This window comes from Kerstersia gyiorum, assembly GCF_048595715.1.
GTDB classification, from domain to species: domain Bacteria; phylum Pseudomonadota; class Gammaproteobacteria; order Burkholderiales; family Burkholderiaceae_B; genus Kerstersia; species Kerstersia gyiorum.
Genome location: NZ_CP169556.1, coordinates 1,379,405 through 1,836,735, shown reverse-complemented (window position 1 = coordinate 1,836,735; position 457,331 = coordinate 1,379,405). Strand labels below are relative to the sequence as shown.

At 61.8% G+C, this 457,331-nt stretch carries 403 protein-coding genes, 9 tRNA genes, 12 pseudogenes and 1 riboswitch (2 of these 425 running past the window's edge); of the genes and pseudogenes, 194 read left to right on the top strand and 230 right to left on the bottom strand.

Annotated elements, in window-relative coordinates; all coding sequences use genetic code 11:
- A riboswitch (yybP-ykoY riboswitch) is annotated at positions 1-149 on the top strand; it begins 25 nt to the left of the window's first position.
- A 5-nt stretch (positions 150-154) separates the two neighbouring features.
- The 3 genes from ACEW7X_RS08140 (at position 155) to ACEW7X_RS08130 (ending at position 2,771) form a co-directional block, all read left to right on the top strand.
- On the top strand, positions 155-730 hold the full coding sequence (locus ACEW7X_RS08140; protein WP_068367892.1) for a manganese efflux pump MntP family protein: 576 nt from the start codon (positions 155-157) through the stop codon (positions 728-730).
- Positions 731-923: 193 nt separating this feature from the next.
- On the top strand, positions 924-1,607 hold the full coding sequence (locus ACEW7X_RS08135; protein ID WP_420177879.1) for an HAD family hydrolase: 684 nt from the start codon (positions 924-926) through the stop codon (positions 1,605-1,607).
- Positions 1,608-1,679: 72 nt separating this feature from the next.
- Positions 1,680-2,771, top strand: coding sequence for an NADH:flavin oxidoreductase/NADH oxidase (locus ACEW7X_RS08130; RefSeq protein WP_420177878.1), 1,092 nt, complete (start codon positions 1,680-1,682; stop codon positions 2,769-2,771).
- Between the two features lie 156 nt (positions 2,772-2,927).
- On the opposite strand, the gene ACEW7X_RS08125 is transcribed toward ACEW7X_RS08130, so the two are convergent.
- The 4 genes from ACEW7X_RS08125 to ACEW7X_RS08110 form a co-directional block, all read right to left on the bottom strand.
- Positions 2,928-5,294 (bottom strand): esterase/lipase family protein, encoded by a 2,367-nt coding sequence (locus tag ACEW7X_RS08125; protein WP_420177877.1) that lies wholly within the window; start codon positions 5,292-5,294, stop codon positions 2,928-2,930.
- Positions 5,291-6,379, bottom strand: a complete 1,089-nt coding sequence (locus ACEW7X_RS08120) for a DUF4105 domain-containing protein (protein ID WP_420177876.1) — start codon at positions 6,377-6,379, stop codon at positions 5,291-5,293. The genes ACEW7X_RS08125 and ACEW7X_RS08120 overlap by 4 nt, the downstream gene beginning before the upstream one ends.
- A gap of 206 nt (positions 6,380-6,585) precedes the next feature.
- Entirely contained in the window at positions 6,586-7,926 is a 1,341-nt protein-coding gene (locus ACEW7X_RS08115) for a type II toxin-antitoxin system HipA family toxin (RefSeq protein ID WP_420177875.1), read from the bottom strand.
- Between the two features lies 1 nt (position 7,927).
- Positions 7,928-8,191: a helix-turn-helix domain-containing protein gene (locus tag ACEW7X_RS08110; protein ID WP_257740966.1), complete on the bottom strand. Its 264-nt coding sequence runs from the start codon at positions 8,189-8,191 to the stop codon at positions 7,928-7,930.
- 753 nt (positions 8,192-8,944) lie between these two features.
- Between ACEW7X_RS08110 and ACEW7X_RS08105 the strand changes: the two are divergent.
- From ACEW7X_RS08105 to ACEW7X_RS08090, 4 genes and pseudogenes are all read left to right on the top strand, one after another.
- A pseudogene (locus tag ACEW7X_RS08105) lies at positions 8,945-9,247 on the top strand (type II toxin-antitoxin system HigB family toxin).
- Between the two features lie 3 nt (positions 9,248-9,250).
- Positions 9,251-9,616, top strand: a complete 366-nt coding sequence (locus tag ACEW7X_RS08100) for a helix-turn-helix domain-containing protein (protein WP_420177874.1) — start codon at positions 9,251-9,253, stop codon at positions 9,614-9,616.
- A gap of 129 nt (positions 9,617-9,745) precedes the next feature.
- Entirely contained in the window at positions 9,746-9,928 is a 183-nt protein-coding gene (locus tag ACEW7X_RS08095) for a hypothetical protein (protein ID WP_420177873.1), read from the top strand.
- A gap of 232 nt (positions 9,929-10,160) precedes the next feature.
- Positions 10,161-11,558 carry an HNH endonuclease gene (locus tag ACEW7X_RS08090; RefSeq protein WP_420177872.1) on the top strand — a complete coding sequence of 466 codons (1,398 nt, stop codon included), beginning with the start codon at positions 10,161-10,163 and terminating at the stop codon, positions 11,556-11,558.
- Between the two features lie 88 nt (positions 11,559-11,646).
- Here the strand turns inward: ACEW7X_RS08090 and ACEW7X_RS08085 are convergent, their stop codons facing one another.
- The gene (locus ACEW7X_RS08085; RefSeq protein ID WP_420177871.1) at positions 11,647-12,411 is read right to left on the bottom strand and encodes an LEM-3-like GIY-YIG domain-containing protein; all 765 of its coding nucleotides are present in this window, start codon (positions 12,409-12,411) and stop codon (positions 11,647-11,649) included.
- A 144-nt stretch (positions 12,412-12,555) separates the two neighbouring features.
- Here ACEW7X_RS08085 and ACEW7X_RS08080 point away from each other — a divergent pair, with 144 nt between their 5' ends.
- Entirely contained in the window at positions 12,556-13,737 is a 1,182-nt protein-coding gene (locus ACEW7X_RS08080; RefSeq protein WP_420177870.1) for a CAP domain-containing protein, read from the top strand.
- On the opposite strand, the gene ACEW7X_RS08075 is transcribed toward ACEW7X_RS08080, so the two are convergent.
- The 5 genes and pseudogenes from ACEW7X_RS08075 to ACEW7X_RS08055 form a co-directional block, all read right to left on the bottom strand.
- Positions 13,633-14,760, bottom strand: coding sequence for a Fic family protein (locus ACEW7X_RS08075; protein ID WP_420177869.1), 1,128 nt, complete (start codon positions 14,758-14,760; stop codon positions 13,633-13,635). The genes ACEW7X_RS08080 and ACEW7X_RS08075 overlap by 105 nt on opposite strands.
- Before the next feature lie 191 nt (positions 14,761-14,951).
- Positions 14,952-15,383: a hypothetical protein gene (locus tag ACEW7X_RS08070; RefSeq protein WP_420177868.1), complete on the bottom strand. Its 432-nt coding sequence runs from the start codon at positions 15,381-15,383 to the stop codon at positions 14,952-14,954.
- An 82-nt stretch (positions 15,384-15,465) separates the two neighbouring features.
- A pseudogene (locus tag ACEW7X_RS08065) lies at positions 15,466-16,022 on the bottom strand (DUF932 domain-containing protein); the annotation flags it as partial.
- Positions 15,992-16,215: pseudogene (locus tag ACEW7X_RS08060) on the bottom strand (IS3 family transposase); the annotation flags it as partial. The pseudogenes ACEW7X_RS08065 and ACEW7X_RS08060, both read right to left, overlap by 31 nt.
- A gap of 50 nt (positions 16,216-16,265) precedes the next feature.
- Positions 16,266-16,529 carry a DUF3560 domain-containing protein gene (locus ACEW7X_RS08055; protein ID WP_420177867.1) on the bottom strand — a complete coding sequence of 88 codons (264 nt, stop codon included), beginning with the start codon at positions 16,527-16,529 and terminating at the stop codon, positions 16,266-16,268.
- Between the two features lie 681 nt (positions 16,530-17,210).
- On the opposite strand from ACEW7X_RS08055, the gene ACEW7X_RS08050 reads away from it, so the two are divergent.
- The 3 genes from ACEW7X_RS08050 to ACEW7X_RS08040 are packed head-to-tail and all read left to right on the top strand — an operon-like array spanning position 17,211 to position 22,162.
- Positions 17,211-19,391 carry a hypothetical protein gene (locus tag ACEW7X_RS08050; RefSeq protein WP_420177866.1) on the top strand — a complete coding sequence of 727 codons (2,181 nt, stop codon included), beginning with the start codon at positions 17,211-17,213 and terminating at the stop codon, positions 19,389-19,391.
- 28 nt (positions 19,392-19,419) lie between these two features.
- Positions 19,420-21,366 carry a hypothetical protein gene (locus ACEW7X_RS08045; RefSeq protein WP_420177865.1) on the top strand — a complete coding sequence of 649 codons (1,947 nt, stop codon included), beginning with the start codon at positions 19,420-19,422 and terminating at the stop codon, positions 21,364-21,366.
- A gap of 1 nt (position 21,367) precedes the next feature.
- Complete coding sequence (locus ACEW7X_RS08040; protein ID WP_420177864.1) at positions 21,368-22,162, top strand: hypothetical protein; 795 nt, start codon at positions 21,368-21,370, stop codon at positions 22,160-22,162.
- Positions 22,163-22,255: 93 nt separating this feature from the next.
- Here the strand turns inward: ACEW7X_RS08040 and ACEW7X_RS08035 are convergent.
- Positions 22,256-23,343, bottom strand: a protein-coding gene (locus ACEW7X_RS08035; protein ID WP_420177863.1) for an IS3 family transposase whose coding sequence is annotated in 2 segments (ribosomal slippage) — positions 22,256-23,091 and positions 23,091-23,343 — 1,089 coding nt in all. Because the reading frame shifts where the segments join, the coding sequence is not laid out codon by codon here.
- 64 nt (positions 23,344-23,407) lie between these two features.
- Here ACEW7X_RS08035 and ACEW7X_RS08030 point away from each other — a divergent pair.
- A pseudogene (locus ACEW7X_RS08030) lies at positions 23,408-23,773 on the top strand (integrase core domain-containing protein); the annotation flags it as partial.
- On the opposite strand, the gene ACEW7X_RS08025 reads toward ACEW7X_RS08030, so the two are convergent.
- The 5 genes from ACEW7X_RS08025 to ACEW7X_RS08005 all read right to left on the bottom strand — a co-directional run bounded on the left by ACEW7X_RS08025 (position 23,759) and on the right by ACEW7X_RS08005 (position 27,048).
- Entirely contained in the window at positions 23,759-24,151 is a 393-nt protein-coding gene (locus tag ACEW7X_RS08025; RefSeq protein WP_420177862.1) for a hypothetical protein, read from the bottom strand. The pseudogene ACEW7X_RS08030 and the gene ACEW7X_RS08025 sit on opposite strands and share 15 nt — an antisense overlap.
- A gap of 150 nt (positions 24,152-24,301) precedes the next feature.
- Positions 24,302-24,386, bottom strand: a tRNA-Leu gene (locus ACEW7X_RS08020).
- Between the two features lie 178 nt (positions 24,387-24,564).
- Positions 24,565-25,164 carry a preprotein translocase subunit SecG gene (gene secG / locus ACEW7X_RS08015; protein WP_420177861.1) on the bottom strand — a complete coding sequence of 200 codons (600 nt, stop codon included), beginning with the start codon at positions 25,162-25,164 and terminating at the stop codon, positions 24,565-24,567.
- Positions 25,165-25,187: 23 nt separating this feature from the next.
- Complete coding sequence (gene tpiA / locus ACEW7X_RS08010; RefSeq protein WP_420177860.1) at positions 25,188-25,940, bottom strand: triose-phosphate isomerase; 753 nt, start codon at positions 25,938-25,940, stop codon at positions 25,188-25,190.
- A 124-nt stretch (positions 25,941-26,064) separates the two neighbouring features.
- Positions 26,065-27,048 (bottom strand): NAD(P)H-quinone oxidoreductase, encoded by a 984-nt coding sequence (locus tag ACEW7X_RS08005; RefSeq protein WP_420177859.1) that lies wholly within the window; start codon positions 27,046-27,048, stop codon positions 26,065-26,067.
- A gap of 164 nt (positions 27,049-27,212) precedes the next feature.
- Here ACEW7X_RS08005 and ACEW7X_RS08000 point away from each other — a divergent pair, with 164 nt between their 5' ends.
- Positions 27,213-28,019 carry a rhomboid family intramembrane serine protease gene (locus ACEW7X_RS08000; RefSeq protein WP_420177858.1) on the top strand — a complete coding sequence of 269 codons (807 nt, stop codon included), beginning with the start codon at positions 27,213-27,215 and terminating at the stop codon, positions 28,017-28,019.
- A gap of 76 nt (positions 28,020-28,095) precedes the next feature.
- Here ACEW7X_RS08000 and ACEW7X_RS07995 read toward each other — a convergent pair whose 3' ends face one another.
- Both ACEW7X_RS07995 and ACEW7X_RS07990 read right to left on the bottom strand, forming a co-directional pair.
- The gene (locus ACEW7X_RS07995; protein WP_420177857.1) at positions 28,096-30,048 is read right to left on the bottom strand and encodes an L-lactate permease; all 1,953 of its coding nucleotides are present in this window, start codon (positions 30,046-30,048) and stop codon (positions 28,096-28,098) included.
- 188 nt (positions 30,049-30,236) lie between these two features.
- On the bottom strand, positions 30,237-31,295 hold the full coding sequence (locus ACEW7X_RS07990) for an ornithine cyclodeaminase (protein ID WP_130487003.1): 1,059 nt from the start codon (positions 31,293-31,295) through the stop codon (positions 30,237-30,239).
- A gap of 157 nt (positions 31,296-31,452) precedes the next feature.
- Here ACEW7X_RS07990 and ACEW7X_RS07985 point away from each other — a divergent pair, with 157 nt between their 5' ends.
- The 9 genes from ACEW7X_RS07985 (at position 31,453) to ACEW7X_RS07945 (ending at position 38,887) form a co-directional block, all read left to right on the top strand.
- Positions 31,453-31,875 carry an Lrp/AsnC family transcriptional regulator gene (locus tag ACEW7X_RS07985; RefSeq protein ID WP_068367913.1) on the top strand — a complete coding sequence of 141 codons (423 nt, stop codon included), beginning with the start codon at positions 31,453-31,455 and terminating at the stop codon, positions 31,873-31,875.
- A 171-nt stretch (positions 31,876-32,046) separates the two neighbouring features.
- Positions 32,047-32,937: a MurR/RpiR family transcriptional regulator gene (locus ACEW7X_RS07980; protein ID WP_068369187.1), complete on the top strand. Its 891-nt coding sequence runs from the start codon at positions 32,047-32,049 to the stop codon at positions 32,935-32,937.
- Between the two features lie 86 nt (positions 32,938-33,023).
- Positions 33,024-33,782 carry a transporter substrate-binding domain-containing protein gene (locus ACEW7X_RS07975; RefSeq protein ID WP_202969519.1) on the top strand — a complete coding sequence of 253 codons (759 nt, stop codon included), beginning with the start codon at positions 33,024-33,026 and terminating at the stop codon, positions 33,780-33,782.
- A 25-nt stretch (positions 33,783-33,807) separates the two neighbouring features.
- The gene (locus ACEW7X_RS07970) at positions 33,808-34,524 is read left to right on the top strand and encodes an ABC transporter permease (RefSeq protein ID WP_068367915.1); all 717 of its coding nucleotides are present in this window, start codon (positions 33,808-33,810) and stop codon (positions 34,522-34,524) included.
- Complete coding sequence (locus ACEW7X_RS07965) at positions 34,524-35,243, top strand: ABC transporter permease (protein ID WP_068367919.1); 720 nt, start codon at positions 34,524-34,526, stop codon at positions 35,241-35,243. The genes ACEW7X_RS07970 and ACEW7X_RS07965 overlap by 1 nt, the downstream gene beginning before the upstream one ends.
- 2 nt (positions 35,244-35,245) lie before the next feature.
- The gene (locus ACEW7X_RS07960; protein ID WP_130487002.1) at positions 35,246-36,526 is read left to right on the top strand and encodes an NAD(P)/FAD-dependent oxidoreductase; all 1,281 of its coding nucleotides are present in this window, start codon (positions 35,246-35,248) and stop codon (positions 36,524-36,526) included.
- An 18-nt stretch (positions 36,527-36,544) separates the two neighbouring features.
- Complete coding sequence (locus ACEW7X_RS07955) at positions 36,545-37,333, top strand: amino acid ABC transporter ATP-binding protein (protein ID WP_257740859.1); 789 nt, start codon at positions 36,545-36,547, stop codon at positions 37,331-37,333.
- Between the two features lie 228 nt (positions 37,334-37,561).
- Positions 37,562-38,497 (top strand): ornithine cyclodeaminase family protein, encoded by a 936-nt coding sequence (locus ACEW7X_RS07950; protein ID WP_420177856.1) that lies wholly within the window; start codon positions 37,562-37,564, stop codon positions 38,495-38,497.
- 216 nt (positions 38,498-38,713) lie between these two features.
- Complete coding sequence (locus tag ACEW7X_RS07945; RefSeq protein WP_167731874.1) at positions 38,714-38,887, top strand: DUF2798 domain-containing protein; 174 nt, start codon at positions 38,714-38,716, stop codon at positions 38,885-38,887.
- Positions 38,888-39,491: 604 nt separating this feature from the next.
- Here the strand turns inward: ACEW7X_RS07945 and ACEW7X_RS07940 are convergent.
- From ACEW7X_RS07940 to ACEW7X_RS07920, 5 genes are all read right to left on the bottom strand, one after another.
- On the bottom strand, positions 39,492-41,150 hold the full coding sequence (locus ACEW7X_RS07940; RefSeq protein ID WP_202969520.1) for a GMC family oxidoreductase: 1,659 nt from the start codon (positions 41,148-41,150) through the stop codon (positions 39,492-39,494).
- Positions 41,151-41,536: 386 nt separating this feature from the next.
- Positions 41,537-41,929: a PPC domain-containing DNA-binding protein gene (locus ACEW7X_RS07935; RefSeq protein WP_202969528.1), complete on the bottom strand. Its 393-nt coding sequence runs from the start codon at positions 41,927-41,929 to the stop codon at positions 41,537-41,539.
- The gene (locus ACEW7X_RS07930; RefSeq protein WP_420177944.1) at positions 41,929-42,528 is read right to left on the bottom strand and encodes a PPC domain-containing DNA-binding protein; all 600 of its coding nucleotides are present in this window, start codon (positions 42,526-42,528) and stop codon (positions 41,929-41,931) included. Before ACEW7X_RS07930 ends, ACEW7X_RS07935 begins: the two co-directional genes overlap by 1 nt.
- 92 nt (positions 42,529-42,620) lie before the next feature.
- Entirely contained in the window at positions 42,621-43,379 is a 759-nt protein-coding gene (locus ACEW7X_RS07925) for an SDR family NAD(P)-dependent oxidoreductase (protein WP_420177855.1), read from the bottom strand.
- Between the two features lie 139 nt (positions 43,380-43,518).
- Positions 43,519-44,439 (bottom strand): IclR family transcriptional regulator, encoded by a 921-nt coding sequence (locus ACEW7X_RS07920; protein WP_420177854.1) that lies wholly within the window; start codon positions 44,437-44,439, stop codon positions 43,519-43,521.
- A gap of 269 nt (positions 44,440-44,708) precedes the next feature.
- On the opposite strand from ACEW7X_RS07920, the gene ACEW7X_RS07915 reads away from it, so the two are divergent.
- The 5 genes from ACEW7X_RS07915 to ACEW7X_RS07895 all read left to right on the top strand — a co-directional run bounded on the left by ACEW7X_RS07915 (position 44,709) and on the right by ACEW7X_RS07895 (position 51,027).
- Entirely contained in the window at positions 44,709-45,725 is a 1,017-nt protein-coding gene (locus tag ACEW7X_RS07915) for a TRAP transporter substrate-binding protein (RefSeq protein WP_420177853.1), read from the top strand.
- Positions 45,725-47,626, top strand: a complete 1,902-nt coding sequence (locus tag ACEW7X_RS07910) for a TRAP transporter large permease subunit (protein WP_253103021.1) — start codon at positions 45,725-45,727, stop codon at positions 47,624-47,626. Before ACEW7X_RS07915 ends, ACEW7X_RS07910 begins: the two co-directional genes overlap by 1 nt.
- Before the next feature lie 94 nt (positions 47,627-47,720).
- Positions 47,721-48,833, top strand: a complete 1,113-nt coding sequence (locus tag ACEW7X_RS07905; RefSeq protein ID WP_068369207.1) for an acetyl-CoA acetyltransferase — start codon at positions 47,721-47,723, stop codon at positions 48,831-48,833.
- 62 nt (positions 48,834-48,895) lie between these two features.
- Positions 48,896-50,473: an acyl-CoA synthetase gene (locus ACEW7X_RS07900; RefSeq protein WP_420177852.1), complete on the top strand. Its 1,578-nt coding sequence runs from the start codon at positions 48,896-48,898 to the stop codon at positions 50,471-50,473.
- 29 nt (positions 50,474-50,502) lie between these two features.
- Complete coding sequence (locus ACEW7X_RS07895; protein ID WP_420177851.1) at positions 50,503-51,027, top strand: gamma carbonic anhydrase family protein; 525 nt, start codon at positions 50,503-50,505, stop codon at positions 51,025-51,027.
- A gap of 77 nt (positions 51,028-51,104) precedes the next feature.
- On the opposite strand, the gene ACEW7X_RS07890 is transcribed toward ACEW7X_RS07895, so the two are convergent.
- Entirely contained in the window at positions 51,105-51,485 is a 381-nt protein-coding gene (locus ACEW7X_RS07890; RefSeq protein WP_130486995.1) for a hypothetical protein, read from the bottom strand.
- A gap of 363 nt (positions 51,486-51,848) precedes the next feature.
- Here ACEW7X_RS07890 and proP point away from each other — a divergent pair, with 363 nt between their 5' ends.
- The 5 genes from proP to glsA all read left to right on the top strand — a co-directional run bounded on the left by proP (position 51,849) and on the right by glsA (position 57,333).
- On the top strand, positions 51,849-53,381 hold the full coding sequence (proP, locus tag ACEW7X_RS07885; RefSeq protein ID WP_130486994.1) for a glycine betaine/L-proline transporter ProP: 1,533 nt from the start codon (positions 51,849-51,851) through the stop codon (positions 53,379-53,381).
- A 258-nt stretch (positions 53,382-53,639) separates the two neighbouring features.
- A complete protein-coding gene (locus ACEW7X_RS07880) occupies positions 53,640-54,950 on the top strand; it encodes an APC family permease (protein ID WP_068367941.1) in 1,311 nt (436 codons plus the stop codon).
- Positions 54,951-55,671: 721 nt separating this feature from the next.
- Positions 55,672-55,890 (top strand): glycine zipper 2TM domain-containing protein, encoded by a 219-nt coding sequence (locus ACEW7X_RS07875; protein ID WP_068367943.1) that lies wholly within the window; start codon positions 55,672-55,674, stop codon positions 55,888-55,890.
- Positions 55,891-55,905: 15 nt separating this feature from the next.
- Positions 55,906-56,271 carry an EF-hand domain-containing protein gene (locus tag ACEW7X_RS07870; RefSeq protein ID WP_068367945.1) on the top strand — a complete coding sequence of 122 codons (366 nt, stop codon included), beginning with the start codon at positions 55,906-55,908 and terminating at the stop codon, positions 56,269-56,271.
- A 102-nt stretch (positions 56,272-56,373) separates the two neighbouring features.
- Entirely contained in the window at positions 56,374-57,333 is a 960-nt protein-coding gene (glsA, locus tag ACEW7X_RS07865; RefSeq protein WP_068367950.1) for a glutaminase A, read from the top strand.
- 304 nt (positions 57,334-57,637) lie between these two features.
- Here the strand turns inward: glsA and ACEW7X_RS07860 are convergent, their stop codons facing one another.
- Both ACEW7X_RS07860 and ACEW7X_RS07855 read right to left on the bottom strand, forming a co-directional pair.
- Positions 57,638-58,135, bottom strand: coding sequence for a RidA family protein (locus ACEW7X_RS07860; protein WP_165390009.1), 498 nt, complete (start codon positions 58,133-58,135; stop codon positions 57,638-57,640).
- 43 nt (positions 58,136-58,178) lie between these two features.
- Positions 58,179-59,594, bottom strand: coding sequence for an NAD(P)/FAD-dependent oxidoreductase (locus ACEW7X_RS07855; RefSeq protein WP_068367952.1), 1,416 nt, complete (start codon positions 59,592-59,594; stop codon positions 58,179-58,181).
- Positions 59,595-60,311: 717 nt separating this feature from the next.
- Here ACEW7X_RS07855 and ACEW7X_RS07850 point away from each other — a divergent pair.
- The 4 genes from ACEW7X_RS07850 (at position 60,312) to ACEW7X_RS07835 (ending at position 63,802) form a co-directional block, all read left to right on the top strand.
- Positions 60,312-61,256, top strand: coding sequence for a LysR family transcriptional regulator (locus ACEW7X_RS07850; protein ID WP_257740854.1), 945 nt, complete (start codon positions 60,312-60,314; stop codon positions 61,254-61,256).
- A gap of 169 nt (positions 61,257-61,425) precedes the next feature.
- A complete protein-coding gene (locus tag ACEW7X_RS07845) occupies positions 61,426-62,064 on the top strand; it encodes a TetR/AcrR family transcriptional regulator (RefSeq protein WP_242611449.1) in 639 nt (212 codons plus the stop codon).
- A 58-nt stretch (positions 62,065-62,122) separates the two neighbouring features.
- Entirely contained in the window at positions 62,123-63,313 is a 1,191-nt protein-coding gene (locus ACEW7X_RS07840; RefSeq protein ID WP_420177850.1) for an NAD(P)/FAD-dependent oxidoreductase, read from the top strand.
- 51 nt (positions 63,314-63,364) lie between these two features.
- Positions 63,365-63,802: a DUF1641 domain-containing protein gene (locus ACEW7X_RS07835; protein ID WP_420177849.1), complete on the top strand. Its 438-nt coding sequence runs from the start codon at positions 63,365-63,367 to the stop codon at positions 63,800-63,802.
- A gap of 33 nt (positions 63,803-63,835) precedes the next feature.
- Here ACEW7X_RS07835 and ACEW7X_RS07830 read toward each other — a convergent pair whose 3' ends face one another.
- Entirely contained in the window at positions 63,836-64,642 is an 807-nt protein-coding gene (locus ACEW7X_RS07830) for an AraC family transcriptional regulator (protein WP_068367968.1), read from the bottom strand.
- Positions 64,643-64,791: 149 nt separating this feature from the next.
- Here ACEW7X_RS07830 and ACEW7X_RS07825 point away from each other — a divergent pair, with 149 nt between their 5' ends.
- Positions 64,792-65,961: an MFS transporter gene (locus ACEW7X_RS07825; RefSeq protein WP_130486991.1), complete on the top strand. Its 1,170-nt coding sequence runs from the start codon at positions 64,792-64,794 to the stop codon at positions 65,959-65,961.
- Here the strand turns inward: ACEW7X_RS07825 and ACEW7X_RS07820 are convergent.
- Positions 65,958-66,914: a LysR substrate-binding domain-containing protein gene (locus tag ACEW7X_RS07820; protein WP_420177848.1), complete on the bottom strand. Its 957-nt coding sequence runs from the start codon at positions 66,912-66,914 to the stop codon at positions 65,958-65,960. The genes ACEW7X_RS07825 and ACEW7X_RS07820 overlap by 4 nt on opposite strands.
- 233 nt (positions 66,915-67,147) lie before the next feature.
- Between ACEW7X_RS07820 and ACEW7X_RS07815 the strand changes: the two genes are divergently transcribed.
- Positions 67,148-67,864 (top strand): pirin family protein, encoded by a 717-nt coding sequence (locus tag ACEW7X_RS07815; RefSeq protein ID WP_420177847.1) that lies wholly within the window; start codon positions 67,148-67,150, stop codon positions 67,862-67,864.
- A gap of 164 nt (positions 67,865-68,028) precedes the next feature.
- The gene (locus ACEW7X_RS07810) at positions 68,029-69,006 is read left to right on the top strand and encodes an arsenic resistance protein (protein WP_068369211.1); all 978 of its coding nucleotides are present in this window, start codon (positions 68,029-68,031) and stop codon (positions 69,004-69,006) included.
- Positions 69,007-69,059: 53 nt separating this feature from the next.
- Here ACEW7X_RS07810 and ACEW7X_RS07805 read toward each other — a convergent pair whose 3' ends face one another.
- The gene (locus ACEW7X_RS07805; RefSeq protein ID WP_339137158.1) at positions 69,060-69,782 is read right to left on the bottom strand and encodes a DUF6796 family protein; all 723 of its coding nucleotides are present in this window, start codon (positions 69,780-69,782) and stop codon (positions 69,060-69,062) included.
- Positions 69,783-69,986: 204 nt separating this feature from the next.
- On the opposite strand from ACEW7X_RS07805, the gene ACEW7X_RS07800 reads away from it, so the two are divergent.
- Complete coding sequence (locus ACEW7X_RS07800) at positions 69,987-71,255, top strand: SLC13 family permease (RefSeq protein WP_420177846.1); 1,269 nt, start codon at positions 69,987-69,989, stop codon at positions 71,253-71,255.
- An 8-nt stretch (positions 71,256-71,263) separates the two neighbouring features.
- Here ACEW7X_RS07800 and ACEW7X_RS07795 read toward each other — a convergent pair whose 3' ends face one another.
- Both ACEW7X_RS07795 and ACEW7X_RS07790 read right to left on the bottom strand, forming a co-directional pair.
- Entirely contained in the window at positions 71,264-71,551 is a 288-nt protein-coding gene (locus ACEW7X_RS07795; protein ID WP_068367978.1) for a hypothetical protein, read from the bottom strand.
- 419 nt (positions 71,552-71,970) lie between these two features.
- Positions 71,971-72,378: a DUF1090 domain-containing protein gene (locus ACEW7X_RS07790; protein ID WP_238591309.1), complete on the bottom strand. Its 408-nt coding sequence runs from the start codon at positions 72,376-72,378 to the stop codon at positions 71,971-71,973.
- Positions 72,379-72,865: 487 nt separating this feature from the next.
- Between ACEW7X_RS07790 and ACEW7X_RS07785 the strand changes: the two genes are divergently transcribed.
- On the top strand, positions 72,866-75,226 hold the full coding sequence (locus ACEW7X_RS07785) for a penicillin acylase family protein (RefSeq protein WP_420177845.1): 2,361 nt from the start codon (positions 72,866-72,868) through the stop codon (positions 75,224-75,226).
- Between the two features lie 178 nt (positions 75,227-75,404).
- Here ACEW7X_RS07785 and ACEW7X_RS07780 read toward each other — a convergent pair whose 3' ends face one another.
- From ACEW7X_RS07780 to ACEW7X_RS07770, 3 genes are all read right to left on the bottom strand, one after another.
- Positions 75,405-75,785, bottom strand: coding sequence for a hypothetical protein (locus ACEW7X_RS07780; protein ID WP_068367982.1), 381 nt, complete (start codon positions 75,783-75,785; stop codon positions 75,405-75,407).
- Between the two features lie 103 nt (positions 75,786-75,888).
- Positions 75,889-76,164: a hypothetical protein gene (locus ACEW7X_RS07775; protein ID WP_068367984.1), complete on the bottom strand. Its 276-nt coding sequence runs from the start codon at positions 76,162-76,164 to the stop codon at positions 75,889-75,891.
- A 73-nt stretch (positions 76,165-76,237) separates the two neighbouring features.
- Positions 76,238-76,465: a LysR substrate-binding domain-containing protein gene (locus ACEW7X_RS07770; RefSeq protein WP_068367986.1), complete on the bottom strand. Its 228-nt coding sequence runs from the start codon at positions 76,463-76,465 to the stop codon at positions 76,238-76,240.
- 371 nt (positions 76,466-76,836) lie between these two features.
- Between ACEW7X_RS07770 and ACEW7X_RS07765 the strand changes: the two genes are divergently transcribed.
- Positions 76,837-77,130, top strand: a complete 294-nt coding sequence (locus ACEW7X_RS07765) for a hypothetical protein (protein WP_068367988.1) — start codon at positions 76,837-76,839, stop codon at positions 77,128-77,130.
- 133 nt (positions 77,131-77,263) lie between these two features.
- Here ACEW7X_RS07765 and ACEW7X_RS07760 read toward each other — a convergent pair whose 3' ends face one another.
- A complete protein-coding gene (locus tag ACEW7X_RS07760) occupies positions 77,264-78,712 on the bottom strand; it encodes an NAD-dependent succinate-semialdehyde dehydrogenase (RefSeq protein WP_068367989.1) in 1,449 nt (482 codons plus the stop codon).
- Between the two features lie 342 nt (positions 78,713-79,054).
- Here ACEW7X_RS07760 and ACEW7X_RS07755 point away from each other — a divergent pair, with 342 nt between their 5' ends.
- The gene (locus ACEW7X_RS07755) at positions 79,055-79,429 is read left to right on the top strand and encodes a DUF4440 domain-containing protein (protein ID WP_420177844.1); all 375 of its coding nucleotides are present in this window, start codon (positions 79,055-79,057) and stop codon (positions 79,427-79,429) included.
- Between the two features lie 345 nt (positions 79,430-79,774).
- Here ACEW7X_RS07755 and ACEW7X_RS07750 read toward each other — a convergent pair whose 3' ends face one another.
- Positions 79,775-79,984 (bottom strand): cold-shock protein, encoded by a 210-nt coding sequence (locus ACEW7X_RS07750; protein ID WP_068367991.1) that lies wholly within the window; start codon positions 79,982-79,984, stop codon positions 79,775-79,777.
- Between the two features lie 368 nt (positions 79,985-80,352).
- Between ACEW7X_RS07750 and catB the strand changes: the two genes are divergently transcribed.
- The gene (gene catB / locus ACEW7X_RS07745; RefSeq protein WP_130486986.1) at positions 80,353-80,988 is read left to right on the top strand and encodes a type B chloramphenicol O-acetyltransferase; all 636 of its coding nucleotides are present in this window, start codon (positions 80,353-80,355) and stop codon (positions 80,986-80,988) included.
- 136 nt (positions 80,989-81,124) lie between these two features.
- On the opposite strand, the gene ACEW7X_RS07740 is transcribed toward catB, so the two are convergent.
- The 3 genes from ACEW7X_RS07740 to ACEW7X_RS07730 all read right to left on the bottom strand — a co-directional run bounded on the left by ACEW7X_RS07740 (position 81,125) and on the right by ACEW7X_RS07730 (position 85,244).
- On the bottom strand, positions 81,125-83,098 hold the full coding sequence (locus ACEW7X_RS07740) for an FUSC family protein (protein WP_420177843.1): 1,974 nt from the start codon (positions 83,096-83,098) through the stop codon (positions 81,125-81,127).
- A gap of 251 nt (positions 83,099-83,349) precedes the next feature.
- Positions 83,350-84,636 carry a hypothetical protein gene (locus ACEW7X_RS07735; RefSeq protein WP_420177842.1) on the bottom strand — a complete coding sequence of 429 codons (1,287 nt, stop codon included), beginning with the start codon at positions 84,634-84,636 and terminating at the stop codon, positions 83,350-83,352.
- Between the two features lie 521 nt (positions 84,637-85,157).
- Positions 85,158-85,244, bottom strand: a tRNA-Leu gene (locus ACEW7X_RS07730).
- A gap of 100 nt (positions 85,245-85,344) precedes the next feature.
- Between ACEW7X_RS07730 and dapC the strand changes: the two genes are divergently transcribed.
- The 6 genes and pseudogenes from dapC (at position 85,345) to ACEW7X_RS07700 (ending at position 92,060) form a co-directional block, all read left to right on the top strand.
- Complete coding sequence (gene dapC / locus ACEW7X_RS07725) at positions 85,345-86,556, top strand: succinyldiaminopimelate transaminase (RefSeq protein ID WP_420177841.1); 1,212 nt, start codon at positions 85,345-85,347, stop codon at positions 86,554-86,556.
- A gap of 37 nt (positions 86,557-86,593) precedes the next feature.
- Complete coding sequence (gene dapD, locus ACEW7X_RS07720; protein ID WP_068368007.1) at positions 86,594-87,418, top strand: 2,3,4,5-tetrahydropyridine-2,6-dicarboxylate N-succinyltransferase; 825 nt, start codon at positions 86,594-86,596, stop codon at positions 87,416-87,418.
- On the top strand, positions 87,415-88,572 hold the full coding sequence (dapE, locus tag ACEW7X_RS07715) for a succinyl-diaminopimelate desuccinylase (RefSeq protein WP_420177840.1): 1,158 nt from the start codon (positions 87,415-87,417) through the stop codon (positions 88,570-88,572). Before dapD ends, dapE begins: the two co-directional genes overlap by 4 nt.
- 53 nt (positions 88,573-88,625) lie before the next feature.
- Positions 88,626-89,525 (top strand): 50S ribosomal protein L3 N(5)-glutamine methyltransferase, encoded by a 900-nt coding sequence (gene prmB, locus ACEW7X_RS07710; RefSeq protein WP_068369221.1) that lies wholly within the window; start codon positions 88,626-88,628, stop codon positions 89,523-89,525.
- Positions 89,522-91,468 carry an ABC-F family ATP-binding cassette domain-containing protein gene (locus ACEW7X_RS07705; RefSeq protein WP_130486982.1) on the top strand — a complete coding sequence of 649 codons (1,947 nt, stop codon included), beginning with the start codon at positions 89,522-89,524 and terminating at the stop codon, positions 91,466-91,468. Before prmB ends, ACEW7X_RS07705 begins: the two co-directional genes overlap by 4 nt.
- 26 nt (positions 91,469-91,494) lie before the next feature.
- A pseudogene (locus ACEW7X_RS07700) lies at positions 91,495-92,060 on the top strand (DUF4260 domain-containing protein).
- Here the strand turns inward: ACEW7X_RS07700 and ACEW7X_RS07695 are convergent.
- The 4 genes from ACEW7X_RS07695 to purN form a co-directional block, all read right to left on the bottom strand.
- The gene (locus tag ACEW7X_RS07695) at positions 91,991-94,279 is read right to left on the bottom strand and encodes a UvrD-helicase domain-containing protein (protein WP_130487105.1); all 2,289 of its coding nucleotides are present in this window, start codon (positions 94,277-94,279) and stop codon (positions 91,991-91,993) included. The pseudogene ACEW7X_RS07700 and the gene ACEW7X_RS07695 sit on opposite strands and share 70 nt — an antisense overlap.
- Positions 94,279-95,487, bottom strand: a complete 1,209-nt coding sequence (locus ACEW7X_RS07690; RefSeq protein ID WP_127773863.1) for a fatty acid desaturase — start codon at positions 95,485-95,487, stop codon at positions 94,279-94,281. The genes ACEW7X_RS07695 and ACEW7X_RS07690 overlap by 1 nt, the downstream gene beginning before the upstream one ends.
- A 284-nt stretch (positions 95,488-95,771) precedes the next feature.
- Positions 95,772-97,016, bottom strand: coding sequence for an RsmB/NOP family class I SAM-dependent RNA methyltransferase (locus tag ACEW7X_RS07685; protein WP_278857396.1), 1,245 nt, complete (start codon positions 97,014-97,016; stop codon positions 95,772-95,774).
- Between the two features lie 619 nt (positions 97,017-97,635).
- On the bottom strand, positions 97,636-98,250 hold the full coding sequence (gene purN / locus ACEW7X_RS07680; RefSeq protein WP_127773859.1) for a phosphoribosylglycinamide formyltransferase: 615 nt from the start codon (positions 98,248-98,250) through the stop codon (positions 97,636-97,638).
- 178 nt (positions 98,251-98,428) lie between these two features.
- On the opposite strand from purN, the gene ACEW7X_RS07675 reads away from it, so the two are divergent.
- The 6 genes from ACEW7X_RS07675 to dut all read left to right on the top strand — a co-directional run bounded on the left by ACEW7X_RS07675 (position 98,429) and on the right by dut (position 105,352).
- Positions 98,429-99,394 (top strand): bifunctional riboflavin kinase/FAD synthetase, encoded by a 966-nt coding sequence (locus ACEW7X_RS07675; RefSeq protein WP_130486980.1) that lies wholly within the window; start codon positions 98,429-98,431, stop codon positions 99,392-99,394.
- Positions 99,384-102,266 carry an isoleucine--tRNA ligase gene (gene ileS, locus ACEW7X_RS07670; RefSeq protein WP_420177839.1) on the top strand — a complete coding sequence of 961 codons (2,883 nt, stop codon included), beginning with the start codon at positions 99,384-99,386 and terminating at the stop codon, positions 102,264-102,266. Before ACEW7X_RS07675 ends, ileS begins: the two co-directional genes overlap by 11 nt.
- On the top strand, positions 102,263-102,781 hold the full coding sequence (gene lspA / locus ACEW7X_RS07665; protein ID WP_257740842.1) for a signal peptidase II: 519 nt from the start codon (positions 102,263-102,265) through the stop codon (positions 102,779-102,781). The genes ileS and lspA overlap by 4 nt, the downstream gene beginning before the upstream one ends.
- Positions 102,782-102,799: 18 nt before the next feature.
- The gene (gene coaBC, locus ACEW7X_RS07660) at positions 102,800-104,011 is read left to right on the top strand and encodes a bifunctional phosphopantothenoylcysteine decarboxylase/phosphopantothenate--cysteine ligase CoaBC (protein WP_068368034.1); all 1,212 of its coding nucleotides are present in this window, start codon (positions 102,800-102,802) and stop codon (positions 104,009-104,011) included.
- Between the two features lie 75 nt (positions 104,012-104,086).
- Complete coding sequence (locus ACEW7X_RS07655) at positions 104,087-104,800, top strand: hypothetical protein (protein ID WP_420177838.1); 714 nt, start codon at positions 104,087-104,089, stop codon at positions 104,798-104,800.
- Positions 104,801-104,902: 102 nt separating this feature from the next.
- Positions 104,903-105,352 carry a dUTP diphosphatase gene (gene dut, locus ACEW7X_RS07650; RefSeq protein WP_127773848.1) on the top strand — a complete coding sequence of 150 codons (450 nt, stop codon included), beginning with the start codon at positions 104,903-104,905 and terminating at the stop codon, positions 105,350-105,352.
- Positions 105,353-105,456: 104 nt separating this feature from the next.
- On the opposite strand, the gene clpA is transcribed toward dut, so the two are convergent.
- Both clpA and clpS read right to left on the bottom strand, forming a co-directional pair.
- Positions 105,457-107,784, bottom strand: a complete 2,328-nt coding sequence (gene clpA / locus ACEW7X_RS07645; RefSeq protein ID WP_068368043.1) for an ATP-dependent Clp protease ATP-binding subunit ClpA — start codon at positions 107,782-107,784, stop codon at positions 105,457-105,459.
- 99 nt (positions 107,785-107,883) lie between these two features.
- Positions 107,884-108,219 carry an ATP-dependent Clp protease adapter ClpS gene (gene clpS / locus ACEW7X_RS07640; RefSeq protein WP_068368046.1) on the bottom strand — a complete coding sequence of 112 codons (336 nt, stop codon included), beginning with the start codon at positions 108,217-108,219 and terminating at the stop codon, positions 107,884-107,886.
- Between the two features lie 302 nt (positions 108,220-108,521).
- On the opposite strand from clpS, the gene ACEW7X_RS07635 reads away from it, so the two are divergent.
- Together ACEW7X_RS07635 and ACEW7X_RS07630 are read left to right on the top strand one after the other, a co-directional pair.
- Entirely contained in the window at positions 108,522-108,767 is a 246-nt protein-coding gene (locus ACEW7X_RS07635; protein ID WP_068368049.1) for a cold-shock protein, read from the top strand.
- Positions 108,768-109,121: 354 nt separating this feature from the next.
- Positions 109,122-109,601, top strand: coding sequence for a DUF192 domain-containing protein (locus ACEW7X_RS07630; protein WP_134838376.1), 480 nt, complete (start codon positions 109,122-109,124; stop codon positions 109,599-109,601).
- A 455-nt stretch (positions 109,602-110,056) separates the two neighbouring features.
- Here the strand turns inward: ACEW7X_RS07630 and xseA are convergent.
- Positions 110,057-111,496, bottom strand: a pseudogene (xseA, locus tag ACEW7X_RS07625) (exodeoxyribonuclease VII large subunit); the annotation flags it as partial.
- A gap of 459 nt (positions 111,497-111,955) precedes the next feature.
- Between xseA and lpxK the strand changes: the two are divergent.
- From lpxK to rpsT, 6 genes are all read left to right on the top strand, one after another.
- On the top strand, positions 111,956-113,053 hold the full coding sequence (gene lpxK, locus ACEW7X_RS07620; RefSeq protein ID WP_127773842.1) for a tetraacyldisaccharide 4'-kinase: 1,098 nt from the start codon (positions 111,956-111,958) through the stop codon (positions 113,051-113,053).
- A 21-nt stretch (positions 113,054-113,074) separates the two neighbouring features.
- Positions 113,075-113,263 carry a Trm112 family protein gene (locus ACEW7X_RS07615; RefSeq protein WP_068368059.1) on the top strand — a complete coding sequence of 63 codons (189 nt, stop codon included), beginning with the start codon at positions 113,075-113,077 and terminating at the stop codon, positions 113,261-113,263.
- A 266-nt stretch (positions 113,264-113,529) separates the two neighbouring features.
- Entirely contained in the window at positions 113,530-114,186 is a 657-nt protein-coding gene (adk, locus tag ACEW7X_RS07610; RefSeq protein ID WP_127773840.1) for an adenylate kinase, read from the top strand.
- 178 nt (positions 114,187-114,364) lie between these two features.
- Entirely contained in the window at positions 114,365-115,915 is a 1,551-nt protein-coding gene (murJ, locus tag ACEW7X_RS07605; protein ID WP_420177837.1) for a murein biosynthesis integral membrane protein MurJ, read from the top strand.
- Between the two features lie 382 nt (positions 115,916-116,297).
- Entirely contained in the window at positions 116,298-118,529 is a 2,232-nt protein-coding gene (locus ACEW7X_RS07600) for a phosphocholine-specific phospholipase C (protein WP_264623000.1), read from the top strand.
- Between the two features lie 222 nt (positions 118,530-118,751).
- The gene (gene rpsT / locus ACEW7X_RS07595) at positions 118,752-119,015 is read left to right on the top strand and encodes a 30S ribosomal protein S20 (protein ID WP_068368072.1); all 264 of its coding nucleotides are present in this window, start codon (positions 118,752-118,754) and stop codon (positions 119,013-119,015) included.
- A 199-nt stretch (positions 119,016-119,214) separates the two neighbouring features.
- On the opposite strand, the gene ACEW7X_RS07590 is transcribed toward rpsT, so the two are convergent.
- The 25 genes from ACEW7X_RS07590 to ACEW7X_RS07470 form a co-directional block, all read right to left on the bottom strand.
- Positions 119,215-120,678, bottom strand: coding sequence for a hypothetical protein (locus ACEW7X_RS07590; RefSeq protein ID WP_420177836.1), 1,464 nt, complete (start codon positions 120,676-120,678; stop codon positions 119,215-119,217).
- Between the two features lie 98 nt (positions 120,679-120,776).
- Positions 120,777-121,127: a hypothetical protein gene (locus tag ACEW7X_RS07585; RefSeq protein ID WP_420177835.1), complete on the bottom strand. Its 351-nt coding sequence runs from the start codon at positions 121,125-121,127 to the stop codon at positions 120,777-120,779.
- Positions 121,128-121,596: 469 nt separating this feature from the next.
- A complete protein-coding gene (locus ACEW7X_RS07580; RefSeq protein WP_130486973.1) occupies positions 121,597-122,337 on the bottom strand; it encodes a DUF2968 domain-containing protein in 741 nt (246 codons plus the stop codon).
- 113 nt (positions 122,338-122,450) lie between these two features.
- Positions 122,451-123,878: a sigma-54 interaction domain-containing protein gene (locus ACEW7X_RS07575; protein ID WP_420177834.1), complete on the bottom strand. Its 1,428-nt coding sequence runs from the start codon at positions 123,876-123,878 to the stop codon at positions 122,451-122,453.
- A gap of 128 nt (positions 123,879-124,006) precedes the next feature.
- Positions 124,007-126,214 carry a pilus assembly protein TadG-related protein gene (locus ACEW7X_RS07570; protein WP_420177833.1) on the bottom strand — a complete coding sequence of 736 codons (2,208 nt, stop codon included), beginning with the start codon at positions 126,212-126,214 and terminating at the stop codon, positions 124,007-124,009.
- 171 nt (positions 126,215-126,385) lie between these two features.
- Positions 126,386-126,904 carry a DUF3613 domain-containing protein gene (locus tag ACEW7X_RS07565; RefSeq protein ID WP_127773829.1) on the bottom strand — a complete coding sequence of 173 codons (519 nt, stop codon included), beginning with the start codon at positions 126,902-126,904 and terminating at the stop codon, positions 126,386-126,388.
- 105 nt (positions 126,905-127,009) lie between these two features.
- Complete coding sequence (locus tag ACEW7X_RS07560) at positions 127,010-128,074, bottom strand: tetratricopeptide repeat protein (protein ID WP_420177832.1); 1,065 nt, start codon at positions 128,072-128,074, stop codon at positions 127,010-127,012.
- The gene (locus ACEW7X_RS07555) at positions 128,071-129,063 is read right to left on the bottom strand and encodes a type II secretion system F family protein (RefSeq protein ID WP_068369236.1); all 993 of its coding nucleotides are present in this window, start codon (positions 129,061-129,063) and stop codon (positions 128,071-128,073) included. The genes ACEW7X_RS07560 and ACEW7X_RS07555 overlap by 4 nt, the downstream gene beginning before the upstream one ends.
- Positions 129,064-129,080: 17 nt before the next feature.
- A complete protein-coding gene (locus tag ACEW7X_RS07550) occupies positions 129,081-130,010 on the bottom strand; it encodes a type II secretion system F family protein (protein ID WP_068368089.1) in 930 nt (309 codons plus the stop codon).
- Positions 130,010-131,320, bottom strand: a complete 1,311-nt coding sequence (locus ACEW7X_RS07545) for a CpaF family protein (protein ID WP_372726461.1) — start codon at positions 131,318-131,320, stop codon at positions 130,010-130,012. Before ACEW7X_RS07545 ends, ACEW7X_RS07550 begins: the two co-directional genes overlap by 1 nt.
- Positions 131,321-131,370: 50 nt before the next feature.
- Positions 131,371-132,735, bottom strand: a complete 1,365-nt coding sequence (locus tag ACEW7X_RS07540; RefSeq protein ID WP_420177831.1) for a pilus assembly protein CpaE — start codon at positions 132,733-132,735, stop codon at positions 131,371-131,373.
- Positions 132,736-132,745: 10 nt separating this feature from the next.
- Complete coding sequence (locus ACEW7X_RS07535) at positions 132,746-134,185, bottom strand: type II and III secretion system protein family protein (RefSeq protein WP_415358754.1); 1,440 nt, start codon at positions 134,183-134,185, stop codon at positions 132,746-132,748.
- A gap of 52 nt (positions 134,186-134,237) precedes the next feature.
- Positions 134,238-135,275: a Flp pilus assembly protein CpaB gene (cpaB, locus tag ACEW7X_RS07530; protein WP_420177830.1), complete on the bottom strand. Its 1,038-nt coding sequence runs from the start codon at positions 135,273-135,275 to the stop codon at positions 134,238-134,240.
- 77 nt (positions 135,276-135,352) lie between these two features.
- Entirely contained in the window at positions 135,353-135,913 is a 561-nt protein-coding gene (locus tag ACEW7X_RS07525; protein WP_257740828.1) for a TadE/TadG family type IV pilus assembly protein, read from the bottom strand.
- 22 nt (positions 135,914-135,935) lie between these two features.
- Positions 135,936-136,442, bottom strand: a complete 507-nt coding sequence (locus ACEW7X_RS07520) for a TadE/TadG family type IV pilus assembly protein (protein WP_420177829.1) — start codon at positions 136,440-136,442, stop codon at positions 135,936-135,938.
- Positions 136,443-136,610: 168 nt separating this feature from the next.
- The gene (locus tag ACEW7X_RS07515; protein ID WP_134838361.1) at positions 136,611-137,093 is read right to left on the bottom strand and encodes a prepilin peptidase; all 483 of its coding nucleotides are present in this window, start codon (positions 137,091-137,093) and stop codon (positions 136,611-136,613) included.
- Positions 137,094-137,153: 60 nt separating this feature from the next.
- Entirely contained in the window at positions 137,154-137,339 is a 186-nt protein-coding gene (locus ACEW7X_RS07510; protein WP_420177828.1) for a Flp family type IVb pilin, read from the bottom strand.
- 382 nt (positions 137,340-137,721) lie between these two features.
- The gene (locus tag ACEW7X_RS07505) at positions 137,722-138,306 is read right to left on the bottom strand and encodes a MarR family winged helix-turn-helix transcriptional regulator (protein ID WP_083969431.1); all 585 of its coding nucleotides are present in this window, start codon (positions 138,304-138,306) and stop codon (positions 137,722-137,724) included.
- Between the two features lie 102 nt (positions 138,307-138,408).
- Positions 138,409-139,878 carry a collagen-like triple helix repeat-containing protein gene (locus ACEW7X_RS07500; RefSeq protein ID WP_420177827.1) on the bottom strand — a complete coding sequence of 490 codons (1,470 nt, stop codon included), beginning with the start codon at positions 139,876-139,878 and terminating at the stop codon, positions 138,409-138,411.
- A 359-nt stretch (positions 139,879-140,237) separates the two neighbouring features.
- Positions 140,238-141,947: a ShlB/FhaC/HecB family hemolysin secretion/activation protein gene (locus tag ACEW7X_RS07495; protein WP_420177826.1), complete on the bottom strand. Its 1,710-nt coding sequence runs from the start codon at positions 141,945-141,947 to the stop codon at positions 140,238-140,240.
- A 76-nt stretch (positions 141,948-142,023) separates the two neighbouring features.
- Positions 142,024-143,163 (bottom strand): HlyD family efflux transporter periplasmic adaptor subunit, encoded by a 1,140-nt coding sequence (locus ACEW7X_RS07490; RefSeq protein WP_420177918.1) that lies wholly within the window; start codon positions 143,161-143,163, stop codon positions 142,024-142,026.
- A 128-nt stretch (positions 143,164-143,291) separates the two neighbouring features.
- Positions 143,292-145,466, bottom strand: a complete 2,175-nt coding sequence (locus ACEW7X_RS07485) for a type I secretion system permease/ATPase (RefSeq protein ID WP_134838357.1) — start codon at positions 145,464-145,466, stop codon at positions 143,292-143,294.
- A complete protein-coding gene (locus tag ACEW7X_RS07480) occupies positions 145,453-147,192 on the bottom strand; it encodes a TolC family outer membrane protein (protein WP_420177825.1) in 1,740 nt (579 codons plus the stop codon). The genes ACEW7X_RS07485 and ACEW7X_RS07480 overlap by 14 nt, the downstream gene beginning before the upstream one ends.
- An 85-nt stretch (positions 147,193-147,277) precedes the next feature.
- Entirely contained in the window at positions 147,278-151,939 is a 4,662-nt protein-coding gene (locus ACEW7X_RS07475) for an Ig-like domain-containing protein (RefSeq protein ID WP_420177824.1), read from the bottom strand.
- 553 nt (positions 151,940-152,492) lie between these two features.
- The gene (locus ACEW7X_RS07470; protein WP_257741258.1) at positions 152,493-153,299 is read right to left on the bottom strand and encodes a hypothetical protein; all 807 of its coding nucleotides are present in this window, start codon (positions 153,297-153,299) and stop codon (positions 152,493-152,495) included.
- Positions 153,300-153,475: 176 nt separating this feature from the next.
- Between ACEW7X_RS07470 and ACEW7X_RS07465 the strand changes: the two genes are divergently transcribed.
- Both ACEW7X_RS07465 and ACEW7X_RS07460 read left to right on the top strand, forming a co-directional pair.
- The gene (locus ACEW7X_RS07465) at positions 153,476-155,698 is read left to right on the top strand and encodes a hypothetical protein (RefSeq protein ID WP_420177823.1); all 2,223 of its coding nucleotides are present in this window, start codon (positions 153,476-153,478) and stop codon (positions 155,696-155,698) included.
- 19 nt (positions 155,699-155,717) lie between these two features.
- On the top strand, positions 155,718-157,646 hold the full coding sequence (locus ACEW7X_RS07460; RefSeq protein ID WP_420177822.1) for a LeoA/HP0731 family dynamin-like GTPase: 1,929 nt from the start codon (positions 155,718-155,720) through the stop codon (positions 157,644-157,646).
- 148 nt (positions 157,647-157,794) lie between these two features.
- Here the strand turns inward: ACEW7X_RS07460 and ACEW7X_RS07455 are convergent, their stop codons facing one another.
- Positions 157,795-158,298 carry a macro domain-containing protein gene (locus tag ACEW7X_RS07455; RefSeq protein ID WP_068368125.1) on the bottom strand — a complete coding sequence of 168 codons (504 nt, stop codon included), beginning with the start codon at positions 158,296-158,298 and terminating at the stop codon, positions 157,795-157,797.
- 595 nt (positions 158,299-158,893) lie between these two features.
- On the opposite strand from ACEW7X_RS07455, the gene clcA reads away from it, so the two are divergent.
- Positions 158,894-160,228, top strand: a complete 1,335-nt coding sequence (clcA, locus tag ACEW7X_RS07450) for a H(+)/Cl(-) exchange transporter ClcA (RefSeq protein WP_130486959.1) — start codon at positions 158,894-158,896, stop codon at positions 160,226-160,228.
- On the opposite strand, the gene ACEW7X_RS07445 is transcribed toward clcA, so the two are convergent.
- Together ACEW7X_RS07445 and ACEW7X_RS07440 are read right to left on the bottom strand one after the other, a co-directional pair.
- Positions 160,225-161,028, bottom strand: a complete 804-nt coding sequence (locus tag ACEW7X_RS07445) for a phosphatase PAP2 family protein (protein WP_068368128.1) — start codon at positions 161,026-161,028, stop codon at positions 160,225-160,227. The two genes, clcA and ACEW7X_RS07445, sit on opposite strands and share 4 nt — an antisense overlap.
- A gap of 154 nt (positions 161,029-161,182) precedes the next feature.
- Positions 161,183-161,608 carry a DUF2799 domain-containing protein gene (locus tag ACEW7X_RS07440; protein WP_068368130.1) on the bottom strand — a complete coding sequence of 142 codons (426 nt, stop codon included), beginning with the start codon at positions 161,606-161,608 and terminating at the stop codon, positions 161,183-161,185.
- Between the two features lie 9 nt (positions 161,609-161,617).
- Between ACEW7X_RS07440 and ACEW7X_RS07435 the strand changes: the two genes are divergently transcribed.
- Positions 161,618-162,790 (top strand): potassium channel family protein, encoded by a 1,173-nt coding sequence (locus tag ACEW7X_RS07435; RefSeq protein ID WP_420177821.1) that lies wholly within the window; start codon positions 161,618-161,620, stop codon positions 162,788-162,790.
- 155 nt (positions 162,791-162,945) lie between these two features.
- Here the strand turns inward: ACEW7X_RS07435 and ACEW7X_RS07430 are convergent, their stop codons facing one another.
- The 5 genes from ACEW7X_RS07430 to ACEW7X_RS07410 form a co-directional block, all read right to left on the bottom strand.
- Complete coding sequence (locus ACEW7X_RS07430; protein WP_420177820.1) at positions 162,946-164,133, bottom strand: branched-chain amino acid ABC transporter permease; 1,188 nt, start codon at positions 164,131-164,133, stop codon at positions 162,946-162,948.
- A gap of 40 nt (positions 164,134-164,173) precedes the next feature.
- On the bottom strand, positions 164,174-165,109 hold the full coding sequence (locus ACEW7X_RS07425) for a branched-chain amino acid ABC transporter permease (protein ID WP_372726477.1): 936 nt from the start codon (positions 165,107-165,109) through the stop codon (positions 164,174-164,176).
- Positions 165,110-165,253: 144 nt separating this feature from the next.
- The gene (locus tag ACEW7X_RS07420) at positions 165,254-166,027 is read right to left on the bottom strand and encodes an ABC transporter ATP-binding protein (RefSeq protein ID WP_420177917.1); all 774 of its coding nucleotides are present in this window, start codon (positions 166,025-166,027) and stop codon (positions 165,254-165,256) included.
- 5 nt (positions 166,028-166,032) lie between these two features.
- Positions 166,033-166,821, bottom strand: a complete 789-nt coding sequence (locus tag ACEW7X_RS07415) for an ABC transporter ATP-binding protein (RefSeq protein WP_068368172.1) — start codon at positions 166,819-166,821, stop codon at positions 166,033-166,035.
- 24 nt (positions 166,822-166,845) lie between these two features.
- Positions 166,846-168,069 (bottom strand): substrate-binding domain-containing protein, encoded by a 1,224-nt coding sequence (locus ACEW7X_RS07410; protein WP_420177819.1) that lies wholly within the window; start codon positions 168,067-168,069, stop codon positions 166,846-166,848.
- 254 nt (positions 168,070-168,323) lie between these two features.
- On the opposite strand from ACEW7X_RS07410, the gene ACEW7X_RS07405 reads away from it, so the two are divergent.
- The 7 genes from ACEW7X_RS07405 (at position 168,324) to ACEW7X_RS07375 (ending at position 176,027) form a co-directional block, all read left to right on the top strand.
- The gene (locus tag ACEW7X_RS07405; protein WP_420177818.1) at positions 168,324-168,983 is read left to right on the top strand and encodes a TetR/AcrR family transcriptional regulator; all 660 of its coding nucleotides are present in this window, start codon (positions 168,324-168,326) and stop codon (positions 168,981-168,983) included.
- Positions 168,980-169,753, top strand: a complete 774-nt coding sequence (locus ACEW7X_RS07400; RefSeq protein WP_420177817.1) for an enoyl-CoA hydratase/isomerase family protein — start codon at positions 168,980-168,982, stop codon at positions 169,751-169,753. The genes ACEW7X_RS07405 and ACEW7X_RS07400 overlap by 4 nt, the downstream gene beginning before the upstream one ends.
- 50 nt (positions 169,754-169,803) lie before the next feature.
- Positions 169,804-172,287 (top strand): NHL repeat-containing protein, encoded by a 2,484-nt coding sequence (locus ACEW7X_RS07395; protein ID WP_420177816.1) that lies wholly within the window; start codon positions 169,804-169,806, stop codon positions 172,285-172,287.
- A gap of 63 nt (positions 172,288-172,350) precedes the next feature.
- A complete protein-coding gene (locus ACEW7X_RS07390; RefSeq protein WP_068368182.1) occupies positions 172,351-173,907 on the top strand; it encodes an acyl-CoA synthetase in 1,557 nt (518 codons plus the stop codon).
- Complete coding sequence (locus tag ACEW7X_RS07385; protein WP_068368184.1) at positions 173,891-174,760, top strand: MaoC/PaaZ C-terminal domain-containing protein; 870 nt, start codon at positions 173,891-173,893, stop codon at positions 174,758-174,760. The genes ACEW7X_RS07390 and ACEW7X_RS07385 overlap by 17 nt, the downstream gene beginning before the upstream one ends.
- Positions 174,757-175,740 (top strand): alpha/beta hydrolase, encoded by a 984-nt coding sequence (locus ACEW7X_RS07380; protein ID WP_257741248.1) that lies wholly within the window; start codon positions 174,757-174,759, stop codon positions 175,738-175,740. The genes ACEW7X_RS07385 and ACEW7X_RS07380 overlap by 4 nt, the downstream gene beginning before the upstream one ends.
- Before the next feature lie 101 nt (positions 175,741-175,841).
- Positions 175,842-176,027: a hypothetical protein gene (locus tag ACEW7X_RS07375; protein WP_068368187.1), complete on the top strand. Its 186-nt coding sequence runs from the start codon at positions 175,842-175,844 to the stop codon at positions 176,025-176,027.
- Between the two features lie 24 nt (positions 176,028-176,051).
- Here ACEW7X_RS07375 and ACEW7X_RS07370 read toward each other — a convergent pair whose 3' ends face one another.
- Genes ACEW7X_RS07370 through imuA form a run of 3 tightly spaced genes read right to left on the bottom strand, consistent with a single transcriptional unit; the run spans position 176,052 to position 181,424 of the window.
- Complete coding sequence (locus ACEW7X_RS07370; RefSeq protein ID WP_068368190.1) at positions 176,052-179,282, bottom strand: error-prone DNA polymerase; 3,231 nt, start codon at positions 179,280-179,282, stop codon at positions 176,052-176,054.
- The gene (locus ACEW7X_RS07365; RefSeq protein WP_253595938.1) at positions 179,279-180,790 is read right to left on the bottom strand and encodes a Y-family DNA polymerase; all 1,512 of its coding nucleotides are present in this window, start codon (positions 180,788-180,790) and stop codon (positions 179,279-179,281) included. Before ACEW7X_RS07365 ends, ACEW7X_RS07370 begins: the two co-directional genes overlap by 4 nt.
- On the bottom strand, positions 180,723-181,424 hold the full coding sequence (gene imuA / locus ACEW7X_RS07360; RefSeq protein WP_253595940.1) for a translesion DNA synthesis-associated protein ImuA: 702 nt from the start codon (positions 181,422-181,424) through the stop codon (positions 180,723-180,725). The genes ACEW7X_RS07365 and imuA overlap by 68 nt, the downstream gene beginning before the upstream one ends.
- Before the next feature lie 252 nt (positions 181,425-181,676).
- On the opposite strand from imuA, the gene ACEW7X_RS07355 reads away from it, so the two are divergent.
- Together ACEW7X_RS07355 and copD are read left to right on the top strand one after the other, a co-directional pair.
- Positions 181,677-182,057 (top strand): copper resistance CopC family protein, encoded by a 381-nt coding sequence (locus ACEW7X_RS07355; RefSeq protein WP_068368196.1) that lies wholly within the window; start codon positions 181,677-181,679, stop codon positions 182,055-182,057.
- Between the two features lie 12 nt (positions 182,058-182,069).
- Positions 182,070-182,951: a copper homeostasis membrane protein CopD gene (copD, locus tag ACEW7X_RS07350; protein ID WP_068368198.1), complete on the top strand. Its 882-nt coding sequence runs from the start codon at positions 182,070-182,072 to the stop codon at positions 182,949-182,951.
- A 191-nt stretch (positions 182,952-183,142) separates the two neighbouring features.
- Here the strand turns inward: copD and ACEW7X_RS07345 are convergent, their stop codons facing one another.
- The gene (locus tag ACEW7X_RS07345; protein WP_068369275.1) at positions 183,143-183,691 is read right to left on the bottom strand and encodes an NADPH-dependent FMN reductase; all 549 of its coding nucleotides are present in this window, start codon (positions 183,689-183,691) and stop codon (positions 183,143-183,145) included.
- Positions 183,692-184,039: 348 nt separating this feature from the next.
- On the opposite strand from ACEW7X_RS07345, the gene ACEW7X_RS07340 reads away from it, so the two are divergent.
- Positions 184,040-184,435, top strand: a complete 396-nt coding sequence (locus tag ACEW7X_RS07340) for a pyridoxamine 5'-phosphate oxidase family protein (protein WP_068368201.1) — start codon at positions 184,040-184,042, stop codon at positions 184,433-184,435.
- A 115-nt stretch (positions 184,436-184,550) separates the two neighbouring features.
- Here the strand turns inward: ACEW7X_RS07340 and ACEW7X_RS07335 are convergent, their stop codons facing one another.
- Positions 184,551-184,811 (bottom strand): ParD-like family protein, encoded by a 261-nt coding sequence (locus ACEW7X_RS07335; protein WP_068368204.1) that lies wholly within the window; start codon positions 184,809-184,811, stop codon positions 184,551-184,553.
- Positions 184,812-184,857: 46 nt separating this feature from the next.
- Positions 184,858-185,796, bottom strand: a complete 939-nt coding sequence (locus tag ACEW7X_RS07330; RefSeq protein WP_068368206.1) for a LysR substrate-binding domain-containing protein — start codon at positions 185,794-185,796, stop codon at positions 184,858-184,860.
- A 98-nt stretch (positions 185,797-185,894) separates the two neighbouring features.
- Between ACEW7X_RS07330 and ACEW7X_RS07325 the strand changes: the two genes are divergently transcribed.
- Positions 185,895-186,977: a tartrate dehydrogenase gene (locus ACEW7X_RS07325; protein ID WP_134838343.1), complete on the top strand. Its 1,083-nt coding sequence runs from the start codon at positions 185,895-185,897 to the stop codon at positions 186,975-186,977.
- Positions 186,978-187,031: 54 nt separating this feature from the next.
- Here ACEW7X_RS07325 and ACEW7X_RS07320 read toward each other — a convergent pair whose 3' ends face one another.
- From ACEW7X_RS07320 to ACEW7X_RS07310, 3 genes are all read right to left on the bottom strand, one after another.
- Positions 187,032-188,084: a 2,3-butanediol dehydrogenase gene (locus tag ACEW7X_RS07320; RefSeq protein ID WP_253103244.1), complete on the bottom strand. Its 1,053-nt coding sequence runs from the start codon at positions 188,082-188,084 to the stop codon at positions 187,032-187,034.
- Positions 188,081-189,355 carry an MFS transporter gene (locus ACEW7X_RS07315; RefSeq protein WP_068368217.1) on the bottom strand — a complete coding sequence of 425 codons (1,275 nt, stop codon included), beginning with the start codon at positions 189,353-189,355 and terminating at the stop codon, positions 188,081-188,083. The genes ACEW7X_RS07320 and ACEW7X_RS07315 overlap by 4 nt, the downstream gene beginning before the upstream one ends.
- A 112-nt stretch (positions 189,356-189,467) precedes the next feature.
- Positions 189,468-190,001: a 2,4'-dihydroxyacetophenone dioxygenase family protein gene (locus tag ACEW7X_RS07310; RefSeq protein WP_257741243.1), complete on the bottom strand. Its 534-nt coding sequence runs from the start codon at positions 189,999-190,001 to the stop codon at positions 189,468-189,470.
- A gap of 263 nt (positions 190,002-190,264) precedes the next feature.
- Here ACEW7X_RS07310 and ACEW7X_RS07305 point away from each other — a divergent pair, with 263 nt between their 5' ends.
- Positions 190,265-191,233 carry a helix-turn-helix domain-containing protein gene (locus ACEW7X_RS07305; protein WP_068368222.1) on the top strand — a complete coding sequence of 323 codons (969 nt, stop codon included), beginning with the start codon at positions 190,265-190,267 and terminating at the stop codon, positions 191,231-191,233.
- On the opposite strand, the gene ACEW7X_RS07300 is transcribed toward ACEW7X_RS07305, so the two are convergent.
- The 4 genes from ACEW7X_RS07300 to ACEW7X_RS07285 form a co-directional block, all read right to left on the bottom strand.
- A complete protein-coding gene (locus tag ACEW7X_RS07300) occupies positions 191,230-191,568 on the bottom strand; it encodes a zinc ribbon domain-containing protein (protein ID WP_068368225.1) in 339 nt (112 codons plus the stop codon). The genes ACEW7X_RS07305 and ACEW7X_RS07300 overlap by 4 nt on opposite strands.
- The gene (locus ACEW7X_RS07295) at positions 191,568-192,716 is read right to left on the bottom strand and encodes a thiolase family protein (protein WP_420177815.1); all 1,149 of its coding nucleotides are present in this window, start codon (positions 192,714-192,716) and stop codon (positions 191,568-191,570) included. Before ACEW7X_RS07295 ends, ACEW7X_RS07300 begins: the two co-directional genes overlap by 1 nt.
- A 2-nt stretch (positions 192,717-192,718) precedes the next feature.
- The gene (locus ACEW7X_RS07290; RefSeq protein ID WP_068368232.1) at positions 192,719-194,047 is read right to left on the bottom strand and encodes an MFS transporter; all 1,329 of its coding nucleotides are present in this window, start codon (positions 194,045-194,047) and stop codon (positions 192,719-192,721) included.
- Positions 194,048-194,181: 134 nt separating this feature from the next.
- A complete protein-coding gene (locus ACEW7X_RS07285; RefSeq protein WP_257741242.1) occupies positions 194,182-195,834 on the bottom strand; it encodes an ATP-dependent acyl-CoA ligase in 1,653 nt (550 codons plus the stop codon).
- A 143-nt stretch (positions 195,835-195,977) separates the two neighbouring features.
- On the opposite strand from ACEW7X_RS07285, the gene ACEW7X_RS07280 reads away from it, so the two are divergent.
- Positions 195,978-196,919, top strand: coding sequence for a LysR family transcriptional regulator (locus ACEW7X_RS07280; protein ID WP_257741241.1), 942 nt, complete (start codon positions 195,978-195,980; stop codon positions 196,917-196,919).
- On the opposite strand, the gene ACEW7X_RS07275 is transcribed toward ACEW7X_RS07280, so the two are convergent.
- A complete protein-coding gene (locus ACEW7X_RS07275; RefSeq protein ID WP_134838341.1) occupies positions 196,892-198,022 on the bottom strand; it encodes a magnesium transporter CorA family protein in 1,131 nt (376 codons plus the stop codon). The two genes, ACEW7X_RS07280 and ACEW7X_RS07275, sit on opposite strands and share 28 nt — an antisense overlap.
- Before the next feature lie 205 nt (positions 198,023-198,227).
- On the opposite strand from ACEW7X_RS07275, the gene ACEW7X_RS07270 reads away from it, so the two are divergent.
- On the top strand, positions 198,228-200,414 hold the full coding sequence (locus tag ACEW7X_RS07270) for an Ig-like domain-containing protein (RefSeq protein WP_420177814.1): 2,187 nt from the start codon (positions 198,228-198,230) through the stop codon (positions 200,412-200,414).
- Positions 200,415-200,702: 288 nt separating this feature from the next.
- Here the strand turns inward: ACEW7X_RS07270 and ACEW7X_RS07265 are convergent.
- From ACEW7X_RS07265 to ACEW7X_RS07220, 10 genes are all read right to left on the bottom strand, one after another.
- Positions 200,703-200,779: transfer RNA gene (locus tag ACEW7X_RS07265), tRNA-Pro, on the bottom strand.
- 121 nt (positions 200,780-200,900) lie between these two features.
- Positions 200,901-201,293, bottom strand: a complete 393-nt coding sequence (locus ACEW7X_RS07260) for a MerR family transcriptional regulator (protein ID WP_068369285.1) — start codon at positions 201,291-201,293, stop codon at positions 200,901-200,903.
- Positions 201,294-201,448: 155 nt separating this feature from the next.
- Entirely contained in the window at positions 201,449-201,775 is a 327-nt protein-coding gene (locus ACEW7X_RS07255; protein ID WP_068368243.1) for an integration host factor subunit alpha, read from the bottom strand.
- 22 nt (positions 201,776-201,797) lie between these two features.
- A complete protein-coding gene (gene pheT / locus ACEW7X_RS07250; RefSeq protein WP_068368244.1) occupies positions 201,798-204,215 on the bottom strand; it encodes a phenylalanine--tRNA ligase subunit beta in 2,418 nt (805 codons plus the stop codon).
- 15 nt (positions 204,216-204,230) lie between these two features.
- On the bottom strand, positions 204,231-205,253 hold the full coding sequence (pheS, locus tag ACEW7X_RS07245) for a phenylalanine--tRNA ligase subunit alpha (protein ID WP_068368245.1): 1,023 nt from the start codon (positions 205,251-205,253) through the stop codon (positions 204,231-204,233).
- A 196-nt stretch (positions 205,254-205,449) separates the two neighbouring features.
- A complete protein-coding gene (gene rplT / locus ACEW7X_RS07240; protein ID WP_068368248.1) occupies positions 205,450-205,809 on the bottom strand; it encodes a 50S ribosomal protein L20 in 360 nt (119 codons plus the stop codon).
- A 15-nt stretch (positions 205,810-205,824) separates the two neighbouring features.
- Positions 205,825-206,022 (bottom strand): 50S ribosomal protein L35, encoded by a 198-nt coding sequence (rpmI, locus tag ACEW7X_RS07235; protein WP_068368252.1) that lies wholly within the window; start codon positions 206,020-206,022, stop codon positions 205,825-205,827.
- A gap of 299 nt (positions 206,023-206,321) precedes the next feature.
- A complete protein-coding gene (locus ACEW7X_RS07230) occupies positions 206,322-206,615 on the bottom strand; it encodes a YciI family protein (RefSeq protein ID WP_167731863.1) in 294 nt (97 codons plus the stop codon).
- Positions 206,616-206,661: 46 nt separating this feature from the next.
- On the bottom strand, positions 206,662-208,167 hold the full coding sequence (locus ACEW7X_RS07225; protein WP_420177813.1) for a YifB family Mg chelatase-like AAA ATPase: 1,506 nt from the start codon (positions 208,165-208,167) through the stop codon (positions 206,662-206,664).
- A 126-nt stretch (positions 208,168-208,293) separates the two neighbouring features.
- Positions 208,294-208,569: an accessory factor UbiK family protein gene (locus ACEW7X_RS07220; protein WP_068368260.1), complete on the bottom strand. Its 276-nt coding sequence runs from the start codon at positions 208,567-208,569 to the stop codon at positions 208,294-208,296.
- Positions 208,570-208,880: 311 nt separating this feature from the next.
- Between ACEW7X_RS07220 and ACEW7X_RS07215 the strand changes: the two genes are divergently transcribed.
- The 3 genes from ACEW7X_RS07215 to ACEW7X_RS07205 all read left to right on the top strand — a co-directional run bounded on the left by ACEW7X_RS07215 (position 208,881) and on the right by ACEW7X_RS07205 (position 211,690).
- Positions 208,881-209,219: a P-II family nitrogen regulator gene (locus ACEW7X_RS07215; RefSeq protein WP_068368264.1), complete on the top strand. Its 339-nt coding sequence runs from the start codon at positions 208,881-208,883 to the stop codon at positions 209,217-209,219.
- A 33-nt stretch (positions 209,220-209,252) separates the two neighbouring features.
- Positions 209,253-210,485: an ammonium transporter gene (locus ACEW7X_RS07210; RefSeq protein ID WP_068368266.1), complete on the top strand. Its 1,233-nt coding sequence runs from the start codon at positions 209,253-209,255 to the stop codon at positions 210,483-210,485.
- Between the two features lie 278 nt (positions 210,486-210,763).
- The gene (locus tag ACEW7X_RS07205; protein ID WP_253104663.1) at positions 210,764-211,690 is read left to right on the top strand and encodes a 2-dehydropantoate 2-reductase; all 927 of its coding nucleotides are present in this window, start codon (positions 210,764-210,766) and stop codon (positions 211,688-211,690) included.
- A 39-nt stretch (positions 211,691-211,729) separates the two neighbouring features.
- Here the strand turns inward: ACEW7X_RS07205 and ACEW7X_RS07200 are convergent, their stop codons facing one another.
- Entirely contained in the window at positions 211,730-212,542 is an 813-nt protein-coding gene (locus tag ACEW7X_RS07200) for a sulfite exporter TauE/SafE family protein (protein ID WP_420177812.1), read from the bottom strand.
- 126 nt (positions 212,543-212,668) lie between these two features.
- On the opposite strand from ACEW7X_RS07200, the gene ACEW7X_RS07195 reads away from it, so the two are divergent.
- Positions 212,669-213,493, top strand: coding sequence for an AraC family transcriptional regulator (locus ACEW7X_RS07195; protein WP_253104660.1), 825 nt, complete (start codon positions 212,669-212,671; stop codon positions 213,491-213,493).
- Between the two features lie 189 nt (positions 213,494-213,682).
- On the opposite strand, the gene ptsP is transcribed toward ACEW7X_RS07195, so the two are convergent.
- From ptsP to ACEW7X_RS07150, 9 genes are all read right to left on the bottom strand, one after another.
- Positions 213,683-215,371: a phosphoenolpyruvate--protein phosphotransferase gene (ptsP, locus tag ACEW7X_RS07190; protein ID WP_238591332.1), complete on the bottom strand. Its 1,689-nt coding sequence runs from the start codon at positions 215,369-215,371 to the stop codon at positions 213,683-213,685.
- Positions 215,372-215,456: 85 nt separating this feature from the next.
- A complete protein-coding gene (locus ACEW7X_RS07185; protein ID WP_068369288.1) occupies positions 215,457-215,726 on the bottom strand; it encodes an HPr family phosphocarrier protein in 270 nt (89 codons plus the stop codon).
- Positions 215,727-215,777: 51 nt separating this feature from the next.
- Positions 215,778-216,173, bottom strand: a complete 396-nt coding sequence (locus tag ACEW7X_RS07180) for a PTS sugar transporter subunit IIA (protein ID WP_420177811.1) — start codon at positions 216,171-216,173, stop codon at positions 215,778-215,780.
- The gene (gene gshB / locus ACEW7X_RS07175) at positions 216,174-217,148 is read right to left on the bottom strand and encodes a glutathione synthase (protein ID WP_420177810.1); all 975 of its coding nucleotides are present in this window, start codon (positions 217,146-217,148) and stop codon (positions 216,174-216,176) included. It lies immediately after the preceding gene.
- A 168-nt stretch (positions 217,149-217,316) separates the two neighbouring features.
- The gene (gene infC / locus ACEW7X_RS07170; RefSeq protein ID WP_238591333.1) at positions 217,317-217,874 is read right to left on the bottom strand and encodes a translation initiation factor IF-3; all 558 of its coding nucleotides are present in this window, start codon (positions 217,872-217,874) and stop codon (positions 217,317-217,319) included.
- Complete coding sequence (gene thrS, locus ACEW7X_RS07165) at positions 217,874-219,826, bottom strand: threonine--tRNA ligase (RefSeq protein ID WP_068368296.1); 1,953 nt, start codon at positions 219,824-219,826, stop codon at positions 217,874-217,876. Before thrS ends, infC begins: the two co-directional genes overlap by 1 nt.
- A gap of 385 nt (positions 219,827-220,211) precedes the next feature.
- On the bottom strand, positions 220,212-220,604 hold the full coding sequence (locus ACEW7X_RS07160) for a YgiW/YdeI family stress tolerance OB fold protein (RefSeq protein WP_420177809.1): 393 nt from the start codon (positions 220,602-220,604) through the stop codon (positions 220,212-220,214).
- A gap of 113 nt (positions 220,605-220,717) precedes the next feature.
- Entirely contained in the window at positions 220,718-221,101 is a 384-nt protein-coding gene (locus ACEW7X_RS07155; protein ID WP_420177807.1) for an RNA-binding S4 domain-containing protein, read from the bottom strand.
- 173 nt (positions 221,102-221,274) lie between these two features.
- Positions 221,275-222,219: a LysR family transcriptional regulator gene (locus ACEW7X_RS07150; protein ID WP_420177806.1), complete on the bottom strand. Its 945-nt coding sequence runs from the start codon at positions 222,217-222,219 to the stop codon at positions 221,275-221,277.
- Positions 222,220-222,322: 103 nt separating this feature from the next.
- On the opposite strand from ACEW7X_RS07150, the gene ACEW7X_RS07145 reads away from it, so the two are divergent.
- Together ACEW7X_RS07145 and ACEW7X_RS07140 are read left to right on the top strand one after the other, a co-directional pair.
- Complete coding sequence (locus ACEW7X_RS07145; RefSeq protein WP_420177805.1) at positions 222,323-223,621, top strand: SLC13 family permease; 1,299 nt, start codon at positions 222,323-222,325, stop codon at positions 223,619-223,621.
- 251 nt (positions 223,622-223,872) lie between these two features.
- Positions 223,873-223,949, top strand: a tRNA-Val gene (locus ACEW7X_RS07140).
- Between the two features lie 203 nt (positions 223,950-224,152).
- On the opposite strand, the gene ACEW7X_RS07135 is transcribed toward ACEW7X_RS07140, so the two are convergent.
- Positions 224,153-224,356 (bottom strand): hypothetical protein, encoded by a 204-nt coding sequence (locus tag ACEW7X_RS07135; protein WP_068368318.1) that lies wholly within the window; start codon positions 224,354-224,356, stop codon positions 224,153-224,155.
- A gap of 351 nt (positions 224,357-224,707) precedes the next feature.
- Here ACEW7X_RS07135 and ACEW7X_RS07130 point away from each other — a divergent pair, with 351 nt between their 5' ends.
- Positions 224,708-225,241, top strand: coding sequence for a DedA family protein (locus ACEW7X_RS07130; RefSeq protein ID WP_253595973.1), 534 nt, complete (start codon positions 224,708-224,710; stop codon positions 225,239-225,241).
- Positions 225,242-225,285: 44 nt separating this feature from the next.
- Here ACEW7X_RS07130 and ACEW7X_RS07125 read toward each other — a convergent pair whose 3' ends face one another.
- The 3 genes from ACEW7X_RS07125 to ACEW7X_RS07115 all read right to left on the bottom strand — a co-directional run bounded on the left by ACEW7X_RS07125 (position 225,286) and on the right by ACEW7X_RS07115 (position 226,385).
- Entirely contained in the window at positions 225,286-225,789 is a 504-nt protein-coding gene (locus ACEW7X_RS07125; protein WP_130486936.1) for a hypothetical protein, read from the bottom strand.
- Between the two features lie 70 nt (positions 225,790-225,859).
- Complete coding sequence (locus tag ACEW7X_RS07120; RefSeq protein WP_130486935.1) at positions 225,860-226,156, bottom strand: hypothetical protein; 297 nt, start codon at positions 226,154-226,156, stop codon at positions 225,860-225,862.
- A 141-nt stretch (positions 226,157-226,297) separates the two neighbouring features.
- A tRNA-Ser gene (locus ACEW7X_RS07115) sits at positions 226,298-226,385 on the bottom strand.
- Positions 226,386-226,570: 185 nt separating this feature from the next.
- Between ACEW7X_RS07115 and ACEW7X_RS07110 the strand changes: the two genes are divergently transcribed.
- Genes ACEW7X_RS07110 through ACEW7X_RS07100 form a run of 3 tightly spaced genes read left to right on the top strand, consistent with a single transcriptional unit; the run spans position 226,571 to position 228,222 of the window.
- Positions 226,571-226,909: a hypothetical protein gene (locus ACEW7X_RS07110; RefSeq protein WP_420177804.1), complete on the top strand. Its 339-nt coding sequence runs from the start codon at positions 226,571-226,573 to the stop codon at positions 226,907-226,909.
- 18 nt (positions 226,910-226,927) lie between these two features.
- Positions 226,928-227,584, top strand: a complete 657-nt coding sequence (locus ACEW7X_RS07105; RefSeq protein ID WP_420177803.1) for a PIN domain-containing protein — start codon at positions 226,928-226,930, stop codon at positions 227,582-227,584.
- A complete protein-coding gene (locus ACEW7X_RS07100) occupies positions 227,581-228,222 on the top strand; it encodes an NUDIX domain-containing protein (protein ID WP_130486932.1) in 642 nt (213 codons plus the stop codon). Before ACEW7X_RS07105 ends, ACEW7X_RS07100 begins: the two co-directional genes overlap by 4 nt.
- Positions 228,223-228,285: 63 nt before the next feature.
- Here ACEW7X_RS07100 and ACEW7X_RS07095 read toward each other — a convergent pair whose 3' ends face one another.
- The 4 genes from ACEW7X_RS07095 to ACEW7X_RS07080 form a co-directional block, all read right to left on the bottom strand.
- Positions 228,286-229,914 (bottom strand): electron transfer flavoprotein-ubiquinone oxidoreductase, encoded by a 1,629-nt coding sequence (locus tag ACEW7X_RS07095; protein ID WP_153044090.1) that lies wholly within the window; start codon positions 229,912-229,914, stop codon positions 228,286-228,288.
- A gap of 73 nt (positions 229,915-229,987) precedes the next feature.
- Complete coding sequence (locus tag ACEW7X_RS07090) at positions 229,988-230,752, bottom strand: SDR family NAD(P)-dependent oxidoreductase (RefSeq protein ID WP_127773731.1); 765 nt, start codon at positions 230,750-230,752, stop codon at positions 229,988-229,990.
- A 6-nt stretch (positions 230,753-230,758) separates the two neighbouring features.
- Positions 230,759-232,612, bottom strand: a complete 1,854-nt coding sequence (locus ACEW7X_RS07085; protein WP_253597447.1) for a feruloyl-CoA synthase — start codon at positions 232,610-232,612, stop codon at positions 230,759-230,761.
- A 136-nt stretch (positions 232,613-232,748) separates the two neighbouring features.
- Positions 232,749-233,537 (bottom strand): crotonase/enoyl-CoA hydratase family protein, encoded by a 789-nt coding sequence (locus tag ACEW7X_RS07080; protein ID WP_068368342.1) that lies wholly within the window; start codon positions 233,535-233,537, stop codon positions 232,749-232,751.
- 167 nt (positions 233,538-233,704) lie between these two features.
- Between ACEW7X_RS07080 and ACEW7X_RS07075 the strand changes: the two are divergent.
- The 13 genes and pseudogenes from ACEW7X_RS07075 to ACEW7X_RS07015 all read left to right on the top strand — a co-directional run.
- Positions 233,705-234,433, top strand: a pseudogene (locus tag ACEW7X_RS07075) (thiolase family protein); the annotation flags it as partial.
- Positions 234,434-234,553: 120 nt separating this feature from the next.
- Entirely contained in the window at positions 234,554-234,907 is a 354-nt protein-coding gene (locus ACEW7X_RS07070; protein ID WP_420177916.1) for a hypothetical protein, read from the top strand.
- An 85-nt stretch (positions 234,908-234,992) separates the two neighbouring features.
- Positions 234,993-236,558 carry an acyl CoA:acetate/3-ketoacid CoA transferase gene (locus tag ACEW7X_RS07065; RefSeq protein WP_420177802.1) on the top strand — a complete coding sequence of 522 codons (1,566 nt, stop codon included), beginning with the start codon at positions 234,993-234,995 and terminating at the stop codon, positions 236,556-236,558.
- A gap of 126 nt (positions 236,559-236,684) precedes the next feature.
- Positions 236,685-237,830, top strand: coding sequence for an ABC transporter substrate-binding protein (locus ACEW7X_RS07060; RefSeq protein WP_420177801.1), 1,146 nt, complete (start codon positions 236,685-236,687; stop codon positions 237,828-237,830).
- 77 nt (positions 237,831-237,907) lie between these two features.
- Positions 237,908-238,945: a branched-chain amino acid ABC transporter permease gene (locus ACEW7X_RS07055; protein WP_068368357.1), complete on the top strand. Its 1,038-nt coding sequence runs from the start codon at positions 237,908-237,910 to the stop codon at positions 238,943-238,945.
- 2 nt (positions 238,946-238,947) lie between these two features.
- Complete coding sequence (locus ACEW7X_RS07050; RefSeq protein ID WP_127773725.1) at positions 238,948-240,756, top strand: ABC transporter permease subunit; 1,809 nt, start codon at positions 238,948-238,950, stop codon at positions 240,754-240,756.
- Position 240,757: 1 nt separating this feature from the next.
- Complete coding sequence (locus ACEW7X_RS07045; RefSeq protein ID WP_068368362.1) at positions 240,758-241,495, top strand: ABC transporter ATP-binding protein; 738 nt, start codon at positions 240,758-240,760, stop codon at positions 241,493-241,495.
- A gap of 69 nt (positions 241,496-241,564) precedes the next feature.
- Positions 241,565-243,358 carry an acyl-CoA dehydrogenase C-terminal domain-containing protein gene (locus tag ACEW7X_RS07040; protein ID WP_068368364.1) on the top strand — a complete coding sequence of 598 codons (1,794 nt, stop codon included), beginning with the start codon at positions 241,565-241,567 and terminating at the stop codon, positions 243,356-243,358.
- Positions 243,340-243,891, top strand: coding sequence for a MarR family winged helix-turn-helix transcriptional regulator (locus tag ACEW7X_RS07035; protein ID WP_165389993.1), 552 nt, complete (start codon positions 243,340-243,342; stop codon positions 243,889-243,891). The genes ACEW7X_RS07040 and ACEW7X_RS07035 overlap by 19 nt, the downstream gene beginning before the upstream one ends.
- Before the next feature lie 275 nt (positions 243,892-244,166).
- On the top strand, positions 244,167-244,784 hold the full coding sequence (locus ACEW7X_RS07030; RefSeq protein ID WP_420177800.1) for a 2OG-Fe(II) oxygenase: 618 nt from the start codon (positions 244,167-244,169) through the stop codon (positions 244,782-244,784).
- 248 nt (positions 244,785-245,032) lie between these two features.
- A tRNA-Lys gene (locus ACEW7X_RS07025) sits at positions 245,033-245,108 on the top strand.
- 330 nt (positions 245,109-245,438) lie between these two features.
- On the top strand, positions 245,439-245,711 hold the full coding sequence (locus ACEW7X_RS07020; protein ID WP_127773721.1) for a hypothetical protein: 273 nt from the start codon (positions 245,439-245,441) through the stop codon (positions 245,709-245,711).
- A 167-nt stretch (positions 245,712-245,878) separates the two neighbouring features.
- A complete protein-coding gene (locus tag ACEW7X_RS07015; protein WP_193755153.1) occupies positions 245,879-246,742 on the top strand; it encodes a DUF1838 family protein in 864 nt (287 codons plus the stop codon).
- A gap of 98 nt (positions 246,743-246,840) precedes the next feature.
- On the opposite strand, the gene ACEW7X_RS07010 is transcribed toward ACEW7X_RS07015, so the two are convergent.
- On the bottom strand, positions 246,841-247,716 hold the full coding sequence (locus ACEW7X_RS07010) for a hypothetical protein (RefSeq protein ID WP_253597431.1): 876 nt from the start codon (positions 247,714-247,716) through the stop codon (positions 246,841-246,843).
- Between the two features lie 353 nt (positions 247,717-248,069).
- Here ACEW7X_RS07010 and ACEW7X_RS07005 point away from each other — a divergent pair, with 353 nt between their 5' ends.
- Positions 248,070-250,064: a PIG-L family deacetylase gene (locus ACEW7X_RS07005; protein WP_068368374.1), complete on the top strand. Its 1,995-nt coding sequence runs from the start codon at positions 248,070-248,072 to the stop codon at positions 250,062-250,064.
- 275 nt (positions 250,065-250,339) lie between these two features.
- Positions 250,340-251,191 carry a neutral zinc metallopeptidase gene (locus ACEW7X_RS07000; protein WP_420177799.1) on the top strand — a complete coding sequence of 284 codons (852 nt, stop codon included), beginning with the start codon at positions 250,340-250,342 and terminating at the stop codon, positions 251,189-251,191.
- A gap of 42 nt (positions 251,192-251,233) precedes the next feature.
- On the opposite strand, the gene ACEW7X_RS06995 is transcribed toward ACEW7X_RS07000, so the two are convergent.
- Entirely contained in the window at positions 251,234-251,668 is a 435-nt protein-coding gene (locus tag ACEW7X_RS06995; RefSeq protein ID WP_420177798.1) for a winged helix-turn-helix transcriptional regulator, read from the bottom strand.
- 307 nt (positions 251,669-251,975) lie between these two features.
- Between ACEW7X_RS06995 and ACEW7X_RS06990 the strand changes: the two genes are divergently transcribed.
- From ACEW7X_RS06990 to ACEW7X_RS06980, 3 genes are all read left to right on the top strand, one after another.
- Entirely contained in the window at positions 251,976-252,587 is a 612-nt protein-coding gene (locus ACEW7X_RS06990; RefSeq protein WP_068368379.1) for an NAD(P)-dependent oxidoreductase, read from the top strand.
- Positions 252,588-252,890: 303 nt separating this feature from the next.
- On the top strand, positions 252,891-254,312 hold the full coding sequence (locus ACEW7X_RS06985) for an amino acid permease (protein WP_068368382.1): 1,422 nt from the start codon (positions 252,891-252,893) through the stop codon (positions 254,310-254,312).
- 282 nt (positions 254,313-254,594) lie between these two features.
- Entirely contained in the window at positions 254,595-255,191 is a 597-nt protein-coding gene (locus ACEW7X_RS06980) for a BPSL1445 family SYLF domain-containing lipoprotein (protein ID WP_068368388.1), read from the top strand.
- Positions 255,192-255,369: 178 nt separating this feature from the next.
- Here ACEW7X_RS06980 and ACEW7X_RS06975 read toward each other — a convergent pair whose 3' ends face one another.
- The 3 genes from ACEW7X_RS06975 to ACEW7X_RS06965 all read right to left on the bottom strand — a co-directional run bounded on the left by ACEW7X_RS06975 (position 255,370) and on the right by ACEW7X_RS06965 (position 257,595).
- Positions 255,370-255,669 carry a DUF4148 domain-containing protein gene (locus tag ACEW7X_RS06975; protein ID WP_238591314.1) on the bottom strand — a complete coding sequence of 100 codons (300 nt, stop codon included), beginning with the start codon at positions 255,667-255,669 and terminating at the stop codon, positions 255,370-255,372.
- 448 nt (positions 255,670-256,117) lie between these two features.
- Positions 256,118-257,119 carry a 4-hydroxy-3-methylbut-2-enyl diphosphate reductase gene (gene ispH / locus ACEW7X_RS06970; protein ID WP_134838322.1) on the bottom strand — a complete coding sequence of 334 codons (1,002 nt, stop codon included), beginning with the start codon at positions 257,117-257,119 and terminating at the stop codon, positions 256,118-256,120.
- Positions 257,119-257,595, bottom strand: coding sequence for an FKBP-type peptidyl-prolyl cis-trans isomerase (locus tag ACEW7X_RS06965; protein WP_130486924.1), 477 nt, complete (start codon positions 257,593-257,595; stop codon positions 257,119-257,121). The genes ispH and ACEW7X_RS06965 overlap by 1 nt, the downstream gene beginning before the upstream one ends.
- A gap of 51 nt (positions 257,596-257,646) precedes the next feature.
- On the opposite strand from ACEW7X_RS06965, the gene radC reads away from it, so the two are divergent.
- The gene (gene radC, locus ACEW7X_RS06960) at positions 257,647-258,321 is read left to right on the top strand and encodes a RadC family protein (RefSeq protein ID WP_068368397.1); all 675 of its coding nucleotides are present in this window, start codon (positions 257,647-257,649) and stop codon (positions 258,319-258,321) included.
- Between the two features lie 18 nt (positions 258,322-258,339).
- Here the strand turns inward: radC and ACEW7X_RS06955 are convergent, their stop codons facing one another.
- From ACEW7X_RS06955 to ACEW7X_RS06925, 7 genes and pseudogenes are all read right to left on the bottom strand, one after another.
- On the bottom strand, positions 258,340-258,702 hold the full coding sequence (locus ACEW7X_RS06955) for a Na+/H+ antiporter subunit G (protein ID WP_068368400.1): 363 nt from the start codon (positions 258,700-258,702) through the stop codon (positions 258,340-258,342).
- Positions 258,699-258,980 (bottom strand): K+/H+ antiporter subunit F, encoded by a 282-nt coding sequence (locus tag ACEW7X_RS06950; protein ID WP_130486923.1) that lies wholly within the window; start codon positions 258,978-258,980, stop codon positions 258,699-258,701. Before ACEW7X_RS06950 ends, ACEW7X_RS06955 begins: the two co-directional genes overlap by 4 nt.
- Positions 258,977-259,468 carry a Na+/H+ antiporter subunit E gene (locus ACEW7X_RS06945; protein ID WP_068368405.1) on the bottom strand — a complete coding sequence of 164 codons (492 nt, stop codon included), beginning with the start codon at positions 259,466-259,468 and terminating at the stop codon, positions 258,977-258,979. Before ACEW7X_RS06945 ends, ACEW7X_RS06950 begins: the two co-directional genes overlap by 4 nt.
- Positions 259,465-261,039, bottom strand: a complete 1,575-nt coding sequence (locus ACEW7X_RS06940; protein ID WP_420177915.1) for a monovalent cation/H+ antiporter subunit D — start codon at positions 261,037-261,039, stop codon at positions 259,465-259,467. The genes ACEW7X_RS06945 and ACEW7X_RS06940 overlap by 4 nt, the downstream gene beginning before the upstream one ends.
- A 44-nt stretch (positions 261,040-261,083) precedes the next feature.
- The gene (locus ACEW7X_RS06935; protein WP_068368411.1) at positions 261,084-261,428 is read right to left on the bottom strand and encodes a Na+/H+ antiporter subunit C; all 345 of its coding nucleotides are present in this window, start codon (positions 261,426-261,428) and stop codon (positions 261,084-261,086) included.
- 1 nt (position 261,429) lies between these two features.
- Positions 261,430-264,345 carry a monovalent cation/H+ antiporter subunit A gene (locus tag ACEW7X_RS06930; protein ID WP_068368414.1) on the bottom strand — a complete coding sequence of 972 codons (2,916 nt, stop codon included), beginning with the start codon at positions 264,343-264,345 and terminating at the stop codon, positions 261,430-261,432.
- Positions 264,346-265,104: 759 nt separating this feature from the next.
- A pseudogene (locus ACEW7X_RS06925) lies at positions 265,105-265,236 on the bottom strand (hypothetical protein); the annotation flags it as partial.
- A gap of 477 nt (positions 265,237-265,713) precedes the next feature.
- Here ACEW7X_RS06925 and ACEW7X_RS06920 point away from each other — a divergent pair.
- A complete protein-coding gene (locus ACEW7X_RS06920) occupies positions 265,714-266,187 on the top strand; it encodes a helix-turn-helix domain-containing protein (protein ID WP_253100585.1) in 474 nt (157 codons plus the stop codon).
- Entirely contained in the window at positions 266,177-267,598 is a 1,422-nt protein-coding gene (locus ACEW7X_RS06915; protein ID WP_420177797.1) for a type II toxin-antitoxin system HipA family toxin, read from the top strand. Before ACEW7X_RS06920 ends, ACEW7X_RS06915 begins: the two co-directional genes overlap by 11 nt.
- A 36-nt stretch (positions 267,599-267,634) precedes the next feature.
- Here ACEW7X_RS06915 and ACEW7X_RS06910 read toward each other — a convergent pair.
- From ACEW7X_RS06910 to ndk, 14 genes and pseudogenes are all read right to left on the bottom strand, one after another.
- Positions 267,635-267,829 (bottom strand): annotated as a pseudogene (locus ACEW7X_RS06910) (Arm DNA-binding domain-containing protein); the annotation flags it as partial.
- A gap of 162 nt (positions 267,830-267,991) precedes the next feature.
- Complete coding sequence (hflC, locus tag ACEW7X_RS06905; protein ID WP_420177796.1) at positions 267,992-268,867, bottom strand: protease modulator HflC; 876 nt, start codon at positions 268,865-268,867, stop codon at positions 267,992-267,994.
- A gap of 15 nt (positions 268,868-268,882) precedes the next feature.
- Entirely contained in the window at positions 268,883-270,181 is a 1,299-nt protein-coding gene (gene hflK / locus ACEW7X_RS06900; protein WP_339137321.1) for an FtsH protease activity modulator HflK, read from the bottom strand.
- Entirely contained in the window at positions 270,147-271,253 is a 1,107-nt protein-coding gene (gene hflX, locus ACEW7X_RS06895) for a GTPase HflX (protein ID WP_068368434.1), read from the bottom strand. Before hflX ends, hflK begins: the two co-directional genes overlap by 35 nt.
- A gap of 97 nt (positions 271,254-271,350) precedes the next feature.
- Positions 271,351-271,590 carry an RNA chaperone Hfq gene (gene hfq, locus ACEW7X_RS06890; RefSeq protein WP_068368437.1) on the bottom strand — a complete coding sequence of 80 codons (240 nt, stop codon included), beginning with the start codon at positions 271,588-271,590 and terminating at the stop codon, positions 271,351-271,353.
- A 192-nt stretch (positions 271,591-271,782) separates the two neighbouring features.
- Positions 271,783-272,856, bottom strand: coding sequence for a histidinol-phosphate transaminase (gene hisC / locus ACEW7X_RS06885; RefSeq protein WP_420177795.1), 1,074 nt, complete (start codon positions 272,854-272,856; stop codon positions 271,783-271,785).
- On the bottom strand, positions 272,853-274,229 hold the full coding sequence (gene der, locus ACEW7X_RS06880) for a ribosome biogenesis GTPase Der (protein WP_420177794.1): 1,377 nt from the start codon (positions 274,227-274,229) through the stop codon (positions 272,853-272,855). The genes hisC and der overlap by 4 nt, the downstream gene beginning before the upstream one ends.
- A gap of 6 nt (positions 274,230-274,235) precedes the next feature.
- Positions 274,236-275,381 (bottom strand): outer membrane protein assembly factor BamB, encoded by a 1,146-nt coding sequence (bamB, locus tag ACEW7X_RS06875; protein WP_068368445.1) that lies wholly within the window; start codon positions 275,379-275,381, stop codon positions 274,236-274,238.
- Positions 275,381-276,025 carry a YfgM family protein gene (locus ACEW7X_RS06870; protein ID WP_127773699.1) on the bottom strand — a complete coding sequence of 215 codons (645 nt, stop codon included), beginning with the start codon at positions 276,023-276,025 and terminating at the stop codon, positions 275,381-275,383. Before ACEW7X_RS06870 ends, bamB begins: the two co-directional genes overlap by 1 nt.
- Positions 276,026-276,032: 7 nt before the next feature.
- Entirely contained in the window at positions 276,033-277,319 is a 1,287-nt protein-coding gene (gene hisS / locus ACEW7X_RS06865; RefSeq protein ID WP_130486920.1) for a histidine--tRNA ligase, read from the bottom strand.
- 70 nt (positions 277,320-277,389) lie between these two features.
- The gene (ispG, locus tag ACEW7X_RS06860; protein WP_420177793.1) at positions 277,390-278,688 is read right to left on the bottom strand and encodes a flavodoxin-dependent (E)-4-hydroxy-3-methylbut-2-enyl-diphosphate synthase; all 1,299 of its coding nucleotides are present in this window, start codon (positions 278,686-278,688) and stop codon (positions 277,390-277,392) included.
- Between the two features lie 26 nt (positions 278,689-278,714).
- Complete coding sequence (locus ACEW7X_RS06855; protein ID WP_420177792.1) at positions 278,715-279,134, bottom strand: helix-turn-helix domain-containing protein; 420 nt, start codon at positions 279,132-279,134, stop codon at positions 278,715-278,717.
- Positions 279,131-280,411, bottom strand: coding sequence for a 23S rRNA (adenine(2503)-C(2))-methyltransferase RlmN (gene rlmN / locus ACEW7X_RS06850; RefSeq protein ID WP_420177791.1), 1,281 nt, complete (start codon positions 280,409-280,411; stop codon positions 279,131-279,133). The genes ACEW7X_RS06855 and rlmN overlap by 4 nt, the downstream gene beginning before the upstream one ends.
- Positions 280,412-280,478: 67 nt before the next feature.
- On the bottom strand, positions 280,479-280,904 hold the full coding sequence (ndk, locus tag ACEW7X_RS06845) for a nucleoside-diphosphate kinase (RefSeq protein WP_068368458.1): 426 nt from the start codon (positions 280,902-280,904) through the stop codon (positions 280,479-280,481).
- Between the two features lie 467 nt (positions 280,905-281,371).
- Between ndk and ACEW7X_RS06840 the strand changes: the two genes are divergently transcribed.
- Both ACEW7X_RS06840 and ACEW7X_RS06835 read left to right on the top strand, forming a co-directional pair.
- Complete coding sequence (locus ACEW7X_RS06840) at positions 281,372-284,269, top strand: valine--tRNA ligase (RefSeq protein ID WP_420177790.1); 2,898 nt, start codon at positions 281,372-281,374, stop codon at positions 284,267-284,269.
- 14 nt (positions 284,270-284,283) lie between these two features.
- Positions 284,284-285,546 (top strand): NAD(P)/FAD-dependent oxidoreductase, encoded by a 1,263-nt coding sequence (locus ACEW7X_RS06835; protein ID WP_068368464.1) that lies wholly within the window; start codon positions 284,284-284,286, stop codon positions 285,544-285,546.
- A gap of 116 nt (positions 285,547-285,662) precedes the next feature.
- Here ACEW7X_RS06835 and trmD read toward each other — a convergent pair whose 3' ends face one another.
- The 11 genes from trmD to ACEW7X_RS06780 all read right to left on the bottom strand — a co-directional run bounded on the left by trmD (position 285,663) and on the right by ACEW7X_RS06780 (position 300,682).
- The gene (gene trmD, locus ACEW7X_RS06830; protein ID WP_420177789.1) at positions 285,663-286,424 is read right to left on the bottom strand and encodes a tRNA (guanosine(37)-N1)-methyltransferase TrmD; all 762 of its coding nucleotides are present in this window, start codon (positions 286,422-286,424) and stop codon (positions 285,663-285,665) included.
- A gap of 233 nt (positions 286,425-286,657) precedes the next feature.
- Positions 286,658-287,281, bottom strand: coding sequence for a ribosome maturation factor RimM (gene rimM / locus ACEW7X_RS06825; RefSeq protein WP_068368470.1), 624 nt, complete (start codon positions 287,279-287,281; stop codon positions 286,658-286,660).
- 3 nt (positions 287,282-287,284) lie between these two features.
- On the bottom strand, positions 287,285-287,545 hold the full coding sequence (gene rpsP, locus ACEW7X_RS06820) for a 30S ribosomal protein S16 (RefSeq protein ID WP_068368473.1): 261 nt from the start codon (positions 287,543-287,545) through the stop codon (positions 287,285-287,287).
- 274 nt (positions 287,546-287,819) lie between these two features.
- Entirely contained in the window at positions 287,820-291,893 is a 4,074-nt protein-coding gene (purL, locus tag ACEW7X_RS06815) for a phosphoribosylformylglycinamidine synthase (protein WP_420177788.1), read from the bottom strand.
- A gap of 378 nt (positions 291,894-292,271) precedes the next feature.
- Positions 292,272-292,823 carry a transcription elongation factor GreB gene (greB, locus tag ACEW7X_RS06810; RefSeq protein WP_068368478.1) on the bottom strand — a complete coding sequence of 184 codons (552 nt, stop codon included), beginning with the start codon at positions 292,821-292,823 and terminating at the stop codon, positions 292,272-292,274.
- A gap of 90 nt (positions 292,824-292,913) precedes the next feature.
- A complete protein-coding gene (locus tag ACEW7X_RS06805) occupies positions 292,914-293,807 on the bottom strand; it encodes a PHP domain-containing protein (RefSeq protein ID WP_238591315.1) in 894 nt (297 codons plus the stop codon).
- Positions 293,804-294,745 (bottom strand): alpha/beta fold hydrolase, encoded by a 942-nt coding sequence (locus ACEW7X_RS06800; protein WP_420177787.1) that lies wholly within the window; start codon positions 294,743-294,745, stop codon positions 293,804-293,806. Before ACEW7X_RS06800 ends, ACEW7X_RS06805 begins: the two co-directional genes overlap by 4 nt.
- A 235-nt stretch (positions 294,746-294,980) precedes the next feature.
- Positions 294,981-297,506 (bottom strand): DNA internalization-related competence protein ComEC/Rec2, encoded by a 2,526-nt coding sequence (locus ACEW7X_RS06795; protein WP_420177786.1) that lies wholly within the window; start codon positions 297,504-297,506, stop codon positions 294,981-294,983.
- Between the two features lie 189 nt (positions 297,507-297,695).
- Positions 297,696-298,535 (bottom strand): TatD family hydrolase, encoded by an 840-nt coding sequence (locus tag ACEW7X_RS06790; protein ID WP_420177785.1) that lies wholly within the window; start codon positions 298,533-298,535, stop codon positions 297,696-297,698.
- A 28-nt stretch (positions 298,536-298,563) separates the two neighbouring features.
- The gene (locus ACEW7X_RS06785; protein WP_420177784.1) at positions 298,564-299,292 is read right to left on the bottom strand and encodes an ABC transporter ATP-binding protein; all 729 of its coding nucleotides are present in this window, start codon (positions 299,290-299,292) and stop codon (positions 298,564-298,566) included.
- Positions 299,282-300,682 (bottom strand): lipoprotein-releasing ABC transporter permease subunit, encoded by a 1,401-nt coding sequence (locus tag ACEW7X_RS06780; RefSeq protein WP_420177783.1) that lies wholly within the window; start codon positions 300,680-300,682, stop codon positions 299,282-299,284. The genes ACEW7X_RS06785 and ACEW7X_RS06780 overlap by 11 nt, the downstream gene beginning before the upstream one ends.
- 74 nt (positions 300,683-300,756) lie before the next feature.
- Between ACEW7X_RS06780 and ACEW7X_RS06775 the strand changes: the two genes are divergently transcribed.
- The 7 genes from ACEW7X_RS06775 to ACEW7X_RS06745 all read left to right on the top strand — a co-directional run bounded on the left by ACEW7X_RS06775 (position 300,757) and on the right by ACEW7X_RS06745 (position 309,235).
- Positions 300,757-301,692: a hypothetical protein gene (locus ACEW7X_RS06775; RefSeq protein ID WP_420177782.1), complete on the top strand. Its 936-nt coding sequence runs from the start codon at positions 300,757-300,759 to the stop codon at positions 301,690-301,692.
- On the top strand, positions 301,674-303,380 hold the full coding sequence (gene recJ / locus ACEW7X_RS06770; RefSeq protein ID WP_420177781.1) for a single-stranded-DNA-specific exonuclease RecJ: 1,707 nt from the start codon (positions 301,674-301,676) through the stop codon (positions 303,378-303,380). Before ACEW7X_RS06775 ends, recJ begins: the two co-directional genes overlap by 19 nt.
- Positions 303,381-303,561: 181 nt before the next feature.
- A complete protein-coding gene (locus ACEW7X_RS06765; protein WP_134838315.1) occupies positions 303,562-305,169 on the top strand; it encodes a sensor domain-containing diguanylate cyclase in 1,608 nt (535 codons plus the stop codon).
- 158 nt (positions 305,170-305,327) lie between these two features.
- A protein-coding gene (gene prfB, locus ACEW7X_RS06760) for a peptide chain release factor 2 (protein ID WP_127773675.1) occupies positions 305,328-306,432 on the top strand; the annotation gives its coding sequence in 2 pieces (ribosomal slippage) (positions 305,328-305,408 and positions 305,410-306,432; 1,104 coding nt in all).
- Positions 306,433-306,480: 48 nt separating this feature from the next.
- The gene (gene lysS, locus ACEW7X_RS06755) at positions 306,481-308,007 is read left to right on the top strand and encodes a lysine--tRNA ligase (RefSeq protein ID WP_068368499.1); all 1,527 of its coding nucleotides are present in this window, start codon (positions 306,481-306,483) and stop codon (positions 308,005-308,007) included.
- A 104-nt stretch (positions 308,008-308,111) separates the two neighbouring features.
- Positions 308,112-308,696, top strand: coding sequence for a tetratricopeptide repeat protein (locus ACEW7X_RS06750; protein ID WP_420177780.1), 585 nt, complete (start codon positions 308,112-308,114; stop codon positions 308,694-308,696).
- Between the two features lie 125 nt (positions 308,697-308,821).
- A complete protein-coding gene (locus tag ACEW7X_RS06745) occupies positions 308,822-309,235 on the top strand; it encodes an energy transducer TonB (RefSeq protein ID WP_420177779.1) in 414 nt (137 codons plus the stop codon).
- Between the two features lie 182 nt (positions 309,236-309,417).
- Here ACEW7X_RS06745 and iscX read toward each other — a convergent pair whose 3' ends face one another.
- From iscX to ACEW7X_RS06695, 10 genes are all read right to left on the bottom strand, one after another.
- Positions 309,418-309,612: a Fe-S cluster assembly protein IscX gene (gene iscX, locus ACEW7X_RS06740; RefSeq protein ID WP_068368507.1), complete on the bottom strand. Its 195-nt coding sequence runs from the start codon at positions 309,610-309,612 to the stop codon at positions 309,418-309,420.
- Positions 309,612-309,953, bottom strand: coding sequence for an ISC system 2Fe-2S type ferredoxin (gene fdx, locus ACEW7X_RS06735; RefSeq protein ID WP_068368510.1), 342 nt, complete (start codon positions 309,951-309,953; stop codon positions 309,612-309,614). Before fdx ends, iscX begins: the two co-directional genes overlap by 1 nt.
- Before the next feature lie 6 nt (positions 309,954-309,959).
- On the bottom strand, positions 309,960-311,825 hold the full coding sequence (gene hscA / locus ACEW7X_RS06730) for a Fe-S protein assembly chaperone HscA (protein WP_068368513.1): 1,866 nt from the start codon (positions 311,823-311,825) through the stop codon (positions 309,960-309,962).
- Positions 311,826-311,915: 90 nt separating this feature from the next.
- On the bottom strand, positions 311,916-312,440 hold the full coding sequence (hscB, locus tag ACEW7X_RS06725; RefSeq protein WP_068369332.1) for a Fe-S protein assembly co-chaperone HscB: 525 nt from the start codon (positions 312,438-312,440) through the stop codon (positions 311,916-311,918).
- A 2-nt stretch (positions 312,441-312,442) separates the two neighbouring features.
- A complete protein-coding gene (gene iscA, locus ACEW7X_RS06720) occupies positions 312,443-312,766 on the bottom strand; it encodes an iron-sulfur cluster assembly protein IscA (protein WP_068368516.1) in 324 nt (107 codons plus the stop codon).
- Between the two features lie 3 nt (positions 312,767-312,769).
- The gene (gene iscU, locus ACEW7X_RS06715; protein WP_068368519.1) at positions 312,770-313,153 is read right to left on the bottom strand and encodes a Fe-S cluster assembly scaffold IscU; all 384 of its coding nucleotides are present in this window, start codon (positions 313,151-313,153) and stop codon (positions 312,770-312,772) included.
- Positions 313,154-313,184: 31 nt separating this feature from the next.
- Entirely contained in the window at positions 313,185-314,399 is a 1,215-nt protein-coding gene (locus ACEW7X_RS06710; protein ID WP_068368521.1) for an IscS subfamily cysteine desulfurase, read from the bottom strand.
- 24 nt (positions 314,400-314,423) lie between these two features.
- Positions 314,424-314,963: a Fe-S cluster assembly transcriptional regulator IscR gene (gene iscR / locus ACEW7X_RS06705; RefSeq protein ID WP_068368524.1), complete on the bottom strand. Its 540-nt coding sequence runs from the start codon at positions 314,961-314,963 to the stop codon at positions 314,424-314,426.
- Between the two features lie 174 nt (positions 314,964-315,137).
- Complete coding sequence (locus ACEW7X_RS06700) at positions 315,138-315,629, bottom strand: low molecular weight protein-tyrosine-phosphatase (protein ID WP_068368528.1); 492 nt, start codon at positions 315,627-315,629, stop codon at positions 315,138-315,140.
- A 44-nt stretch (positions 315,630-315,673) separates the two neighbouring features.
- Positions 315,674-315,943, bottom strand: a complete 270-nt coding sequence (locus tag ACEW7X_RS06695) for a hypothetical protein (RefSeq protein ID WP_068368531.1) — start codon at positions 315,941-315,943, stop codon at positions 315,674-315,676.
- Positions 315,944-316,226: 283 nt separating this feature from the next.
- On the opposite strand from ACEW7X_RS06695, the gene ACEW7X_RS06690 reads away from it, so the two are divergent.
- From ACEW7X_RS06690 to rfbC, 6 genes are all read left to right on the top strand, one after another.
- Positions 316,227-316,715 carry a hypothetical protein gene (locus ACEW7X_RS06690; RefSeq protein WP_278858160.1) on the top strand — a complete coding sequence of 163 codons (489 nt, stop codon included), beginning with the start codon at positions 316,227-316,229 and terminating at the stop codon, positions 316,713-316,715.
- A 205-nt stretch (positions 316,716-316,920) separates the two neighbouring features.
- A tRNA-Met gene (locus ACEW7X_RS06685) sits at positions 316,921-316,997 on the top strand.
- A 228-nt stretch (positions 316,998-317,225) separates the two neighbouring features.
- The gene (rfbB, locus tag ACEW7X_RS06680; RefSeq protein WP_420177778.1) at positions 317,226-318,311 is read left to right on the top strand and encodes a dTDP-glucose 4,6-dehydratase; all 1,086 of its coding nucleotides are present in this window, start codon (positions 317,226-317,228) and stop codon (positions 318,309-318,311) included.
- Positions 318,308-319,252, top strand: a complete 945-nt coding sequence (gene rfbD / locus ACEW7X_RS06675; protein ID WP_420177777.1) for a dTDP-4-dehydrorhamnose reductase — start codon at positions 318,308-318,310, stop codon at positions 319,250-319,252. Before rfbB ends, rfbD begins: the two co-directional genes overlap by 4 nt.
- Positions 319,249-320,145 carry a glucose-1-phosphate thymidylyltransferase RfbA gene (gene rfbA, locus ACEW7X_RS06670; protein ID WP_068368543.1) on the top strand — a complete coding sequence of 299 codons (897 nt, stop codon included), beginning with the start codon at positions 319,249-319,251 and terminating at the stop codon, positions 320,143-320,145. The genes rfbD and rfbA overlap by 4 nt, the downstream gene beginning before the upstream one ends.
- The gene (gene rfbC, locus ACEW7X_RS06665) at positions 320,139-320,690 is read left to right on the top strand and encodes a dTDP-4-dehydrorhamnose 3,5-epimerase (RefSeq protein WP_207224911.1); all 552 of its coding nucleotides are present in this window, start codon (positions 320,139-320,141) and stop codon (positions 320,688-320,690) included. The genes rfbA and rfbC overlap by 7 nt, the downstream gene beginning before the upstream one ends.
- A 92-nt stretch (positions 320,691-320,782) precedes the next feature.
- On the opposite strand, the gene ACEW7X_RS06660 is transcribed toward rfbC, so the two are convergent.
- Positions 320,783-321,136, bottom strand: coding sequence for an AzlD domain-containing protein (locus ACEW7X_RS06660; RefSeq protein ID WP_420177776.1), 354 nt, complete (start codon positions 321,134-321,136; stop codon positions 320,783-320,785).
- Complete coding sequence (locus ACEW7X_RS06655) at positions 321,133-321,834, bottom strand: AzlC family ABC transporter permease (RefSeq protein ID WP_420177775.1); 702 nt, start codon at positions 321,832-321,834, stop codon at positions 321,133-321,135. The genes ACEW7X_RS06660 and ACEW7X_RS06655 overlap by 4 nt, the downstream gene beginning before the upstream one ends.
- 485 nt (positions 321,835-322,319) lie before the next feature.
- On the opposite strand from ACEW7X_RS06655, the gene ACEW7X_RS06650 reads away from it, so the two are divergent.
- From ACEW7X_RS06650 to ACEW7X_RS06640, 3 genes are read left to right on the top strand one after another with little or no spacing between them, the layout of a single operon-like run.
- Positions 322,320-323,306 (top strand): Fe(3+) ABC transporter substrate-binding protein, encoded by a 987-nt coding sequence (locus ACEW7X_RS06650; RefSeq protein ID WP_420177914.1) that lies wholly within the window; start codon positions 322,320-322,322, stop codon positions 323,304-323,306.
- Positions 323,307-323,318: 12 nt separating this feature from the next.
- Entirely contained in the window at positions 323,319-324,995 is a 1,677-nt protein-coding gene (locus ACEW7X_RS06645) for an ABC transporter permease (RefSeq protein WP_420177913.1), read from the top strand.
- A complete protein-coding gene (locus ACEW7X_RS06640; protein ID WP_420177774.1) occupies positions 324,992-325,765 on the top strand; it encodes an ABC transporter ATP-binding protein in 774 nt (257 codons plus the stop codon). The genes ACEW7X_RS06645 and ACEW7X_RS06640 overlap by 4 nt, the downstream gene beginning before the upstream one ends.
- Before the next feature lie 18 nt (positions 325,766-325,783).
- Here ACEW7X_RS06640 and ACEW7X_RS06635 read toward each other — a convergent pair whose 3' ends face one another.
- The gene (locus ACEW7X_RS06635) at positions 325,784-326,596 is read right to left on the bottom strand and encodes a hypothetical protein (protein ID WP_420177773.1); all 813 of its coding nucleotides are present in this window, start codon (positions 326,594-326,596) and stop codon (positions 325,784-325,786) included.
- Between the two features lie 243 nt (positions 326,597-326,839).
- On the opposite strand from ACEW7X_RS06635, the gene xth reads away from it, so the two are divergent.
- Entirely contained in the window at positions 326,840-327,622 is a 783-nt protein-coding gene (gene xth, locus ACEW7X_RS06630) for an exodeoxyribonuclease III (RefSeq protein ID WP_068368567.1), read from the top strand.
- Between the two features lie 88 nt (positions 327,623-327,710).
- Positions 327,711-327,786 (top strand) — tRNA-Ala (locus ACEW7X_RS06625).
- 172 nt (positions 327,787-327,958) lie between these two features.
- On the opposite strand, the gene ACEW7X_RS06620 is transcribed toward ACEW7X_RS06625, so the two are convergent.
- Entirely contained in the window at positions 327,959-328,993 is a 1,035-nt protein-coding gene (locus tag ACEW7X_RS06620) for an HAD family hydrolase (RefSeq protein WP_130486902.1), read from the bottom strand.
- Between the two features lie 43 nt (positions 328,994-329,036).
- Between ACEW7X_RS06620 and ACEW7X_RS06615 the strand changes: the two genes are divergently transcribed.
- Positions 329,037-329,315 carry a hypothetical protein gene (locus tag ACEW7X_RS06615; RefSeq protein ID WP_420177772.1) on the top strand — a complete coding sequence of 93 codons (279 nt, stop codon included), beginning with the start codon at positions 329,037-329,039 and terminating at the stop codon, positions 329,313-329,315.
- A 42-nt stretch (positions 329,316-329,357) separates the two neighbouring features.
- Here the strand turns inward: ACEW7X_RS06615 and ACEW7X_RS06610 are convergent, their stop codons facing one another.
- Together ACEW7X_RS06610 and ACEW7X_RS06605 are read right to left on the bottom strand one after the other, a co-directional pair.
- Entirely contained in the window at positions 329,358-330,032 is a 675-nt protein-coding gene (locus tag ACEW7X_RS06610) for a hypothetical protein (RefSeq protein ID WP_068368582.1), read from the bottom strand.
- A gap of 28 nt (positions 330,033-330,060) precedes the next feature.
- The gene (locus ACEW7X_RS06605; protein ID WP_238591317.1) at positions 330,061-330,957 is read right to left on the bottom strand and encodes a TSUP family transporter; all 897 of its coding nucleotides are present in this window, start codon (positions 330,955-330,957) and stop codon (positions 330,061-330,063) included.
- A 332-nt stretch (positions 330,958-331,289) separates the two neighbouring features.
- On the opposite strand from ACEW7X_RS06605, the gene ACEW7X_RS06600 reads away from it, so the two are divergent.
- The 6 genes from ACEW7X_RS06600 to ACEW7X_RS06575 all read left to right on the top strand — a co-directional run bounded on the left by ACEW7X_RS06600 (position 331,290) and on the right by ACEW7X_RS06575 (position 338,128).
- Entirely contained in the window at positions 331,290-332,303 is a 1,014-nt protein-coding gene (locus ACEW7X_RS06600; protein WP_068368585.1) for a methionine ABC transporter ATP-binding protein, read from the top strand.
- Complete coding sequence (locus ACEW7X_RS06595; protein ID WP_130486900.1) at positions 332,300-332,968, top strand: methionine ABC transporter permease; 669 nt, start codon at positions 332,300-332,302, stop codon at positions 332,966-332,968. Before ACEW7X_RS06600 ends, ACEW7X_RS06595 begins: the two co-directional genes overlap by 4 nt.
- A gap of 64 nt (positions 332,969-333,032) precedes the next feature.
- On the top strand, positions 333,033-333,929 hold the full coding sequence (locus ACEW7X_RS06590; protein WP_130486899.1) for a MetQ/NlpA family ABC transporter substrate-binding protein: 897 nt from the start codon (positions 333,033-333,035) through the stop codon (positions 333,927-333,929).
- Positions 333,930-333,978: 49 nt separating this feature from the next.
- Positions 333,979-335,331, top strand: coding sequence for an LLM class flavin-dependent oxidoreductase (locus tag ACEW7X_RS06585; RefSeq protein WP_130486898.1), 1,353 nt, complete (start codon positions 333,979-333,981; stop codon positions 335,329-335,331).
- A 69-nt stretch (positions 335,332-335,400) separates the two neighbouring features.
- Positions 335,401-336,747 (top strand): LLM class flavin-dependent oxidoreductase, encoded by a 1,347-nt coding sequence (locus ACEW7X_RS06580; protein WP_130486897.1) that lies wholly within the window; start codon positions 335,401-335,403, stop codon positions 336,745-336,747.
- Between the two features lie 70 nt (positions 336,748-336,817).
- Positions 336,818-338,128 carry a monooxygenase gene (locus ACEW7X_RS06575; protein ID WP_130486896.1) on the top strand — a complete coding sequence of 437 codons (1,311 nt, stop codon included), beginning with the start codon at positions 336,818-336,820 and terminating at the stop codon, positions 338,126-338,128.
- Between the two features lie 25 nt (positions 338,129-338,153).
- On the opposite strand, the gene ACEW7X_RS06570 is transcribed toward ACEW7X_RS06575, so the two are convergent.
- From ACEW7X_RS06570 to ACEW7X_RS06545, 6 genes are all read right to left on the bottom strand, one after another.
- Positions 338,154-338,897, bottom strand: a complete 744-nt coding sequence (locus ACEW7X_RS06570) for an ABC transporter ATP-binding protein (protein ID WP_130486895.1) — start codon at positions 338,895-338,897, stop codon at positions 338,154-338,156.
- Positions 338,894-339,649 (bottom strand): ABC transporter ATP-binding protein, encoded by a 756-nt coding sequence (locus tag ACEW7X_RS06565; protein ID WP_130486894.1) that lies wholly within the window; start codon positions 339,647-339,649, stop codon positions 338,894-338,896. Before ACEW7X_RS06565 ends, ACEW7X_RS06570 begins: the two co-directional genes overlap by 4 nt.
- A 9-nt stretch (positions 339,650-339,658) precedes the next feature.
- Positions 339,659-340,534 carry a branched-chain amino acid ABC transporter permease gene (locus tag ACEW7X_RS06560; RefSeq protein ID WP_068368603.1) on the bottom strand — a complete coding sequence of 292 codons (876 nt, stop codon included), beginning with the start codon at positions 340,532-340,534 and terminating at the stop codon, positions 339,659-339,661.
- Between the two features lie 14 nt (positions 340,535-340,548).
- A complete protein-coding gene (locus ACEW7X_RS06555; RefSeq protein ID WP_068368605.1) occupies positions 340,549-341,424 on the bottom strand; it encodes a branched-chain amino acid ABC transporter permease in 876 nt (291 codons plus the stop codon).
- 46 nt (positions 341,425-341,470) lie between these two features.
- Positions 341,471-342,703, bottom strand: a complete 1,233-nt coding sequence (locus ACEW7X_RS06550; RefSeq protein ID WP_207224906.1) for an ABC transporter substrate-binding protein — start codon at positions 342,701-342,703, stop codon at positions 341,471-341,473.
- A gap of 113 nt (positions 342,704-342,816) precedes the next feature.
- Complete coding sequence (locus ACEW7X_RS06545; RefSeq protein ID WP_068368608.1) at positions 342,817-344,064, bottom strand: metal-dependent hydrolase family protein; 1,248 nt, start codon at positions 344,062-344,064, stop codon at positions 342,817-342,819.
- A 136-nt stretch (positions 344,065-344,200) separates the two neighbouring features.
- Between ACEW7X_RS06545 and ACEW7X_RS06540 the strand changes: the two genes are divergently transcribed.
- The gene (locus ACEW7X_RS06540; RefSeq protein WP_068368611.1) at positions 344,201-345,121 is read left to right on the top strand and encodes a LysR substrate-binding domain-containing protein; all 921 of its coding nucleotides are present in this window, start codon (positions 344,201-344,203) and stop codon (positions 345,119-345,121) included.
- Between the two features lie 75 nt (positions 345,122-345,196).
- Positions 345,197-345,670, top strand: a complete 474-nt coding sequence (locus ACEW7X_RS06535) for an NUDIX hydrolase (protein ID WP_083969452.1) — start codon at positions 345,197-345,199, stop codon at positions 345,668-345,670.
- A gap of 51 nt (positions 345,671-345,721) precedes the next feature.
- Here the strand turns inward: ACEW7X_RS06535 and ACEW7X_RS06530 are convergent, their stop codons facing one another.
- From ACEW7X_RS06530 to ACEW7X_RS06515, 4 genes are all read right to left on the bottom strand, one after another.
- Positions 345,722-347,374 (bottom strand): DUF4153 domain-containing protein, encoded by a 1,653-nt coding sequence (locus ACEW7X_RS06530; protein ID WP_068368614.1) that lies wholly within the window; start codon positions 347,372-347,374, stop codon positions 345,722-345,724.
- A 218-nt stretch (positions 347,375-347,592) separates the two neighbouring features.
- Positions 347,593-348,834, bottom strand: a complete 1,242-nt coding sequence (locus ACEW7X_RS06525; RefSeq protein WP_420177771.1) for a GGDEF domain-containing protein — start codon at positions 348,832-348,834, stop codon at positions 347,593-347,595.
- A 282-nt stretch (positions 348,835-349,116) separates the two neighbouring features.
- Positions 349,117-349,722, bottom strand: a complete 606-nt coding sequence (gene gstA / locus ACEW7X_RS06520) for a glutathione transferase GstA (protein WP_134838298.1) — start codon at positions 349,720-349,722, stop codon at positions 349,117-349,119.
- A gap of 174 nt (positions 349,723-349,896) precedes the next feature.
- Positions 349,897-350,667 carry an SDR family NAD(P)-dependent oxidoreductase gene (locus tag ACEW7X_RS06515; protein WP_068368624.1) on the bottom strand — a complete coding sequence of 257 codons (771 nt, stop codon included), beginning with the start codon at positions 350,665-350,667 and terminating at the stop codon, positions 349,897-349,899.
- A 291-nt stretch (positions 350,668-350,958) separates the two neighbouring features.
- On the opposite strand from ACEW7X_RS06515, the gene ACEW7X_RS06510 reads away from it, so the two are divergent.
- Positions 350,959-352,044, top strand: coding sequence for a hypothetical protein (locus tag ACEW7X_RS06510; RefSeq protein ID WP_253100627.1), 1,086 nt, complete (start codon positions 350,959-350,961; stop codon positions 352,042-352,044).
- On the opposite strand, the gene ACEW7X_RS06505 is transcribed toward ACEW7X_RS06510, so the two are convergent.
- From ACEW7X_RS06505 to xerD, 3 genes are all read right to left on the bottom strand, one after another.
- Positions 351,988-353,721: an Eco57I restriction-modification methylase domain-containing protein gene (locus ACEW7X_RS06505; protein ID WP_130486890.1), complete on the bottom strand. Its 1,734-nt coding sequence runs from the start codon at positions 353,719-353,721 to the stop codon at positions 351,988-351,990. The two genes, ACEW7X_RS06510 and ACEW7X_RS06505, sit on opposite strands and share 57 nt — an antisense overlap.
- A 313-nt stretch (positions 353,722-354,034) precedes the next feature.
- On the bottom strand, positions 354,035-354,532 hold the full coding sequence (locus tag ACEW7X_RS06500) for an aminoacyl-tRNA deacylase (RefSeq protein WP_130486889.1): 498 nt from the start codon (positions 354,530-354,532) through the stop codon (positions 354,035-354,037).
- Positions 354,533-354,535: 3 nt separating this feature from the next.
- On the bottom strand, positions 354,536-355,450 hold the full coding sequence (gene xerD / locus ACEW7X_RS06495) for a site-specific tyrosine recombinase XerD (RefSeq protein WP_068368632.1): 915 nt from the start codon (positions 355,448-355,450) through the stop codon (positions 354,536-354,538).
- Between the two features lie 276 nt (positions 355,451-355,726).
- Here xerD and ACEW7X_RS06490 point away from each other — a divergent pair, with 276 nt between their 5' ends.
- The 3 genes from ACEW7X_RS06490 (at position 355,727) to ACEW7X_RS06480 (ending at position 359,998) form a co-directional block, all read left to right on the top strand.
- Entirely contained in the window at positions 355,727-356,608 is an 882-nt protein-coding gene (locus tag ACEW7X_RS06490; protein ID WP_242611444.1) for a hypothetical protein, read from the top strand.
- A 1-nt stretch (position 356,609) separates the two neighbouring features.
- Positions 356,610-357,290 carry a hypothetical protein gene (locus ACEW7X_RS06485; RefSeq protein ID WP_420177770.1) on the top strand — a complete coding sequence of 227 codons (681 nt, stop codon included), beginning with the start codon at positions 356,610-356,612 and terminating at the stop codon, positions 357,288-357,290.
- Positions 357,291-357,781: 491 nt separating this feature from the next.
- Entirely contained in the window at positions 357,782-359,998 is a 2,217-nt protein-coding gene (locus tag ACEW7X_RS06480; protein WP_420177769.1) for a TonB-dependent hemoglobin/transferrin/lactoferrin family receptor, read from the top strand.
- A 49-nt stretch (positions 359,999-360,047) separates the two neighbouring features.
- Here the strand turns inward: ACEW7X_RS06480 and ACEW7X_RS06475 are convergent, their stop codons facing one another.
- Complete coding sequence (locus ACEW7X_RS06475; RefSeq protein WP_134838294.1) at positions 360,048-361,238, bottom strand: serine hydrolase domain-containing protein; 1,191 nt, start codon at positions 361,236-361,238, stop codon at positions 360,048-360,050.
- 382 nt (positions 361,239-361,620) lie between these two features.
- Positions 361,621-363,009 carry a class II fumarate hydratase gene (gene fumC / locus ACEW7X_RS06470; RefSeq protein ID WP_068368639.1) on the bottom strand — a complete coding sequence of 463 codons (1,389 nt, stop codon included), beginning with the start codon at positions 363,007-363,009 and terminating at the stop codon, positions 361,621-361,623.
- 301 nt (positions 363,010-363,310) lie between these two features.
- On the opposite strand from fumC, the gene tsaE reads away from it, so the two are divergent.
- The 4 genes from tsaE to miaA are packed head-to-tail and all read left to right on the top strand — an operon-like array spanning position 363,311 to position 368,188.
- The gene (gene tsaE, locus ACEW7X_RS06465) at positions 363,311-363,826 is read left to right on the top strand and encodes a tRNA (adenosine(37)-N6)-threonylcarbamoyltransferase complex ATPase subunit type 1 TsaE (protein WP_068368642.1); all 516 of its coding nucleotides are present in this window, start codon (positions 363,311-363,313) and stop codon (positions 363,824-363,826) included.
- A complete protein-coding gene (locus ACEW7X_RS06460) occupies positions 363,793-365,196 on the top strand; it encodes an N-acetylmuramoyl-L-alanine amidase (protein WP_068368644.1) in 1,404 nt (467 codons plus the stop codon). Before tsaE ends, ACEW7X_RS06460 begins: the two co-directional genes overlap by 34 nt.
- A gap of 10 nt (positions 365,197-365,206) precedes the next feature.
- Entirely contained in the window at positions 365,207-367,195 is a 1,989-nt protein-coding gene (gene mutL, locus ACEW7X_RS06455) for a DNA mismatch repair endonuclease MutL (protein WP_420177768.1), read from the top strand.
- Between the two features lie 9 nt (positions 367,196-367,204).
- Positions 367,205-368,188 (top strand): tRNA (adenosine(37)-N6)-dimethylallyltransferase MiaA, encoded by a 984-nt coding sequence (miaA, locus tag ACEW7X_RS06450; protein ID WP_130486884.1) that lies wholly within the window; start codon positions 367,205-367,207, stop codon positions 368,186-368,188.
- Between the two features lie 54 nt (positions 368,189-368,242).
- On the opposite strand, the gene ACEW7X_RS06445 is transcribed toward miaA, so the two are convergent.
- Both ACEW7X_RS06445 and purM read right to left on the bottom strand, forming a co-directional pair.
- On the bottom strand, positions 368,243-369,508 hold the full coding sequence (locus ACEW7X_RS06445; protein WP_257741030.1) for a GGDEF domain-containing protein: 1,266 nt from the start codon (positions 369,506-369,508) through the stop codon (positions 368,243-368,245).
- 128 nt (positions 369,509-369,636) lie between these two features.
- On the bottom strand, positions 369,637-370,686 hold the full coding sequence (purM, locus tag ACEW7X_RS06440; protein WP_068368657.1) for a phosphoribosylformylglycinamidine cyclo-ligase: 1,050 nt from the start codon (positions 370,684-370,686) through the stop codon (positions 369,637-369,639).
- Positions 370,687-370,807: 121 nt separating this feature from the next.
- Between purM and hda the strand changes: the two genes are divergently transcribed.
- The 10 genes from hda to ACEW7X_RS06390 all read left to right on the top strand — a co-directional run bounded on the left by hda (position 370,808) and on the right by ACEW7X_RS06390 (position 380,834).
- Positions 370,808-371,506, top strand: coding sequence for a DnaA regulatory inactivator Hda (gene hda, locus ACEW7X_RS06435; protein ID WP_068368660.1), 699 nt, complete (start codon positions 370,808-370,810; stop codon positions 371,504-371,506).
- A complete protein-coding gene (locus tag ACEW7X_RS06430; protein ID WP_068368663.1) occupies positions 371,503-372,210 on the top strand; it encodes an HAD family hydrolase in 708 nt (235 codons plus the stop codon). The genes hda and ACEW7X_RS06430 overlap by 4 nt, the downstream gene beginning before the upstream one ends.
- 7 nt (positions 372,211-372,217) lie before the next feature.
- Complete coding sequence (gene pcnB / locus ACEW7X_RS06425; protein WP_068368666.1) at positions 372,218-373,591, top strand: polynucleotide adenylyltransferase PcnB; 1,374 nt, start codon at positions 372,218-372,220, stop codon at positions 373,589-373,591.
- Positions 373,592-373,602: 11 nt separating this feature from the next.
- Positions 373,603-374,151 (top strand): 2-amino-4-hydroxy-6-hydroxymethyldihydropteridine diphosphokinase, encoded by a 549-nt coding sequence (folK, locus tag ACEW7X_RS06420; RefSeq protein WP_068368669.1) that lies wholly within the window; start codon positions 373,603-373,605, stop codon positions 374,149-374,151.
- Positions 374,152-374,282: 131 nt separating this feature from the next.
- A complete protein-coding gene (gene glyQ / locus ACEW7X_RS06415; protein ID WP_068368672.1) occupies positions 374,283-375,188 on the top strand; it encodes a glycine--tRNA ligase subunit alpha in 906 nt (301 codons plus the stop codon).
- Positions 375,185-377,329 carry a glycine--tRNA ligase subunit beta gene (gene glyS / locus ACEW7X_RS06410; protein ID WP_068368675.1) on the top strand — a complete coding sequence of 715 codons (2,145 nt, stop codon included), beginning with the start codon at positions 375,185-375,187 and terminating at the stop codon, positions 377,327-377,329. Before glyQ ends, glyS begins: the two co-directional genes overlap by 4 nt.
- The gene (gmhB, locus tag ACEW7X_RS06405; protein ID WP_130486881.1) at positions 377,326-377,877 is read left to right on the top strand and encodes a D-glycero-beta-D-manno-heptose 1,7-bisphosphate 7-phosphatase; all 552 of its coding nucleotides are present in this window, start codon (positions 377,326-377,328) and stop codon (positions 377,875-377,877) included. Before glyS ends, gmhB begins: the two co-directional genes overlap by 4 nt.
- Entirely contained in the window at positions 377,874-378,614 is a 741-nt protein-coding gene (locus tag ACEW7X_RS06400; protein ID WP_068368681.1) for a lysophospholipid acyltransferase family protein, read from the top strand. The genes gmhB and ACEW7X_RS06400 overlap by 4 nt, the downstream gene beginning before the upstream one ends.
- 15 nt (positions 378,615-378,629) lie before the next feature.
- The gene (locus tag ACEW7X_RS06395; RefSeq protein WP_130486880.1) at positions 378,630-379,577 is read left to right on the top strand and encodes a M48 family metallopeptidase; all 948 of its coding nucleotides are present in this window, start codon (positions 378,630-378,632) and stop codon (positions 379,575-379,577) included.
- A 27-nt stretch (positions 379,578-379,604) separates the two neighbouring features.
- Positions 379,605-380,834 carry a nucleoside recognition domain-containing protein gene (locus ACEW7X_RS06390; protein WP_420177767.1) on the top strand — a complete coding sequence of 410 codons (1,230 nt, stop codon included), beginning with the start codon at positions 379,605-379,607 and terminating at the stop codon, positions 380,832-380,834.
- Between the two features lie 202 nt (positions 380,835-381,036).
- Here the strand turns inward: ACEW7X_RS06390 and rsmA are convergent.
- The 3 genes and pseudogenes from rsmA to ACEW7X_RS06375 all read right to left on the bottom strand — a co-directional run.
- Positions 381,037-381,810: pseudogene (gene rsmA / locus ACEW7X_RS06385) on the bottom strand (16S rRNA (adenine(1518)-N(6)/adenine(1519)-N(6))-dimethyltransferase RsmA); the annotation flags it as partial.
- A 6-nt stretch (positions 381,811-381,816) separates the two neighbouring features.
- Positions 381,817-383,253 (bottom strand): peptidylprolyl isomerase, encoded by a 1,437-nt coding sequence (locus ACEW7X_RS06380; RefSeq protein WP_130486879.1) that lies wholly within the window; start codon positions 383,251-383,253, stop codon positions 381,817-381,819.
- 4 nt (positions 383,254-383,257) lie between these two features.
- Positions 383,258-385,588, bottom strand: a complete 2,331-nt coding sequence (locus ACEW7X_RS06375) for an LPS-assembly protein LptD (protein WP_420177766.1) — start codon at positions 385,586-385,588, stop codon at positions 383,258-383,260.
- A 112-nt stretch (positions 385,589-385,700) separates the two neighbouring features.
- On the opposite strand from ACEW7X_RS06375, the gene ACEW7X_RS06370 reads away from it, so the two are divergent.
- The 3 genes from ACEW7X_RS06370 (at position 385,701) to ACEW7X_RS06360 (ending at position 388,354) form a co-directional block, all read left to right on the top strand.
- Positions 385,701-386,783 carry an aminoglycoside phosphotransferase family protein gene (locus tag ACEW7X_RS06370; RefSeq protein WP_420177765.1) on the top strand — a complete coding sequence of 361 codons (1,083 nt, stop codon included), beginning with the start codon at positions 385,701-385,703 and terminating at the stop codon, positions 386,781-386,783.
- The gene (gene murU / locus ACEW7X_RS06365; RefSeq protein ID WP_339137513.1) at positions 386,783-387,490 is read left to right on the top strand and encodes an N-acetylmuramate alpha-1-phosphate uridylyltransferase MurU; all 708 of its coding nucleotides are present in this window, start codon (positions 386,783-386,785) and stop codon (positions 387,488-387,490) included. Before ACEW7X_RS06370 ends, murU begins: the two co-directional genes overlap by 1 nt.
- Positions 387,491-387,652: 162 nt before the next feature.
- Complete coding sequence (locus ACEW7X_RS06360) at positions 387,653-388,354, top strand: hypothetical protein (RefSeq protein ID WP_068368696.1); 702 nt, start codon at positions 387,653-387,655, stop codon at positions 388,352-388,354.
- A 249-nt stretch (positions 388,355-388,603) separates the two neighbouring features.
- On the opposite strand, the gene ACEW7X_RS06355 is transcribed toward ACEW7X_RS06360, so the two are convergent.
- The 7 genes from ACEW7X_RS06355 to ACEW7X_RS06325 all read right to left on the bottom strand — a co-directional run bounded on the left by ACEW7X_RS06355 (position 388,604) and on the right by ACEW7X_RS06325 (position 399,247).
- The gene (locus tag ACEW7X_RS06355; RefSeq protein WP_420177764.1) at positions 388,604-389,653 is read right to left on the bottom strand and encodes an NADP(H)-dependent aldo-keto reductase; all 1,050 of its coding nucleotides are present in this window, start codon (positions 389,651-389,653) and stop codon (positions 388,604-388,606) included.
- Between the two features lie 363 nt (positions 389,654-390,016).
- The gene (locus ACEW7X_RS06350; protein WP_068368710.1) at positions 390,017-390,427 is read right to left on the bottom strand and encodes a YidB family protein; all 411 of its coding nucleotides are present in this window, start codon (positions 390,425-390,427) and stop codon (positions 390,017-390,019) included.
- A gap of 186 nt (positions 390,428-390,613) precedes the next feature.
- On the bottom strand, positions 390,614-392,536 hold the full coding sequence (locus ACEW7X_RS06345; protein WP_420177763.1) for a hypothetical protein: 1,923 nt from the start codon (positions 392,534-392,536) through the stop codon (positions 390,614-390,616).
- A gap of 86 nt (positions 392,537-392,622) precedes the next feature.
- Positions 392,623-394,836 carry a choice-of-anchor tandem repeat GloVer-containing protein gene (locus ACEW7X_RS06340; protein WP_420177762.1) on the bottom strand — a complete coding sequence of 738 codons (2,214 nt, stop codon included), beginning with the start codon at positions 394,834-394,836 and terminating at the stop codon, positions 392,623-392,625.
- Between the two features lie 37 nt (positions 394,837-394,873).
- The gene (locus ACEW7X_RS06335) at positions 394,874-397,408 is read right to left on the bottom strand and encodes a TonB-dependent hemoglobin/transferrin/lactoferrin family receptor (protein ID WP_420177761.1); all 2,535 of its coding nucleotides are present in this window, start codon (positions 397,406-397,408) and stop codon (positions 394,874-394,876) included.
- Positions 397,409-397,734: 326 nt separating this feature from the next.
- Positions 397,735-398,706, bottom strand: a complete 972-nt coding sequence (locus tag ACEW7X_RS06330; RefSeq protein WP_420177760.1) for a FecR family protein — start codon at positions 398,704-398,706, stop codon at positions 397,735-397,737.
- A gap of 13 nt (positions 398,707-398,719) precedes the next feature.
- Positions 398,720-399,247, bottom strand: a complete 528-nt coding sequence (locus tag ACEW7X_RS06325; RefSeq protein WP_420177759.1) for an RNA polymerase sigma factor — start codon at positions 399,245-399,247, stop codon at positions 398,720-398,722.
- 342 nt (positions 399,248-399,589) lie between these two features.
- Here ACEW7X_RS06325 and ACEW7X_RS06320 point away from each other — a divergent pair, with 342 nt between their 5' ends.
- From ACEW7X_RS06320 to lexA, 3 genes are all read left to right on the top strand, one after another.
- On the top strand, positions 399,590-401,647 hold the full coding sequence (locus ACEW7X_RS06320; RefSeq protein ID WP_420177758.1) for a TonB-dependent receptor domain-containing protein: 2,058 nt from the start codon (positions 399,590-399,592) through the stop codon (positions 401,645-401,647).
- A complete protein-coding gene (locus ACEW7X_RS06315; RefSeq protein ID WP_068368728.1) occupies positions 401,644-402,444 on the top strand; it encodes a class I SAM-dependent methyltransferase in 801 nt (266 codons plus the stop codon). The genes ACEW7X_RS06320 and ACEW7X_RS06315 overlap by 4 nt, the downstream gene beginning before the upstream one ends.
- Positions 402,445-402,641: 197 nt before the next feature.
- Positions 402,642-403,289, top strand: a complete 648-nt coding sequence (gene lexA, locus ACEW7X_RS06310; protein ID WP_068369369.1) for a transcriptional repressor LexA — start codon at positions 402,642-402,644, stop codon at positions 403,287-403,289.
- Between the two features lie 119 nt (positions 403,290-403,408).
- Here lexA and ACEW7X_RS06305 read toward each other — a convergent pair whose 3' ends face one another.
- Positions 403,409-404,581: a benzoate/H(+) symporter BenE family transporter gene (locus ACEW7X_RS06305; protein ID WP_127773615.1), complete on the bottom strand. Its 1,173-nt coding sequence runs from the start codon at positions 404,579-404,581 to the stop codon at positions 403,409-403,411.
- Between the two features lie 176 nt (positions 404,582-404,757).
- On the opposite strand from ACEW7X_RS06305, the gene ACEW7X_RS06300 reads away from it, so the two are divergent.
- Positions 404,758-405,522, top strand: a complete 765-nt coding sequence (locus ACEW7X_RS06300; protein WP_415359132.1) for a class I SAM-dependent methyltransferase — start codon at positions 404,758-404,760, stop codon at positions 405,520-405,522.
- Positions 405,523-405,774: 252 nt separating this feature from the next.
- On the opposite strand, the gene lon is transcribed toward ACEW7X_RS06300, so the two are convergent.
- From lon to argG, 7 genes are all read right to left on the bottom strand, one after another.
- A complete protein-coding gene (gene lon / locus ACEW7X_RS06295; protein ID WP_068368735.1) occupies positions 405,775-408,216 on the bottom strand; it encodes an endopeptidase La in 2,442 nt (813 codons plus the stop codon).
- A 2-nt stretch (positions 408,217-408,218) separates the two neighbouring features.
- Entirely contained in the window at positions 408,219-408,350 is a 132-nt protein-coding gene (locus tag ACEW7X_RS06290) for a hypothetical protein (protein WP_264623005.1), read from the bottom strand.
- 44 nt (positions 408,351-408,394) lie between these two features.
- Entirely contained in the window at positions 408,395-409,678 is a 1,284-nt protein-coding gene (clpX, locus tag ACEW7X_RS06285; RefSeq protein WP_068368738.1) for an ATP-dependent Clp protease ATP-binding subunit ClpX, read from the bottom strand.
- A 163-nt stretch (positions 409,679-409,841) separates the two neighbouring features.
- Complete coding sequence (clpP, locus tag ACEW7X_RS06280) at positions 409,842-410,489, bottom strand: ATP-dependent Clp endopeptidase proteolytic subunit ClpP (protein ID WP_068368741.1); 648 nt, start codon at positions 410,487-410,489, stop codon at positions 409,842-409,844.
- A gap of 1 nt (position 410,490) precedes the next feature.
- Positions 410,491-411,804 carry a trigger factor gene (gene tig, locus ACEW7X_RS06275; RefSeq protein ID WP_127773613.1) on the bottom strand — a complete coding sequence of 438 codons (1,314 nt, stop codon included), beginning with the start codon at positions 411,802-411,804 and terminating at the stop codon, positions 410,491-410,493.
- Positions 411,805-412,307: 503 nt separating this feature from the next.
- Positions 412,308-412,970 (bottom strand): response regulator transcription factor, encoded by a 663-nt coding sequence (locus ACEW7X_RS06270; RefSeq protein ID WP_068368748.1) that lies wholly within the window; start codon positions 412,968-412,970, stop codon positions 412,308-412,310.
- 586 nt (positions 412,971-413,556) lie between these two features.
- Positions 413,557-414,894 carry an argininosuccinate synthase gene (argG, locus tag ACEW7X_RS06265; RefSeq protein WP_068368751.1) on the bottom strand — a complete coding sequence of 446 codons (1,338 nt, stop codon included), beginning with the start codon at positions 414,892-414,894 and terminating at the stop codon, positions 413,557-413,559.
- A 363-nt stretch (positions 414,895-415,257) separates the two neighbouring features.
- Here argG and ACEW7X_RS06260 point away from each other — a divergent pair, with 363 nt between their 5' ends.
- The 4 genes from ACEW7X_RS06260 to ACEW7X_RS06245 all read left to right on the top strand — a co-directional run bounded on the left by ACEW7X_RS06260 (position 415,258) and on the right by ACEW7X_RS06245 (position 419,427).
- Positions 415,258-416,760: a DASS family sodium-coupled anion symporter gene (locus ACEW7X_RS06260; protein WP_127773611.1), complete on the top strand. Its 1,503-nt coding sequence runs from the start codon at positions 415,258-415,260 to the stop codon at positions 416,758-416,760.
- A 184-nt stretch (positions 416,761-416,944) separates the two neighbouring features.
- Positions 416,945-417,424, top strand: a complete 480-nt coding sequence (locus tag ACEW7X_RS06255; RefSeq protein ID WP_083969463.1) for a YkgJ family cysteine cluster protein — start codon at positions 416,945-416,947, stop codon at positions 417,422-417,424.
- Between the two features lie 104 nt (positions 417,425-417,528).
- The gene (locus tag ACEW7X_RS06250; protein ID WP_068368760.1) at positions 417,529-418,296 is read left to right on the top strand and encodes a M23 family metallopeptidase; all 768 of its coding nucleotides are present in this window, start codon (positions 417,529-417,531) and stop codon (positions 418,294-418,296) included.
- A 294-nt stretch (positions 418,297-418,590) separates the two neighbouring features.
- Positions 418,591-419,427, top strand: a complete 837-nt coding sequence (locus tag ACEW7X_RS06245; RefSeq protein ID WP_068368762.1) for a siderophore-interacting protein — start codon at positions 418,591-418,593, stop codon at positions 419,425-419,427.
- Positions 419,428-419,574: 147 nt separating this feature from the next.
- On the opposite strand, the gene ACEW7X_RS06240 is transcribed toward ACEW7X_RS06245, so the two are convergent.
- Both ACEW7X_RS06240 and ACEW7X_RS06235 read right to left on the bottom strand, forming a co-directional pair.
- On the bottom strand, positions 419,575-420,021 hold the full coding sequence (locus ACEW7X_RS06240; protein ID WP_130486869.1) for a DUF1178 family protein: 447 nt from the start codon (positions 420,019-420,021) through the stop codon (positions 419,575-419,577).
- Positions 420,018-420,806: an AraC family transcriptional regulator gene (locus ACEW7X_RS06235; protein ID WP_068368767.1), complete on the bottom strand. Its 789-nt coding sequence runs from the start codon at positions 420,804-420,806 to the stop codon at positions 420,018-420,020. Before ACEW7X_RS06235 ends, ACEW7X_RS06240 begins: the two co-directional genes overlap by 4 nt.
- A 218-nt stretch (positions 420,807-421,024) precedes the next feature.
- Between ACEW7X_RS06235 and ACEW7X_RS06230 the strand changes: the two genes are divergently transcribed.
- From ACEW7X_RS06230 to ACEW7X_RS06210, 5 genes are all read left to right on the top strand, one after another.
- Positions 421,025-422,317 carry an MFS transporter gene (locus tag ACEW7X_RS06230; protein WP_130486868.1) on the top strand — a complete coding sequence of 431 codons (1,293 nt, stop codon included), beginning with the start codon at positions 421,025-421,027 and terminating at the stop codon, positions 422,315-422,317.
- 154 nt (positions 422,318-422,471) lie between these two features.
- Positions 422,472-423,161, top strand: a complete 690-nt coding sequence (locus ACEW7X_RS06225) for an extracellular solute-binding protein (RefSeq protein ID WP_420177757.1) — start codon at positions 422,472-422,474, stop codon at positions 423,159-423,161.
- Between the two features lie 118 nt (positions 423,162-423,279).
- Positions 423,280-423,356, top strand: a tRNA-Met gene (locus tag ACEW7X_RS06220).
- Between the two features lie 641 nt (positions 423,357-423,997).
- Positions 423,998-424,606 (top strand): hypothetical protein, encoded by a 609-nt coding sequence (locus ACEW7X_RS06215; RefSeq protein WP_420177756.1) that lies wholly within the window; start codon positions 423,998-424,000, stop codon positions 424,604-424,606.
- Positions 424,607-424,709: 103 nt separating this feature from the next.
- Positions 424,710-425,228: a hypothetical protein gene (locus ACEW7X_RS06210; protein ID WP_420177755.1), complete on the top strand. Its 519-nt coding sequence runs from the start codon at positions 424,710-424,712 to the stop codon at positions 425,226-425,228.
- A 127-nt stretch (positions 425,229-425,355) separates the two neighbouring features.
- Here the strand turns inward: ACEW7X_RS06210 and ACEW7X_RS06205 are convergent, their stop codons facing one another.
- Entirely contained in the window at positions 425,356-425,538 is a 183-nt protein-coding gene (locus tag ACEW7X_RS06205) for a tyrosine-type recombinase/integrase (RefSeq protein ID WP_420177754.1), read from the bottom strand.
- Positions 425,539-425,659: 121 nt separating this feature from the next.
- Between ACEW7X_RS06205 and ACEW7X_RS06200 the strand changes: the two genes are divergently transcribed.
- Positions 425,660-426,747, top strand: a protein-coding gene (locus tag ACEW7X_RS06200) for an IS3 family transposase (protein ID WP_420177753.1) whose coding sequence is annotated in 2 segments (ribosomal slippage) — positions 425,660-425,912 and positions 425,912-426,747 — 1,089 coding nt in all. Because the reading frame shifts where the segments join, the coding sequence is not laid out codon by codon here.
- 5 nt (positions 426,748-426,752) lie between these two features.
- Here the strand turns inward: ACEW7X_RS06200 and ACEW7X_RS06195 are convergent.
- Positions 426,753-427,178: a metallophosphoesterase gene (locus ACEW7X_RS06195; RefSeq protein WP_420177752.1), complete on the bottom strand. Its 426-nt coding sequence runs from the start codon at positions 427,176-427,178 to the stop codon at positions 426,753-426,755.
- Between the two features lie 334 nt (positions 427,179-427,512).
- On the opposite strand from ACEW7X_RS06195, the gene ACEW7X_RS06190 reads away from it, so the two are divergent.
- Entirely contained in the window at positions 427,513-428,127 is a 615-nt protein-coding gene (locus tag ACEW7X_RS06190) for a DUF6338 family protein (protein ID WP_420177751.1), read from the top strand.
- 490 nt (positions 428,128-428,617) lie between these two features.
- On the opposite strand, the gene tnpC is transcribed toward ACEW7X_RS06190, so the two are convergent.
- From tnpC to tnpA, 3 genes are all read right to left on the bottom strand, one after another.
- The gene (gene tnpC, locus ACEW7X_RS06185) at positions 428,618-430,159 is read right to left on the bottom strand and encodes an IS66 family transposase (RefSeq protein ID WP_420177910.1); all 1,542 of its coding nucleotides are present in this window, start codon (positions 430,157-430,159) and stop codon (positions 428,618-428,620) included.
- A gap of 65 nt (positions 430,160-430,224) precedes the next feature.
- Positions 430,225-430,554 (bottom strand): IS66 family insertion sequence element accessory protein TnpB, encoded by a 330-nt coding sequence (gene tnpB, locus ACEW7X_RS06180; protein ID WP_253104750.1) that lies wholly within the window; start codon positions 430,552-430,554, stop codon positions 430,225-430,227.
- Positions 430,551-430,958 carry an IS66-like element accessory protein TnpA gene (gene tnpA / locus ACEW7X_RS06175; protein WP_420177454.1) on the bottom strand — a complete coding sequence of 136 codons (408 nt, stop codon included), beginning with the start codon at positions 430,956-430,958 and terminating at the stop codon, positions 430,551-430,553. Before tnpA ends, tnpB begins: the two co-directional genes overlap by 4 nt.
- 355 nt (positions 430,959-431,313) lie before the next feature.
- Here tnpA and map point away from each other — a divergent pair, with 355 nt between their 5' ends.
- Positions 431,314-432,108: a type I methionyl aminopeptidase gene (map, locus tag ACEW7X_RS06170; RefSeq protein ID WP_134838279.1), complete on the top strand. Its 795-nt coding sequence runs from the start codon at positions 431,314-431,316 to the stop codon at positions 432,106-432,108.
- Here map and ACEW7X_RS06165 read toward each other — a convergent pair.
- Positions 432,084-432,854 carry an AraC family transcriptional regulator gene (locus tag ACEW7X_RS06165; protein WP_420177750.1) on the bottom strand — a complete coding sequence of 257 codons (771 nt, stop codon included), beginning with the start codon at positions 432,852-432,854 and terminating at the stop codon, positions 432,084-432,086. The genes map and ACEW7X_RS06165 overlap by 25 nt on opposite strands.
- Positions 432,855-433,021: 167 nt before the next feature.
- On the opposite strand from ACEW7X_RS06165, the gene ACEW7X_RS06160 reads away from it, so the two are divergent.
- From ACEW7X_RS06160 to ACEW7X_RS06150, 3 genes are all read left to right on the top strand, one after another.
- On the top strand, positions 433,022-433,297 hold the full coding sequence (locus ACEW7X_RS06160) for a hypothetical protein (protein WP_420177749.1): 276 nt from the start codon (positions 433,022-433,024) through the stop codon (positions 433,295-433,297).
- 236 nt (positions 433,298-433,533) lie between these two features.
- Complete coding sequence (locus ACEW7X_RS06155) at positions 433,534-434,331, top strand: SDR family NAD(P)-dependent oxidoreductase (RefSeq protein WP_253100666.1); 798 nt, start codon at positions 433,534-433,536, stop codon at positions 434,329-434,331.
- Positions 434,332-434,351: 20 nt separating this feature from the next.
- A complete protein-coding gene (locus tag ACEW7X_RS06150; RefSeq protein WP_420177748.1) occupies positions 434,352-434,906 on the top strand; it encodes a class IV adenylate cyclase in 555 nt (184 codons plus the stop codon).
- Here ACEW7X_RS06150 and ACEW7X_RS06145 read toward each other — a convergent pair.
- The gene (locus tag ACEW7X_RS06145) at positions 434,878-435,192 is read right to left on the bottom strand and encodes a DMT family transporter (RefSeq protein WP_420177747.1); all 315 of its coding nucleotides are present in this window, start codon (positions 435,190-435,192) and stop codon (positions 434,878-434,880) included. The genes ACEW7X_RS06150 and ACEW7X_RS06145 overlap by 29 nt on opposite strands.
- Position 435,193: 1 nt before the next feature.
- Positions 435,194-435,502 (bottom strand): DMT family transporter, encoded by a 309-nt coding sequence (locus tag ACEW7X_RS06140; RefSeq protein WP_253595648.1) that lies wholly within the window; start codon positions 435,500-435,502, stop codon positions 435,194-435,196.
- Positions 435,503-435,714: 212 nt separating this feature from the next.
- Between ACEW7X_RS06140 and ACEW7X_RS06135 the strand changes: the two genes are divergently transcribed.
- Complete coding sequence (locus ACEW7X_RS06135; protein WP_420177746.1) at positions 435,715-436,404, top strand: TetR/AcrR family transcriptional regulator; 690 nt, start codon at positions 435,715-435,717, stop codon at positions 436,402-436,404.
- A 61-nt stretch (positions 436,405-436,465) separates the two neighbouring features.
- On the opposite strand, the gene ACEW7X_RS06130 is transcribed toward ACEW7X_RS06135, so the two are convergent.
- Both ACEW7X_RS06130 and ACEW7X_RS06125 read right to left on the bottom strand, forming a co-directional pair.
- Positions 436,466-436,936 (bottom strand): hypothetical protein, encoded by a 471-nt coding sequence (locus ACEW7X_RS06130; RefSeq protein WP_068368806.1) that lies wholly within the window; start codon positions 436,934-436,936, stop codon positions 436,466-436,468.
- A gap of 87 nt (positions 436,937-437,023) precedes the next feature.
- Positions 437,024-437,608, bottom strand: coding sequence for an isochorismatase family protein (locus ACEW7X_RS06125; protein WP_420177745.1), 585 nt, complete (start codon positions 437,606-437,608; stop codon positions 437,024-437,026).
- Between the two features lie 161 nt (positions 437,609-437,769).
- On the opposite strand from ACEW7X_RS06125, the gene ACEW7X_RS06120 reads away from it, so the two are divergent.
- Positions 437,770-438,354, top strand: coding sequence for a chorismate--pyruvate lyase family protein (locus tag ACEW7X_RS06120; protein ID WP_420177744.1), 585 nt, complete (start codon positions 437,770-437,772; stop codon positions 438,352-438,354).
- 37 nt (positions 438,355-438,391) lie between these two features.
- On the opposite strand, the gene ACEW7X_RS06115 is transcribed toward ACEW7X_RS06120, so the two are convergent.
- Complete coding sequence (locus ACEW7X_RS06115; protein WP_238591321.1) at positions 438,392-438,724, bottom strand: winged helix-turn-helix transcriptional regulator; 333 nt, start codon at positions 438,722-438,724, stop codon at positions 438,392-438,394.
- A gap of 217 nt (positions 438,725-438,941) precedes the next feature.
- Between ACEW7X_RS06115 and ACEW7X_RS06110 the strand changes: the two genes are divergently transcribed.
- Positions 438,942-440,060 (top strand): NADH:flavin oxidoreductase, encoded by a 1,119-nt coding sequence (locus tag ACEW7X_RS06110; RefSeq protein ID WP_068368819.1) that lies wholly within the window; start codon positions 438,942-438,944, stop codon positions 440,058-440,060.
- Positions 440,061-440,198: 138 nt separating this feature from the next.
- Here the strand turns inward: ACEW7X_RS06110 and ACEW7X_RS06105 are convergent, their stop codons facing one another.
- On the bottom strand, positions 440,199-440,627 hold the full coding sequence (locus ACEW7X_RS06105; protein ID WP_068368821.1) for an organic hydroperoxide resistance protein: 429 nt from the start codon (positions 440,625-440,627) through the stop codon (positions 440,199-440,201).
- Positions 440,628-440,784: 157 nt separating this feature from the next.
- Between ACEW7X_RS06105 and ACEW7X_RS06100 the strand changes: the two genes are divergently transcribed.
- The 6 genes from ACEW7X_RS06100 to ACEW7X_RS06075 all read left to right on the top strand — a co-directional run bounded on the left by ACEW7X_RS06100 (position 440,785) and on the right by ACEW7X_RS06075 (position 445,617).
- A complete protein-coding gene (locus tag ACEW7X_RS06100; RefSeq protein WP_420177743.1) occupies positions 440,785-441,324 on the top strand; it encodes an AAA family ATPase in 540 nt (179 codons plus the stop codon).
- 160 nt (positions 441,325-441,484) lie between these two features.
- A complete protein-coding gene (locus ACEW7X_RS06095; RefSeq protein WP_420177742.1) occupies positions 441,485-441,991 on the top strand; it encodes a MarR family winged helix-turn-helix transcriptional regulator in 507 nt (168 codons plus the stop codon).
- A complete protein-coding gene (locus ACEW7X_RS06090; RefSeq protein ID WP_420177741.1) occupies positions 441,988-442,764 on the top strand; it encodes a DNA alkylation repair protein in 777 nt (258 codons plus the stop codon). Before ACEW7X_RS06095 ends, ACEW7X_RS06090 begins: the two co-directional genes overlap by 4 nt.
- 17 nt (positions 442,765-442,781) lie before the next feature.
- Positions 442,782-443,120 carry a DUF6616 family protein gene (locus ACEW7X_RS06085; protein WP_130486858.1) on the top strand — a complete coding sequence of 113 codons (339 nt, stop codon included), beginning with the start codon at positions 442,782-442,784 and terminating at the stop codon, positions 443,118-443,120.
- A 461-nt stretch (positions 443,121-443,581) separates the two neighbouring features.
- Positions 443,582-444,568 carry a DUF1852 domain-containing protein gene (locus ACEW7X_RS06080; protein ID WP_127773592.1) on the top strand — a complete coding sequence of 329 codons (987 nt, stop codon included), beginning with the start codon at positions 443,582-443,584 and terminating at the stop codon, positions 444,566-444,568.
- Between the two features lie 20 nt (positions 444,569-444,588).
- The gene (locus tag ACEW7X_RS06075; RefSeq protein WP_339137571.1) at positions 444,589-445,617 is read left to right on the top strand and encodes a methionine synthase; all 1,029 of its coding nucleotides are present in this window, start codon (positions 444,589-444,591) and stop codon (positions 445,615-445,617) included.
- 196 nt (positions 445,618-445,813) lie between these two features.
- On the opposite strand, the gene ACEW7X_RS06070 is transcribed toward ACEW7X_RS06075, so the two are convergent.
- The 4 genes from ACEW7X_RS06070 to hxsB all read right to left on the bottom strand — a co-directional run bounded on the left by ACEW7X_RS06070 (position 445,814) and on the right by hxsB (position 450,675).
- Positions 445,814-446,164 carry a VOC family protein gene (locus ACEW7X_RS06070; protein ID WP_420177740.1) on the bottom strand — a complete coding sequence of 117 codons (351 nt, stop codon included), beginning with the start codon at positions 446,162-446,164 and terminating at the stop codon, positions 445,814-445,816.
- Between the two features lie 1,294 nt (positions 446,165-447,458).
- Complete coding sequence (gene hxsA, locus ACEW7X_RS06065; RefSeq protein WP_420177739.1) at positions 447,459-448,109, bottom strand: His-Xaa-Ser repeat protein HxsA; 651 nt, start codon at positions 448,107-448,109, stop codon at positions 447,459-447,461.
- On the bottom strand, positions 448,106-449,236 hold the full coding sequence (gene hxsC, locus ACEW7X_RS06060) for a His-Xaa-Ser system radical SAM maturase HxsC (RefSeq protein ID WP_420177738.1): 1,131 nt from the start codon (positions 449,234-449,236) through the stop codon (positions 448,106-448,108). The genes hxsA and hxsC overlap by 4 nt, the downstream gene beginning before the upstream one ends.
- Complete coding sequence (gene hxsB, locus ACEW7X_RS06055) at positions 449,224-450,675, bottom strand: His-Xaa-Ser system radical SAM maturase HxsB (RefSeq protein ID WP_420177737.1); 1,452 nt, start codon at positions 450,673-450,675, stop codon at positions 449,224-449,226. The genes hxsC and hxsB overlap by 13 nt, the downstream gene beginning before the upstream one ends.
- A 253-nt stretch (positions 450,676-450,928) precedes the next feature.
- On the opposite strand from hxsB, the pseudogene ACEW7X_RS06050 reads away from it, so the two are divergent.
- Positions 450,929-451,360 (top strand): annotated as a pseudogene (locus ACEW7X_RS06050) (IS110 family transposase); the annotation flags it as partial.
- On the opposite strand, the pseudogene ACEW7X_RS06045 reads toward ACEW7X_RS06050, so the two are convergent.
- From ACEW7X_RS06045 to guaB, 3 genes and pseudogenes are all read right to left on the bottom strand, one after another.
- Positions 451,346-451,666 (bottom strand): annotated as a pseudogene (locus ACEW7X_RS06045) (integrase arm-type DNA-binding domain-containing protein); the annotation flags it as partial. The pseudogenes ACEW7X_RS06050 and ACEW7X_RS06045 sit on opposite strands and share 15 nt — an antisense overlap.
- Positions 451,667-451,988: 322 nt before the next feature.
- Positions 451,989-453,581 (bottom strand): glutamine-hydrolyzing GMP synthase, encoded by a 1,593-nt coding sequence (guaA, locus tag ACEW7X_RS06040; protein ID WP_130486846.1) that lies wholly within the window; start codon positions 453,579-453,581, stop codon positions 451,989-451,991.
- Positions 453,582-453,717: 136 nt separating this feature from the next.
- Positions 453,718-455,178 (bottom strand): IMP dehydrogenase, encoded by a 1,461-nt coding sequence (gene guaB, locus ACEW7X_RS06035; RefSeq protein WP_068368868.1) that lies wholly within the window; start codon positions 455,176-455,178, stop codon positions 453,718-453,720.
- Positions 455,179-455,646: 468 nt separating this feature from the next.
- Here guaB and ACEW7X_RS06030 point away from each other — a divergent pair, with 468 nt between their 5' ends.
- Both ACEW7X_RS06030 and ACEW7X_RS06025 read left to right on the top strand, forming a co-directional pair.
- Positions 455,647-456,348, top strand: a complete 702-nt coding sequence (locus tag ACEW7X_RS06030) for a response regulator transcription factor (protein ID WP_130486845.1) — start codon at positions 455,647-455,649, stop codon at positions 456,346-456,348.
- 9 nt (positions 456,349-456,357) lie between these two features.
- Positions 456,358-457,331: the 5' portion of a FecR domain-containing protein gene (locus tag ACEW7X_RS06025; RefSeq protein WP_420177736.1), read on the top strand. It continues 187 nt past the right edge of the window; 974 of the gene's 1,161 nt are visible here — the first part of the coding sequence; it begins with the start codon at positions 456,358-456,360; its stop codon lies off the right edge, out of view.

Sequence of the window (457,331 nt, the reverse complement as noted above, 5' to 3'; positions counted from 1 at the left end):
ACTTCCGCCCCAGGAAGCGCACGCGTCAACATACTCGGTGATATCACCGTGGCGCGTGCAGCCATAGCGCTCGGCGAGACCATGAACACAACAGCCGGGAAGTCGTCGGGCCTGTCTGTTGTGTCCTGGTTTCCGACACACGCTATGGTGCCCAATGAACTTCGCCTCCACCCTTCTTCTCGCACTCGCCATGTCCACCGACGCCTTTGCCGTCGCTGTCGGAAAAGGCGCCGCCCTGCATAAACCCCGCCTGACCGAAGCCATGCGCGTCGGCCTGATATTTGGCGTGGTCGAAGCCATTACCCCGCTGATCGGCTGGCTGCTGGGCCGGGCGGCGGCGCCCTACATCGAACGCTGGGACCATTGGGTCGCCTTTGCCCTGCTGCTGGCACTGGGCATGCACATGATCTGGCGCAGCTTCCATCCCGCCGTACCGAGCACCAGCGAGGCCTGTGTGCGGCGTGGCCGCCAAAGCTTCTGGGCGCTGGCGCTGGCAGGCCTGGCCACCAGCATAGATGCCATGGCCGTCGGGGTCAGCCTGGCCTTCATCGACGCCAGCATCGTCTCCACCTCGGTCATGATCGGGCTGGCCACCATGACCATGGTTACGCTAGGCGTCATGCTCGGCCGTGTTCTCAAGCGCCTGGCCGGCCACTGGGCCGAATGCGCCGGCGGCGTGATCCTGATCCTCGTCGGCCTGAGCATCGTCTACGAACACGTGGCGCATTAATGCGCGTGCGGCAGAAGCCCTGCCGCCAGCAAGGGACTTCGCCAGCCCAGCCAGACAGATGCGCTATTCTTGAATCCATCTTCTCCTCTCGCCGGCAGACCGGAAACATGGATGCGGGCCGCGCCGCCGCGTCAGCCCCCGTTTTTCCAGTTTCATTTTCTGCCCGCCTTCTTCCTTCTGCCTGTTCGCTACCATGACCTGTCATTCCTGTTTCGACGCCATCCTGTTTGATTGCGATGGCGTACTCGTAGATTCCGAACCCATCACTCATCGCGTACTGGCTGAAATGCTGGCAGAGCAAGGCTGGGCCATTAGCCTGGAAGACGCTTCGCGCATTTTCACGGGCAAGACGGTGCGCGACGAATCCGCCCGCATCAGCGCCCATACCGGCAAGCCAGTGACCGATGCCTGGCTGGCTGAATTCTGGCAGCGGCGCAACGTCGCGCTGGAAAACGAACTGGTGGAAATCACGGGGGCCGGCCAGGCAGTACGCACCTTGCACCAGGCGTTCGATGGACGCATTGCCGTTGCCTCCGGCGCGGACCGCCGCAAGGTCGAATTGCAACTGCGCAAGACCGGCATGTTCGATTACTTTCAGGAACGCATTTGCAGCGGCCATGAGCAACCGCGCAACAAACCCTTTCCCGACGTCTATCTGGCCGCCGCCAAGATGCTGGGTGCGGACCCTGCGCGCTGCGTCGTCGTCGAGGATACGGTGACAGGTACTCAGGCAGGCGTGGCCGCAGGCGCTACCGTTTTCGGCTACAGCCCTGGCGGCCTGGGGCATAGCACGGCCCAGGACCTGCTGGATGCCGGTGCCAGCAGGATCTTCAGGGACATGGCCGAATTGCCCGCCCTGGTTGCCGCCGGCGCCTGATTCATTCCCAACCCGGAAGCCCGGACCTTCCCGCCTGCGTTCCGGCTTCCTCTACTCCGCCCCGGAGCTCCTATGTCTGCCCTGTTCCAAGCGTTTCAACTCAAAGACGTCACCTTGCGCAACCGTGTTGTCGTGCCGCCCATGTGCCAGTACCAGGCCGTGGATGGCCTGGTGAATGACTGGCACCAGGTTCACTATGCCGGGCTGGGACGCGGCGGCGCCGGGCTGGTGATTGTCGAAGCCAGCGCGGTGTCCCCGGAAGGCCGTATCACCCCGGGCTGTACCGGAATCTGGTCCGACCGCCATGCGGCCGCACTCGCTCCGATTGCCGCCGCCATCAAGGCTGGCGGTGCTGTTCCGGGCATTCAGATTGCCCACGCCGGCCGCAAGGCCAGCGCCAACCTGCCCTGGGAAGGCGACGATCACATTCCTGAAGGCGACCGCCGTGGCTGGCAGACCATCGCCCCATCGGCGATTCCTTTCGGCGAACATCTGCCCAAGATGCCACGTGCCATGACAACCGATGACATCGCACGCGTACGCCAGGATTTCGCCGATGCCGCCCGACGTGCCCGTGATGCCGGTTTCGAATGGCTGGAACTGCATTTCGCACACGGCTACCTGGGACAAAGCTTCTTTTCGCCGCATAGCAACCAGCGTCAGGACCAGTACGGCGGCAATGCAGACAACCGCAACCGCTTCCTGCTCGAGACCCTGGAAGCCGTGCGGGCCGTATGGCCGGAACACCTGCCGCTGACCGCGCGTTTCGGCGTCATTGAATACGATGGCCACGACGAACAAACCCTGGCCGACGCTATCGTGCTTGCCCGGAAATTCAAGGATGCCGGCCTGGATCTGCTGAGCGTCAGTGTCGGCTTCACCGTACCGGATACCCACATTCCCTGGAAGAGCCGTGGCTTTCTGGTGCCTGTCGCCGAACGCGTGCGGCGTGAGGCTGGCCTGCCCGTCTCCAGCGCCTGGGGGCTGGACGACCCGGCCCTGGCGGAACGCACCATTGCCCAAAAACAGCTGGATCTGGTTCAGGTCGGCAAGGCCCACCTGGCCAATCCGCACTGGGCCTTTGCCGCAGCCCGGGAACTGGGGCAAGAACATGCGGCATCGCTACTGCCACCGTCCTACGGCTACTGGTTGCAACGCTACTGAGCCGGCGGACTGCCCGTCAATCCGCCAGACTGACGGACAGGCTGCCGGCGTCATGCCAGCTTCCGCCGGCAGCCCACTGTCCATGGGAGCCCGGTGTTCCGCATGTCCCACAGGTCCCGCGTGGCGGGTGTGCGGAATATGGGCAGCATATTGAGCCTACGGTGAGTCCGGCCCCAGGCGGATGTGGATCACCTCACTTGCAGATTCAGGCGCAGATGCAGGCACAGCCATGGCAGGACCCGTGCTGGCCGGGTTCACGTGTGCTGCCCCTGCCTGGCTTTCCTGCACGGTCAAAGGCGTGCGTACGGGCACCCTATGTCCTGCTTCCCGTGCCTGGATATCTTCATGCAAAATGCGCCGCAATTCCAGAATGGCAGCAGCGGTCTCCTGCACGCTGTGCCCGCTGACAATCACCTTTTCCGACACGGCGCCAGGCAGATGGGCGCTCCGATATGGAACAACGCCATCGTCCGTCTCTTCCAAAGGCCCTTCGGCCTGCTGGCGGCCGATGATGGAGTGATAGCGCACAGCATTGGAAAGCGGCAGCGCGGCAGCAGCTCGGACAAAGGTGTCCTGCTCATTGAGATGATCTATGCTGGTCGGCATGCCTGCCGGGCCGCTGCCCGCCAGCGTGCCATTGGACGCCCGCGCCTGCAGCGCATCATCAAAATTCTCGAGAATGGTCAGCGGCAGGCGGATGAAGCTGGCGATCCAGCGCACCAGCCTGTGCGCAGCGACGGGCGTGCCACGATGCGGTGCGGCGATGAAGACCGCCCGTTCCACCCCGGGGAAAGGCTGAAAACGCAACATGCGATCTACCTTGGGCCGCAGGCGCTCGAGGCGTGCCGGCTCCATCGGATGTTCCTTCAGCGCCCAGTCCCATAACTGTTCGTCGGCGGAAGAAATCATCATGCGGGAAATCATTCCGCCCATGCTGTGCCCGACCAGGACCAGGCCGCTGGATGCAGTGGTCGTGCCTTCCGGGTCAAAATGCTGCAAGGTCCGCTCCAGCAGGCTACGGATGGCGGCATGGTTGAAGATCAGCGGAAGGTTGGTCGGATAATAGACCTGCCAGACCTGGAACTCGCTACGCAGCGCTTCGTCGCCAATGATTTCATTGGCGACATTGACCCAGGCCTCGGGGCTGCTGGCCAGCCCATGCAGCATCAGGAGAATGCGGCGGTCCGGGTCATAGGGTTGCATCATGTAGAGATGCGGCCGGTCTATGCCGTCCTCCCGCCCGAACAGATTGCGCAGGGACTGGCGACTGAATCCCGAACGTGCCAGCCAGAGACCGTAGCCGGCAGTAAAGTTGCCCGCCAGCGGCACATGCTGGCCATTGAATGACAGTTCGCGCTCGACCAGTGGATCATGCACGCTGATATCCACTTCATGTGTGGCCAGCACCTCGTCTAGCGTTGTGCCTGCATAGCGGAACACCACGGTGATATTGGGCGACGGCATTTCGCTCCAGGCATTGGCATACCTGCCCTGGGCGCCGGCTTGCGGCGTATTCGCAGTATCTGGCGCAGTGTCGGGCTTCATCGCGGGCACCGGCGCACCCAGCCGTACCCTGCGCTGCGCCTTGCTGCCCCCAGCCCGGCCGCGTGTCGCCTGAGCACCAGCGGGCGCCAAACCTTGCAGCCTGCTGGCGCCGTCCGCACCCGCTTCATCCCACAGGGCAGCCGCCTCGCCAGGCTGCAATGATGCAAGCGATGGTGCAACCGGCGGCGCATCCATTACTGCAACAAGCTCCGCCCCGAAACCGTCCCGCCTGTAGATACCCCTCAAACCCTGGAATGCGAGCGAAGAGGCTGGCACCAGCTCCTTCACCATCTCCACGCCCTCGGGCAGACGCACCGCCAGCCTGACCTGCAATACCCAGTCATCCAGCTTGAAGCGGGTCATGGCATTACCGGCCGAAGCCGACTGCCCCCGGTGCCCGGCAAACATACGGGCCACGGCTTCCTGTACCGCGTAGTTGTACCAATCCCGCACCTGGGTCTGTCTGTCCTCGAAGGCTCGCTCGCCAGGCGTGCGCGGCGTAAAGAACAGGTAGGCATAGGCATGGCGCGCGGCCTCCATCCAGGGCGTCAGGCCGCCAGGCCCGTTCATCCCTTCCCCATAACCCCCCTCGGCAGTGCTCATGGCCATCTGCAACCATAATTCAGACAACGCCGACATGCGGCGTTCGTCGCTGATGCCGGGCACCTGCCTGACGGCATCAATGCAGGTATGGGTGATGGTATCGGCGCAGGCCTCCTGGTCCAGGCCTGTCACGCGTATGGTCTGCGCCGTCAGCCCGCTCAACTTGCCACTGGTCAGGATATCGCCACGCTGCAAGGCTATATATTCCTTGGCCGTCATCGGCTGAATGCTCACCGAGGGCTGGAACTCGCGCAGTACCCCGCAACCGCCCAGCATTGCCAGCAGGGCGACCACCGCGCCACGGCAGGCTGCCAGCCGCATCCGGCCTCGCCGCGCCACCATGGACGAACTTGCTTCCTGGCGCCTGCCCATCATTGCGCCGCCCCGCCTGTAGAGGCCATGGCGGGAATCCCCTGGCGTATCGCAGCCGGAAACTCAGCCGGCGTACCGGTAAAAGCACGTGCCCGCGCAGTGATATTCCCTGCCTGGCGCAAGGTGAGGAAATCCAGCCCCGGCGTCAGCCCGCCCAACTCATAGGCATACTCATCGAAGTACCCGGACAGCAACACCCGGTAATCCAGCGGCAGGCCATCAGCGATCTGCCGCGCCAGATCCACCACAATCGTCGTGCAATTGCTCGTCAGGGTATTGTAGAAACGGGGCGTCGAACGGATGGACTGCGCTTCTTGCACATAGCCAAGAAACGCCGCCTGCAATTGCGCTGGCGTCAATGCCAGCCGATAGAGTTGCACATCTTCGCCGCGCGCATTGGTGCGGACACGGACAATATCATTTTCATCCGCAGCAATCAGCACCGCTTCATATTGCCGGAAAAATCCCGCGATGGCAGAAAACGTCTCATGACTTTCCTTGCGGATTTCCAGCGAAAAAACCAATTGCCTGCCATCGGCAAAGCCAAACGACACCAGCGTATGCGCAATCGCTGGCCCCATCCAATAGGACAGCAGCAGATCGCCCGACACCAGCTCATCCAGGTCGTATTCGCGGGTTTCCCAGCGCGGCGTGTAATCCGTCTCGCTGCGCCACTCAAAATTGCGCACATTGCGCAAGATCACGTGATTACCGTCGATGTCTGCCTCCAGCAGCTGGGCGACATCATCAGCCCAGATTCGGTCATGCGAAGGCTGCAGGCTGGCCCACCAGCCCAGCATGAGCACGCCCGCCAGGAGCCCCAGGCCATAGACCCAGGCCGCCCGGCGCCGCCGACAAGCCCCACGGCAGAACACGCACAATACCGCCAGCCCCAGTGCCAGCCACACAGGCATGACCACCCAGCGCCATCCCGGCACCGCCTGGAACCAGAGCGCCAGGCAGCCCCAGACAAAGAAACCAGCAATCAGGCAGGCGCCCAAGGCCAGCAGCAGCCAGCGCAAGGCAGCCAGCCTAGGTCCAGGCGGACGGCCAGCAGGATAGTAATGTGGAAAACAGCGCTTCGTCATGGGAGCAACTCAGGCGCGACGCCTGTGGCGCAAGGCCTGTAGCAACAGGATCTGATTTGACCACAGTTGCCGTCAAGGCGGCAGTTCCTGAAACAGGCCGTCAAGGTGCTCTTGCAGATCGAACACCTTGCCGATCGGCATCCGGGTTTTGTCAAACCGGTGCCGCTACCCGGACGGGTGGCGTCCGAGCATGCCTGAGCAACGTATTAAGCGGCCGCCGCACCCAAGACCCGCGCCGCCTTTTCCAGGCCTCGCAGGACGGTATCGGCGACGTGTGGTGAAAAATCCGCCGGCAAATCGGCAGTCACCTCTGCAATGACCGCTGGAGTCCTGGCCAAGAGCGCTTCGATCAAAGGTTCCGCCGTAGCACCATAACCGACTTGCTGCGCCGTACTGTTGAAATGCCGGCGCTGGATACCCTGCATGGCGTAATGCCGGTTTTTGCCTAGCAAGGCCATGGCAAGCTTGATGTCATGGGAAGACCATTGGTTGGGACCATTGCCCTGCACCGGATAGACGGACATCACGTCGTAAAGCGGCGCCAGCTGAAAGCGCCCGCGTGGCAACAACTGAATGCTGAAGTTTTTGGCGTGGCCATCAGGCGCGCGCAGCAACCAAAACAGCACTTGCGCCGCCATCAAGGTCTGCATGTCGGCTTGAGGGTGCACCGATTGGCGTAACGTGGCAAACAATGCCTTCAAACCCGGACCGCCCTCGCTTTCGTACTTGCGCAACGGCGAGCACGCCTCGACCTGACAGAAATCTTCCTGCGGCAAGCGCATCAGCCATTGACCGTTAGGCGCAACGCGTCGGTCGAAGCGCTCCACCACCAATACGCGTTGGCTGCCAAACGTGGCAATCTGCGCATTAGCCACTGGCAAGCCATACGCCTTGAGCAGCCGCAAGCATAGCCATTCGTTGTCCACCGATGTGCGGAAGTCCGCCAGGCGTCCGCCCATCAGGCCGAGTGGTAGCTTGAAAATATGACTGCTTGGCGTCGCGTTGCGTGGTGCTAACCATTGGTCATCCCACCAGAGGAAAGCGGTTTTTTCCTGCGCGCCGGCCAAGGAAATCCGAAAATCGGCGTCAGCATCGCGTCCGGCCATCACGGGCCGGGGCGTAACGGTCTCGATCAGATGGCGCTCGATGTCCTCCTCCGACATCGCTACGCCTTCAATACGGTCAAAGCCCGCCGGCGCCTCATCTTCGTCGAGCAGCTGCACCGCGCCCACACAGTCGCGTCCAATCGCCTTCAACAGATCAAAGGGATGCACCGAGCCGGTCCGGAAACGTTCGGCCACCCGACGTCGAATCGCATCACTGTCGGGCAGTAGATTATCAAAATAGTTGGCGACAGCCGCCCCTTTGATCGGCAGGTTCTCCAGCGTAAACGGCAAGGAAAGCGACAGCGGTCGGCCGATCTCCGCGCTGACCCAAGCCGCGTCATACTGCACGCTCATCTCACCGCGTGTGGGAATCGTCCATGTCCCGACCCGGACACCATTGGTCCAGATAGACAGACGCCGCGTATGCGATAAACGCCCCATCTCACCAATCCATCGCAGACGCTGCGGACAACGCTTCGCTGCCGCGTGTGCCGACACTCAACTCCAGCCCCAACGTCGCGCACCACGCCAGCAGCTGCCCCACGCTCAACTCTTGCGCATGAAGCTCCAAGTGGGAAACACGCGATTGGCTTAAGCCTATGCGTGACGCCAGTTCTGACTGCGTCAAACCCGCTGCTTTACGAGCGGCTTGCAGCGTTGCGCCCAACTGACCTGGGGTGACCAAAGGATAAGAAGCAGGCAGCATGATATTTACTCGAAATACAGATAAACGAAAAATATCTGAAATACAGATATTCGTCAAATATTTGCATAACAAATACACGGCCGCGTTAGCGGCCGTTGTCTTTCAGTCTGATGCATTCCCAAGGCCAGCCCCGCTTCTTTGATGCCGCGTCATTCGCATAACGACGCAACGCATCGCGCAGGGTATGGCGCCTCGCCAAGGACGCAAGTCGCCTGTCGCCGTGGCGAATGCTCACGCTGGGCTGCCCGGATTACTGTTTCTCGTTTTGTGTGAAAGGCGGCGCTGTCCCGTATGGGAGCTTGGCCTGTGCCGTAGCGCAGTGTGATCTGCACTCGATGCGTCCGTTGGACAACTTTTGAATACTTGCCATCATTGAAGCAAGGAACCAAGCGCGGGGCAATCTGGGGCCAAAAAGCGGACTACATTGATTTCAGGGGATCAACCGCTTTGTTTCCGGCTTGGTAACCGACTGATCTTGAAGATTTTTTATTTTACAAGACCAGCGATAAGAAATTTATTGGTGCCGTCGGCGAGACTCGAACATAGCTTATTTGCCATGTGACTGTGTTTGATTGGGACCAAAATGGGGCCGAGGCGCCAGATGTCGATACCAGCCCAACACAAATGAAACTGCGTCCAGACACCCCGGCCCACCAGCCCGTCACTCGCTTAACTAGGCACCGATCACACACGCGTCAAGCCTAAAAGCCACACATCTTGCTTTAGTCCCACTATGGGACTACCATCTTATCCATGAGAGTCATCGCCGTTAGCACCCTGCGTGCCTTCTGGGCACAACACCCAGACGCCGAGCAACCCTTAAAAGCCTGGTTTGATGAAGCCCGGCAAGCAACATGGACGGAGCCGTCAGACATCAAGGCTTAGTATCGCAGCGCCAGTGTGCTGAAAAACCGGCGTGTCGTTTTTAATATCAAGGGCAATGACTATCGTCTGATCGTTGCCATCGCCTACAAATTAGGCATCGTCTACATCAAGTTCGTCGGCACCCATGCCGAGTACGACAAGATCGACGCCGAAACCGTAGAAATGGAGTGAATCATGGACATCCGCCCAATCCGCAATGACGACGATCACAAGGCCGCCCTGAAAGAAATCGTCCGGCTCATGGAAAGTGAGCCGGATATTGGCACGCCTGACGGCGACCGCCTAGATGTGCTGGCAACGCTGGTGCAGGCCTACGAAGCAAAAAATTTCCCGATGGATTTGCCAGACCCGGTCGAAGCTATCAAATTCCGCATGGAACAGGCTGGCCTGTCCGCCAAGGATCTGGAGCCGATGATTGGCCAGCGCAATCGCGTTTATGAAGTGCTCAATCGCAAGCGCGCCCTGACGCTACCGATGATCAGAAAACTCCACAAGGGACTAGGCATTCCTGCGGAAAACCTGATTAAACCGTTGATCTGAGCGCTCCCACCGGTTTCAAAATCAGGCGCACGGGTAGCGCGCGTGCATGGTCCCGTTGCTGCGACACCAAGGCTTGATGCCGCTGGTCAGACAAAACGTCGCCACTGAAACAATTACGGAAGATCAAAAATGATCACCCATGATCAACTGAAAGCCAAGGCACTGGCCAATCCTGACGTGCGTGAAGCGTACGAACGCATCGAGCGTGAGGAAATGCCGATGCTGGATCGACGCCTCAAAGCCCGTGCCGAAGCCGAGATGACTGAAGCCGGCCCTCAGAACACCAAGGACATGAAAAAGCTGAGCATCTAGATGACTTCGGAGTATCTGGCAAAGCAATTCTGAGGCAATCTTGCCGACTCTGATGGTTTGTTAGGCGCATACAATCAGATCCAGCTTTCTATGTTTTGCAGCGCTAGCAGACGTCTCGTCGCACGCACCCGCTCCCCTAATTCAGCGCAGACACTGGATACACGATGCCACGACGGCCTCGCCAGAATTGCAAGAAAAACAGCCCAACTCAACGACTTTGTGAGGCATCTTCGTGACGATCTACTCGCTCCCTTCCGACCGCGCATATACAGAGAAGCTACAAGTTCTAGAAGCAGGACAACGCTGGTTCGCTTTCGATGTACCTATCGCTGATGCCCGCAAAAAAAACGCCACGCGATTTGGCATGGCGATCTGGAACTATCACTGCATCGACGGCACGCGGGATTTCGAGCGATGGGGCATCACAAAAGATCCAGAGACGGAGGAATACTGGTACCGCGTTGCGAAACCGAACGCCAAGCCCGTGTCTCAGAACCATCCGCTATTGTGGGATGCGCTGCATATCGCTGCCAACATGCCACAACCTTTCCCCATGACAGCCATCCTGAAAGATGGTAAGACGCATCGCTGCTCGCCAGACCATGTCTTTGACATTACAGATATTCAGATCCAGGACGACGGCTCTGCGCTTTGGCTCAAGTTGCAAGTGCCACTGACAGGGGTTGGGACAGAGTACGAGGAAAACCTTATTCCCAGCACCCATCCGCTCGATCCGTCGGTTCTGGCACAGCCCCCTAGCCGCCAGCCCCTCCTTAAGAGCCAATACCTTGCGATTCGCGATGCAGCGGTACGCCTGTATCTGCAAGACGCCATACGTGCGCAGGAAATTGAGTTTTTGCACGAGATCCATGGCATCAACAAAGGTACTGCCAACACATATTTCAGCATTTTCAGCCATTTAGTCGAAGGGAAACCTTTTAAGTCTCACCTTAGCGCTGACGGGCTGCGGCTTTTTGTCGACGGAATCATTGCAAAACGTGGAGAGAGCGTTTTGCCTAACCTGATTCGGGCCATCGAAGGTTACGTTGACTACAGAACCAAAAACTCAACAGACAAGGAGAATGGCTTCCAGACCATTCTCCGTGAGCTGAAGCAGGACGCTGAACAGGCACAAGCCGTAAAAGAACAGGTCATGAGAGCATTACCGTCCAGCAACGGTGACCGCAGCCCGAGCGGGCCAGTTGCATCAGAGATACTACGGGAAGTGTGGGTCCGGGGGCCCCAGCACGCGGCTTTTCGACGAGAGCTTCAGCGCCGCTGGTCGAGCAAGTGCTCAGTTCACGGCGTCGCATGCAATGACCAGCTCCGTGCCTCACATATCGTCGCCTGGAGCATTGACGAGGCGCTTCGCGGCGACGTGAACAACGGTCTACTGCTCTCTGTCCCCCTGGACAACCTGTTCGACCGTGGGCTGATTTCGTTCGATGATGCTGGAGCCATCATCCTCTCCAACACGCTGACACCCGACACCTGCAAATATTTCGGCGTCCATCCCGGTTTGCGGATTGCTTGGGATCACCTATCTGAGCGCGATAAAACCTCGCTTCGAACCACGCTCGCCAGACACCGTGCCCAGCATGGCCTTGAAACCAGCACCGGGCAACGCTGACGCACACGCATTGGCCCCACATCACACCAACTTGCTCCGCATCCAGTCTCTGGCTTTCCGGAGCAAGCCCGTGTCACGTCATGAAGAGTTAGTGTGGATGGTACGTAAAACCGACTTGAACGGCTTTCAGCTTGCTACCGTCTTTGTAAAGGCGACGGCCCAGCAAAGGATGCTGGTCCAGCTCTTGCCCGACAAACTCCCACTGCCCGTTGCTCTCGTCAGGGTGGCTGGATGCACGCGTGGATACCGTTGTCCCCGCCGGAAACCACGCCGCAATGCGGTAGGCACCTACGACCACGCTATCCACAATCGCCAGTGCCAGTTTGTACGGCAGCTCTCCGGTTGCAGGGTCTGGGGTCCGACGCTCCTCACCAATCTTCCAGAACTGGCGGACGCTGTCATAGCGCTCGATATGATCTTGGGTCGGCGAATACGTGTTCTTAATAAAAAACAAAATCGCGGCTTCTTTCACATCTTCCAGCGGCACTGAAGGTGCCCCATACAGTCGCTCAACGTCTTCCGCCGTCATGCGCCCACGCTCCACGCCATGACCGCGCACAGCATTGGTCAAATTCTCAAGGCCAAGCGTATCAATGATCGCCGCCTCGACATCCAGCACAGAATGCTCATCCAGGCCATAGCGCAGAATGTCAACTCGGGGATCAATGCCGGTTTGCCGGATTTCTTCAATCCTTAGGCTTTTCTCACTGTCATTCGACGCCTGGGCCAGATGATCGTAAGCACGGTTATTGCTGGAAGCCTTGCCGACATAAAAAATTTCATTCGTTCTGGGATCGACCAGACCGTAGACGTAATAACCCAACTGCTGCTTAGTTGCTGATGAGAATGACATGCGAAAAGCCCCAGACTAGAACTGCGATAAATTCGCGAGGCTGAAATCATCGCATACGTCTGTTGATTTTAGGAATATTCCTTGTTGCTCGCACCTCATAGGACTTCTAAGGTATCCATAAACTGTCAAACACGCAGGTGACTCATGACACGAGTTCGTCAGACACTCTCTGCCACTTTGATTGCCACGCTGGCGGCTTGCGGCGGCGGAGACGATAGCAACAAACTTGATCCGATCCCGGACTACTCGTCGCTCACACCCGAGCAGGTCAAAACCCAGGACGTCCCGACCTACACCGATGGGCGACTTGAAGGGCTGAACTACATCAATGAAATCCGTGTCGCGGCCGGCCTGGTGCCTTTCAAGCAAAATACCGGCCTGGACGTCTACGCCCAGCACCATGCGAATTACCTGGCGCTCAACAAGAAAGCGACCCATGGTCAGGATCCCAATTTACCTGGCGGGTTGAGCACCCAAGACCAAATCAAGAACGCCGGCGTTGAGCATCTTTCTTTCGATGAGTATTTCGGCAAGGGTTTTAGTTCTTCATGGCCCTTTGAGATCAAGGCCATGCTCGCCACGCTCTACCATCGCCAATTGTTTTTATCGAATAGCGTTTATCTGATTGGGATGGCCACGACGGAGGACCATATCAGCCCAGATGATAGAAGCTACTATGCCACTGCCTTTCAAATTGGTTGCCGAAAACGTGAATGCGAACCTGTCCCGATCCCCAACGGCTATTTCGTCTATCCACTGGACAACAGCACGGACAACCTGCGTTTTAACGGTGGCGAGCTGCCCGATCCCGATCCACGCGGCCGCGCCCAAGGTGTGTATATCGGCTCGCCAGTCAGCATAGGGGTCGGGAATAAGGCCTATCTCCGCACGAAGGTCTTTACCCTGAATTGTGAGGGTGAAGAGATCGACGGGTGGATAGAGACAGCAGGCCTGACGTCCTTCGTCCCCAGGATAGGCCTACCCGCTAACGCCTGGTGTACTGCCACTTTCCAAGGCGAATATGGGCTCAATAAAGATCTCGGCACGCCCAACCCCACCAAGCCCATTGTGCATACCTGGCGGTTTAAAACCGGTGATCAGCGTGGCCCATCATGGATAGGCTGGCGACACTCCGTCAGAGATGTCAAGGTAATCCCACCGCTGCGACCGAGCGGCAACCGAGCTCGGCATAGTGCGCCACGCGCGTCATCCCCTCTTTGCTTATGCTTCGTGATGCAACCGTCGGATTTCGTAGCTCGAGCTGCGGCCACCGGCGCTGGTTTTTTGCAGCACCCCTTGTTGCAGCAACTCGGTGATGTCCCTTAACGCCGTGTCCTGCGAGCATTTGGCCAGCGCTGCCCATTTGCTAGTCGTTAACTTTCCCTCGAAGCCATCCAAGAGCCGATTGATGACCTTGATCTGGCGCGCATTCATCGGAATGGTGGCGGCGTATCGCCAAAAGTTCGCCTTGATAAACACCTGATCGAGGACACCATGCGCGTGTTCGATGGCTTTGAGCAAGATGGCAAGAAACCACGTTAGCCACTGTGTCACATCCAGGTCGCCCTTTTGCGTGCGTTCAAGCATGTCGTAATAGGCGCTGCGCTCCCGTTGGATCTGCGCGGATAAGCTGTAAAAACGTTGTGGGCTACCGTCAGCGCGCGTGAGCAGCAAGTCGCCGATGGCCCGAGCAATGCGGCCGTTGCCATCGTCGAAGGGGTGCAGCGTGACAAACCAGAGATGGCCTAAGCCGGCGTGAACCAGCGCGGGCTCTTGCGGTGCTGTGTCATTGAGCCAGGCCAGAAAGCGTTCCATTTCGGCCGCGAGTCGGTTGGCGGGAGGCGCTTCGAAATGCACGCGCTCACGTCCCATCGCGCCGGAGACGACCTGCATGGGGCCGGTGCTGTCATCTCGCCACTGGCCGACCTGAATCGCGCTGATGCCTGAATAGCCAGTGGGAAAGAGCGCCGCATGCCAACCGAAGAGGCGCTCGGCAGTGAGGGGCGCCGTCGCTTTGCTGGTGGCGTCGAGGATCATATCAACAATGCCGTCTACATGTCGGTCTACGGGTGCTAATGCACCGATATCGACGCCTAAGCGTCGTGCGACGGAAGACCGCACTGAGGCGACGTTAAGCGTTTCACCTTCAATGGCGCTGGTTTGGACGACGTCTTCGGTCAATGCCGCTAAACTGGCTTGGTCACGCAGCGCCATGCCCACATCTGCCAGGCGGCCGAGCAACAGCCCCTGCGCACGACTGACGGCCGCCAAAGGCTCTGCAAGAACCGCCAGGTCGTAGCGCCAATCAGGCCAGTGCGGCGATTGCCAGATATATTCACCGTATTTCATGCGGTGATTGTGGCGGCATTTCTTCCTCCCGTCAAACCCAGGCCCCTCATCTCGGGCTCGCTGCCGTGGGTCTGGCCGCGTGCATTGACGGCGTCTGTGAGTGAACCACTGCTGCTAACACGCGTCCGTTTAGGGCTGTGTTCACTGACAGATTTCTGCCGCCGCGATGCTTCCCTGCCACGCTTCACCTGCTACGGCCCCTCGGCGGCCAGTTCATCCTCCACTGTCAACATGACATGTATCGTCCGCGCAGCGGCCATGACATCCGAAGCCCCGTCACCCACTTCCGCCGTTACCGCATCAAAATCAAGGTCGGCATAACGCGCTGCATAGAACCGTACTGCGCGCAGCGCCAGGTCGGCCGTCTCGCTATCCGCAATGAGTCGCACCAGAAACGCTGGCGAAAAATCCATATTTGCCACTCTTGCCAAGGCCAGTTCAGCCTGCACTGCTGTGGCCACTGGGCTAAAGCCAAAACGGCACAACTTGTCTGGCGAAGCGCGAAGCAGCCGACGAAAGTACACGCTGATCGCATTACAGACAAAATTCGTGCGCCGTTCATCGTCACAACTCAAGCGCAAAAGCTGGGTCAGCACAACGGCGGTCGCGGCATCTGTCGTCATGGCTTTGGTCGTCAGAAGATTGTCCCTGTGATGGTGAGACGGCGACCAGGCGACGCACCGACGCCTGGTCGCCAGGGGCATATTATCCCTTCAGCCGCCGCAGCCCATCAGCCAGCAGCCACAACGCGCGATTCAACCGAATATCGGCATCAATCCCCTGCACGGCTCTTGTGCGCTGACGCCGCCCATGGCTGTGGCGACCAAGCAAGCCGCCCTTGATCAGATTTTCCTGCACGCGATTGAACACATGCCACAGATCGCGGTGACGGTCTTCGCGGCGACGCGGCATCAAAACCTGCTGTGCAGACAGCGGCGCGGGCTTGTCAGGGTCATCGTACTTGAGCGCCAAAGCCGCTTGTGCAAACACCTCGGCCTCGTCGTCGCCCAAGGTGACCGCCGCCATGGCCTCGCGGGCAGCGTGCGCCTGCTCAAACCCTTGCAATACCTGGTACGCCCCAGCCACCACTTGCCCCGCCACATCGCCCTTATGCGGCACACACACACATCGGCCACGGTATCGCCGCAGACCAGCCCGTTGCTGCACACAAAGCGGAACATCCCGGCCAGCATCTGATAGCTGCGACTGCCATCGTGGGAGTTGAGCAGAATAATTTCCTGGGCCTCCATACCGCGCTGCTGGTCATACCATCACGCATGCCGCTGTCGATCTCGCTGCGCTTGACCCAGTCCAGCAACGTGGCCGGCACGCAACCGGTTTTCGGTGCCCTGGACTCTACGGCCTCCCACAGAGATGGATACTCGCCACGGTGCTCCTGCACCAGGCGCACGGCGCGCTCGCGCACTTCCGGGAAAACTTGTTTTGCTTGCTCATAGTGGCTCCATTTTCTCAAAGAGTGGAGCCTCCACAAATCCCGGGACAATTCACACCGCTACGGCCTTGCCTGCGTAGTGTTCGGCCTGCTTCTGCAACTCAAAAGATTTTTCATAACCGCGGCTGATGCTCTCCTGGTAACGGCGGTCGCGGCCTTCGGAATGATGGTCGACCAGAATCGACTGCCCCAAGGGGATGGCCTGCGCCTTGTTCTGCGCCTGCGCGTAGGCGGCGTCTGACTGCTGCCGCGCCTGCGCTGCGCGCGCCTCATACCTTGCTTTACGCGCTGCCTGCTTCGCTTCATAGGTGTTCATGGTCATGATCCCCAAATGAGGTTCGAGGTTTTCAGCTGACCGGATTCGAAGATTCTTGAGCCGGGGCGTAGATGTGCCGTTCGGGGTCTACACTGGCTCTCCGGTCTTTGCCGCCGTCTTTCGTGAGTTCCGTCGCCGTGCCGATCTGGATCATGTAGCGCCGACTGGAAAGGGGCGTGCACGGAAGCCGCAGCCTGGAGCGCAGCGGAAGGACCGGGTGAGTACCCGGTGAAGCGAACCCCCTGCAGGGAGAAGCGCAGTGATACAGTCGGCGTTTTTGGCGACGGAACTCACGAAAGACGGCCCAGCGGCCCGCCCGAAGCGATAGCCCCACACGGCAGCCGCGCGGCGAGCGCCCCTAGCCGCGCCCGGCGCGGCTCCATCAGGGCCGCAGGCCCATAGGCAAGCGAAGCGCGCAGCGCCGACCGGCGCGAAGACGTGAGGGATGGAAGCCCGAAGGGGCAAGACGCCGTCAGGCGGCTGGATGCGAAGCACGACAGCCCGGCCCGGAGCCGTCAGGCGTAGGGACACGCCCTATCTTGAAACAGATCCGTGCGTATGACCCACTCAATAAACATCTACGCAGATGGAAACAAAATATCTCATTTGACGTATATTTGTGTACAAATCGCAGTTATTCCATTCCCATGCCTGACGGTGGGTACAGATGAGGAAATACGCATGTCTATGTTTCTACACGCTCCCGAGGTTCTACTTGCTGAGCTCAACAATGGCTTGCGCCGCCTTCGGGGCGCCTGCACGGAACTGGATGACGACGAGATCGATCACACGCTGCTGCGGGCCATGCGTCGGCTCTTGCTTGCAGAAGTCTTGAGTGACACTTGGGTCATTGCTGTGGGTGGTTCCCAAGGTGCTGGCAAGACCACGCTCATGGCTACCCTATATGAGCTGGGTAGCGCGGAGCCAAGCTGGCTTCAAGCAAATGAGGGGCGTGGCGAGAAAATGCCGGTTCTCATGACCGAAGAGAAAGGCAGAACGATTCCCCAAGGATATGTGCGGCGACTGGTTCGGCATGCAGAAAAACGCGAGTTCCGCCTGGAAGATGTACAGGTGGAACTCAGCGAATTCGAACGTGCCATCTATGACCCCAACGTTGAGGATCTTCTCCCCGTGCTCAGGGTACCTCAACGCTATTTCCAGCGAGAGAATCAAGCCTGGCTTTTGCTGCCAGGCTATGAAAAGCAGGAAGGCGACAACGAATCGTGGCAGTCATTGATGCAGCAAGCCATGATAGCCGCAGGCGGTTGTGTGGTAGTGACGGATGAAACCCGGCTTGCAAACCAGCAGCAGCTTGAGATCGTAAAAGACATGCTTGAGAATGCGCTCAAGGGTCGCGAACCGTACGTCGTGGTTTCCAAGGCAGAAGCCCACCGGAATAACACCGGAAAACAAGCGGAACTACGTGCCAGTGCGCAGGCCACCTTCCTGGTGGCTGATGAATTCGCTGACACTCATATCATTCTTACTGGAACGGACGACCCCGAATATGTGGCTGAATGGATGCCAATGATGGAGCGCGCGATTCAGGATCTGAACCTCTCCGGCAACATCAATCGCCAGCTTCAGTTCGAGATCCTGGCAACCATACTCAAGCGTGAACTGCGTCCGGTGTTGCGCAGTATTAGACGAAAGGCAGATGCTTATTTCCACGGAGCAGCGGCCGGGGATGCGCAATTGATCGAAGAGTATCTGCTGAACTTTGGATTGGCGGAAGAGATATTACGCAAGGAGCATCAGGGCATAGTGAATGCTCAGATCGGCGCGGTTTACTCCAAAGCCGTTGAAAATATAGACAAGCAGCTAATCGAAGACCACGAGGGGTTCCAGAACTGGGTGGAAGGTCTCTTTGACTCCACTACCGAAAGCAAACTGAAAGTTCAGAAACTGGTCAAATCGTGCTGGACGGAGGCAGCCGAAGCGCTTCACTCAGATTATGCGGAGGCACTTAAACAGCTAACATTGGACAAACTCGGCCGAGTCGATGCTCTCACCGACACGCCTAGGCTGGACATGGCAAACAACCCACAAGCAGGCCGCTTGGTGAAGCTGGGCTACCTCCATGCCGGGTCTAATCTGCCGGTACGTTACGACAAGCTCAATGCTGAGAGAATCAGTGATCTTCGACAGCTGTTGGGCGACCATCCTGAGCCGCAGCATGAGTTCAGCGTACAGATCGCTCAAAGCATTGAGTTGTTACCCACAGTGGCTTTGGAATACGCTCGCCTCGTCTACGCCGTACCGGAAATCGTCGGCGATGGCGTCGTTGCAACCCAAGCCAATATATTGGTAGGGAATCATCGTGCAGCGGTAGACAGTGTCAATACCCTGAAAGCAGGGGTCGAACTCGGCAAGACCGCTATTCGCTCCATCGCCACACTATTGGCCGTGGATGTAGCGACCGACGGAAAATCAGACATTCTTGCCAGCGTATTTAATCAGCAATCACCACAAGCACCAGAAGGCACAGAAGACTCGTCCACAACCAATATCCCACTGCCTTTAGTGCCTCACCCGGTAGCAATTGCTGCGGTCGGGCTGGTAGCGACGGCTCATATCAGTGCCAAGACGATTGCGCGCGTACGGGTTCTGGAAAGAAAAGCCAGTATGCAAGCGCACACTATGCTTGCCAGTGTTCGCGATCAACATATTGCTCACTTTAATAGTCAGTTCAGTCAGACCATGGACGCGGTCCGTGAGCGACTGCGGCAGAGGCTGCGGGCGCGCTATCGCCTGGACGAGTCACTGATGCGAAAGGACAGGCTCGCCAAGGCGATTGCCGATGTGGAATCCTTGACCAAGGATATGCACACGGAATTACTACGGTCCTCAAGTGGAGTCTAAGAGTTCAAAGGCGAACACTATAAAGAGCATGGGAACGGAACCGCTAATTGATCATTTGATTCAGCAACTGGATGCTGACCCGGGGTGGGCGTTTCGTGCCTATAGAAGGCTGCTGGACAGTCTCAGCCCGGATGTTCGGGAGCGGCTGAGACCCACAGATGAAAAGGCAAAGCCTTATGTGGCGGTCTTCGGCAAGACGCAGGTCGGGAAGACCTCTCTCTTGCTGGAGCTCATGGGCATAGAACCTAAACACCTGGATGCGGTATCGAAGGTATTACGAGGAAAGCAGGACACAGGGCGTTCAGCAACCGCCACAGCCATGGAGTATTGCCGCTCCGAAAGCAATCGCTGGGGACTACATCGGCAACCTGACATGCTCTGGTATGAATCCGATGATGCCATGCAGGATGCTCTTGCCCAGCTCAGGCGAGATATGGAATCCGGGCAGCTGCAACTGAATTCACCTTGCGTGGTGCATATCCCCCGATATTTCTTCGCCAAGGCGCAAGAAACCGTTAGCACACGTGTGCTAGATCTGCCGGGCGACAATCCCGCCAATGATGTAGAGCAGCGGCATGTGGAACACATGGCACGCACCTATCTCCCGTTCGCGGATCTGATACTGCTGGTTGGGCGAGCGGATGACTTGAACTTTCTTCAGCCTGGAGTGATCACGCTTCCGGGCATTGAGGATTGGCAGTCCATGCCGCGCCGCTTCCGTGTTGTAACGACCTACTCGTATTCTGCCAAGTCGGTGCGAGACCTCATCCGACAAGACCCGCAGTTCGATGCGGCCAAGCGTCGTAAGCGACTCATAGAACAGATAGAACGATTCGGTGGCCTGAGTAATGCTGCCAAAGACAAAAATCTGTACTTCCCGCTGGAGTTTGGGACGAGTTGGCACGGTGTTCAAAAGAATGACCCCGAACTTTTTGAGCGCATGGCGCCGATTATTGACGAACTACGTAAAGAACTGCTCCTGCAGATTGAAGTCTGCACCAGTAGGGTCGGACGTATTCGTAACACGCTGGATACCCATCTGAATATCCGCAGCCTTCATGAAAGAAAACGACTGGCTCTGGAGAACGTCATTGGCAAGCTGATCGACAAGGAATCAGAGCTGCTTGAAGAGATGAGCGTCTGGCGCAATGCGATAAGACGCGCTACCAGAAACATCAGGAAGGCCATCGCAGAGCTTAAAAACCCATCTGTGGCTCATGGTTGTCAACTGCTTCAGGAAGCAGTTGACAGCCTACTGCAGCAAGCTATTCCTCCTTCCGACGACGGGAAGCATAAAGATCGAACGGTACTGCAAGGAATGATTCTGCGAAGTTATGCTGAGCTAACCAAAATACGCTTGGAGCCGGAACCGGATGTGACTGCATTGGGGTTCTGGGTAGCGGTCAGAGGAAGGTTGGTGGTTCCTGAACCATCGGTAACAGGAGAAATGGTTTACGACGCATTTGCGGAGATTCGTCAGCAGCTGGATAGCTACTTCCTCGACCGATATATATTCAAGGACAACTACCAGAAAGACAAAGCGGCTGTGATCTCGGCTTATAGAGTCGCATTGACGGCCGTGCTGCAGCTCTGGCTTTCCAGTTGGAAAGATGCATTGAAGGCAACCAGGTTAGACAAGGAAAAGACTCTGAAACAACTGAAACTGCAGCTAAGAAGTCTACTGGAACAGCGTGGCCAAACAATTAAACTCCTTGTCGCTAACAGAGCGGATCTAAGCCGGCACCGCCAGGCACTCATCAATCTTGATATCACCATGCGAGAAGACCTGGAACGGTGCCAGCAGTATCTACGGTTGCTGGATGAGGAATACATCATCCAGCTGCAGCAAGCCTTGGACCAGATTGCTGGAACGGCGAACGACGTTGACGCACTGTCTATTGCCTTGGGCAGCATGGCGCTCGTTCAACAACGAACATCGCTCCTGGAAATGAGCAAAACCAGACTCTCACACTGAAATGAACCTACCCTCACAGATAGAAGAAAAAGAAAAAACGCTCACGGAATTGATGGCGCGTATTCTCAATGAGCCTCTCAGGCCAGTGGCAGAATCGCTGCAGCAGACAGGCATAGAAATCAAAGGTGTGAAGAATACGCTCAAAGGTCTTTCTGAGTGTATGGACGACACTTTCCAGGAGATTGAAAGCGGAAACGATACTTTACTGAAATTGAAGGTGTTACTGACCGGCCTGCGCAACCAGGATATGGCTTTTATGAAGGATGGCCTTGCCGAAATTCAGACTGCGCACACTCAGGTGGAGGCGGAACTCAAAGCCCTAGCAACCGGACTCAAAGGTACAAAGGAAAGACTCAACGATCTCACTGGCGTTACACAGCAAGGGCAGGAAAGAATACGAGAGCAATACCATGCGCTTCAAGCACAGCAGCAGGCAGATTCGCAGGCTATGGTGGACGCGTTCGGTCAGCACACCACCTACTGCAAGGCAACACACGAGGCCACGCTGGCTGCCTTCAACCAGGCAGCCAGCGCCCAGATAACGCACCTCAACACCCTGCAGTCCACCGTTGAATATGTCGTGGACGAAACTCGGCAGCTCAGACAGCACATCCTAGAAGAACACAAGAAGAACTGCGAAGATATGACCATCATCGCTGAGAAAAATTCCATACTGGGATCGCGCTTGGTAGACGTAAAACAAAGCCTGCGCAGGCTTACCATGTTCATGTATATCACGTTGAGTCTCTTGGCGGTTTTGATCGGATGTCAGTTATGGGCACTAATACAGGCTTAAATAAACATAAAAATTGGTATACGGGGCCTGTCAGAGATTGCGTGTTTAAGGTGGTAATCCCCCCATTTTTAGCGATTGCCAGAAGTAGGCAGGCTACGCGGCCATGGCCAGCCGCTGTTTTGGGGTGATGCCGCCCAAGGCCATATTTGGGCGTTCATTATTGTAGGACCACATCCACTCTGTCGCTGTGCGCTGGACCTGATCCAGATCTTGCCAGTGATATTGGGACAACCACTCATAGCGCACAGTCCGATTGAACCGTTCGATGTAGGCGTTCTGTTGCGGCTTGCCTGGTTGGATGTATTCCAGCTTGATGCCCCATCGGCGTGTCCACTCTGTGATCGCTGAACTCAGGTATTCCGGGCCATTATCACATCGAATGGTCAACGGCTTGCCGCGCCAGGCAATAATCTGCTTTAACGCACGGATGACCCGCTCCGAGGGCAAGGAGAAGTCGATCTCAATGCCCAACGCTTCGCGGTTGAAGTCATCAATCACGTTGAATAACCGGATACTGCGCCCATCGGCCAGTTGATCATGCATGAAGTCCATTGACCAGACGTGATTCGTGGCGGTGGGCACCATCAACGGCTCGGGCGCCTGGCGCACCAGGCGTTTGCGCGGTTTGATTCGCAGGTTCAGCTCCAACGCTCGATAGATGCGGTAAATCCGTTTGTGGTTCCAACCGAAGCCCTTCACGTTGCGCAGATACAGGTAGCACAGGCCAAATCCCCAGTTGCGATGGTTGTCCGTCAGGCGCAGCAGCCAGTCGGCGATTTCGTCGTTCTCCGCCTTGTGCTTGCCCTCATAGCGATAGCACGTCTGGCTGATGCCAAACGTCTCGCAGGCCAACCTGACCGATATCCCGCGCTCCTGCACGACACGTTGAGCCATCTCGCGGCGGCGAGATGGCTTCACCACTTTTTTTCGAGAGCCTCCGCGCGCAGCTCGGCCTTGAGTTTTTCTTCAACGTACATCTTGCGCAGACGTGCGTTCTCGGCCTCCAGCTCCTTCATCCGCGACATCATCGGCACGTCCATACCGCCGTACTTGGCACGCCACTTGTAGAACGTCGCTGAGCTGATGCCCAGTTCACGGCACATCTCGGGCACCGTGACGCCGGCCTCTACACGTTTGATTGCATCCAGAATTTGGCTGTCTGTGAATCGTGACTTCTTCATGCTGTAGAACTCCTCAATGAGAAAATTCTACTTCTGATCTCACCACTTTAACGGGGGGATTACCAACCGGCTCGCCGAAATGCGCGGCCTGCCCCGGTCCATCACCGTGGACAACGGGCCGGAGTTCGCCGGCAGAGCCCTTGATGCTTGGGCCTACCAAGCGGGTGTGAAGCTGTCGTTCATCCGGCCGGACAAACCCGTGGAGAATGCCTATATCGAGAGCTTCAACGGCAAGTTCCGTGACGAATGCCTCAACGAGCATTGGTTCCTGTCGCTGCGTCAGGCCAGATCGTTGATCGAGGCATGGCGCCTCGAGTACAACACCGAAAGGCCACACAGCGCGCTGGGCTACCTTGCCCCGGAACAGTTCGCCAAGGCACACCACGAAGGAAGATTTTTAACCCCGGACTCTAAGTCAATCTCGTACTAAACCCGGGGGCAGGTCAACGGACGCCCGCGCATCGCGAAACAAAGCGATGTGTTGGGCCCGCACCCTGGCAATGGGCAAATCCAAAGGCAAACGATAGGACTCAAACGCTTTTAGCCTGACGCATTCCCAACGCCAGCCTCTTTTCTTCGACGCCACCTCATCCGCATAACGTCGCAAGGCATCGCGCAGGGTAAAACGCTCGCCCAGGACGCAGGTTTCCCGCCGCCGTAGCGCATGTTCACGCTGGGCTACCCAGATCACGGCTTCTCGTTTTGTGTGCAAAGTGGCGCTGTCCCGTAGGGGAGCTTGGCCTAAGGCGTGGCGCAGTTTGATCTGCGCTCGATAACGTCCATTGAACAATTTTTGAATACTTGCCATAACTGAAGCAAGGAACCAAGCGCGGGGGCCATCTGGGGCCAGAAAGCGGACAACATTGATTTTTTGGGATCAATCGTTTTTTTTGCTGCTCGGTAACCCACTGATCTTGATGATTTTTTTATTCTACAAGACCGGTACTAAGAAATTTATTGGTGCCGTCGGCGAGACTCGAACTCGCACAGCTTTCGCCACTACCCCCTCAAGATAGCGTGTCTACCAATTCCACCACGACGGCACTGGCACCAATCCGCTGCCTTAACTAGCTCAGCGTTGAATAGCATTAAATTATAGCATGGATTTTTTTATTGCAAACTGGGAAATCAAAAATTTCCCAGTTCCGCATACTGGCCACCCCATGCCCTGCCAAAAACTCGGGTGTGACAGCCACGCCATCACACCCCAAGGTACTTTCTTTACTGTGCAGCAGGTTCAGTTTGCTGCTCGGCAGGCTGTACCGATGCGGCTTGCGGTGCCTGCTCGGCAGGAACCGCTTCCGGCTGGACGGCCTCCGCCTGTTGCGGCTCCACCGGGGCAGCCTCGGGCTCGGCGGCAGGCGTGGCTGCTTCGGGCTGTTGCGGCACAACGTTCTCTGCCGGAGCGACGGGCGCATCCTGCGGCGCGGCAGGCACTTGCGCTTCAGGCGTGACCGGCGCGAACGGCACAGCGGCAGCGCCACCAGCGTTATTCACCGGGGTATCGCCCAGCTGGGGCACGGACAAGTCCTGATAGCCCTGCATCACGCCGGTTTCTTCGGCCTTTTCCTTGGCGCGGTTGGGCGCGTAGCTGAAATAGGCCAGGCCGGTCGTCACGGCGAAGAACAGCACCGCCGCCCACTTGGTGGTACGCGACAGGAAGTTGGCAGCACCCGATGCGCCAAACAGGCTGCCGGCGGAACCGCTGCCGAAAGAAGAGCCCATATCGGCGCCCTTGCCATGCTGCATCAGCACCAGGCCGATGATCGTAAAGGCGGAAAGGATTTGAATGACCAGCAACAACGTGTAGATCGAAGACATGCTTGTAATAGCTCCAGAAACTTTTATGCCGCGGCGATCTTCAGGAAATCGTCCGCCACCAGCGCGGCGCCGCCAATCAGGCCGCCGTCGATGTCAGGCTGGGCAAACAGCCCGGCAGCGGAGGCAGGCTTGACGCTGCCGCCGTACAGGATTCGAACTTCAGCAACAGCGGCACCCAGCGTACGCAGTTGGGCCCGGATGGCCGCATGCACTTCCTGGGCCTGCTCCGGCGTTGCGCTCAGGCCGGTACCGATGGCCCAGACGGGCTCGTAAGCAATGACGGTACGCGCCACTTGCTCGGCACCCAGCGCCAGCACCGGCGCCAGTTGTTCGGCGATGACGTCCAGCGTCTTGCCGGCCTCGTGCTGTTCCAGCGTTTCGCCCACGCACACAATCGGCGTGATGCCTGCCTTCAGCGCAGCAGCAGCCTTGGCTGCCACATAATCATTGCTTTCCGCATGGTAACTGCGTCGTTCCGAGTGGCCCACCAGCGCCCAGCGGCATCCCAGGTCTGCCAGCATCGGCGCGGAAACCTCGCCCGTATAGGCGCCTTTTTCATGCGTGCTTACGTCTTGCGCCCCCCAGGAAACCGGGGAGCCTGCCAGGGCAGCGCCCGCCTGAGCAAGATACGGAAATGGCACGCAAACACCGATTTCAGCCGTCTGGCCGACGGCGCCAGCGCGCACAGCGGCCAGCAGCGTGGCGTTATCGGCCAGGTTGCCATGCAGTTTCCAATTGCCCAGCACCAGGCGCTTGCGAGTATTTTCTGCGTTCATGCGTCAGTATTGCGAAATCGGGATAAACGCAGGATTGTATCCTGTCGGCCCGCCCAATGGTTAGAGAAGCCGCCCTTGTGCGCGAAAAAAGCTGCGCCAGCGCTGGCGCAGCCCGCCGATCAGCTTAGTCCTGCAGCTGCAGGACCAGTTTGCCGGTATGTCCGCCCTCTTCCATGACGGCATGCGCCCGGGCCGCGTCAGCGAATGCAAACACACCATGCACAACCGGCCGGATACGCCCTGCGGCCAACAGGGGCCACACCCGCTCACGCAACTGGCGGGCCACTTCGGCCTTGTAGGCCACGCTGCGCGGGCGCAAGGTCGAGCCCGTCAATGTCAGGCGGCGCTGCATGATCAGGCCGGCATTGACCTCGGCGCGCGCACCGCCCAGTACCGCGATGCATACGGCACGGCCATCTTCGGCCAGGCATTTCAGGTTGCGCGCCACATAATCACCGGCCACCATGTCCAGAATCACATCCACGCCGCGGCCCTCGGTCGCCTCCTTGATGACCGTCACGAAGTCTTCGCTGCGGTAATTGATGCCGCGCACGGCGCCCAGCGCCTGCACCGCCTGCACCCGTTCGTCGCTGCCTACCGTGGCATAGACCTTATGGCCCAGCGCAGTGGCAACCTGGATGGCGGTTACGCCGATACCGCTGGCCCCGCCATGTACCAGCAAGGTTTCGCCTTCAGAAAGACGGCCGCGATCAAAAACATTGCTCCATACAGTAAACGCCGTTTCCGGCAGACCTGCCGCTTCGACCATGCTCCAGCCGTCCGGAATCGGCAGGCAATGCCCGGCAGGCGCCACGCAATATTCCGCATAGCCGCCACCGGCCGTCAGCGCGCAAACCCTGTCCCCCACACGCCAGCCACCGGCCTCGACATCTCCGCCGACAATCTCGCCGGCCACTTCCAGGCCGGGCAAATCGGAGGCGCCGGGCGGCGGCGGATAGCTGCCCTGGCGCTGGAACAGATCCGGGCGATTGATTCCGGCCGCATGAACCCTGATCAAGACTTCACCCGGCGCAGGCACCGGTATGGCACGTTCGGCCTGCACCAGGACTTCCGGGCCGCCGGGTTGGGAAATCTCTATTACTCGCATGGAATGGCACCGTTACATGGGGGCATAAAACATACATATTAACGCGCCCGCCCAGCACGCCATTTCCCCTCTCGCTGTAACATGGCGCCATGTTGGCGCAGGCCTCCTGCCAGGCCCGCACCTGCTTCCGGCCCAGGCTCCGCCCGTTTCACCCATAGACCGATATGCAGACTACACGCTCTCCGTACTCCCCTTCCTTCCCCTGGCCCACGGCCGTACTGATCGCCATCAATGTGGTGCTTTACCTGCTGGTCGCGCTCAGCGGCGGCGAGTTCATTGATTTTGACAGCCGCCACCTGCAGGATTGGGGTGGCAACCTGTCCGTGCTCACACTGACCGGCGACTACTGGCGCCTGCTCTCCAATATGTTCCTGCATGGCGGCCTGATGCATCTGGTCGCCAATATGTATATGCTGATGATTGTTGGTCCGCTGACGGAACAGCGCCTGGGCCGCCCGGGCATGCTGGTCATCTATCTGATCGGCGGGCTATGGGCCAGTTTTTCCAGCGCCGCCTGGAATGCATACCATCTGTTTGAAACCGTCCCCGGTTTCGGTGGCATGCAAACCGTGACGGTAGTCAACCTGATCGTCAGTGTCGGCGCATCAGGCGCGATCATGGCGCTGTGCGGCGGCTTGCTTGCCAGCGCCCTCGCCAGCAAGATCCATACACCGGAAGCCAACAGCCGGCTGTTCAAATCGCTGTTCCAGGTCGTGGCCATCAATATCGTGCTGGGCCTGCTTATTCCCGGCATCGACCAGCTGGCGCATATCGGCGGCCTGCTGGCCGGCTTCGCGCTGGGCCTGGCGATCGGCAGCCTGCGTCCTGAGGCAACACAATCCCGCTACATCGCGCGCAGCCTGCTTTCGGCCGCCATCGCGCTGATTCTGCTGGCGCTGGCACTGGAAAATGGCGGCTGGGAAGAAGCCCACGCCGTCCGCGCGGAAATGCAGGCGCAGCAATACCACTAAGGCCTGCCCTATGCCGGGTCTGTGCCAGGCCTATGCCGGCCCGGAGCCTGATCTGGCCATTGAGCCGGCATACACATCAGCCTACAGCCGGCACCAGCAGCGCCGGCCCGGCATACGCCAGCAGCACGCAGGCCAGAAGCAGCACGATCACGGCCACCACGGCCATGAAAGGCAGCACCGTGCGATAAACATCACGCATGCCGACCACCACGCCGGCAAAGCTGCAAGCCAGCATGATACGTACCGGCGAAAACGTGCTCATGGCAATGGCCGACGCGTGCTGCAGGGCCGCGGCTCCCAGCGCGCTCAAGCCCGTTCCATGGGCCAGCGCCAACTGCGAATTCATCAGCAGGCCATTGGATGCATTGGCGCTGTTGGTCACCAGGCCGAACAGCGCGGCCAGCAGCATGGATAGGAAAACCGACGTCCGTCCCAGCGCGTCCAGCATGCCCGCGGCCAGCGAAGTGGCTATTCCGGACAGGCTCAGCACTTCGGCCAGGATACAGAACAGCGCGGTGGTGAAGATCGCCACCTTGCCGCTCGTCCAGCTCTCCTGCATGATGGGCACCACGCGCCGCCGTTGGCGGATCAGTACCGCCACCAACAAGCCCAGCACCAGCAGCCAGACGCCAGAGTGAAACAGCGGGCTGAAAGCCGGCAGGTTCTCGAAGGGACGAATGCTGCCGGTTTCGCGCAAAAACCGTGCCCAGGACGGGATCAGGCGCGTCAACGCCAACCCGGCGACCAGCAGGATATACGGCCATACCTGGCGCGCCGCCAGCCACAGACTGCTGAACTTCGCATCATGGCTGAGAAAATAGCGCAAGGCGATGACTGGGCCGAAGGAAGCAATCAGCCCGGTTTCCGGGCCGCCCAGCCAGGTCATGAGCAGCAACAGCAGCAGCGTGCCGGCGAGCCAGGCGGCATCCTTGCGGCGCTCGTCGCGTGGAAACGACAGACCGGCATGTGCCGCCAGGCGCCAGAAAAGCGGCAACCAGGCCAGCAGCATCAAGCTGACCATGCCGCCACTGAGGACTGCAAATGTCGCAGGATTGGAACCGGCCAGCGCAGCAGCGATCAAGGTGCCGCTGGCCATGCCCCCCCAGGGGCCCAGGGCCTGTCCGATGAAACCAAATGCCAGTAGATAGGCCGGCCGCAGCGACAGGGTTGCCAGCAAGGCAAACGTTCCCATCATGCCCACGCCAAACCCGGTAACGGATTCGGCAAAGGGACCGATCAGGAAACAAGCATTGAACAGGATGCGTCGTTGCGCCAGGGCCGCACGCGCCGCCTCGGCCGCCGCATGGACTTGCGCAATGGCTGCACCACCTGCCGGTGCAACGGACTCCTCGTCATCGCTTGGCACCTGCTTCCGGCCCGGTTCCTGCGCCTGGTCAGCCCGTTGCGCCGGGCTGGCTTCCTGCGCAGGAACAGCCCCCGGCTCCAGGGTTGCTTCGCGTATCTGGGCTGCCTCTGGCGGCTCGGTTGCCCTCTGTTCATCGGCGGACGCCTGCCCGGCGGCTGCCGCCGGTTCATCCCGTGCCGCGTTGTCGGCCACAACCGGCACGGGGCTACAGGCAATGTCGTCGGCCGTGCCGACAGCTGGCTGAACAGGGACAGGATGAAGCCCTGACGCAGGTGCGACTATTGCGACAGTCGTCATTGCAGAGGCAGGGGCCGTCGCGGAGACGGTTGCGCCGATATCGGCTGAAGTGGATGCAGGATTGGCCGCAGGTGCGGGTGCAGGTGCCGAAGTTCCGGATTGACGGCCGCCCTCGCCCACCAGGCTGGCCACGCGCCAGAACAGCAGCCCGCCCAATATATAAGGCACGACCGTCAGTCCGATCCAGCTGCCCCGTGCCACAGCAAGTATGGCCTCATGGAAGCCGAACACGCGTGGCGCGCTGAGGAACGCAACCAGCAGGGCCAGCGCCGCGCCCAGCATGGCGGAACGGATGACAGGTTGCCGGAATACACCTATCAAGACGATCAACAGAACCACCGGCGCCAGCCATAGCAGATATAGCACGTTCGTTTTCCACAGAATGCCGCCTCTGCCTGGCCACCAACGTTCAGCCCACAGTCAGAAAACGGTGAAGAAAATGAGAAATGCCCCGGCCAGAAAATGGCCAGGGCATGAATCTCTTATTCTACGTGCTGATACCGCGCCCGTACCGTCATATCGCCAAGTTTGACATGCACCTGGCAAGAAAGCTGTTATGCCGCCAATGCACCTGCAGGCGCTGCCGAAGCAGAGGCGGCACCCAACGCTTCACCGAACAGGTTCTTGGGGTCTGCCAGATCGGGCACCACTTCCAGCTTGACGCCCAGGCCATGGGCCTGCGCCTGATCATGCAGGAAACGCAGCGCGGCATAATCCTCCAGCGCAAAGCCGACCGAATCGAACACGGTAATTTCGTCGGTCCGGCTGCGTCCGGCACGCTTGCCGGCCAGCACTTCCCACAAAGGCTGCACCGTGTAGTCCGCTGGCATCTGCTGGATTTCCCCTTCAATGCGGGATTGCGGCTCGAACTCCACGAAAGTGGTGGCACCCAGCAGGATATCGGCAGCTAGTTCCGTTTTCCCGGGGCAATCTCCGCCGACGGCATTGATATGCATGCCGGGTTCGATCATGCTGGCATCCAGGATGATGGCGTTGGTCTTGTCCGCCGTGACCGTCGTGACGATATCCGCCCCTTGGGCCGCTTCCGCCGCACTGGCGCAGGCCACTAGCGTGAGGCCAGGCACCTGGGCCAGGTTGAGGCGCAGCTTGGCCGTTGCGCCGGGGTCGACATCGTACAGGCGGATGGTGTCGATACCCAGCAAGTAATGGAACGCCAACGCCTGGAATTCACTTTGCGATCCATTGCCAATCAAGGCCATGACCCGCGCTTGCGGACGGGCCAGCACCCGGGCGGCCAGTGCGGACGTGGCGGCAGTGCGCAAGGCGGTCGTGAGCGTGAGTTCGCTCAGCAGCAGCGGCTTGCCCGTGGAGACTTCGGCCAGTGCGCCAAAAGCCATGACAGTTGGCAGCCCGACCTGCGGATTGGAGGGGTGCCCATTGACGTACTTGAATGCATACAGCTCGTGATCCGCCGCCGGCATCAGTTCGATCACGCCGATATCGGAATGGCTGGCCACGCGGGCCGTTTTATCGAATGCCTCCCAGCGCAGGAAATCCGCCTTGATGTAGGCTTCCATCTGCCTGAGGGTCTGTTCAATCCCCAATCGACGGGTCAGCGCAACGACGTCTTCGGTTGCCAGGAAGGTAGTCATGTTTTTTCTCCTCTTGATGAATCGGGCGCCGAGAACAATCCGTTCCATGGCGCTTTTTTCTATTGTTTCTCAGCGTCAGATCAATTCATAGCGGCAAAAATATCTATAAAATGTCCATATATTGACTAAACGACAGAATAAAATGACGAAATCATCAATGGATAGCCTGGATCATCAAATCCTGGCCCTGTTGCGCAACGATGCCCGCACCTCTGTCGCCACGCTGGCAAAAAAGCTCGATGTCTCGCGCGGCACGGTCAACAACCGCCTGAACCGCATGGAGCGCGACGGCATCATCCTGGGCTACAGCATCCGCGTGCGGCCCGATTCACAGCCTGAGGAAATCGTGGCCTGGACCAGCATCGCCATCGAAGGACACGAAACGCAACGCATCGTCCAGGCACTGTCCGGCGAACCGGCCATTGCCGAACTGCACGACACCAATGGCCGCTGGGACATGCTGGCGGAACTGCGGGTGCAGAGCATGGCGCAATTGGCCGAAGCCCTGGAACGCATCCGCCTGATCAAAGGCATTGCGGCCACCGAAACCAGTATCCACCTCAAAAGCCTGAAATTCTGAGCGCTTGCCGCATTGCCAATCACGGCTTTCCCTGGGCAATGCACCGAAATGACGCCTTTCATGCACCAGAAAATGGCAGGCCGCGCCGACTTTGCCTAGGGAATCCCCCAAGTACCCAATGCCAGCTTTATCCCATAAATTGAAAAAATGACAGAAAACTTGCAGGAAAGCATGGCAGACCCAGCCGCTACCGCCAGTGTGATTCAACGACTGGAACGTTTCCGCACCCAAGGCACGGCCTCGGAGCGCAGCGTGGCGAGCTATATGCTGGGCAACCTGAACAGCCTGCCCTTCGAGACTTCGGCCAGCCTGGCAGCCAAGCTGGGCCTGAGTGAAACCACGGTTGGCCGGTTTTGCCGGCACCTGGGTTTTCGTCATTTCAAGGATCTCAAGCAGAACCTGCGCGACGATCTCGGCGACAGCCCCTGGCTGATGGGGGAGCGTCTGCAGGATTTCCTGCAAAGACGCTCCAATGACGGCCCGGACTACAGCCGCAGCCTGGAACTGAGCATTGCCGCTCAAGTGGCCGTCTACGAGCTGACCAATGCGCCCCAGTGGCAGCCGGTGGTCGCGCGCCTGGCTGAATGCAAGACCGTACTGGTAGCCGGTTTTCAGACCGAACGCGGCGTCGCGGCCAGCATGGCCCACCTATTGCAGTACATCCGTCCTGGCGTGCACCTGATCGACAATGCCGCTGGCCACTACAGCGATGCGCTGCTGGCCGATCCGGCGGAAACCGCACTGGTGGTGTTCGACGCACGGCGTTATTCGCGCCATGCTCTGCTGCTGTGCCGCAAGGCGCGGGATCACGGCCTGCCGGTGACACTGGTGACTGACATGTATTGCGATTGGGCCGACAGCAGCGCCAGCGAAGTCTTCCGCGTGCCGACCGGCCTGGACCTGTTCTGGGAATGCACCGCGCCCATGCAGGTACTCGCGCACTTGATGGTCAATGAAGTCTTCGTCCGCCTGGGCAAACCCGCCGAACAACGACTGGAACAGATCGCCGGACTCAACCATGCATTCATCGGCTACACATCCGCGCGGGACGCATTTTCCTGAATCGGCCTAAACTGGACTGTTTCAAAGACGGTATCCTGCAGGCCGTTCCCATTTTTCACAATTATCAACCGTTCAAGGAGCGCATCATGAAAAAAATGCTGAAATCCATGCTGGCTGTCACGGCGCTCTGCGCAATTTCCGCACAAGCGCAAGCTGACACCATCCGCATCGGCATCGAAGGTGCCTATCCTCCGTTCAATGCCGTTGATGCCTCCGGCAAGCTGTATGGTTTCGATGTCGACATTGCCAATGCCCTGTGCGAAAAAATGCAGGCTCAATGCGTGCTGGTGGCACAGGATTGGGACGGTATCATCCCCGCCCTGATGGCACGCAAATTCGATGCCATCGTCTCCTCCATGGTGGACACCGAAGAGCGTTCGCGTCGCGTCGATTTCACCGAGCCCTACTACCGCACCCGCCTGGCTGTCGCCGTCCCTAACGATTCAAAGCTCACCGGTACGTCTGCCGATGAACTGAAGGACAGCGTGATCGGTGCCCAGTCGTCCTCCACGCAAGGCATGTACGCCGAAGATGTCTACGGCAAGGCCGGTGCCGACGTGCGCCTCTACCCCACGCCCGACGAAGCCGGCACCGACCTGATCAGCGGCCGCCTGGACGCCATCGTGCACGACAAGTTCCCGCTGCTGGAATGGCTGGAAAAAAACAGCGAAGGCTGCTGCAAGCTGCTGGGTGATATTCCGGGTACCGAAGGCGACACCAGCATTGCGCTGCGCAAGGGCGACAACGAACTGCGCGAACGCTTCAACAAGGCGATCAAGGATATCCGCGCCGACGGCACCTACCAGAAGATCTCCGAACACTATTTCGGCGCCGACATCTACTGAACGCCCCAGCCGGATATAGAAAAACATGCTTGATCTGCTCAGCCTGCTTTCCTTCGGCCAAGGCGGATGGGGCAGCGCGCTCCTCATGGGCGCGCTTGTCACTATCACGCTGGCGCTCTGCTGCGTGCCCATCGGCCTGCCGCTGGGGCTGCTCGTTGCGGTGGGGGCGCGCTCCAAGCGCCGCCTGCCCCGCGCCGCATCCACCGTTTTTTCCACTGTTTTCCGAGGCCTGCCCGAACTGCTGACCCTGCTGCTGGTGTACTACGGCGCACAAATCGGCATCGAACACCTGCTGCAGAAAATCGGCTACCAGAGTGAATTCCGCATCAACGCCTTCGTGGCCGCCGTCGTGGCATTCAGTCTGGTATTGGCCGCTTTTTCCAGCGAAGTCTGGCTGGGCGCCTTCAAGACCATCCCCAAGGGCCAGCAGGAAGCTGCCCAATCCCTGGGCTTGTCGCGCCGCACGACGTTCCTGCGTGTCACGCTGCCGCAGCTCATGCGGGTCGCCCTGCCCGGGCTTTCCAACAACTGGTTGACGCTGCTGAAGGACTCCTCCCTGGTATCCACCATCTCCCTGGTAGACCTGATGCGCCAGACCAATCTGGCGGTTGCCGCCACCAAGCAACCCATGTTGTTCTATTTCGTCGCCTGCCTGCTGTACCTGCTGCTGTCGGCGCTTTCCGGCGTCGTGTTCAGCCGCGCTGAACGCCGTTTCGGCCGCCATTATGAAGGGGCACGCTGATGAATGAATTCGTGATGAACATGCTGTCGCACGTCATGGACCAGGATCTGCTGGAACGCTACGGCCCGCGCATGATGGACGGCCTAGTGATCACGCTCAAGCTGGTCGCCGTGTCCTTCGTGCTGGGCATGGCCCTGGGCTTGCTGCTGGCCATCGGGCGCATGAGCAAGAACAAATGGGTCCAATACCCTTGCCGTGCCTACATCTACTTCTTCCGCGGTTCCCCGCTGCTGGCGCAGCTGTTCCTGCTGTACTACGGCCTGGGTTCGTTCCGCCCATTCTGGCAGGATATCGGCCTGTGGTGGTTCGTCCGCGATGCCTGGTATTGCGCGTTGCTGGCCTTCACGCTGAATACCGCAGCCTATCAGGCGGAAATCTTCCGTGGCAGCCTGATGGCCATTCCCAAGGGGCAGTACGAAGCCTGCCAGGCACTGGGCCTGGGCCCGGCCACCGCCATGCTGCGCGTCATCCTGCCGCAGTCCATGCTGGTTGCCATCGGTCCGCTGGGCAATGAACTGATCCTGATGATCAAGGCCAGCGCCATTGCATCGCTGGTCACGGTATACGACGTCATGGGCGTGGCGCGCCTGGCCTTCTCGCGCAGCTTCAATTTTGAAGTGTATCTTTGGGCAGCCGTGCTGTACCTGATCATCGTGGAGATCATCCGCCGCGTGCTCAAACGTATCGAAAGCCGCTTGTCCCGGCACGTGGTGAACTAAGCATGAATCAGCCTTCTTCCTCCACACGCAAAGGGCATGACGTCCTGGTGCTGGGCGCAGGCATCGTGGGCACCAGTACGGCACTGCACCTGCAGCAACGCGGCCTATCGGTCTGCCTGGTGGACTGGCAACAGCCGGGCTCGGGCACCAGCCACGGCAACGCCGGGCTGATCGAACGGGCTAGTGTCGTGCCGTATTCGTTCCCGCAATCGCCGCTGGCATTGTTGCGCTACGCGGCCAACCGCCAGACCGACGTGCATTTCCAATGGCGCGCCCTGCCCGCCATGGCCGGCTGGCTCTGGCGCTATTGGCGCGAATCGGCGCCCCAGCCACTGGAGCGTGCGGCCCAGGACATGCTGCCTCTGATCGAGCGCTGTGTCACGGAACACGATGCATTCATCCAGGCAGCCAGCCTGCAGCACCTGGTCCGTCCCCAAGGCTGGATAGACATCTACCGCGAACCGGCTGCCTTTGCGGCTGCCGCTGCTGATGCCCGCGCCATTTCCAGCCGCTATGGCCTGCAGGCCGACATCCTCGATGGCCAGGCCCTGGCAGCGCGCGAACCTGCCTTCCTGCCCCAGGCGAATATGGCCGGCGGCATCCACTGGCTCGACCCATGGACCGTCAGCGCCCCTGGGAAGCTGGTGCAAGGCTATGCCGATTTGTTCTGCCAACGTGGCGGCGCACTGGTGCATGCCGATGCACGCGGCCTGCGCGAAAACAGCGCGGGCTGGCAACTGGATACGCCGAATGGCACGCTGCAAGCCGCTCAAGCCGTGATCGCGCTGGGCCCGGATGCCCCCGGGCTCTACCGTTCCCTGGGCTACGACCTGCCCCTGGCGCACAAGCGCGGCTACCACCTGCATTTCCGGCCCGGGCCGGACACCCCGGCGCCGCAGCATCCGCTTTGTGACTCGCGCGCCGGGTTTGTCCTGGCGCCCATGGAACAAGGCGTGCGCCTTACCACCGGCGTCGAGCTGGCGCTGCCCGATGCACCGCCAAACCGCATCCAGCTAGACCGCGCCGAACGCATCGCCAGGCGCTACTGGCCGCTGGGCACCGCCGTCGAGGCGGAACCCTGGATGGGCAGGCGTCCCTGCACTCCGGACATGCGTCCCATCATTTCAGCTGCGCCGCACCACCGCGGCCTCTGGTTCAACTTCGGCCATGCGCACCATGGCCTGACGCTGGGCCCGGCTTCCGGCCGCCTGCTGGCAGAAATGATGACTGGCGAGCAGACCTTCACATCCCCCGCGCCGTACTCGGCGCACCGATTCATGTAAGACCCGGAGACACCCTCCATGTCACAAAACCAAGCCTCACAACCCACTCCCAATACTCCCGGCAACGGCGACCAGCGCCCGGTGGTCGTCAAGATCCGTGGGCTGAACAAATGGTATGGGAATTACCACGCCCTGAAAAACATCGACCTCGACGTGCACCAGGGGGAACGCATCATCCTGTGCGGACCTTCGGGTTCCGGAAAATCGACGCTGATCCGCTGCGTGAACCAGCTGGAACGCATCGAAAAAGGCACCATCGAAATCCACGGCACGGATGTCACGCGGCAGGATACCCAGGCCACCCTCGCGCTGCGCGACGTCGGCATGGTGTTCCAGCATTTCAACCTGTTCCCCCACATGTCGGTGCTGGACAACTGCACGCTGGCGCCCGTCAGCGTCAAGGGTGAAAACCGCAAGCGCGCCGAGGAAAAGGCCCGCGAACTGCTGGAAAAAGTTGGCATGGGCAGCCATGCGGACAAATATCCGACCCAGCTTTCCGGCGGCCAGCAGCAGCGCGTCGCCATCGCACGCACGCTGTGCATGGACCCGAAGATCATTCTGTTCGATGAGCCCACCGCCGCACTGGACCCGGAAATGGTCAAGGAAGTGCTGGACGTCATGGTCAAGCTGGCCAATACCGGCATCACTATGCTGTGCGTGACCCACGAAATGGGTTTCGCCAAGCAGATGGCCGAGCGCGTGCTGTTCCTGGACCAGGGGGCCATCCTGGAAGACACGCCACCGCTGGCGTTCTTCGCATCCCCCAGCACCGAACGGGCCAAGGCCTTCCTGCAGCAGATCCTCTAAGCGGGCGCGGGCCATCCGCCCGCCCGCCGCGTCTGCAGCCCGGCGCCACCACGCGCCGGCATTCGCCTGGCGCCACGAGTTCTCCGCACACCCGCCCCCTGCTCCCACACGGGCCGCGCAACCCCCACCGGACCGTTGCGTCCCCGGCTTCCCGGTTCCCCATAACACCAGTTTTCCCAACCTTCTTCCGCCGGCACCTGTGGTGCATGGCGGCCACGGAGCTTCCGCATGCAACATTTCGACGCGCAGCAAACCCGCGCACAGCTTTCTTTCGATACCCTGGTGCCCGCCCTGCGCCAGGCCTTTGCACAAGGCGGCACGGTGCCGCTGCGCCACAATCACCCAATCGAGTGCCAAGGCGCGCAAGGCATTTCCCTGATCATGCCGGCATGGAGCGAACAGGGCTACTATGGCCTGAAAACCGTCAACATCTTCTCGGGCAACGGCCAGCGCGGGCTGCCCGGCCTGCACTCGACCTTTATCCTGTTCGACGCCACCACGGGGGTGCCGCTGGCACTCATCGACGGCAACGAAATCACCTCCCGGCGCACGGCTGCCGCTGCGGCGCTGGGCGCCGACTTCCTGGCACGGCGCGACGCCAAGCGCCTGCTGCTGCTGGGCGCTGGCCGCGTCGGCAGCCTGGTGCCGCGCGCCATGCGTGCCGTGCGTGCGATCGAGCATGTCGATGTCTGGAACCCGAACGAAGAACGTGCCCGCGTGCTGATCTCGGAATTGCAGGCGGAAGGTGTCAGCGCCAGCTATGTGACCGACCTCGAAGCTGCCGCACGTCAGGCCGACATCATCAGCTGTGCCACGCTGGCCGAGGCGCCTCTGATCCACGGCGCCTGGCTGCAGCCAGGCGTGCACCTGGACCTGATCGGCAGCTTCACGCCCAAGATGAAAGAGACAGATGCCGACTGTTTCATCGGCAATGAAGTCTACGTCGACACTGACGAAGCCCCCACCAAGGCAGGCGATCTGCTGGATGCCTTCGCCAGCGGCAAATTCAGCCAGAACGACATACGCGCCAACCTGGAACAGCTGACTCGCGGCGAGCGTCCCGGACGTACCAACGACAGCGCCATTACCGTCTTCAAGGCGGTAGGCTCTGCACTCGAAGACCTCACCGCTGCAACGCTGGTCTACCGCAGCAGTCTCGCGTAAGGCTGGCTGCAATCGCTCCGGCCCGGCCGGCAGGCAAATGCCGGCCGATCTCCAGCGGCGCAGACTAACCCGCTATCGAAAGCAGGTATCATTCGTGCCTGATTGCCCCGGCCTGTCCCTGGCCGGGACTTGCCGCCCGTACCGGAACGACACAGGAACTGTTGCCGCATGAGACTTACCGTCCCGAGAATGATGCCGCTCTGCATGAGCTTCATCATGTCCCTGTCCATGTCATTCATCATGACGCTGTTGCATCGCGCCCCCGGCGTCGGCCTGGTCAAGCAATGGCTCTCCGGCTGGATCGTCGCCTGGCCCATCGCGGCCGTGCTGGCTTCCATCCTGGCGCCGCAGGTTTTCCGCCTGCTCAGCCGCCGTTTTCCCATGAACTGAAACAGGCCTGGATTGTGCCGCGCCTGGCACTGCGCCCCCAAGCCAGAAATCGGCTATCATCTCGTCTCATTATTTCAGCCATGGCATCCGGCATTCCTGCGCCGCATACCAGGCTGGACATACCGGCACCGGCCCACCGGCCCTGCCCCACTGCCCGAGTGGTGAAATCGGTAGACACAAGGGACTTGAAAATTTGAGCCCTGCCTGGGGAAACCCGGCAGGTGACGCCCGTCAAACTCGGCGAACGCCCTGGATGCCAGCCATCCGCGCCAACGCCGAGCCAAGCCTGAGCAGGTTAACGCCTGCCAGGAAGGTGTAGAGAGCAGACGGCGGGCACCTACAGCCGCAAGGCCAAGGTGAAGGCGTGCTCCAGACCACGAACGCCATGCGCATGCATGACGGCGGCGAAAGCCGAAGTGGTAAGAAAATCCCTCGCCGTCAGGCATGCCGGTTCGATTCCGGCCTCGGGCACCAAAATATAGCAGTCCACGAAACCCGCATCAGCACTGGCTATGCGGGTTTTTTGTGTTCAAGCGGGCAACCCGATACCGGCGAGCCCCCCGTTACCTCTGGCACCAGGTTGGCCCACACGTTCCCGGCCTGCTCAGCCGCGCGCATCCGCCTTGATCATGTCCGCCGCTTTCTCCGCGATCATGATGACGGGCGCATTGGTATTGCCGGAAGGCACCATGGGGATGATGGATGCGTCCACGACCCGCACGCCTTCCAGGCCATGGACTTTCAGCCGACTGTCCACAACGGCCTGCGGCCCCTGGCCCATGGCGCAGGTGCCTACCTGGTGATGGTAGGACACGATGGCGCTGCGGCAGTAGTCCGCCAGTGCCTCATCAGTCTGCACTTCCGCGCCCGGATAGACCTCCCGGCCACGCCAGGGCGCCAAGGCCGGCTGGGAAGCGATCTCGCGCATCATCTTGACGCTGGCCACCAGGGTGTTGATATCCTGTGCCGTTGCCAGGACATTCGGGTCCAGCAAGAGCGGATCATCAACACCGGGGCCGCTCAGGCGCAGTTCGCCACGGCTGGTCGGCATGACGCAGGCCGCGCACAGCGTGAAGGCGTTGTCCGGGCCGCTTTGCTCAGGCGTGTAATAAGGCACGTTGAAGAACAGCGGCTGCATATCGGGCCCGGGCAGCTCGGGCCGTGTCTTGGCAAATAGCTGGCCGTGCAGCGGCGTGATGGCGGGATTTCCGCCCAGGTCCGGGATGGGCTGGAGGCTTTCATAAACGACTGGCACCAGCATGTGGTCATGCAGGTTCTTGCCAACGCCAGGCAGGTGGTGCACGACCGGTATGCCGACCTCATCCAGGTGCGCCTTGTCACCAACGCCGGACAACATCAGCACGCGTGGGGATTCGATGGTGCCGCCACTGAGCACCACTTCTTTCTGGGCACGCACTTCGTGCAATTTGCCCTGCTGCTCATAGACCAGGCCGGTGCAACGCTTGCCGTCCAGTGTCAGGCGCTGCACCCGTGCATTGGTGATCAGGCTCAGGTTGGGCCGCTCCAGCGCAGGGCGCAGGAAGGCCACGGCAGTGCTGGCGCGCTTGCCATCCCGGGTATTCAAATGATTGAACCCGGCCCCCAGGATTTCCTTGCCATTGTGGTCCGGGTTGTAGGGATGGCCGGCTTCGACGGCAGCATCCACAATTGCCTTGGTAACAGGGTGTGGCGTGTAGTTGACCGTCACATGCAGGGGGCCGCCCTTGCCATGATATTCGCTGGCGCCGCCTTCATAATCCTCGGACTTCTTGAAATAGGGCAGGACGTCAGCGTAGCGCCAGCCGGCATTGCCCTGTTCCGCCCAGGCGTCATACACGGAGGCATGGCCGCGTACATAGATCATGCCGTTCAAAGAACTGCTGCCGCCCAGGGTCTTGCCCCTGGGCCAGAACAGCTTGCGGTCATGCGCATGACGTTGCGGTACGGTTTCGTAGGCCCAGTCATAGGGGGTGTGCCAGAGTTCGATCAGGCGCAACGGCGTGGAGATTTTTTCGGAATCGTCCGGCCCGCCTGCTTCGATCAGCAAAACCCTGACGTCCGAGTCTTCGGTCAGGCGATTGGCCAATACACAACCGGCCGAACCGGCACCCACGATGATGTAATCAAAGCTGCCATCACGATCCTCCGCCGCGTTCACTTTGGCGCCAAGAACACCGCCCACCATCAACGTGCCGCTGGCGATGCCTGCCGTCTTGATGAAGCGTCGCCGCCCGAAGTGCATCCCTTGCTGTTGCTCTGCCATGCCTGTGTCTCCATCCTTGCCATGTTGTTGTCTTACCGGCCGAGGCGGGCCGCCCGTCCCACACACTGATGCGGACACAGGCACGGGCTGGACACCTCCGGGCATCTTCATGCCTGCCCAGCGCCCGGGTTTGCCACACGCAATTTACTGACCGGCCGGTCTGCATTAAGACTGTATCCCTGTCGCCCACTTAAATCATGCTGGATTACCTCAACTTGACAGTATTTCCAGACGCGTAGCACCACCCCACGCGGCAATAAATAAGGCGGCTGGGAAAGCCGCCGGAACAACCGCCACGCCAAGTGCCAAGCCGCCTCGGCCGCAACCGCCAAACAGGCCGCTGCCTGCAGGCAACGGCCCGTCACCGGAACATACGGCGTACCGGCTTACGCCTGCGCCGGCAACCACTCCTCCAGCGTCACCTCGAACGTCACGCACACCGGATTGCCTCCGGCAACGAACGGTCCGCCATACACCCTGCCCTGGGGATCCGCCACTACGCCGGTCAGGAAGGCGCGCAGGGTGCCGTCGGACTGGCTACGCACCTCACCGGCCAGGCTGACGATTTCCACCGCCGGCCCGGCAATGAATTGAGTATCGCCATCGCCGCGTTCCAGGCAGCCATCAATCAGGCTGCCCAGCGCGCCGCGCACGAAAGCATTGCGAAAGCCTTCAGCCAGGCACAGCTTCTCCACACCCTTGACCAGGTCTTCGTTGGGCGCAATGCGTGCATAGGCCACCCGGCCCATCTGGCCGGATTCGACATGGGTCATCGTCATCATGCATTCCTCGCTTGGGCGGGCTGGCCGGCCGGCTCGATATCGTGCGGCTGCAGCAAAGACTGGTTGGTTTCCGGGTCGAATGCGACCCGCAATTCGAAGTTATCCAGCGAAAGCACCAGGATGGACACGCCGCCGGGGCCGACGATCGCATTCTGCGTCAGGATATGGCCGCCATAGGGCGTACCGTACTCATCGGTCACGGCTGCGTGGCAATGGATGAGCGGCTCGCCCGCGGCCGATTTGCCCAGCGTGGCGTTGCCGAACACCATATAGGCCTGATGCAACGGAATGGCGCTGGTATAGCGGACGATGGTCTGCTGGCGCGGGTCTGGCGGCGCGGTGCAGTATTCAATATAGGAAAACCGGCTGCCCAGCAATGTCATGGATGCACTGGCAACCTGGTGATGGGCCAGCGCCTGGCTGATGCCGTCAAACAAACTGATGCCTTCGGGGATGGCAAGGCGGAAATGCCTGCCTGAACGGGCGCTCCGGCTTTGGATGCGCACCGGGTTGAACGCGCCGGGCGGAATCAGTGTGCGGGCGCGCAATGGGTTGTACTTGGTGCCTGACCCATGATCGACGGGTGGATATGGCATGAGAGATCTCCTTGTTGCAAGGGGTAGCGCAACATCGGAACAAAGGGATGAAAGGATGATGGGCAATGGCGCCCTGAAACACGGGTGGCGTTTCAGAGCAGGCCGGCGGCAGTAAAACCGCCATCGACACTGACCACCTGCCCCGTCACGAAACTCGATAGCTTGTCGTCAAGCAGCCAGGCCAGCGTGCCATTGAGTTCCGCCGGGGCGGCATAGCGCCGCTGCGGCACATCCGATACCCAGCGCTGGCGGGCGGCCTCCGTATGCATGCGCCCGACCAGCGGCGTTTCAATGGGCCCCGGCGCGACCGCATTGACCCGGATGCCATCACTGGCCAGTTCGACGGCCTGGACTTTGGTCAGGGTAATGACCCCGCCTTTGGATGCGCCGTAGGCGGCGCGACCCGCGTTGCCACGGATGCCCGACACCGAGGCAATATTGACAATGGACCCACGCCGGCGCTGCCGCATGCAGCGTGCGACTTCCCGGCCTACCAGAAAAGTGCCCACCAGATTGACCTGCAATACCCGTTGCAGGTAATCCAGGTCGGTATCCAGAAAGGCCACATCTCGGCCGATTCCGGCGCTGTTCACCAGCCCGGAGATCGGACCGAAGCTGGCTTCGCTGTCGTCCACCACCGCACGCACGCCCTGCTCGTCCGATACATCCATATGTACGCATCGCAGCTGCGTGGCGGGCGCCTTGCTTCTCAGGGCCTCGAGGTTTTCCTCCGACACGTCGGCCACCAGTACCCGGTGACCGCTTTCCAGCAGTCCTTCCGTCAGGGCCAGCCCGATGCCGGAAGCGCCGCCAGTCACCAGCGTGACATCCTCGTTTTGTTCATGCTTCATTGTGTTGTCTCCTTTGTTGTCATGGAATTGCCTGGCCGCAACCTGGGGCTGCGGCCTGTTGGCGGGTCTGTGCCCGCTTGTCCTGGCGTGGCGGTCATCGCCAGCGTTATCTATCTATCCGCGCGCGCCACCACGCGACTCAATCATCCGTGGTATCACTCGCCTTCACTTTCGCTGCCCTCGCGCCGGCCGGTCGTGCCTTGCGGACGCCCGCCTCCTTGGCGCCCTGAGCGGCCGGCTGTTCCGCCTCATGCTGACGCTGCAAACGCCTGGCCGACTGGCGCAGCATCACGCTGAGTTCTTCCAGGCGTTCCGGGCTCATGCGCGACTGGACGGCCGCGATACTCAGCGCCCCCAGCAAGCGCCCCGCCGCGTCCTTCACAGCCAGCCCTATGCCCCAGGAACCGGACATGACCCATCCCCGGTTGATCGCGATGCCGCCGCGCGCCCGCGCTTCGGCGACCTGGCGCCGGATTTCGTCCATGGTCGCCGTGGGATAGCGTTCATTGATCAGGGCCTCATTGACCGCCAGCGCTTCGTCGACTTCGTCATCGGGCAAGGCCACCAGCAAGGCCAGGCTGCCCGCCCCGATACCCAGCGGATAGCGATCTCCGGCGGCCAACACATAGGTTTTCAGAGGGAAATCGCCATCCTCCCGCATGGTGCACAGCGCCAGCACGCCACGCCTTATCGAAAAAAAGGCGCTATCGCCGCAGTCATAGGCCAGCTTCTGCACGATCGGCGTCGCCAGCCGGTGAATGCCATGCCGCTCAGCAGCGATATGGCCCAGGATATGGCACTCGGGCCCGAGGAAATAACGGCGCGATTGCGGCTCCTGTTCGATCATGCCTTCCGTGACCAGGACGCTCAGCAGGCGATGGATCGTCGGCTTGCTCATGCTGATTTCGCGCGTCAGCGTCATCAGACCGACGCCTTCCGCCCCCGCACGTGCCACTGCGCGCAATACCGTCAATGCGCGCGATACCGACTGCGCGCCATCGACGCGATCTGCCTTGTTCATCTCCTGGCGCATATGCATTGCCTCTTCCATTGCCGACATAATTCGATTCCATTTCACATCAATTGAAAATTAGTCCATATTACGGACCATAATTAATTTTACTGGCAATTGATAGATGCCATGGATATCACTCGGGTTTTCCTTGTTTACCGATGATACCCAATGTGATTAAATAAATTCAAGAACAAATAAACAGGTCCGTATTATGGACCAATTAATTTCTGGAGACATCCATTGACCGTTAATCGCGGCAATGGCCGTGGCTGGCCTTTATCCGGGCAAAGACCACATCACAACAAGGAGGCAATATGAATCTGTCCCGACGCAAACTCATTTCCTTGACTGCCGGAAGCGCACTGGTCGCCGCTGCGCCGCTACGCAGCGCCTGGGCGGCTGCGCCCAAGTACCGCTACAAGTACGCGAACAATCTAGCCGTGAATCACCCAATGAACATTCGGGCGCGGGAAGCGGCCGAAAGAATCTTCAAGGAAACCGACGGCGCATTTGAATTGGCCATCTTTCCCAATAGCCAGCTGGGTTCCGATACCGATACATTGAGCCAACTACGCGCTGGCGCCGTGGAATTCTTCACACTGTCGGGCCTGATTCTTTCCACGCTGGTGCCTGCCACTGCCATCAGCGGCGTGGGTTTCGCATTTCCGGATTACGACACGGTCTGGAAAGCCATGGACGGCCAATTGGGCGCCTATATCCGCGGACAGATTCAGCAACGCGGGCTATATGTCATGGACAAAATCTGGGATAACGGTTTCCGCCAGGTCACGTCCAGCACGCGCCCCATCGTCGTGCCTGCCGACTTTGACGGGATTAAGATCCGGGTTCCCATCAGCCCGCTCTGGACCTCCATGTTCCAAAGCCTGGGCGCCGCCCCGACCAGCATCAACTTCAACGAAACCTATTCCTCGCTGCAAACCAGGGTGGTTGATGCCCAGGAAAATCCGCTGGCCATTATTGAAACCTCCAAATTCTACGAAGTGCAGAAATTCTGCTCCATGACCAACCACATGTGGGACGGTTTCTGGTTCCTGGGCAATCGCCGCGCCTGGGAAAAGCTGCCGGCGGATATCCAGGAGATCGTCGCCCGCAACATCAATGCCGCCGGCATGGATATGCGTGCCGATGTGTTAATGCTCAACCAGGAACTGCAATCAACGCTCTCACAACAAGGGATGGCATTCAATTCGCCCGACCCCGCTCCGATCCGGGCTGCGCTGAAAGAAAAGGGCTTTTACGACACCTGGAAGAAAAATTTCGGCGATCAGGCGTGGGACATGCTTGAAACCGCCACGGGAGGGCTGTCCTGATGCAACCAGCCGCCACCTCCAAATCTGTGCCGCCCCTGCCGGAAACCGTGAGCCGGAGCGATACCCCATGGGTATGGCTGGCCTATGCGGACAAGTCCCTGGGCTTCATCGTGGAAACCTTCGCGGCCATCCTCGTGCTGGCCGAAGTCTGCATTCTGTTCGCCGGCATTGCCGCTCGCTATGTCTGGCACAGCCCCCTGATCTGGTCCAACGAACTGGCCTCCACCCTGTTTCTGTGGCTGGCCGTCATGGGGGCCATCATTGCCATGCGGCGCGGCGAACACATGCGCATGGCGCTGTTCGTCAACAAATCCTCGCCAGGACGGCGGGCCGTGATGGAATCAGTAGCAGGCATCGCCGCCCTGGTGTTCCTGTGCATTCTGCAAAGTCCGGCCTATGAGTACGCCGTCGAGCAAAGCTACATCACTTCGTCGGCCATGGAGATTTCCGACGCCTGGCGCGCCGCTGCACTGCCCGTCGGCACGGCTTTCATGATCGCCTTTTCCATCATCCGCCTGCTCACCGCCGGCAACTGGCGCGCTCTGCTGTATGCCGCCATAGGCGTGGGGGCCATCGTCAGCGCGCTGCTGTTGGCCCAACCTGTGCTGGAAACCCTGGGCAATGCCAATCTGCTGATCTTCTTCGTGGTGATTGTGGGCGCCTGCGTATTTGGCGGCATTCCCATCGCATTTTCCTTCGGCCTGGCCACGCTCGGCTACCTGAGTCTGACAACCAGCATGCCATTGATGGTGGTTGTCGGACGCATGGACGAAGGCATGTCACACCTCATCCTGCTGGCCGTACCGCTGTTCGTACTGCTGGGCATGCTGATAGAAATGACCGGCATGGCCTATCGCATGGTGGCCTTCCTGGCCAATCTGCTGGGACACGTCAAGGGCGGCCTGTCCTATGTACTCATCGGCGCCATGTATGTGGTGTCCGGCATCTCGGGCGCCAAGGCGGCTGACATGGCGGCCATTGCGCCGGTGCTCCTGCCGGAGATGCGTGCTCGCGGCGCGGATGAAGGCGAAACGGTGGCGCTGCTTTCCGCCACCGGCGCACAAACCGAAACCGTGCCGCCCAGCCTGGTGCTGATCACCATCGGCTCGGTCACCGGGGTTTCCATCAGCGCGCTTTTCACCGGCGGCCTGCTGCCCAGCCTGTTGCTGGGCCTGATGCTGTGCGTGGTCGTGGGCTACCGTTGCCGCCGCGCCGGCAACCAGGAAAAGTGCGCTCCCCGCGCCACCCGCAAGCAGATCTGGGCCTCGCTGGTCATTGCCCTGCCCGCCCTGGCGCTGCCCTTCATCATCCGGGCTACCGTCGTCGAGGGCATTGCCACTGCGACCGAGGTCTCGACCATCGGCATCGTGTACGCCGTCGTCGTGGGCATCCTGGTCTATCGTTGCTTCGATATCCGCCGCGTCTATCCGATGCTGGTCGATACCGCCTGCCTGTCCGGCGCCATCCTGCTGATCCTCGGCACTGCAACCGGCATGGCATGGGCTCTCACCCAATCAGGTTTCTCGGGCGCGCTGGCGCAATTCATGCAGGACCTGCCGGGTGGCGCCTTCACCTTCATGCTGGTGTCCATCGTGGTTTTCATCGTACTGGGCAGCGTACTGGAAGGCATTCCCGTCATCGTGCTGCTGGGGCCGCTGATGTTCCCCATCGCCCACATGTTGGGCATACACGAAGTGCACTACGCCATGGTCGTCATCCTGTCCATGGGCATAGGCCTGTTCGCGCCGCCTTTCGGGGTGGGCTACTACACCGCATGCGCCATTGCCCGGGTCGATCCGGACAAAGGCATGCGCCCCATGGTCGGCTATCTGGTCTGCATCACGCTGGGCACCCTCATCGTGGCCGCCGTGCCATGGATCTCCATCGGATTCCTGCACTGATCGTGCCCATCCCTCACCGTCCCCTCCCACAAGGAACCTCACAGTGAATCCTCAGATTATTGGCTGGAAACACCTGTCTTTCGGCAAGCTGCAGATGGATATCGAGACCATGATCGCCGACGCGGCTGCCGGCGCCATCGACCACGCAGGCATCGAGGCGGCCGACATAGACTCCGTGCATATCGGCACCTTCAATGGCGGCCTGGTCTACCAGGACTTCCCTTCTGCGCTGATTCTCAACTCCCAGCCTGACCTGCGCTTTGCCGCGACGGTACGTTGCGAAAATGCCTGCGCCACCGGTTCCGCCGCGGTGTACAGCGCCATCGACGCCATTCGTTCCGGGCGCAGCAAGGTGGCGCTGGTTGTCGGCTACGAAAAAATGTCAGCACTGACGACTGCGGAAGTTGGAGCCATCCTGCAGAAATGCTCGTATGCCAGGGAAGAAGCCCATGTACCTGGTGGTTTCGCCGGCATTTTCGGCCAGATTGCCAGCGCCTATTTCGAGCGCTACGGCGATAAATCGGATGCCCTGGCCCGGATCGCCAGCAAGAGCCACCGCAATGCGCTGTCCAATCCCTACGCCCATTTCCACAAGGATTTCGACTACGACTTCTGCCGCACCCCTTCCGAGAAAAATCCCTACGTGGCCGGCCCGCTGAAGCGCACCGATTGCTCGCCCATCTCCGATGGCGCCGCTGCGCTGATCCTGACGAGCGCAGATGTAGCCGCCACGGCACGCGTGGCAATCGGCTTGCGCGCCGCAGTCCAGGTGACGGATTTCCTGCCGCTCTCGCGCCGCGACATCACCGAACTGAGCGGCGCCAGGCAGGCCTGGGCACGCGGGCTGGAACAAGCCAGACTGAGCCTGGACGACCTGTCTTTCGTGGAAACCCATGACTGCTTCACCATCGCCGAGTTGATGGAATATGAAGCCATGGGGCTGGCGCCAGCCGGCCAGGGTGAACGTGTCATTGCCGAAGGCATCAGCGAAAAGACCGGCAGGTTGCCGGTCAACCCGTCCGGCGGCCTCAAGGCCAAGGGCCACCCAGTAGGCGCCACAGGCGTCTCCATGCACGTCATGGCCGCCATGCAGCTTGCCCACGAAGCCGGCGACATGCAATTGCCCAAACCGGTACTGGCGGGCGTCTTCAATATGGGAGGCGCCGCCGTTACCAACTACCTCAGCATCCTGGAACGCACCCGCTGACCTGCCGCTGCGCCCACCGGCGCTTCCATGCAGCCCATTTTTTCTTGATTCCGAGACTCATCATGCTCACCACAGTCATGAATCTGGGCGATATGCTCACGCAAGTCGCCCGCCGCCATGCCCAGGAACCCGGGTTCATCACCCCGGACCGCAGCTATACATGGCATGAGATCAATCAGCGTGTGGACACAATCTGCACCCAACTGCGCCAGGCCGGCGTCCAGGCCGGAGACAGGATACTGGCGCACTCCCGCAACAACCTGCCGCTGTTCGAAAGCGCCTATATCGCGTTCAAGCTGGGCGCGATCTGGGTGCCGACCAATTACCGCATCGCCCCGCCTGAAGCCGCCTACCTGGGAAAATCCAGCGCAGCGAATGTCATGATTTACGACTCCGGCTTCGAGGCCCACGTGGACGCCATCCGCGCCGAGAACCCCGCGCTGCGCCACGTGCTGTCCCTGGGGACGCCACGCGCCAACGAAATCGCCTACGACGAGCTGCTCGCCACGCCATGCACCGAGCCCTTCATTGCCGCCGACGTGGACCGCGATACGCCGCTCTGGTTCTTCTATACCTCGGGCACGACCGGCCACCCCAAGGCCGGCACGCTGACGCATGGCCAGATGGCATTCGTCATCACCAACCACCTGGCTGACCTGATGCCCGGCCTCACGCACCGTTCGCGCTCGCTGGTCGTCGCGCCGCTGTCGCACGGGGCCGGCATCCATGCATTGGTCAATACCGCGCGCGGCGCCGCCAGCGTGTTGCCTGCCAGCGAACGGCTGGATGCCGAAGAAGCGTGGCAGCTGGTGCAGCAGCACCGCGTCGACAATATGTTCACAGTACCGACCATCATCAAGATGCTCACTGAACACGATGCCGTGGACCGCTACGACCACAGCAGCCTGCGCTATGTGATCTACGCCGGCGCCCCCATGTACCGCGCAGACCAGAAGCACGCCCTGGAGAAACTGGGCAAGGTGCTGGTGCAGTATTACGGCCTGGGCGAAGTCACGGGCAACATTACCGTACTGCCTCCTGCCCTGCATGAAGCCGAAGACGCCAACTTCACCCGTTTCGGCACCTGCGGCTATGCACGCACCGGCATAGATATCGTCATCCTGGACGACCAGGGCAAGCGGCTGCCAGCGGGCCAGACCGGGGAAATCTGCGTCAGGGGCCAGGCAGTCATGGCTGGCTATGACAACAATCCCGAAGCCAACGAGAAGGCCTTCCGGTTCGACTGGTTTCACACGGGCGACCTGGGGCATCTTGATGACGAAGGCTATCTCTACATTACCGGACGCGCTTCCGACATGTACATTTCCGGCGGCTCCAACGTCTACCCGCGCGAAATAGAAGAAACACTGCTGACCCACCCGGCCGTGCATGAAGTCGCGGTAGTCGGCCTGCCCGATCCGAAATGGGGCGAACTGGGCGTGGCAGTCATCGTGCCCAAGCCTGGCTGCGCCGTCACCGAAGCGCAGTTGATCCAGTTCCTCGATGGCCGCCTGGCCAAATACAAATGGCCCAGGCGCTTCGTGTACTGGGAAAACCTGCCCAAGTCTGCCTATGGCAAGGTAGCCAAGAAAGATGTGCAGGCCCGGCTGGCCCAGGCAGACCAGCAAGCCCTGGCCTGAACGCACGGCCTATCAACACGGGAGAAGCCATGGCGATCTATCAACTCGGCAACCTGCGCCCGGACATTGCCTCCAGCGCCTATGTTTCCGAGCATGCCGTCCTGATCGGAGATATCGTGATCGGGGAAAACGTGTCGATATGGCCCGGCGCCGTGCTGCGCGCGGACAACGCGCGCATCTGGATCGGCGCGGGCAGCAACATCCAGGATGGCGCCATCCTGCACGCCGACCCCGGCCTGCCACTGACAATAGGCAGTGATGTTACCGTCGGCCACCAGGCCATGCTGCATGGTTGCACCATTGGCGACGCATGCCTGATCGGCATACAGGCCGTCGTCCTCAATGGCGCCGTGATAGGCGCTCAAAGCCTGGTCGGCGCGGGCGCCCTGGTGCCCGAGCGCCGGGCTTTCGAGCCTGGCCGGTTGATCGTCGGTGCTCCCGCACGGGTGGTACGGGAACTGGATGAGGTCAGCCGCGGGCTATTGCTGGATAACGCCGCCAGCTATCGCCACAAGGCGCGCCAGTTCCGCGACCAGCTGGTGCGCCTGGCATGACGCACAGCGTGAGCGCGACCAGCCTGGCCGCGCTCACGCCATCCCGGCTTGCCGCCGGAGCCAGCCCCCCGGGCAGGTCAGTCCTGTTTGTCCAGGCACGTCATGAAGAAGTCTTTCAGTTTCCGGTCCGTCGGCACATCCAGCCGATAGCCGAGTTCCAGCACTTCCCACTCATCGGAGCCACGCTGCACCAGACCGGCATCAACGAATTCGTCAAGCTTCAGGCCGCTGGCACGGCTTTCCAGGCCCACCAGCACCGCTCTCACCTTGTCAAAGCACCGCTCTGCGTGATGACGCGTAACTGTTGCTGCGGCGGCCTGCTCCGCATCAGGAACGGTGAGCTCCACCTGCTCGACCACTCTGGCAGTCAGGCCTTCGCTGGCGGCCTGCGCCGCGGGAACCACGCATCCCAGGGCAAGCAATGCCAGGGCGCCGCACATCAATCTGGGCACAAACATGCAGATCTCCGTTCTTGTCATGTGCCGTCATATTAGTTCAGCATCAATAACCATGGCGCGTTGATGGCGGGAATTTACATCTGCTGTAACAGGATGGCCGATACACGCGGGAACAGTCACTTTCACCCCTCTCTTATATAATGAGCAGGCCCGATTTCATGACGGCAACCGGTCGCGGATAGTCCATCCCGGACAGCTCGGACGTGGTAACGCATGCTGTGGCGTGCCAGGCCTGCGCCCCCTCGTTTTTGCTGCCCCATCGAGGCAGTGTGAACAAGCGCCATACCCGCCCGCGCCGGCAACGCCTGGCGGCAATACCCCGCCGATATGCGGATATGGCGTACAGAAACAGGAAGCAGATACATGAGCAAAACAGCCTCTGCCCCACCCGCGCCGCGCCCTCTGGGCATCAACGACATTACCGTCATCGACGATAGCAAACTCAAGAAAGCCGTGACCGCTGCCGCGCTGGGCAATGCGATGGAGTGGTTCGACTTCGGGGTGTACGGTTTTGTCGCCTTTGCGCTGGGCAAGGTATTTTTCCCGGATGCCTCGCCTGCCGTGCAAACCATCGCCGCACTGGGCACATTCTCGGTCCCGTTCCTGTTCCGTCCGCTGGGCGGCCTGTTCTTCGGTGTCATGGGCGACCGCTTCGGGCGGCAGAAAGTCCTGTCGCTGACCATCATCATCATGGCCATCAGCACCTTCTGCATCGGCCTGATCCCCTCCTATGACAGCATCGGCCTGTGGGCCCCTGTCCTGTTGCTGCTGTGCAAGGTCGCGCAAGGCTTCTCGGTCGGCGGCGAATACACCGGCGCCGCCATTTTTGTGGCGGAATATGCCCCCGACAGGCGGCGCGGCTTCCTGGGCAGCTGGCTGGACTTCGGGTCGATTGCGGGCTTTGTCCTGGGCGCAGGCATGGTGGTGCTGCTGCAAACCATCCTGGGCGACGGGCGCTTCCTCGAATGGGGCTGGCGCGTGCCCTTCTTCGTCGCCGGTCCGCTGGGACTGCTGGGCCTGTACCTGCGCCATGCAGCAGAAGAAACCCCGGCCTTCGCGCAACAGCTCGAACGCATGGAGAAGGACGACCGCGATGCCATCAAGGAGCGTCCCAGCATCTCCTTCCGCGAGATTTTCACGCGCTACCGCAAGGCGCTGCTGATCTGCGTCGGCATGGTACTGGTGACCAACGTCACCTACTACATGCTGCTGACCTACATGCCTACCTACCTGTCGAGCAGCCTGGGCTATTCCGAAGGCCATGGCGTGCTCATCATCATCGTGGTGATGATAGGCATGCTGTTCGTGCAACCACTGGTCGGCTTCATCAGCGACAAGGTCGGGCGCAAGCCTTTCCTGCTGATCGGCAGCCTCGGTCTGCTGCTGCTCGCCATCCCGGCCTACCGCATGATAGGCAGCGACAATACTGGCACCATCTTCCTGGGCCTGCTCTGCCTGGCGGCGCTGCTCAACTGCCTGACCGGTGTCATGGCATCGACACTGCCCGCGCTCTTCCCCACGCGCATCCGCTACAGCGCGCTGGCCAGCTCGTTCAACGTGGCCGTCATCATTGCAGGCCTGACCCCGACTGTCGCTGCCTGGCTGGTGGAAGAAACCCAGAACCTGATGATGCCGGCCTACTACCTGATGGCAGCGGCAGTCGTCGGCCTGATCACGGCCTTCTTTCTGCCCGAGACGGCCAACCGGCCGCTACGCGGCGACACCCCCAACGCATCCAGCCGCCAGGAAGCCCGTGTGCTGCTGCAGGAAGCCTATGAAAACATCGAACAAAGCGTGGAAGATGTCGAGGCCGAAATCGTCGAACTGGAAGAAAGGATAGAGCTGCTGCGCAAACGCCGCCAGAAACTGGTGGACCAGCATCCCCATCTGGACTGACTGAGCTGACGGTGGCGCAGCCGGCCCGGCGTCGCCACCGTCAGCCCTGGCACGGCGAGTTCTTGGGGACTAGAAGCGGCAGGAAAAAAAATGGCGGACCTCAAGCCTTGAGTACCAATACGCCTGGGGCAACATGCACTGACTCATGCCCATTGCCTCCCACGGGCGAGTCGAGTACAACACTGAGATCATGCCCATCTCAAGGTATGCCCTTTCTCTCGCTCCCGCCGGGGCTTTTTACTTTTTGGCAGGGTACACGTGGCAACCCATCAATCAAAACAAACGCTGAATCTGATTGACGTCATTTCCATTGGTATTGGGGCAATGGTCGGCGCGGGTATTTTCGTGCTGATCGGACAGGTCGCGGAATTGATGGATACCTTTACCTGGTTTTCCTTCGGTCTGGCGGGTGTGGTCTCACTTCTGATCGGCTATGCCTATGCCCGGCTATCAGTGTATTACCCGACCAACGGAGGTTTAATCGACTATTTCCGGGCTGCTTTTTCTCGGCCATTGGTCATTACCCTGTCTTTTCTCTATATCGGCACGCTGATTCTGACCATTGCGCTGGTCGCACGCGCCTTCGGCCTGTACGCAGCGCAGTGGCTGCACCCCGGCCATGCCAATCTGGCACTTCTGGGCCTGGCCTATACCCTGGGCATCATCGTGCTCCTGGCCTTGCTCAATATGTACAGCAATCACGCTGTCGGACGTACCGAATCGCTGCTGGTCATTCTGAAACTGGGCATTCTGCTCATCTTCATTATTGCGGGCGCGGTTCAGCTCAAACCGACCAGCCTGATTCCTTCTCCTCTGCCGGGAGCCGATCCGATTTTTTCCAGTCTGGGGCTGACCTTTTTCGCCTACGCCGGCTTCAATATGATGACCAATGCGGCGGATAAGGTAAAAAATCCTGCACGCACCATGCCCCTGGCCTTCATTCTGGCCATCAGCATCACCATGCTGTTGTATGTCGCCCTTGCCATCATTCTGGCATCCAGCCTCTCCATGGCGCAGCTGCGCCAGTACGCGGAGACGTCAATTGCCTATGCCGCCTATCCCGTGCTGGGTGCAACAGGCTTCGTGATGGTGTCGGCCGGCGCATTGCTAGCCACATCGTCAGCCATCAATGCGACGATTTTTTCACTGTTCAATACCCTGGACAGCATGGGCCAGTCCCGGGAAATTCCTGCCGCCCTCAATCGTCCGCTGTGGCGCAACGCTTCGTCCGGTAATGTCGTGATCAGTATCGCCATCGCCGTCCTGGCGCTCTGCTTCGATGTCAGCGTGCTGGCCGATGTTGTCAGCTTCACGTTCCTGGCCAGCTACTTTTTTGTTCTCATCGCTGCCTGGCGCATGCGCGCCAGGATTCATCTGGGCGCAGGATTCCTGCTGCTGACCCTCGCGATTGTCTCGCTGATCATGCTGGGTTTCCTCTATAGCCTCGCCACCAGCAACCTGATGGCCATTGCCTCCATCCTGGCCGCCCTGGCGCTTTGCGCCGGCCTGGCATTCTGGCGCAATCGTCATATCTCTGCAGGCGGCGCCACGGGCACCCGGCCTCGCTAGAAAAACAGTCGCACCATCAAGGCTTACAGGCGCCTGCCACCACAGCGGCGGGCGCCATTCCCTCCGCTTTCCGTACGTCCCGTTGAACGTCTGGCACCTGCGGCTGCCTAGACCATTTCCAATTCCCCGCCTGCGGACACCCTGCCCTGTTTCTTCCCCCGCACTGCCTGGCCCGTTCGCCATGGTAATCCACCACCCTTGATCAGTAGACGCTGGATCGGTACAACGCCGCAGGCTCAACGGCGCGCATCCGCCTTGATCATGTCCGCCGCTTGTTCTGCAATCATGATGACGAGCGCAATTGATTCACTGAGCGGTCGGTTTTCCGGAAAACTTTGCGCTAAACCATTGGCGCGATCATGCAGGATTCCCTTAGCTTGACAAAGACATGTCAATGCGATCTGAACCCTCTCTTCGAATCTAAAAAATTGACAATTCCTGATATTGCCAGCGTGGCATCGGGAAAGTCTGTGCAACCCTGAAGAACGCATTGCCAAACAAATTTCCGGAAATGCTGCGAACAATCAAACCCTTTGCAAATAGGCCTTCTCTTTCACAGCACTGCAGTCTATGCTTTGAATGAGTCATTCGCTTCAAGGCAGTGGCCCTACAGAACCTGGCACGATCTATTCGCGTTAGTCGAGACACCGTTTTCATTTCCCGGCAGTCCGCTATCCATTGCGTGGAGTACGTATCTATGAAAAGAAGCACTTTCTTAGCCATGGCACTGTTCTCGACCAGTCTGGCACTGGGCGGCTGCCAAAGCATGAACAGCCCGCAGGCGCAGTCGGAATTCGACTGCATTGCCGGCACGGTGGGTGGCGCTGTGGTCGGCGGCCTGCTGGGCAGTATGGTCGGCGGCGGCACGGGCAAGACCATTGCCACGGTCGCGGGCGCAGGCGCGGGCAGCTATGCCGGTAATCAATTGGGTTGCAAATAAGCGAGGCGGCACAACATGAAAGCAAAGAAATTATTCCTGTCCCTGGCGCTGGCCCTGCCGTTTTCCGTCAATGTCGCGCTGGCACAAGCACCGGTTGTCCAACTGGATGAAAGCGTATTCAAGCAGCTCGATACCAACCAGGACGGCAAAATCAGCGAAGCGGAGTACCGTGTTTTCATGGAACACGCCTTTGACAAACTGAATACCCAAGGCAATGGGGCCCTGAGTCGCGAAGAGGCTGCGCCGGTCTTTACTGCCAGTGAATTCGACCTGGTGGATACAGACAAAAACGGCAGAATTTCACGTGAGGAGTTCATCATTGCGGTCATGAATGATTTCCATCGCCAGGACCGCAACGGCGACGGTTTCCTGACCCGCTGACCTCCCCGGCAACCGCCATTGCCCAGTTGTTCCAGCCAGCCAGGACAAACGGGCAGCTTTTCGGCTCGTGGCCCTGGATATTCCCTTCCCGGAGCAGTCGCTATGCCAACGCCCCCTTCCATCCAGCGTGCCGTTGATGACGCCTTCCAGGCGTTCGGACAACTGCCCGGCGGCGCCAATGCCGATTACATCCCTTTTCTGGCACAAGTTCCTGACAAACTCTCCGCGCTGGCGGTTGTCGGCATAGACGGCAGCCAGTATTGCGCTGGCGATGTGCGCTACCGTTTTGCCCTTGAATCCATTTCCAAGGTCTGCACCCTGGCATTGGCTCTGGAAGACTGGGGGCACGATACCGTGCAGGAAAAAATAGGCGCGGATGCGACCGGCCTGCCTTTCAACTCCATCATGGCGCTGGAACTGCATGCAGGAAAACCGCTTTCTCCCCTGGTCAACGCGGGCGCCATCGCCACGGCCAGCCTGGTGAAAGCCGGCTCGGTGGAAGAACGCTGGCAGCGCATTCTTGCCATTCAGCAACAGCTGGGTTCGGGTGAGATTGCATTGTCTGCCGAGTTGAATGAGTCGGAACAGAGCACCAACGCCCATAATCGCGCCATCGCCTGGCTGCTGCACTCTGCCGGCTATATGTACTGCGACCCCATGGAGGCTTGCGATGTCTATACACGCCAGTGTTCGACCTTGCTCGACTGCCTGGAACTGGCCACCATCGGCGCCACGCTGGCCAGCGGCGGCCTTCATCCCTTCAGCGGCAAACGGGTACTGCAGGCGGAAAACACCCCGCGCATTCTGGCTGACATGACCATGGAAGGGCTGTACGACAGCTCTGGAGATTGGGCATATACCGTCGGTCTGCCCGGCAAAAGTGGCGTTGGCGGCGGTCTTTTGGCCGTGGTTCCCGGCGTGCTGGCCATTGCGGCATTTTCTCCGCCCTTGGACGAGTTCGGGAACAGTGTGCGCGGACAAAAGATGATAGCCGCGGTTGCCGACACCCTGGGCTACAACATCTACCGTTCGCCCGCCACGGCGCTGCCCCACTCACGCTGATGGCACGCTGCCGCGTTCCAGCCGCCCGCCAGGCCCGCCTCCCTTTCGCCATCCATCCTGCGCAGACTCTCGCGCACATCAGAACCGCGATAGCCTGCCGGGAAGCAAGGCGCCTGCTATCAGTCGGTGCCATCCACGCCGAACAGGCACACCATCCTGAGGCCCCTCTCTTGCAGACATGAAAATGGCCGCTGGTGCGACAAACACCAGCGGCCATGATTACGGCTCCCGCCTGGCAGCCAGAGCGGTATCGCCCTGGCTGCGCGCACTGAAGCCGCTTGCCTGACTCAAACCGCCCGGGTAGCTACGGACGGACTGCCGTCACCTCGATTTCAACGCGCCATGCCGGATGCGCCAGCGCTGCGACCTGGAAGGCCGAGCGGGCCGGCAGCACAGGTTGCTTGGCCGCATCACCGTAGAACTGCGTGTAACCTTCCATGAAACCGGCAAAGTCCATCTTGCCGTCATTTTCCGGGCCACCGACCAGGAACACCTGCATCTTCACGACGTCTGCCATGCTCAGCCCCAGGCTTTCCAGATGCTGCTTGGTCTGGTTCAGCACGCTGATAGTCTGTTCCTTGGTATTGCCATAGGCAGCCAGGGAATCCTTGGGCTGGTCGGGGTGGCTCACTTCGGGCACTTTACCGCTCAGGTAGACCACCGTTTTCCCCGCCGGCACTTCAACGGCGGAAGAGATCGGGAAACTGCCAGCGCCATGGCGCACGACATTGTCAGCAGCAACCGCTGCGCCGGAAAGCGCAGCACCCGCTACCAGAACGGCAGCGGCGGTTTTCTTCAGCATTCCTGTCATAAACATCTCCTGGTTAAAGCTAGGCCTCGCATCCTTACAGCAGACGGCTGAGGTGGAAGGGTTTCGGGTCGACCTTAGGCGTCTCGCCGGTGATCATATCAGCCATCAACTGACCGGCTGCCGGCCCCTGGGTCAGGCCAAAGTCAAAGCCCGAGGACACGAACAGGCCAGGCACGCTTTCGATGTCGGAAATCACCGGGATCAAATCGTTGGCCACGTTGACCACACCGCCCCAGCGCTCGACGACCTTGGCGTTTTCGAATACCGGGAATTCGCCACGCAGCCAGGACAGGGAGGTGTCCAGCAATTCGTTGTTGGGCGTGGGTGCCGTGACGCGAGCCAGTTCGAAGGGGCTGACTTCATCCATTTTCCACGAACGCGGCGTCTGGAAGGAGCGCACCAGGTCGCGATTGAGAGCGAGATCCATGTGCAGACCGCCCAGATGCTTGGGCAGGTGCGGCAGGAAATCGGCAGCCAGCGCGAAGCTGTCGCGGATGATGGGGGCGGTCAGGTAACGCGGGCCATTGGAATAGCTGCCATCAACTTCCTTGCGCCACACGACGATACCGGCGTGGCCGCAAGCAGGCGGCGCGCCCGCGACATCGCTGATACGCTGTTGCGACAGATAAACCGGCAGCAGCGGCAGGTTGATGCCGGCGTTGCCGCAGAACAAGCGCGACCAGTAGCCCCCGGCGACCACCACGGTCTTGGCGCGGATTGGGCCCTTCTCCGTAATGACGCCCGACACGGCGCCACCTTCAGTTTCAAAACCACGCACCGCGCAGTTCGTGACGATTTTCACACCCTGGGTTTGCACATAGCGGGCCAGCATCGAAGCGCCGATTGCCGGCTCGATACTGCCGTCGTCTTCCTGCAGGAAGGCGGTTTTCCACGGCGTACGTGCACCCGGCAGACGCTCTTCCAGCTCAGCGCCTTCAATGAAGCGCGCGCGGATGGGGGCGTGTTCCGGCGCCTGGTGGCGGGCTTCTGCCAGCCAGGCTTCGACCTTGGCCACATCTTCGTCGTTGGCGCATGCCTGCACGCGGCCATAAGAACGGTAGCTGGTGTCGGCACCGATTTTCTCGTTCATGCCGCGCCAGAGGTACTTGCTATGCTGGATCAGTTCGGTAATGCCGTCCAGGCCATAGCTCGTAACCTGGCCATAGGCGCGGCTGGACTGTTCACCCGCGATCACGCCCTTTTCGCAAATCACTACCGACAGGCCGCGCTCGGCCAGGTACAACGCAGTGGCCACGCCGATCATACCGGCGCCGACGATTACCACGTCCGCGCTGGCCGGCAACGTGTCGTCGCCAGCCACAGGCAGCGCGCGCGAAGTCGTTGCTTCCAGCACGCTATCGCGCAGCAGCATCGGGGTCACTGCGGCACCGCCAGCGACAACCACACCGGCGCCCGCGCCAATCAGAAGTTTCCGTCTGGTAATCTTCATAATAGTTACTTCTATTCTCTTTAATTGTACGAATGCGCCGAACCCTGGGCGTTCGGTACGCGGGAGATCGCTATTGGATGTTGGTATTACCGGCGCACAGGCCCGGAAACGCCATCGGCAATGCCGCCCCTACAGGGACAGACAGCAAAAGAACCGACGATTGGCAAGGCATTCATGACCATACCCATATGTCGCGTCCGCAACGGACGCTGGACTGGAGCAAACGTCGGCAACAAGTCGCTCCTGGTCGGGGAATCCGGTGTTCTGACCAGTACCAACTGGCACATGAGGCCGGAAACACGGTGTTCAAACCTTTGTGCGCCGCGCATGAGCGATGGACTGCAATCAAGGCCATCAAAATGAAGCCGCGCCCGCCGCCGGGCTGCCGGGAACGATGCCCGCGTCGTCAAGAGGTCACTGCCTCGCTGGTCCCCATGCGGATGGCCGGGGCTTGCGCTTGGGCGCGTGGTCATGCAGAAGTTCCAAAGCCATACAGATGGCGCGCATTGTGGTCCATTCTTGAAGGGCTCACAACCGTGTCACATTAAAAACATATTTGCATAATATGTAAAAATAGCCGTCTTCAGAAACGGAATATCCGGGATATCCGCATCATCTGTGCATAGCTTCCCGGTAACACCGTCCATTCTGGCGGCAGGGAAAAAATTCCTAAGTTAGTAATAAACAAACCATTCCTTTCAGACTGGCATCGTCGAAATGAGCAGAAATCTGGAATCCGGCGTCATCCACGCCATGCGCGCATTCTTACGTGTCGTGGATAGTGGCAGTTTCACCGCCGCAGGCGAGCAAATGGAACTGACCACGGCGCAGGTATCGCGGCTGGTCGCCGACCTGGAACGCCGCCTGGGCGCGAAACTCCTGCAACGCACTACCCGTAGCCGGGTATTGACCGACGTGGGCAGCGACTATGCCGCCCGCTGCCGGGAAATCATCGCGTTGGTGGAAGAAGCGGAAGCCAGCGCGGCCGGCGCGGCAGCCAAGCCGCAGGGACGGCTACGATTGCAGAGCATGGCCAGTTTCGGCTTGCATTATGTCGCCCCCATGCTGGCTGAGTTCTGCGCCCAGTACCCCGGCCTGGTCGTCAACTACAGTACCTCGCAGCATTTTCCCGACCTGCTGGCCGATGGCGTGGACGTCAGCCTGTATCTGGCGGAATCCCTGACGGATTCCGGGCTGACCGCCAAACGCCTGGGCACGACGTTTTCCATCCTGTGCGCCTCGCCACACTATATCCAGCAGCGCGGCCAGCCCGATCTGCCGACCGAACTGCGCGAGCATGACTGCCTGCGCGTGGTCAATCCATCCATATCCACGGATTGGCAACTGACCAATAGCCAGGACGAAAGCCATGCCTTCGAGCCCCAGGGGCCCCTGGTTGCCGATACGCCGGAACTGCTGCTGGAAATGGCAATGCGCGGCGCTGGCATCACCCTGCTGCCGCTTTTCACTGTTATCGACGCCATACGCAGCGGGCGCCTGCTGCGCGTGCTGCCCAACTGGCGCTCGCCGGATATCGGCGTATTCGCCCTGCTGCCGTCGCGCTCGTTTGTCGATGCGAAAACGCGCGTCTGGCTGGAATGGGTGGACGAGCACATTTCCCCGCAATTACAAGCCGACGCCGCATTCTTTGCAAAAGCATGATGCACTGACTTTCCTTGCAGGCTGTGCCACCCGCGGCTGCAAGCAACCCCTTCCCTGTCTTCCCTCGCTGCTCCGGCCCGCATCAGAAGGCCGCCCTCATACTCATAGCGAAAACCCCAGCTGTCCTATTTATACTTATTTTGCTAATTTTAAAACCAAGACAGAACGAATGTTCGTTCTGATTTTCCGACGCGCCATGAACAGCACTATTTCCTCTCCCGTTTCCCTGACGCTTTTCCCAGAACTGGGTTCCCGCCATGTGGCCACGCTGCGCGCGGCCCTGCGGCTCTTCACCGAGAAAGGCTATTTCAGTACGTCCATTCACGACATCGGCAGCGCAGCGAATGTCTCGGTGGGCTTCATGTACCACCACTTTTCCGACAAGCAAGGCCTGGCTCATGCGCTCTACCAGCATCTGATCACCAGCATGAATGCCCTGCTCGATGACATAGAAGCCACGCATGCAACAGCCCGCGAGCGCTGCCAGGCCGTCGTACGCATGCTGTTCGAATTGACCGAAACCGAGCCTGACGTGATGTCCTTCGTCGTCCATGCACGTCACCAGGAGTTCCTGCCCGGCGAACCGTCGATCTGTTCGGCCATGCCTTTCGTGCGCATGCGCAATTTCGTCTTCCAGGGCATAGAAGCCGGCGAAATCCGCGCCATGGAACCCATCGTGGCAGCTTCCATGATGTACGGCGCAGCCATCCGCATGGTCTGTCTGCGGCTTGATGGCGTGATCGCCGAGCCTCTCGCACGCTACATAGACGAGCTCTGGCACAACACCTGGCAGTCGCTGATGACCTGATTTCCCTGGCATCGGAGCGGACATCCGTTCCGAGCTTTACCACCCTGAGGAGCGTTCCATGGCACATCGCATTTTGATCATAGGCGGGGGCATAGGCGGCACGATGACCGCCAACCACCTGGTGACCAAGCTATACCCTGAAATCCGTTCCGGCAAAGTGCAGGTCACAATGCTATCGAACTCCCCTTGGCACTACTACAAACCGGCCTTCATGTATGTCGCGTTCAACAGCTTTTTCCGCGACGAACTGCGCCGCCCCCAGCGCAGCCTGTTGCGCCCGGAAGTGGACTTCCATATCGAAGAGGCCGAAGAATTCGAGTTCAAGGCCAGCCGGGTACGCTGCAAGAGCGGACGCCTGGTGGGCTATGACCACCTGATCATCTCCACCGGGTGCATACCTTCGCCCGAACGCATCGAGGGGCTCAAGGAAGCCGGCGACCATTTCTACCAGCATGCACCGGCGCGTCAATTGGCGGAGAAGCTGAGCACCATTGAACAAGGCCGTATCTTCATTACCGTCACCTTCCCCAAAACGCCCAATGTCCCGCACCAATGCGGCATCGCACCCATCGAAACCACGCTGATGCTCGACGACCTGCTGCGCAAGCGCGGCGTACGCGACAGGGTGGAAATCGTCTACACCTACCCCACGGTCTCCCAACTGCTGCGCAACTGCCTGTTCCTGCAGAAAGATACCTGCGAAGTCCTGCCGACCATCTTCGAACAACGTGGCATCAAGTATCAACGCGGTTTCACACTGGACCACGTGGACCCGGACCGGAAAATCGCCTATTCCGCCGAAGGCAAGGACGAAAACTTCGACATCCTGATGGCCACGCCGCCCATCCGCGCCGTGGACGCCGTGCAGCGCACCGGCATTTCCGAAGCGCTGGACGGCGAAGGCTGGCTGCCTACCAACCATGAAACCATGCAGGTCTATGGCCTGGAGAATGTGTATGTCCTGGGCGATACGGTAGACCTGCCGGTGAGCAAGGCCGGCGGCTCATGCCACAGCCAGTCGCCTGTCGTGGTCAATAACGTCGCATCCGAAATACGCTTTGGCCATCCTTGCGATGCCTATGACGGACGCGTCGTGGCAATCGCGCAAATGGGCCTGGAAGACGGCATGCCGCTCTGGTACGACTACCACGTGGACGTCAAGCCCACGCCGCCCAACAAACTGGGCGGCCTGATGCGCAAGGGGTTCAATCGCGGTCTGTACTGGTCCGTGGCACGCGGCCTGGTGTAAGCCTGAAAGCCGCCAAGGACCCTACCCTAATTCCCGTAACGGAGCCTCATCATGACGTCCACTGACAACTCTCAAGCACAAGTTCACGCCCAACCCCAGGTCGACAGCCTGCTTAAAGACGAAGCCGCGATGCAGGGCCTGGCCGAACTCGTCGGCAAACTCGAACCCCTGCTGGCCGGCCGCCGCCTGAATCGCATCGTAGACCTGCTGTCCGTCACCGCCGATCTGGTGGACATGAGCGACACCTACATGATCGAAAAGCTGGCCAAGGCCTACGAGGAAACCACGGGCGCGCTCTGGACCGCCGGCAATGCCGTGCGCATGGCCAATGCCCAGGTATCGCAAATGAAGGAAACCCCCACGCTGTTCGGACTGGTCCGCATGGCACGCGACGAAGATGTGCGGCGCGGCCTGAGTTTCCTGCTGGCGGTCGCCGGCGTGCTGGGCAAACAGATGGCACATCCGCCGCTGGACTACACGGCAGACTGAATCCCCTGACCCTGCCGCCCCGCCGGCCGCATGTCACAGACGCCGGCGGCGTGCCTCTGCCGGCGAGGTGGGCAAGGCACGGAAATATTCCCCCGGCGTCTGGCCCACCATACTGCGGAAAAAGGCGATAAACACACTGTCGCTGGAAAATTCCAATTCCGCAGCCGTTGCTGCAATGGTTTTGCCGGTCGCCAGGCATTCCATCGCCCGCATCAGCCGCCATTGTTGCCGCCATTGCTGGTAGCCCATACCGGTTTCCTTGCGGAAAATGCGGCTGATGGTCTTGCCACTGGCGCCGACGCGTTGCTCCAGCGCGTGCAGCGCCGGCGGCAGTTTTTCCGATTGCCTGAGCAACCCGGCAAGACGGCGATCGGCAGGCATAGGCAGCAACATGGGCTGGATACTGGCACAGCCGATCTCATCCATGCACAAGGCCAGCAAATGCGCGTATCGGCCATGGCCCCATTCCTGCTCGAACGGCGCCAGCGCCATGGGCTCCAGCACGGCCCGCAGCAAATCGCTGACTTCAATGACCCGCACGTCCGCCGGCATCTGGACTGCCATATCAGGCCGAAAATACAGGGAGCGGTAATCCACGATGCGAGTCATCATGGCCTGGTGCAGGATATGCGGTGGAATCCACACCGCCCGGGAAGGCGGCATCAGACAGAGTTTGCCGTCCAACACGATTCTTATACATCCCTGGCGGGCATACAAAAGCTGGCCACGTGCGTGGCTGTGCATGCCGGAGTCGTGGTCGGCCAGTTCCGAGGCGATGCCGACCACCGGCGCCGCATGGGCGTCTGCATCAAAAATCGCGCTGGGGGCAATCCATGTCATACAAGTGTTTTCTCTGGTAACGGATCATGCCCAATTCGGGCAGCCCCGCCAAGATTGTCCGATTTCAGTTATTTTATGTCCAAACATGCATAATCGGAACATGCTGCTGCGATCAGAATGACAGACCTCATCATTCCAGGAGCCAGCCCGTGCCACATCGGCATCTCGTCGCCTGGGCGGTCATCGTTCTGATGTTCCCCCAACTGGCGCAAACCCTCTACAGCCCCGCACTCACGGATTTCTCTCAATCTTTCGGCATTCCGCCCAGCGCGGCAGCGCAAGTACTCAGCGTCTATTTCCTCTGCTTCGCCCTGGGCGTCGTGCTCTGGGGCCGGCTTTGCGATTCTCTTGGCCGCCGTCCCGCGCTGATGGCCGGCCTGCTGCTGTTCACGGCCGCCACGGCCGCCGGTTTGGGCGCCACCAGTTTCGGCATGCTGCTGGCCAGCCAGGGCCTGGCGGCACTGGGCATCGCCACCTGCTCCATCGGCGTCCAGACCGTGCTGCGCGACCGATTCCAGGGACCGGCACTGGGCAGCGTCTTCTCGCTGGTCGGCATGGCGCTGGCGCTCAGCCCCGCGCTGGGCCTGTTTGCCGGCGCGGCGCTGACACGCTGGCAAGGCTACCAGGGCGTCCTGCTGGCCTTGATGGCCACAGCCCTGCTGCTGCTGGGCTGGACCGCGCGCCGCCTGCCGGAAACGCGGCTCGGGCAGGCGCGGCCAGCGCCGCTGTGGCCCACGCTGCAACTGATGCTGCGCGATCGCGACATCTGGCAGGCGGCCGGGCTGGTCGCCCTGTTCAATATCGCCATGTTCAGCTACTACGCTACCGGCCCTTTCCTGTTTGCACGGCTAGGCTTGTCCGAAGCGCTTTATGGCTATAGCGGCGCCCTGCTTGCGGCTGGCGCAGCGCTCGGCGCCTGGGTCAATCGCCGCCTGCTCGCGGCTGGTCACCCTGGCACCACCCTGGTCCGGTGCGCCATCATGCTGATGCTGCTTGCGGGCAGCGCGGTCTGGCTGCTGCAGGACAGCGTATGGCTCCTGCTGCCTTTGACGCTGATCGTCCTGGCCTATGGCATGGCCATTCCCAACCTGCTGGGCGCGGCCCTGCATGCTTACGGCCACTGCCTGGGTACCGCCGGTGCCCTTTTCGGCCTGCTGTATTACCTGCTGATCGGTGCAGGCATGTGGCTGGCCGGACAGGCCCAGGCATTGGGCCCGACGCTCACCGTCTGCGCTATCCTGGCCTGCCTGGCCGACGCCTGCGGCGGTGCAGCGTCATCGCGGCGTGCCCGCCAGGCCGCCATGCAGGCAAAGCGCTAAATGCCCGGGTGCGCAAGCAACGATGTCGCCAGGCTTGCGGGCGGCTGCGCCCAGGGTTCCTGCAGGAAGCGTTGCGCCAGATAATCCATGAAGGCCTGTACCCGGGCGGGCCGCCGCCGCCCCGGGGGCGCAACGATATGCAAGGCCAGCGGCGCTACCAGCCAGTCGTCCATCACGGTTTCAAGCTGGCCGGACTGCAACTGCTGCCAGGCCAGGAACTCGGGCTGCAAGGCCACACCCAGCCCAGCCAGCAAGGCAGGAGTCAGTGCATCGGCGTTATTGACCCGCAACCGCAGCGGCACGGCCTGCGTGAATTCTCCTTGCACCGCGTGCCGGAAGCGCCAGTTCGCGCCCCCGGGCGCATAGCTGTACTGCAAGGCCTGATGCGCCGCGAGCTCACGCGGATGCCGGGGACGGCCATGAGCCTGGAAATAAGCTGGCGCCCCCACCAGCAAGATGCGCACGCGGCACAGATGGCGCGCCAGCAGGCTGGAGTCTTCAAGATTCGCGATGCGCAGCGCCATATCGAACCCTTCCGCCACCAGGTCCACATGACGATCGTCGAACTGGATGTCCAGCGCCACTTCCGGATGCTGCAGCATGAATGCCGGCAGCAGGGGCGCCAGGCGTTCGATACCAAAGGACATGGGCGCGGAAATCCGGATGAGACCACGCAAGGCGGAGGACTGCTCCGCCATTTCCGCTTCCACTGCCTCGCCCTCGGCCAGGATGCGTTCCGCCCGCTCCAGTGCCGCCTGGCCGCTTTCAGTCAGGGAAATGCGGCGCGAAGTGCGGTGAAACAGCATGGTATACATACGGCCTTCCAGCCGCGCCACTGCCTTGGACACCGTTGCCTGCGACAGCGACAGCTCGGCAGCCGTTCTGGCAAACGAGCCGGTCTGCGCCACCTTGGCGAAAATGGCCCAGGCTTCAAGATCCGGTAATTTCTTCATGATGCGCACTCCTGCGTGGCCCGGCCCGGCTTGCCACACGGGTTCGCGGCAGCCATGCCGGGCTGATCCCTGTATTTACCACGGCCAACCGCATGCCGGCCATCAAGCCCGGCACACGATCCCCTGCAGCCCTGCAAAACGGAAAGGATGCTTTTCCGTTTTCGGGATTCCGCCTGGCCAGCCATCGACTTAGACTGGCAGCATCAATCACGAATCAGCCACAGGAGGACATCATGCTTGAACACCGTCCCTTTGCCAGTCTTGGCGGTGCCGACCACGGCTGGCTGAATGCCAGACACCATTTTTCCTTTGCCGAATACCACGATGCCGATCGTGTGCACTGGGGCGCCCTGCGGGTCTGGAACGATGACACCATCCAGCCCGGCACCGGGTTTCCGCCACATCCCCATGCCGATATGGAGATCATCACCTACGTGCGTGAAGGCGCCATTACGCACCAGGACAGCCTGGGTAACAAAGGGCGCACCGTCGCCGGCGATGTCCAGGTCATGAGCGCGGGCAAGGGTATCCGCCATAGCGAATACAACCTGGAACCGGGCACGACACGCATTTTCCAGATCTGGATTTTCCCGGAAAACCGGGGTGGCGAACCGTCCTGGGGAACCCGCCCCTTCCCCCGCGATGACCGGGCCGGCCGCTTCATCACGCTGGCCAGCGGCATGCCGAACGACGCAGACGCCTTGCAGATCCGGTCGCGCGCCCGGGTGCTCGGGGCTACAGTGAAGGCCGGTGAAACCATCGAATACACATTCGATGAGGCCTTGCGCTATGGGTATCTCGTGCTGGCCACGGGCAAGGCGGAAGTCAATGGCCTACCGCTCGCCGCTCGCGACGGCGCCGCTGCATTCGATGAACAACGGTTGAGCATACGCGCCATCGAAGATACCGAACTGGTGCTGGTCGATGCGCCGGGCCTGCCGCAGTCCTGACGCCCAACGGGCGGCCCTGCGCCGCCCGGCACTACCCACATTCTGCCTCAATACCCTGAGCGGCCGCCCGTTTCCCTCGAACGTCCCGTCAGGACAGCGTCGGGCCTGTTAACTGAGATTTTCAGGCACAATCCCGGTTGCCTACGCTCATCCTCCTGGCCTGCATGCTTCCGCTACGCGACTTCCTGGAACGCCATCAAGTTCCCCTCTATTTCTGTGCCGTCCTGCTAGCTGCAGCCCTGGCTATCGCCCAGCCGGCCATGGCGGCAAACCTGGAACAAGCCATCAACCCGGCCCTGGCGCTGATGCTCTACCTGACTTTCTTCCAGGTTCCGATGACCGAACTGAAGCGCGCATTCGGGCGCTTGCGCTTTCTGGCCGCACTGTTGCTGACGAATTTCCTGCTCGTGCCGGCGCTGGTGGCCGGCCTGTTGCCCTTGCTGCCGCCCGACCCTTTGCTGCGGCTGGGGGTGCTGATGGTCCTGCTCTGCCCCTGCATAGATTATGTCGTGACCTTCTCGCACCTGGGCCGTGGCGATGCCCGCCTGCTGCTGGCCGCCACGCCTATGCTGCTGGTGGTACAGATGCTCTTGCTGCCCGCCTACCTGGGTCTGTTCCTGGGCAGCGAGGCTGCGCTTTTGGTGCGTGCCGGGCCATTCCTGGAGGCGTTCCTCTGGCTCATTCTTGTGCCGTTGCTGTGCGCCGCCATGTCGCAGGCCGGCCTGGCCCGCGCCGCAACGCGAGCGCCAGCACAACAAGCCAGCCGGCTGTTGGGTCTGCTGCCGGTACCGGCTACGGCCTTGGTGCTTTTCATTGTGATCGCTGCCGTCGTGCCGCAACTGGGCCTGTCCCTGTCTGCGGTGCGCCAGGTTGTGCCGGTCTATATTGCCTTCGCCCTCTGCGCCCCCGCGCTCGGTTGGCTGGCCGGGCGCCTGCTGCGCCTGCCGCCCACCGAAGGCCGTGCGCTGGCCTTCAGCGCCGGCACGCGCAACTCTTTGGTCATCCTGCCGCTGGTACTGGCCATACCCGGCGCGCTGCCCTTGCTGCCCGCCGTGGTGCTGACGCAAACCATCGTCGAGCTGCTGGGCGAGTTGCTTTACATCCGGCTGATCCCATTGCTCGGCCGGCAACGCGAGCACTGAGGGGCGGCCTGACGACGGCCTTGCGGACGACTGCCACTCACCCACTCGCCCATTCACACCTTGGGCCTGCCGCCCGACAACAGCACCAGCGCGCTGCCGAAGAACACCAACTGCGCCAGATTCAGGCTGGCGCTGCCGATGAGCGCTGCCAGCAGATTACCGGGAAATTGCAGGGTCACGCCCGCCAGCACGATCGCCACGACAACCGGATTGAAGATTGCCGTCCAGCGCGGCAGGCGGGTACGCCCTGTCATGACACGCCCCATCACCAGTAACCAGCCCAGCGTGCTTGCCGCGACCGAACCGACCCAGTGCACGGTCAACAAATGCTGGAACTGGTTGAAAGCCTGCACCTGCGCGGCCCAGGCTTCGGCCGCGCCATGCAACATGCTCTGGGCCTGCAGACCCACGAAACCAAAGGCGGCGTGCCCCAGCGGCGACCATGCATAGCCGGCCAGCAGCAGCAATACCGTCAACCGGCTCAAGTTGCCCGGCGGCAACAGGCGGTACAAGGCAAAGCAGGCCAGCATGTAGAGCACCACGCTGAAGGTTGCCAGGTAGATGCCCCACATGAGGCGCTGCGGCGAGCCATCCAGCATCAGGATGGCCGTCTCGCTATCGAGCTGCCCCGCCAATTGCTGTGAAAACAGCGGATAGGCCTGCGGTCTGGGCACGAAACCGACCAACAGCATATCGGCCACCGTCCAGCACAAGGCTGCGACGACACCACAAATCAAACTGCTTCTGATAACTTTTTGCAAATCAAACGAGGACATGGACTGCCTCCGGAAAAGGAATTTCGCCCGGGCATCATAGGGCATGACCCAGCCGCGTGCCAGCGGGATGCTGCACAAGAAACATCTGCATACCAGAGAATGGCTCGACGCATACAGGTCTGGCACAGGCAACGCTAAACTACGCAACTGCAATAGCCACTGTTGCCACTGACACCCCAGTGCCGGCAGCCACACAAGAAGCCGATGGATACGACCCTTCTGATTTTCCTGATTGTCTATGTCGCCATGGGCTTTGGCAAGTTGCCGGGCTTCAAGGTCGACCGCACGGGCGCTGCCGTCGTGGGTGCCCTGGCGATGATGGCGGCGGGCAGCATTTCACCACAGGCCGCCTGGCAAGCCATCGACTACCGGACCATCTGCCTGTTGTTTGGCCTGATGGTGGTTTCCTCGGCATTCGTGGAATCGGGCTTCTATGCCTGGACTGCCCGCCGGGTCGCCACCCTGCGTATCAGCCCGCCAGCCTTGCTGGGCGCACTGGTGGTCGTCGGCGGCATACTGTCAGCCCTGCTGAGCAATGCCGTGGTAGTCGTGGCGATGACCCCGCTATTGGTCTCGCTGACATTGGCGCGTGGCCTCAATCCCGTCCCCTTTCTGCTGGCCTTCTGTTTTGCCGCCAATACCGGCGCGGCCGGCACGCTGATCGGCAGCCCCAAGAACATGATCGTCGCCCAGGCGCTGGACCTTTCCTTCCTGAGCCTGCTGCGCGCCACCATCATCCCGGCCCTGATTTCCCTGCCGCTGGTCTGGGGCATCATCGCCTTTATGTACCGCCGGCGCTGGATGCTCGCGTCCGACGCCACGCCCGCACCAACCGTCGTACCAACCGCCGCGCCCGGGGGCGGCAACGATGGCGTCCAACCCCTGGATCTGTGGGAAACGATCAAGGCCAGCCTGGTCACCCTGGCCGTCATCGTGGCCTTCATCTTCAGTGACTGGCCACGCGAGCTAGTGGCGCTGAGCGCGGCAGGCCTGCTGCTGATCAACCGCCAGATCGCCTCCAGCGACATGCTCCGGCATGTGGATGGCAACCTGCTGCTGCTCATCATGGGCCTGTTCATGGTGAATGCCGCCTTCGCCGCCACCGGCCTGCCCGAAGTCCTGCTGGGCGACCTGCGTTCGGCAGGCATTCACCTGGATTCGCCTATCGCGCTCTTTCTCGTCATTGCCCTGTTATGCACGCTGGTCGGTACCAATCCGGCCGTAATGATGCTGTTGCCCTTCCTGCGCCCGACTGCGGAAACAGCCAACAGCATGGGTGCCGCCCTGATCATGGGGTCAAGTTTTTCCAGCAATCTTTTTATCTTTGGCAGCCTGGCGGGCATCATTGTCGTGGAACAGGCAGCAGCCTGCGGCATAAAAATCTCGTTCGGAGAATTCACCCGCGCCGGCTTGCCGGTCACCATCGCCTGCATGCTCATGGCCGGTGCATGGATATTGCTGGCAGGGGCCTGAGCCAGACATCAACACCCGAGCAGCACCAGCGACCAGGCGCAGACGGCTGACAACCACAGCACCACCACGTAGCTGGTGCGGCGAATGGCGACGTCCACGCCGGCGCGTTCCAGGCGTGCGTAACACAAGCCCGCACAGACGAACCCCAGGGACCACAGCACGCCAGCAGAGACCGTCGCCGGCCAGATCCAATCGCCGCTCCAAGCGGAAAGACGGCCATGCCACGGGCCCAGCACAGGATAGACTGCGTAGTACAGCACACCGCCCAGGGCGCCCATGCTCAGGACCCCCAGCATCGCTGTCACCGATGCTGCAATGAACGATCGCCTGATTCCACCGAACCGGCTTGCTCCCGCTTTCATCGAAACCACCCATATATATGACGAGCGCGCCCAATGAGGAGCACTCGCCATCACGCAGCCATGTCGGTCGTGCCGCTGCGCTGGCCGCGCCTGGTCCATCTACTGAGCTGCTTGCAGCTGCCTTCTTCAAGGCCTGGCCTGGCGCAGCACACCCCTGCCGGTAGTCATGGCCATGCCCAACGGCAAACGCGCATGTCCCTATCCAGCCTCTTTTCCTGAATTTTTATTATTACAGCAGATGCTACTATATAAAACTCGTGGCGGCATGCAAACGCGGACATCCGGCACGATCAAACACCCACTGGAACCCGCTGCACGGCCTGAAAACCTGCCGCAAGCACCGTAGGCAACCATCATTTGGCGGTGAAGCCGGACTCAAGCTCGCGCAGTTCGTTCTGCAGCAGACGCAACTCCTCGCGCTCGCGCTCAAGCTTGCGCTCCAGCTTGCGTACCTTGTCCAAGCGCCCTTCCGTCTGCTTTTCTTCGATCTCCGCCTGGATTTCGTTCACTTTTTCATTCTGTTCGGCAATTTCCGAACGTTTCTCGCTGACCAGCCCGGCATCAGTGCAGTGCGTACGCACTTCGGTCAACGCCCGCTCCAGGCCGCGCTGACGGTACACGTTGCCATAGGTTTTGGCGTAGTCGAGCTGCTGCTCGATTTCTGCCGCCTTGCGCTCGCAGCCAGGATTGGCCGCCTGGGCAGGCAATGCGGCACAGGCAAGAACAGTCCACAAGGTCGCTTGAATCAGCTTTTGCATCATTTTTCCCCTATCAATGCCGCCGTCCGGGCGTGTTCCGCGCGAAGAGTGGCCGGACCTCCAACATGCAGTCCGTTACAGATTGTTATACCGAAGAAAGCGACCAGGCAGAATCAGAAACTTACGATTACCTCCCTTTTCAACGTCAAGGAATTTAAAAATCATCAAAAAACCAGACTTTTCCGCTTAAATGCGCGGTTTTCATCTGGCTGAATCACGGTTTTTTCCCTAACTCCATCTCGGTAGAAACAAGGGTTAATCCCACATGGTGCAACCTTGATCCAAGCCGCCAAGTCCCTTAAATTGACTTACCGGACGGTCAATTGAGTCCACAAGAAACGACTGTCCGCTCCAGGCGCTTCCACCATCGCACCCGGAACCCTGTCCTTACCCCCACGGGACAATCGGCGACACCCGCCCCCTTCCGGGCCCCGCCACCACAAAAAAACCGACAAAAAACAGAAAGTGTTCTGGAGGAGAGAGCATTCCCATGAAGCAATATCGTCACAAGCAACTGGTCCGCAACCTGGCATGGGCTGGCGCCATGGCCGCGCTACTGAGCGGCTGCCTGTCCAGCGGCAAGAGTTCCCAATCCACACCGGAAAAATCCGCCGGCTACCAGGTAGACATCCGCCGCACCACCGGTGGCGTTCCCCATATCAAGGCCAATGACTACACCAGCGCCGGCTATGGCCTGGGCTACGTCTGGGCCGAGGATCATGCCTGCACCATGTCCGGCCGCTGGCTGACGACCAGCGCCCAAGCCGCTGCCCGCTTCGGGGCCAACGGGCCTGACTTTTCCTTCGATCTGCGCAATGGCAACCTGGCCAGCGATCTCTATATCCAGAAACTCATCGACGAAGGCTGGCTTGAAAACCTGTTGGCCGACCAGTCGCCGGCAGGCGTGCTGCCCGAAGTCCGCGAACTGGTGCGCGGCTACGTCGCGGGCTACAACCGCTATCTGCAGGAAGTCGACTACAAGCTGCCCGACGAACGATGCGCCGGCGCCGACTGGATCCGCCCCATCACCGAACGTGATCTGTATCTGAACGCTGCCTTCTGGGCCGACATGCTGACCGCCGTACGCAACGAATTCGACGGCTTCCTGGCAGCGGTCCCCCCGGGCCAGAAGCCCGATGCGCAGCGCATCAGCGCCGCCCAGCGTGCCGCGCTGCCTGCGCCCAAGATCCTGGCCAGCAATATGGTCGCCCTGGGCAAGGACGCGACCCGCGACGGCACCGGCATGGTGTTCTCCAACCCGCACTGGGAGTGGAACAAGGCCGATGGCATGGTGGCCGCGCACCTGACGATTCCCGGAAAACTCAATGTCAACGGCATGACCTTCGGTGCCAGCCCCGTCATCGGCATCGGCCATAATGACGCGGTAGGCTGGGCCGCCACATCCGCCGGCGCCACCATCACCAATGGCGTGCGCTACCGCCTGAACCTGGTACCGGGTTCCCCCACCAGCTATCTGGTCGATGGCAAGCGTCACGAAATGGTCCCCACCACCGTAACGGTCCAGGTACGTGGTGCGGACGGTAAACTGGCGCCCTACACCCACACCTTCTACGACACCCTGTTCGGCACCGTCAGCGTCTCAACCGACCGCCCCTGGACCGTGGAACATGCCTACACCTGGAAACACAGCCCGATCAAGGTTTCCGGCCTGAACATGTGGCACCTGTACTCGCAGGCCCGGACGGTGCAGGACATCCACGCCGCCGACAAGGCGACACTAGGCGTGGCATGGATCAACTCCACGGCAGCGGACTCGCAAGGGCATGCCTACCGTTCGATGCCCAACCCGCTGCCCTATGTAACGGACGCCATGATGAGCGACTGCGCCGTCTCTGGCGCCGTGCTCGACGGCAGCCGCATGTCGTGCGCCCCTATCCAGGATGACAGCGCCATTTTCCCGGGCGTCTTCCCCTCGGCGCAGATTCCCTACCAGTTCCGCGACGACTACGTCTACAACGCCAATGATTCCTACTGGATCACCAATCTGCGCGCGCCGCTGGAAGGCTACCCGTCGCTGTACGGCAAGGAAAAAACCGTACTGAGCAACCGTTCACGCGGTGGCCTGGAAATCATCGAAGACCGGCTCGAACAGCGCGATGGCCTGCCGGGCAAGGGTTTCACGCTGGAACAATTCATCAGCCAACTGTTTGACGGCCGCGACTATGCGCGCATCTGGCAGCCTGAACTGGTGTCGTTCTGCCACTCGCTGACGGCACGTACGGACGCGCCGGCCATGCTGCCACAGGCCTGCGACGTGCTGGCCGCCTGGCAAGGGACCTATCTGCTGGACGACAAGGGCGCGGTCCTGTTCCGCCGCTTCCTGGAAAACAGTCAGGTCACTCCTGCCTGGTACACCATCCCCTTCGACGCCAATGACCCGCTGAACACGCCACGCGGCCTGCAACCGTCCGAAGAGGTGCGCCAGGCCCTCTATGCCGCCGTCAATGATCTGGTCAGCAACGGGATTGCGCTGGACGCTTCCTTGCGCAACTACCAGCATCGTACTGTCAATGGAGAACGCATCCCCGTGCCTGGCGGCATCGCCTTCCTGCGCATGAATACAGACCCCTTCAAGGGCAAGGACGGCTGGGAAGCCATCAGCGGCAGCAGCTTCATCTACTGGGTGGAAATGACACCCCGAGGCCCGCGCGGCAAGCAGATCCAGGTGCAAGGCCAGTCGGATAATGCCAATTCGCCGCTGCATGCCGAGCAAACGCGCCTTTTCAGCGAAGGCAAGTATCTGGACATCCGATTCACCGAGGAAGAAATCACCGCTGATCCAAAACTGACGGTAAAAACCTTGCGCGCCAACACCGACGGCACCTTCTAGGCGCCAATAACATCCACGCCCCGTCATTGCCGCCCCTGGCGGCTGCGGCTCATCAAAAGCGGGATGCCCTCTCATAGGGGTATCCCGCTTTTCCACTCAGGCCAGCCTGATTGCCGCAAGCGCCCACATGAGCTGCACGCTGCTGCCAACGCCGATCCGCAGCAGTCCGCCAGGGGCGCTAGGGTTGCGGAACGTCAGCCAAGCAAAGCTTGCGCCATTTCTCGCCAAACGTTTCGACTGCCTGGCTTTTGCCAGCCTCGTCCACCGCTTCCGGCTCTTCATAAGCATTACGGGCGATCGCCTGCACCAGTGCCTGCTGCCCGCCATAACCGGTGCTACTGGCGGCATGGGCGGCCAGCAGCTCTTCCAGGCTGACCCCATGCTGGCGCACATGCATGGTGGACCGCGACAGGAACGCTACCGCGTCACAGATCTCATCGTCCGATGTTTGCGCCTGCACCGGCAACGCCAGCAAGGCAGCGGATGAGACCAGCATGACAGCCGTCCGCTTGAGCACAAAGAAACCATTGCCTGCCCTGCAAACCTTTACTTTGCTCATAAATGTTCCATAACTTGCCTCTGGGCATATTGCGGGAAAGGTCCGAAACCCATTGTTCCAATGCCCCAGCCTGCCTACGGTGCTATCTCGCACAACAGTACGATTACAAGGCCGTCACGAAAGTTGCCAGGCCAAATACAATGCCAGGCGAATTGGCAATGGCAATCGGCCAGTCCCGTTTCGGTTGCTTGGTCAGACCATAAACAACCCACAGGGTGCAATTGCAGGCCGCCACCAAAGGTTGCAGCCAATTTCCTTTCATGCCATGCAGATTATTACTGATCTGGGGAATGTAGGACACATACATGGCCATTGCCGTCACCGTCGCAACCCAGCCCAAAATCGTGAACCATGACCGCTCACCGGCCGTCTTTGTCATTGCTGTCTCCCAGAAATTGATCCGGCTTCCTCCGCTCTCGGACACGGAACGCGCCATGGGCATCATGCCACAGCTATCTGGCCAGTCCCTGCCCCATCGGTAACAGGGATTGCGCAAAATGCTCGGCCAGCGCCCTGACCTTGCGTGGCAGGTATCTTCGTTGGGGATAGGTAGCGAACAGTTGCAGGGGTGCCGCCGGCTTGTTCAGAACCAGCGCTTCCAGCTCACCGGTATCCAGCAGCGTCTGGCAAGCGCTCTTGACCAGGATGGCATAGCCGAGCCCGCGCCGGGCGGCGGCCACGGTCAGCGTACCGCTGTCGAGAAACTGCCCTCGGCCAGCACGACTGCAAATACCCGTACCGAATTGAGATTCAGACGCTCAGACATGTCCATTCCTAGCTTCTTTGATATTTTTATCTTATCAATTACCTGCCGCTGCTAGCGGTTGCGGGAACGCTGGCCATCGGGCTCATGCTGCTGCTCCCCCAGCTGCAACCCACCGTACCGCCAATAATGGCCCGGTCCTGATGCACAGGACTGTCTGCCGATGCGGCCCCAGGCGACAAGTAAACGCCCCCATCGCAGCCCTCCCGGACACACACCTGCGAAAAGGACTTTTCTTAACCCCAGAAAATACTGTATAAATAAACAGCACCATTCTGGAGACTCGCGATGCCATACATCATCACCCTGCAGGACGCCCCGACTGAACTTCCGGAACGCGCCCGCACAGACGCCGAAAGCCGGTTCCGCCGTACGCTGGAACGTGCCCTGGGCGGCCCCGACGCTGTTGCAGATACCTACCGTGCCTGGCAGCAGGCGGAAGAAGCCTCGGAAATGGAAATGCGGCCGGAAGATATCGCACTGGCAAAAAAATGGATCACGGCAGCCATGCGCGCGCGCAACGAGGGCTTTCGTGACCTGGGAGAATGTGAAGCCTATTTCGAAGTCCGGCTGGAACGCTAGGTTCCAGCCCCACCCGACAAAACCTGCAACCCACGCCATGGATGATGGCGAATGGCGTGGGTACATGGCATGGGTACACAAGACAGGCCTGCCAGGGCCTGTTTCTTGGAGCCGGCCTGTCAAGGCCGGCTTATCACGACAGTACCGATACCACCTTGGTGTTCAGATAGGCTTCCAGCGCTTCCGGCCCGCCTTCGGAACCGTAACCGGAATCCTTGATTCCGCCGAACGGCAACTCCGGCCAGGGCGCGGCAGGCTGATTGACCCACAGCATGCCGACCTCCACGCCCTGCGACAACAGCCGCAAGTTGCGCAGTGACGTCGTGAAAGCATAGGCAGCCAACCCGAACGGCAAGCGATTGGCTTCGGCGATGGCATCCTCGATGTCGTCGAACGCACGCACAGCTGCTACCGGGCCGAACGGCTCTTCATTGAACACCGATGCCGCCAGCGGCACATCGTCCAGCACAGTGGGCGCGAAGAAGTTGCCCGTCTCGCCCAGACGCTTGCCGCCAGTGGCCAGCGTCGCGCCAGCAGCCACCGCATTTTCCACCACCTTCTGCATGGCGTCCAGGCGGCGCGGATTGGCCAGGGGGCCCAGGGTCGTGCCGGCTTCCAGGCCATTGCCGACCTTCAGGCCCTCGGCGTGGCGCACCAATTCACGCGTGAAGGTCTCCTTGATACTCCTTTGCACCAGGAAGCGCGTGGGCGAAATACACACCTGCCCTGCATTGCGGAACTTGGCGCTGCCAATGGCTTTCACGGCCTGGGCGACGTCCGCATCCTCCGCCACGATCACCGGCGCATGGCCACCCAATTCCATGGTCGCGCGCTTCATGTGCGCACCGGCCAGCGCCGCCAGCTGCTTGCCCACCACGGTGGAACCGGTAAAGGTAATTTTGCGGATCACCGGATGCGGAATCAGGTAGGACGAAATTTCCGCCGGATCGCCAAATACCAGCCCAACCACGCCTTCCGGAACACCGGCATCGACAAACGCGCGCACCAGTTCAGCCGGAGAGGCCGGCGTTTCCTCGGGAGCCTTGACCAGAATCGAGCAACCCGTGCTCAGCGCGCCACACAATTTGCGCACCACCTGGTTGATCGGGAAATTCCATGGTGTAAATGCCGCCACCGGACCGACCGGCTCTTTGAGCACCTGCTGCTGGGCAGCAATATTGCGGGAAGGCACGATACGGCCATAAACGCGGCAGCCCTCTTCCGCGAACCATTCAATGATGCCGACGGCCGACAACGTTTCGACGCGTGCTTCGGCCAGCGGCTTACCCTGCTCCTGCGTTAGCAGCGCAGCGATGCGGTCCGCACGCTCACGCAGCAGGCCGGCGGCGCGACGCATCACGGCAGCGCGCTCCTGCGCAGGCGTCCGGCGCCAGGCATCGAACCCTTTCTGTGCCGCCGCCAGCGCCAGATCCAGATCCGCGCGGCTGGCATGGGCCACCTGGCCGATCACCTGGCCAGTCGCCGGGTTGCGCACATCAATGCTGCGACCATCCGTCGCGTCGCGCCACTGGTTGGCAATCAACAATTGAATCGAGGGATACGAAGTTTCAGCTTGGGACATTCAGGCTCTCCAATGTTTTTCTTGATGGATGCAGGATTCCCGCTTGCGCCACGGGCAGGCCCCAAATGAAGGGCACGGCCCCGCGCGACAGGCAGGAAACCCCACTTGCCGGTACGCACCGGAAACGGCGACGGCCGGCACTTTGGCGCAGGGTCAGAATATTTATGAGACAAGCCGTCATAGGCTAACCCAAGACTGTCGCGACCGTGCGGACCGGCACAGGAAATCTGGGGGAATCGTGTCTTTTTTATTCGTTTTTTGACAGGCGCCACGCCTTGCCCGAGGATAGGCCATCCGCGTCACCGGCTACCGGTACGTCCGCCTTCATCCATGCACGACACCATGAGCGAATCTGAACTCTTCCCGCTGGAACATGCCTTGTGGCATGAAGCTACCCGCTACGATGCCGCCTTCCAGCAAAAACACTTTGCGCCAGATTTTCTTGAATTCGGCCGCTCCGGCCAGATCCATAGCCGGGCCGACTGCCTCATCACCGACGGACCGGCAATCCATGCGCACCTGAGCTGCCTGCAAGCCAGGAAACTGGCGCCGGGAACCTGGCTGGTCACCTACGACAGCAGCGTGCCCGACCAGTCGGGCAACAGACTGCATGCCCACCGCAGCTCCATTTGGTCCTGGTTGGACGGCCGTTGGCAGCTTCGCTTCCACCAGGGCACGCCATGCGAAGCACCGTGCACGAATGCTCCAGCGCGCTAAGCAATACGGCACGACGTCCACAATGTGGCACGACGCCCTTGTGCTATCCTTGCCCGCTGAATGCTTGACAGATATGGGACTAGGCAGGTGTCGGGCCTGGACAATGCGGCGCTGGCAACATGCAGGGTACAGATGCAGGACACCATATCCGTACAGAGCCGGAATCCGTTGGCACCCCCGCTGGCACGCTATTGACCAGCCTGGCGGATCAACACGCCGGCCTGCCGAAGCATCGGGCCAATCAAGACCGGCAAGCCGCAAGCACGAGCCAAATAAAAAGGCTAACCCGATGATGCCATGGGGTTAGCCTGAATTCGAGCTGCCCGCTAAATAGCGGGAGTCATCTTAGATGACTTCGATCTTCGTCGCGCAAGGGCCTTTTTGGCCAACGCCGGCAACAAACGAGACTCGTTGGTTTTCTTCGAGCGACTTATGGCCGCTGCCAACAATCTCGGAGTAGTGCGCAAACAGGTCTTTACCGCCAGACTCCGGCATGATGAATCCAAAGCCCTTTTCGCTGTTGAACCATTTCACGACACCAATTTCAGTTTTCAATGTAATTTCCTAGGTAAGAGGGATAAAAGCACCCCACAGCCACTATCGTCGACCTTGGGAAATAAAGATAGTGCTGTTACCAATTAATTTTTGGCCTGCTGCCAATACCGCTGTGATACCTGACGGCAAACCCGCCCCAAAGGCCCGTCTGAGGCGCTACAACGCCCTGTCCACCCGCTTCGGGGCTCACTCCTGGCGCCTGCGACAAACGTTACAAGCAAAGCCTGCCCGCCTGAAACACGCCAGGAACCAAGGGAACGATTTGCGTCTCCCTATCACAACATTACCGCTACTTCGACACCGTCCTTGCCGGCTGCTGGCGGGCCCGACGGCCTGAATCACGACAACAATCACGATAACGAATCCCAATGTCCAACTACTTCGACAGCCCATTCCGCGGCAAGCTGCTCAGCGAACAGGTCACCAACCCCAACATCAAGGTCGGCCGCTACAGCTATTACTCCGGCTACTACCACGGCCATTCCTTCGACGACTGCGCCCGCTACCTGCTTCCCGACCGGGACGACGTCGATAAGCTGATCGTTGGCAGCTTCTGCTCGATCGGTACGGGCGCCAGTTTCATCATGGCAGGCAACCAGGGCCACCGCTACGACTGGATATCGTCCTTTCCTTTCTTCTATATGAAGGAAGAGCCGGCCTTCGCGCAGGCCCGCGATGCCTTCAGCAACGCAGGCGATACAGTCGTCGGCAACGATGTCTGGATAGGCGCCGAAGCCATGATCCTGCCAGGCGTGAAAATTGGTGATGGCGCGGTCGTCGGCAGCCGTGCGCTGGTCACCAAGGACGTAGCGCCTTACACCATCGTCGGCGGCAACCCGGCAAAGCCCATCAAGCAACGCTTTGCCGATGCAGAAATCGTGCTACTGCTGCAAATGCAATGGTGGGACTGGCCGCTGGCACATATCAAGGCCGCCATGCCGCTGCTGTGCTCGGGCGACATTACCGGGCTGCATCTGTACTGGAAAAACGAAATCGCGGCATAGGCAACGACATGGGGCGCTGCCGCCCCATCATGCCAGAACAGGCCAGGTCGCAAGCCGGCCAGACCAGACGCCTGGCATGAGATCGGCCTAGACAGCGGCCCAGGCACGCACAAGCCGGCGCACCTGCCATGCAGGCTCATGTTTTCCCCTGGGGTTCCGTCAACCTGTCGACCTGCGCCAGCCAAGCGCACACCAACGTGCTCAACGCCGGCAATGGCCCGTCGTCCGGCGTGTTCTCCGCATACAGCAGATTCGCCGCATCATGGGGCTCGCCCGATACCCAGGCAGCCAGCTGCGTCAAGGTGTCTGCCTGTGCGCCCGGCGCAACGGCATGCTTGATGGCCCATGCACTGATATCGTCACACAGTTGCTCCGCACTGGTAACCAGCGGAAACCAGGCGGCAGCCTCGGGGCCTGCCGGTGGCGGTTCTTGCAGGGCATTCTGCAATTGCCCCCGCATTTTCGCCAGCGCGACATAGACTTGCCGGCGTGCCACCGACGGGCTGGCGGGCGACGGTGCGGGTACTGCACCGTCGCCCGTACTGGGCCGCAGCGCAAGCAGATAGCGCGACAACCAGGATCGCGCATCCTGAAAACCTTGGGCCAAGGCCTGCGCATGGCGGCGCGGCCACAAAAAATAGCCAAACACCAGAATAATGACGCCGCCCCACACGGTATCCACCAGACGCGCCAGGCCGTAATCGACATTGCGCAGCCCCGGCGCGATTTCGTCGAGCAAAATGAGGACCACAATGGTGGCGCAGAACGTTGCAAAACCGTAGGAGCGCAGTACGGCCCAGGGCAACAGCGCCGCCAGCAACGCCAATACGCACACCATCCCGATGCCCTTGGGCACCAGGGCAAAAATCAGCGCGCCCAGCGCTACCCCGGCGATAGTCCCGAGCATGCGCAGCACCGTACGTGCAAAAACCGACCCCAGGTCAGGCTTGAGCACGATAATGACCGTCAAGGGCGTCCAATACCAATGCGGCCCATCGTTGAACCAGCGTGTCGCAAACGCCAGGCCTATGCACAGGGCCAGAATCGCAGCCGTCCTGATCGACTGGGGCGCGAGCGCCAGCCTGTCCCGCAGCCGCCGGTGCGGCTGGGCCTGCGCCGCCAATATTCGCTCAGCCAGACCGCGTGACGATGCATGCTGCCAGAAAACCTGGCGGAAGCTGGCCACCACGCGCGGCAACAGCATGGTAGCCGCCGGACTCGTCCCGGCGGCAGGCAGCGTAAACGACTTGCCCAAACGGACTTGCCGGGAAATTTCCTTCAACTCCTGCGCACAGGCTGTCAGGTTCTCCGGAATCCGTGAAGCCAGCGTGGCTGAAAACAGATTCTCCACTCCTTGCAGCACCGACGCTTCCCAATCCAGATACGGGGAACGGCCAGCCTGGTGCCGGTAACGGCTGGACAGCAAGCTGCCATAGGCCGCAGACAATTTGTCTGTCACTGCACGCCGGTAGGACGCCTCCCCGGCCGGGGCAATACCACGTGCGCGCGCCGACGCCAGCTTGGCAATATCGTCCAGCAGGCTGGCAACCTCATTGATAAAAGACCGCTGGCGGCGCAGCAAGGCTTCAATCCCCAGCAGCAGCGCATAAAAGCCGCATCCCGCCAGAAAGAACAAGGCCGGCTGCCAAAACGGCGCAATGGCCGGAATCGCAATGGCGATACACCCCATCAGCAGGCCTTGCACCGTTCCCGCCGACCATGCCGAGCCGAAACTGCTGATGATCCCGGCCAGAAACGCCGCCAGCGTCATGCTGGTTACCACCCAGCCCCAGGGCAGATCTCCCAGATACCCCAGAAAAAAACCAATGGCGCCCAGCGGCGCCACGATCAGAATTTCCTTGAAGCGGGGGAAATACGGCCCATCCCGCTCTCCCAGGCAAAGCCCGAGAGCACCCAATGACATCATCATGAACGTCGCTGGGGAATCCACCACCATGCCCAGCAGAATCGGCAAGGCAATCGCCAATGCCGTCCTCACGCAACGGGCCCTGGGCCAACTGGCAGGTTTCAAACGGGTCAACTGCCGCAGCCAGGCATTGGGGCGAACGGTGCCATCCTGCGTGACAAAGTGACGATGCTGGCGTTCCATGTTGCAGCGTTCCTCGCATGATCCACCCCTATCCCAGAGGACAGAAAGCGGCAAACCCGTTGACAAACCACGCATGAAAGCCATTGCGGCAATGGCAATCCCTCCCGACTGCACGAAGCACTGTCGGGCACTCAATCGCACATTAGAAATGTGTACCCAGCCAGCATAGACGAAGCGCGGTGGATTTTTGAAATTCTGGTGCCATCGGCTTGCATGATGAGGAAACGGGGAAAACGGACCGGCCCAAGGGATCAGGGTTGATTTTCAAGTGTCGGGCGCCAGGCACTGGCCCTGGCCTGGGCTTGACTGATCTCGGCGCTGCTGAGGCTCTTTTCAACAAAATCGCGCATCATTTTTGCAGAATCATCTCCGGTGCTTGCCAACAACAACCAGAAATACGCTTGCGGATAATCTTTACGAACGCCGGTACCCAAGGTCAGCATTCCGCCCAGACTGGATTGCGCCAACGCGTCCCCCTGCTCGGCTGCGCGACGGTACCACTGGAGCGCCTGCGCATAATCCCTGGCGATACCCAACCCTTTTTCCAGCATGAAACCCAGCTGGTATTGCCCTGCTGCCACGCCCTGCAAAGCGGCCCGCCGATACCACTGCACCGCCTGCGCATAGTCTCTGGCGATACCATCACCGTTCGCCAGCATCAGCCCCAGGTTGAATTGAGCTTGGGCAAAGCCGCTCTCAGCGGCCACACGAAACAACTGCGCCGCTTGCTCCTTGTCTTGAGCGACGCCACTGCCGCTCATCAGCATAACGCCTATATTGTATAGCGCTTGCACGTCACCCTGCTCCGCCGCCCGGCGATACCATTGCATCGCTTGGACCTCATCTTTGGCAACGCCTTTGCCTTCTGCCAGCATGATTCCCAGATTGACCTGCGCTTGCAAAAGGCCTTGCTCGGCAGCCAGGCGATACCACTGGAGCGCCTGATCTGCGTCTTTGGCAACAATCTTGCCTTCTTCCAGCTTGACGCCCAGATTGAACTGCGCGAGGGCCAAGCCCTGCTCTGCGGCTTGGCGATACCACTGGAGTGCCTGCACCTCGTCTCGGGCAATATCCTTGCCTTCGTCCAGCCGGACAGCCAGATTATGTTGTGCCTGCGCCAGCCCCTGTTCCGCAGCTCGGCGATACCATTGAATCGCCTGGGCCTCATCCTGGGCCACGCCTGTTCCTAGCTCGAGCATTGCGCCCAAGTTGAATTGCGCCGGCGCATAACCTTGCTCAGCCGCTCGGCGCCACCAAATAGCCGCTTGCGCGTCATCCTTGGCCAGACCAAAACCATTTGCCAGCATGATGCCCAGATTGAACTGGGCCTCCGCCTGCCCTTCTTCGGCCGCCTGGCGAACCCACTCCACCATCTTGGCCTGGTATTTGGCAAGGAATGCGCCTTGTCCCACCGCGACGTCTTGATTGAATTGCGCTGGTGCGCCTCCTTGCCCCAACGCGGTCAGCTGCGCAGTAGCCTGAGCCAGGCTGCCGGTGCTGCAACCCAGAAAAGCTGCGACTACCAGAAATTTCTTCAAAACAAGACCACCCTCTTTTCAAGAGCCAACATGACGCCAATCCTGCTTGCCAAACTTCCTGTAACAAAAGATTGTAATGCCACTTTAAAAAGCGATGCCGAAAAAGTAGGGTTTTCTTATTTATAGCTTCTATGACATGAAGAAATCGAAATCCACCGACCGTCCAATCATCGAAATGACGTGAACAGCGTGCGTCCCCCAGCCCGCCAAAGTTGGACACGGATTTAGCATTTTTTTTTGGGGGGGGTCGGGTGCAGAGCACCGTTTTTTTCTTGAGGAGTGATCTCACTGTACCGTCAAGCAATCGCTGCCAGATTCCCAAGGAACCCAGCGGTACCTGGCCTGGCATCCGGACGAAAGCCTGAAATGCTCCCTGGTACCAGAGACTTCGTGTTGCCAAAGTGACGGGCAACAAAAAAGACAACATGAAAATGTTGTCTTTATGATGCTTTCGGCCAACCTGCAACAGGCCTAAAATCACGACGAGAAAATTATAATCCGTTGATTTTATTGATAATTCATGGTGCGAGGGAGGGGACTCGAACCCCTACACCTGTTACGGCGTCAGGACCTAAACCTGGTGCGTCTACCAATTTCGCCACCCTCGCACTCGGGGACTACTGCTTTCTGCTCGTAAGCTTTTACATACGAAGCCGATTATTGTAGCCGACTTGGTAGAATTACGTCTACAACCCCCAGGGTACTTTCATGAACCCACGCCTGAACCTGCTCAATCCCTACCCTTTCGAGAAGCTCCGCAAGCTGCTGGCCGAAGCCGGCCCGGCACCGGAGGCGCTCAAGCCCATCCCCTTGCATATCGGCGAACCTCGCCATGCCGCTCCGGCATGTGTACGCACTGCGATGGCCGCTGCACTGGACAGCCTGTCCCATTACCCTCCCACCAAAGGCGATCCGATCCTGCGCCAGACCATCGCGGACTGGCTCGGACGCCGCTACGGCATTCCGGCTCCGGATGCCAACACCCAGGTGCTGCCTGTGCTGGGGTCTCGCGAAGCGCTGTTTGCCTTTGCCCAGGTGGTAGTGGACAGCAGCGCGCCTGAGCCTTTGGTGGTATGCCCGAATCCGTTCTATCAGATCTATGAAGGCGCCGCGCTGCTGGCCGGGGCACAGCCCTACTATGCGCCAGCCGAGGCCTCGCTGAATTTCTCCTCGGATTGGAGCAAGGTACCCGCCGAGGTCTGGCAGCGGACACAATTGCTTTATGTGTGCTCACCCGGCAATCCCGCCGGCAGCGTGATCCGCCTGGACGAGTGGCGCGAGTTGTTTGCCCTGTCCGACCGCTACGGTTTTGTGATCGCCAGCGACGAGTGCTATTCCGAAATTTTCCCGGACGAGGCGCGACCGCCTTTGGGCGCGCTACAGGCAGCGCAGCAACTGGGCCGTACGGACTATGCCAGGCTGGTGGTGTTTTCCAGCTTGTCCAAGCGTTCCAACCTGCCTGGCCTGCGCTCGGGTTTTGTCGCCGGCGATGCCAGCCTGATTGGCAAGTTCCTGCTTTACCGCACGTATCACGGCAGCGCGATGAGCCCCATCGTTACCCAGGCCAGCATCGCCGCCTGGAGCGACGAGGAACACGTGCTGGCCAACCGTGCGGCATACCGGGCCAAGTTCGCCGCCGTCTACCCCATTCTGAAAGAGGTGCTGGACGTGCAGATGCCGGACGCCTCGTTCTACCTATGGGCGGGCACGCCGATAGCCGATACCGATTTCGCCCGCGATCTGTACGCGGCCACCGGTGTCGGCGTACTGCCGGGCAGTTTCCTGGCGCGCGAGCAACATGGCTACAACCCTGGCGCAGGACGCATCCGCCTGGCGCTGGTTGCGCCGCTGGAGGAATGCGTCGAAGCAGCTGAGCGTATTGCGCGGCACGTAAAATCGCGTTACCAGACCCCCAAGTAAACCCCACAGATTTTTCCACACAGCCGGACCTGAAAGCATGACAGCACAACTGCAGAACACCATCGAACAAGCCTGGGAAGACCGCGCCAACATCAACGCCGCGCATCACCCCGCCAGCCTGAAAACCGCAGTCGACGAGATTCTCGACGGCCTGAATACCGGCAAGCTGCGCGTGGCGGAGAAGATCGACGGTAAATGGCAGGTGCATCAGTGGCTCAAGCAGGCCGTGCTGTTGTCCTTCCGGCTGCAGGATAACCAGCCCATGGGCGGCGCCCCGCTGCAGTTCTATGACAAGGTTGCCCTGAAATACGCCAACTACAGCGCCGAGCGCTTTGCGGCCGAGGGCGTGCGCGTGGTGCCGCCAGCTGTGGCCCGCCATGGCGCGCACATTGCCCGCAACGTGGTGCTGATGCCTTCTTACGTCAATATCGGCGCCTATGTGGATGAAGGCACCATGGTCGATACCTGGGCGACGGTCGGCTCGTGCGCACAAATCGGCAAGAACGTGCACCTGTCCGGCGGCGTGGGTATCGGCGGCGTGCTGGAGCCGCTGCAGGCCGCCCCGACCATCATTGAGGACAACTGCTTCATCGGCGCACGTTCCGAAGTGGTGGAAGGCGTCATCGTGGAAGAAAATTCCGTGCTGGCGATGGGGGTCTATCTGTCGCAAAGCACCCGCATCTATGACCGCACCACGGGCGAAATCATCTATGGCCGTGTGCCTTCTGGCTCGGTGGTCGTCCCTGGCAGCCTGCCTGCCGCAGATGGCAGCCACAGCCTGGCCTGCGCGGTGATCGTCAAACGCGTAGATGCCCAGACTCGCGCCAAGACCGGCATCAACGAGCTGCTGAGGTCGGTATGAGCGCCCCAGGCGACAATGCCGTCCTGACGCTGGCCAGCGAATTGCTGGCACGCGCCAGCGTGACCCCCGACGATGCTGGCTGCCAGGCTTTGCTGGCCAGCCGGCTGGCGCCGCTGGGTTTCAGCATTGAGGCCATCAACGCCGGCGGCGTGACCAATCTCTGGGCGCGACGTGGTAGCGCCCGGCCGCTGCTGGTTTTCGCCGGGCATACCGATGTCGTGCCTACCGGCCCCGAAGCCGCCTGGGACAGCCCGCCCTTTACTCCCACGCTGAGGGATGGCCGTTTGTACGCACGCGGCGCTGCCGACATGAAAAGCGCTATCGCCGCCTTCGTCGTCGCCTGCGAGGAGTTCATCCAGACCTGCCCCGACCATGATGGAGCCATCGCGCTGCTGATCACCTCCGACGAAGAAGGCCCGGCCTTGCACGGCACGCGCCTTGTCTGCGAACATCTGCAGGCCCGTGGTGAACAACTGGATTTCTGCATCGTCGGCGAGCCGACTTCAGGCCAGACGCTGGGTGACACCATCAAAAACGGCCGCCGCGGTTCCCTGACGGGCCGACTGCGCGTGATCGGCAGGCAAGGACATGTTGCCTACCCGCACCTGGCCCGCAACCCGGTCCACCTGGCCGCAGCTGCGCTGGCCGAACTGGCGGGCACCGAGTGGGACCAGGGCAATGCTTTTTTCCCGCCCACGACCTTCCAGGTCTCGAACATCCATGCCGGCACCGGCGCCACCAATGTCGTGCCTGGTGAACTGCAGGTAGTATTCAATTTCCGTTTTTCCAGCGCCAGCACTGCCGAAGGCTTGAAAACCCAGGTGCATGCGCTGCTGGACCGACACGGACTGGACTACGAACTGGCCTGGGAGCTGGGCGGCGAGCCTTTCCTGACGGAACCTGGTACCCTCACCGCGGCGGTGACAGATGCCATCGCCTTGGAAACCGGCATAACGGCGGAACTCTCGACCACCGGAGGCACCTCCGACGGCCGCTTCATCGCCAGGATTTGCCCTCAGGTACTGGAATTCGGCCCGATCAATGCCACGATCCACCAGGTCAACGAAAACATTCCAGCCGACAGCCTGGAGCCCCTGAAAAACATTTATCGGCGCACGCTGGAAACCCTGCTGCGCCCTACTGCCCAAGCATGAACATGACAAACAACGCCAGCCAAGCCGGCGCCCATGGCAACGCCACGTCTGCCATCGCTGCGGATGCCGCACAAGAGCTGCTGACGCTGCGCGATCTCGTGCGCTATGGCGTTTCGCGCTTCCGTGCCGCCAATCTGGTCTTTGGCCACGGCAGCGACAACGCCTGGGACGAGGCCGCCTATCTGGCGCTGCATACGCTGAACCTGCCTGCCGACACCCTGGAGCCGTTCCTGGATGCCCGCCTGCTGCCAGCGGAACGCAATGCCGTGCTGGATATCTACCGCCGTCGCATTGATGAACGTCTGCCTGCGCCCTACCTGACGGGCGAGGCCCTGCTGCAGGGCTATCGCTTCCGTGTGGATGAACGGGTTATTGTGCCCCGTTCGCCGATTGCGGAGTGGCTGGTACAGGGCCTGACGCCCTGGCTGGATGACCCGGAAAGCGTGACGCGTGCACTGGATCTCTGCACCGGTTCTGCCTGCCTGGCCATCCTGGCGGCGCATGCCTTCCCGCAGGCGCATGTCGATGCCGTAGACCTCTCGGCCGACGCGCTGGAAGTAGCCCGTGCCAATGTCGATGATTACGGCCTGCAGGATCGCCTCAGCCTTTACCAGGGCGATCTCTACCAGCCCCTGCCCCAGGACGCCCGCTACCAGGTCATCATCAGCAACCCGCCTTACGTGAATGAAGATTCGATGGGTGCGCTGCCACAGGAATTCCGCCATGAGCCGCGCGGCGCCCTGGCGGGTGGCGACGACGGCATGGATCTCGTGCGCACCATCATCGGCCAGGCTCCCCGCTACCTCGACAACAATGGCATCCTCGTCCTGGAAATCGGGCACGAGCACGACCACTTCGCCCGGGCATTCCCCGGTCTGGAACCCATCTGGCTGGATACCGCCAGCGGCCTGCACCCGATCATGCTGCTGACGCGCGACCAGTTGACGACGTGATACGAGCTTCCCGTTTGAACCTGCGCGCCGGCACCAAAGTGCTGCTGGAAGACGCAGATTTTGTTGTCCACCCCGGCGAGCGTGTCGGCATCGTCGGCAAGAATGGCGCTGGCAAGTCGACACTGTTCGCACTGCTGCGCGGCGAACGCGATGCCGACGCCGGCACCCTGGATGTCCCGCAAGGCTGGCACATCGCCAGCGTGCGCCAGGAAATCGTTGCCGACGAACGCCCGGCGCGTGAATTCGTCATCGACGGCGACGTGCATTTGCGCGCGCTGCAGGCCGAACGCGCCAGCCTGTCGGACCAGGACGACGGCATGCGCATTGCCGAACTCGAGGCCGCCCTGAGCGATGCCGGCGTATGGGATGCGGCGTCGCGCGCCGAGCAACTGCTGGCGGGCCTGGGCTTCGCCCCATCCGAATGGATGCAGCCGGTTTCGTCGTTCTCCGGCGGCTGGCGCATGCGCCTGGCGCTTGCACGCACGCTGATGGCGCCGTCGGATCTATTGCTGCTCGACGAGCCGACCAACCACCTGGATCTGGACGCCATGCTGTGGCTGGAACGCTGGTTGGGCGCGTATCCGGGCACTGTCATGCTGATTTCGCACGACACCGAATTCCTGGATGCCGTCGCCCGTTCCATCCTGCATTTCGACCACGGCAAGCTGGTGCGCTACCGTGGCGGCTATCAGGACTTCCTGGTGCAACGTGCCGAGCGCCTGCGCCAAAGCCAGATTGCCTGGGATCGCCAGACCCGCGAAACTGCCCGCCTGCAATCCTTCATCGACCGCTTCAAGGCCAAGGCCACCAAGGCCAAACAGGCCCAAAGCCGTGTGAAGGCGCTGGCGCGCATGGAAGTGCTCGCCCCCCTGCAGGCCGAAGCCGGCATCGACATCCGCATTCCTTCGCCGGAACAGATGCCCGATCCATTGCTGACGCTGGAAAATGCAGCCATGGGCTACGCCAGCGGCAATGACGACGCCAGCGATGGCGCCATCCTGCAGCAGGTCACGCTGATGGTGCGCGGCGGCAGCCGCATTGGCGTGCTGGGTGCCAACGGCGCCGGCAAAAGTACGATGATCAAGTCGCTCTGTGGCGAATTGCCGCTGCTGGGCGGCACACGTGTGGCGTCCAAGGGCCTGAAGATCGGCTACTTCGCCCAGCATCAGCTGGACATGCTCGATCTGGACAGCACCCCGCTGGCGCACCTGGCCCGCCTGGCGCCCGAGGAACGTGAACAGACACTGCGCAATTACCTGGGCGGTTTCGGTTTTTCCGGCGATGCCGCGACCGGGCCGGTAGCACCGATGTCCGGCGGGGAAAAGGCGCGGCTGGCGCTGGCGCTGGTCGTATGGCAACGCCCCAACCTGCTGCTGCTCGACGAACCCAGCAACCACCTGGACGTCGATACCCGCGAAGCCCTGGCCACCGCGCTGGCCGAATTCGGCGGCAGTATGCTGCTGGTATCGCACGACCGGCATCTGTTGCGCACCACCGTCGATGATTTCTGGATTGTTGCCGATGGCGGCGTCCAGGAATTCGACGGCGACCTGGAAGACTACCGCGACTGGTTGGCGGCCCGCCAGGCCCAGGCGCGCGCAGAAGAACGCCAGGAAGCCCGCCAACAGCAAGCCGACCCCGCGCCAGACCGCAAGGCCCAGAAACGCCTGGAAGCCGAACAGCGTCAGCGTCTGGCCCTGCAGCGCAAACCGCTGGAAGCGGAACTGCGCAAGGTGGAAACCGCAATGAACAGCCAGCGCAGCCGCCTGGAGGCGCTGGACGCACTGATCGCCGATCCCGCTTTTTACGATGACTCCCGCCGCGACGAGCGCGTCAAGGCTCTCGCTGAACACGGCGAACTGAGCAAAAGCGTGGATGCCCAGGAAGAACGCTGGCTGGAACTGATGGAAGCCATCGAAACCATCAATGCCAGCGAAGGCTGACACGCAAACACACGCCCGCTACGCCCATGCTGCCCCCCTCCCCGTCCACAGCATCTCGGCTCTCCGCCACCCCTACGGTTCCACATGCTGCCGTTGGTGGCGTGCGGAGCCTGCTGAGACTGGAAGGGTTGTGCGTCCTGCTGGCCAGCCTCCTGGCCTATCACAGCTTCACCAGCAGCGGCTGGGGGCTTTTCGCCTTGTGCTTTCTGGTGCCGGATCTGTCCCTGTTCGGCTATGCCGCCGGCCCTAGGCTGGGCGCGGTTTTCTATAACTGCGCACACTCCTATGCCGGCGCCTTGCCATGCCTGGCCGCAGGCTTTTTTTCGATGTCCCCGGCCTGATTGCCGCTGGGCTGATCTGGACTGCACACATCGGCTTTGATCGTGCCTTGGGCTATGGCCTCAAGTATGGGCAAGGTTTTCGCCTGGCAGCACGGAAAACGAAAACGCCGAAACCCGGCAACGGGTTTCGGCGTCATGCCATCCGGAACAGGCGCAGCCCAGCGGCGACTACGCCCTGGGGTCAGCCAGCCACGACATCCAGCTTGGCAATGCCCAGGGCCAGTGTTTTCTGCCCCGCATCGCGGAAATGAATCCGCGCCTGCGCATCGTCACCATTGCCGGACAGCTCGATGATCGTGCCTTCCCCAAAACGGGCATGGCTGACGCCCATGCCCACCCGGTATTCGCGATCACCGACCTTCACCACATTGCTGCCATGGCGGGCCTGGCGCGGCTCTATCCTGCCCGTTGGCTGGCGGCCAAAGGCGTCTGCCAACGCACGCGGCGCCGGCCCTCCCCAACCCGACCCCTGGTGGGACGACGCCTTGGGCGTGAGCCACTTCAAATGCTGCTCGGGAATTTCCTGAAAGAAGCGCGAGCGCATGGCATAGCGTGTCTGGCCGTGCAACATACGGCTTTGCGCCAGGCTCAGATACAGGCGCTTGCGCGCCCGTGTGATGGCAACATACATCAGCCGCCGTTCTTCTTCCAGGCCTTCCGGGTCCGACAGGCTGTTCTCATGCGGAAACAAGCCTTCTTCCATGCCTGTCATGAAAACCGCGTCGAATTCCAGGCCCTTGGCGGCATGCACTGTCATCATCTGGACAGCGTCTTCACCGGCCTGTGCCTGATTGTCCCCAGCTTCCAGCGAGGCATGCGACAGAAACGCCGCCAACGGCGACATCCCCGCAGCGGGTGGCGCGCCGAAAAAGGCCTCGTCTTCAGGAATGGCCGGGACATCCAGCGCGGCAGCAAAGCCTGCCGGCATGCCTTCATAGCTTTCCTCGGCGACAAACGCCGCGGCAGCTGCAACGAGTTCACGCAGGTTTTCCAGCCGTTCCTCGCCTTCGCGTTCCGTCTGGTAATGAGCGACCAAACCGGAATGCTCGATGATATGGGCCACCATATCCGGCAGCGGCAAGCTGCGCGTTTCCTGCCACAAGCGGCCAATCAAGGCCGCGAACTGGGCCAGGTTCGCGCCTCCCTTGCCAGGCACGCGCGCCACCGCACCATACAGGCTGGTGCCATAGGTACGCGCCTGGTCTGCCAGGGATTCCAGCGTGCGCGCACCAATGCCGCGCGCCGGAAAGTTCACGACCCGCAGCCACGAGGTATCGTCATCCGGGTTGGCCAGCAAGCGCAGATAGGCCAGCGCATGCTTGACTTCCTGGCGTTCGAAAAAGCGCAGGCCGCCATAGACCTTATAGGGCACGCCGGCACTGAACAGCGCATGCTCCAGCACGCGAGATTGCGCGTTGCTGCGGTACAGGATAGCGATTTCACTGCGTGCCATGCCTTCGCGCGTCAGCGATTTCAGCTCGTCCACCACCCATTGGGCTTCCAGGCCGTCGCTGGGCTGTTCGCATACGCGTATGCGTTCGCCTTCGCCCTGAGCGGTCCAGAGATTCTTGCCCAGGCGGCCGGTGTTATGGCTGATCAGCGCATTGGCGGCGTCCAGGATATGGCCGTATGAACGGTAATTCTGTTCAAGGCGGATCACGTGGTCGCCAGCGTAGTCACGCACAAAGGCAGACATGTTGCCAACGTCCGCACCCCGGAATGCATAGATGGACTGGTCGTCATCCCCCACTGCGAACACATGCGCGCCGCCGCCCGCCAGCAATTTCAGCCAGCGATACTGCAAGGCATTGGTATCCTGGAACTCGTCGACGAGGATATGGCGGAAGCGACGCTGGTAATGTTCGCGCACCGGCGCATTGCGCGACAGCAATTCGTAGGCGCGCAGCAGCAGTTCAGCGAAATCCACCACGCCTTCGCGCTCGCACTGCTCCTGGTAGAGCCCGTAGATCTCTGCCAGACGGCGGCTGTGCGGGTCACTGGTCACGACAGTATCCGGCCGTTGGCCTTCTTCCTTGGCGTGATTGATGAAGCGCTGCACATCGCGCGGCGGATATTTTTCGTCATCAATATTCGCCGACTTGAGCAGGCGCTTGATGGCCGAAAGCTGATCCGCGCTATCGAGAATCTGGAACGACTGCGGCAGACCGGCATCGCGATGATGAGCACGCAGCAGCCGGTTGCACAACCCGTGAAAGGTACCGATCCAGAGGCCGCGCGGGTCCAGCGGCAGCATGGACGTCAGGCGCGCCAGCATTTCGCGGGCAGCCTTGTTGGTAAAGGTGACGGCGAGCAGCCCAAAAGGACTGGCCTGGCCGGTTTGTACCAGCCAGGCCATGCGGGTTGTCAAAACCCTGGTCTTGCCGCTGCCAGCCCCGGCAAGAACCAGGGCATGGCAGGGATCCAGGGTAACAGCAGCGCGTTGCTCGGGATTAAGGCGGTCCAGATCCATCATGCCGCGTAGCGGCGCAGGCGGCTGGCAAACTCGGCCAGACCTTCGATACCGCTTTGTTGGGCGCGCTGGCACCAGGCTTGCAGGTCATGCAGCAATTGTTCGCTGCTGGCGCTGGAGCTTTCCCAGAGACGGCCCAGCTCCTTGCGCATCTGCATCAGGGTGGACAGCGATTCGCTGCTCGCCACTGCCTGGTCGATCTGCGCCAGTTGCTCGGGCTGCAGATTGGTATCCGGCAGGTGGAACCAGTTACGCACACGCTTGAGCGTCTGGCGCGACGTCTGGGCGCTGTTCTCGCTGTTGGCGCCCTTCAGGCGGCTCAGTTCCTGCGAGCAGGCCTGCTTCAGCAGGTCGGCGTAGCGCGCCATGATTTCATACCGGTGCGTGATCACGCCATGCAGGGTCTTGAGGTCCACCGAACGGGCATCGGATTCCAGCTTGAGCTTGGGCGCGACCTTGCGCACCTTGGCCAGGCCGACAGCCTGCATCATGCGGATATAGACCCAGCCGATATCGAATTCGTACCACTGGCTCGAGAATTTGGCCGAGCTGGCGTGGGCGTGGTGGTTGTTGTGCAGTTCTTCGCCACCGATGATGATGCCCCAGGGGAACACGTTCGTGCTGGTATCCGGGCTGGCAAAGTTGCGGTAGCCCCAATAGTGGCCGATGCCGTTGACGACGCCGGCAGCCCAGAAGGGAATCCAGGCCATCTGCACGGCCCAGACCGTCAGGCCGACCACGCCGAACAGCAGCAGGTCTATCCCCAGCATGATGAGGATGCCCAGCGCGCTGTGCTTGGCGTAGACATTGCGTTCCAGCCAGTCATTGGGCGTGCCGTGGCCAAACTTGGCCATGGTTTCCTGGTTTTCGGATTCCTGGCGATACAGTTCGGCGCCGCGGAACAACACCTTCCAGATACCGAACAGCATGGGCGAGTGAGGATCACCTTCGCGCTCGCAGCGCGCATGGTGCTTGCGGTGGATGGCGACCCATTCCTTGGTCACCATGCCGGTCGTCATCCACAACCAGAAACGGAAGAAATGCGCGATCGCAGGATGCAGATCGAGCCCGCGGTGCGTCTGGCTGCGGTGCAGGAAAACGGTTACGCATACGATGGTAATGTGGGTCATTACCAAGGTGGCGATCAGGATCTGCCACCAAGAGGCCTGCAGGAGGCCGCCGCTGAGAAAGGAAATAATAGTATCCATGTGGATATCGGGTCTCGCGTCAAAAGGTGAGGACCAGTGTATATCTCTACTGACCCTATGACACCCTGGTGACAAAAAGGTTTTTGCGGCAGATCAAGAAAGACGCCACGCTGTGCCCGGCAAACCCCTGTCAGGGGAATTCATGTCCGGGCCAGCGCCTGCTGCAAAAGCCAGGTGCCTGCAGGAACAACCGGTCAGGGTTGCTCCCGTCCAAGTGCCATAGCCTAATTTTGCTACAAAAAACAGCATCTGTCGCTAAAAAACTGGCTTTTCAGCAACAAAAATCATGCCGTATCGCCACGCCTTTCCATGGCGGCGGCAAAAAATCCATCCGTACCATGCTGATCCGGGCGCAAGCGCAGATAGCTATCCTGCATCCCCAAACCAGGCGCACGGGGTTCCAGAATCGCACCGGCGTCCAGCAACTGGAACGCCGGATGCTTCTTGAGGAATGCCTGCACCTGCTCTTCGTTCTCCTGCGGCAACAGGCTGCAGGTCGCGTAGACCAGGCGGCCGCCCGGCGCCACGCAACGCGCAGCGCTTTCCAGCACCCGGGCCTGCACATCGCAGAGTTCGCGCACCGATTGCGGCGACTGGCGCCACTTCATGTCCGGATTGCGGCGCAAAGTGCCCATGCCGCTGCACGGCGCATCAACCAGCACTCGCTGGGCCTTGCCTGCCAGGCGCTTCACCCTGACGTCGTTCTCGTGCTCCAGGGCAATGGTGGCAACGTTGGACAGGCCGCTGCGGGCCAGGCGGGGCTTGGCCCGCGCCAGGCGCGCCGCCGAAACGTCAAAGGCATACAGCCTGCCCGTGGAACGCATCAGCGCCCCCAGCAGCAAGGTCTTGCCGCCCGCGCCGGCGCAAAAGTCGATGATCATCTCGCCCCGCTTGGGGCCGACCAGCAGCGCCAGCAGCTGACTGCCCTCATCCTGCACTTCCAGCAGGCCGTGTTCGAATTGCGAGGTGCGCTGCAGCGACGGACGCCCCTGCACCCGAATTCCCCAGGGGGAATACGGCGTCGGCTGGGGATCATGCTGAGGCATGCTCTTGCGCAAGGCGGCCAACAGCTCATCGCGGTCCGCTTTCATGGGATTGACGCGCAGGTCCAGCCCCGCCGGAAGATTCAGCGATGCCATCAGGGACTCACCGTCAGCCAGCACCGCCAATTGTTCCGATAGCCAGTCCGGGAAGCTGTGGCGCACAGCCAGCGGCAGGGAATCGGCCTCGATGCCTTCCAGACGTTCCAGCCAGGCCCGCTCTTCGTCGTTCAGAACCGGCTCGAGCACTTCCCTGCCCTGCGTGGCCAGCAGCCCCAGGATCGCCAACCTGCGATTGGCCGTCCCCGTACCGCTTTCGGCGTAGTGGCGATAGCGGCGCAGATGGCGCAATACATCGTAGACCGCCTCTGCCAGCTGGGCGCGGTCACGCGCTCCCACTTGCGGATGGGCCCGCAGCCAGTGCGACAGTACGGCATCCGCCGGATACTCCCAGGTGAACACCTGATCGAATACCTGCCCAAGCTGCATCATCCGGTATTCCATGGGATGCAGGCGCGTACGCACGACGACCGGCTGGAAACCTGCGTCCGCCTGTGCCGCACCCGCCTGGGGCCGCCCTGTCGACCGCTCCTGACGCACGGGGGCTTGCCCCCGGTCTTGGCTGCGATCCCTGGCGCCGACCTGGTGGCGCTGCCCTTGCGCGGGCGCGCCATGGCGTGATCCCGCACCAGCACGTTCGCCGCCACGCGGCGTACCGCGCTCGTCACGGCGATACTCTTGCTGTGTTTCGTCGCGACGATTGCCGCCGCGGCCGGGTGCCGCCTGCGTGCGCGGCCGTTGCGACGCGGGGCCTGCGGCACCGGCATGTCCGGCATCGAAACGCCGTGCATCCGGCTGCCGTGCCGACGCCGAACGTTCGCCCTGACGGCTGCCACTGCTGTCCTTCGTTGCCTGTCCATCCCGGCTGCTGCGCCAGGCCTGCAAGCCGCCACGGCGCTCCTGCGAGTCGGATCGCCCGCCGGCACGTGCGTCGCTGCGCCCGTCGGCTCGACGCGGTTTCTGCCCGTCGCGCGAGGTTTCGGCCTGGCGGCGTCCACCTGCAGAACCGTCCGGAATCGGACGGCCATAACGATTAGTGCGACCCTGATCAGCCATGATGCTTTACCTCCGCCTGCCAAACATAAAGACGCGACGCCACGCCGGCGACCGTCACTCGGCCATCGGCCGCCTGTGATACCCGCCCTTCCGCCAGCCAGCGCACCGCTTGCGGGAAAAGCCGATGCTCTGTTTCCAATACCCGGTCCGCCAGCGTATCTGGCGTATCGTCGGCCAGTACCGGCACCACGCTCTGCGCGATGATCGGACCGTGGTCCAGCACCGGCGTCACGAAATGTACGGTGCAGCCGTGGGCCTGCACGCCATTGGCGAGCGCCTGCGCGTGCGTATGCAGCCCAGGAAATGCCGGCAGCAGGGACGGATGGATATTGACCAGCCGGCCGGTGTAGCGCTGCACGAACCCAGGGGTCAATACACGCATGAACCCTGCCAGAATGATGTAATCCGGCTGGAAGGTATCTATCGCCTGCGCCAGCGCTGCGTCGAATGTCTCGCGACTGGCATAGTCCTTGTGCGGCAACGCCAGCGTCTCCAGGCCCTGCTCGCGCGCCCAGGCCAGCCCTGCCGCCTCAGGTTTGTTGGCGATGACGCCCACGATCTGCGCCGGCCATCCTTCGGCACGACAGGCTTCCACCAGCGTACGCATATTGGAACCACGTCCGGAAATCAGGATAAGCAGGCGGCAAGGGGACTTTCCAGCAGGGGCAGCGCCGGCATCCTCACCGGCACTTGGGAGAGCGTGATCCGCGCTCTGGCGGTTGATCGCATCGGGCAAAGCGGTATTTCCATTAAAAAATATAACTGGTGATTGTAAACTGTCGCCCGTGAAACCAACGCTGCATATCTACCGTTCCCTGCCTCCTGCCGAGCATCGCCAGCCTTGCGCGCTGACGATAGGCAGTTTCGATGGCGTCCACCTTGGCCACCAGGCGATTCTGGCGCGTGTCTGCGAAGCCGCCGCCAATCGCGGCCTGCTGCCATCTGCCATGACGTTTTCGCCGCACCCGCGCGAGTATTTCGCGCGGCTGCGAGGTCTGCCCGACCTCGTGCCACGCCGGATTTCCAGCCTGCGCGACCAATGCATGGCACTGGCCCAGGCCGGTATGCGCCAGCTGGTCGTGCGCCGCTTCGACCACACGCTGGCCAATATGAGCCCCGACGATTTCGTCCGCCATATACTGGTCGAAGGCCTGGATGTGCGCTGGCTGCTGGTCGGCAGCGACTTCCGCTATGGCCGGGCCCGTTCCGGTGATATCGCCACCCTGCGCCAGGCCGGCGCCGAACACGGCTTCGAAGTCCACACACTGGATGACGTCCTCGATGCCCGTGGCCGCCGTATTTCCAGTTCCGACATCCGCGAGGCGCTGGCCAGTGCTGATATGGTGCTGGCCCGAGACCTGCTCGGACGCTGGCCGTCGATCTGCGCCCACGTACGTCACGGCCGCAAGCTAGGCCGCAACCTGGGCTTCCCGACCATGAACCAGGGGGTCCCCGAACGCAGCGCGTTGCGCCCCGGCATATATGTCACCCGCGTGCATGGCCTGGCCGACCGTCCGCTGGCCGGGGTTTCCAGCCTGGGGGTGCGGCCGACCGTCGAGGGGGAAGGAAAGCTGCTGCTTGAGACACACCTGCTCGATACCAGTGCCGATGCCTACGGTAAACTGATCAACGTTGAATTCCTGCACTACCTGCGGGATGAAAAGAAATTTTCCGATCTTGACGCCTTGACCGCCGCCATCCGCCAAGATGCCGACGATGCGCGCGCTTATTTTTCCGTCCATGGACTATAAAGACACTCTCAACCTGCCCGATACCGCCTTCCCCATGCGGGGAGATCTCGCCAAACGTGAACCCAAGTGGGTTGCCGAATGGGAAGAAAACCGTATTTACCAGGCGATTCGCGCGGCCAGCAAGGGCCGCCCCAAGTTCGTCCTGCATGACGGCCCTCCCTATGCCAACGGCGACATTCACCTGGGCCACGCGGTCAACAAGATCCTGAAGGACATCATCATCAAAAGCCGTAACATGGCCGGTTTTGATGCACCGTATGTCCCGGGCTGGGATTGCCATGGCATGCCCATCGAAATCCAGATCGAGAAAAAATACGGCAAGAACCTGCCTGTCGCCGAAGTGCAGTCGCGCGCCCGCACCTATGCGCTGGAGCAGATCGACCGCCAGCGCAAGGACTTCAAGCGCCTGGGTGTGCTGGGGGATTGGGATAATCCATACCTCACGATGAACCACGGCAACGAAGCCAACGAAATCCGCGCGCTCGCCGGGATCATCAAACGCGGCTACCTGTTCCGCGGCCTCAAGCCCGTCAACTGGTGTTTCGACTGTGGTTCGGCGCTGGCGGAAGCGGAAGTCGAATATGCTGACCGCGTCGATCCGACCATCGACGTCGCCTTCCCGTTTGCCGACAAATCGGCCATCGCACGCGCATTCGGCCTGCCTGACGGCGCAGTGGAAGACGGCGCCATCGTCATCTGGACCACGACGCCCTGGACCATCCCGTCCAATCAGGCGCTCAACGTCCATCCCGAACTCGAATACAGCCTGGTGCGCCTGTCCGAAGCACGCCAGACCGGCACCATGCTGCTGCTCGCACGCGAGCGTGTCGCCGCCTGCCTGGAACAATGGGGCCTGAGCGGCGAAATCGTCGCCACGGTGGCTGGCCAGGCATTGGAAAACCTGCGCTTCCATCATCCGCTGGCCCAGGCCGACGCCGGCTACCAGCGTACTTCGCCGGTGTATCTGGCCGACTATGTCACGCTGGACACCGGTACTGGCGTGGTGCACTCGGCGCCCGCCTACGGCGTGGACGACTTCATCAGCTGCAAGTCCCACGGCCTGGTCGATGCCGACATCATCAATCCGGTGATGGGTGACGGCCGCTACGCCACCACGCTGCCCATTTTCGGCGGGCTCAAGATCTGGGATGCAAATCCGCTGATCGTCCAGGCGCTACAGGATGCCGGCACCCTGCTGCGCACGGAAAAGCTCAAGCACAGCTACATGCACTGCTGGCGCCACAAGACGCCTGTCATCTACCGCGCCACCAGCCAGTGGTTCGCCGGCATGGACGTGATCCCGGCCGGCAACGGCCCGACGCTGCGCGAAACCGCGCTGGAAGCCGTCGAAGCCACCGCGTTCTACCCCTCCTGGGGCCGCGCCCGCCTGCACAACATGATCGCCAACCGGCCTGACTGGACGCTGTCGCGCCAGCGCCAGTGGGGCGTACCCATGTCGCTGTTCGTCCACAAGGAAACCGGCGCGCTGCATCCGCGCACCGTTGAACTGATGGAGCAAGTTGCCGAGCGCGTCGAACAGGAAGGCATTGAAGCCTGGCAGTCGCTGGACCCACGCGACCTGCTGGGCGATGAGGCCGACCAATACGAAAAAACCCGCGACACACTGGATGTCTGGTTCGATTCGGGCACGACGCACGTCACCGTTCTGGGCGGCGCGCCTACCCCCGACTCCCCGGTGACCGATGGCGGCTCGCACGGCGACGTGCTGGCCTGGCCGGCCGACCTTTATCTGGAAGGTTCCGACCAGCACCGTGGCTGGTTCCACTCCTCGCTGCTGACCGGCTCCATGCTCTATGGCCGCGCGCCCTACAAAGCGCTGCTGACCCACGGTTTCACCGTGGATGGCGATGGCCGCAAGATGAGCAAGTCACTGGGCAACGTCATCGTGCCGCAGAAGGTATCGGATTCGCTGGGCGCAGAAATCCTGCGCCTGTGGATTGGCAGCACCGACTACTCCGGTGAACTGTCGATCTCCGACACCATCCTCAAGCGGGTCGTGGAAGGCTACCGCCGCATTCGCAATACCTTGCGTTTCCTGCTGGCCAACCTGGCCGACTTCGACGCCAACACGCAATTGGTAGCCGTCGAGGACATGCTGGAAATTGACCGCTATGCGCTGGGTATGACCGCACGCATGCAGGAAGAAATCCTGGCAGCCTACGAGCGCTATGAATTCCACCCGGCCACGGCCCGTCTGCAGACCTTCTGCTCCGAAGACCTGGGCGCTTTCTACCTGGATATCCTCAAGGACAGGCTCTACACCTCGGCCACCGACAGCCACGCCCGCCGCAGCGCCCAGAGTGCGTTGCTGCACATCACGCTGACGCTGCTCAAGCTGATGGCGCCCATCCTGTCCTTCACCGCAGAAGAAGCCTGGAACGTGCTGGCGCAAGCCACCCCCGGCGCCGTGCCAGAAAACGCCCGTCTCACGATCTTCACCGAGACCTACCATCAACCGCCCCTGGGCGCCGACAACGAAGCGCTGCAGCAAAAATGGAGCCGCCTGCGCCAGGTCCGTGCGCAGATCCTGCGTGAACTGGAAACCTTGCGGGCAGCCGGCAGCGTCGGTTCCTCCCTGCAGGCGGAAGTCACGGTGCATGCCAGCGGCCAGGAATACGCCGATCTCGCCAGCCTGGAAGACGACCTGAAGTTCGTGCTGATCGTTTCACGCGCATCGGTGCAGCCAGGCGAAGGTGAATTGCGCGTAACGCTGTCCGCCTCGAGCCATCTCAAGTGTGCACGCTGCTGGCACTGGCGCGCGGATGTCGGCAGCCATGCCGATCATCCCGAACTGTGCGGCCGCTGCGTCAGCAACCTTTTCGGCGCTGGCGAACAGCGCAGGTTCGCATGAACCAGGGCAAGCAAGCCTCGAACCGCCTCTCGGCGCCGGATTTCTGGCGCTGGGTGGCCCTGGCCGTCCTGCTGATTGGCCTGGACCAGGTGACCAAGTACCACTTCAATACGGTGCTGCAGTATGGTCAGCGCATGAACCTGCTGCCGTTCTTCGACTTCACCCTGCTCTACAACGAAGGCGCTGCCTTCAGTTTCCTGGCAGGCGCCGACGGCTGGCAGCGCTGGTTCTTCACTGCCCTGGGCTTCGTGGCCAGTGCGCTCATCTTGTTCCTGCTGCGTCGCCATGCGGCCCAGCGCCGCTTTTCCCTGGCGCTGACCTTGATCCTCGGTGGCGCACTGGGCAACGTGATCGACCGCCTGCAGCACGGCCATGTCGTGGACTTCCTGCTGTTCTATTGGAACAACGCTTATTTCCCTGCGTTCAATTTCGCTGACATCTGCATTACCGTAGGTGCCATCCTCCTGCTCTGGGATGAACTGGCACGCGCACGCCGCGTCCGCGCCGGTTCCTGATAAGGCGGTCTTCTTGCCATGCCTGAACTGCACAAAAAACGCCTGGTACTGGGCCTGACCGGCGGCATCGCCTGCTACAAAAGCGCCGAACTGCTGCGTCGCCTGGGCGACCACGGCGCCACGGTGGATGTCGTGATGACCGATGCCGCCACGCATTTCATCACGCCCGTCACCATGCAGGCGCTGTCCGGCCGGCCGGTTCATACCGATGCCTGGGACAACCGCCAGCCCAACAACATGCCGCACATCAATCTGTCGCGTGGGGCCGATGCCATTGTCATCGCCCCCGCATCGGCGGATTTCATGGCGCGCCTGGTACAGGGCCGCGCCGACGACCTGCTGGCGACCCTGTGCCTGGCCCGCACCTGCCCGCTGATCCTGGCACCCGCCATGAACCGCGAAATGTGGGACAACCCTGCCACGCAACGCAACGTGCGCCAGCTGCGCGAGGACGGTGTCATCATCATCGGCCCCGGCAGCGGCCACCAGGCCTGTGGCGAGACCGGCGACGGCCGCATGCTCGAGCCAGCGGAGATCCTGGCGGAAATCATCGCCTTCTTCCAGCCCAAGGTGCTGCAGGGCAAACGGGTGCTGCTGACAGCAGGCCCGACTTCCGAACCCATAGACCCGGTACGCGTCATCAGCAACCGCTCCTCGGGCAAAACAGGCTATGCCCTGGCACGCGCCGCCTTCGAGGCCGGGGCCGACGTCACCCTGGTTTCGGGCCCGACGGCGCTGGCCGCCCCCTATGGCGTCGAGCGCATTTCCGTGCACACTGCCCTGGAAATGCATCAAGCCGTCATGAGCCGTACTGGCGAAGCCGATATTTTCATTGCGGTCGCCGCCGTCGCGGACTGGCGGGTAGCCAATCCTGCCGAGCACAAGATCAAGAAAACCGATAACGGCCGTGGCGTGCCAGTACTGGAATTCATCCCGAATCCCGATATCCTTGCCAGCGTCGCTGCCCTGCCTGATGGCCCCTGGTGCGTCGGCTTTGCCGCTGAAACCGAAAAGCTGGTTCAGCATGCCGAGGAAAAGCGCCAACGCAAAGGCATAGACTTGCTGGTCGGTAATCTTGCACAGGATGTCATGGATGGCGACGACACCCGCCTGAGCCTGTTTGACGCCGCAGGCTGCCATCACCTTCCTGCGGCAGACAAGCTCAGCGCCGCCCGGCGCCTGATAGGCGAAATCGCCCGCCGGGCACCGCAACGCCATCACAGCGCCTGATTGATTCCCGGCCGCCCGGCACGTCATCTGCGCGTGCCGGGCGGCCAGGAAAGCCCAGGGCCCCAGGAGAAGCGCATGCCCTTGCATGACGATACGCCCCCCAAAGGCGATTACGCCGCCTATATCGAAAAGCTGACGCAACGCAGCCAGGCCGGCACCTCCGGACTGCCCGAGGCAGACGCAGGCAATGCGGGCAGCACTCGCAAGCCGGCGGCAGCACGAGCCATCCAGCTAGCCGCGCAAAAAGCATTGCAGGAGACCAAGCGGAAAGCAGCACAGGCTTCGGCTGCCGGTGCAACGGCAAACTCGCGACCAGCCTCCCAGACGTCCCGGACATCCCAAGGCAACGCAACGCCCAGGCAGTCCACGGCCGCCTCTGTTCCCGCCGCATCCGACAGCCTGGGGCTGGGTAGCGCATGGCAGGCCCAGAAACCGTCATCGCAGTCGGTCTCAACGGGCAACTCCGCCAACTACGGCAACTATGGCAATGTTCCCGAGTCAACGGCGCCTAACGCAGCCGACTCGCCCCAGGAAAAGCCGGAAGCAGCAAGCAAGAAGAAACGCTCCAACTGGCCTTTGCTCATTGCCATACTGGTTTTCGTGCCCCTCTTCAATATTGTCGGGGACATGTTGAACAACCCCAGGCCGGAAGGCTTGTTTTTCATCATCGTGGCGGTGTTCGTCATCTTTTCCATCCGCCACTCGATCAAATCCGGCAATGAGCCGGACAAGGGCAAGAAACGCCCTGCCATCAAAAAAGACGACGATTATCCGAACACCGGACACTGAGTCCCGGCCCGACTACAGGCCGGCCCCACGCGCCCGGTATTCGCACCGCATCGCCAGCCACTTCAAGACCCAAGCTTTTTGATACAAGACAGGACACAAGTCATGAAAACCATCGCCCTGAAAATCCTGGACCCGCGCATGGCGGCATCGCTGCCCGCCTATGCCACGCCAGGCTCCGCCGGACTGGACCTGCGCGCCTGCCTGGATGCGCCGCTGGAACTGGCGCCGGGCGCTACGGCCCTGATTCCCACCGGCCTGGCCATCCACATCGGCGACCCCGGCTACGCCGCCATGTTCCTGCCCCGCTCCGGCCTGGGCCATAAGCACGGCATCGTACTGGGCAATCTGGTGGGCCTGATCGACTCGGACTACCAGGGCCAGCTGCAGGTTTCGGTCTGGAACCGCAGCCAGCAAGCCTTCGTCATCGAACCCATGGAGCGCATCGCCCAGATGATCATTGTTCCCGTCGTCCAGGCGGCATTCGAAGTCGTGGAAGATTTTGAAAGCAGCGACCGCGGTACCGGTGGATTCGGCAGCACCGGCACCCGCTGAGCCCTGCCACGCGAATAAAAAACCCGGCCAGAATGTGAACTGGCCGGGTTTCTTCATGGCAGCCCGCAATGGCTGCCATCAGTCGGGCATTTACAGGCAGTGGTTCAATCCGCCAAAGCTTCTTCGGGGCGGTCGCTGCCTGCACCACTGGCCTGGGCATCGTCCTGTTTCGGAAAGTTCAGAACGACATTGCCATTGCCATCAAGATCCACCACCACGGAACCGCCCTGCGTCAGCTTGCCGAACAGGAGTTCGTCAGCCAGCGCTTTGCGTATCGTGTCCTGGATCAGGCGTTGCATCGGACGCGCACCCATCAGCGGATCGAAACCTTCCGCTGCCAGATGCTCGCGCAGCGTATCGGTGAAAGTCGCCTCGACACGCTTTTCGTGCAGCTGCTGTTCCAGTTGCAGCAGGAACTTGTCCACCACGCGCAGGATGATGTCGCGCGACAAGGGGGCAAACGACACGATGGCGTCCAGCCGGTTGCGGAACTCCGGCGAGAACAGGCGCTTGATTTCCGCCATTTCATCGCCACGCGTTTCGCTCTGGGCAAAGCCGATCGAACGCTTGCTCAGGCTTTCCGCACCGGCATTGGTGGTCATGATCAGAATCACGTTGCGCAGGTCTGCCTTGCGGCCGTTGTTGTCCGTCAGCGCGCCATGATCCATCACCTGCAACAGGATATTGAACACGTCAGGATGCGCCTTCTCGATTTCGTCGAGCAGCAGCACGCAATGCGGATGCTTGCTGACAGCCTCCGTCAGCAAACCGCCCTGATCAAAGCCGACATATCCCGGCGGCGCGCCGATCAGGCGCGACACCGCATGGCGTTCCATGTACTCGGACATATCGAAACGCAGCAGCTCGACCCCGAGCGTGAACGCCAGCTGGCGCGCCACTTCGGTCTTGCCTACCCCCGTTGGACCGGAGAACAGGAAAGAACCGATGGGCTTGTCCGTCTTGCCCAGGCCCGAGCGCGACATCTTGATCGCCGCCGCCAACGCTTCGATGGCGGGGTCCTGGCCGAAGACCACTGCTTGCAGGTCGCGTTCCAGGCTGGCCAGGCGATTGCGGTCGTCTGTCGAAACGGACTGCGGCGGAATGCGGGCCATGCGTGCAACGATGGCCTCGATGTCGGTCCGGCTGATCACCTTCTTCTGCTTGGACTTGGGCAGCAGGCGCTGTGCCGCGCCAGCTTCGTCAATGACGTCGATGGCCTTGTCCGGCAGATGCCGGTCGCTGATATGGCGTGCGGACAATTCCGCTGCGGCCACCAGCGCCGTATTGGCGTAGCGCACGCCGTGGTGGGATTCGAAGCGGCTTTTCAGGCCGCGCAGAATCTGTACGGTCTGGGCCACTGTCGGCTCGGCAACGTCCACCTTCTGGAAACGCCGCGAAAGCGCCGAATCCTTCTCGAAAATGCCGCGGTACTCGGTATAGGTGGTCGCGCCCATGCACTTGAGCTGGCCCGAGGACAAGGCAGGCTTGAGCAGGTTGGAAGCATCCAGCGTACCGCCAGACGCAGAACCGGCACCGATCAAGGTGTGGATCTCGTCGATGAACAGCACCGCGTTCGGGTTGCCCTTGAGCTGCTTGAGCACCGCCTTCAGGCGCTGCTCGAAGTCGCCACGGTATTTGGTCCCGGCCAGCAAGGCACCGATATCCAGTGCGTAAACCTGGGTTTCGCACAGAATCTCCGGCACGTCGCCACGCGTTACGCGCCAGGCCAGGCCTTCAGCGATGGCAGTCTTGCCGACACCGGCCTCACCCACCAGCAAGGGGTTGTTCTTGCGCCGGCGGCAGAGAATCTGGATGACGCGTTCGACTTCCTCTTCGCGCCCGATGAGCGGGTCGATGCGGCCCGCCAGCGCGGCAGCGTTCAGGTTGTGCGCATACTGTTCCAGCGGCGATTGCTGGCGGTTGTCGCCCGTTTCGGATTGCGGCGTGCGGGGCTGCTGGGGCGCAGGCGATTCCGGCGCCTCTTCAGTCGCCTTGGGCGCAATGCCATGCGACAGGTAGTTGACGACAGCCAGCCGTGTCAACCCTTGTTGTTGCAGGTAGTAGGCAGCATGCGAATCCTTTTCGCCAAAGATGGCGACCAGGACATTGGCGCCGCTGACCGGCTTGCGCGCGGTACCGCCACTGGACGACACATGCATGATGGCGCGCTGGATCACGCGCTGGAACCCCAGGGTCGGCTGGGTGTCGACTTCGGCACCCTCTGCCGCCACGGGCGTATTCTCGGCCACGAACTGGCGCAAATTGCTGCGCAGCAATTCAAGATCGACGTTGCAGGCGCGCAGTACTTCAGCCGCCGAAACGTTATCCAGCAGCGACAGCAGCAAGTGCTCAACGGTGATGAATTCGTGACGGGCGGCGCGCGCCTCGACGAACGCCATGTGCAGACTGACTTCAAGCTCTTGGGAAATCACGACGCTCCCTCCATTATCGTTCGAGGCGGACGATGAGACAGGTTTATATTCTATGCTGATCCGTGCTGCGCACCATTCCCGAGAGGCAAAACACGGAAATCAGGTAGATTCCATAACGCATTGCAAAGGATGCTGATGCGTACGCGCATACCGGGACACCTGCGCCACACGCGTGGCGGCGATATCACGCGGATAGATCGCACAGACCGCCCGACCTTCATGATGCACCTGCAGCATGATGCGAGTCGCTTCCTCCATGCCCTTGCCGAAAAATTTCTGCAGCACCTCGACGACAAATTCCATCGGCGTGTAGTCATCGTTGAGCAGGATGACCTGGTACAGCGGCGGCGGCCCGACCTTCTGCTCCGCTGGTGCGGGCGGGGCCACGACGGTAGTTTCGACACCGCTCTGGGCGGCAAGATTAATGCTAATCATTCTTGTATTGTAGGATATTTGACCGGCGCCCGATGCGCCAAAGAACAATGCGGGCGCCGCATCGGGGAGGAAATTGTCATCATCCCCGTCCCGGCACGCCCGACACAAGCAACAATCAGTAACCCCGCCTCAAGCCCGAAATCGGCCCAAAACGTGATTTAAAACAATGTATTTATGTCATTGGCTACATTTTAAGGGTTTGCAACACTTGACGGTGACCCGACAGCCCAAGCATTATCAATATCGGAGAACCGGCAGCCGTACATGCCGGACCGTTTCACTCGATTCATGAGGCTGTTTGCATGTCCGACACTACTGCTTCCACTCAAACCGAGTCCACTGAAAAATCCACGGGTACCGTCAAGTGGTTCAATGACGCCAAGGGCTTTGGCTTCATCACGCCCGACAACGGCGACGAGGACTTGTTCGCTCACTTCTCCTCCATCCAGATGGAAGGATTCAAAACCCTGAAGGAAGGCCAGAAGGTTTCCTTCGACATCATCCAGGGCCCGAAGGGCAAACAAGCCCTGAATATTACTTCCGCCTAAGCTTCCGTGGCCGATTAACCAGCCCTTCCACTCAGGAAGGGCTGGCTTCCCAGTGCCTGCACCGGCTGGTTCCACCCTGCGCCGCCTTGCGCTCCCCCTTTGCCAGAAGGCAGCATCGCCGGATATCTGCCGCCCCTCCCAACCCACACTTTTCCGTCAGCCAGACTGCTGCCGCCCAGGCAGTGCACCGGCCGGCACGCCCAGCTTCCCTGCGCGTCGGCATAGCCGCCCCGGCGTCCTCGCCCATTGCAGCGCCAGCCGTTTCCGCCAGGCCCACGACACCGTTATCATTCAGGCATTGTGTCCGTACCGGCTTCCCAACCCTTTCCACCGCACCTGCTGCCCTGCTGCAACATGTCCATTGCTTCCCTGTTCAAGCGCCGTGCTGGCGCCTTCGCCTGGGCGTCAGCCCTGTTACTGGCCAATGCCGCCCTGCCCGTCCAGGGCAACCCTGCCGCACCTTTACCTGTCATCACAATTCAGGCAGGCATGCATCTGATCCATGCCGAGGTCGCCAATACCCCTGAAACACGCCAGACCGGGCTGATGTTCCGCCGTGAACTGGCCGCCAACGCCGGCATGCTTTTCGTCTTCGAAGCGCCTGACGTCCAGTGTTTCTGGATGCGCAACACCTATATCCCCCTGAGCATCGCTTTCCTGGACAACCAGGGCGGCATTGTCAATATTGCCGACATGCAACCCCAGGACGACACGCCTCACTGCTCGGAAGAACCGGTCAGCCAGGCGCTGGAAATGCCGCAAGGCTGGTTTGCCGAGCGCGGCTTTGCCGCAGGTGCCGTATTGCGCGGGCTGCCGGCACCGGTCCAGCCCTGAGTACACCAAGACGCCCGGCCTGAGGTCGGGCGTCTTGGGGGCCTGAAGGCACGATGCACCAGTACAAGAGCCGATCCTCGCCTTGCCAGGCACATTTGCCAATTAGGAAATTCCATAAGCTAATGGGCAATTTGGATGCGAGATAGATCCCATGCCATCAATATGGGATTGCGCGGCGAAATAATTTGCCTCAGAGGCACACTGGGAATAGTCCCAAAATCAGTAATTCCGTATTTAAGGTCGCACGCAACGCCCGCTCGCCATCGAGGTAATGGCGGGCGCAGCATAGCGGGCACCCCATGCCGCTATCCTTACAAAGGCAGATTGCCCTGATTATCCGTGTCTGCGTCCTGTCCGGCTGGACGCCGAGCTGCCGCACGCGGCTGCGCCTTTGTTGGCGTACGCCTCTGGGCCGCAGGTTTTTCCTGGCTGCGGCCGGCGCCATCCGCACCCATGACTGCCACCTGCTTGCTACCCTGCGCCAACTGCAAGGTCAGCGGCTGGCCGGCTGCCAGTGCAGTAGCATCGGTCACGACATGGCCAGCCTCGCTCCAGGCGATGGCATAACCACGCGCCAGGGTATTTTCGGGATTCAGCGTGCGCAGGCGAGCCACCAGATTTTCCAGTTTGCGCTGGCGACGCTCCTGCGCACCTTGCGCACGCTGGACCAAGTCACGCCGCAGTTGCGCCAGGCGCTGTCCATGCCGTTCGGGATCCGGCACAGCGTGGGCGAGCCTTGCCTGTAACAAGGCTAATTGGCTGCTGCGCCTGGACTGCTGGTGCCGGACACTGGCCTGCATGGAAGCCAGCCGGGCCTGCAGGCGTTCGCGACGCTGCGCCCATTGCTGCGCCGGCGACACCATGCGGGCCTGGGCGTAATCCAGCCGTTGCGCCCATAATTCCAGGCGCCGCCGTTGGGCGCGCGCCAAGCCGCGCCCCAATGTCGCCAGGCGTGCCAGCCAGTCTGCCCTGGGCACGCACGCCAATTCGGCGGCTGCCGTCGGCGTGGGGGCCCGCAGGTCTGCCACGAAATCGGCAATGGTGAAATCCGTTTCATGCCCCACACCGCTGATCACCGGCACCGGACTGTTGGCGATGGCCAGCGCCAGGCCTTCATCATTGAAACTCCACAGCGATTCGATACTGCCGCCCCCCCGCACGACCAGCAGAACATCGGTTTCCGCCCGGCGCCCTGCCGTCAGCACAGCCTCTCGCAAGCGCGCGGCGGAATCGTCGCCCTGCACCGGCGCGGGATAGATAATGACCGGAACATTGGGCGCACGACGCGCCAGTGCCGACAACACGTCGCGCAGCGCTGCGGCCTGCAGGGAGGTCACCACACCGATCGCGCGAGGCAGAACAGGAATGGGACGCTTGCGTTCCGCATCAAGCAGGCCCAGCGCCGCCAGTTTTTCCTTCAAGCGCAAAAACGCTTCATATAGGTCGCCCAGACCCGCGCGGCGCATGCCCTCGACTTGCAATTGATATTCACCACGAGGCGCATAGACTGACACGCGTGCCAGGACTTCGATCTTGTCCCCCTGGCGCGGCTCGAAGCCGACGGCCTGGGCGCGCCCACGGAACATGACGGCCCGCACGCTGGCCCGCGCATCCTTGAGAGTGAAATACCAGTGCCCTGACGCCGCCCGGGTGAAATTGGAAACCTCTCCGCCCACCCATTGTTGCGGTAAACCTGCTTCCAGAATGTCACTGACCTGCTGGTTCAATTGCCAGACGCTCAAAACGGGTGGCCGACTACGGCCGCCTGCAGGCGGAAACGCCTCATCCTGCGGATCGCCCACATCGGGAAAACCCTTTGTTTCCCGATGGATATCCTCTTCGGCGGGGACGACACAGGCAGGAGATTCGAAGCGGCGGCGAGGAGAAAAAGTCATATATCAGGAACAACTGTCCACAGAAAAGTCAAGCCGGGCCGCCATCATACCTTGAGTGCCAGAAATGGCTCAAGATCAGTATCCGCTTCAAATTAAGCCCGCAACTTATTGTTTTTATTGAATTTTTAATTATTTCCACAATAAGTCAAATTTTGAGCAGCCCAGCTTACAGCCAGCAATGACGCTGCCTTCCACACTCTTACCCACAGAATTATCCACAGATTCTGTGGATAGCTTGGGCGTCCCACCAGCGCCTGCACTCAGCAGCCATAAAGATACACAGCACCCCAGGAATGGATCTGCCGTGCGCGAGCCAGCCCCTCCCCGATTGCGTTCTGATGCGTTAGCATAGTCGTTTGGCCGCATTGCGGCAGCGCAGCACCTGTCATGCGGCCCACGGACCGGGCCCCGCGTCCGCGCTTGCGCCCCTTCTTCCGACACCCTGCCGCCTTTCGCCGCATGCCCTCCCCATTACGTGCAAGCCTGACCCGTTTCGTGCAGCATCAGTGGCAGCAAGGCGGCTGGCTCTCCACTTTGCTGCGCCCGCTGGGTGCGCTCGCCGCCTGGCACGTGCGCAACAAGCGCTCAGCCTATGCCACCGGCCGCAAACCGTCCTGGCGCGCGCCGGTACCCGTCATTGTCATCGGCAATATTTATGTCGGCGGCACCGGCAAGACGCCCGTGACCATCGCCACCGTCAACGCGCTGCGTGCGCAGGGCTGGCGTCCTGGCGTGATCAGCCGTGGCTATGGCGCTGACATCGGCGCCGCGCCGCGCTGCGGCATGGCACCGCTGGACGCCACGCTTTATGGCGATGAACCCGCGCTGATTGCCGCCGCCACCGGCGTGCCGGTCGGCGTACACCCCAAGCGGCCACTGGCAGCCCAGACCCTGCTGGCCCGCTGGCCGGATATCGACATCCTGATTTGCGACGATGGCCTGCAGCACCTTGCCCTGCAACGCGACATCGAAATCGTCGTGCAAGACGAACGCGGCACCGGCAACGGCCGCCTGCTGCCCGCCGGCCCGTTGCGCGAGCCTGTGGAACGCCTGCAGGATGTCGACATCATCATCACCAATCGCCAGGCGCTGCCCGCTCCTGCCGCCAAAGCGACTACCACGACAGCCCTGCGGCCCATGACTGTCAGCATGAGCCTGCAGCCCGAACGCTACGAACACCTGTCCAGTGGACGCAGCCTGTCGCCCGCGATGTTCACCGCTGAAGCGGCCGGGCTGCCGCTGGCTGCGGCAGCCGGGATCGGCAACCCTGCCCGCTACTTTGCCATGCTGCGCCAGCAGGGGCTGCACCTCGATACAACCCTGCCGCTGCCAGACCATCATGCGTATGACGACAATCCCTTCGCCCGCCTGCAAGCCGAACGCATCCTGATTACCGCCAAGGACGCCACCAAATGCCGTGCACTGACGGACGACCGCCTGTGGGTGGTACATGCCGCACCATCCTTCCAGCCTGCGGACTGGCTGGCGCGCCTGCCCTTGCCCGCCAATGAGCAGGCACATGCAATGAATGCGCCCGGCCAGGATGGAAACGGGTAAAAAAAGGGATAAAATCGAAACATGAACACCCGCTTACTTGAGGTCCTTGTCTGCCCCCTGACCAAGGGCCGTCTCGAATACGACGCACAGCGCGGCGAGTTGATTTCGCGCGGCGCCGGCTTGGCCTTTCCCATCCGTGACGGTATCCCCGTCATGCTGGTGGAGCAAGCCCGCAAGCTGGAATCTCAGGACAACGCCGCGCAGCACTGATCCCCAACCTGCCGGCCGAACGACTGACAGGCCCTTCCGGGAAAGGCAAGCATTTTTCCAGGGTACAGGGGAAATCCCCATATCCACGCAATACGAAGCAAGCGCAAATCGGTTATAAAAATGCCTTCCGCGTTATATGCGCAGTGCACAATAAAAGCACGCCGGTAGTGGCTCAACACTATTGACCGCCAGTGTTTGGGCACTCATCGCAACGCGACAAGGCAATTCATCTCCGCCAGCAAGACATAACAACCACAGGAGTTCCCATGCGTCTCATTCTGCTTGGCCCCCCCGGTGCGGGCAAGGGTACCCAGGCCGCCTACATCACACGCCAGTACGGTATCCCCCAGATATCGACCGGCGACATGTTGCGCGCCGCTGTCAAGGCCGGCACGCCTCTCGGCCTGGAAGCCAAGAAAATCATGGATGCAGGGAAACTTGTCTCCGATGAAATCATCATCGGCCTGGTGCGTGATCGCCTGCAACAGCCGGACTGCGAGAAAGGCTATCTGCTCGACGGTTTCCCGCGCACCATCCCCCAGGCTGACGCACTCAAGGACGCCGGTGTTGCGCTGGACTACGTCATCGAGATCGACGTCCCGGAAGACGACATCATCGACCGCATCAGCGGCCGCCGCGTACACCCGGCCAGCGGCCGCAGCTACCACGTGCGCTACAACCCGCCCAAAGTCGCCGGCAAGGATGACGAAACCGGCGAGGACCTGATCCAGCGTGACGATGACAGCGAAGCCACGGTTCGCAAACGCCTGGCGGTCTACCAGGAACAGACCCGCCCGCTGGTGGACTACTATTCCCAGTGGGCCGACAGCGGCGACCAGGCCGCGCCGCGCTACCGCAAGGTCGCCGGCGTGGGGGAAGTCGAAGCCATCCAGGCCCGCATCGAAGCCGCCCTGAAGAGCTGACCGGCAGCCGTTCCAGGCCAGCCCTTTGTCCTCCGCCAGGCCCAGTGCCTGGCGGTTTGGTTTTCGGACCCTGTTTTTTATCGGCAACGGGCCGTGACCATGCTGCCGGACCTGCGCCCGCTGTCCTTGCATCGCCCACCGTGCCAGTGACTCCCGCCACGTCTTTTTTCACCGCCCCATGAGCCTGCTTCGTTCCGCCGCCACCGTCAGCAGCCTGACGCTGCTCTCCCGCATTACCGGACTGGTGCGCGATGTTCTCATTGCCCGCGCCTACGGGGCCGGCGCCCTGACCGACGCCTTCTGGATCGCATTCCGCATCCCCAATCTGCTGCGCCGCCTTTTTGCCGAAGGCGCCTTTTCCCAGGCCTTCGTTCCCATTCTGGGCGCGGTCAAGACAGAAAACGGCGAAGAGCGAGTGCAGGAACTGTTGGACCGGGTCGCCATGATTCTGACCCTGATCCTCATGGCCGTCACGGCCGTGGGCGTCCTGGCCGCGCCGTGGATCGTCTATCTCATTGCCAGCGGCCTGAACGAAGCCGGCGGCAGCAACGGCTATGATGCGGCCGTCACCATGACGCGCATCATGTTCCCGTACATCCTGTGCATGTCGCTGGTCGCTTTCGCCTCGGGCGTGCTCAATACCTGGCGCCGTTTCGCCATTCCCGCATTCACGCCCGTACTGTTGAACGTGGCGATGATATCAGCTTCACTGTGGCTCGCGCCGCGCATAGAACCCGCCATCTATTCGCTGGCCATTGGCGTCATGGCGGGCGGCGTGGCGCAGCTGGCCGTGCAGTGGCTGGCGCTGGCGCGCCTGGGCGTCTTGCCCAGCTGGCGCCGCAGCTCTGTGCGCCAGGCCTGGCAGGACCCAACCGTCCGCCGCATTGGCAAACAGATGCTCCCGGCTATCCTGGGTGTTTCCGTAGCCCAGATTTCCCTGCTTATCAATACCAATATCGCCAGCTGGCTGCCTTCCGGCAGCGTTACCTGGCTGTCGTTTGCCGACCGCCTGATGGAATTTCCCACGGCACTGCTGGGCATCGCGCTGGGCACGGTACTACTCCCCAGCCTGTCGCGCGCGCATGCCAGCCAGGACATAGACACCTACAGCCGCCTGCTGGACTGGGGCATGCGCCTGACCCTGCTGCTGGGCCTGCCGGCCGCGCTGGCGCTGGCCATGCTCTCCGAAGGCATGGTTGCCACCCTGTTCCACTACGGTGAATTCAAGGCCATCGACGTCAGCCAGACGCAGACTGCCGCCGCAGCCTACTCCGTCGGTCTGATCGGCATCCTGTCGGTCAAGATCCTCGCCCCGGGTTTCTATGCCAAGCAGGATATCCGCACCCCGGTGAAGATCGCCATTTTCGTGCTCATCATCACGCAGGTGTTCAACCTGGCGCTGGTACCACTGCTCAGCCATGCCGGCCTGGCGCTGTCCATCGGCCTGGGCGCGTGCATCAATGCCATTGCCCTGCTGCGCGGTTTGCTCAAGCGCGGCATCTACCGCCCCGGCGCCAGCTGGACGCGCTACGCCTGGCGCATGCCCCTGGGCCTGGCCGCCATGGCCGCCATCCTGTATAGCGCCAACCAGCACATCGACTGGATCGCGCTGCAAACCACTCCCTGGATGCGTGTGCTGCTGCTCGCAGGCGTCGCAGGTGCCGCCGCCTTCAGCTACTTTGCCGTGCTGTTCCTGAGCGGTATGCGCCCGTCCGACTTCCGGCGCTAGTCTCCGCCACACCGGCTTCATCCCGCCCGCCGGCCATCCGGCGCGCGTGAGCCCTGCCCGCCCCACATTCCCACCGGCTCTTCAGGCCTGCGGGGTTGCGCGCGCCCTGGCAATCCTGAAGCGGCTTGTTACCTGGCGATCATTTTTCTGATCAATCCATCAGCCGAATTACCGCTTGCTTCATCGGGATTTCATACGTACCGCTGAAGATGCCAGCAGAAGCAGGAGCCACCATGGCATGCCACCTGGCGCATCCGCCTACCGCAGCCCAAGACACTCAACTTGAGCTACCGCTGCCGCCATGATCGCCCGCCTTCGACTCATGGCTGCCCGACGTTCTCATGCCGGGAAGACCGTTGCCCACTCTTTCCGGATACAAGGTATGTCTGACCCGTCCTTTTCGAATCGCAAGCGTCAATTCCTGATGCAGGCCATGTATGGCGCAGGTGGCGCGGCCGGCCTGGGGCTGTTCCCGCCCAGCATCCGCAAAGCCCTGGCGATCCCGGCCAACAATCGCACCGGCACCATCAAGGATGTCGAGCACGTCGTGATCCTGATGCAGGAAAACCGTTCCTTCGATCACTACTTCGGCACCCTGCACGGCGTGCGCGGCTTCGGCGACCGTATCACGATCCCGTTGCCCGATGGCCGCAGCGTCTGGCAGCAGACGGACGGCAAACGCCCCATCCTGCCGTATCACCTGGACCAGACCAACGGTAATGCGCAGCGTGTCAGCGGCACGCCACACAGCTGGAACGATGCGCGCGATGCCTGGGACAAGGGCCGCATGACGGAATGGCCGAAGCACAAGGAATCCCAGTCCATGGGGTACTACAAGGAACAGGAGCTGCCGTTCCAGTTTGCGCTGGCCAATGCATTCACGATCTGCGACGCCTATTTCTGTTCGCTGCATGGCGGCACCAACACCAATCGCATGTTCCTTTGGACCGGCACCAACGGCGCCACGACCGAAGACCAGCGCGTGGTCGTGAACAACGCCTGGGACTCCATCAACGTCGCCGACGATATTCTGCGCATGGGCTACGAATGGACCACTTATCCGGAGCGGCTGGAACAGGCAGGCGTGTCCTGGATGGTCTACCAGAACATGCCCAACAACTTCACCGACAACCCGCTGGTGGGTTTCAAGCAGTATCGCAAGGCCAACCGCGATTCGGGCAAACCGGTCTACCATGACCGCAAAAGCAACCCGGCATACGACCCTGCCACCGACAACGCCGGCAACCCGCTCTACAAGGGGATCGCCAATACCATGCCCGACGGGGGCTTCCTGGAAACCTTCCGGCGCGACATCGCCGCCGGCACGCTGCCACAGGTTTCCTGGGTGGTGGCGCCAGCCGAATATTCGGAGCACCCCGGCTCGTCATCGCCGATACAGGGCGCCTGGTATACGCAGGAAGTTCTGGATGCACTGACCGCCAATCCTGAGGTCTGGAGCAAAACCGTACTGATCGTCAACTTTGATGAGAATGACGGATTCTTTGACCACGTGCCGCCGCCCTGTGCGCCCTCGCTGGACAAGAATGGCAAGATGAGCGGCCGCGCCACGCTGGTCGACGAGGACCTGTCCTACGAATACTTCCAGCACAACCGTGTGCTGGGCACCTTCATGCCCCTGCCGGACAAGGACTGCTATGGCCCCGGACCGCGCGTTCCGATGTATGTCATTTCGCCCTGGAGTCGCGGCGGCTGGGTGAATTCGGAAAACTTCGATCACACCTCGGTACTGCGCTTCCTGGAAGCCCGCTTCGGCGTCAAGGAAAGCAATATCAGCCCCTACCGCCGCGCAGTATTCGGTGACCTGACTTCAGCCTTCGATTTCGTGAATCCGAATCTGGACAAGGCGCCGGACCTGCTGAAACTGGAAAAGAATGCTGCCGACGCGCTGCGCAAGGCGCAGGAGCAACTGGCGCAGGTTCCCCTGCCCAACGAGTATGTGCAGACCCTGCCGCAGCAGGCCACCGGCATCCGGCCCTCGCGCGCCCTGCCCTACGAGCCCCACGTCAGCGGCCGTGCCAATACCAGCGACGGCACCATGGAGCTGGTCTTCTCCAATACCGGCAGCAGCACCTGCTTGTTCCATGTCTACGACAAGCTGCACCTGGACCGTACCCCCAGGCGTTACGTCGTAGGCCCGGGCCTGCAATTGACCGACCAATGGCAAGCGGTTGCCGAAAACAACGGACGCTATGACCTTTGGGTGCTTGGGCCCAACGGCTTCCATCGCCATTTCACCGGAAATCTCAACGAGCTCCAGCCGCGCGGCACCCAGGAACCGGAAATCCGTGTCTGCTACGACATCGCCAATGGCAATGTCTACCTGGATGCCCTGAATCCGACCAATGAAGCCTGCGTATTCCACATTGCAGCCAATGCCTATTTCGGCAACGGGGAGCAATGGGAGCTGAATGTCCCTGCCGGCAGCGCGGAAACAACATTCTGGGACCTATCCTCAAGCGGACACTGGTATGATTTCACTGTCCGTATCGAAAACGGCCGCATGCCAGCCTGGCTCAGGCGGTTTGCCGGTCGTGTGGAAACCGGCAAGGATTCCATCAGTGATCCCGCCATGGGTACGCCAGCAAGGAACTGATCGCTCTTGATGCCCAGGCATCTTTGGCAACCATCGGTTCACAGGCATCCCGAACGTCCCGATTCGCGACCTGACACGAGCCGCCAGCCTCCCCGAGGCTGGCGGCAATTCCCGCATGTCGTGGCCCGCCAGGATCTGGAACGAGCCAGGGCTTGCATAATGCTGGAATGCTGATAGAATAATAGGCTTTCCAGAATTCTTTTCTATAAATAATCAACCAACATGGCCAATTCCGCACAAGCCCGCAAGCGCGCCCGCCAATCGGTGGCCCGCAACAAGCACAACTCCAGCCTGCGTTCCGCTCTGCGCACGGCAATCAAGCGTGTGCGCGCGGCCATCGCTGCTGGCGACAAGGCTGCTGCTTCTGAGATTTTCCAAAAGGCGTCCAGCACGATCGACCGCATCGCCGACAAGAACATCATCCACAAGAACAAGGCCGCTCGCCACAAGAGCCGCCTGGCCTCCGCCATCAAGGCGATGGCCTGATTGATGACACAGGCGTGCTTCCCGTCCTCTGCTGGTTGAAGCGCCCTGTGATACAGCCTTCGGGCTGATTTCATCATCGTGGAATCAAAAAAGCAGGCTGCATGCAGCCTGCTTTTTTTGTTCTTCGCTACCTGAAACGCAACCAGGCAACACACCTGGCTACATCAACAGGCACAGGCTGCCGCCAGACCCTGCCCTATCAGGATGCCGTCATGATGGTGACGTGATCAAAGTTTTTATATTTTTCACGCACCGCGGCAAATGTCACCCAGGGATAGTACTGTTCCGGTTTGACGACGTGCTTGTTCACCGGATAGAAGTAGTTCCCGGCTCCCCCATAGTTGCCAAAATCCTGCTCCCAGCCGCAGCTTCCCTGGCCGATGATGCAGTTGCTCCCGTTGGTCTTCCTGAAATCACGCTCATTGGTGCTGGGCCGCGCATAGGCGCGCTGTGAGGACAGCACTGTTATCGGCGGCCGCCGCTGATCCGGATTGATAACGGTATGAGACTGGAACGTGTCGTCCAGCCAGAAATTGAACTTCGGCGCCGATTCGATTTCGGACACATCATAAAAACCATCTGCAGGCCCGCCAAAACCGATGATATAGCTCTTGAAGCTAAGCGCCCGCCGCTGCGACTCCTTGAAGAAGGGAGTTTCAATATCAGCACGCTGCGGTACTTCCCACGGGCGGCTGCCAAACTGCCTTACCGCCTCGGGCAATCTCGATTCAGCATGCTGGAGGTCATCCTTATCACGCCAGGTGCCATAGTATTTCGCCAATGAGGCGTCGGCCCACCAGCCATACCCGGTACGCAAGTCGATATAAAGCTTGTCATGCGGCAGTGCAGTCACACTGATTTGTTCGAATACCTTGTCATACTGCACGGCGGCGCGGCAAAGCTCCAATAGATAGGTTTCGTCAATCTGCTCTCGTTCCTGGTATTTGAGCGACAGCATGCGCATCACCTTCAAGGTGAGGATATATGCCTGGAATGCCCGCAGCGATGCCATATAACGCTGGAAAACCGCTTGTGCCGGGCAACCATAAAAATGCGTCACTTCGCTGCACTGAATTGTCTGCATCAACGCATCCATCACGGTATTGCCAACACCCAACTGCCCGGGATAGCCAATGAAAAGCTGCGTGATGGTATACGGCGTATCACCCAGCTTGCTTTGGATCTGCTCACGGATCACTGCAGAGCGAATGGCATAGTCAGCCTCGCTGGTATATCCCTGCAAGGCTTTCAGGTCATTACTGATACTGAAGCATGCGCGGATAATGTCATTGACCGGGCTGACCATCCGGTTCAATTCCGCATTGTTCAGCTTCTTCAGCAAGGCATTGACGTCGCCAACAATGACCGCGACCTGTTCGGCCAGCTGGGCAATCATTTTTTCCATGGGCGAGGTCGTGGAAAAAATACCCAGCTTCACCAGCAAGCCGCCAAACAGTTCCTCTTTTTCCTCATCGCTGAGCGCACCATCGAGCAAGCTGAGGATCTTGCTCAGAAAGAATTTGGCGGCCTCCTGCGGATCAACTCCCGCAGCCAGCACCTGTCCCGCCCGACGGTCAGGCCGGCCAGCTTCCTCGAAAGACTGTGCCTCACGCGCAAAGCTCAGTGCGCCAGTGGCGTGGGGTTCCTGCCGGGCTGCCGACACCACCTGATTGATATATAACCATCCAGATCCAGCCCTGTCTGCTGCTGTGCAGCCATGAAGGCCTTCAGCGAGAAACCCGGATGGAATGGCCCGGATATCTATACGGCATCATGGCGGGCAATACCCAGAAAATCCTGCATACGCTGCTCGGCCTGGGTATGGCGCCAAGCTGTCGCGATCCGCAAACGGTCAACCAGGCTGGTCAGCACATTGATATGCCATGGTTCGTCAGCCAGGATCTCCCGCCCGATGTCATACGCGGACAGCGCCGCCCCTGAGGTTTGCGCCACCAGGCGCATGCCGGATCGCGCCACCCCCGGTATCACAAAATGGCCATCGGCATCGCTGATGGCCTGTCCGATCAACTGGCCGCCATGGGTGTAGGCCGCCACCGACACAGGATAAGCGCCGTCGTGTTCGACCTGCCCGAAGATTTTCGCGTCGACCACACGGTCCGGATCCAGGTCCAACTCATAAGCGTCGCCACATGGCACTTCCGCAACATCATCGGCATATGAGGCCTGCCCTTCCAGGACCCAAGGGCCTGCATCAGGCCCGAATGCATCAAAACCATCATCTTGCCCGCCTGCGCGACGGCCCGGCAACGTCGTGGCAAACACAGCCGGAGAGCCCGGCTCCAAAGAACTGCGCTCATCAGATGGCACGCTGGTATCAGTCGGGGACGGCGGAGTGTTGATTGGACGCATCATCGGCCTTGGGAAGAGTGTCTGGAAGAAACCTGGCCAATCAGGAAAACACGATCAGCAGGTGTAAGCCTTGATGATTAAAGGTCTTTCCCAGACCCACGACAATCACTGATATCAGGGATGCAGCCTTGTCGATGACGCAATAAAAACACCCCGGCCAGAGCAAATGGCTTTGCTCTGGCCGGGGTGTTTTACCGCTATACGTATGTGATCAGCGCCGCACGGCAGCACCGGCACCTTGAATTGCCTTGCCTTGCTCGGCTTCGAGGCGCTCGATCTGCCGTTGCAGGCTGCGCAACTGCTTCTGCGCGTCCTCTTGCTGGGCTGCCAGCTGCGCCGCATCCTGCTGCGCCTGTTGCTGCCGGGCAGCCACGCGGTCTTCCTGCTGGCGTTGCAGTGCCAGGTCGGTCTGCAGCGCATTCAGGCGGTTGGCGCGCTGCATCAGCTCCTTCTCCAGGTGCGCGTGCTCGGCCTGCAACTTGATGCGACGGACATCCGCCTCGGCCAACTCATAGGTTTGCTGGCTGAAGCCGCGGTAAGTCTCCTCGGCCAATCGTTCATCCTTGGTCCGGAAAACGCGCCAGAAGTCTTTTTGCTGGAACAACGCCACGTAATACAGCAGCTCGTCCGCCTTGAACAGCAGGCTGGCACCGTAACTGCCGTTATAGGTTGTTCTCAACTCGCTGACCTTGCGGTCCTGGATCAACTGCTCCAGCTCCACGGCCGAGCTCTGGGCCACCAGCGAAGGCGGCGCCAGTTCCGCAGGCGGACGAACTTCCGCACTGGCGGCTGCCGGCGCCGGCGCGGCCTGGACAGTCGCCTGGGTCACCACGGGCCGGGACATGGCAGCGCTGCCGGTATCCGGCTGCGTGCTGGCACAAGCCGCCAGGCTTGCCAGCGCCAAGCCGTACAGCACGATGCGCGTGGGTTGAAAATCCTTTCGAGTCAACATACTGTTCAACCTTTTACCTGATTCATTCTGATTTTTTACCGCCAGCCTTTCGCAATCTCATAAAGACCCAAAGACCATTACAGAAGCCTGGCATGATACGCGAGCCTGGCTGATTATGCCGAGGAATAAATACCGCCCAAGGCAACGCTGCCGTCACTGCCAGCCTGGATCTGCAGCTTGCGCATTTTTTCCCACAGCGCTTTGCGGCTGATGCCCAAGGCCGCGGCTGTCTCCTGACGCCGCCAGGCATGTTTTTCCAAAGCCGCGATAATCCTCATCCGCTCTGCCCGGTCAGCTTCGCTGAGCGTCTGGCTGATCACGGCCTCGTCCGCCGGCGCCACCGGCACGTGCAGGAAACTCAGGCTGCGCATGCGGCTGAAGACCTGCTCCGAACGTCCGGGGTTCCAGTTCCCCAGGACCAGGCGCAACAGCCCCAGCCGCTCCACCAAGTTCAGCATTTCACGCACATTCCCTGGAAAGCACATGGCAGCCACGCGGTCCAGCATCCAGTCTGGCGGAATGGGGTCATCTATTCCGACAGCATGCAGGTAGCGTGCCATCAAGGCGCGGAACAAGGCGATTTTTTCTGCCGGTCCACGCTCATCCAGCGAAGGAATGTAAAGCTCAATGACAGCGAGCCGGTAATAAAGATCGGCCCGAAAAGCGCCCAGGCGCACTTGCTCCACCAGGTCCCGGTTGGTTGCGGCCACCAGCCGGAAATCCAGTTCGATTTCCTGAGAAGAACCAACCCGCATGGCACGGCGTGATTCCAATACCCGGAGCAGCTTGACCTGCTGCTGCAGCGGCAACTCTCCGATTTCATCAAGGAACAGGGTTCCCCCGCTGGCCTGTTCGAAATAGCCTTTGCGGGTCGCCATGGCACCGGTAAATGCCCCTTTGACATGACCGAAGAATTCAGCTTCGAACAGGGTTTCGGGAATTGCACCGCAGTTGACCGCCACGAACGGTCCATCCTGGCGTTCCGAGTGCTCGTGCACGTATCGTGCCACCCGCTCCTTGCCTACACCTGTTTCGCCGTAGATCAGCACATTGGAATGACAACCTGCGACCATGCGTGCCTCGCCCAGCAATTCGCGCATTTCCAGCGAAACAGCAATGATTTCCTCACGTGGCGTGACACTGGGCGGAGCCGCCACCGGCTGAATGGCGCTGACCAGCTTCAACACCATGTTGCGCACCTCTGCATGGCTGAATTCAGCCGGCAAGGTGTGGGAATGCTCAGGCGGGAAAAACTGCTGGTGCTGGGAACGGTAGGATGTGGTCGCCGCGACCCATATGACGGGAATGGCCTGGGCACTCAACCATTCGAGGGCTTGAAAACGATGATTGGCCATCACCGAGACAGACACCAGCGCGACAGCGGGACACAACTCGTCCCGCGCCAGATTGACGCCGGGCTGCTCGGCCGGAATGATAGTGGCTGGCAAATCCGCAAACACTCGCTCTATGCGGGCAACGATATCAGCGCTGCCCTCCCAGACATAAAGCTCGAATTCCGGAATCTCCGCACTATTTTCCATCAGGAGACTCCAAAGGGACGAAGCACCCTATCAGAAAAGAGCATGCATGTGAAGGTTTCATACGTCGTTTCTCTTTCAGTGCAAAAATTCGCCCAAATTAAGTAATGACAAATAAAGCAACTATGAATTTAATAAACCAACCTGGCTGGCTCGCATTGTATATCCAGCGCCTTGATTTCTGTCCGGCCCAGTTGCAAGCCTAATCCGCGATCCAGTACCCCGCTCAGCAATCCCCCCACACCATTGAGTATGGGCTTCAATACATTCAGCACCGGTTTCAGGAGCATGCACAATACGCCGCGACAAGCGACTTCATTGGCATAGGGATCTTTAACCTGATTCACCATATCCTGCATGGTGGCATCATCCATTCCGACATGTGAAGGATGATCCTGCAATAGTTTTGTCAGATTATGTTGAACACAGCCATTCCAATTAAGAATGGAACTCAGCAAGCCGGCGCAACTGCGATAGCCATTATCAAAAGTGGAAATCCCCAAGGCGCCCAGCAAATCGCTAGGTACGCTGGTGTAGGAATGAAATGCGTCGGAAAAACTGCCACGATTCCATGTCCTTGATGGGCAGGCAAACAGCACGCAAGTCTTGGCAATGGCATTATCAAATTCAAAATTGGAATCCAACAACGGATCCAGCCTGATGGTTTCGCCATCCCGCTGGAACGTTGCGCCATTCAAAACCAGATCAGTAATTCCGGAAACACGATAGGCCCCGCCTTTCGTTACCCTGAGTTGACTATCCAATTCCGGCACATCAAGATAGCTCTGCACCAATTGCTGAATCATGTGCTTGCGGGTGGCATCGGAATCGTAATCAGCATCCAACCAGGGCGATGGGTCCGGTTCACGGAACAACCCACCCAATAGATTCAGCAATTCAGTCACGAGACGATCCACGGTATTTCCCAAAGCCAGGGGATTGGGTTCCGTCGTCCGCATTTCTCCGACTTCCATGCCCAGACCGGAAACATGGTCTTCATATTCCAGTGCAGGCAAATGCATCTTGCCAGACAGAATAGGAATATGCAGTAATTTGAGTAATTGCTCTTCGCCCAGATAGACATCGCAACGGGCAGTATGCGACATGATATTGTCCTCAGCCATGCGGCCCACGCAGACGTTGGCAACATTGGCTCGCACCGAAAGATCCATGGTGCGCGGTACACCGCAGTTCAAGGCTTCCAAAGTACCGACGGCATCGGCAACATCCACCGCGATGGGCAGGTGCACCCGGATGCCCAGGATGTTCTCCACCAGGACATTCAAGAGCCCGCCCAGCAGATTGCGCGTATCCACATCCAGGGAGACGCGGATCTGCGAGCTATAGCCCTGGGTGCCCACCGGGCCGATGGCGATGGTGGGCGGTTCGACCACGGTTACCTTGGCCTTGACTGCGCCCAGCACTGACGGCAGATTGATGTCCGCCGCATGGCCGTTGACCCCAAGCGCCACGGCGGCCCCCAGCAAATCTCCCAGGCCAAGCTCTAGGTCCAGCGCCGCGTCGAATTCGTCCTGGCGCCCCAGCTGCAGCAACGCCAGCAGACCCGGCTGGTCCTTGGTCCCCAGCAGGGGAATCTTGATCGCTCCTATCCCCACCCGCAGGAGCTCATGCCTCAAGGCATCCAGCTGCGCATACAGCGTCGAATCCGTGATCAGCGACAGGGACACATCCAGCAAGCGCAGCAAGCTGATGTCTTCGATATTGGCCAGCCCTCCCGGCGTCAGCACGCCCAGGTGGTCTATCCCCAGGTCGACACCCAGCAAGTCCAGCAATCCTGCCGGCGTTATTTTCGCCGTTGCCAGGCCATCGGAATCCAGCACTTTCAGCGTGCGGATATCCAGGCCTACCGCTTTCAATACCAGCCCCAGCACGGAATTGTTTTCAAAGCGCAGCAATTCCGCCCCTACCTGGAATGCCGCCACCGGCACTGCCGATTTCGCAATCGCCGACGCATGAACATCCTGCTTATCCGCAAACGGCATCATGGGCGCAACGCCCCGGTCAATGATGACCTTCAGTGCGTTGAAATTCCCCTCCACCGGATTGGGGTCGAAATATTCCGGCGCGGGATAGGCCCGGCTCCAGGTACCGCACTGCAGCGTAATATCCGCCGCATCCAGTTTCACAATCTTGCTGCCGCCCAGATAATCCTGCAGTGACAGCAAAGCCTCCTGCTTTGCATAATCGCAGCTGGCCGCCGGCGAGCTATCGGCATGGATGTACTGAACCCCGCTCAAGGCCGCCAAATCGGCCGCGTTCTGAATTTCCCGTTTCGCATAGAACAGATAGCCCAGATTGGCCGACGCCAACAGGATCATGCATACGATCAATGCTGCCGCCGCTGGCAAAATAATTGAACCGCGCTGGCGCCCCGGCAGCCGGCCTCTCTGCATCCACATGAAACAATCCCCAAAAACACCGCACTTCCCCCGCAGCAGGCAAACCACTCCAGATTGCACGCTACGGAGGAAATCAATCGTCCGAAAACATTAGTTGCTACTGTTGTCTTCGACCTTTTCCTCAAACCATTCCGGAATCGGGTGAGTGAAACTGTCCACATAGCGCTGCCAGGTCAATCCGGCAGTGGCGCCCAGGGCAGGCAATGCCTGGCCCGCAACGTTGCGCCCGTTCAGGGTTCCCGACGCCTGGGCGGCCAGCAAACTGCGTGTCACCTGGCCGGTGCTGACCACCTGGGGATGCACGACAGGCGCGACCTGGACAGCGTTGCGTGGCGCGGCAGGCGCTTGCACCACGGCAGGCTGCGTTGTTTCGCCGCCACGGTGTATGGCCTCCATGCTGGCGCGCGCGCCAGCGACATCGGACGCGCTGCCATCGTCGACTGCCTGCACGGTCACCGTGCTGGGCTGCGCCGGCACAACCACCAGGCCACGTTGGCCGAGTGCTGCCGGGGTATGCGCCATCTCGCCGGTCAACGGACGATTCTGCGCCTGCGCTGCCGTAGCGGCCAAGCAAGCCGCCAACAGCAAATAGCGATAAGGTTGTTTCATGAGTTGCCTCCAGTGAATCCAGTCAATCCTGCAAATGCGTCAATCAGTTGACGTAGCGGCCGTACGGACAGCTGCCACGCCGATCTGCCGGGTGTCCGGCGGATCTCATCTAAAACGTTCCAGCACGCGGCGCAGCAAGCCCGCATCCATTTCATCCCGTCCCGCAGCTTGAGGCGCTTGCGCTGCCCTGCGGCTGCCATCACTGCCTGCAGCGCTCAAGGGCACAATGGCCACGCGGCCGCTGTCCAATGCCGCACCAGCTTCCGCTGCTTCGGCTGCCGGCGCCTGGGCGCCGGACACGACCGCAACGCTTCCGGGTGCTGCCGCGGCGCGTGTCACCACTGGCGCGCCAGCGGCCCCGGCCACCGCTGCGGTAGCCGGCACTGCGGTTGCCTGCACCACATCGGAAGATGCCGCTGACTGCCAGGCCGCACCTTGCACCCCTTGCGCCCGTATCCTGGCGGCCTGCACCGCAATGCCTGCCTGGCTTTCTTCGGACAAGCCTGCCCCGTTCATCAGTTGCCGCGCGTCGGCCATGCGGCCTTCGAGCATCAGCAGCAAAGCCATGTTGGCCAACACCGTGGATTCCTCGCGGCCCAGTTCCAGCGCCTGCCCCAGCGGAATACGGGCCCCGGCATAATCGCCCAGGTTGATGCGCGCATAGGCCAGGTCATTGAGGATTTCGGGCTGTGTCGGCGCCAGGGCCGCAGCTTCGCGGAAATGCCGTTCCGCCAGGACATAGTCACCCGCCTCTCCCGCCAGCAAACCCAGGCCATGCAAGCCCTGCGCCCGGTTGGCGGTACGCAGCATGGCTTCATATTCCTGGCGGCTTGCATCCGGTTGCCCCGTTTTCATCAAGGCATCGGCGCGTATCGCTTCCAGGCCGTCGATATTCCCGAAACGGCGGCGATAGTCGTCCACGTAGGCCAGCGCGGCAAAATAGCGTTGCTGGCTGTAATTCTGCTGTGCCAGGGTCCGCAACATGCCCGGCTCATTGGCAGCCTGTGCATTGAGTTCGGCTTCTTCCCGCGCACGCAGCTGGGCCTGCTGGTTTTGCTGCTCCTGCATCACGCGCCAGGCGCTCTGGTCTCCATTGCCCGCGCAGGCGGCCAGCACGGGCAGGCAGCCCAGCACACACCACCGACGCCAGGATTCACGCCGCGCCATCATGCGCCTCCCATGCGCGACAGGCCGCGCAGTACTGCCAGGAACCCTGCTCCACCCGTCACGATCAACAAGGCAGGCAGCAAGGTCAGCACCATCACGCCGGTCATCTTCACTGTCAGCTTGCCAACCTTTTCCTTCAATCCCAGGCGGCGCTTCTCACGCAGGCGATCGGCAAACTGGGTCAGCGGTTCCTGCACTGCGCCGCCATGACGGTCCACCTGGTCGATCAGCGCGCAGATTGCGGCCAGGTCATCGTTCCCGAAGCCCTTGGCCAGGCGCTGGAAAGACTGCTCACGCGTGCGTCCGTGTGCATATTGCTCGGTGGCCAGCTGCAATTCATGGCTCAGTACCGGCATGACCTCACGGAAATCATTGACAATCACATACAGGCTTTGGTCTATGGACAGGCCGACGCCCTGCAGCAAGCGCAGTAAATCCACCAACAGGGATAATTCATCGCCGGCAGCCAGCTTGCGGGCCTGCGCCCGGCCCGACAACCACCATTTGGGCAGCATCCAGCCCAGGCCAAAACCGAAAAACACAATCAGCACGCCGCCCAGCAACGGGTTGCCCAGCACGGCAGGCGTGCCAATGAACAGCCAGCCCAGCAAAGGCAGCGCCAGGGCCAGCAAGGTCCGCCCGAAGACGAACAAGGCCCTGGCACGGCCCGGATTGGCAAAGCCGCAGAGGTCGATCAAGGCCTTGTCTTCGGCGGCCAGCAAGGAATCGCCAAATTTGCCCTGTTCCCAGCGCTCGCCCAGTGCAGCGGCCTCCTGCACGACATGCTGCAGGCGTTCTTCCAGTTGGGGGCGCGCACCATCGGAGACCTGCCCGGCATGCAGGGCCATGACGCGTTCGACTTCCTGGGCTCGCTTGCGGGCGCGCAGGGCACGCCCGGCCAGCCCCAGGCCCAGCGTCAGCAGGGCCAGCGCCACCAGCAAGACAGCAATGGCCAGCAGCAGATTGGGATTAACGGCTTGAATTTTTTCCAGCACTTTTGCTTACTCCATCAGACCGATTTCGCCAGGCGATATAGCCAGAACACGCCCACCGTCTGCATGATTGCGGCGCCTATCAGCATCTTGAAGCCCAGCGGGTCTTCCCACATATTCATGAACAGGTCGTTGTTCATGAACAGAATGAAGCTAGCCAGGGCAATCGGCAGCAGCCCGAGAATCCACGCCGACAGGCGCAGCTCCGCCGACATGGCCGTCATTTCCATGCGCGCCTGCTCCAGATCCCGCATGAAAGCGGCCAGGCGTTCGAGCACCTGGTCGCTGCGGCCCCCGAAGCGCAAGGCCACCCCGACCACCGAGGCGGCCAGGTAGAACTCGTGCAGGTCGAACTGGCGCGCCACCTGGCGCATGGCTTCGTCCAGGTCCTTGCCCGAGCGCGACAAGGCAGCCACACGATCCAGGGCTTCGCGCAAAGGCATCTCGACATTGGCCGCCGACGACTGGAACGCTGCCCCCATGCTGTTGCCGATAGTGATCAGCCTGACCATGCCTTCCAGGAAGCCCGGCAATTGCGCCACCATGCGTTTGCGCCGTTTTTCTATGCGCCACCAGATGGAAAAGCTGAGCAGCACGCCAGACAGGATCAGGATGCCGACTGCGGCAACTGCACCGATCAGCAGCCACGCCAGCAGCGCCAGTAGCAGCGGCAGGCCGATTGCGAGCAGGACAAACCCCGGGCCGCCGTTGATGCCGGCCCGCAGCAACACACTGCTGAGGTCGCCGTCACCACGCCATTGACGCGCCACTGCCGCGCCCACGGGCCCGTCAGCCAGGCTGCCTGCCTGGCGCTGGCGCAAGGCCTGCTCTACGTGCGAGGACAACTGGGCCTGCGCCTGGTTCCGCGTGCCACGCTGCCAGAGCCACAGTGCGGCAGCCAGCAGCAGGAGAGCCAAGCCTCCGATAATCAATCCTTGAACCAGCATCAGCGCCTCCTGCCCCAGAACCCGCCGCTCGGCGGCGTATCGGCGGCAGGCAGGCTGGCCTGCTGGCGTTGCCGCTGTTCTTCGCGATAGCCCGACAGTTTCGGGGTATGCGGATGAATACCCAGGCCCACCCAGCGGTCCAGTTCCGAGCCGTCCGGCCCCAATACCGTTTCGTGGCGGTACAGTTCCTGGGTGGCAATCACGTTGTCGCCCATGCCGGTAACTTCCGTAATCGACAGCACACGCCGCTTGCCGCTGGGCAGCCGGCCAATCTGGATAATGAAATCGAGCGCACCGGCGATCTGGCGGCGCAAGCTGTCCTCACTGCCCTGGAAGCCCGCGAAACCAGCCAGCATTTCGATCCGGTACAGGCATTCACGCGGGGAGTTTGCGTGAATCGTGGCCATGGAACCTTCGTGACCGGTATTCATCGCCTGCAACATGTCTATGACTTCGGCGCCACGCACCTCCCCCACCACCACGCGGTCTGGCCGCATCCGCAAGCTGTTGCGGATCAGGTCGCGGATGCTGACTTCGCCCTTGCCGTCAAAACCGCCCTGACGGGCCTCCAGCCGGCCGACATGGGGGTGGTTGAGCGACAGCTCGGCAGTATCTTCCACCGTGATGACCCGTTCCTGCGGCGGGATGAAGAATGCCAGCGCATTCAGCAAGGAGGTCTTGCCGGAACTTGTCCCGCCGGAGATCAGGATATTGCAGCGCTGGTGCACGGCGGCCTGCAGCAGGTTATGAATGGCCTCGTCGAAAGTCCCCAGCGCCTGCAAGTCGGACGGACGCAACGGGTCCTTGCGGAATTTGCGGATGGAAACCATGGGGCCGTCCACGGCCAGCGGCTCGATGACGACATTGAGCCGCCCGCCGTCGGGCAGGCGCGCATCCACCATCGGGCTGGATTCATCCAGACGCCGCCCCAGCGGCGCCAGGATGCGCCGGACGATGCGCAGCACGTGCGCATCATCGGTAAACGTCATGGGCTCGCGTTCCAGGCGGCCGCCACGGGATACGAACACATTGTCGTACCCGTTGATCAGGATATCTTCCACGGCCGGATCTGCCAGCAGATCTTCCAAGGGCCCGAGACCCGCCAATTCCTTGGTCAGCGCCTCGACCATCTGGCGCAACTCACCCTCGTTGACCGGCAGGCGCTTGAGCCGCGCGTAACTGGCCAATTCCAGATTGACGAACTCCTGTATGGCCTCCCGCGACCAGCGTCCGAATTCGGCGCCCAGTTCCTCAATCCGACCCAACAGATGCTCATAGGCACCATTCTTCAGATCCTGCAAGCGCGGCATCGCCGATACATTCGTGCTCGCCGGATCGAACAGCGCATTCTTCATTGTCATCATGACTCTGCTCTACCCATGTTTCCCGTCCCTTTGGGCCGGGCCGTATCCTTGCCGCGCATGCCGGCTTTCCAGCCGGACAAACGCTGCCAAATTCCTGTTCCGTCCCGTTGGGCCACCTCGTCCTGCGGCAACAACGCCTTGCGGAACGCCTGCATCCACGGGTCCCTGGCATCCGTCTCGTCCAGCAACAGGCCTTGCCCCTGCGCCAGCATCAACGGCGCCGTGCGTTCCGGCAAAACGCCGCTCAGGCGCAAGCGGAAGCGTTTGGCAATGTGCTCCGCTTCCAAGCCATTACGCTCGCCATAGCGATTCAGCAGCAAACTCATCCTCTCAGTCACAGGGACATTGCGCTGTTCCAGATCGGCCAGGAGATCATGCAGGGCAACCAGCGCACTGACGCCCTGATCAGCCATGATGCAGACCTCATCCGCCAGGTGTATCAGCTCGGCCAGGAAATCCAGATTACCCAGACCCCCGGCGTCCACCACCAGGCAACCGAACAGCTCCATCAGGCGCCGGACCAGCGCCAGGGACTCTTCCGCCGATACATGGGCCATGCGTTCCGGCTTGCGCGGCAGCGGCAACAAGGCAACACCGCGCCTGTCCAGCGCCAGCGCCGAATCCAGCAAGGTGCGATCCAGACGGCGCAGGTTGCTGGCCGCCTCGGCAAAATCAAAGCTGCTGTGCTGGCCGGCATACAGCAATGCATCATTCAAGGGCCAGCCCATATCGAGCAAGGCCACGCGTTGTGCGGTCGGCAAGGCCAGGACCTGGTCCTGGGTAATCGCACCGGCTTTCCCCGTCCCTTTGGCTGCACAGGCCTCGCGCCACAGCTTTTGCTGCAACAGGCCCGCCCAATGCACCGCCACCGTGGAACTCCCCACGCCAGGCCGGCTGCCCAAGACCAGCAGCAAACGGCCGCTGCGGGGCATGAGCGCCGTCTCCTGGCGCTGAAAGCTGACCTGCTTGAGCAGGCGCTCGGTCACCTGCCGCAACTCGACGGCATTGCCGGGATCAACGAAATCACTGACACCGGCGCGCAAGGCGGCAATGGCACTGCCGGGCGCGTCAACACTGCCCAACGCCACACGCGGTACCCCTGGCCAGCGGCTGCCGGCCAACTGCGCCAACGCTGCCGCCGCGCCCTCCTGCTGCGCCGCCAGGAAATCCAGAAACAGCAGCTGCGGCGGCACCGCTTGCAAAGCCGCTTCCAGCGCGGCCGCCTCAGGTGCGACCTGATGCACGGTGCCCAGGCCGGCCAGCAGCATTTCCAGCTCGTGCGCCAGGCCGACATCTGCCGAGCAAAGCAGCAAGGCAGGCAACGCGTCGGCAGAATGATCCCGTTCAGCAACCCCGATCATGTTCATTCCGTTAGCGCGAGAAACCCGGCAAACCCTGGCCGGTCGCGGGGCCCAGCAGGAAATAGGACCAGCCATTGATGGCTTTGTCGCCCTGCTCCTGGGACTCGCCCGGCAGCGGCAGCGCCACGCCCCTGGCAATCGGGCGCACCAGGCGCGGGGTCACCACGATGACCAGTTCGCGTTCTTTCTGCTCGTACTTCATGTTGCGGAAGAAGGTGCCGATGATGGGCAGATCACCCAGGAATGGGAATTTATCGACATTGGCTGTGGTCTCGCGCGACACCAGGCCGCTGATCACGAAACTTTCGCCGTCAGCCAGTTCCACCATGGTGTCGGCACGGCGCGTGCGGATGGCCGGGATCACGGAATCCCCCACGACAATGCTGTTGGTGGGATCCAGCTCGCTCGCTTCCGGCGCGATTTTCAGCGCGATGCGGTCGGCAGACAGCACCGTCGGTGCAACACTCAAACCTATCCCGTAGGATTTGAATTCGACATTCTGGGTGCCCAGGGAGCCCGATGCGGGCACAGGAATTTCACCGCCCGCCAGAAAGCTGGCGCTGTGACCCGACAAAGCCACCAAGGTGGGTTCGGCCAGAATGCGCGCCATGCCATTTTGTTGCAGCAGGTCCAACGAGGCGCCGAAGTTTGTTGCACTGTAGAGAAGAGAAAAACCATCACCAATAACATCGGCCTTACCTGCCTTGTTACCGCCTTGCCAGCTTGTTGGCTCTTTGCCCTTGACTGCACCGATGCGCCCGCCACGCCAGTTGATGCCCACTTCCTTGAGCACGCTGGTGTTGACTTCGACCACCTTGACTTCGACCTGCACCACCTGATTCGGGCCGACCGTGGAAGTATCGACAATGCGATCCGGCGCCGCGCCCGCAGCCGCCACTGCGGCGGCATTGTGATGCGTCACCAAGGTATCGGAGTGGCCGCTGACGACGGCGCTGCCGCCGGAAACATCGACCTGCGCCTGCACCGGTTGTTGCCGGGTCAGCAGGCTCGCATGCACGTCACTGACCACGCGCACAGGCCAGCGTTGCGGCTGCTGTTGGCCACGAGACCAGACCTGAACCGTCGTGCGGCCCGGTTGCAGGCCCTGCACGAAAACGTCGGCACGCTTGTTGGCCGACAGGATCTGCACATCCGCCACCGACGGGTCGTCAATCAGCACGCGCACCGGCACGCCAGCCACCGGCAACATCAGCTGGGAGCGTTCGGCCATCACGATTTCCTGGCCCTGGGCGGCGACCGCCACCGGACGCTGCGCCTGCTGGGCTTGCGCCTGGGCTGTCCCCGCGCAAGACAAGGCCAGCAGGGACGCTGCGGCAATCAGCCGCCATCCGCCGCCCCATGCAGCACTCAACGCCGTGTTTAGGGGACCAGCAACCATATTGCGCGCCTGAGGCATGCGCAGCCCGGTGGCCATTTCCAATGAATTCATCTCTGTTTTCCGCCTGTATCTGAAGGATTCATGAGCTGGGTTAGGCCCTGCCTCAATAACGCACCTGTTCCCGCTGGCTGCCGCGCACGACTTCGATGCTGCGCACCGGCGCCTGCGCAGCGCGTGCCGCGCGCACCTGCTGTTTCTTTTTCTCTTCCGGCTTTTCGATCTTCTCGGGTTCCGGGCCGGACAGTTGCAACAGACTTTCACCCGCATAAGCACGGTTGGCACCCTGCTTGAGCAATTCCTTTTCTTCCGGTTTCAGGTCGGGGCGGCCTGCCAGCAGCAACTGGCGCTCGGGGAACAAGGCTGGGTCCGGACGCGCCTCGTCCTCGGGAGAACGCAGAACCAGCTGCAATTTGCCATTGCGGCTTGCCAGCAGCAGCTCATTGACCTGGTCCACCGGCACAGCCAGCACCGCCGTGCGCGGCGCAGCATTTTCCACGCTGTTACGCGGCGGGCGGCTGCTGGGCGCCGGCTTGCCACGCTGGCCCTTGCCGCCTTCCTTTTCATCCGGCAGGGGTTCGCGCTGCGGCGGACCGTCGACAGAATCAATGCCATAGGCCAGGACGCGCTGACGCGATTGCAGCAGACGCGACTGCGTGCCACCGATTTCACCGCTCTTGTTGAAAGTCAGGAAAATATCGACCAGATCGCCGGGCACGATATGTGCGGCTGGGCCGGATTGCTCGTCGACCGGCAAGGTCACCGCACGTTCACCTTCCTTGAGGTAACGCGCCAGTCCACGCATCAGCGCCTGGCTGGTGACAGGCTCGCCCGGGGCGATATCGAAACGCAGCAGTTCGCCCAGGACGGCGTCCGGCGTGTCGAAGGACGCTGCCGGTTGTGCCTGCCACTGTTCGACCACCAGGTCTTCCAGACGCAAGGGCTGGCCCGCGACCAGCGGACGCTGCGCCACGACCACCGGATACTGCGGCGGCGGCGGCGCCTGTTCCGCAGGCGCTGCCGCCAACGGGGCGCTGACAGGTTGCGCCGGTGCGCTTTCACGCGACAGCTTGAAGGCAAAGATGCCCAATATTACGGCCAGCGCAATCAGCACGACTGCCGCAATCTTGCTTAGGTTACTCATGGGAATAACGCTCCTGAGCGATGGTTTTGTATGAATTTTTCATGGGGTTCTGGTGCTGTCCGGCAAGCCATTGCCATTCAGCTGCGCCGCAAGCGCACAGTGGCGCTGGCACGCAAGGTTTCTGGGATCCAGCAATTGCCGGCAGCCTGGCCGCTGCTGGCAGCCTGGCAGTCATCCTGGCCGCCGAACACGCCCGACAGGGACTCCAGCAAGCCAATCAGCGGCCACTCCCGCGAGGCATAGGTGAGCGACACCGTCAGGCAATCTGCCGCTGCGCCCGGGCAGCCCGTCGAACCGGCGTGAGCCAGGGTGACGTCATTGCTCTGCAGGGACCAGCCCTGAACCGACTTGAGCACTGCGGCCTTGACGTCCGCCACGTAGCTGGACGCCAGTGCGGCGCCATGCTCGTCGGTATAAGGCCATTCTTCCTGCGCCAACTCGATCGCCACCCGCGCGCCTTCGCCTGCCGCCTGGGACAGGCGCTGTTGCACCCAGAACATCGAGCCATAGGAAATGACGGCGAACAGAATCACCAGGAACAGGGTAATGACCAGCGCAAACTCGATGGCTGCCACGCCGCGCTGGCGGCTGCGCCCTTTGAGCGAAGCGCGGGCCATGGCGTCATGCAGCGTGCGCATGCCTGAACAGTGCGTCCTCATGTCAGCCCCCTGCCTTCTGGCCGTCCAGCTGCACCCGCGTGCTGGCATAGCCCGCCAGCCGCTCAGGCGCAACCAATGCGATCAACCCCATGCTCAAGTCGGGCGCCAGCGGCGATTTTTTCCAGTCATAGGAAACCACGACCTCGAGCTGGCTGGGTTGGAGCACTGTTGATTGCGGGCAGCTGCCATGGGCGGTGCCTGCCAGTTTTTGCAATTGCCCCGCACCGCCCGGCACCAGCCCGCAGATAGCGATATTCAGCGGATCGTCGGCCCCGGTGCCGCGCTCTTGCAGCCAGGCCAGCGTTTCGGCGGAATCCAGCATGGCCAGCGCATTCTGCGCGCGCGCCTGCAGCTCGTTGCCTGCCACGGTGCCCGGCCAGCGCAAGGCATAGCGTGCGACATCCTGGGCTGCCAGGTTCAGGCTCTGCTGGGTAACGTAAATCAAGCCATACACAATGATGCCGTACAGCACCATGAAGAAAATCACGAACGTGAATGCAAATTCCACGGCATAGGCGCCGCATTGTTTTCTTGCACCGCTCCCCGGCAAGCAGGACCTCGGGCAGCAGTCGGCGCCTGGTTCTCCCGCTGCCGCCAATGCACGCCCGACTTGCTTACCTGCTTGACAGGACTGCCGGACTGACGACATCGAATACTGCCGCATGTTTAATTACCTTTATTCCAATAACTTCCAGATCAGCCAAATGATGGCTGTTAACGCGATATAGCCTGCGTAGGGAACGCCCCGGCGTTCGATTTTCTTGTCAGGCCCGTCCTTCCTAACTTGCAATGCCTGTATTAAGGCATGCAGTCCAGCAAACAACCCGGCCATCAATACAACTTGAGCAACTGAGGCCAGCCCAACGACAAATCCCAAAATGGAAATAAATTTAACGTCCCCCGCCCCAACAATACGTTTCACCCAGAGAGGGAAGAAAAACAGTGCCCCCACAAAAAAGGCGGCAAATGCCGATACAAACGTCGGAAAGAAGTAGAGGGTTGCAAACGCAGCCTTATCCAAATACCAGCCTACAAAAAAACCACTCTGAATAAGGAAGGCAACAACCAGAACTATGTTTTTTACCTTTCTGGCATATAAATCAGAAACAACAACCAATGCCAAAAATACAAAAACAAAACCAATCCAGAGTTCAGTCATTAGTCTTAGCCTACAACCCTCTTTTTAACAGCAAATGCCTTCAGTCAGCCTAATTATGACTTACTTAGCCTTCTTATTTGCATCAGTAATTGCAGTACCGATCTTCTCGAACGAAACTTTCAACTGGTCGCCCAGCAGTGTCAGCGAAGCAATAATCACCACCGCAATCAACCCCGCAATCAAGCCATACTCGATAGCCGTTGCGCCATCTTCATCTTTCAGGAAACGAACGATTTGCTCTTTCATAGTTTGCTCCAATTGAAAAGCATAAAAATACACATGCACCCACCCGTTTTAGGGATGGACTCAGGCATGAACGGTTCCAATCTCATCGCGGCGAAATAACCACTTCAGCAACAATGAAATTGCGGTATCTGCGTACACGCATACACCCGCATGCCGTTCACATGAGGATTTTGCGATATTTCCCAGCGCATATGTAGCAAGTTTTCGGATATTCCAAAATTTTTGAATATCTATATCGCAACGCAAATATTAGAATCGCAACCAATATTTAAAGCGCTTGCAAGAAAACATTCATTTAGCGGTCAAAACGACAGGAAAACATCAGAAAAATCAAATAGCTTCGAATTTCACTGAATTAACAATAACCAGCCTAGGAATACTCCTATTCCATATCCGGAATGTTCAGCCATTGGGCAGCATCCTGCTTCAGGGCTTCCATGCTGTCGCGCAACATGCTTTGCATCATGCGCACTGCCCCTTCACCGTAGTTGTCCAACAGGCGGCGGTTCAGTTCCGCCACGGCGCGGGAACGGTTTTTCAATACTTCGGAGCAGCGCGTCATGACCGGCATGAGCAACACCACGCGGCGATCCAGCGGATGACGGGCGCGAGTGATGTAGCCAGTGCGTTCCAGGCGGTCCGCCATGGCAGCCGCGCCGCCGTAGCTGATGCCCATCAGCTGGGCCAACTGGCCAGCCGCCAGGCCATCAAAGGCAACGATGTATTCCAGGGCCGAGAAATCTGCCTGGGGCAGCCCGGCACGCTCTGCCTGCGCTGCCTGGGCTGCACGGCCATACACGCCCATCTGCATGGCAAGTGCAGCCGTCATGCCAAGCAGGAAGTCCGTATCCTGCGTTTGCGCCGGCATCACCGAGCGCATGACGCCGTTGGAAGAATGTCTGAGAAAGCGCTCGCCACCGGTAACGTTGGCCCGCTCCATCGAAATAGATTCATTCACCGCATACATAGTCAACTTCCTGCTTCCGGGCCCGGCACAATGGCAAGGCACCTGTTTTTTACCGAGATAGCATGGCGTCCCTCGGACGCCATGCACCGAGTTGCCCGCGACTTAGCGAGCGCCACCCAGGCCGCCAGTCAGGCCGCCCAGCAAACCACCGACCAAACCAGTCACCGGCGCCAACAGGCCACCGTTTTGCTGACCAGCTTCACCATTGCCAGCCTGGCCACCCAGGCCGCCCAGCAGACCGCCGACCAGGCCGGTCACAGGCGACAGCAAGCCGCCGCCACCTTCGCCGCCACCCAAGCCGAGATCGCCCAGACCCAGGCCTTCCGTCAGGGAAGCCACGGCGCCCGTGGCATTGCCCAGGATGGCACCCAGCGGGTTGCCGGCATCGGGATGATTCGGATTGAGCAAGGCACCCACGCTGGAAACCGTGTCACCCAGGCCGCTGACCAGGCCACCCACACCAGCGATGGGCAGCGTGCCGCCCAGTTGGTCACCCAGGCTGCTGACCACGCCACCCAGCTGTGTCGTCACGCCGTCCACCGTCGCACCCAGGCCGGTCGCACCGCCCAGTTGCTGCGTCAGGCCGGTCACCGTGCCCAGCACCGGGCTGACCACGCCATCCAGGGTTTCGCCAACGCTTGCCAGCGTGGGTGACAGACCCAGCGGCAGGACGTTGTCGAGCGCCTGCCCGGTATTGCCCAGCGCAGTCACGAGGATAGGAGCCGCTTCGCCGCCGCCGATACCGCCCAGCAGACCGCCATCGCCACCCAGCAGACCGCCAAGCAGGCCACCTTCACCGCCACCGCCCAGCAAACCGCCAACCAGGCCGGTTACCGGCGCGAGCAGGCCACCGTCGCCGCCACCCAGACCGCCCAGCAGGCCACCACCCTCACCGCCCAGCAAGCCGCCAACCAGGCCAGTCACCGGTGCCAACAGGCCGCCTTCGGCATTGCCGCCAGGCAGGCCGCCCAGATTCAGCAAACCACCCGACCCCAAGCTGCCAGTCAATTCACCGACACCCTGCGTGGCGTGATTCAGTACCTGCCCCACCGGCTGGCCACCATTGGCGGTCTTGGCATCCAGCAGACCGCCGGCGCTACCAACAGCGCGGCCGGTCTCGCTGACCAGACCGCCCACTCCTTGACCCAGGCCCAGCGGCAGATTGACTTCCTGCACGCGATCGCCTAGTGCAGTAACCGTTTCCCCCAGATTGCCGGTCAGGCCGCTGACTGCGCCGCCCAGGCCGGTTGCCGCACCCACTTGCTGGGTCACGCCGGTGACTTGCGACACCACCGGTGCGGCGACACCATCCAGCGACTGACCCACGCCACCGAGCGTCGGCGCCAGGCCAAGATTGGCCAGGTTATCGACAGCGGCGCCAGTGTTGCTCAAGGCGGTTTCCAGAACCGCCTGGTTACCCGGCGTCAAGTCCATTTGCGTGGTCAGGGTCAACTGGCTGCTGACAGCCTGGGCTTGCGCTGCCGCCATCAGCAGCATGGCCGCCAGCGTCAGGCGGCTGCCGATGTGGCGGCTGAAGCGCACGCGCTTGGCTGCCAGGGGTTGGTTCTGCATGTTTTTCTCCTAATTCAGGTCATCAAAAAGTTACCTGCCGTGCTTCCGACGACGCTTGCGGATTCCCGCGAGCCCCCTGTCGAGCGGAGGCGGCTCGATGGCTTCAGCCATTCGATGACGGTTATTAAGCAAAAACCGTGCCAAATTTCAGATAAATACGTTTGAAAAGTATTGAAAAATTTTAGAAATCGTTTTTTTTCTTTTAAAACAACAAGATGAGCAAAACCCATGTCACAAATGAAACCGGCGACCTGTGCTGAACACAGGTCGCCGGTCGTTTTTTGACTGGATCGAAGGTAACGTTTCCGGGTTTATGTTCCCGTTGTTACGTTACAGACGTAACGTTTTTCTAACGATTCTCACCATCCCCGGTAAAACAGGGAATAGCTGGCATTGAAGCGCCAACTGTCTTCCGCAACGGTGGGACTCACATCGCGCAACGGCCGCGCCAGGTTGAAATTCAGCAAATATCGCCGCTGATCCGTTACGCGCACGCCCACCCAGGCTGATGCAATGGCCTGTCGGCCGATAAGTTCGCCGCGCAAACCGTTGTACCAGGCTGCCGCGTAATCCACGCCTATATAAGGGATCACATCGGACAGGCCGCTCCAGCCTGTCTGCAATCTGTGGCTGAGCTCCGCTTCCAGACCCAGCCCCTTGTCTCCGCCGATGGCGCCTTGTTCATAGCCCATGCCATAACGCCATTTCCCGAACGACACCTGCTCGGTGGTTGGCAGGCGCTGACTGCTGTATTGCAACAATGCGCCCAGGCGCAACTGGGTGCGCGGCGCCAGCGGCAGCGTTTCGCTGGCATTGAGCTTGATGTTCAGATAGTCCAGTTCGGCAGCCTGCGCGGCGACCTCCCGATACATGTTCTGCGTCGCAGCCGGCCCGAGCAAGGCCGCCAGCAATGGCGAAAACGAGTAGTCGGTGCGGGCCCCCATGCCCTTCCAGCCTTTGGTGAGCCCCAGGGTAAAACGATGTTGCGAACGCCACGGACCGTTACCAGAATAGGTCATTTCCGCATAAGCCGCGCGACTGCGCGTCCGCTGGTCGATGGCCAGCTGGCCGGGAAGGATGTCGCGCAGCTGCCAGCGTTCGTTGCTATCCATGGCCTGCATCCCGGCACGCCACTGCCAGAAATGGCCGGAGGGGCCGGCGGCGTCATAGCGTAAACCGGTCGCCAGGCGCTGGTTCTTGATACGGCGCTGAAACGTCAGAGCACCTTCTTCCAGCGGACGGGCCTCATAGTGATAGCCCTCGCCTTCCCAACTGAGGCCGGCATCGTTCAAGGGCAGTTCTATGGCGCCTCGGACATAGCGCACATCCTCGTGTTCCAGCGGCACTGACGCAGCGACCGAGATTTTTTCTCCGAGCGCAGTCGAACTGTTCAGCGTGGCGCCCACCAGGGGCTGATTGCCGGTACCCATATCACTGAGGGTCGCCGTCGCCGTAATGCCTTCACGGCTGGCTTCTATCACCATTGCCGTAGCGCCATCGGCACGCCTGGGCCAATCCAGCCTGGGTACGATGCTGATGCCGGGCGTGGTACGCATCAGATTGAGTACGCCATCCAGCGTTTCGCGCCGCAGCGGCCGTTCTTCGGTCAGCTTCTTCGCCAGGCGATCCAGGCGCTCCTGCACCGGGCCGACATCCCCGGTAAACACTACCTGCGCCACATACCCTTCCACCACCGTGACCTTCACGATGCCATCATTGAAGTTCTGGTTCTGCAGCAAAGCGTAGGACAGGGCAAAACCGCGCTGCTGGTAGAGTTGAGTAATGGCGTTGACTTCCCCGGCCAGGCCGGCAACCGTCGTCTCCTTGCCCGCCAGAGGCTCCAGCAAGGCCACCACTTCATCAAAGGGCACCGCCGTTACCCCTTCGACGACAAAGCTGCGCGGTACCAGCCGCTGCGCCAGCACGGCAGCCGTTTCCGTCGCACCGGGCCGCTGACTGCCAGGCGCGACACTGCCGGACGGCTGTGGCACGGCCGGCTGGCGCAACTCCGGCACGGCATCCACGGGATTGCCTCGCAATGACTGGGCGCCCGCACTGGCAGCTACCATCCACGCCAACACCATTGCGCTTCCAAGCGCCCACCTGCCCGGTACGTCCAGTACACCCTGGACGCCCGGCCCATGCTCAACGTTCACGCAATGCCTCCCTGGCCCTGTTCAAGGGCTTGATCAGATAATCCAGAATACTTTTGCTGCCGGTGCGGATATCGACACTCGCGATCATGCCTGGCACGATGGGGAACTGCGTCCCGGCCTTGTTCACCAACGCATCGCTGTCGGTCAGGATGAACACGCGGTAATAGAAAACTTCGGGTTTGACTTCGTCGCGTATGGTGTCCGGCGAAATCGTGACGACCTTGCCGGGCAGGCCGCCGTAGATGGCGTAGTCGTAGGCCGTGATCTTCACCATGGCAGCCTGGCCGGGATGGATGAACGCGATATCGCGCGGCGCGATCCGGGCCTCGACCAGCAGTTGCTCGCCCAGCGGCACGATTTCCATCAGGCGGCCGTTGGGCGGCACGACGCCGCCGATGGTGGTGACTTCCACATCCTTGACCACGCCGCGCACCGGGGAGCGATGCGTCAGGCGTTCCAGCACGTCCGAGCGCCCCTTGACGACCGACGACAGGGCTTCGACCTCGGCATTGGCCCGCGCCAGTTCTTCCCGTGCCTGCACCATGTAGCTGGATTCAGCTTCGTCCAGCTTGAGCTGCAGTTCCGCGCGCTGCCGTTGCAGCCGGATCAGCTCGACATTGCTGGCTGCCCCCTCTTCAACCAGCCGGGAAGTAATACCCAGCTCCCGGTTCACCAGTTCAAGGGAGCGCTTCAGGCCGTTCACCGACTGCCGCAAGCCTTCACGCCGGGACCGGAACAAACGGGTTTCCGCATTGCGCAGCGTTTGCCAGTCCTTCAGTTCCGGCGGAAAACGGATCTCTCCGGCACCGGAAACTTCGGCCTGCAGGCGTGCGGAGCTGGCCAGCGCCGCACGGTACCGGGCAGCGCTTTCTTCCACATTGGAAGCAGATTGAGTCGGGTCCAGGCGCGCCAGCACCTGTCCTTTTTCGACAATATCGCCCTCTGCCACCAGCAGTTCGGTAACGATGCCGCCTTCCAGCGATTGCACGACCTGCTCGCGCGAGATCGGGACCACCCGGCCGCTGCCTGAGGAAACTTCATCGACCTCGAACCACCAGGCCCACACCAGGAACAACAGGAGGATCAGCACCAGCGCCTGTACCAGCCGCCGTGCGCGCCGCAACGGCATTTCCCGCTGCGCCAGCTCATCGTGCAAGGCGGCCAGGCCATTGCCTGCAGATGCCGTACGCCCGGGCTGCCCACGGGAAACAACGGCCCCCTGGCCCGCGGCCGGTTGCCGGGATTGAGGCAAATTCATTATTGAGTCTCCGTCCTGCCTGCCGCTGGCTGACGTCGATTGCCGCCATCGCCGCCTTTCATTTGCCGCACCAGGTCTTCCTTGCGCGAATCAATGGCGATACGGCCGCGATCCAGAACCAGCACCCGGTCCACCAGCGCCAGTACACTGGTACGGTGCGTGGCCACGATCAGGGTACGGCCAGCGCAATACTGGCCCAAGGCTTCGATCACCTGCTTCTCGGTCGCCTCATCCAGCGCCGAGGTCGGCTCGTCGAGCAACAGCACGGACGGTTCACGCAGCAGCGCCCGTGCCAACAGCAGGCTTTGACACTGGCCACCCGACAGCCCGGCGCCACCTTCACGCACCAGGTGGTCCAACCCCATTGGCAAGGTCTGCACGAACCCCCAGGCACCCGCCAGACGCATGGCGGCGATCAGTTGTTCGTCGCTCGCACCGGGCGAAGCCAGCCAGAGGTTTTCCCTCAGCGTGCCGTGGAACAGCCTTGCTTGCTGACTTACCAGCGCAACATCACGCCGGACGTCAGCCGCATCCAGGTGGCCCATATTGATGCCATCGAGCAGCACGGCACCATTGCCGGTTTCCGTCAGGCCCGCCAACGCGCGCAAGAGCGTGGATTTCCCGGAGCCATTCTTGCCCAGCACGGCTATGCGCTCGCCCGCAGCGATCTTCAAGGCGCCAACCTGCAGCACCGGAGTCTCGGGCTCGTAGCCGAATACCGTGTCGCGGAACTCGTAGTTTCCCTGGATGGCCGGACGATGCACCTTGCGTTCGCCCGCCTGGTCCAGCGGCAGTTTCATGATCTGGTCCAGCCCTTCCTTGGCAACCTTGGCCTGTTGCCAGCGGTTCAGAACCTGGCCCAGCTGGGCCATGGGCGAGATCATGCGTGAAGACAGAATGGACGCAGCCACCAGCACGCCCGTCGTCATCTCGCCATCCATCACCATCGGGGCGCCGAAAAAGACCACGAAGGCAAAGACCGACGCCTGCACTGCCTGGATCCAGACCGTCAGGGTATGCGTCAAGTGACGCAGTTCCAGATTGCTCTCGGCAGTCACCTCGTTATAGTGGTTCCATTGATTCTGGAAACGCTGCTCGGCCTGCAACAGCTTGATGTCCTCGCTGCCCTGCACGGCTTCAACCATCACGGCGTGGCGCAATGACGATTCCTTGATCGCGGCGGCTGCCAGGCGGCGCAGGCGTTTTTGCATCAGCAGCCCCGGCAATACCAGCAAAACAGCCGCGACCAGGGGAATCCACACCATGCCGCCGGCAATCGCGGCAAAGACGATGCAGAACAGCACAAAGAAAGGCATGTCTGCCACAGCAGTCAATGTGGTGGACGTGAACATCTCGCGCACGCCCTCGAGCTCGCGCAGCTGCGACAGGAAAGTCCCGGTGGCCTTGGGCTTGGCGGCGGTACGCACGCGCAAGGCATGCCCGAAGACGGCATCCGAAATTCGCAGGTCGGCCTGCTTGCCCATCCAGTCAGTGATCGTCATGCGAGCGCGCCGCAAGGCAAAATCACAGGCCAAAGCCAGCAGTACGCCACCAAACAGCACGTAGAGCGTGGGCATGGAGCCCGATGGAATGACTCGGTCGTATACCTGCATGGAAAACAGGACGCCAGCCAAGGCCAACAGGTTGGCCACCAGCGAGGCCAGCATGATGTAGCCATATGGCCGCAGATCGGGCAGTGCCAGACGGCGGAACCAGCTCTCGTCCACATCCGCCGCCATTTCCGCCACCCGGCTGTCGCCCGGCAAATGCCGCGGGCGGCACAGCACCAGCGCCTGCGCCTGCTCACGCAGCTCATCCATGGCCACACGTGTCAACATGCCCTGGTCGCCCGCGAAGCCCAGCACGCACTCCTGCGTGTTTTCGGCATATTCATGCAGGACGGCCAGCTGGCCGTCCTGCATGAGCACGATCACAGGCAGCAGCCAAGGGGTCAGGCGTGAAAAATCCGGGGTGGCATAACGCAAATCCATCCCGGCCTGGCGCGCCATCTGGCGTACCATCTCGCGCTCGTCACCGTTCTGTGACCACACCGCCGATACCCGGATATGCTCTGGCGAAACCTCAAGGCGGTAATGACGAGCCAGCTGCAGCAGGGCCTCCATCCAGCGCTCGCGCACCGCGTCGCGCTGCCATCCTGCATCAGTTTCCGTCATCCACTGCCTCCCAATTCATGCTCCGTCCACCGCCCAGGCCCATGAAACGGCGCAAACCGCCCGACAATTGCAGGCAATCGAGCTGCAACAGGCTGGTATCGAAACGATGGTTGATGGTTTCCATGCGCGCCTGGTGCAATTCCTGCTCCGCATTGAGCAGGTCCAGCAAGCTGCGCGTTCCCAGATCCAGGTACTGCTTGCGATACAGGTCACGTGTCTGGCGCGTGCTGCGCTCGCGTTCGAGCAGGATATCCTCGCGCTCGTTGCCGCTCAGCGCCCGCGTTACCGTCTCGTACAGGCTGCGCTCAGTCTTGACCCTGACCTTTTCCATGGCGGCATCAGCTGCTCCGGTGGCGTAGCTTGCAGCCCGGCGCTGCGCCACTGTCGCGCCACCCTGGTAGATCGGTGCGCTGACTTCCAGCGCGACGGTCACGCCATCGCCCGTATACGAGGAAGGCATGGAATTGAGCGCCTTGCTGGATTGCCCCTTGATCGAAAGGGTTGGCAGCCCGTTGGCGCGCGCCTGCTCCTGTTCCGACTGGGCCCGCATGCGTTCGGCCCGCGCTTCCAGCATCGCCGGTATGTTGTCCCATTGCGGCTTGGCCGTCATGCAGGAACGCCCCAGGGCCAGCGGCAATTCCTCATCCATCTCCGGCGGCTCGCGCAGGCCGGTCAGCGACTGGAGATTGCTCAGCCAGCGCGCCCGCTCTGTCTCCATTGACAACACCGTCGCGCGCGCGGCAGACAGGCGTGCCTGGGCTTGCACCGTATCCGACTGATTGCTGGCGCCCAGTTCATTGCGCCGCCGCGCCAGGTTGGCAATCGCCGAGACGCCATCGACTTGCTCACGCGCCACGCGCAGCAATTGCGCATATCGCAAGGCCTCAACCACAGACCCGGCAGTATCGCGTGCGACCTCGTCCACCATGGACAGCAACCCGGCCTGGGCCACCAGTTCTCCGGCCTGAGCGATCCCGACCGACGCTGAAACCTTGCCGAAGTCATACAACATCTGCGATACCGAGAAATTCAGCGTCTGCACATGCCGGCGCGTGGAGCCACTGTCAGTATTGGAATTGAACTGAGTGCTGACACCCCCCTGGATCTGCGGCAGATAGCCTGCCTTGGCCACCCGGATCTGTTCGCCCTCCTGCAGAATGCGGCCCAGTTCCTGGTTGATGGCAGGATGCCAGTCCACGGCCATGCCCACCAGCTCTTCCAGTGGCAAGGGACCCGCAGGCACTTGCGCGCCTTCGTGCTGCGCCAGCGTTTCCTGGCGTACTTTGAACAACTCGGCCAGCGACGCTGGTGCGGGCGGAATCGGCGGCGGCAAAGCGGCAACGGGCAGCGTATCCTCAGCCTCCACTTCGGCCTGCGGCACCTCGTTGATTCCGGCACCGGTATTTTCCGCGAACCCTGTCGGGGTTTCGTCCGGCTCTTCTGGAGCCTGCCGAGGCATATCATTAACGACCGGCTCGGCTGCCTGTTGCATGTCTTCCCTTGCAGCCAGATCCGCCGCCGTCGGCGAGTCTGGCCCTGACACCTCGATATCCGGCACCGTTTCCAACGGTAGCGCTTGCGCTGGCGTCGCTCCGGCCGCCCCGTCGGCCGCGCTTTGCCAGACCGTCAGGTCCGGAACAACCAGCGGCAGGCTATCAACGGGCAAAAGGCGCCGATGGGCGCCCAGTTCCTGTGCCTGCACAACGCCATCGGGGGCATGCAACATCCATGCCCCCGCACAAGCCAGGGCCAATGCCCTGGCACACCAGCGTCCGCCGCGCCGGCGGACGCTTGAGCCGTATGGCCCTGCCTCAATAGACCAATGCATTTTGCTGCAGCAAGTCGTCCAGGGAAACACTGGCCGGGCCAGCTGCGATGGCATCGTCGATACCGCTTTCCGGCGTGGCGGTAGCAGCAACCGGAGCGGCAAAAGCCTCTTCGACACCATCCACGACGCCACCGGCTGCGGCCGGCGTATCCTGCAACAGGCCATCGAGGTCGATACCGGAATCGGACAGCAACGGCGTGCCAGCATCAGCTGCCGGTGTATCCGTATGCTGCGTTTCTGCCGACTGCAGCAGGTCCAGCATCAGGGAACCGTCCTCGCCCTGGCTGGCAGCATCCTGCGAGTCGCCTTCATGGCCCTCGTCGGAATCATCTGCCTGGTCCGCCACGGCATCGGCCGCGCCCGCGTCGTCGGTCACGTCATGCTCGAGCACCGCAGCCTTGGCGGCAGCAGGCTCGACGACCTCGCCCTTGATGTCGATCGTCAGTTTGGCCTGCGAACTCTGGTTGCGGTCGGCATCATAAATTTCGTACACGAAGACATCACTCTTGCCTACGTTGGCTGTGTCCGCAAACGCCTGGTATGAATAGCTGCCATCCGCATGCACGGTCAAAACGCCATACTGCCCCTCGATTTCGGTCGAACCCTCCGCAGCAACCGCCTTGCCGTTGACCGTATTCAGGCGCGTCGAATCGTAGGTTGCGTCGTCCTGCATCACGTTGCCCGACACGGCCTCAACCGTGATGTCGTCCGGACCAGCGGTATTGATGTCCGTCACCAGATAGCTGGTAGTCGATACCTTGATGGTCTCCAGCAGGCTGATGCCGCTGGTTTCCTCGACCAGCACCTTGTATTTGCCCTCGGGCAGCACCACGCCATCAATCTTGACGCTCGGGCTCAGGCCAAGCAGATTGATGCCGATGAACTTGTCCTTGAAGCTCTGATACGGCGCCCACTGGCCATCGGGCAGTTCGTAGTAGATATGGACGCTCACGGTGGTCAGCAATCCCAGCACGCCGCCTGCCTTGACCTTGAAGCCGACAGTATGGGTCTGCCCCGAACCGACATTGATGTCGAAGGAAGACGTTCCAGTCAACAGGTTCAGGTCCAGCAGGTCAACGCCCAGCACCTTGTTCAAGCCAACCTTCAACAGGTTCAGGCTGAGATCGGACTTGGCATAGGCCGAGTCGGAACTGACGTTCTTCGGGCCGACCGCAATCGCCATGCTGGCATCCTGCGCGTCATCGTTCGCCTGAATGCGCGCCGGCTCACCCGGTGCAACCGCAGAAGCCGGGTCAGACTCATTGCCAGCCTCATCCTGCAGGCTCACCTTGAATTCGGTGCCGGCCGCCGGCGGAGTATTGAACACCACGACGAAATTGCCGTCGGCATCCACCTTGCCGGTCAGATCGTGCCCATTGCCATCCTGCACGGCATTGCCATCCTTATCCTTCAGGATGACAGTCGCCCCCGCTTCGCCCTTGCCGGTCAAAGTCTTGCCATCCGGCAGGAAGGCAACATCGGTAGGCGCGTCCGGGGCCTCGGTATCCGGATTGGTCGGAGTGCCCGGCGCTGTGACAGAGGCCGGATCAGACTCGTTGCCCGCCGCATCCTTCAGGCTGACATGGAATTCGGTGCCAGCGGCAGGCGCAGGTTCGAACACGACAGCAAATTCGCCATTGGCACCAACCTGCGCCGTTACCACCTGACCGTTGGCATCCTTGACGAGATTCCCATCCTTGTCCTTGAGCACCACCGTGGCGCCCGCTTCGCCCTTGCCCGTCAGCGTCTTGCCGTCTTCGGCAAAGGCCACGTCTGTCGGGGCTTCGGGTGCTTCCGTATCGGGGTTGGTCGGGGTACCAGGGGCCGTCACCGTCGTGGCATCGGACTCATTGCCTGCCGCGTCTTTCAGGCTGACCTGAATTTCCGTGCCGGCCGCTGGTGCGGGCTCGACCACCACCGAAAAGCTGCCATCGGCGCCCACCTGGCCCGTCACCGGCTGACCATCGGCACCCAGCACCGGGTTGCCGTCCTTGTCCTTGAGCACCACCGTAGCGCCCGCTTCGCCCTTGCCCGTCAGCGTCTTGCCGTCTTCGGCAAAGGCCACGTCTGTCGGGGCTTCCGGCGCTTCCGTATCGGGGTTGGTCGGGGTACCGGGGGCCGTCACTGTCGTGGCGTCGGACTCATTGCCTGCCGCGTCCTTCAGGCTGACCTGGATTTCCGTGCCGGCCACCGGCGCGGGCTCGACCACCACCGAGAAGCTGCCATCGGCACCCACCTGGCCCGTCACCGGTTGACCATCGGCACCCAGCACCGGGTTGCCGTCCTTGTCCTTGAGCACCACCGTGGCACCTGCTTCACCCTTGCCCGTCAGCGTCTTGCCATCTTCGGCAAAGGCCACGTCTGTCGGGGCTTCCGGCGCTTCCGTGTCGGGGTTGGTCGGGGTACCGGGGGCCGTCACCGTCGTGGCGTCGGACTCATTGCCTGCCGCGTCCTTCAGGCTGACCTGGATTTCCGTGCCGGCCGCTGGTGCGGGTTCGACCACCACCGAGAAGCTGCCATCAGCGCCCACCTGGCCCGTCACCGGTTGGCCATCGGCACCCAGCACCGGGTTGCCGTCCTTGTCCTTGAGCACCACCGTGGCACCCGCTTCACCCTTGCCCGTCAGCGTCTTGCCATCTTCGGCAAAGGCCACGTCCGTCGGGGCCGCCGGGGCTTCCGTATCGGGGTTGGTCGGGGTACCAGGAGCCGTCACCGTCGTGGCATCGGACTCATTGCCTGCCGCGTCCTTCAGGCTGACCTGGATTTCCGTGCCGGCCGCTGGTGCGGGCTCGACCACCACCGAGAAGCTGCCATCGGCGCCCACCTGGCCCGTCACCGGTTGGCCATCAGCGCCCAGCACCGGGTTGCCATCCTTGTCCTTGAGCACCACCGTGGCGCCCGCTTCGCCCGTGCCCGTCAGCGTCTTGCCATCTTCGGCAAAGGCCACGTCCGTCGGGGCGTCAGGCGCTTCCGTATCGGGATTGGTCGGCGTACCGGGGGCCGTCACCGTCGTGGCGTCAGACTCATTGCCTGCCGCGTCCTTCAGGCTGACCTGGATTTCCGTGCCGGCCGCTGGTGCGGGTTCGACCACCACCGAGAAGCTGCCATCAGCACCCACCTGGCCCGTCACCGGTTGGCCATCGGCACCCAGCACCGGGTTGCCATCCTTGTCCTTGAGCACCACCGTGGCGCCCGCTTCGCCCTTGCCCGTCAGCGTCTTGCCATCTTCGGCAAAGGCCACATCCGTCGGGGCGTCAGGCGCTTCCGTATCGGGATTGGTCGGCGTACCGGGGGCCGTCACCGTCGTGGCGTCAGACTCATTGCCTGCCGCGTCTTTCAGGCTGACCTGGATTTCCGTGCCGGCCGCCGGTGCGGGCTCGACCACCACCGAGAAGCTGCCATCAGCACCCACCTGGCCCGTCACCGGTTGGCCATCGGCACCCAGCACCGGGTTGCCATCCTTGTCCTTGAGCACCACCGTGGCGCCCGCTTCGCCCTTGCCCGTCAGCGTCTTGCCGTCTTCGGCAAAGGCCACGTCCGTCGGGGCCGCCGGAGCTTCCGTATCCGGGTTGGTCGGCGTACCGGGGGCCGTCACCGTCGTGGCGTCAGACTCATTGCCTGCCGCGTCTTTCAGGCTGACCTGGATTTCCGTACCAGCCGCTGGTGCGGGTTCGACCACCACCGAGAAGCTGCCATCAGCACCCACCTGGCCCGTCACCGGTTGGCCATCGGCACCCAGCACCGGGTTGCCATCCTTGTCCTTGAGCACCACCGTGGCGCCCGCTTCGCCCTTGCCCGTCAGCGTCTTGCCGTCTTCGGCAAAGGCCACGTCCGTCGGGGCCGCCGGGGCTTCCGTATCCGGGTTGGTCGGTTCGCCAGGGGCCACGACCTTCGTCGGGTCAGACTCGTTGCCCGCGCCATCGGTCAGCGTTACGTCGAATTCCGTCCCCGCTGCGGGCGGCGGCTCGATCACGACGGAAAAATTACCGTCATCATCCACCTTGCCGGTAATCGGATCGCCGTTGGCATCCAGCACCGGGTTGCCGTCCTGATCCTTGACGTTGACCGTCGCACCCGGCTCGCCCTTGCCAACCAGAGTTTTGCCATCGTCGGCAAAGCCAACGTCGGTCGGAGCACCCGGCGCCTCGTTGTCTGAGGGCTCACCGGAGCTGCCGGAGGAAGACAGGCTGTCGCGGAAGATCGCGATCCCGGCTCCGGCCAGAACGGCGAATGCACCAACCAGCCAGTTGAAATCATGTTCAGCGGCCCCGCCCGTCAATTCCACCGGCGCTGCGCTATCCCCACGCGCAGCCGCTTCTGCTTCGGCTTCGGCCAACGCATTGCGTTCGGTTTCATCAATCTGCGTGAACGAAAACTCAGACCAGGGCTGTTCGTACTGCCCCCAGTATTGCGTTCCGTCCGCGGCTTCCAGCACCAGTTCGCTACGCGTGCCGTCTTCGGCAACCTTGAAAAAATCAAGAACGGAAACATTTTTTCCGTTCTCCAGTTTCAATATCAGGTTATTGCCAGATTTTTCGTATGCCGTCACCAGCTCCGGCGAAATCGGCAACTTGACGATGCTGGGCTCTACCAGGGATATATTGCTGCCAGGGAAATTCCCGATTTCATCTGCAACAGTCGGCATACTCATCACCTTTAATTGAATAAATTTTTACCTGGCGCAGAACCACCGGGCCAGCAAGGGCTGACGGATCACCGGGGGTTCGACTAGCGAAAATGCGCAACCGCCGCCTTTGCAGGCCGCGTCATCACTGCGCTTGCCGAGTTGTTTCCGCTCGCCCGGCACAACGTATAAACGCTGTTTCCATACGGGCATCATGGTTTCTTCAACCTATGGCAAGCCATTCCAGGAAAAATTCTAGCAACAATAAAATTGCTGTTTTTTGATATTCAAAAAAATGTGAACAGTTAAATGCCGAGCCAATTCATTCCATCTTTTAATGGACTCAACAGATATTAATTAAATTAGTAATAGCCCTGTCATTCTGGCAACAAACAACGAAAACTATTAAAAAAAAGCGGAATGATCCCGCTGCAACCCGAGAAAACCCTGAGCAGGCGGACAGAATAATTAAATTGCAAACAAACGAAAAATAGGCCCGCCTGGCCGTTGCGCCGCCGCTACCGCACAGCGCAAGACGTCCAGCAGACCAAGAGCACCTGCCGCGTCAGATAGGTCAGAATCGGTAGGTCAGGCCCAGCACCGGGCCACGCATGGTGGTATCGAAAACATGCCCGCCCGAGCGATAGTCCACGCCCAGCGCCTTGTAACCCGCCGATGCAGAGAAATGCTCGGAAACGTTGTAGCTGACAACACTCAGCAGTTCCCAGGTGAACCGGGCCCCGGCCCCCAGGCCGCCGATATCGGCCTGCACCTGCACCTGCCAGCGGTCATTCCAGCGATAGCGGAAGCGCCCGCCCAGAACAGGGTCTACCCAGGAAAAGCTTTCGCCATAAGACCGGCTGATATTTCCGTAGTGCACGTTTACGTCATTGGAAATATGCCAATAACGCAGTCCCCCCACCAGTTCCAGCACTTCCCGCTCGCCCTCATGCACCCGATAGCCCGCTTTCATGGATGCAGTGAATTGCCGGGTATCCGCCTTGCCGTCCACCCCTTGCGTACCATCAAGCACCGGCAACGGCCCACTTGTGCGGCTATCGGTAATATCGGTATAGGCCAGGTTGGCGGAAAAGACGTAATCGCCGCGGCGGCCCCAGACATCAATGAAGCCGCCGAAATTGAGATCATCAAAAATCTCGGAAAAGGGTTTGTCGACAGTCAGCGTGGGGCTGCGCCGAAACGGCGACACCGAACCATCCAGGCTTGCCGCCCAAAGATAGGGCGTGATTTGCAAGGCCCAGGAGGGCCTTGCCGCCGTATCGAACCGCAATTGCCGGCCTTCATCAGCCTGCGCTGTGGCCGTACCTGCCAGCAGGATCGTGCCCAGGAGCAGGGCCCGGGACTTGAATTTTTGCTTCATGACCATCATTTAAGTTCCAGCCCGCAAGCATATTGATACCATCTGCCTGCAGGGTGCCGCTGCGCCCGCCGCTTGCACCGTTATTCCATTTGCCCAGGGGGGCCTGCCAGGCCAGGGAATTCTACCCTGAGGCGTTGCCGTGCATTCATCAACCGCACGGCCTTTACAGGTGAGCCATGACGTCCCAACCCGCCATCGCCCCTCGGCATTCCGCCGCGCTGCATGCCGAAGTCAGGCGGCAACTTGATGCACTGATCGCGCAGATCGGCGCCAGCGCCCCTGCGCCAGCCCATGCCGGCGCAGGGGCCAGCCAGACCGCGCGCGCCGCCCATGCTGCAGCCCTGGATCAGCTGAACGCCTATCGGGCACAGCTGGACCGCGAACTGAAGAACCTGGAAAACGCAGCCGAATGGGATGTCTTTACCATCGCGCTCTACGGTGAAACCAACGCCGGCAAGTCGACCATTATCGAAACCCTGCGCATCCTGCTGGGCGAACCCGGCAAGCAGGAAGAACGCGCCCGTTTTCAGGCGCTGGCGCAGGACACTCGCCTGGACGAGCCTGCGCTTGAGAGCCAGGAACAGGCCTCGGAGCAACTGGCCCGGGATATACAGCAGGCCCGCGCCGCCCAGGATGCGGCGCAGCAACAACGCGCCGAAGCACGGACCGTAGCACGCCAGGAACTGGCCAGCCTGCAACAACAATGGCAGGCCAGGCAGCAAGCCCTCGGGTGGTGGCAGAAGATCATGCGATGGTTCCGTCCCTTGCCCGAAGCGCTTGGCCTGGCCCAGGCTACGCGGAACCTGGAAGCGCTACTGAGCACGCAAGCCCAGGCCGAGGAACGGGAAACGGCCGAGATCGCTGCGCTGGATCTCCGCCTGGCAGCCGCAGTCGCACACCAACGCGATTCGCTGTCACGCCACGCCGCGCTGGCCGAACTGCAGGATGGCGCCATCATCGGCCAGGGCCATGCCGATTTCACTCGCGCCGCCAGGCGGTACGAATTCGCAGCCAATGGGCAAAAGTTCGCACTGATAGATGTACCCGGCATAGAAGGCAAGGAAGCCGAGGTCCTGGCAAACATCCAGGATGCCATCCGCCAGGCTCACGCGGTGCTGTATATCACCCCCAAGGCTGCACCGCCCAACCAGGGCGATGGCGACGCCCCTGGCACGCTGGAAAAAATCGCCGACCATTTGTCCGACCAGGCCGAAGTCTGGTCCGTTTTCAACAAGCGGATCACCAACCCACTGGCCTTGCAGGGCGCGGCGCTCACCGACCCGGATGAAGCACGGGGCCTGCTGGAACTCGAAACGCAGTTGCGCGCGCAACTGGGCAGCAGCTACCGCGATACCATCAGCATCAGTGCGCTGCCCGCATTCTATGCCGTAGCCGACTGCCTGCTGCCAGGCAGTTCCGCCTACCGCGCACGCGCCAAGTTCCGGGCTGCCATGACGCCGGAACAGCTGCTGGAAAAAAGCAATATGCATGCTTTCTGCCGCTTCATCAGCATCGACCTTTGTCAGGGCTATCGCGAGAAAATCCGCCAGGCCAATACCGGCAAAATCAACGCGGCCCTGCTGCGCGGCCAACAATTGCTGCAGGATATCAGCAACCAGTTGGCGCAAGCGGCATCCGGCCTGGCCAAACAGGCCGCCAATGACAGGCGGGAACTGGATGCCATCTGCACCAGTACGGAAAAGCACCTGTGCACCGCCAGCCATGACGTGTTGGAGAACGAACGCATACAGCTGCGGCGCCGCATCCATGACGATATCGACCAGAACATCGGCAACGATGCCTTCAAGCGCAAGCTGCGCCGCCATACCGAAGACAGCGGTGCAGCGCTCGCCCAGGCGCTGACGGCCGCGGTTACCCCGATACTCGCGGCGTACCAGCAGCAATTGGAACAACTGGCGCAACGCTCGGCCATGCAGACCGAACACATGCTGGTCCAGGCCCTGCCCCAGCGCTTTCATCCTGCCTTGCCGCCCGTGGATCTCAAATTCCACTTGCGCCGCAATATTTCGACTGTCAGCCTCGCTTCCACCCTGGGTGGCGCCGCCCTGCTGGCCTGGAACCCGGCAGGCTGGATCCTGGCCGCCATTGGCGCGGCAACGCTGGCGCTCAGTCTCTACAACTCAGTACGAGGCTTCCTCAGCACCAGTCACAGGCAGGCACAACAACGCCAGGCAGCCGATGACAATATCAGCCGCATGTTCGGTACATTGACGGAAAGCCTGGATGAGCAGATGGAAACACTTGCCCAGGAGATCCGGCAGGCCTCGGAACCCGTGCGCAGCCGCCTGGACGCGCCTGTGCAATCCGTGCGCCTGATACGCAACGCCATGCAGCAGGCCCACGACGGTATTGCCGGCCTGCGCAGACGCCTGCCCTGACCTTTTCACGGATAGCAACATGAGCCAGACGCTGGACACCTTCAACCGCCAGAAACAGCAAGCCCTGGCTTTGCTGAACGAACTTGCCAGCTTCCTGCAGCAGGGCCGGGAACTGGGTGTGGAACTGCCCGCTGCGCTGGCAGGCAAGCTGGACAAAGCCAGGCAGGACATCGGCCAGGAAAAATTGCGCATCGCCCTGGTGGGTGGATTCTCGGAAGGCAAAACGGCACTGGCGGCCGCCTGGCTGGAGCGCCTGGACGAAAGCACCATGCATATCAGCCAGCGTGAATCCTCCAACGAGGTGCAACGCTACGACATCGGCGACATGCTCGAACTGGTTGATACGCCGGGACTGTTCGGCTTCAAGGAACAATTCAACCCGGATAGCCGCGCCATTGAGAAGTACCGCGACATCACCCGCCAATATGTCAGCGAAGCGCATCTGGTGCTGTATGTCATGAATGCCACCAATCCGGTAAAGGCCAGCCATGAGGAAGAGCTTCAATGGCTGTTCCGTACCCTGGGCCTCCTGCCTCGCACCTTGTTCGTGCTGGGCCGCTTCGACGAGGTGGCCGACCTCGAGGACGAAGAGGAATACCAGGAAAAACTCGCCATCAAGCAACACAGCGTCACGGAGCGCCTGGATGCCATCCTGGCGCTTTCCGCCCAGGAACGCGCGGCCCTCAGCATCGTCGCGGTTGCTGCCAATCCTTTCGGCCTGGGCACGGCGCACTGGTTGCAGCACCTGGAACAATTTCGGCAGCTATCCCACATCGGCGCACTGCAGACCGCCACACAACAGCGCATCAGCCAGAGTGGCGGCCCGCTGGCGCTGGCCCAGGCCATGCGGCACAGCATCGTCTCCGATCTGCTTGAACGACAGTTGCCGCTGGCGCGCCGCAGCGCGGCCGATCTGCTGCAAGAAAGCAGGCAACTGGACGCCATACGCCGGGGCCAGCAAGGTGAAATCCATCTGGTACAGCAGAAAATCGCCCAGGCCCGCGTTCGCCTGAGCGGCAAGATTGTGCGTTATTTCGAAGAACTGATTCTTCAGGCCCAGGGCACGACCCCCGATACCTTCACCGATTTCTATCACCGTGAGATCGGCTCGGAAGCCAGCCTGGTGCGCCAGCGCCTCAAGGAATACTTTGTCGAAGAAGTCAGCAGTATTACCGAAGACCTGAACCGCATACAGATCACGCTGGAATCCGGGATCTCACACTTCAACAGTACGGCAGCGACACTGGGCAAACACGGGCTGCACTACCTGACGGGCAGCAACCTGATCAGCACGCAAAACATCCTGGCCGCGCGTGACGGCCTGAGCAGCATCGCCAAAACCATGGGCATGGATATCGGCAAGTACCTGGTATTCAAGTCCTTCGGTGCGGTCAATCTCGCCAAGGGCATCAATGGCATGCTCTCCATCCTGGGTCTGGCGCTGGAAGTCTGGGACACCTGGCAACAGGAACAGCGCAAACGCATGTTCCGCGCTGCCGTCGACAAGCTATGCGAACAGATGGCTGAAGAAAGCCGCAACCTCGTCGCCAGCATCGAAAGCGAAAGCTTCGAGGCGAGCTTCTTCCCCAGCCTGGCGCCCTTGCAGGCCCAGTTACAGGAAATCTCCTGCGAACTCGACGAACTGCGCCAGCGGCTGGCCCGCTTCGAGCAGTGGCGCCAACAAGGTGAGCGCATCCATGCCGCCCGCCTGGATACGCTGACCCATGCAGGAGAACCCCTGCCAGCCACCTCCGTGCCAGCGCAAACGCAGAACACACGACCGCCCGCCATCGCCCCCCTGCCCCCCGCTGCGCCGGCCTTGGCCTCGCCTTCCACCGCCGAGCCGCCCCGCCAGACGCCGTCTGGCGCCTCGCCCCAGACGGCCCCAGAGCAGGATGTCCCTGCCAGCCCGGCGCGAAAAAATTTTTGGAAGCGCTGGTTCAACTGAGCCCAGACCCAGCAACCCTGCTGGCGGCCCGCCCTGCCGCAGCTGCGGACATGAAAACACCCCGCAAACCGGACTGCGCGTCCGCCTCGCGGGGTGTGGCTGCAAAACTCCTGCCGAACTGGCAAGAGGTAATGCATTTTTTTATCGTTTACAGGCCTTCGTCAGCCTGCTGGCCCTTCTGGTACACGGTATAAACCACCACCGGAATCGAAAGTTCGCCCAGATATTGCTGCACCAGGGGTTGCACTTCATCCCATTCCAGACCGCCAACACCCGTCGCCAGGCGCGGCAGTGCCAGACTGGTGATGCCTTCTTTCTGCACCAGTCGCACCAGGTTCTGCAAGGCGTGGCGCACATTTTCCAGCGTTGCCTTGCCAGGCTTGGCCGTCGGGCCTTCGCCCACGCTGTTTTGCGTGACGAGGTTGACGATGCGGCGCGTGCCACCCTGCTCATCCACACCTGCCCAGGCCCATACCTCGCCCGGCTCGATCGCCTTGGAACGCGTGTCGTGACGGTAATCACGCACCAGCGAAGGCCAACGCTCGCGCAGCGCAAGCGCCAGGCCGCTGTCAAAAGGATCATTGGCCGCAATACCGTGCGCCAGCAGGTCAGCCTTGGTCAGCAGAATATCGCCAGTCACTTCCTTGATCAATTGCGTTCTCCCGTTAATGGCGGCACGCCGGAGCCATGCCGGCTTGGCACCGCCAGGATTGGGGAGCCTTGGGCTCCCATTCAAAAACCATTTCGTCCCGGAGCAGGAATTTCGATTCCCCAACCGAAGCGTCAATCTTTCAATTCCATTATAGGAAGCGTCGCCGGAATCTCTACCCGCCCTGTTTGATACAGCGCAAGCCCGGCGCACATATATTTCCGGCCACACCATCCCGGCGCCGGAAAAATACCAGCATTCGTTTTTTGACCAGGAATACCAAGATTGAATCCCACCCACAACAATGCCGCTATCGGCATAATTTTGCAGCCTGAATTTATTTAACGTTTTTTTCGCGTCGTCATTAATCCCACATTTTTCCGGGCACCCTTAACCATGCATGGCAAAAATCAAGCGGATATTCCCTGAGCTTCAACAGCTTTTTTGCAATTCTTCACAAAGCAAACGAAAAAAAGCAGCACAGTTTTGGGACTTCGATAAACCCCTTTAGAATGAGGGAATAAGAGTTTTCCCAGCGCCAGGCGGCCATGCCCACGCGGCCCGACGGTTCCCCCAGACTCGCTTGCACCCAAGACCTATGCCGCGCCAGATCAGCGACCGGACCTACTATTTTCTCGCCGCCCTCATTGGCACCCTGACTGGCTTGCTGGGCAGCGCCTTCCACAGCCTCGTCGACCATGCCCTGGCATGGAGCCGCCAGTTGCCCACGGCCTTGCAACTCTCCGGCCCGGCGCTTTATGTCGTCATGGGCGTGTTCTCGGCTTTGATGTTCTGTGGCGCCGTTGCGCTGGTGCGGCGTTTCGCCCCTGAAGCGAGCGGCTCCGGCGTACAGGAAATAGAAGGCGCCATGCAGGGGCTGCGGGACATCCGCTGGCAGCGCGTCCTGCCCGTCAAATTCATTGGCGGCACCATGGCGCTGGGCGCCGGGCTGGTCGGCGGCCGGGAAGGGCCGACCATCCATATGGGGGCGTCCATCGCCAAGGCCATGACTTCGCGTTTCTCCCTGGCCGCCGAACAGGCTCGCGCGCTCTGGGGCGCTGGCGGCGCCGCAGGCCTGACCGCCGCTTTCAATGCGCCCCTGGCTTCCATTGCCTTCATCATCGAAGAAGCACGCGACGCATTCCCGTACCGGATCAATACCTATGGCGCGGTCATCATTGCCTGTGGCTTCAGCGCACTGACCACTACCGCCCTGACAGGTGCCACGCCCTACATGGCCATGAGCGCCGATCAAATACCCACATATTTCCTGCCGGCCTTCGTCGGGCTGGGCCTGGTGCTGGGCGTCCTGGGGGTCCTGTTCAACCGCACCATCATCGCTGGCCTGGAAATTGCCCGGCACGTCGGGCTGAAAGCTTCACCCTACCTGATCCCGGCGCTGCTGGGCCTTATTATCGGCCCCATGCTGGTCCTGTTTCCCGAAGCCACCGGAGGCGGCGAATCCCTGGCCGTCGCGCTGGTCAGCAACCCCTTGCCCATCGGACTGCTGGGTCTGGTGATCCTGCTGCGTTTTTTCATGACGGCAGCGAGCTACTCCACCGGCGCCCCGGCCGGCATTTTTGCGCCCATCCTGGCCTTGGCCACAACCAGCAGCATTCTTTTCGGAACCTTGCTGGGCCATGTCGTCACACTGCCGCCAGGCGCCATGGTTGCCTTTGCGGCAGCCGGCATGGCCGGATTATTCTCCAGCACGGTACGCTCCCCGCTGGTCGGCATCGTGCTCGTGCTGGAACTGACAGGCACCTACGCCCTTGCCATCCCTTCGCTCCTGACCGCCATCACAGCGCATCTGGTCGCAGCCGGCCTGGGTGGCAAGCCTATCTATGAAGTCCTGCTGGCCAGAACCCTGCGCCTGGCGGGCCAGGCAATGCCGGAAAAAAACGCGGCAGCCCACCCGGAAAAACAGGACTAGTTACCTGATTGGCCGCTGGACTGGCCGATCCCTCGGCCGATGGTTGGGCTCGCCCACTGGCGCGCAAAGCAGCGTTCTGCCAGGAATACGCATAAGGCCAGCCAGAGCGCGCTCACCGCGAAACCTGCCACCACATCGCTGAAAAAGTGGACATGCAACAGAATGCGGCTGGCACCGATGGCTGCCACCAGACCGGCCGACACGGCGACGCAGGCCATGTGCCAGCGCTCGGGCAACAAGCGCAGCAACAGATAGCAGCCGAAGCCATAAACGATCAAGGATGCGGACGCATGGCCGCTGGGGAAACTGAAACCCGTGGCTTCGATGTAGCCATGGCTGTGCTCCGGACGGACCCGCTGGAAAATATGCTTGAGCACCCAGTTCAGCGCCCCGCCACCAGCCGTTGCCAGCACCGCCGTTCCCAACAACAACCACCGCTGGCGCCATGCCAGCAAAGCCAGCATGAGCACAGACAACAGCAGCAGGAAATAGCGGTCGCCCAGAAAGGTAAACCATGACAGGCCGGCCAGCAGGCTGCCTGGCATCTGCTCGCCCAGGGCCTGCGCCAGCGCGTTATCGAAGGCCACCATTCCCCCGGGCTGGGCGACGGCAGCCGCCAGCAGCAGGAACAGCGCTGTCATGGCCAGCGCGAAACCGCCATATAGCGCCGTACGGCGCCACCCTGGCTGCAAACCCGCCAGGCAACGCCAGGATAGCGCTGCCAGCACGGCCACACCGGCCGGCATGAAAAAAAGCCAATAATAGGGATGGGCTGCAGCCCAGGATGCATATTCAGTCATGATTCATGGATGCCCATGCAGCGATAACGTTCCCCATCGCCACCAGGCATATCTTGGTCCAAACATTCAGTAAGCATGCGCCGGCAAGCGCGTCCGGCGCTTCAGCCGGCCACTGCCGGCCTATCTATGGATACGGCGTCTGGCAGGCGCCGCCTCAATCCCGCAAACGCTGCTCCAGCCTGGCCAGATCGTTGCGGGCATCACGCAGACGCTCATCCAGGCGGCGCAGTTCACGCCGCAGGCGCTGACGCTCTTTGTCGTCATCCGCCTTGTCCAGCTTGCTTTCCAGCCTGTCTTGCTCTGTATGCAGGGAAACGATGGCTTCCTCCGCCTGGTACACCGAGTACCCCGCCCGGTAGTTGGTCTCGAATGCCATGGATTGCTTCACCGGGCAGGTCTGGGCGTAATAACGGCCTTCACGCCCCCAACGCTTGCCATTTTCCGGCGTGCAGAACAGCAGGATGCCGGCATCGTAACCAGCCATGTATTGTTTTTCATCGGCTTCGACACCGATTTTCTCGCAGGCTTCGCGATCCTTGATGAAGTTGGAGCGTGGCTTGCCATTGACGGCCTCGCGCATTCCCTGTTCATGCCAATCGGCTGTCAGACACTCCTCCTCAGACATGGCCGCACATCCGCCCAACCCTGCCACCATGCCCAGAACCAGCAAAGTGTATTTAACTTTCATTCGCATCAATCCAGCATCTTCCCGAGTCAATCCGCCATTTTCCCCGTCCCCGGCCATTCTGGCTACTCTCATGCCACGCAAGGGCTGCCTACCCGCCCTGAATCCGCCCTGAGGCGGCCGCGCCAGCACGACGCGAACCAGCGGCCCGCCGGTAATGCAACAGACTGGCGATGGCAGCGAATATCCGTTACTTTTGCGCATTACCAGCCTCGCCTGGGGCGGCTTTCCCTCCCGCCGGCCGCTAGAACCATTGTTGGCAGAATGAATAACACTGAATCCCGCTGGAAGTATCTGATGGCCCGCACACTGAATTTGCTCGGTGTGCTGGCCTCTCTCGTCCTGATCGTCAGTATTTCCTTCGAAGCATTTTCCAATTCCGCATTTACCGGCGACACCATTTACACCAAGATTCAATTGGGTGTTTGCCTTTATTTCCTGCTGGATTTTCTCCTGCTATTTATCATCGCCCGGGACCGGCTGAAATTCTTTTTCAAGAATTTTGTCCTGATCATTCTTTCCGTCCCCTATTCTTATCTCATCACGCGATTCTCGCTGGATTTCTCCAGCGAGGTGCTCTACCTGTTGCGCTTCCTGCCCATCATCCGCGGCGGTGCGGCACTCATCATCCTGGTGCAGATGGTGGTCAGCAATCGGGTATCGGGGCTTTTCATTACCTATCTGGCAATTTTCTTTTCCATTACCTATTTCGAAACGCTGATCTTCTACGTCTTCGAAGCCGGTATCAATCCCTTGGTGAAATCCTACCCCGATGCACTCTGGTGGGCCTCGATGACCGTCACCACCGTCGGCTCCAACATTATCCCGGCCACTACCATAGGAAAAATCTGTACCGCCACGCTGGCCGTGGTGGGCATGACGACCTTCCCCATCTTCACCGCCTACATCACCACCGTCATCCACAACCTGAACGACAGGCAGAAGAAAAGACAACTGGCCGAAAAACAGGCAGCCTACCAACAGGCCACGGCTGCGGCCCGGCAGGCCACAACACAAGTCACTACTCAGGCCACCGCCGCTGCTCAGCCGCAGAACCTGCCCGCGCCACAGGGCTAACGGGTCAATGCCAACGGTTCGCTGATGGCGGAGTATGGCCCCATGCTTTCGGGTTGTCGCACGCCACAGCGCCTGCCATTGCGGCAAGCAAACCTTCATGATTTTTCTGTATCACGCCAGGGCGGCAAAGGCCATGCCTGCCATGCCCTGGCGCCTTACCGCTGGCTGCCGCTATCGCTGTCCGTGCGCCGGCTGCGGCGGCGGGCCGCCCGCAAGCGCAACTGCCCGGCAATACCGGCGGGAAAGAAATACACGCTCAGCACGAACAGTACGCCGAACCAGAGCAGCCAGCGTTCCGGCGCAGCCAGGGCCGCCACAAAGGAGTCTGCGGGCAAGGCCGCAGCGATCGCCCTGAGCACGTCCTGCAAATAATTCTGCGCCAGCAGGAACGCCACGACGCCAACGACCGAGCCATACAGGGTGCCCATGCCGCCGATGACACACATCAGCAGGATAAAAACCATCAACTCGAAATTCAGCGTATTTTCGGGGTTGACGTAGCGGTTGAACAAGGCGAACAAGGCCCCCGCCAGACAGGCAAGCAAAGAGGCGAAACACACGGTCGCCGTGCGGTAGAGGACGGTGCGGTAACCCAGCGCCTGAGCCCGGAATTCATTTTCCCGAATGGCCTGCAATACGCTGCCGAACGGGGAATTGACCATGCGCAGCAAGCCCAGGAACACGATGACACTGGCGCCGAAGACGATGTAATACATCATGACCCTGCCCGTCAGCCGCACCTGGAACACGGCATTGCGCACGGCATCGACCCAGCCTGCATCGCCTGCCAGCCAGGCGCCCAGGAAGCGTCCGGGGCTCCAGCCATACAGCACTGCGTCACTGACGCGCCAGGCCGGCCCCAGTTCGCGAGGCACCTGCACGCGCAGGCCATCTTCGCCGCCAGTGACAGCATAAAGCTGGTTGACCAAGCTCAGGAAGGCAAATGCCACGGCCAACGTGACCAGGGCGAAGAAGATGGCCTTCACGCGCAAGGACAGCAAACCAAGCAGCAGCGACAGCACCAGCGTCAGCAATAAAGCCAGTGCCAAGCCGGTGAACACAGCGCCGAAGTTGCTGCCATGGGCCCCCAGGGCCATGGCCACGCCATAGGCGCCTATGCCGAAGAACATGGTATGGGCGAATGAAACGATATGGGTATAGCCCAGCATCAAGTCGTAGGACGCCACCACGATGATGAAGATGCAGATCATCCCCATCATGGTGAAGGCCCGCGTGCCATCAAACAGAAAGGGGCCGAATGCCAGGCAGCACAGGATCAGAAGCAGCAGCGCGACCAGTGCGCGGCTACGCGGAAAATCGGCAGACAACAGGTTTTGCAGCATATACCCCCCATAACCACAGACCGGTGCGCGCCAGGCCTGGCTAAACCTTGATGACCGGAATCAGCCCCTGCGGCCGCCACATCAGCACGGCCACCATGAGCCCGACCGTTGCCACCGCCGCCAGCCGGGGTTCGAGGTAGCCGACATAAAGATTGATCAGCCCCACCATGATTGCGCCGTAAAAGCAGCCCCGTATCGAACCCAACCCGCCCAGGATGATGACCACGATCACGGAAATCATCAGTTCATCACCCATTTGCGGAAAGATGATTTCGCGATACATGGCCCACATGGCGCCTCCCAGGCCGGCCAGCGCCGAACCGGCGATGAACACGCCCAGGAACAGCAAGCGGATGCGATAGCCATGGATTTCCACCATTTCACGGCTTTCCACCCCGGCCCTGATCAGGATGCCCAGCCGCGTGCGCTCTATGACCCAGCGCAGCCCGGCGTATACCGCCAGACCAACCACCACGGCGGCCAACCGGTATTTTTCCAATGCCATCCCGCCGATCACCACGGCGCCACGCAGCACTTCCGGGCGCGGCACCGGAATTTCCCTATGGCCCCAGATCACTTCTATCAATTCAAAAACGATGATGGCGCCACCCACGGTCATCAGAATCTGCTTCAGGTGGTCGCCATAGACCGGCCGGATAACCAGCCGTTCGAATACCAGGCCCAGCAGCCCGGACAGCAACGCGGCAAACCCCAGCGCAGCCAGCACGGCCAGCAGATTGGCCGCCGCCGAGGTGCTGCGCGCCGCATCGGCCAGCCACATGCCCAGCACCGTCATTCCCGCGAACGCCCCGACGGAAATAAAGGCGCCATGGGCCAGGTTGAGTACATTCATCAGGCCGAACGTAAGGCTCATGCCCGAGGCCATCAGGAAGACCATGGCCCCCATCGCCAGGCCGCTGATGGTCAGCACTACCCAGGTATGCCAAGGCATCAAGGCCAGGGGAACCAGCAGCATCAGGCCCAACAGGAAAACCGGAGGATGGGCTGCCGGCAATTGCAGCAGCTGGCGCCAGGACGCGCGGTCCGGGCCATCCGGCCCGGCCTGGGCCGCTGGGATTGCGCCACGGGTATCGGGTACAGGCATGCTTTGCCCCTATCGCTATTGATGCGCCCCCAGCCCAAGGCCCAGCAATTCATGCTGCAGGGCCTCGTCGCTGGCCAGCGCTGCCATGCTGCCGGTATGCACGATGCGGCCGTCATTCATGACGGCAACGGACTGCCCCAGGCGGCGCGAGAAATTGAAATTCTGTTCAACCAGCAGGATGGAAACCTGCTGTGCCTTGAGCTGCTCGAAGGCCTCGGCCAGATCATTGATAATGGCCGGCGCCAGGCCTTTGGTCGGTTCATCCACCAGCAGCAGTTCGCGCGGTTCGATCACGGCCCGCGCAATCGCCAGCATCTGTTTCTGCCCGCCCGACAGATTGCCTGCGGGCCGGTCCCAAAACTTTTTCAGTGGCGGAAACACGCCCAGTATCCAGTCCAGGCGGTCCGCATCCATGGCGCCGCCGATGGCTGCCAGCACCAGGTTTTCACGCACGGTCAGCATGCCAAAAATGCCCATGTTCTCCGGGACGAAGGCAATACCCCGCCGTGCAATGGCCGGTGTCGCGACCCCTTTGAGGCTTTGCCCCTGGAAATGCAGCTCGCCTTGCGTGACCGTCGTGAGGCCCATGATGGTGCGCAGCGTCGTGCTTTTACCCGCGCCATTGCGCCCCAGCAGCACCGTCAACTCGCCCTTGGGCACGAGCAGGTCGACACCATGCAGTATGTGGTACTGACCGATATCGGCATGCACTCCGGCCAGGCTCAGGATGGGCGCCCCTGCGCCACCCTGTCGCTGCGACGGGGCTGACTGCCTGTGGTCAATCGGCATCGTGCTCATGCCGCCTCCGCGCTGGCGCCCAGATAGGCTTCCTGGACCAACGGCGAGGCGATCACCGTGCCCGGCTCGCCGTCGGCAACCAGTTGGCCGTTGTGCAGCACCACAATCCGGTCCGCCAGCGCGCGCACTACGTCCATCTTGTGCTCCACCAGCAGGATCACCTTGTTCTGACTCCGCTTGATCTCGGCAATCAAATCAAGGATCACCGGCACCTCGTCCACGCTCATGCCGGCGGTCGGCTCGTCGAACATGAAAACCTCCGGTTCCAGCGCCAGCATCAGCGCCACTTCCAGCTTGCGCTGGTCGCCATGCGACAGGCCGGCGACCGGCGTATCCGCGCGATGGGCCAGATTGACCTGTGCCAGATACGCCGCGGCACGCTCGCTGATATCGCGCCGCCGTGCCGTCATCTGCCAGAACACATGGCCGATGCGGTAACGCGACGCCACGGCCAGGCGCACGTTTTCCTGCGCCGACAGGCTGGGAAAGAGATTGGTCAGCTGGAACGCCCGGCCCAGCCCCCGGTCGGCGCGCGCCGGTGCGCCCAGCGCGGTCACATCTTCGCCCTGTACCAGCACGCTGCCGCTGGTGGCGCGCAACTGGCCGGAAATCAGGTTGAACCAGGTCGTTTTGCCTGCGCCATTCGGACCGACAATGGCTGTCAGAGTGCCCCCATGAAATGCACAGGACACGTGGTCCACGGCCGTATGGCCACCGAAGCGGATGGTCAGGCCACGGGTTTCCAGAACGGGAACTGCTGGGCTTGCGCCGTGACTGCGGGTCATGTTGAAGCTCCCCTGAATACCAAATCAGCGAGCGTTGCGCACCGGAATCTTCATTTCCTCCAGCGGAATCTCACGTATCAGCACCGGCACCCCGGCCGTTACCGCACGGTCGGCAAACCAGTCCTTGCGTTCTTCGCGCTGGATGCGGAAGTGATACATGGATTGCAGCGCCTGATGGTCTTCCGGACGGATCAGCATCTCGCCTTTGGGCGTATCGAAGCGCAGTCCCGAAAAGGCCTTCAAGAGATCCTCGGTATCACTGGAACCCCCACTTTTCTGCAAGGCGGCAACAATCGCCATGGCCTGAGCGAAACCCTGCGTCGTAAAGAAGTCCGGTGCGGTCTGGTAGCGCTTGAAGTGCTCGGCGACAAACCAATCGTTGATCGGGTTGTCGGGAGATTCAAAGTAATAGAAACCCGCGCCTTCCATGCCTTCCAGGTCGGCATACGACACCAATGCCGGCAGGATGTTGCCGCCGGCCGCCAGCCGGATGCCATGGCGCTCCGGTTGCAGATCCTGGATGCGGGCCAGCGGGCTGGTCGCGCCGGCCCAGATGGCGAAGATGAATTTTCCTGCGCTGCAATCCGTGCGATCACGCAGGGCCCCGAACAAACGTTGCGCCGCAGCAGTAAAATCGGTCGCGTCAGTCGGCAGGTATTCCTCATGCACCAATTTGCCGCCGGTAGGTTCCAGGGCTTCGCGGTACGCAGCCACTCCGTCCCTGCCAAACGCATAATCCTGGGCGATGGTAGCCACACAAACGCCAGGCTTGCCCAACGCCACGGCGTTGGAGACAGCATCCTGCGAAGAATTGCGCCCGACACGGACCACATAACGGTTCCAGGCCGCCCCGGTAATGGCATCGGCGACCCCTTCGGGCATGATCACCCGTTCATATTCTTCAGCGATGGGAAGGGTCGCCAGTGCCACACCGGAGGCCACGGGGCCGACGACAATATGGGCGTCATCCTCGGCATAGGCCTCCTCCACCAGCGTACGGGCACGCGCCGGGTCGCCCTGGCTATCCTTGCTGCTGAGGACAATCTGCCGGCCAGCCGTTTCCATGCTGCCCTGCGTGGCATACTCGAAGCCCATCTTCATGCCGGTGCTGAGTTGTTGGGCATAAGCCGATAATGGGCCGGTAAAGTCAGTAACATGGACCACGCGAAAGGGATCGGCGGCCCAGGCACTGCCGTTCAGAACGAAAGCCCCCAGCAGTAGCGCGGCACGACAGGACAGGCGTTTCATGGCGAATCTCCTCGGTGGACTATCCGGTGCCGGCTGACAATTCTGCCCAGCCTGCGGCAAACAAGAAAAACATGAATAATTAGTCATGTTTATTTTGAATGACTTATCTTTTTTGCATTCCATCACGCAAAGAGCGACTTAATCTACAAGGGAAAACGCCAATGTTTTGCCATATGAACACAGCTTGACTCCTGATTGAACAAGCTTTAGCTTTTATGACTACCGATTCATGTTTCATATTTAAAGACCGATACATGGCCGAATCATCCCCCCAGCCTGAGGATACCCAGGCAGCTTCCACGGTGCGAGAATCCCCCGGCACCCCGAAAACAGCACGTGGTGCGCGCACCCGTGCACAGATCCTGCGCGCCGCGGAAGCGACCATAGGCACGCTGGGCTATCACCGCGCCGGCATCAGCGATATCACCCGCGCCGCCGGCGTGGCGCAAGGAACGCTGTACTGCTATTTCTCCGGCAAGGAAGAAATCCTGCGGGAACTGGTGCGCGATATGGGCCGCGAAGTTCGCGCCCATCTTGCCGCCGAGACACTGCATGCCAGGGATCGCCTGGAAGCCGAGGAAAAAGGCCTGCATGCCTTCCTGAAATACCTGATGGAACACCCTTCGCTATACCGGGTGCTGCAGGAGGCGCAATCCGTCGACGAATCCATCTATCGCGAATATTACGAATCCTTCGGCCGCGGCTATGTCCGGCTACTGTCCGATGCCACACGCAAGGGAGAAATCCGCCCCGGCAACGACGAAATACGGGTCTGGGCGCTGATGGGCATGGCCCATTTCCTCGGCTTGCGATATTCCATCTGGAAGCAGGACATGCCATTTGAAGCCATTGTAGAAACCATGAGTGGCATGTTCCGCTACGGACTCGCGCTGGACCGCAAGGAGAAACCATGAGCCAGGAACTGGTACTGACCAGAATCCATGCCGGCATCGCTGAGATCCGGCTGAATCGTCCCAACCGACACAATGCGCTGGTGCCCGCGCTGCTGGATGCCTTACTGAAGGCCCTGGACGATGTGCGCGCCGACGAGCCGCGCGCCGTCGTGCTGGCGGCCCAGGGCCGTTCGTTTTCCAGCGGGGGCGATGTGGCCGGCTTCAGCAGCGTGCCCCGACCGGAGCGCCGCGCCTATGCGCGGCATGTCGTGGGCGCGCTCAATGAGGTCATCCTGACGCTGTTGCAACTGCCCTGCCCCACCATCGCGGCGGTACAAGGCCTGGTCACCGGTGGTTCCGCCGGCCTGGTGCTGGCTTGCGACCTCGCGGTGGGCGGGCCCGACACCTCTTTCGCCCCCTGGTACACGGCCGTGGGTTTCAGCCCGGATGGCGGCTGGACCACCTTGATGCCCGAGCGCATCGGCCGTGCCCGCGCCCTCTCCGTACAGTTGCTCAACGAGCGCCTGGAAGCGCCGGAAGCCGCCAGGCTGGGCCTGCTGCACCAGCTAGCGCCGGATACCGACAGCGTACTGCCGCTGGCGCACCAGATCGCCACACGCATGGCTGCCGGCCGGCCCGGCAGCGTGCGCCACACGCTCGAACAGGTGCGCCCGGATCCGCAAACCGTCGCCGCCGGCCTGGCGCGCGAGCTGCAGCATTTCCTGGAACAGATTGATACCGATGAAGCCGCACGCGGCATGCAGGAATTCCTGGGCCTGAAGCGCCGCTGAGCCGCCAGGCAAAGCATCCGGCCCGTCCTGCAAAACGAGGAGACAACCCCATGCTGTGGAAAAAACGTGTGCGACTGTACCGCTGGCGCGTCCTGATATTCGGCGCCCTGCTGCTGCCCGGCCTGCCGGCCCACGCCTTCCAGACTTTCGCTGATGAAGACCGCAATGCCGATCTGCTCAGCGAAACCGCGCATCAGCGCTATCAGTTCAATACCCCGACCACCGTCACCTACGACCCCGACACGCTGGGCAGCAACCCGGCCGAGGCGCGCATCTACGTGGCGGACATGGGCAACCACCGCGTTCAGGTGCTGGACCTGAGCGGACGCAGCATCGGCATGCTGGACGACGCCGATACCCTGGTGGCCGGCGACAGCCCTGCCAGCAGCGTGCCCGGCATACAGGCGCCGCTGGGCATTGCCTTCCTGTCGCGCAGCGAAGCCGAGGACGAGCGCCTGGCTGGCCTGTACGTCAATGACGTGGGCCGCCACCAGATCCTCTTTTTCCGTACGGTTGCCGACGACGCCGACGCCTTCCGCTATGTCGCCTCGTTCGGCACACCGGGCAGCGGCGCTGGCGATGCCCTGCAGATGCCGCGCAACGTGGTGATCACGCCGCAAGGCTATATGGTGGTTTCCGACGAGTTCAACCATCGCATCAAGGTCTTCCGGCTCGACCCAGACCAGGGGTACCAGGCCACCCTGGTGCAAACGCTGGGCTGGCAGGATGCCAACGGCCACCCGGCTGGCGCAGGCCCCATCATCCGGGGCACGGACCGCGACTACGGCACGCCGTCGTCCAATTACGACGACTACGCCGCTGCGCCGGAAAAGCGCGACGGGTTCCGCATTCCACAAGGGCTGACCTATTACCGCGCCCCGTCCGGCGCCACCTACATCTACGTGGCGGACAACGGCAACAACCGCATCAAGATTTATCACATGGACGCGGCCAGCGGCCAGCTGACGCTGCTGGACATGATTGGCCGGCTGCGCGACGCCAACAATACGGTTGATCACCTGAAACGGCCTCGCGGCGTGCGTACGGATGCCCAAGGCAACCTGTATATCGCCGATACCTACAATGGCCGCGTCCTGCGGCTGCCGAACCTGGCCCAGCCCGGCGAGGCCCATGCCGTGCGCTACCGTGCCAGCGGCGCCGACGATGCCCGCGCCACCTGGGTATATGGCCACCTGGGCATTCACCAGGTGGAAATGCGCAGCCCAAGCACCGCCGCCAACGAAGACGCAGCTTTCCAGCTGCCCAATGATCTCGTGCCGCTGGTCCGTCCCGATGGCAGCATCCAGCGCGAAAACATCTGGTCCTGGGGCATGCTGTACACCAATGCACGCGTGCACCTGGTCAGCGACAGCGGCAATAACCGGATCAAGAAATGCTGGACCAATGATGCCGGCACCAGCCTGCTGCGCTGCTCGGTCTCGCGTGGCGTGGGCACGGTGGCGGATAACGAATTCTGGGGCTATCCGCGCACCCTGCCCGGCCAGCTTCATTCCGCCAGCGGCATGGCCTGGCTGCCGTCCAGCCAGCGCCTGCTGGTCAGCGATACGCCGAACTCACGCATCAACATCTATAACGCCGCCGGGGTCTACCAGGGCCGTTTCACTGGCACCGATATCAGCCTGGGCGTTACCGGCATCGGCAGCTTCCGCGACCCGGTCTTTGGCGATGCCGTGGCGGTGCTGGTCGGCGCCGACCTCACCCTGCCCTGGCCCTACAGCGGCAACAGCAGCCTGCGCATCTACGACGCCGGCGGCTCCCTGCGCCATATTTTCAACCTCAATACCCGCACAACCGGACTGGGCGTCCCGGCCATCGGCCTGAGCAACGGCAATTACCCGGTCTCGGTCTCCGTCAGGCCACAGACGGCCACCGGCCGCCAGCACGCCATTTACATCAGCAGCTTTTCCAATCTGGTCTGGCGTTTCGATTACAACGCCTCCAGCGGCAGCCTGACGCGCATCTGGCACAGCGGCGGCGCCGACAGCGCCAAGGGCAACGACCTGGGCGCGAGCTGGAGCCTGGGCCCGGCGTTCTACGAGCAGGGCCAGCCTGGCAGCTTCGACCAGATTGGCAGCGTGCTGGCTCTTGGTGACCGCGTCTATGTGACCGACCGCCGCAACCAGCGCATACAGGCGCTGGCCCCCGCCACCGGCGCGCTCATCGGGCAGGTCGGCATCGGCGGCGGCACCTATGACCATCCCGCCGGCCTGGATCCGCAACGCTTCTTCCTGCCTGCCGGACTGGCCCACGATGCCACCCGCGACGCCTTGCTCGTGGCAGACGGCTTCAATATGGTGGCCCGCGCCTGGCACAACCCGGACGGCGTCTCGCCCGACGGCAACGGCCAGATCTCGCCCGCCTACCTGGGCCACTGGCTCAACCCCGCACTGGGCACCCGCCCCGGCGGCATGTTCGATACCGAACTGGTCACCTCGGGCGGCGACGCCGTTTATGTGTTCTCCCTGATCAGCAATCGCATCACGCGCTTCGACTGGAGCGAACTGCAGCCTTGAACACGTGGCGGTGACTGCGCCATGCAGGCCGCCAGGCTCCTTCATCCATTCCCCGGAATACGCATGAACATGTTCGACTTGACTGCCAGGCGCGCCCGCCTGGGACCGGACCGGCTGGCGCTGGAAGATCTGGCCGACGGCACGCGCTACACCTATCGAGAACTCGATGAACGTGCCGCCCGTTTTGCGGCTGCCGCCGTGGAGCACTGGGGCCTGGCGCCGGGCGCACGCGTAGCCTGGCTGGGCCATAACCGCGCCGAGTTTTTTGCCATGCTGTTCGGCTGCGCCAAGGCCGGTCTTATCCTGGTGCCGCTCAACTGGCGGCTGGCCGTGCCAGAGCTGGAAGTCCTGCTGACGGATTGCCAACCGGAAGTGCTGATCCATGGCGGCGAATTCACTGCCGTCGCCATCGAGCTGGCGACGCGCCACCCGGCGCCGCTGCGCCTGGTCAGCCTGGATGGTGCTGCTGGCGCCGCCCATACTGCCGCCCATACCGCCGCCAATGCCCGCGACTACGCCGCCGACCTGGCCGCCGTCACCCCGGACCCGCACCCCCATGCCGACCGCGATGCCGATAGCCCCTGGTACCTGCTCTATACCTCGGGCACCACCAGCCGTCCCAAGGGCGTGATCCAGACCTTCCGCATGATGATGGCCAATTACCTGAATATCGGGCTGGCCGTGCGCCTGAGCGCGGATGACATCCTGCTGAACGTGCTGCCGGTCTTCCATACAGCCGGCATCAACCTGTATTCCTCCGGCGTGCTGATGCTGGGCGGCACAGTCCTGGTACAGCGCAGCTTTGATGCCGAGCAGGCCCTGGAGATACTGAGCCAGCGCGCCACCCTGTTCTTCGGGGTCCCCGCCATTTACCAGGCCCTGCTGGCCCATCCTGGTTTCGACGGCACGCGCCTGCAGCGTGTGCGCTCCTGGAGCTGCGGTGGCGCGGCCATGCCGGCTGCCGTCTCGCAACGCTATGCCGACGCGGGCATTCTGGTGCGTACCGGCATGGGCATGACCGAAGCAGGACCGACCGTCTTCCTGCTGGATGAAGATCAGGTCCTGCGCAAACCCGGCGCAGCGGGCAGACCGCAACTGGTCACCGAAGTGCGCATCGTCGACCGTAACGGCCGCGATGTCGAGCCGGGCGAGGCCGGCGAACTGCTGGTGCGCGGCCCCGGCGTCACGCCCGGTTACTGGCAACGGCCCGATGCCACGGCGGAAACCATGCTGGAAGGCGGCTGGCTGCGTACGGGCGACGTGGCGCGCTGCGACGAAGACGGCGACTACACCATTGTCGACCGCTGGAAAGACATGTTCATTTCCGGCGGTGAGAACGTGTACCCCGCCGAAGTCGAAGCCGTGCTGCTGCAGCATCCTGCCGTCGCCGAAGTGGCCGTTGTCGGCATGGCCGACGAACGCTGGGGCGAGGTCGGCCATGCCAGCGTCGTTATCGCCGACGGCGCCGACACGCCGGACGCCGAAGCGCTACGGCGGTTTTGCCGCGAACGCCTGGCCGGCTACAAAGTGCCGAAAGTCTTCCAGGTCCGCGAAGCACTGCCCCGCAACGCAATGGGCAAAGTTATCAAACAGGAGCTGCGCGATGCCGCCCGTCACTGACCTTGCCACCATCGTCCATCCCTTTGTCCTGACGCAGCAGGATTTCAACCGTTTCGCTGCCCTGAGCGGTGACCATAATCCTATCCACGTGGACCCGGTGTTCTCTGCCGGCACGCCCTTCGGCGGTACAGTCTCGCATGGCATGCTGTTGTTCAGCCGCCTGCGCGGCCTGCTGGCCCGGCACTATCCCGGCCTGACGCTGGCAAGCCAGACCCTGATGTTTCCTGCGCCCTGCTATGCCGACGAACCGCTGACCCTGGCCCTGACGCCTGCCCCCCGGCCGGACGGCGCGGTGTTTGCCTCAGCCATTGTGCTGCAGGCGGAGGTTCGCAAGGCTGATGGCCGCCTGGGCTTGAGCGGCACCTGTACCTTGCACGCCATGGCGGATGCAAACACCGCGCCGGCCTCGCCAGCCGGCAGCAGCGCGCCCCTGCCGGCCCGGCAGCCCAATCCATCGGGCGCGGCGCCCACGCCCGCTGCCGGCCTGTCGCGCTACCTGGACTTGCGTCTGGGCGACCGAGCCAGCCTGGAACGCCGCTACACCCAGGCAGATATCGCCAGTTGGGCCGCGCTCGCGGACTATCCCGGCTTGCCTGCCACGCTGCCCGAACCATTGATCCCAGCGCTCTTTTCCTGCCTGCTGGGTGAAGAACTGCCCGGCCATGGCACCAATTACCTGAAACAGTCGCTGCAATTCCTGGCGCCGGCCCAGGCCGGCGAACTGCTGACGGCCAGTGTCGAAATCAGCCGCCTGCGCGCCGACAAGGCGCTCGTCAATCTGCGCACCCGCTGCACCGGCGCCGAGGGACGCCTGATATGCCACGGCGAAGCGCTCGTCCTGTTCCGCCAATGACCCATCTGCCTCCAGTCATCGCCGACCTCATTCGTCCTGAAACCGACTTGCGGAGCGCGCCGCCCCCCGCTCTGGCCACCTGGCTGGCGCAGGCCAACCGGGCGGCGGCGCAGGCGCGTGAACGCGGCCTGCCCGACAGCCCTCAGGCGGCCCGTGACGGCCTGGCTTCCATGACCCGCCGTTTTTGCGGCACGGGCCCGGCCATGGCCTGGGAACGCGACATCACAGCAGGCCCGGAAAACACGCCGGTGCGACTCTACGACCCGGTTCCCGACCTGCCCAAGCCGGTCTGCGTCTACCTGCATGGCGGCGGCCATATGGCGGGCAGCGTGGCGGTCTACGACCCGATCTGTCGCCGCCTTGCCGCCGCCGGCAATTGCCTGGTGGCTGCGGTGGACTACCGGCTGGCGCCCGAATATCCCTACCCGGACGGACTGACCGACTGCCTGGGCGTGCTCGTACACCTGCAGGAGGCGCTGGACGCGGCGGGCTGCCTCACAAACGGCCATCTGTCCCTGGCGGGCGACTCCGGCGGCGGCGCGCTGGCCGCCACCCTGGCGTCACTGCTGCGCAGGCATCAGAGCCTGCGGCTGGACCGCCTGCTGCTGGTTTATCCGAGCCTGGATTACACCCTGCCGGCCTACCCTTCACTACAGGAAAACGGCACCGGCTATTTGCTGGAAACCAGCAAGATACGCTGGTACTTCGATCACTATTTCCAGCAAGGCGAAGACCGCCGCCAGGCTTCGCCGCTCTACATGGGCATGGATGGCCTGCCGCCCACGCTGGTCATCACCGCAGGCCTGTGCCCGCTGCGCGACGAAGGCCTGGCCTACCTGCAGCAGCTGCGGCAACACGGCATCCCATGCCAGCACCTGCATTTGCCAGACATGATCCATGCCTGCCTCAATCTGCATGAACTGGTGCCCGAAGCCTGCGAGCGCATTTATCAAACCATGACAGACTTCATGCACGCCTGAGCCTTGGCAGGCCAGGGAAATCGCCGATAATAGCCCTGCCGTCCGGCGCCCAATTTCCCGCCCTGCCAGGATGGCTGTGGCGGGCCAGCCCTTTCCCATCCATGAATCTGAACCGACTCCCCCTGTTCCTCGCCCTGGGCACTGCCATGCTGGCCGCCTGTACGACCCAGGAAAAGCAACTCGTCAAAGAGCTGGAAGATCTGCCCGGCGTCACCTGCGATATCGCCGCGGACGGTTCGCAAACCAATTGCCGCCCGGACAGCCTCAAGGCGACCGAAGGCCCCTGAGCCGGCTACCGCAGGGCCAGGCCCTTACTGGAAGTCACGGCTACGGGTTTCCAGCCCGCCCAGCAAGGGGCTCAGGTCCTCCGCACGTCCCAGGACCAGATGGCAGACCCCTTCGTGCGACTGCCAGACGCCATGCACGGCCAATAATTGCGCGCCGAGCAGGATGGCCCGCTGGCGTTCCAGCCATTCCGGCCGCACGATGACATTGACGCTGCCGGTTTCATCTTCCAGCGTCACGAACATCACGCCCTTGGCCGTCCCTGGACGCTGCCGGCCCACCACGATGCCGCAAGCCCGCACCAGGCGGCCATGTTCCAACCCGCGCAACTGGGCAGCCGTCATCAGTCGCCTGGCCTGCAATTCGGCTCGCAACAGGCGCAGGGGATGCGGCCCCAGGCTCAGGCCCAGGTGGCGATAATCCGCCAGCACCTCCGCCCCCGCACTCATGGGCGCAAACAAGGGCAATTGCTCAGCCTGCCGTGGCACACCGGCCAGCAGGCCGGTTTCCACCCTGGCGCCACCGGCTTCCCAAAGCGCAGTGCGGCGGTTGCCGTGCCATGCCGCCAGAGCGCCGCATGCGGCCAGCGCCTGCAATTCCGCCCGCCCCAGCAGCGCCCGCTGCGCGACATCCTGGATATCCGTGAATGGCCGCTGCGCTCGCGCTGCCAGCAGCCGCTGCGCCGCCTCCTGTGATAGCCCCTTGACCCGCGACAGCCCCAGGCGCACGGCCGGACGCTCGCCGGCTGGCGTCAGCACCGTTTCCCAGGCGCTATCGCACACCGATACCGGCCATACCTGCACGCCATGCCGGCGCGCATCCTGCACCAGGATGGACGGGGAGTAGAACCCCATGGGCTGGCTGTTCAACAAGGCTGCCAGAAAAGCCTCGGGCTCATGGCACTTGAGCCAGGCGCTGGCATAGGCCAGCAACGCAAAGCTGGCGGCGTGGCTTTCCGGAAAACCATATTCGCCGAAGCCCTGCATCTGCCGGAAAATCTGCTCCGCGAATTCAGCGCTATAGCCACGCGCCGTCATGCCGGTCAGTATCTTTTCATGAAAACCGCCCAGGCCGCCACGCCGACGCCAGGCCGCCATGGAACGCCGCAGATTGTCGGCCTCGCCATCGGTGAAACCGGCCGCCAGCATGGCAATCTGCATCACCTGTTCCTGGAAGATAGGCACGCCCAGTGTGCGCAGCAAGGCCTGTTCGACCTCCGGGCCGGGGCTGCTGCTGTCCTCCAGCTTCTGGCGGCGCCGCAGATAAGGATGAACCATGCCGCCCTGGATCGGCCCGGGCCGGACAATCGCAACCTGTATCACCAGATCGTAGTAGGTCCTGGGCCGCAAGCGCGGCAGCATGCTCATCTGCGCCCGCGATTCGATCTGGAACACACCCACGGTATCGGCCGCGCAGATCATGTCATAGGTGGCCGCGTCTTCCGGCAGGATATCCTGCATGCTCCAGTGCCGGCCACGACGCCACCCCACCCACTCCAGCGCGCGGCGCAGGACGCTCAGCATCCCCAGCGCCAGGACATCCACCTTGAGCAGCCCCAGCGCGTCCAGATCGTCCTTGTCCCACTGCACCACGCTGCGGCCTGCCATGGCTGCATTTTCCACCGGCACCAGGCGCACCAGACGGTCGCGCGCAATCACGAAGCCGCCTGGGTGCTGCGAAAGATGCCGGGGAAACCCCAGCAGGGTTTCGACCAGCACGCGCCACTGGCGCGCGACCGGCGCATCCGCCTGCAAGCCGGCATCCTGCATGCGTTCAGCCAGGCGGGCGCGCCCGTCCCAATGGCGATAGACCGCGCACACCTGGTCGATGATGCCAGGGTCCACGCCCAGCGCCCGGCCAGTATCGCGCAGCGCGCTGCGCATGCGGTAGGTGATGACCACAGCCGCCAGCGCAGCGCGGTCCCGTCCATAGCGTTCGTAGATGTACTGGATGACTTCCTCGCGCCGCTGATGTTCGAAGTCCACGTCGATGTCTGGCGGTTCGCCGCGCTCCTTGCTGATGAAGCGGGCAAACAGCAAATTGCCGTTCACCGGATCAACTTCGGTGATGCCCAGGCAGAAGCACACGGCGCTGTTGGCGGCAGAACCGCGCCCCTGGCAAAGAATGCCCTGCCGGCGCGCATAGCGGACAATGTCATAGACCGTCAGGAAATAGGCCTCGTAACCCATCTCCACGATCAGGCCCAGCTCTTTTTCCACCAGGGCCAGCACTTTTTCCGGCACGCCGTCTGGAAAGCGCCGCCGGGCGCCTGCCATGGCCTCCTGCCGCAGATACGTGCCTGGCGTATGGCCGGGCGGGCAGATTTCCTCCGGGTAGGCGTAGCGCACTTCATCCATGCGGAAACGGCAACGTGCCGCCAGGCGCCCGGTTTCAGCCAGCCATTCCGGCCGATACAGGGCTGCCAGCTGCAGGCGGCTGCGCAGATGGCGCTCGGCATTGGACAGCCGCGCCAGGCCGCACGCCTCCACCGTCTGCCCGGTGCGGATCGCCAGCAAGGTATCGTGCAGCGGCTTGCGGGAGCGCACATGCATTTCCGCCTGGCCGATGGCCACCACGGGCAGGCCGGCTGCCGCCGCAGCAGCGGCAACACATTGCGCGTGCGCGGCATCCCGACCACGCCTGTGCAAGGCTATGCCGGCCCAGGCGCGCCCGGCAAATACCCGTGCCATCCAGGCGGCCTGCGCCTGCACTTCCGGCAACGGCGCCGCGTATTCAGGCAGCAGCAGGGTAAGGCACCCTGGCAGGCCCAGCAGGTGCCGCCATGGCAGCGGATGCGCGGCTGCGGCATCCGGCAACGCGCCCTCCGCCCCGGCATCCTGTGCGGCCGCTACAGCCAGCACTGCTGGTTCATCCGGGTCCAGGTCCGAATCATAGAGCCTGTAGCTGCCCTTGGCGCCACGCTGCCGCGCCAGGGTAATCAGTTCGCACAGGTTGCCATAGCCTGCCAGGGACTCAGCCAGGGCAACGAACGCCAGCCGGCGCGTGCCATCGGCCCGGCTCAGCACAAAGGACGCCCCCACCAGCAGCGGCAGGCCCTGCCGCCCGGCTTCGACATGTGCCTTCACGATACCCGCCACGGAGCACTCATCCGTCAGCGCCAGCCCGGCGTACCCCAGTTCCGCCGCCCGCGCCACCAGTTCCTCCGGGTGCGAGGCGCCGCGCAGGAAGCTGTAATTGCTCAGGCAGCACAATTCCGCGTAGGCAGGCAAGGCGGATAAGCCAGCGGCGTCGCTCATGCGTAGACGCCGTGCAGGAACCAGGCCATGTCCATGCCGGGCAGGCCCGCCTGCCGTTGCCGGTATACCCAGTAGCGCACGCCGCTGGCTTCATGCTCGGCAATGAAATAATCCCGAGCCACACCGCCATCCCACCAGCCGTCCTCGATACGTTCCGGCCCCGCCAGCAGGCGCAGCACGGCGCCGGCATGAACGGGCTGCTCGCCCGCCATGGGTAGCAATTGTGCGGTTTCCAGCAGCCAGAAAGGCCGCTGCGCACGGTCCGGCAACATTGCCGCCCCGGCCGCCAGCCCGCCATCCGCCCCTGAACCCGCTGGCGGCCCGCCCACCTGCCCCTGGCAGGGCAGCCAGCGGCAGGCCCGCTCCGGACGGTGATCCGCCACCGGGCTGGCCCGCAGGATATTTCCGGCCCCCAGACGGGCCGCCAGCACGTCCTGTAGCGCCGCCGCATCTCCTGCCGCGCCTGGCTCCGCCAGCAGATTGCCGGTCCCGCCCGGACGCGCCTGACAGGCCAGCACCTCCAGCGTCACCGCATTGACCGGCGCAGCCAGCTGGCTGCGTGCCAGGCGCTCGGCCAGCAGACGCAGCAGGTGTTCGGGCTCCCAGGCCGGCTGCGCCAGTTTCAGGTCGAAATGCGTGCGCGGGCCGGCCTGCTGGCGTCTTTCATGATGCAGGCTCCAGCGCAATTCCGTTACTGCCTGCTGGCGCACATCCAGCCAGGCCTGCAATTGCACCAGCAACCGCCGGGCCAGCCAGCACAAGGCATCATGCCGCTCCACCGCGAACAGGCTGAGGACCTGGCTGCGGAAATGTTCCGGCGGCCGGACCCACTCATGCCATTCCCCCTGCACGCCATAGGCCTGGTCCAGCTGCGCCAGCAAGGTATCGGCCTGACGCTGGCGCAGGCCATCGCGCGGCAGGCGGCGCACCGCCCCTAGCGTCCGGCAACCCAGGCTTTCCAGCCAGGACAGATGGGGGCCGGCGCCATCGAGCAAGGCCAGCGGCAAGCCATCCAGGCCCATGGCCAAGCGGGATGGCCGCAGGATACGGCGCCTGGCTGCCTGCCCGGCCCGCGCCAGCAGCCAGGCGCCGCTGGCACTGGGCGCAAGTGCCAGGCGCACGGCAACGCCCAATTGCCGCAGACTGTCACGCACCTGGGCGTACAGGCGCCGCAATCCGCCGAACAAGGCCAGGCTGGCCGAAATATCCAGCACCAGCGCATCGTCGCGCTTCCAGGCCAGCATGGGCGTGTACGGCAGCAAGGCCAGTTCCAGTTCCTCGCGCAACTGCTTTTCGCTGGCCAGGTCGCGATTCATGAAACAGGCCTCGGGGGCCAGCGCTCGCGCGCCCGCCTGGCGCATGCCCGGGCGCACGCCAGCCTGCCAGGCCTGCCCGCCACAGGCCCACACCTTGCCCTGATGCAGCACTATCAGCTGCGGATCAGACATGCTGTGGCGATAGGCATCCAGTCCGGGACGGACCAGATGCACGCCTAGCCAGACCTGCATGGGATTCTTTCTCCAACAATGATGCCAATGGCATGCCCGCCTGGCCTGCCATTGGCAGCCTGACCGCCTGTGAGGCCCACCCGCCGCGCCGCTTGAGTATGCTGACCTGAAAGCTGCCGCCCTGCAGGGGCATCAAGGCCAGGCGCAAGGCAGCCGGCGACGGCTGGCAGGCCATGGACTGCGGCCGCAGCATGAAAAACAGCGAATGGCAGCCTTGCGCCGCCAGGTGCAGGCGATGCAGTTGGCGGTATTCGGCGGCCCCTTGCCACAACAGCAGCGCATCCAGCGCACTGCTGCGCAGGATCTGTTCCGCCGCCCACAGGGCATCGCCGTCCTGGCTGGCCTTGACCCACATCAGGCGCGCGATGTCTCCACCGCCCTGCTCCCAGGCGGCGGCCTGGGGTATATGCGGCGGGCGCACCAGCGCCACCGGCCGTTCTCCCGGCAGCAAGGCGGGCTGCAGCAATTGCCATTCCCCGCATCCCGTGTGCGGCAACAGGATTTCCACCAGGGCGCCACGCGGCCAGCCGCCTCCCGGCAACTGCGCCGAGAGTTCCGGCCAGCCGGTTGCCACGCAGGCTGGCTCGCGCGCCAACCCCTGTCCACCACGCCACACATCAGGATGCGGCAGCATGGCAGGCGGCAGGGGTTCTTGTCCGGCACCGGAAACAAGGGGGTACACCGAAACGGAATCAGGGCACGGCGATGACATGATGGATGGCAGGAATATCTGAATGGCTGACGCTCTATTTTACTGTATAAATAAACAGTATTTTATCCTGCGTCAGTCGTTCCGTTCAGATCGGCATGCCAAGGCCGCAATCCATGTGCGAGACTGAGATGTATTACTATCGGGTTTTCCGCAATACAAAGATCCGCCCTCATCATGTCCAAATCCCGCAGCCGCCTGGCCGCAGCCATGCTGGCCACCAGCCTGCTGGCCGGTGTTCATGGCCTCGCCCAGGCCCACTCGCACGCCATCGAACAGACCCCCGCCCCCGGCAGTACCGTCAGCAATACGCCTGCCGCCGTTGCCATCGTCTTCGACGGCCGTGTCGAACTGCCTTTCAGCACCATCACCGTCACCGGCCCGGACGGCCAGTCCCTGGAAACCGGGAAGCTGTCCTATGCCTCCGATGACCGCAAAAGCCTGACTCTCCCCCTGCCCACGACACTGGCCCCCGGCCGCTATCAGGTCGAATGGAACGTCACGTCTGCCGATTCGCACAAGGTTTCGGGACAATACGACTTCACGCTGCAGCCCTGAGCGCGCCTCGTCGTGCTGGAACTGTTACCCATCCTGCTGCGCCAGCTGCATGTCGCAGGCCTGCTGCTGTGCTGCGGCACAGGTATCTATCTCGGCTTCCTGACAGCGCCCTCGCTGGCGCTTGAACTATCACGCCCGGCGCGCCGCGTCTATGCGGCCTGTACGCTCCTGGCCTGTGCCGGGACCCTGCTCATGATTCCCCTGCAGGCCGGACGCATGGCCGGCAGCATGGCAGACATTCTGTCGCCAGATACCTGGCAAGCCGTCCTGCTGGCCACGCGCTACGGAGAGGCCTGGCAATGGCAGTTTTTCCTGCTGCCCGTCCTGTTGCTGGCCTGGCTGTATCGCAGGCAAGACCGGCAGCATCATCGCGCCATGGCCCTGGCCAGCGGCGCCATGCTGGCAGCACTGGCCGCCACCGGCCATGCCGCTGCCATGGACGGTGCCCTGGGCTGGCTGCATCGCGGCAACCAGACGCTGCATCTCTGGGCCATTGCCTACTGGGCCGGCGGCCTGCCCTGGGTTCTGGTGCAGTTGCGCCGCCTGGCGCATCATCCCGATGGCGCCATCATCCAGACCCTGGTGCGCTACTCCCGCCTGGGGCACTGGGCCGTGGCCATTGCCATCCTGAGCGGCCTGGGCAATCTCTTCCTCATCCTGGGGCCATGGCCCTGGAATTGGGCGACACTCTATATGCGCCTGATGGAAACCAAGTTCCTGGCCGTGGCTGCCATGGTGGCGCTGGCGCTGTTCAACCGCTATGTCCTCGTGCCGCGCATGCGCAACCAGCCGCAGGCCTTGCAGGCCATAGCGAAGAATACGCGTTTTGAAGTCATTTTTGCCGCCGGCATCGTCATCCTGATCGGTGTGATCAGCTCCCTGTCCCCGACCTGAAGGCATGCACCGGCAGCCTCCTGCTGCCGACAACGCTGGCCCCATTCGGGACAGCCCGGATATGCCGGATAGCCCGGATGCGGCTCGCCAGCACAGCCATGCGGCACGAACGCCGGCAAGCCTGGCCTGCCGGCGGAATGGCTGCGGGCCAACCGGGCAAGCCAGGGTGGCCTGCCCAGGGGCGTTCGGATTTACTGGTTCTTCCTGACCCAGGCAGCGTAGCGATTGACCCAATTCTGCAGGAAATCCTTGCTGCCCGCGCCGATGCCGCCATCGGCATCGAAGAAGCCTTCCTTCGCATGCAGGAAGGCCTCAGGCTGCTGCAGAGTAGGCATATCCAGGAACACCAGCACATTGCGCAGATGCTGCTGGGCCAGTGCGGTGCCGATGGCGCCGATGGAAATGCCGATCACGCCGGCAGGCTTGCCAGCCCAGGCATTCGTGCCATAAGGACGCGACCCCTGGTCCAGTGCATTTTTCAGCACCCCAGGAATGGAACGGTTGTATTCCGGCGTAACGAACAGCACGCCCTGGGCCGACTGTATCTTTTCCTTGAATTTCAAGACCACTTCCGGCGTGTTGGCGTCGTCATCCTGGTTGTAGAGCGGCAGATTGCCGATTTCCACCTGTTCGAAAACCAGGTCCGGCGGTGCCAGGCGCGCCAGCGCGTTGGCCAGTTGCCGGTTGAACGAATCCTTGCGCAAACTACCCACGACAACAGCAATGCGGAATTGACTCATGATGCCCATCCTGTAGTGAGGAAACGTGGTGAGGAACTGAGTTTTCATTCCAGCACGAAGCCTCATGACACACAAGGGGGATGGCAGATCCATATCAAACCCCTGGCATTTTTGTCTTGGGGCCGCCCCAAGACAAAAATGCCCTCCGGGGGTACAGCAAGCCGAAGGCGCAGCGTGGAAGCGCTTGCGCCATCCCCGAGCCGCCCCGCCGCGCATGCCATACACGGGACAGCAGAAAATATACAATATATATATAATTCAATAACAAATTATATATTCTCTATCGGCAGCACCACCTGAGCTGCCCGCGTCCCCGTTTTCCCTACGTTTCAAACAGGAGTCCCATCCATGCAAGTCCTCAATGACGCCATGAAAGCCATGCTGGCCAAACAGCTTCCGATCCAGTCCACCGTCAGCAAGGATGGCCTGCCGGATATCGGCCCCAAGCGTTCACTGCGTGCCTATGACGACCAGACCTTGATCTACAACGAAAATACCGGCGGCCAGACGCTGCGCAATATCCTCGACGGCTCGAAAATGGCCATTGCCGTCATCGACCGCGAAGCCCTGGACGGCTACCGCTTCGTTGGCACGCCGGAAGTCTTCAGCGAAGGCCAGCCTTTCGACGACGCCGTGGCATTCGCCAGCCAGAACGGCATGAAGACGCCCAAATTCGCCGTCCTGGTCCATCTCGACGCCATCTACACGCTGCGCTCCGGCCCGGACGCCGGCAAGGCGCTGTAAAACAACGCGGCCACAATGACAAATGGCTATCGGCTGCCCCTCAACCGATAGCCATCCTGGCAACACGCCCAGGCAATCCGCCTGCCTGGCGCCTGTTGTCTGAACCCGCTGCCGCTCAGGCGACCTGACGCTTATCAGGCTCCCGTCCGGCCTGTTGTTCATCCAGCGCTGCCACCATCTCGTGCAGGTCGCCGGACACCCGCTCGGCCTCCAGCAGCAGGCGCGACAGTTCCGCGTAATTCAAATGCGGATACAGCTCCGCCAGCATCCCCACCCGCATCCAGTATTCGGCCTGCTGATTGATGGAGCGGCTGAATGCGCTGCTGGCGGTACGCAGCTGCTCATGCAGGGAATCGGAAATCTTGACCAGGCCCATGCCCGCCTCCGGAAATTAAATCATTCGATAACAGATCATAGATGATTTAACCAGCGGGCCTGTCTTCTGGCCTGTTCATGGCCTGTACGTCCCGGCCCCGCAAATACGCTTGCAGGAACTCCACGCAAACCCGCAGGCGTGCTGACGTTTCCAGCCGCGACGGATACACCGCCCACACAGCGGCCTGCTGGCGATACTCCGGCAACACCTGAACCAGCTGCCCCGCCTGCAGCAAAGGCCCTGCGTCCCAAGCCGACCGCAACGCGATGCCACAGCCATCCAGCGCCCACTGCATCACGATCTCGCCATTGTTGGACGATAGCGGCCCGCGCACCTTGATCGACTGCGTCTCGCGCCCGTTATCCAGGCGCCACACCCCGAACGGATGATCTCGCTCCTTGATCACCAGGCAATCATGCGCCGCCAGATCCGCCAGCGTCCGCGGCACGCCCCGGCGTGCCAGGTAGGCCGGCGCAGCACACAGCACCCGATGATTGTCTGCCAGGTGCCGTGCGATCAGATGCGGTGCAATCTCGTCGCCCACGCGGATATCCAGGTCGAACCCTTCCGAGGCAATATCCACCAGCCGGTCGAACACCTCGAAGCGCACCTGCAAAGCCGGATAGCGCGCCAGCAAGGCGGACAGGGCCGGCGCGACCACCCGCCGGCCGAAACCGAAACTGCTGCAGATGCGCAATGAACCTCGCGGCGTCTGCCGCGTCACGCCGATTTCCTCGACCAGATGGTCCATATCATTGAGGATGCGCAGCGCCCAGTGGTAGACCCGCTCGCCCTCCCCCGTCACCACAATACGCCGGGTCGTGCGATGGAACAGGCGTGTGCCCAACCGCGCTTCCAGCACCTGCACCCGCTTGGTCACATAGGAACGCGACACGCCCAGCTCTTGCGCTGCGCTGGTGAAGCTCGCCTTGCGCACAATGGCGCAAAACACCCGCAAATCTTCGGGGCTGGGATCATTGTTCATGATTCATGCACAAGGTTTTCTCTTTCGGTGGGATTATCCGAAGCCAAAGCGCTTGTAGCATACCTGGCATCCCTCGCAAAACAGGAAGGAGACACCCCATGGAACCCACTCATAAAATCGCCGTGCTGGCTGGCGACGGCATTGGCAAGGAAGTGATGCCCGAAGGCCTGCGCGTCCTGGAAGCTGCCGCCCGCCGCCATGGCCTGACCCTGCAGTTCGATCATTTCGAATGGGCCAGCTGCGACTACTACGAACGCACCGGCGCCATGATGCCCGACGACTGGAAAAGCCAGCTGCAGGGCTATGACGCCATCTACTTCGGCGCCGTCGGCTGGCCCGAGCGTGTGCCCGACCACGTTTCCCTCTGGGGTTCGCTGCTGAAGTTCCGGCGTGAATTCGACCAGTACATCAACCTGCGGCCGGTACGCCTGTTCGAAGGCGTGCCGTGCCCGCTGGCAGGCCGCCAGGCCGGAGACATCGACTTCTTCGTCGTGCGCGAAAACACGGAAGGCGAATACACCAATCTGGGCGGCCGTCTGTTCGAAGGGACGGACCGCGAACTGGTTATCCAGGAATCGGTCTTCACCCGCAAGGGCACCGACCGCGTCCTGCGCTACGCCTTCGAGCTGGCACGTTCGCGCGCCCGGCGCAGCCTGACCGTCGCCACCAAAAGCAATGGTATCGCCATCAGCATGCCTTGGTGGGACAGCCGCGCCGAAGCCATCGGCACGGAATATCCGGATATCGCCGTGGACAAGCAACACATCGACATCCTTTGCGCCCGCTTCGTCCTGCAGCCGCAGCGCTTCGATGTCGTGGTGGCATCAAACCTGTTCGGCGATATCCTCTCCGACCTCGGCCCGGCCTGCACCGGCACGATCGGCCTGGCGCCGTCCGCCAACCTGAATCCGGAGCGTGCTTTTCCCTCGCTGTTCGAACCGGTGCACGGATCTGCCCCGGACATCTACGGCCTGGGCATTGCCAACCCCATTGCCATGATCTGGTCGGGAGCGCTCATGCTGCAATTCCTGGGCCACCAGGCAGCACATGACGACATCCTGGCCGCCATCGAAGACTGCTTGCGCGCCGGCCCGCGCACGCGCGACCTGGGCGGCCAGGCCAATACCGCCGAAGTCGGCCAGGCTATTGCCGCACGGGTGCTTGACCGAACGCCCCGCTAGCCGCCACACCACGCGCCGTGCGGCCCGGAAAGCACCAGGCCACACGACACAGCTTCAACCACAAGGCCGCACCAGAATCTTGATCTCGTCGCGGCTTTGCAACTGCGCTTCAAAGCCATCTGTCACGGCATCTTCCAATGCCACAATACGAGTCACGACCTGAGAAAGATCCAGGCGGCCTTCTGCAATCCAGGCCAGCAGGTCCGGATAGACCCCGCGATAGCCAACGCTGCTGGTAATGCTCAACTCCCGGTTGACCAGATCAAAACTGTCCAGCCTCACCTGGGGCACCAGCCCCACCAGCACCATTTCCCCGCCCTTGCACAGCACCTGCAACGCACCGTCGAAGGTCGCCTGGCTGCCTGCCGCCTCGAAACTGACCGGTGCCCCGGCGCCATCGGTGTGCGCCAGCGCCACAGTGAGCACATCGTCATGGCGGGCATCCAGGGTCAGGTCGGCGCCCAACTGCCTTGCCAACGCCAGGCGAGCGGGCACGACATCGACGGCAATGATTTGCCCGGCCCCCTGCAGGCGCGCCATCATCACCAGCAACTGGCCGATGGCACCCAGCCCGAAGATCACGCAGGTATCCCCAGGCCGCAGACGGCTGCGCCTGACGGCATGCAGCGCCACGGCAGCGGGTTCCGCCACTGCGGCCTGCTCGAACGGTACCTCGTTCGGCAACTCATGCGCCATATAGGCTGGCACGACCGCCTGCTGGGCCATGCCGCCATCGCCCATCAATCCTGCAAACCCCATGGACACGCACAGGTTGTAGTCGCCCGCCAGGCAATGCGTGCAATGCCCGCAACGGTACTCCGGCTCTATCGTCACCCGTGCGCCGGGGCGCAGCGTGGTCACGTCGGCCGCGGTTTCCAATACCGTGCCGCAGAACTCGTGGCCGATAATGAGCGGCGCCTGGCGACCGGACAAGGGATGAGGCTGCACCACCGGAATGGAATGCGGGCCGTCGGCGTACTCGTGCAGGTCGCTGCCACAAATACCGCAATAGGCGACTTCGATGCGCACTTCCCCGCGCTGCAATGGCCGCAGCGCCGTTTCCTGCAGGCGCAGGTCACGCGCCCCATGCCAGAACCATGCCTTCATGCCTGCCTCCCTTGGGTCATGTTTCCCGAAACCTGGCGCGCCAGCACCGCCGGTGCCGTTTCACGCAGGCCCAGCGCCAGCAACCCCGCGATCAGCGCGCCTGCCATCGAAATCCACATCACCACCGGCAGGCCGTACAGGTCGGCCGCCCGGCCAGCCGCCACCGGGGCCAGGAACCCGCCTATCAGTTCCCCTATGCCCATGATCAGGCCCAGCGCCGTCGCCATGGCCCCGCGCGGCACTGTCTCTGCCGGAATCGTGGCCATGAACAGCGTGAAGCAACCCAGGCCGGTATAGGTCAGCAACAGCAGCGCGCCCAGCGCCACTGCCGTCGGCGCATACAGGAATGCCAGCGGGCAGCAGGCGGCCACCAGCGAGAAGATGAACAGCGTCGGACGCCGGCCGATACGGTCGGAGATACCCGGCACGGCGAACCCCCAGATCACCCAGGCCAGGCCCAGGCAGCTCATCAATGCACTCATGGTGCCGGGGCTGAACTGCCGCACGTTCACCAGGAAAGTGGGCGCGAAGGAAATGATGTTGATGAACCAGGTCAGGAAAAAGCAGCTGATCAGGATGCAGAGAATGACATTGCGTTCACGCAGCACTCCCCATTGCGGCCCTGCCGGCAGCGCCGCTCGGTCTTGCGCCGCATCTGTCGTGGCGCCCGCCTCGTCTGGCCGGGCCGGGGCCGGCTCCTGCACATAGCGCCAGATGAGCCAGGCCACGATCAGGCCGGGAATGCAGGTCAGGTAGAACGCCGTGCGCCAGCCGAAGTTTTCCGCCAGCGCCACCATGACCGGCGGAGCGATCACCGCGCCCATCAGGCCGGCGGATGAGCCTTGCAGCAAGCCCATATTCAGGCCGCGCCGATGGGGCGAGGACGCCTGCGCCATCATGGTCTGCGACAGGGGCAGCACCGGGCCTTCGGTCAGCCCCATGCAGGCGCGGAACAACAGCAGGCTGACAAAGCCCGTCACCAGGCCGGACAGCGCGGAAAAAACAGAGAACAGCACGACCGATACGATCAGGATGGTCTTGCGCCGACCGCGCCTGTCCGTATAGGCCCCCATGAACGCCCCCGACACCGCCCAGGCCAGTGCCAGCACCGACGACAACATGCCCAGCTCGGTATTGCTCAGGCCCAGTTCGGCCGACACAAAGGGAAAAAGATAGGACAGGGCCAGCCTGTCGAAGAAAACGAAGCCGAAGGCCAGGAACAGCACCGCCAACAACCTGTTTTCGTAGGATGCCTCTTTGAATAGTCTCATGTCTCGCTCCAGCTGGCGGGCCTGCGCAATCCTGCGGGCGCTCACCTTATTCTTGTTTGGAGAAAAAGCACGCCGGCCCAGCATGGTCTGGCAGGCCGGCGCAGCACCCTGCCTAGCGGAACAGGGTATCGACGTAATCGGCGCCTATGCCGACCTTGTCGTAATGCTTGCGGCACATGTCGATGTAGCTGTGTACATCGAAATAGCCTTCCGGCTCGCCGTTCTCGTCCAGCCAGATCAGCGGCCCCTTAACGATGAAAAAGGCGCGCATGGGTTCTTCATGCTCATAGGCAACCAGCGTATGGCCCTCGCCCGGCGTTTCGTAGACAAAATCGCCGGCATGCGCCGTCCAGTCATGCTCCAGATAGCCCCACTTGCCCGAGATCGTGTAGGCGAACACCTCGTGCGGATGATAGTGACGGTTCACCAGGCCAGCTTCCTTGGCCATCAGGATGTCGCACCAGCGATTTTCCGACGGGGAAATCCACAGCGGGCGGGAGGAGACGGTATCCGTGAACGGCACGTACATGCGCTCGTCTTCGGTGGGGGCGTTCGAGATATAGACCTCGGGCTTGGCATCCGGCTGAAAACAGTTGGGAATGGGCTTGAGGCCGCGCCAGAATTCATTGGAAGGCAGCTCGGGCATGGAAGTCTCCTGTTCTTGTTGAAACGACAGGCCAATGTAGCAAGCGCCTCCCGCCGCCATTTGTCCAGAACGGACACGTCGGTTGCCCCGGGCGGACACAGCCGGAAGATAAGGGAAGATCAGGATCTCTCTGCGCGCTGCGGCTGCGTACACTAGCCGTTGCGGCCACCGGCCGGCCCACGACAACCAGAAGAAAAGGCCAGACTTGCGCCGCGCCTGCCCACCAGGTGCCGGACACCACTGCCAGCCGCACGGAGACATTCATGCAGCCAACTGCCGCCCACCCCGTCAGCCAGATATCAACCAATACCCTGCCGCCCAGCCAGAGGCTGGACTATTGGGAGTCCTATAACGCCTCCATGCTGGTCGGCCTGAAATGTTCGGCCTTTTCGGATGATGGCCTGCTGGCCACCCAGCGCAACCTGATGATGGGCGACATCCGTCTGGCGGAAATCCAGGCCAATGAACACGTGATCGAGCGCACGCCGCAGATGGTGCGCCGCCATCCCAAGGATTCGGTCTTCGCTTCGCTGATCCTGGAGAGCAACGCCTTTTTCTACCAGGGCAGCAGCTGCACGCAACTGGAACCGGGCGACCTGATCCTGTACGACACACGCCATGCCTACCTGTTCGGCTTCACCGGCAGCATGCGCCAGTTCCTGCTGGATACGCCCGCAGACTGGTTCTATCAGTCCTGTAGCCACTCCAGCCTCACGCGGCCGCTGCACGTCCCGGGCGGCAGCGGGCCCGGACGCGTGCTCAATGCGGCGCTGCGCCGCCTGGCCGCCGGCACCTTCGCCGAGCCTGCCAGCACCAGTGCAGACCAGATGCACCAGCAGGCCGGAGAACTGCTGCGCAGCCTGCTGGCTGGCGACACCGGCAACAGCAGCGCGCTGCGCGCCACCTATCTGCAGGCGGCGCGCAGCCATATCGACAGCCAGTTGGACGATCACACCCTGGATGCGGAACGGGTGGCGGGGGCGGCCGGCATCACGCTGCGCCACCTGAACCGGCTGCTGGAACCGGAAGGACGCACCGTATCGCAATTGATCCTGGAACGGCGCCTGGACCGCGCCGCCAGCCTGCTGCGACGCCGCGACATGCAACGCTACAGCATCGCGGAAATTTCCTGGCGCTGCGGCTTCTCCAGCCCGGCGCATTTCGCCCGCACCTTCCGCGCACGCCACGCACTCACGCCCACGCAAATGCGCGAGGCCGCACTGTCCGGTTAGGCCTCCGGTTCGGCGGCACAATCGTCCCAGGCGCCCCAGGGCAGCAGGCGGCCGCCGGTGGTCCGCGCCGCCAGCGCTACCCTCTGCCCCGCCTGCCGGGGCGGCTGCACGAGGCGCGCGACCAGATCCGGCCCGGCAGGCAAAATTCGCACGGTCGCGATCGTGGCCAGGTCGCCGTCCGGCTGCGCCAGCTGGGTCCAGGCAAGGATCTGCCCTTCAGCCACAGCCACATGGCGCCAGCCGGCCGCACCGCAAGCCGGGCAGCGCAGCCGTGCCGGATAAACCCGGTGGCCGCAAGCGCTGCATTCAAAAACCTGCAAAGCCCGGGTTTCCATCAAATCTCCTCCCTGCGCAACACCACCGCGTTAGCGCACATGCAGTAGCGCTGCTGCACCATGCCATAGCCGCTGGCCACCCCCAGCCGGGCCTGAGGCACCTGGCCCTGGCCGGCGCGGCCCAGCAACTGCCGCGCCACTTCCGCCAGGATGTGCATGCCGCCCCCCGCCCCCGTTTGCCCGGCAGACAACTGTCCGCCTGCGGTATTGAAAGGCAACGCCCCGCTGGCCAGCCGCTGATGGATGAAATTCTTCAGCCCGTCGGCAGGCGCCAGCCCCAGGTCCAGCATCTGGGCCAGCAACATCACCGGATAGTCGTCATAGACTCCGACCACGTCCATCTGCGCCGGCTGGCAGCCGGCTTCGGCCCAGAGATCCGATGCGAAGCCGGCTATGCCCGTCGCCAATCCATCGCCTTCGTGCCTGTCCTGGTTGTAGGACGCTCCCCCCGCCAGCAGGCGAACATGCACGCCCTGCGGTTGCGCCTGCAGCACCAGCGCTGTCGCACCGCTCACCACCGGCACGCAGTCCAGCCGGCCCAGCGGCGGCGCCACCAGGGGCGCATCCAGGTAGTCCTGCAGTGTCATCGGCTGCCGGTAGGCCGCACGCGGGTTGGCCGCGGCATGGCGGCGCAGCGCCATGCACAGGGCGCCATAATCCTCGCGGTCCAGTCCGTGCGCAGCCATCTGCCGCTGGGTCAGCATGGCGAACAAGGGGTTGGGTCCCAGACAGCCCAGCGGGCTGAGATAATCCCTGGCGCTGACGTTATAGGCCTGCACCAGCGACACGAAATCCGCCCCGGCGAAATGGTCGCCGGCTACCAGCACGATAGTGCGCGCCTGACCCGCCTGCAACGCCAGCCAGGCCTGGCGCAACAGGTTGACAGCGCTGGCGCCCCCCATCTCATCCTGCATGCACCAGCGCAGTCCCAGCCCCATCTGCCAGGCCAGGTCGATGGCGCGGTCCGGGCGCAGCGTGAAAGACGCCACGCCCAGGCCATCCACATCCGCCAGCGCCAGGCCCGCATCGGCCAGGGCCAGCTCCGCCGCCTCGGCCAGCAGGCCGGCTGTGCTGCAAGCCGGATCGGGATGGAGCATAAAGGCCGTTTCCCCCGTGCCGACGATGCCCGGCGCATACATTGGATCCATGGTCACTCCTGTCTTTCCGGCTCTTTGGTCAACAATAGCGTCACTACGGTGATGCCCGCCAGGCACAACAGATAGATCGCTACCGGGGTAGCCGATTCATAACTGCGCAGCAAAGCCATGGCGATCAGCGGCGACAGCCCACCCGCCAGCACCGATGCCAGTTCATGCCCCAGCGCCAGCCCGGTATATCGGACTTCCGCCGGAAACAGCTCGGCGAAATACGCGGGTTGCGTTCCTATCATGGCCGCGTGGCAAATGGTATTGCCCAGGAAGAAGGCCAGGAAGATCCACAGCGGCTCCTTGGTCTGCACCAGCCAGAAGAACGGGAATGCAACCAGCATCAGGCCGACCGAGCCAATCAGATAGACGGTCCGCCGCCCGATGCGGTCTGACAGGTGGCCAAACCAGACCAGTGTGCCCAGCTCGATGAACATGGACAGCAGCACGCCCCCCAGCATGATGTCATTGGGAATTTCCAGGAATTTCCCATAGGCCAGCGCAAACGCCAGGAACATGTACGAACCGCCATTCTCCGCCATGCGCAAGCCCATGGCCGTGAACACCTGACGCGGATAGCGGCGGAAGACTTCGACCGCCGGCATGCCGCGCTTGGCGGTTTTCTTGGCCTGCACAAACTCTTCGCTCTCGGGGATGCGCTTGCGGATATACAGCCCGACGCCAAAGATGATGATGCTCAGCAGGAACGGCAGGCGCCAGCCCCAGCTCATGAATGCCTCATCCGGCAATTGCTGCGCCAGCATGAAAACCCCCGAGGACAGCACGAAGCCGCCCGCCACCCCCAATTGGCTGAACGAGGAAAAGTACCCACGCCGCTTGCCGCCCACGGCTTCGCTGATGAGCAGGACACCGCCGCCCCACTCGCCGCCAGCCGCCATCCCTTGCAGAATGCGCAGCGCCACCATGGCAATCGGGGCCCAGATACCGGCCTGCTCGTAAGTCGGCAGCAACCCGATCAGGAAGGTGGCTGCCCCCATGATACCCAGCGTCCATTCCAGCGCCAGCTTGCGCCCATAGCGGTCGCCGATATGGCCGAAGATCACGCCGCCCAGCGGCCGCGCCAGGAAACCCACGGCAAACCCGGCAAACGCACCCATGGTCCCCAACAGCGGGTCTGTTCCCTTTGGAAAGAACAGGCTACCGAACACCAGCGCGGCCGCCGTGCCGTAGATGAAGAAGTCATACCATTCCATCGCGTTGCCCGCGACCGATGCCATGACCACGCGGCGCGTGCGCTTCTTGCGTGCTGCGTCGTCTTCCAGCGCCGCCGCTGCGCCGGCGGCCTGCCTGCCCTGTGTCGCCACGCCGCTCATAGCCGTCTCCCTGCGCCCTGTCCGGTCTTGCCGGCCCGTGCTGTCTTGTTCATGTCTCCTCTCCTTCTTCCTTGATGGATTTTTTTGTCTGTTCTGTTGCCGGGAACAACCCGGTACTCCCTGCCAGATGCTGCTCAGCGCAGCACCTGATAGCCCACGCTTTCCCTGTCCCAGGTATCTGCGGTTACACCCTCGTCGCGCAGGCCGAACTTGCGGATCTTGCCGTTCTCGGTACGTGGCAGGGCCGTCATGATGCGCAGATAACGCGGCACCGAGAAATACGGCATGCGCGGCTGGCAATGGTCCAGCAGCGCCTCGGGGCTGGCCTGCTGGCCGGGCTTGAACACCAGCGCCGCCATGACTTCGTCTTCAGCCAGCTCGGAGCGCACCGCATAGACCGCAGCAGCCTCCACGGCCGGGTGGGCCTGCAGCACCTGTTCAACCTCGAATGAAGAAATATTCTCGCCACGGCGCCGAATCGCATCCTTCATGCGGTCGAGAAAACGGAAATGGCCGTCGGCATCGCGTACCACGCGGTCCCCGGTGTGGAACCACAGATTGCGCCAGGCCTCCACGGTTTTGTCGGGCATGCCGAAATAGCCGGTCGCCACCAGGAATGGCAGGCGCGGACGCAGCAGCAGTTCTCCCGGCTCACCATCAGGCAAGGGCTGGTCATTGTCGTCCGCCACGCAGGCCTCGAACTCCGGCATCACGCGCCCCATGCTGTCCGCACGTTGCTGCGCCAGCGTGCCGCCGATGGCAAAATTGGTTTCGGTCGACCCATAGCCCTCCAGCAAGGCAATACCGGTGCGCGCCTGGAAAACCTGATGGAAGCGCGCGGGCACGCCCGGCGCCAGAGCGATACGGGCGCGGTGCCCGCGCTCGTCCGCCGTGACCTCGCGCGACAGCAGCATGGGCACCATGGCGCCCAGCAGATAGGTAACGGTCGCTCCGGTGGCGCACAGGCGCTCGAAATAGCGGCTGACGGAGAAGCGCTCGTCGCAGACGATCGCCGCGCCCGTCACCAGCGCCTGGAAGCAGGCATTGAGCGCGTTGGTATGAAATAGCGGCAGGCAGGTATAGAGCACATCCTCGGTGCCTATTTCCAGGTTGCGCGCCGTCAGCACGCCCCACCAGTAGAACTGCGCGTGCGGGCAGCAAACACCTTTGGAAAGCCCCGAAGTCCCCGAGGTATAAAGGATTGCCAGGGTATCGCCGGCTTGCAGATCCGCCGCTTCCAGACCCGCCTGCGGCAAGTCCGGCAAAGGCTGCACCTGCGCCGGCGCGTCGGCGTCGAGCCCGCCACCAACCAGCAGAATGCATGCCAGCGGCGTGTCTTGCACGGCAGACAGCACGCCGCACGCCGCCGCATCGGCCAGCGCCAGCCTGGCCGCACTATTGGACAGGATATGCTGCAGCTGCATGCCGCGCGATGCCGTATTTACCGGGACGGCGACAGCACCCAGCCAGGCGCATCCCAGCACCGCGCCCAGGAACTCCATCCGGTTGCCCATCATCAGCACGACCCGGTCGCCACGCGCCACGCCCTGATGCGCCAGCAGCGCGGCCCACCGTGCAGCAAAGGCCGGAGCCTCCCCGAAACTAAGCTGGCCGCCCGGCGCCTGCAGCCATGGCCGCTCGCCGTATTGCCGCGCCTGCCGGCACAGCAATTGCGGCACGGTCACGTTCCCCTGGCATTGCTGCCCTTCAGCGCCCGCCTGGGCAGCGCAAACCGGGTGCTCGCGCTCAAGTACTGCTGCCCCCTGCTGCGTGGATGAAACACGCATAAGACTCCTCCTGTTATTCCGCGATCTCGCTCCGGCCTGTGACTGCCTGGATCGCATGGAAATTAGTCTAGGAGTCAACTATATATCCGTCAAATTTATGGCTATTATGTATTGAATAAGTCAAATTTATATCAAGGGCAAACATGGAATTTGACCTGAATCTCATGCGGGTTTTCCTGATGGTGATGGACGAAGGCAGCGTGACTCGCGCCGCCCAGCGCCTGGGCCTGACGCAGCCCGCTGTCAGCTATGCGCTGAATCGCTTGCGCGAGCAATTCGACGACCCCTTGTTCCTGCGCACCCCCAATGGCATGCAGCCCACACCTGTGGCGCTGGCGCTGGCCGAACCCATAGAACGCGGGCTCAACAGCTTTGCCGAAGCCATCAGCCTGCGCCAGGCCTTTGACCCGCAACGCAGCAGCCGGCGTTTCCGCATGGCCATGTCGGACATCGGCGTCATGGTGTTCCTGCCTGAATTGATGGAGCAATTGCACACCGAAGCCCCCCGGCTGCAACTGGAAATCCGTGATGTACCGCTGGAGGATTTGCTCCAGGCGCTGCGGGACGGCGAGATAGACCTGGCCATCGGCAATCTGGCCGGTCTCAGGCAACAGACCTGCCATGCCCATCTGTTCCATGAACACTATTGCTGTATGGGGCGGCGCGGGCACCCGCTGCTGGCCAGAGGTAAGCTGACCCGTGCGCAATACCGCAAGCTGGATCACATTCTGGTCGATTCGCGTGGCAGTTCGCACCGCGCGCTCGACGGCATCCTGGCCGAAGCGGGCGTCCCGCGCCGGCCTGCGCTGACCCTGCCGCATTTTTCCGCCGCCGCGGAAATTGCCCGGCGCACGGACCTGATCCTGACGCTGCCCTATCGTGCCGCCCTCTGGCTGAATCGCAATGAGGCCTTCGACATCCTGCCCGTACCGGTCGCCCTGCCCCCGCTGCAAGTCACCGTCCACTGGCATCCACGCTTCGATACCGACCCCGGCACCGTCTGGCTGCGCCAGCGCGTCATCACCCTGCTGGCCGACCCTGACAACAGCGCCGCAGCTCAGTCATCCTCGGTCGAAGACAGATAATTCTTGCGGACGAAATACCCCAGCAGCCCGAATGCAATCAGCAGCATGATGCCCATGGTGATCCAGAAGCTGTGCGCGCCATGCAGCCATGGCACGGAATCGAAATTCATGCCGAAGATCCCTGCAATCAGGTTCAGCGGCAGAAAGACCGCCGTCACTGCCGTGAGTGCGCGCATGACGTCATTGGTACGATTGCTCTGGATGCTGAAATGTATCTGCACCGCCGTTTCGGCGCTCTGTTCCAGCCGCCGCACATGGTGGGCCACCCGTTCGATGTGCTCGAGCACATCACGGCCCCGCACCAGCAATTGCTCACGCTCATGGCGGCTTTCCTTGGTGCCGGGCACCGGCCAGTCATCCAGGGTGTCCATCCAGCTGGCCAGCGCATTGCTCTGATCCTCGCAGCATTCGTCCAGGTAGTGCAGCACCTGCCTGGATCGCAGCAGGGCATCCCAGCGGTCGAAGTTCTTGCGCGGCCGCATCAGGCGTTGCTGCCAGTGTTCGAGCTGGCGCGTCAGATGCTTGCGCAGGTCCAGAAAGCCGTCAACCATCAGGCTGGTGACACGCAACATCAATTCCGCCGGAGAAGCCGGCAGGCGCGCCAGGCTGCCGGGCTGGCGCGGCTCCCCGCGCGCCAGGGACAGCAAGCGGCGAATATAGGCTTCGTGGACCACGCAGGGCTCAGGATGTACGCTAAGCAGCAGCCGGTCGAACAGCACGAAGCCCACCGGCACGGTTTCCACTCCCAGGGCCACGGCCACTTCCTTGAGCCGGCGCGGCGCTCCCTGCTCACGCGTACTGGCGGCCTCGTTCTGCAGGCCATCGTGCAAGGCCAGCCTGCGGAACACCAACACGTCGTAATCCGAGGTGTAATCCAGGTGCGACGGCAGTTGCAGGTTGGACAGATCGGACACATGCAGGTCCAGAATCCGTATCCCGCCCAGGCGCAGGCAGAACGTCTGCACGGCTTCCGTTTCGGCCACGAAATCATCATGCGAGCATGCCAGCCAGAGATACCCTTCCCTTGGCGGTTCGTCCGGCGGCATGGCCAATTCCTCGACCGACTTTCCCGGGCGGATATGGAATACTCGCAAGGACTTCATGGTTGCTCCCGTCAGATCATCCAGACAGCAATGGGCCTGCCAGCGGCCAACACTTGCCGTGACAGTGTAGCCGCAGCACTAGCCGCCGTCAGCCGGAGCAGCGTCTGCACTGCCCTGGCGGCTGCGGACGCAGCCGGCCATATTCACAGGCAGGTCATATTCCCCTCCTATCGTGCATGGTTCTTCAACAGGAGCCCTGCCAGCAATGCCTTATTCCCTCCAAGCCGTCCGCGTTCGCCGTCACTTCCCCCGCACCGCCCTGGCTGCTGTCCTGGCCGCCAGCCTGCTGGCCGCCTGTGGTGGCAGCAACAAGCATGATAATGGCGGCAATCCCGATCCCGGTACGCCTCCCGTGACCGACACCCCGGTCGCGGAGCATACCTTCCGCCCCAACCCTGGCACCCAGTATGGCTCGGCCGACGCATCGACCGCCATCGCCCTGGATGCCGACTGGATGGTTGTCGCGGACGACGAGGCTAACGTGCTGCGCGTCTACCCCCGCCAAGGCGGCGCCGCCGTGCTGGAATGGGACTTCTCGGCCGAAGGCCCGGCGCTGGCAAAGGAACTGGACGTCGAATCCAGCACGCTTATCGGAGATCTTGCCTTCTTCCTGGGCTCTCATGGCAACAGCAAGGACGGCGGTGATGCCGTCGATACCCGGGGCCACCTGTTTGCCGTGAAGATCAACGGCACCGGTGCCGACACGCGCTTCGCCTATGCCGGCATGTTCTCGCAACTTGAGCAACAGCTGGTGGCCTGGGATAGCGGCAACCAGCACGGCCTGGGCGCAGGCCACTTCGGCTTTGCGCGTTCCAGCGCTGCGGGCCTGGCGCCCGAGCGCGTCGATGGTTTCGCCATCGAAGGCGCCGCCACCGCCCCGGATGGAAAAACCCTTTGGCTGGGATTCCGCGCGCCGCAAATGGATCAGGATGTCCGCCATCGCGCGCTTATCGTCCCGGTGCGGAACCCGCAGGAATTGATCGCCGGCACGGCCAGCCAGGCCTGTTTCGGCAATCCCATCGAACTCAATCTCGGCGGACGCGGCATACGCGCCATGGCTCAGGGCAGCGACGGTCAATACCTGATCCTGGCAGGACCGGCAGGCGCCGCCAGCAGCCATGCCGCGCGCAATTTCGCGCTCTATGCCTGGAACGGCGCGGCCAGCGATAGTCCGCGCGAGATCGCCAACAACCTGGAAGCCATGCGCTTGAGCAGCGGCGGCAGCCTGGAAAGCATCGTGGAGGTGGCCGGCCCGGTCGCTACCGGTACCCGCGTCCAGCTTCTGATGGACAATGGCGACACCGTGTTCCCTGGCACCAGTTCAGCTGCCAAGGATCTTCCGGAAGACCAGCAACGCTTTCTGGGCGTCAGCTTCGACCTGGCCGACTGGCGTGCCGCCGACAGCGGCCCGCAGCTGTCGGCCAGCACGCCGGCAGATGACCGCCAGGGCGTCAATGTCGATACCCGCCTGCAGTTCCGCTTCGACCAGGGCATTGCCCTGGGCCAGGGCAAGATCCATCTGCGCCGCGCCGATGGCTCGCTGGTGGAAAGCTTCTCTGCAGGCGGCACGCCCGGACGCGTCAAGGCTGAATACAACCAGGTCAGCATCCAACCTGCCGCCACGCTGGACTTCAACACTGGCTACTACATAGAAATCGACACCGACGCCATTCTTGGCCATGCCGGCTTGCCCTACGCCGGTCTGCAGGGCAGCACTGCGCTGGATTTCCGCACTGCCGGCGCGCCGACGCCGCTGCAGCCGGGCGACGTCATGTTCGTCGGCGCCAATGCCGAGGCACCCGATGCCTTTGCCTTCATGCTGCTCAAGGCAGTGGACGGCGGCACCCGCATTCAGTTCACTGACCGTGACCGCGGCAAAAAAGGCATCCAGGAATTCGAAGGCCTGACCAACGAGACGGCAATGGACTGGACCGCGGACCGCTATCTGCCTGCAGGCACCATCGTGACCATCGCCACCGATGTCACCGGCAATCCAGAAACCGACGTCGGCTTCACCCTCGGTGCGCCTGGCGGCCTGGGCAAGGAAGAAACCATCTACGCCATGACCGGCGCCGTCATCGACGACCTGGGCGATGGCACGGCGGGAGAAATCCGCAGCGTCGGCACCTTCGTCGCCAGCATCACCCTCGGAGGCGACAAGGACAACGTCATTCCGGCCTCACTGGATGCGGCAGGCACCGCGCTGCGTTTTGTAGTCCAGCCAGCCAACCAGACCAGTGCCATCTACGGCGGCGCCCTGGATGCCCAAGATCCCGTGGCGCTGGCAGCCCGCATACGCGACACCACCAACTGGCAGGTCCGCTACAAGCCCGAAGCAGGCTTCCCGCTGGTCAACGGCAGCCTGTTCGGGCAGCAGGTCGCACGTCAATAAAAGCGCCAAAGGGCATAAAAGGAAAGGGGAAGGAGGCTCGGGGAGCGGTTCGGGACTCCAGGCCTGCGCCCCAATCTGGCCAGCCAGAAAGGGCTGCCCTCCCCCTATTCCATCTCCTTTCGCCCAGCCCTGGAAAATCAGGGTTCTGCACCGAACGGACAGGACATGCGCTAACTTCGGCAGGCTTTCTGGTCCCAGGCTAAACAGCGACCATGCCCTGCGCGGCTGGAACAGGCCGCGGAAAAGACAAAAGCCCACAGTGTTTCCACTGTGGGCTTTTGGTAATAATGGTCGGAGCGGCGGGATTCGAACTCGCGACCCCTTGCACCCCATGCAAGTGCGCTACCAGGCTGCGCTACGCTCCGAAACAAGAATTAAATTATAGCAGTGATTTTGATCTTTGCAAGTGTTTCGAGAAAAAATCCCGAAATAATTTGGATGACACCCGAACCAGACAGGGGCACCACCCCGCACGGCCAGCTGAACCTAACGGGGCACCGATGCCAGCAAGGCCGAAATATCCTGCAATTCCGTACGCAGCGCCTGCAATTCGGCGCCGCTCAGGCGCACTGCTGCTTCCGGATCGTGGGCGGCAGCATCCCTGGCATCACCCAGGCGATTGCGGGCGCCGCTGATGGTGAAGCCCTCTTCGTACAACAGGGAGCGGATACGACGGATCAGCAGCACTTCATGATGCTGGTAATAACGCCGGTTGCCACGCCGCTTGACCGGCTTGAGCTGCGTGAATTCCTGTTCCCAGTAGCGCAGCACATGGGGTTTGACGCCACACAGATCGCTGACTTCACCGATGGTGAAATAACGCTTGGCCGGAATAGGCGGCAAGGCCGCCGTGCTGCTTTGTTCTTCAGTGCGTGTCATGTCTGAACGTTCAGGCTGCATCATGTAAGGCCGGCAACGCCGGCTGCGGTCTGGCGCCGGCCCGAGGCTGGCGCGGCTCGGCCGCTAATCGGGAAGATAGCCGGCGGCGCCGCGCCCATTACTGCAGCGCCCTGCCCCGCCGGTCATCCCCTAGCTTAAACGGACTGGTCTTCCGGGGTCAAACCGGTGGACTCGACCGCGCTCTTGAGCTTCTGGCTGGCATGGAAAGTCACGACGCGGCGCGCAGCGATGGGGATCGCCTCGCCAGTCTTGGGATTGCGCCCGGGACGCGGCGGCTTCTGCCGGACCTGGAAGTTGCCAAAGCCCGAAAGCTTGACCATATCGCCCTTGGCCAGCGCCTCACGAATTTCGTCAAAAAATGTATCGACGAGATCCTTGGCTTCGCGCTTGTTCAGGCCGACACGTTCGAACAGCATGTCAGCCAATTCAGCCTTGGTCAGCGTACGGGTTTCTGTCGTCATATCCGATCACTCCTAGCGGGATTCAGGCGCGCAGACGGACGCCACGTGCCTGCAAGGCGCCAATCAGGCTGTTCATGCAGGCATCGACACGTTCGTCGGACAGGGTTTCGGTATTGTCCTGCAACCAGAAACGGAACGCCAGGCTCTTCTCCGCATCCGCCGGCGCTGCTGGGTCACGCCAGACGTCGAACAGGCGAACATCCTTGAGGATGGCCAGGCTGGCATCGGACTGGCGCTGGGCCGCAACGATATCCTGCAGGTCCTGCGCGCTCAATGCGGCAGGCGCCAGCAGGGCCAGGTCACGGATCACCATAGGCTGGCGGGAGGCTTCCACGGCCTCGGGCACCGATGCCGGCAATACCGAATCCAGCGTCACTTCGAACACCACTGGCGCCTGGCGCAGATCCGCCTGTTGCACCAGGCGCGGATGGACCTCGCCCACCCAGCCCACCGCCACGCCATCGAGTTCAATGCGTGCGCTGCGGCCAGGATGCAGCGCCGGATAGGACGCCGCGACAAAACGCAGGCTCGCGGCACGCTGGCCGAACAGCACTTCCAGGTCGCGTTTCACGTCATAGAAGTCAACCTGGCGCACAGGCAGGCCCCACTGCTCGGCATCTGCCGGGCCCCAGGCTGCGGCAGCCAGGTGCAAAGGCTGGGCAATGCCAGCCACATCCAGGCCGCCATCGGCAACTGCTGCGTCGCGCCGGAACACGCGGCCCAGCTCAAAGACACGCACACGGCTTTGCTGGCGATTGGCGTTGTAGCGGATATTGGCAACCAGGCCCGCGATCAGGCTGGAACGCATGACCGACAGATGGCTGGCGATCGGATTGAGCAGTCGGATAGGGTCCGTGTTGCCAGCATAGTCACGCTCCCAGTCGTTTTCCACGAAGCTGAAATTCACGACTTCCTGGTAATCACGGCTGGCCAACAGCTCGCGCACAGCATGCGGGCTGTGCTGCCCTTCCGGCTGGGCGCGCATTGCAGCACGCGCGACCGGCGGCAGGTCGGGAATATTTTCAAAACCGTAGATGCGAGCAACCTCTTCAATCAGGTCCTCTTCAATCTCGATATCGAAGCGGAAGGAAGGCGGCGTCACGATGAAATCGTCACCGTCCTGCTCGAACGGCAGGCCCAGCTGGCGGAAAATCGCGCCGATCTGCTCACTGGCGATATCCAGGCCCAGCACCTTGCGGCAACGAGCCGCACGCAGGCGCACAGGCTGGCGCTCCGGCAAGGCAGCAATATTGTCATCCACCGGGCCAGCCTGCCCGCCGCAGATATCCAGTACCAGGCGGGTGATGTATTCCAGGCCTTCCGGAATGCCCTGAAAATCCACGCCGCGCTCGTAGCGATGACTGGCTTCCGAGGAAAAGCGGTAGCGGCGTGCCTTGCCGGCAATCGCGTCCGGCCACCAGAAGGCCGACTCGATATAGATATTCGTGGTGGCGGTGCTGACCGACGTCGCCTCGCCCCCCATGATGCCCGCCATGCTTTCCGGCTGGCCGGCTGCGGCAACCACGCCGATATCGGCCTGCAGCGTCACGGTCTGGCCGTTGAGCAGTTCCAGGGTTTCACCTTCGCGGGCCCAGCGCACGACCAGTCCGGTGTCGTTGCCGGGCACCTTGTCCAGATCGAAAATGTGCGACGGACGCCCAAGCTCGAGCATCACGTAGTTGGAGATGTCGACCAGCACCGACACGCTGCGCTGGCCGGCGCGCTCAAGGCGCGTTTTCATCCAGTCGGGCGTCTGCGCCGCTGCATTCACGCCACGCACGACACGGCCGGCAAAACGGCCGCAGAGGTCCGGCGCCTCAATGCTGACCGGCAGGCGGTCGGCAATGCTCACCGGCACTGGATCGGCGCCCGGCACCTTCAGCGCGGCGCCAGTCAGCGCCGCCACTTCGCGTGCAACCCCAAGGATAGAGAGGCAATCGGCGCGGTTGGGCGTCAGTTTCAGGGTGATCAGCGTATCGTCGAGGTCCAGCGCGGCGCGCAAGTCCTGCCCGGCTTGCAGCCCTTCGGGCAGCAGCATCAGGCCATCGTGTTCCTGCGACAGGCCCAGCTCACGCGCCGAGCACAGCATGCCGGCCGACGCGACGCCGCGCATCTTCGCAGTCTTGATCTTCATGCCGCCAGGCAGCACCGCGCCAACACGGGCCAGCGGCACCAGCAGACCGGCAGCGGCATTGGGTGCGCCGCAAACGATCTGCAGCAATTCGCCCGAGCCGTCATCGACCTGGCAGACGCGCAGGCGGTCGGCATCGGGATGGGGGGCAATGGCCGTGATTCTTGCGGCCACCACGCCAGAAAAAGCAGGGGCGGCTGTCTCGGTTTCTTCGACTTCCAGACCCGCCATGGTCAATTTGTGCGCCAGCGCTTCACTGGAGAGATCGGGATCGACCAGCGTGCGCAGCCAGGATTCTGAAATTTGCATGGTGAAATACCGTCCTCAATCGTTGAACTGGCGCAGGAAACGCAGGTCGCCTTCGAAGAACTGACGCAGGTCGTTGACGCCATAGCGCAGCATGGTCAGGCGCTCCAGGCCGGAGCCGAAGGCAAAGCCGATATAGCGCTCCGGATCCAGCCCGAAATTGCGCACCACCTGCGGATGCACCTGTCCCGAGCCAGAAATTTCCAGCCAGCGGCCACGATTGGGGCCTGAGGTGAACATCATGTCGATTTCGGCCGATGGTTCCGTGAATGGGAAGAACGACGGGCGGAAACGCAGCACCAGGTCATCGGTTTCGAAGAAACGGCGCAGGAAATCGGTATAGACACCCTTGAGGTCGGCAAAGGAGATGTCTTCGGCGATCCATAGGCCTTCCACCTGGTGGAACATGGGCGAGTGGGTCGCATCGCTGTCGACGCGGTAGGTGCGTCCCGGCGCAATCACCTTGATGGGCGGCTTGTTCATACGAGCGTAGCGCACCTGCATGGGGCTGGTGTGCGTGCGCAGCACCAGCGGCAATCCGCCCGAATCCTGCATGTCGACGTAGAACGTATCCTGCATGGAACGCGCGGGATGGTTCTCTGGATTGTTCAACGCCGTGAAATTGGTCCAGTCGTTCTCGATTTCGGGGCCGTCGGCCACGTCAAAACCGATGGAACGGAAAATCTCTTCCACCCGGCGCCAGGTGCGGATCACCGGATGAATGCCACCCACGCCCCGGCCACGGCCGGGCAATGTCACGTCGATGGTCTGCGATGCCAGTCGCTGGGCCAGCTCGGCTTCGGCCAATGCATCGCGGCGCTCATTGAGCAGTTGCTCAATGGTCTGCTTGGCCTGGTTGATGCGGGCACCCGCTTCGCGCTTCTGTTCCGGCGTCAATTGCGCCAGAGCCTTCATCTGCGCCGTCAAGGCGCCCTGTTTGCCGAGAAAGCGGGCCTTGGCGTTTTCCAGCGCTGCCGCATCGGCGGCCTGCGCGAACAATTCACGCGCCTGGGCAATCAGGTCTTCGACCATCGTCGTCATGGAAATAAACCTTTGAACACGTGCCTGAGCACAATCTGCGCGTCTCTGCGCAAGGTCTGGCAAGGCGATATTCAACAGGAGCCGGAAAGCTCCCCGATTTGCAGCAAGGGCCGTCTCCCTGGCGGGACGACGGCCTTCAAAACGCAAACGGGACCGCTACGGCCCCGTTTGCCACTACATCAGCTGCACCGCACTATCAGGCAGCCAGTGCCGCCTTGGCTTGTTGTACCACAGCAGCAAAGCCAGCCTTGTCACGCACGGCCAGATCAGCCAGAACCTTGCGGTCCAGGTCGATCGAAGCCTTCTTCAGGCCAGCGATGAAGGCGCTGTAGGTCACGCCATGTTCACGCACGGCGGCGTTGATACGGGTGATCCACAGGGCGCGGAAAGTGCGCTTCTTGGCACGACGGTCACGGTAGGCATATTGCCCGGCCTTCATGACCGCCTGTTTGGCGATCCGGAATACATTACCGCGGCGACCGCGGTAACCCTTGGCAGCCTTCAGGACTTTTTTGTGACGGGCACGTGCCGTTACACCACGTTTTACGCGAGGCATCTTATATCTCTCCTATCAGGCGAAAGGCAGCATGGCTTTCACCGATGCCACGTCAGCGCTGTGAACGGCGGTGGAGCCGCGCAGCTGGCGCTTGTTCTTGGTCGTCTTCTTGGTGAGGATGTGGCGCTTGAAGGCCTGGCCCCGCTTGATGGATCCGCTGCCGCGAACCACAAAGCGCTTTGCAGCGCTTTTCTTGGTTTTCATCTTAGGCATGAAAATTCCTGCTGAATTCCTGCTGTTTGAACAATAAGACGGCGGGTGCCACACGACCGGAAACCGGACAGGCAGACTTGAAACCCGACATCACTGGATGGGCTGTTCCTGAACCCCTGGCACGGACGCTAGACCCCGGCCAAGGCGACTGCAAACCGCCCGGATTCCCTGCTCCCTTGCGGCTAACAACCGCAATAGACTCAGGAAAGCCTTTGATTATATCGCGTTTTTTGCTTTAACGCTGGGCCTGTAGCGTTCCTGCCGCGCCGGGCACCCCCTTGTCCCCACAGGTCGAAAGCTCAGATCAGCACCTGGTCCGGAATGCCCTTGTGCCAGGAGTAGAGCTCATAGCGCTCGCGCAGGCCATGGACCCAGAACGGATCTTCGCGCAACAGGCGTTCCGCCGTGGCGCGGTCCGGCGATTCGAGAATCCACAACGCCCCCACGGAAGGACCGTCTTCCTGTTCGCGCAGCGCACCGCCGATGCGCACCAGTTCGCTGTTGGCCTTGAGCCATTCCAGATGCGGCTCCATTTGCGCCTGGCGTACATGCGCCATGGCTGGATTGTCATAGAAACGAACGATATACAGCACGTGGCGCCCCTTTTTTAGCGTGTGATCTGTCGAAAAAAACGCCATGCTACCCCAGCGGACGCCGGTATTGCACAGCCTGTGCCAGATGCACCGCCAGCACAGCATCAGCCGCGTCGAGATCGGCAACGGTGCGCGCGACACTCAGCACGCGGTGCGCTGCCCTGGCCGACCAGCCCAACCGCGTCATGGCTGCGTCCAGCATGCGCTGCGCCTCGTCCGCCAAACGGCAGGCCTCGCGCAGCATGGCCGGCGCCAGACGGGCATTGCTGCACCCCTGGCGCGCCAACTGGCGCTGCCTGGCAGCGGCCACACGCTGGCGCACGGCCTCGCTCGTCTCGCCCGGCGGCATGTCCAGCCATCCCGCCTCGGTGGCGGGCAACTCCAGTTGCAGGTCAATGCGGTCCAGCAAAGGACCGGACAGCTTCATTCGGTAGCGCTCGCGTGCCTCCGGGCTGCAGCGACAACTGCGCACCGGATGCCCAAGCCAGCCGCACGGGCAGGGATTCATGGCGGCCACAAGCTGAAACCTGGCGGGATACACCACCCTGCCCGCCGCCCGGGCGATGGCGACCGCGCCGGTTTCCAGCGGCTCGCGCAAGGCCTCCAGCGCCACCCGGCTGAACTCCGGCAATTCATCGAGAAACAGCACGCCATGATGCGCCAGCGTGATTTCCCCTGGACGGGGACGGCTGCCGCCCCCTACCAGGGCAGCCGTGGATACCGAATGGTGAGGCGCGCGGAATGGCGGCTGCCCGCTCAAGACTGGACGAGTGCGCAGCAAACCCGCCAGGGCTGCTGCCTCCAGCGCCTGGCGCGGCGCCAACGGCGGAAGAATGCCAGGCAAGCGCTGCGCCAGCATGCTTTTCCCTGCACCCGGCGGCCCTATCATCAGCAGGCCGTGCTCGCCTGCTGCCGCGACTTCCAGCGCCCGACGCGCCGCCGCCTGGCCGCGCACATCCGACAGACACGGCACAGGTTCTGCCGCCTCCAGCGGCGCGGCCTTCACTGGCGCCAGGCTTTCCTGGCCGCCCAGGTGCAAGGCCAGCGCCCGCAGGCTAGTGGCGCCAAGCACATCCAGGCCAGGTACGTTGGCAGCGATACGCGCGCTTTGCAGAGGCATATAAAGCCTGGCGCCGGCATCGGCGGCTGCCAGAGCCAGGCCCAGGGCGCCGGCTACCGGCACCAGCATGCCGCTCAACGAAAGTTCGCCGGCGAAGATATCGCGCACCAGCGCTTCCTGGGCTGCCGCGCCGCCCTGCAACTGCAATTGGCCCGATGCCAGCAGCACGCCCAGCGCAATGGGAAGATCGAAGCGGCCAGACTCCTTGGGCAAGTCTGCCGGCGACAGATTGGCCGTCAGGCGACCCGCAGGAAATTCATAGCCGCTGCTTTGCAGCGCAGCACGCACCCGCTCCCTGCTTTCACGCACTTCAGCGTCGGGCAGCCCGACGATCTGGAACGCCGGCAAGCCTGGAGCCAGGTGCACCTCCACCCATACCGCAGGCGCATCCAGGCCCACCAACGCCCGGCTTCCCAGTACGGCTAACGACATGAATTTCCTCCGGTACAAGTATGTCCGGAGTATGGCCTGCGACTACCGTCGGGAACAGGCCAGGCGTGCTGGAAATGTCACGCTGCGCTCCTATTGCCCCGACGCAGCGCCCATCAGGACAAGGACTCAGTTCTGCTGCGTGCCCGACGCCTGGGGCTGCTCCAGCGCGGCAATGCGGCCCTCCAGCGCTTCCAGCCGGGCTTCCAGTTCACGCACCCGCGAACGCGTGGCAGCCAGCAGGTCCGCCTGGATATCGAACTCTTCACGCGTGATCAGATCAACGCGGCTGAAGGCCTGGCTGAGAAAAGCCTTGGCATTGCGCTCGATATCGGCTGCCGGCGTGCGGGCGATCAGATCGGAGAATTTTTGCTGCAGGTCTGCGAGGAAATCGTTGCGGTTCATGCTCGTTCCAGAGAAAGGATCCAATGACGGAAGTTTAAGCTACTTGCCGCTTTCCAGCGTCCCTTGCCGCACTGGCGGCCAGCAGCCGCACCATTTCAGTGCGTTGCGCCGTGCAGCTGACCCAATCCGCGCACCATCTGCGTGCAAACCGCCACACACGCTGCCGTCCGCACCCTGCCGGGCTGGCGCATTTGCCCGCACGCACCGCAGGCAGGCAGCGATTGCGCATGCCGCTTCCCGCCTGCCGGCGCAGATTGGCACGCATCTTGCTTAGCTCGGTTCAGGACAGCCCAAACCCGCAAGGAGCCCATATGAAACTCATCATCGCCATCATCAAGCCGTTCAAGCTGGACGAGGTGCGCGTGGCACTTTCGACCGCTGGCGTGCAAGGCATGACCGTCAGCGAAGTCAACGGCTTCGGCCGCCAGAAAGGCCATACCGAACTGTATCGCGGCGCCGAATATGCCGTGGACTTCCTGCCCAAGCTGCGCATTGAGGTCGTGGTGCCGGATGCCCAGCTTGACACCACCCTGGAAGCCATCGAAAGCGCGGCCTACACCGGCAAGATCGGCGACGGCAAGCTGTTCGTCGTTCCCGTGGAACGCGCCGTGCGCATACGTACTGGTGAATCCGACGAGTCCGCTCTCTGAGCCTCTTTCCATCCCGCATAAAGGAAACTGAAAATGGAAAACGCAGACATCGCCTGGTTGAGCGTCTCGACCCTGCTCGTTCTCATGATGGTAGTTCCCGGCCTGGCGCTGTTCTACGGCGGCATGGTCCGCTCCAAGAACGTGCTCTCCGTACTGATGCAGACCACTTCGGTATTCTGCCTGGCAGTCGTCCTGTGGTTCGTCTACGGCTATTCCCTGGCCTTCACCGATGGCAACGCATTCTTCGGCGGCTTCTCAAAACTGTTCCTGTCCGGCCTGTTCAACGCCCCTGACGGCTTCGCGGAATCAGGCAGCGTGCCCGAACTGCTATTTGCCGCCTTCCAGGCGACATTCGCCGGCATCACCTGCGCGCTGATCATCGGCGGCTTTGCCGAACGCGCCCGCTTCTCGGCCGTGCTGGTCTTCACCGTGGTCTGGTTCACGCTGGCCTACGTACCGATCGCCCACATGGTCTGGTACGGCGGCGATGTTCCCGGCCTGTTGTTTGCAGCGGGTGCGCTGGACTTCGCCGGCGGCACTGTGGTGCACATCAACTCCGGTATTGCCGCGCTGACGGCCGCTGCACTGGTCGGCAAACGCCTGGGTTATGGCAAGGAAGCGCTGCAACCGCACAACCTGCCCATGACCTATATCGGCGCCGCCGTGCTGTGGGTGGGCTGGTTCGGCTTCAACGCGGGTTCGGCGCTGGCCGCCAACAACACCGCCGTGCTGGCCTTCATGAACACGCTGATCGCCACCGCCATTGCCGTCCTGGCCTGGTCGGCCACGGAAAAACTGCTCAAGGGCCGTTCCTCGCTGCTGGGCGCGGCCTCGGGTGCCATCGCCGGCCTGGTCGGCATCACCCCGGCAGCTGGCCTGGTCGGCCCGGTGGGTGCGCTGATCATCGGGCTCATCGCCGGTGTGGCCTGCGCCTGGTCGGTGACCTACGTGAAGCATTGGCTGCGCATCGACGACGCGCTGGACGTGTTCTGCATCCACGGCATCGGCGGCATCATCGGCGCCATCCTGACCGGCATCTTCAATGCCCAATCCCTGGGCGGCCCTGGCATCACCAGTGCGGAAATCCCGGCGCAAATCTGGACCCAGGTGGAAGGCGTGCTGCTAACCATCGTCTGGTCCGGCGTGGTCGCCATCGTCGCCTATTACGTGGCCAAGGTCCTGTGCGGCAGCTTCCGCGTCTCCGAGGAAGATGAACGCGCCGGCCTGGATATCTCCGCCCACGGGGAATCGGCCTACCGCAAGTAAACCCTCCAGTCGTCCATCCCTTTGCCCCGCGCGGCCTCTGGCCGGCGGGGTTCTTTTTTACCCCCTGGCCGCCTTTCCAGATCAGCACCAACGCGCCCGCCAGCGCGATATCATCACGCATACGCTGCATACGCACACCATGCCAATCAGGCATACCGCAGCTCCAGCAGGACCGATGCCATTGATTGCCCTGCCTGGCGCTGCGGCACGAGATGCGATCCTTTTTCCACTCATTTCTCGCTACCCAGCCAAGCGAGCGCCTCCCCATTCCATTCCTGATGACTCATTCCGCCACGCCATACCGTATCCAACGTGTCTATTTCATCGGCCTGGGCGCCATCGGCCTGAAGTACGCGGCCCGCCTGCACGACCTGGACCCCAGCCTGGTCACGGTGATTGCATCTGCCGCACGCATCGCTGCCTTGCGCGCCACCCCGCCCACCGTCAACGGCAAACGCTACGACTTCAAGTTCGTCGAACCTGGCCAGGCGGCGCCACCTGCCGACCTGATTTTCGTTGCCGTCAAGGCCGGGCAATTGCCGCAGGCGATTGACGACCTGCGCGGCTTCGTCGGCCCCGATACCTGCGTGGTCTCGCTCATGAATGGCATCAGCAGCGAAGAACAGATAGGCGCCGCCATCGGCCCGGAGCATGTGCTGTATGCCAACGTCTACATGGACGCCGTGCGCAGCGGCAATGCTGTCACCTACCATGACATCGGCCGCATCGTCTTTGGCGAGAAGGACAACAGCATCCGCTGCGCAAGGGTCGATGCCATCGAGGCGCTGTTCCAGCGCGCCGGCATTCCCTGCGTGGTTCCCGCTGACATGATGCGGGCCCACTGGGCCAAATTCATGCTCAATGCCGGCATCAACCAGGCGTCGGCCGTGCTGCGCGCTCCCTACGGCACCTTCCAGGTCAATCCACATGCCCGGGCCCTGATGATCGCCGCCGCCGAAGAAGTCGTCACGCTGTCCCGCCACGCAGGCATCGGCCTGGGGCCGGAAGACATCCAGAACTTCGTTCGCATCATGGACTCCCTGACGCCCACCGCCAAGACCTCCATGCTGCAGGACATCGAAGCCGGCCGACCAACCGAAGTCGATCTTTTTGCCGGTACCATCATTGAACTCGGTCAGCGCTATGGCGTGGCTACCCCCGTCAACCAGACGCTTTACCAGATCATCAAGGCCATGGAAGCCTGAATTTGTCCACGCATCGGCAGCCCATGGCGGCAACTGCCTTCAGCTCAGCAGCATCACCCCAAGCACCAGGCACAGCAGCGCAATAAAGGCGTTGGCATGGGCGCGATCGGATATCCGGCCGATCCAGGGCGAAGACAGGCGTATGCCCACCCATGAGCCCGCAACCAGCGCCGCGCAGGCTCGCAAATCGACAAAACCGGCATACCCGGCGCCCAGCCCTGCTGCGCCGTGCCAGGCCAACACGATGTAGGTCAGCGTGCCGGCGACAGCCATCGGCAGCGACAACGGATTGGCCATGGCCGTGGCTTCCGTCATGCTGGCGCCGCGCCGGCGCATCAACGGCACTGTCATGACACTGCCGCCCACCCCCAGGAAGGCGGCAATCGCCCCGATCACCAGCCCGGCGCCCGCCGTCTGCCCCGGCCCCATCGGCTGCATGCTGGCGCGCCCCGCCTGGCGGAAGCCATCGCGCAACAGGCAATCCAGGATGGTCAGCCCCAGGTAGGCGATGAAGGCCCAGCGCAACCACGCCCCGCCCAGCTGGATGGCAGCCGCCGCGCCGAAGGCCGCACCAACGGCGATGTAGACCATCAAGGGCCGTACATGCTCCCATCGCAGGGTGCCAGCCTTGCGATGCCGCAAGGTCGCCAGGGAAGCACCGAAAATCATGGCGCAGGTAGAGCTGGCCACCGCAATATGCATGGCCGCCTGTCCGATCGCGCTGTCCGGCCCATGCGCCGCCAGCAGCACCGAATACAGCACGGGCACCGCCACAAAGCCGCCGCCAAAGCCGAACAGTACCGTCGTGCAGCCGGCCAGCACCCCGAAACCCAACAAAAGCAGATAGACCATGGCTGGAACCATTCCTGAAAAACATCAGGATAGGCTGACATCTATTGGCTGACTTTCGAGCAAAAGACAACTATGCTTGAATTCCAGCCACCCTTTGTCCGGCACCGCCACCCGTACGCGTTCCCCATGCGCAACATTCCCCTGAGTACTGTCGATGCCACGCCGCGCATCGTGCTGGCCATAGGCACAGACTATCCGCCAGGCACCCTGCTGCCCACGCATGCGCACCGCCGCGCGCAGTTGCTCTATGGCATGACCGGCCTGATGGAAGTGGAAACGGCAGACGGCAACTGGGTCATCCCGCCCTACAGCGGCGTCTGGATACCGGCGGGCCAGCCACACCAGGTGCTCATGCAGGGCGTCAGCACCCGCAGCCTGTACATTGCCCCTGAAGCAGCGCCGCGCCACGCCCAGCACTGCGAGGTGCTGGTCATCACACCCCTGCTGCATCAATTGCTGCTGGCCTCCGCCGACCTGCCCGCGCAGTATGACGAACAGGGCCGGGACGGCGCCCTGGTGCAACTGATCCTGCATGAAGTCCGCGCGGCGCCAACCATGCCGCTTTTCGCCCCCATGCCCAAAGATCCGGCGCTGGCCAGGCTGTGCAAGGCCTTTCTGCGCCGCCCCAGCCTGCGCAGCCCGCCGGAAGACTGGGCCGCCAGTCTCAATAAAAGCCCGCGCACCTTTACCCGTCTGTTCCGCCAGCAAACCGGCATATCCTTCAGCCAATGGCGTCAGCAGGCCTGCCTGATGGCCGCCCTGGCGCGGCTATCTGTCGCTGGGGCGTCGGTCACCCGCATTGCACTGGACCTCGGCTATGACAGCCCCAGCGCCTTTTCCACGATGTTCCGCCGCAAACTGGGGCAAGCGCCCTCGGATTTCCTGAAGGAAGGCGCTGCCAGCGCCACGCCCGGCCACTCGCAGTCATCCACGCCGCCTCCGGCGGACTGAGCGGCAACACGAGACAGCGGCATAGGCTCAGACCGCCAGGCCCCGGCGAGCCCGGCCTATCCGGAAAGAGTAAAAGCGGTACGGAGTGAAGGTGGCGAACGCGGGTACCTGAGATTTGCACGTGCCACGCAGTAGTATGCAAGGGGCTCGCCCGCGGACGACGCGCCCCTGCCTTGATCCTGACACCGATTATTTTCGGGTGCGCGCAGTGACCGAAACGTGGTTCTGACGCAAGGCTTCCAGGTCGATAGTGGCGGCTCGGTTCAGCACCGCCGCTACCTGCACGCGCAAGGCCTGCGTATGGGCATTGCGGATTTCACGCTTGACCTCCAGCAGACGTTGCGGGTCCATCGAGAATTCACGCAGCCCCAGCCCCAGCAGCAGGCGCGTCAATGCGGGATCTCCGGCCATTTCACCGCACACCGCTACCGGCTTGCCAAAGCGGTCGGCCGCATTGATGACCTGCGCGATCAGGCGCAGGACAGCCGGGTGCAGCGGGTCATACAAATTGGCGACGTCATTATCACCGCGATCTATCGCCAGCGTGTACTGGATCAGATCATTGGTGCCGATGGAGAAGAAATCCAGTTCGTCCGCGAATGGCTCCAGCGCCAGGGCCATGGCAGGCACTTCTACCATGGCGCCCAACGGGATATCGTCGCTGAAGGCCTGGCCGCGCTCGCGCAATTCGGCCCGCACTTCATTGAGGGCAAGCTTGACCGCCCGCACTTCGGCCAGGTTGGACACCATGGGAATCATGATGCGCACATTGCCATGCGCCGAAGCCCGCAGGATGGCGCGCAATTGTGTCGCGAACATATCCGGGCGCGCCAGGCAATAGCGGATGGCACGCCGCCCCAGCGCCGGATTCAGCGCCACGCTATGCTCGCCATCCAACTCCTTATCCGCCCCCAGGTCCAGGGTGCGAATGGTGACAGGCCGCCCGTCCATCATGCGCGCGACGGATGCATAGGCCTCGTACTGTTCTTCTTCGTTGGGCAGTTCGGAACGGCCCATGAAAAGGAACTCGCTGCGGAACAGGCCTATGCCGTCCGCGCCGGCGGCCAGGGCCTGCTGCGCTTCGTCGGGCAATTCCAGATTGGCGTTGAGCACAACGGAAACACCGTCCAGCGTCACGGCGGATTCGTCCAGCAACAGACTGAGCGCGGCACGCTGCTCAGCATGGCGTTGCTGCAGCGCCCGGTATTCGTCCTCGATGGCGTCAGTCGGATTGACGATGATGACGCCGTCGGCGCCATCGACAATCACGGAATCGCCATCGCGCACCAGTTCGCTGGCGCGGCTGGCCGCCACGACCGCAGGCACGCCCAGGCTACGCGCGACGATGGCAGTATGCGAGGTGGCGCCGCCGAGATCCGTCACGAATGCAGCGAAACGCCCGCCACGCAGGCGGATCATGTCCGCCGGGGAAATATCGTTGGCGAAGACAACCAGCGGCTCGGCGTCGGCCCTGCCCTCATCCAGCGGGAACAATGCTGGCCAGCCGGACAGCACGCGAATGACGCGCTCGATGACCTGGCGGATGTCCGCACCGCGCTCACGCAGGTATTCATCCTGCATGGCGGCAAACTGATCATTGAAAATCTGCCCCTGCACCGTCAACGCCCACTCGGCGTTGTAGTGGCGCTCGGCAATCAGGGCGCAGGTATGCTCGGACAACATACGGTCGCTGACCAGCAACACGTGCACATTCAGCAACGCCGCCAGTTCCTTGGGGGCGTCATCGGGCAGGCTGCGGATCAGGCCTTCCAGCTCTTCCCGGACGGCATGCAAGGCCTGTTCCAGGCGGCGGCACTCGCCGTCCACGTCTTCCGGTGCAATCCGGTAGTGCGCCACCTCAAGCGTGGCGGCGCCCATGACAACGGCCCTGCCGATGGCGTAGCCGCGTGCAGCAGCCAGGCCATGCAAGGTGAAAACACTGTCTCCGTGCAGGCCCTCCGGCCTACTGCTCTTCACCGAACTTGTCATCGAACAATGCCTTGATATCTGCCAGCGCCTTGTCGGCATCTTCGCCTTCGGCATCTATCGTCACGGTTATCCCTTTGCCAGCCGCCAGCATCATGACGCCCATAATACTCTTGGCGTTGACGCGTCGCTGCTCGCGCGCGATATATATTTCACTCTTGAAACTACCTGCTAACTGCGTGAGCTTGGCTGCCGCCCGCGCATGCAGGCCCAGTCGGTTGCTGATAACGATATCTACGGAAGGCATGAACTCGAATGACTGTGAAAGGTAATCAGAAAAACGCCAGGCCTGGGCCACTCAGGGCTTGAAGACGGCGACGCCGTGTGTCGCGCCGGCTGCGCCGCACTCCGCCAGATCGGACAGCGGCCGGGTGCGATAGTTCAGAACTCGCAAAAGCATCGGGACGTTGGCACCTGCCAGGATTTCGCAGCGCCGCCCGGCCTCGACGGCAGCCTGTGCCGCTCGCAGCGCCACGTTGAAAGGGGTCGCGCCGACGAGGTCCGCCAGCACCAGCACCCCGTCGCCGTGGTCTTCGGCCGCAATGCATCCCAGGATGTCCTCGAACAAGGCTTCGGGGGAAGCGTCGGCCTCGACATCGACGCACGCCAGCGCCACGTCTCCCAGCACATGCCGGGCACAGGCAGCCAGGGCCGTTGCCAGCGGCGCATGCGCCACGAGCACGACGCCCACCACTCAGGCAGCTCCCTGCTGGCGTTGCACGGCAGCCTCGAGCGCCTGCGCAAAGCGCGCCGCGACATCGAAGCCGGTTTGTTCCGTGATCTCGACAAAGCAGGTCGGACTGGTGACATTGATCTCCGTCACGTAGTCGCCGATCACGTCCAGCCCGACCAGCAGCAGGCCGCGCCGGGCCAGGACCGGGCCGATGGCCTGGGCAATTTCAAGGTCTCGGGGCGACAGCGGCTGCGCCACGCCACGGCCGCCGGCCGCCAGGTTGCCGCGCGACTCGCCCGCCAGCGGGATGCGCGCCAGAGCGTAAGGCACCGGCTCGCCATCAATGATGAGGATGCGCTTATCGCCCTTGACGATCTCGGGGATATAGCGCTGCGCCATGATGCTGCGCGTACCGTTATCCGTGAGGGTTTCAAGAATGGCGCCAAGATTGGGGTCTTGCCGCGCAACGCGGAAGATACCCATGCCGCCCATGCCGTCCAGCGGCTTGACGACCACATCGCCATGTTCCGCATGGAAGGCGCGCAGCCGCGCCATGTCGCGCGTCACCAGGGTAGGCGCAGTAAAGGCGGAAAATTCGGTAATCGACAGCTTCTCAGGATGGTTGCGGATCGCCGCCCCCTGATTGAAGACCCGGGCGCCGGCAGCCTGGGCAAAGTCGAGCAAATGGGTGGAGTAGACATACTCCATATCGAAGGGCGGATCCTTGCGCATGACGACAGCACCGAAATCGCTCAGGGCGATGACGGCTGGCGCACCCGAGGCGCGCCACCAGTCCTGCCCGTGCAGATCGGCATCGGCCAAGAGCTGAACAGGCTCGGTGCGCGCCAGAACGGCGCCACCTTCGATGAACAGATCACCCTGCAGGGCAACGCTGATCTCATGGCCGCGTGCGCTGAGCGCACGCATCATGGCCACGGAACTATCCTTGTAGGCCTTCAGGCCGGGCAAGGGATCGACGATGAACAAAATGCGCATGGACATTCCTGGAAAGCCACCCACGGCCGGCACGTCCATTCGCGCTGGCTCACGCCCCATGCCTGATGGCAGCCGCAGGATACAACCACGCTACCGGTCAGGGGCGCGCAGCATCTTGAAACACTGGCGGCGAGGCACACCCACCAGGGGCGCGCCCGCCATCCCGCATCACTCGCCGGGCTTGGCGGCTTTCTTGCGGGGGGCCAGCACCATCACCATCTGGCGCCCTTCGAGCTTGGGCATGGCTTCGACCTGGCAGAGTTCCCCCATGTCTTCGCGAATGCGTTCCAGCACCCGCATGCCCAATTCCTGGTGCGCCATTTCGCGGCCACGGAAGCGCAAGGTCACCTTGGCCTTGTCGCCATCCTCGATGAAACGGCGCAGATTGCGCAGCTTCACCTGGTAATCGCCTTCATCGGTACCAGGACGGAATTTCACTTCCTTGACCTGGATGACCTTCTGCTTGGCGCGCGCCTCGGCCTGGCGTTTCTGTTCCTGATAACGGAACTTGCCATAATCCATCAGGCGGCAAACAGGCGGAGACGCATTGGGCGCGATCTCGACCAGATCCACATCTTGCTCTTCGGACAGGCGGAATGCTTCGGCAATGCGAACAATGCCGAGCTGCTCTCCGTCGAGACCTATCAGACGCACCTCGGGAACACGAATTTCACCATTGATGCGATTGGGCTTTTCGGTGGCGATGTTGAAGACTCCTAGAAAAATTAAGCAGTTTCCTGCTGGGTACGAATGTCATCGCGGCGGGTGGCAACCTCTTCGGCCAACCGGGCAGAAAATTCTGCCAACGGCATGACGCCAAGGTCTTTGCCCCCGCGCGCACGGACCGCGACTGTCCCGGCCTGGCTTTCTTTATCGCCCACAACCAGGATGTACGGTACCTTCTGCAAACTGTGTTCGCGGATTTTATAAGTGATCTTTTCCCCACGCAAATCCGACTCAACCCTAAATCCTTGTTTTTTCAAGGATTGAGCAATTTCATCAGCATATGGGGACGAAGATGCGGAAATACAACACACAACCGCCTGAACCGGCGCCAGCCAGGCAGGCAATGCACCGGCGTGGTTTTCGATCAGCATGCCGATGAAACGCTCCAACGAGCCCAGGATGGCACGGTGCAGCATGACCGGCGTGCGGCGCTGGTCATTGGCGTCGACATACTCGGCCCCCAGGCGTACCGGCATGGAGAAGTCCACCTGGATGGTGCCGCACTGCCAGTGGCGGCCGATGGCATCCTTGAGCGTGTATTCGATTTTCGGACCATAGAACGCCCCTTCCCCCGGCGAGATTTCGAACTCGCAACCGGTGCGGCGCAGGCTTTCCATCAGCGCGTGCTCGGCCTTGTCCCAGACTTCGTCGTCGCCGATGCGCTTTTCCGGGCGCGTGGCCACCTTGTAGAGCACATTGTCGAAACCGAAATCGGCATAGACCTTTTTCAGCAAGGCCGTGAAGGCAGCGCATTCATCCTGCAGCTGGTCTTCGGTACAGAAAATATGGCCGTCATCCTGCGTGAAGCCGCGCACACGCATCATGCCGTGCAGCGAACCGGAAGGCTCATTACGATGGCACTGGCCGAACTCACCGTAGCGCAGCGGCAGATCGCGGTAGGAATGCAGGCTGGAATTGAAGATCTGCACGTGGCCCGGGCAGTTCATCGGCTTCAGGCCATAGACGCGGTTCTCGGACTCCGTCGTGAACATGTTCTCGCGGTAGTTGTCCCAGTGCCCCGTTTTCTTCCAGAGCGACAGGTCGAGAATCTGCGGCGCCTTCACTTCCTGGTAGCCGTTGTCACGAAACACCTGGCGCATGTACTGCTCAACCTGCTGCCACAGCGTCCAGCCCTTGGGGTGCCAGAACACCAGACCCGGACCTTCTTCCTGGAAGTGGAAGAGATCCAGCTCGCGACCGATGCGTCGGTGGTCGCGCTTCTCGGCCTCTTCGAGCATTTTCAGGTAGGCGTCCTGCTCTTCCTTGGAATTCCAGGCCGTACCATAAATGCGCTGCAGCATTTCGTTCTTGCTGTCGCCGCGCCAGTAAGCGCCGGCCACTTTCATCAGCTTGAACACCTTGAGCTTGCCCGTCGACGGCACGTGGGGGCCACGGCAAAGGTCGATGAAGCTGCCTTCGCGATACATGGTCAGCGTTTCGTTTTCCGGGATCGAATCAATGATCTCGGCCTTGTACTTTTCACCGACGCTCAGGAAGAAATCACGGGCCTCGTTACGGCTCCAGACTTCACGCGTGACGACCTCGTCCTTGCGAGCGAGTTCCATCATGCGCTTCTCGATGGCTTCGAGATCTTCCGGCGTGAACGGGCGCTCGTACGCAAAGTCGTAGTAGAAACCGTTTTCGATGACCGGGCCGATCGTGACCTGCGCTTCGGGGAACAGGTCCTGGAGGGCATAAGCCATCAAGTGGGCAGTAGAGTGGCGCAGGATCTCCAGGCCATCGGGGTCCTTGCCGGTCACGATGGCGAGATGGGCATCACGCTCGATCAAATGCGAAGTATCGACCAGAGTGGAAGGCTTGCCATCATAGGAAACACGCCCGGCCAGCGCGGCACGCGCCAGGCCCGAGCCGATGGATTGCGCAACTTCCGCGACCGTCACCGGAGCGGGGAAGTCACGCTGTGAGCCGTCTGGCAAAACTATCTGCACCATTTCATCTTCCTGATTGAGCAATAAAAAACGCGGCCAGTGGGCCGCGTCTTGTTCGTGGATTGCCTGTAGATCCCGGCTTTTCAGCGCGACCACGACTCTCCCGGCGTGCACACGGCTGCACGCGGAGAATAGGTAGTAGTTCGTGTCGTCGAGAACGCCATGTCAGTACACGCTGATAACCTGCATCGCAGGATTGGGAATACGCTTTCATGTCCTGGCCCGTGCGAACACGGACCGGGGATGCCGGCGGACGGATGGACATGCCACCCCTATCACTTATGCCGATTGTAGCATTACGGCGGGCCGACAGGCAGCCCGGCAGCCCCGCCGGCGCCACAAACCTGCGCCTGTGTCACACAGGTCCGCCAGTCAGGCAAACCCGGCGTCACTCCCGAATGATGCGCACCACGTCGACGTCGATCTCGGGCGGACGCGTCAGGCCGGTATCAACCTCGCCCGATATTTCCACCAGCGTTTTCTCGTCTACAGGCTCACGCGGAAAATCCTTGTCGTCGATTTCCACCTGGATTTCACCGGTGCCATCCGAGAACACGTAGCGCTCCTTACCCGTCTTGCGCAGCAAATGGCCCTTCAGGATGACCCACTGGTCGTCCTGGGGCTGCGCCAGGATAGCGCGCACATCCGGCGTGGCCGCGACGCCCGGCCCCACGTACTGCGCGGCAACAGGCGCAGGCGCGGTCATCATGGCCACTGCGGCGGCAGCACCGATCACGGCGGAAAGAACGAAGGAGGATATACGGCAATTCGGAATACGCATGGCAGCACCTCTCAAGGGAAAATCGAACCAACGACAATAGAAGGCTTGCAAACACCAGAACCATATTAGCAAACACCCCCAACTGCCTGCCGCACACTGGCGAGCAAACGCCGTTACTTGCCGCGCAGTTTCCCGATCAGACGACGGTCGCGCTTGGTCGGCCGGCCCGCAGCAATCTCCAGCGACGGTTCCGGCGCCAGACGCCGCATCTCGGCCGCGCGCTCGCGCGCCGCCACGCTTTCGGCTGTTTCCTCATACAAGGTACGGGCAACCGTCGCCGGGCCGCGCACCGCCCCGGGCACCCGAACCACAACCTCGATGGGCGGATCTTCCTTGCGTATGCGCAAGCGGTCCCCCGGACCGATCTCCCGGGCGGGCTTGGCGGCCTGGCCATTGACCTCGACCCTGCCCTTGCCTATATCTTCCACCGCCAGGCTGCGCGTCTTGTAGAAACGCGCGGCCCACAACCATTTATCCAGCCTGACTTTATCGCTCATTTCTCTGCCATCCTTGGCGCTGACCCCTCGCTGCCCCCTGCATCATAGCCCTCCCGCCGACCGCCGCTCCAGCCTCTATCAGGTTCGCCAACCACCGGCCGATACGGACCGCCTGAAAAAACCGGCAAGCGCACAAGCACAAGGCCTACGGCACGCCAGACACAGGCCCGGCCTCATAAAGAGACCCCACTACCAGAGACCACGCCACCGCCACCACGCCCCGCCGACTCAGAACCCGGGCACAGATAATCCACCAGGCGCCAGAGCGCGGCATTGCTCGCCTCACGCCGCCGCAGGCACACACGCAAGTCGCGCTGCGCCCAATCATTGCGCAGCGGTATGACTGAAATGCGCATGCTGTGCTGCGCCCGCCTGGCCGTCGTTTCAGGCACGATGCCGATGCCGACGCCTGCCTGCACCATCAGGCAGATGGCATCGAAACTGCGCAGCTGTACGCGCAAATGCAGCCGGCGGCCTTCGCGCAAGGCCCGATCGGCCAGAAACCGCTGCAAGGCGCTTTCACGATCCAGGCCGATGAAGTCGCGATCCAATACCTCGGCAAAACTGGCGTTCGCCGCACCGGCGATGGGGTCGGCCACAGGGGCGACAATCACGAAACGGTCAGACCTGAACGGCAGCGTCAACAAGGCGCCGGTATCGACCGTACCCGCCACAATGCCGAGATCCGCCGCGCCTTCCGCGACCCGCACGACAATTTCGTCACTGACACGCTCCTGCAAATCGACTGCGATGCCCGGGTAATCCACCAGGAAGCGGCCCAGCACCTCAGGCAGGAACTCAGTCAGTGCATTCGTATTGGACAGCAACCGAATGTGCGAGCTTGCGCCACCCGAAAATGCCCCCAACTCCTCGTGCATCAGATCGGCCTGTGCCAGCAGGTTGCGTGCGTGGGCCAGCAAGGCATGGCCGGCGGGCGTCAGCGTTACGCCCTGGCGGCTGCATTCCAGCAGGCTGGTGCCTAGGATGGCTTCCATGCCGCGCACACGCGTGCTGGCGGCGGCCAATGCCGTATGTGCGCGCACCGCCCCGCCCGTGATGCTGCCGGCCTCAGCGATGTGGCGAAACAGGCTGAGATCGGAGAGATCAAGTTTGGCCATCGCAATCCTTCGTTTTATTGAAAGGAATCCATGAAAATTTGCGGATTCATATGGCATTCCTGTTCGGATATCCTTCGCAAATATATAACAACCAGGAAACCCCATGACGGCAGAGACATGGACGAGCGCGGGCATCATCGTCGTAACGATCGGGCTGTGGGCGACAGGAAGGCTGCCGGAGTACCTCGTTGCCTTATTGTTTTTTGCCGCCGCAGCCGTCTTGAACCTCGCCCCGCCCGACGTTCTGTTTTCAGGTTTTGCCTCGGCGGCATTCTGGCTGGTACTCAGCGGCTTTATCCTCGGCGTTGCGATCCGCAAGGTCGGCCTGGCGGATCGCTTCGCCCGTAGCCTGGCAGGCCGGTTGACTGGCTCTTGGCCCCGCATGGTTGGGGGCGTGGTGCTGCTGACCTATGCACTGGCTTTCGTCATGCCGTCCAACATGGGGCGTATCGCCTTGCTGATGCCTATTGTTCTGGCGCTGGCCGATCGCGCCGGGCTGGCCGAGGGCAGCCGTGGCCGTACAGCCCTGGCCCTGGCGGTCGGACTCGGAACCTTCCAGCTTTCCGCCAGCATCCTGCCTGCCAACGTGCCCAACCTGGTCATGTCAGGCGCCGCCGAAAGCGCCTATGGCATCCATCTTTCATATTTGCCCTACCTGGTACTGCACGCCCCCGTTCTCGGACTGCTCAAGGGGCTGGCGCTGACAGCATGCCTGTGTCTGCTGCTCCCGGCGAAACCCTGTACCGTCTTGCGAATAGAACCTGGCGAGCCCTTGAGCCCAGCCGAAAAGCGCTTGGGCGCATTGCTGCTCGCAACGCTGGCGCTATGGATGACGGATGCCGTGCACGGCATCTCGCCCGCCTGGATCGGCCTGAGCGCAGCCTGCATTTGCCTGCTGCCTCGTATTGGCTTCCTGACCGGTGATGAATTCGCCACTGGCGTCAATATTCGCACCTGTATTTACGTTGCCGGCATCCTGGGGCTGACCGCGCTGGTGAACCATTCCGGGCTGGGGACAGCCATGGGCAACTGGCTGCTGCACCTGCTGCCACTCGATCCAGCCAGCCCGGCACGCAGTTTCGGGGCATTGATAGCCCTGAGCAGCGCATTGAACTTCACTGTTACGGCCAATGGCGTGCCAGCGCTGTTCACCCCGCTCGCAAAGTCCATGGCCGAGGCCTCCGGCCTGCCTCTACTGACCATTCTGATGGTACAGGTCATAGGCTATGCCACGCCGTTGTTGCCTTACCAGGCATCCCCCATCGTTGTCGCCATGGGCATGGCCCATGTGAAGACCTGGGATGGCATACGACTCTGCCTGGCGCTGGCGGCAGTCACCTTCCTGGTATTGCTACCGCTCGACTACGGCTGGTTCAAACTGCTAGGCCTGATGTCCCGTTGACACGCCATTCGCGCAATCCATCAAAACCCCATGGCCGCCTAAAAAAATCAGCTGAAAAAATCAGCTGAAAAAATCAGCTGAAATTTACACAAACCCAAAAATATGTATATAATTCCGCTTCTTCGGTTCACCCCCACAAACGCGGTGCGGCAGAAGGCAACAGGCAAATCGCCAGGGACGAAAAATTTCTCCCGAAACGAAATTCTTGTTGACAGCAGTAAAAAAATGGTTGTAGAATCATTTTTCTTTACAGGCGGTTAGCTCAGTTGGTTAGAGCGCCACGTTGACATCGTGGAGGTCGTTGGTTCGAATCCAATACCGCCTACCAGAATTCCTGCCAAGCAAGCCACCGTTCATTGGTGGCTTTTTTGCGTCCGAAGCCTGCCAGCATGGCTTTATCTACCCCGGCCTTCCCTTATCCAGTCCAGGCAAGCAGGCCCACGCGCGCCTCCTCATCCAACACCTCAGCCAGGCTGGCCCGGAAACACGGCACCGCCCCGCTTCCGGCCAATGATTCAAACAAGCCGCATCCTACTTGGTATCAGCCACCAACTCTTCGATCAGGGTGATGATCTGCGTCATGTACGGATGGCGCACCTCGCCCGTGTCAGGGTTGCCCATCAGGTTGGCGCGAGCACGGTCCACCACTTGGTCCATGTCATGCCCCAGATCCTGCACTGCCTTCACGAGTGCCTTCGCCGCTTCCTGATGATGCGGGGATACCTGCTCTGCCATCCATCTCTCCTTGCCTAGATTGTCCTGACCACACGCCAGGTCGCTCGCTGGCCTGCAAGGCCGGCTGCCAGGAATGCTACCGCAAAACCTGCCACTTGCCATGACAGCCTGCCGATAGCGCAACCCTCACGCCCCCCAGGCTCGACACCCCATTCAGCCAGCAACAGCCCCTGTGCCGGGCGACACAATGACACCGGCATCGGAAACTTCCGGTGCAAATCTCACGTATGCTTATGGCATGGCCATGGCGCCGGCGGAATAGCCGGCCCTGGCACCATGATCCCGGCGGCGCGATACAGGCGGCGCCGCCCCGTCAGCGGCTCGAGCCCCATCCAGGACTGCAGTACGGCCATGTTCGCTTCCCTATTGCCCCTCTTGCAGGATATGTCCAGCAGCATCCTGGCGCTTGGCGCCAAGCACAGCAATTGGCTGGCCTGCATCAGCTTTGTGCTGGCGCTGCTCAAATCCCTGCCTTTTGTCGCCCTGGTCATTCCAGGCACGGCCTTGCTGCTCTCGATCGGCGCACTGCTGGGCGCAGGCGACATTCCATTTATTCCGATCTGGCTGGCCATATCACTGGGCGCCGGGCTGGGCGACTGGATCTCGTACTCATTGGGGCAGCGCTACGGCCCTGTGATCCTGAACTCCCGCTGGATTCAGTGCCGACAGACGCTCTACGTCAGGACCAAACGCTTCTTCGACCGCTGGGACTGGGCCAGCATTGTGCTCTGCCGCTTCTTCGGGCCGCTGCGGGCGACGGTGCCGCTGGTCGCTGGCATCTTCAAAATGCCACAACAGCGCTTTCACGTTGCCAACTGGCTGTCCGCGTTTTTATGGACCTGCACCTTGCTGCTGCCCGGCTGGGCCGGATTCAAGCTGTTATAGCCCTTCAACCAAAACACGCAGCCACACCGACAGACGCGCACCAATCAAACCCGCACGGATCTGAGTTCCATCGTCACGTCTCGGACCTCCGGCAGACGCCAGACCTCGTCTCTCAGCATAAATTTGCTGCTCTTGGTATGAGCACTGAAGCTTGATCGCTCGATCACACAGGAGATTGGGATCAAAGCTGCCCGTTGCACCTTGAATTCGCTATCGAACAATAGCCCCGCCAAGACATCAAAGTGCCCATCCTTAATGTCCCGAATAGCAGACAGCTCGCGCGACGATCCCCTGCCCATTATGCGGCGCGCCTTGATCTGATAACGCACCCCATCTGCATCCGTCGCGTCATATCCGCGCACGGAATTCTTTGCCTGCTGCCAGCCAAATGCCCGGCAGAATAAATACTCAGCCAAATCACCGGTCGGATTATTTCCACTGCGCAACACACCCCGTTGGCGCAGCTGGTCACAGATCCTTGCATAGCAGGCAAGCAAATCCATGACAGAAAGCTCACCGATTCCGTCAGTCGAAAGGAGATTCAGCATTTGGGCTGGGTTTACGCCAGGGTCTGGCACTTCACGCGGGAGCGCAACATGCCCAGAAACACCTCCCAGGTCAATGCGCCTTGTTTCCGGCTTCACGGGCTTCCTGCAGGCCTTGCTCAATCACAGAGCCGGCGGCTTCCAGCACTTTGCCAATATGATCCATGGCATTCCGGCACGGCCCGTCTTCGCTGGCGACGCGCTCACGGATGGTGTCATTGAGCCGGTTGTAGGACGTCGCCACCTTGGAGACATCAATGGAACCGTTCGCGCAAATGGCCACAACCAGATTCTGCAATCCGATTTGCATACCCCTGACCCGTTCTTCCAATTCCAGGAGCCTGGATTCAAGCGCGTCCTGATCTGCCATGATGTTCTCCAATATAGATGTAGGGCAATGACCCGGTGCTTGCATGACCGCAGGCGCGAGCGCGGCAAACCGGGAACTGCCGGACCGGAAATCAAAAACCCGCTGATCCGGGCAATGGAATCAGCGGGCTGGGTATTATTCTGGCGGAAGCGGTGAGATTCGAACTCACGAACGGTTGCCCGTTGCCGGTTTTCAAGACCGGTGCAATCGACCACTCTGCCACGCTTCCCGCTCTGCTGCAGCGACTGCCGGAACGGGCCCTGGCAGCACTGCAACATTTCAAGAGACGGGATTCTAGCAGACTTCGACGCGTCCCCGGCAAGGACTCGGGCGCCCCGCCCCCTGAAATGGGTGCCTGCGGATAACAGCCTGGTTCGGCGTTAAACTGGCAGTTGAGCGAATTGCGGGATTTTCATGTCTGTCCTGAGTAAACAAACCGGCACCTGTCTGCGCGGCGTCATCCTGGAAACCACCCAGGACGGCCTCCGCTTCCGTATCTATGTCGTCATCGGCGAAGCCGATCTGGATGCCGTCACGGAAATCCTGCCCGCCGAAGTATTCGAGGAAAGTGGCGAGGTGCATGTCTGCGGCCTGGATATGCCCGAGCAGGCGCCAGAGCAGCTCTCCGACGTGCTCGACAATATGAATGACGGTGATGTGGCCGTCATTTTCTGCGCATCGCCTGCCGTGCAGCAATCCGTGCTCTACAGCCTGCGCCTGCCCGGCATCGCTCTGCCCTCTCACTTTAACTGACAGCGCTGGCTGAAACGCATGAATACCACTGCCACGTTGCCGCCGCCCAGCCATGTGGTGCTGGATGCCTGTGTACTGATGTCCGGCATCCTGCGCCGCCTCTGGCTGCGCCTGGCTGGCATGGGGCTGTACGAACCGATATGGAGCGAATATATCGGCGATGAATGGCGACGCAATGCCGCCCGCATCTGGTCCATTCCAGCCGAACGCCTGCAGCAGGAATGGCATGACATGCAGACCGCATTCCCCACAGCCTGCGCCGGCAATCTGCAGGAATGGAAAGCCGGGTTGCGCTATAGCGACCCCAAGGACTGGCACGTGATTGCCGCCGCCCGCGATGCCCAGGCCCGCTCCCCCGAAGCCAGCATTGCCATTGCTACCTGGAATCTGCGCGATTTCAACCGTTCCGAGCTGCGCCGCCTGGGCCTGCAGGCGGTGTCTCCGGATACGCTGCTGGCGCGTTTCTGGCATGCCGCCCCCAGTGCTTTGCTGGCGGCGCTGGAAGGCATGGCGCAGGATGCCAGCGATCTGGGCGGCACGCCCGAACCCATCGCCGATGCCCTGCGGCGCGAGCGCCTCTTCCTGCTGCGCCAGCTGTTCTGGGCCCAGGCGCAGCGGCAACAAACAACAGGCGCAGAGCCCCTCTCTTCTTCCCTTACCCCAGCCACTTCATGAACCACACCACTGCCGGCGGCGCGCTGCCCCCCTTGCTGAAACTCGATGCCCAGGCCCTGAGCGACGCACATCTGCGTGAAACCCTTCATGAACGCAAGGAAATCTACCAGGGCAGGCTGCTGCGACTGCGCGAGGATACCGTGCGCCTGCCCGATGGCAAGCTGACACGTCGGGAATATGTGGTGCACCCGGGCGCAACAGTGGTGATCCCGCTGTTCGATGACGACCACGTGCTGCTGGAACGGCAGTTCCGCTATCCGGTAGACCAGGTAATTGTCGAGTTTCCCGCGGGCAAGCTTGATGCAGGCGAAGCCCCATTGGTCTGCGGCCAGCGGGAACTGCTGGAAGAAACCGGCTACCGGGCCAGCGAATGGGCCTATGCCGGAAAATTGCATCTGGCGATCGGTTACTCCGATGAAGTCATCCATATTTTCTTCGCACGCGGCCTGCAGGGCGGCGAACGCCAGCTGGATGAAGGCGAATTCCTGGACGTGGCGCGCTGCGCCATTCCGGATTTCCTTGATGCCTGCCGCACCGGCCTGGTGACTGATGCCAAAACGCTGGCTTGCGCGCTCTGGTTGCAAAATGCCTGGGAAGGCAAATGGCAACTGGCGTGGCAACCGGCCGGCAGCCCCTGAGCCGACCCGCCAAGCTCCCTCTGGCGGCACGAACCGGCAGCCGGAGCAACGCTCCGGCCGGCATCACAGGCCGTTATAGACCGGCCCTTCGCCGCCCTGGGGCGCGACCCAGACGATATTCTGCGTCGGGTCCTTGATGTCACAGGTCTTGCAATGCACGCAGTTCTGCGCATTGATGCGCAGCGCGTCGGCGCCGGCTTCGTCCTTGACGAACTCGTACACCCCGGCCGGGCAATAGCGCGCCTCCGGCCCCGCATAGATGGCCAGGTTCACCTGCACCGGCACGGCCGGGTCCTTGAGGGTCAGGTGCACCGGCTCGTCTTCATCGTGGTTGGTGTTCGAGATGAAGACCGAACTCAGGCGGTCGAAAGTGATCTTGCCATCCGGCTTTGGGTAGTCGATGCGCTCGTACTCCGCCGCCGGCCGCAGACAGGCGTGGTCGGGCTGCTTGCGGTGCAGTGTCCAGGGCATCCGCCCCTTGAGCAGGCCCTGCTCCACGAACGTCATGAAGCTTGCCACCGGCAGCCCCTTCTTGAACCACTGCTTGAAGTTGCGCGCCCGGTTCAGTTCCTCGTGCAGCCAGGAAGACTGGAAGGCCTGGCCATAGCCGTCCAGCGCATCCTGGCCACGCCCCTGGGCCAGCGCCGCATGAATGGCCTGCGCCGCCAGCATGCCGGACTTGATGGCGGCATGGCTGCCCTTGATGCGCGAGGCATTCATGAAACCGGCCTCGCAACCCACCAGCACGCCGCCCGGGAAATCCAGCCTGGGCAGCGACAACAGGCCGCCGGCCGTGATGGCGCGTGCGCCATAAGCCAGGCGCTTGCCGCCTTCGAGCATGGGGCGGATGGCCGGGTGCGTCTTGAAGCGCTGGAATTCCTCGAAGGGCGACAGCCAGGGGTTGGCATAGTCCAGCCCCACTACCATGCCCAGCGCCACCTGATTGTCATTGAGGTGATACAGGAAGGTGCCGCCGTAGGTCTTGCTGTCCAGCGGCCAGCCGCTGGTGTGGATCGCCAGGCCAGGCTGCGATTGCGCCGGGTCTATCTCCCAGAGTTCCTTGATGCCTATGCCATAGCTCTGCGGGTCGCGCCCCGCGTCCAGCCCGAAGCGCGCGATCAGTTCGCGCCCGAGCTGGCCGCGCGCGCCCTCGGCAAACACCGTATAGCGCGCCAGCAGCTCCATGCCGGGCTGGTAGTTCGCCGTGTGGCTGCCGTCGCGCGCCACGCCCATGTCGCCGGTGGCCACGCCGCGCACCGCGCCCTGTGCGTCGTACAGCACCTCCACGGCGGCAAAGCCGGGAAAGATGTCCACGCCCAGCGCCTCGGCCTGCTCGCCCAGCCAGCGCACCACGTGCCCCAGGCGCACGATGTAGTTGCCTTCATTGTGAAAACAGGACGGCAGCAGCCAGTCCGGCGTGCGCAGCGCCTTCTCCTGCGTGAGAAACAGGAAGCGGTCCTGCGTGACCGGCACGTCCAGCGGTGCGCCGCGTTCGCGCCAGTCCGGCAGCAGCTCATCTAACGCACGCGGGTCCATGATCGCGCCCGACAACGTGTGCGCGCCCAGTTCCGCGCCCTTCTCCAGCACGCACACGCCCAGCTCGCTGCCGGACGCCGCCGCCAGCTGCTTGAGCCGGATCGCCGCCGACAGGCCCGCCGGCCCCCCGCCGACGATCACCACGTCATATTCCATGGATTCGCGTTGCACCACTTATACTCCCCAACCGTTCTTTTTCCGGCGCAGGCCGGAATGATCTTGCAAGCCGTCAGCGCGGCGCCATGCGCAAAGCGCCGTCCAGGCGGATCACCTCGCCGTTAAGGTGGTCGTTCTCGACGAAATGACAAGCCAGCGCGGCAAACTCTTCAGGCTTGCCCAGACGCTGCGGAAACGGAATCGACGCAGCCAGCGTTTGCTGCACGTCTTCCGGCAATTCATTCATCAGGGGGGTTTTGAATAGCCCCGGCGCGATTGTCGCCACCCGGATGCCGTGACGCGCCAGATCACGCGCCATCGGCAAGGTCATGCTGACCAGCCCACCCTTGGAAGCGCTGTACGCCTGCTGCCCGATCTGGCCATCAAATGCCGCCACCGAGGCCGTAAACAACAACACACCACGCGCACCATCCTCCAGCGCAGGCAGGGCCGCGCAGGCAGCCGCGAACAGACGACTGACATTGTAGGCGCCGATCAGGTTGATCTGCACCACGCGGGTGAAGTCTTCCAGCGGCGCGGCGCTGCCATCACGCTGCACGATACGCTTGGCCGTGCCTATGCCGGCTACATTCATCAGAATGCGAGCCGGACCGTGCGCCAGCGCCGCGTCGGCCAGCGCCTGCTCCACGCTGCCGGTATCGGTAATATCGCAAGCCAGTCCCAATCCGCCGATTTCGCCGGCAACCCGCGCCGCAGCCTCGCCATTGCGGTCCAGGATGGCCACCCTGGCCCCTCGCCGCGCCAACTCCCGCGCAGTGGCCTCGCCCAGACCGGAAGCGCCGCCGGTCACCAGTGCTGCTACACCTTGAATATCCATGATCTGTCAGTCCTTTTTCTTGGCTGAGGGGTAAAGAATGCCGGGCGCCGTTCCCTCGTGCAATGCCTCCACCAGGGCAGCCCGGTGGCGCAGCACGGCGCGCTGGTTGATGGAACCCTTATCGGTGATTTCACCCACCGACGACTGCGGCGGCTGCTCCAGTAGCACCATGCGTGCGATGCGATTGGCACTCCCCGTGGCGCTCGCGGCCAGGTCATCCAGAATGCCCTGGAATGCTGCGCGTACAGCGGGATGCGCATTGACTTCGGCCTGCGGCACCTCAGGGCCAGCACCAGCCAGCGCACGTGCCGCTGGGGAAACGAACACCATGGCTCCGACGTCTTTCTGGTTCAGCCCGGTCAGCACCACATCACCGACATACGGACTGCCCTGGGTAACGACACGGGTACGCAAGGGGCCGACGCTGACAAAGGTGCCGGTGGAAAGCTTGAAATCCTCGGAAATACGGCCATCGAAGCGCAGGCCGCGTTCCGGCCGTGCCGCATCTATCCAGGCCACGGCATCGCCCGTGCAAAGAAAGCCTTCTTCATCGAAAGCAGCACGCGTGGCGTCAGGGTCGCGCCAGTAGCCCGGCGTAATATTCGGCCCTTTGTAGCGCACCTCCAGCTTGTCGCCATTGGGCACCAGCTTGATGCTCAGGCCGGGCGCAGGTACACCCAGGTCACCGGCGCGCACGTCAGGGTGATTCACGAACAGGGCGAAAGGACTGGATTCCGTCATGCCCAGGCCGGTTCCCATCACGATGCGCTCGCCCAGCTCCTGTTCCTGGCATGCGTGTAGCGCATCCCAGATCGGTTGCGCCAGGCCGGCGGCAGCGTAATAGAACAGCTTCACGCGCGACAGCAGATTGCGGCGCAATTGCTCATCGGTACGCATGGCGGCGGCAATGGCCTCGAAGCCCGTTGGCACATCGAAATACACCGTCGGTGCGATCTCGCGCAGATTGCGCAGAGTTTCATGGATCAGACCCGGCGTGGGCCGACCATCATTGATATACAGCGAGCCGCCGTTATAGAGCGCAATGCCGAAGTTGTGATTGCCGCCAAACGTATGGCTCCACGGCAACCAATCGACCATGGTGAGGTCTTCATCCTGCACCAGCGGAATGGACTGCGCCAGTTGCTGCTGGTTGGAACACCACATGCCATGCGTGTTGATTACCGCGGCCGGCAGCTTGGTCGAACCCGACGTGAACAGGAACTTGGCAATGCGCTCGGGCGTGACGGCAGCCGCCGCAGCCTCCACTGCCGGGCCGGCTTCGGTGGCCAGGATGTCGTGCCACAAGGCCTGGCGACCGGCACGCCTGCGCCAGCCATCATCACGCTCCAGCCAGACTTCGCAATCCTCGGCCACTTCCGCATCAATCGCTCGGCCATACTGGGCACCGTCCACGGCCAACACCAGGCCAGGCGTCAGGGTTTCAAGCACCCGACGCAGCTTCGCATAATCGGTGGCCAGCGTAGAGTATGCCGCCGACACCGTGCAGTACGGAATGCCAACATACAGGCAAGCCAGCGCCAGCACCGCATGTTCCAGGCTGTTTTCCCCCAGGATGACGACGGGCCGCTCGGTATCCAGCCCTCGGTCAAGCAGGGCCTGGCCGACCTTGCGCGCCTGTTCCAGCGCCTGCGCATAGCTCAGGTGCACCCAGTCGCCCAGACTGCCGTCAGCAAGGCGCTCGCGCCGCGCAAACAGCGTATGCGCCGGCCGCTGCCCGGCCCAATAAGCCAGGCGACTGCCCATGCTGGGGGCAAACGGTTGCAACGCGGCATCCGCCCGCAGATAACAGATGCCATTGTCCCGGCGCTCAACCGACACGCCGTCTACGCCATAGCGCATGGCACGATAGCGCGGCGCAGCAGCGGCCGCAGTTTTCACTTCAGAAGTCACCTTATGTCTCCTCGATCCCTCTGAAAATCAATCAGGCGGACATGACGGCCTTGCACAGGCTCTATTCACGTCCGGTCGCCAGCCCTTAGGAACCGGCACGCAGTTTGGCAGCGCGCCCCTCCAGAAACTCCGCCACACGCGTCTTGGCTTCGGGCGCAGACTGCGCGATGGCAGAAACCAGCGACTCCATCAACAGGCCGTTGTCGGCGGGCGCTTCGGCAATGCGCGGCAGCACGTGCATCAGGGCATAGTTGGTCATGGGCGCATTACCCGCGATCCGCGTGGCCAGCTCACGCGCCTTGGCCAGCGCCTGTCCAGCCGGCACGAGATACTGTGCGAAGCCCACACGCTCGCCTTCCTCGGCGCCGTAAACCCGGCCGGTCAGCATCATGTCTGCCATGCGCGCTTCGCCAATCAGACGCGGCACGCGCACCGAACCGCCGCCACCGACAAAAATGCCGCGTGCGCCTTCCGGCAGCGCGTAGAACGCGGAACTGTCAGCCACGCGGATGTGCGTGGCACAAGCCAGCTCCAGGCCACCGCCGACCACTGCCCCCTGCAGCGCCGATACCACCGGAATACGGCCAAACTGGATCGACTCCAGCGCCCGGTGCCACATGCGCGAATGGTGCATTCCCTGCTCCGCATCCCGCTCACGCAGCTCGCTGAGATCCAGGCCGGCGCAGAAGTGCTCTCCCTGACCATAAAGAACCGCCGCCTTGATATCGGCCGGCAAGGACTCGAAGACATTGCGCAAGGCCAGCATAAGCCCGTCATTGAGCGCATTGCGCTTTTCCACGCGGTTCAAACCGATCAGCACGATAGCGCCGTCACGCTCCACCGTCAGATTGGAATACTGCTCGAAATTCTTCATTGAGGTAGGCCTTCTTGCTGTTTATTTGATTATAGTTTATAAATAATTTCATTCATAAACAAGCATTACTCATAGTGAAAACCCTTAATAAAAGGTTTTTTCACATCAAATAGAACAAAAAAAATAGTTCCTTATTAGAACCAAAAGCCCAGACTGGAGACTCTCGTATGCACGCCCATATTCCTTACGGCATTTACTGGTCCACGCCCTTCGCCAAATGGCAGGGCAGCCTGTCCGCGCTCAACCCTCTACCCCTGGTAGCCCAGGTGGCGAAAGACACGCTGACTGAACGGAATGTTGATCTGTCGCAGATCGACCTTGCCATCCTCGGCACCACCAACCCCTATCCCGGCAGCTTCTACGGCCTGCCCTATGTCACCGGACTCATGGGGTTGGACCGCGTGGCCGGGCCATCCGTACAGCAGGCCTGCGCCACCAGCGTGCGCGCGTTGCTGATGGCCAGTCAGGAAGTCGCCATGGGAAGCGCCAGCTGCGCCCTGCTGCTGATGGCCGACAAGCAGTCCAACGGGCCACTGGTCTATTACCCCGACCCTGGTGGCCCGGGCGGCTATGGCATTCCCGAGCGCTGGGTACCGGACAACATGGCGCGCGACCCCTATGCCGGCCAACCCATGCTGGAAACCGGGGAAAACGTGGCACGCCGCTACGGCATAGACACCGCCGAACAGCATGCGCTCAAGCTGCATCGCTATCAGCAATACCTGGAAGCGCTGGCCAATGAACGCGCCTTCCAGAAACGCTACATGGTGGATGCGCCGCTGACGCCTCCCGGCGGACGCAAGCAACTGGGCGTCTTGCAGGCTGACGAAGGCATCTTCCCCACGACGGTGGAAGGCCTGGCCAAGCTGAAGCCGGTACGAGCGGGCGGCAGCATCACTTTCGGCGGCCAGACCCATCCCGCCGACGGCAATGCCGGCACCATCGTCACGACCCGCGACCGGGCCCGCGCCTTGTCCACGCGCCCGGAAATCGACATCGAGATCCTCGGGTTCGGCATGGCCCGAGTGGAACCGGCGCACATGCCCATGGCCCCGTCACCGGCCACCTTTCGCGCCCTCCAGGCCAGCGGTACCAGCATGGCCGATATCCACGCCATCAAGACCCACAACCCATTCGCGGTCAATGACATCGCCTTGGCACGCGACACCGGCTTCCCCTGGGAAAAGATGAACAACTACGGCAGCCCGATCATCTGGGGACACCCGCAGGCGCCTACCGCCTTGCGCGCCATCATCGAACTGATCGAAGAATTGGTCCTGCGCGGCGGCGGCACCGGGCTGTTCACCGGCTGCGCCGCAGGCGATACCGGTCTGGCCACTGTCATCCGCGTGAGCGACAGCCGCCGCTGAACCTCCCCTTCCCCAGCATGGCAAGGCCCGGCGCCTACCGGACCGATGCCGCGCCTGACGCCATCACTCTAGAAAGGTCATCAGCATGAAACTCATCACCGCCACGCAAGCCGGCGCCCTGATCCGCGACGACGCCACCCTGTTCCTGGGCGGCCTCGCGATGTCCAGCCTGCCCGAGGAAATCCTGCAGGGAATAGAACAGCATTACCTGGAAACCGGCCATCCGCGCCAGTTGACCACCTGGGCCTGCGGCGCCGTGGGCAACAGCGGCAACGGCGGCATGAAGCACTTCGCCCATGAGGGCATGATTCGCCGTACCATCGCCGGCCACTTCGGCCAGACCGGTGCGGAAATGATGAAGATGGTCTACGACGGCAAGGTCGAAGCCTACAACTTCCCGCAAGGCTCGCTGTCGCAACTCACGCGCCACATCGCCAGCCGCTCGCCAGGCCTGCTGACCAAGGTAGGCCTGGGCACGTTCGTAGACCCGCGCCAGGAAGGCGGCAAACTCAACCGCACCTGCAGCGCAGACCTCGTGCAATTGGTTGAGTTTCAGGGCGAGGAATGGCTTTATTACCCCAGTCCGAAGATTGATGTCGCCATCATCCGTGCAACGCTGGCAGACGAAGCCGGCAACCTGACGCTGGACAAGGAAGGCGTCCTGCTGGAACAACTGGCCATCGCCCAGGCGGCGCGCGCCTGCGGCGGCATTGTTATCGCTCAGGTGGAACGCATCGTCCAGACCGGCAGCCTGCATCCCAAGCAGGTCAAGATTCCCGGCATCATGGTCGACTATGTCGTGGTCGCCCGGCCGGAAAACCATATGCAGACCATTACCACGCAATTCGACCCCGCGCTGTGCGGCGATGTGCGCATCCCGCTGGGCAGCCTGCCGCCCATGCCGCTGGACGAGCGCAAGGTCATTGCGCGCCGGGCAGCGCTGGAACTTCGCTCCGGCGCCGTCACCAACCTCGGTATAGGCATCCCGGCCGGCATCCCTTCCGTTGCGGCCGAGGAAGGCGTGGCCGACCTGCTGACACTAAGTGTGGAAAGCGGCGTGACCGGTGGCATCCCGGCCCAAGGCGGCGATTTCGCGCTGGCCTATAACGCCCAGGCCATCATCGAGCAGACCTCCCAGTTCGACTTCTACGACGGCGGTGGCCTGGACGCCAGTTTCCTCGGGCTGGCCCAGGTGGATCGCCACGGCAACGTCAACGTCAGCAAATTCAATGGCCGGCCTGTCGGCTGCGGCGGCTTCATCAACATCACCCGCTCAACCCGCAAACTGGTGTTCTGCGGCACCTTTACCGCCGGCGGCCTGAAAGTCGCCATTGCCGACGGCGCCCTGCATATCGAACAGGAAGGCCGCAGCAGCAAGTTCGTCGATCACGTCGAGCAGATCACCTTCAACGGCCACGATGCGGCGCAACGACAGCAAGACGTGCTTTTCGTAACGGAACGGGCCATCTTCCAGCTCGGGCTGGACGGGCTGGCGCTGATCGAAATCGCTCCCGGCGTGGATCTCGAGCGTGACATCCTGGCCCATATGTCCTTCCGGCCCATCATCCGCGAACCCCGCCTCATGGATGCCAGCCTGTTCCAGGCTGAATGGGGCGGACTGCGCGCCTCGCTTTCCGCCAAAAACAATTAATAAAAGTACATATATACAAAAAGGGGAAACCCATAAAAACATCAATATACCGGGTTTCCCCTATGCTGATGCACTGCATTTTTAATTATGATTAATAACTAAATGCAGAACAAAACAGGAGACAACATGAACCGCCCCCGCACCATCCTGAAACTCACTGCCGCGCTGGCCATCGCCGCTGCCTTTCCGGCCCAGGCCGACATCAATATCGGCGCCGTCCTGCCCCTGACCGGCGCCACTTCCGCACTCGGCATCCCCAGCAACAACGGCTTCAAGCTCTGGCCTGCGGAGATCGCCGGGGAAAAAGTCAACGTCACCATCCTGGACGACGCTACCGACCCGACCACCGCCACACGCAATGCACGCCGCCTGGTGACCGAGGAGAAGGTGGACATGCTGGTGGGATCGGTCGCAACCCCCTCGGCACTGGCCATCGTCGACCTCGCCCTGGAAACCCGAACCCCGCAACTGGCCCTGTCTCCGGTACCGGTTCCTGCAGGCCGCGACACCTGGACATTCCGCCTGGCGCACTCATCCACGGTGATGGCCAATGCCGCGCTCGCACACATGGCCAAACAAGGCATCAAAACCCTGGGCTTCCTGGGCTATACCGATGCCTACGGCGAAACCTGGCTCAAGGACATGCAGGAACTGGCGGATGCTTACGGCATCAAGCTGGTCGCCACGGAACGCTTCCAGCGCACCGATACCAGCGTGACCGGCCAAACGCTCAAGCTACTGGCCGCCAAGCCGGACGCCATTCTGGTCGTGGCATCCGGCTCGGGCGCCGCCATGCCGCACCGCGCGCTGGTCGAACGCGGCTACAAGGGCAAGATTTACCAGACGCACGCCGCCGCTTCCCGCGACCTGATCCGCGTCGGCGGCAAAGCCGTCGAAGGCGCCTACGTCCTGTCCGGCCCGGCCGTCATTGCCGAGCAACTGCCAGCCAGCCACCCATCCAAGGCTGCAGCCAGCGACTTCGTGCAGAACTACGAGCAAACATTCGGCGCAGGCACCCGCAACCAGTTCAGCGCCCACGTCTACGACATCCTGTTGCTGCTGCAACAAGCCGTGCCCGAAGCCTTGAAACAGGCCGAGCCCGGCACACCGGCCTTCCGTGCGGCGCTGCGCGACGCGCTGGAAAACCTGCCCGCCATTCCCGTTTCCCAGGGAGTGATCGACTTCACCGGCAGCGACCACTGGGGCTTCACCCCCGAAAGCCCGGTCGTCATGAAAATCGTGGATGGCGACTGGGTGCTGGAAACCGACTGACCCCGTCCATCCTTCCTGTCACGGCCCCGCTGGCGCCTCGCCGGCGGGCCTGCCCATTCCTACCGCCGATATAGCTCATGGACTTCTCCATCGCCAGCATCCTGCTCGTCGACGGCCTGACCAATGGCGCGATCTATGCCCTGCTGGGCATGACGACCGTCCTGGTTTTCGCCGTCACCCGAGTCATTTATCTTCCCCAGGGTGAATATGTCGCCTTTGGCGCGCTTACCCTGGGCATGCTCCAGCTTGGCCAGGTACCGGGCACAGTCTGGTTCCTGCTGCTGATGGCGGGCTGTGCCGCGTTGCTGGACCTGGTCGCCGACCTGCGCCAGCGCCAGCCAGCTGCGCAGGTTGCCGGCCGTCTGTTGCGCACCCTGGCCTTTCCCGTGGCGATCTCCGCGCTGACCATCTGGATTGCGCCGCGCCAGCCCTCGCTGCTGACCCAGATGCTGCTGACGCTGGCGCTGGTCACCCCCTTCGGCCCACTGATCTACCGCCTGGCCTACCAGAGCCTGGCCAACGCCAGCGTCCTGGTGCTGTTGATCGTCTCCGTAGGTGTGCATTTTGCGCTGACGGGCCTGGGCCTGTACTTCTTCGGCGCGGAAGGCTTCCGCACCCCTGCCCTCTGGGATGAGCAGATGAGCCTGGGTAGTCTGCTGCTTTCGGGCCAGACCATCATCATTTTCCTTATCACCGTTGCACTGATTGTCCTGCTGTGGCTGTTCTTCGAGCACACGCTGCGCGGCAAGGCGCTGCGCGCCACCGCCGTCAACCAGCTGGGCGCCAGACTGATGGGCATTTCCACCGAATCGGCCGGCAAGCAGTCCTTCACCGTCGCGGCCTTCATCGGCGCGCTGTCCGGCCTGTTGATCGGGCCGACCACGACGATCTTCTACGACAGCGGTTTCCTGATCGGCCTGAAGGGATTCATCAGCGCCGTCTTCGCCGGCCTGTCCAGCTACCCGATGGCCCTGCTGGGCGCCATGCTGGTCGGCATCATCGAAGCCTTCAGCTCCTTCTGGGCCAGCGCATTCAAGGAAGCCATCGTCTTCACATTCATCCTGCCCGTGCTGCTGTGGCGCTCTTTGCGCGATCCGCATACCGAGGAAGACTGATCATGAGCACAGAAACCTCACTCCACACCCTGATTCCCCGCAACGCGCCCAAGCGCAACTGGGCATTGGTGGCGTTCGTCCTGCTGGTTGCCCTCCTGCCCCAGCTACCGCTGCCGGCCTTCTGGATCACCCAGTTGAACTATATCGGCCTGTACGCATTGCCCGCCATGGGCCTGGTGCTGCTGACTGGCATCGGCGGCTTCACGTCCTTTGGGCAGGCCGCCTTTGTGGGCATCGGCGCCTATACCACGGCCTATCTTTCCACCCAGATGGGGCTGTCACCCTGGCTCAATTTGTTCGTGGGCCTGCTACTGACCGCTGCCTGCGCCCTGATCCTGGGCTGGATCACCCTGCGCATGAGCGGCCACTACCTGCCGCTGGCCACCATCGCCTGGTGCCTGGCCCTGAACTATGTCATGGCCAACATGGAGTGGCTGGGCAAGTTCGACGGTATCGCAGGCGTGCCTGCCATTCCGCTGTTCGGCCTGGACATGACGCTGGACCGCAATATCTACTATCTGATCTGGGGCTTCGCCCTGCTTGGCGCTGCCGCCCTGGTCAACCTGCTTGACTCCCGCACCGGCCGCGCCATCCGTTCCCTCAAGGGCGGCGTCACCATGGCTGAAGCCATGGGCATTTCCACCTTCCGCTACAAAGTTCAGATCTTCCTGATCGCCGCACTGTTCGCCGCCGCTTCCGGCTGGCTGTTCGCGCACTTCCAGCGCTCGGTCAATCCTTCCCCGTTCGGCATCAAATTCGGCATCGAATATCTTTTCATGGCCGTCGCCGGTGGCGTGGGCAGCATATGGGGCGCCTTTACCGGTGCGGCAGTGGTCAAGCTGGTAGAAGATCAGTTGCAGGTCCTGCTGCCCAAGATCATCGGCGCGACTGGCAGCTTCGAGATCGTGGTGTTCGGCATCATGCTGGTCCTGATCCTCAAGTACATGCCGCAGGGGTTGTTTCCCACATTCGTCAGCCGGCTGCCGCGCCGTCAGCGCACGCGCGACTGGGGCAATGCTGCCGCCCTGCCTCGCCGCCCGCAACCCGAGCCCGGTTCGATGCTGCTGGAGGTCGATGCCATCCGCAAGCAATTCGGCGGCCTGGTCGCCGTCAACGATGTGAGCTTCAGCATCCGTGCTGGGGAAATCATCGGCCTGATCGGCCCCAACGGGGCAGGCAAATCCACCACCTTCAACCTGGTCTCCGGCGTGCTACGTAAGACTTCCGGCACGGTGCGTTTCCGGGGCGAGGATATTTCCCGCCTGGGTTCACGTGAGATTGCCCGGCGCGGCATGTCGCGCACCTTCCAGCACGTCAAGATGATGCCCGACATGACGGTGCTGGAAAACGTCGCACTGGGCGGCTACCTGCGCAGCCGTTCCGGCGCGCTGAGCGCCATGCTGAAACTCAACCGCGAGGAAGAACGCCAGCTGTTCGCGGAGGCCGAACGCCAGTTGCAACGCATCGGCATGGCCGGACAGATGCATGAGCTGGCCGGCAATCTCGCGCTGGGCCCGCAACGGCTGATGGAAATTGCCCGTGCGCTGTGCACCGACCCGGCCCTGCTGCTGCTCGACGAACCGGCAGCCGGCCTGCGCCACAAGGAAAAACAGGCCCTGGCCGGCGTCCTGCGCCAACTCAAGGCCGAAGGCATGAGCCTGCTGCTGGTGGAACACGATATGGATTTCGTCATGAACCTGACCGACCGCATTGTGGTCATGGAATTCGGCACCCGCCTGATCGAAGGCACACCGGCCGAAGTCCAGGCCAGCCCGGCGGTACGCGCTGCCTATCTGGGTACGGAGCACTGATATGAGTCAAACGCCTCTTCTGGAAGTCCGTGGCCTCACGGCCGGCTATGGCCGCGCGGAAGTGCTGCACCAGCTGGATTTCCACGTCCCTGCCGGCAGCGTTGTCACCATCATCGGGCCCAATGGTGCCGGGAAGTCCACCCTGCTCAATGCGCTGATGGGCGTGCTGCCGGCGCAAGGCAGCATCCGCTACCTGGACCGGGAAATCATCCACAGCCGGTTGGAAGCCCGGGTGCAGCGCGGGCTGGCCCTGGTGCCGGAAACCCGTGCTCTGTTCAGCACCATGAGCGTGCGCGACAACCTGGTGCTGGGCGGCTACCGGCTGCGCGGCTCCATGCTGCGCCCTCGCCCAGCCACCCAGGGCCTGGAACAAGTCTTCGATCTGTTCCCGCGCCTGCGGGAACGCCAGCACCAGTTGTCCGGCACCCTGTCCGGCGGCGAGCGCCAGATGCTCGCGATCGGCCGCGCATTGATGGGCGAACCGCGCCTGCTGATGCTCGATGAACCCAGCCTGGGGCTCGCGCCGCTGATCGTCAAGGAAATTTTCCGCATCATCGAGCAACTCCGGGCCACCGGCGTCAGCATCCTGCTGGTCGAACAGAACGCCCGCGCTGCACTGGAAATCGCCGATTACGGCTATGTACTGGAAACCGGCGACGTCGCCCTGCACGGTCCGGCCGCCGAACTGGCCGACGACCCGCGCGTGGCGGAAACCTATCTGGGCACCGCCCATCACTGACCCGCTGGCCGCCGGACATTCAATCTTGTTGCGCCGGCCAGTGCCGGCCGCCCTGTTAGGAAGAATTTCATGTGGGAATATGATCCGCCCTTGCGCGACATGCGTTTCGTCATCGACCAGGTCCTCCAGGCGCCTGCCTCCTGGGCAACGATCCCGGCCTTTGCCGACCTGGACGCCGACACAGCGTCCCAGGTCCTCCAGGAAGCCGGGCGTTTTGCCAAGGAAATCCTGCTGCCCATCAACAGCCCTGCGGATCTGCAAGGCTGCCGCTGGCAGGATGGCACAGTCAGCACACCCGACGGCTACCGTGAAGCCTATGCCGCCTTTTGCGCAGGTGGCTGGCCGGCCCTTGCCTGCGACCCCGCCTGGGACGGGCAAGGCCTGCCGCAACTGCTCAATGCCGCGTTCTACGAAATGCTGGCTGGCTGCAACCATGCCTGGGCCATGTACCCCGGCCTGGCCCACGGCGCCTACGAATGCCTGAAGGCGCATGCCACGCCGGCCCTGCAGGATGCCTACCTGCGCAAGATCGTCAGCGGCGAGTACCTCGCCACGATGGGGCTGACGGAATCCCATGCCGGCAGCGACCTGGGCCTGCTGCGCACCCGCGCCCAACCGGTCGGCGACACCGGCCCAGGCGCGGAAGTCCGCATCACGGGCAACAAGATATTCATTTCCGGCGGCGAGCAGGATCTCACGGACAACATCGTGCATCTCGTCCTGGCACGGCTGCCGGACGCCCCGGCCGGCAGCAAAGGCCTGAGCCTGTTTCTGGTGCCGCACCGGATGCCGGACGGCAGCCGCAATGCCGTCCGCTGCGATGGCATAGAAAAGAAAATGGGCATCAAGGGCAGCGCGACCTGCGTGCTTTCCTTCGAGGGTGCGACAGGCTGGTTGATCGGCGAGCCCAATCGCGGCCTGAACGCCATGTTCGTGATGATGAATGCGGCCCGCCTGCAAGTCGGCATGCAGGGCCTGGGCCACCTGGAGCTGTCCAGCCAGAACGCGCTGCGTTATGCGCGGGAACGCTTGCAATCGCGCGCCCGCATCCGGCCCGCGGACGCGCCTGCCGGCCCAGCCGACGCCATTGCGCTGCAACCGGCGGTACGCCGTACGCTACTTGCGCTCAAGGCCATGGCCGAAGGGCTGCGAGTATTGTCCTACTGGACCGGCGTGCTGCTGGACGAATCGGAACAGCATCCCGACGCCGATCACCGCCGCGCCGCGGGCGCCCGCGTCGCCCTGCTCACCCCCATCGTCAAGGCCTACCTGACCCATCATGGTCACCATGGCGCCAACGCCGCACTGCAGGTCTGGGGCGGACATGGCTATGTGCATGAATACGGTATAGAACAGAGCGTGCGCGACAGCCGCATTGCCATGATCTACGAAGGCACCAATGAGATCCAGGCTATCGACCTGCTGCAACGCAAGGCGCTGGGCCCGGACGGCGCACCCGCCCCGGCGCTGCTGGCGCTGCTGGCCGAAATCCGCAACGAAGCCGCCCAGGCGGCAACCCTGCCTGCGCTGGCGGCCCTGGGCGCGCAATTGGAAGATCATGTCCAAGCCTTCGAAGACGCCACGCAGGCACTGGCCAGGGGTGCCGCGCAAGACCCGGAATGGCCGCTGCGCGTTGCCGACGATTACCTGCATGCCGCTGGCCTGTTGTTGATGGGCTGGGCCTGGCTGCGCAGCATGCGCACGGTGCTTGGCCTGCCCGCAACCGAACAGGCAGACCCCTGGTATGCAGCGAAGCTCGATACTTGCCGCTATGGTCTGGAATGGCTGATGCCGGAACTCGACCTGCGTCTGCGCCTGGTCGGCGCCAGCCAGGCCGCACTGCCATGGCTGCCGGTTTGCTGACGGAAACGCCGTCCGGCTCCATTATCATGACGGCCATGGATACCCTAGCCCAAACCGCCGCCGAGGATCAGGAAACCTGCCTGGACCTCGGCTGCCTGCAACACGTTCTCGGCCACCAGCTTGCACTGGCGGATGTGCCGACTCGCAAAACGTTTTTCAAGCACATTGGCAAACCGCTGGATTTGCGGCCGGCCGAGTTCTCGATGCTGCTGCTGATTGCACACAATCTCAATGTCACGCAAAAACAGCTGAGCCAGGCACTGGCCATGCCCGCCCCGAATGTCACAACCATGTTGGACCGCATGACCCAGCGCGGGCTCCTGACCCGGGAACCGAATGCCACCGACCGCCGTTCGGTGCACATCGTCCTGACGGAATCCGGGCAGGAGCTGGCGCAGCAAAGCCGCGACATTTCGCTGAAAATGGAACGCCATTTGTTGCGTCATCTCAGCGATGCGGAACGCGCCATGCTACGCGAACTGTTGCACAAGGTAGCGCAACAGGCCATCTCCCAGAGCAACACCCCCACCTGAAGACAAGCAGCAGGCCTCCATCACGGCACCGCACCCGCAATACCTGCCATCGCTGCCGCCGTGCCATCCATTGCAACGCCCCGGGGATAAGACGGACTGATTCAGCCATGGCGTCCGCAACCAGGCGCTGCCCCAGCAGAAGAAAAGTGAAAGAACGATTCTCTTTCCCGCTTCTTTCCGATAAAATTTGCCTCCGCCATTTTACCCCCTCGTCCGGGAGACTGCGATCGCATTCCTTGTCCCAGTTCACGCGTTCCCTGCGGTAGCCGCGCATCGTGCACACCATCCCCGATAGGCTGCTGCACGACCTGGAACATCAAGGCTGGACAGTGTCAGACGACATCATTCCAGCAGAATTGGCACATCGTCTGCTTGCTGAAGGGCACCATCGCTGGGAAGAAGGTTTTTTCCACGCCGCCCAGATCGGACGCTCCCTTTCCCAGCAACGCATCGCCGGCATACGTGGCGACACGATCTGCTGGCTCGACGACACCGACCCGCACCCCGCCAGCATCGACTTCAGACTTTGGTTCACGGCACTGCAAAGCACGTTGAACCGCTATTTCTACCTTGGACTGAAGCGCTTGGAATGCCATTACGCCCGCTACGATTCTGGCGCCGGATACGCAAGGCACATAGACCAGCATCGGGACACCAGCGACCGAAAGATTTCCATGGTGCTGTACCTGAATGAAAACTGGCAGACCGGGGACGGCGGCGAGCTTTGCATTTACAACCCCGCTACGCCGGAGCGGGAAATTGCCCGCATTCCCCCGCTAATGGGCCGGCTGGCGCTATTTCGTTCCGATACCATCCCCCATGCCGTCCTGCCCTGCGCACGCACGCGGTGGTCGCTGACCGGCTGGTTCCGTACCGACGACGACTCTTTCTGACGCCGCCGCCTGCCGCATTTTCATACGTCGCGCCTGACTTGCAAAAATTTTTCAGTGCAGGCATAATGCTCGACTTCCCTGATTAAGGGGCTGCCTCGCTGGCAGCAGCGCATTGACCGGGAATCTGTCGACAAAAAATTTTTCGCCAAACACCGAAAAAAACTTTGACAGACAGAAAAAACGTCGTATAATTCAATTCTTCGCTCGACACACAACGAAATTATTCGAAGCAAGTCGAACAAGAACATGGGTTGTTAGCTCAGTTGGTAGAGCAGCGGACTCTTAATCCGTAGGTCGTAGGTTCGAACCCTACACAACCCACCAGATTTCGAACGGCCTGTAAAAATACAGGCCGTTTTCATTTTCCGGCCCGATTATAGACATCGTTCGCCGGCATGCAGCCACCTTGACCCAACAAGGCTGGCCTCCATCGAATCCACGCAGTCCTCAAAACAGGTCCATTCGGATCTGTTGCCGGCCCATGCCGCCTGGTCACGTGGATTCCCGATTATCGCTTTCCGACTCCCCTGCCCCGGATTTTTGTCTGGCCAGATTCCGGAGAGCCCGCCTTATCCATTTTCAGGCATCCGCCCAGCCCGACATTCGGGCCAGGGTGACGCGTGCCTGTCCATAACAACAACAAGGAAAACCACTATGTTGCAGAATATTTATCCGGATCAACTGATCCCCAACGACAAATCCACCATCGGCAATGCCCGCGACATCAAGATCGGCGACCAGGTCATACTGGTGCTGGCTGGCAGCCAACGCCCGGTCACCAGCACTGTCGAAATGATCGTCGACCTCTTCGGCAGCCCGACCTACACCAGCCGCGCCGCCGCCGGCCGCACACGCTTCCGCTTCCGCCCCCAAGACGTTCACCATGTGGAGCCCTCGCGGAATACGGTACGCATGGTTGCAGCGTAAAGCGTCGGCTACCCTGCCCGGCAGCCCGATCACACACCGCCGTTCCCCTGCACTTGGGGGCCAACCGAAATACCGTTATGCTGCCGCTTTGTTCATCATCGCTGGCCCGGCGCCGTGATCCGCCCACCAGATAGCAGATGATGCCGTCCCACCAGGAAGCGCACATCATGAATACCCCACCGGCCACGGCAGGCCACGCCACACGATCATCCAGCCCCATGCTGGATCTTGCCAACCCGCAGGACACACTCCAGGCGCTGCGCAAATTGCACGCCTCGGCCACTGACGGCAAGCCCGTCGTCTTCCACTGGTCCGGCCATGCCTGGGCACGCAGGGAAGGCGAACCTGATCGCCTGTTGTTCCGCGTTGAAGGCATGAACATCCGCCAGGCTGGCACCTTGCAGGATCCAGAGCGCGGCCAGGGCTTCCGCCTGGTGTCGCGCGAACTCATGCTGTACCTGGACCCTACCAGCGGCGAACCTCTGCGCACCTGGCGCAACCCCTGGACGGACCAGGACGTGGATGTCATGCACGTCGCCAACGACCCGGTAAACCAGCGTCCCTTCTTCGAACGCGATCCCCAGGGACGCCCCCTGAGGATTCCATTCCGTGTGCAGGGCGAAAGGGTCTTTGCGCCGGCTGAGATCCCGCTGTTCTATCCCAACCCCCTGGGCGGGGAGTATCAGGATTACGTCGGCAATCACTATCATGCGATGGAAATTTTCGATTTCGTCGCCGATCGCCATGCCTTGCTCAGCCGCGATACCGATACCGCCAACGCCGCACTGGCCTGGGTCCGCATTGCCCCCTGGCTGCCCTTCATGCGCATGGGCAGTCGTCCTGGACTGATGGTTTTCAATGCCATGGGCCAGGCGGTGGATGGTATCGACGCCCTGCCTGATGTACTGCGCCAGGCCATTCAGGACCACTATCCGCAATACGACGCCCCGCCGCCGCTGGATGACATGCGCCCGAATGCCACCAGCTGGACCGTCGCGCGCCAGGCCATAGACACGGCACGCAAGCCCTAACGCCCCAGCCTGCGGCGGCCCATCACCGCAGGCCACGGCCAGGAACCCAGGGGCTATTGGCCTTGGCCTTATTGGCCTGATTAACCTTATAGGCCTCTCTAGGAACGCTGGTCAGCCTGCCGGCTTTCCTTCATCAGCAACAGGCCGCCCACCATGAAGCAGAACGCGCCCAGCCACAGGTGCGCATTGGCAAGCACGCCAATCCAGGCGGCTTCCTGGCGCTGCGGCACATAGGCCAGCACGGCGGCTGTCATGAAGAAAATGCAGCCCCACAGATTGATGAAGGCGATCTGCCACGCCAGTTCGCGCGGACGCCAGCTCCAGTAGGCATGGCTGGTCTCCAGCATCGCCAGATATCCCGAAACCAGGAACAGCACGGACCCGATCATGTCCGGCGCCCACACCAGCGTATCCTGCAGATACCAGTTGGCAGGCGTGCCAATCCCGTCATAGGTATTGACGTTAAAGGCGACGGTACCGATGAACTGTGCCAGGGTGCTGATCCAGCCGGCGCTGCGCGGCTGCCAGCCGATGAGACGAATGCGCGCCGGTGGCGCAGCTGGCTGTTGCTGCACCGAAAAAGCCGGCGCATTGGCAGACTGGAAATGCTGCATATAGGCTGCCATCGTAAACGGGATGGAACCCAGGAAATACACCAGGCCGACCTGCGGGCTGGACAAACCCAGGCTGCCCGGCAACAGCGACAGCGACGCGCCCAGCATAAACAGCAGGGAGCCGATAGCAAACAAGGCGCCAACAATGCGGTTATAGCCAGCTGTCTGCCATGCAGGCAGCGCGGCATGCTCCTGATTCCGGGCTGCACGCATCAAGCCCTTGCGGTTCTGGCGCGAATTCCAGACGATCAGGCGTCCATGCTGGACAAAACGGCGCAATGTGACGAACGGCCCCGCGCCAAAACTGACGACCTGCTGCTTCACTGGCTGGGTGTCGGGCTGCCCTGGCCGCAGGCTCATGCGACGCTCCTGGCCAGCCGATATCTGCAATTGCCCAAATCCGTCATCCCCATCCGTCCATCCATCCGGCAATTTGCCGCGCCATCATGGCAGCACCGGGATTATCGACGCAAACGGCTTGCCGGGAAAACCCCGGCCACTAAAAAATCGTGATGGCGGCCCGCTGCGCCAGCACTCAACAAGTGCTGGCGTATTGACATATTTCAGGCGCATAATTTCCGCCGGTCCTGCCTGCTGCGCCGGATCTCGCACAGGTACCGGCCCCGGCCGGCAGTGGTTGCCGCGGCAACTGTTGCCCCCGCATCCGCCGCCAGGCAGACAGGACAGCATCACTCTCCTTTGCTGCGCCCACCATGCCGCCCTCTCTCTGCCGCTTTCTCCCCCGCCTGACGCACCGGCCTGCCGCCGCCCTGCTCCTGGCCCTGGGCATTATCAGTTGCGCACAGGCTGCCCTGCCTGACCCGGCCGTCACAGCACCGACCCCGCCCGCCAGCTTGCCGGCAGCCTGGACAGGTGCCGGGGACACGAATTGCCACGGCATCCGTGATCTGGCCTTTGTTGCCCACATGGACGATGATCTGCTGTTCATGAATCCGGACCTGCAGGCGGTGAGCCGCGCTGGCGCCTGCCTCACCGTGGTCTACCTGACGGCCAGCGAGCGCGACGAAGGCGTCGCCTACATGCTGTCACGCGAACGTGCCGTCCGCGCTGCCCATGCTTATATGGCAGGTCAGGACGACCTGTGGACGGAAGACCGCGTGCTCGTGTCTGGCCATGTGTTTGCCCGCCAGCGCCTGCAAGGCCAACCTGGCTTGCAACTCTTGCACATGCGCCTGCGCGACCCCTGGCTGGGGCCAGGCTGGGGCAGCCTGACGCCCTTGAGTCAACTTGAATCCGTGGGCGGGCATGCCGTGGAAACCCTGGGCGACTTCCAGGAACGCTATGACCGTGAAGAGCTCGTCAGGACGCTTGCCGCCGTCATACAGGCCTATCAGCCGACAACCATCCGGCATCTCGACGACACCAGCACCATTCCCTATACCTCGCTGTGCTGGCGTTGCGCCGGCCACGGCCACCCCGACCATATCGCCAGCGCCAGGCTGGTGCGCGAAGCCATGCGGCAGCTGCCCGATGTCTATCCCGCCGTCGGTTACGTGGATTACCCCAGCCAGGAACGGGAAGCGAACCTGGCACCTGAAGACATCCGGCTCAAGACGGAATCCTTCCTGCGCTACGCCTGGCTGGACCGGCGCTACTGCGCCCAGGGACAGCAATGCCGTCAGCCCTATGGCCCGACTGCCGCCTGGGTCGAGCGCAGCTACTACCTGAGCCGCCACGACACGCCGCCCGCCCTGGCCGAAGGCAGCCAGGGCAGCCTGGTGCTGGCCACGACCAGCGAATGGAGCAACCAGCCGACAACCTGGACGGCACAGCAGGAACGCTGGCAGCCCCTGGGCAAGCCCAGCGCTGAAGCGCCGCAAGCCTTCACCTGGCCGGACGGGGCTGCCGGGCTGTTGCTGCGCGATGCGCTGGGCACCCTGTGGAGCAGCCGGCAGGACCCGGCCAGCGGCCACTGGCAACGCTGGCAGGCGCTGCACGGCATGCGCTTCCGCCATGCCCCGGCACTCGCAGCGCAAGGCAATGGCGCTCTTGCCCTGGGCAACGACGGCCAACTGTACTGGAGCCAGGCACGCCCGGCAGCAGCGGGCCTGCCTGCGGACTGGCAATGGCAGGAATGGCAAGCTCTGCCGCCATTGCCGGGCGCCAGTATTCATGCTGCCTTGCTGCAGGACAGGCAGGGCCGCTTGCAAGCCTTTGCCCTGGATCTTGCCGGCCAGCTGTATCGCAGCAGCCAGGAGCAGCCCGGCAGTCCGGCATGGCAGGCCTGGCAGCCCCTGGCCGCGCCGGCCAGCAACGGCGGGCTGGCAGCGCTGGCACATGATGAAGCGCTGGAAGTCTTCCTGCGCGGAAAAAATGGCGAGCTGTACCACATCGTCCGTCCCGGGGCGGACGCGCCCTGGCAGCCTGCGGAATCGCTGGCCCTGCACTACATCGGCCAGCCGGCAGTCGGCCTGGATGAAGACGGCGACGTTGTCGTCGCCGCACTGGAACGCGCCGGCGGCCCGGTCTGGGTGCTGGACGAAGATGAAGCGCCCGTACGCCTGATGCCAGCTGCCGGTTCCGCCCCCGCGCTGCAGCGCCACAACGGCGCCCTGCACCTGGCCGCGCGGCGTACCGGCGCCACCCAGACCTACGACCTGTGGCGCCGCGACCCGGCCGACGACAGCTGGAAGCTGAACGCGACGGCAACCCTGCCCGTACCGCCCGCTGCCGTCTCCCGCCGCTGAGTACACGGGGAAAAGCTCGCCCGCTGAATCCATCTACTGGATTCGCCTGTGGAAGCCGTCTCCCCAGCCTGCCTGATCCCTCCTGGTGCCGAGTCCGGATTCGGTGCCCGGCCGCACAGACGTGTGTCACGGACTGGCCGGCCATCGGCGCGGTCAAAAATCGTCACTGCAAGCGGCATCACCTTCATCCCGGCCTGAAACCGGGGTAAGCTTTTCCCCTGCGGCCCATGCCGCAAGCCATTGCCCTCATCCCCCCAAGAAACAGGAATACCATCATGCGCCTGGGACGCTCCCGAGCCAGCCAGAACGTCGAAGATCGCCGCAGCAGCGGACCGCGTGTCGGCCGCGGCAGTATCGGTGTCGGCACGATCGTCCTGGCGCTGGTAGCCATGTATTTCGGTGTGGACCCCGCCGTGGTGCTGCAACTTGCCGGCGATGGCGGCCCGGCCCAATCGAACCAACAGGCCAGTACCGGCACCCCGGAAGACGCCCAGGGACAATTCGTCGCCCGGGTGCTCGGGGAGACGGAAGACACCTGGCGCGGCATCTTCAACTCACAGACCAATGGAAGCTACCAGGATGCCGTCCTGGTCCTGTACCGCGGTGCCACACCGACCGCCTGCGGTACCGGGCAGGCAGCCATGGGGCCGTTCTACTGCCCGCTGGATACACGCGTGTACCTGGACCTGGCCTTTTTCGACGAGATGGAACACAAACTGGGCGCTCCTGGCGAATTTGCACGCGCGTATGTCATGGCCCATGAAATCGGCCATCATGTCCAGAACCAGCTGGGCACGCTGCGCCGCGTGCAGGAAATGCAGCAGCGCGTCTCCCGTGCCGAAGCCAACCGCCTGTCGGTGCGACTGGAGCTCCAGGCCGACTGCTATGCCGGGATCTGGGCCCATCATGCCCAGGCCGAACGCAATATTCTGGAATCCGGCGACATTGAAAGCGGGCTGGGGGCCGCCAGTGCTGTCGGCGACGACACGCTGCAACGCCGCCAGGGCGGCAATGTCGTGCCTGACTCCTTTACCCACGGCACATCGGCACAACGCATGGAATGGTTCCAGCGCGGCTACGACAACGGCCGCCTGCGGGACTGCGATACCTTCGGTGGTCAGCCATAAGGCTGCACTACGCCGGCATCCCCTGGGATATCCCCGTCCCGGCTAACTGCCTTCACGCGCCACGTAGGCGGTGCGGGCATCGCGAATCTGGTCATGATGACCGTCCGCCCAGGCCACCAGCGCCCGCATCGGCCCCAGGAATGAATGCCCCAGCTCCGTCAGCGCGTATTCCACCCTGGGCGGCACTTCCGCATAAACCGTGCGACCCACGAAACCGTCCTGCTCCAGGCGTTTGAGCGTGCGCGACAGCATCTGCCGTGAGATACCTTCCACTTCCCGGCTCAGCTCATTGAAACGCATGACGGACTCCCGGCCCAGCGCTTCCAGGATCAACAGGCTCCATTGATCCCCGATCCGGTCCAGTACATCGCGGATCGGACAGTGCTGCCAGGGCGGCAGCGCCAGGCCGCCGGGTCTGCGCCCGGACGAACGTCCCGCGGCCGCGTCTTCCCAGCCATTCACATGCTCGACAACCATCTTCTTTCCCGTTATTTGTTTATTGCCTGAATATCCGGTGGCGCATTCGCCAGCGCGGTGCCTTTCACAAGATTGCAAGGCGTGCAAGGCGCATGCCTGCTCGTTCTGGCACTGCTGGAAGCGGCGCTGCCCAATCCGGCTGGCACCCATATCGCAGGCCAAAAGTCAGCGCGCAGTGACCAGATCAGCACGGCATGACTTCTTGCGCAACGCCTGGAAAGCTCCTAGGATGCATCCATTGGTCTAATAATTAGACCACACATTCAGTCCCCCTTACGCTCTCACAGACACAAGCAAGGAGCCACACATGGCACATATCGCCCTCATTGGTGCATCCGGACAAGCCGGCTCGCGTATTCTCAAGGAATTGTCCGAACGCGGCCATCAGGTCACCGCCATCGCCCGCCGCCCGGAAAAGATCGCCGCCCTCACCGGCGTCACCACGCGCCAGGCGGATGTCTATGACAAGGCCGCGCTGGTCGACGCGCTGCGCGGCCACGACGCCGTCATCAGCGCCGTCCACTTCACGGCCAGCGACACCGCCTTGCTGCTGGCTGCCGTCAAGGAATCCGGCGTACCGCGCTATCTGGTCGTGGGTGGCGCCGGCAGCCTGGAAGTGGCGCCCGGCAAGCGCGTGCTGGACCTGCCCGACTTTCCTGCCGCCTACCTGGCCGAAGCCACCAAGGGCGCGGAATTCCTGGACCTGCTGCGCCAGGAAACCGTGCTTGACTGGACCTTCCTGTCGCCGTCGGCGGAGTTTGTCCCGGGCGAACGCACTGGCAAGTTCCGCCTGGGCAAGGATACGCTGCTGAGCAACGACCAGGGCAGCCGCATCTCATTCGAGGATTTCGCCATCGCACTGGTCGATGAACTGGAACACCCGGCCCACTCGCGCCAGCGCTTCACCGTCGGCTACTGAGCCCCCCCCGCATCCCGGCCGCCCGGCCGGCATTTTGCATCGCAACAGCCGGCAACGCGTCACCCCGGCCCCAGGGCATTACCAGGCCCTGGGGCCGTTTGCCGCCAGCCGTACCCGCGCCCGCCATATCCATATAAGGGCTATCACTACTGCTGCCACAACTCCGCCCCGATTGCCGTAAACTGCGTAGCTTGCCGCTGCGGATGCCGCAGTGCATCATGATAAACACAGCCGCAAGCTGAATGGCGGCCTGCCCGACAGGCGAAGCCATCCCCCGGCGGCACGAACCAGGAGATACCAGCAATGTCCAGCTCCACGGAACCCGGGCAATCCGGTGCTGTTTCCGAAACAGAAGGCGGCCACCTGGCACGCAATCTATCCAACCGCCACCTGCAACTGATCGCCATCGGCGGCGCCATAGGCACTGGCCTGTTCATGGGGTCCGGCAAGACCATTTCTCTGGCCGGCCCGTCCATCCTGCTGGTGTACGCCATTATCGGCATCATGCTTTTCTTCGTGATGCGCGCGCTGGGCGAAGTGTTGCTGTCCAACCTCGAGTACCGTTCGTTCGCCGATTTCGCGGGCGATCTGCTGGGGCCCTGGGCCAAGTACTTCACCGGCTGGACCTACTGGCTCTGCTGGATCGTCACCGGCGTGGCCGACGTGGTGGCCGTCGCAGGCTACGTGGCCTTCTGGTTTCCCGAGCTTCCCATCTGGATCCCGGCGCTGGGCCTGATCGTCGTGCTGCTGGTGCTGAACCTGCCCTCGGTGCGCAACTTCGGGGAAATCGAATTCTGGTTTGCGCTGATCAAGATCATCGCCATCAGCGCGCTCATCATCACCGGCATGATCATGCTGCTGAACCACTTCCAGCTGCCCGATGGCACGCCAGCGAGAGTCTCCAATCTCTGGGAGCACGGAGGGTTCTTCCCGAATGGCTTTGGCGGCTTCGTGGCCGGCTTCCAGATTGCCGTCTTTGCTTTCGTGGGCATCGAACTGGTAGGCACGGCCGCCGCAGAAACCGAAAATCCGCGCCGCAACCTGCCCAAGGCCATCAATTCCATCCCCATCCGCATCGTCCTGTTCTATCTGGGCGCCCTGTTCGTCATCATGACGGTCACACCCTGGGACAAGATCAGCCCGGACAACAGCCCCTTCGTGGCCATGTTCTCGCTGGCCGGCCTGGCCATCGCGGCGCACGTCGTGAATTTTGTGGTGCTCACTTCGGCGGCATCCAGCGCCAACTCGGGCATCTACTCCACTTCGCGCATGATTTTCGGCCTGGCTTCCAGCGGTGATGCGCCTACCAGCCTGAGCCGCCTGAACCGTCGCCGCGTGCCGGTGAATGCACTGTTCTTCTCCTGCATTTTCCTGCTGTCCGGCGTCGTACTGCTGTACGCAGGCCAGAGCGTCATGGAAGCCTTCACGCTGATGACGACCATTTCGGCGCTGCTGTTCATCTTCGTCTGGTCCATCATTCTGGCCTCGTACATCCAGTACCGCCGCAAGCGCGCCGCCCTGCATGCCGCGTCCAGCTTCAAGATGCCCGGCGGCATCCCGGCAGCCATCCTGGTCTATGCCTTCTTTGCCTTCGTCCTGTGGGCGCTGGCGCAGAAACCCGATACGGCCATCGCGCTGGTCTACACGCCGCTGTGGTTCGTTTTCCTGGGGATTTCCTATATTTTCGTGCGCCGCCGCAAACAGGCTGCGGGCATCAAGGAATGATCCCCCACAGGGACCGGCGCGCAAGCCAGTGCCTGAACTGGCTGTGGTGAAAACGGCCGCAATACTGCTGAACGCCGGCCCCGTGCCGGCGTTTTTCGTTGGAAACTTGATGCAGCTCAGCCAACACTTACGGTTTGTCGCATTCCAGCGTTTACGCAACTATCCGAACACAGTAAGCTCACTGGTATACGTCGGTGCGCGCCAGCCCCAGCGGTTGCACGCTGATATGTCCTATTCCGCCACGGCGCCGTGCGCCAGGCTTTTTCAGCACAATGGAGACAGATGATGCGCAAGCAAGGCTATTTTTCCTCTCGCCGTACTCTGGCAGCATGCGCCATGGCCTTCGCCAGCCTGACGTTCGCCGCCTGCACCACCACAACCCCCGACGACAAGGCCACCGCTGCTGAACAACGCAGCCAGATCAACGCTGGCGTCAACTCTACATTGAGCCGCCTTTACAGTTCGGCCCCCGGTTCGCAGACACTGATCCAGCAAGCCAAGGGCGTGCTGGTATTCCCCTCCGTCATGGGCGCCAGCTTCATCGTTGGCGGCGAATACGGCAAGGGCGCACTGCGCGTCAACGGCGTCACCAAGGGCTATTACAGCCTGGGCGGCGGCTCCATCGGCTTCCAGGCCGGCGCACAATCACGCGCCATCGTCCTGGTCTTTACGACGCAACAAGCCCTGGATTCCTTCATCAACAGCAACGGCTGGTCCGTCGGCGCAGACGCCAATGTCGCGCTCGCCACGCTGGGCGCCAATGGCTCGATCGACAGCAACACCGTCAATCAGCCTGTGGTCGGCTTCGTGCTGAACAATGCCGGCCTGGCTGCCGGCGTGTCGTTGCAAGGCTCCAAGATCCAGGCCATCGACCTGTAAACCGCTGCCGGGCATGCCAGCCCGGCCAGGGGCGCTGCCACCCTCTGCCCACATAGCTGCGGGCAACGGCGGCAACCCATGCAAAAGTGCCTGGATACCAGCAAGGTATCCAGGCACTTTTCATTTGCCCTGCTCTGCGGACACACTGCCGCAACCGGGGCTCAAGCATGCATGATGCTTAGTTGATGACCTGCTCGATTTCACCCGCGGCGCGAGCGCGCAGCAACTCCTGCTGTACCTGAGCACTGCTCAGCGGTGCACCCACTTGCAGGCGCGGCAGGTCATTCGGGCGCACATCGGTCAAGCCGGCAGCGCGGGCTTCGGCCAGTTCAGCCTGAACCTGCTGCGAGCTCAAGGGCGTACCGACGTTCAACGGCGGCAACGCATTGGGGTTATCAGTCGCAGCATGCACCGTGGCGGCACCCGCCACAGACACGGCAACCAGGGCGAACGACAGGGTATTTTTCAGTGCTTTCATTTCTGCAACTCCTACGGTTTCGTCTATCTGATTCCCGCGTTCTGGTTCATTCGCGGGAACATGTCAAAGCGATGACAGTGACGACAGTATGCGTAGAATCCCTAATATGAAAAAGCACATATCCGCAAATGATTTTTCCATATATGGAAATATGAAATAAATAAATCGCAGATTACCTATTGAAATAGAATGAAATAATCACGCAAGCGTCCAGACACCAGTTGGAATCACTTTCATCTCTGTTGAAACCAAATTCCATCCAGAACAGGCATAATCGGCGGGCTCGCCATCCATCCGACATTGCCCGGTGCCCCCCCTCGCTGCGGCTGAGCGGCGCCCCCCTCGGTTTACCGTGGCGCGGCCCAAGATAAAAAAAGGGCGTGTCCAGTAGAAGGACACGCCCTTTTTTGCACCAGCCGCTTCACGACGGCAGCGTCCAGCGGTTGACTCAGCCTGCGTTGTTGGCCGAGGACTCCGGCCCGACCTCAGGCACCAGTTTGCGCGACAAGGCCTTGGGCAGCGGGAACGCCACGTTTTCTTCTTCGCCTGGCAGCGTACGGACCGACAGCGCACCCAGTTCCTTCAGGCGGTCAATCACTTCCCGCACCAACACTTCTGGCGCAGAGGCACCTGCGGTGATACCAATACGCTGGCGCCCTTCCAGCCATGCCGGGTCGATGGCATCGGCGCGGTCGATCAAGTGGGCATCTGTGCCCAGCCGCTCTGCGACTTCCCGCAAGCGATTGGAATTCGAGCTGTTAACACTGCCAACGACCAGCACCAGGTCGCAATCGGGCGCCATGAACTTGACCGCGTCCTGGCGGTTCTGCGTCGCGTAGCAGATATCGCTCTTTTTCGGCTCGACGATATCCGGGAACCGGCCACGCAAGGCCTGCGCCACCACGGCCGCATCATCAACCGACAATGTCGTCTGCGTCACGTAGGCCAGGTTGCCCGGATCGGAAACGTGCAGCGCCGCCACATCCTCGGCGGTTTCCACCAGGTAGATACCATCATCCGCCTGCCCCAGCGTGCCCTCGACCTCCGGGTGGCCGCGATGGCCAATCATGATGACCTCGCGCCCGGCTGCACGCATGCGCTTGACCTCGATATGCACCTTGGTCACCAGCGGGCAGGTGGCGTCAAAGACATTCAGGCCCCGGTCCTCGGCTTCCTTGCGGACAGCCTGGGAAACGCCGTGGGCCGAAAAGACCACGATGGCCCCCTTGGGCGCCTGGTCCAGGTCGTCGATGAAAACTGCGCCTTTGTCGCGCAGCGTCGATACGACATAACGGTTATGCACGATTTCATGACGTACATAAATCGGCGCGCCGTGCAGCTCCAGCGCCCGTTCCACAATGTCGATGGCACGATCGACGCCGGCACAGAATCCCCTGGGCTGGGCCAGGACGATCTCGCCCGCGCTGATCGGGGTTTCTAGGCTCGTCATCAAAGCACTCCAAGAATCGCCACGTCCACCGTCAATGCAATCCCTGCCAGCGGGTGGTTGAAATCGAAGACGGCGTGGTCGTCGTTCACGGACTTCAGGACGCCGGAATAGCGCAAGCCATTGGGCGCGGTGAATTCCACCATGTCGCCCGGCGTGAAGCTGGCATCGGGGCCCGCATGTTCGTCGAGCATCACCCGCGTCACGGCCTGCACAAGCTCCGGATTACGGTCGCCATAGGCCTGTGCCGGCGCCACCGTGAAACTGAATTCATCGCCTTCACGGTGCCCCAGCAAGGCTTGTTCCAGGCCCGGCGCCCATTGGCCCATGCCCATTTGCAGCGTCGCAGGACGACCATCGAACGTATCCGCGAACACCGAGCCCTGTGCCGGCCCGGAGGCCAGCACGATACGGTAATTCAGGGTGAGGTAGGAATGCTCATGGATCAAAGCATTCACTGGTTCAGCTGTCGCGCTCAAAGTCTGCCACCGTAGCGAGTTGGATATCAATCCCTCATTTTAGAGTGACTTATGCCAGAAACCCAAACCCATGCCCCGCTGCAGCCTCGCGAACGTCTTATGCGCCACGGCGCCAGTGCGCTGGAAGACGCGGAACTGCTCGCCATCATGCTGCGCACCGGAACATCCGGCACGCCAGTGCTGGGCCTGTCCAGGCAGCTGCTGCAAGGCTTTGGCGGCCTCAGGCAACTGCTGGCGGCCGACCGCGCTGCGCTCGCTGCCATTCCTGGCCTGGGGCCAGCCAAGTCATGCCAGCTCATCGCCACCATGGAACTGGCGCGCCGGGCCTATGCCGAAGCGTTGCAGGAGGGCAACGTCATGAACCAGCCCGATGCCGTCCTGCAATACTGCGCCGCCCGTCTGGCGCATCTTCGGGTCGAGCACTGCATCGCCCTGTATCTCGATAACCGCTTGCGGCTGTTGTCCTGCCATACCCTGGCCCAGGGCACGACCAACCAGGCATCCGTGTTCATCGGTGAAATCGTGCGTGCCGCGCTGGCGCAGCATGCCAGTGCGATGATCTTCGCCCACAACCACCCTTCCGGCAATCGCGAGCCCAGCCAGGCCGATATCACACTGACACGCAGGCTCAAGGATGCCCTGGCGCTGGTCGATATCCGCCTGGTGGATCATTTGATCATCGCCGGCAATGGCAGTTGCTCGCTGGCAGCTCGCGGGCTGTGCTGAGACGTGCTGGCCGCCGGCTCAATCGGCTTCGCGGGTCGGTTCGCTTTGCTCAGGCTGGCGCAGGCGCGCTTCGCGGCCGTCACGATACAGCGCCACCTTGCTCAGCAGCATGGCGCTCAGGGGAGCCGTCATGACGATGAACAGCGTGATCAGCACCTCATGAAAGGCGATCCGCCCTTCCGCCAGGCTGAAATACAGAATGCTGGCCACCAGGATGCAACCGCAGCCCAGGGTATTGCCCAGGGTCGGAGCGTGCAGACGCTGGTAGAAATTGCGCAGCCGCAACAGACCGATGGACCCGATCAGGGCCAGCAGGCCGCCAGCGACCAGCAGGAAGGCGATCAGCAGGGATGCGGCAGTACCAATGGCTGATTCCGTCATGGTTCTATCACCTCGCCGCGCAACAGGAACTTGGCGATCGCCACAGAGCTGACAAACCCAAACAACGCAATCAGCAAGGCGATCTCGAAATAGGTGCTGCTGCCCGCACGCAGCCCCTGTACCAGCAGGATAAGCATGCCGTTGATGTACGCGGCATCCAGCGCCAGGACCCGGTCCTGGGCGGTGGGGCCACGCATCATGCGGATCATGCACAGCCCCATGCCGGCGGCGAAACAGAGTAAGGCAAATGCAGATGCCCAATGCAGTATCGGGTTCATGATTCGTAGATCTCCATGAGAGGACGCTCGTAGCGTGCCTTGATGGTGCGTATCCATGCGCCTTCATCACGCAAATCCAGGACGTGCAACGTCATCATGCGGCGGTTCTCGCTGAAGCCCGCGCACACGGTGCCGGGAATGGCCGTCACGATCCCGGCCAGCACCGCCTGGCCATGAGGGTCCTGCAGGTCCAGTGGAATATGAATGAAGCCGGATCGCTCGCGGCGCGCCTGTCCGCCGAGAATCACGACGGCGACCGCCAGATTCGAAATGACGATATCCCAGAGGATGTGCAGCGCCAAGGGCACGATCACCGGCACCAGCTTCGCCTTGGCCTGCAACGGCCGCAGGCGCTGCGTGATGTACGGGCCAAACCAGCTCAGTATTGCAGCGATCAGCAGGGTCGAAGGGTCCAGGCTCTGGTTGAGAAGAATCCAGATCAGGAACAACACCACCGTGACCGGCCAGGAAGGGAACCATTTTTTCATTGCGCACCTCCAGCCGCCACACCCAGCACGGCATCGGTATAGCCCGTGGGCACCGAGAGGTATTGCACGGTCTGCTCCAGATAGGACAGCAGCGGCCCGGCAAACACCACCATCAGCACGCACAGCCCCAGCAGCCACAGCACCGGTGCGATATCCGCCAGGCTAAGGCGGACCCGCTGGCGTTCCACCACCCAGAACGTACGGATGCCGACACGCGACAGCGACACGATGGCCGCCAGCCCTGACAGCAAGACGACAGTGAGGAAGACCCAGGCACGGCCCGTCACCGGCTCATTGGTACCGGAATCTCCCAGTGCCGCGGCGAACATGCCGAACTTGGCAATGAAGCCCGACAAGGGCGGCAATCCGGCGACGATCAGCGCGCAGAACACGAAACAGCCGCCCAGAACGGCCAGGGCTGCCGGCACGGTGATGCCGACGACCGTATCGGCCTGCTCGGTATCCCCCTGGGACGAATCCGGCACGCCGAAGGCCTCCAGGCTCAGCGCCAGCACATCCGCGCCGAACGGCCGGTTGCGTTCGATCAGGTCGACCAGCAGGAACATTGCACCGACGGCGAAGGTCGAACTGATCAGATAATACAAAGCCGGCGCAATGATCTGCATGTTCCCAAAGCCAATGCAGGCCAGCAAGGTTCCTGCCGATACGATGACGCTATAGGCCGCCTGGCGCCGCATATCCTGCGAGACCAGCAGGCCCGCCCCGGCCACAACAATGGTCAGGATGCCGACGGCAAAGACCTCGGTGCTGGCGAAGGATGTGAAATCCTGCTGGTTTTCCTGTGAAGCCAGCAATGATGTCAGACGCAGCACCGCATAGGCGCCCACTTTGGTCATGATGGCAAACAGGGCGCCTACCGGCGGCACTGCGGCGATATAAGCCGGCACCAGCCAGAAATTCATCGGCCAGGCGGCTGCCTTGATCAGGAATGCACAACCCAGGATGGCTGCGCCGGACTGGAACATGGCCAGCGCCTTGTCGTCCAGCTTGCCGGCAAGTGTTGCCAGTTCCGCCATGTTCAGCGTCCCGACGCTGCCATAGATCAGCGTCGCACCGATCAGGAACAACGATGACCCCACCAGATTGATGGCGATATAGTGCAGCCCCGCCTTGACCCGCGCCTGCCCCGAACCGTGCAGCAGCAAACCGTAGGACGCCGCCAGCAGGATTTCGAAGAACACGAACAGATTGAAGATATCGCCCGTCAGGAAGGCGCCGTTCAGACCCATCAGCTGGAACTGGAACAAGGGGTGGAAGTGCACCCCTGCCTTGTCCCAGCGTTGCAGCGCAGCCAGCATGGAAGCCAGCGCCAACGCTGCCGTCACCACCAGCATGAGCACCGACAGGCGGTCTGCGACCAACACGATGCCGAAAGGCGGCGCCCAGTTCGCCGGACGGTAAGTCAGCACCCAGCTCTGGTCCTGGAAGGCCGCCAGTCCCAGCATGACGACAGCGACCAGCAGCACCAGGGCCGTAGATATCAGGCTGATACGGCGCCGCTCTTCCTTGCGCGTATCATTCAGCAACAGCATTGCCGCACCGGCCACCATGGGCAGCACGATGGGCAGGATGACCAGATGAGACACCAGACCGCTCACGAATCACTCTCCTTGCCATCCACGTGATCGGTGCCACTCAGCCCCCGGGCCGCCAACAGGACGACCAGGAACAGTGCCGTCATCGCAAAGCCGATGACGATCGCCGTCAAGACCAGCGCCTGCGGCAGCGGGTCTGCATAATTGGAAATATCGGCGACCTTTTCGCCATCCAGCACAGGCGGCTTGCCCACGCTGAGGCTGCCAGTGCCGAAGATGAACAGGTTCACCGCATAGGACAGCAGCGACAGCCCCATGATGGTCTGGAAGGTACGGGGCCGCAGCAGCAGCCAGACACCGGCGCCTGTCAGTACGCCGATTGCCAACGCGACTATCAATTCCATATCAAGCGCCCTCCTCGGCTGCATTCTCCGCCATGGCGGCGCGGGCCCGCTGGCTGCGTGCCGATTGGTGCGCCAGCGCCACCAGCATCAACACGGTCGAGCCGACCACCAGCATGTAGACGCCGATGTCGAACAGCAATACCGTGCCCAGCGCGATCTTGCCGAACAAGGGCAAGGAAAATTCCAGCAACATGGAATCCATGTAGGGACTGCCGGCCAGCCACGAAAGCGCACCGGTCAGCGCGGCCAGCAGCAGGCCGCCGCCAATCCAGTGCTGGGGCCGCAGGCGCATGCGCGACTCGACCCAGGCCGTCCCCCCCACCATGTACTGCAACAGGATGGCCATCGCCATGACCAGGCCGCCGACAAAGCCGCCACCCGGCAGGTTGTGACCACGCAGCAGCAGATAAATGGACACCATGCCGGCCATGGGCAGCAGCAGGCGCACGACCACCGCCGGCACCATCAGGTAGTCCAGCGGCAGATCACCGTCACGAGCGTCCAGATTGCCGTAGGCGTAGGGATCGACCTGCTGGCGCGTGCGCCCCAGGCTTTCCATCGCCGGGCGGAAGCGGCGCAGCAAGGCATAGACCGTCAGCGCCACGGCGCACAGCACAGTGATCTCACCCAGCGTATCGAAGCCGCGGAAGTCGACCAGGATCACATTCACGACGTTATTGCCGTGGCCCAGCGGACGGGCAGCCTGCAGGAAGAAATTCGACAGGTTGTAGCCCTGGTTGTGCGTCATGACGATATACGCCAGGCCGGCCATGCCCAGGCCCACCAGGACAGCGATCGCCAGATCACGCAGGCGCCGCAGGCTGGTCAACAGTTCCTTGACCTGGTTAGGCTGGGTCTCCCCCGCCTGCTCGACGCGCATGGGCAGCCAGCGCAGGCCCAGCAGGATCAATACCGTAGTGACGATCTCTACGCCCAACTGCGTCAGGGCCAGGTCGGGGGCAGACAGCCAGGCGAAGGTCATGACCGTCACCAGGCCGGTCCCGCTCAGCATGATCAGGGCTGCCAGGCGGTGGTACTTGGCCTGGAAGGCCACGCCCACGGCGCAGGCCGCGCCGAATAGCCACATCAGCGCGAACAGCGGATCGAATTCATGCCAACCCGGCAAGGCACCGACGCGCTCCCCCTTCATGAAGGGGGTCACGCCGGCAAGCAAGGCCACCAGCAGGATGCAGAGAATCTGCTGCTGCAGGCGGTCCGTGCTGACATAGCGCAGCAGCCAGGCCGCGCCGTCGGTGAAGCGCGCCTTGAGGTGTTCATAGGTGCGCTTGCCATCGAAACCGTAGATCAGCGGCGTACCGTCGATTTCGCCCACCTTGAGGTGGCGGTTCATGACAACGTACACGGCCACGCCGCCTGCGAGCGCCAGGATGCTCATGATCAGCGGCATGTTGAACCCGTGCCAGATCGCCAGGCTATATGCCGGCAGATGGTCGCCCAGCACCGAGATGGCGGCCGATTGCAGCATGGGGCCGACCGCCCAGGCCGGCACGATGCCTACGATCAGGCAGGCCAGCACCAGCATCTCGATCGGGAAGCGCATCCAGCGCGGCGCCTCGTGCGGCGTGCGCGGCAAGTCCGTGGCCAGCGGGCCGAAGAAAACCTGGTGAATCATACGCAGCGAATAGATCACGCTGCCCATCGCTGCAACGGTGGCAGCCACCGGCAGGGCCACATGAAACAGTCCGGCACGCTCCAGGAACAGGGTCTCCGAGAAGAACATTTCCTTGGACAGGAAGCCGTTGAGCAGCGGCACCCCTGCCATGGCTGCGGCCGCCACGGTTGCGAGCGTGGCGGTAATCGGCATGCAATGCCGCAAGCCGTTCAGGCGCCGGATGTCGCGCGTGCCGGTTTCGTGATCGACGATCCCCACCGCCATGAACAGCGACGCCTTGAAGGTCGCATGGTTCAAAATGTGGAAAATCGCCGCGACCGTCGCCAGCGGGCTGTCCATCCCCAGCATCAGGGTGATCAAGCCCAAGTGACTGATGGTGGAATAGGCCAGCACGCCCTTCATGTCGGTCTGGAAAATGGCCGCATAGGCGCCCAGCACCAGCGTGACCATCCCCGCGCCGCCGATCAACCAGAACCAGGCGTCAGTGCCGGCCAGCGCCGGAGACAGGCGCAGCAGCAGGAATACCCCGGCCTTCACCATGGTGGCCGAGTGGAGATAGGCCGACACAGGGGTCGGCGCCGACATGGCATGGGGCAGCCAGAAGTGGAACGGGAACTGCGCGCTTTTGGTCAGGGCGCCCAATGCCACGAGGATCAGCGCCGGCAGATAGAGCGGACTCTGGCGGATGAGTGCACCGGAAGCCAGCACCGTATCCAGGTCGTAGCTGCCGACAATATGACCGAGCAACAGCACACCGGCCAGCAGGCACAGGCCACCCGTGGCAGTCACCGTCAGCGCCATGCGCGCGCCCTGGCGTGCATCACTGCGGTGGTACCAGTAGGAAATCAGGAAGAAAGACGCCAGGCTGGTCAATTCCCAGAACAGCGCGAGCTGGATCAGGTTGCCTGACAGCACCACCCCGAGCATGGCACCCATGAAGACCAGCAGGAACGCAAAAAAGCGTGGTACCGGGTCCTGGGGCGACATGTAGTAGCGCGCGTACATCGTCACCAGCACACCGATGCCGGTGACCATCAGCGCGAACATCCACGCCAGGCCATCCATGCGCAGCGAGAAGTCCAGGCCCAGGGTAGGCGCCCACGCCAGCGTGAAATGCACCACGCCGCCGTCGGTGACACTGGGATACAGCGACAGCGTCAACAACAGTCCGGCCGCGGCCACCAGGCCTGCGGCCCAGGACTCGCGGCTACGGCCGTCGCGCGGCAGCCTGGCAACCACCAGGCTCGCCACGAACGGCAGGATCAGCAGCAGCAACAACCTCATGACGCCAGCCCCCCTGGCGCCTTCGGCAACACTTGCCGGACACGGAATTCAGTGTATCCACCTCGACAGGCCCGCACCGCGACGGACCTTGCATCATGCTGTTTGGACAGTTTTCTTCTCCTGGTGTGGCCCCCGCGGCGCCGGGAAAAAACGTATGGACAACAATTGAAAAAGCATTCTACCCCCATCAGTCACACGCTTGTTACACAAAAAAATGTGCACCTGCAACATCCATAACCCGATAAGGAAAGTGCAGTCGGCCTGGCTTCCGTTCTGCCCCTTGGAATCTCTCGGCAAGACGCGGCCTGAGGCGATCACCCAGCCTGCCAAGCGAATGCTGCAACGCAAAAAACATTTTTTGAGAAATTTTCTCGAAATGTCAGCATCCTGCACACATCCGACGCAGACTGCTCTCAAATCAGCCCATCCTCGCCAAACTCAACATCTCCTGCATTAACACCGCCACTCTTCCCTGTTCAGCAGGAAACACGATCCGCCAGGCAAATAGGCCCCCCCGCGCTGCGCCTTTGGCTTGCGGCCCCTCAGGGGGCATTTTTGTCTTGGGGCGGCCCGGCGACAAAAAAGGGCCTATATCAAGCCTTCCGTGGAAAGCACGAGGGGCTTGAAACCATATATGGGGCAATAGGTTAGCTCTGTTTCATGCCGCTTGCAGAGGATGCAGCGTTGTGGGCTGGGAGCCACATGAGAGCCTTGAGAAAGCAAGCCACGTCGCACTGTGGCGGTGAAAGAAGATAGCCGTTAAAGAGCATTCAAAAATTGCGCAATTTCCCATTTTCGATGAGCTCGTGCCAGTACTGCGGCGGTTTGACCATACGAGTTTGCGACATTGGGCGTGGCACCTCCTGCAATTAGGGCCTTCGCGGTTGCAAGATTTCCGTGGCTCGCGGCCCAATGAAGCGGGGTTAGACCCGTTTTTTTCCTTCAAATCTGGGTCTGCGCCTTGGGCAAGGAAAAACGCCCGCTGAATGACGTCGCAGCTATTGAGCTGTCGCTCGGCGTGGTCGTCGCGAAGGCCTCCGACCTCTTGCAAGCCAAGAGACATGGCAAAGCTGAATTTGAGCGTGCCGCGAAGTACCCCCCCTGTCTGCCGCCGCAAGTAGCAAGTCAGTGGCGCTACGCTGAACGATATTCGCGCAAAAGACGCCGTTTCGCTCTGAACGGCAGCTCTTAGCAAAGTTAAATGTCCGTAATATCATTCCCTAATAATAGATAGGACTGTTATTACGGACATAATTTCGGTAATATGAGCCTAGACGGTGCAGTTTTTACGCCAACCCATACAATGTCTGTAATATCAGTCATATTGGGTCCGTATGACTGTAATTGCGGCCATGGAGGAGTACCCCGATGAAATATGACGAAACAACCCGCATGACGGAAGCACGGCTTCAGGAGGCCCGCCAACTCGGCCTCAAGCTGGCGCTGCTTCGCAAAGCCTTGGGCGTGACGCAGGCCCATGCGGCTGAGCGCGCGGGTGTATCTCGGTCTACCGCTGTGCTCATCGAATCGGGGGACGCGAGCCGCACGCTGGCGCAGATTCTGAGGTACCTGGAGGTGCTGGCGCCGGGATACAGCCTTTTGGCATTGCTGACTGACGATATCCCCGCCGTCAAGAATTTCCGCGAACATGTAATTCCTGCGCGGGTGGGGAACACAGGCCCCACTCATATTCACACCAGCCACGTCAGCCTCAAGCGAGGCGAGGTCCCAGGTAGGTTCGATGCACTTAAAAATCGTACTCGTGAGGAGGCCGAAGCAGAACGCCTGCGCCTCGCAAAAACTGTGGCCAAAGAGAAGAAATTGAGTGACTATGACTTCTGAACACAACAAATACTTCAAGCCCCCAACGCGGGTTGCGGTCTTCGCTCATCTGGTGGGTGCCCCTGACCCCGCCCATAATAACTTTGTGCCCGCGGGACGGCTTGAGAACATTGGAGAAAACCTTAGCCCAACGTTCACCTACGGCACTAAGTACGTGGGCCGTCCAAACGCGATAGAGGTAGACCCCCGAGCACTCCCCTTAGCGGGTGAGCGGGGTGGCACCACGCGCTTTGTGTTGCCTGGCCTGACAGAATTTGGAGGAATCCGTGACTCTGCGCCGGACGCCTGGGGACGGCGGGTCATCGAAAACATGCTGGGTGTGCGCACCGGCACGCTTCCTGAGGTCGCCTACCTGCTCGAAGCGGGAAGCGACCGGGTGGGCGCGCTCGATGTGCGAGTTGACATTGACTCTAAAGGCACAACCCATGCCCACAGCGTGATTGAGCTGGGAAGGCTGCTGGATATCGCAACCCTTATCGAAAACCAAGAGACGGTACCGCAGCATCTGCTGCCCTATTTTAACGGCTTGAGCTCGGCTGGCGGCGCACGCCCAAAGGCGACGGTGCGCGACGATACCGGAGTGCTCTACCTGGCCAAGTTCCCTTCTAAGGATGACAAGGCCTGCAACGCTGTTCTTGAAGCGGGCACCCTTGACCTCGCCCGGGAAGCAGGGCTTCGTGTGCCACCTGTCTATGTAAAGACCATCGGCGACCAAAAGGTGCTGTTCATCCGGCGCTTTGACCGTTTCTGGGCAGAGCCCGGTGAACTGCTGGCAGCAGGCCAAGAGAGCTGGCTCTCAGACCCGGGCATCACCCATAACGGAATCAAGCGCACAGAGGGGCGCATCGCGGTGTGCTCCGCCATGACCTTGATGGGTGTTGACGAATACGACGCCCAGCGCAGCTCCTACGAGGACATTGCCAAGGCGATTCGTCAATACGGGGCACCGGGCTTCATCAAGTCAGACGTCCAAGAGATGTTCGCGCGGATGGTGTTCAACATCATCGTGAACAACAACGACGACCACCTGCGAAATCACGCCTTTGTGTACGACGTTGCAGCCAAGGGTTGGCGTCTAAGCCCTCTGTACGACGTGCTGCCCATGAACACCGCTGCGTTCACCCGGCATCTGCACCTGGGGGTGGGAGAGATGGGGCGCGAAGCCAGCTTGGACAATGCCCTGTCTCGCTGGTCAGCGTTTCATTCCTCACGAACAAACGCGGTGCAAGCCATCCACCAGGTGTGGACTGCGTCGCGGGCATATCTAGAGAAGTTCGAGAAGTACGGGGCAACCGCGCTGGAGACCGAGTATGTGCAGGGCGCGCTGCGTCGGCTGGAGAACTTGGCCAGCCCCGAGCTCAGCAAGGAACTGCGCGAACTCAAAGTGCCCAGTTCAGGTCAGGCCTCCTGAGGCAAGAAGCGCTGGACGACCCAAGCCCTTCCATCAAAACTCCTTCATGGTCGGTGCCTTGCGGGCGGCGTTCTTGGCCGCGCTGGAGTCACCGCCTTTACGCACCTCGGCCAGCCACTCCTGCGCCATCGTTCGTGCCTGATCGACCGTCAGTTCCCCGTACTGCCCCAGGGCGGGCTTGCGGCGCTCGCCAGCGTTGGTGGGGTACTGGAGCATGAACACCTTGCGGCCCGGCGACAAAAAAGACCCCCACGCTGCGCCTTCGGCTTGCTGCCCCCCAGGGGGGCATTTTTGTCTTGGGGCGGCCCGGCGACAAAAAAAACGCGTGCCTGAGCACGCGTTTTCTGCTGGACAGGGAGCGGGTTCCAAAGAGGCCCCGGCGCTCTCCCTGGTTTACTTGCCCTTGGAATCCTTCATGAAGCGGAAGAAATCCGAGGAAGGATCGACCACCATGACATCGTTCGGGCCGGAGAAGGCGGAGCGGTAACCATCCAGGCTCTTGTAGAAACGGTAGAAATCCGGGTCCTTGGTATACGCGGAAGCATAGATGCTGGAGGCAGCTGCATCACCTTCGCCCTTGATGCCCTGAGCCTGCGCATAAGCCTTGGCCACGATTTCCTCGTGAGTGCGGTCAGCCTCGGCGCGGATCTTCTCGCTTTCGGCAGCACCGATGGAGCGCAGTTCATTGGCGGCACGGGTACGCTCGGCTTCCATACGGCGATAGACCGATTCGGAAATTTCCGGAGCAAACTCCAGGCGCTTCAGGCGCACATCAATGATTTCCACGCCCAGCGGCTCGGCGCGGCGCGCCACGTTGGTACGCACTTCGTCCATGATTTTGTCACGTTCCTTGGACACCACATCCTTGACGGTGCGGATGTTCACGGAAGCGTTGAGGGCGTCACGAATCTGAGCCTGCAGGCGTTCCTGGGCAGCACGCTCGTTGCCACCGAAGGTCACGTAGTACTGGAAAGGATCAGCAATCTTCCACTTGACGTAGGAACTCAGCAGCAGGTTCTTCTTTTCAGAAGTCTGGATACGCTCGGAATCCGAGGTTTCGATCGTCAGAATGCGCTTGTCCAGCGTTACCACGTTCTGGAACGGCGGCGGCAGCTTGAAGTACAGGCCCGGTTCGCTGATGACGCGCTTGATTTCACCCAGCGCGAATACCATGGCGTAATCGCGCTCGCGCACGATGAACAGGCAGGACGACAGCAGCGCGATGACTGCCATGATGACGATGAGAAAGGGAACGGCGAAACGTTTCATGATACTGGGTGCTCCTTAGCGGACGGGACGGTCGCGGGTCAGCGAATAGGGCTGTGCGCCCTGGCCTGAGCCAGAGGCACTGCCCGCGCTGGGCGCCGAGCCGGTTGCCGGAACATCCCTGCCCTGCTGGGCCTGGACCGCTGCGCCGCCCGCCTGGGCTGCGTTGTTGTCCGCCTTGTTGGCGGCACCCGACGAAACCAGCTTGTCGAGCGGCAGGTAGATCATGTTGCTGCCATCCTTGGTATCAACCAGCACCTTGCTGGAATTGCCATAGATGGATTGCATCGTTTCCAGGTACATGCGATCACGCATGACATCCGGCGCCTTGCGGTACTCGTCCAGGATACTGAGGAAGCGCGAGGCATCACCCTCGGCATCGCCCGTCACCTTGGCCCGATAGCCCTCGGCCTGTTCGATCATGCGCGACGCCGTACCACGGGCCAGCGGCACGACCTTGTTGGCATAGGCCTGGCCTTCGTTGATCTGGCGCTCGCGGTCCTGGCCCGCCTTGACGGCGTCGTCGAACGCGGCCTGGACCTGCTCCGGCGGCTGCACGTTCTGGATGGCCACGGTGCTGACCTGGATACCGGTATGGTAGCGGTCCAGGATCTGCTGCATCAGCGTCTGCACTTCACCGGCAACTTCGGTACGGCCCTCGTAGAGCACGAAGTCCATGGGCTTGCGGCCAACGATCTCGCGCATGGCGGCTTCAGACGCCTGGCGCACGGCTTCGTCCGGATCACGCATCTTGAAGAGATAATCCGGCGCGCCGTTGCCACGCAGGCGGTACTGCACCACGAACTGGACGTCGACGATATTTTCGTCGTCCGTCAGGATCAGGGATTCCTGCAGCACCTTGTTGCGCGCATTGCCCCGGAAGCCCACCTCAAAGGTACGCAACTGGGAAACATTGACCAGTTCATGGTTCTGGAACGGATACGGCAGGCGCCACTGGAAGCCGGGAGGCGAGGTCGACTTGTACTTGCCGAACTGCGTCACGACGGCCACCTGGCCTTCCTGCACGATATAGAAGCCGCTGGCCGCCCACAGGCCGGCCGCCACCAGTGCGACAACACCTGCGCCGACCCGGAAGCCGCGCGAAGACGGGCCACCGGCCGAGCCGTTGCCGCCCCCCTGGCCACCACCGGAACGCTTGCGGCCGAACATGCCGCCCAGACGCTGGTTGAAATCCTTCCAGACCTCGTCGAGATCTGGCGGACCATCCTGATTGCGCCCCGGCCGTTTGTCGCCTGGCTTGTTGTTCCGGCCCCAGCCGGGATCATTCAGATTGAACAGTTTGGAAAGTGCTGACATTGTTCCCTGCATTAATGGCGGCCTGCGCTATTGCCCCGCGCAACGCGTCCAGACCGATGCGCTCTGCGGCGCTGACAAATACTCGCGCAATCGTACCATGCACATCATAATCGACACGCGGGGCCAGGCCTGCGAGGTCGATTTTGTTATAGACCTGGATACGGGGTATGTCTCCTGCGCCAATATCCTGCAATACCTTTTCGACTTCCAGTATTTGCTCGTCGCGCTGCGGACTGGACGCATCCACGACGTGCAGCAATAGATCCGCGTGCACGGTTTCTTCGAGCGTAGCGCGGAAAGCCGCAATTAGTGTAGGCGGAAGATCGCGGATGAAACCCACTGTGTCGGAAATCGTTACCTGTCCGGCGCCTTCTATCCAGATGCGGCGTGTCGTCGTATCCAGGGTTGCGAACAACTGGTCGGCGGCATAAGCGCCGGCCCGTGTCAGGGCATTGAACAAGGTAGACTTGCCGGCGTTGGTATAGCCGACCAGCGAGACCGACATGTGTACGCCACGATTGCGTGAACGACGTTGTGTCCGGCGCTGCCGCTCTACCTTGGCCAGGCGCTCGCGCAGGCCCTTGACCTTGTCGCCTATCATGCGACGATCCATTTCCAGCTGCGATTCGCCCGGGCCGCGCATGCCTATCCCGCCACGCTGGCGTTCAAGGTGAGTCCAAAGCCGCGTCAGGCGCGTGGACAAGTGCTGCAACTGGGCCAGCTCTACCTGCAGCTTGCCTTCGTGGCTCTGGGCCCTGAGCGCGAAGATATCGAGGATGAGGGCCACCCGATCCACCACTCGCAGACCGATCTGGCGTTCCAGGTTGCGTTGCTGTGCCGGCGACAGCGGCTGATCGAACAGGATGACTTCGGCCTCGTGCGCCTTGGACAGTGCGACCGCCTCTTCCAATTTGCCGGTACCGATGAAATAGGCCGCATCCGGGCGCTGACGCTTGACCGTGATGACATCCACGATCTCGGCGCCGGCCCCTTCGGCCAGCATTTTGAATTCTTCCGCGTGAGCGATGTGATCCGGTGACCCGAGGTCCACGCTGATGATCAATGCGCGCATCGGCCTCCTTTCCGGCTGGCCCGCCGGTCAGCCGTGCGGCCGCCACACATGTGCGCAGCAGCTGCCGGCCTATATGAAATTGAATATCCGGCCGTAATCAGGCAGCACCCTGTTCAGCGACCTGGAAAGAGACCGCACGCGCCGGAACGACCGTGGAGATGGCATGCTTGTAGACCATCTGCGTAACCGTATTGCGCAACAGCACGACATACTGGTCGAAGGATTCGATCTGGCCTTGCAGCTTGATGCCGTTGACGAGATAGATGGATACCGGCACGTGCTCTTTGCGCAGTGCGTTCAGAAACGGATCTTGCAGTGTTTGCCCTTTGTTGCTCATTGGCCAGGCTCCTTGATGTTATTGGTTTTAGTGGCGTTGACCCAGGCAGTTGGCACCATGGGCCAGGGGTGAGACAAGCGCCCGCGATGCCTGCCTCAGTGCTTCCAGAGACGGCAGGCGCCGGCGCAGGAAGACGCGTGGATTAAACATAGCACTCTACAGGGTTTTCCCGAATGTTTCCAGCACCTTCAATCAGCAACCGCCTTGATCTGCCAGTATGCCTGAGAGCGCGTCACACAGTGCAGCCATTTCAGCATCCGTGCCGATCGAGATACGCAGGTATTGTTCGATACGAGCTTGCTGGAAATGACGCACGATGATGTGGCGCTGCCGCAAGGCCCCCGCCAACTCCGCCGCATGACGGCCAGGATGGCGCGCGAAGATGAAATTCGCCGCGGAAGGCAGGACTTCAAAGCCCAGTTGGCGCAATGCGGCGACCGTGTTCGCACGCGTCAGCGCCACTCGGGCGCAGCACTCGGCCAAGTAAGCCGTATCTTCAATGGCCGCCTGGGCGCCTGCCAAAGCGAGACGATCCAGCGGATAAGAATTGAAACTATCCTTTACACGCACCAGACCTTCGATCAGGTCGGCATGCCCCAGCGCATAGCCGACACGCAGACCGGCCAGGCCGCGCGACTTGGAAAGCGTGTGTACGACCAACAGGTTGTCGTAGCGAGCAATCAGCGGAACAGCGGATTCGCCGCCGAAATCCACGTAGGCTTCGTCTATGACGATCACGTGGTCCGGATTGGCTGCCACGATCGCCTCTACCTCGGAGAGCGGCAATGCCGTGCCGGTCGGCGCATTGGGATTGGCAAAAATGATGGGGCCGGCATTGTCCTGGTAGTCCTCCGGCTGCAAGCGCAGGTCCTGCGTCAGAGGCACCCGCACGCTTTCAATGCCGTACAGGCCGCAATAGACCGGATAGAAGCTGTAGGTGATATCGGGGAAGCGCAGCGGCGCCGACTGTTGCAGCAGCGCCTGAAAGGCATGGGCCAACACTTCGTCCGATCCGTTGCCGACAAACACCTGGCTGACATCCAGACCATAGGTCCGGGCAATGGATTGCCGCAACGCCAGGCCGGTGGGGTCAGGATACAGGCGCAGGCTGTCGTCACACGCGTCGCGCATGGCGGCGAGCGCCCGGGGCGACGGCCCGTATGGCAACTCATTGGTATTGAGCTTGATGAGGCGCTGCTCACGCGGCTGTTCACCCGGCACATAGGGCTTCAGTTCACGCGTCTTGCTGCTCCAGAAACGACTCATTGCTTGCCTTCGACATAAGGATTGTGGGAAGACTTGAACTCAATGCGCAACGGCGTGCCGGCCAGATCGAAGGCCGTACGGAAACGGGCCTCCAGGTAGCGCCGGTAGGAATCCGGAATCGCGTCCAGTGCGCTTCCGTGCACCACGATCAGCGGCGGATTCTGGCCGCCCTGGTGGGCGTAGCGCATCTTGGGCCGGAAAATACCCTTGCGCGGCGGCTGCTGCTGCTCGACTGCTGCGTGCAATTCGCGCGTCAGCTTGGGCGTGGACAGCTTGGCGAAGGCAGCTGCGTGTGCAGCATTGACGGACTTCAACAACGCTTTGACGCCCTGCCCCTTCAAGGCCGAAATCGTGTGCATACGGGCAAAGGCCAGGAAGCGCAGCTTGCGTTCGAACTCGCGCTGGATACGCTCGCGCTGGTCTTCGTCCATGCTATCCCACTTGTTGATGGCAACCACCAGCGCCCGCCCTGTTTCCAGGACGAAACCGGCGATGTGTGCATCCTGCTCCGAGACTTCCTGCTGGCCATCTATCATCAGCACCACGACATTGCTGGCTTCGATTGCCTGCAGGGTCTTGATGACGGAGAATTTTTCGATGGCTTCGAAGACCTTGCCGCGCTTGCGCAGTCCGGCGGTGTCTATCAGCGTGTAGTCCTTGCCGCCCTGCGAAAATTCAATTTCGATGGCATCACGGGTAGTGCCCGGCATGTCGAAGGCGATGACGCGGTCTTCGCCCAGCAGCGTATTGATCAGCGTGGACTTGCCCACGTTGGGGCGGCCGACGATAGCCAGCTTGATGCGGTGTGCCAGCACCTCGCCGTCCTCCGCCGCCTGGGCCTCGGCTTCCTGCTGGGCTTCTTCTTCGGCAGTGTCGCGGAAGGGCTCGAGCGCCTGGGTGATGAGATCGACCACCCCATCGCCATGAGCCGAGGAAATCGCGTGCGGCTGCCCCAGGCCGAGTTCATGAAACTCGGCGATGGCAGCATTTTCCGACATGCCTTCGGCCTTGTTCACTGCCAGCACGATATGCTGGGTGCAGGTACGCAGCAGGCGAGCGATATCCTGGTCATGGGCATTCAAACCTGCCCGCGCATCCACCAGGAACACGACCACGTCGGCCTCGGCGATCGCCTGGCGGGTCTGCTGCGCCATTTCGCGCAGGATCCCATCCTTGGCAACAGGCTCGAAACCGCCAGTATCCACCACCAGGAACGGAATGTCCCCGACGCGGCCTTCGCCGTAGTGGCGATCACGGGTCAGCCCGGAAAAATCGGCCACCAACGCGGCGCGCGAGCGCGTCAGACGGTTGAAAAGGGTCGATTTGCCTACATTGGGGCGCCCGACCAGGGCTACGACAGGTTTGAACGACACGTTATATCAATTCACTGAAAGCAGAGACAGCTTGCCATTGCCGGTTTGCACCAGCACGCCGGCGTAGCTGGCCTGCAAAGGAGAAACAATCGCGCCGCCACCCAGGCTGACACGGCCCAGCAGGTGACCATCGGCGCGGTCGAGGAAATGCACATAGCCATCGTAGTCGCCTACCGCCACGACACCACCCTTCACCTGCGGCGCAGTCAGGCTGCGGTTGCGCAGGGCATCCTGGTGCCACAGGGTCGTGCCGTCTTCGAGCATGAAGCCGAACACTTCGCTGTTCTGGCTGCTGGCGAACAGCAGGCGGTCATCCACGGAAATACCCGAGGAACTGGAGAAATCCTTGCTCCAGACGATGCGGCCGCCCTGCGACACATCGAAGCACAGCACGCGGCCCTGGTAGGCGGCCGCGCAGAGCAAGGCGCCAACCACCTGCGGCTGGCCGACAACGTCGGTCACGCGTTCCAGGTCGGTCGCGCCCTTGGGCGTCGCCACGGTCCCTTCCCACTGGACGTTGCCGGTCGCCACATTGATGACCAGCATCTTGCCGCCCGGCATGCCGGTGATCAGCAACCCGTCCACCAGAATCATCTGGGTGGGGGCCCGCAGCGCCAGCGCAGGGCCCGGACGCTGCACGCTCCACAGGCGCGCACCGGTGTCTGCATTGAAAGCCTGGATACGGTAGTCGCCACTGCGCACCACGACATAGCCGTCATCAACGACAGGTGGAATCAGAACTTCGCTGGTGGCCTTGGCACGCCACTTTTCCTGGCCGTCGCCATCCAGCGCGATGATCTCGCCCGCAGGCGTCACGACCACCACGAGATTGCCGTCGGTGCCCACCCCGGCAGACAGCTTGCGCGCCACCCGGTTGCTCCAGATCACACGGCCGGAAGAGAGATCCACCTTGGAAACAGTGCCGCCAGGCGTGGCCGCATACACGGCATCGCCGCTGACGGCGGGCACGAAGCCGCTGCCGCCGCCGCTACCGATATCCACGCTCCAGACAGTGGAGATCGTGGCGCCCGGCGTGTAGGACGTCAGCTTGGCAGGTTCATAGCGGTCATCGGAAGAAGCGCAGGCGCCAAGCAGCAGGCTGGCAGCCAGCGCGGCAGCGAAGGGCAGACGACGGAATTTACGCGGCAGCATCAGGATTGCCCTCCGGACAAGGCGTCAATTTTCAGTTTCAGATAACCGATCAGCGGATCATCTTCCTTCAGACCTGCACGAGCCTGGTTCCAGGCCTTGCCCGCTTCTTCAACCTTGCCTTGCGCGAACAGGATATCGCCGCGGCGATCCTCGAACATGGCGACAAAGGCCTCGGGCGGATTGGCCAGCTGGGCCAGCGCCTCGTCATACTTGGCCTGGTCCAGCAGCAAGCCGGCCAGACGCAGGCGGGCGACCGGCGCCAGCGCCTTGTCACCGCTGCTGTTGATGACCCACTCCAGCTCGCGGCGCGCACCATCCTGGTCCTGCAGCGCAACCAGGCCATCGGCAGCAACCAGACTGCCGCGTGCAGCATAGCCCGTGCCGGCGAATTCGGTACGCAGGCTTTCGCTGGCGGCGGCAATGCGCGCCGCCGAATCCGGGCCGGGGTTCTGGACGGCCAGCTCCAGGGCTTCGAAATAGCCCATGGCCTGGGTGACCTTGCTGTGCTGATACCACTGCCAGCCACGGAAACCGGCGAAGGCGGCGGCAGCGATGAAGACCACCGCCAGCACCATCACGCCATAGCGCGACCACCAAGCCTTGAGCGAGTCAATTTGTTCCTGTTCGTCCAGATCGTATGCCATGATGCCTTTAAGCCTTGCTTACCAGATATTGCGACAATTGTTCCCAAGCCACCTGCTGCTGCGGCGCCGTATTGCCCTGTTCGTCGGCACGCAACCATTTGACGCTGGCGACGCGGCCCGAAACCTCTTCTTCACCCAGGATAACGGCAGCGCGAGCGCCGCTGGCATCCGCACGCTTGAACTGCGCTTTAAAGCCCGCAGCACCAGCATGCACAATCACAGACAGCCCGGCATCACGTAAAGTTTCCGCGATGCGTGCTGCGGACCGTTGCGCCTCGTCTCCCTGGTGCACGACATAGATGTCGCACTCGGGCTGGGGCGCCAGCCCGCCCTGCCCCCACAGATCGAGCAGGCGTTCCATGCCGATGGCAAAGCCGATGGCTGGCGTGGGCTTGCCGCCCAACAGGCTGATCAGGCCATCATAACGGCCACCGCCGCACACCGTGCCCTGGGCGCCAAGCTGGTCGGTAATCCATTCGAATACCGTACCGTTGTAATAATCCAGGCCCCGCACCATGCGCGGGTTCAAGGTATAGGCAATGCCTGCGTCTTCCAGGCGGGCCACCACACCGTCGAAATGGGCGCGGGATTCCTCACCCAGGAAATCAAACAGTTTGGGCGCCGCATTGGCCATTTCCTGCATGGCCGGATTCTTGGTATCGAGCACCCGCAACGGGTTGGTGTACATGCGACGCAAGCCATCTTCGTCGAGAATGTCCTTGTGCTGCTCCAGGTGCTTGATCAGCGCATCACGGTGCGCAGCGCGCTCCGCCGGCGCTCCCAACGAATTCAGTTCCAGGCGCATGCCCTGCAGGCCCAGGATTTTCCACAGCCGTGCCAGCATGACGATCAGTTCGGCATCGACATCCGGGCCGGCAAAGCCCAGGGCCTCGACGTCGATCTGATGGAACTGGCGATAGCGGCCGCGCTGCGGCCGCTCATGGCGAAATACCGGCCCCAGCGAATAGACTCGCTGCGGACGGTCATACAGCAGGTTGTGCTCGATCGCCGCCCGCACGACGCCAGCCGTCATTTCGGGGCGCAGTGTCAGGGAGTCGCCATTCAGGCCGTCGGTGAAGGTATACATTTCCTTCTCGACGATATCGGTCACTTCACCGATGCCGCGCGTGAACAACCGCGTCTGCTCCAAGATCGGCGTGCGCATATTGCGGTAACCATAGGCATGCAACCAATGCCTGACTATCTCTTCCAAAGCTTCCCAGCGCCCGCTTGCGTCCGGAAGCAAATCATTCATGCCGCGTATTGCGGAGACTTTCTGAAATGCCTGGGTCATATCGTTTTTCTAGAGGTTTCACGCATTCCGCCCAGCCCGCAGGCTGGAATACCGGAATACGGCGGCCAGTTTACTTGTTTTCGGAAGACGTGGCGGCCAGGCCGTAGCGGCGCTCGACATAATCCTCGACGATCGCCTGGAATTCCTCGGCAATCGTATCGCCCTTGAGCGTCACCGTACGTTCGCCGTCCACGAATACCGGGGCCGACGGCACTTCGCCGGTGCCTGGCAAGCTGATGCCGATATCTGCATGGCGGCTTTCGCCCGGGCCATTCACCACACAGCCCATGACCGCGACGTTCATGGTTTCCACGCCGGGATAGCGGGCGCGCCAGATGGGCATCTGGTTGCGCAGATAACTCTGGATGCTGTCAGCCAGTTCCTGGAAGAAGGTACTGCTGGTGCGGCCGCAACCCGGGCAAGCCACAACCATGGGCGTGAAGGCACGCAGGCCCATGCTCTGCAATATTTCCTGGGCCACGATGACCTCACGGGCCCGATCGCCACCCGGTTCAGGCGTAAGCGAAATCCGGATGGTATCGCCTATGCCTTCCTGCAACAGCACGGACAGCGCCGCCGTTGAAGCGACGATCCCCTTGCTGCCCATGCCGGCTTCGGTCAGCCCCAGGTGCAGCGGATAGTCGCAACGCGCCGACAGGTCGCGGTATACGGCGATCAGGTCCTGCACATGACTGACCTTGCAGGAAAGAATGATGCGGTTGCCCGGCAGGCCGATTTCTTCTGCGCGCCTGGCATTGCTGATGGCGGAGATCACCAGCGCATCACGCATGACCGCCTGGGCTTCCCAGGGCGTGGCGCGGCGGTTGTTCTCGTCCATCATGCGGGCCATGAGTTCATGGTCCAGGCTACCCCAGTTCACACCGATGCGTACGGGCTTGTCGTACTTGCAGGCGACCTCGATCATCTGCACGAAGTTGTCATCGCGCTTTTTACCACCACCCATGTTTCCGGGATTGATGCGGTACTTGGACAACGCCTGGGCGCACTCAGGATACTGGGTCAGCAACTTGTGACCGTTGTAATGGAAGTCGCCCACCAGCGGCACATTGACGCCCATGCGGTCGAGCTGTTCGCGGATCGCGGGCACTTCCTTGGCGGCATCCGGCGTATTGACGGTAATCCGCACCATTTCGGAACCGGCCTGCGCCAGCGCCTTGACCTGGATGGCCGTTTCTATGGGATTGGCGGTGTCGGTATTGGTCATGGATTGCACCACGACCGGCGCGCCGCCACCGACCAGGACTTCATGGCCGAGCCAGGACACCCTGACCTGACGTGTCGCACGGCGCACGCCCGGCCCCATGGGATAGGGATGCTCGGACATCAGGGACGTTTCGTCTGTTTGCATTGTTTCTCGCTGCATCCAGCGCCAACTCATTCAAAAACCAGCCAGCCCTGCCAGTAGGCCAGCAATGCTGCCGCCAGCGCCACGACAACCAGCGCCAGTAGCCAAAGCAGCGTCGAACCGCCACGGCGGGCAGGATCGGCCACCAGGGGATCGGCCGCCGAAAACGCTCTTGCCAGCCCTACGCCCGGCCGCTCGCCAGGCGCCAGGCCATTGAGCAGTTCGTGCTCACGCAAGCCTACCTGGCGCGCATAAGCCTTGACCATACCACGCAGCGGCAGCCCCTTGGGCAGCGCATTCCACTGCCCGGACTCCAGCGCCCGCAACTGCGCAACGGAAAAACGGATATGCGCCGACACTTCTTCCAGAGACAGCCCTTGCGCCTCGCGCGCACGCCGCAATACAGCGCCCGGCATACCGGCGAGTTCGTCCAGGACTGCGGCACTCATGCACGCATCTCCACGATGGGAATGGCGATGTCGCCCTGGCGCACACGGCGCTCCTTCAGGCGGGTACGGTCTTTCACATCCCCTGCCAGCTGACCGCAGGCGGCGTCGATATCGTCGCCGCGCGTCTTGCGCACGGTCACAATGACGCCAGCGTCCATCAGGCGCTGGGCGAATGCCTTCACCCGCGCAGCCGAAGAACGCTTCAGGCCCGATTGCGGGAAAGGATTGAAAGGAATCAGATTCAGCTTGCACTTCACCTGGCGCGCCACCCGTATCAGCTCACGCGCATTATCGTCGGTATCGTTGACGCCATCGAGCATGACATACTCGAAGGTCACGAAATCGCGTGGCGCAAACTCCAGATAGCGATTGCACGCGTCCAGCAATTCCGCCAGCGGATATTTCTTGTTCAGGGGCACCAGGCGATCGCGCAGCGCATCGTTGGGCGCATGCAGGGAGACCGCCAGCGCCACCGGGCAATCCTGCGACAGCCGGTCCATCATCGGCACCACGCCGGAGGTCGAGACCGTCACGCGGCGCCGCGACAGGCCATAGGCATTGTCATCAAGCATGAGCCGCAAGGCGCCGACCACCTGATCGTAGTTGAGCAAGGGTTCGCCCATGCCCATCATGACGACATTGCTGACCACGCGGGTGGGATCTATTTCTGCTGCGCCCTCGCCCAGGCGGGCCGTGCCGCGATCGGCATCCAGCACGCGGCGCACATGCCAGAGCTGACCGATGATTTCCGCAGTGGAAAGATTGCGATTGAAACCCTGATACCCCGTGGAACAGAACGGACAGGCCACCGTACAGCCGGCCTGGCTCGAAATGCACAGGGTGCCCCGGTCATCTTCGGGGATGAAGACTGTCTCGACGGCATTATTGTTGCCCACATCGAACAACCACTTGCGGGTGCCGTCGGAGGAACGTTGTTCTGTCACGACGCCAGGCGCTGCGATATCGCAACGGGCGTCGAGCTGTTGGCGGAAATCCTTCGCCAGATCGCTCATGGCGGAAAATTCGCCAACGCCGCGCTGGTGTACCCAGCGCAGCAGTTGCTTGGCACGAAACGGCTTACCCCCCCACTGCTCGACCTGAGCAGTCAGGTCCCGGGGCTGCAAGCCCAGCAAATTGACCCGCCCGGCGTCCACTGCCTGCGCGCCAGCCGCGGACTGCGCAACGCGCTCCGCCTGGCCGCTGGCCTGCGGACGTTGCGCGCCGGAAACTTCCGGCGTTTCGGATGGAATGCGGCTAGTGCCTGGGCTGGTAATCATGTTCGCCTCGTGCCGGTCTGCGCCCGCAGGCGTCGGGTACTGCACCGGCGCCAGCGAGCCATTGAAATCAACGGCTGTGAATGTTGATTTCGGGGAAGAAGAAAGCCACTTCGACGGCAGCGGTTTCCGGTGCGTCGGAACCGTGCACGGCGTTGGCGTCGATGCTTTCGGCGAAATCGGCGCGGATGGTGCCGGCTTCTGCCTTCTTGGGATCGGTTGCACCCATCAGTTCACGGTTCTTCAGGATGGCGCCTTCGCCTTCCAGAACTTGCACGAACACGGGACCGGAGATCATGAAATCAACCAGATCCTTGAAGAAAGGACGCTCTTTGTGCACTGCGTAGAAACGCTCGGCGTCGGCGCGCGACAGTTGGGCCAGGCGGCCAGCCACGATCTTCAGACCAGCTTGTTCAAAGCGGGCAATGATCTGGCCGATCACATTCTTGGCCACTGCGTCGGGCTTGATAATCGACAGGGTGCGTTCGATAGCCATCAGGATACTCCAGGGGGAAGGCGTATTGAAAAATCGGAAAGGGAATCAACAGCGCGCCCGAACCCCGGACTCCTGGCCAGGGCGGCCGTCTGCTGCTGCAAACGCCAGAACTGGCGCCGAAGACCTCGGCCATCCAGGCAGCAACACGGCAGGCATAGATATTCCGGGCTTTTTACAGCAACCCGGCATTCTAACATGCAGCCATGGCGGGATACACCTTAAAATGTTAGATTGCAAGGGCATAAATGGGTTCCCCTGGGCCTGACGGTGTCGGCGGACACCGCCCCCAAGACGGGCAGCCGCCCCAACCGTTATCATCTAACACGATATCGTCCAGGGCCGCCCGGAATGCCGAGCCACCGCACGAACACACTGTTTTCTGGCCGACGCCGGCCCGCAACGATCCGGCGCCGGCACAGACACCTTCCTTATCGCGCCGCACGACAAGGCGCAACGCTGAAACTGGTATGACCGATTCTTCCACTCCCGACACTGCTTCCCAAAACGAACTGCCCAAGAGCTTCGAACCCGCTGACATCGAAGCCCGCTGGTATGACACCTGGAGCCGCCTGGATCTCTTCCGTTCCGGCCAGCACGTCCACGGACCGCAAGCGACCGGCAAACCTTACGTGATCCACTTCCCGCCGCCCAACGTAACGGGCACGCTGCACATGGGGCACGCCTTCAACCAGACCATCATGGATGGCCTGGTGCGCTACCATCGCATGCGCGGCTATGACACCGCCTTCATCCCCGGCACCGATCACGCCGGCATTGCGACGCAGATCGTCGTGGAACGCCAGCTCGACGCCCAGAAAGTGTCACGTCATGACCTGGGCCGCGAAAAATTCCTGGAAAAAGTGTGGGAATGGAAGCACCAGTCCGGTACGACCATTACCAATCAGGTGCGCCGCCTGGGTGCCTCGGCCGATTGGGAGCGCGAGTATTTCACCATGGACGAGCAGATGTCCAAGGGCGTACTGGAAACCTTTGTGCGTCTGTATCGCGAAGGCCTGATCTACCGCGGCAAACGCCTGGTGAACTGGGATCCCAAGCTGCTGACTGCAGTTTCCGACCTGGAAGTGGTTTCCGAGGAAACCGATGGCCACCTGTGGCACATTCTCTACCCCTTTGCCGATGGCCCGCAAACCATCACTGACAAAGAGGGCAACAGCGTGACATTGACCGGCCTGACCGTCGCCACGACGCGCCCGGAAACCATGCTGGGCGACAACGCGGTGGCCGTCCACCCGGAAGACGAGCGCTACCGCCATCTGGTCGGCAAAATGCTGAACCTGCCGCTGACCGGGCGCCAGATTCCCATCATCGCGGACGATTTCGTCGATCGCGAGTTCGGCACCGGCTGCGTGAAGATCACCGGCGCGCATGACTTCAACGACTACGCCTGCGCCCAACGCCACGGCCTGCCGCTGATTTCCATCCTCACCCCCGACGCCCGCATCAACGACAACGCACCTGCGGCTTTCCGCGACATGGATCGCTACGACGCCCGCGATGCCATCGTCAAGGCGCTGGAAACCGAGGGTCTGCTGGTTCGTATCGACAGCCACAAGATGATGCAGCCCAAGGGCGACCGTACCGGTGTGGTCCTGGAACCCATGCTGACCGACCAGTGGTTTGTCGCCATGAGCAAGCCTGCCGGCGCAGGCTCCAGCCACGAAGGCAAGAGCATTACCGAAGTCGCACTGGATGTGGTGCGCAACGGCGATATCAAATTCTTCCAGGACAACTGGACCAACACCTATTACCAGTGGCTGGAAAACATCCAGGACTGGTGCATTTCCCGGCAACTGTGGTGGGGCCACCAGATTCCCGCCTGGTACGCCGAAGATGGCCAGTTGTTCGTGGCGCACAGCGAAGAGGAAGCCTACGCCCAGGCTCGCGCCGCCGGCGTGCAAGGTGAGCTGAAGCGCGACCAGGACGTTCTGGACACCTGGTTCTCTTCCGCCCTGGTGCCCTTCACTGCCTTCGGCTGGCCCGAAGACACGCCAGACATCCAACGCTACCTGCCCTCCAGCGTGCTGGTCACCGGCTTCGACATCATTTTCTTCTGGGTGGCGCGCATGGTCATCATGAGCACCCACCTGACCGGCAAGGTGCCTTTCAATGATGTCTATGTCCACGGCCTGATCCGCGACGCGGACGGTCAGAAGATGAGCAAGTCCAAAGGCAACACCCTGGACCCGGTCGACCTGATCGACGGCATCGACCTTGAAGGCCTGGTCAAGAAACGCACCTTCGGCCTGATGAACCCCAAGCAGGCCGGCGACATCGAAAAGAAAACGCGCAAGCAGTTCCCTGACGGCATTCCCGCCTACGGTGCCGATGCGCTGCGCTTCACCATGGCCGCCTATGCCACGCTGGGCCGCAATATCAACTTCGATCTGAAACGCTGCGAAGGCTACCGCAACTTCTGCAACAAGCTGTGGAACGCCACGCGCTTCGTACTGATGCAGACCGAAGGCCATCAGGTCGCGCAGGCCGGGGCGCCCGCGAATCGCGCCGCACTCAGCATTGCCGACCGCTGGATCCTGAGCCGCCTGCAAACCCTGGCCGCCGAAGTCGAAAAAGGCTATGCCGGCTATCGCTTCGACAATATTGCCAACGCCATCTACCAGTTCGCCTGGAATGAGTACTGCGACTGGTATCTGGAGCTCTCGAAAGTCCAGATCCAGCAAGGCACGCCGGAGCAGGCCCAGGCCACCCGCGACACCCTGTTGCATGTGCTCGACAGCCTGCTGCGCATCACCCACCCCATCATGCCCTTCATCACCGAAGAGCTGTGGCAACGCGTTTCCGTCGCCGCCGGCGTGCGCGCCGAAGGCGAGGAAACCAGCATCAGCATCCAGGCTCACCCGCTGGCCGACGCCAGCCTGCAGGACGCCGAGGCCGAAGCCGCCATCGAAGCACTCAAGGCCCGTATCGAAGCCGTACGCGCCCTGCGAGGCGAAATGAACCTGTCGCCCGCGCAGCGTGTGCCGCTGCTGGCGGAAGGCGATGCTGCCACACTGGAAATCCAGCGCCCCTACCTGGCTTCGCTCGCCAAGCTGAGCGGCGTGGAGATCGTCTCTGCCCTGCCCGACCTTGGTGCCCCGGTCCAGGTGGTGGGCGACGCCCGCCTGATGCTGCACGTGGAAATCGACGTGGCCGCTGAAAAAGCGCGCCTGGAAAAGGAAATCGCGCGCCTGGAAGGCGAAATCACGAAGGCCGAAAGCAAGCTGTCCAACGAGAATTTCGTGGCTCGCGCGCCGGCTGCCGTCGTCGACCAGGAAAAGCAGCGTGTCGCCCAATTCCGCGAAACCCTCGAAAAAGTACGCGGCCAATACGCCCGCCTGCGCGGCTGAAGGACGCGAACGGCATGAATACCCCAGCAAACGAAACCATCATCATCGTCGGCGGCGGCCATGCCGCCGCCCAACTGTGCGCCAGCCTGTCCCAGGCCGGCCTCGCCAGCCAGACCACCCTGATCTGCGAAGAACCCCTGCTGCCCTACCATCGGCCACCGCTTTCCAAGGCCTTTCTCAAGGCTGCCGAAGAGCAACCCATGCCGCACCGCCCGGCAGACTGGTATGAACAGGCCGGCATCCAGGTACTCACAGGCGATGGCGTTGCCGCCATTGACCGCACACAAAAGCACGTGCGCCTGCAGAGCGGACGGGAACTGCCCTGGAGCCGCCTGGTGCTGGCAACCGGCACCCGCGCCCGCACCCTGCCCGAGCTGGACACAACGCTGAGCAACGTTACCAGCCTGCGCCATGCCGCAGACGCGGAACGCCTGCGCGCCCTGCTGGCGGATGCACAGCGGGTGGTGATTCTGGGCGGCGGCTTCATCGGCCTGGAAATTGCCGCTACCGCGCACGCCCAGGGCAAGCAGGTCATTGTCCTCGAAGCCGCCCCGCGCCTGATGGGACGCGCGGCTTCGCCCGAGCTTTCCGAACACGTGCTGCACAGCCACCGCAACAACGGCCTGGATGTGCGCACCGGCCTTTCGGCCAGCGGCTTCGAGACTCAGGACGGCAAGGTCACCGCCCTCATTGCCGGCGGCGAACGCCTGCCGCTGGACCTGCTGGTCCTGGGCATAGGCGCGGTACCGGAAACCACGCTGGCAGAAGCCGCGGGGCTGGCCTGCAAAGACGGTGTCATCGTTGACGCCTACATGCGCACCAGCGACGCCGACATTCTTGCAATCGGCGACTGCACGCGCTTCGACGAAGCCTACACCGGCCGCCAGTTGCGCCTGGAGTCGGTCCAGAACGCCAACGACCAGGCCAAGACCGCCTGCGCCACGCTGACCGGCACGCCCGCGCCACACCGGGCGCTGCCGTGGTTCTGGTCGGAGCAAGGCAGCATGCGTCTGCAGATGGCAGGCCTGCCGCCCGCCGCCGGCACGGCCGGGCAACTAATCGTGCGCCGCCAGGGTGCCAAGCCGGAATCGTTTTCGCTATTCCACTACGTGGATGACAAACTGGTTTGCGTGGAATCGGTCAATGCGCCGCTGGATCACGTCACCAGCCGCAAGTTGCTGGAATTGGGCATCAGTCCTGCGCCTGAAGCCGTGGCGGATGCCGGTGTTGCCTTGAAGTCCTTTGTGCCGACCCCAGCCCCTGCACCGGCCGCCTGAGACAGACCAGACAACAGACAAAGGCACCACCCGAGCAGCCTTCGCGCTTCCTTCTGCGCACGGCCGCCAAAAGCCCGACATGGCCGAAATCGCGGCCATGTCGGGCTTTCTGTTTTTCAGGACTGCAAGCTCAGTAGGAATTTCTCGTCTGCCTTGTCCAGCCGCCCCTCTCGCCGGGCCGCCTCGATCAGCTCCGGCCGCCGCGCCAAGGTCAAGCGCAAAGACTGATCACGCCGCCAGCGCGCAATGCGTGCGTGATGCCCGGACAGCAGCGCCTCCGGAACAGGCTCGCCGTCATAGACCTCAGGTCGGGTGTAATGCGGGCTGTCCAGCAGGCCGTCCAGGTTCACATGAAAGGAATCCTGCAAAGCGGACTGATCGTCATTCAACACCCCGGGCAACAACCGTACGCAGGCGTCCATCATGGGGACGGCAGCCAGCTCCCCGCCAGACAGGACGAAATCGCCCAAGGACCACTCTTCATCCACGCAACGGTCGACAAAGCGCTGGTCCACGCCTTCGTAGCGACCGCACACCAGTATCTTGCCAGGCCCGGCCACCCATTGCGCGGCCGCTGCCTGGTCGAAGTGCCGCCCTGTTGGCGACAACAGAACCACCTGCCCCCTGGGCTGCCCCAGGCGCTCGCGATCCGCCTGCGCGTCGCGCAATGCCGCCTCGAGCGGAGCCGCCAGCATGACCATGCCCGGGCCACCTCCGTAGGGACGGTCATCCACGGTACGGTGCACGTCCTGCGTGTAATCACGGGGATTCCAGGCCTTGAATGACCACAAGCCCTGCGACAGCGCACGACTGGTCACGCCATGTGCGGTGATGCCGGCAAAAACTTCGGGAAACAGGGTAATAGCGTCAAAACGCATGGCAGGCGCAAGCCTTCTTCAAGAGAGACGAAACACAAAGACGGCAAGACCGCACAACACCCGCATGAACAGCAAAAACCGGCAGGGCCAGAACCCCATGCAGGCAGCGGCATAAATGCAAAAAGCCGGCCTGAGCCAGCTTTTCGGAAATTACCACAGAGTGTTCACTGCGGCAGATATCAACCTGAAGAAACCTTCCGTGCCACCTGGCGGCAACCCGGCGTTTCGAGCATCTAGAAATCCAACGGCCAGTTCGTGACGATGCGCCGGCCCGGGAGATCGACTTCCTGCAGGTGCGCGTCGACGAAGGGCACAAGTGCAGTGACGGGACGATCTTTTTCATCCAGCACATCCACCCAGGCACCATCCTGCTCACGCTGGCGGCGCACCGACAACACGGCATGCGCACCATTGTCGGAGACATCGGCCACCACGCCCATGACGACATGAGCACCACTGTCGTCCAACCCCCACACCTGGCAATCCATCAGATCGACCCAGTAGTATTCCCCATCATCAGTTTCCGGGAAATCACTGCGGTCAACCATGACGAGCATGCCCTTGAGCGGCTCGGCATCATTGCGGTCGGAGATGCCATCCAGCGCGCCCACAATGGTGGAGCCCTGGGTACGAGACAGCTTGACCTTCCAGGCCCTGGCTTCCGCCAGGACGGGCCCGGTCGCCCGCGACGACGGCACCAGCCACCAACGCTTGGCCGACAGCAAGGCTTCCGAACGTGCAGAATGGGGCTGGATCTTGATCCAGCCCCTCAGGCCATAGGCAGAAACGATGCGGCCCAGCTCAATCAGATTGGCTGGCGCGCTGGCACCAGCCTGGCTGCGCGGCGCTTCAGACATCTATCAGGCTGCGGCCGAAACCTTGGCCGAGTATTCCTTGACCAGGCGAGCGACGACGGGCGACAGCTGGGCGCCGTTGCTGACCCAGTATTGCACGCGCTCCAGCGACAGGCGCAGGCCTTCTTCGTTTTCACGGGCAACGGGGTTGTAGAAGCCTACGCGCTCAACGAAGCGGCCGTCACGACGGTTGCGCGAATCAGCAGCAACCACGTTGTAGAAAGGACGTTTTTTGGAGCCACCACGGGCCAGACGAATCACCACCATGAGGGCAGTTCCTTGAAAAAGTTTATGAAAAGCTCTTTAGTATAAAGCAAAAACGAAAGACCCGGAAGCAGGCAAATCATCCGACAACCTGCCTCCCGGCCCATCTTTTCCGCATCGCAACCGGCGCCCCAGAAAAAGCCGGCTTGGGCGTTGCGCGGCGTATGGTACAGCCTGCAACCCACCCCTGCACCGCCCCTCTGCCGAGCCGCAATCAGTCTGCCAGCCGCCGCAACAGCCACTCGGACACATCGCGGCAGCCGGCCAGCCGATTTCCTTACTTCAGCCACACCCGCGCATTGCGGAAGAATCGCAGCCAAGGGGAGTAATCGCCACCCTGGTCGGCAGCACCCCAGCGCGCCGGCGCCCACGACATCATGGCGTTGCGGGTCACCCGCTCCGGGTGCGGCATCATGACCGTAAAGCGGCCGTCTGCGGTGGTCACGGCCGTCAGCCCATCCGGGCTGCCGTTGGGATTGAACGGATAGGCTTCGGTAGCCTCGCCGCGGTTATCGACAAAGCGCGCTGCCGCCAATACCTTGTCGCGATTGCCCTGCAACGAGAAATCGGCATAGCCCTCGCCGTGCGCCACGGCCACCGGTATGCGTGCCCCTTCCATACCGCTGAAGAACAACGACGGAGAGGACTGCACTTCGACCATGGAAACACGCGCTTCGTATTTCTCGGACTGGTTGCGGGTGAAACGCGGCCAGTTTTCCGCACCGGGAATCATGGAAGCAAGCGCCGCCATCATCTGGCAACCATTGCACACCCCCAGGCCGAAGGTATCGGGACGGGCAAAGTACGCCGCGAACTGCTGTGCCAGCTTGTCATTGAGCTGGATCGTGCGCGCCCAGCCTTCGCCCGCACCCAGCACGTCGCCGTAGCTGAAGCCGCCCACGGCCACCAGGCCCTGCATGGACGCCAGCGACGCCTGGCCGGACAGCAGATCGGTCATGTGCACGTCGACCGCCTCGAAACCGGACTTGTCGAAAGCCCAGGCCATTTCGATATGACTATTGCAACCCTGCTCACGCAGAATGGCCACACGCGGACGCACGCCCGTTGCAATGTACGGCGCAGCCACGTCTTCCTGGGGATCGAACGCCACACGCGGCGTCATGCCAGGGTCGGCAAGGTCGAGCCAGGTATCGTATTCGGCCTGCGCCGATGCCGGATTATCGCGGCGCGAAGCAATGCGCCAGGACACTTCGCTCCAGATGCGGCCAAGCTCGGCACGGGGACGGTTCCAGATGCGGTGGCCGTCGCGATAGAACTCGATTTCATCTGTCTGGTTGGGCGCGCCGATGACGTGCGTATGCGCGGACAGGCCAGCGCCACGGAACACCTGCAGCACGGCGTCGCGATCCTCGGCACGCACCTGGATCACCGCGCCAGCCTCTTCGGCGAACAAGGCCTTGAGCGTCGCTTCAGCGCGCTGCACGGAAACCTGTTCCGGCCGGATTTTGTAGTCGCCCCAGTCGGCCACGTTGGCATCGAAGGTCAGCATGTCGAGGTTGACCGAAACACCGGTATGGCCGGCAAACGCCATTTCGCAAACCGTAGCGTACAGGCCGCCGTCGGAGCGATCATGGTAGGCCAGGATGCTGCCCGCTTCGGCCAGCGCACGAATGGCGGCAAAGAATGCGCGCAGGGATTCCGCATCGTCGATATCCGGCACGGCTTCGCCCAATTGGTTGAAGGCCTGCGCCAGGATAGACGCCCCCAGGCGGTGCTTGCCCTGCCCCAGGTCCACCAGGATCAATACGGTATTGCCCAAATCGGTGCGCAGTTGCGGCGTCAGGCTGTTGCGCACGTCTGCCACCGGCGCAAAGGCCGTGACGATCAGCGACACCGGCGACACCACTTCACGCCGCTCGCCCGCTTCTTCCCAGCCGGTCTTCATGGACAGGGAATCCTTGCCCACCGGGATCGACAGACCCACCTGCTGACACAATTCACTCACGGCCGAGACGGTGTCGAACAGCGCAGCGTCCTGTCCGGCAGAACCGCAGGCCGCCATCCAGTTGGCGGATAGCTTGATATCTTCCAGACGGCCGACGTCAGCTGCCACCAGATTGGTCAGCGCCTCAGCCACTGCCATGCGGCCCGAGGCCGGGGCGTCCAGCACAGCCAGCGGGGTACGCTCGCCCATCGCCATCGCCTCGCCACGAAACCCGTCATGATCGGCCAACGTCACGGCACAATCCGCCACCGGCACTTGCCACGGACCGACCATCTGGTCACGGCTGGACAGCCCGCCCACAGTACGGTCACCGATGGTGATGAGGAAACTCTTGTTCGCCACGGTAGGATGACGCAGCACGCGTTCTGCCGCATCGTCGAGCGAGATCAGCGTCAGGTCCAGCGGGCTGCCCTTGGGCGCACGGTGCTGGACATCGCGCAGCATGCGCGGCGGCTTGCCCAGGATGACATCCATGGGCACATCGACCGGATGCGGCTCGGCCGACGGAGCAGCCATGACATCCGCTGGCAGGGACGGCAGCCCGGCAAACAATTCGGCATCAGCGCCACGCGCGCCGTCCACCACCTTCAGGCGGCGCTCCTCCGTAGTGATGCCGACCACGGCATAAGGGCAGCGCTCGCGCCGGGCCAGGGCATCGAAACGCGCCAGGTCCTCAGGCAGGATGGCCAGCACGTAGCGCTCCTGCGATTCATTGCTCCAGATTTCCGCCGGCGACATGCCCGATTCTTCCACCGGCACCCGGCGCAAATCGAAAATGGCGCCACGGCCGGCATCATTAACCAGTTCGGGGAAGGCATTGGACAGACCGCCTGCGCCCACGTCGTGAATGGCCAGGATGGGATTTTCCGTACCCTGACGCCAGCAGGCATCAATGACTTCCTGCGCACGGCGTTCGATTTCCGGATTGCCGCGCTGCACGGAGTCGAAATCAAGTTCGGCGCTGTTGGCACCGACACCCATGCTGGACGCTGCCCCGCCGCCCATGCCGATGCGCAGGCCGGGACCGCCCAGCTGGATCAGCAGCGAACCCGGCGGAATGCCCAGCTTGTGGGTCTGATCGCCGTCGATGCTGCCCAGGCCGCCCGCAATCATGATGGGCTTGTGATACCCCCAGCGACCGTCTTCAGTGGTCTGCTCGTAAGTGCGGAAATAGCCCAGCAAGTTGGGCCGGCCGAATTCGTTATTGAAGGCTGCGCCGCCAAGCGGGCCCTCGATCATGATATCCAGCGGCGATGCGATCCGGTCGGGCAGGCCATGATGATCGTTTTCCCAGGGCTGGACCGCATCATCGAAACGCAGGTGCGACACCGTAAAGCCCGTCAGGCCGGCCTTGGGCTTGGACCCGCGCCCGGTCGCGCCTTCGTCGCGGATTTCGCCGCCAGCACCGGTAGATGCGCCGGGGAACGGCGCGATGGCCGTCGGGTGATTGTGGGTTTCCACCTTCATGAGCGTATGCACCGTGGCTTCGCGACGGCCGTAGGTACGCTCGCCCAGCTCTGCCTGTGCGCCAGGATAGAAACGCTGCGCCGTGCCGCCTTCCATGATGGCGGCATTGTCCGAATAGGCAACGATGGTGCCCAGCGGCTGCGCTGCATGGGTGGCACGAATCATGCCGAACAGTGTCTGTTCCTGCGGCTGTCCGTCAATGACCCAGCTGGCATTGAAAATCTTGTGGCGGCAATGTTCACTGTTGGCCTGCGCGAACATCATCAGCTCAACATCGGTGGGGTTGCGGCCCAGATCGCCGAAGGACTTCAGCAGATAGTCGATCTCGTCATCGGACAGCGCCAGACCCAGTTCCGTATTGGCGCGTTCAAGTGCCACCCTGCCCTGCTCCAGCACGGGCACGGTCGCCAGCGGCTTGCCCTGCAGCTCGGCAAACAACGCGCTGCCATCGAAATCGGCATCCACCACGGTTTCCGTCATGCGGTCGTGCAGGCAGGCGGCGGCCTGCGCCAATTGCTGCGCGTCGAGTTTGCGCGTGCCCAGCAAGCCGCGTTGCAGCGTCAACACATAACGCACACCGCGCTCCACCCGGCGTACGTTCTCCAGGCTGCAATTCTGCAGGATATCGGTCGCTTTGCTGGCCCACGGGGAAATCGTGCCCAGGCGGGGAATCACCCGCAGCACCAGAGCATCCTTGCCGGCTTCGGTACCGCCCACCGGCTTGCCGCCATTGAGCGCGAGCGCCAGGCGCTCGCGCCAGGCGTCGTCCAGGGGCGTCTCCGCCCAGGCAAAGTGTTCGTAATACGCGGCGACATCGGCCACGGGCAATCCCGCCTTGTGCAGTTGGGCAAGCAGGCGCTCGCGGCGGAATGCGGACAGGGCGGAGGAACCGGGAATGATAAGAAGCGATGAGGACACGGGGAAATACGCGCTCGGGCAAAAGAAGGAGGGAATGGCCGGATCAGGCAGGCCAAGGATGCCTGCCCTGCACCAGCTTCGGGCTTGGCGCCCATCAGCGCCGCAGGGCAGGATGAATCAAGATCCCGATTTTAACCCAGTGTCCTGCCCGGATATCACCCGTTGCCCGAACCTGGGCAGAAACACCACGCCGGCCGCCCTCCACTGCCCGCACGCCGGACTGGCCGAAAAGACGGACTGTGGGGATCGGGCTGGGGAACTGACGTTCTGCAGCACCATACAGGAACAAGGAACGCCCGCGAGGAGCGCCTGCGGCGCAGCATGAAAAATGTCCGCAAGCCTTCACCTGCAGGCCCAGGCTTGCGCAAGGGCCTGGACTCAGTCCGGATAAGACACTTCGACGATATCGAGTTCCTGGATGCCGCCAGGTGTGCGCAGCACCACCGTATCGCCTTCGCGCGCCTTGATCAGCGCACGCGCCACGGGTGAAATCCAGCTGATCTTGCCCGCCAGCGGTTCCGCCTCGTCCACGCCGACGATCGTGACGGTATGGCTCTCGCCGTCCTGGTTTTCATAGGTGACGGTAGCCCCAAAGAAAACCTGGTCGCGATTGGGCTGCAAGGCAGGGTCGACAACCTCTGCAATTTCCAGGCGCTTGGTCAGGAAACGCATGCGCCTGTCGATTTCACGCAGGCGCTTCTTGCCGTACAGGTAGTCGCCGTTCTCGGAACGGTCGCCATTGGATGCCGCCCAGGAAACAATCGAAACGACTTCCGGGCGCTCCACCGTCATCAGGTGCGCCAGTTCGTCTCGCATGGCCTGAAAGCCCTGCGGTGTCATGTAGTTGCGTGAGCCCGAAGGCAGCGCCTGGGCCTCGGGCAACTCATCATCATCGTCCCTGTCGGTTTCCTTGACGAATGCCTTGTTCATTTCCCCTACCTTTTATGTTGCTGCGACGCCCCACCCTGGACCCGGCGGGCCGATGGTGCGGCTCGCTCATCCTCATGGAAAGCTGCCGGCTCAGAACCAGTCCCGCCACACAGGCGTGAGGCTGGCAGGCAGCGGCGGCAGGCTGCCCAGATCCGCCCGGCTTTCGGTGGTGCTATGGAAGTCCGAACCGCAGGACGCCCTGAACCCGTAATAACGCGCTACGGATTCGTACTCGGCATATTGTTCCGGGCGATGGCTGCCAGTCACGACCTCGATGGCCGTTCCGCCCAGATCACGGAAGGTCGAAAACAGGCCATCGAACTGCACGGGTGTGTAGCGATAGCGTCCGGGGTGAGCGATGACCGCCACCCCGCCAGCGGCGCGAATCCAGGAAACTGCATCTTCAAGCGTGGCCCACTTCATGGGCACTTGCGCCGGCCCGCCATCCTGGAGGTAGAGGTCGAAGGCCTGCTGCACGTTTTCCACATGGCCTGCCTGCAGCAGATAACGCGCGAAATGGGTGCGGCTCAGGAGGTTTTCATTGCCGGCCAGCGCCAGCGCTCCCTCGTAGGTGCCTTCTATGCCCAATTCGGCAAACCGCCGGCCAATACGCTCCGCGCGCTCGCTGCGGTCGCGCCGGATGTCTGCCAGCCCCTGCACCAGCACAGGATGGCGACGGTCGAAGGCCAGGCCCACGATGTGCACGGTATGCCCCGCCCAGGTCACGGAAATTTCCACGCCGTTGACGAAGCACAGGCCCAGGGCCACTGCCTCGGTTTCTGCCTCGTCCAGGCCACGCAGTTCATCATGGTCGGTCAGCGACCAGACCTTCACGCCATTGGCCGCCGCGCGCCGCGCGACGGCAGCGGGCGCCAGCGCGCCATCTGAAGCCAGCGAGTGGCAATGCAGATCGAAGCAGATCGTTTGCCCCGCGGGCAACTGGTAGCCCTCAGGCGTGATCCCGGCAGTACGGTCAGTATTCATGATGGCCATTTTAAAACGGCCTGCCGCAGGAACGCAGCCACCGCTGCGATCTGATCTTCCTGCAACAGGGACGGCGCATGGCCAACGCCTTCGAACTCGACCAGGCGCGCATCCTGGCGCGCCGCCAGCATACCCTCGACCGTTGCCGGCACCAGGATATCGGACTGCGCTCCCCGCAGGATCAGGACCGGGCCGTCCAGCGTCTCGTAGCATTGCCACAGCATCTGTTCGGCTGCCGCCTGGCTCATTCCGTCCGGCGGCGCCAGCCCCATGGCAATGCCCGGATCATAGTTCGGCACCCAGGCTCCCTCGTGCTGCACATAGGCATGGCGGGCGAGTTCGCGCCATTGCGCATCGGTATGCGGACCATACGGCGCAGCCACCGCCTTCATTTCCGCCACGGCATCTTCGAAACTGGCAAAGACCTTACGTCTGCCCACGTAGGAAGCAATGCGCATCAGCCCTGCAACCCCCACATGCGGCCCGACATCATTGAGAACCATGCCCGAGAGCGCCGGCAGCGCCGCTGCCTTGGCGGCCGCCCCCGGACCCTTGCCCGGCGTACGTCGGGCTGCCGCCAGAGCGCCCGCAAAAGCCATGCCGATCAACCCGCCCATAGAAGTACCCACCCAGGCCAACCGCCTGGGCCGGATACGTGCGAACAGAGTTGTGAGATCGGCGACGTATTGCGGTACGGAATAGAACACCGGATTGGCCAGCCAGTCAGATTCCCCACGGCCAGCAATATCCGGGCAGACCACCCGAAAATCGTTGGACAAGGCCCGCGCCAGCGCATCGAAGTCCCGGCCCGTCCGGGTCAGGCCATGCACACACAGCACGACATCCGTATTGGCGGGATCGCCCCATTCCCAATAGGCCATGCGGTGCATACCGGCCAGACTGGCACAGACAACACTTTCCAGACGAGGATTGGACATGAAAGGCTCCTGTTGGTGGCTTGCACGGAAATACGGACTGGCCGTCAACCATGATGGCCTGCTGCTGTCGGAAAGAATACTAACTAAAACATACTAACTAACGCTGGCTAACGAGTGCTGGCTAACGAGTGCTGCCTAATGGATGCTGCCTGCTGAACAATGGCCACGGCCACCCTACATCCCTGCGCACTCCAACAATAGCGCAAAAGCCCCAGGGTGACACGCCGGCCCATGATCACTGCATGCCAGCCAGCGGGTCGTATTGCCAATAGCGTCGTGAGACCTGCCGCTCGGCATGAACCTGCAGGCCTGAAGCCCGCGAATGGGCAATGACAGCACCATGCCTGTCGGAGCGCCAAAATACAGCCCCGGCCTGCTGCCAGCGCAAGGCAACGGCCGGATGCGGATGCCGGTAGCGGTTCCAGGCCCCCATCTGCGCCACCACATGCTGAGCGCCACTGGCCAGCACAAACCCGGCGTCCGACGACGACCGCGAACCGTGATGCGCCGCGGCGATCCAGTCGGCGCCAGCCTCTCCCCGAGCGAGCAGTTGGCGCTCCTGGGCCGCGCCGATATCACCCGTCAGCAAAGCGCCGTGGTATGCCCCTTCCACTTTCAGGACACAACTGTCGGCATTGACGCCACGCCACCAGGGCTTGCCCACTGGCGCCTGGGGATGGACGAAACGGAAGCGCACCCCGTCCCGCTGCCATCCCTGCCCATCCCGGCACAGGGAAAGTTCGCCTGGATAATGCCTCGGGGCCAGTTCGCCCAGCCCCAGGCGTGCCTCCCGGCGCAGGAAGGCATGCAGATCAAAGGACGCATAGGCATGCGCGACCGGCAATGCCGAGAGTACGCTGCGCACACCGCCGGCATGGTCGATATCCGCATGAGATACCACCAGTTCTTCCAGCCGGCGCCAGCCCTGCGCGCGCAGATAAGGCCAGACGATACGTTCGCCGGCATCGGATTGCGGCCCATAGCGCACGCCGGTATCGAACAGCGTGGCGCCACTGGCCGTCTCCACCAGGATGGCCGTGCCCTGCCCGACATCCATGGCGCTAATGCGCCATTCGCCTTGCGCCGGCCGCGGCGGCGACCAGCCCAGCGCCGGCAGCATGAGCAGCCAGCCTGCTGCACGCAGCGGCCAGCCCGGCGGCCGCAGGGCCCACCAGACGCCCACACCGGCCAAAAACAACCAGCCGTTCGGCGGCGCGGCGACATCCAGCAAGGCCCAGGGTTGGCGCCCCATGATCTGTATCGGCCACATCATCGCCTCAAACAGCGCATGCGCCGCCGTCACCCCCAGCGTTGCCAGCCACCCAAGCCCCGGCAACGGATAGAGCACGGCAGACATCACGACCAGCGGAGTGACCAGGGCGCCCACCACCGGAATTGCCAATGCATTGGCCAAGGGCGATAACAACGGCAATTGCTGGAACATCAGGGCCAGCGCGGGCAGCAGCGCCAGGGTGATGGCCCATTGCAATGCGGCAGCTGGCCGCAGCCGGTGCCAGGCGCGCAAACACCATGACTGGCCATCGCTGCGCCCCGCCGGCACCACGACTAAAGCCATCAGCACCGTCACCGCCGCAAAAGACAGCCAGAAGCCCGCCGACAACACCGCCCAGGGGTCCAGCGCCACCACCGCCGCGGCCGCCAAGGCCAGCACATGGCTGCCCGACAAGGGCAGGCGCAGCATCAAGGCCCCCAATGTCACTGCCAGCATGAAAAAAGTCCTTCTGGCGGGAACGCCCCAACCGGCCAGCAAGCAATAGGCCCCAGCCAGCAACAGTGCCACCAGCGCCCCAGCCTGCTGCGCCGGCCAGCGTTCGGCCCAACCGCGTCCGCGCCAGCGCCCCCGGCGCCACGCCCGCATGGCCAGCCAGGCGGCCATGCCTGCCAGCAAGGTGACATGTGAGCCGCTGATGGATACCAGGTGCGTGATGCCCGAACCATTGAAAACGCGCCAGTCTTCAGGGCTGACGCCGGCCTGATCGCCCAGCGCCAATGCAATCATCACCGCACCGTAGCGGGCCTGGGTCAAGTCGTGCTGCATGCGCTGGCGCAGATGATGGCGCAAGCGTTCGACAGCCACGCCAACCGAAAACCCGGCTGCCTGCCCCTCCAGCCGTACCGGCGTGCCGCGCACGGTCCCCAGCGCCCGGATGCCGCGCGAAAACATCAGGCCTTCATAATCGAACAGATGCGGATTACGCGTTCCGGCAGGCGGCCGCAACACCAGCGCGGCACGCCAGACCTCGCCCGGCACGGGTTCCGGCAGCATGTCGGCCAGTTGTTCTCCCGACAATTCCGCAGCTCCTGGCGAACCGCCCTGCACCAGCCAGGACACCAGGATACGTTCCGGCACACCCGACGGGATGGACGACAGCACGTCCGCTTCAAAGCGCCAGCCACGCGCGATGCGCTGCGGCAACCCAGCCACGCGCATGAGCACGCGGCTGACTTCGTCCACGTTGTGGTTCGCCAGCGCATCGTCCAGGCGCCACTGCCCCTGCCATGCCGCCCAGGCCGTGCCCAACAGGCAGCCTGACCCCAGCAGGCACAGCAACAAAAACAGGCGCCCGCACACAATGGCACTTCCCCTGCCTGCCAGGGCAAAACGCCGCTGCATTAACCACGGCAGCCCCATCGGCACAAGCACCAGCACCGCGCCTATGAGCGCCTTCCAACGCTCGGCCGCACTGGGCAAGGCCGGCAGCCATTGCACGATGCAGCAGCCTGCCACGAATGCCAGCATCCACGCCCGCATCTTGCCCCCTCCCCGCCACGTTCATGCCCTGCAGTATCCGGCGCAACACCGCCAGAGGCGAGCCAGAGCGTGCTGAAAACAGCACATAGACAGGTCGGCACGAGACGGCGCACAGCGCAGCGATTCGCCAATCGGCGGCTGTTCGGGGTCTGCTCTTGCTGTTAGATATTCCTGCGGTTAGCCGTCCACGCCGGCAAGCGCCTGGCCGGGTGCGGACAGCAGCCGTCCCAGGCGCGGCAGCACCCGGCAGGCAGTTGCCCCAGTGGCATCAATAACATCTTCTACCGTCAGTCCCCTCAGCTGCGCCAGCTCGGCGGCGATGCGAGCCACCTGCGCCGGCGTGTTGCGCCGCTCGGGCGCGACCAGCCAGGCAGGCGGGATATCCGGGGCATCGGTTTCCAACACCAGGTGAGCAAGCGGAACGGCGGCCGCCAGCCGGCGGATCTGCAGGGCGCGAGCATAGGTCATGGCACCACCGATACCCAGGGCGAAGCCCTGCCGGATAAACATCTCCGCCTGTTGCGCGCTGCCATTGAAGGCGTGGGCAATCCCGCCGATGGCAGCCCGGCGGCGCAAATGCTTGAGCAACACGTCCTGTGACCGTCGCACATGCAGCAACACCGGCAAACCGGTTTCCAGCGCCAGGTCTAGCTGCACCTGATAGAAGTATTCCTGCCTTTCGCGAGCCTCGCCTTCCGCCAGCCCCGGCACGAAAAAATCCAGTCCGATTTCACCGATCGCCACCAGGCGGGGGTCATCCTTGCGGGCCAGCAATTCCCGGCGCAAGCGCTGCAGATCGTCTTTGCCGGCCTGGCCGACATACAGCGGGTGTATGCCCAGCGCATAGGCGCCGCCGGGCATTGCGTACGCCAGCCGGCGCACCGCATTGAAGTTGCTGCGCGCCACGGCGGGAATCACAATGCCGGCCACCCCCGCCACTCTGGCTGCCGCTATCACTTCACGGCGGTCAGGCCGAAGTTCGGGCGCATCCAGGTGGCAATGGGTGTCGATGAGCATGGCCGCTACGCGGTAACCGGCAAGGCGGTCACAGCGCCTCCAGGTGGCCGCCCTTCATTATCAGGCGGCGATCGGCGCGCCCGGCCAGTTCGGCATCATGCGTGACGATGACAAAGGCCGTGCCGGATTCACGGTAGGCCCGCACCAGGACGTCGAAGACTTCATCGGCGGTCTGACGGTCGAGATTGCCGGTAGGCTCGTCAGCCAGCACGCAAGCCGGCGCACCGACCAGCGCACGCGCCAGTGCCACGCGCTGCCGCTCGCCCCCCGATAGCTGCCCGGGCGAATGTTCGGCGCGCGCAGCCAGCCCCACCTGGGCCAGCGCCAGCGCCGCTTTTTCCCGCGCCAGCTTGCGTGACTCGCGCCTGACGATCAATGGCATGGCGACATTGTCCAGCGCAGTGAAGCCGGAGAGCAAGTGATGGAACTGGTAGACGAAACCCAGCTTGCGATTGCGCAATGCACTGCGTTCGCCCTCGCTCAGGCCGGCGGTATCCACGCCACCCACCTGGACCTGGCCCGAGGAGGGCAGATCCAGCATGCCCAGCAGGTGCAGCAAGGTACTTTTGCCGGAACCCGATGCGCCGATGATGGCGACCATTTCTCCCGGATAGACATCGAAATCGACGTTTTCCAATACCGGCACCGTCAGGCGGCCATCGGTATAGACCTTGCCGAGCTGGCGTGCCGACAGCACCGGCTCGCGTGTGTCCCGGACTGCCTGCGCGGCGGCGTTCGCCTGGATATCAATGCTCATTGCGCAGAACCTCCGCGGGTTGCAGGCGCGACGCGCGCCAACTGGGGTACAGGGTTGCCAACAGGGACAGCACCAGCGAGCAGGCGCCGATCAGCACGATATCGCCCACCCGGGGCTGGGACGGCAGCGAGCTGATGAAATACACCTGCTGAGGAATGAAGTGCACACCCAGCAGATTCTCGATCGCCGGCACAATGGTTTCCAGGTTATAGGCCAGCAAGGCGCCCAGCCCCACGCCCAGCAGCGTGCCGGCCGTGCCGATCAAGGCGCCCTGCACCAGGAAGATGCGGGCGATTTCACGCGGCGTCGCACCATAGGTGCGCAGAATGGCAATCTCCGAGCGCTTGTCCTTGACCGCCATGACCAGGGACGACAGCAGATTGAAGGCCGCCACGGCGATGATCAGCATCAGGATGAGGAACATCATGCGTTTTTCCGTCTTGACGGCGGCGAACCAAACCCGGTTGTTCTGCGACCAGTCGCTGGCAATGACATGCCCGCGCAATTGGTTCTGCAGCTGCGCCGCGACTTCCGGGGCCTGTTCCATATTGGCGATGCGCAGGCGCACGCCGGAAACGGCGTTCTCGCGGAATACCTTGGCGGCATCCTCCGCGTTCACAAAAGCCAGGCTGGAGTCGTATTCATAATGGCCGGACTCGAACACCCCCACCAGCCGGAATTGCCGCATCCGGGGCGAGAAACCGGCCGGGCTGACGCTGCCCTCGGGCGCCATCAGGATGACGGGCTGCCCCAATTGCAGGCCCAGGCTGTCGGCCAGCGCAGCCCCGAGCACCAGGCCGTAGCTGCCGGGCTTGAGGTCATCCAGGGAACCGCTGACCATCTGTTTCGGCAAATCCGAGACCTTGCCTTCTTCCGCCGGGTCCACGCCGCTGATCTTGACGCCCCGCAGCGTCTTGCCCCGCACCAGCATGGCCTGCGAGGAAACGAAAGGCGCCGCGCCACGGACGGCAGGGTTCTGGCTGGCCTCTCGGGCCCAGTAGTCCCAGCCGTCCAGGGGACTGTCGGACGCCGCGCGCGGCACATACAGTTCAATATGCGGCAGCACTGACAGCATGCGATCGCGAACCTGGGACTGGAAGCCGTTCATGACCGACAGCACCACGATCAATGCCGCCACCCCCAGGGCAATACCCGCCATGGCGCTGACCGCCACGAACGAAACGAAGCCGTCTCGCTGGGCGCCTATTCCTGCCTGCTGGCGCCAGGCCGCGAACGGGTCGCTGCGGCGCCCCGGCAACAGGCGCCACAACAGGCCCAATAGCCATAGCACGCCGGTGCGGCGCAAGGTCTGGAACACGATCCGCGACAGGTCTGCATAGCGCAGGCCTATCCAGATCTCATACGGGAGGGGTTTGTGCGGTTTCGACATCCGCGCCATTTTATGCGGTTTCCGCCCGAGCGCCGCGTCCACCTGGAGCTGGTCTCGCACTACAATCCGTTTCCATGTCTATCCTGATCCCTGGTGCCCTGCCCGATAGCGCGATTGCGCCGGCACTGGCGGCCGAACTTGAAAAGAGCACGCCCCGCCTGGTGGAGTTGTTCCGGCGCGCACAAGCCACGCTGGAATCGCTGCCGCCAACCCTGACCGGCTGTACGCCCGAGGAAGTCTGGCGGCTGCGCGCCGAAGGCTTCCAGCCTGCATCCGTCCATGCCTGGGCCAGCGGCATGGGGCCACTGCTGTACCCCGAGGCAGCCGAAGACCAGCCAGTCTGGCTGGCCGAGTTTGCCCATATCGCCATGGGTACCGACCAGGTCAATCTGCTGCCGTTGACCGAGCTGCAGGTCAGCGACCGTGATGATGCAGAGCTGTCCCTGGCCGCCAGCGACATCCTGGCGCACCATGGCCTGGCCGTGCATCCGCTGATACCCGGCCGCTGGGCCCTGCGCGATGCACAGGGGCTGCTGGGCCAGGCCCGCAGCGCCAGTCCGGCCACGGTGGCCCGCGACGGCCTGCTGGGCTGGTGGAATCACGACCCCGAGCTGCGGCCCTGGCGTCGCATCCTCAACGAAATCCAGATGGCCTGGCACGATCACCCCGTCAACGACGCGCGCGCCGAGCGTGGCCTGGCACCGGTCAACGGTCTCTGGCTCTATGGCGGCGCACGCCCCTGGACCCGTCCGCCCGGCAGCCGTCCGGTACTCTGGCCCGAGCTGCAGGAAGCCGCCCTGTCCGAAGACTGGGGCCGCTGGCTGCAAAACATCAAGCAGGTAGAGGCCCGATTGGCTCCCTGGCTGGACCAGCCGCGCTCTGCCGAACCCCTGGTATTAACGGGCCGCGACCGCCTGGTCGAACTGCGCCTGGCGCCCCGCCCCTGGTGGCAGCGCTGGCTGCCCGTCCCGCAACATAAATGGAAAAACTGGTGGCAACTCCCCGCCTGACGCAACGTCCCGCTTCTCCCGCTCATGCCCGCCTGCTGGAAAATGCTGGCGCCCACCCTCTTCTGGCGCGCCTGTGGGCCGCACGCGGCGTCGAAGACCCGGCACAAACCGTATTGAAATGGCCTGCGCTGATTCCCCCGCGCGGCCTCACGCGTGCCGAAGAAGCCGCCGAGATCCTGGCCGACGCCATTGACGCTGGCTGCAAACTGCTGGTCGTCGCCGATTACGATTGCGATGGCGCCACAGCCTGTGCTGTCGCCTTGCGCGGCCTGCGGGCCATGGGCGCGGATGTCGATTTCCTCGTACCCAACCGTTTCGAAACCGGCTATGGCCTCTCGCCCGCCGTGGTCGAGCTGGCCTGCCGGCACCCCTCCGGCCACCCGGACCTGATCGTGACTGTCGACAATGGCATTGCCAGTGTCGAAGGCGTGCAGGCTGCCGCCGAAATGGGTATAGACGTGCTGGTCACTGACCACCACTTGCCGGGCGACACGCTGCCCGATGCGCTGGCCATCGTCAACCCCAACCAGCCCGGCTGCGGCTTTCCGTCCAAGAACCTGGCGGGCGTGGGCGTGATCTTCTACGTCTTGCTGGCCTTGCGCGCCGAACTGCGCAAGCGCGGCGTCTACCCGCTCGATGGTGGCCCTCGCCTGCACGAGCTGGCGGATCTGGTGGCGCTGGGCACGGTTGCCGACGTTGTCAAACTGGACGCCAACAACCGCCTGCTGGTGTCGCAAGGATTGCAACGCATGCGCGCCGGACTGATGCAACCCGGCGTGCGCGCCCTGTTTGCCGTTGCAGGCCGCGAGCCGCGCAATGCCAGCAGTTTCGACCTCGGTTTCGCGCTGGGGCCGCGCCTGAATGCGGCCGGCCGTCTGGCAGACATGAGCCTGGGCATTACCTGCCTGACGACCGACGATGAGGCGCTGGCCCTGGAACTGGCGCGTGAACTTGACGGCATGAACCGCGAACGCCGCAACATCGAAACCGTCATGCGCGAACAGGCGCTCTCCAGCATGGAGGCTGCCAGCGCCAGCCCAGGCGCCACAGTCTGCGTCTTCGATGACAGCTGGCACCAGGGCGTGGTCGGGCTGGTGGCTTCGCGCCTGAAGGAAAAGTACTGGCGACCGACGCTGGCCTTTGCTCCTGCCGATGATGAGGAAATCCGTGGTTCCGGCCGCTCGATTCCCGACGTGCACCTGCGCGACGCGCTGGATATCGTGTCCAAGCGCTACCCGGGACTGATCCGCAAGTTCGGCGGCCACGCCATGGCGGCCGGGCTGACCATCGCCAAGGCGGACTTCCCGCGTTTTGCCCCGGCCTTCGAAGAAGCCGTACGCGAACTGACTGGCCGCAGCGAATTCGAGCCGCTGATAGAAACGGACGGTTCGCTGGAAGACGGCTACGCCAATACCACCGTGGCCAATCTGCTCGGACAGCAGGTTTGGGGGGCAGGCTTCCCGCCCCCGCTGTTCCTGGATGAATTCCGCGTAGTGCAGCAACGGCTGCTGAAAGAACGCCACCTCAAGTTGCGGCTGGAACGCAATGGCCAGATCTATGACGCCATCTGGTTCAATCATGCCGAACCCATGCCGGAATTCATCGCCGCCGCCTATCGCCTGGAAACCAACGAGTGGAATGGCAACATCAACATACAACTGCTGCTGGAGCACGCCCAGCCAGCATGACGCCAGACCGGCTGGCTGACGCCACGGCCCCCGCCACCAGGCGGCGGCCGCCGGCGGCATTGCCTGCACGGCCAGGGCGGCAATTGCCCGCAGCAACCCTGCCGACCGCATGACCGCCACGCGCCGGTGCTAGAATCCGCCCATCGCCCGATCTCGATGGGGCAGCACCGGGGCTGCATCAATGAGCAGGATCAACCTTCGCCAACTCATTCTTTCGCTGACTCTGGTTGCCGTCCTCGTCACCCTGGTCAACGTCTTGTATTCCAGTAATCGTGTCCAACGCGACATGCTCTTGCAGACCACGCTGGAAGCCAATCACGTTTATGCAAAGAAACTGGCCCAGGCGACAGACACCTTTCTCAAGGATGCCATGTCGCAACTGGAATACAGCGCACGCCTGCTGATGGGCACCGAGCCTGATTCCAGCGATGGCATGCCGCAGCCGCCGCTGTTCGGCGACGAAGCCGCCATGCAAAGGGAAACCCACCGGCTGCGCCGCCAGGGCAATCTGTTCAACTCGGTGCACATTGTGTCCGCGCAGGCGCGGCTGCTGGCAAGATCGGCAGCCACGGCGCCCCACGAAGCCCTGAAACGCACGCTCGACAGCGAAGGCGTGCGTGGTTCGCTGGCGCTGCAATCCCCTTATATCAGCGGCATTTACCGTTCCACATCCAATCGCCTGGTACTGCTGATGTCCTGGCCGCTGTTCGATACCGCCGGGCAATACCAGGGTTATATCGGCGGCACGATCTACACCCAGGAAGACAACATCCTGCATAGCCTGCTGGGACAACAGTTCTACAACAACGACTCCACCCTGTACGTCCTCGATGGCAAGGGCACTATCATCTACCATCCCGACGGCAACCGCATTGGCGTGAATATTGCCGACACGCCCATCGCCCAGGCCATGCGTCGCGGCCTGGACGGCAACCTGCAGCATACCCAGGATGACGAGGAACAACTGGCCGGCTATGCGGTGGTGCAGCGCGTCAATTGGGGCATCGTCGCGCAAAGGCCGATACGCGGGGTGCTCATCAACGAAGGCATGCTGCTGCTCCAGACCCTGTCCTATACGCTGCCGGTCATGCTGGCACTGATCGTCATCATCTGGCTGATCTCGCGCCACATCACGCTGCCGCTGTCGCAGCTGGCACGCCGCAGCCGCCACATGAACAACGTGGAAGGCACGCGCGACCAATTGCTGGCGATCCGCACCTGGTACTTCGAAGCAGCGCAGCTCAAGCAATCACTGCTGCACAGCCTTGCGCTGATCCACAACAAGTTGCGCCAGCTACGGCATGAGTCGTCCACCGACCTGCTGACCGGCCTGGCCAACCGGCGCGGCCTGGAAGAACAGGTGACGCGCTGGATAGGTGACCGCGAACCGTTCGCGCTGCTGTTGCTGGACGTGGACTATTTCAAGCAGATCAACGACAGCCATGGCCATGACATCGGCGACCAGGTGTTGCAAAAGATCGCTGCGGTGATACGCGACAACTCGCGCGGCCCGGACCTGCCCTGCCGCACCGGCGGCGAGGAATTCGCGTTGTTTCTGCCTGGCACCAGCGCGGCCGTAGCCTACCGGGTGGCGGAGCGCCTGCGCTTGCGGGTGGAACGCACCGCATTTCCCCAGAACATACGGATCACCGTTTCCATCGGCATTGCGCTGTATCCGGACGACGGCGCCACCCTGCAAAGCGTAACCAAGACTGCCGATATGGCGCTCTACGCAGCCAAGCGCAATGGCCGCAACCGCATCGAACCGCATCCGCCCGAATCGGTCTGAACACGATTTTCACGCCACAGCTTCCAGCGCGTTAAAATAGCGGATTAATCTACCGCAACAGACTTGCACCAGACTTGCCCCGCACCAGCGACGGCCTGGCCCTGCCCGGCACGCTCCCACCAGCGGCTACGCGGCGCAAGCGCATACCAGGAACAAAGATGGAAGCAGAACGCCAGAACCAGATCTCCGCCCGCCTCGAAGACTACGCCGACCGTGTCGGCCAGCTTCGGAGGTATCTTTGACTACGATAGCAAAGCTGAACGCCTGCAAGTCGTAAACGCCGAACTGGAAGACCCCGCCATCTGGAACGACCCCCAGCATGCGCAGGATCTTGGCCGCGAGAAGAAAAGCCTGGAAACCGTCGTGCTCACTCTGGAGCACCTGCACAACGGCGTGCGCGATTCGCTCGAACTGTTCGAGCTCGCCAGCGCCGATGACGATGAAGCCACGCTGCTGTCCATTGAAGACGACGCGCGCGGCTACCAGGAAGAACTGGAAGCGCTGGAATTCCGCCGCATGTTCTCCAACCCGGCCGATCCGCTGAACTGCTTCATCGACATCCAGGCTGGCGCCGGCGGCACCGAAGCCCAGGACTGGGCTTCCATGCTGCTGCGCCAGTACCTGAAATACTGCGAACGCAAGGATTTCAAGACAGAAATCCTGGAAGAATCGGAAGGTGAAGTGGCTGGCATCAAGTCTGCCACCATCAAGGTGGAAGGCGACTATGCCTTCGGCCACCTGCGCACTGAAACCGGCGTGCACCGCCTGGTCCGCAAGAGCCCGTTCGATTCCTCGGGCGGCCGCCATACTTCCTTTGCCAGTATCTTCGTCTACCCTGAGGTCGATGACTCCTTCGAAGTCGAAGTCAACCCGGCAGACTTGCGTGTCGACACCTATCGTGCCAGCGGCGCGGGCGGCCAGCACATCAACAAGACCGATTCGGCCGTGCGTATCACCCACACGCCCACCGGTATCGTGGTGCAATGCCAGAATGACCGTTCGCAGCACCGCAACCGCGCCGAAGCCATGCAAATGCTGAAATCCAAGCTCTACGAGCTGGAAATGCGCAACCGCATGGCCGAACAGCAGAAGCTGGAAGACTCCAAGACCGATGTGGGCTGGGGCCACCAGATCCGTTCCTATGTGCTGGACAACAGCCGCATCAAGGACCTGCGTACCAACGTGGAAATTTCCAACACCCAGAAAGTGCTGGACGGCGACCTCGATCCCTTCATCCAGGCCAGCCTGAAACAAGGTCTTTGAACCCCCAAGCCCGCCACGTACCCAGAACGCCACTGCAATTCATCCGACATGACTGACTCTTCCACGCCTGCCACTCCCGTTACTGACGAAAACCGCCTGATCGCGGAGCGGCGCGGCAAACTGGCCCGGCTACGCTCCGAAGGCGTAGCTTTCCCCAATGATTTCCAACCGGACGCGCATGCGGCCGACCTGCACCAGCGCTACGACGACATGGAGGCCGAAGCCCTGGAGCAAGCGGCTCCCGTCGTCGTCCGCCTTGCTGGCCGCATGATGCTCAAACGGGTCATGGGCAAAGCCAGTTTCGCCACCGTGCAGGATGGCAGCGGCCGCATCCAGATCTACCTGGACAAGGGCGTGCTGGGCGAGGACGTCTACAGCGCCTTCAAGCAATGGGACATCGGTGACATCGTCGCCGTCACGGGCCGCGTGTTCAAGACCCGCAAGGGCGAACTCTCCATCCATGCCAGCGAGGCCCGCCTGCTGGCCAAATCGCTGCGCCCACTGCCCGACAAGTTCCACGGCGTTTCCGACCAGGAGCTGCGCTACCGCCAGCGTTACGTCGACCTGATCATGACGGAAGACACGCGCCGGACGTTCCTGGCGCGCAGCAAGGCCATCGCGGGCATCCGCCAGGCCATGGTCGAGGCCGGCTTCCTGGAAGTCGAAACGCCCATGCTGCACCCCATCCCTGGCGGCGCCAGCGCCAAGCCTTTCGTCACGCACCATAATGCGCTGGACATGGAAATGTTCCTGCGCATCGCACCCGAGCTATATCTCAAGCGCCTGATCGTGGGCGGCTTCGAGCGGGTCTTCGAAGTCAACCGCAACTTCCGCAACGAAGGTGTCAGCCCGCGCCACAACCCTGAATTCACCATGATGGAATTCTACGCAGCCTATGCGGATTACCGCTGGCTGATGGAATTCACTGAAGGCCTGATCCGCCAGGCGGCCATTGCGGCCACCGGCAGCGCCAAGCTGCAATACCAGGGCCGCGACCTTGACCTGGGCCTGCCCTTCGACCGCCTGACCATCGTGGGCGCCATTCTGAAATACGCGCCCAGCTACCAGGAAAGCGACCTGCAGGACGCCGATTATCTGCGCAAGGAACTGGCCCGCCTGGGTGCCGATGTCAAGGGCCCGGCGCTGGCACGCGCAGGCCTGGGCGCCCTGCAACTGGCCCTGTTCGAGGAAACGGCGGAAGCCCAGCTGTGGCACCCCACGTTCATCATCGACTACCCGGTAGAGGTTTCGCCGCTGGCGCGTGCCTCCGATACCCAGCCCGGCATCACGGAACGTTTCGAGCTGTTCATCACCGGCCGCGAAATCGCCAACGGCTTCTCGGAGCTGAACGACCCGGAAGACCAGGCAGAACGCTTCCGGGCGCAAGTCGAAGCCAAAGATGCTGGTGACGAAGAAGCCATGTACTTCGACGCAGACTATATCCGCGCCCTGGAATACGGCATGCCCCCCACCGGCGGCTGCGGTATCGGCATCGACCGCCTGGTGATGCTGCTGACCGACAGCCCCAGCATCCGCGACGTGATCCTGTTCCCGCATTTGCGGCGGGAAGATTAATCCCTCACTGCAACAGTTCCCTGCACCGGCGCCCCTCAAGGCGCCGGTGTTGTATCCGGCCCTGCCCCAACGGCCAGGCTCCAACCCGCCCCCTTGCGCCTCCCATGCCGATGCCTCCTGTCGCCCTGCGTTTTTACCGGCGCTCGCTTTTGCTTGTCTTCCCCTTGCTGGCCTCCGGCCTGGCCTGCGCCCAGGACACTCAGCCAACACTCGCCGGACAGACCTTCCGCCAAGCGGCTGAAAGGGATAAGGAAACGGATACACAACAATCTTCCAGCCTTGCAGAGGCCAATGCCCTGATGGATGCGGAACGGTACGACGACGCCGTCCACTTGCTCGAACGCATTCTGTACCAGACCAACATCCACTATGCGCCCTCACTCCACAAGGCCGATCTGTATCATGCGCTCGGCACGGCCTACCACCACGTCTCCCGCTCCGGCGACGCCAGACGTGCCTTGCTCTTTGCCGATACTCTCTACCGGAACCTGAATACCGAGAGCCGCTGGTCCATGCTGCCCTGCTCGCCGAACTGGCTCAGATCGAAGCCGAGGCCGCGGCAGGCGCAAGTGACAATCAGGCTGCCATCCAGACCCACAGCACCCTGCAGGCAGGCTATCTCAGAAAGGCCATCATCTTGCTGGGTACTACTCCTGCCCAGGCCCATCTTTCACAAATGGCCGATCTGACCTGCCAATTGGCAGAGCTATACCAGACCCGGAAAAAACCTGAGAACGCGACGAAGCTCCGCCAAAGCTGCATGCAGGCGCGCAGCCGCCATGCCCAGAGAAATATAGGCACACAGCAGCAGGCCATGCTCGGTGTACTTGCCACACTGGCAGACCCTGAAGACTGGAATGACCCCAACCCTGCAGACCCTATCGTCAGCAAGCCGGCCATCAGCAACCAGGTCACGCCCGACTATCCTGCCATCGCGAGACGCATGGGCCAGGAAGGTATCGTGGAAATATTGGTCCGCCTTGATGACAAAGGGAAACCTGACGGGATTGCCATTGCGGCCACCAGTGGCCATGCACGTCTGGACGACGCAGCCATTGCCGCTGTCCGTCAATGGCAATTCACCCCGGCCAGAACCAAGAGCGGCAAAGCTGTCGAGTCTGCCTTGACGATACCCATCACCTTCGTCCTGAAGCGCTCCATGGTGCCTGTGCGTAGCAACCCGGCCGCCTTCGACAGCTGGCCCCCCCAGCCGTCCGTAAGACATTGACAGGCACCGGCCACGCGGCCTGGGCAAGCCGGCCTGCAAAAATGCAGCTGTGCCCAAGAAGTCCTGCCTGAAGAAAGCCCCCACGCTGCGCCTTCGGCTTGTTGCCCTCCGAGGAAGCATTTTTTCAGGGGCGGCCCAAGACAAAAAAACGCCCTTGCAGGGCGTATTGGCTAGCGCAGGAATCAGCGTGCTTCGTCGATCCAGGCTTCCAGAATTGCTTCCAGAATGCGCTCGTTCGACGCTTCAGGATCATCTTCGAATTCAGGCAGGGCCAGAATCCAGGCGTGCATATCGGTGAAACGCACCGTCAGAGGGTCCACATCCGGATGCGCATCGTACAAGGCTTCTGCAATGGCCAGGCTATCGGTCCATTTCATCAGTGATTTTCCTTGGCATGATTGATCGAATACTTCGGAAGCTCCACGACCAGGTCTTCATCACTGACCCTGGCCTGGCAGGACAGGCGCGACACAGGCGTCAGCCCCCAGGCGCGGTCCAGGTAATCCTCTTCGGTATCCGTGGCTTCGGGCAGCGAATCAAAGCCTTCGCGCACGATCACATGACAGGTCGTGCACGCGCACGACAGTTCGCAAGCGTGCTCGATCTCGATGTGATTGTCCAGCAGGATGCGGCAAATGGACTCTCCCTGAGGCGCGTTCTCTATGACTGCGCCTTCGGGGCAAACCTCGGGATGGGGTAAAACAGTAATCTTCGGCATGTCATCTCAAGCTATGTCATTCAGGGTGCGGCCTTTGAGCGCAGCCCTGATACTGCGGTCCATGCGCCGCGCCGCGAATTCATCGGTGGCATCGGAAAGCGCCTGGGTCAATTTGCGTACCACTTCCACATCCCTGCTGTCGTCCAGCGCACCCACTGCGGCCATGGCGGCATCCACGGCGGCACGCTCTTCGGCGGACAACAGATCGGCATCTTCCTGCAAGGCTGCCTGCACCGACTCGTACAGTCGCCGGGCTTCCACCAGTGCCTCGCGCAACATGCGAGCCTGGGCATCCGCGTCAGCCAGCGCAACGCTATCGGCAAGCATGCGCGCCACTTCGTCGTCGCTGAGCCCATAGGACGGCTTGACCACGACTGAAGCCTCCACCCCCTGGCTCATTTCGCGTGCAGTGACGCTCAGCAAGCCATCGGCATCCACCTGGAAAGTCACCCGGATGCGTGCGGCACCGGCCACCATGGGCGGAATGCCGCGCAACTCGAAATGCGCCAGCGAACGGCAATCGGAAACCAGTTCACGTTCGCCTTGCACGACATGGAAACTCATCGCGCTCTGGCCATCCTTGAACGTCGTAAACTCCTGCGCGCGCGCCACTGGAATGGCGCTGTTGCGCGGCACGATGCGCTCGACCAGGCCGCCCATGGTTTCCAGGCCCAACGAAAGCGGCAGCACGTCCAGCAACAGCCAATCATCTCCCGCACGCTTGTTGCCCGCCAGCAGATCCGCCTGCTGCGCCGCACCCATCGCGACCACCAGGTCCGGGTCCAGTTCAACACGCGGTTCCAGCCCGAATGCATCGCGCACGGCGGCGCGAATCACCGGCATGCGTGTGGCACCACCGACCAGCACCACCCCTTGCAAGCCGGTAGCGTCCAGTCCAGCATCGCGCAAGGTACGCTGCACGCAGACCAAGGTACGTTGCACCAGGGGCTGGGCCAGCGCCGCGAAGCGCTCGGCGCTCAGCTCGCGTGACAGACGGCCCAGCGTTTCCAGGTGGGCATCGAGTACCGCCACCGGAGCTTCCGACAGGGCTTCGCGCGCCTGGCGTGCCGCCACCAGCAATTTACGGTAATCCTGCTTATCCAGCGTTGCGGCGTCCGCAATGCCAGCCAGCCAGTCATCGACGATCAATGCATCGAAATCGTCACCGCCCAGTGCCGTATCCCCGGCCGTGGCCACGACTTCGAACACACCGCGGCTCAGCTTGAGAATGGAAATATCGAAAGTGCCGCCGCCCAGGTCGTAGACGGCATAGATGCCTTCAGCGCCGTTGTCCAGGCCATAGGCCAACGCCGCCGCAGTCGGCTCGTTGAGCAGGCGCAACACATTGAGGCCCGCCAGGCGGGCGGCGTCGCGCGTCGCCTGGCGCTGCGCATCGTCGAAATAGGCCGGAACGGTGATGACGGCGCCAACCAGGTCGTCGCCCAGGGTTTCGCGCGCCCGCTCATGCAAGGCGGACAGCACCTTGGCCGAAGCTTCAACTGGCGAGATGTCCCCTTGCACCGTACGAATGCGCACCATCCCAGGGGCATCCACGAAATTGTAGGGCGCCCGGCCGCTGCGCGCTTCCTGGAACGAACGCCCCATGAAACGCTTGAACGACACCAGGGTATTGAATGGGTCCTGCGCTTGTGCGGCCAGCGCCTCGCGCCCAACCAGCACGTTGCCATCGGGCAGATAGCGTACGGCCGAGGGCAGCAGCAGCTTGCCGTCGTGATCGGGCAGTGCATCGCAAACGCCGCTGCGCACGGCCGCCACGATGGAATTGGTGGTACCGAGATCTATGCCGACGGCCAGCCGGCGCTGGTGTGGTGCGGGCGCTTCGCCCGGTTCTGAAATCTGCAAAAGTGCCATATCTATCCTATCTGCCCCGTCACCCTTCGCATTTGCGCAGACGCGCCGAAGCCAGCCCGCCCTGATGGAGCGGGCCGCGTCATACCGTCTCTAGGCGCTGTCGTGGCGCACGCTCTCGACTTCCTGCTCCAGCTTTTCCAGGAACATCCACTCGCGCACGGCCTTGGCCGCAGCCGCGACATCATTCTGCTGGTCCAGCAATACCGTCAGGCGCACCTGGGCCGCATCGCGTGCCTGCGCCAGCTCCTGCGCCAACGCCTCCAGCGCCGCGGCATCCTTGCCCTGGCGAGCATCATCGAGCTGCTCACGCCACTCAAGCTGCTGCATCAGGAAGGCAGGACTCATCGCCGTGTTGGTTTCGACCTGCAGGTCGACCCCTTGTGATTCGCACAGATAACGAGCCCGCGCCAGCGGATTGCGCAACACGCGGTAAGCCTCGTTGGCACGCGCCGCCCATTGCATGGCCACGCGTTTGGCCGCCGGCGTTGCCGTGGCGTAACGGTCCGGGTGCACTTGCGAGGAAACCGCCAGCCAGGCCTTTTCCAGCGCCGCCAGATCAATCTCGTAGCGGCGCGGCAAGCCGAACAGGCCAAAGTGATCGTTATCCGCAGTCAAGGTCACACCGTGAACGACTCGCCGCAGCCGCAGGTCGCCTTTTCATTGGGGTTATTGAACTTGAAGCCTTCATTCAGACCTTCACGGCCGTAATCCAACTCCGTGCCATCCAGGTAGGACAAGCTTTTGGGGTCGACGAACACCTTCACGCCGAAACTCTCGAACACATTGTCCGTCGGTTCCGGTGCATCGACATACTCCAGCTTGTAGGCCATGCCGGAGCAGCCGGTGGTACGGACCCCCAGGCGCAGGCCGACACCCTTGCCGCGTTTCCGCAAGAACTTGTCGATGTGTTCCGCCGCTTTCGAGGTAAGGGTAACAGCCATGGCTCAGCTCGCGTGTTTGTCCTGGTAATCCTTGATCGCCGCCTTGATGGCGTCCTCTGCAAGAATGGAGCAGTGGATTTTAACCGGCGGCAATGCCAGTTCCTGGGCGATCTCGGTGTTGCGAATGGCTGCTGCCTCGGCCAGCGTCTTGCCCTTGACCCATTCCGTGATCAGGGAGCTGGAGGCGATGGCGGAACCGCAACCATAGGTCTTGAAGCGCGCATCTTCGATCACGCCTTCTTCGTTGACGCGAATCTGCAACTTCATGACGTCGCCACAGGCAGGCGCGCCGACCATGCCGGTACCCACCTTGTCGTCGTCCTTGTCAAAGGAACCGACGTTACGGGGGTTTTCGTAGTGATCCAGTACTTTGTCGCTATATGCCATGATGATCTCCTTGGACGGCCCTTTCAGGCCATCAGTGCGCCGCCCACTGGACGGAATTCAAATCTATGCCTTCCTTGGCCATTTCCCACAACGGTGACATGTCGCGCAGCTTGCCCACGCGGCCCTTGACCAGGGCAATGGCGGTGTCGATCTCTTCCTGGGTGGTGAAGCGGCCCAGCGTGAAGCGGATGGAGCTATGCGCCAGCTCATCGTTACGGCCCAGCGCACGCAGCACATAGGAAGGCTCCAGGCTGGCGGAAGTGCAGGCCGAGCCGCTGGAAACAGCCAGTTCCTTGAGCGCCATGATCAGCGATTCGCCCTCGACATAGTTGAAGCTGATGTTGAGGTTGGCGCAGACGCGATGCTCCATGCTGCCATTGACGTAGGTTTCTTCAATATCGCGCAGGCCATTGAGCAGGCGGTCGCGCAGCGCGCCGATACGGGCGTTGTCGCTAGCCATTTCCTCACGGGCCAGGCGGAACGATTCGCCCATGCCGACGATCTGGTGCGTGGCCAGCGTACCGGAACGGAAACCACGCTCGTGGCCACCGCCATGCATCTGCGCCAGGATGCGCACACGCGGCTTGCGGCGCACGTACAGCGCACCGATACCCTTGGGGCCATAAGTCTTGTGGGCGCAGAAGGACATCAGGTCGACCTTCAGCTTTTGCATGTCGATGTTGACCTTGCCCGTTGCCTGGGCGGCATCCACGTGGAAAATGATGCCACGCTCGCGGCAAATTTCGCCGATGGTTTCGATGTCCTGGATCACGCCGATTTCGCTGTTCACATACATGATGGAAACCAGCGAGGTATCCGGGCGCAGCGCCGCCTTGAAAACGTCCAGATCAACCAGACCGTCGTCCTTGACGTCCAGGTAGGTCACTTCGAAACCCAGGCGTTCCATTTCACGGCAGGTATCCAGCACGGCCTTGTGCTCGGTCTTGACCGTGATGATGTGCTTGCCCTTGTCGGCGTAGAAATGCGCCGCGCCCTTGATGGCGAGGTTGTCGGATTCCGTTGCGCCGGACGTCCAGATGATTTCACGCGGGTCCGCATTGATCAGCTTGGCAACTTCTGCACGGGCATTCTCGACGGCTTCCTCGGCTTCCCAGCCATAGGCGTGGGAACGGGAAGCGGGATTGCCATAATGCACGCCCAGGTAAGGCACCATTTTTTCGATCACACGCGGATCGACTGGCGTGGTTGCAGCGTTATCAAGATAGATGAGGCGGTTGGTAGTCATGAAAAGCTCCGGAAATTCTGGACATCAGGCCACGGCGTGCGTTGCGGCAGCCTTGTTTGCCGCGGGGCGGCAGGATGATTTCTCGACCCGGACCGCAGTGGCTACCCCGTGCTCCGCTTCCTGGCTGGCTTCCTGCAGCATGCGCATGCGATGCTGGTCAACCAGATCCTGTAGCGAAACGGAATCAAGGTAATCCACCATTTTCCGGTTCAGCGTGGACCACAGCTCGTGCGTCATGCACTTGCCGGAGCGGCCATCCTTGCCGCTGCTGCAGTCGCGCTTGCCGCCACAGCTGGTGGCATCCAACGGTTCGTCAACAGCGAAGATGATGTCGGCAACCGTGACCTTGCGCGCCACGCGAGCCAGCGAGTAACCGCCGCCCGGGCCGCGCATGCTCTCCACCAATTCATGGCGGCGCAGCTTGCCGAACAATTGCTCCAGATAGGAAAGCGAGATGTTCTGCCGCTGACTGATGGCGGCCAGCGTTACGGGACCGCTATGCTGGCGCAAGGCCAGATCTATCATGGCGGTCACGGCAAAACGACCCTTGGTGGTCAAGCGCATGACAAACTCCTGTGATCAGCCGAACCCGCGTTTGCATGCACTGGCCCGGCGCTATTCCCGAGTGATTAACTCAAGTATACCGAATTCCCGAGTGTCTTGCTAGGATTAACAGGCCAGAAAAAGCCGCGTTCGACGCGGCCTCTCAATACAGGAGCCAGATCAGCCGGAAACGACTCAGGCTGCCTGGTACTGCGTCACCCGCTTGCGCAGGAAATCCAGCATGCCCTGACAGGCATCTTCAATGTAGTCCAGCGTTTTGCCAAAGCCTTCCGGGCCCCCATAGTAGGGGTCGGGTACTGTTGCTTCTTCATGCTCATTGGCAAAGCTCATCAGCAGACGCAGCTTGTGCTGATAGGCGCGAGGACAGACCTGCTTGAGCGCAGTGAGGTTTTCCCAATCCATGGCCAGCACCAGGTCGTAATCCTGGAAATCCTGCGACGTCACCTGACGCGCACGCTGATGGGAAATATCGTAGCCACGCTTGCGCGCCGCGGCTTGAGCGCGCGCATCTGGAGCCTCGCCGACGTGGTAGTCGTGGGTGCCGGCGGAATCGACGCCAATCAGCCGGGAAAGACCGGCATCATTAATCAAATGCCGGAAAACACCCTCCGCACTGGGCGATCTGCAAATGTTGCCCATGCAGATGAAAAGTACCTTGGTCATCATGGGGCGTAAGTGTGCGGGAAAACCCCCAACATGGCAAGCGTTTTTTAGCCATTTCCGGTCTTGTGAACCGCTGCGAAATAACGAAAAAAACAGCGGAAAATCACGCAAAAAGCAGCCATACCGCATCTTGCCACTCCCCTGCCGCGAACCCGCCAAATCACCCCTTCGGGGCCCACCGCCACCGCGCCGGGCAGCACTGCCGCAAGGCCGCCACAATAATGCAACAAATAACACGGCGGGCACCCGCCGCCATTTTCTGTTTCCCGGCCCCGCCATTCGGGAAAAATCACGGCGTCGCCATAGATGAAAAGCATGACTCCATGAAGACAGAATTTGACACTTCTTTCATGCCAGGTTGATATTTGACACGAATTTTATGACTATCCCAATGACGGCCCATATAAAAAAGGATTAGCCTATATAGTAACGGATGGAAATCATTTCCCCGTAATCCCGTGCCGGGCTGTGCGGGATGTCGCCCCAGGCATTTTGCGTAACGACCTCGCGTTTCCGGCCCGGCCCGCCTTGATAGTGCTTTTGGCCCGTGCCTTTGGCCGTATTTGTGGCCCATTCCGCCATCCATCAGGAGTAAACTCAATGAGTACGAAAATGAATCGCATTGCAATCGGTGCTATCGCCGCTTCCCTGCTGGCCCTGGCTGCCTGCGAGCAAAAATCCAATTCCTCGCCGGCGCCTACCCCCGCGCCCGCGCCCAGCAGCAGCGCCCCGGCACCCGCCCCCGCCCCTGTGACCCCCGCCCCTGAAGTCACCCCGGCCCCGGCACCTGAAACCAGCCAGGCACCGGGTGCAGCGTCCGGCAGCAGCGTGCAGGACAGTGTCAGCAACGGCATTGAAAAGGCCAAGGAAGCAACTGGCGAAGCTGCGCAAAAGACCCAGGACGCTATCAGCTCGGCCACCGAGCAGACCAAGGAAGGCGCCCAGCAACTGACCCAGAGCGCCAAGGAAAAAGCAGAGGCCCTGCAAAACAACATCAGCAGCGCCACTGAGCAACACAAGGCGGAAACCGACAAGGTCGGCAGCACCCAGGACGGCATCAGCGCCGCCACCGAAGCCACCAAGGACTGATCCTTCGTCTGCTTCGCATGGTCTGGCTGAACACGACCATCCCCGCCACGGCAGCACCGTCCACGGTGCTGCCGTTTTTCATGCCCCCTTAAGCGGAGCAATGTACCGGGCAGCGCCTCGGCGCTTGCACACTATGATTTTTATGCTATAGTTTATTTCTTGACTGCAAGATCGCCCGCTCAATGATGGCGAACACAGCGAGTCGGGCGCATTAGCTCAGTTGGTTAGAGCGACGGAATCATAATCCGCAGGTCCGGGGTTCGAGTCCCTGATGCGCCACCAGAAATTTCAAAGGCCAGTCTTGCAAAAGACTGGCCTTTTTGTTGTGCATCCTTTGTTGCGCTTATCCCTGTCGTCCGTAGGCGACTGCGTGCGTTTTCTGACGCTCCAGCACCGCCAGCCCGGCGCCATGCCAGCCCCTGCTGGCGTAGCATGTGAATTCCTGCCTCAGGAACAACCGGGAACCCGACAGCATCCCGGCTATGGCCCTGCACTCTCGGAATAGCACCCATGACACTGCTCGTAACTGGCGGCGCCGGCTTCATCGGCAGCAACTTCATCCTTGAATGGCTGACCCGGCACGAAGAACCGGTCGTCAACCTGGATATCCTGGGCTATGCCGGCAACCTGGAAAACCTGGCCACCGTCCGCCATGACCCGCGTCACATTTTCGTGCAGGGCGACATCCGCGACCGTGCCACTGTCGCCCGGCTCCTGGCTGACTACCAGCCCAGAGCCATCGTGCACTTTGCCGCCCAAACCCACGTGGACCGGTCCATCGACGACCCCGGCGCCTTTTTGCAAGCCAATGTCGATGGCACCTTCACACTGCTGGAATCCTGCCGCCAATACTGGCGCCGCCTGCCCGCAGCCCAGTGCGATGCATTCCGTTTCCTGCACATATCCACAGACGAAGTCTATGGTTCGCTCCCGCCTTCGGCAGCGCCCGCGACCGAAAACCACCCATACCAGCCCAGCAGCCCCTATTCGGCCAGCAAGGCGGCAAGCGACCATCTGGTCATGTCGTGGCACCGGACATATGGTTTGCCCACACTGATCTCGCATTGCTCGAACAATTACGGGCCGCGCCAGTTTCCCGAGAAACTGATCCCGCTGTTCCTGCGCCTGGCACTGGCTGGCGCGCCGCTGCCGCTTTACGGCAACGGCCTGCAGCAGCGGGACTGGCTGCATGTTGCCGACCATTGCGCCGCCTTGCGCCTTTTGCTGGCACAAGGCCAGCCCGGGCAGCGCTATAACATCGGCAGCGGCCAGGAAAGCAGCAATCTGGACATGGCCCAGACCTTATGCGCACTGCTGGACCAGCGGCTGCCGCGTCCTGACAGCCAGCCTTACGCCCGGCAGATCCAGCACGTAGCGGACCGCCCCGGGCATGACACACGCTATGCGCTGGACACGAAGAAAATCCGTACCCAGCTGGACTGGCAGGCCCGCACGCCCCTGGCGCACGGCCTGGCTTCGACCGTCGATTGGTATCTGGCACATCGCCAATGGATGGAGCGCGTGCCTGAGATAGGCGCCATTGCCTGGCGCCAGAACAACAACAGCCCGGCTGATTCAGGGCCAGCCCGCCCATGAAGCCCATTCTGCTATTCGGCGCCCAGGGTCAACTGGGCCGCGCACTGGCAGCACGGCTGGCCCAAGACCCGCCCTCCGGGCTGCCTGTTTTTACCCTCGAAACGTTCAACCGGACGCACTGCGATTTGCGCTCTGCCACCCGCCTTGGAGCCCTGATCCGCGAACGCCAGCCCTGGGCCATCATCAACGCCGCAGCCTTCACCGCCGTCGACCTCGCGCAGGCCAAGCCCGACCTGGCCCATGCCATCAACGCCCACGCCGTCGCGGCAATGGCGGCGGCTGCCGCCAGCAGCGGTGCCTGGATGGTGCATTTCTCTACGGATTATGTCTTCGATGGCGCGCAGCCGGCCGCCTACCGCGAAACGGATACGGCTGCCCCGCTTTCCGTCTATGGACGCAGCAAGCTGGCTGGGGAGCAGGCTGTTATCGCCAGCGGCTGCCGACACCTGGTTTTTCGTACCAGTTGGCTTTACAGCGCAGGGCCCGGAAACTTCCTGGGCACCATCCTCCGGCGCCTGCGGCAGCATCCCGAAGACAGTCTGAACGTCGTGGCCGATGTCCATGGCACGCCAAACAGCGCCCGACGCATTGCTTCGGCTGCTCTCGATGCCCTGGCGCTGTGCCTGCAGCCAACACCGGCCGCTGCCGGCGGACGTTATCATCTGAGTGCCAGCGGCCGTACCAGTTGGTATGACTATGCCAGCTTCGCCGCCCGGCAAGCCAGCGCACTGGGACTGCTGCCCGCAGGGAGTGCAGCCCGCATTCACCCCATCGCCGCCAGCGCATGGAAGGCCCCCGCGCCCCGCCCGCCGCAATCACAACTGGACAACACTCGTTTCCAGCAAGCGTTCGGCCTGTTGCTTCCCGATTGGCGCAATGATCTGAGCCAGACCCTGGAGCAAATTGCCCGTGAACCTGATTGGCTGACTTCCCCACCATGACAGACCAGACCCACCCCCGCAAAGGCATCCTGCTGGCTGGCGGCGCCGGCACACGCCTGCATCCTGCGACCTTGGCCATTTCCAAACAGCTGCTGCCTGTCTACGACAAGCCCATGGTCTATTACCCCCTGACCACACTGATGCTGGCAGGCATCCGGGAAATCCTGCTGATCAGCACGCCAGGCGATACGCCCTTGTTCCAGCGCCTGCTGGGTGATGGCAGCCAATGGGGACTGACAATCCGCTACGCCGTCCAGGACGAGCCGCGCGGCATTGCCGAATCCCTGCTCATTGCCCGCTCGTTCCTGGGCGGACGTGCTTGCGCCCTGGTGTTGGGTGACAATATTTTCCATGGTCATGACCTGGCTCCCTTGCTGCGCCGCTGCAGCAGCCAGACGGACCAATCCACCGTGTTCGCGTATCGGGTACAGGATGCCCAGCGCTATGGCGTGGTGGAATTCGATACGCATGGCACGGCGGTTTCCATCGAAGAAAAGCCCAGCCACCCCAAATCGGACTACGCCGTCACCGGCCTGTACTTCTATGATGCCAGCGCCCCCGACAGGGCCAGGGAATTGCGCCCCTCCCCGCGCGGAGAACTGGAGATCACCGACCTCAACCTGTCCTATCTGGCGCAACGTAAACTGCACGTCGAAACCCTGGGGCGCGGCTATGCCTGGCTGGACACCGGCACACACGACGCCTTGCTGGACGCCAGCCAATTCATCGCCACCCTGGAAAAGCGCCAGGGCCTGAAAGTCGCCTGCCCCGAGGAAATCGCCTACCGCCTGGGCTACATAGACGCCGCCCAGTTGCACCGGCTGGCGGCTGCCATGCCCAACAGCCCCTACGGCCGCTATCTTGCCGCACTGCCTGACGCGCGGATATTCTGATGAAAATCGAAACCACCAGCTTGCCAGGGGTGAAACTGCTAAGCCCCGAATTTCATGCCGATGAACGCGGCTACTTCCTGGAAAACGTAAACCTGCGCCAGCTGCGCGCTGCGCTGGCCCTGCCGGACCTGGCGTTCGTGCAGGAAAACCTGTCGCAATCCCGGCATGGCGTCCTACGCGGACTGCATTTCCAGCGCGCCCCTCATGCGCAAGGCAAGCTCATCAGCGTCACGGCAGGAGAAATCTTCGATGTCGCGGTCGACATCCGCCGGGATTCAGCAACATTCGGCCAATGGACCGGCGCCATTCTTTCTGCACGCAACCGCCGCCTGCTCTGGATTCCTCCCGGGTACGCGCATGGCTTCCTGGTACTGTCGGGCAGCGCGGATTGCCTGTACCGCACGACCAGTTACTGGCATGCCCCGGCAGAAGGCAGCATACGCTGGAATGACCCGGCGCTGGCCATCAGCTGGCCCCTCAGCGTGCCGCCCGTGCTGTCGGCCCGGGACCAGGCCGCCCCCCTGTTACGCGACGCCTTGCTATAGATCCGCTTTTGCCTGGCGCAAGCGGCAACTACCGCCAGGCCAGGCAGGCCGCGCCACCAGCATGGCATCAGCAAGCACAACAGCAAGCAAGCCTAGATGCCCTGCCCCGCCAACGGCAGACAGAGATGCAGCAGACCGAACACGGCTGCGCCTGCCAGGGTCGGCCCGGCAATGCCCCCGAAACAGCGCTTAAGTACCAGGATTACGCCCAGCGACAACAGCACCGCCAGCGTACGCCAGACATCCGGGTGCTGCGCGACCATGGGCCAGAACGATACCGCCAGCAAGGCGGCAATGGCAGCCGGACCAATGCCGCGCAACAGACGCTGGGCCAAGCCGTCCGCCGCTGCCGTATTGCGCGCGGCTGCCTTGCCACGCATGGGCAGCCAGCGGATCAGGAATGTGCCCAAACCGCACAGAATAACGATCCAATCACTTTCGCTCATGCCGGCTCCTGGCTGCGCCGCGTCGGGACCAGGCCGGAGGCCGCGCCTAGCAACATACCGAGCGCCAGCGCATGGTATCCGGGCAGCCACTGCAACAACAACACGCAGGCGCAAGCCGTGATCACGACGACGCGCCAGTTTTTCAGCACGCCGATTTCCAGCAACAAGGCAAAAAACAGGCCCGGCAGGATAAATGACAGCGCGGCCTGCAAGGCAACCGGGGGATGCTCGAAATAACCGCCCAGCGCCACCCCCAGCACCGTGCCCAGCACCCAGGAAGCATAGGCGCCGGTCTGCAGCCCCAGGTACCAGCGTTCACGCTGCGCTTCTGGCACATCGGCCATGCGGGTCATCGAGGCCGCGAACACTTCATCGGTCAACCCGAATGCCAGCACCGGAGTGGGCAGATTGCCATCGGCAGGACGGCGGTACTTCCCCCACAGCGAAGGGCCGTAGAACAAATGGCGCGCGTTCATCAGCAACACAGTCGGCAAAGCCGTCAACAGGCCGGCGCCGGAAGCCAGCAAGGGGATCAGCACGAACTGGCTGGCGCCTGCATAGACCACCACGGACAGCATCAGCGTCGTCAGGGGCGACAAGCCGGCCTGCAATGCAGCCAGGCCGAATGAAAAAGCGATCGGCAGGTAGCCCGCCGCAATGGAAAGGCTGACGAACAGCCCTCTGGAAAAAGCTCGCATGGGATGAAATCAAGGTTCTTTGCCGGCCTGAGCGGCCAACCTGGAATCATACCGCCGGGCAGCTCTCCTGAATATGCACGCAGCTTAGAAGCTTATTCTTGCCGGCTTGCCCCGTCAGGCAGGAAACGGGCCGCATGCGCAGGCGTCCCATGGGCAGCCTTTTGCCAGTGGCGAAAGCCCCCTCCTCCCCGTCAAGCGAAAACCCACTGAAAATTCAGCCAGCATTCAGCTTTTGGTTTAATATTGATTCTCATTTTGGATATAAGCCCAGGATAGCGTCACGAAGAGCGCAGATCCATACAGGAACGCGGCAGACCGCAAGCGTCAACCCGTATCTGTCTGAAGCCCCTCCTGGATACGACCTTATTTCCGGGTTTGCCGGAACCACAGCGCCAGGCACAGGCTGTGCCGCCGCACCTCTATTATGGAGATCAACGATGCCGTCACGCCGTTCCGTCTTTGCCTTGACCCAAGCCGTCGTCCTGATGGGCTCGCTGGGCTATAGCGTCCTTGCCAGCGCAGCTGGCGACGTCAACCTTTACACCACGCGCGAACCCGGCCTGATCCAGCCCTTGCTGGATAAATTCACCGAACAAAGCGGCATCAAGGTCAACACCGTATTCGTCAAGGACGGGCTTGCGGAACGCGTGAAAGCCGAGGGCGAGCGCTCGCCCGCCGACGTGCTGATGACCGTGGATGTCGGCAACCTGCTGGATCTGGTCGATAACGGCGTGACACAGGCAACCCGCTCCGCCGTGCTGGAAGAAGCCATTCCTGCCAACCTGCGCAGCCCCGAAGGCCAGTGGTTCACGCTATCGCTGCGCGACCGGGTCCTCTACGCCGACAAAGACCTCGCGCTGGAATCCTTCAACTATGAAGACCTGGCCAAACCGGAATGGAAAAACCGGGTGTGCATCCGTTCGGGCCAGCACCCCTACAACGTTGCATTGATCGCCGCCTATATTGCCCACCACGGCCCGGAAGCTGCGGAGCAATGGCTCTCGGGTGTCAAATCCAATCTGGCCCGCAAGGCCACTGGCGGTGACCGCAACGTTGCGCGGGACATCCTGGGGGGCATTTGCGATATCGGCATTGCCAATGCCTACTACGTTGGCCAGATGCGCTCCGCCAAGGAAGGCTCGGACGACCGCAAATGGGGCGACGCCATCAAGGTCATACGCCCCACCTTCAGCAACGGCGGCACCCACGTCAATATCAGTGGCGCCGCCGTGGCCAAGCACGCGCCCAACCATGACAACGCCGTCAAGCTGCTTGAATTCCTGGTGTCCGACGATGCCCAGAGCCTATACGCCCAGGCCAACTTCGAATATCCCGTGAAAGCAGGTGTCGCGCTGGACCCGATCGTCGCCAGCTTCGGCGAACTGCAGGTCGATACGCTCTCGCTGCCGGAAATCGCCAAGCACCGCAAGCAGGCCAGCGAACTGGTGGACAAGGTCGGCTTCGACCAATAACCATCGCCGGACCTGACCGACGTGCACCATTTTCGGCGCCGCTGGCGCCCGGTCTGGTTGTTGCTGGGGCTGGCCACGCTGCTGGCCGCCTGCGTCCTGGCACCCCTGGCTTCGCTGGCCTGGGAAGCCAGCCAGGGCAGCGCAGGCCTCTGGCAACACCTGGGACGCAACGTACTGCCCGCCGCCGCCAGCAATACCATCGTGTTGCTGGCGGGCGTCGGGCTTCTGACGACGGTCCTGGGCGCAGGCTGCGCCTGGCTGGTAAGCGCCTATCGCTTCCCTGGCCAGGCGATTCTTTCGTGGGCGCTGCTGCTGCCCCTGGCCGTGCCCACCTATATCGTGGCATACGCCTACCTGGACCTGCTACACCCGCTCGGGCCGATCCAGGAAACCCTGCGCAACCTGCTGGGCTACGATTCCCCCCGACAATTCCGCCTGCCGGACATCCGCTCCCTGGGCGGGGCCATTCTGCTGCTGGGCTTCGTCCTGTATCCCTATGTTTACCTGACGGCGCGCATGATGTTCCAGACTCAGGCCGCCGGCCTGCTGGAGGCAGCACGCACCCTGGGCGCCACACGCCGGGGCGCCTTTTTCCGGGTAGCCCTGCCACTGGCCCGGCCGGCCGTCGCCGTCGGCGCCAGCCTGGCGCTGCTCGAAACACTCAATGACATAGGCGCCTCGGAATTCCTGGGGGTCCAGACCCTGACCGTCGCCGTCTACAACACCTGGGTCAGCCGTTCGGATCTCGCCGGTGCCGCGCAGATTGCGCTGTCCATGCTGCTGCTGGTCGTACTGCTGATCTGGCTGGAACGGCACGCGCGCCGCCGCCAACGCTACGCCACCACCCAGCGGCCGCGCCCCATGCAGCCCACCCGGGTGGCAGGCTGGCGGGGCTGGCTGCTGTGCGCCATCGCCAGCCTGCCCGTCCTGCTGGGTTTCGTCTTGCCGGCTGCCTATCTGCTGCAACAGACGCTGCGCTACTTCGACCGCCATGGCGCGCTCTCGCAGCAACTGGCGGCCAGCGCCATCAACACCATCAGCGTGGCGGCAGTCGCAACCCTGCTGACGCTGGCCGCCGGCCTGCTCCTGGCGGCCGCCCGGCGCCTGGCCCCTGGCCGCCATGACGAGCGCCTGGGCCTGTTGGCGTTGCGCATCGGCAGCCTGGGCTATGCCGTGCCCGGCACGATCGTGGCGATCGGCCTGTTGGCCCCGATGGCCTGGGTGGACCAGGGCATCAATGGCATCACTGCCTTCTGGGGCGACACGCCGCAGCTATGGTTGATGGGCAGCACCGCTGCACTGGTCCTGGCTTATCTCATCCGCTTTCTTGCCATTGCCGCTGGCGGCATTGAAGCCGGCTATGCCCGCATCCCGCCCGCCCTGGACCGCGCCGCCCGCAGCCTGGGGGAGGACGAAACCGGTGTGCTGCGCCGCGTCCATCTGCCATTGCTGCGGCCCGCATTGTTCAGCGCTGCGCTACTGGTGTTTGTCGACACCATGAAGGAACTCCCGGCCACGCTGCTGCTGCGCCCCCTCAACTTCGAAACGCTGGCAACCTGGCTGTATGCAGAAGCCGCTCGCGGCACCTATGAAGAAGGTGCTGTCGCTGCGCTGGCCATCGTCGCGGCAGGCCTGCTGCCTGTCATCCTGCTGGCCCGCGCCGGCAGCCGTCCCGTCATCGCGCCATGATCACTACGCCGTATCTTTCGCTGGAACAGATAACCCTGGCCTACCCCGGCCGTCCCGTCCTTGCGGACTTCAGCCTGCAGCTGGAACGCGGACACCTGGGCGCCCTGCTGGGCGCCTCCGGTTGCGGCAAAAGCACAGTGTTGCGCGCCATCGCCGGCTTCGAGCCGGTACATGCCGGCCGCATCACGCTGGAGGGTCGCCTTCTTGCCGGCGACGGCCGGAACGTCCCTCCCGAAGAGCGCCAGATTGGCATGATGTTCCAGGACTACGCCCTGTTTCCGCACCTGTCTCTGGCAAACAACATCGGCTTCGGCCTGCGGCGGCTGCCACGCGTTCAGCAGCAACGGCGCATCGCCCAAATGCTGGAACTGGTCGGACTGACCGGCCTGGGCCCAGCCTTTCCGCATGAAATATCGGGTGGCCAGCAGCAACGCGTGGCGCTGGCACGCGCCCTGGCCCCGGAACCCAGCCTGCTGCTGCTGGACGAACCCTTTTCCAACCTGGACACACTGACCCGCGAGCGGCTGGCCTTCGATGTCCGGGACATCCTCAAGGACAGCGGCGCCACGGCATTGCTGGTCACGCACAACCAGGCCGAAGCCTATGCCATGGCGGATCGCATGGGCATCATGATAGGCGGTACGCTACGCCAATGGGGCAGCCCCAGGGAGCTCAGCAATCAACCGGTGGACGATGCCGTGGCCGAATTCCTGGGCCTGCAGGACAATCTGGCCAGCCAGCGCGCGGCGGCACGCCAGCGCGCTTCTTGAGCCAACGCTGGTAAAGCTTCAGCCCCTGGCGCCGACTTCCCAATCCGTCGGCCCGGCGGCCGGGAACAGGCGTGCGCCCTGCTTGGTCTTGCGCGGCACGGGATTCGCAGGCCGCGCGGGCTCCCCCTTGCGCAGGAATACGGCGTCGGCCGAACACAGATGCAGCAGCAGCGCCGCGACCACCGGCAGCACGCGGGCCGTCTGTTCCGCCCCGTGTGTCGCATCCGCCTCGTCCATGCCTGCCTGATTGGCCTGACTTTCCCGTTCCGACTCCTCAATGGCGCCCTGCACGGCGGCAGCCAGCGTCGGCACACCCAGGTCAACCACCAGGGGCGTCAGCCCGGTATCCTCGTCCAGCAGCAGGCGCAATTCCAACGCGCCATTATTGATGTCATGTTCAAGATGCGCCCACACGCCATGCAGGCCCTGGTCCAATTCCGGCGTTTCAATATAGACGCCCCACTCCGGCAGGGTGAACAAGGCTTCGCAGGAAACCTCCAGGCTGGCCGGCGCCTGCTGCAGAGATGCCAGCAGCCCGGGCTGGAAACGGTAGATTCCCTGCGTCATGCGCCAGGCGCCCAATGCGGCCAGGCGGGAAACGTCCAGCAAGGACGCCAGGTTATGGATCTCCTTGCCCCCATGTTTGGCGCGCGCCACGATGGCGTACCAGCCGCCCAGGGGCAAATAGCACCAATCCTGCCAATGCGGCTTGCCGGGTTGGCCGTTGATCGAGCGGAACAGCTCGGCCTTCTTCCAGGCTTCGGGATAGGCAGCGGCGGCAGTAGACAAGGCCTCGCAGGCGCGGTGGGTTTTTCTTTGGATTTGGGGCATAGATCGCAGCCGGCATCCGTTCTGGCACATTGTGACAAACGGCATGACAGCAAAACTTGAATGAAAGCAGGGATTTTACGGGAGCCTGGCCCGGCGCGCTGCAAATACGCCCGGCCAGGACCGAGCCGCCACGCCCGCGCTGTTACCATTACGGATTGCCGGGCACCCTTACACGGTCGACGCCCCCAAACCGGCCGACCGGCCCTCCCGACACCCATCATCATCAAGAGGTCAAGCGCTCCCATGAAACTTGCAGCCTGGAACGTGAATTCCCTGAAAGTCCGACTGCCGCAGGTCATCGACTGGCTCAACACAAACCCGGTCGACGCCCTGTGCCTGCAGGAGCTCAAGCTGGAGGACGACAAGTTCCCGCTCGCCGCCTTCACCGAACTGGGTTACCACGCCGCCTGGGCCGGCCAGAAAACCTACAATGGCGTGGCCCTTATCTCGCGCCAGCCCGGTGCCGATATCGTACGCAACATCCCCGGCTTTGAAGACCCCCAACGCCGCCTGGTCGCCGCCACCCTGCCCGACCCGGCTGGCGGGGAAATCCGTGTCGTCAGCGTCTACTGCCCGAACGGCCAGGCACTGGACAGCGAAAAATATCCCTACAAACTGAGCTGGTTTGCCGCCCTGCACGAATGGCTGCGCGAAGAACTGAGCCGCTATCCCAAACTGGCCATCCTTGGCGACTACAACATCGCCCCGGACGATCGCGACGTCCACGATCCCGCCAAATGGGAAGGCCAGGTACTGGTATCGCCGCCGGAGCGCGCCGCCTGGACACAGCTGCTGGACCTTGGGTTGAGCGACTCCTTCCGCCTCTTTGAGCAACCGGAAAAAAGCTTCAGCTGGTGGGACTACCGCCAGGGCGCCTTCCGCCGCAATGCCGGCCTGCGCATCGACCACGTCCTGATCTCCGATGCCCTGAAGGACCGCTGCATCGCCAGCCTGATCGACAAGGCACCGCGCGCCAACGAACAACCCTCGGACCACGCCCCTGTCGTGGCCGAACTGAAAATCTGAACCTGAAGACAGCCAGACATCGGCGCAAAATTCTCCGCGCCGATGCTTGCCAAGCTGAAATGGCAGGCATATAATTTATCTCTTCATTGGGGCGGTAGCTCAGCTGGGAGAGCGTCGCGTTCGCAATGCGAAGGTCGGGAGTTCGATCCTCCTCCGCTCCACCAAAATTCCCAGTTAAAAAGGCACCACATTTTCGAATGTGGTGCCTTTTCTGCTTTTCAGGCCCGATTGCTTATTTCCGCCCAGGCCCCATCTGCAAAGATGCGCAGTACCGACCTTCGGATGTCAGCGTCCCCAGTCAGCAAACCGCTCACCGGGGTTCAAGTACCTGGAAAGTTATTCGAACTTGAAGATTTTCTTCCAGTCGTTTTTCATGCTGATGATGGACCAGTTCTTGCTGACGGCTTCGTCATACAGGTTCTGAGTGAAGGTGCCGACCTGCGTGTCGGGCAGGCCCTGGGCCGGGCCATAGGCGTATTCGCGCTTGGCATCGTCATGGAACACCAGCATGCCCATGCGGCGGCCGGGGCCGCTGGTGGTGTATTCCAGCATTTCTCGGTCACCCGTGGAGTTGCCGGCGGAGAAATGCGGCCGCTTGCCGATGAACAGGCCGATGCCCCTGGCCTTGCCACCAAAGTCGTCATTGAAGAACAGCGACGGTTGCAACGCCAGGAATGCCTTGCCGTCCTGGTCGTACTTGAATTGGGTGCCGAACGAGGTGCCGGCAATTTGTTCGACGGGGATGCCATAGACCGAGTCGCTGTAGGTACGAACGAAGTCCTGGCCTCCACCGGTGACGATATAGGTCTTGTAGCCATTGGCGCGCAGGTATTCCATCAATTCCAGCATGGGCTGGTAGATCAGGTCGGTATAGGGCCGTCCCCAGCGCGGGTCGCGTGCGGTGGCCAGCCATTTTTCGACGTCGGCCTGGTATTCCTCGACGCTGAGGCCGTCCTGCGCAAGAACGGCGATGCGGAAGATTTCTGCGGTCGATAGCACACTGATTTTCTTCATGTCACCGCTCAGGACCGTTTTGAACGGTTCCTGGTCGGCGTATGAAGGGTTCTTGCTGACGAGCTCGTTGGTCTTGCTCAGTATGTACAGATACTGGGAATACAGCGGGTGTTCCACCCACAGCGTGCCATCCTGGTCGAATGTGGCAATGCGATCTTTCTGGATGACAAAATCCTTGGAGCCCTCGGTGGTCGTGTCCTTGACGAATTCCAGGATGTTGCGTTTGGTCGTGCCCTCGTTCCAGGAAGGCAAGGGATCGGCGACGACTGCTGCCGGCGCCGCATTTTCCGCATGGACGGCAGGCAGTACAGCCAACAACAGCACCGCCGTGACACAGCGCGAGAACTGACGAATCATAGCCACATCCTTTTTTGAAATGAAACCTGAACCGGCATTATTCATGCCCAATCATTTCAATATAGCTGTCGCCGCGATTCTTTTCACGACATTGGTGCCGGCAATCGGCATAACCATCAAAAAGAAAGAAAAAACGACAGTGCAAGAAAAGAATGCCTCGTATTCTCAGACGTTCTGGATGCGAGGCAATCGACAGGAAGGTTTCATCAATGAAAAACGTGTATTCATTCCAGCTCCCTGCTGCCAATTACCGATGGTCAGTCCTTTACTAGCCGGCCTTGATCGTCAAGCCAGGCGAGGCCAATGGATTTGCTATTTATAACAGCCTCAGGAATACGGGATTTTCCTGGTTTGAATTGACCCATTACAGGCTTTCGATTCGTTTTTTTGCCCTGGCTGCCGCCTGTTGCACCATGACATGAGGATGAGTTTCGCAGCGCTCCACCAATGGCATCAACTGCCGGGCCGGACGCGCAGCGATCTGACGGCAAATGGCTTCCGGCACATACAGGTCTTCATCGCGCACCAGCAAGGCCAAGGCCGGCACATCGGAGAGATCCATTGAAGGAATGAGCGCCGGCAGCACATCCTCTGCGTCCTGCGTCGCCAGAAAATGCTGGCAGAACTGTTGCAATGCCGCCTGGTCGGTTGCCTGCCAAGCCTCGCCGGGCGCGACATCTTCCAGCATGCCCCCGGCAGCGCAGGCCTGCCTGGCTGCCGCCAGAAAAGCGTCGATATCCGCATAGACGATGCGGCTGTCGCCATCGTGCGTCAAGTAGAGCACGGCACCCCGCAAGGCTGCGCATCCAATGACGAAGTGGTGGCTGCTGGTGCCCGGGTCGTCAACGATGATGCCTTGCAGCACCTGAACCAAGGGATGGAAACTGCGGAATTGTTCCGTCTGCGCAATGGCGTCCGGCGAGGTGAACAGGCCCAGCGCCTGGCACCCTTCTTCCCAGCCGGATACTTGCTGAAAGTAAGTGGCAAGTTTTTCCGCCAGCGCCGCATCGCCAGTCAGCGGGATCAATTCGGAATTCATTGCTTGCCGTCCTTTTCAATCATAGGTATCAGAACAGTGTGCTGATGGCCATGCGCAAAGGGTTCTCGGCGGAACTCAGCAGCTTGATGGCCAGGGCGCAACAGACGACCACCACCATGGGTCTGACCAGCCGCGTGCCAACCTTGACGGCGCAACGCGCCCCCAGCTGGGCACCAGCAAATGCCCCGAATGCCATGGAAATGGCCAGCGGCCAGAAAATGGCCCCCTTCAACAGGAAGATGAACAGCGCCCCCAGATTGCAGGCAGCGTTGGCCAGTTTGGTAAAGCTGACGGCGCGCATGACAGGCAGGCCACACAGCAGTGTCAGGCCGACCATGAAAAAGGAACCCGTGCCCGGGCCGAAAACGCCATCGTAAAAGCCGATCAAGGGCGCCACCAGGATGGCGAACATCAGCAGTGTCATGCGCTTTTTACGTTTATCGTCGTCCAGCCTGGGCGCAAAGGCAAAGTAACCTGCCACCAGCAACAACAGGACGGGTATGCTGGCTTCCAACCAGTTCTTGTCCATATAGCTGACAAAAAGTGCGCCCAGGATGCCGCCCATCATGGAAAAAGCCGCCAGGACGCGGCCGGTTTTCCATTCCACCAGGCCCTTGCGGGCAAATGCCACGGTCGCCGAGACCGAACCGGCCGAGGCCTGGAATTTATTGGTAGCCAGCGCAGCCACCGGATCCATGCCTGCCAGGAAAAGCGCAGGCACGGTAATCAACCCGCCGCCACCAGCAATGGCGTCGAAAAATCCGGCACAGAATGCGACGGCCGTCAGGATGGCGATGATGTCAATGTCCATGGCGTAATACGTGATAGCCCAGTTGTAGGAAAAGCCCCAGTGATGGCGCGCCGCCTGGGGCGCCTGGGCAAATGGCAGACGAGCGGAAAACAGTGCCGCGCCGCCGTGACTCAAGAATACTCCTGCTGCATTGCCACAAACGTCTCCCGGGCACACTTTGTCCTTCTCTCCGGGCCGACATCGCCAAACGGGCAATTATCCCACCGTACTGCTGACATCAGGCTGTCCTGCTTACCCGCCCTCCCGGCATACGCCATGCCTGCCATGCACGGGCCGACATCCGTCCGGCCATTCTGTTCCGGCGCAATACATACATTGAATCCATAAGCACATTCCCCGGCCGCCCAATATCAATATAGAAATTCGGTCGTTGGTGCCTATCCCCTGCAATTCAATAATGCATTTTTCGGCGGCATTCCCGCCCTGTCTTTTCATGGTTTCCGACGATGGCTCATGCATTTCGCCTGGAACATGTCTCCAAGTCATTTAGCCGTGGCAAGGAAACATTGCCAGCGCTTTCCGATATTTCCCTGGAAATACCCAGCAATTCCTTTTTCGGCATTGTCGGCACTTCCGGCGCCGGTAAGAGCACCTTACTGCGGTTATTGAATCTGCTGGAGCGTCCGGATAGCGGCGATATTTATTTCCAGGATCAGCCCCTGGCCAATCTGCGTGGCGCGGCATTGCGCCGATACCTGAGCCGGGTTGCCACGATTTTCCAGCACTTCAATCTTTTTCACAGCCAGACGGTGCTGGAAAACATCGAGTTTCCCCTGTCCGTGCGTGGTGTGGGGCGCACGGCGCGCCGTCGCAAAGCCCTGGAGTTGCTGGAACTGGTCGGCCTGCAGGGCAAGGAAAAGGCCTATCCCTCGCAGTTGTCCGGTGGCCAGAAGCAACGCGTGGGGATTGCCCGGGCGCTGGTGGCAGATGCCGAAGTCCTGCTATGCGACGAAGCCACCAGCGCGCTGGATTCCGAAACGACGCTCGTCATTCTGGATTTGCTGCTGCAGCTCAAACAGCAACTCAACCTGACCATTGTCCTGATCACCCACTCCTGGGATGTCGTGCGCTATGCGGCCGATTCCGTCACGCTGATCCAGTCCGGCCGGATCGTCGAAGCGGGCAAGGTACGCGATCTGCTGCATGACGCGGATTCCTACCTGGGCCGGCAACTGCTGCCTGCCCCCGACCTGGGGCACGCCCCCCGCCCCGGCTGGGTGCGCTACGACCTGATCCTGCCGGATATCCGTGCCCAGGGGTCGTTCCTGTCCGATGCCGCACAACGCCTGGATCTGGCCTCTGCCGTGGTCTCCGGCGGTGTGGAACGCCTGGGCGGTGTCGATGCTGCCCGCTTCAAAGTGGATTTCGATTTTCGCGACAAGCCCTCAAGCCTGATGCACTCGCTTTCTTCCATCCTGCGTGAAAAAAGCATTGTGCTGGGAAAGGTAACGGAAACATGAATGCCCGTGACTGGACGATTTACCTGCCTGATTTCTGGGAAGCCCTGGGCCAGACCCTCTATATGACATTCTTTTCCGGGGTGCTGGTCATCGGGCTGGGGGTGGCCGCCGGCCTGGCGCTCTACCTCACTGCCCCCAATTCCTGGTGCCCTCGGCCGCTGGTCTATCACACGCTCAATACCATCGTGAATACCGGCAGATCCATTCCCTTCATCATCATGATCGTGATCCTGATCCCGGTGACTCGCTGGATCGTGGGCACGCCGCTGGGCCCGGTCGCGGCGCTGGTGCCGTTGACTTTCGGCTTCACGCCATTCTTTTCCAGATTGATAGAAGCCAATCTGCGCGAGCTGGACCAGGGCCGGATCGAAGCCGCCCGCGTCATCGGCGTCACCACACCGCAATTCATCTTCCGCATTCTGCTGCCCGAATCCCTCTCCGGCATCATCGCGTCGGCCACCATCATCCTGGTCGGCCTGGTGGAAGGCACCGCTGTCGCAGGCGCCATCGGCGCAGGCGGCGTGGGCGACTTCGCGCTGACCTACGGCTATCAACGCTGGTTCGTCGAACTGATTTTCATCGCGGTGATTGCCATGGTGCTCATCGTGCAGACCATCCAATTGAGCGGGGACGCCTGGATCCGGCTGCGCAAGCACAAACGCTAGCACCGGCCTCCACGCCCCCCGCTGCGCTGCGATTCCCTTCCGCTTTCACACAAGGAACCACACGATGCACCGCCCTTCCTTTCGCCCTGCCAAACGCAACGCGCTGCGTACTCTCCTGGCCCTGGCTTCCGTGACACTCACCGGGCTGCTGGGCAGCGTCACCGCACCGGCCCACGCCGCTGCCACGGTTTCCAACGAGCCGCTGAAGGTTTACGTCACCCCAACGCCGCAAGGCGATATCTTGCGCTATGTGCAGAAGCTGGCCGATGCCGACGGCAGTGGCCTCAAGCTCAAGATCATCGAAAGCAGCCAGGGCCTGGACGCCAACCAGTTGCTCTACAAGGGCGATGTCGATGCCACCTTGCTGCAGCACCGGCCTTTCTTCGATTCCTGGGTCGCTGCGCACCCCGAGGCCCAGGGCAAACTGGTCAATGTCGCCACACTGCTGGTCAATGTGTTCGGCCTGTATTCGTCGCGCTATACGTCCATCAAGGACATCCCGGATGGCGCGTCCCTGCTGGTTCCCAATGAACAGACCAATCTGCCGCGCGCATTGTTCATCCTGCAGCAGCAAGGCCTGCTGGAACTGAGCCACCCGCAGTCCGATGGATCTACGGCAGCTCTGGCCATAGACGAGAAAAACATCACCGCCAACCCTCGGCACTTCAAGTTCATTCCAACGGAAACCCGGCTGCGCGCCAAATCGCTGCCGGACGTGGAGGCCTCGTTCATCAATGGCGACATCGCCCTGACCCACGACATCGACCCGCAAAGCGCCCTGGCCCTGGAGGACAAGCACAACAACCCCTATGCCAACGTACTGACCACGCGCACGGAACTAACGTCCGACCCGCGCCTCCAGCGGCTCGTGGACTACTTGGTGGGGGAGCAGGTCGCAGCCTTCATCAACGACAACTATCGAGGCTTCGTGGTGCCCGACCAGCAGCGCCTGCAACCCTGAACCGCACGCTCCCCGCCGCCCCGCCCTACCGATCAGAAAAGGCTACCGCATGAGCACCGCTACCCCGCGCCAATTGCATCTGAACGTCAACGCTTGGCTTCAGGGATTTGTCCCTTCCGCCTGGCGCGTGCCGGAAAACGACCCGCTCGGCTTCATCGACGTACAACACTATATACGCATTGCCCAATGGGCCGAGAAAGGTAAGTTCGACGCCATTTTCCTGGCAGATTCCGTCACGACCGACGGGCTCGCGACAGGGCCGGTTACTGCACTGGAACCCACCCTGGTCCTGACAGCCATTGCCATGGCGACCACGCACCTGGGCCTGGTCGCCACGGCTTCCACCACCTACAACGACCCGTACAACCTGGCGCGGCGTCTGGCCTCGCTGGACCTCATCAGCGGCGGACGCGCAGGCTGGAATGTCGTCACCACGGCTGATGCATCATCGGCGCGCAAGTTCGGCCAGAAAGACGTGCTGGCCCACACCGACCGCTACCGCCGCGCCGATGAGTTCGCCACGGTGGTCAAGGCGCTGTGGAACAGCTGGGAGGATGACGCGCTGCTGGGCGATGCCGCCAGCGGCCGCTTCGTGGATACCGCCAGGCTCAACACCGTGCATCATGCGGGCGAGTTTTTCCAGGTCGAGGGCGTGCTCAACCAGCCACGTTCGCCACAGGGGCATCCCGTGATTTTCCAGGCAGGCGGATCGGCTGATGGCCAGGCCCTGGCTGCGCGCCATGCCGAAGCCGTGTTCTCCGCGTCGCAATCCTTCGAGGAAGCGCTGGCCTATGCCCAGGGGCTGCGCCGCCACGCCCGGGCGCTGGGTCGCAGCCCCGACGGCGTCAAGGTCCTGCCCGGCCTTGGCGTATTCCTCGGCGGCACCCAGGCCGAAGCCCGCCAGCGCCACCAGGAGCTCATCAATCTCGTGCCCGTCGAACACAGCCTGAACCGGCTGGCCGGCAGGCTGGGCGTGGCACCGGAGCAACTCAAACTGGACGAACCCCTACCGCAAGACTTGCCACTGCCCAACAACGGCAATGGCGGCCATACCTTTTTTCGCGCCATCCTGGCGCGCTCACAGCAGAGTGGCCTCACATTGCGGGAATTTCTGGGGGAGTTTGCTGCCGGCGGCGGCCATCGGGAGATCGTCGGCACGCCCGAACAAGTGGCCGACGACATCGAGCATTGGTTCCGCCATGGTGCCGCTGACGGTTTCAACCTCATGCCGGGGCTGCTGCCCAGCGGCCTGCAGGATTTCGTCGAGCAGGTCGTGCCCTTGTTGCAGCAACGCGGCCTGTTCCGCCAGGACTACGCAGGCCGCACCCTGCGCCAGCACCTGGGGCTGCCCGTTCCGCAGACACAGACTGTCACGACAAGCCATACCGCCAGCGCCGCCTGATGCCTGCTGCCGCTCTCCCGCAGCGGCGCTAGGACCATTCCATCCCTTTTCGCATGTACTAGGAATTCCATGTCTCACATACCTCGTCAAATCCGCCTGGGTGCATTCCTGATGCAGACCGGCCACCACATTGCCGGCTGGCGCCATCCGGGCGCGCAGGCCGATGCTGGCAGCAATTTCCAGCACTATGTTGCACTGGCCCGGCAAGCCGAGGCAGCCCATTTCGATGCCATTTTCCTGTCGGATTCTTCCGGTATCCGTGGCACAGACCAGGCATCGCTGGCACGCACCGCCCGCAGCGATTTCTTCGAACCCGTCACCCTGCTGTCGGCACTGGCCGCCGTCACGCAGAAGATCGGGCTGATCGCCACGGTCTCAACCTCGTTTCACGAGCCCTATAACGTCGCACGCAAGTTTGCGTCCCTGGATCATATTTCCGGCGGGCGCGCCGGCTGGAACCTGGTCACGTCCAGCGGACGTACCGAAGCCCAGAACTTCAATCGTGACGAACTCGATGAGCACGCGCTGCGCTACGAGCGCGCCACCGAGTTCCATGACGCCGTGCTGCGGCTCTGGGACAGCTGGGAAGACGACGCCTTCCCGCGAGACAAGGCCAGCGGCATCTACTTGGACACGACCAAGCTGCATCTGCCTGATCATCGCGGCAAGCATTTCCGCATTCGCGGGCCGCTCAATGTCGCGCGTTCGCCCCAGGGCCGCCCGGTGATCGTGCAGGCGGGCGCGTCGGAAGCAGGCCGTGCACTGGCCGCCCGTACAGCAGAAGTCATTTTTGTCGCGCACCAGACACTGGAAGAAGCCCAGGCGTTCTATGCCGATATCAAGAACCGCTTGCCTGCGCAGGAACGGCAGCCCGATGACGTCAAGATCATGCCCGGCATTTTCCCGGTCATTGGCGCCAGCCTGGCGGAAGCCGAGGAAAAATTCGAGCAATTGCAGGAACTGGTCGACCCTGCTGTCGGCATCGCCCTGCTCTCAAGCACGCTAGGCAACGTCGACCTGTCCGGGTTGGCGCCCGACGACCCGGTCCCCACGCTGCCGGAAACCAATGGCCCGAAAAGCCGCCAGCAGTTGCTGCTGGACCTGGCGCGCCGTGACGGCCTGAATGTCCGCCAACTCTATCTGCGCATTGCCGGCGCACGCGGCCACCAGCAGGTCGTCGGCACGCCCAGCCAGGTAGCGGACTTCCTGCAGCACTGGTTCGAAAACGGCGCAGCCGATGGCTTCAACATCATGGCGCCGTGGCTGCCTGGCGGGTTGAACGATTTCATTGCCCATGTCGTACCCGAATTACAGCGCCGCAAACTGTTTCGCACCGCCTACGAAGGCAACACGCTGCGCGAACACCTGGGGCTCAAGCGCCCGGCCCATCCCGCTGCCTATCCGGCTTACGCCTGAGCGCAACGGCGGCCGCTCCTGGCGGCCTGCCGCCTCTGCCCGCCCTTCTTTCCTTCTTCGCGAGACTGCCATGTCCGAGCTTCTGGAACACACCGCCCCCCCATCCTCCGCCACACAAGCGCCAGCGCCTGATACATCCCAGGCCATTCACGCCGCCTGGGGTGCCAACCCCAGCGAACGTTATGAAACGCTCGCGCAAACCTGGCGGCCGGTCTTTGCCCGCATTCGCGCCAGCGCGGTCGAACGCGACCTGCAACACCGCCTGCCACACGCGGAAATCGGCTGGCTGCGGGAAGCAGGATTCACACGCCTGCGCCTGCCGGCGGCACAAGGCGGGCATGACGCAACGCTGCCTGAACTCTTCGGATTGCTGGTGGAACTGGGCGCTGCCGATACCAATGTCGTGAATGCCCTGCGCGCCCACCTGGGCTTCACCGAAGAAGTCCTGAGCGCCGACCCGTCCGCCTGGCGCGACTTCTGGCTGGACCGCCTGGCCCAGGGTGACCTGATAGGCGCCGGGCTTTCCGAAGCCGGCCCGGCCAAGGTAGGCAGCTTTGCCACACGCCTGGCGGCCGGCCCTGACGGCCTGCGCCTGGATGGCCGCAAGTTCTACACCACCGGTTCGCTGTTCGCCGACTGGATCTCCGTTGCCGCCCAGGACGACAGCGGTGACACGCACTACCTGCAAGTGCCGCGCCGGGCGGCTGGCGTGGAAGTCGTGGACGACTGGGATGGTTTCGGGCAGGCGCTGACCGCCAGCGGGACGGCAATCTTCACCAACGTAGCGATAGACGATATCTGGATCAAACCAGGCGCGACACGATTTCCTTACGCCGTGCCCTTCTATCAGCTGGTGCACCTGGCCTCGCTGGCCGGTATCGGGCGTGCCCTGGCGGGCGATGTCGCCCAGCGGCTGCGCCAGCGCGACCGGGTCTACAGCCACGGCAACAGCGCCAGCGCCGCTCAGGACCCCCAGCTTCTGCAAGTGGTGGGGCGCACCCATGCAGCCGCCTACACGGCGGGCGCGCTGACGCTGCACGCCGCCCAGGCCGTGCAACGCAGCCATGATGCGCACCTGCAGCGCACGGCAGACAGCGATGCGCACGAACAGGCGGCCGCCATTGCTCACGTGGAAGTGGACCAGGCCGTTTCCGTGCTGACCCGGGTCGTGCTGGAAGCCAGCACGGAATTGTTCGATGCCCTGGGCGCCTCGGCCACGCTGCGCCAGGCCGGGCTGGACCGCTACTGGCGCAACGCACGCACGATTTCCTCCCATAACCCGCGTGTCTACCGCGAGCGCCTGGTAGGCGACTTCGCCGTCAACGGCACGCCCCCACCCACCTATTACCGGGTCGGAATCAACGAAGCCGGGTCTCGCTGACGGCACCGCCGACAGGCTTGCGTGCTCAGGTGTGCGTGGCCGTGCCCAGATACAGTTCCGTCATTTCCGGGTCGGCAAGCAAGCCTGCCGCCGCCCCGGAAAGCACCACCTTGCCCTGGTCCAGGATATAGCCGCGATCGCTGATTTCCAGCGCCTGGCGGGCGCGCTGCTCCACCATCAGCACCGCAACCTTCAATTCCTTCAGGCGGCGGATCACGTCGAAGATGGATTGCACCAGGCCGGGGGCCAACGCCGCCGTCGGTTCATCCAGGATGATGACCTGGGGCGCGCGTATCAGGGCGCGAGCAAAGGCCAGTTGCTGGCGTTCGCCCCCCGACAGCGTGCCGGCACGCTGGCCCAGCCGGGGCTTGAGCGCCGGAAAGATGGCCAGCATGTCGTCGATCTGCCGGCGGCTGACACGCTTGTCCGCCACCAGCAGGTTTTCCTGTACCGTCAACGTGCGAAAAACGTTCGTGACCTGCGGCACGTAGGCCAGCCCGCGCTCGATACGCGCTTCCGTCGCCAGGCCGCTGATGTCCTCGCCCAGCAGTTGCACGCTGCCCGAGGTGCGCGGCAGCAGACCCAGCAGGGCCTTCAAAAAGGTAGACTTGCCTGCGCCATTGGTCCCGGCGATGGTCACGATTTCTTCCGGCCCTACCCTCAGGTCTATGCCGTGAATGATATTGACATCGGTATAGCCGCCAGCCAGTTGCTCGATGGTCAGTGCATCGACGCCAGCGGGTGTTCCGACAGATAGTCCTGCGCTCATATCACGCCCCCCATATAGGCATCCTGCACGATTTTCGAATTGAGGACAGTGGCCGGATCGCCCTCGGCAATCACCTTGCCCTGGTCCATGACATACAGCCGCGAGGACAGGCTCCTGAGCGCCTGCAGGTGATGCTCCACGATGAGGAGTGCAATGCCCTGCGCCTTCAGGCGGGTGAATATTTCCATCATTTCACCGATGCGTACCGGATTGACCCCGGCAAAAGGCTCGTCGAGCAGGATGATGGAAGGCTTTTGCATCAGTACCCGCGCCAGTTCCAGCAACTTCTTCTGGCCGCCGGACAATTGCGACGCCAGCAAGTCCCGCACATGGCTGATGCCCAGCATATCCAGTATGCCGTCTGCCTGCCGGGTACGGCTGGCAACGGTTTCCCGCATGCCTCGCCGCCCCAGCCATGCAGTCAGCATGTTTTCCTGGCGCTCGTCCTGCGCTGCCACCAACAGGTTTTCCAGCACGGTCAGGCGCCCGAACTCACGCGGCACCTGAAAAGTGCGGCACAGCCCCTGCCCCGCACGCCGATAGGTCGGTTGCCCCAGGATCTGCCGACCCTGGAACAGGATGCTGCCCGTGGTGGCGGGCAACTGGCCAGCGATGGCAGCAAACAGCGTGGTCTTGCCTGCGCCGTTGGTTCCTGCCAGGCCGATGGTTTCACCCGCATCGACACGCAGGCTGGCCTGGTCCACCGCCTTGAACGGACCATAGGTCACGGTTACGTTTTCAACAACCAGCATACCGCCCCCTTACTGTGCTTTGCCGAAGATGCCTTGCGGCCGAAACAGGCTGAACGCCACCAGCACGCAGCCGATGACACCCAGGCGGATATGCGCCAATTGCACGTCGGAAATACCCGGCAGGAAATCCCCCAGGAAACGCGACCCTTCCAGGATCAGCACCAGCACCAGGCTGCCCAGCAAGGCGCCGCGCATGGTGCCGACGCCCCCCAGGATGATGGACATCCACACGTAGAAAGTCACCAGCGAGATGAACTGCTCGGGCGAGATATAGCTGATGAAATGTGCATAGAACGCCCCGGCCAATCCGCCCAGGAACGAGCCGAACATCAAGACCTTGATCTTGAAGACCGAGGTTTTCTTTCCCAGTGCTACCACTGCCACTTCGTTGTCACGGATGGCGCGCAGCACGCGGCCGAAACTGCTGTGCTGCAACAGATAGACCGCCAGCATGGCCAGCAATACCGTCGCGATGATGATCAGCGCGAACATGCGATTCTGGCTGGCGCCCGCCCAGGCCGTAAGCGGCGGAATGGAGGCAATGCCCTGAACCCCATTGGTCAGCCAATCCTCCTGCTGGACGACGATGCGCACAGTTTCGGCAAAGCCCAGCGTCACGATGGCGAAGTAGTCCTCCTTGAGCCGCAGGGCGGCCATGCCGATGGGAATGGCCGCCAGCGCCGCGATCAGGCCGGCCAGCACCATGGACAAGACAATGGGCACGCCGCGCTGCGACAGAATCGCCGTCGCGTAGGCGCCAATGGCAAAGTAGGCCACGTGCCCGAAATTGATCAGGCCCGTCTCGCCGTACTGGATGTTCAGGCCGATGGCCAACAGGGCATAGATGGCCCCGATGATGCAGATAGATAGCAGATACGCTTCCATGGCTATCCCTTGGTTCAACGAGACTTTTCAACGGTGCCGAGCAGGCCCGAGGGGCGCAGCATCAGAACCAGTATCAGCACGGCGAAGGAGACGACGATCTTGTAGCTGGGGCCGACGAATGCGACTGACAGCTCCTGCGCCACGCCCATCAACACAGCGCCCAGCACCGCGCCGACCGGATTGCCGATGCCACCCAGGATGACGGCAGAAAACGCAGGAATCACGAATTCCCAGCCGAACTCCGGCAGCAACACGCTTTTGGATGCGATCAGCACCCCGCCCAGCGCGGACAATGCGCCGAACAGGGCCCAGAGGAACCAGACCGGCCAGCGCGACCTTATCGCACTGGCGCGCGCCAGCTCCGGGTTGTCAGCAATGGCCCGCAGCCGGCGGCCCAGGTCCGTGTAGCGGAAGATGCCGAACACCACCAGCAACGTGGCGACGCTGGTCAACAGCACCCAGAGGTCAGCGGGCAGCAGCCGAACGCCGTGGAAATTCCAGGCGCGCACCAGGGGAAAGTCGTACACCTGGGGCTGGCTGCTGACCAGCAGTTGCAGCACGCTGCGCATCATGAAGGCCAACCCGACGGCCGCCAGCAGATTGACCACCATGGACGCCTTGCTCAGGCGCCGGAAGACAAAATGCCAGGTCGCCAGGCTGAGCACCATGCACACGGCCATCGCGCCGCCGACCGAAAGCGCGAAATAAGGCAGTCCGACCGACTGGAATGCCAGTGCGGCATAAGCCCCCACTGTCATGGTGTCACCCACCGCAACGTTGGGGAACTTCGAAATGTCCAGCACCAGGGTCAGGGCCAGCGCCGGCAGCGCGATGACCATGCCCTCGATGAGACCATTGAGGATCAGGTTGATGAAGAAAGTACCGGACATATCCGACGACGCTCCAGCAATGAAACAGAACCGGTCGCCCGGGCAATCAGTCCAGCGAAATCGTGTCGACGCGCTCGAACTTGCCGTCCCTGATCGCATAGACGCCGAAATCCGGGTTGGAATCGCCGTATTCGTCGAAATTCAGGCGGCTGGACGCCCCTTCGTAGTCGATGTCCTTGCCTGCATCCAGCAGTGCCTTGCCCTGCGCATAGGAATAGACCTTTTCTCCGTCCGGATTGGAGACTGCTCGGATCTGGTCGCTGATCTGCTGCGGCGTGGCGTCGGCGCCCGCCTTGTGCGCAGCCAGCGCCAGGCTGATCACCATGTCGTAGGTCATGGCCGCATAGACGTTATCGGCCAGGTCTGCGCCGGTTGCCTGGCGATAGCGCTGGTTCAGGTCCTTGTAGCTGTCGGCATCGGAGTTGGAAACCGTATCGACGGAAATGATGCCATCGGTCACTTCCTGGCCCAGCGCCTGGACCAGTTCGGTATTGGCGGCCCAGCCGGGAATGATCCAAGCATTCTCGGCGCCGGAATGGAACCACTCGCGCAGGATGATGGTGGTATCTGGCAGGTAGGAACCCATGACGATCACGTCCGGATCGGTTGCCAGCACCTTCTGCAATTCCGAGCGGTAGCTGCTCCGGTTGGGCTCATACACCACATTGGCCAGTACCTTTCCCCCCTTGGCCTCCCAGGCCTTGATGAAGCCATCAGTATTGCCGCGCCCCGAGGCATTGTTGAAAGCCATGGTCGCTGGCTTCTTGTAGCCATTCTTGGCTGCAATTTCCGCAAAGGCGCGGCCAAAGCGGTCATTGGTCGCCTGGAAGCGCCAGACCAGGTCTTTTTTGTCGATTTCTGAAATTGCGGGCGCTCCAGACACATTCATCTGGATAATGTTGGCGGCGTCGGTCAGCGGCAGCACGGCCAGCGTCACGCCCGACGCCCAGGTACCCAGGATGGCCTGCACCTTGTTGATTTCGATGAGTTTCTTGGCGGCGAGCACGGCAGCTTGCGGCTGGGTCTGGCTGTCTTCGGCGATCAGGCGCAGGGAACGCCCCGCCATGCCGCCCGCGTCATTCACTTCCTTGACGCCGATCTCCATGGCCTTGAGCATATTGCCGCCGTAAGGCGCGCCGGCCCCGGTGACAGGCACCAGCCCGCCGATCAACAATTCACCACCGGACTGCGCCTGCACACCCGCCGACAGGGCCAACGCCACTGCCAGCGCCCCTGTTGCCTTGATCATGTCGCGGCGCTTGAAGGTCTGCTTTTTCATTTGTCTTCTCCTGATGCTTTTATTGTTGTAGGTCCGCGCTCGTCGCTGGTACCCGCGTGAAACCGCCATGCGCGCCCGGCCCTCCTCCCCCGGTCCGGGCACGCGGCGCCGTATCAACGGCGCAAGGTATTTTTCATCCACGTCCCCTGCTTCATGATGCCGCGCAGGCGCGCGCCCTGGTCCAGCAGTACATTGATATCTTCCAGCGGGTTGCCATCCACGAACAACAGGTCGGCATGTGCGCCCGGACGGATGGTGCCCAGCAGTCCTTCCTGCTGCAGCACCTCGGCGGCCACCGTCGTCGCCGAACGGATGGCGGACAAATTGCCTAGAACATCCGCATGCAGCGCCAGCTCCCTGGCCTGCTGCTCATGGGTCGCGCCCAGCAGGTCCGAACCGAACGCGATTTTCACGCCTGCGCGGGCGGCCACTGCCAGCGCCCTCAACCCGGCTTCGCGCACATCGTCGATTTTTGGCCGCAGTTCATCCGGAAAGCCATAGCGCGGCCCGTCGCGAAACAGCGCGTCGTAGGTGATATTGGTCGGCACCAGATACGCGCCATGGCGCGCCATGACCGCCGCGCTGGCATCATCAAGCAGGTTGCCATGCTCAATGGTGCGCACACCGCACTGGACTGCACGCTCGATCGCCCGGGGCGTGTACGCGTGCGCCATCACGTAGGTGCCGGCATTGGCGGCTTCTTCAACGATGGCGCGCAATTCGGCTTCGGAATAGCCCAGGAAATGAATCGGGTCGTTGGGCGAAGCCACACCGCCAGAGGCCATGACCTTGATCTGCGTTGCGCCTTTCTGGATCTCCTCGCGAACGGCCAGCCGGACATTATCCACACCATCGACGACACGAGCGATTGCACCCAGCCGGTGGCTACAGGCGCACGGCTCGATCACATCGTTGCGGGCGCGGAAATCACCGTGCCCCCCTGTCTGCGACAAGGCCCTGCCCGATGGGAAAATGCGCGGTCCGGCCACCAGCCCGGTTGCGGTTGCCTGGGCCAGCGAAAAATCCGCCCCCCCGGCATCGCGCACTGTCGTGAAGCCACGTTGCAGCATCCCCTCCAGAATGGGAATGGCACGGAAACTGATGAGAATATTGGGCACCATGGCATTGCGGCCCAGATTCATGTCGGACGCAATGGCATGCACGTGGCAGTCGATCATGCCCGGCATGACAGTCAACCCGCCGACGTCTATCGCATCGGCCGGCGCTGCTGCGTCCTCCGTGATGGCCGCAATGCGGCCATCACGCACCTCGATACTGCGGCCCGATTCCAGCAGCCCCGTTTCCGGGTGCAGAATCGTGCAATGCTTGAAGGACACACGCCCGATGTCTCCGGTTTCCATACCCAACCACCTCCTCGACAGTCCTGTATTGTGTTTTTGTTGTTACCTTATGTGCCAAGGATAAGAACAGCCCCGAGACCCGGCAAACCAAAAAATCTGATGCACGCATGACATTTGGGAATGGCACTTTCGACCAATGAAAAAAATATGTCCCTCCATCACCGAGCTGCAGGCTTTTGAAGCCGCCGCCCGGCATTCCAGTTTCACCAAGGCCGCCAGCGAACTGTTCGTTACCCAGGGAGCCATCAGCCGGCAGGTCGCCAACCTGGAAACTTATCTGGGCACCCCGCTGTTCATGCGCCAGAACAATCGCCTGCTACTCACCGAGGCTGGCGAATTCCTGCTGGAACAGGCGCAGGAAGCACTGCGCATTCTGGTGGACGCCAGCAACCACATCGTCTCCGGGCGCGGGCAGCGTCAATACGTCACGATCTCCGTGCCCCCCACACTGGCCACCTACCTGCTGATGCCACTGCTGGTGGACTTCTACCGTGAGCATCCATCCATACGGCTAAACTTCACCCCGCACGATCACCAGCAGAATTTCCTGGCCAACGAACATATCGACGTTGCCATACAGTTCGGCGAAGGCGCCTGGCCCGCGATGATTTCCAGCTATCTGGTCGGCAAGAAACAAGCCGTGGTGTGTTCGCCAGCCTATGCACAGGCGTGCGGGCTGCAGGATGTCTCCCGTTTCCCGGATGCCACGCTGCTGCAGCACTTCAACGTGCCGCATGCCTGGGTACAGTGGTTCCGTGAACGCAAACTGCCGGTTTCCACAGCGCATCTTGGCCCCAATTTCGGCCAGTACGACATGATCATCGCTGCGGCCAAGCTGGGCATGGGCGTGGGCCTGGTGCCGCGCTGCCTGGTCACGCAGCCCCTGCGCAGCCAGGAACTGATCGAACCCGTTCCCACACCGGAACTGGCGCGCCAGGGTTACTTCCTGTGCGTGCGCAAGGAACGCAGTAACGTGCAGGCCGTCAGCACCTTCGTCAACTGGCTGATGAGCCTGGACTTGCCTTCATACGTACATACCCAGTCCCGACCGGCCTGAAGCGGCGGGCTAGAATGACCGCATTCATGGCGCTATTCATGGCCGCATTCCCGACTCGTTTTCTTTCCCGCACGCATGACCGCAAAAAACCAGCCGTCTTCCGCCGATAGCCCGGTTGCCACCGCCCCCGCAGGCCCCACCGTTGCCCTTGCAACCGCCGCGCTGGTGGTGCTCAAGGAGCAATCCCTGTTGCTGGCCTTCAGCAACAACAAACAAGCCTGGTACCTGCCCGGCGGCAAAATAGATGCGGGAGAAAATGCGCAGCAGGCGCTGCTGCGCGAAATCGAAGAAGAACTGGACCTGGTGCTGGATACCGGGCGCTTGCAGTTTCTCTGCCATGTTTCCGCCCCCGCCTATGGCGAGGCGCCCAACGTGGTGATGGAACAGGACTGCTTTCTCTATGACGCCCGGGACGACCGCTTCATTGCCAGCCAGGAAATCGGTGATGCCCGCTATTTTTCTTTTGCCGAATACCGGCAGCAACCCGTACAGGTACCGGGCGTGCTGACCATGTTCGGCATTCTGCGCGAACGCGGGCTGCTGGCCTGAACGCCCCTGCCCGGCCCGCTGCAAACTGGTGCCGGCAAGCCGGCATTTCGATCACCGATCAGGCAACACGCCTATGTATCCGTCCCCCAGCTGCAGCACCTGGAACGGCGGGGTAACGATCTGCAGGCCATCTGCATACAGGCGGTCGATCAAGGCGGCAGCATCCAGCCGGTTCACCCCCTGCCCCCAGTCCCGCTCACGCCGCCAGGCGCCATCCTCGCCGCTTTGCGAAAACACGCTGATGCCTTCCACGGACTCATTGGCAAATACGATGGCCAGTTCGCCCGGCAAGGCTGGGTCCAGGCGAGCAAACACCACCAGGCAGCTCGGATGCCCCGCAGGCGTCAGCACACGGCAAGAACGCAGCACTTGCTCCACGTCCCAGCCTGGATAATTGCCGGCCAGGTCTTCGCGCAATGCGTGGTCTGCCGGCAGGCTGGGCAAGAGAGTCACCAGCAACTGCCGCATTTTCTCTTCGCTGCGATCGTCTTCTTCCTGATTTAACGCTTGGTCCAGACGGCCTTCCAACGGCCCGCCCGCCCCGGTCAGCCGTTCCAGCGCACGCTGGCCTGGCTTACCCCAGGAAGATTGCATTTCCGACAGCGGCACCTGTTCCGGCGGCAGAAGGCCCGCCTCGAAACGCGATACCTGCGACCAGACCGACAGCGCCTCCGGAGACAACAAGCGCGCCAGCCACAATACCGCCAGCAGCGCCATTGCCAGCGCCATGACGATATTCGCCTGGCGCACCCTTGCCATCCAGGCCTGGCGCCGCAACACTGCCCAGAAGTAGCAGATTGCGTAGCCCGCCGCCACCAGGACTGCGGTCAGGGCGCATACCCGCTGCGGCGTCAAGCCGTGCTGGTCGATACGCAGCCAGACGGCCCATACCGCCACGCCGGCAAACAGCGGCATGACCAGTCCCAGGCCTCGCGAGGCAGCGCGCAGCAGTGGCGATGGGCTGGCATTTTCATCATCTTCGGCGATCACCGCGGAAATCAGGGTCGAGGCACCGAACACCGCGCAAACACACAATGCTGCCAGCGACAGGCCTATCGTGCCCCGGAACGGCAAAGCCACGATGAAGACCACCATGACGACGAAAAGCACCGGGGTCAGCAGGCGCAACAAACGCAGCAGCAGGACCGGAGAGACATAGCTGCCCAGCTCGGACGAAACCGCCAGGCCCAAACCGAGCAGGCAGCCCGTCACCATGACGGTTACCGGGGCATGGGTCAGTACGTCCCGCACGATGTCGATGCCGACAAAACCCAGCAGCTCGCTGCTGGCGATCAACACCACCCAGGCGATGCCCGAAAAAACGAAGGCAGCCGCCCAGGCGCAAACAATATCCCAGCTATGGGCGAACAAGAGCCGGTAGTCGCGCCAGCCGCCCGGCTGCGACAACCCTGCCGCAAGAAAGGGCACGGCAATCACGGGCAGCAGTGCCATGCCCACCCACATTTGCGGCGCCTGGAGGAACTGCTCCACTTCGGCATAGCCTCCCATGCCGATCAACACCAATACGCCACTCAGCAACGCCAGCCCCCCCGCTGCGCTCAGCGCTCGCAGCAGCGGCAACCTGGGCAGCAACGACAGGGCAGCAAAACCCAAGGTTCCCGCCGCTACCAGCAAAATTACCCAAGTGGCCTTGTCCTCGGCCTGGTTCAGCAAGGTAAACAGCCACCAGCACAACAGGCCCATAAGTACGCCAGCCGTACCTAATTGAAAACGTCTCTGATAAACGGGATTTGCCAGGCTCATACGCTGCTTGAAGATAGACATTCGAAACCGGCGCGAGCCTACGGCCAGCGCCACGACGACGGCAGTATGCCATCCTGGCACGATCTGCCCACGCACGCGGCACCGTGGTGTCGTAACACATCTGCAACGTTTGCGAGAAATTGCTGCGGGCACCAGGCTCAGGGGCAGGCCTTGCCTTCCGCCTGTTGTCCGGCGAGCGGCGAGCGCGCTTGCACTCCCACCGCCACGGGTTTCTCGATGCGCCATTCGGGTGGCGCTTCAACGATGCAGTCGCGCCCCCTGGATTTCGCGACATACAGGGTTTCATCCACCCTGGCCATCAGTTCTGCCAGCGTTTCGCCCGGCTTGTAGACCCCCACCCCAGCGCTGAAGGTATAGGGCAGTTCTGCCCCATCCACCATGCATGGCACCGTCTGGATCAGCCGCTGCATGCGCTCCAGCATCTTGACGCCCTCGGCCTGTGAGGTTTCCGGACTGATGACGATGAACTCTTCGCCCCCCATCCGCCCGAAAATATCGCTGGCCCGCAGGCTACCGCCAACCAGACCGCCGAAATGCTTGAGCACACGATCGCCTACGGCGTGGCCGCGGCTATCGTTGATGGCCTTGAAACGATCCAGGTCTATCATCGCCAGCGACAGCGGCCGGCCGGTGCGCACGGCCGTGCGCAGGGCCCGTTCCGCTTGTTGCAGGCAGGTACGCCGCATCAACGCGCCAGTCAGTTCATCGACACTGGCCATATGCTCCAGCCGGCGCACCAGCCGATCATGCACCAACATGACCATACCCGCCGCCAGGCAAGGCAGGGCCACGATTGCCAGCCCCAGGAACAGCGTGGTGGCGACCGAGGATTCCAGCACGCTGGTCTGGTGCAGCCAACCCAGCCCATAGGCCAGGCCGCGTGCCGCGTGCGCCAGGCCGCCTATCGCAGCGGCAACGCAGACAAAACGGTAGGCATAGGAAAAATGGCCGTCCGGGCGGATGCGGTAGCTGATCCACGCCACCGAAAAGTAGATATAGGCATGGAAGGCGGACACCAGGGCGATGCGGGCGTTGACGTTATCGTACTGGTAGGTCCAGTACGCCAGCCCGGCCAGGATGAGCAGCCAGGCCACGTATTCACCGCTCTTGACTGGCTTGGTTCCGGCGAATTTCCGGCACCCCTGCAGAATGATCAGCAAGCCCAGCATCAGCAACTGATTGGCCAAAAGCACCGATATCGCCTTGGGCCAGCCATAGCTTTGCATGCAAATCAGCAGCAGGGAAAAAATGGAGAGTGAACAGCCCACGAGCCAGTCGCGCACGCCGGAAACCCGGGTGCGCAACATGGAACCCAGTACCCCGAGGCTCATCAGGGCGGAAACGATAGTGACGATAAAAATGCTGACGGGATCTGGCATGAGGCAGGCAAGATAAGCATGGCACGCGTCGGACTGGTCAACTCGCGCATTCAGGGAAATCAGACCCGCGATCGCCGGTTTGGTTTCCTTCCTGCGGGAGTCTTCCCGGCACCATATGAACACTGCCTTGCCCGAACTCGGCCCGCAGCCGGCATCGCACATCGGCAAGTGGTCATATCATCACAAATTTTTGATTATTCTAACCTTGCCTGAATTTCCCGACATAGTTGGATTTTCCCATCGGGCGCAGTCCGGTGACACCAGCCGCGCCCCAGGCACCGCTCAGGCCAGTCCTTCTTCCTTGAGGCTGAGCTGGACGGCCGGCCGTGCCGCTACCGCCGCCTGCCAGCGCTGCACGTTGGCGTAGGGCGACAGGTCGAACTTGACGATACGCGCCCAGCTCAACACCACCCAGAGATACACATCGCCAATCGTATAGGCATCACCGGCAATATAGGCTTGCCGGGCCAGCAGGCTGTCCACGTAGCCGATGCGTTTTTGCAGCTGCTGGCGGCTGGCTTCCTTGGTTTCTTCGGGCGTACCGGGCTTGAAGAACGGCACAAACCCCTTGTGCAGTTCACTGCCGGCAAAAGACAGGGCTTCCAGCACGCGATAGCGGCTCATTTCGCCGACAGGCGGGAACAGCCCGCTCCCGGGTTTCTGGTCCGCCAGGTATTGCACCAGCGCCGCAACCTCCAGCAGCACCTGGCCATCGTCCAGCACCAACGCCGGAACGTAGCCATTCGGGTTGATGGCCAGATAGTCGTCACCGTGCTCGGTTTTCTTGGTGGACATGCTGACGCGGACCAGGTCCAGCTTGATACCCAGTTCGTTGGCAACAATATGAGGCGCCAGCGCGCAGGCGCCGGGCATATAGTAGAGTTTCATGCCGTCTATCTCCAGTTGGCAGGAAGGACATGCCGCCACCTGGCGGCGGCCAGCAGGCCATCATAACGACCGGCACCGACTTGCGCCAGCGTAGAAGGCAACGGCCATGCGCGCCGGCAGAACCCCGGCGCACCCGCACCCGATAAGACTGGCGATATCACCCTGCCCCCGGACTCAAGCCGGGTCGCGGTCCACCGCAAACGGCGCCCAGGCCTGGCGGCTGGGCATGATCTCCAGGCGATTGATATTGATGTGCGGCGGCAGCGTCGCAATATAGAAGATCTGCTCGGCGATATCTTCGGCCGACAGCGGATGCGTCCCACGGTAAAGCTTTTCCGACGCCCCCTGGTCGCCCCGGGTACGCACCAACGTGAACTCCGTTTCGGCCATGCCCGGCGCCAGGTCGGTCACGCGCACGCCGGTGGAGATCAGGTCACAGCGCAGGTTGTAGGAAAATTGCTTGACGAAGGCCTTGGACGCCCCGTAGACATGGCTGCCGGGATACGGCCATTGGCCTGCCACGGACCCCAGGTTGACGATGCTCGCCCCCGCACCGGTTTCCAGCAGTTGCGGCAGCAGGGCGTGCGTCACATTGACCAGGCCCTTGACGTTGGTATCAATCATGGTGTGCCAGTCCTCCAGCGCCACCTTCTGCGCGGGTTCCGGCGCCAGCGCCAGGCCGGCGTTGTTGACCAGCGTGGTGATCGGGCGGAACGCCTCCGGTACGGCGGCAACCATGGCGCTGACCGCCTCGGCATCGCGGACATCCAGGGCAGCGATATGCACCGGCACCTTGCCCTGCAATTCCTGCTTGAGCGCTTCCAGGCGCTCGTAACGCCGTCCTGACAGCACCAGGGCCCAGCCTGCGTCGGCGAAGCGGCGTGCCGTGGCACGGCCGAAGCCCGAGGTCGCCCCGGTAATGAAAACCACTTTTTGCTTGCTCATGTCGATATCCCGATGAATCAAATAAATAGGCACGGCACAGGACCAAGGCCGGACCTGAATGGCAGCTGCGCGTAACCAATCGCCTAGATTATCGCTTTCCGTTCCGGCCACACAAGCATGAGCATATGAATCAGCCGCCCGGGTTGAACGGCAGCCGCTTGCCTGAGCAGCGGCACCGGTCTGGCCTGCCTCGGGCAATGCAGCTTGATGCTGTCCTACAATGCCGGGGATTAACGGGCTGCGCCTGCTTGCCAGCCCTGCCCGCCCCGCTGTTTCATGAATGTTTCCCCCATGCCAGTGACCGCCGCTACACCCCCTGCCATTCCCTACGTCGAAAACATCCGTGCCGCCGGCCTGAGCATCTACGATCCTATCGCCGTCGGCGATCCCGCGTTCTGGATTCCCACCCCGGATCTGGAAAAGCTGCTGGATGACGCGCTGCGCGGCCAATCGCTGGCCGGATTGCCGCTGCGCACCCGTTCCAAGGTCGCCAAGCAATATGTCTGCACCGCCCTGGGCTATCCCCTGCCGCCATCGTTTCGCAAGGTGCAGCCGCGTTTTCCCGGTCAGCTATTCGATACTTATGTACAAAAAGCCAATAATCTTCAGGTCTGGAACGAAGAACTTTCCCCATCGCGCCGCTACGTGCTGATCCGCGTCAACGCCGCCGATTGCATCAGCCAGGTGCGCGTGGTCACGGGAGATACGCTGGCACAACTGGACACCACTGGCACATTGACCCAGAAATACCAGGCGCGCTGCCTGGTCGGCGACGAAACTGCCGAACTGGTCTCCCTGCAGGACACCACTGCCATTCAGCCCCTGACCCGGCCAGGCCTGCAGCTATCCACGGTCACGCCGGTATCCTACCCAACCGCTGGCGCCCTGCTGCCTGTCGCCGAGATATACCAGCGGCTGGCGCCACTGGTAGGCAGCAGCTTCCCCGACCTGGGCGCAGACCAGGAACGCAATCGTGGCGCCGGCCTGCACGCACTTGTTTGCCGCCAGTTGGGCTACCAGCATTACCTGGATGACGGCCAGTTTCCCGATGTGCGGCAGCAACTGCTGGAAGTCAAGCTGCAGACCAGCCCAACGATAGACCTGGGCCTGGCCTTGCCCTCCGGGCCGGACCTGCTGGATGTGCCGCAGCTCGACGGCTACCAGCCGCGCCATTGCGATGTCCGCTATGCCGTGTTCTATGCCCGTACCGATGGCCGCATGGTGACGCTGACGCATCTGATCGTCAGCACGGGGGAAGACTTTTTTACCCGCTTTACCCAATTCCAGGGCAAAGGCCTGAACAAGAAACTGCAGATTCCCTTACCGGCCGGCTTTTTTCGAGCCGACGCCGAACACGCGCCAGACCTGCTGATCTAGTTCACGTTCCATCACTTCGGCCTCGGGAGTACCGGCCAGTTCATGGATGCGCCGGGCCGCCGCCGCGATCTCCTGGCTCAGCGGCAAGTCCGGGTCCGGCAAGGGGAAACGCTCGACATACTGGGTAATGAAACGGCGCCGCCCGGCATACAGCTTGTTCTGGAAGTTCTCGTCATAGAAACGCTCGATGAACGAGGAATTGGCCACTGCGGCCGCCAGCCACAACAGGGCTTCCGCTTCGGGGGTTTCCGCCGCCAGCCAATAGCAGTCGCCATTGACAACGCTGCCTTCCAGGTCAACCCAGAAGGTTGGCGCTTCGGCAATATCGCGGAATACCAGCTTGGGCAAGGCCCAGCGCGCCGGGTCCTGCGGCACCCAGATTTCATACCAGTGGCGTCCGCCTTCCGTCACGTAGCTGCGTGCCGCCAGCGTGGCCCGATGCTGTTCCAGGTAGGCGGCGCTGCGCGGGAATTGCTCCAGGTCCAGCGCAATGCGCCGTCCTTCCAGCGAACCATGGGGATAAAGAATCTGCCGCGCCGGTGCTTCGGCACGAAAGCGCCGGGCGATATGGTGCGTGGTCAAGGGCCGCAACAGTTCGGGCAAGCCTCCCGGCACCGCCTGTTGCCAATCCTGGCGGATGAATACCTTGTCGGCACAGGTCTTGACCCCCACGCGGATCTTGCCCAGGTTGCCAAAATGCTTCCAGGTGTGGGCAGCGACCGTACGCAGCCAATCATCCCCGGCACCGGTCGCAATGCGCCAGTTGTCCTGTGGACGAATCCCGGCATCCAACTTGCCATGGGTCACGCGCAACTGGCGACCATCAGGCAGCGCCGCCAGCCCCGGTCGCGTCAGCGCCGCGATCGCATCGGGTACGCGCCGGCTTTTTTCGCCCGGCTCCCCGACTGCCTCATAGGCCGACACAAAACCGGCAGTCGCAGCGCCAGCCTCTGGTGATCCGCGCTCAAGCAGCAGTACGGCGGGCAGCACCGCAGTATCGAACAAGCGGGTATCGCCCAAGTCCCAGACATGACGAATACGGAAATGGCGCCGCAACATGGCCCGCACCACCGCGCCCGAGCGCGTGCTCATGAAGCGATTGGAGACAATCAGGCCAGCCATGCCCCCCACGTGCAACACTCGCGCAATACCCGCCACAAAGGCGTGATACATATCTACCCGGCCCTTGAGCCCAAACTGGCTGGCAAGCCAGCGCGCCTGCACGGCGCCCAGCACCTGGGTACGGATATAAGGCGGATTGGCGATCACCAGATCAAAATAGGCGCTGCCCTGCCCGGCCTGATCATCCGGCTGCGCCAGCGCATAATCCAGGAAGCTGCCATGGATCATATGCAGTGTCGCCTGCGGAAATACGGCTTCCAGGCGCTGCCGGGTCACGGCCAGGGCTGCCGCATCGGTTTCGAAGGCATGAACGTCTACATCGGTGACGCCGCGCCGCTGCAGTTCCGACAAGAGACTAAGCAACAGCTCACCCTCGCCCACGCCGGGGTCGAGCACGCGCAGGCGCCTGCCCTGTGGCAATTGCGCCAGGACTTCCACCATGCGTGCGGCGACGAAATCCGAGAGAACGCCCGGCGTATAGGTTGCGCCACCGGCTTTTTCTCCGGAAACCCGCTGATAGCGGCCGCTGGGTGCGGCATCGCCGGAAACTGCCATAAATTCTTCCGTCTTGCCTGTTGCTGACGCCTGGCGGCAAGCTCTTTGAAGGAGCCTGTGCCGGCAAGGCTTTATGATTCGCTGGGGATGCGCCAGGTACCCCGAGAGGGGCGCAGACCGCTGCTTGCCGTGCCTGCCCCTGGTTCACCAGACAGCCTGTGTCTATGCAGCCGGGCACCAGGTCCGCCAGGCAAGCCGCAGGGCGAGGACGCTACTTTACCAGACTGTCCGGGCTCCCGGCGGCCAGATCGCCGGGTGGCGGAAGCGGGCGCTTGCACACCTGTCCCGGCTGCCGGAACCGACCTGCGCCACCCTAGCTTTCGTCGTGGTTCAGGGCGGCATCGACCGGCTTGGCGCCCAGCACAGTCACCAGCGCCTGGGGGTCGATTTCCAGCAGATAACCGCGCCGGCCGCCGTTGATCAGGATACGAGGCAGTTCCAGGATGCTCTGCTGCACCCAGATCGGCATGCGTTTTCGGGTACCGAATGGCGACGTCCCTCCGACAAAATAACCCGAATGGCGCTGCGCCACTTCTGGCGCGCATGGCGCCGTTTTGCGTGCGCCGGTCTGACGCGCCAGATTCTTCGCCGACACCTCGCAATCGCCATGCATCAGCACAATCAGGGGCTGAGCCTTTTCGTCCTCGAAGACCAGTGTCTTGATGACAGAATGCGGGTCCATGCCCAGCTGCCGCGATGCCTCGGCCGTACCGCCATGCTCGACATAATCATAGACACGCTCCTCGAAGGCAACGCCATGGCGCTTGAGGAACTGTGTCGCGGGCGTTTCCGATACGTGGCGGGACTTCACTTGCTAACCTCTGGGATGATGTTGTGCGTGCAGCGTTTTCAGGCGCTCGCGGGCAACGTGAGTATAAATCTGCGTGGTGGAAATATCGGCATGCCCCAGCAGCATCTGCACCACGCGCAGGTCCGCACCGTGGTTGAGCAGGTGTGTGGCGAAGGCGTGACGCAGTACGTGCGGCGACAGCGGCGCGTGGATATCTGCCAACATGGCGTACTTGCGCACCAGCTGCCAGAACGCCTGACGCGTCATACCCGCTCCCAGGCGGGTCACGAACAAGGCATCCGTTACCTTGCCCGCCAGGATCACGCCGCGGGCCTGATCCAGGTAATCCTGCAGCCAATCCGCCGCAACCCCGCCCAGCGGCACCAGCCTGGCCTTGTCCCCCTTGCCATGGCGCACCCGCACCACGCCTTCGTTCAGGCTGACATCCAGCACCGTCAAGGACACCAGTTCCGACACCCGCAAGCCGGTGGCATAAAGGGTTTCCAGCATGGCACGGTCGCGCAAGCCCGCTGGCTGGCGCAAATCCGGTGCCGCCAGCAGGGCTTCCACCTGTCCTTCGGACAAGGTCTTGGGAAAGCGCTCGGCCTGCCGCGCACTGGGAATATTCAGGCAGGGGTCGGCGCGGACATGCCCCTGCCGCAAGGCCCAGGCATAGAAACGCCGCAAGGTTGCCAGGCGGCGGTTCGCCGTGCTCGGGCGGGTATCGGCATGGCTGGCCGCAAACCACGCCGACACGTCGGCCGCGCTGGCATCGGCCAGCGCCATGCCCCTGGTTTCCTGCAACCACGCCGACCAGCCGCGCAAATCGCGCCGGTAAGCCGCCAGCGTATTGGCCGCCAGCCCGTCTTCCAGCCACAAAGCGTCAATGAAAGGGTCTATCAGCGGCGTGTCGCCTGCTGCCTGCTTGCCTGGAGCCATCGCGCGTAAGGCCTCCGGCCCTGCTAAAAATTGAAGCGCTTGATTCTGGATCAATGGCCGTGAGCCGTCAAGAACGACAGTGGCCGCCGTTGAATTGCGCACTCGGTTGCTGCACGCGCGCACGCGCCGACAGCCTTGCCGCCCTTGCTATCCTGGAGGATATCGCTGGCATGTGCTGAATGACCTTGTTGCACAAGATCGGACAGGATGAGCCACCAGGCGGCATCGGCAACGAACCGCATACGATAGAATCCATCAGTTCCGACTTAAGCAGGGATGACTGGGGAAGCCGTGGCGCAGTTCTCTCGAACCAATTTCATTTCTTGGCCTGCCATTCTGACCAGGATCAGCCTGACCCTGGCGGTAACGCTGGCGCCCATGGCCGCCAATGCGCAAACGGCAACCCCGGCACAGCCGGGGGCCGACAGCCGCGTCAGCGAAGAGCTTGGCGCCTTCCGGCTGGACTCGCGCAGCGGGTCTTACCTGCGCACCATCAGCTATCACGGCCAGACTTATCGCCCCCTGAACGCAGTGGAATTCATTCATGTCCAGGCCCTGGGGCCCGAGATCGGCGGCCAGCCGGTATTGCTGGCAGTATCGAACGACCTCATGGGAGTGGGCACGATCCTGATTTCAGTACAGAACGACACGCCATTGGCTCGGGTGCTCAGCCCGGTCATCGACACGCGGGACCCGGACCTGGGCCTGGCGCAACCGGGCCGCAAGGATCTACTGCTGTTCATCGCAGGTTCGCGCGCGCTGGACACTTCCACAGGGCAGGTGCTGTGGTTCGAAGACCGCCTTCCCGGGCAGAATGGAACACCGTTCTCACGCCTGGTATCGGTTGCGCCGGACAACCGCAGCGCCGCTTTGCTGTTGGACAACGAAATCCGCCTCAGCGCAACGAACGACGGGGTCTACGCCCGTGTACCGTTCACCAAGGCGCTGCAAAACAAAGCCTTCCAGCCAATATGGGACGAAACCTACGTGATCGCCAGGCAACAGCGCGAAGCCGGCAAGCCGATCGACCAACGCCGCCTGTACGAGAACATGAAAGCCGAGTGGATCAACCGAAACTTCCGCTGGCAGGAAACCAAAGACGGATGGCAGTTCCGCGGGCAAGGCCTGAACGTCCTCCCGGTCCGGCAGGAGCAGTGACATGAGCTTGAGATGCTTTGCGCGCCGCGCAGGCCTGGTACCGCTGGCGTTGCCGGCACTGCTGCTGGCGGGCTGCGCCAGCCACGGCCCCAACCGCCTGGACGACATACGCAGCGAAGAAGCCAACCCCGCCGAAGCCGTATTGACACTGGAAGTGACGTTTGCCCGCGCGCCAGACTACGCGCCGCAGTCCAGGCAAGGCCTGGCGCCCAACAAACACCTGGCAATCTCTGGCTATCCCAATATCGAAATTCCTTTCTATCAGAAAGGTATCGGTTTCGACCTGGGCGTGCTGGGCGATCCACGCGCCTTGCTGGCGCTGCCATATCCGTCGCCAAAAACGGATTCTTCCACAGCCAAGCTGAAGGTATTCGGCGAACGCCTGGACGAGAAACGCTACCGTTTCCTGGTGTTGCCTCGCGCCGGATGGCGCAGCCTGGACAGCTTCCAGGTCGCCTTCTCCATCAATGGCCGCAACGAGGCCATGACCTTCTTCTATAGCCTCGACACCGTCTGCGAAAGCCGTTTCGACGTCACCACGCCCACTTACGGGTTTGAAATGTCAGTGGCAGCGCACTTTGCAGGAGACAAGCCAGGCTGCCTGAAGGCCTGCGATGGCCGCCCGGGCTTTCCCGGCCAATGCGCTTTCTTCGGCGGCTTCAAGACGGTGCCAGGGCTCTAACCTTCCCTGAAAGGCAGACACCGGCGAGCCATCGTTTTTCCGTCGGCGATAGATCCCGCACCCCCTGCCGTCCGTGCGCGCCCGCGCCTTGGGCTGATCCACATCATCTGCCGCCATGCGAGCCTGCACCCCCACGCTGTCGAGTGGCCGCATGCCAACGCCCTCGCGCCTGCCCCCGAACCGCCAAACGTGACGGAAAAATACAACAACCCAATCTGATGAAACACGTATTTTTCTATGGACTTGAATAGAAAAGGCCCAGGAAAACTAAGGTTTTAGAGATTTCTCGGGATATATACCCATAAAAATAAAGACTTTCTAACATAGACATAAGAATTCTAATCATTTAAGTTCTCTCACTCTGGTGGCAAAACCACTCATTGCCGCCTATCCGCCACCCATTTCCGAATCATCCGCACAGCGTTACCCAACATGCAGCCACTTTCAGCCTCGTGCCTCGGGTTCCGCTTGCAAGCTCCGTGGATTTACTGATGCGCACGCTTCGTCCAACGCTACTGAGTAGCTTGATCGCAACGGCTCTGACCGGCACCAATCTCGCCATCGCTGCAGATAACACCGCCACAGACGACGCAAACACCAGCCAGGTCAATACCGTTCAGGAAAGCCCCGTCAGGCTGCTGACGCCTACCGTCATCACCGCGACCCGCTTCGAGCAAGACGCAGCAGGCATTCCGCCCTCGGCCACGACGACCTCGCGCGAAACCCTGGACGAGCGTTTCATCCACAATTTCCAGGATCTCGGCCAGCGCGCCGAACCGGGCATCGAAGCAGGCCGTAGCCTGCGCAACGGCAACACTCAAATCAATATTCGCGGCCTGCAGGGCGCCCGCGTTCTGACCCTTGTGGACGGCATTCGCCTGCCGGATGTTTTCGAGTTCACGGGCCGGGACAGCATCGGCCAGGACATGGTGGATTTCACTTCACTGAAATCGGTGGATATCGTGCGCGGCCCAGGGTCGACGCTATATGGTTCTTCCGCCCTCGCCGGCATCGTCGGCCTGCGTACCTTGGACCCTTCCGACGTCATCCGCCCAGGCGAATCGTTCGGTGCCCGTGGCGTGATGGACTACCGCAGCGACGATGGCAGCCGCGGCCTGAATGTCGCGCTCGCCGGCCTGTTCGACAATGACAACACGGCCTGGCTGATTCAGGCTGGCGGCCGGAAAGGTCACGAGTACGAGAACCAGGGCAAGGACGACTCCACTGGCGCATCGAGGACCAAGCCCAACCCGCAGAAAAACAGCCGTAGCAACGTGCTGGGCAAACTGCAGCACGACTTCGTCGGCGGCCACAAGCTGGGGCTGACCGGCGAATACCGCAAGACCAACTATCACTCGGATCGCCTGAATGCACTGGGCTCCGTCATGGGCACGGCGACCCAAATCCTGTCCAGCCACACGGACGACAGCGAAAAACGCTACCGCCTGTCGATGGAGTATGACTACAAGGCTCCGGATCAGGACAAGCTCATCGACCTGGCCTCCGCCCGCGTCTATTACTCGCGCCTGGATAGCGATCAATTTGACCACCAGGTGCGCAGCAATGCTCCCAGGTATGAACGCAACGGCCAGTATCGGCAATCCTTGTATGGCCTGTCTGCCCTGGCCTCCAAGCAACTGACCGGCACCGTCAGCAATCGCATCAGCGCAGGCGGCGAGTGGTGGCAGTCACGTACCGAGGAGTTCGCGGCAGGATACCCTGAAAGCAGCACAATCAACCTGCGCACCGTTCCCAAGGCCAAGATCACGCAGTTCGGCCTGTTCATGGAAGATGAAATCGGCTTCCTGCACGACCAGGTGTCACTGACGCCGGGAATCCGCTACGACCATTACGAGCAGAATCCGCTGTCGGACACGACGCTGGAACAGCAGAACGGCACTGCCGTCAAACAACGGGATTCCCGCTTCTCGCCCAAGCTGCTGGCCACCTGGTACGCAACCGATAACGTCACCCTGTTCGTGCAATACGCCCAGGGCTTCCGTGCCCCCAACCTGGTGGAGGTCAATGGCCAGTTCAGCAATACGAGCAGCCCGTACTACGGCTATACCTTGCACCCCAACCCTGACCTGAAGCCGGAAACCAGCTCCGGGTATGAACTCGGGGCACGCTGGAACAGCAGCCAGGCCAGCGCCAGCCTGACCTTCTTCGATACCCGCTACAAGAACTTCATCAATATGGAAGGCTGGCCCGACGACGCCAATCCCGCCTTCACCCACTACCAGTTCCAGAACGTGAACCGGGTGCGTATCTATGGTGCCGAAGCGCAAGGGCAATGGCAGTTCGCCCGCAACTGGGACGTCTGGGGCTCGCTGGCCTGGTCGCAAGGCCGCAATCGCGAAGACAACTCGTACCTGAACTCCATTTCGCCACTGAAAACCGTACTGGGGCTGCGCTATAGCCAGGAAAACTGGGGTGCGGAAAGCATCCTCACGCTGGCCCGCAAGCGTGACAAAGTCAAGGACGACACCACGTTCAAGGCTCCCGGCTACGGCACCCTGGACCTGATCGGCTGGGTCACGCCGCCGGAAGCCAAGGGCCTGAGACTGCAAGCCGGGGTGTTCAACCTCTTCGATAAAAAGTACTGGCGCAGCATCAACGTCCAGGACATCAGCAGCACCAGCGCCGGCCTGGATATGTATACCGAAGCGGGCCGCAATGTTCAGCTCTCGGTGAGCTACAGCTACTGATAGCACTCAGGCCAGGAGAAAACCGGAAACCTCTCGTTTCCGGTTTTTTTTACTGGCAAGCTGCCGTCACCAGGTCACTCAGCCGTGACAAGCGTTCAGTATGTGCCAGGCCTTCAATGACACCGGCACCGAGAAATACAAAGCTCAGTTCGCGCTCGGGGTCCACCATCCACAGCGTGCTGCCACGTCCTACCGAATAAAAAGCCCCCGCACTGGCGAAACGTCCCGCAGCGCTCAAATGTTGGCCCTCTCCCCGCACCTGTCCACCCAGCAAGGAATAGTGTGCAGGCGTTTCCGCCAGGCCGTACTCCTGCCGGTAACCTTCCCACCCCATATTGCGTGCCGATCCGGTATGACTGCGGCACGCCTCGCGCAGAACCTCTGCAGACAACACGCGGACATCTCCCAGCCTGCCCTCCTGACGCATGGCCTCAGCGAAACGCAGCACATCGTCCAGCGTGCTCAGCGCTCCACCAGCCGGCAGTTCGGCTCGTTCACCGAGCACATGGTTCAGCAAGCCGGCGACAGCCTGACCTTCCAGCGTCGACATGGCAGGGGTATAGGACATGGGCACCCGGCGCGCGGCATCAGGCCGCATGCCGAAGGAGGTATCCCTCATTCCCAGTGGTTCGAACAACTGCTGCCTGGCGATATCCCGAAAGGCGCGCCCCTGGGGATCGGTCAGCACCAGCAATTGTCCCAGCACCGCATAGGCCGCCGTCGGGCTGTAGAACACCTGCGAACCCGGCGGATACAGCGGCGGCAAGGTTGCCAATGCACCGGCAAACAACGCCAGGTCACCTATCTGCGCGGGCGGCACATCCACCGGCGGCATCAGCCCGGTAGGCATGCCGGCGCAATGCGTCAACAATTGACGCACACTGATGTCCTGCTTGCCTGCGGCTCCGAACGCTGGCCACCAATCGGCCACCCTGTCGTCCAGGCCGAACCAGCCACGCTCGATCGCTTGCAGAACCAGCACGGCGGTAAAAGACTTCGACAGCGACATCAATAAATAAATGTCGTCCGTCCTGGCCGGACGGCCAGGCGCCGCCTCGCCGATGGCAGCGTGGTACAGCAGCCTGCCGCCACGCGCCACCGCCACGGAAGCACCATACATCCGGCCTGCCCGGATGTCGGTGCGGATCGCTTCGCCCAGCCGCACCAACGCCCCGGCCTCGACCTGTGCCTGCCGGCAGGCCTCCCTGTCCAGGCCATCGTCCTGCATTGCTTCATCCATGTTTGCTCCCAAGCACTTGCACCCCTTGTTACCTACCGGCGGCCCGGCGATAAATAAGGGCCCCCACGCTGCGCCTTCGGCTTGCTGCCCCCCAAGGGGGCGTTTTTGTCTTGGGGCGGCCCGGCGACAAAAAGGGCCCCCACACTGCGCCTTCGGCTTGCTGCCCCCCAAGGGGGCGTTTTTGTCTTGGGGCGGCCCGGCGACAAAAAGGGCCCCCACGCCGCGCCTTCGGCTTGCTGCCCCCCAAGGGGGCGTTTTTGTCTTGGGGCGGCCCGGCGACAAAAAAGGCATACCCAGCGATAACGCTGCGTATGCCTTCATCATCGTGCCATTCTGCCGAGAACGGCGTCCAACGCGATGAATCTCCGCACGGGGCGGATGATTATTTCTGGTTGGTCATGTGCGACGGCACCACCCACTCGTCGAACTGCTCGGCCGTCAGGAAGCCCAATGCCAGTGCCGATTCACGCAGCGACAGGTTTTCCTTGTGGGCCTTCTTGGCGATCTGGGCAGCCTTGTCGTAACCGATGTGCGGGTTCAGTGCCGTCACCAGCATCAGCGAGCGGTTGACCAGTTCGGTGATGCGGTCGCGGTTGGGTTCGATACCGACCGCGCAGTGCTCACCGAAGCTCGCCATGCCGTCAGCCAGCAAACGCACCGATTGCAGGAAGTTGTGGATCACCAGCGGCTTGAAGACGTTCAGCTCGAAGTTGCCGCTGGCGCCACCGATGTTGATGGCGACGTCATTGCCCAGCACCTGCGCGCCCAGCATGGTCAGCGCTTCGCACTGGGTCGGGTTGACCTTGCCCGGCATGATCGAGGAACCCGGTTCGTTTTCCGGAATGCTGATTTCACCCAGGCCGGAACGCGGGCCGCTGGACAGCCAGCGCACGTCGTTGGCAATCTTGATCAGGCCGGCAGCCAGGGTCTTGAGCGCGCCGTGGGCAAACAGGATGCCTTCATGACCCGCCAGCGCCTGGAACTTGTTGGGCGCGGAAACGAAAGCCACCTTGGTATCGCGTGCCAGTTCGTCGGCAACGCGCTTGCTGAATTCCGGGTGGGCGTTCAGACCGGTACCGACTGCCGTGCCGCCAATGGCCAGCTCGTGCAACACGGGCAGCGTGGCGCGAATCTGGCTTTCGGCGATTTCCAGCTGGGCAACCCAGCCGGAAATTTCCTGGCCCAGCGTCAGCGGCGTGGCGTCCTGCAGGTGGGTACGGCCGATCTTGACGATATCGCGGAAGGCCTCGCTCTTGGCTTGCAGGACGGCCTTCAGCTTGGCCAGCGCCGGCAGCAGGTGGCGCTCGACCTCGACGGCGGCAGCCACGTGCATGGCGGTGGGGAACACGTCGTTGGACGACTGGCCACGGTTCACGTGGTCATTGGGGTGCACCTTGCGGGCTTCGCCGCGTTCGCCGCCCAGCAGTTCCGAAGCGCGGTTGGCCAGCACTTCGTTCATGTTCATGTTGCTTTGCGTGCCCGAACCGGTCTGCCACACGGACAGCGGGAATTCGTTGGGCCACTTGCCGGCGATGACTTCATCGGCAGCCTTGATGATGGCATCGGCCTGGCCAGCGTCGATCTGCTTCAGTTCGGCATTGACGTGAGCGGCGGCGCGCTTGACGCGGGCCAGCGCTTCAACCAGTGCAACCGGCATCTTTTCGGTGGAAATCGAGAAGAAATGCAGCGAACGCTGGGTCTGCGCGCCCCACAGGTGCTCGGCGGGCACTTCGATGGGACCGAAGGTATCTTTTTCGATGCGGGTGCTCATTTGATTGCTTGACTCCACTGGATACGGCCAGGCATCAATTCCGGGCCGATTTCATTGAGAATGAGAATGGAACGACTGATGAACTAAACGCCCGCTAGGATAGCAGAACCGGACAGCCCATATCACCGGAACGCCATTCCAACCACCGATTCCGGCACGACGCCTGCCGCCGTCCATCCTGCCTGCGCGCTCTTTCCCCTCTTTCCCCTCTTTCCCGCCCCTTCCCGCCACGCAAGCCGGGCGCGCGCCTCGTTCTCGTCCCTATAATGGCCGCCTTGCCCGCATCACCTCCGGAGCCGACATGCCCCCGCCTGCCCAGCACACGCTGTATCTGCCTGACGAAACTGCCACCGAAGCCCTGGCGCGCCGCCTGGCGCCGCTGGTATGCGACCGTCCCGATGCATCCGCAGCGCCCGGCCCGGGCGCGGGCGGCCGGATCCACCTGCGCGGCGACCTGGGGGCCGGAAAAACCAGCTTTGCCCGCGCACTGTTGCGCGCATGCGGCATAAGCGGCCGAATCAAGAGCCCAAGCTACGCGTTGCTTGAATCTTATAAAGTTTTTAACTTATACTTGTATCATCTTGATTTTTATAGATTTAGCGAATCCAGGGAATGGCTGGACGCCGGATTCAGGGAAATCCTGCGTGAAGATGCCCTTGTTTTGATCGAATGGCCAGAACGTGCCGGCGATCTCCTGAGCCCGCCAGATCTAGAAATTTCGCTGGAATACCTGGACGATGGACGCCGCGCGGATCTGTCGGCCCATACCGAAAGAGGGCTTAAATGGCTGAACGCAATCCTCTCACCCGGCCCCTGATACCGGCAGACGCGACGCGTCGCCGCTTGCTTGGCAGCGCCATGACGCTGCTGCTCGTTCCCGTGATCCCGCGCACCGCCCGCGCGGCCAGCATTCTGGCCGTCCGTACGTGGCCCGCGGATGACTACACCCGCATCACGCTGGAACTCGACAGCGCCCTGAAGGCCGAGCACTTCACGCTGGAAAATCCCCACCGACTCGTCGTCGACATCGAAGGGCTGACCCTAGACCAGGCGCTCAACGAACTGGTTTCCAAGATCAAGCCTGACGATCCCTACATCGCCAGCGCTCGAGTGGCCCAGAACCGCCCGGAAATCGTGCGTATCGTCTTCGACCTGAAGCAGGCCATCGCGCCTCAGGTCTTCACGCTCAAGCCGGTCGCCGAATACCAGTATCGCCTGGTACTCGATCTGTATCCGAAGGTCGCGCAGGACCCCTTGCTGGCCATGATGAACAGCAAGAACCTGCCCGCCGAGGAAGACCCGCTGGCCCGGATTCTCGAAGACCTCTCGAACCGCCCTGGCGGCACGCCGGCGCAGCAACCGCAACCTGCCGCTCCTCAGACCGGTGGCCAGATTGCCACGGCCCCATCGCGCCCCGAACCCGCCGCACCGGCAGGCGGACGCGCCCCGGCGGTCCATACCTCGAACCGCCGCCGGCCGCTGACGATCGCGCTCGACCCTGGGCATGGCGGTGAAGACCCCGGCGCAACCGGCCCTGGCGGCACACGGGAAAAGGACGTCGTGCTCAGTATTGCCCACATGCTGAAGCGACGGATCGACTCCACGCCCGGCATGCGCGCCTTCATGACCCGCGATGCGGATTTCTTCGTGCCGCTGCATGTACGCGTACAGAAGGCTCGCCGCGCCCGCGCCGATCTGTTCATCTCCATACACGCTGATGCCTGGACCCGGCCAACCGCACGCGGAACGTCCGTATTTGCCCTGTCGGAACGCGGCGCCAGCAGTACCATGGCGCGTCTGCTGGCCAACAAGGAAAATGCCGCCGACCTGATTGGCGGGGTCAACCTTGGCAGCCAGGACGCCAACGTCGCCAAGGTTCTGCTTGAACTCTCCACGACCGCGCAGATCAACGATTCGCTGCGCTTTGGCAGCACGCTGCTGCGCGAACTGGAAAAGATCAACACGCTGCACAAGAAGAACGTGGAACAAGCCGGCTTTGCCGTGCTGAAGGCCCCGGACATTCCTTCGGTGCTCGTGGAAACCGCGTTCATCAGCAACCCGGGCGAAGAACGCCTGCTGCGTACCGCTGCCCACCAGCAGAAGATCGCGGCCGCCATTCATACCGGTATCCAGGGCTTCTACGCCGCCAACCCGCACATTGCAGCGCTGGATCGCGAAATCAGTTAAAAATGCGTTCATGCAAGAACGCAGAATCATCCATGCCCTGCCCGATCTGCTCATCAGCCAGATCGCGGCAGGCGAGGTCATTGAACGACCCGCCTCCGTCCTCAAGGAACTGCTGGAAAACGCCATAGATGCGGGCGCCAGCGCCATTACTGTGCGCCTGGACGGCGGCGGCATACGCCGTATCGCCGTGACCGACGACGGCTGTGGCATTCCTCCCGAAGAATTGCCGCTGGCCCTTACGCGCCACGCTACCAGTAAAATCGGCTCGCTGGCCGACCTGGAATCCGTGGCATCCATGGGCTTTCGCGGGGAGGCTCTCGCATCCATCGCTTCCGTGGCCTACCTGACGTTGACCTCCCGGACTGCCCACGCCAGCCACGCCTACCAGATCCAAGGCCTGCAAGGCCATGCCGAACCCGCCGCCGGCCCTGGCGGCACGACTGTCGACGTGCGCCAGCTGTTCGACAACGTGCCTGCCAGGCGGAAGTTCCTGCGCAGCGAACAAACCGAATTCGGCCATTGCGTCGATGCCTTCGAACGCATTGCCCTGGCGCACCCGCATATTGCCTTCCAGTTGTTCCACAATGACCGCGCCGTACGCCAATGGCCCCAGACCGATCCCCTGCAACGCATCCGCGACGTACTGGGCGAGGAGTTCGCCCGCCAGGGGCTCGCATTGCATGCGGACATCGGGGCAGCCGCCCTGTCGGGCATCGTCCTGGAACCCACTGCGTCGCGTGCCCGCGCAGACCGCCAATATTTATACGTAAACGGCCGTTTCGTGCGCGATCGCACCGTTTCCCATGCCATACGCAGTGCGTACGCCGATGTTCTGCATGGAGATCGGCAACCTGCATACGTGTTGTTCCTGACTGTTGATCCCACCAGCGTGGACGTCAATGTGCATCCGGCCAAGAGCGAAATCCGTTTTCGCGACAGCGGTGCGGTGTACCGTTTCGTCATGCAGCAGGTCAGCCAGGCCCTGGCCCACGGCGCCGGACAACTGGGCAACACCACCGCCACCGAGCCGTCTCACAGCGTCGAGCCGAACGTCCAGCCGTCCGTGATGCCCGCCATGCCCGGGCAAGCTGACATCCCCCCTGGCGCGGCAGCTCCCGACAGTACGCAACACCCCGCGCCGGCCCAATATACCCAGCAATCGCCGCTGTACCTGGCCGAACCGCAGCGACGCTATGAGGCCGGCTCATTCGACTGGCAACGACATTACCGCCCCCTGGAAGCCGACGCGCCCAGCAACACCACGGCAGCCCCCGCCACGGGCGTTGGAACATCAGCCCATACGCCCTTCGCTCCGGCCATGGCTGGCGCCACGCCTGCCAGCCTGCCCGCCTTCGCACCCGCCACTGCGGCACAGGCCGACCCGGCCTCTCAGCCACTGCCTGCGACCGGCGACGACCTGCCGCTGGGCATGGCACTGGCGCAACTGCATGGCATCTATATCCTGGCGGAGAACCGCCACGGGCTGATCCTGGTGGACATGCACGCCGCGCATGAACGCATCGTCTATGAACACCTGAAAAATGCCATAGACCAGAATGGCCTGCCGCGCCAGGATCTCCTGGTACCGGTGGTCTTCAGTGCGCCGGAAAAAGACGTGGCGCTGCTGGAAGAATATGATGCCCTGCTGACAGAATTCGGCTTCGAGATGCGGCCGGCCGGCCCCAGCGCCGTCACCGTGCGCAGCGTGCCCGCGCCGCTTGCCGATGGCGATATCGAATCCCTCGCCCGTGCCGTACTTGCCGACCTCGCCAGCGTCGGCATGTCGCGCCACCTGACGGAAAAGCGCAACGAACTGCTCTCCACCATGGCCTGCCACGGCTCCGTGCGCGCCAACCGCAAGCTGACCCGCGAGGAAATGAACGCGCTGCTGCGAGCCATGGAAGCCACGGAACGCGCCGGCCAATGCAACCATGGCCGCCCGACCTGGGTGCAGTGGAACCTGCCAGAACTGGACCGCCTGTTCCTGCGCGGGCAATAACGCAATTTCATGAACGCACCTTCCCTTCCCATTCTTTGCCTGGCCGGCCCCACCGCCGCCGGGAAAAGCGCCGCCACGCTGGCCCTGGCACAGCGCTGGCCGCTGGAAATCATCAATGTCGATTCCGCCACCATCTATCGCGGCATGGATATCGGCACGGCCAAGCCGAATGTCGCAGAGCGCCAACAAGTGCCCCAGCACATGCTGGATATCCTTGATCCTGCTGACAGCTACTCTGCCGCCGCCTTCCGCAATGATGCCCTGGCCCTGATCAACGCCATTCTGCAGCGCGGCCGCCTGCCCCTGCTGGCCGGCGGCACCATGATGTATTACAAGGCCTTGCGCGAAGGCCTGGATGATCTACCCGAAGCCGACCCCGGCCTGCGCGCGGAACTGGAAGCACGCGCAGCCGCCAGCGGCTGGCCTGCGCTGCACGCCGAACTGGCGCGCCTGGACCCGGTAACGGCTGCTCGCCTGGCACCGAACGACAGCCAGCGCATCCAGCGCGCACTGGAAGTCTGCCTGCTGAGCGGACAGCCCATGTCTGCGCTGCTGGGACGCAAAGACGATGGCAACGGATCGGCGGGACAGGCCGCGCGCCCCTACACCTTCCATACCATCAGCCTGGAACCTTCCGACCGCCTGGCCCTGCACCAGCGAATCGCCCTGCGTTTCGACCAGATGCTGGAACAGGGTTTTGCCGAAGAAGTCCGCCAGTTGCACCAACGTGGCGATCTGCACCCCGGCCTGCCGTCGGTACGCTGTGTCGGCTATCGCCAGATGTGGTCCTGGCTGGACGGCGAGATTGCCCTGCCGCTGGCGCGCGAGCAGGCCATTGCCGCCACCCGCCAGCTGGCCAAGCGGCAAATCACCTGGCTGCGGGCCCAGCCGGAACGACAGGCTGTCGACTGCCTGACCAGAGATGCCCAGGCCCAGGCGGTGGACGCTGCGGCGCCGTGGCTGGATGCCCTGGCCCGCGCTTACCGCCCCTGAGGCCGGCCCTTCCCCGCCAGGCAGCACCCGCCGCAAACGGCGAATTCAGCCAGGCTACTGGCCGTGTTCGCCCGCACCGCCCGGCACACCATCGACCCTGCTGGACGCAACGGCCACTGGCGTGCTGACAGGCCGGGCCAGCGACACCGTCGTATCGTCCGGCAAAATGACACGCGCCCGGCCTTCGTTCTTGGCACGGTACATGCGCTGATCGGCCAGTTCGATCAGTGTGGGCCAATCCAGGACTTCGTCATGCATGCGCTCGGCCACGCCGACGGAGGCCATGATGGCGGTACCGTCCTCGGTCCGCCCCAGGCCGCCCTGGCGCAGGCGCTCGATGAAGTAAGGCAGCTGCGACACCGACATGTTCGGCAGGATGATCACGAACTCTTCCCCACCCCAGCGCACCAAGACATCGCTACTGCGCAGATAGCCGCGCAGACTGCGCACCAGGCTGCACAAGGCGCGGTCGCCGGCATCGTGCCCGAAACGGTCATTGATGGCCTTGAAGTGGTCGATATCTATGAAAGCCAGTGCCAACGGCGTCTCGGAATTGGCCGATTGCATGAACAGGCGTTCCAGGCTTTCCACCCCTGAGCGGCGCGTCAGCGCATCCGTCAGCGGATCGGTATTGGCCCGGTGAACCAGGCTCTTCATGTAATGCAACTGACTCATGCTGGAAAACATGGCAATGCCTGTCATCAGCGCCATGAACCAGAGTGTCGCACCATGCTGGGCCCAGGAAAGCTGCTGGGCATCGCCCATGGTCATACCCATGAGCGCCGTGACCAGCGCGGGCAGCGCAAACAGCAGGACTTCCAGCGCAGACAACGGAAATATCGCCAGGCCGCCCAACACCACAGTCGGCATCAACGCATAGATCTGCATCATCAGAAACTGCGCATCGGTCAGCACCAGGCCGCCGGTCAGGCGCAGGGCCGCCAGGTAGAACAGACAGGGCACCACCAGCATGCAGGCCAGCATGCCCAGGGCGCGCTTGTATGGATGGCTGCCTGTCAGTGGACGCGGCTTGGCCATCTGGAAGAAGACGACACCGGCAGCCAGACGCAACACCAGCAGCGCCAGCGCCTGCGGCCAGGGAAAGACCACCAGGTCGATCACGCCGCACAAAGGCACCAGCACGAAAAAAAGGACGGAGAGCAACTGAATGCGCGCCGCAATCACAGAGGCCGCATGCCTCCGTATCGACAGCGGCAGCCCCAGGGGAGACGCCAGCGACATGAGCTGGCCCGCCGTTGGCTGGGTCGGCGCAACAATGTTATCCGTAACGTAGCGCCAGAATCGACGAATTCGCAACATAGCAGCTGTATGTGAATCCGGCCCGCCGGCAGCGCCCGCGCCAGCAGCGCGTCAGCCCAAACCGGACCAGAAGGCAGGGCCGTCCGCGAACAGCGGGCCGCCCTGCACTTCTGCCCAGGCAGGAAAGATCAGAGGACGACGGTACCCGGCGCACCTTCGGCACGCGGAACGATCTCGCCAATGCGGAAGACCTGTTCGCCATTCGCAGCCAGCGTGCCAGCCACCGTTTCCGCCTGATCGGCGGCGACCACGATCACCATGCCGATGCCGCAGTTGAAAACACGGTGCATTTCCTGGTGATCCACGCCGCCCTCACGTTGCAGCCAGTCGAACAGCGCCGGACGCTGCCAGGCGTCCGCATGCAGGCGAGCCTGCCATTGCGGCTGCAGGATACGCGGCACGTTTTCAAGCAGACCACCGCCAGTAATGTGAGCCAGGCCCTTGATGGACTCGCCATGCGCTTCGAGGGCCGCCAGCACCGACTTCACGTAGAGGCGCGTCGGCGCCATCACGGCATCGCCGAAGGGCTTGCCATGGAAATCGTCTTCGGGGCGGGCACCGGCGCGTTCGATGATCTTGCGGACCAGCGAATAGCCGTTGGAATGCGCGCCGCTGGACGCCAGGCCCAGCACGACATCGCCCGAGGTGATGGACTTGCCGTCGATGATCTTGGATTTCTCGACAGCGCCGACGGCAAAGCCGGCCAGATCGTATTCGCCGTCGGGGTACATGCCCGGCATTTCCGCCGTTTCGCCACCGATCAGCGCGCAGCCGGACTCCTCGCAGCCCTTGGCGATGCCGCCGACCACGGCAGCCGCCGTGTCCACGGACAACTTGCCGCAGGCGAAATAGTCAAGAAAGAACAACGGTTCGGCGCCTTGCACCAGGATATCGTTGACGCTCATGGCCACGAGGTCGATGCCTACCGTATCATGGCGGTTCCATTCAAAAGCCAGGCGCAGCTTGGTGCCTACGCCATCGGTTCCCGAAACGAGCACTGGCTCGCGATACTTGCCGGGAACCTGGAACAGGGCGCCGAAGCCCCCTATGCCTCCCAACACGCCAGCGCGCATGGTGCGCGCTGCCAAGGGTTTGATGCGATCAACCAGCGCATCTCCGGCGTCGATATCGACGCCTGCGTCGCGATAGGTCAGGGAGGACTTGTTTGTCTGGGCCATGGAAAAAACCGTCGAATATGTAAAAATCGCAGCGTTTCGCTGAATAAGAAGTTGATTTTACGATGAACCGCCACTTGCGCCGCGCAATGACCCTGAATTCCGTCAAGAAAGGATCGCTGGCATGAGCCGTCAGCTCCTGCTGGACGTGCTGCCGGCGCCTGCTCCGTCCCTGGAAAACTATATTCCCGGGCCAAATATCGAGGCGCTGCAGGCCGCCAACGACCTTGCCCCGGGCCGTGCCCTGTACCTGTGGGGCGCGGACGGTTCGGGGCGCAGCCACCTGCTGCGCGGCCTGACGTCCCTGCCGGGACTACGCCATTATTTTCCTGCCGCCGGTTCGACCGATATCCTGCGCCAGCTTGCCGACAGCGACGGCAGGCACGCGGACCTGATCGCCATCGACGACGTGCAGCAACTCGACGAGGCTGCGCAGGCTGTCGTATTCGCCCTGTACAATCGCTGGCGCGAATCCGCCGCGTCCCCGCATGCATTCTCGCTGGTACTCGCGGGTGACCGTGCGCCGCTGTCCATGCCGTTACGCGAAGATTTGCGTACCCGCCTGGGCTGGGATCTGGTCTTTCGCCTGGAACCGCTTTCCGACGCCGACAAGCTCGCCGCCCTGCAATTGCAGGCGGAAAGCCGCGGCGTCAACCTGACACCGGAAGTGCTCAACTGGATACTGACGCACCTCGAGCGCGACATGCGGAAACTCTCCCGCCTGATTGACGAGCTTGATCGCTACTCACTGTCTGCACGCCGGCCCATCACCATTCCATTGCTGCGGACCATGCTCGCAGACCCGAACACCAACCGACAATGAAGCCCAACTCACCGACACGCCTTGCCCTGTTCGACCTGGACCACACCCTGCTGCCGCTCGACAGCGACTACCAATGGGCCGAATTCCTGGCACGCACCGGGCGCGCCGGCGATCCCGAGATCGCCCGCCAGCGCAACGAGGACCTGATGGTGCGCTACAACGAGGGCAACCTGACGGCCGAGCAATCGGCCGAATTCATGCTGGGACTGCTGTCCCCGCACAACCCCACCGACCTGGCCCGCTGGCATGAAGACTTCATGCGCGAAATGATCTGGCCCGCGATCCAGCCCAATGCGCTGGCGCTGGTGCGCGGCCACCTGGAAGCCGGCGACCTGGTTGCTATCGTCACCGCCACCAACAGCTTCGTGACCGCCCCCATCGCCCGCGCCCTGGGCGTGCAGCACCTGGTGGCGACCGAAGCCGAATACATCGGCGGACGCTATACCGGCCGCATCCTCGGCACCCCGAGCTTCCGCGAAGGCAAGATCACCCGTGTCCAGCAATGGCTGGCCACGCTCGGCCAAAGCCTGGCAGACTATCCGGAAACCTGGTTCTACAGCGACTCGATGAACGACCTGCCGCTGCTGGAAGTTGTTTCTCATCCTGTCGCCGCCAACCCCAGCGACGAACTGCGCCGTATCGCCACCGATCGCAAGTGGCGCATCATCGACCTGTTCTCGCAATTGGCGGACCAGAAATCCTGATAAACGCATGATCACAGAAACCATCAAACGCTTCGTGAGCCGGCTGCGCCGCCCAACCGGGCCAGCCCGCATCCCGGTGGAACGACACGGCATAGACCCGCGCCACGTCTCGCGCAACGCCGTCAAGGTCTGCGAAACGCTGCGCCATCAAGGCTATGACGCCTATATCGTGGGTGGTGCCGTCCGCGACCTGATCCTCGGGCTGGAGCCCAAGGATTTCGATGTGGCTACCAACGCCACGCCCGAGCAGATCCGCCCGCTGTTCCGCCGCGCCCGCATCATCGGCCGCCGGTTCCAGCTGGTCCACGTCGTCTTCGGCCGCGAAATCATCGAAACCTCGACCTTCCGCGCGCCGTCCAGCGGCGAACAGGAAACCGACGAGCACGGCCGCATCCTGCGCGACAACGTGTTCGGCAACCAGGAACAGGATGCCGTGCGGCGCGACTTCACCATGAACGCGCTGTACTACGACCCGCTGACGCAGACCGTCATCGACTACCACAATGGTGTCGAAGACCTGAAGCAGCGCGTCATCCGCATGATCGGCGACCCGGCCACGCGCTACCGCGAAGACCCCGTGCGCATGCTGCGCGCAGTGCGCTTCGCCGCCAAGATCAGCGGCAGGATAGACGACGCCACCCAGGCGCCGATCTCCGGCCTGGCCGCACTGATCGAGAACGTCCCGGCATCGCGACTGTTCGACGAAATGCTCAAACTGCTGACCTGCGGCCACGCCATGGACTGCCTGCAGCAACTGCGCAGCGCCGGCCTGCACAAGGGTTTGCTGCCGCTGCTGGACGTGGTGCTGGAACAGCCCGACGGCAAGCGCTTCGTGACCCTGGCGCTGGAACGCACCGACGCTCGGGTACGCACCGGCAAGACCGTCAGCCCCAGTTTCCTCTTTGCCGCCCTGCTGTGGCAGCAGGTGGCTTCGCGCTGGCATGAACTGGAAACGCGCGGCGAACATCGCATTCCAGCGCTGGTCCAGGCCGCGGATTCCGTCCTGGAAGAGCAAACCGGCAAGCTGGCCATCCAGCGTCGCTTCACGGCCGACATGCGCGACATCTGGTTCATGCAGCCGCGCCTGGTACGCCGTCCGGGCCGCGCCGTCTGGCGCCTGGTCGAACAACCCCGCTTCCGCGCTGCCTGCGACTTCCTGCAACTGCGCGCTGCGGCCGGCGAGATCGACAGCGTAGACGCACAATGGTGGATGGACCTGGCCAACGCCGATGACAGCCTGCGTGCGGAAATGATAGACGGCCTCGCGCAACTGCCGCGCGATACCGACGGCGATGCTCCAGCCGCGCGCAAGCCGCGCCGGCGCCGCCGCCGTCCCAGCAATGCCCGCCCTTCCAGCAATCCACCCGATAACGCCGCCTAGGCCGAGATCGCATGGATACCTTGCATTGTGCCTATGTCGGCCTGGGCGCCAACCTGGGGGATGCCCAGGCAACCCTGCGCCTGACGCTGGCGGAGCTGGCAGCCCATCCCGATATCGCCGCACTGGAAGTTTCGCCGTTCTACCGCACTGCCCCAGTCGATGCCGGCGGCCCGGACTTCGTCAATGCCGCCGTCCGCCTGCACACCCGGCTGGCGCCGCTGGCATTGCTGGATGTTCTGCAGGCGCTGGAAAATAAGCACGGCCGCGAACGGCCCTATCGCAATGCGCCCCGCACGCTGGACCTGGACATATTGCTGTATGACAACCAGCCGCTGTCCCATCCACGCCTGACGCTGCCGCACCCGCGCATGCACCAGCGCGCTTTCGCGCTCACGCCCTTGCTGGACGTGTTCCTGGCGGATGCGTCCTCTACCGCCGTTCCCGGCGCGGTTTCCCTGGCGGCCCTGCAGGCCTGGCGGGATGCCTGTGGCGACCAGCGGATCGAGCGTGTTGCCACGGATGCAGCACCGCCGGCAAACGAGCCGGATACGGCCTCATGAGCGGACGCATGCGTGGGATATCAGCCCTGAGCCTGCGCCAGCCCGCAGCAAACCGCCACAACAGTTAAAATCAACGATTACCGCGCCGCGCCAACGGGGCTGGCGGCGCCTCTGTCCGACCTTCATTACACATGCTCACTTTCCAGCAAATCATCCTCAGGCTCCAGGAATACTGGGACAAACAAGGCTGCGCGCTGCTGCAGCCGTACGACATGGAAGTCGGCGCAGGCACCTCGCACACCGCGACCTTCCTGCGCGCCATCGGCCCGGAGCCCTGGCGCGCTGCCTATGTGCAGCCTTCGCGCCGGCCCAAGGATGGCCGCTATGGCGAAAACCCCAACCGCCTGCAGCATTACTACCAGTACCAAGTCGTGCTCAAGCCCGCGCCACCCGATATCCTCGACCTGTATATCGGTTCTCTCAAGACGCTGGGCATCGACCCAACCGTGCATGACATCCGCTTCGTCGAAGACGACTGGGAAAACCCCACGCTGGGCGCCTGGGGCCTGGGCTGGGAAGTCTGGCTCAACGGCATGGAAGTCACCCAGTTCACCTACTTCCAGCAAGTAGGCGGCATCGACTGCACGCCGGCCACCGGTGAAATCACCTACGGCCTGGAACGCCTGGCCATGTACCTGCAAGGCGTGGAAAGCGTCTATGACCTGGTCTGGACCGAAGGCGGCGCCGGCGGCGGCCGCGTGCTCTACCGTGACGTCTTCCACCAGAATGAAGTGGAGCAATCCACCTACAACTTCGAACACGCCAGCACCGACATGCTGTTCGCGCATTTCAACGACTACGAAAACGAGGCCAAGCGCATGATCGCCGTGCCCCTGGCGCTGCCCGCCTACGAAAACGTGCTGAAGGCGGCGCACACTTTCAACATGCTCGACGCCCGTGGCGCCATCAGCGTGACCGAACGCGCCGCCTATATCGGCCGCATCCGCAACCTGTCGCGCAGCGTGGCCCAGGCCTACTACGAATCCCGCGAAAAGCTCGGCTTCCCGATGCTGGCCAACAAGGAGGTGCAGGCATGAGCCAGGCCAATACCGCACCGCTGCTGGTCGAACTCTTCACCGAGGAACTACCACCCAAGGCCTTGCGCCGACTGGGCATTGCCTTTGCCGAGCGTCTCGAAGCCGAACTCCGGCAAGCCGGCCTGGTCGCCGGCGACGCGGCCGCCACGCCCTATGCCACGCCCCGCCGCCTGGGTGCGTTCCTGCCCGCCGTGCTGGCGCAAGCGCCCGACCGCGAGTTTTCCGAAAAACTGATGCCGGTGAAAATCGGCCTGGACGCCAATGGCGCCGCGACCCCGGCGCTGCTGAAAAAGCTGGCGGCCAAGGGCCTGGAACACCTGGACGTCGCCGCCCTGGCGCGTGAATCCGACGGCAAGCAGGAATACCTGGTTGCCAATGGCAAGGCAGCCGGTGCCGCGCTCGCCCATGGCCTGCAGCAGGCGCTGGATGCCGCGCTGACGCACCTGCCGATTCCCAAGGTCATGCGTTACCAGTTGGCCGATGGAGTCACTTCCGTCAAGTTCGTCCGTCCGGCCCATGGCCTGGTAGCCCTGCATGGCAGCGACATCGTGCCGGTACAGGCGCTGGGCCTGCAAGCTGGCCGCCAATTGCACGGCCATCGTTTCCTGGCACCTGAACCTTTCGATCTGCCTGCTGCGGGCGATTATGTTGCGCTGATGGCGGAAAACGGCAAGGTGCTGGTGTCCTTCGATGAACGCCGCGCCCTGATCGACGGCCAGCTGCGGGATCAGGCGGCACGCCTGAATGCCTCGCTGGGCGACGAGGACCCCGAAGTGGCCGCGCTGCTAGAGGAAGTCACTGCGCTGGTGGAGTATCCGGTGGTTTATGTCGGTGAATTCGAGGAACGCTTCCTGGCCGTACCGCAGGAATGCCTGATCCTCACCATGCGCCTGAACCAGAAATACTTCCCGCTCTTCCACCCCGAAAGCGGCAAGCTGACGCACCGCTTCCTGATTGTCAGCAACATGCTGACGCAGGACCCGCGCCACATCGTCGAAGGCAACCAGCGCGTAGTGCGGCCGCGCCTGGCAGACGCCGAGTTCTTCTTCCAGACCGACCGCAAGACGCCGCTGGCCGCGCGCGTTCCGCAACTGGAAAGTATCGTCTATCACAACAAGCTGGGCACCCAGCTTGAACGCGTCGAGCGCGTGCGGACGCTGTCCCGCTGGCTGGCCGAAACCCTGGGTGCACCGGTGGCAGACGCCGACCGCGCCGCCCTGCTCGCCAAGGCCGACCTCACCACCAACATGGTGGGCGAATTCCCGGAACTGCAAGGCGTGATGGGCGCCTACTATGCCGAAGGCGACGGCGAACCGGCCACCGTGGCGCGTGCACTGCGCGAACAGTACCGCATCCGCCTGGAACAGCCGGTATCGGCAGACAATGTTGCCGCTGCCATCCTGTTCATCGCGGATCGGGTCGAAACCCTGGTCGGCATCTGGGGCATAGGCCTGGCACCAACCGGCGAACGCGACCCCTTCGGTCTGCGCCGCGCCGCACAAGGCCTGATCAGCGCCTTCGAACAACTGACTGCCGGTGGCTGGCTGTCGGTGCGCGAAAGCGGCGCGCTGACCCTGGGCGCCCTGCTGCGCCAGAGTCTGGAAAGTTTCCCGGCCGACCGTATTCCGGCCAGCGTGCTGCCCGAGATCGAAACCTTCGTCTACGAGCGCCTGCGCAACCAGCTCACCCAGGAACATGACCGCAGTGTCGTGGATGCCGTCCTGGCGACGCATCCGCCCCTGCACCAGGTCGGCGCCCGGGTTGCCGCCGTTGCCCAGTTCACGCAACTGCCGGAAGCCGCCAGCCTGGCTGCCGCCAACAAGCGCATCGGCAACCTGCTGAAGAAGGCAGAACGCGCCGACACGCCGCTGAACCCGGCGCTGCTGACCGAACCTGCCGAACAGGCGCTGGCCAGCACCATCGACGCCCTTTCGGATCCGGTGGCCAAGCAGTTCGCCGCGGGTGACTTCGCCGCTGCGCTGAGCACGCTGGCCCAGGCCCGTGCTGCCGTCGATACTTTCTTCAACGACATCATGGTCATGGCCGATGATCCTGCCGTGCGCGCCAACCGGCTCGCGCTGCTGGCGCGTCTGCACAATCTCATGAACCAGGTGGCCGACCTTTCCCGGCTGGCACAGTGAAACTGATCATCCTCGACCGCGACGGCGTCATCAACCAGGACAGCAAGGCCTTCGTCAAATCGCCAGACGAATGGCTGCCGCTGCCCGGCAGCCTCGAAGCCATGGCGCGCCTGTCGCAATCAGGCTGGCGCATCGCCATCGCAACCAACCAGTCCGGGCTGGCACGCGGCCTGTTCGACATGGAAACCCTCAACGCCATGCACGCCAAGATGCGGCGTGCCCTGGCAGCGCTGGGCGGCTCGGTGGATGCCATTTTCGTCTGCCCCCACGGTCCCGAAGACGGCTGCCGCTGCCGCAAGCCCGCACCGGGCCTGCTGCAGGATATCGGCCGCCGCTTCGACATCCCGCTGGCAGGCGTGCCGGTCGTCGGTGATTCCTTGCGCGACCTGCAGGCCGCTGCGGCAGTGGACGCCCAGCCCTGGCTGGCACGCACCGGCAACGGCGCTGCCACCGCCGGTGGCAGCAACCTGCTGCCACCGGGAACCCGCATTGGCGATAATCTGGCTGCTATCGTCGATACCTTGCTTGCCGAACAAGACACTCCATGATCTGGCTACGCTCCTTGATCTATGCAGTCTTCCTGACTGTCACTGTTATTCCCTATGCCTTTGCCTGCCTGCTCTGGTCGCCGCTCCCGCGTGGATTGCGCTACCGCCTGACGGTCGGTTGGGCGAGCCTGGCGCTCTGGGGTGCGCGTGCCATCTGCGGCATCCGCTGGCAAATCCAGGGCCAGGAAAACCTGCCTGACGGCCCGGCAGTGATTCTTTCCAAGCATCAGTCCGCCTGGGAAACCCTGTTCTTTCCGTCCAAGATGCCGCGGCAGGTTTGCTACGTCTACAAGAAAGAACTGCATTTCGTTCCTTTCTTCGGCTGGGGCCTGGCACTGCTGCGCATGATTCCCATCGACCGCAAGCAAGGCCAGGACGCCTTCAGCCAGGTGCTGAGCGTGGGCCGCGAACGCCTGGCCGAAGGCCGCTGGCCGCTGCTGTTCCCGGAAGGTACGCGCGTGCCGCCGGGCCAGCGCCGCCGCTACAAGATGGGCGGCGCCAGGCTGGCCGTGGAAGCCGGCGTCCCGGTGATTCCGGTCGCACTCAATGCCGGCGAATGCTGGCCGCGCAATTCGTTTCTCAAGTCTCCCGGACTGGTGACGGTATCCATCGGGCCCGTCATTGAATCCACAGGCCTGGACAGCGCCGAACTCAACGCCCGTGTCGAGGCCTGGATCGAAGCGGAAATGCGCCGCATCAGTCCGCAGCGTTACCCTGGCTCATCCCAGGCCGCGTGAAATACACTCCTGGTCATGCCTCGTTCGTCACCTCTCCAAGGCGATTTGTTCGCGCCTACCCAGTCCATCCCGACGCATGGCGCGACCCCAGCCGCACCCGTCGTGCCTGCCGGGCAGCAGGCCTTGCCGCCGGCTGCCACCGGCGGCTTCCTGCAGCAGCAGCCCGGCCGCCTCGTCATGGATCGTCCCGCGCAACTGCCACCGGGCGCCCAATGGCGTGAAACGCTGTCCGGCATGCAACGCCTGGGCTATACCCTGATGCGTTCACGCCGGCGTACCATCGGCTTTCTCATCAGCGACGATGGCTTGCGCGTGACGGCGCCCGCCTGGGCCAGCCAAGCCCAGATAGACGATGCCGTGCGTCAGAAGACCCGCTGGATCGTGACCAAGCTGGAAGCATGGCAGAACAGGCGCACACAGCTTTCCATGGCCCATACCCGCTGGCAGCATGGTGGCGAGTTCCCGTTTCTTGGTGTCGGCATACGCCTGGCACTGGGGGCCGCGCCCAGCGTGGGTGCCCAGGGCCAGCAATCCTACCAGGGCGACCCCTGTTGCCCCGAGGCTGGCGATATCCTGCATCTCAGCCTGCCGATGGATGCCGAAAGCTCGCGTATCCGTGAAATCACCGAAGCCTGGCTGCAACGACAGGCTGCGCTGCAGTTCCAGCAGCGGCTGCAACACATGGCCACGCAGCATGGCCTGACGGTGCGCAGCCTGCGCCTTTCCGCAGCGCGCACGCGCTGGGGCTCCTGCACCAGCGACGGGCGCATCATGCTGAACTGGCGCCTGATCCATTTTTCGCCTGCCATCATTGACTACGTCATCGCACACGAACTGGCACACTTGCGGGAGATGAACCACGGCCCTGACTTCTGGAACGAAGTCGGCCGCATCATTCCCGACTATGAGCAAGCCCGCGCCGCGCTGCGCTCCCATCATCCTGGCGACATCCCGGTTCTGTAGCCGGGCCCGCCCCCGCCCCTTGCCGCCATGCTGAACATCCTCTGGTTAGCCTTCTTCCTCATCGCCGCCCTGGCCGCCGGGATACGCTGGCTGGCCTACGGGGATGCGGAAGTTTTTTCCGCACTGGTCAAAAGCCTGTTCACGATGGCGGAAACCTCGGTCAGCATCATGATCGTGCTGTTCGGCACGCTGACGCTATGGATGGGCTTCCTGCGCATTGCCGAGCGCGCCGGGCTGATCAAAAAACTGGCCGTGCTGCTGGGCCCGCTGTTCGCCCGGCTGATGCCGGATGTGCCACGCGGCCATCCCGCCATCGGCTTGATCACGATGAACTTCGCTGCCAATGGCCTGGGCCTGGACAATGCCGCCACTCCCATCGGTCTGAAAGCCATGCGCGAGCTGCAGACGCTCAACCCGCGTCCGGATACCGCCACCAACGCGCAGATCCTGTTCCTGACGTTGAATGCTTCCTCGCTGACGCTGCTGCCCGTCACGCTGTTCATGTTCCGTGCACAGCAGGGCGCGCCCGACCCTACCCTGATTTTCCTGCCCATTTTGCTGGCGACCAGCGCCTCGACACTGGCGGCGCTGCTATCGGTGGCATGGATGCAGCGCCTGAAGCTGCATGACCCGGTCGTGCTGCTCTGGTTCGCCGCCATAGGCATCATTCTGGGCGGCATCATGGCCTTTTCGCTGACCCTGTCGGCAACCGCGCTTGCGGCCCTGTCCTCGCTGGCGGGCAACCTGACACTATTCGGCGTGATCGTGATGTTTGTCGCTGTAGGCGCCTGGCGCAAGGTCCCGGTCTACGATGCCTTCGTCGATGGCGCCAAGGAAGGCTTCGAGGTCGCCCGCAACCTCCTGCCCTATCTGGTCGCCATGCTGTGTGCCATCGGCGTGCTGCGCGCCTCCGGCGCCCTGGATTATCTGCTCGATGGCATACGCTACCTGGTTGCCGCAGCCGGCATGGATACCCGCTTCGTGGACGCGCTGCCGACGGCACTGACCAAACCTTTTTCAGGCAGTGCCGCACGCGCCATGATGCTGGAAACCATGCAGCACTTCGGCGTGGACAGTTTCCAGGCGCTACTGGCAGCCACGGTGCAGGGCAGCACGGAAACCACGTTCTACGTGCTGGCCGTCTATTTCGGATCAGTCGGCATCCAGCGCGCCCGCCACGCCGTGGGATGCGCGCTGGTCGCCGACCTGGCCGGCGTGATCGCCGCCATCACCGTCTGCTATTGGTTCTTCGGCTGAAAGGAAAAGCCAGGCCCCGGTTCAGGGGCCTGGCTTGCATCAGGCAGACTGCCGGCGCTCGCGGGCTACCTTGCCCGGCGACGCGCGAACTGCACAGCCGCCATTGGCTCCGCTGGCATCAATCCGCTTGCGGTTCGCCTTTACCCTTGGCCTTGCCCTGGTCATTGCCCGTTTCAGCGGCGCTGCCGGTATCCGCTACCCGACCTGCTGCCAGCAGCGCATCGGACAGGCCGATATACTGCGCCACCGTCACGCTCTCGGCGCGATCGGTAGGTTCAATGCCCAGGGCTTCCCAGGGAATATCTTCAGCCCAATCGGCCAGCACGCGGCGCAGCATCTTGCGGCGCTGGGAAAAGGCGCGCGCCACAACCGTGGAAAACGCGGCTTCGCTGCGCGGGCGCAGGCGGTCCGCCGGCAAGGGACGCATGCGCACAATCGCCGACATCACACGCGGCGGCGGATCGAATGCTTCGGGCGGAACGTCGAACAGGTTGATCATGCGGTAGCGCGACTGCAGCATGACCGACAAGCGGCCATAATCTGCGCTGCCGGGCTTGGCCACCATGCGGTCTATGACTTCACGCTGCAGCATGAAATGCTGGTCGCGCACCTGATCGGCCACCGCCATCAAATGGAACAGCAAGGGGCTGGAAATGTTGTACGGCAAATTGCCCACGATACGAACGCCAGTCCCGAAGGTGGAAAAATCCACCGTCAGCGCGTCGGCTTCGTGTACAGTCAGCCGTTCTGCCGGGTATTGGCGCCGCAAGCGTTGGGCCAGGTCCCGGTCGATTTCCACCGCGTGGAGATGGTCCAGCCGATCCAGCAGCGGCCGGGTCAGGGCCGACAGGCCCGGCCCGATTTCCACCATCAGATCACTGCGCTCGGGCGAGATCGACCGCACGATTTCATCGACGACTGCCAGGTCGCTCAGGAAGTGCTGGCCAAAGCGCTTGCGCGCCTGATGTGCTGCCATTCCTGCTTACTCCTGTTCCAGCCGCTGACGGCGTTCCAGGCGATTGTCGATATAGGCGCGTTCACGCAACTGCTCCAGCCACTCCTCGAAGGCAGGCAAGGCGCGGCGTTCAAACAGAATCTGGCGCGCCTGCATGCGCTGATAGGCCTCGGCCATGTCCTGCGTACGGCGCGAATCAACCTTGATCAGGTGCCAGCCGAACGGCGACTTGATGGGCTGGCTCACGCTGCCTTCGGACAAGGCATCCATCGCCTGCTCGAATTGCGGCACCGTCTCGCCCGGCGACAGCCAGCCAAGATCGCCGCCCTGGGGCGCGCTGGAATCCTTGGAATAGCGCCGTGCCAGGTCCTCGAACGACTCCCCGCCCTGCAGGATGCGCAGGCGCAGCTGGTCCAGCTGCTGCTTGGCACGCTCATCGCTCATGACAGCGCTGGTCCGGATCAGGATATGGCGCGCCTTGGTCTGCGTGACCGGCATGGGCGCCTGTGAATTGAAGTCCACGCCATGGTCGGAAGCCGAACGCTGTTGAGCCGCAGCGCTGTCGCTGCGCGAGACAACCTTGAGAATGTGATAACCCAGGCCACTGCGCACCAACTCACTAACCTGGCCCTGCGGCACGGATGCCACAGCGCGCACGAACAGATCCGGCCAGCTGGACATCGGACGTTCGCCCATCAGGCCGCCCTGCAGCGCTTCAGCCCCCTGGGACTCGGCCGCCGCCACGGCCGCGAAATCCTCGCCGCCGCGTACCCGCGCCAGCACGGCTTCGGCACGCGCACGCGCCGCAGCCTCTTCTTCGCGGGAGCTGTTCTCCGGCACGCGGATCAGAATCTGCGCCAGTGCCACCGGGCCCGAGTTCGCGGCCGCGAAACCGTTGCCGCTCTGGCTCTTGGTACGCTCATCGCGAATAAAGGCATCGACTTCGGAATCCGGGATCATGATGCTTGAATCAACGACCCGCTGACGCAGGCGATCCATCAGGATGTCGCGCCGCAGGACTTCCAGATAGCCCTGCCAGGTCAACCCGGACGCCGTTACCTGCTGGCGCATCTGCTCTTCCGTGAAGCCATTGCGCTGGGCGATGGTCCCCACCGCCGAATTCAGTTCGGCATTGCTCACGCTGAGGTTGAGCCGTTGAGCTTCCTGGTCTTCCAGGCGCTCGCTGATCATGCGCTCGAGCACCTGGCGCTGCAGCACGGCGGCATCGGGCAACGCCACACCCTGCGCGCTAAGTTCACCCTGCGCCTGCAGGGTGCGCTGATTCAATTCGCGCAGCGTGATCACGTCATTGTTGACGATGGCGGCAATGCCATCGACCACCGCCTCCGAGCTCGACTTGGGCTGCTCGACAACGGCCTGGGTGGATTGCGCCTGTGCCGCGCCCAGGCTGGCCAAAGCCAGCGCGGCCAGCAACGGCAACTGCTTGAGTCTCACGTTAAGCATGTGTTTATTCGTACCTATCAAAGCGCGTGCCCTGCGGCACACTCGGATTCACGGACTCATAGCCCGGTATGCTTCTGGACAACAATCCCAGGGGATCCGTTCCCAGCGAGCCGAGTCCGGTCAGCTCGAGTTGCAGGAAGAAAGTCGTATTGGTGTCGTTGGCGGCCACGGCATAGCGCTGGAAAACCGCACGCGCCGCCCAGCAGCAATCACCCTTGTATTCCAGGCCCGCAATGGATTGCGTCACCCGGCTATCCAGCATGGAGTAGTCGATACGGCCAACACCATACCAGCGCTTGCTCAGCGGCCACTGGCCGGCAAAACTGACCTGTTCGCGCCCTTGCAGCTGGTACTGGGCATCGACTGCCGGGTCACGCTGGTAGCGATAGGCCAGCGTAATGGAAGCCAGGCGTTGAGGACGCCAGCGCGCACTTAGGGTGGAACGCATCCAGCGTTCCTGGTGCGGATCATACTGCAGCACGGCCTGTGTGCTGAATGTGTCGGTCCAGGCTGTCGTTGCGCCCATCAGCAAGTCGGAGCGCCGATTCTGGCGCGGCGCCTCGCCCGGCAGGGCCACGCGCTGGTCTTCGAAATACAGGCGCTGCGCCACCGACAGGCTGACACGCTCGAAACCGTTACTGGCATCCATCCAGCGCGACGTCAGGCCCAGCGTGACCTGGTTCGCATTGGCAATGCGGTCCCAGCCGCCGGTATACAGGTTTTCATCAAATGCCTGGGCCATGTTGAAGGAGGCCAGCGCGGTGTCGTAGGTCGGCAGGTCATCCTGGTAGCGGTACGGTACGTAGAGATAGTACAGGCGCGGTTCCAGGGTCTGCTGGGCAGGCTTGCCGAACAGCGTGGTATTGCGCTCGAACACCATGCCGCTGTCCAGCGACAGGATGGGCAGCGCACGAGTGGCCACGGTGCGGTAGGAAGACATGCCGCCGGGCAGGCTGTACCAGTTCTGGTCGCCCCAGCGGGTGTCGTAACGCGTGACGTGCATCCCTGCCTTGGGCGTGATGTACCAGCCTGCGCGCTCGATCGGGTAGGCCATCGTGGCATAGGACACGAAGCGCTGGCCTTGCGGGCCGGTGCGCTGGCCATCGTAGATCGGGCGCTGGAACCAGGTCGCGGTGTTATCCCAGGCAAGATCCAGGCCGCGCCAGTTGTAGCGCACGCCCTTGAAGGTCAGTTCCGGCAATTTGTCGTAGGGCGGGATCAGCGGTGCATCCGGATCCTGCAACGTCTGGTAGGACTCCACCGCCACGCCAGCGCTCCAGTAGCCATCGCCCCAACCGACCCGGCCATTGCGCGGCAGATAGGTGCGGCTGGCCTCGCTCAGGCCGACAGCGGAAATGTCGCGGAAATAGTTGTCATCGGAGGCGCGATTGATATCCCAGTCCGCGCTGAAGCCGTTGCCGAGGTCGTGATAGTGCTTCCAGCCGTACAGCCAGCGGTCCGAATGCGTCACCCTGTCATTGGGCAGATAGGCCCCGGTCATTTCGCCCTCGAAGGACTCGCCCAGGTAGCGGAACTCCCCACCCAGCATCATGCCGCGCTTGGTCAGCAGGCGCGGGGTCAGGGTCAGGTCGTAGTTCGGCGCCAGATTCAGGTAATACGGCACGGAAATGTCGATGCCGCCCTTGGTCGTGGTGCCGTAGGTCGGCAACAGCAGTCCGCTCTTGCGCTCCTTGCGTACCGGGAAAGTCAGGTAAGGCGAGGCCAGCAGGGGCACGCCCTTGAAGTACAGCACCGCATTGCGCGCTTCGCCGTCATTGGCCTCGTAGTCGATATCCACTCGCTCGGCCTCGATGAACCATGCAGGGTCCGGACACGGGCAACCACTGTAGATAACGTCTTCCAGACGCATGTTGTTGCGCCCGTAGATTTCGGCGTGCGCCGCCTTGCCTGAGCCACCGGATGGCCCGATGCGGAACGACGGCTGCTCGATCTCGCCGATATCGGTCTCGAAGTTGTAGCGCAGGCCGGGGCCTTCGATACGGCCGCCGTCACGCATCAGGCGCACGTCGCCACGTGCCTCGACTTGCCCGCTGGCACCGTTGTAGTCGATGTAGTTGCCCTTGAGTACGGAATCGTAGCGGCGCAGCACCGCATCACCCTCCAGGATGACGCGTGAATCGAGCTGGCCTTCGGTCCGCACACTGTTGGCGAACACGGGCATATCGTCTTCGTTGAGCCGGGTGCGGTCAATCAACAGGGAAGATTCGCGCAATGCCTGCTGCGGGCGCGACGCATCGCCGGCCACGCCCTCCTGGGCCTGGACGACAGGCAGACAGCCTGCGGCAAGCAGGGCGACGGATAAGAACAAACGCACGAAAAGGAAACCGCCATAGAATATCGTGCCGGTATTATAGAGATATAGAACATCTGTTCTATGGGCATGTTTGTGGATTTCCTTTCCAAATTCCTTCCGGCTGTCCCCTGCCATGCCCTCCCGCCCTGCTGAACGCCTTTCGGAACCCGCTTTGAACGCCACGATTCACCCTGATGCCAGGCTCGCTTTGCTGCGCAACTGGCTCGCCTCCCTGCCCGCCAGCCTGACGCTGGCCACCGACAGCCTGCGCCCTGCTTCCAGCGATGCCAGCTTCCGGCGCTACTTCCGCCTGGACAGCGGCGTGCACGGCACGCTCATCGTCATGGACGCGCCGCCGCCCCAGGAAGACTGCCGCCCCTTCATCGACATCTGCAAGCGTCTGCAAAGCAGTGGCGTACACGTCCCGGCCCTGCTGGCCGAAAACCCGGAACAAGGCTTGCTGCTGCTGAGCGATCTGGGCGCCCAGACCTACTTCGAGCGCCTGCAGCAACAACCCGCCGAAGCAGAAATCGAAACCCTGTACCAGGGTGCCATTGAATCCCTGATCCGCGTGCAACAGGCGCCGGCCGCCGGCCTGCCGCTGTTCGATCAGGCCACGCTGCTGGCCGAGCTTTCGGTTTTCGAAGAGTGGTACCTGAACCGCCATCACGGCGTGACACTGTCCGACACCGAACGCAATTGCCTGTCACAAATTTTTGAAACCTTGACAGCGCATAACGCTGACCAGACACAAGTGCTGGTACACCGCGACTACCACTCGCCCAACCTGATGGTGCCCACCGGCAACAGCAACCAGCCTGGCGTCATTGACTTCCAGGATGCCCGCCTGGGGCCCATTTCCTATGACCTGGCCTCGCTGCTGCTGGACGCGCGGACCACCTGGGAAGAAGCCCGGCAACTGGACTGGGCCATCCGTTACTGGGAACAGGCGCGCCGCGCCGGTCTGCCCGTCCCCGATGATTTCGCGGTGCTGCACCAGGATTACGAATGGATGGGGCTGCAGCGCAACCTGCGCATCCTGGGCGTCTTTGCACGCCTGAACCATCGTGACGGCAAGGCCTGGTACCTGGCCCACCTGCCGCGTCTCAATGGCTATGTGCGCCAGGTCTGCGGACGCTACCGCCAGTTCACCCCCTTGCTGCGCATCCTGGATCGCGTCGACCAGATCACACCGGCCGCGGGCTACACCTTCTGATGCGTGCGATGATCCTGGCCGCTGGCCGCGGCGAACGCATGCGTCCGCTGACCGACACCCTGCCCAAGCCCATGCTTGCCGCCGGCGGCCTGCCTTTGATCGTCTGGCACCTGCAGGCGCTGGCGCGGGCCGGCTTCAAGGACGTCGTCATCAACCATGCCTGGCTGGGACAGCGCCTGGTGGATGCGCTGGGCGACGGCTCACGCTGGGGCCTGACCATCCATTATTCCGCCGAAGGCGAGCGCGGCCTGGAAACGGCAGGCGGCATTGCGCGCGCCCTGCCACTGTTGGGCAACGAGCCTTTCCTGGTCATGAATGGCGATGTCTGGTGCGACTGGCGGCCCGAAGCTGCCCGCGCCATTGCAGCCGGGCTCGATGGCGCGGCCCGGCAGGCCTGGCTGCTGCTGGTGTCCAATCCCGAACACCACCCGAATGGCGACTTTCTCCTGGCCGAAAACGGCCTGCTCAGCCCACGCGGAGACCGCCCCGGCGCGCTGACGTACGCGGGGATAGGCGTTTTTCATCCGGCACTGTTCGACGCTGTCTCGGGCAGCCTGCCCTCGCCGCTGGCGCCGCTGCTGCGACAGGCGATGGCACGGCACAGCATCACCGGGGAACACCATGAAGGGCGCTGGACAGACGTAGGTACCCCGCAGCGATTGTCTGAACTTGACGAATATCTGAAACAAAACCGTACCAACCCCTAACTACCGGAAACGTCTTGCATTCTCCCGCAGCGACCAAGAGTTATACACTGTCGCCTGCCGGCGACGCAGCGATCCCGGCATCTCGACGACCAGACCCGTCGAACCCGCTTGCAACTGCCGGCCTCACATGCGGGCCGCTTACACCAGCTAGGATTTCAACGCATGGCACTGTTCAGTTCTTCCAAACGTCCCGTTTTCAAACCCTCCCCCTATGAAACCGGCAAGCGCCGGCACCGCATGCCGCGCTGGCTGGCGCAAATGCTGTTTGGTGCAATCATCGGCGCTGCTGGCTGGTATTTCCTGCAGAACAGCTACGGGCCGAAGCGCCTGACCGTCACCGAATCGCAGCAGCTGACCCAGGAACTCAATGCCGCGCGTCTGGAAGCCCAGCGCTTGCGCGACGAACTGGATGCACTAAACAGTGAGCACAGCAGCGTGCGCACCGACGCCGAACAGTGGCAGGCGCGCGCGAACCGCGCCGAAGCGCTGTCCGGCCCGCTGCAACAGGAAATCGACGCCCTGATCGACCTGCTGCCGCCCGACCCGCGCGGCTACACTCCAGGCATCAGCGGCGCCCGTTTTACGCAGAAAGACGAAGGCCTGGATTACCAGGTCGTGCTGCTGCAACCCGGCAATAATGCCGCCAGCTTCAAGGGAACGGTCGAACTGCTGGTGGAAGGCCGCTACGGCAATGGACGCACGGACGTATTGCGCGTGGAAGGCCCGGCAGTCGATATGACGCGCTACCAGACCCTGCTCAGCAATGCCGCTCTGCCTGCCGGCTTCCAGGCCCGCCAGGTGACGGTACGCGTGCTGGATGGCGCGGGCAAGCAGCGTGCCATGCGGGTACTGCGCGTACGCTGATATCAACGCCACAAGCAAGAAAAGCCAGGCAACATAACGTTGCCTGGCTTTTCTTATTGCAGTCCGTAACACTGCCGTTACCGCAATTTCTACCCTAACAGTGTATCGACTACGGCCAATATTCGGTGAAGAACTCCGGCCCGAGGGCCGGAGCTTCTCCGCCACCATACGGGGGCGCCTGCGGCGCCGTATGGATAATGCCTCGCTTGACCTCGGCCTGAAGGCCGAGGCTTGCGCTTAGGCCCGTGGTCAAGGCGCGGGATTGGGCTGGCGTTGATGGATATGTTCGATTTCAGCCAGCAGTTCGTCATCCAGCTCCAGGTCCACCGACGCGATATTTTCCTTGAGCTGTTCCAGCTTGGTCGCCCCCACCAGATTGCTGGTCACGAACGGACGGCTATTGATGAACGCCAGCGCAACTTGCGCGGGTGACAAGCCACGGCGGCGCGCGGCATGGACATAATCACGCGTTGCAGCCTGGGCCTGCTCGTTGCTGTAGCGCGCAAACCGCTCGTACAGGCTGATACGGCCGTCTGCCGGACGCGCGCCATTCAGATACTTGCCGGTCAGCACCCCGAACGCCAGCGGCGAATAAGCCAGCAAGCCGATCTGCTCGTAATGTGAGAACTCGGACAGCCCCGTTTCAAACGTGCGGTTCAACAGGCTGTAGGGATTCTGGATGCTGACGATGCGCGGCAGGCCCAGCTTTTCCGAGGCACGCAGGAATTGCGCCACGCCCCACGGGGTTTCATTGGAAACACCGATATGACGTACCTTGCCCGCCTTGACCAGATCGGCCAGGACGGAGAGCGTTTCTTCGATAGGCACGGTCGATTCGTCTTCGATCCACGGATAGCCCAGACGGCCGAAAGTGGCCGTGCTGCGATCCGGCCAGTGCAATTGGTAGAGGTCCACATAGTCCGTCTGCAGGCGCTTCAGGCTGGCATCAATGGCAGCTGTGATATTGGCTCGGTCCAGGGAAGTCTTGCCATCGCGGATATGGCCCTTTTGGTGAGCCTGGCGCAAGGGGCCGACCACCTTGGTCGCCAGCACCACTTCGCTACGCTTGCCGCTGCGCTTCAACCAGGAACCGATGTACGCCTCAGTTCGACCCTGGGTTTCCGGCTTGGGCGGCACCGGATACATTTCCGCAGCGTCGATCAGATTGACACCCTGCGACAGTGCGTAGTCAAGCTGTTCGTGCGCTTCCTGCTCGGAGTTCTGCTCGCCCCAGGTCATGGTACCCAGACCGATCAGGCTGACGTCGATATCGGTGCGTCCAAGTTTGCGGTATTTCATCTCTTGTCGTGTTCCTGAATGAAGAAACTGCCAGAAAAACCCCCTGCCCTGCACCGCTCACGGCCAGGATCCGAAGGCTGACTACCCGGCATAGTAAAACGGAACAGACGATGTTGCGGCAACAGCGCCGTGCATAAGCTAATGCTGTAACGCCCCGCGTCGCCATGCCAGGCTGTCGCTGGCAGCGCCGCTGCCGACAGTCCTGTCAGCGGTCCATACAGGCGCCATCCGGCCTGCAACCGGGCACTGCCTGAAAACACAAAACCCTGACCATCGGCATGCCACCGAAGGCCAGGGTTTTGATAGAAGGAACCATGTGGCCAGCACAGGCTGGCCGGACACAATACAGGCGGAAACCCGGGATCAGCCGAACTTGCCCAGCAAGCCAGACAAAGAACCCAGCAGGCCGGCGGCATCAAAGCCCTGGCCTTCCTTCACTTCGCCCTCGGGCGTCGCCTTGTCGACCACTTCCGGCAAAAGCGTGCTCAACAGGCTCAGCACGGTATTGTCGTCCTGGCCGGACTCCTGCGCCAGGCTACCCACCAGTGATGCTGGCAAGACATTGCGCAACTGGTCGATGGAAACAGGCAGGTTGTTACCCTTGCCTATCCACGACGCGACGATCTCGCCCAGGCCGCCCTTGCGAAAACTATCGACCAGGCCGGCCAGGCCACCCGGATATTTTTTCAGTTGTTCCAGCAACACCGGCAGCAGCGCGGCGGGGCCGGACTTGCTGCCGCCGACCAGGGAACCCAAGGAATCCAGCAAGCTCATGAAAATACCTCCGATCTCGGCATCAATAACACGATGGCTCTACGCCAGGGCGGCCAGGATGGCGGCCAGTGTCGAGACCCCACTGCCATCCTGCCCACAAGGCCGGCAAACACCAGCTTGCCAGCACAGAAAGAAATCCTAGTGTAAATCCTGATGCCGGTCGCGGTGCCGCGGGTTTACCTTGTTTTAAACCGCCGGCCGGGCCTGGCGCCTCGCGGCCCAGGCCGCCAGTGCTACCAGCAGGCCACCAGCCAGCGCACCGCCACCGCCATTGCCGCTTTCCCCGGTGCCGGAGCCGTCGATGACCTTCACCGTCAGGCGTTTGGTTTCTGTCTGGCCGGTGTAGCCGCTGCATTGCAGCGTAAACACATAGTCACGCAGTTCGTTGAGCGCAGGCAGGCGATAGGAACCGCTGGCGCCATACGTTCCTTCCCAGTCGCCGCCAGCCACGCAACGCTCCGTGCCTTCACTGCTCCATTGCAGCGTCGGGCGAGTACCGGGCCGGGCCGAGCTGGCGTTGCTCACGAATCGCGTCAGCAGTGCGTCCGTCACCGGGACATCCAGCTGGAACAAGGTGCCAAAACCATCCACCGATTCACGGGTCGTGATGGTATCCCCCTCGTTGCCGCCATACCGTGACACACCAATCAGCGTCTGGTGCCGCTTGCCATCGCTGTCCGTTTTGATGGGGCCAAGGCTCAGCCCTGCCGGTCGTGCCCCCGTGGACGCCACATCGAAGTATGCCAGCGGCTCATAGGCCGGTGCATCCCCTTCCGGGGTCGTAATACGAAACAGCATACCCGCACCCAAGGCCGTAATTTGCTTGTCGCTACCGCTGACCACCCGCGTGTCGGAAGTCGTCGTGCCATAGATATTGCCATCTGCCGCACGCACCAGCGGCCCTGCGGGATTGGAGCCATCACCCTCGACCTTGTTGTCGCCGTCAGCGAAGCGATGTATGACCTCGAAGCTGCCGCTGCCGCGCTGCTTGTGAATCCGCCACAAGGTTCCGCCCGATAAGGAGGTCGATTTTTCAGAGGTCGATGAATAGGCCGTACCGTAAAGCCAGTCACCGACTTCGATCATGCTGGAAACATAATCCATGCCTGCGCGCACTTCACCTTCACTGGCCTTGGCAAAATTGTGCAGCACCTCAATCTTGTCGCCTTCATCAGGCTGCAGCCGCTGAGCCAGGTCTTGAGCCTTGATACGGAACAACGTACCGATGGGCTTGCCTTCGTCATCGGTGGCAGGGACGCCCTCAACATTCTTTTCACTGCCGCTATTGCTCGCCAACACGTAGAGCGCCTGGTCGGCCTCACTCCAAACCTGCATCAGCGGCACCGCTCCCTTGTGCTGACGAATAGTAATGACGGGGCGCCGGCCCCCCGGACGCTCAATCGACTCGGCAAAGTCGCACAGATTGGCCGACGGCTGCAGCAATTGACCCGAACCAGGCACAAAATGGTAAAGGATGTTCTTGCTGTTGCGGCTGACGTGGGTCGGTGTGCAATTTGCCAGGCCACCGGCCCCATTCAGAAACAGACGGCCCTGACCATCCTGCGTCATCTGGCCACGTGGCTGGAAGTCCGTGGCCAACAACTCATCGCCATGGTTGACCAGCAGCCGCACTTGCCCCTCACGAATCACAAACAGGGTACCACCAGGATTCAGGCCATTCTCGTCCAGCGCGGACTCCGAACCGCCATAGATGTCTCCTGTCCTGATATCGTGAAGCAAGGGTGTAATCTGCACGCCGAAACGCGGCGTCAGTATCTCGTACTGGTAGCCCTTGCCATCGACACCGACCTGGAAGAAAGCTCCGCTATAGAACTGACCGCCAAACTTTCCCGTCCACTTATCCTCGCCGCCTTCCTGTGTCATGCCGACATAACGATTCTGGCTTGCGATGTAGATTGGAGGCGTAAAGGGTGTTGCCCCTGGAAAATTGCCGCCATTGCTCGCCGGGCCAGAAAAGACCAGCAAAGGCTTAGGCGCGAATTGCGCCTGTTCCGTGAATGCCTGAGCAGCGCCAGACGACAGCAACAAGGCCAGCACCGTGGCCACATGAGTGTTCAACGCGCGGCGGGGAAAGGAAAATGTGGACATCTTGGTGTTCCTGCAGATAAGGAATTGCATCTGTGCAAGTGGTCCGCTGGCTGCCTGGACAGCAGGCAGCCAGCGGCGACATCACATCAGGGACGGCGACGGGCCAGGCCGGCAATCGCCAGCAAGAGCAGAACACCGGCAGGCAGGCTGCCGCCGCCATTGCCGAATTCGTTCTTGTTGCCGTCCTTGCCGATGATGGGCGAATTGACGTAGAGCGGCACGACTGCGGATACGGCCGTTCCCTTGACGCTATCGGTGCATTGCAGGGTGTAGTACAGCGTACCGTTGCCTGGCGTCAGTTCCAGGCTGCCCGACGTTTCCTGCGGACCGGTCCAGTCGCCCTGAGATGAACTGGCCAGACAATCGCGCGTCTGCCAGGACGTCCAGGTCAGCGTTGCGCTTGCGCCTGAGGCGATTTCCTGCGGGCTCACCGTCAACGTGATGGAAGCCGAAGGCAGGTCGCCGTCCAGGTCCGCCACGAACACGGCGCCATTGTCGTCATAGTCCTTCTGCTCGCCACGGTTGTTGGTGTATGCAGAACCGCCACGGCTGGTCACGCCATACAGGCGGCCGTCTTCGCCGGCACGCACGCCCAGCGGACGGAACCCATCAACGTCGTATTTGAAAGAATGCAGGCTCTGGAAGCCACTGGCGGTGGCCTTGCCATTCGCATCCGTAGCCAGCGCGCTGGTCACGATGCGGAACAGGGTGCCATTGGTCAGGCCCTGGTCGGCCCAGGCAACCGTTTTATAGCCAGTCCCTGCCGCGAATTCTTCTGCGCCCACGGCGCGGCACTTGGCCCGGTCGATTTCGACGCCCAGGTCTTCGCAGGTTGGCGCATGGTCCAGCAGGCCCGTGGCAAAGGACCACAGGCGATTACTGCCGCCGCTGAGCGTCGTGCCATAGATGTTGCCATCCTTGCCCAGCGCCAGCGGGCCACGCGGCGTGCTGCCATCGTCGCCAGAGAACTCATGCAGGATCTGGAAGCGGCCGTCCTCATCGCTGGCATCCATCGGAATACGATAGACCGCGCCATGCGCCACCTGGCCGTCATAGTGCGGGAAAGATTCCGCCGGCAGCACGTTCTTGCCTGGATAGCGGTAACCGCACAACGGGCTATCGGCAGACACCGTGGTATAGGCAGTCAGGATCGCCTTCCACTTGGCATAGACCTGGCAGCGGTTGATGGAGGTCGTGCCATAAATGTGGCCATCCTTGCCCTCCACCAGCGACGACAGGCCCACCATGGCCTGCACGCCATTGGTGCTGATCGTCACATCCCCAGCCGTACCCGGCACATACAGATCGCCACTGGGGTAATAACGCAGTCGTTCATTGCCTGAGTGGGACTGCACGTTGATCTCGCCTTCCTTCAGGCGGAAGGTGTGCAACACGCGGAAGCTGCCCGCCGGATTGGCCGGGTCGAGCTTGAACAAGGTCCCCGTCGGGGTATCCTGCGCAGTCGGCGTTGTCGGCGCATTGGGCAGGCCGCGATCGTAGCCGGTTACGCCATAGATCCAGCCGTCCGAGCCCAGGATGATGTCGTTGAGCACCTGGCGCATGCCGTTGGGCCCGGCCTGGAACTCATAGAGGGTCGAGAACTTGTCATTGGCGTCGACCTTGAAAATCCGGCCATGGCCCTGCTCGCCCATGTCCGCGCCATACAGATTGTCCTGCGGGTCCACCACCAGCGCGCCATTGGGCATGTTCAGCTTGCCCTGCGTACTGGAGATAGGAACCAGGTGCGTACCATCGAATTCGGTGCGGAACACGGTCCCCTTGCGCACGGCCAGGGAATACTGAGCCGTCTCGACCGTGGTACTGGCATCGTATTGCTCGGCAAACATGCTGACGATGACGCCCATGATGCTGCCGTCGCTGGTGCGTACCGGCGTTCCGGGAATCAGGCCGTAAACACGGTTCTCATCGACTTCCAAGCGCTCGTAGTGACCAGGCGAAGCCTGCATCCACCACAGCCCTACACTGCCGATGGCGCGCAAGGCCTGCCCGAATGAACCGCCAAACAGAAAGGGGCGCTGCGACAAAGGGTGTTTGAGAAACAGCGGTGGAGAAGACGGGTCCTTGACGCTGGGCCAGCCCTTGGCGCCCTCGGTGCCCGTTTCGCTGGCGCCGGTGTAGTGGAAGGAAGTCATTTCCGTCACCTGCACCTTGGACGCGGCGGAGGCATCTCCGGCAGGCAGGCCTGCCGCACCGGCGGAAACCGCCCATGCGCTCAGGCAGAAAGAGGCAAGCGCCGAGAGGCGGTAATGAGCCAGAATATTTTTTTGTTTAGCTTTCATGGGTTTCACGTCGAATCGGTAGAAGGCGGGACGCAGGTCAGAAGCGCCAGTTGACCGAGCCCATGACCGTGCGGCCAGGAGCGATCCAGTAGCTGATGCCATTCATCTCGGCATAGTTTTCGTTCAGCAGGTTCTCTGCCGACACCCGGGCCGTCAGGTTCTTGCTGATTTCATAGCTCGCCCAGGCGTCATAGACATTGAAAGAGCGCGAGTACGCATTGCTGGAAAATGCGCTGGTATTGTTCGCCGGGGTTTCGTGGCGCATGCGTGCGCCCAGTGTCAGGCGCTGGCCGAACAGGCGTACACCACCGCTGAACGTGAACTTCTTGCTGGGCGGCAGCAGATACCAGATATCCGCACCACCGCCCTTGCCCAGCGTCGTCGATGGGAAGCCCACCAGGCTGCCCAGCGGATAGGGGTCATAGCGGCCATCGCCGGTATCTATCAGAGAATGGGTGAAACCTGCCGAGGCAAACACCAGCCCGGCGTCGTAATCGGCTTGCAATTCCAGACCACGGGTACGGAAGGGATCCATCAGGTTGATGAAGGACATGGGCGCATTCGCCCCGCTTTGCGCACTGAGCGAACTCGGCGACATGATGCTGGCCAGCACCATGTAGTTATCCACCTTGGTGTTGAACCATGCCGCCTTGATGCGGAACATATCCTCGTCCACCAGCAGGCCATCCAGCTTGATGTTGGCGCCCAGCTCCCAGTTCCGCGAGCGCTCCGCGTTCAGGTTGGGATTGGGGTAGTAGGGAAACGACACGGCACCAGGGTGGGCGCCATAGCGAAACGATTCAGTAATCGAAGGCGGCCGTATCCCCCTGCCGTAATTGGCGAAGAGTTGCACGCGCTCGACCGGTTTGACGGCCAGGCGCAGGCTGGGCGCGAACTCACCGTCATGGCGACTGGTGACGAATTCCGTATAAAGCGCGGAATACTCCGGACGCGAACCGTTGCCGTTGTAAAGCGTGTCGACGCGCATCAGGCCATCGCCCTTGAGACCGAACCAGTCGTAGCGCAATCCGCCACCGACTTCCAGCCAGTCGCCGTGTTCCAGCGTCAGGTTGGTAAAGCCGCTGGTCACCGTGCGCTGGCCGCGCGGCGTGCCGCCGACCATGATTTCCGGGTCGCTCCGGTTGGCGCCGGTCTCCTGGGAAATGGCGCCCGGGCGCGTCCAGTCACGGTAGAACTCGCCACCTACAGCCCAGGTCACATCCATGCCGCCAAGCCCGAAACGTGCCCGGTTCTCGGCCGTCATGCCGAAGGTATTGGTCTCGAAATGCATGAGACTCCAACCGACATTCATCGCAGGCTGGGCCTGGCGTTCCGCATCATTTTCCGTCGTAGTGAAGTACATGCTGGCGCGCCAATCGAACCAGCGGTTCAGCGGCTGCCACTCATGCTGCAAAGTGATCGTTTCCGAAGTCAGCTTGTTGCTGGCATTGATAGGGGCCGATTTGATGTCGTCATCCAGCGCGCCTTCGTCATAATCCGCCTTGAAACCGACATAGCCCAGCGTGAAACGATGATCGGCATTCGGGCGCCAGCCCAGCTTGGCCAGCCCTGACAGCTGACGCTGGTCCGTCATGCCGCTCACGCCTTGCATCTGGGCCTGCATCAATTCGTTGTGATATTGCTCGTTCCAGTCTCCGCCACCGGTCACGACCGCGTCGCCGTAGTTTTTCGAGGTGTTGCGGGTCCCCTTGCGAAAAGAGCCTACGCTTTTGCGGGAGACTGCCGCCGTCAGGTCGAATTCATCGCTCAGGCGCCAGCCAAAGGCCGCGCTGCCGGAAAAGTGATAGGCATTGCTGCCAGTCACCAGGTTCACGCGCCCGCCGACCTGTTCACCCGATTCCACGACATCGTCGATGGTCAGCGTACGAAAATTGACCATGCCGCCGATCATGCCTGCGCCGCCGGCCGCCGCTACCGGCCCTTTGGTCACTTCAACCCGCGCCAGCAGATCGGCATCCAGATAGACCGAACCACTGTCTCCGTGGCCGCTTTGCTGATAGTTCTGGCGCGCGCCGTCGATCATCACGTTGACGCGCCCGAAGCCCTGCAGGCCCCGGATGTTGACCGCCACGCCGGGGTTCTGACGGCTTTGCGACGTTGCCACGCCGGGAATATCAGCCAGCACATCGGAGACGTTGCGCGGCGGCAGGCGGTCGATTTCTTCTCGCGTCACCACAGCCACGGAATCGGGCGTGTCATAGACCGCCATGCGCTCCGGCACCTGGCCCGTCACTTCCACGCTTTCCAGCGTTGTCACATCCTGGGCCTTCACCCTGGCACCACGCTGGCGGATCACATAGCGCCCGCCTATCTCTTCGACTTCCAGATCGCTGCCCGACAGCAAGGCATCCAGCGCCTGGCGCACGGTATAGCGCCCGGACAGCGCAGGCGCCTGGCGTTGCCGCAACAGCCCGGCAGGCGCGGCGATCTGCACACCGCTATGCGAGGCCAGCGCATTGATGGCTTCGCTCAATTGTTGTGCCGGCAGATCGAGCTGTGTTGGCGCTGCACCTGACTGGGCATGCGACTGGTCCAGGGGGGCAAATAGCATGCATGCGGCCAAAACGGCAGCGACGCTGGCACGCATGGTCAGAACATTCTGTTCGCTTCTGAAAGAATCCTGCTGGCGCGGGCCTGTGCAAGGCCCTTTTGCGCGGGTGCGCATGGTCATATCGTCCTCGGTAACTTCTTATGTGATTACGGCGATCACGATGAAGACGAACCAGGACAAATAAACCCGACAATTATTTTTATTTGCGACTCGCGCATTTCCCGGCGCCATCGACAGGCTGGCACCCGCCCCGCACTCATTCCCCCGGAGGATGTCAAACAAGGGATTCGGGGGACGATAAACAGGCGGAGATCCCCCGCGACGGCTCAGCGGCCCGGCAAACTGCGAATCGTCACGCCGGACTGACGATGTTCCACCGCTACCGCTGCGATGCGAGGCAACAGGGCGATGATGCCTGCCACATCATTCAGGTGAAACGTGCCGGTGATGCGCTGCTCGCCAGCCTGTTCGTCGGCCAGCAGCAAGGGCACGGCCGACCAGGGCTGCAACTGCGCAACGGCGTCCGCCAGGGTCGTATCGTCAAAGACGGCCAGCCCCCGCCGCCACGCGGCTGCCTGGGTTTCCGAAAGCGCCTGCACCGGCGCCAGTCCACTGGCATCGCCGCGTACCTGCTGGCCTGCATGCAGGACCGGGCCGGCCTGGTCCGGCTGCCACCAGGCGCGCCGTTCATCGACACGCACGATACCTTCCTCGACCTGCACCTGTGCGGCCGCCCCGCGATGGCCGACCGTAAACACGGTGCCAAGCACCGTCGCACGCACCTTACCGCCAGCCACGCTGAAAGGCTTGCCGGCCTGGGATTGCACGTGAAAACGCGCTTCCCCCGCCAGCAGGTCCACTTCGCGGCGATTACGGTAATAGCGGACTTGTACGCTACTGGCTGCATTCATTTCCAGCGTACTGCCATCGGCCAGCTCATAACGCCCGGTCTGCGCCAGCGCCGTCGCAAAATCCTGGGCGTAAACCGGCACCAGGTAATACCACCCGGCACAGGCCAGCAGCAGACTGGCAAAAGCAGCGCCGAAAACAGGCAGGCGCCACGACGCACGCCAACGGCACTTGCCCGCACGCGGTTCCGCAATCAGGTGGCGCAAATCTCCGGCCATGGACTCCAGCGCCTGCCAACGCCGCCAGGCTTCCTGAAAGGCCGATTCATGCTCCGGCGCCGCCTGGCGCCATCCCGTCAGCTCCTGCTCAGCCAGGCGCGCACGCTCGCCCATGCCGCCCGATGTACGGGCCAGCAAAGTCAAAGCGTATTCGACATGGGAACGATGCATGGTCAGTGATCCATCATTTGCGTGGCGCGCACGCCGCGCCTTCCTGCTCGATCAGATCGGAGCAATCCAGCGCTGCCCGCGCAATATGTTTCTCCACCGCGTCAATGGAAATATCCATGCGCGCAGCAATTTCGGCGTAACTGTAACCGTATATGCGCGCCAGGACGAATACTTCCCTGCGCTTGCGAGGCAGGCGCTGCAGGCGCGCTGCCACCCGTTCCAGCTGCCTACGGTGCAATACCTGTTGCTCCACACTGGCTACCTCCGAATCGGCAGCGGTTTGCTGCCCGAGCTCGTCGAGCAGGCACTGATCCCGCTGTTCGCTGCGCCCTTGGTCAATGATCAGGTTGCGCGCTGCGCTGAACAGCAAGGCGCGAGGACGCGCCACCTTGCCCTTCAGGGCATGGTGGTAGACGCGCTCGAAACTTTCCTGGGCAATATCCGCGGCCTTGTGCGAATCGTTCAGCTTCCAGCCGAGATAACGCTTCAGTTCAGTGTAGGCGCCCGTCAATTCTTCGACGACCTGCGCCAGGCTTGGCATGGGGATCCGGGGCCGGGGCAAGCCGGCGGCAAATGATGTCAGGAGGCGGCCCGCTGAATCAGCACAAGCCGCATCCGCCAAAAGCAGCGATGATAATGAAAACAACTATCCTTCACAAGCATGATGCAGGCTTGCCACACTTGCCACAGTTGCCACCGCCTGTGCGTCCGCCCCCCCTGCTCCCTTATCCTGCCGCCGCATGCCAGGCGTGGCGCCCATAGCCAGCCGCCCCTGCCGCGCAAAATCATGCACTTGCCAGTTTCCCAAATATATTTGCAATGTTATATCATTTAATAATTGCTGTTTTACGTCCCTATTTTCAACACAAGGAAAGCCCCTCCCATGTTTCTCCGGCCACGCCCCCTGCATACCGCACTGGCAGCCGTATTATTCGGCAGCCCTGCCATCCTGCATGCGCAAGCTGCAACCGCAGATGTCACCCAACTCGCCCCCGTCGTCATTACCACCGATGCCCTGCAACGCGAACAGGGCAATCTGGCCCAGACCAGCACCGTCCTGCAGGACGAAGACCTGGCCTGGCACCGCCGCGGCACGCTGGGCCTGACCCTGGACCATCTGCCCGGCATCAATTCAGACAGCTTCGGCAACGGCGCCACCCGGCCGGTGATACGCGGGCAAACCGCGCCACGCGTCAAAGTGCTGTCGGACGGCGCGGACATCTTCGATGCCTCATCGGTGTCGCCCGACCATATTGTTACGGTAGACCCGCTGCTGGCGCGGCGCGTGGAAGTCCTGCGCGGCCCAGCCGCCCTGCTCTACGGCGGCAGCGCCATCGGCGGCGTTGTCAATGTCGTGGACGACAAGATCCCTACCCGCATTCCCGACAACGGCCTGAGCGGCCAGTTGCAGCTACGCGGTGCGACCGGCTCGAACGAGCGTGCCGGCGCCTTTGCCGTCACGGCAGGTGAAGGCAATGTGGCCCTGCATGTGGAAGGCTCTCGTCTGCGCTCGGACGACTACCGGGTACCCGGCCAGGATTTCAGCAAAGTGGCCGATTCCAACACCGACAGTACGCAAGGCAGCCTGGGGTTCTCATTCATCGGTGACCGCGGCTATCTGGGCCTGGCCTATTCCTACCGCGAAGATGACTACGGCCTGCCCGGGCACAGCCACGAGTACGAAAGCTGCCATCCTCACGGTTCCACCCTGCATTGCGGCAGCCACAGCCACGACAACGATCACGATCATGAGCACTCGCACGACCACGGCGAAGGCGGCCATTCCGCCACTGCGCACCTGCGCAGCGAACGTGTCGACCTGCGCGGCGAATTAAGGGACCCGCTGCCTGGCTTCGACCGCTTGCGCCTGAGAGCCAGTCACACCGACTATCGCCATGATGAACGCGATGCGGGTGAGGTTGCGACAACCTTCACCAACCACGGGCGCGACCTGCGACTCGAATTGCAGCATCAACCCCTGGGCCGCTGGCATGGTGTTGTCGGCCTGCAGACCGCCAGATCGCATTTCGAATCCAGCGGCCTGGAAAGCTTCGTACCGCGTACCCGCACCAGCAGCACCGGCCTGTTCCTACTGGAAGAATATCGCCATGAAGACTGGCGCTTCGAAGTGGGTGCCCGCCAGGAATGGCAGCGCATGACCCCCACCGCCGGCACCCAGCCGCGCAAGAGCGGGCATGCGAACTCGCTGTCGGCCGCAGCCATCTGGGACTTCACCCCCGGCTACGCCGCCACTGTCTCGTTCTCGCGCTCGCAGCGCCTGGCCAACGCACAGGAAACCTACGCCAAGGGCGTGCACCTGGCCACCAACACCTATGAGCGCGGCAATACCGATCTCGGCCGGGAAACCGCCAATACCGTGGAACTGGGCTTGCGCAAGGACGAAGGCGACCTGAGCTTTGCGCTGAACGCCTATCATAGCCGGGTCGATGGTTACATCTATGCCGAAACCCTGGATCAGTTCGAAGACTTCCGCCTGATCGAATATACCCAGCGCGATGCCAGCTTCACCGGTCTGGAAGCTGAAGCCACCTATCAATACAGCAAGGCCTTCAGCACCACGATCTTTGGCGACTACGTTCGCGGCAAACTGCGCGACCCGCACGCCAACCTGCCGCGTATCCCCGCTGCCCGGCTGGGGCTGCGGGCCAACACCGCCTGGCAGCAATGGCATGGCTTCCTTGAATACTACCGGGTCTTCAGCCAGAACAAGATCGCCAGCTATGAGGAAGATACGCCGGGGTACAACATGGTCAACGCCGGCCTGTCATACAGCGGCAAGCTCGACGGTGCGCGCTACCGGCTCTACCTGCAGGGCAACAACCTGCTGGACCGGGTCGCCTACAACCATGTCTCGTTCATCTCACGCGCCGCGCCGATTCAAGGCCGCAGCGTCATAGCCGGGGTCGGGGTCGAATTTTGAGCCAGGCATCCGCCACGCCCGCCCCTGCCGGAGCGGGCAGCGCCTCGCTCTACGAGGAAGTCGCGCAGTTGCAGGCAGGACAACCCTGGGGCCACTTCCTCGATGCAGGGACCGGCCGCGCTTCGCTATCCTGGCTATTGGGCCAGGAAACCGAGGCCTGGACCGCGGTGACCGGCTCTCCGGCCATGCTGGAAACGGTACGCCAGCATGCCGGGGACCGGCTGCGCGCCCAGGACCGCCTGGTTTTGGGCAACTGGATGGACGCCGAGCTGCTGCATGGAGAGCGCTATGACACCGTCTTGGCCGACTATCTGCTGGGCGCGATAGAAGGATTTGCCCCCTATTGGCAAGACAGGCTCTTCGCAAGACTGCGCCCGCTAGTCAGGCGGCGGCTTTATGTCATTGGCCTGGAACCCTATGTCAGCCGTTTCCCCGATGACCCGGCAGGCGCCATCGTCACTGCAATCGGCCGTCTGCGCGATGCCTGCCTGTTGCTTGCCGGAGAAACCCCCTATCGGGAATATCCGCTGGAATGGGTCTTGCGCCAATTGCGCAGTTCGGGCTTCCGTACGCTGGATGTGCGGCGCTATCCGATACGCTACGGCCCCCGCTTCATCGACAGCCAGCTCGATATGTGCACCCAGCGCCTGGGGCGTCTGCGGGACCGCCAGCTGGCGCTGTCGCTGATGGAGCATGTGCAGGATCTGCGCGCCAGGGCGCATGCGCTATGCTCGCAAGAACAAGGACTGCGGCACGGCCATGACTACCTCATCCTGGCTGAGCCGGACATGCGCTGAGCCGCTTGACCGGCGGTGGGCTGGCCTTTCCGGCAAGCTGGCAGGCCAGCCCACCGCATCGACAAAACCGCATGCCGCCGGGAAAACCCGGGAAAACGCTTCAAAACACCAAAAAAAGGCCGCAAAGCCTCACCAATGCTTGATTTCCGGACGCAAGTCCGACAAAATTGGCCCTGTATGTCCATACAGCCAAAATCATGACCATCAAGCTCACCGCGCGCCAGCAACAGATCCTCGATTTCATCCGCCAGTCGCTGGAAGGCACGGGCTTCCCGCCCACGCGCGCCGAAATTGCGCAGGCACTAGGATTCCGCTCGCCCAATGCCGCGGAAGACCACCTGAAAGCACTGGCCCGCAAAGGGGCCATCATCCTGACGCCTGGCACCTCGCGCGGCATCCGCCTGTCGCAGGCCGAAGAATCGCCCGCCCTGCAGGCGCAGCATACGGATTTCGAATCCGCGCTGGTACCGCTGGTTGGCCGGGTCGCCGCCGGCAGCCCTATCCTGGCGGCGGAACACATTGAGCGTGAGGTACGCGTGGATACCGCGCTGTTCAGCGCGCGGCCGGATTATTTCCTCAAGGTGCGCGGCATGAGCATGCGCGATGCCGGTATCCTGGAAGGCGACCTGTTGGCCGTACGCAAGGCCAGCGAAGCCCGCAACGGGCAAATCGTCGTCGCGCGTATCGACGATGAAGTCACCGTCAAGCGGCTCAGCCAGGATCGCCAGGGCTTGCGCCTGCTGCCGGAAAATCCGGATTACCCGGTCATCGAAATCAAGCCTGGCCAGCACTTCGCCCTGGAAGGCATCGCCATCGGCCTGATCCGCGCCCAGGCGCTGCACTGACCCTGTCGCGCTGACACCCTGGCACGAATACCCTGGCACTGAAGCCATGCCGTTCAACCGCCAGGCTTCAGCAGGAGGCGGCATCTGCCCGGCAAAGACCTGGCGCCGCCGTTGCCTCTTCACGCGTTCGCATGCTTGCGCCAGCTCATGAGGCCATGGGCCAGCATACCGATCACGATCCCCCAGAAAGCCGAGCCGAAACCCCATAGCGCCATGCCCGAGGCTGTCGCCAGGAAAGTAATGGTTGAGGCTTCACGGTGGGCAGCATCCTCCACCACCAGGGTCATATTGGAAACAATGGCGCCAATCAGCGCCAAGCCGGCCAGAATGGCGACCAACTCGGCCGGAACCGCCTTGAACAGCAGAACGATTGTGCCAGCGAAGGTTCCGCCGACCAGGTAGAAGACGCCATTGGCAATCCCGGCGATATAACGCTTGTCCTTCTCCGGATGGGCGTCCTTGCCGGTACACAGCGCAGCGGTGATGGCCGACAGGACGATCGTCACGCCGCCAAAGAAAGCCGTCGCAAACGATGCCAGGCCTGTCACCATAATGACTGGCCGCGCGGGCATCTGATAGCCCGACAGCTGCATCACCGCCATGCCTGGCAGAAACTGGCCCGTCAGGCTTACGATCGTCAGCGGCAAGGCCAGGCTGAAAAACGACACCCAGTCAAACTGCGGCATCACGAAAATCGGCTGGGTCCAGGACAGCGCCAGGCCTGAGAAATCAGTCAGCTGCTGCACCAGCGCCATGGCGAAGCCTGTCAAGGCAACAGCCACCACCGTGTAGCGCGGGCACAGTCGACGACAGACGAAATAGGCTCCCAGCATGGCAAACACCAGCGCTGGCATTCTGCCCGCAGCAGCAAATGCCTGGGTACCGAACTGAAACAGGATCCCTGCCATCATGCCAGCGGCAATGCCTCGGGGAATGGCGCGTACCAATTTGTCGAAGTACCCCGTCACGCCGACCAGCAGCACCAGCAACGCGGCCAGAATATATGCGCCGACAACCTGGGCCATGGATATCTCGGGAAACAGGGTAATCAGCAAAGCCGTGCCTGGCGCCGACCATGCCGTGATCACCGGAATCTTCAGCCACCAGCTCAACAGCAAGCCACTGACACCGGCGCCTATCGAAATGGCCCATATCCAGGATGCCAGCATATCCGGCGGGATATTCCCGACATGCGCGGCCTGTATGAAAATCAGCAACGGCCCTGCATATGAAATCAGTACCGCCAGAAAACCCGCCACCCACGCGGATACCGACCCTGCGCGCACACCCATGAAACCTCCCCGGCAATGAAGACAGAAATCCGCCGATATTGCCAGACATTGCCATGGCTTTCCTGCATAACCCTGCTTTTCGCATTGCTGCAGCGCCGGGCTGGCGCAACATCGCTGGCATCAAGCTGATATATTCCGTCTTCTCAACGCCATCAACGTGCAAGCCACATTCATCCATGCCTGAACAAAATAACCGCTATGGCCGCCTGGCCTCGCAGGTTTACCACCTGGACAAACCCATCGGCCATTCTTTCGGCGATGTCGAGTTCTACCTGGAACGCCTGCAACATTGCCCCGGCCCCATCCTCGAACCTGCTGCCGGCAATGGCCGCATCCTCATTCCGCTATTGCAAGCCGGGCTGGATGTGCACGGCTTCGACGCATCCGCAGAGATGCTGGCCCTGTGCCAATCGGAATGTGCGCTGCGCGGCCTGGCGGCCCCGGTCAGCTGCCAGACCTTCGAACACTTCCAGTACGAGCAATCCTTCGCAGCCATCGTCATCCCAGCCGGTTCATTCCAGCTCATCACCGATTACGACGCAGCCTCTGCCGTGCTGGCGCGCTGCTTCCAGCACCTTCAAACCCGGGGACGCCTGATTCTCGACTTGGATCCGGCTCATGCCATCCAGGCCGGTGGCCATTCGTTGCGGGCCTGGCAACCAGCGCCCAGGCAACAGCTCACACTGACCTGCGACCGTCTCAGCACCGATCATATCAACCAGGTTTCCATAGACCTGCTGCGCTACGAAGCTTGGGACGATGGCGTGCTGCAGGCCACCGAGCTGGAATCCTTCAGCCTGCGCTGGTGGGGCGTACGCGAAATGCTGGCTGCGCTGCGGGCAGCCGGCTTCAGCGACATCACGGTCTCAGGCGGCTATGCACACGGCCGCTGGCCCACGGACGCCGATGTCATCATTACCTTCGAGGCAATCAAACACTGAGGCGCCAAAGCCACTGTGCTACGGCATGGCCACCGTTAGCGCCAAGGACAGGCAACAAGGGTTGCCTACAACAACAATAGCCTGCGGCAAGCGCGCATCGTCGACAAATTCCCTGCTGCCGGCCTGATCCCTGCCTGATCGACAATCGCCAGGTAGCCTGCCCGAAGACGGTGCAGCAATAAAAAACCCCTGGGCGCCGCCAAGGCATCCAGGGGTTGTCGGTCAGGCGCGTGATGCGCCTGCCTTCCTGCATCAGTGCTTCAATACCGCACCAGGTTCACCCGGTTTGGAACCGGAGGCCACCACCGGCTCTTCCGGCTTGGCTTCTTCCTCGGGCAGAGGTGTCGGCAAGCGCTCGAGCGCATGTTCCAGCACCGCGTCGATCCAACGCACCGGAACAATCTCCAGCTGGTTCTTCACGTTGTCCGGAATCTCGGTGAGATCCTTCACGTTTTCCTCGGGAATCAAGACTTTCTTGATTCCGCCGCGATGGGCTGCCAGCAGTTTTTCCTTCAGACCGCCGATTGCCAGGACTTCGCCACGCAGAGTGATTTCACCCGTCATGGCCACATCGGCACGCACCGGAATGTGCGACAAGGCCGACACGATAGCCGTGGTGATGGCGATACCTGCAGACGGGCCATCCTTGGGCGTGGCGCCTTCAGGAACGTGCACGTGCATGTCACGCTTCTCGAACACGGTATCGGCAAAGCCCAGGCGGCGAGCGCGCGAACGTACCACGCTACGGGCAGCCTCCACCGACTCCTTCATCACATCGCCCAGCGAACCCGTGCGCTGGATGACGCCCTTGCCCGGCATGTCGGCAACTTCGATGGTGAGCAGGTCGCCCCCCACTTCCGTCCAGGCCAGCCCGGTCACCTGACCGATCTGGTTTTCCTTTTCCGCGACGCCAAAGCTGTAACGGCGCACGCCCAGGTAATCGGCCAGATTCGAACTATCGACCACAACAACCTTGGGTGCATCCGGAGCCTTGTCTTCGACTCGCTTGATCAGCTGGCGGATCACCTTGCGGCAGATCTTGCCGACTTCGCGCTCGAGTGACCGAACACCGGCTTCACGCGTGTAATAGCGCACGATGTCGCGCAGCGCATCATCCTCGACCTGCAATTCGCCATCGCGCACGCCATTGTTCTTCATCAGCTTGGGCAGCAGATGCTCGCGGGCGATACGGATCTTTTCCTCTTCGGTATAGCCAGAGAGGCGGATCACTTCCATGCGGTCCAGCAGCGCAGGCGGTATGTTCAGCGTGTTGCTGGTGGCAACGAACATCACATCCGACAAATCGAAGTCGACCTCAACGTAGTGGTCCTGGAAGGTATGGTTCTGTTCCGGGTCCAGCACTTCCAGCAGGGCCGACGCAGGGTCGCCACGGAAATCCATGCCGAGCTTGTCGATTTCGTCGAGCAGGAACAGTGGATTGCGCACGCCGACCTTGCCCATGTTCTGCAGGATCTTGCCAGGCATGGAGCCGATGTAGGTACGGCGGTGGCCCCGAATCTCGGCCTCGTCGCGCACGCCACCCAGGGCCATGCGCACGAACTTGCGGTTCGTTGCCTTGGCAATGGACTGGCCCAACGACGTTTTACCCACCCCGGGAGGACCGACCAGGCACAGGATGGGCGCCTTGACCTTGTCCACGCGCTGTTGCACCGCCAGGTGCTCCAGGATGCGTTCCTTGACCTTCTCCAGGCCGTAGTGGTCGCCGTCGAGCACGCGCTCGGCGTTGTCCAGCGAGTTGTTGACGCGGCTCTTCTTGCGCCACGGCAAGCCGATCAGCGTGTCGATATAGGTGCGCACCACCGTGGCTTCTGCCGACATGGGCGACATCAGTTTGAGTTTCTTGAGCTCGGCATCGGCTTTCTTGCGCGCTTCCTTGGGCATTTGCGCGGCGGCGATCTTTTTCTCGAGTTCTTCGAGATCAGCGCCTTCCTCGCCCTCGCCCAGCTCCTTCTGAATGGCCTTGACCTGCTCATTCAGATAGTAGTCGCGCTGGCTCTTTTCCATCTGCTTCTTGACCCGGCCACGGATACGCTTCTCCACCTGGAGAATGTCGATTTCCGTTTCCAGCTGGCTCAGCAGGGTTTCCAGGCGCTCGGTGGTGCCGAACACCTCCAGCATGCGCTGCTTTTCCTCAAGCTTGAGCGGCAGGTGGGCGGCAATGGTATCCGCCAGCCGACCCGCTTCGTCGATCCCCGACAGCGAGGTCAGGATTTCCGGCGGAATTTTCTTGTTGAGCTTGACGTACTGCTCGAACTGGCTGACAACGGCACGCCGCAGCGCTTCGGTTTCCGCATTGGCCTGGGTGTCCGGCTCAATGGGCGTGACCGAGCAGGTGAAGTGGGCTTCACCATCAGTGATCTGGGCGATGCGAGCGCGCTGCGTGCCTTCCACCAGCACCTTGACGGTGCCGTCCGGCAGCTTCAGCATCTGCAGAATGCTCGCAATACATCCGATTTCATAGACATCTTCCGGCGTAGGGTCATCCTTGCTGGCAGATTTCTGCGCCACCAGCATGATGCTCTTTCCGGATTCCATTGCCGCTTCCAACGCCTGTATCGAGCGCGGGCGCCCCACAAACAATGGAATGACCATGTGTGGGAAAACCACGACGTCGCGCAGAGGCAGCAGCGGCAATTCAACGGGTTCTGAAGGCAAGGCCCGGCTGACTGACATGATTAGGCTTCCTCGGAGAGAAACTGTAGTTCGGGAAGCGTATGGGACGACGGCGCGCTGCCGCCTGCTTCCTGTGATGAGTCAGAGATGGAGACGATATCGGAAAATACAAGCCCGGTGGCCTGAATTTTCATGAAAACCCTCCGAAGTAGAGGGTTTTCATGCCCTATCGACACTCTCAGGCGGCGTTTCCAACCGAACGGCGCAGATTTCCTTCCTCGCGGAAGAAACGGGGCTCGGCCCCTTTTTCGATGACGTCGGCATCCACGAAAACCTTGTGAATGCTGGGGTCGCTGGGCAGCTGGTACATGGTGTCCAGCAATGCCGATTCCAGGATGGAGCGCAGGCCACGAGCACCCGTCTTGCGCTTGAGCGCCTTGCGCGCCACCGCATGCACGGCCTCAGGGGAAAGCTCCAGCTCGACCTCTTCCATCTCGAAGAGCTTCTGGAACTGTTTCACGATGGCATTGCGCGGCTCGGTCAGAATGCGTACCAGCGCCGTTTCGTCCAGTTCCTGCAGCGTGGCAACCACCGGCAGGCGGCCGACCAATTCAGGAATCAGGCCGAACTTGACGAGGTCTTCCGGTTCCACCTCAGTGAACACTTCGCCCACCGAACGCTCGGACTTCTGTTTGACGTCCGCCGAGAAGCCGATGCCCGACTTCTCGGTGCGATTGCGGATCACCTTTTCCAGGCCATCGAAGGCACCGCCGACGATGAACAGGATATTGGTGGTGTCGACCTGCACGAAATCCTGGTTGGGATGCTTGCGTCCACCTTGCGGCGGCACGGAAGCCACGGTGCCTTCGATCAATTTCAGCAAGGCCTGCTGCACCCCTTCGCCCGACACGTCGCGGGTAATGGATGGGTTATCGGCCTTGCGCGAAATCTTGTCGATTTCGTCGATATAGACGATCGCACGCTGCGCCTTTTCGACATCGTAGTCGCAGCTCTGCAGCAGCTTCTGGATGATGTTTTCGACATCTTCCCCGACATAGCCGGCTTCCGTCAGCGTGGTGGCATCCGCCATCACGAACGGCACATTGAGCTGACGTGCCAGCGTCTGCGCCAGCAAGGTCTTGCCCGAGCCGGTCGGGCCGATCAGCAAAATATTGCTCTTCGCCAGTTCCACGCCGCCATCTTCAAGATGGTCGCGGTGACGAATGCGCTTGTAGTGGTTATAGACCGCCACTGCCAGCATGCGCTTGGGCGCATCCTGGCCAATGACATATTGGTCCATGAATGTCTTGATTTCCGCTGGCGTCGGCAATTCATCGCGCTGATTCTGGCGGGCTTCCTGCTGCAACTCCTCGCGGATGATGTCACGCGAAAGGTCTATACATTCGTTGCAGATGTAAACCGAACCCTCACCCTTGATCAGCTTCTTGACTTCATGCTGGCTCTTGTTGCAGAACGAGCAACGCGGAGCGCGCGCATCAAGCAGGTCTTTTTTATCAGTCATGGACTCTGTATCGGTAGTGAAGAACTCCGGCCCGATGGCCAGACGTTCTCCGACACCACTCGGGGGGAGCCTTCGGCTCCATATTAAACATGTCTCGCGACGGGCTGCCCTTCATGGCACAGCCCGCGTCCCGGCCGCCATCAGGCAACCGGGACGACGAGAATCATTCCCGCGTACTCAATACCTTGTCGATCAAGCCATAGGCCGCAGCATCTTCTGCGGACATGAAGTTATCGCGCTCGGTATCGACCTCGATACGCTCCACGGGTTGCCCCGTGTTGTCAGCCAGAATGCGGTTCAGGCGACCACGCAGGTCGAGGATTTCACGCGCCTGGATCTGGATATCGGTAGCCTGGCCTTGCGCGCCACCAGAGGGCTGGTGGATCATGATGCGCGAATTGGGCAGCGAGAAGCGCTTGCCGCGCTTGCCCGCTGCCAGCAGGAACGCACCCATGCTGGCCGCCAGGCCAGTGCACAGCGTGGAGACATCAGGCTTGACGAACTGCATGGTGTCAAAGATGGCCATGCCGGCATACACCGACCCGCCAGGCGAGTTGATGTAGAGGGAGATGTCCTTGTCAGGATTTTCCGATTCCAGGAACAGCAACTGGGCGACGATCAGGTTGGCGCTGTTGTCGTTCACGGGACCGACAAGAAACACCAGACGCTCCTTCAGCAGGCGCGAATAAATGTCGTACGAACGCTCGCCGCGCCCGGACTGCTCGACGACCATGGGGATGTAGCCCAGCCCGGTGGGCGTGACGGACGAGCCGCCGTACATGGACGCATAGAAATCGGTAAATCGCTGCATGTCAGGCTGTTCCCATCAATTGCTCGAAAGACACGTTTTCGTCGGTAACCTTGGCTTGGGACAGGATGTGTTCAACCACGTTGTCCTCGACCACCACCGCTTCGATTTCACCACGGCGCTGCTTGTCGGCCAGGTAGTAGGCAACGACCTGGGCAGGCTGCTCGTAGTTCTGGGCGAACTCTTCGATGCGGGCACGAACCTGCTCCGGCTTGGCTTGCAGGCCAACCTGCTTCACCAGTTCGGACACCAGCAGGCCCAGACGGACACGGCGTGCAGATTCGTCGGCAAACGCTTCGACCGGAATGTTGAGCGAATCAGCATTGGGCACGCCTCGTTGCTTCAGGTCTTCGCGAGCAGCTTGTACACGGCCTTGGGCATCCTGGTTGACCAGAGACTTCGGCACGTCGAATTCGGCGGCAGCGACCAGGGCGTCCATCACGCTGGACTTGGTGCGGCCCTGGGCGCGCAGCTTGACTTCACGTTCCAGGTTGACGCGGATGTCTTCGCGCAGCTTGGCGACGTCGCCTTCAGCCTGGCCCAGCGATGTCGCGAACTCGGCGTTCAGTTCCGGCAGTACGGGCTCAGCCACTTCCTTCACCGTGATGGTGAATTCTGCCGTCTTGCCTGCCACTTCCTTGCCCGGGTAGTCTTCCGGGAAGGCCAGCGGGAAGGTCTTGGTTTCGCCAGCCTTCAGGCCGCGCACGGCGGTTTCGAACTCGGGCAGCATGCGGCCCTGGCCCAGCACGAAGGGGAAGTCGGTCGCTTGGCCGCCTTCGAACAGTTCGCCGTCGATGCTGCCGCTGAAGTCCAGCGTGACACGGTCGTCGTCAGCCGCAGCGCGGTCTTCACGAGCTTCGTAGGTCGCGCGCTGCTTGCGCAGCACTTCAATGGTGCGGTCGACTTCGGCGTCGCCGACTTCTGCCAGCGTGCGCTTGATTTCCAGCGCACCCAGCTCGGGAATCTTGACTTCGGGATAGACCTCGAAGGTGGCGCTGAACGCCAGCACGCCTTCCTGGCCTTCACCTTCGGCCTTGGGCTCGAGGGTGGGCTGGCCAGCCACGCGCAGTTCAGCGGCGCGGACGGCTTGTTCGAATGCACGGCCAACTTCGGCATTGATGGCATCGTAGCGGATGCTGGGGCCGTGGCTGCGCTCAAGCAGGTTCAGGGGCACTTTGCCAGGACGGAAGCCCGGCAGCTTGGCCGTGCGGGCAAGACGCTTGATTTGCGCCTGCACTTCCTTTTCGATATCGGCCACAGTAACGGCCAGATCAATACGGCGCTCGAGGCCGGAGAGGGTTTCAACCACAGGCTGCATGAAAAACCTATTTTTCTGAAGTATGAAGTGAAAGCGGAAAGCTTAGCAGAGCATTTTACCGGAAACTAGAAAGAGCATCGTACCAACCCAAAACGAAGCGGTTTCCTGGCCGTTTTTCTGGCGTTTCCCTCTGAATTTACGTATTGCGACCGACTTTCTGGAAAAACTTCAGGCAAAAAAACGGCACCCATACGAGTGCCGGGCCGCTTGCGTCATAGGCACCGCTTGCGACCGGTACTGATTATGCATGCTGCCTTGCCGGTCGCGATCACCACACAAAAAAATTAGAAAAATCATTGCAATGACTGCGTTCCTGTCGCGGAACAGCCCTTGCCACGCCTTGCCGAACGCCTCTGCAGCAGTCTGGCCAACGGCCTGGCTGCCTATCTGTATGACGCCTAACAGTTGCCTGGCGTATGGTCTACTGCCCACTGCCTGCCTGTTGTCCATCTGCCTGCTTCCGTCCATCCCGATCGCACGCCAGCCCTCAACTCCGCCTGCTCTCAGGATTGCGGTGTCCCTGCGGGTTCGGACGCCACGTTTTCCAGACGCAGGGGCTGGTTGTTTTCTTCTTCTGGCGCGATGGATATCTGCAGGACGGAACGCACGCCCAGCTTGCGAAACAAGTTCTGCTTGTGCGCGCTCACGGTTTTCTCGCTGAGGCAGAGCCGACCCGATACTTCCTTGTTGCGCATTCCCTGGCGCAACAGCCGCAGCACCGCCAGCTCGCGCACCGACAAGCGGGACAGGTCGTGGTAGCGCGGCCGCTCAACTGCCGCAGGGTCCAGTACCGGGAAACACTGCATGCCGGCCAGGACCATGCGTACCGCTGCGGCAACCGTGGCTTCATCACCGTCCTTGGCAATGAAGCCGCTGATTCCCAGCCGGACAGCGAGCGGGGAATAGATGTCGATATCCCGACCGCAGAAAAACAGCACCGGCACGCCGGGGAAACGGCGCCGAATGCGGTAAACCAGGCGGTCGCCGCTTTCGCTGGCCTGTGCGGGATCAATGATGATCAGGGACACCGGGTTGCTGAGCTCTGCAGGCACCGCCTGGAGACTGACCGACTCGATAATCTCGTGCGGGAAGCCGCTATTGACCAGGAGGTTGCGCACGCCAAGACGCACGACAGGCAGTTTTTCTATAATGAGAATCGTGTGCATCACATCTGCGGGGAAAGGCCGTTGATGGCTGCAATCTACCCGCCATCCTGTCGCCCGATAAGGCCGATCCGGTGATTTCAGAAAAAAACACGAAACGCTTGGCAAGAGGGAAGGAAAATACATGGCGATCCTGTGAAAATTCTGTAGATAAAGCGCAAGTACCTGAGAACTTCAGGGAAATTCCATTCATCATTGCCAACTGGACATATCAGAAAATATGGCAATTGCTGATCTGGCAACCTCACCATCATAGGCAATCACTGTATAAAAACACAGCCATGAGGTGACAAAAACAGCACGCCTGCCAAACGGCCTGCGGCGTCGTTAAATGCGTACGCCCACTCGCCTATCACTACACCCATCGTTAACCGGCCAATGAGTGGACAACGCCCCCCGTCGCCCGCTCCCACCAGCAAGCCCCCCCACTTTCCGCCACCTTGCCACGCCGGGAACCGGCCCCATTTCCCCTGTTCGGCCGCCCAACAAAAAAGCCTGCTTCCACAAAGAAGCAGGCTTTTGGCATTCAGCCCAACCGCTGCCGGCCCCCACTACATAGCGGGGCATCCGGCATGGATAGCGCAGGAAGTTACTCCTCGCGGCCATCCTTCAGTTGCGGCACGCCGGCGCCGGCAGGCAGCAGCAGACCGGACTGCGTGTAGATCATGAGCTTGTCGCGGGTATCAACGATGTCCAGGTTGCGCATCGTCAGTTGACCGATACGGTCGGCCGGCGAGAACGGCGCATCTTCCACTTTTTCCATGCTCAGGCGCTCGGGCTGATACGTCAGGTTGGGCGAGACCGTATTGAGGATGGAATAGTCATTGCCACGGCGCAGTTCCAGCGTCACTTCACCGGTCACGGCGCGTGCCACCCAGCGTTGGCTGGCTTCGCGCAGCATGATGGCCTGCGGGTCGAACCAACGGCCCTGGTACAGCAAACGACCCAAGCGACGGCCGTTTTCACGGTACTGTTCGATGGTGTCTTCGTTGTGAATACCGTTCACCAGGCGCTCATAGGCGATGAACAGCAGCGCCAGCCCCGGTGCCTCGTAGATGCCGCGGCTCTTGGCTTCGATGATGCGGTTCTCGATCTGGTCGCTCATGCCCAGGCCATGGCGGCCGCCGATGCGGTTGGCTTCCAGGATCAGTTCCACCAGGTCGCCGAAGGTTTCGCCGTTGATCGCCACCGGCACACCTTCCTCAAAGCGGATCGTCACTTCCTCACGCTTGATCACGACTTCGTCGCGCCAGAACGCCACGCCCATGATCGGCTGGACGATATGGATACCGGTATCCAGGTGCTCCAGGTCCTTGGCTTCGTGGGTAGCACCCAACATGTTCGAATCGGTCGAATAGGCCTTTTCGGCGCTCATCTTGTAGGCGAAGCCAGCCTGATTCATGTACTCGGACATTTCCGCGCGGCCGCCCAGCTCGTCGATGAAGTCCTGGTCCAGCCAGGGCTTGTAGATCTTCAGCGCCGGGTTGGTCAGCAGGCCATAACGGTAGAAACGCTCGATATCGTTGCCCTTGAAGGTGCTGCCGTCACCCCAGATATTGACGCCATCTTCCTTCATCGCGGCAACCAGCATCGTACCGGTCACAGCGCGGCCGATGGGGGTGGTATTGAAATACGTAGCACCGGCAGACGAAATATGGAAAGCACCGGCTTGCAGTGCAGCCACGCCCTCGGCGGCCAGCTGGGCACGGCAGTCGATCAGGCGGGCAGCCTCGGCGCCGTACTGCATCGCGCGGCGCGGGATGTCTTCGTAATCGGTTTCATCGGGCTGGCCCAGGTTGGCCGTATAAGCGTAAGGAACGGCGCCCTTGGCGCGCATCCAGTGCAGTGCCGCGCTGGTGTCCAGTCCGCCGGAGAAAGCGATGCCGACCTTCTGGCCGACGGGAATATGCTGAAGGATGGTTGCCATGGTGCAGGAAAGCAGTCAGAAGTAGAAAAAACAGCCGGAACAGCAAGGCGGCCGATAGCAGGAAGAAGCAGGAATATGCTCGCTGGCGAACATGCCGCGGCGCGCCTGCGACCGCTGGCCGCCATGATGCACAAGAGAGACATTGTAGAGCGATTCCCCCGCCTTGCCCAAGGCCCGCCCTCCGCTGCGCCCTGCCACGCCCTGTGCCGGGCACGACAAACGGCTGCACACGGCGGCAGGAAACTCCATCCGCCATGATCCAGGCCAAATGTCTGTCACATCCGGCACGCGACGCTGCCCCCGCCCCGGCGTACACTTGCCCCGGACTCATTCCCATTTCCCTGTTGCAAAAGGAGCCGTCGCATGAGCGTCTCGTCAGCCCCTCCCCCGGCCGCCACCGCCGGCCAAGCCCCTCCCAAACCCATGCCTATTGCCTTCATCGGCGGCATCATCGCGATGATCGCGGTACTGTTGCTGCCGACCCCGGCAGACCTGCCCATTGCCGGGCACCGCATGCTGGCCATCCTCGTGTTTGCAGTGGTGGTCTGGATCACCGAAGCGGTGTCGTACGAAGCCAGCGCCATCATGATCACGGCGCTCATGGCGGTGCTGCTGGGCACTGCGCCGAAAATCAATGATCCGGATACGCTGATCGGCACATCGTCGGCCATCAATATGGCGCTGCAGGGCTTTTCCAACAGTGCGCTGGCGCTGGTGGCTGGTGCCCTTTTCATTGCTGCCGCCATGACCCATACCGGGCTGGATCGCCGCATCGCGCTCGTGACGCTGTCGCGCATAGGCACCAGCACCCGCCGCATTCTGATCGGTGCCATCGCAGTCACCATCATCCTCAGCCTGGTCGTGCCCAGCGCGACCGCGCGCAGCGCCTGCGTGGTTCCCATCATGATGGGCGTCATCGCGGCCTTTGGCGTCGACAAGCGTTCCAATATCGCAGCCGGCATCATGATCGTGGTCGCCCAGGCCACCAGCATCTGGAACGTCGGCATCCAGACGGCAGCGGCACAGAACCTGCTGACGGCCGGCTTCATGCAGCAAATCCTCGGCGAACGCGTCAGTTGGGGCGACTGGCTTATCGCTGGCGCGCCGTGGTCAGTGCTGATGTCGCTGGTTTTGCTGGTCGTAGTGCTCAAGCTGCTGCCGCCCGAAACCGATCAGGTACCCGGCGGCGACAAGGCAGTGCAGGATTCGCTGCGAGCGCTGGGCCCGACCACCAGTGCGCAAAAGCGCCTGATGGGTGTTTCCATCCTGCTGCTGCTGGCCTGGGCCACGGAAAACAAGCTGCACAACCTGGACACCACCACCACGACATACGCCGGCCTGGTCCTGCTGATGCTGCCGCGGGTGGGCATCATGACATGGAAGGATGTGCAATCCCGCATTCCCTGGGGCACGGTCATCGTGTTCGGTGTGGGCATCAGCCTGGGCACGGCCCTGCTCAGCACACAAGCCGGCCAGTGGCTGGGCGCCCAAGTGGTGAACCACACCGGCCTGGACCAGATTGGCCCGCTGGCGATCTTCGCCATTCTGGCGGCCTTCCTGATCGTCATCCACCTGGGCTTCGCCAGCGCCACCGCACTGACATCCGCGATGCTGCCCATCCTCATCACCGTGCTGCAAACCCTGCCTGGCGAATTCAACCGCCTGGGCATGGCAATGCTGCTGGGCTTTGTCGTGAGCTACGGCTTCATCCTGCCCATCAACGCGCCGCAGAACATGGTGTGCCTGGGCACCGATACCTTCAATGCCCGTCAGTTCGCCAAGGTAGGGATCATCATCACCATCGTCGGTTACCTGCTGATGCTGCTGTTCGGCATGACCTACTGGCGCTGGCTCGGCCTGATCTAAATACCGCCTGAATTCGGCTGGCGCCCAGGCGCCAGGCCGCTCCGCCAGGGAGTGTTGCGGCGACCGCACACATCTCCCGGGCGGCGATGCAGAAAAATATTTTCCGGCAAGGCGCCTCGCAATAAAATCTGCTCCCGTCTACCCCAGGCGCACGGGCAGTTGCAGGGCTGGCGCCTTACCGATCATGAGCAATCGCTTCACCTACACGCCGCTACCGCTGCCCGATCTCGCTCCATCGGAATTCCGCGACGACAACCCCGACAGCAACCCCTGCCTGCACTGCGGCGCCTGCTGCTCCCATTTCCGCGTCTCTTTCTACTTCGGCGAACTCGACGGCCCCAACGGCGGCTGGGTACCGGCTGAACTGACCACGCCCGTCACGCCGCATCGCGTCTGCATGAAAGGTACCGAGCACGCCCCCGTACGCTGCGTGGCCTTGCAGGGCACCGTGGGCGAACCAGGCATATCCTGTGCCATCTACTCCCAGCGCCCCAGCCCCTGCCGCGAATTCAGCCTCTGGGAGGCAGACGGCAGCCCCAACCCGGATTGCCAGCGATTGCGGCTGGCACTCGGCCTGGCACCATTGCGCGGACGCCCGGAGGCCGACAACGACCCCGACGGCCCAGGGCATCCGAACCACCCACCGCAACCCGCGGCGGCCTGACGGTAACACCTGGAAAACAGCCCGGCCCGCCATACATTGCACGAGTATGGTGGGCCTTGTTACTCTTGTACGGGTTACTCAACCATGCCGTCGCTGGCTGCGCCATGACATTCTGGACTTCCCCTGTATTCCTGTCCCGCCTGCGCTTGCTCCGCCCCAAGCTGATGGCAGCCTTGCTCGCCACCGCCGTGCTGGCGGCTTGCGGCACGACCGGCTCGAATACAGCCAGCGGCCCGGTGCCTGCCGGGCATTATCGCGTCCAGCCCGGCGACACGCTCAACAAGATCGCGCGCGCCAACAAGCAAAGTGTTTCCAGCCTGGTGCGCTGGAACAATCTGTCCAACCCGAATCAGATCCATGTCGGCCAGGTGCTGCGCGTCACGGCTCCTGCTGGCAGTGCAGGCGGCGCCAGTACCGGCGGCAAAACATCAGGCACCGCCACGGCACCAGCAACCAGCAACACCAGCCGTCCCAGCGGCAGCTCGGCGTCCACCGCCCCGACCAAGAAAATCTCCCTGGTCTGGCCCGCTCCCGGCAACATCATCCGACAATTCGGCCAGGCGCGTTCCAACGGCATCACCATTGCCAATACCGCAGGCACGCCCATCGTGGCCGCCGCTGCCGGCACCGTTGCCTATGCCGGCAACACCCTGCGCGGCTACGGCAACATGCTGATCATCAGGCACGCCAATGGTTTCCTGAGCGTCTATGCGCACAACCGCAAGCTGCTGGTGCGCGAAGGCGCCACGGTCCGTCAGGGCCAAGCCATCGCTGAAATGGGACAAACCGAAACCACCCAGCCCTCGCTGTATTTCGAAGTGCGTCAGGACGGGCGGGTCGTGGACCCCCGCTCGCTGCTGCCAAAACGCTGAACCGGAACACGCCCGCTTGATACGCAGCGAAATAACTCCGCACCCCTCGCATGTATGGGTTAATGGGGACGAGAATAAGAATAACTGTTAGTGTTATGCATTGCCCCTGCAGGCGCGGCACGCGTCTCGCGCCGCGCCTTCCGCCACGGCGGCAAGCAGGCGGAGCATCAGGCCCGCAGATCAGGCACCAGCCGGCCATCATCCGGCTCCAACGCTCCTGCTTCGCACATGCGGCGCCCCGCCTGAATCCCTTTCTTTATTGTTTTGTCCTGCTATTTCACACAAGGCAATCACGTGACGAATTCCATCACTGCAACTCCCAACACCGACGACCGCAAACCCCAACGTCAGCGCCATCCGCTGCGCTTCCGGCTGGTCGAGGTCGCCAGCCGTGAACTGCTGACGCCCAGCATGCTGCGACTGACCTTTACCGGCGATGAACTGCAAGGCTTCTCCAGCCCGGGTTTCGACGACCACGCCAAGCTGATCTTTCCGGACCCTGAAACCGGCGAGATCCCACGCCCGACCGTCACCGAAGAAGGCATTTCCTGGCCGGAAGGCAAACGTCCGCTGGCACGTGACTACACGCCACGCAGTTTTGACGCCAACAAGCGCCTGCTGACCATTGATTTCGCGCTGCATGAAGAAGGCGTTGCTACCGACTGGGCACGCAAGGCCGAACCCGGCGACTTGCTGGGCATTGCCGGCCCGCGTGGTTCCTTCATCGTTCCGGTGAATTTCGACTGGCACCTGCTGGTCGGTGACGAAACCGCCATCCCAGCCATTTCCCGCCGCCTGGAAGAATTGCCCGCCGGCGCCCGCGCGATTGCGGTCATCGAGGTCGATTCGGAAGAACATCAGTTGCCGCTGCATGCAGGAGCCCAGGCCGAAGTGCATTGGGCCTTCCGCCGCGGTGCGCCGGCCGGCCAAAGTGACGCCTTGCTGCGCAGCCTGCAATCGCTGGACTTCCCCGCTGGCGACTACTACGCCTGGGTCGCTTGCGAAAGCGCAACGGCCAAGACCCTGCGCCAGTACCTCGTCAGCGAGCGCGCCGCATCTGCCAAGTGGATACGCGCTTCCGGCTACTGGAAACCCGGCAAGACTGCCACCCACGACACCCACGAAGACTAAATCCGAAACCTGAAGCCCAAGCCCGCAACAAACCGGGCCGCCAAGGTTTCAGACCCTTCTTGCGCCAGGATACGGCCTCCGACCAGGAGGCCATCCTGGCGTTTCCTTTGCCTTGCTGCCTCGCCTGTACACCTGTTACGCGGTGCCTCAGTGCAAGGCGTCGTCATCAAGGGGGAACGGCACCGCCAGCGCTTCTATCCCTTCCTCGGCCAATTCCTGGCGCTCGGCTGCCGTCGCCGTTCCACGTATCGGGCGCTCCGCCGCCTCTCCCGCATGAATTCGGCGCGCTTCGCTGACAAAATCGTCACCCACATTTTCAACCTGGCGCAAGTGATCACGCACGCGTGCAAAGATTTCCCTGGCCATGCGCTGCTGCTCGGATTCATTGGCACCGGCCGCAGGCAATGAAGCGCCGGTACGCTTGGCCGTGTGCACACTGGGGGCAGACAGCCGGCGACTGACCGCCGTGCTCTGACAGACCGGGCATTGCACCATGCCCTTCTCCTGCTGCGCGGCGTAGTCATCATGCGAACGGAACCAGCCCTCGAAAACGTGGCCCTGGTTGCACTCCAGATCGAAAACCTTGAAACTCATGCTGCGTCTCCCATCCGCCGGTCAAGGCTGAAACGTCCTGGCGACTGGCCGATACGCCCCTTGAACATGGTAATGAAGGCGTGAACGGACTCATAGCCCAGCTCTGCTGCCACAGCCTGCACCGAAGCCCCCACCGACAAACGCTGCACCGCGTGCAGCAATTGCAATTGCTGGCGCCAGCGGCCAAAGGTCATGCCCGTCAGCTCCCGCGTGCGCCGCGCCAGCGTGCGCTCGCTCATCGCCACCCGGGCCGCCCATTGTGGCAGCGTACTCCGATCCCCGGGATCGGCCAGCAAAGATCGCGCAATATACTGCAAACGCCCATCGTCAGAAACCGGACAATACAGAGATTGCACCGGCAGACGGGAAAGCTGGTCCAGCAACACCTGCACGAAACTCTGGCGCACCGCGCTATCCGGTTCGCCAGCTCGGCCATCGGCCAGGTAAAGCACCATCTCGCGCGCCAGCGGCGTCATGCCCAGCATGCAGCAGTGCGCCGGCATGGGCACGGCGCACGGTTCGACAAACAGGAAATAGACCTGCGTCTCGCCGAGCGCGCGATTGCTGTGCGCCACGCCGCCTGGAATCCACATGGCGCTATTGGCAGGCAGCATCCAGAACCCGCGGGGCTCGCGGCAAACCACCGCTCCCTTCAGCGCCAGCACCAGTTGCCCCTTGCGGTGGCGGTGCAAAGGCAACTCCTGCTCTTGGCCATCGACGTCCAGGCGCAAGGCGCTCAACGCGCCAGATGCATCATCGGGATCGAAATATCGTGGACAATACATTTCCCATCCTTGGCCCCTGCCGAAGATCCCACCAGGAAGATCCCCTGATCAGGAACACCAAACCATAGGCACAGCCGCCTGCCGCCAGATAACGGTTCAGGCCACCGCCGATATGGCAGTTTTTAGATATTGAAAGTCATTTTATCGAAATCCAGGCAGCAGAATACAAGGTAGAGTATTCCACAAGCTGATCCCCCTTCTTTTGTGAATACTGTTCCATGTCTACTACGCCTGAATCGCTGCAATCCTCAAGCCGCATACGGCGCCTTTTTGCCCAGTTCTCCAGCAGCCAGGACCCGGATTCGCGCGGCCGCCTGCTGCTCGTCATCTGCATCCTGCTGTTTGCCTGCAACCTGCGCGCCCCCATGACGGCGCTGGCGCCGCTACTGACACAGATCCAGGAAAGCTTTGGCCTGAATGCCGCCACCGCTGGCACCATTACCGCCATCCCGCTGCTGGTCTTCGGTATCGTCTCGCCCCTGGCTCCCTTGCTGGCGCGGCGCGTCGGCCTGGAGCGCGCACTGGTCGGCGCTCTCTTCCTGATCCTGCTGGGCGTGGTAGTCCGTTCCGCCGGCCCGCTGCCCTTGCTGTTTGCCGGCACCAGCGCCATCGGCATCGGCATCGCCATCGGCAACGTACTTCTGCCCAGCCTGCTCAAGCGAGACTTCCCCGGCCAGATCGCCGTCCTCACCTCTGTCTATGCGCTGACCATGGGCACAGTGGCTGCCTTCAGTTCCAGCATCGCCATCCCCCTGGCAGACATCACCGGCCTGGGCTGGCGCTTCGCCTTGCTGTGCACCGGGCTGATCCCTGCCATCAGCCTGATCGGCTGGCTGCCATTGGCACGCCGCCCCCGCGAGCAAGCCGCTGCCGGCCCCGCCACCAATCAGGTACGCACGCCGGTCTGGCGCCATGCCATCAGCTGGCAGGTCACATTCTTCCTGGGCATGAACTCCTTCCTGTTCTATTCCGTCATGAGCTGGCTGCCCGCGATCATGCACGATGCCGGCTACACTCCGGCCGCAGCCGGCGCGGCCCACGGCATCATGCAATTCGGCGCTTCCATCATCGGCCTGCTGATGATGCCCATCGTGCGCCGCAGCTCGGACCAGCGCAAGCTGGCCGTCGCCATCAGCAGCCTGTCATTGTTCAGCCTGGCCGGATTGTGGCTATTCCCATCGTGGAGCACCTTCTGGGCCACCCTCTTCGGCATGGGCAACGGCGGTGTCTTCATCCTGGCGCTCTCCTTCATGGGCACCCGCGTCAGCACCGCCGGCCAGGCGGCGTCACTCTCGGGCATGGCGCAAAGCGCCGGCTATCTGCTGGCCTGCACCGGCCCCAGCCTGCTGGGCAGCATCCATGATGCCTCCGGCAACTGGAGCATGCCGCTGCTGGTCTGCTGCGCCTTGAGCGCCACCCTGATCTACGCCGGCTGGTGCGCGGGCCGATCCATACGCATCTCGGCCGATGGCCACCTGGTGCCCATCCCCCAAACCGAAACCAAACCCTGACAGGAACCCAAGCCTGTTCAGCCGCAAGGGCCGTGCCGCAAAGCCGGCCCTTTTTCGTGGAATCCGATTCAAGTTGCGCTATGCTGTTGCCCTCCCCCTGCGGCAGGACTGGCAGCCGCGCAGACCATCACCCAAGAGACAAACAGACATCACCATGGCGACATCCCTGCATCTGATTTCCTCCATGGCGACCAAATCCATCCTGCAGGATCTGGCCGCGGACTTTGAACGACAAACCGGCATCGCCGTGCGAGTCGAATCCGTGGGCGGCGTTACCGCTGCACAACGCGTGGAAGCCGGAGAAAGCTTCGACGTGGTCGTCCTGGCCGCCGATGCCATCGACAAACTGATAGGCAAGCAACACATCGTGGCTGGTACCCGTACCGACCTCGTGCGCTCCAGCACCGCCGTCGCCGTCCGTGCCGGCGCCAACCATCCGGATATCAGCAGCGAAGCCGCCGTACGCGCAGCCGTCCTGGCCGCAGGCAGCCTGAGCTATTCCACTGGTCCCAGCGGCGTGCAACTGGCAAAGCGCTTCGAACAATGGGGCATCGCCGACGTCATCAAGGACCGCATCGTTCAGGCACCTCCGGGCGTGCCAGTGGGCAGCCTGGTCGCCAAAGGCGAAGTCGAGCTCGGCTTCCAGCAACTGAGCGAACTCCTGCCGCTGGAAGGCATAGACATCCTTGGCGTGCTGCCGGACGACATTGCCATTGTCACCACCTTCTCTGGAGGCATCGCTGCCAGTTCCCGGCAAGCCGAGGCCTGCCGCCAGCTGCTGGACTACCTGGCCTCGGACGCAACGCGCGCCACCAAACAGCGTCACGGCATGGACGCTGCCTGAGTCCGACAGCGCCCCGCTCCCTGAAAAAAAACGGGGCTTGCACAAGGATAAAAATTCCGTGCTAGAATGCGCGTCTGTTTTCCACTACCGTAATGAATAAGCACGGCAGTGACGGAAAGGCGCATTAGCTCAGCCGGTTAGAGCGACGGAATCATAATCCGCAGGTCCCCTGTTCGAATCAGGGATGCGCCACCAGAATTTCCCCTGTTCAATCAGGACATTGAAGCCACCCGATGCGGTGGCTTTTTTGTTGTCTGCGGCTTGGGTGTCAACCAAGTGTCAACGCAGGATTGAGGACGACGGCTGCTGATGCTGGCCCTCTCTTGTCTCCCATCACCTCTGGCTTGCGCGTTTCTGCTTCATGTGTGGCACGCGCTGAAATTGTCTTGGCGACACGTCATTGACCTGGCCAAGTGCCGATTGTCACCATTGCCATCTTGAGACAGTGCCTGCCATGTCAAGGACGGGCACGGAAGCCGCAGCCCGGCTTGCCGGGACCGGGTGAGTACCCGGCGAAGCGAATCCTTGACACACCACTGATCGCACACGCTATTGGTTGGGTTGCAGGGTGCTTTTGCCCTGCAACCCTGCCAAGCGGCGAGCGTGGGTTTGGAGAACGCATCATTTGCGCTATCAGTAGTACGCGCTGAAAAATACTCTTACAATGGCTGCTATCGGCCAAGAGCGCACAGTTCTTCCATCCGTAGATTTCTAGGTTTGTCTAAAATGCAGCGGAATATTTTTCACCAATGAGTTCGACTAGATTCAATTTGTTTAGGCGATCAATCCTCTCCAGCGGCTTGTCGTCTATTTATAATTAGAAATCAAACTGAAACATGCGCAAATTCATCGAAGACTTTTTTGCTTTGGCTGTTCTAGTCGGAACTGAAGCCTGGTTTCTCAAAGGCTACTTTGCCGACCAACCCGACTTTGAACCAGCTTTGGCTTTTCTCGCGGCGTTGGGTGTCGTACTCGCGAAAGACCCTCTACGCGCCCGACTTGTCGCCCCTGAAAAAACCGCATCCGTGCATGACAAAGAGCTTTTTCAGGCGTTTACAGATTTGCTCCCGCCGAATCAGACCACCAGATTTTTCAAAGAGCATGACTTCGGAGGTTCGTTCTTAAAGTCCGATGTGGCTCCGCTGTATTCATTTGTGGAGACGTGGGACAGTGTGGACAAAGAGTTTCTTGACGAAGAATTGGAAGAAAAAAGGAAAGCCATCTATTCGCTGGCATCAGAACTAGCCAACGAAATTGCCAGCCGTACAGTACCGCTCAGGAGCGGGGATCTGATCTCTGTTTTCTCCGATCAACAAAGGGCCACAGGGCAACCCAGACCGGCATCTGTCATCGAAGATGCCAAGGTTCTCAACGAAAAGTCGTCGTTGTTTGTCCCAAAGTACGAAGAGTTTGTTCGCCTTTGCAAGGGCAAGCTGGAAAAATGATTTCTAACCCGGCGCTCAACCTCGCTCCCTTCGGTCGCTGGACGCTGCGCGATAAAGCCGCGCAGCGCCGGTTAGCTCTACGTTATGCCGCAAGAGATCACTCGTGACGATACTTGAAGAATTTGAAGTTGAGGCATGGCACATCCTGGTCGCCATCTACACACACCAGCGGTTAATAGAGGGCCTCACGAGCAGCGCCACACGATTCGATCTCGCAAACCAATTCATTGCGCTCACTGCACTATTGGAAATGTTGGTCGTTCGGGTTGCTCGACTCGTTGACAAGCGAAAGGACGCGAGATCCGTCTCAATGCTGTTAAAGCACGGCTCCTTTTCCGGGTCACAATCTACCGTGAAAGCCGCTGCAGAGAAGTTCGCCACTCTTGCAGAGCCTGTCGTAAAGATGCGACACGAGCGGATAGCGCATATGAAGCCGGGCGTCCTCAGTAGCTACGAGCCCCAGGGACTTCCGAAAGAAGTCCTGAGAGCGACCGAGTCTCTGATTGATCTCATTGATACAGCCAGAGGCCAACCAATGTCATACACGTACAAGGTTGGATCAATGGAGGCCCTGATTGATCTGAAAGCTTCACTGGCTGCCGGCAAGATGGTTGCGGCATAACAATTCATTCAAGCCGACTCCGCTTCGCGGCGCGGCTTAATTCATTCGTTAGATATGGATGATTTTCGAGCAGCTCATTCGCTGACCGCTATGGGTCGAATACGGACAGTCAGCCTTCTGCACAGAATCAAAATACTAGCGGATTGAGTTGACGAGCAGAGTCCAAATGATCGGGTGCAAGATGCGCATACCGCATCGTTGTCTTCAAATCCTGATGCCCCAGGATGCGCTGCAAAGTCAGAATATTGCCGCCATTGACCATGAAATGGCTGGCAAAGGTGTGACGCAGAACATGGGTAAGCTGCCCCATCGGCAACTGAATACCAGCGCGCTCAATGGCCTCCTTGAACGCGCCAGTACAGCCGGTGGTAATCCCCCCGTTAGAGTGGTGAGATCAGAAGTAGAATTTTCTCATTGAGGAGTTCTACAGCATGAAGAAGTCACGATTCACAGACAGCCAAATTCTGGACGCAATCAAACGTGTAGAGGCCGGCGTCACGGTGCCCGAGATGTGCCGTGAACTGGGCATCAGCTCAGCGACGTTCTACAAGTGGCGTGCCAAGTACGGCGGTATGGACGTGCCGATGATGTCGCGGATGAAGGAGCTGGAGGCCGAGAACGCACGTCTGCGCAAGATGTACGTTGAAGAAAAGCTCAAGGCCGAGCTGCGCGCGGAGGCTCTCGAAAAAAAGTGGTGAAGCCATCTCGCCGCCGCGAGATGGCTCAACGTGTCGTGCAGGAGCGCGGGATATCGGTCAGGTTGGCCTGCGAGACGTTTGGCATCAGCCAGACGTGCTATCGCTATGAGGGCAAGCACAAGGCGGAGAACGACGAAATCGCCGACTGGCTGCTGCGCCTGACGGACAACCATCGCAACTGGGGATTTGGCCTGTGCTACCTGTATCTGCGCAACGTGAAGGGCTTCGGTTGGAACCACAAACGGATTTACCGCATCTATCGAGCGTTGGAGCTGAACCTGCGAATCAAACCGCGCAAACGCCTGGTGCGCCAGGCGCCCGAGCCGTTGATGGTGCCCACCGCCACGAATCACGTCTGGTCAATGGACTTCATGCATGATCAACTGGCCGATGGGCGCAGTATCCGGTTATTCAACGTGATTGATGACTTCAACCGCGAAGCGTTGGGCATTGAGATCGACTTCTCCTTGCCCTCGGAGCGGGTCATCCGTGCGTTAAAGCAGATTATTGCCTGGCGCGGCAAGCCGTTGACCATTCGATGTGATAATGGCCCGAAATACCTGAGTTCAGCGATCACAGAGTGGACACGCCGATGGAGCATCAAGCTGGAATACATCCAACCAGGCAAGCCGCAACAGAACGCCTACATCGAACGGTTCAATCGGACTGTGCGCTATGAGTGGTTGTCCCAATATCACTGGCAAGATCTGGATCAGGTCCAGCGCACAGCGACAGAGTGGATGTGGTCCTACAATAATGAACGCCCAAATATGGCCTTGGGCGGCATCACCCCAAAACAGCGGCTGGCCATGGCCGCGTAGCTTGCCTACTTCTGGCTATCGCTAAAAATGGGGGGATTACCGTCCACTTCAATCGCTAACGGCAGCTCACGCAGGCTTTGTGCAATGCGTTGGTGCGTCAGTTCATCCAGACTGTCGAGCCATTCCCCGCCGTGCGCGGCATGGTCAATATCTGGCAGTGGATCACCCGACGCCCGGCGCCATGTCATCAGGTCGTGATTGCCACAGACGGAATGAAACCAAGGTTTCGCAAGCCATTCCAGCACTTGGGCTGACTCTGGCCCTCGGTCTACCAGATCGCCAACGGCGAACAGCCGATCACGCTCTGCTGAAAAACGCACCTTGCGCAGCGCAGTATCCAGCTTGCTGAAACAGCCGTGAATGTCGCCAACTGCGAAGTCTCGTCCCTGAGTATTCAGGTTGAAGCGGCGCAGGCGTATCGTGTCATGCATTGTCTGTCGTCGGAGAGAACATAACAGAGCAACTTACCTAGACAGCGTGTGCCATGTCAAGGACGGGCACGGAAGCCGCAGCCCGGCTTGCCGGGACCGGGTGAGTACCCGGCGCAGCGAATCCTTGACACACTACGGATAAGACACGCTGTTGGTAGGGTTGCAGGGGCTTTTGACCCTGAAACCCTGCCTAGCGGCGAGCGTAAGGCGTAGAGGGAGGCTTGATACAATAGAGCTTTAGGAGCAGCCTCGTAACTATGCATGAGTCATGATAGTTCATTGGTGGCGCTGAAGTTTTATATAATTTAATATCAATAATAGGATTACCTCAGCCATGCCAGAAATATCTAAAGATGTTATTTCTCTGCTGCAATATCTCGCGCCTGGATTTGTATTGGCTTGGGTTTATTATGGGTTGACATCCCAGATAAAACAGTCCCAGTTTGAAAGAATAGTTCAGGCTCTCATATTTACTGTTGTAATACAGGCAGTCGTATTTATCGAAAGAGCTTTTTCTTTATGGATTGGTAAATATTTTACTCTTGGGGCATGGACTGCAAATTCTGATGTCGTTGCATCTTTAGTTACAGCTCTTGTCTTGGGGGTGGTTTTGTCGAAAATGACAAACAATGACTCTTTCCATGAATGGATTAGGAAGCATGGAATTTCCACACGCAGTGCACATCCTTGTGAGTGGTTTGGAATATTTTCCAAATATCCTAGATTCGTGGTTCTCCACTTAAAAGACGGAACGCTTATTTATGGATGGCCAGCAGTGTGGCCATCCGAATATGAAAAAGGTCACTTTTTCATGAAAGAAGTAGTTAGATCTTATGGTGAGGAGGATCAAAATTTGACTATGCTGGAAGGAATATTGATTGATGTTAAAGATGTTTCATCAGTTGAATTTTTGAAAGAACCGGAGAAAGAAAATGCAGAAGCCAGTTAAAAAACCCAATATAAAACCGCCTGTTATTCGTTCTCCTGAACGTAAGGAGCAGGCAAATGTAAATCCACCACCACAGTATGCTCGACCTCTGCAGCCTCCAAAGCCACCGAAGAAGGATTAAAATTCTTAGACTAAAGTTACTGCGTTATGCGGATTCTGTTTACTTGAACTGCACTTACTTTGCATAGCAGCTCAGTGTCAACAAAGCGTCAACCGCATAGCAAAAAATAGCATATGCATAGCGGTTGATGAATGTCTTAACCATTTGATTGCAAAGATAAAGCACCATCAATGCTTTGCCATCAAACTGAATCATAATCCGCAGGTCCCCTGTTCGAATCAGGGATGCGCCACCAGAATTTTCCCTGTTAAATCAGGATATTGAAGCCACCCGACGCGGTGGCTTTTTTGTTGTCTGCGACAAAGCCTCCCACGGTAACCGTCCGGTCAACGCACATTGACGAACGGCCGCGTTAGCGGCCGTTATCTTTTAGCTTGTCGTGTCAGGTTGCCACCGATGCGGCAGCAACTCCTCGATCCGACTGTTGGGCTGCGTCGGCAAGCGCGTGAGCACATCCTTCAGATAAGCATACGGATCATGCCCATTGAGCTTGGCCGACTGGATCAGGCTCATCACGGCAGCCGCCCGCCGTCCCGCCCGCAGCGATCCTGCGAACAACCAGTTCTTGCGCCCAAGCGCCACCGGCCGGATCTGGTTCTCGATCCAGTTGTTGTCGATGGGCAAGCGCCCATCATCCAGGTAGCGCGTCAGCGCTGCCCAGCGTTTTAGGCTGTAGTCCAGGGCACGGCTGATGCCGCTATTGCCCGGCACCTTTTCCCGATGCGCCAGCAGCCAGGCGTGCAGCGCATCAGCCAGGGGCCGCGCTTGTTGTTGCCGTAATCGCTGCCGTGCTTCCGGCGTCAAGGTTTTGGCCTGGGCCTCGATGGCATACAGCGCCTGGATCGAGGCCAGCGCCTGTTCGGCGATCTGGCTTTTATTCGCCTGGTGCAGTTCGTGGAACTTGCGCCGGGCATGTGCCATGCAACCCACTTCCGTCACGCCTAGGCCGAAGCTGGCTTTGTAGCCCGCGTAGTCATCACAGATCAGGCTGCCTTGCCAGTCGCCCAGGAACGCACGGGCATGAGACCCGGACCGGCCCTCGGTAAAGTCATACACCACCGCTCGCAAGTCCTGGAACACGCCTGGCGCATAGGCCCAGAGGTAGCCGCGATGCGTGGCCTTGCTGCCAGGCTGCAGCACTTGTACCGGCGTTTCGTCGGCATGCAGTACGGGCTGCGCTAGCACCTCGGCACGCAGGGCATCAACCAGCGGTTGCAGCCGCACCCCGCAGACGCCCACCCATTCTGCCAGTGTGGAGCGCGCCAGTTTGACGCCAGCCCGTGCATAGATCGTTTCCTGACGGTACAGCGGCAGGTGATCCGCGTATTTGGCGACCAGCACCTGGGCCAACAGGCCCGTTGTTGCCAGACCTTTGTCGATCACCTGCGCGGGCACCGGCGCCTGGGTGATCGTCTCGCACTGGCGGCAGGCCCACTTGCCACGGATGTGACGCTCGACCGTAAAAGTGCCCGGTACATAGTCCAGCTTCTCGGTCACGTCTTCGCCAATGCGTTGCAACTGGCAGCCGCACTGGCAGGTTGTGTTGTCCGGCTCGTGGCGGATCTCGGTGCGCGGCAGCGCCGGCGGCAACGCCTGGCGCTTGGGTGCTGTAGCTGTTGGAGCCGACGGTCGCGTGCTGCTCAGCTGCAACAGCTCCTGTTCTATCGCCGCCAGATCAGCATCCACCGCATCATCCAGCAGACTGCCTTGTTCGCCCGCCAGGCGCTCACTCTTCTTGCCGTAGCGGTAACGCTTGAGGATCGCCAGCTCGTGCGTCAGTTGCCCGATGCGCGTTTCTTTGTAGAGATTGTCCTGGTTCAGCCGTTCGACCTGGCCCGTCAACTGCTGCACCAACGCTTGCAAGGCAGCGTTATCCAGTTGGGTCAGGTCGGGAACGGGCAATTGAGACATGGCGCCAATGATGCCATGCAGCATGCCATCACGCCATTGCCGATGCCCCCGATTGCGCGCTGTGGCTACAGCACGCTCAGGCTGCCATCCGCATTCATGCGCTGCCACGGCAGACCCACCACCAGGGCGCATGCCTGTTCCACCGACAGGTTCACGTGACTGCCCAGCGTCGGCCATGCGAACTGGCCCTGGTGCAGGCGGCGTACCGCCATCCAGATACCGAAGCCATCGTGGATCAGCACTTTCATGCGTGTACCACGACGGTTGGCGAACAGGTACGCGTGATGCGGCTGCGCTCGACCGAACACCGCCACCACCTGCATCAGCAACCTGTCCATGCCGCTGCGCATGTCCACCGGCTCCACGCCCAGCCAGATGTGGTCGATGCGAATCATGTCAGCAACACCTTCAGACACACTGCCAAGCGGTCGGCGTACTCGGCGGGCCAGTGAAGGCGAACAGGGCCTTTGCTCGACGGCAGTTCTACTGTGATCTGCCCCCGGACTGAGGAGGCATGCATAGGGGCGAGCGATGGATCCGTCATCGTGGCAGGTTTCAACTCGATGAAGTCAGGCGCCGGGCGGATCATTGTGACGTCCAGTCTCGATGCTGATGCTACTGCCAGATATGGCTCCCGTATCCACTTGCGCAGCAGATTGGCATTGACGCCATGCGCCTGCGCTATCGCCGCTACCGAGACATGTGGCTGCTGACATTGCGCGACCAATTCCGCCTTGTATTCGTCCGTGTACCGACGGCGACGCCGACGGCCTGGGCTTTCTTCTAACTTTAAGAGCATACGTGTCCACCTGTTTAAGTGGACACGTATGCTCTTCGATCTCTGGCAACCATTCAAGGTGGGTTCGCCGGACGGTTACCTCCCACGGAAACCGCCGATACATGAGCTGCGATAAATCTGGCGCAGCCTTCCCACGCCCGTCCTGTCCCATAGACCGTGTTTCCTCACCAGCAGCGCAGTTTGCTCTCCTTCCCCCTCCGCCAAACAGAATGATATGATTCATATACGTTTCATATAAACCCTTCCTGCAAACCGGCATAGCGACGCCGGGAATTTGGGCACCTGTAACTTTCCCACCGGTTCACACCTGCCTCCAATCCATTCAGGAATACCCGACATTCCAGGAACCCCTGACATGAGTAAATCACCCGAGGAAATTGCACTGATGGCCGAGTCCGGCCGCTTGCTGGCCCAAGTGTTCGGCTACCTGGATACCCTGCCCCTGCGCGGCATGTCTACCATGCAGGTCAATAATATGGTGGACCGTTTCATTGTCAGCGACCTACAGGCCCGGCCGGCCAGCAAGGGGCAGTACGGTTATGCCTATGCGCTGAACGCTTCACGCAACCAGGTGGTGTGCCACGGTGTTCCTGCCATGACGGACTTGCTGCAGGATGGCGATATCGTGAATTTCGATATCACGCTGGAAAAAAACGGTTTCATTGCCGATTCCAGCAAGATGTATTGCATAGGCGAGGTTGCCCCCGCCGCCAGGCGCCTGGTGCAGGTGAGCTACGAAGCGATGTGGAAGGGAATTGCCGCAGTGCGCCCCGGAGCGCGGTTGGGCGATGTCGGTCATGCGATCAGCCAGCACGCACGCCGCCATGGCTACAGTGTGGTGCGGGATTACTGCGGCCATGGCATCGGACGCAAGATGCATGAACCTCCCCAGGTGCTGCATTGGGGGCAGCCACGCACCGGCCTGCTGCTGCGCGAGGGAATGGTGTTTACGATCGAACCGATGATCAACGAAGGCCGACGCAATGTCCGTACCGAGGAAGATGGCTGGACGGTCGTGACCACTGACGGCAAGTTATCGGCGCAGTTCGAACATACCGTTGCGGTGACAAGCACCGGCGTACAGGTATTGACCCTGCGTGCAGAGGAACGCCACAGCCTCCCGCTTCAGGTGGGCGCGGCTTCCAGATAGCGCCCGGGTGTCGTACCGAAGCTGCGTTTGAACACGGCAATAAAAGTGCTGGTGCTGGCATAGCCTAGTTCCGACGCAATGGCGGTGACGCCCCGGCCCGCAGCCAGCATTTCCAGGGCACACAAAAGCCGCAGGCGCTGGCGCCATGCGGCAAAACTGTAGCCGGTTTCCCGAGTGAAATGCCGCGTCAGCGAGCGCGGCGCAATGCCTGCCCATTGGGCCCATTGCGCCATGCTGCGCTCATCCCCCGGCTGCGCCAACAACGCCCGGGCAATGTTCAGCAAGGTTGCCTGCTGCGGCATGGGCAAACCCAATGGCGCAGCAGGCAACCCCACCATTTCATCCAGAATGACCGCTGCCAGGCGCTGTTGAACGGCATCCAGCACACTTTCCGGGCCGGCAGGCAGGGACCACTGCGCGGCACGCAAGATCGCTTCTCGCAGCAAGCCGGATGCCCGAAACATACCAACCTGCGCGGGCAAGCCCAGGCATGCGTCCGGACGCACATAGACACTCCAGCCGGCAAACGGCCCGTGCGACTGCAGGCCATGCGGCATGCCCGGCGGAATCCATATCGCGCCATTCGCAGGCACCACCCATTTCCCCTGCCCGGTTTCCAAAGCCAACAGGCCTTGCGTGGCCCCCAGCAATTGGCCACGCGCATGCCGGTGCCAAGGCGTGGCACGGCCAACGCCAGCATGTTGTGCCCCCGCGACCAGCAAGGGACCGGCAGGGGCATCAGCCATCTGTACTGCAACCAAGGGCAGGCCTGTCGTAACGGGCGGCGGCAAACGAATCATTGTCAAAGGATATTGGCCAAAAAAGAATATCTTTGGTCAGTTATAGCGTATTTGATGTTGCTCATCATGCCTAAGATGCCGGTATCGCTTTGTTGTTTTTACAGGAGCAGAACATGCGAGCCGAAGATATTCTTCCCGATCATCAGAACCAGGTCGAGCGTGGTGGCGTGATTATCCGCAAAGGCAGTGTCGGTGCGTTTCTCGTCAATGCCAAGCTCTGGCTGGACCCGAATAAGCCTGCCGCCGAACGCGCCGAAGCGCAGCGCGACATGATTGCTGCCCTGCCTGCATTGCAAGCGCTGGGGCTGTTCGACATCCTGCAGGTGAAGCATGAAGCGCTGCGACAGTTGATAGAGACAAACGGAGGTATGAAAAAGACTGACGATTGAAACAAGCGGGCTCGTTGCCTGGCCGCACCGATACCCGTTACGACACGATTCGGAATAGGCTTCAAGCTGCTATGCTGAACCCTGATTCCACCTGCCGCCAGGCCTGCCCGCAAGCCTGGTGGCAGCGCGCCCCCTTGCCGGCCTAGACACGTTCCCGCCGCATTCCGCGGTGTACCAGTGCCCGCTTGGCATGGCAGGCCTCCATCCCATCCTGCACGCTCGGAGCCACACTGCAAATGAATATTGACCTTTCCGGCAAAACCGCCCTGATTACCGCATCTACCGGCGGCATCGGCTTCGCCATCGCCCACGGGCTGGCAGCCAGCGGCGCCAGCGTCATCATCAATGGCCGCAGCGCCACCAGTGTTTCCCGCGCCCGTGAACGCCTGCAGGCCTCCCTGCCCCAGGCTCGCCTGCATGGCGTCGCCGCCGACTTGGGGGATGCCGCCGGCGTCCAGACCTTGCTGGATGGCCTGCCTTCGCATGTGGACATCCTGGTCAACAACGCCGGCATTTACGGACCGCGCGACTTTTTCGAAACCGGTGATGATATCTGGGAAGAATACTGGCAGACCAATGTAATGAGCGGCGTGCGCCTATCGCGCGCACTCTTGCCTGCCATGGCAGAAAAAAGCTGGGGACGCGTGGTGTTCATTGCCTCGGAATCCGCCCGCAATATCCCGGCGGACATGGTGCACTACGGCGTTTCCAAGACTGCCCAGCTGTCTCTTGCACGCGGCTTGGCCAAACGCATGGCAGGCACCGGTGTTACCGTGAACAGCGTATTGCCCGGGCCCACGCTTTCCGACGGCTTTGCGGAAATGATGAAGGACGAAGTGGCGCGCACCGGCAAGCCGCTGGAAGTCCTGGCCCGCGAATTCGTCATGACGCACCGCCCCAGCTCCATCATCCAGCGTGCAGCCACGGTTGAGGAAGTCGCCAACATGGTCGTTTACGTTTGCTCCGTGCAGGCAAGTGCCACCTCGGGTGCCGCCCTGCGCGTGGATGGCGGCGTCGTCGACGATATTGTCTAACGCCATAAAGGCCCTACCTCATGGCACGCAATATCGAAATCAAGGCCCGCATTATCAGCGTGGCCGACGTGCTGCCACTGGCACGTTCAGTGGCCACCACCAAGCCCAGCCTGATCCATCAGGACGACACGTTTTTTCATTGCCGGAACGGCCGGCTGAAACTACGGGAGTTCGCTGACGGACACGGGGAATTGATCTTCTACCAGCGTGCCGACCAAGCCGGCCCGAAAGCCTCGTTCTATCTGATTACCCCAACCTCGGAACCACAGTCCCTGCGCCAGGTGCTGAGTGCGGCGCATGGCGTTCTGGGACGCGTGGTAAAAGAGCGCATCCTGCTGCTTGCGGGCCGCACCCGCATTCATCTCGACCACGTCGATGCGCTTGGTGATTTCCTGGAGCTGGAAGTCGTGCTGGGCGAACAGGAAAATGAACTTGACGGCATTGCCGAAGCCCGGCGCCTGATGGAAATACTGGGGATAGCCGCCCACCAATTGGTACAAGGCGCCTACCTGGACTTGCTGAATCCGGCAGCTCACCCAGAGGATCTCAGCCTGCCAGCTTCAGCACCACGATAGACGCCACAATCAACGTCAGATAGAAAAACTTGCGCAGCCCGGCGCTGTCCCCCCAGAACAGGATGCCGGCCAGCACCGTGCCTATGACCCCGATACCGGTATAGGCCGTATACGCTACCGACACGTCGATGCTGCGCATGGCCAGATAGAGAAACGACAGTGATGTGGAAATGCCCAGGGCATACACCACCATGCCCCGCGCATAACGCTTCATCGACATATCCCGTATGCCGGCAACCACGAATATCTCCAACAACCCCGCCAGCAGCAGATAGAACCAGTTCATCTCATTTCACCCGATGCAGACGGGCAACCGAGAAAAGGATGACCGCAATCGCAGCCACGGCCAGCCACTTGGGTTCCTTGCCAAAAAAGGCAACATCCAGCACATAGGTACCCACCGCGCCAAAGGTTACGAAAAACACATATGCCAGCGCCGCCCCCATGCGCCGCGACGCCAGCATGATAAAAGCGAAACTGCCGGCCATGCACAGAATGGTCAGCACCCATTCCAATGGCGTTTCCGCGTACTTCAGCCCTGCCGCCCACGTGACTTCCAACCCACTGGAAATCAACAGGAATACCCAGCTCAACATATTGTTCCCAATCCCGCCACATTCAATCGTCTGTCGTGCCGACCATACCCAGGCAACAGGCCAGTCACCGGCAATCAGCGCATGGCGTAAATTCTACATCGTAGAACTTACGTGGGAAAGCATGCGGTCAATTCCCAACTTCGACTTCTGGCTTCACCAACCAGGATTGACTCCAGCTTGCTGCATGACAATACTTTTGGAAGAATGGCGACATGTCTAAGGTCACGAAACCGCGCGCCACCACCGGGCCCCGCGGGCTGGATAAGAAGGCGCTGGTCGAGGCCGCCGTCCGCCTGATGGAAAATGCGCAGGAAAGCGGCTTTTCCCTGCGCAAGCTGGGTGAGCAGGCCAATTGCGACCCGATGGCGCTGCTCTACCATTTCAAATCCAAGGAAGGCCTGCAACGAGCCATGGCGGAATGGCTGACGGCGCAATTGCAATCAACCAACGAAACCCTGCCCTGGCAAGAACGCCTGCTGCACCTGGCCCTGCAGTACCGGCAATTGGCCCTGGCCTACCCGAACACTTTTGCCCTGCTGCAGCGTTTCCTGCAGACCGGTATCTCCGACTTCATTCATATCGAAATGGTCTACCGCGCCTTGAAGCAGGCTGGTGTGGCCGACATACGCCTGCCGGACGTCTGCCTGGGCTGGTATTCGACCGTCTACGGCCTGGCCATGGCGGAAATCGGCGGCCTGACGCGCAGTGCCACACCGGAAGAGCTCACGGACATTGCCGGGCTGCCAGCGGAACGCTATCCGCTGACACAGCAAATTGCACCGCGACTAAGCCACATAGACCCAGCCCAGGTGTTCCGCAACACGCTGGGGCTATTGCATGAGGGCATCCGTGTTTCCTGCGCTCGACAGGAGGCCCGGCAGCAAGCACACAGCGCCGGCTAAGCCGCCACGCCCTACAACACCCAATCACGCACGTCGGCGACGAGCATCCCCACGCTGCGCATCACCGCCGCAACAGGCCTGCCCGGAGCTCATTGAGGATTTGCAGGAAAACCGTTGCCGGCAGAGACGTGGTCGGCGACTCCACATGCCCGGTCACGTGCACAAGCTCCGCACCCGCAGTGGAGCGCAGCACTTCCTGCAAACCAGGCGACTGTTCGATACGTGCCCTGATGGCGTCACCGATCAGCTGATGATGCCCGCTGGAGCCATAGGCAAGGCAGCCGCCGTTCCAATATGCGCCGCTACGATCGGCGGTATCCCCCAATTGCTTTGCTTCCCATCCGCTCAGGCGAAACGCCTGCTCCCGGCGCGCGTCTGATTCGGGAAACTTGATCCCCTGAATGAAACCCTCGATGGATGCAAAAAGCTTGCCTTGGAAAATGAATGGCGACAGACCGAAATTGGAAAGGGCCTGGCCACGCCAATCGGATGAATTAATGGAAATGTTGACGGTGTGCACCGATGTCGTCATCGCTGGCCTCGGGAAAAATTTGGATGGTCACGCCGGTTCAGGCCCTGCGCAGCCTTTGCAGATACTGAAGCTCGCCGGCAGGCACCATCACTTGATCAGGCGCTGCACGTTGCGGAAAGCAGGATGGGCACTGTCCCGCATCCATTCAAACGCAACCATTTCCGTTGTCGTCAGCTCGGCACCGGCTGCGGCCAGCCGATCAAATGCAGCATCACGGTTGCGCTCCGTACGTGAACTGCAGGCATCCGTCACCACCCAGACCTCCAACCCGGCGGACAACAGGTCCAGGGCTGTTTGCATGAGGCAGATATGGGTTTCGCAACCTGCCACGACAATGCTGGAGCGTTCCGGCAAGGCCTGGTTCGCGGATGCCTTGCCGCTACGCCCGCACGCTGCCGGTTCGCCGCGCAGAACATCCAGCAAGCCATCCGGTACACCACTGAAATGGGTCTTTTCAAGCGTATGCAGGCACAGCTCGCGCAACTCCGGCTCGTTGTGGCCCAACTTGGCCGGGATCTGCTCCGTGCCCCAAACAGGCACTTGCAGCAACTGCGCGATTTTCGCCAGGCGCAAGGCATTGGCCACCACGAAATCTGCTTCGAAAAGCACGGGCATCAGCTTCTGCTGATAATCCACCAGCACTACCTGGGAATGTTGGGCGTCGAGCAACATGAGGATTCCTGTTCGAGTCAGCGACAAATGAAACCAGCGTGAAAAGCAAGCAGCATGAAAACCGGCGTTGCCACCGGCGCGCGGGCAGTCACAGCCAGCCGGGCTATTGCGCTCATGCTAGTACAATCGCCTGCGTCCTTGAACCCTCTTGGTGACAAATCTTGCACTCATCACGCGCCGGCCACTTCCAGGCTCACCTGGGCGCAAGAACAAACACTCATTCTTCCGTGTGGAACACCTGCCTTCCCTTTCCTCTCTCCGACCTGCAGGCGCAATGGCTGCCTTTACCGGGCTCGCTGACCCGAGCCTTGCGCGCCCTGGGTGCATTCCATCTGGAGGTTCTGCATGAAGGCTGCGCCCACCCGAATCCAGATGAGGCGCAAGCGCTGGGCATAGGCACAGACAGCCAATGCTGGTTGCGTGAAGTGCTGATGAGTGTCGATGGTACGCACGCCGTCATCGGCCGCAGCCTGACGCCAGATATCCCTGATGCCCACGCCTGGCGCGACATCCGCACGCTCAGCGACACGCCCCTGGGCGTATTGCTCTACGAAGACCCCCGCATTACCCGCACGCCCTTCGAATATGCACGGCCAGGCCAGGGGCACCCGTTGGCTGAACTCGCTGGCCAGGTAGGCCTGCTGCTGGCCCGACGGTCCGTCTTCCGAGTGCAGCAGGAACCACTGCTGGTCGCGGAGTGCTTTCTGCCTGGGCTGTGGGAAGTCGCCGGACGACGCCGGCCCTGATCCCCGGCGGATCATCCGGCACGGCCCTAGACGCCGCCTAGGCTTCCTGCGGCTCGGGCGACTGGGGTCCCCCCGACGCCACAACAGCTGTGCGAGCCTCATACGCCACACGTGCAGCCTCGACCTCATCCAGGTGGTTCAGCATCCAGCCATACAACGCACGCACCGGCTTCAACAAGGAATCCCCCAGCGGGGTCAGATGGTATTCCACGCCTACCGGAGAGGTCGGCAACACCCGCCGTTCCACCATGCCGTTGCGTTCCAGGCGCCGCAGGCAGTGAGTCAAGGCTTTCTGCGTGATACCTTCGATGCGTCGCATGATTGCATTGAAACGATGCGGCCCGTCATGCAGGACCGTCAATATCATCATCGACCACTTATCGGCCAACTGATCAAACAGCACACGGGTTGCGCAAGAGGAAGAAAAAACTTTCGCAGGCAGACGGGCAGGAGTTTCCATAAGGATACTTGGGCGAATATTGGTGCGTTTTCGAAATCAGGTAGCAAATATATACTGGATCATCCCTGTCCGTCGGCCAACCGTCCGGCGGAGAGTCATCAGCCCCTTTATCTGGAGTCGTCGTTCCATGTCGAAGCACGCCTTAGACGTTCTGTTCCGCCCCTTCCAGTACAAATCCCTGCAACTCCCCAACCGCATCGTCATGGCCCCCATGACACGCAACTTCTCGCCCGAAGGTGTTCCCGGCCCGGATGTCGCGGCATACTACCAGCGCCGTGCCGAAGGCGGCGTCGGCCTGATCCTTTCCGAAGGAACGGTCATCGAGCGGCCAGCTTCGCGCAATGAGCCACGCATTCCGTTCTTCCATGGTGCCAGGGCGCTGGCCGGGTGGCAGGCCGTTATCAACGCCGTGCATGCCGCCGGCGGACGCATGGGGCCGCAACTCTGGCACACGGGCGCCACCCGCGGCAACAGCGGCTGGCAGGCAGATGCGCCGGTGGAAAGCCCGTCCGGCCTCAATGGCCCGGATGACCCCAACGGCGTGGCCATGAGCGATGAAGACATTGCCGACACCATTGCCGCTTTTGCCCGTGCTGCGGCCGACGCCAAGCGCCTGGGCTTCGATGTCGCGGAAATCCACGGCGCGCATGGCTATCTGATTGACCAGTTCTTCTGGCAGGCCACCAACCAGCGCAGCGACAGCTACGGCGGCGCGACGCTGCGCGAGCGCACCCGCTTTGCCGCGGATATCCTGGCTGCAGTGCGCCAATCCGTAGGCCCGGACTTTCCCATCCTGCTGCGCCTGAGCCAATGGAAGCAACAAGACTACGCCTGCAAGTTGGCCCGCACCCCGGACGAAATGGCCCAATGGCTGGAGCCGCTGGTTGCGGCGGGGGCCGATATCTTGCACTGCTCGCAACGACGCTTCTGGGAAGCCGAATTTCCGGAGGTCGATGGCGAACAGGGGCTGAACTTTGCCGGCTGGGCCAAAAAGCTGACCGGCGTGCCCACGATTTCCGTCGGCTCGGTCGGCCTGTCCGGGGAGTTCCTGGCGGCCTTCAAGGGAGAACGCTCCCACGCCGTCGGCCTAGACGAATTGCTGCGCCGCCTCGAGCGTGACGAATTCGACCTGATCGCGGTCGGCCGGGCACTCCTGGCCGACCCGCAGTGGGTCGTGAAGATCAAGGAAGAACGGTCGGACGAACTGCACGATTTCGACCGTTCCGTCCTGGGAGCACTGGTCTGATACCGGACTGATGCCTCACTGATTCCGGCAGGCGCCTGGGTATGGTGCCAACACAGGAAAAACGGCCCGCATGATGCGGGCCGTCAACAGCAGGTACGCTGTCCGTGATGCACTGGCCACAACCCGCTGGCCGACGTCTCAGGACGCCCGGACTTCCAGCGCTACGTCGATATTGCCGCGCACAGCATTGGAGTACGGGCAAATCTGGTGCGCCTTCGCCACCAGGGCCTCGGCTTCCGCCTGACTGACCCCTGCGATTTCGACTTCCAGCACCACGCCCAGCTGGAACCCGCCCTCCGGCGTCGGGTGCAGGCTGACATTCGCCGTCACCGTGGAAGCGCCCAGCGCCACTTTTTCCTTGGACGCCACCAGCTTCAGCGCGGAATGGAAGCACGCGGCATAGCCCGCGCCGAACAGTTGCTCGGGATTCGTTTTCCCGCCGGCACCGCCCAGCTCCTTGGGAAAGGCCAGATCCAACTCCAGCAGCCCATCTTCACTGCGTACGTGCCCATTGCGGCCATCGCCCGACGACGTCGCCGACGTTGCATACAAGGTAGTTTTGCTCATGACTGTCTCCTATTGATCGGTTTTCACGACAAACACGACATGCAATGCCCGGCACAGGCCCGGACGTACCTGCCGGAAACGCCCCCACAGGCACCCCGGCGGACGGATCTGTCACGCTGGCATCCTCACGCCTTAACTCAAACGGTACCATCATTCCATGAACCATTTCGTCATTATTTCCGGCTGCTCCGGCGGTGGCAAATCCACCTTGCTCGATGAACTGAAACAACGTGGCTACCCCGTCGTTCCCGAAGCAGGACGGCGTATCGTCCAGGAAGAAATGCAGGCTGGCGGACAGGCGCTGCCCTGGATTGATATGGCGGCGTTCCTGCACCGGGCCATTGCCCTTGCCCACGAGGATCACCGCACGGCGCCCCGCGACAGTACGCAATGGGTATTCTTCGATCGCAGCGTCATTGACCTCGCCGCGGCCTTACAGGCCAGCACCGGCACGCCAGTCGAGGAATCAACGACCGGCTGCCTGTATCACCACCGTGTCTTCCTTACGCCACCCTGGCCGGAAATTTACCGGCAGGATGCAGAGCGTCGCCATGACATGAACGCCGCGCAGGAAGAATTCGAACGCCTGCAGCGGGCTTACCCCGCGACAGGCTATACCTTGGTGCAACTGCCACGCATGAGCGTCGCCCAGCGCGCCGATTTCGTCCTGGAAACGCTGGACAGTTCCACCGGCTGATGTGGTGTGCCCAGACGCTCCGCCATGCGTCCGGGCCCCTATCTCCGGTCGTGGTCGACAGATTGCAGGCATCAAGCCACTGCCGTCCAGCAAGTTTTGCAGGTTTATCCAGCAACGCTTTGCGCATATAATTAGCCACCATACAATATGGCGACACCAAATGAACCTTGAGCAAAAATATCAAGCCCTGCTGAACGAAGCACAGCGCCGGCAACTGCCGGATATCGACAGCATCCGGCTTTGTTTTCAAACCCTTTCCCTCGCTGGCGCCATCGACCGTGATTGCGCGGCCTTGCTCGCGCCGCACGAACTGTCGGAAGGCCGATTCATCCTGCTATTCCTGCTGGATGCCGTAGATGCAGGGCTGGCACCCAATGCGCTGGCCGAGCAGGCAGGCGTCACCCGCGCCACCGTCACCGGCCTGCTGGACGGACTGGAACGTGCCGCGCTGATCGAACGCCATGCCGACACCCGGGATCGCCGGGCCTTGCGCATCCGGCTTACCCAGAAAGGCAAGACACTTGCCCAGACCGTTTTCAGGCAGCACGGCCAATGGATCGCCGGGCTATTCGGTCATTTATCGGCAACGGAACGCACACAACTGGCGACATTACTGGAGAAAGTCTCCAGTAATGTCGGGCACACCACGCAAGGACAAAAACCATGAATACAGCCGCACCACGCAAAGGAGCCACCCGCACCGCAGACATCCCGGTCGATATCCTGGATGCCTTATCCCACGGCACCCTGCAAAGCGCCACGCTGGCGGAAGGCCTGGCGCTTGACCAGGCAGTGCTGCTGCGCACGGTATTCCCTGATCTGCCGCCACTCGCCCAGGCTGCCGCAGCCAGCGTCTGCCAGCTCGGCATACTGAAACGCATGGCGGGCATCGGCGCCATACTGTTCGAAACCTACGGTGACGCTGGCACCACCCGCTGCCTGACTCACCCTTCTGACACCGTGCGTGGCTGGGCGTGTTTCATGACAGGAGCACATCCCACGCGTGAACTCCCGCAACGCCTGGCCGCCATCCGGCCCCTGGCCGACGACCCTCACTTTGGCGTACGTGAATGGGCCTGGATGGCCATACGCCCGCACCTGGTGCAGCAACTGCACCACGCCGTCAAATTGTTGACTCCCTGGACCGCCCAACCCTCCCCCTACCTGCGGCGCTTTGCCTGCGAAGCCCTGCGCCCCAGGGGGGTATGGTGCGCCCATATCACGGCCCTAAAACAGCACCCCGAGCACGCCCTGCCCATCCTCGAAGCCTTGCATGCAGACCCCAGCCCCTACGTTCAGGACTCGGTCGCCAACTGGCTCAATGATGCTGCCAAGGATCAACCCGACTGGGTACGCCAGCTTTGCCATCAATGGCAACAAAACCGGCCTGGCGACGCCACCCGCCGTATCTGCCAACGCGCGCTGCGCAACCTCAAATAAAGGTCACCCTCTTAGCCATGCCACACTACCTCGTCGAACTCTACACACCCAACGCCACCTGGCAGGCCCTGCCTGAAAGCCAGCGCACAACATTCCTGGCAGGCATCCGAACCGCCATGTCCGGACTGGCGCAAATGGGAATTGAAGTGCTGGCCCTGGGCGATACGGATTGTTCCGTCGACCAGGCCAGCACACACCGTTTCCTTGGCATCTGGCGCTTCCCCACACTACAGGCCAGGGACATACTGCTGGCCGGCATCAAAGCCAGCGGATGGTATGACTACTTCGATCACGTCAATGCAGCCAGCGACACCGGCGGGCTGGAAAGCCACCTGGCGACGCTGGCAAGGCAGTAACCTCCAAGAGAAGGTGTACGACTACAGCAGCCGCTCCACCACGGCTGCGAGCGTGACACCCGGGTACATCACGCACGGATAGGCCCGCTTAGCCGCGGCAACCCCTGCGATGTCCGCACCGACAACAAGAATGCGTCTGAGCACGCAACGGCTCAGGATTTCAGCGGACATTCTGAAAGGGATGAGAAGGAAAAAAAGCAGGAACACGCAGAAAAACGCAGCAGGAACAAGGACGCCGGGCTGGGAACCGACACGCCTGCGAGACAAACTATGAATATAACTAATACTAAGGTGAAATTAATTCGCTTTTGCTCAAGCAACAAGTCAGCATAAAATGCCTCTTGATTTTAGTCAAAGACTAAATAAAGAACACAGCGCCGACAGCTGGAAAAAAAGCAAAAACTCCGGCCAGCAAGCAATAGATTCTAGTTTTATCTCAGGATTTAGGATACCAGGTTTCAATGAACAACGATTTTACATTCACCCTTAAGAGCATTCGTTTCGACGAAGATTATCACCCGGCAGACAACACGCGCCTCACGACCAACTTTGCCAATTTGGCCCGGGGAAGCAGCCGCCAGGAAAACCTGCGCAACACCTTAAGGATGATCAACAATCGCTTCAATTCCCTGGCGCACTGGGACAATCCCAAAGGGGATCGCTACACGGTCGAGCTCGATATCATTTCCATAGAAATGAATATTGACGAAACCAGCGCCGGCAGCGGTCTGCCCCTGATTGAAATATTGAAAATCAATATTCTCGACACCAAAACCAATACGCGCATTGATGGCATTGTGGGAAATAGCTTTTCCTCCTACGTGCGCGATTATGATTTCAGCGTATTGCTCTTGGAACACAACAAGAACCAGCCCGAATTCAGCACGCCGGACAATTTCGGCGAACTGCATGGAAAGCTGTTCAAGCATTTCGTCAGTTCAAGCACCTACCAAGAGCACTTCAAGAAGCAGCCGGTCATCTGCCTGAGCGTATCGAGCAGCAAGACCTATCGCCGGACCGAAAACCATCACCCTGTGCTGGGCGTCGAATACCAGCAGGATGAGTACTCCCTCACCGACGAATACTTCAGCAAGATGGGCCTGCAGGTCCGCTACTTCATGCCGGCCGGCAGTGTCGCTCCCCTGGCGTTCTATTTCTCCGGCGATCTGCTGAACGACTACACCAACCTTGAGCTGATCAGCACCATCAGCACGATGGATACCTTCCAGAAAATCTATCGCCCCGAGATCTACAATGCGAACTCCCCGGCCGGGAAATCCTATCAGCCCAGCCTGAAGCACCAGGATTTCTCGCTGACTCGAATTGTTTATGATCGGGAAGAACGTAGCAGGCTGGCTATCCAGCAGGGCAAGTTTGTTGAAGAACACTTCATCAAACCCCACCAGGCGGTCCTCGAACAGTGGTCCGAAGCCAACTACGCTCTTTGATTCAAAAAAGGTCATTCATCATGAAAAAATTGCTACCCACTTCCACCGCCGGAAGCCTGCCCAAACCCTCCTGGCTGGCACAGCCGGAGACCCTCTGGTCGCCGTGGAAGCTGCAGGGTGAAGAACTGGTCGAAGGCAAGCAGGACGCCCTGCGCGTCTCCCTGCAAGAGCAACTGCAGGCGGGCATAGATATCGTCAGCGACGGCGAACAAACACGCCAGCACTTCGTCACGACATTCATCGAACACCTCAGCGGCGTCGATTTCGAAAAGCGTGAAACTGTCCGTATCCGCGACCGTTATGACGCGAGCGTACCGACAGTCGTTGGCGCAGTATCGCGGCAAAAACCCGTTTTTGTCGAAGACGCAAAATTCCTGCGCCAGCAAACCAAGCAACCCATCAAATGGGCATTGCCTGGTCCCATGACGATGATCGACACGCTGTACGACAGCCACTACAAGAGCCGCGAAAAACTGGCCTGGGAATTCGCCAAGATCCTCAACCAGGAAGCCAGGGAACTGGAAGCCGCTGGTGTGGACATCATCCAGTTCGACGAACCTGCATTCAACGTCTTCTTTGAAGAAGTGAATGATTGGGGTGTCGCCACCCTGGAAAGGGCCATCGAAGGGCTGAAATGCGAAACCGCCGTACACATCTGCTACGGCTACGGCATCAAGGCCAACACCGACTGGAAAAAAACCCTGGGTTCGGAATGGCTGCAGTACGAGGAATCTTTCCCCAAGCTGCAAAAATCCGGCATTGACATCATCTCCCTGGAGTGCCAGAACTCGCACGTCCCGATGGACCTGATCGAGCTCATCCGCGGCAAGAAAGTCATGGTAGGCGCCATCGACGTGGCAACCAATACCGTCGAAACGCCCGAACAAGTCGCCAACACCCTGCGCAAAGCGTTGCAATTCGTGGATGCCGACAAACTCTACCCCTCGACCAACTGCGGCATGGCCCCCCTGCCCCGCCACGTGGCCAGGGGCAAGCTGCATGCCTTGAGTGCTGGCGCAGAGATCGTCCGGCGCGAACTCGGCGCGTGACAGATGACACAAGCTGGGGCCGGGATACCAAAGCGATAAAAAATTACTTTGACCGGTTTCAGTTGCACCTGAAGGCATAGCGCCTCGTGCAAGGGAATGTCTGATCGAAAAGGATTGGGCATTCCCAACAGCTGGACCAAAGCCAACCTACCTATTCGCACACGGCTGTTCTGTCGCCGTCTGACAAGAATCCCTTCTAGTCGTGGCTGAGAATATTGACCAGCCTCCCGAACGGGTCGCGCACGTAAAAGCGGCGAACGCCCCAAGGCTCCGTCTTAGGTCCGTATTCAACGGTAAACCCGGCAGCAGACACAAGACGGTAAACCTCATCGAGATTGTCGACTTCAATTGAGAGGTCAGGCACAGATGTGCCAGATCCCCCTTCGCAGGCAACACTCACCTGGGGCTTCATCAGGCCATCCGCCTCATAAGTGACGATCCAGCCGTGGTCCATCACCAGATCCATACCGAGGATCTCGCCATAGAAGGCCCTCGCAAGCTCAGCCCTGCCCGCACTGATATTGGCGACGATGCGTTTGACGGCCAAAACATTGCTCCTCTGAACCGGTTTTCACTGGGGCACTATCGCTGCACCAACGATCATACGCTGCCGTTCTTGACCCCAGTCAAGGAATACGCGCAAAACTGCCTGGTCCAGCAGCGTCCGGGCCAAGCGGGTCATTGATATAATCAACTGGTCGACCTGCCTGCGCTGCGCGCCAAAATATCTGTGCTGCGCTCCCGCTCCGAAGGCCAACAGTACCCGGTGATTGCGATGAACGGCGGATGAACCGCTGGCAATGGTACTGATCGAACCAGGAAGGCCCTGGCCGAGCGGTACCAATGAATGATCCAATGAAGGTGCGGGATGAACGCCTCTCAATGGAATCGTCACGAAGCGCAAGACATCACCAAGGATGGACAATGCCGCAAACTGCGGCTAAGTCTCATTCCCACACGAGTTGCCTGCTAATGCGGCAGTTCGTAGAGAGGCGGGACAGCGATTAAAAACGCCATGGCCTGCGCTGCCAATTCCAATTGGCAAGAAATCTCCAGGAAAATGAACGGCCATCGTCCGTTTCTTTGCCTGGCCCACAACGAGTAAATAAGGCTGCTGAAGCAGCGTTTCGAGGAAATGATGGATGCTTGGGTCCCTTTAGCCTTAGGTACGATAAAGTTCATCGTGCTGGGCACATGCTGTTTCTTCGCCATCAAATCTCATCGTGATGGAGCAAGAAAAGAAAAAGCGGAAGAGAAGGAACGAGAGAAAAAGATGAAGGGATTGCAGTAAGCCAGCCCCCCCGGCTAGCACCCACAGTCTTCGTGGTTGAGCAGCCTGGCTTTATCTGGCCAAATTTCAGCAATCGCTCCCACCTATAGATCTGCTGGGGCAGGTTGCAGGCGGCCCCCACTCCGATGGTCATCTAGCCATTTTTGTGCCCATACATCAAAGGTTTCCACACCTTTGATGCGTGCTTGGTTGAGCGTTTTTTCTTGGTGCTGGGGCTTGCCTGGCTTTGACCGGTTGGCTCGCGAGTCCGCCTGTGTAACACCGCCCTGGCCATATCACCCCAAAACGATTTCTCCCCTGGCAGCCGTAGGTGCTGTCGTTGCAGCAGAACGAGCTGATAACAGTAACGTGACGGCCGCTAAAGCCCCCCCCTACCATTCACCCTGCACCGCTTGTCTTCCCGCTTGAGATGAGCAGTTCAGCATCAGCGTAACTCATGAGATTGACAACCCTTAGCACCTAGTTTGATGCCAGGCAAAACCACGCTTCTGGCGGTCGATCACTAGTCGACCACATACACCCAAATATGGGTGGTCATCTTTATATCTCATCAGTTCACAGCAGGAATACCCAGAGCATTCAGCGTATCAGTCGTCATTGTCCCAGTAGTTGGAAGAGCCTTAATCATTTGAAACTGCCGCAAAGCTTGTACCGTCTGCGGTCCCATCACACCGTCAATAACACCTGTATATAGCCCAATAGATGTCAGCTGGATCTGCACCCGCATAACCTGAAGCTTGAGCTTCTCACTACGAGTCATTTCTACTTTAGCAGCACCAGCTGGAGGACTAGTCGTAACTCGATCAGTAGGCGCTCCCCTCAAGGGGGCAACATTGCGCGGAAGCGAACCTGAATCTAGATTCGGTACAGCACTCGGAGAAGACGGGGACGAAGGTGCCACTGACTGCGACGGACTAGGCAAAGGTGCTGTGCGTACTGGTGTTGGAGCGGAATAGACTCTACCACTAGAACCAGAATAGTGCGATCTGTGGCTAGAATGTGACCTATGACTCGAATGCGAGCGATGCCCGGCAAATAGATTATCGTAATCGAAGTTCAAAGGACGCAAAGGCACCGCTTGAGGCTCATTGAGTGCATCAAAAGTGAGATCAGAAACAGTGCCGGCTGCATCGGCCGAATTACCAGAAAACGGTGTAATACCAGCAAGGAAAAGCCTTAGGTTCTTGACGAAACGGCTCATACCGCATGCTCCTTGATGAAATGTACCTTTTTTGAGGGCTTCCAGCCACGCTCATACCACGCAAACAAACCTGAGCAATCGGGCTTCACATCACAGGCCTCACATTCCGGCGTATAGACGGCCTTCCAATCTGAAATACTGCGATGTGCATACTGATGAAGATCTACCGGAAGCGCACATAGTGGCGTGTTCATGAAAAGAAATGGTATCGCGTAACGCGTCAAATGGCGCGCTGAACGTCGTAACGTTTCATGCCAATCCACAAGATCGACTTCACACAGATCCCGGTTGGCCAACGCAAATCCTATCGGCTCACAGGCCATCAACGCAACTTCTTTCACAAAAGGCAAATTTCGACCAATGAAAGCACATAGCTCTGGAAGAATTTCTAGAACGGGTCTAATGAGAACGATACGAAGCTGAATGGGTTGACGGTAAAGCTGTAAATTGAGTAACCCTTCAATCGTTTGCTCATATGCCCCAGGCGCTTGCACCACGAAATCGTGAAGAAAATCTGCATGGCCATATAAGGGCACCAACCAGGTGGTAGAAGTACGCAAATCGGACAAAATGGATCGGCTCAGCTCCTCTCTGGCAAGCAATCGGCCATTAGTCAAAACTTCAACTCTTGTTCTCGGATGGTCATCTCCAATGCGATCCAAAACGTCGCGCAATTTCGTTCCGAGCAACAATGGCTCACCACCACTTAAGCCGATAACGACGGGCGAGTCCGCCATATGTCGCACGACATCCAACGCTTCTTGCACCATCCACTCGTCATCAATTTGAGTCGGAGGTTGCGAGCACATGAGGCAATAGCTATTGCAGCGATTGGTTAGTTGCAAACTATGGTGCATATCCGAAGGGCGATGTAGAACAGCTACTTCGTCGCGGTTACTCAACCGGACTACAACGTCCCCCGCATGAACACCACTCGACTCAATCCAATCGACATTGAGCAAACCAGCCGCCTTGAGTTGCTCCACACATGCCCGTTCTTCATCAGAGCAAACAATTACCAATATTCTCAAATCAGGCTGCCATTGTGCCGCCAGATGATTATCGCTAACCAGACGCCAAACACCGCCACCGACAGAATCTCCAAACTTGGCTTTTATTCGACGCATACACCCTCCTCTTTTATCGTAGGGCGGGCCCAAGCATAGAACAAGTCCATCAGATCATCATCGGCGGTACGTATTTTTTCAAAGAAAAAATCGAATAGCCATTGATGCCTCAGGCAATGCTCCGTTGCCAACACTGGCGCATCAAACCGACCGAACTGCGCCTGAGCATCAACCGGGTTAGGGGCACAAAAAGACTGGAAAGCACAGGTACGGCAACCGTCAATATCAGCGACTGTACTTGCTGAGACCAGCGCTCGTTGAACCGACGACGATTGCAGCGCATCCAATGGCGTTCCGATCCGCCCAAGTCGCAAGGAAACATCGCCTGACTCTGCAAGCATGCGTGCCTCATCACTAGGATAGACATAGCCATCATAGTTGTAGGCCAGTACACTTTGTCCCGCACCTGTTGGGCTTTGAAGATCCACATAGCCCCCGTCGAATGGGGAAAGGATCTTGTTCAAAACAATTGATGCATAGACCTCACGCAGCGCCACTCCTTCTCGGTTCCAATGAAGTACCCGAGCAAACGCTTTGCGATAAAAATCTTCGAACTGTGCAGGTTGATATCCAAGCAACGCTTGATTTCGTTTTGCAAAACCATAACTGCTTAAGGGACGCAAGAATATGTCATGAAAGCCCAGCTTAACGTACTCATCTACGATAGCCTCTGGAAACGCCAGCGATGCTTTTGTGGTCGTCATGAGCGCTGAAACAGCATCATGGCCTAGGACATTTCGTGCCAAGTCGATTCCAATTAAAGTTCGCTCGTACGCGTTACGACCAGGGATGGGACGGTTCCGGTTGTGCAAAAAAGCTGGCCCGTCAATGCTTGTGGATAACAAAACGCTATGCTCTCGTAGGAAACTACACAGAGATTCATCAAGTTGGTGGAGCGTTGACGCAATGACAAAATTTATTTTTCTTTTATGAAAACGATTCAGCTCTTCAATGCGTAGGATCGCTTCTTGCACAAGATCGAACCGCAACAAAGGGTCTCCGCCCTGAAACTCTACTGTCAATGATAGAGAGGAACTTTGGAAAATTGCCTCGCAAACTGCGAGCAGATCTTCCTTGGACATCGTATGTCCGGTATCGCTTAGAGATCGGCTGACCTGACAGTATTGACAGGAGTGCGCGCATAACAAGGTCGGCACAATAATGTGTAGGCTGGGACCAGACCGCACAGTCTCATGACGCGCAGATCTACGCGACACCAATAAGCGCTGACTACCAATCTGATTACGAGGCCCGATGAAAAAATGGGATTTTAGCCTTGCTTGCTCCTCCAGAGGTAAATCTTGGACACGCCCACTACCCAAAGCTTGTACCTGACCATCGTCCAAGAACAGATGATCACCGGAAGAACTAATTGCCAGCCAATTTTCCCCAATGCGGCGAATATTATATGGCAATATTTTTATAGCGCCACCCTCCACAAATGCCTCCTATCCCCAATACTCGACGCAGACGAACAAACAGCCCACGAATTCCAAGCTACATGTGTTTACTATAGTTTATATCATTTTTATCTTTTATTATGCAATCAACCTGCGATCAGGAAGAGCACCGGAAGAGTATCCCTTTATATAACAACGCAAGCAATCGAATAGAAGCCTCTACCCGAAACACGGCATAAATATACCAAAGTGGAGTTGTCATCAACCACTGAATCCGGTAGAGGTATCCATCATGCAGATTACGACGATTGACGTTGATTTGGCAAAAACCGTATTTCAAATTCATGGAGCTGACGCGCGAGGGAAAACGGTGTTGCGTAAGCAGTTACGGCGTGAGCAAGTGGAGGTATTTTTCGCGAACCTTCCGACGTAGTTGATTGGAATAGAAGCATGCGGCAGTGCACACCATTGGGCTCGGAAGTTGCAAGCACTAGGCAACACCGTGCGGCTCATCGCACCACAGTTTTTCAAGCTTTATGTACAGAGCAATAAAACCGATGTTGCCGATGCGTAGGCAATCTGCGAAGCGGTGGCCAGACCGACGATGCAATACGTGCCGATTAAAAAAATCGAGCAGCAGGCTGTGCTTTCGCTACACCGAACGCGCCATGGTTTCGTTAAGACACGTACTGCACTACTCAGACTAACCAGCGATCTGATAGCCGCGTAACCACTTCTGAGCCTGGGCATCGAAGGTATCAGCATCTTTGACGCGAGCCTTGTCACGGGCTTTCTCTTTAGCCGGAAACTTGTCTGCCGCGCTCATCTTTTTGACTTCGCCAAGTTGCTCACGCACCTCGGCCAATCTGATGCCACCAAAGCCGTGACCGTCCAAACGTGATCCTCTCCTACCTGCCGAGGATGCTGTAGTTGTAGCGAAACGAGATCGCGCCGGCAGGCGTGATGCAGCATAGAGAGCATCACAGTCATTCACCTTATACAGATTGTCCTGGGGTTTGAGGTTGCGCAGCTTAGATCGGCCAGAATCAGGGAGGCTCCAGGCCTATAGAAATACCATGATTAAAAACCTAGCAAATGGCCAAAAAACATTCATTTAAAACAACATATCATCTATTTTCAATACCATACCCTGCTTGATTTAGCCATCATGGTATCCAAGAAACTCATGGTATCTAGCACCCATGATACCAAGTTTGATGCCACAAAAAATACATGCCTGGCACTGCCAAGCGGTGCCAGACAATGCCACACCAAAAAAGAAAAAAGCCCGCAATTACGCGGGCTTATCGGCTTTTTATGCCATCAGGTGCCTGGCCGTACCAGACGTAGAATCACTCCCACTCAATCGTCGCAGGTGGCTTGCTCGATACATCGTAGGCCACGCGGTTGATGCCGCGCACTTCATTGATGATGCGACCCGATACCTTCTTCAACAGCGAGTACGGCAGTTCTGCCCAGTCTGCGGTCATGAAGTCGGAGGTCTGCACTGCCCGCAGGGAGACGACGTATTCGTAGGTGCGGCCGTCGCCCATGACGCCTACGGATTTCACCGGCAGGAAGACGGTGAAGGCCTGCGAGGTCAGGTCGTACCAGCTTTTGCCGGTTTCCTTGTCGATGGTGTTGCGCAGTTCTTCGATGAAGATGGCGTCGGCGCGGCGCAACAGGTCTGCATATTCGCGTTTGACTTCACCCAGGATGCGCACGCCCAGGCCGGGGCCGGGGAACGGGTGGCGATAGACCATTTCATGCGGCAGGCCCAGCGCGACGCCGAGTTTGCGCACTTCGTCCTTGAAGAGTTCGCGCAGCGGCTCGAGCAGCTGGAGGTGCAGCGTGTCGGGCAGGCCACCTACGTTGTGGTGCGATTTGATGGCAACGGCCTTGCCGGTTTTGCTGGCGGCCGATTCGATGACGTCCGGGTAGATGGTGCCTTGGGCCAGCCAACGGGCGTTGGTGAGCTTGCCGGCCTCTTCCTGGAAGACTTCGACGAATTCACGGCCGATGATTTTGCGCTTGGCTTCGGGATCAGAGACACCGGCCAGTTTGCCCAGGAAACGATCGCTGGCGTCGATGTGCACAACCTTGACGCCCATGTTGCGCGCAAAGGTGTCCATGACTTGTTTGCCTTCGTCCAGCCGCAGCAAACCGTGGTCGACGAAGACGCAGGTGAGCTGGTCGCCGATGGCGCGGTGAATCAGCGCCGCCGCGACGGAAGAGTCCACGCCGCCGGAGAGGCCCAGGATGACTTCGTCGCTGCCGACCTGTTCGCGAATGCGGGCCACGGCTTCCTCGACGTAGTCGGGCATGTTCCAGTCGGCGTCGCAACCGCAGATGTCGCGCACGAAGCGCGTCAACATGGCCTGGCCCTGTACCGTGTGGGTGACTTCCGGATGGAACTGCACGGCATAGAATCCACGCGCTTCATCAGCCATGCCCGCGATGGGGCACGACGGCGTGGAGGCCATCAGGACGAAGCCCGACGGCAACGCGACGACCTTGTCGCCGTGGCTCATCCAGACTTTGAGCATGCCGTGGCCGGCGTCGTCGCGGAAGTCTTCGATGCCTTCGAGCAACTTGGTGTGGCCCTGGGCACGGACTTCGGCATAGCCGAATTCACGATGGTCGGAGAAGCTGACCTGGCCGCCCAGTTGCTGCGCCATGACCTGCATGCCGTAGCAGATGCCCAGCACCGGCACACCCAGCTCAAAGACCGAATCCGGCGCCTTGATTGCATCCGCACCATAGGCCGAGGCATGGCTGCCCGACAGGATGATGCCCTTGAGGCCCAGGCCTTGCTGCTCGCGCAGGAATTCGTTGCTGACGTCGCCAGGATGGATTTCGCAATACACGCCAGCCTCGCGCACGCGGCGGGCGATCAGTTGGGTGACCTGCGAACCGTAGTCTAGGATCAGAATGCGTTGGTGCATGGAAGAAGAGAGGGTAATTAGTCTGGTCGGTTGTGCCAGTGAAGAGGATTTCCCTGGCGCTCCGGGCCGCCGCCCAAGCCGGGCGGCGCACGCCGAAAAGAAAAACAGCCTCCTTCAAGGAGGCCGTCATGTCACATCAGTCAGCCCGGTAGTTCGGGGCTTCCTTGGTGATCTGCACGTCGTGCACGTGGGATTCGCGCACACCGGCTGCCGTGATCTCGACGAACTCGGCCTTGGTGCGGAGGTCCTCGATGGTCGCGCAACCGCAGTAGCCCATGGAGGCACGCACACCACCCACCAGTTGGTAGATGATGGCCAGGACGCTGCCCTTGTAGGGAACGCGGCCTTCAATGCCTTCCGGTACGAGCTTGTCGACGTTGTTGGCGGGATCCTGGAAGTAGCGGTCCGCCGAGCCTTTGCTCATCGCGCCCAGGCTGCCCATGCCGCGATAGGACTTGTAGGAACGTCCCTGGAACAGCACGACTTCACCCGGCGACTCTTCGGTGCCGGCAAACATGCCGCCCATCATGACGCTGGAGGCGCCAGCCGCCAGTGCCTTGGAGACGTCGCCCGAGTAGCGCACACCGCCATCGGCGATGAGCGGTACGCCCGTGCCTTCGAGTGCCTTGGCAACATTGGCAATCGCCGTGATCTGGGGCACGCCGACACCGGCGACGATACGCGTGGTGCAGATGGAACCCGGGCCGATACCGACCTTGACGCCGTCCGCACCGGCCTCGGCCAGCGCCAGCGCTGCTGCACCGGTGGCAATGTTGCCGCCGATGACGTCAACATGCGGGAAGTTCTGTTTGACCCAACGTACGCCTTCAATCACGCCTGCCGAGTGGCCGTGCGCGGTGTCAACGATGAGCACGTCTACGCCAGCCGCGACCAGCCGGGCCACGCGTTCCTGCGAATCGCCGCCGACGCCGACCGCAGCGCCAACGCGCAGCTGGCCCTGGGCGTCCTTGCAAGCGAAGGGATGGGCCGTGTTCTTGACGATGTCCTTGACCGTCGCCAGGCCGCGCAGCTCGAATGCGTCGTTGACGATGAGCACGCGTTCCAGTCGATGCTTGTGCATCAGGGCCTGCGCTTCATCCAGCGTGGCACCTTCGTTCATGGTGACCAGACGCTCCTTGGGCGTCATGATCTCGCGCAGCGGCAGGTCCAGGCGGTCTTCGAAGCGCAGGTCACGGTTCGTGACGATGCCGACCAGGGCCTTGCCCTGCACCACCGGCAGGCCGGAAATGCCGTGCTGCTCCTGCAGAGCGACAGCATCACGCACACGCATGTCGGGCGTGACGGTCACGGGGTCGATGACAATACCGAACTCGTGACGCTTCACACGCGAGACTTCACGCGCCTGCTCTTCGATGGATAGATTCTTGTGAATGATGCCAATCCCGCCCTCTTGCGCCATGGCAATGGCCAAGCGCGCTTCGGTCACGGTATCCATGGCGGCCGAGACGAAGGGGATATTGAGGGAAATGTTGCGGGTGAGGCGGGTGGTCAGGGAGGTGTCCCTGGGCAGCACTTCCGAATATGCCGGCACCAGCAGCACATCGTCGAAAGTGAGCGCTTTTTGAATTAAACGCATGAGGATACTCCGGGCGCAAAGCAAGATTATACGCTCATGTGGCCCAGCTGTCCCCCCCGGTGTTGCTTAAGGGACAAAAACACACTGTGCCACCCTGGCATGAAAGCGTCAAAACATGCACAATTTCGTCAAAAAAACGATCAATGATGCAATTTTTGGAACTTTCCGTCGCATATAGTGATCCAAAAGCCTGCCCTACGGGAATTCAGGCATCAGACACAAACATGGCCTCAGATAGAACTAAACAATCGAAAATATTGGATAATAGATAAGTAACGCCCAAGTAACGCCCGCGCGCCCGAAAAGTCGTATTCTTTTTCACTTCACCGGTAGAAGGCACCCGCTCGTGCCCAAGACGGTTGCCTTCGACGTGCGCCCACGTTTTATGCGCGCCATCAAAGGCAATGGCAAAGCGTTGACAGGCCCGACCGCCCTACCCTTATCCCAGCAGGAAACATAACAGATACCATGCGCGAACCACACATCGCGGTGCTCGAGGACGATCCCAGCCAGGGCGCCCAAATGCAGCAAACACTACTCCAGGCAGGCTTCCGTTGTACGCTTTTCCGCGACGGCTCCAGCATGCTGGCCGCGGTGCGCAGCCAGAGCTTCGATCTGCTTATCCTGGATTGGAACCTTCCCAATATGGATGGCGAAGAGGTCCTTAAAAAGATCCGCAGCCGCCATGGCGTAGCGCTGCCCATCATTTTCGTGACCAGCCGCACGGATGAGAACGATCTGGCCCGGGGCCTGCAATCCGGTGCGGACGACTACATTACCAAGCCCTGGCGCAAGGTGGAGTTGCTGGCGCGCATCCGCGCCCTGCTGCGACGCGTCTACCCCGAGGAACCGGAACAGGGTCTGCTGACCTTTGGCCGCTACACGATAGATACCGGCAGCCGCACGATTTCCCTGGACGGCACGCCTGCCGTGCTGACACCCAAGGAATACGAGCTGGCGCTGCTGTTCTTCCGCCAGGCGGACCAGCTGCTGTCGCGTGCCATGCTCGCAGATGCCGTCTGGAACCGGGAAATTCCCCCGACTTCGCGCACACTGGACACCCACCTGTCCAACATCCGCCAGAAACTCCAGCTCCGGCCGGAAAACGGCGTGCGGCTGACGTCATCCTACGCACTGGGCTATCGCCTGGAAATCATTACGGAATCCTGAATCTCCATCATGACCGACTCCTTTCTTCCTCGTCACCAGGCGCAAGCCGGTGCTTTGTCCTTGCGCCAGAAACTCGCCGCCGGGTTTGTGCTGTTGGGCTGCGCGATCCTTCCGTCCGTGGCCCTGGCCCAGCCGGCAGGTACCGACAAGGAAGATTTCCTGTATTACGTACGCAAGGACGACACGCTGGGCGATCTGGCCAGCACGTATCTGCTGGATGTCGGCCGCTGGAAGGCCCTTGCGGAGTTCAACCGTATCGCCGACGAATTCCGCCTGCCCATAGGCAAGCAGTTGCGCATCCCGTTGTCCTGGATTCCGCGTCTCCCAGCCACTGCCGTGCTGGAGTACGTGCAGGGAACGGTGCTGGTCAATGGCGCCCCTGCCAGCAATGGGCAGGCGCTGGCAACCGGCCAACGGCTGGAAACCTCGGCTGGCAGCGCCGCCGCCATCCGCCTGCCGGACGGCGGTTTCGTTGCGCTTCCCGAGGATAGCCAGCTCAACGTTGAACTGCTGCAGCAATTCGCTGGCACAGGGCTGATTGATTCCGTCGTCGCCTTGGAACAGGGCGACCTTGAAACCGAGGTATCACCGCAGCACGAAGGCGTCGGACGCTTCGAAGTACGCACACCGGTAACCATTACAGGCGTACGCGGCACGCGCTTTCGGGTGCGCGTCGATGAAAGCGGCACCATCAACGAAGTACTGGACGGCCAGGTACAACTGGCCTCAGGCCCCTCCACCACACAGGCCGACACCTCCCGACGCGTGGCCGCGGGGTATGGCACGCGCGTCAGTGCCGATGGCAGCTCGCATCCCATTGTTGCCCTGCCGGCCGCCCCGGCCATCCTGAGCAGCCAGTCCGAAGGCGGCCAATGGACGGTGGACTTTGCCCCGGTGCCCGGTGCTGTTTCCTATCTGGTGCAATACAGCCACGACGTCCAAGGCAGCCAGATCATCGAACGCCAGACACTGGCAGCGCCCCC

What these genes read in the sequence shown, in the direction of transcription:
- ACEW7X_RS08140 (WP_068367892.1), top strand. Translation starts at nt 155, where the DNA reads ATGAACTTCGCCTCCACCCTTCTTCTCGCACTCGCCATGTCCACCGAC.
- ACEW7X_RS08135 (WP_420177879.1), top strand. Translation starts at nt 924, where the DNA reads ATGACCTGTCATTCCTGTTTCGACGCCATCCTGTTTGATTGCGATGGC.
- ACEW7X_RS08130 (WP_420177878.1), top strand. Translation starts at nt 1,680, where the DNA reads ATGTCTGCCCTGTTCCAAGCGTTTCAACTCAAAGACGTCACCTTGCGC.
- ACEW7X_RS08125 (WP_420177877.1), bottom strand. Translation starts at nt 5,294, where the DNA reads ATGATGGGCAGGCGCCAGGAAGCAAGTTCGTCCATGGTGGCGCGGCGA.
- ACEW7X_RS08120 (WP_420177876.1), bottom strand. Translation starts at nt 6,379, where the DNA reads ATGACGAAGCGCTGTTTTCCACATTACTATCCTGCTGGCCGTCCGCCT.
- ACEW7X_RS08115 (WP_420177875.1), bottom strand. Translation starts at nt 7,926, where the DNA reads ATGGGGCGTTTATCGCATACGCGGCGTCTGTCTATCTGGACCAATGGT.
- ACEW7X_RS08110 (WP_257740966.1), bottom strand. Translation starts at nt 8,191, where the DNA reads ATGCTGCCTGCTTCTTATCCTTTGGTCACCCCAGGTCAGTTGGGCGCA.
- ACEW7X_RS08100 (WP_420177874.1), top strand. Translation starts at nt 9,251, where the DNA reads ATGGACATCCGCCCAATCCGCAATGACGACGATCACAAGGCCGCCCTG.
- ACEW7X_RS08095 (WP_420177873.1), top strand. Translation starts at nt 9,746, where the DNA reads ATGATCACCCATGATCAACTGAAAGCCAAGGCACTGGCCAATCCTGAC.
- ACEW7X_RS08085 (WP_420177871.1), bottom strand. Translation starts at nt 12,411, where the DNA reads ATGTCATTCTCATCAGCAACTAAGCAGCAGTTGGGTTATTACGTCTAC.
- ACEW7X_RS08080 (WP_420177870.1), top strand. Translation starts at nt 12,556, where the DNA reads ATGACACGAGTTCGTCAGACACTCTCTGCCACTTTGATTGCCACGCTG.
- ACEW7X_RS08075 (WP_420177869.1), bottom strand. Translation starts at nt 14,760, where the DNA reads ATGAAATACGGTGAATATATCTGGCAATCGCCGCACTGGCCTGATTGG.
- ACEW7X_RS08070 (WP_420177868.1), bottom strand. Translation starts at nt 15,383, where the DNA reads ATGACGACAGATGCCGCGACCGCCGTTGTGCTGACCCAGCTTTTGCGC.
- ACEW7X_RS08055 (WP_420177867.1), bottom strand. Translation starts at nt 16,529, where the DNA reads ATGAACACCTATGAAGCGAAGCAGGCAGCGCGTAAAGCAAGGTATGAG.
- ACEW7X_RS08050 (WP_420177866.1), top strand. Translation starts at nt 17,211, where the DNA reads ATGTCTATGTTTCTACACGCTCCCGAGGTTCTACTTGCTGAGCTCAAC.
- ACEW7X_RS08045 (WP_420177865.1), top strand. Translation starts at nt 19,420, where the DNA reads ATGGGAACGGAACCGCTAATTGATCATTTGATTCAGCAACTGGATGCT.
- ACEW7X_RS08040 (WP_420177864.1), top strand. Translation starts at nt 21,368, where the DNA reads ATGAACCTACCCTCACAGATAGAAGAAAAAGAAAAAACGCTCACGGAA.
- ACEW7X_RS08025 (WP_420177862.1), bottom strand. Translation starts at nt 24,151, where the DNA reads ATGGCAAGTATTCAAAAATTGTTCAATGGACGTTATCGAGCGCAGATC.
- secG (WP_420177861.1), bottom strand. Translation starts at nt 25,164, where the DNA reads ATGTCTTCGATCTACACGTTGTTGCTGGTCATTCAAATCCTTTCCGCC.
- tpiA (WP_420177860.1), bottom strand. Translation starts at nt 25,940, where the DNA reads ATGAACGCAGAAAATACTCGCAAGCGCCTGGTGCTGGGCAATTGGAAA.
- ACEW7X_RS08005 (WP_420177859.1), bottom strand. Translation starts at nt 27,048, where the DNA reads ATGCGAGTAATAGAGATTTCCCAACCCGGCGGCCCGGAAGTCCTGGTG.
- ACEW7X_RS08000 (WP_420177858.1), top strand. Translation starts at nt 27,213, where the DNA reads ATGCAGACTACACGCTCTCCGTACTCCCCTTCCTTCCCCTGGCCCACG.
- ACEW7X_RS07990 (WP_130487003.1), bottom strand. Translation starts at nt 31,295, where the DNA reads ATGACTACCTTCCTGGCAACCGAAGACGTCGTTGCGCTGACCCGTCGA.
- ACEW7X_RS07985 (WP_068367913.1), top strand. Translation starts at nt 31,453, where the DNA reads ATGGATAGCCTGGATCATCAAATCCTGGCCCTGTTGCGCAACGATGCC.
- ACEW7X_RS07980 (WP_068369187.1), top strand. Translation starts at nt 32,047, where the DNA reads ATGGCAGACCCAGCCGCTACCGCCAGTGTGATTCAACGACTGGAACGT.
- ACEW7X_RS07975 (WP_202969519.1), top strand. Translation starts at nt 33,024, where the DNA reads ATGAAAAAAATGCTGAAATCCATGCTGGCTGTCACGGCGCTCTGCGCA.
- ACEW7X_RS07970 (WP_068367915.1), top strand. Translation starts at nt 33,808, where the DNA reads ATGCTTGATCTGCTCAGCCTGCTTTCCTTCGGCCAAGGCGGATGGGGC.
- ACEW7X_RS07965 (WP_068367919.1), top strand. Translation starts at nt 34,524, where the DNA reads ATGAATGAATTCGTGATGAACATGCTGTCGCACGTCATGGACCAGGAT.
- ACEW7X_RS07960 (WP_130487002.1), top strand. Translation starts at nt 35,246, where the DNA reads ATGAATCAGCCTTCTTCCTCCACACGCAAAGGGCATGACGTCCTGGTG.
- ACEW7X_RS07955 (WP_257740859.1), top strand. Translation starts at nt 36,545, where the DNA reads ATGTCACAAAACCAAGCCTCACAACCCACTCCCAATACTCCCGGCAAC.
- ACEW7X_RS07950 (WP_420177856.1), top strand. Translation starts at nt 37,562, where the DNA reads ATGCAACATTTCGACGCGCAGCAAACCCGCGCACAGCTTTCTTTCGAT.
- ACEW7X_RS07945 (WP_167731874.1), top strand. Translation starts at nt 38,714, where the DNA reads ATGTCCCTGTCCATGTCATTCATCATGACGCTGTTGCATCGCGCCCCC.
- ACEW7X_RS07940 (WP_202969520.1), bottom strand. Translation starts at nt 41,150, where the DNA reads ATGGCAGAGCAACAGCAAGGGATGCACTTCGGGCGGCGACGCTTCATC.
- ACEW7X_RS07935 (WP_202969528.1), bottom strand. Translation starts at nt 41,929, where the DNA reads ATGACGATGACCCATGTCGAATCCGGCCAGATGGGCCGGGTGGCCTAT.
- ACEW7X_RS07930 (WP_420177944.1), bottom strand. Translation starts at nt 42,528, where the DNA reads ATGCCATATCCACCCGTCGATCATGGGTCAGGCACCAAGTACAACCCA.
- ACEW7X_RS07925 (WP_420177855.1), bottom strand. Translation starts at nt 43,379, where the DNA reads ATGAAGCATGAACAAAACGAGGATGTCACGCTGGTGACTGGCGGCGCT.
- ACEW7X_RS07920 (WP_420177854.1), bottom strand. Translation starts at nt 44,439, where the DNA reads ATGTCGGCAATGGAAGAGGCAATGCATATGCGCCAGGAGATGAACAAG.
- ACEW7X_RS07915 (WP_420177853.1), top strand. Translation starts at nt 44,709, where the DNA reads ATGAATCTGTCCCGACGCAAACTCATTTCCTTGACTGCCGGAAGCGCA.
- ACEW7X_RS07910 (WP_253103021.1), top strand. Translation starts at nt 45,725, where the DNA reads ATGCAACCAGCCGCCACCTCCAAATCTGTGCCGCCCCTGCCGGAAACC.
- ACEW7X_RS07905 (WP_068369207.1), top strand. Translation starts at nt 47,721, where the DNA reads ATGGATATCGAGACCATGATCGCCGACGCGGCTGCCGGCGCCATCGAC.
- ACEW7X_RS07900 (WP_420177852.1), top strand. Translation starts at nt 48,896, where the DNA reads ATGCTCACCACAGTCATGAATCTGGGCGATATGCTCACGCAAGTCGCC.
- ACEW7X_RS07895 (WP_420177851.1), top strand. Translation starts at nt 50,503, where the DNA reads ATGGCGATCTATCAACTCGGCAACCTGCGCCCGGACATTGCCTCCAGC.
- ACEW7X_RS07890 (WP_130486995.1), bottom strand. Translation starts at nt 51,485, where the DNA reads ATGTTTGTGCCCAGATTGATGTGCGGCGCCCTGGCATTGCTTGCCCTG.
- proP (WP_130486994.1), top strand. Translation starts at nt 51,849, where the DNA reads ATGAGCAAAACAGCCTCTGCCCCACCCGCGCCGCGCCCTCTGGGCATC.
- ACEW7X_RS07875 (WP_068367943.1), top strand. Translation starts at nt 55,672, where the DNA reads ATGGCACTGTTCTCGACCAGTCTGGCACTGGGCGGCTGCCAAAGCATG.
- ACEW7X_RS07870 (WP_068367945.1), top strand. Translation starts at nt 55,906, where the DNA reads ATGAAAGCAAAGAAATTATTCCTGTCCCTGGCGCTGGCCCTGCCGTTT.
- glsA (WP_068367950.1), top strand. Translation starts at nt 56,374, where the DNA reads ATGCCAACGCCCCCTTCCATCCAGCGTGCCGTTGATGACGCCTTCCAG.
- ACEW7X_RS07860 (WP_165390009.1), bottom strand. Translation starts at nt 58,135, where the DNA reads ATGCTGAAGAAAACCGCCGCTGCCGTTCTGGTAGCGGGTGCTGCGCTT.
- ACEW7X_RS07855 (WP_068367952.1), bottom strand. Translation starts at nt 59,594, where the DNA reads ATGAAGATTACCAGACGGAAACTTCTGATTGGCGCGGGCGCCGGTGTG.
- ACEW7X_RS07850 (WP_257740854.1), top strand. Translation starts at nt 60,312, where the DNA reads ATGAGCAGAAATCTGGAATCCGGCGTCATCCACGCCATGCGCGCATTC.
- ACEW7X_RS07845 (WP_242611449.1), top strand. Translation starts at nt 61,426, where the DNA reads ATGTTCGTTCTGATTTTCCGACGCGCCATGAACAGCACTATTTCCTCT.
- ACEW7X_RS07840 (WP_420177850.1), top strand. Translation starts at nt 62,123, where the DNA reads ATGGCACATCGCATTTTGATCATAGGCGGGGGCATAGGCGGCACGATG.
- ACEW7X_RS07835 (WP_420177849.1), top strand. Translation starts at nt 63,365, where the DNA reads ATGACGTCCACTGACAACTCTCAAGCACAAGTTCACGCCCAACCCCAG.
- ACEW7X_RS07830 (WP_068367968.1), bottom strand. Translation starts at nt 64,642, where the DNA reads ATGACATGGATTGCCCCCAGCGCGATTTTTGATGCAGACGCCCATGCG.
- ACEW7X_RS07820 (WP_420177848.1), bottom strand. Translation starts at nt 66,914, where the DNA reads ATGAAGAAATTACCGGATCTTGAAGCCTGGGCCATTTTCGCCAAGGTG.
- ACEW7X_RS07815 (WP_420177847.1), top strand. Translation starts at nt 67,148, where the DNA reads ATGCTTGAACACCGTCCCTTTGCCAGTCTTGGCGGTGCCGACCACGGC.
- ACEW7X_RS07810 (WP_068369211.1), top strand. Translation starts at nt 68,029, where the DNA reads ATGCTTCCGCTACGCGACTTCCTGGAACGCCATCAAGTTCCCCTCTAT.
- ACEW7X_RS07805 (WP_339137158.1), bottom strand. Translation starts at nt 69,782, where the DNA reads ATGTCCTCGTTTGATTTGCAAAAAGTTATCAGAAGCAGTTTGATTTGT.
- ACEW7X_RS07800 (WP_420177846.1), top strand. Translation starts at nt 69,987, where the DNA reads ATGGATACGACCCTTCTGATTTTCCTGATTGTCTATGTCGCCATGGGC.
- ACEW7X_RS07795 (WP_068367978.1), bottom strand. Translation starts at nt 71,551, where the DNA reads ATGCTGGGGGTCCTGAGCATGGGCGCCCTGGGCGGTGTGCTGTACTAC.
- ACEW7X_RS07790 (WP_238591309.1), bottom strand. Translation starts at nt 72,378, where the DNA reads ATGATGCAAAAGCTGATTCAAGCGACCTTGTGGACTGTTCTTGCCTGT.
- ACEW7X_RS07785 (WP_420177845.1), top strand. Translation starts at nt 72,866, where the DNA reads ATGAAGCAATATCGTCACAAGCAACTGGTCCGCAACCTGGCATGGGCT.
- ACEW7X_RS07780 (WP_068367982.1), bottom strand. Translation starts at nt 75,785, where the DNA reads ATGAGCAAAGTAAAGGTTTGCAGGGCAGGCAATGGTTTCTTTGTGCTC.
- ACEW7X_RS07775 (WP_068367984.1), bottom strand. Translation starts at nt 76,164, where the DNA reads ATGACAAAGACGGCCGGTGAGCGGTCATGGTTCACGATTTTGGGCTGG.
- ACEW7X_RS07765 (WP_068367988.1), top strand. Translation starts at nt 76,837, where the DNA reads ATGCCATACATCATCACCCTGCAGGACGCCCCGACTGAACTTCCGGAA.
- ACEW7X_RS07760 (WP_068367989.1), bottom strand. Translation starts at nt 78,712, where the DNA reads ATGTCCCAAGCTGAAACTTCGTATCCCTCGATTCAATTGTTGATTGCC.
- ACEW7X_RS07755 (WP_420177844.1), top strand. Translation starts at nt 79,055, where the DNA reads ATGAGCGAATCTGAACTCTTCCCGCTGGAACATGCCTTGTGGCATGAA.
- catB (WP_130486986.1), top strand. Translation starts at nt 80,353, where the DNA reads ATGTCCAACTACTTCGACAGCCCATTCCGCGGCAAGCTGCTCAGCGAA.
- ACEW7X_RS07740 (WP_420177843.1), bottom strand. Translation starts at nt 83,098, where the DNA reads ATGGAACGCCAGCATCGTCACTTTGTCACGCAGGATGGCACCGTTCGC.
- dapC (WP_420177841.1), top strand. Translation starts at nt 85,345, where the DNA reads ATGAACCCACGCCTGAACCTGCTCAATCCCTACCCTTTCGAGAAGCTC.
- dapD (WP_068368007.1), top strand. Translation starts at nt 86,594, where the DNA reads ATGACAGCACAACTGCAGAACACCATCGAACAAGCCTGGGAAGACCGC.
- dapE (WP_420177840.1), top strand. Translation starts at nt 87,415, where the DNA reads ATGAGCGCCCCAGGCGACAATGCCGTCCTGACGCTGGCCAGCGAATTG.
- ACEW7X_RS07695 (WP_130487105.1), bottom strand. Translation starts at nt 94,279, where the DNA reads ATGGATCTGGACCGCCTTAATCCCGAGCAACGCGCTGCTGTTACCCTG.
- ACEW7X_RS07690 (WP_127773863.1), bottom strand. Translation starts at nt 95,487, where the DNA reads ATGGATACTATTATTTCCTTTCTCAGCGGCGGCCTCCTGCAGGCCTCT.
- ACEW7X_RS07685 (WP_278857396.1), bottom strand. Translation starts at nt 97,016, where the DNA reads ATGCAGCTTGGGCAGGTATTCGATCAGGTGTTCACCTGGGAGTATCCG.
- purN (WP_127773859.1), bottom strand. Translation starts at nt 98,250, where the DNA reads ATGCGTACGCTGGTGGAAGCCTGTCGTGCCGAAGGATGGCCGGCGCAG.
- ileS (WP_420177839.1), top strand. Translation starts at nt 99,384, where the DNA reads ATGGACTATAAAGACACTCTCAACCTGCCCGATACCGCCTTCCCCATG.
- lspA (WP_257740842.1), top strand. Translation starts at nt 102,263, where the DNA reads ATGAACCAGGGCAAGCAAGCCTCGAACCGCCTCTCGGCGCCGGATTTC.
- coaBC (WP_068368034.1), top strand. Translation starts at nt 102,800, where the DNA reads ATGCCTGAACTGCACAAAAAACGCCTGGTACTGGGCCTGACCGGCGGC.
- ACEW7X_RS07655 (WP_420177838.1), top strand. Translation starts at nt 104,087, where the DNA reads ATGCCCTTGCATGACGATACGCCCCCCAAAGGCGATTACGCCGCCTAT.
- dut (WP_127773848.1), top strand. Translation starts at nt 104,903, where the DNA reads ATGAAAACCATCGCCCTGAAAATCCTGGACCCGCGCATGGCGGCATCG.
- clpS (WP_068368046.1), bottom strand. Translation starts at nt 108,219, where the DNA reads ATGATTAGCATTAATCTTGCCGCCCAGAGCGGTGTCGAAACTACCGTC.
- ACEW7X_RS07635 (WP_068368049.1), top strand. Translation starts at nt 108,522, where the DNA reads ATGTCCGACACTACTGCTTCCACTCAAACCGAGTCCACTGAAAAATCC.
- ACEW7X_RS07630 (WP_134838376.1), top strand. Translation starts at nt 109,122, where the DNA reads ATGTCCATTGCTTCCCTGTTCAAGCGCCGTGCTGGCGCCTTCGCCTGG.
- lpxK (WP_127773842.1), top strand. Translation starts at nt 111,956, where the DNA reads ATGCCCTCCCCATTACGTGCAAGCCTGACCCGTTTCGTGCAGCATCAG.
- ACEW7X_RS07615 (WP_068368059.1), top strand. Translation starts at nt 113,075, where the DNA reads ATGAACACCCGCTTACTTGAGGTCCTTGTCTGCCCCCTGACCAAGGGC.
- adk (WP_127773840.1), top strand. Translation starts at nt 113,530, where the DNA reads ATGCGTCTCATTCTGCTTGGCCCCCCCGGTGCGGGCAAGGGTACCCAG.
- murJ (WP_420177837.1), top strand. Translation starts at nt 114,365, where the DNA reads ATGAGCCTGCTTCGTTCCGCCGCCACCGTCAGCAGCCTGACGCTGCTC.
- ACEW7X_RS07600 (WP_264623000.1), top strand. Translation starts at nt 116,298, where the DNA reads ATGTCTGACCCGTCCTTTTCGAATCGCAAGCGTCAATTCCTGATGCAG.
- rpsT (WP_068368072.1), top strand. Translation starts at nt 118,752, where the DNA reads ATGGCCAATTCCGCACAAGCCCGCAAGCGCGCCCGCCAATCGGTGGCC.
- ACEW7X_RS07580 (WP_130486973.1), bottom strand. Translation starts at nt 122,337, where the DNA reads ATGTTGACTCGAAAGGATTTTCAACCCACGCGCATCGTGCTGTACGGC.
- ACEW7X_RS07575 (WP_420177834.1), bottom strand. Translation starts at nt 123,878, where the DNA reads ATGGAAAATAGTGCGGAGATTCCGGAATTCGAGCTTTATGTCTGGGAG.
- ACEW7X_RS07570 (WP_420177833.1), bottom strand. Translation starts at nt 126,214, where the DNA reads ATGATCCTGTTGGCGTCGGCCAATCTGGGCTATCTGTTCTATGCGAAA.
- ACEW7X_RS07565 (WP_127773829.1), bottom strand. Translation starts at nt 126,904, where the DNA reads ATGAAACAACCTTATCGCTATTTGCTGTTGGCGGCTTGCTTGGCCGCT.
- ACEW7X_RS07560 (WP_420177832.1), bottom strand. Translation starts at nt 128,074, where the DNA reads ATGATGGCGCGGCGTGAATCCTGGCGTCGGTGGTGTGTGCTGGGCTGC.
- ACEW7X_RS07550 (WP_068368089.1), bottom strand. Translation starts at nt 130,010, where the DNA reads ATGCTGGTTCAAGGATTGATTATCGGAGGCTTGGCTCTCCTGCTGCTG.
- ACEW7X_RS07545 (WP_372726461.1), bottom strand. Translation starts at nt 131,320, where the DNA reads ATGCCGCGCTTGCAGGATCTGAAGAATGGTGCCTATGAGCATCTGTTG.
- ACEW7X_RS07540 (WP_420177831.1), bottom strand. Translation starts at nt 132,735, where the DNA reads ATGATCGGGGTTGCTGAACGGGATCATTCTGCCGACGCGTTGCCTGCC.
- ACEW7X_RS07535 (WP_415358754.1), bottom strand. Translation starts at nt 134,185, where the DNA reads ATGAATTCATTGGAAATGGCCACCGGGCTGCGCATGCCTCAGGCGCGC.
- cpaB (WP_420177830.1), bottom strand. Translation starts at nt 135,275, where the DNA reads ATGAGTAACCTAAGCAAGATTGCGGCAGTCGTGCTGATTGCGCTGGCC.
- ACEW7X_RS07525 (WP_257740828.1), bottom strand. Translation starts at nt 135,913, where the DNA reads ATGCGCACGCTGCATGACGCCATGGCCCGCGCTTCGCTCAAAGGGCGC.
- ACEW7X_RS07515 (WP_134838361.1), bottom strand. Translation starts at nt 137,093, where the DNA reads ATGACTGAACTCTGGATTGGTTTTGTTTTTGTATTTTTGGCATTGGTT.
- ACEW7X_RS07510 (WP_420177828.1), bottom strand. Translation starts at nt 137,339, where the DNA reads ATGAAAGAGCAAATCGTTCGTTTCCTGAAAGATGAAGATGGCGCAACG.
- ACEW7X_RS07505 (WP_083969431.1), bottom strand. Translation starts at nt 138,306, where the DNA reads ATGTATGCGGTGAATGAATCTATTTCGATGGAGCGGGCCAACGTTACC.
- ACEW7X_RS07500 (WP_420177827.1), bottom strand. Translation starts at nt 139,878, where the DNA reads ATGCAGAACCAACCCCTGGCAGCCAAGCGCGTGCGCTTCAGCCGCCAC.
- ACEW7X_RS07495 (WP_420177826.1), bottom strand. Translation starts at nt 141,947, where the DNA reads ATGGTAGCTGCCAGTGCGGGCGCCCAGTCATTGCGAGGCAATCCCGTG.
- ACEW7X_RS07490 (WP_420177918.1), bottom strand. Translation starts at nt 143,163, where the DNA reads ATGCCGTTGCGGCGCGCACGGCGGCTGGTACAGGCGCTGGTGCTGATC.
- ACEW7X_RS07485 (WP_134838357.1), bottom strand. Translation starts at nt 145,466, where the DNA reads ATGACGGAAACTGATGCAGGATGGCAGCGCGACGCGGTGCGCGAGCGC.
- ACEW7X_RS07480 (WP_420177825.1), bottom strand. Translation starts at nt 147,192, where the DNA reads ATGTTGCATGCCCCCGATGGCGTTGTGCAGGCACAGGAACTGGGCGCC.
- ACEW7X_RS07475 (WP_420177824.1), bottom strand. Translation starts at nt 151,939, where the DNA reads ATGCCGACTGTTGCAGATGAAATCGGGAATTTCCCTGGCAGCAATATA.
- ACEW7X_RS07470 (WP_257741258.1), bottom strand. Translation starts at nt 153,299, where the DNA reads ATGAAGCAAAAATTCAAGTCCCGGGCCCTGCTCCTGGGCACGATCCTG.
- ACEW7X_RS07465 (WP_420177823.1), top strand. Translation starts at nt 153,476, where the DNA reads ATGACGTCCCAACCCGCCATCGCCCCTCGGCATTCCGCCGCGCTGCAT.
- ACEW7X_RS07460 (WP_420177822.1), top strand. Translation starts at nt 155,718, where the DNA reads ATGAGCCAGACGCTGGACACCTTCAACCGCCAGAAACAGCAAGCCCTG.
- clcA (WP_130486959.1), top strand. Translation starts at nt 158,894, where the DNA reads ATGCCGCGCCAGATCAGCGACCGGACCTACTATTTTCTCGCCGCCCTC.
- ACEW7X_RS07445 (WP_068368128.1), bottom strand. Translation starts at nt 161,028, where the DNA reads ATGACTGAATATGCATCCTGGGCTGCAGCCCATCCCTATTATTGGCTT.
- ACEW7X_RS07440 (WP_068368130.1), bottom strand. Translation starts at nt 161,608, where the DNA reads ATGCGCGAGGCCGTCAATGGCAAGCCACGCTCCAACTTCATCAAGGAT.
- ACEW7X_RS07435 (WP_420177821.1), top strand. Translation starts at nt 161,618, where the DNA reads ATGCCAATCGGCTGTCAGACACTCCTCCTCAGACATGGCCGCACATCC.
- ACEW7X_RS07430 (WP_420177820.1), bottom strand. Translation starts at nt 164,133, where the DNA reads ATGCTGCAAAACCTGTTGTCTGCCGATTTTCCGCGTAGCCGCGCACTG.
- ACEW7X_RS07425 (WP_372726477.1), bottom strand. Translation starts at nt 165,109, where the DNA reads ATGCTGCTGGTTCCCCTGGCCTTGATGCCTTGGCATACCTGGGTAGTG.
- ACEW7X_RS07420 (WP_420177917.1), bottom strand. Translation starts at nt 166,027, where the DNA reads ATGCCGATTGACCACAGGCAGTCAGCCCCGTCGCAGCGACAGGGTGGC.
- ACEW7X_RS07415 (WP_068368172.1), bottom strand. Translation starts at nt 166,821, where the DNA reads ATGACCCGCAGTCACGGCGCAAGCCCAGCAGTTCCCGTTCTGGAAACC.
- ACEW7X_RS07410 (WP_420177819.1), bottom strand. Translation starts at nt 168,069, where the DNA reads ATGAAACGCCTGTCCTGTCGTGCCGCGCTACTGCTGGGGGCTTTCGTT.
- ACEW7X_RS07405 (WP_420177818.1), top strand. Translation starts at nt 168,324, where the DNA reads ATGGCCGAATCATCCCCCCAGCCTGAGGATACCCAGGCAGCTTCCACG.
- ACEW7X_RS07400 (WP_420177817.1), top strand. Translation starts at nt 168,980, where the DNA reads ATGAGCCAGGAACTGGTACTGACCAGAATCCATGCCGGCATCGCTGAG.
- ACEW7X_RS07395 (WP_420177816.1), top strand. Translation starts at nt 169,804, where the DNA reads ATGCTGTGGAAAAAACGTGTGCGACTGTACCGCTGGCGCGTCCTGATA.
- ACEW7X_RS07390 (WP_068368182.1), top strand. Translation starts at nt 172,351, where the DNA reads ATGAACATGTTCGACTTGACTGCCAGGCGCGCCCGCCTGGGACCGGAC.
- ACEW7X_RS07385 (WP_068368184.1), top strand. Translation starts at nt 173,891, where the DNA reads ATGCCGCCCGTCACTGACCTTGCCACCATCGTCCATCCCTTTGTCCTG.
- ACEW7X_RS07380 (WP_257741248.1), top strand. Translation starts at nt 174,757, where the DNA reads ATGACCCATCTGCCTCCAGTCATCGCCGACCTCATTCGTCCTGAAACC.
- ACEW7X_RS07375 (WP_068368187.1), top strand. Translation starts at nt 175,842, where the DNA reads ATGAATCTGAACCGACTCCCCCTGTTCCTCGCCCTGGGCACTGCCATG.
- ACEW7X_RS07370 (WP_068368190.1), bottom strand. Translation starts at nt 179,282, where the DNA reads ATGAGCGACGCCGCTGGCTTATCCGCCTTGCCTGCCTACGCGGAATTG.
- ACEW7X_RS07365 (WP_253595938.1), bottom strand. Translation starts at nt 180,790, where the DNA reads ATGCAGGTCTGGCTAGGCGTGCATCTGGTCCGTCCCGGACTGGATGCC.
- imuA (WP_253595940.1), bottom strand. Translation starts at nt 181,424, where the DNA reads ATGCTGCCGCATCCTGATGTGTGGCGTGGTGGACAGGGGTTGGCGCGC.
- ACEW7X_RS07355 (WP_068368196.1), top strand. Translation starts at nt 181,677, where the DNA reads ATGTCCAAATCCCGCAGCCGCCTGGCCGCAGCCATGCTGGCCACCAGC.
- ACEW7X_RS07345 (WP_068369275.1), bottom strand. Translation starts at nt 183,691, where the DNA reads ATGAGTCAATTCCGCATTGCTGTTGTCGTGGGTAGTTTGCGCAAGGAT.
- ACEW7X_RS07340 (WP_068368201.1), top strand. Translation starts at nt 184,040, where the DNA reads ATGCAAGTCCTCAATGACGCCATGAAAGCCATGCTGGCCAAACAGCTT.
- ACEW7X_RS07335 (WP_068368204.1), bottom strand. Translation starts at nt 184,811, where the DNA reads ATGGGCCTGGTCAAGATTTCCGATTCCCTGCATGAGCAGCTGCGTACC.
- ACEW7X_RS07330 (WP_068368206.1), bottom strand. Translation starts at nt 185,796, where the DNA reads ATGAACAATGATCCCAGCCCCGAAGATTTGCGGGTGTTTTGCGCCATT.
- ACEW7X_RS07325 (WP_134838343.1), top strand. Translation starts at nt 185,895, where the DNA reads ATGGAACCCACTCATAAAATCGCCGTGCTGGCTGGCGACGGCATTGGC.
- ACEW7X_RS07320 (WP_253103244.1), bottom strand. Translation starts at nt 188,084, where the DNA reads ATGAAGGCATGGTTCTGGCATGGGGCGCGTGACCTGCGCCTGCAGGAA.
- ACEW7X_RS07315 (WP_068368217.1), bottom strand. Translation starts at nt 189,355, where the DNA reads ATGAGACTATTCAAAGAGGCATCCTACGAAAACAGGTTGTTGGCGGTG.
- ACEW7X_RS07310 (WP_257741243.1), bottom strand. Translation starts at nt 190,001, where the DNA reads ATGCCCGAGCTGCCTTCCAATGAATTCTGGCGCGGCCTCAAGCCCATT.
- ACEW7X_RS07305 (WP_068368222.1), top strand. Translation starts at nt 190,265, where the DNA reads ATGCAGCCAACTGCCGCCCACCCCGTCAGCCAGATATCAACCAATACC.
- ACEW7X_RS07300 (WP_068368225.1), bottom strand. Translation starts at nt 191,568, where the DNA reads ATGGAAACCCGGGCTTTGCAGGTTTTTGAATGCAGCGCTTGCGGCCAC.
- ACEW7X_RS07295 (WP_420177815.1), bottom strand. Translation starts at nt 192,716, where the DNA reads ATGGATCCAATGTATGCGCCGGGCATCGTCGGCACGGGGGAAACGGCC.
- ACEW7X_RS07290 (WP_068368232.1), bottom strand. Translation starts at nt 194,047, where the DNA reads ATGAGCGGCGTGGCGACACAGGGCAGGCAGGCCGCCGGCGCAGCGGCG.
- ACEW7X_RS07285 (WP_257741242.1), bottom strand. Translation starts at nt 195,834, where the DNA reads ATGCGTGTTTCATCCACGCAGCAGGGGGCAGCAGTACTTGAGCGCGAG.
- ACEW7X_RS07280 (WP_257741241.1), top strand. Translation starts at nt 195,978, where the DNA reads ATGGAATTTGACCTGAATCTCATGCGGGTTTTCCTGATGGTGATGGAC.
- ACEW7X_RS07275 (WP_134838341.1), bottom strand. Translation starts at nt 198,022, where the DNA reads ATGAAGTCCTTGCGAGTATTCCATATCCGCCCGGGAAAGTCGGTCGAG.
- ACEW7X_RS07270 (WP_420177814.1), top strand. Translation starts at nt 198,228, where the DNA reads ATGCCTTATTCCCTCCAAGCCGTCCGCGTTCGCCGTCACTTCCCCCGC.
- ACEW7X_RS07260 (WP_068369285.1), bottom strand. Translation starts at nt 201,293, where the DNA reads ATGACACGCACTGAAGAACAAAGCAGCACGGCGGCCTTGCCGCCTATT.
- ACEW7X_RS07255 (WP_068368243.1), bottom strand. Translation starts at nt 201,775, where the DNA reads ATGACGACAGAAACCCGTACGCTGACCAAGGCTGAATTGGCTGACATG.
- pheT (WP_068368244.1), bottom strand. Translation starts at nt 204,215, where the DNA reads ATGCAAATTTCAGAATCCTGGCTGCGCACGCTGGTCGATCCCGATCTC.
- pheS (WP_068368245.1), bottom strand. Translation starts at nt 205,253, where the DNA reads ATGACGACGATGGTCGAAGACCTGATTGCCCAGGCGCGTGAATTGTTC.
- rplT (WP_068368248.1), bottom strand. Translation starts at nt 205,809, where the DNA reads ATGCCTCGCGTAAAACGTGGTGTAACGGCACGTGCCCGTCACAAAAAA.
- rpmI (WP_068368252.1), bottom strand. Translation starts at nt 206,022, where the DNA reads ATGCCTAAGATGAAAACCAAGAAAAGCGCTGCAAAGCGCTTTGTGGTT.
- ACEW7X_RS07225 (WP_420177813.1), bottom strand. Translation starts at nt 208,167, where the DNA reads ATGTCGTTAGCCGTACTGGGAAGCCGGGCGTTGGTGGGCCTGGATGCG.
- ACEW7X_RS07220 (WP_068368260.1), bottom strand. Translation starts at nt 208,569, where the DNA reads ATGAACCGCAACGATTTCCTCGCAGACCTGCAGCAAAAATTCTCCGAT.
- ACEW7X_RS07215 (WP_068368264.1), top strand. Translation starts at nt 208,881, where the DNA reads ATGAAACTCATCATCGCCATCATCAAGCCGTTCAAGCTGGACGAGGTG.
- ACEW7X_RS07210 (WP_068368266.1), top strand. Translation starts at nt 209,253, where the DNA reads ATGGAAAACGCAGACATCGCCTGGTTGAGCGTCTCGACCCTGCTCGTT.
- ACEW7X_RS07205 (WP_253104663.1), top strand. Translation starts at nt 210,764, where the DNA reads ATGACTCATTCCGCCACGCCATACCGTATCCAACGTGTCTATTTCATC.
- ACEW7X_RS07200 (WP_420177812.1), bottom strand. Translation starts at nt 212,542, where the DNA reads ATGGTCTATCTGCTTTTGTTGGGTTTCGGGGTGCTGGCCGGCTGCACG.
- ACEW7X_RS07195 (WP_253104660.1), top strand. Translation starts at nt 212,669, where the DNA reads ATGCGCAACATTCCCCTGAGTACTGTCGATGCCACGCCGCGCATCGTG.
- ptsP (WP_238591332.1), bottom strand. Translation starts at nt 215,371, where the DNA reads ATGGGCGCCGCCACGCTTGAGGTGGCGCACTACCGGATTGCACCGGAA.
- ACEW7X_RS07185 (WP_068369288.1), bottom strand. Translation starts at nt 215,726, where the DNA reads ATGCCTTCCGTAGATATCGTTATCAGCAACCGACTGGGCCTGCATGCG.
- gshB (WP_420177810.1), bottom strand. Translation starts at nt 217,148, where the DNA reads ATGCGCATTTTGTTCATCGTCGATCCCTTGCCCGGCCTGAAGGCCTAC.
- thrS (WP_068368296.1), bottom strand. Translation starts at nt 219,826, where the DNA reads ATGGTGCAGATAGTTTTGCCAGACGGCTCACAGCGTGACTTCCCCGCT.
- ACEW7X_RS07160 (WP_420177809.1), bottom strand. Translation starts at nt 220,604, where the DNA reads ATGCGTATTCCGAATTGCCGTATATCCTCCTTCGTTCTTTCCGCCGTG.
- ACEW7X_RS07155 (WP_420177807.1), bottom strand. Translation starts at nt 221,101, where the DNA reads ATGAGCGATAAAGTCAGGCTGGATAAATGGTTGTGGGCCGCGCGTTTC.
- ACEW7X_RS07150 (WP_420177806.1), bottom strand. Translation starts at nt 222,219, where the DNA reads ATGGCCAAACTTGATCTCTCCGATCTCAGCCTGTTTCGCCACATCGCT.
- ACEW7X_RS07145 (WP_420177805.1), top strand. Translation starts at nt 222,323, where the DNA reads ATGACGGCAGAGACATGGACGAGCGCGGGCATCATCGTCGTAACGATC.
- ACEW7X_RS07135 (WP_068368318.1), bottom strand. Translation starts at nt 224,356, where the DNA reads ATGGCAGAGCAGGTATCCCCGCATCATCAGGAAGCGGCGAAGGCACTC.
- ACEW7X_RS07130 (WP_253595973.1), top strand. Translation starts at nt 224,708, where the DNA reads ATGTTCGCTTCCCTATTGCCCCTCTTGCAGGATATGTCCAGCAGCATC.
- ACEW7X_RS07125 (WP_130486936.1), bottom strand. Translation starts at nt 225,789, where the DNA reads ATGCTGAATCTCCTTTCGACTGACGGAATCGGTGAGCTTTCTGTCATG.
- ACEW7X_RS07120 (WP_130486935.1), bottom strand. Translation starts at nt 226,156, where the DNA reads ATGGCAGATCAGGACGCGCTTGAATCCAGGCTCCTGGAATTGGAAGAA.
- ACEW7X_RS07110 (WP_420177804.1), top strand. Translation starts at nt 226,571, where the DNA reads ATGTCTGTCCTGAGTAAACAAACCGGCACCTGTCTGCGCGGCGTCATC.
- ACEW7X_RS07105 (WP_420177803.1), top strand. Translation starts at nt 226,928, where the DNA reads ATGAATACCACTGCCACGTTGCCGCCGCCCAGCCATGTGGTGCTGGAT.
- ACEW7X_RS07100 (WP_130486932.1), top strand. Translation starts at nt 227,581, where the DNA reads ATGAACCACACCACTGCCGGCGGCGCGCTGCCCCCCTTGCTGAAACTC.
- ACEW7X_RS07095 (WP_153044090.1), bottom strand. Translation starts at nt 229,914, where the DNA reads ATGGAATATGACGTGGTGATCGTCGGCGGGGGGCCGGCGGGCCTGTCG.
- ACEW7X_RS07090 (WP_127773731.1), bottom strand. Translation starts at nt 230,752, where the DNA reads ATGGATATTCAAGGTGTAGCAGCACTGGTGACCGGCGGCGCTTCCGGT.
- ACEW7X_RS07085 (WP_253597447.1), bottom strand. Translation starts at nt 232,612, where the DNA reads ATGCGCTATGGCGTAGACGGCGTGTCGGTTGAGCGCCGGGACAATGGC.
- ACEW7X_RS07080 (WP_068368342.1), bottom strand. Translation starts at nt 233,537, where the DNA reads ATGAAGAATTTCGAGCAGTATTCCAATCTGACGGTGGAGCGTGACGGC.
- ACEW7X_RS07070 (WP_420177916.1), top strand. Translation starts at nt 234,554, where the DNA reads ATGGCCCGAGTGGAACCGGCGCACATGCCCATGGCCCCGTCACCGGCC.
- ACEW7X_RS07065 (WP_420177802.1), top strand. Translation starts at nt 234,993, where the DNA reads ATGAAACTCATCACCGCCACGCAAGCCGGCGCCCTGATCCGCGACGAC.
- ACEW7X_RS07060 (WP_420177801.1), top strand. Translation starts at nt 236,685, where the DNA reads ATGAACCGCCCCCGCACCATCCTGAAACTCACTGCCGCGCTGGCCATC.
- ACEW7X_RS07055 (WP_068368357.1), top strand. Translation starts at nt 237,908, where the DNA reads ATGGACTTCTCCATCGCCAGCATCCTGCTCGTCGACGGCCTGACCAAT.
- ACEW7X_RS07050 (WP_127773725.1), top strand. Translation starts at nt 238,948, where the DNA reads ATGAGCACAGAAACCTCACTCCACACCCTGATTCCCCGCAACGCGCCC.
- ACEW7X_RS07045 (WP_068368362.1), top strand. Translation starts at nt 240,758, where the DNA reads ATGAGTCAAACGCCTCTTCTGGAAGTCCGTGGCCTCACGGCCGGCTAT.
- ACEW7X_RS07040 (WP_068368364.1), top strand. Translation starts at nt 241,565, where the DNA reads ATGTGGGAATATGATCCGCCCTTGCGCGACATGCGTTTCGTCATCGAC.
- ACEW7X_RS07035 (WP_165389993.1), top strand. Translation starts at nt 243,340, where the DNA reads ATGGCTGCCGGTTTGCTGACGGAAACGCCGTCCGGCTCCATTATCATG.
- ACEW7X_RS07020 (WP_127773721.1), top strand. Translation starts at nt 245,439, where the DNA reads ATGTTGCAGAATATTTATCCGGATCAACTGATCCCCAACGACAAATCC.
- ACEW7X_RS07015 (WP_193755153.1), top strand. Translation starts at nt 245,879, where the DNA reads ATGAATACCCCACCGGCCACGGCAGGCCACGCCACACGATCATCCAGC.
- ACEW7X_RS07010 (WP_253597431.1), bottom strand. Translation starts at nt 247,716, where the DNA reads ATGAGCCTGCGGCCAGGGCAGCCCGACACCCAGCCAGTGAAGCAGCAG.
- ACEW7X_RS07005 (WP_068368374.1), top strand. Translation starts at nt 248,070, where the DNA reads ATGCCGCCCTCTCTCTGCCGCTTTCTCCCCCGCCTGACGCACCGGCCT.
- ACEW7X_RS07000 (WP_420177799.1), top strand. Translation starts at nt 250,340, where the DNA reads ATGCGCCTGGGACGCTCCCGAGCCAGCCAGAACGTCGAAGATCGCCGC.
- ACEW7X_RS06995 (WP_420177798.1), bottom strand. Translation starts at nt 251,668, where the DNA reads ATGGTTGTCGAGCATGTGAATGGCTGGGAAGACGCGGCCGCGGGACGT.
- ACEW7X_RS06990 (WP_068368379.1), top strand. Translation starts at nt 251,976, where the DNA reads ATGGCACATATCGCCCTCATTGGTGCATCCGGACAAGCCGGCTCGCGT.
- ACEW7X_RS06985 (WP_068368382.1), top strand. Translation starts at nt 252,891, where the DNA reads ATGTCCAGCTCCACGGAACCCGGGCAATCCGGTGCTGTTTCCGAAACA.
- ACEW7X_RS06980 (WP_068368388.1), top strand. Translation starts at nt 254,595, where the DNA reads ATGATGCGCAAGCAAGGCTATTTTTCCTCTCGCCGTACTCTGGCAGCA.
- ACEW7X_RS06975 (WP_238591314.1), bottom strand. Translation starts at nt 255,669, where the DNA reads ATGAAAGCACTGAAAAATACCCTGTCGTTCGCCCTGGTTGCCGTGTCT.
- ispH (WP_134838322.1), bottom strand. Translation starts at nt 257,119, where the DNA reads ATGACGAGCCTAGAAACCCCGATCAGCGCGGGCGAGATCGTCCTGGCC.
- radC (WP_068368397.1), top strand. Translation starts at nt 257,647, where the DNA reads ATGCCAGAAACCCAAACCCATGCCCCGCTGCAGCCTCGCGAACGTCTT.
- ACEW7X_RS06955 (WP_068368400.1), bottom strand. Translation starts at nt 258,702, where the DNA reads ATGACGGAATCAGCCATTGGTACTGCCGCATCCCTGCTGATCGCCTTC.
- ACEW7X_RS06950 (WP_130486923.1), bottom strand. Translation starts at nt 258,980, where the DNA reads ATGAACCCGATACTGCATTGGGCATCTGCATTTGCCTTACTCTGTTTC.
- ACEW7X_RS06945 (WP_068368405.1), bottom strand. Translation starts at nt 259,468, where the DNA reads ATGAAAAAATGGTTCCCTTCCTGGCCGGTCACGGTGGTGTTGTTCCTG.
- ACEW7X_RS06940 (WP_420177915.1), bottom strand. Translation starts at nt 261,039, where the DNA reads ATGGTGGCCGGTGCGGCAATGCTGTTGCTGAATGATACGCGCAAGGAA.
- ACEW7X_RS06935 (WP_068368411.1), bottom strand. Translation starts at nt 261,428, where the DNA reads ATGGAATTGATAGTCGCGTTGGCAATCGGCGTACTGACAGGCGCCGGT.
- ACEW7X_RS06930 (WP_068368414.1), bottom strand. Translation starts at nt 264,345, where the DNA reads ATGAGGTTGTTGCTGCTGCTGATCCTGCCGTTCGTGGCGAGCCTGGTG.
- ACEW7X_RS06920 (WP_253100585.1), top strand. Translation starts at nt 265,714, where the DNA reads ATGAAATATGACGAAACAACCCGCATGACGGAAGCACGGCTTCAGGAG.
- ACEW7X_RS06915 (WP_420177797.1), top strand. Translation starts at nt 266,177, where the DNA reads ATGACTTCTGAACACAACAAATACTTCAAGCCCCCAACGCGGGTTGCG.
- hflC (WP_420177796.1), bottom strand. Translation starts at nt 268,867, where the DNA reads ATGAAACGTTTCGCCGTTCCCTTTCTCATCGTCATCATGGCAGTCATC.
- hflK (WP_339137321.1), bottom strand. Translation starts at nt 270,181, where the DNA reads ATGTCAGCACTTTCCAAACTGTTCAATCTGAATGATCCCGGCTGGGGC.
- hflX (WP_068368434.1), bottom strand. Translation starts at nt 271,253, where the DNA reads ATGCGCGCATTGATCATCAGCGTGGACCTCGGGTCACCGGATCACATC.
- hfq (WP_068368437.1), bottom strand. Translation starts at nt 271,590, where the DNA reads ATGAGCAACAAAGGGCAAACACTGCAAGATCCGTTTCTGAACGCACTG.
- hisC (WP_420177795.1), bottom strand. Translation starts at nt 272,856, where the DNA reads ATGAGTCGTTTCTGGAGCAGCAAGACGCGTGAACTGAAGCCCTATGTG.
- bamB (WP_068368445.1), bottom strand. Translation starts at nt 275,381, where the DNA reads ATGCTGCCGCGTAAATTCCGTCGTCTGCCCTTCGCTGCCGCGCTGGCT.
- ACEW7X_RS06870 (WP_127773699.1), bottom strand. Translation starts at nt 276,025, where the DNA reads ATGGCATACGATCTGGACGAACAGGAACAAATTGACTCGCTCAAGGCT.
- hisS (WP_130486920.1), bottom strand. Translation starts at nt 277,319, where the DNA reads ATGACCCAGGCATTTCAGAAAGTCTCCGCAATACGCGGCATGAATGAT.
- ispG (WP_420177793.1), bottom strand. Translation starts at nt 278,688, where the DNA reads ATGCAAACAGACGAAACGTCCCTGATGTCCGAGCATCCCTATCCCATG.
- ACEW7X_RS06855 (WP_420177792.1), bottom strand. Translation starts at nt 279,134, where the DNA reads ATGAGTGCCGCAGTCCTGGACGAACTCGCCGGTATGCCGGGCGCTGTA.
- rlmN (WP_420177791.1), bottom strand. Translation starts at nt 280,411, where the DNA reads ATGATTACCAGCCCAGGCACTAGCCGCATTCCATCCGAAACGCCGGAA.
- ndk (WP_068368458.1), bottom strand. Translation starts at nt 280,904, where the DNA reads ATGGCTATCGAACGCACCCTGTCGATTATCAAGCCCGACGCAGTGGCC.
- ACEW7X_RS06840 (WP_420177790.1), top strand. Translation starts at nt 281,372, where the DNA reads ATGACCGATTCTTCCACTCCCGACACTGCTTCCCAAAACGAACTGCCC.
- ACEW7X_RS06835 (WP_068368464.1), top strand. Translation starts at nt 284,284, where the DNA reads ATGAATACCCCAGCAAACGAAACCATCATCATCGTCGGCGGCGGCCAT.
- trmD (WP_420177789.1), bottom strand. Translation starts at nt 286,424, where the DNA reads ATGCGTTTTGACGCTATTACCCTGTTTCCCGAAGTTTTTGCCGGCATC.
- rimM (WP_068368470.1), bottom strand. Translation starts at nt 287,281, where the DNA reads ATGTCTGAAGCGCCGCGCAGCCAGGCTGGTGCCAGCGCGCCAGCCAAT.
- rpsP (WP_068368473.1), bottom strand. Translation starts at nt 287,545, where the DNA reads ATGGTGGTGATTCGTCTGGCCCGTGGTGGCTCCAAAAAACGTCCTTTC.
- greB (WP_068368478.1), bottom strand. Translation starts at nt 292,823, where the DNA reads ATGAACAAGGCATTCGTCAAGGAAACCGACAGGGACGATGATGATGAG.
- ACEW7X_RS06805 (WP_238591315.1), bottom strand. Translation starts at nt 293,807, where the DNA reads ATGAATACTGACCGTACTGCCGGGATCACGCCTGAGGGCTACCAGTTG.
- ACEW7X_RS06800 (WP_420177787.1), bottom strand. Translation starts at nt 294,745, where the DNA reads ATGTCCAATCCTCGTCTGGAAAGTGTTGTCTGTGCCAGTCTGGCCGGT.
- ACEW7X_RS06795 (WP_420177786.1), bottom strand. Translation starts at nt 297,506, where the DNA reads ATGCTGGCATTCGTGGCAGGCTGCTGCATCGTGCAATGGCTGCCGGCC.
- ACEW7X_RS06790 (WP_420177785.1), bottom strand. Translation starts at nt 298,535, where the DNA reads ATGCTCATCGACACCCATTGCCACCTGGATGCGCCCGAACTTCGGCCT.
- ACEW7X_RS06785 (WP_420177784.1), bottom strand. Translation starts at nt 299,292, where the DNA reads ATGAGCATTGATATCCAGGCGAACGCCGCCGCGCAGGCAGTCCGGGAC.
- ACEW7X_RS06780 (WP_420177783.1), bottom strand. Translation starts at nt 300,682, where the DNA reads ATGTCGAAACCGCACAAACCCCTCCCGTATGAGATCTGGATAGGCCTG.
- ACEW7X_RS06775 (WP_420177782.1), top strand. Translation starts at nt 300,757, where the DNA reads ATGTCTATCCTGATCCCTGGTGCCCTGCCCGATAGCGCGATTGCGCCG.
- ACEW7X_RS06765 (WP_134838315.1), top strand. Translation starts at nt 303,562, where the DNA reads ATGAGCAGGATCAACCTTCGCCAACTCATTCTTTCGCTGACTCTGGTT.
- lysS (WP_068368499.1), top strand. Translation starts at nt 306,481, where the DNA reads ATGACTGACTCTTCCACGCCTGCCACTCCCGTTACTGACGAAAACCGC.
- ACEW7X_RS06750 (WP_420177780.1), top strand. Translation starts at nt 308,112, where the DNA reads ATGCCGATGCCTCCTGTCGCCCTGCGTTTTTACCGGCGCTCGCTTTTG.
- ACEW7X_RS06745 (WP_420177779.1), top strand. Translation starts at nt 308,822, where the DNA reads ATGCTCGGTGTACTTGCCACACTGGCAGACCCTGAAGACTGGAATGAC.
- iscX (WP_068368507.1), bottom strand. Translation starts at nt 309,612, where the DNA reads ATGAAATGGACCGATAGCCTGGCCATTGCAGAAGCCTTGTACGATGCG.
- fdx (WP_068368510.1), bottom strand. Translation starts at nt 309,953, where the DNA reads ATGCCGAAGATTACTGTTTTACCCCATCCCGAGGTTTGCCCCGAAGGC.
- hscA (WP_068368513.1), bottom strand. Translation starts at nt 311,825, where the DNA reads ATGGCACTTTTGCAGATTTCAGAACCGGGCGAAGCGCCCGCACCACAC.
- iscA (WP_068368516.1), bottom strand. Translation starts at nt 312,766, where the DNA reads ATGGCTGTTACCCTTACCTCGAAAGCGGCGGAACACATCGACAAGTTC.
- iscU (WP_068368519.1), bottom strand. Translation starts at nt 313,153, where the DNA reads ATGGCATATAGCGACAAAGTACTGGATCACTACGAAAACCCCCGTAAC.
- ACEW7X_RS06710 (WP_068368521.1), bottom strand. Translation starts at nt 314,399, where the DNA reads ATGACTACCAACCGCCTCATCTATCTTGATAACGCTGCAACCACGCCA.
- iscR (WP_068368524.1), bottom strand. Translation starts at nt 314,963, where the DNA reads ATGCGCTTGACCACCAAGGGTCGTTTTGCCGTGACCGCCATGATAGAT.
- ACEW7X_RS06700 (WP_068368528.1), bottom strand. Translation starts at nt 315,629, where the DNA reads ATGATGACCAAGGTACTTTTCATCTGCATGGGCAACATTTGCAGATCG.
- ACEW7X_RS06695 (WP_068368531.1), bottom strand. Translation starts at nt 315,943, where the DNA reads ATGCTTTTCATCTATGGCGACGCCGTGATTTTTCCCGAATGGCGGGGC.
- ACEW7X_RS06690 (WP_278858160.1), top strand. Translation starts at nt 316,227, where the DNA reads ATGAGTACGAAAATGAATCGCATTGCAATCGGTGCTATCGCCGCTTCC.
- rfbB (WP_420177778.1), top strand. Translation starts at nt 317,226, where the DNA reads ATGACACTGCTCGTAACTGGCGGCGCCGGCTTCATCGGCAGCAACTTC.
- rfbD (WP_420177777.1), top strand. Translation starts at nt 318,308, where the DNA reads ATGAAGCCCATTCTGCTATTCGGCGCCCAGGGTCAACTGGGCCGCGCA.
- rfbA (WP_068368543.1), top strand. Translation starts at nt 319,249, where the DNA reads ATGACAGACCAGACCCACCCCCGCAAAGGCATCCTGCTGGCTGGCGGC.
- ACEW7X_RS06660 (WP_420177776.1), bottom strand. Translation starts at nt 321,136, where the DNA reads ATGAGCGAAAGTGATTGGATCGTTATTCTGTGCGGTTTGGGCACATTC.
- ACEW7X_RS06655 (WP_420177775.1), bottom strand. Translation starts at nt 321,834, where the DNA reads ATGCGAGCTTTTTCCAGAGGGCTGTTCGTCAGCCTTTCCATTGCGGCG.
- ACEW7X_RS06650 (WP_420177914.1), top strand. Translation starts at nt 322,320, where the DNA reads ATGGGCTCGCTGGGCTATAGCGTCCTTGCCAGCGCAGCTGGCGACGTC.
- ACEW7X_RS06640 (WP_420177774.1), top strand. Translation starts at nt 324,992, where the DNA reads ATGATCACTACGCCGTATCTTTCGCTGGAACAGATAACCCTGGCCTAC.
- ACEW7X_RS06635 (WP_420177773.1), bottom strand. Translation starts at nt 326,596, where the DNA reads ATGCCCCAAATCCAAAGAAAAACCCACCGCGCCTGCGAGGCCTTGTCT.
- xth (WP_068368567.1), top strand. Translation starts at nt 326,840, where the DNA reads ATGAAACTTGCAGCCTGGAACGTGAATTCCCTGAAAGTCCGACTGCCG.
- ACEW7X_RS06620 (WP_130486902.1), bottom strand. Translation starts at nt 328,993, where the DNA reads ATGATTCGTCAGTTCTCGCGCTGTGTCACGGCGGTGCTGTTGTTGGCT.
- ACEW7X_RS06615 (WP_420177772.1), top strand. Translation starts at nt 329,037, where the DNA reads ATGCCCAATCATTTCAATATAGCTGTCGCCGCGATTCTTTTCACGACA.
- ACEW7X_RS06610 (WP_068368582.1), bottom strand. Translation starts at nt 330,032, where the DNA reads ATGAATTCCGAATTGATCCCGCTGACTGGCGATGCGGCGCTGGCGGAA.
- ACEW7X_RS06600 (WP_068368585.1), top strand. Translation starts at nt 331,290, where the DNA reads ATGGCTCATGCATTTCGCCTGGAACATGTCTCCAAGTCATTTAGCCGT.
- ACEW7X_RS06595 (WP_130486900.1), top strand. Translation starts at nt 332,300, where the DNA reads ATGAATGCCCGTGACTGGACGATTTACCTGCCTGATTTCTGGGAAGCC.
- ACEW7X_RS06590 (WP_130486899.1), top strand. Translation starts at nt 333,033, where the DNA reads ATGCACCGCCCTTCCTTTCGCCCTGCCAAACGCAACGCGCTGCGTACT.
- ACEW7X_RS06585 (WP_130486898.1), top strand. Translation starts at nt 333,979, where the DNA reads ATGAGCACCGCTACCCCGCGCCAATTGCATCTGAACGTCAACGCTTGG.
- ACEW7X_RS06580 (WP_130486897.1), top strand. Translation starts at nt 335,401, where the DNA reads ATGTCTCACATACCTCGTCAAATCCGCCTGGGTGCATTCCTGATGCAG.
- ACEW7X_RS06575 (WP_130486896.1), top strand. Translation starts at nt 336,818, where the DNA reads ATGTCCGAGCTTCTGGAACACACCGCCCCCCCATCCTCCGCCACACAA.
- ACEW7X_RS06570 (WP_130486895.1), bottom strand. Translation starts at nt 338,897, where the DNA reads ATGAGCGCAGGACTATCTGTCGGAACACCCGCTGGCGTCGATGCACTG.
- ACEW7X_RS06565 (WP_130486894.1), bottom strand. Translation starts at nt 339,649, where the DNA reads ATGCTGGTTGTTGAAAACGTAACCGTGACCTATGGTCCGTTCAAGGCG.
- ACEW7X_RS06560 (WP_068368603.1), bottom strand. Translation starts at nt 340,534, where the DNA reads ATGGAAGCGTATCTGCTATCTATCTGCATCATCGGGGCCATCTATGCC.
- ACEW7X_RS06555 (WP_068368605.1), bottom strand. Translation starts at nt 341,424, where the DNA reads ATGTCCGGTACTTTCTTCATCAACCTGATCCTCAATGGTCTCATCGAG.
- ACEW7X_RS06550 (WP_207224906.1), bottom strand. Translation starts at nt 342,703, where the DNA reads ATGAAAAAGCAGACCTTCAAGCGCCGCGACATGATCAAGGCAACAGGG.
- ACEW7X_RS06545 (WP_068368608.1), bottom strand. Translation starts at nt 344,064, where the DNA reads ATGGAAACCGGAGACATCGGGCGTGTGTCCTTCAAGCATTGCACGATT.
- ACEW7X_RS06540 (WP_068368611.1), top strand. Translation starts at nt 344,201, where the DNA reads ATGAAAAAAATATGTCCCTCCATCACCGAGCTGCAGGCTTTTGAAGCC.
- ACEW7X_RS06535 (WP_083969452.1), top strand. Translation starts at nt 345,197, where the DNA reads ATGACCGCAAAAAACCAGCCGTCTTCCGCCGATAGCCCGGTTGCCACC.
- ACEW7X_RS06530 (WP_068368614.1), bottom strand. Translation starts at nt 347,374, where the DNA reads ATGGGCCTGTTGTGCTGGTGGCTGTTTACCTTGCTGAACCAGGCCGAG.
- ACEW7X_RS06525 (WP_420177771.1), bottom strand. Translation starts at nt 348,834, where the DNA reads ATGCCAGATCCCGTCAGCATTTTTATCGTCACTATCGTTTCCGCCCTG.
- gstA (WP_134838298.1), bottom strand. Translation starts at nt 349,722, where the DNA reads ATGAAACTCTACTATATGCCCGGCGCCTGCGCGCTGGCGCCTCATATT.
- ACEW7X_RS06515 (WP_068368624.1), bottom strand. Translation starts at nt 350,667, where the DNA reads ATGAGCAAGCAAAAAGTGGTTTTCATTACCGGGGCGACCTCGGGCTTC.
- ACEW7X_RS06510 (WP_253100627.1), top strand. Translation starts at nt 350,959, where the DNA reads ATGCCAGTGACCGCCGCTACACCCCCTGCCATTCCCTACGTCGAAAAC.
- ACEW7X_RS06505 (WP_130486890.1), bottom strand. Translation starts at nt 353,721, where the DNA reads ATGGCAGTTTCCGGCGATGCCGCACCCAGCGGCCGCTATCAGCGGGTT.
- xerD (WP_068368632.1), bottom strand. Translation starts at nt 355,450, where the DNA reads ATGGCTCCAGGCAAGCAGGCAGCAGGCGACACGCCGCTGATAGACCCT.
- ACEW7X_RS06490 (WP_242611444.1), top strand. Translation starts at nt 355,727, where the DNA reads ATGACTGGGGAAGCCGTGGCGCAGTTCTCTCGAACCAATTTCATTTCT.
- ACEW7X_RS06485 (WP_420177770.1), top strand. Translation starts at nt 356,610, where the DNA reads ATGAGCTTGAGATGCTTTGCGCGCCGCGCAGGCCTGGTACCGCTGGCG.
- ACEW7X_RS06480 (WP_420177769.1), top strand. Translation starts at nt 357,782, where the DNA reads ATGCGCACGCTTCGTCCAACGCTACTGAGTAGCTTGATCGCAACGGCT.
- ACEW7X_RS06475 (WP_134838294.1), bottom strand. Translation starts at nt 361,238, where the DNA reads ATGGATGAAGCAATGCAGGACGATGGCCTGGACAGGGAGGCCTGCCGG.
- fumC (WP_068368639.1), bottom strand. Translation starts at nt 363,009, where the DNA reads ATGAGCACCCGCATCGAAAAAGATACCTTCGGTCCCATCGAAGTGCCC.
- tsaE (WP_068368642.1), top strand. Translation starts at nt 363,311, where the DNA reads ATGCCCCCGCCTGCCCAGCACACGCTGTATCTGCCTGACGAAACTGCC.
- ACEW7X_RS06460 (WP_068368644.1), top strand. Translation starts at nt 363,793, where the DNA reads ATGGCTGAACGCAATCCTCTCACCCGGCCCCTGATACCGGCAGACGCG.
- mutL (WP_420177768.1), top strand. Translation starts at nt 365,207, where the DNA reads ATGCAAGAACGCAGAATCATCCATGCCCTGCCCGATCTGCTCATCAGC.
- miaA (WP_130486884.1), top strand. Translation starts at nt 367,205, where the DNA reads ATGAACGCACCTTCCCTTCCCATTCTTTGCCTGGCCGGCCCCACCGCC.
- ACEW7X_RS06445 (WP_257741030.1), bottom strand. Translation starts at nt 369,508, where the DNA reads ATGTTGCGAATTCGTCGATTCTGGCGCTACGTTACGGATAACATTGTT.
- purM (WP_068368657.1), bottom strand. Translation starts at nt 370,686, where the DNA reads ATGGCCCAGACAAACAAGTCCTCCCTGACCTATCGCGACGCAGGCGTC.
- hda (WP_068368660.1), top strand. Translation starts at nt 370,808, where the DNA reads ATGAGCCGTCAGCTCCTGCTGGACGTGCTGCCGGCGCCTGCTCCGTCC.
- ACEW7X_RS06430 (WP_068368663.1), top strand. Translation starts at nt 371,503, where the DNA reads ATGAAGCCCAACTCACCGACACGCCTTGCCCTGTTCGACCTGGACCAC.
- pcnB (WP_068368666.1), top strand. Translation starts at nt 372,218, where the DNA reads ATGATCACAGAAACCATCAAACGCTTCGTGAGCCGGCTGCGCCGCCCA.
- folK (WP_068368669.1), top strand. Translation starts at nt 373,603, where the DNA reads ATGGATACCTTGCATTGTGCCTATGTCGGCCTGGGCGCCAACCTGGGG.
- glyQ (WP_068368672.1), top strand. Translation starts at nt 374,283, where the DNA reads ATGCTCACTTTCCAGCAAATCATCCTCAGGCTCCAGGAATACTGGGAC.
- glyS (WP_068368675.1), top strand. Translation starts at nt 375,185, where the DNA reads ATGAGCCAGGCCAATACCGCACCGCTGCTGGTCGAACTCTTCACCGAG.
- ACEW7X_RS06400 (WP_068368681.1), top strand. Translation starts at nt 377,874, where the DNA reads ATGATCTGGCTACGCTCCTTGATCTATGCAGTCTTCCTGACTGTCACT.
- ACEW7X_RS06395 (WP_130486880.1), top strand. Translation starts at nt 378,630, where the DNA reads ATGCCTCGTTCGTCACCTCTCCAAGGCGATTTGTTCGCGCCTACCCAG.
- ACEW7X_RS06390 (WP_420177767.1), top strand. Translation starts at nt 379,605, where the DNA reads ATGCTGAACATCCTCTGGTTAGCCTTCTTCCTCATCGCCGCCCTGGCC.
- ACEW7X_RS06380 (WP_130486879.1), bottom strand. Translation starts at nt 383,253, where the DNA reads ATGCTTAACGTGAGACTCAAGCAGTTGCCGTTGCTGGCCGCGCTGGCT.
- ACEW7X_RS06370 (WP_420177765.1), top strand. Translation starts at nt 385,701, where the DNA reads ATGCCCTCCCGCCCTGCTGAACGCCTTTCGGAACCCGCTTTGAACGCC.
- murU (WP_339137513.1), top strand. Translation starts at nt 386,783, where the DNA reads ATGCGTGCGATGATCCTGGCCGCTGGCCGCGGCGAACGCATGCGTCCG.
- ACEW7X_RS06360 (WP_068368696.1), top strand. Translation starts at nt 387,653, where the DNA reads ATGGCACTGTTCAGTTCTTCCAAACGTCCCGTTTTCAAACCCTCCCCC.
- ACEW7X_RS06355 (WP_420177764.1), bottom strand. Translation starts at nt 389,653, where the DNA reads ATGAAATACCGCAAACTTGGACGCACCGATATCGACGTCAGCCTGATC.
- ACEW7X_RS06350 (WP_068368710.1), bottom strand. Translation starts at nt 390,427, where the DNA reads ATGAGCTTGCTGGATTCCTTGGGTTCCCTGGTCGGCGGCAGCAAGTCC.
- ACEW7X_RS06345 (WP_420177763.1), bottom strand. Translation starts at nt 392,536, where the DNA reads ATGTCCACATTTTCCTTTCCCCGCCGCGCGTTGAACACTCATGTGGCC.
- ACEW7X_RS06340 (WP_420177762.1), bottom strand. Translation starts at nt 394,836, where the DNA reads ATGAAAGCTAAACAAAAAAATATTCTGGCTCATTACCGCCTCTCGGCG.
- ACEW7X_RS06335 (WP_420177761.1), bottom strand. Translation starts at nt 397,408, where the DNA reads ATGCTATTTGCCCCCCTGGACCAGTCGCATGCCCAGTCAGGTGCAGCG.
- ACEW7X_RS06330 (WP_420177760.1), bottom strand. Translation starts at nt 398,706, where the DNA reads ATGCATCGTTCCCATGTCGAATACGCTTTGACTTTGCTGGCCCGTACA.
- ACEW7X_RS06325 (WP_420177759.1), bottom strand. Translation starts at nt 399,247, where the DNA reads ATGCCAAGCCTGGCGCAGGTCGTCGAAGAATTGACGGGCGCCTACACT.
- ACEW7X_RS06320 (WP_420177758.1), top strand. Translation starts at nt 399,590, where the DNA reads ATGTTTCTCCGGCCACGCCCCCTGCATACCGCACTGGCAGCCGTATTA.
- lexA (WP_068369369.1), top strand. Translation starts at nt 402,642, where the DNA reads ATGACCATCAAGCTCACCGCGCGCCAGCAACAGATCCTCGATTTCATC.
- ACEW7X_RS06305 (WP_127773615.1), bottom strand. Translation starts at nt 404,581, where the DNA reads ATGGGTGTGCGCGCAGGGTCGGTATCCGCGTGGGTGGCGGGTTTTCTG.
- ACEW7X_RS06300 (WP_415359132.1), top strand. Translation starts at nt 404,758, where the DNA reads ATGCCTGAACAAAATAACCGCTATGGCCGCCTGGCCTCGCAGGTTTAC.
- lon (WP_068368735.1), bottom strand. Translation starts at nt 408,216, where the DNA reads ATGTCAGTCAGCCGGGCCTTGCCTTCAGAACCCGTTGAATTGCCGCTG.
- ACEW7X_RS06290 (WP_264623005.1), bottom strand. Translation starts at nt 408,350, where the DNA reads ATGAAAATTCAGGCCACCGGGCTTGTATTTTCCGATATCGTCTCCATC.
- clpX (WP_068368738.1), bottom strand. Translation starts at nt 409,678, where the DNA reads ATGACTGATAAAAAAGACCTGCTTGATGCGCGCGCTCCGCGTTGCTCG.
- clpP (WP_068368741.1), bottom strand. Translation starts at nt 410,489, where the DNA reads ATGCAGCGATTTACCGATTTCTATGCGTCCATGTACGGCGGCTCGTCC.
- tig (WP_127773613.1), bottom strand. Translation starts at nt 411,804, where the DNA reads ATGCAGCCTGTGGTTGAAACCCTCTCCGGCCTCGAGCGCCGTATTGAT.
- ACEW7X_RS06270 (WP_068368748.1), bottom strand. Translation starts at nt 412,970, where the DNA reads ATGCACACGATTCTCATTATAGAAAAACTGCCTGTCGTGCGTCTTGGC.
- argG (WP_068368751.1), bottom strand. Translation starts at nt 414,894, where the DNA reads ATGGCAACCATCCTTCAGCATATTCCCGTCGGCCAGAAGGTCGGCATC.
- ACEW7X_RS06260 (WP_127773611.1), top strand. Translation starts at nt 415,258, where the DNA reads ATGAGCGTCTCGTCAGCCCCTCCCCCGGCCGCCACCGCCGGCCAAGCC.
- ACEW7X_RS06255 (WP_083969463.1), top strand. Translation starts at nt 416,945, where the DNA reads ATGAGCAATCGCTTCACCTACACGCCGCTACCGCTGCCCGATCTCGCT.
- ACEW7X_RS06250 (WP_068368760.1), top strand. Translation starts at nt 417,529, where the DNA reads ATGACATTCTGGACTTCCCCTGTATTCCTGTCCCGCCTGCGCTTGCTC.
- ACEW7X_RS06240 (WP_130486869.1), bottom strand. Translation starts at nt 420,021, where the DNA reads ATGAGTTTCAAGGTTTTCGATCTGGAGTGCAACCAGGGCCACGTTTTC.
- ACEW7X_RS06235 (WP_068368767.1), bottom strand. Translation starts at nt 420,806, where the DNA reads ATGTATTGTCCACGATATTTCGATCCCGATGATGCATCTGGCGCGTTG.
- ACEW7X_RS06230 (WP_130486868.1), top strand. Translation starts at nt 421,025, where the DNA reads ATGTCTACTACGCCTGAATCGCTGCAATCCTCAAGCCGCATACGGCGC.
- ACEW7X_RS06225 (WP_420177757.1), top strand. Translation starts at nt 422,472, where the DNA reads ATGGCGACATCCCTGCATCTGATTTCCTCCATGGCGACCAAATCCATC.
- ACEW7X_RS06215 (WP_420177756.1), top strand. Translation starts at nt 423,998, where the DNA reads ATGCGCAAATTCATCGAAGACTTTTTTGCTTTGGCTGTTCTAGTCGGA.
- ACEW7X_RS06205 (WP_420177754.1), bottom strand. Translation starts at nt 425,538, where the DNA reads ATGGGGCAGCTTACCCATGTTCTGCGTCACACCTTTGCCAGCCATTTC.
- ACEW7X_RS06195 (WP_420177752.1), bottom strand. Translation starts at nt 427,178, where the DNA reads ATGCATGACACGATACGCCTGCGCCGCTTCAACCTGAATACTCAGGGA.
- ACEW7X_RS06190 (WP_420177751.1), top strand. Translation starts at nt 427,513, where the DNA reads ATGCCAGAAATATCTAAAGATGTTATTTCTCTGCTGCAATATCTCGCG.
- tnpC (WP_420177910.1), bottom strand. Translation starts at nt 430,159, where the DNA reads ATGTCTCAATTGCCCGTTCCCGACCTGACCCAACTGGATAACGCTGCC.
- tnpB (WP_253104750.1), bottom strand. Translation starts at nt 430,554, where the DNA reads ATGATTCGCATCGACCACATCTGGCTGGGCGTGGAGCCGGTGGACATG.
- tnpA (WP_420177454.1), bottom strand. Translation starts at nt 430,958, where the DNA reads ATGCTCTTAAAGTTAGAAGAAAGCCCAGGCCGTCGGCGTCGCCGTCGG.
- map (WP_134838279.1), top strand. Translation starts at nt 431,314, where the DNA reads ATGAGTAAATCACCCGAGGAAATTGCACTGATGGCCGAGTCCGGCCGC.
- ACEW7X_RS06165 (WP_420177750.1), bottom strand. Translation starts at nt 432,854, where the DNA reads ATGGCTGATGCCCCTGCCGGTCCCTTGCTGGTCGCGGGGGCACAACAT.
- ACEW7X_RS06160 (WP_420177749.1), top strand. Translation starts at nt 433,022, where the DNA reads ATGCGAGCCGAAGATATTCTTCCCGATCATCAGAACCAGGTCGAGCGT.
- ACEW7X_RS06155 (WP_253100666.1), top strand. Translation starts at nt 433,534, where the DNA reads ATGAATATTGACCTTTCCGGCAAAACCGCCCTGATTACCGCATCTACC.
- ACEW7X_RS06150 (WP_420177748.1), top strand. Translation starts at nt 434,352, where the DNA reads ATGGCACGCAATATCGAAATCAAGGCCCGCATTATCAGCGTGGCCGAC.
- ACEW7X_RS06145 (WP_420177747.1), bottom strand. Translation starts at nt 435,192, where the DNA reads ATGAACTGGTTCTATCTGCTGCTGGCGGGGTTGTTGGAGATATTCGTG.
- ACEW7X_RS06140 (WP_253595648.1), bottom strand. Translation starts at nt 435,502, where the DNA reads ATGTTGAGCTGGGTATTCCTGTTGATTTCCAGTGGGTTGGAAGTCACG.
- ACEW7X_RS06135 (WP_420177746.1), top strand. Translation starts at nt 435,715, where the DNA reads ATGTCTAAGGTCACGAAACCGCGCGCCACCACCGGGCCCCGCGGGCTG.
- ACEW7X_RS06130 (WP_068368806.1), bottom strand. Translation starts at nt 436,936, where the DNA reads ATGACGACATCGGTGCACACCGTCAACATTTCCATTAATTCATCCGAT.
- ACEW7X_RS06125 (WP_420177745.1), bottom strand. Translation starts at nt 437,608, where the DNA reads ATGTTGCTCGACGCCCAACATTCCCAGGTAGTGCTGGTGGATTATCAG.
- ACEW7X_RS06115 (WP_238591321.1), bottom strand. Translation starts at nt 438,724, where the DNA reads ATGATGATATTGACGGTCCTGCATGACGGGCCGCATCGTTTCAATGCA.
- ACEW7X_RS06110 (WP_068368819.1), top strand. Translation starts at nt 438,942, where the DNA reads ATGTCGAAGCACGCCTTAGACGTTCTGTTCCGCCCCTTCCAGTACAAA.
- ACEW7X_RS06105 (WP_068368821.1), bottom strand. Translation starts at nt 440,627, where the DNA reads ATGAGCAAAACTACCTTGTATGCAACGTCGGCGACGTCGTCGGGCGAT.
- ACEW7X_RS06100 (WP_420177743.1), top strand. Translation starts at nt 440,785, where the DNA reads ATGAACCATTTCGTCATTATTTCCGGCTGCTCCGGCGGTGGCAAATCC.
- ACEW7X_RS06095 (WP_420177742.1), top strand. Translation starts at nt 441,485, where the DNA reads ATGAACCTTGAGCAAAAATATCAAGCCCTGCTGAACGAAGCACAGCGC.
- ACEW7X_RS06090 (WP_420177741.1), top strand. Translation starts at nt 441,988, where the DNA reads ATGAATACAGCCGCACCACGCAAAGGAGCCACCCGCACCGCAGACATC.
- ACEW7X_RS06085 (WP_130486858.1), top strand. Translation starts at nt 442,782, where the DNA reads ATGCCACACTACCTCGTCGAACTCTACACACCCAACGCCACCTGGCAG.
- ACEW7X_RS06080 (WP_127773592.1), top strand. Translation starts at nt 443,582, where the DNA reads ATGAACAACGATTTTACATTCACCCTTAAGAGCATTCGTTTCGACGAA.
- ACEW7X_RS06075 (WP_339137571.1), top strand. Translation starts at nt 444,589, where the DNA reads ATGAAAAAATTGCTACCCACTTCCACCGCCGGAAGCCTGCCCAAACCC.
- hxsA (WP_420177739.1), bottom strand. Translation starts at nt 448,109, where the DNA reads ATGAGCCGTTTCGTCAAGAACCTAAGGCTTTTCCTTGCTGGTATTACA.
- hxsC (WP_420177738.1), bottom strand. Translation starts at nt 449,236, where the DNA reads ATGCGTCGAATAAAAGCCAAGTTTGGAGATTCTGTCGGTGGCGGTGTT.
- guaA (WP_130486846.1), bottom strand. Translation starts at nt 453,581, where the DNA reads ATGCACCAACGCATTCTGATCCTAGACTACGGTTCGCAGGTCACCCAA.
- guaB (WP_068368868.1), bottom strand. Translation starts at nt 455,178, where the DNA reads ATGCGTTTAATTCAAAAAGCGCTCACTTTCGACGATGTGCTGCTGGTG.
- ACEW7X_RS06030 (WP_130486845.1), top strand. Translation starts at nt 455,647, where the DNA reads ATGCGCGAACCACACATCGCGGTGCTCGAGGACGATCCCAGCCAGGGC.